We start from the raw sequence: 375325 nt of genomic DNA, 5'->3' as shown, positions 1-375325 counted from the left end.
ATGAGGTCTCCCACCACGAGAGTGGGTAAGGCCCCCGGTAGACGACCGGGTTGATAGGCCGGAGGTGGAAGCATGGTAACGTGTGGAGCTGACCGGTACTAATAGGCCGAGGACTTGACCATAAAGCTTTTCTTGCTCGCGTCCGCTACGCAATTCTGAGACAGCAAACGGTCTCATGGTGTTGCGGTGGTTATGGCGGGAAGGAAACACCCGGTTACATTCCGAACCCGGAAGTTAAGCTTCTCTGCGCCGATGGTACTGCACTCGGGAGGGTGTGGGAGAGTAGGTCGCCGCCGCACAAACTTTAGATGAGAAAGGGCCTCACGCCTACGCGTGGGGCCTTTTTTCATTTGTGCCGGTTCCTGAGCCGGGCTGATGTTGAAGGGTCACCCTGATGAGTGGCCCTTTTTGTTGTGGGTGGATCAGGCTGCGGTCCGGAGGATGAAGACGCCCCAGCCGAGGTAGTCCCGGCCGTATTCGAGATGCGAGCGGCGGGCCTTGGACAGGAAGTCACGCATGGCGGGAGCGTCGGGATCCGAGGGGTTGTCGCGCAGCCAGTCGCTGATCGTCCACCACTGGCTCGCCACGTACCGGTCCCAGGAGTTCTGGTCCGCGAGGACCATGTCCAGCAGTTCGAAACCGGCCTCTTCGAACCGCTGCGCCGTGCCGGCCAGCGAGGTGAAGGCGTCCTCCGGGATGTCGAGGGATTCGCACGCCTCCGGCGGAGGCGGGGACGTCCAATAGCAGTCGCCGACGAGCAGGAGGCCGTCCTGGCGGAGGTGCCGGCGCATGAGCTCCAAGGTGCCCGTGAGACCGCCGCCGATCCACGTCGCCCCCAGACAGGACACGATGTCATAAGGGTCGGACGCCACCGGATGGGAGGCCGCGTCGGCTTCGACGAACTCGACCCTGTCCGCCACGCCCAGGTGCTCCGCGCGCGTTCTGGCGCCGTCCAGGAAGACGTTGCTGATGTCCACGCCGACGCCGGTCACGCCGTGGTCGGCGGCCCAGCGGCAGAGCAGCTCACCCTTGCCGCAGGCGAGGTCGAGCTGGCGGGAGCCCGGCGCGATGCGACAGATCCTGCCGAGGAGGTCGAGCTTCTCGTCGGTCAGCGGGTTCAGGATGCGGTGCCGGGATTCGGCGATCTCGTGGAAGCGTAATGACATGGGGAGAAGTGTCCTCGAAGTGCGCTGAATCCGGGCAACTATTATCGGGATTGAGGCAGGCTCGTGGAGGTTCCCGGGCTTGCTAGGCTGGAGGGACCGGGCCACCCCACGGGTGGCCTTCGTCGCGTAAGGCCCGAAGGCGGGCGGCGACCAGCCACGGTGGACCGTCGTTGTGAGTCCGCTGGGTGAGCCAACGAAATGGACCAGAAGTGAACAGAGATAACGGACCGGACGACGGACAGCGCGGACGCGGCGACTACGGGGACAGACGCGGAGACGGTCGCAGCGGTGGCTACGGCTCCCGCGGGCGTGACGAGCGAGACTCCAGGGGCGATCGTCCGTTCCGTTCCGACGACAGGCCGCGCTCGTACGGCAGGGACGACCGCGGGCCCCGACGCGACGAGGGCTCCCAGGGTGAGCGGGGCCAGAGGCGAGAGGGCGGCTTCCGCGAGGAGCGCCGTTCCTACGGCGACCGCGACGACCGCCGCCCCTCCGGCGACCGCGAGGAGCGCCGCCCCTTCCGCGACCGCGACTCGTTCCGCGACCGTGATTCCTTCCGCTCCCGCGACGACCGCGGCCCTCGCCGTGAGGGCGGTTTCGGTGATCGTGGTCCTCGCCGTGAGGGCGGTTTCGGTGATCGTGGTCCTCGCCGTGAGGGCGGGTTCCGTGACGATCGTGGTCCCCGTCGCGAGGGCGGGTTCCGTGACGACCGGGGTCCGCGCCGTGAGGGCGGTTTCGGTGATCGTGGTCCTCGCCGTGAGGGTGGTTTCGGTGATCGTGGTCCGCGTCGTGAGGGCGGGTTCCGTGACGACCGGGGTCCTCGCCGCGAGGGTGGCTTCCGTGAGGAGCGTGGCCCGCGTCCTGAGGGCGGGTTCCGCTCTGATCGCGGTCCGCGTCGCGAGGGTGGTTTCCGTGAGGGCGGATTCCGTGACGACCGTGGTCCTCGCCGTGAGGGTGGGTTCGGTGATCGTGGTCCTCGCCGTGAGGGCGGTTTCCGTGATGACCGGGGCCCCCGTCGTGAGGGTGGCTTCCGTGATGACCGCGGTCCGCGTCGTGAGGGCGGGTTCCGTGACGACCGTCGTGAGGGCGGTGAGCGGCCGTCGTTCCGTGACCGGGATGAGCGTCGTCCGTTCCGTGATCGCGATGACCGTCGTGAGGGCGGTTTCGGCGATCGTGGTCCTCGCCGTGAGGGTGGTTTCGGCGATCGTGGTCCGCGCCGTGAGGGCGGTTTCCGTGACGACCGGGGCCCCCGTCGTGAGGGCGGTTTCCGTGACGACCGGGGTCCCCGTCGTGAGGGTGGCTTCCGTGAGGAGCGTGGCCCGGGTCCTGAGGGCGGGTTCCGCTCTGATCGCGGTCCGCGTCGCGAGGGTGGTTTCCGTGAGGGCGGATTCCGTGACGACCGTGGTCCTCGCCGTGAGGGCGGGTTCGGTGATCGTGGTCCCCGCCGTGAGGGCGGTTTCCGTGACGACCGGGGCCCCCGTCGCGAGGGTGGCTTCCGTGATGACCGCGGTCCGCGTCGCGAGGGCGGGTTCCGTGACGACCGTCGTGAGGGCTTCCGCCAGGAGCGCGGACCCCACCGCGAGGGGCGTCCCTTCTCCCGTGAGGAGGGTCCTGAGGGTGGCAGCCGTTCCCGGTACGGACGTCCCGAGGGTGAGGGCGAGGCGCCGAGGCGCGAGCGCCTGCCCGAGATTGCGCCCGACATCAGCGTGGACGAGCTCGACAAGGAGGTGCGCGACGAGCTGCGCTCCCTGCCGGGTGACCTCGCCGAGCTGGTCGGAAACCACCTTGTGGCGGCGGAGCGCGCGCTCGAGGAGGACGACCCCGAGCGGGCGCACGAGCACACGAAGGTGGCACGGAGGTTCGCGGCCCGCATCGGCATCGTGCGCGAGGCGGCGGGCATCGTCGCCTACCGCGCCGGGCACTTCTCCGAGGCGCTGAGCGACCTGCGCGCCGCGAGGCGGATGACGGGTTCCGACGCGTACCTGCCCATCATGGCCGACTGCGAGCGCGGCCTCGGCCGTCCGGAGCGGGCCATCGACCTCGTACGTTCGCCTGAGGCCGAGCGTCTCGACCGGGCCGGGCGGATCGAGCTGACCATCGTCGAGTCCGGCGCCCGCCGCGACCTGGGCCAGCACGACGCCGCCGTCATCACCCTGCAGCGCCTGCCGGAGCTGCGCGACCCGCAGCCGAAGCCGTGGTCGGCGCGTCTGGCGTTCGCGTACGCCGACGCTCTTGCCGACGCGGGCCACCAGGAGGCGGCGACCGACTGGTTCGGCAGGGCGATGGCGTTCGACGAGGACGGCGAGACCGACGCCGCCGAGCGGTACGCCGAGCTGACCGGCGCCGTCATCGAGGACATCGAGGAGGACTTCGACGAGGACCTCGACGACGACGCCGCCGGCGACCTCCTCGAGGGGGAGCCCGAGGCCACGTCGGTGTCCGAGGAGACGGCGGAGTCCGAGAACGACGCGGACGACGCGGACGACGTGGACGAAGAGGCGGAGCGGCCTGAGGCGTCCGACGAACTGGACGAGGAAGACGACTTCGAGGACCTCGACGAGTCGGACGACCTCGACGAGTCCGACGAGTCCGACGGATTCGACGACGAGTCCGGTCCGGACGACGAGGACGAGCTGGATGACGAGTCCGATGAGGATGAGGAGTCGGACCTGAGCGACGAGTCCGGCGCCGAGGACGCACCTGCCTCCTCGGGCGAGGCCACGAAGGCTGCCCCTGCCGCCGCTCGTGAGGCTTCCGGAGAGCAGCCCCGGGTCGCGGAGCCGACCGAAGCGCCTGGCATCACGCCCGCGTTCATCGAGCCGCACTTCGCCGACGAACTGGACGAGACGTCCCGAAAGGACGCGAAGAACGACTGACGTCCTTGCTGCCCCGCCGTGCCGGATCCGTCCGGCACGGCGGGGCTTTTCGCTGCCTGCCGCCTGACGCTCAGGGCGGGGTGGGCCGGTTCCGGCTGTAGTCGTGAGTGAGACCGCGAGGTCGGGGAGGTCGGCGGCCTCCCGGCGCGGCCTCGCGGCGGCGGGCGAGGCGCCCTTCGTGGGCGGTTCGGGGCGAGACCCGCACCAAGCGTGACGTCCCCCTCTCCCCGGCAGCGCAGTCCGAGGTCACGCCCCGTCGGAAGTAGAGGCCGAGGTGCGCCTACCACCGGAACGGCAGTGTGACGTCCGCCTCATACTGGCGCAACGGAGGGACGAGGCATGCCTTTCACCAGGTGCTCCAGGCCGGGGTTTGTCTGTCACCGCTAGGGCAGTGTGACGTCCGCCTCTCACCAGCACAACGGAGGGACGAGGCATGCCTTTCACTAGGCGCTCCAGGGCGAGGTGCGTCTTTCACCAGCGGTCCAGTAGTGAGGTCCGCCTGCCACCGGCTCGGTGCAGGGACGAGTCACGGCTGTCGTCGGCGCACTGCCGAGGAAATGTGCCTTTCGCTGGGAGTTTGGATGAGGCGGCCGGCGGTCAGGGGGAGACGCGGTCCAGCCAGTGGAGGATGCCCGCGACGTTCGACGGCGCGCCGCTCAGCAGCTCGAACTGCTCGGCCACCCCCGGGTCCTCCGATGTCAGCGCCGCGTAACGCTCCTTGGTCCGGTCCCTCACCATGGCCACCGCGTGGTCCAGGTCCATGCCTTCGGCGTGGGCCTGGCGGGTGAGGTCCACCCAGATGCGCAGTTCCTCGGCGGACCGCTCAAGGGTCTCCTTCACCGCCTCTACCGGCCCGTAGTGGCTGAACAGCAGCCGTTGCGGGCCGAGCGCCTCGAACAGGGCGATCGAGCCGAGCGCCGTCTGCAGGTCGAAGTCCGGCGGCGGGGTGGCGGGGCGCAGGTCGCCGGTCTGCGGCAGGTAGACGCCCGCGGCGTCGCCGACGTACAGGTCGCCGGTGGCGGAGTCGATCAGGCCGACGTGGTGCTTCGCGTGGCCCGGGGAGTAGTGGCTGCTCAGCGTGCGGCCGTTGCCCAGGTCGATGGCGCCGGTGTCACCGAGGGCGACGATCCGCTCGGCCTCGGTGGGCGTCATCTCGCCGAAAAGCGTGTCGAGACTGTCCCCCCACACCATCCGCGCACTGGACATCAGCCGCGACGGGTCGGCCAGGTGACGCGCGCCCTTCTCGTGCACCACCACCTGCGCGGACGGGAAGGCCTTGGCGATGTCGCCGACGCCGCCCGCGTGGTCGAGGTGGATGTGCGTCACGACCACGGTGGCGAGGTCGTCCGGCCCGACGCCCAGAGAGGCCAGCGCGTCGCGTACGACGGGCGCCGACGTGGAGGTTCCCGTCTCCACCAGGCACGGCCGGTCGCTCAGGATCAGGTAACCGGCCGTGATGCCGGAGTACCCGGCCATCTTCGTGTCGATCTCATAGACGTCGCCGCCCAGCGCGGTGATGTTCTCCACAGGCACTCCCGGCTACCCAGCGGTTATCCCCAGAACGGCGTTCGTGCCGATCGGGCTTCACCTCATCGTAAAGACTGATCGGCGTCTGGACACCGATGGGAGGACGAAGTGGACCGTAACGAGGTCGTGCTGGTTGGAAGGCTGTCCGCGGCGGCCGAGGAGCAGGTCATGCCGAGCGGCGACACCGTGACGAAGTGGCGCGTCATCGTGCGCCGCCGCTGGGCGGGGCAACGTCCCGGCAAACGCGGCGGCTCCCTGGCCGACAGCATCCCGTGCGTGACGTTCGACGCCGCGACAGCGGAGATCGTCCGCGGGCTCAAACCGCGCGATCGGCTGGAGGTGAAGGGCTCCGTCCGCTGCCGCGTCTACGGCCCGCCGGGGGCCAAGATGTTCCGGTACGAGGTGGAGGCACGCAGCGCCGCCCCTCTCCCACCCGCCCCGCCGGAGGCGACTGAGCAGGAGCCCTCGCAGGAGGTCGGCGATGCGCCATCTCGGACGGCGCACCGTGAGCTGGACGGGCAAGGCGCGCCTCTTCCGGCGGCCCCACCGGAAACGGCCGAGCAAGAGCCTTCGCAGGAGGTCGGCGGCGGGCTTCTCCGGCATGTGCCCGGTGGGCTGGGCGGGCGAGGCGTGCTTCTCCCGCCCAGCCCGCTGCAGGCGACCGAGAAGGGGCCTGTCCAGGCAACCGGCGACGCGCCCTCTCCGGTGGGCGCAACGTGAGCCGGCGCTTCGCCCGCTCGCCTCGTCCGACTGTCAGGGGGAGCTCTCAGGAGACGGGAGGCCCGCGTCAGTCGATGGCGAAGGTGCGCAGCACCAGGCCTGTCCGGGGTTTCGGGCCGAAGGAGGTGGATTTGCGGGGCACACGCTCGCCGCCGGCCGCCACCGCCAGCACATCCTCGACCGCCAGGGGTTTGAGGATGACGGCGGTGCCGCCGGTGCTGACGGCCACTCTGAGGGCGGCTTCCGCGTCGTGGTGGACGATGCGGACGGCCTGCTCGTCGTCCTGCATGCCCCAGACCTTGGGGAGGACGAACTCGCTGAGGATCGAGGTGTTGAGCGAGTTCCAGCGGTCGGATCGGTCGGCCGGCATGGCGCGGGCCAGCTGCAACGGGTCGGGGCTGGTGAGCAGGTGCGCGCCCTCGGCGCCGGCGAGCAGGAACGCCGGGTCAGGGGCGTCCTTCAGCGCGGCCAGGCCCTGGGCCAGGTCGGGGAAGTCCTCGACCCGCCAAGCGCCCTTGGCCTTCGCCGCGGCCTCCCTCAGCGGGAGGCCGGGGATCACGCGGTGGATCGCCTTGAGCACGGGAGGGTACGCGGAGGAGTCCACGAGCAGCGCCAACCCGAAGTCCCACGGGCCGGCGACCGGCCGGTGACGCTCTTGCGGGCTGGCGTCCTCGCCTCGCCTGCCACTGTTCGCGAGCTCGCCACTCTTCGTGAGCCCGCCGCCTTCGCCGGGTTCGCTCCCACCGGGCGGCGCGTTGTCGCCGGTCGGTGACGTGCCGACGCCCTCGTGGGATGTCCGGCCTTCGGCCTGGCGGTCGCTCTGCGGAGGGCGGCTTTCGTCCGCAGTGGGGCGAAGGGGAGAGGTGCCGGGTTCGGCAGGGGTGGCGCTCTCGGCGGGGGAAGCCGGCGGGGTGGGGGATTGGGAAGTGGTGGGCTGCTCGTGGGTGGTTTGTTCCTGGCGTTGGAGGACGCGGTAGGTGGCGTACCTGTGGTGGCCGTCGGCGATCAGGGCCTGGCGGTCGTGCAGGTCGGCGTTGATGGCGGCGATCTCAGCCGGGTCCGTGATGGCCCAGAGGCGGTGCGTCAGGCCGTCCTCGGTGCGGGCCTCCACCAAGGGAGGCCGGTTGTCGGCGGTCTCGTCCACCAGGCGGGTGGCGGCGCCGTACCCGCCATCGTAGAGGAGGAAGATCGGTTCGAGGTTCGCCTGGGTGGTGCTCATGAGCGCGAGTCGGTCGGCCACGGGGCCCGGCATGACGTCCTCGTGGGGGAGGATGACGTGGTCGGCCGGGTCACGCAGCCCGACGTCGCCGATGAGGCCGCGCTGCAGCGTGCCCGGGCCGGACTGCTCGTAGACGTACAACGCCGGCTCCTCGTCGGGCACCAGCACGCCCGCCTCCAGCCAGGCACGGAGCGTGTCGCGGGCCTGTACGTACCGCAGGTGGAGCGGGGCCGTGGCGGGCAGGGGGCGGCGGCCCGACGGAGTGAGGGGCGCGCACGGCCACGACTGCTCGCCGTCGCCCTCAGGGCGGGAGGGTTGGCCGGCGGTTTGCCGTTCGGCGTCCCCCGGCCGACCCGTCGCGGGGGCCGTCGTGGCTTTCGCGTCCTGCTGAGGGGGAATGGTTGACGATGTCGTGGCGGAGTCGATCTCTGCCGAGCAGGGAAGGATCAGACGGACGACGTTGTTGGGATGCAAGTCGAGGAGGGTGCGGACGTCGGCGTCGGAGATCAGGTCGTACGGTGGGGAGGTCACCTTGGCGGGATCTTCGACAGTGAATCGCACGCCGCGGAAGGGGCGCAGCACCAGCCCGTCCTGTCCCGGCCGTTCAGGAATCCCCATACCGGGCATGTTCCCATAAATGCCTGCTGCTTCTGGGAATCGCCCCCTCGTTCCAGCCGCGCCCGCCCGCAGAGGATTCGGTGCGGGATCCGCCGATCCGCGAAGGAGGCCGCACGCATGGGTCCAAGTGGCAACGTACACGGAGAATCACAAGGAAACCCCGGCGGGGGCGTCTACGACTGGTATCAGCGTGGGGTGAAGCTCCTCAAGGACGGCAGTCCGGCCGCGGCGGCCGCGCTGCTGGAGCGGGCCGCCGCGGCCGAACCCGAATCGCGGAGCATTCTGGAGGCGCTGGCACGGGCGCAGTTCAACTCGCGCCGGTACGCGGAGGCCGCCGCCAGTTTCCGGCAGATCGTCGACGCCAATCCGGCGGAGGATTACGCCTATTTCGGACTGGGGTTGTCGTTGTGGCGCACAGGGGATCTTGAGGGTGCGCAGGAGCCGCTTGCCATCGCGGTCGCCATGCGGCCGGACGAACGGCATTACGTGTCGGCGTTGAAGAGCGTGCGGGCCACGCTGCGTGCCCGCCGGGAGATGTAGCGACCCTGCCAAGCCTCCCCCCTTGCCTGCTATCGCCCCGCCGTTCGAGTCGTTGCGGGTCGGTACGGGGCGTACTGAACTCACCAGCCCGAGGGCGGGGGCCTGGGATCGCCGGCGTGGGCGGTCGTTGGCTGTTCGGGTCGCTGAGCTGCGTAAGGCGCGCTGTCGCGGCTTGGCGGGCCGGGCAGTGCGGCCAGAGGGGGCGGCACGCATGGCCCACCGCTCGCCCTTCCCGCTCGGATGCCGATGATCGCCTTTTTCGTGAGGGCCGCCTCCCGGACGTTCAAGTGCACTGGTTCAGGGGCGGTCCGTACGGCGGGGCAGGGTGATCATCAGCCTCCGAGCGGGGTGGAGGCGGTTGGTTTGGTGCGGCGATCACCAGTCTCGGAGGGGGCGAAGACGGTCAGTGCGGTGTGGTGATCGTCGCTGTCTGGGAGGGGTGGAGGCTTTGTCTGGTGCGGCGGCGACCAACCTCCAAGAGGCGGAGACGGTCGGTGTGGTGTGGTGATCGTCGGTGCCTGGGGCGGAGGCCGTCTGTTTGGTGCGGTGGTCGCCAAGCTCGGAGAGGGCGGAGGCGGTGGGTGTGGTGTGGTGATTGTCGGTGTGTGGGAGGGGGTTCACTCGGTGCGGCCGTCACCGACCTCCCAGGGGGGAGGAAGCGCTCCTCCCCGTCATCACTGTCAGTGGGCTTCGGTGTGGTGGGCGGCGTTGGCGGTGATGGCGTCCCGCAGGTACGCGGCCAGGCCGGGGGTGGTGGCGTCCAGGGCCGCGGTGAAGCGGGGGTCGGAGACGTACAGGTCGCCCAGGCCGCGGTGGATCTCGTACGTGCAGTCGTAGAACCAGCGGGTGAGGTGGGCGCGGTGCTGTTCGGCCAGGTCCATGGCCTCGGCGCCGTCCGCAGGCAGACCGGAGCGCATCACGTCGGCGAGCCCGGCGGAGATCGCCGCCGCCTCTTCGGTGAGGCGCCGCCAGTCCTCCTTCGTGTACGAGGAGGTGCGGCGACGCGACTCGGCCCACGCGGCGGTGCCGCCCCAGGCCCGCTCCGCCTCGGCGGCGTGGGTGTCCGGGTCGAAGCCGTCGAAGAGTTCGGCGCGGTCCTCCGGGGTGAGGTTGAGTGGGGTTGACATGGTCGTCCTCTCGTCGGTCGGGTACGGGGGCGACGTTAAAGTCTCACGCGACGTAAGAGTCAAACGCGTAAAAGCCGGACAGGCGGCGCGAGGGTCCGACGGAGGAAGAGGCGGCTTTGCTCATCGACGGCTATGACACGTTGTTGCTGGATCTCGACGGTGTCGTCTACCTGGGCAGGCACGCGGTGCCGGGTGCGCCCGAGGCGCTGGAGGAGGCGCGGCGCGGGGGCGTGCGGCTGGCGTACGTGACGAACAACGCCTCGCGGACCCCCTCGGCGATCGCCGCACACCTGCGCGAACTTGGCGTACCCGCCGAGCCGGCCGACGTCGTGACCTCGGCCCAGGCGGCGGCGCGACTGGTGGCGGAGCAGGTGCCCGCCGGGGCGAACGTGCTGGTCGTCGGAGGTACCGGCCTGCGCGCGGCGGTGCGGGATCGAGGGCTGCGGCCGGTGTCCACGGCGGCTGAGGACCCGGTGGCCGTGGTGCAGGGCATCGCGCCAGGACTGTCGTACGGGCTGCTGGCCGAGGGCGCGCTGGCGGTGCGGCAGGGGGCGCTGTTCGTGGCGTCCAACAGGGACAGCACCATGCCGACCGACAGGGGGGTGGTGCCGGGGAACGGTGCGATGGTGCAGGTCATCGTGACGGCGACCGGTGTCGAGCCGGTGTACGCGGGCAAGCCCGACCCGCCGCTGCACCGCGAGTCGATGATCCGTACGGGGGCGCGGCGGCCGCTCGTCGTGGGCGACCGGCTGGACACCGACATCGAAGGGGCGCACAACGCGGGGGTGGACAGCCTGCTGGTGCTGACCGGCGTCGCCCGTCCCGTGGACCTGTTGACGGCGCCGCCCGAGCACCGGCCCACCTACCTGGGCGAGGACCTGTCGGCGCTGCTCGCGCCGTACCCGGAGGTGGAGCGGGGGACGTGCGGCGGGTGGCGGGCCCGCTGGGAGGACGGCGAACTGCGCCTGGAGGGGGCGGGGAGCCGCGTCGACGCGCTCCGCGCGGCCTGCGACGCGGCCTGGGCTGCGGCGGGCGACGGGCGCGCCGACGAGGACGCCGTCAAGCCCGCCCTCGCCCGCCTCACTTGACCGCGCCGGTCTCCCCTCCCAATCCCCGCCTCCCAATCGGCCCCGCCTGATGGCCCCGCCTGACGGCCCCGGCCTGACCGCTCAGCCTGCGCATTTGGCCGGCTGACCGTGTCAGCCCGATCGCGTGCGTCTGGTCACGGGCCTGATCGGGCAGGCCCGCGGCTGGATCGCGGATGCGACCGGCCCGTCTGACCGTGCCCCTCTGATCCGGCCCGCCTGACTGGACCCGTCTGACCGTGCTCGCCCGATCAGGCGCGCTCTGGCGGTGCCGCGATGACGGTGCGGGCTTCCTGCTCGCTGGCGGTGCCCATGTCGGCTTGGTTGTGGTGGTTCGTGGCAGGGGGCAGTTGGTCTGCGGTGTCGTTCAGCGTGGTGGCCGATGGTGGTGGGTTGCCGCTGGGAGACCGTCTCCTGGAGCGGGGCGGAGACCGCTCGTGGCGGAGGAGTCCCGTCGTTCGTCGAGACGGTCAGAGCCGGTGTTCCTACTGGCTGGGCTGAGGCGGTGGGTTCGGCGGGGAGGCGGTGCCCCCATGGGTGCGACCGCGGGTGTCACATGGGCCTTGGGGGCGTTCGCCGGTCCTGGCGTGTGGAGGCCGTGGCTCTGCTCAGAGGAGGCGGCGGAGGCGGAGGAGGTCGCCGAAGCTGGCGTCGATCTTGACGCGGCCCCCCAGCAGCGCGCGGGTGAGGTCCATCTCGCCTTCGACCAGGGCGATCAGGTCGTCGCTCGCCACCGTGAGCTTCACGTCGGCCGGCCTGCCCCCCTCGGGCTGCGCCTCCGAGAACGGGTCGAGCCCTCCGTGGTGCAGCCGTCCGTAGAAGATCAGGTCAAGGTCGGGGATGCGGCAGCTCAGCGTGCGCTCGACCACGTGCTTGGCGCGGTCGGCTTCGTCGATCTCGTCGAACTGGGCCACCAGCTTGGCCAGAGCCACCCGGCATTCCTCGACGCTTGCCATGTTGAGCATCCTTTCCACGTTCATCGGGAAGTTATCAGGGCGCGACCCATGACCCTTCAACGGGCGAGGGGGCGGCTGAGGTGCCGGACGACCGCGGGAGGCGTTACGGTCGTCTCATGAGTGTGGTGCCGGAGGAGACGGGCGACGAGCGGGCCGACGCGGTCGTGGCCGCGCTCGGCCGTCTGGCCGAGCTGCCGGTCGGCGAGCACGTGGCGGTCTTCGAGGAGGCGTTCTCGGCCTTGGAGGCCAGGCTGGCCGCCGTGGACGACCTGTGAGCCGCAGAGTACGGCTCGACAGCGAGCTGGTGCGCCGCGGGCTGGCGCGTTCGCGTGAGCAGGCGTCGCAGCTGATCGAGGCCGGAAGGGTCACGGTGGGCGGGCAGACGGCCCGCAAGCCTGCGACGCAGGTCGAGACGGCGTCGGCGATCGTGGTGGCCGCCTCGGAGGAGGGCCCCGACTACGTCTCGCGCGGAGCGCACAAGCTGCTCGGCGCGCTGGAGGCGTTCGAGGGCCTGTCGGTGGAGGGCCGCCGCTGCCTGGACGCGGGCGCCTCCACGGGGGGGTTCACGGACGTGCTGCTGCGTCACGGCGCCGCGCACGTCCTCGCCGTGGACGTCGGCTACGGCCAGCTCGCCTGGTCGCTGCGCACGGACGAGCGGGTGACCGTGATGGAACGGGTCAACGTGCGCGACCTGACCCCCGAGATGGTGGGTGAGCCGCCGACGTTGATCGTGGGTGACCTGTCGTTCATCTCGCTGCGGCTGGTGCTGCCCGCGCTGGCGTCGGTGGCGGCGCCGCGGGCCGAGTTCGTGATGCTGGTCAAGCCGCAGTTCGAGGTGGGCAAGGACCTCGTGGGGGCGGGCGGTGTCGTCCGCGATCCCGAGTTGCGGGCGGGTGCGGTGCGCGACGCGGCGCTCAAGGCGATCGAGCTGGGGCTGACGGTCAAGGGGGTGACCGCGAGTCCGCTGCCCGGCCCGTCGGGGAACGTCGAGTACCTGCTGTGGCTGGGCAAGGGCGAGACCGAGGCGCACAACGGGCGGCAAGGCGAGGCTGAGGGTCACAACGGCGGGCGAGGCGAGGCTGAGGGGCGCAGCGAGGGGCAGGGCGAGGTTGCGGGCGGCCGGCGGGTCGCCGACCTCGACGCCGAGATCCTGCGCGCCGTGGCGGAAGGGCCGCAATGAGACGGACGGTGCTGGTCGCGGCCCACACGGGACGCGGGGCCGCCGTCGACAGCGCCCGCCTGGTCGTCGACCGGCTGATCCAGGCCGGCATCACCGTGCGGGTGCTCGACACGGAGGCGGCCGAGATCGGCTGCAGCGGGGCGGAGGTGGTCCCGGCCGACCCGGGGGCGGCCAAGGACGCCGAAGTCATGATCGTGCTGGGCGGCGACGGTTCGCTGTTGCGCTCGGCGGAGCTGGCCAGGCCCGCGGGCACCCCGCTGCTCGGGGTCAACCTGGGGCACGTCGGGTTCCTGGCGGAGGCCGAGGTGGCCGACCTGGCCTCGGCGGTCGACAACGTCGTGGCGGGCCGCTACGACGTCGAGGAGCGCATGACGATCGAGGTGCTGGCCAGGCAGAACGGCCGGGTCCTCGCCGACACGTGGGCGCTGAACGAGGTCACGGTCGAAAAGCAGGAGCGCATGCTGGAGGTGGTCGCCGAGATCGACGGCCGCCCGCTGTCGCGCTGGGGCTGCGACGGCGTGATCTGCGCCACGCCGACGGGCTCCACCGCGTACGCGTTCTCGGCCGGAGGGCCGGTGGTCTGGCCCGAGGTGGAGGCCCTGCTCATGGTGCCCATCAGCGCGCACGCGCTGTTCGCCAGGCCGCTGGTGGTCTCGCCGCGTTCCACGCTGGCCGTGGAGATCCTGCCCGACACGCCCGGCGGGGTCCTGTGGTGCGACGGGCGGCGCAGGTTCGAGCTGCCGTCGGGCTCGCGGGTGGAGGTCCGCCGGTCGTCGGAGCCGGTGCGTCTGGCCCGCCTGCACGGCGTGGAGAGCACGGGCGCGCCGTTCACGGACCGGCTGGTCGCCAAGTTCGAGCTGCCCGTGCAGGGGTGGCGCGGAAGAGTCCGACCCTGAGTGAATGGGGGACGGAGCGCGTAGGATTCCGTGGGCACAGGTGTTCGGAGAGCAGTCCGACCATCAGACACGGCAGTGACGGGAGTGGCCAGTGCGACCAAGGGTCGAGGAGGTCCGCATCCAGGGGCTCGGCGTCATCGACGAGGCCGTGCTCGAGCTTTCGCCCGGCTTCAACGTGGTCACCGGCGAGACCGGGGCGGGCAAGACGATGGTCGTCACCGGGCTCGGCCTGCTGTTCGGCGGCCGGGCCGACCCTTCTCGCATCCGTCCGGGTGCCGACAGGGCGACGGTCGAGGGCACGCTGGTCATCGAGGCGGGCGGCCGCGTCGCCCAGCAGGTCGAGGACATCGGCGGCGAGGTCGAGGACGGCGAGCTGATCATCTCCAGGACGGTGTCGGCCGAGGGCAGGTCGCGGGCCTGGCTGGGCGGCCGCACGGTGCCGGTGGGCACGCTGACGTACCTGGCCGACGACCTGGTGGCCGTGCACGGCCAGATGGACCAGCAGCGGCTGCTCCAGCCGGCCAGGCAGCGGGCCGCGCTCGACAGGTACGCGGGCGAGGAGCTGGTCAAGCCGCTGAGGGCGTACACGCAGGCGTACAAGCGGCACAGGCAGGTGGCCGCGCTGCTGGAGGAGCTCACCACCAGGGCGAGGGAGCGGGCGCAGGAGGCCGACCTGCTGCGGTTCGGGCTGGAGGAGATCGAGAAGGTCGACCCCAAGCCGGGCGAGGACGCGGAGCTGCGCGAGGAGGAGGAGCGCCTGTCGCACGCCGACGCGCTGCGCACCGCCGCGGCGGCCGCGCACGGGGCGCTGCTCGGCGACCCCATGGAGGCGTCGGGGGGCGCCCGCGACGTCATCTCCCTGCTCGGCGAGGCGCGGGCGGCGGTCGAGGCGGTGCGCGCGTTCGACCCGCAGCTCGCCGGCATGGCCGACCGCCTGGCCGAGGCCGGTTACCTCATCTCCGACGTCGCCACCGACCTGGCGTCGTACGCCGAGTCGGTCGAGGCCGACCCGGCGCGGCTGGCGGCCGTGCAGGAACGCAGGTCGCTGCTGTCGGGCCTGGTGAGGAAGTACGCCGACGACAGCGCGGGCGTGCTGGCGTGGGCCCAGCGGGCGGCGTCCAGGCTGGCCGAGCTGGAGGGCGACGACGAGCGCATCGAGGAGCTGATCCGCGAGCAGGAGGAGCTGACGGCGCGGCTCACCGAGCTGGCCGCCGAGCTGACCCGCATCCGCCAGTCGGCGGCCGAGCGGTTCGGCGGCGCGGTCACGGAGGAGCTGGCCGCGCTCGCCATGCCCCACGCGAGGGTGGTCGTCCAGCTCGGCAGGAGCGAGGAGTTCGGCCCAGAGGGGGTCGACGACGTCGAGCTGCGCATGGCCGCCCACCCGGCAGCGCCGCCGCTGCCGTTGAACAAGGGCGCGTCCGGCGGCGAGCTGAGCCGCGTCATGCTGGCGATCGAGGTGGTGTTCGCGGGCGCCGACCCCGTGCCGACGTTCGTGTTCGACGAGGTCGACGCGGGTGTGGGCGGCAAGGCGGCCGTCGAGATCGGGCGCAGGCTGGCCAGGCTGGCCCGCACGGCGCAGGTCATCGTCGTCACCCACCTGCCGCAGGTGGCCGCGTTCGCCGACCAGCACCTGGTGGTCGAGAAGTCGAGCGACGGCAGCGTGGTGCGCAGCGGCGTGGTCACGCTCAACCACGAGGGACGGGTCCGCGAGCTGTCGCGCATGCTGGCCGGCATGGAGGACTCCGAGCTGGGCCGGGCACATGCGGAGGAGTTGCTGGAACTGGCCGCCGCCGACAGGTGATCTCAGGTGACATAGCGGACACGCCGGGTAGTGCGTGGCCTGCGGACTGTTCCAGCGTGGCAGGATGGTCATGATGAAGGTTCCGGGAAGGAAGATGCCGGGCCTCCGCGGCAGGAAGGTCGGCGACCTTCCCGGCGTCACGGCAGTGGCGAGAATCGACCGTCGTACCAAGAGGCTGACCAAACGGCTCAGGCCCGGGGAGATCGCGATTATCGACCATGTCGACGTCGACCGGGTCAGCGCGGAGGCGCTGGTCGCGTGCGGTGCGGCGGGGGTCGTGAACATCGCCTCCGGCATCAGCGGCCGCTACCCCAACCTGGGTCCGCAGATCCTGCTCGAAGCCGGCGTGCCGTTCGTCGACAACGCCAGCCCCGAGCTGTTCGAGCGGGTCAGGGACGGCGACGTCGTCCGCCTGCACGAGGGGGTCGTCTACCTCGGCGACGAGGTCGTCGGCAAGGGCGACGAGCAGACGACCGACGCGGTCGAGGCCGCCATGGCCGAGGCCCGCGCGGGGCTCGCCGTGCAGATCGAGGCCTTCGCCGTCAACACCATGGAGTACGTGCGGGGCGAGGGCAAGCTGCTCATCGACGGCGTGGGAGTGCCGGAGATCCGCACCCGGATGGAGGGCAGGCACGTCCTCATCGTGGTGCGCGGATACCACTACAAGGAGGACATCGCCACCCTCCGCCCCTACATCAGGGAGTACCGCCCGGTCCTCGTCGGCGTCGACGGCGGCGCCGACGCGCTCATGGAAGGCGGATACCTGCCCGACGTGATCGTGGGCGACTTCGACTCGGTCTCCGAGAAGGCCCTGACCTGCGGCGCCGAGCTGATCGTCCACGCCTACCGCGACGGCAGGGCGCCCGGCCTGGAGCGCGTGCGGCAGCTCGGCCAGGAGGCCGTGGTCTTCCCGTCCACCGGCACGAGCGAGGACATCGCGATGCTGCTCGCCGACGACAAGGGCGCCGAGCTGATCGTCGCCGTCGGCACCCACGGCACGCTGGAGGAGTTCCTCGACAAGGGCCGCTCCGGCATGGCCAGCACCTTCCTCACCCGGCTGCGCATCGGCAGCAAGCTCATCGACGCGAAGGGCGTCAGCAGGCTGTACCGTAGCCGCATCTCCACCTCCCAGCTCCTCCTCCTGGTGATCACCGCGCTGATCACCATGGGGGTCGCCCTGTTCATCTCGCCACTCAGCCAGACCTGGCTGAACGGACTGCAAGACGTCTGGAACGCGTTCATCTTCTGGCTGGTCGGACTCTTCTCGTGATCGATTTCCGCTATCACCTCGTCTCCATCGTCGCGATCTTCCTCGCGCTGGCGGTGGGCATCGTGCTGGGCACCACGCTGCTGCAGGAGCCCGCCGTGCGGCTGACGCAGGAACTGACCGCACAGCTCACGAAGACGAACGAGGATCTGCGGGCGCAGATCGACACGCTGCAGGGCAGGGAGGCGGGCAACGACGCGTTCGTCGCCGCCGCGACGCCCGCGCTCGTCGCCGGCCAGCTGGCCGGCCAGCGCGTCGTGATCGTCGAGGCGCCCGGCGCGAGCAGCACCTTCCGCGAGTCGGCCCAGCAGGTGCTCGAACAGTCCGGCGCCGAGATCACCGGCCGCGTCACGCTCACCGAGAAGTACTTCGACCCCAAGCGCTCGGGCGTGCTCGACGGCCTGGTCGGCCAGCTCAAGCCTGTCAGCATGGTCTTCCCGGCCGCCGCCACGCCCTTCGACAAGGCCGCGACGCTGCTCGCGTCCACGTTCGTCACGACCGACCCGGCCCAGGCGGGCACCGTCAACACCGCCACCGACGGCGTCGTCACCGGCTTCGAGACCGGCGGCCTGATCAACATCGACGGCGACCCGGCCAAGCGGGCCACGCTCGCCGTGGTGCTCGCGCCGGAGCGGGCCTACGAGGGGGAGAACGCCGAGACGCAGGCGGCGGCGTTCGTCTCGCTCGCCGCCGGGTTCGACACGGCGGGCAAGGGCGCCGTCGTCGCCGGGGCCGCCGCCACCTCCGCCGTCACGGGCGGCGGCATCACCGCCGTACGCGACGAGAGCGAGATCTCCAAGCGCGTGTCCACCGTCGATACGCTCGACATGCCCGCGGGCCGCGTCGTCCTCGTCTACTCTCTCCATGAGCAACTGAGCGGGCGGGCCGGGCACTACGGCGTCGGCAAGGGCGCCTCGGTGATGCAGCCCCCGCTGCCGTCCGCGACACCGACACCCACCCAGTCAGGGAGCTGACATGGCCCGTGGCCTGCTCTACGCGCTCGCCGGCGCCGCCATGGGGGCCGTGGCCGCCCGCGCCGCGCACGCCGCCTTCACCCGCAACCGCCCGGCCGACCTCACGAGCCGCTGGACCCGCAAGAACCACCGCGGCGAGCCCGTCACCCTGCTCGAAGGGCCCGCGTTCGTGGCGGGCTCCGCGGCGGCCGCCGCGCTCGCGCCCGGCCTGCCCGGCCGGGTCCGCGCGGCCGCGTTGCTCGCGGGCGGGGGCAGCGGCGCGCTCGGCGCCTACGACGACCTGTACGGCACCACCGCCTCCAAAGGGTTCAAGGGCCACCTGACCGCGCTGGCCAGGGGCGAGGTCACCAGCGGGGCCGTCAAGATCCTCGGCATCGGCGCCACCGGGCTCGGCGCGGCCGCCCTCGTCTCGGGCGGGCCGCTCGACACGTTCGTCAACGGCGCCGTGATCGCGGGGGCCGCGAACCTCGCCAACCTCTTCGACCTGCGTCCAGGACGCGCCATCAAGGTCGGGCTGCTCGCGGGCGGTCCGCTGCTGGCCGCCTCGCTGCTGCGCGACGCGCCCGCCGCGGCCGCGCTGGCCGCGGTGCCTCTCGGCGCGGCCGCCGCACTGCTGCCCGAGGACCTCGGCGAGCGGGCGATGCTCGGCGACGCGGGGGCCAACGCCCTCGGCGCGCTCCTCGGCCTGGCCGCCGTCACCCGGCTCGGCCGTCCGGGCAGGATCGCCGTGCTCGGCGGCGTCGCCGCGCTGACGGCCGCCTCGGAGAAGGTCAGCTTCACCAAGGTCATCGCGGGCAACCCCGTGCTCAACCGGATCGACATGCTCGGGCGGCGTCCCGCCGGGCCCGCCTGACGCGCGGACTGTCGGTGCGGCCTGCCAGGATGTCCTCCCAGGACGTCCGGTGAGCGAGGCGAGGGAGGCCCGGTGGGTGTCGTGACGGCGCGCGGCGTCGCCGGTGGCGCGATGCTCATCGGCGCGATCACGGTGCTGGCCCGCGTCACCGGTTTCGCCAAGCAGTACGTCTTCGCGCAGACGGTGGGCACGAACTGCCTGTCCACGGCGTACATGACGGCCAACCAGATCCCCAACATCGTCTTCGAGGTCGTCGTCGGCGGGGCGCTGGCCGGCATGGTCGTGCCCGTGCTGGCGGGCACCACCGGCGGGTCGGAGCACGAGCGGGCCCGCGCGAGCCGCATCGGGTCGGCGCTGCTGACCTGGGTCGTGGCGGTGCTGGTGCCGCTGGCCGTGCTCGCCGCGCTGTTCGCCGGGCCGATCGTCGGCCTGTTCTTCGGCGAGGCGCTGAAGAACTGCGACGTGGATCAGATCACCGCCGTCGCGGCGCGCATGCTGGTCGTCTTCGCCCCGCAGATCCCGCTGTACGGTGTCGCGGTCGTGCTCTACGGCGTGCTCCAGGCGCACAGGCGCTTCGCCGGGCCCGCGGTGGCGCCGCTCGTGTCGAGCATCGTCGTCATCGTGGCGTACCTGCTGTTCGTGCCGCTCAGCGACGGCTTCGCATCGCACGGCGACGACAGGGACGTGTTGGCGAGCCTGCCGCGACCCGCCGAGCTGGCCCTGTCGGTCGGCACCAGCCTCGGCGTGCTGTCGCTGGTGCTCGCGGTGCTGCGGCCCACGTCGGCGCTCGGGCTGCGATGGCGGCCCACGCTGCGCTTCCCCGACGGGGTGGCCGTCCAGGTGCGCAGGCTCGCACTGGCCGGGGTCGCCGCGCTGCTCGCGCAGCAGGCCGCGATGGTCGTGGTCGTGCTGCTGTCCAACAAGGCCATCGGCAACGGCGCCCTCACCGTCTACAACTACGCGTGGGCGATCTACGTCGTGCCGTACGCGGTGCTGGCCGTGCCCATCGCCACCAGCGCCTTCCCCCGGCTCGCGGCGCAGGCGGGCGACCGGGAGGCGTTCGCGGCGCTCGCGGCGCGCACCACGCGGGCGGTCGTCCTGGTGTCGGGGCTGGCCGGCGGGGTGCTCGCCGCCGCGTCCGGGCCCGGTTCCGTGGTGTTCCTCGGCGGCAAGTCCGACGTTCCCCCTGGTCAGATGGCCGCCGCCGTCGCGCTGTTCGCCCCTGGGCTGGTGGGGTACGGCCTCCTCGCCCACCTCGGCCGCGTGCTGTACGCCGCCGGGCGCGGCAGGGAGTCCGCCGCCGGCACGGTGGCGGGCTGGGTGGTCGTCATCGCGGCGCAGGCGGGGTTCGTGTGGCTGCTGCCCGAGGCATGGAAGATCGGCGGCATGGCCCTCGGGATGACCGCGGGCATGACCGCCGGGGGCGTGCTGCTGCTGGTGGCCGTCGTGAGGGCGCGCGGCCGGGCGGCCGCCGCCGGGCTGGGCCGGGCGGTGCTCGCGGCGGGCGCCGGGGGGCTGCTGGGGTACCTGGCGGGCGCGTGGGTCGCCGACCTGTTGGCTCCCCACGGGGTGGGGCCGAGCGTCGTGGTCACCGTGCTCGCCACCGTGCTCGCCGCCGCCGTGGCGCTGGCCGTCGGCTCGGCGGTGGCCGCCCTGACCGACCGCGCCGACGCCCGCGCCGTCATCGGCCTCCTGCGACGTGGCGGCGGTGCGGGCGACGGCGCGGACGGCGGTGACGGAAGCAGTGACGGCCGTGATGTTCGGTGACGCGGTGAGGGCGACCGCAGTGGCGGCAGTCACCATGGGTGACGCTGGTCACGGCGTTCCGGCCTGCCGCGCACCCCGCGTGACGCCGTGGCCGCCGGCATGGCGCCGGCGCCGGAGGGACGGGGCCGCGCAGAGGCTGGTGAACACGCGACCACGATGACGGCAGTGAACATGACGGCAGTGACCGCGATGACGGCAGTGAACATGACGGCAGTGACCGCGATGACGGCGGTGGGATGGCGGCGGCTGAGAGACCGGGCTCGGCTCGGCTCGTTCGCGCTGCCCGGCAGTCCAGGCTGATCGTTCCTGTCGCTCCGGTCATGATGGGGCGGGTGTGTCGGCGAAGGTGTACCGCGTGGTGGGCGCGGGGGAGGAGCGGGTCGTGCGGGTGGCGTTCGTGCTGGGCACCACGTCCGGGGGGACAGGACGGCATGTCCTGATGCTCGTCGAAGGGCTGGTGCGGCGGGGCCACCAGGTGCTCGTCGTGGGGCCGCGCAGCGTCGAGGAGCAGTTCGGGTTCGCGGCGGCAGGGGCCAGGTTCGCGGAGGTCGCCGTCTCCGACCGGCCTCGACCGGCGGGCGACCTGCGCGCGGTGCTCGCCGTCCGGCGGCTGACGCGCGGCGCGGACGTCGTGCACGCCCACGGCCTGCGCGCCGGCGCCCTCGCCGCCCTCGCCCTGCGCCCGTCCGCGCCGGCGCGCCTGCTCCTCGGCGCGTCCCGCACGCATGGCCCGGTCTCGCCCGGTACGGATCGCCCGGTCTCGCCCGGTACGGCCCCGGGTGGTGACTCCGTGTCCGCTGGTGCCGCCGGTGTGGGTGGTGTGGCTGCGGAGGGGGCCGGGCCAGGCGGGTTCGAAGGGGAGCGCGGTCGTTCGTACGGTGCGGGCCGGTCCGGGTGGGGGAGGGGGCGGCTGGTGGTGACGTTGCACAACGCGCTCACCGCCGGTGGTTTCGTGGGCTTCGTGTACGGCGTCCTGGAGCGGGTCGTCGCCGGGGCGGCCGATCACGTCCTGGTGGTGTCGCCCGACCTGGGCGAGCGGATGGCGGCGCTGGGGGCGCGCGACGTACGCGCGGCCGTGGTGCCCGCGCCCCCGCTGAGGCCGGCCAGGCGCACCCCGGCGGAGGTCAGGGCCGAGCTGGGCGCGGGGGAGCGGCCGGTGCTGCTCACCCTCGCCAGGCTCGCCCAGCAGAAGGGCCTCGAAACCCTGCTCGACGCCGCCGCCGGGCCCTGGCCCACGGCGGAGGGCGGCCCGGAGGCGCCGCCGCTGTTCGTCGTCGCCGGAGAGGGGCCGCTGCGGGGGGCGCTGGAGGCGCGCATCGCGGCCGAGCGACTGCCCGTGGTGCTGCTGGGCAGCCGCGACGACGTCCCCGACCTGCTCGCCGCCGCCACCGCCGTGGTCATGCCGAGCCGGTGGGAGGGGCAGCCGCTCAGCCTGAGCGAGACGCTCATGGCGGGCAGGCCGGTGATCGCCTCCGCCGTGGGCGGCATCCCTGACATGGTGGGCGACGGCGGGATCCTCGTGCCGTACGGCGACGTCGAGGGCCTGCGCCGGGCCGTACGCGACGTCGTGGGCGATCCGGCGACGGCGGCGCGGCTGGCCGGAGCGGCGGCGCGGCGCGGACGGGAGCTCCCGGACGGTGACCAGGCCGTCGGCAGCGTGCTCGACGTGTATGCCCGGCCTGTTCCAACGGACGATTAGGTCGCGTCAAAGCGTTCTCGTATACTGCGTGGGTTAGGGAGGGGAGTATCCCTTCGCGGCAGCCTCGTCATCACGGTTCGCCCCGCTCCACGGGGCCCCCGGGGCTGCCGGTCCGCGGGTTGCCGTGGGCGGGAGAGACCTCCGGCGCTGAAGCATGCATGCCGGAGGTTTGACGTGAGCGTACCCATGTGGGCCTGGATCGCCGTGATCGGCGGTCTCCTTGTCGTCCTGGCCGTAGACCTCTGGATCGTCGACCGCGGCGAGGCGCGGGAGTTCTCGATGCGCCAGGCCGGGTACTGGGTCACCTTCTACGTGGCGCTGGCGGTCGTCTTCGGCGGGGTGCTGTGGGGTGTCTTCGGCGCCGGCAAGGCCGGGGAGTTCTTCGCGGGCTACATCACCGAGTACAGCCTGAGCGTCGACAACCTCTTCATCTTCTTCATCATCATGAGCCGGTTCGCGGTGCCGCGGGCCTACCAGCACAAGGTGCTGCTCGTCGGCATCCTGCTCGCGCTCGTCATGCGCGGCGTGTTCATCGCGCTCGGCGCGGCGGCGCTCGAGCGGTTCAGCTGGTTGTTCTACGTGTTCGGCGCGTTCCTCGTCTACACGGCGGTCAACCTGATCCGCGAGCACCTGAAGGACGAGGAGGAGGAGTTCAACGAGAACCTCCTGCTCCGCTGGGTTCGCCGGGCCTTCCCCACCACCGAGGGGTACGTCGGCTCCAAGGTGACCGTGAAGATCGACGGCCGGCGCATGGTCACCCCGATGCTCATCGTCATGGTCGCGATCGGCACCACCGACCTGCTGTTCGCGCTCGACTCGATTCCCGCGATCTTCGGGCTCACCAAGGACTCCTTCATCGTCTTCACCGCCAACGCATTTGCCCTGATGGGGCTGCGTCAGCTTTACTTCCTGCTGGGCGGGCTGCTACAGCGGCTGGTCTACATCAGCTACGGCCTCGCGTTCATCCTGGGGTTCATCGGGGTTAAGCTGATATTGGAGGCGTTGCACGCCAGCGGGGTCTCCTGGGCGCCTGAAATCCCCATCTGGGTGTCGCTCACGATCATCGGTGCCACCATGGTGATCACTACGGTGGCGAGCCTGATCAACGCGCGGCTGACGAGCTCCAAGGGCGAGGAAACCCAGCCGGAGCAGGTCTAGCGCAGCGGCTTTCGAGGCGCTTTGCTTGTCTGGTCGTGCCGTGTCATAGTGGCGAGCCGCGTAACAGCACGGCAAAGCGCCTAGTCCAGTCACCACCAAAGGTTGTACGTGTCAGACGATTCTGCTAAGTCGAGCCGCGTCAGGCTCGCGCGCGGGGTCTCCCCGTGGCTCCTCCCGACGGCGGCCGCGGCGGCCGCCACCGCGCTCATGACCGGCAGGGACCGGCGTTGGGCGCTCGCGGCAGTGCCCCTCGGCGCGCTCACCGGAGGCATGCTCTGGTTCTTCCGCGACCCCGACCGGGTTCCCGGTGAGGGGCGGATCCTGTCGCCGGCCGACGGTGTCGTCCAGAGCATCGATCCCTGGCCGGACGGCCGCACCCGGGTCGCGATCTTCATGAGCCCGTTGAACGTTCACGTCAACAGGGCGCCAGTTGCGGGAAATGTCGCATCCGTGCAGCATGTGGCAGGTGGGTTCCTGCCGGCGTTCAACAAGGACAGCGACCAGAACGAGCGCGTGGTGTGGCATTTCGACACCGCGCTCGGCGACATCGAGATGGTGCAGATCGCGGGCGCCGTGGCGCGCAGGATCGTGCCGTACGTGAGCCCCGGGGTGAAGGTCGCGCAGGGCGAGCGGGTCGGGTTGATCAGGCTCGGCTCCAGGGTCGACACCTACCTTCCCGAAGGGATCTCCCCCGCGGTGACCGTGGGCGAGAAGACGGTTGCGGGGGTGACCAGAATTGACCACGGCTGACGCCGGCAGTTGGCAGGCCGAGGGAGAGGAACCACGGGGTCCGGTCGGCAAGGCGTTCCGCCTGTCGGCGGCCGACTCGCTGTCGCTGGGCAACGCCATCTGCGGCTTCCTGGCCGTGTGCGTGCTGGCCTACTCGGCCTTCCAGCAGATCAAGGACGGTCACTTCACGCCGCAGCCCAGCCACTTCGCCACCGCGGTGGTGCTGCTGCTCATCGGCGCCACCTGTGACCTGTTCGACGGGCTCGTCGCGCGGCGCTTCCGCGCCTCGGCGATGGGCGCCGAGCTCGACAACCTCGCCGACGTCATCAGCTTCGGCTTCGCGCCCGCCTTCATGGTCGTCGTCTGGGGTGGTTTCACCGACCAGGTGCCGTTCACGGCGGTGCTGGGCGTCGCGGCGGCCGTGCTGGTCGCGGGCGTCGTCCGCCTGGCCAGGTTCGCCTGCGTCAAGACCAAGAGCGGCGACTTCATGGGCCTGCCCATCCCCATGGGCGCCATGACGGTGATCTCCATCGTGCTGCTGTTCCAGCCCAGCATCTGGGCCCTGATGGGCATGCTCGGCGTGGCCTGGCTGATGGTGAGCCGCATCGAGTACCCGAAGCCGAAGGGGCAGCTCGCGGCGGTCGTCCTCGGGTGGATTATGGTGAATGTGGCGTTCCTCACCTTCTGGGTCGCCTGGCCTGAGGGTGGCGACATGCCGATCAAGATCGGTGCCAGCATGCAGATCGCGCTCGTCGCGGCGATCCCGCTGCGGATGCTCTTCTACAAGCGGGAGCAGCGCCGGGAAGCTGCCGAGCGAATCAGCCACTGACGCGATTTTTCGTCTCATATCGGCTTTGATGGAGGCATGGCAGTAACGCCACGCGAGCACACGCGCACGTACTTCCTCGGCAAGCTGGCCGTGGAACTGGAGCAGCGCGGGCTTGAGGTGACCCTGCGGTCGTACCCGCCCGCGCTGCGCATCAGCGATCCGGACGCGGCGATGCTGGCCGAGACCATCGACTGCGTGCCGCTCGCCGAGGGCTGGTTCTACCGCTGGTCCTGGGGGGACCTGGTCGGCAGCGCCGACGATCCCGGCACCGCCGCCGACCGCGTCGTCCGTGTCCTGGCCCGCCGCGCCGACCACCCCTAGCAGCACTCCGCGTACGGCTCGGCGACACACACGCCGAGCCGTGTACACACCGCCCAGCCACCGGCAGGCCGTCGGCGGGCTCCAGTCAGAGGCGGGCGGCGGCTCCCGTGCTCACCAGCCTCTCGCCTTCCACTCCGCCAGGTGCGGGCGCTCGGCGCCGAGCGTGGTGTCCTTGCCGTGGCCCGGGTACACCCAGGTGCCGTCGGGCAGCCGGTCGAAGACGCGCTCCACCACGTCGGTGTAGAGCCGCTCGAACCGCTCCGCGTCCTTCCAGGTGTTGCCCACCCCTCCGGGGAACAGCGAGTCGCCGGTGAACAGGTGCTGCCCGGCCTCCTCACCGCCGTCGTACAGCAGCGCGATCGAGCCGGGCGTGTGGCCGCGCAGGTGGATGACCTCCAGGGTGACCACGCCGACGGTGAGCCTGTCGCCGTGCTCCACGGTGCGGTGGACGGCGATGGGCAACCCCGGGGCGTCGAGCGGGTGGGCGATCACCTGGGCGCCCGTGACCTTCGCCACCTGCTCCAGCGCCTGCCAGTGGTCGCCGTGCTGGTGGGTGGTGACGATCGTGCTGATGGGCCGGTCGCCGATCAGGGCGAGCAGGCGGTCGGGTTCGGCCGCCGCGTCGATGAGCAGGCCGTCGCCGGTGTCGGTGCAGCGCAGCAGGTAGGCGTTGTTGTCGTACGGGCCGACCGCGAGCTTGGAGACGGTCAGCTTCGGCAGTTCGCGCACATCGGCGGGGCCGCCGACCTGGACGTCGCCTGTGTACGTCATGGGTAGTCCTCTGGTGGCGTCGCGGGCAGATCAGCGGGGGCGGGCAGGGCCGGCCACGGCGGCGGCACGGGGAGCCCTGCTCCCTCGCCGCCCCGCGCCTCCGACTGCCCCAGCGGCACCACACTAATCCCCTCGCCCCCGGACCTGCCGGTGAGCCAGGCCAACAGGTCGGCGGGTTCGCCCTGCACGGCGGGGCCGGCGCCGAGGCCGGTCCACGTCCGGGTCACCCGGCCGCCCGGCCCGAGCAGGCGCACCTCGCCGACCTGGCTCGCGGCGGGCCGCCAGCAGGCGACGCAGTCGTGGAGCTCGCGCAGGACGAACGGCTCCGTCCAGTCGGAGGGGCCGTACCCGGCGGCGAGGTCGACGTGGTGGAGGCCCACCTCGCGCAGCCGGCGCACGAGCAGGTACCAGGCGGGGTGCGGCGGCGGGCCCATGCCCTCGACCGTCGCGCTCCAGGCGTCCTCGGGCAGGTGGTGGAACGCGGCGGCCAGCCGGCTCGCGCTGTCCTCCAGGTCGGCCAGGTGCTCGGCGGCCGGGCGCCCGCTCAGCGCCTCGATCTCGGCGCTGCGGGCGGCGAACGTCGGGTACTGGGGCGTCCTGACCCCGGTGCGGGCCCAGGTGAGCAGGTTCAGGTGGGAGTCGGCGTTCCTCGCGACGTGGGCGAGGACGTGGCCTCTCGTCCAGCCGGGCAGCAGCGAGGGGGCGGCGACGTCGGCGTCGGACAGGGACGCGGCGGTGGCCAGCAACTGGTTGGTCGCCGAGGCCAGCTCGGCCTGGAGTACGGTGAGCACGCTCATGTCGGCCCATTCCATCATCCGGCAGGGCCGCGATCGCATCGGGCATAAAACCGCAGGCCAGACGGTTGACCACGGAAAGACCACCTGCCGGGGTGGGAGTTGCACGTAACCTGAGAGGGACGGATTTTCGGGGGCCGGAGTCCGGGTCCGCCGAAACTGTCGGAGCCCCCGTCTACCATCCCCCGTGGACCTATCCGCATTTCGACTTCCGGGATCGCCGTGGCAGACCGCCTGATCGTGCGTGGTGCACGAGAACACAACCTCAAGGACGTCTCGCTCGACCTGCCGCGAGACTCTCTGATCGTTTTCACCGGCCTGTCCGGCTCGGGCAAGTCCAGCCTGGCCTTCGACACGATCTTCGCCGAGGGCCAGCGGCGCTACGTCGAGTCCCTGTCGGCGTACGCCCGCCAGTTCCTGGGGCAGATGGACAAACCCGACGTCGACTTCATCGAGGGCCTCTCCCCGGCGGTCTCCATCGACCAGAAGGCCACGAGCAAGAACCCCCGCTCGACTGTCGGCACCATCACCGAGGTCTACGACTACCTGCGCCTGCTGTGGGCCCGCATCGGCAAGCCGCACTGCCCGGTGTGCCGCCGCCCCATCGCCAGGCAGACCCCGCAGCAGATCGTCGACCGCGTGATGGACCTCCCCGAGGGCACCCGCTTCCAGGTGCTCGCGCCCGTCATCAGGGGCCGCAAGGGCGAGTACACCGAGCTGTTCCGCGAGCTGCAGACCAAGGGTTACGCGCGGGCACGCGTCGACGGCACGGTCGTGCGCCTGGAGGAGCCGCCCGCGCTGAAGAAGTACGAGAAGCACGACATCGAGGTCATCGTCGACCGGCTGTCGGTCAAGGAGTCGTCGCGGCGCAGGCTCACCGACTCGGTGGAGACCGCCCTGCAGTTGTCCGGCGGCACGATCACGCTCGAGTTCGTCGACCTGGCCGAGGACGACCCCAACCGCGAGCGCTTCTACTCCGAGCACCTCTACTGCCCGTACGACGACCTGTCGTTCGAGGAGCTGGAGCCGCGCTCGTTCTCCTTCAACTCCCCGTACGGCGCCTGCCCCGAGTGCACCGGCCTCGGCACGAAGATGGAGGTCGACCCCGACCTGGTCGTGCCCGACCCCGAGCGCACGCTCGGCGAGGGCGCGCTCCACCCCTGGTCGGGCGGCCACACGAGCGAGTACTTCGTCAGGCTGATCGAGGCGCTCGGGCTCGCGATGGGCTTCGGCCTCGACACGCCGTGGGAGAAGCTGCCGAAGAAGGCGCAGAAGTCGCTGCTGTACGGCCACGACGAGCAGGTGCACGTCCGCTACAGCAACCGCTACGGCCGCCAGCGCTCCTACTACACCACCTACGACGGCGTCATCCCCTGGGTGCAGCGCCGGCACGCCGAGGCCGAGAGCGACTCCACGCGCGAGCGCTTCGAGGGCTACATGCGGGAGATCCCGTGCCCGGCCTGCAAGGGCGCCAGGCTCAAGCCGGTCACGCTGGCCGTCACGGTCGCCGACAGGTCGATCGCCGACGTGTCGGCCATGTCCATCGGCGAGTGCGCGCGCTTCCTCGGCGACCTGACGCTGTCCGACCGCGACATGCACATCGCCGAGCGGGTGGTCAAGGAGATCAACGCCAGGCTGGGCTTCCTGCTCGACGTCGGCCTCGACTACCTCACGATGGACCGCGCCGCCGCCACGCTGGCGGGCGGCGAGGCGCAGCGCATCAGGCTGGCCACGCAGATCGGCTCCGGCCTCGTCGGCGTCCTGTACGTGCTCGACGAGCCGTCCATCGGCCTGCACCAGCGCGACAACATGCGCCTGCTCGACACCCTGATCAGGCTGCGCGACATGGGCAACACGCTCATCGTGGTCGAGCACGACGAGGACACCATCGCCGCCGCCGACTGGGTGGTCGACATCGGGCCGGGCGCGGGCGAGCACGGCGGCCAGGTCGTCGTGTCCGGCACCGTCCAGGACCTCCTGTCCAGCGAGGAGTCGCTGACCGGCCAGTACCTGTCCGGGCGCAGGAGCATCCCGATCCCCGCCGCGCGCCGCAAGCGCGACAGGAAGCGGCAGATCACCGTGAAGGGCGCGCGCGAGCACAACCTGAAGGGCGTCGACATCGACTTCCCGCTGGGCGTGTTCACGGCGGTCACCGGCGTGTCGGGGTCGGGCAAGTCCACGCTGGTCAACGACATCCTGTACAGCGCGCTGGCGAAGGAGCTCAACGGCGCGCGCACCGTGCCGGGCAGGCACTCGCGCATCAACGGCATCGACCAGGTCGACAAGGTCGTGCACGTCGACCAGTCGCCCATCGGCCGCACGCCGCGCTCCAACCCCGCCACCTACACCGGGGTGTTCGACCACGTCCGCAAGCTGTTCGCGGCCACCACCGAGGCGAAGGTCCGCGGCTACCAGCCCGGCCGGTTCAGCTTCAACGTCAAGGGCGGGCGCTGCGAGGCGTGCGCGGGCGACGGCACCATCAAGATCGAGATGAACTTCCTGCCCGACGTCTACGTCCCCTGCGAGGTGTGCCACGGCGCCCGCTACAACAGGGAGACACTGGAGGTCCACTACAAGGGCAAGACGATCTCCGAGGTCCTCGACATGCCGATCGAGGAGGCGCTGGGCTTCTTCGACGCGATCCCGGCGATCAAGCGCCACCTGCAGACCCTGCACGACGTCGGCCTCGGCTACGTCCGGCTCGGCCAGCCCGCCACCACGCTGTCGGGCGGCGAGGCGCAGCGCGTCAAGCTCGCCTCCGAACTGCAGCGGCGGCAGACCGGGCGCACGATCTACGTCCTGGACGAGCCCACCACCGGCCTGCACTTCGAGGACATCCGCAGGCTGCTCGGCGTGCTCGGGCGGCTCGTCGACGGCGGCAACACAGTGATCGTCATCGAGCACAACCTCGACGTCATCAAGACGGCCGACTGGATCATCGACATGGGGCCGGAGGGCGGCTCCCGCGGCGGCACCCTGGTCGCGGCGGGCACGCCGGAGGAGGTGGCGCTCGTGGAGGAGAGCCACACCGGCCGCTTCCTGCGCAAGATACTCGGGGTCTGACGGCCCGTCCCGCCGGCCGGGGCGGCGATGCCGCGCGTCCCGGCCGGCGGTCCGGCTGCCAAGGCGGCGATGCCGCGCGTCCCGGTCGGCGGTCTGGCTGCCAAGGCGGCGATGCCGCGCGTCCCGGTCGGCGGTCTGGCTGCCAAGGCGGCGATGCCGCGCGTCCCGGTCGGCGGTCCGGCTACCGAGGCGGCGATGCCGCGCGTCCCGGTCGGTTCCCGGCTGCCGGACCCTGGAGCCCGGCTGGTGAGATCCGGGCTCCGGCGGGCACGCGGGGCCGGGGCGAGGCCGTCCCGAGCCGTGCCGGTCAGGGGGTCGGGACGCGGCGGCGGCGCCTGGCGGCGTCCCCGCGCTCCAGCCACCACTCGGCCAGCAGCAGCGGCAGCACCCAGCCCAGCCACGAGCTGAGCGCGGCCACCGTGCTCCCCAGCAACGCCTCGTCCCCGTGGAAGGTGGTGCCGAGCTGCGGCCACAGCGCGACGGTGAACACCGCGCCCCACAGCCGGTTGGTGACGATCGACATCGTCAGGGCGAAGCTGCGCACCATCCACCTGCGGTGGTCGGCGTACCTCCGCTGCCTGGCCATCCGCCAGCCCGCGTACGTGCAGCCGATCCACAGCAGCGCGAGCACGACGTGGCTGGCCCGCGCGACCGGCCCGAACGGCGTGGCCAGGCCCACCACCAGCCCGAGCGCGCCGCCCGGCAGGCAGCCGCCGAACACGTACGCGCGGCCGAGCAGCCGGTGCGCCCTGGGGTGGCGGCGCCGGAACCACGGCCACACCTGCAGGCAGCAGGTCACCATGGCGACGGAGCCGAAGACGACGTGCAGGGAGAGCACCGCGAAGTGCGGGGGGAAGGACTCCGGCGCGGGCACCCGTGACGCGGCGGGGTCCAGTGACAGGTACGGCGGCAGCGAGAAGGCGACGAACGCGATCGCCACCACCGCGAGCGGGGCCACCCAGGGCCGCCGCCACCAGCGGCGGCGGGGCGAAGGACCGGCGGCGGGACGGGCGGGGTTCGTGGTGAGGGTCATGCGGTGAGCGTCGCGCGGGCCGCTGACCGATCGCCTACCACCCGCTGACCGGACCGACGGGTACCGCCCCTAAAGTTGAAGCACTGCGGACGGCCTGCAGGGGGTCGGCGGCGACGCGGAGGGTCGGGGACCATCATGACGCTTACTGAGCCGGGCGCAGCCATGCCCGGAAACGGCACGCGAGGCTGCGGCGGGCCGGCACGGCGCGAGGTGCTGGGGGCGGCGGGCGTGGCGGTCTGCGGCCTGGCGCTCGCCGGGTGCGGCAGCGCGAGCGCCGGGCCGACGCAGGCCTCGGGCATCAAGGGCAAGGTCATCGCCAAGACGGCCGACGTGCCGGTGGGCGGCGGCGTGCTGGTCGACGAGTGGAAGATCGTGGTGACGCAGCCGTCGCAGGGCGTCTACAAGGCGTACAGCGCGATCTGCACGCACAAGGGCTGCACGGTCGGCACTCCCGAGGACAACGTCATCACCTGCGCCTGCCACGGCAGCGAGTTCGCCGCCGACAGCGGCAAGCCCACCAAGGGCCCGGCCACCGCGCCGCTGACGGCCTACCAGGTCAAGGTCGAGGGCGACGGCATCGTGGTGGCCTGAACCGCCGCCACGGCGCCGATTCCCGATCGGTCTCGCATGCGCTGAACCGGCGCCCGGCGGCGGGCGTACCTCTAGGCGGAACCAGACCTGGGAGGACGCACCATGACGGAAAAGACGCGCCGGGCGGTGGTGCTGGGCGCCGGAGGCGCCGGGCTCGCGGCGGTCCTGACGGCCTGCGCGAGCTACGGCACGACGGCCACGCAGGCGGAGCAGGCGCCCGCGCAGGGGCAGGAGCCCGCGGGGGAGCAGACCTCGGGCGCCCCGCACAAGAAGAAGCAGCAGAAGAAGGCCAGGGCGCTGGCCGACGTCAACGAGATCCCCACGGGCGGCGGCAAGGTCTTCGAACGCGAGAAGATCGTCGTGACGCAGCCGGTGGAGGGCGAGTTCAAGGCGTTCACGGCGGTCTGCACGCACGCGGGCTGCACGGTCGCGAGCGTCTCCAACGGCACGATCAACTGCCCGTGCCACGGCAGCAAGTTCAAGATCGAGGACGGCTCGGTCGCGCGCGGCCCCGCCGGCGCCCCGCTGGAGGAGAAGAAGATCAGCGTGGACGGCGACACGATCAGGCTGGCCTGAGCCGTCTCATGAAATTCTCAGCCGGGTGCGGTTGGGTGTCCGCATGGGAGATGACCTCACGCGTCGCAGGACAGTGATCGCGGGCGTCGGGGCGAGCGGACTGGCGCTCGCGCTCACGGCCTGCGGCGGCACCGACACGGCCGGCAGCGCGACCGGCTCGTCCACCGCCTCTGCCACGGCCCCCACGGCGGGGTCGGGCGGCACCGGCTCGGCCCAGCCGGGCGCCGGGCAGGGCGCCGGGCAGGGCGCGCTCGCCACCACCGCCGACATCCCCGTCGGCGGCGGCACGGTCTTCAAGGAGCAGAAGGTCGTGGTGACGCAGCCGACGGCCGGGCAGTTCAAGGCGTTCAGCGCGGTGTGCACGCACCGCGGATGCGTCGTCGCGGCCGTGGCCGAGGGGCTGATCGGCTGCCCGTGCCACGGCAGCAAGTTCAAGATCGAGGACGGCTCCGTCGCGAACGGGCCCGCCGACAAGCCGCTGCCCGAGCAGCAGATCAAGGTGGAAGGCGACCAGATCACCCTCGCCTGAGCCTGCCGCCGCCCGTCCGCCCGGCGCCGTGCCCCACCGCCCGCGCCCCACCGCCCGCGCCGCACTGCCCGCGCCGCACTGCCCGCGTCGCACTGCCCGCGTCGCACTGCCCGCGTCGCACTGCCCGCGTCGCACTGCCCGCGTCGCACTGCTCGCGCCGTGCCGCGCTGCCCGGCGCGTGGCGCCCCGTCCGGCCTTCGGCGTCTTCCGCCGCGGGCGGGAGGGGCGGCGGGTGGCGGGCTTCGGGCCGGGGTCCGGTGGCCCTGCCGGGGTGTGCGCGGGGCCGTGGGCCCGGGGGCCGGGTGCGGGCTGGACGGGACTGCTTGTCGGTGCGGGCTATTAGGCTACGAGCGTGGCGAGAGCATCGGGCAGCCCCCTGAGTTTCCGGCCCCGACCGGGCTCGATCCCCGAGTCCCCCGGGGTCTACCGGTTCCGTGACGAGCACGGCCGGGTGATCTACGTGGGCAAGGCCAAGAGCCTGCGCCAGCGGCTGAACTCGTACTTCGCCGACTTCTCCGCGCTCCACCCGCGCACGCAGACGATGCTCACCACCGCCGCCGGCGTCGACTGGACGGTCGTGGCCACCGAGGTCGAGGCGCTGCAGCTCGAGTACTCCTGGATCAAGGAGTACGACCCGCGCTTCAACGTCAAGTACCGCGACGACAAGTCCTACCCGTACCTGGCCGTGACCATGGGCGAGGACTTCCCGCGGGTGCAGGTCATGCGCGGCGCCAAGCGGAAGGGCACCCGTTACTTCGGCCCGTACTCCCACGCGTGGGCCATCCGCGAGACGGTCGACCTGCTGCTGCGGGTCTTCCCGGTGCGTACGTGCAGCGCGGGCGTGTTCAAGCGGGCGGGGCAGATCGGCAGGCCGTGCCTGCTCGGCTACATCGACAAGTGCTCGGCCCCGTGTGTCGGCAGGGTGACCCCGGAGGAGCACCGCGCGCTGGCGGAGGACTTCTGCGACTTCATGGCGGGCAACACCGGCCGCTTCATCAAGCGGCTGGAGAAGGAGATGCGCGAGGCCGCCGGCGAGCAGGAGTACGAGCGCGCGGCCCGGCTGCGCGACGACATCCAGGCGCTGCAGCGCGCCCTGGAGAAGCAGGCGGTCGTGCTCGGCGAGGGCACCGACGCCGACGTCATCGCCCTGGCCGAGGACCCTCTGGAGGCGGCCGTCCAGGTCTTCTACGTCCGCGGCGGCCGCATCAGGGGCCAGCGGGGCTGGGTGGTCGACAAGGTCGAGGAGACCTCGCCCGGCGAGCTGGTCGAGCAGTTCCTGCTGCAGATGTACGCCGAGGCCAACGCCGAGTCGATGCCGCGCGAGGTGCTGGTGCCCGCGCTGCCGCCCGACTGCGACGCGGTGGCGGAGCTGCTGTCGGAGCAGCGCAGGGCCAGGGTCGAGGTGCGCGTGCCGCAGCGCGGCGACAAGAAGGCGCTCATGGAGACCGTCGAGCGCAACGCCAAGGAGTCTCTGGCCCAGCACAAGATCCGCCGCGCGAGCGACCTGACCACGCGCAGCAAGGCGCTGCAGGAGATCGCCGACGCCCTCGACCTCGACCAGGCGCCGCTGCGTATCGAGTGCTACGACGTCTCCCACCTGCAGGGCGAGAACGTGGTGGCGTCCATGGTGGTCTTCGAGGACGGCCTGGCCCGCAAGAGCGAGTACCGCCGCTTCGCGGTGAAGACCAAGGAGGGCGACGTCGCCTCGATCCACGAGGTGATCACCAGGAGGTTCCGCCGCTACCTGGAGGAGCGCTCGGCCACCGGGGAGCTCGCTCCCGACGACGACGACGGCCACGGGCCGATCGACCCGGAGACGGGCAGGCCGCGCAAGTTCGCCTACCCGCCGAACCTGGTCGTGGTCGACGGCGCGGGCCCGCAGGCGGCCGCGGCGCAGCGCGCGCTCGACGAGCTGGGCATCGACGACGTCGCGGTGTGCGGCCTGGCCAAGCGCCTGGAGGAGGTGTGGCTGCCGGGCGACGACCAGCCGGTGATCATGCCTCGTTCAAGCGAGGGTCTCTACCTCCTGCAACGTGTCCGCGACGAGGCGCACCGCTTCGCCATCACCTACCATCGGACCAAGAGGTCGAAGACTGTCAAGGAGAGCGTGCTCGACCAGGTGCCGGGGCTCGGTCCGGCACGCAGGCAGGCGCTGCTCAAGCACTTCGGCTCCGTCAAGAAGCTACGCGAGGCCACGACCGCCGAGATCTGCGAGGTTCCCGGCATCGGACCGTCCATCGCCGAGGTCATCGTGTCGAAGCTGAAGGGAGAGTCACCGTGAACACCCCGCAAGGGAGTGCCGGTGCCCAGGCCGGAGAGCGGCAGGCGGGGGGCGCCGATCCCGCCTTCGTCATCGTCACCGGCATGTCCGGTGCGGGACGCAGCACCGCAGCCAAGGCGCTGGAGGACCTCGGCTGGTTCGTCATCGACAATCTGCCGCCCGGCCTGCTGTTCGCCATGGCGGAGGAGGCGGGCAAGGTCAAGCTGGCCGCCGACAAGGTGGCGGCCGTCGTCGACGTGCGCAGCCTCGCCTTCACCACCGACCTCAACGCCGCCATCGAGGAGCTCGAGGGCCGCGGGGTGCGGGTGCGCGTGGTGTTCCTGGAGGCCAGCGACGAGGAGCTGGTGCGCAGGTTCGAGAACGTGCGCAGGCCCCACCCGCTGCAGGGCGAGGGCCGCCTGGTCGACGGCATCGCGCGCGAGCGCGGCATCCTGCGCGAGGTGCGGGCGAACGCCGACCTGGTGATCGACACCTCCTCGCACAACGTCCACGACCTGCGCAACAAGATCGTCGCGTACTTCGGCGGCGAGGACCGCCCGGGGCTGCGCGTCAACGTGGTGTCCTTCGGCTTCAAGTACGGCCTTCCCGTCGACGCCGACCTCGTCGTCGACTGCCGGTTCCTGCCCAACCCGCACTGGGTGCCCGAGCTGCGGCCGATGAACGGCCTCGACGCGGCGGTGCGTGACTACGTCCTCGGCCAGCCCGGGGCCAAGGAGTTCCTCGACGCGTACGAGGAGGTGCTGCGCGTCGTCGCGGCCGGGTACACCCGCGAGGGCAAGAGCTACGCCACGCTCGCGGTCGGCTGCACGGGCGGCAAGCACCGCAGCGTCGCGATGGCCGAGCAGGTGGCCGGGCGGCTGCGCGACCGCGGGATGGAGGTCCAGGTGAGCCACCGGGATGTGGGCCGGGAGTGATCCATGAACGCGCGGGCCGCGGCGGCGCGGCGCACCTCCCAGGCAAGGACGCCCAGGCCGGAGGGCCGCGGGTCGTCGCACTCGGCGGCGGCCACGGGCTGTACGCGTCGCTGTCGGCATTACGGATGGTCACCGGCCGGTTGACGGCCGTGGTCACGGTCGCCGACGACGGCGGCTCCAGCGGGCGGCTGCGCCGCGAGCTGGGCGTGCTGCCGCCGGGCGATCTGCGCATGGCGCTGGCCGCGCTGTGCGACGACGACGAGTGGGGCATCACCTGGAGCGAGGTCGTCCAGCACCGTTTCCGCAGCGAGGGCGAGCTGCACGGCCACGCGGTCGGCAACCTGCTGATCGTGGCGCTGTGGGAGCTGCTCGGCGACGCCGTGGCGGGCCTCGACTGGGTCGGGAGGCTGCTCGGCGCGCACGGCCGGGTGCTGCCGATGGCGTCGGTGCCGCTCGACATCGTGGCCGAGGTGGAGCTCGACGGCGTCGTCTCGACCGTGCGCGGGCAGGTGGCGTGCGCGCTCACGCCTGGCCGGGTGCTGTCGGTCTCGCTGGTGCCGGAGGACCCTCCTGCGCGTCCCGAGGCGGTGGCGGCGGTGCGCGACGCCGACTGGGTGGTGTTCGGGCCCGGGTCGTGGTTCACCAGCGTGCTGCCGCACCTCAAGGTGCCCGAGCTGGCCAGGGCCCTGCACGGGACGAAGGCCCGCAGGCTGGTCACGCTCAATCTGGCCCCGCAGCCGGGCGAGACCGACGACTTCTCCCCCCAGCAACACCTCGACGTGCTGCGTCAGCATGCGCCCGATCTGTCCATGGATGTGGTGCTCGCCGACACGCAGGTCGTGGACGACCACGACGCCCTGGAGAAGGCCGCGGCGGCGCTCGGCGCGCGCCTGGTGATCGCCGACGTGGCGGCCTCCGACGGCTCCCCCCGGCACGACCCACGACGTCTTGCCTCCGTCCTGGACGAGATTTTCCTCCAGAAGCGTTGATCCTGGTCGGCGTGGCGCGAAGGTGCGAGAGACTGGCGGGAGCCGGTCTGAATGGGGGAGGACTAACGCTTATGGCGATGACGGGTGTGGTGAAGGACGAGCTGAGCCGCCTTCCGGTGCTGAAGCCGTGCTGCCGCAAGGCGGAGGTGTCCACGCTGCTGCGGTTCGCGAGCGGCCTGCACCTGGTGGGCGGGCGCATCGTGATCGAGGCGGAGCTCGACACCAACGCCACCGCGCGGCGGCTGATCAAGGACATCGGCGAGGTGTTCGGCCACAAGGCCGAAGTGCTCGTGCTCGCGCCCGCCGGTCTGCGCAAGGGCTCGCGCTACGTCGTCCGCGTCTACCGTGACGGCGAGGCGCTCGCCCGGCAGACGGGCCTCATCGACAACCACGGCCGCCCGGTGCGCGGCCTGCCCCGCCAGGTGGTGGCGGGCGCGGCCTGCGACGCGGAGGCGGCCTGGCGGGGGGCGTTCCTGGCGCACGGCTCGCTGACCGAGCCGGGACGTTCGATGTCGCTGGAGGTCACCTGCCCCGGCCCGGAGGCCGCGCTCGCGCTCGTCGGCTCGGCCCGGCGGCTGAAGATCCACGCCAAGGCCCGCGAGGTGCGCGGCGTCGACCGCGTGGTGGTGCGCGACGGCGACGCCATCAGCGCCCTGCTCACCCGGCTCGGGGCGCACGACAGCGTCCTCGCCTGGGAGGAGCGGCGGATGCGCCGCGAGGTGCGCGCCACCGCCAACCGCCTGGCCAACTTCGACGACGCCAACCTGCGCCGTTCGGCCAGGGCCGCGGTCGCGGCCGGGGCCCGGGTGCAGCGCGCGCTGGAGATCCTCGGCGACGAGGCGCCCGAGCACCTGGTGGTGGCCGGGCGGCTGCGCGTGGAGCACAAGCAGGCGTCGCTGGAGGAGCTGGGCCAGATCGCCGACCCGCCGCTGACGAAGGACGCCATCGCCGGCCGCATCAGGCGGCTGCTCGCCATGGCCGACAAGCGGGCGGGCGACCTCGGCATCCCCAACACCGAGGCCAACCTGACCGTCGAGATGCTCGCCCCCTGACGCTCAGTCGCCCGCCGGCCTGCGGGGGGTGAACAGGTCGGCGGTGGGCTGCTGCACGGGCGCCTGCGCCGGTTCGAACGGGGCCCGGTACTCCGGCTCCTGCCCGGCCGGCGCGGCCTCCGCCGCGGTGCCCGTCGTGGTGTCCGCCACGGCGGCGCGGGCCTTGGCGCGGAGCCGGAGGGCGCGCAGGAGCACCAGCAGCAGGGGCACCAGGGCGGCGATTCCGAAGGCGAGCTGGGCCTGCCAGTTCGAGGTTATGGTCGGCCACAGTTCCCGTGCCGCCTCCGGCGTCCGTGTCCGCAGCAGGCCGAAGTCGAGCGGTGCCCGGCCGCCGCCCAGGACGAGGGGGGTCGCCGCCTCGACGACGATCAAGCCGAGTGCCAGCGCACCGGCGCCGTAACAGGCGGCCGCCCAGGGGAGCGCGAGACTGCGGGGCCTCACCAGCAGCATGGGCACGGCGACGAGGAGAGCTGTGAGGAGCGCCAGCGCGCACTGGAGGGGGAGACGCCCCCCGACATGCACGACGTTGTCCGGCAGCGCGGGCCAGGCGAAGTGGGCGAAGCCCACCAGACCGGCGGCGCCGAGCGGCAGGCCGACGACGAGGCCGGTGACGAGGCCGCGTAGCAGGCCGGACTTCGGGTGTGACATCTCAGCCCCCAGAGAATGCACGAATTTACTCCGACGAGTCGGGCACTTTACTCGAAGTGCACAAATCCTGCCTCGTGAACGCCCATACGCAGGGCGGGGGCTGACGTGGTCTAAACCAATTTGGGTCCGATAGTGTTCGTGGTGAGGTTTCAAGCCCGCCATCTGTTCGAGGAGATCGGTTTCCGTGAGCATTCGCGTAGGCGTCAACGGCTTCGGCCGCATCGGCCGCAACTTCTGGCGCGCTGTCGCCGCCAGCGGCAAGGACATCGAGATCGTCGCGGTCAACGACCTGACCGACAACGCGACGCTCGCCCACCTGCTGAAGTACGACAGCATCCTCGGCCGTCTGCCGTACGACGTGAAGGCCTCCAGCGACGAGATCACCGTCGACGGCAAGGCGATGAAGGTGTTCGAGGAGCGCGACCCGGCCAAGCTGCCGTGGGGCGACCTCGGGGTCGACGTGGTGGTGGAGTCCACGGGCCTGTTCACCGACGCCACCAAGGCCAAGGTGCACGCCGACAACGGCGCCAAGAAGGTCATCATCTCCGCCCCGGCGAAGAACGAGGACGTCACCATCGTCATGGGCGTCAACCATGGCGACTACGACCCCTCCAACCACACCGTCATCTCCAACGCCTCCTGCACCACCAACTGCCTGGCGCCGATGGCCAAGGTCATCCACGACACCTTCACCATCGAGAAGGGTCTGATGACGACCATCCACGCGTACACGCAGGACCAGAACCTGCAGGACGGCCCGCACAAGGACCTCCGCCGCGCCCGCGCCGCCGCGCTCAACGTGGTGCCCACCTCCACCGGCGCCGCCAAGGCCATCGGCCTGGTCCTGCCCGAGCTGAAGGGCAAGCTCGACGGCTTCGCCATGCGCGTGCCGATCCCCACCGGCTCGGCCACCGACCTCACGGTCGACGTCAGCCGCGAGGTCACCGTCGACGAGGTCAACGCCGCGGTCAGGGCGGCGGCCGAGGGCCCGCTCAAGGGCATCCTCAGCTACACCGAGGACCCGATCGTCTCCTCCGACATCGTCACCGACCCGGCCTCGTGCATCTTCGACGCCGGCCTCACCAAGGTCATCGGCAACCAGGTCAAGGTCGTCGGCTGGTACGACAACGAGTGGGGCTACTCCAACCGTCTCGTCGACCTGATCGAGCTGGTGGGCCGCGACCTCTGATGGAGCTGCTGACGCGGCGGGGCGCGCGGTCCGCGCGCCCCGCGGGAACGGGAGCACGGGCATGACCATGCGCACCATCGACGACCTCGACGTCAAGGGGCGGCGCGTGCTCGTGCGCGCCGACCTCAACGTCCCTCTCGACGGCGAGACCATCACCGACGACGGCCGCATCCGCGCGTCGGTGCCCACGATCAAGGCGCTGGCCGGCAGGGGCGCCAAGGTCGTGGTCTGCGCCCACCTGGGCCGCCCCAAGGGCGAGCCGAACCCCAAGTACTCGCTCAAGCCCGTCGCCGGGCGCCTGGGCGAGCTGCTCGGCCAGGACGTCGCGTTCGCGGCCGACGTGGTGGGCGACAGCGCCCGCGCCGTCGTCGGCTCGCTGGAGGACGGCCAGGTCGCGCTGCTGGAGAACCTGCGTTACGAGCCGGGCGAGGAGTCCAAGGACGACGCCACCAGGCGCGCGTTCGCCGAGAAGCTGGCGGCGCTGGCCGACCTGTACGTCGGCGACGGGTTCGGCGCGGTGCACCGCAGGCACGCCAGCGTCTACGACGTGCCCGAGCTGCTGCCGCACGCGGCGGGCGGGCTGGTCGTGGCCGAGGTGGAGGTGCTGAGGAAGCTCACCGAGCACCCCGAGCGGCCGTACGTGGTCGTGCTCGGCGGCGCGAAGGTGTCCGACAAGCTGGGCGTCATCGCCAACCTGCTGACCAAGGTCGACAGGCTGCTCATCGGCGGCGGCATGGCCTACACCTTCCTCAAGGCCCAGGGCCACGAGGTCGGCGGGTCGCTGCTGCAGGAGGACCAGCTCGACCAGGTGCGCGGCTTCCTGGACGAGGCCGTGCGGCGCGGCGTGGAGCTGGTGCTGCCGGTGGACGTCCTGGCCGCCACCGAGTTCTCGCCCGACGCGGAGTACGACGCCGTCGACGCCACCGCCATCCCGGCCGACCGCCAGGGGCTCGACATCGGGCCGAGGACGCGTGAGCTGTTCGCGAGCAGGCTGGCCGACGCCAGGACCGTCTTCTGGAACGGGCCGATGGGCGTGTTCGAGTTCGACGCGTTCTCCGGCGGCACCAGGGCGGTCGCCGAGGCCCTGATCAGGGCCGAGGCGTTCACCGTGGTCGGCGGCGGCGACTCCGCCGCGGCCGTGCGCAGGCTCGGCCTGCCCGAGGACGGCTTCTCCCACATCTCCACCGGTGGCGGGGCCAGCCTCGAATACCTGGAGGGCAAGACCCTCCCCGGACTCGCCGCACTGGAGGAGTGAGTGAGCCAGCGCAAGCCGCTCATCGCCGGCAACTGGAAGATGAACCTCAACCACCTCGAGGCCATCGCGCTCGTCCAGAAGCTGGCTTTCGCGCTCAACGACAAGGACTTCGACCGGGTCGAGGTCGCGGTGCTGCCGCCGTTCACCGACATCCGCAGCGTGCAGACGCTGGTCGACGGCGACAAGCTGCGCATCGTCTACGGCGCCCAGGACCTGTCGCAGTACGACGGCGGCGCCTACACCGGTGAGGTGTCCGGCGTGATGCTGGCCAAGCTGGGCTGCACGTACGTGACGGTGGGCCACTCGGAGCGGCGCCAGTACCACGGCGAGGACGACGAGGTCGTCAACGCCAAGGTGCTGGCGGCCTTCCGGCACTCGATCACGCCGATCCTGTGCGTGGGCGAGGGCCTGGCGGTGCGCCAGGAGGGTCAGCACATCGCCTACAGCGTGGCGCAGCTCGACGGCGCCCTGCGCAAGGTGACGGCCGAGCAGGCCCAGTCGGTCGTGGTGGCGTACGAGCCGGTGTGGGCGATCGGCACGGGCGAGGTGGCCACCCCCGAGGACGCCCAGGAGGTGTGCGGCGCGCTGCGGGAGCGACTCGCGGAGCTGTACACCCCCGAAGTGGCCTCGGCGGTCCGTATCCTTTACGGTGGTTCGGTCAAGTCAGGCAACATCGCGGGGATCATGGCCAAGCCGGATGTCGACGGCGCGCTCGTGGGTGGCGCCAGCATCGACGCCGGGGAGTTTGCCAAGATCTGCCGTTTTTGGGAGACGCCTAGCTAACTGAGCCGTTCTGGGGGTGCGACTTGACACCAGGTCGTACCCTCAAGAGGCAAGTTTGAATCGTCACGCGTAACAGAGCACTGAAGGAACAGGCATACCGTGGTTATCGGAATCTCCATCGCCCTCATCCTGGCGAGCTGTCTCATGATCCTGCTCGTTCTGCTCCACAAGGGCAAGGGTGGCGGCCTGTCCGACATGTTCGGCGGCGGCTTCTCGTCGAACTTCGGTGGTTCCTCTGTGGTGGAGCGCAACCTCGACCGCCTGACCATCATCACGGGCGCGGTCTGGTTCGTCTGCATCATCGCTCTCGGCCTGCTCTTGAGGCCCTGAGCACAAGTCAACGCGTGACAGTGATTCTCCCCCCGTGTCCCGCGGGGCGATCGAGCGAGGAGTTCATCCGTGGGTAGTGGCAACGCGATCCGTGGCAGCCGAGTCGGCGCCGGCCCTATGGGGGAGGCCGAGCGCGGCGAGGCAGCTCCGAGAGTGCGGGTCTCGTTCTGGTGCGCCAACATGCACGAGACGCGCCCCAGTTTCGCCAGTGACGCGGCAGTCCCCGAGCTTTGGGACTGCCCCCGTTGCGGCCTCCCAGCCGGACAGGACGAGCAGGCCCCGCCTGCCCCGCCCAAGAACGAGCCGTACAAGACGCACCTGGCCTACGTGAAGGAGCGCAGGAGCGACAAGGACGGCAAGGCGATCCTCGAAGAGGCACTGGAGCGCCTGCGCAACAACAAGTCCCCCTGGTAGGACGGCAGACGGCGAGGAGCCCCCGGCGCGTGCGCCGGGGGCTCCTCGTGTGCGGTCCTGGCGGTGCTCAGTCCTCGTGCACGGCGACGCCGTCCACGAACGTCATGCGCGCCTTCGCCGTCCAGATGTCCGCCTCGGGCAGGTCGAACGGGTCGCGGTCGAGCACGGCCAGGTCGGCGGGGCGGCCCACCTCGATGACGCCCGCCGGTGAGCGGTTGATCCAGGCGGAGCCCGCCGTGTACGCCGTCAGCGCGGTGGCGAGGTCGATGCGCTGCTCGGGCAGGAACGGCGTCCGCGCCGTGGGGTAGCCGGCGTGGACGGAGCCGCCCGGCTCGGTGCGGTTCACCGCGACGTGCAGCGCCTGCACCGGGTCGGCGTTGGAGACGGGCCAGTCGCTGCCCGCGCAGAACCGGGTGCCGTGCGCCAGCAGGTCGGCGAACGGGTACTGCCAGGACGAGCGCGGCTCGCCGAGGAACGGCAGGGTGAGCTCGTCCATCTGGGCGTGGTGGGTGGCCCACAGCATCTGCAGGTTCGCGGTCACGCCGAGCGCGGCGAACCTGGGCACGTCCGACGGCTCGATGATCTGCAGGTGGGCGATGTGGTGGCGGTTGGCGGGGCGGGTGCCCTCGAAGCTGTCGAGCGCCTCGCGCACGGCGCGTTCGCCGATGGCGTGGAAGTGCACCTGGAAGCCGTGCCGGTCGAGCTCGGCCACGTACTCCTTCAGCTTGCCCGGGTCGACGTAGGACAGGCCGGTGCCGCCGCACCGGCAGTACGGCTCCAGGGTGGCGGCGGTGAAGTTCTCCGTGATGCCGTCCTGCATGATCTTGACGGAGCCGGCGCTGAAGCGCTCCAGGCCCTCGGCGGACCGGCGCCGCTCCAGCAGCTCCTCCACCTGGTCGAGGCCGCGGGTGCGGTCCCACCACAGGGCGCCCACGACGCGGGCGCGCAGCCGCCCGGAGCCGGCGGCCGACAGGTACGTGGGCAGCTGGTCGTCGGAGCCGGCGTACGAGCCGACGATGGCGTCCTGCCAGCCGGTGACGCCGAGCGAGAACAGGTGCCGCTCGGCGTCGGCGAGCGCGGCGTCCAGGTCGGCGGCGGTGGGGCGCGGCGTGAGCAGGCCGACCAGGTCCATCGCGCCCTCGTGCAGCACGCCGGAGGGCGTGCCGTCGGGGTCGCGCTCGATCCTGCCGTCGGCCGGGTCGGGGGTGTCCCTGGTGACGCCGGCGAGCTCCAGCGCCCTGGTGTTGACCCAGGCGGCGTGGTGGTCGCGCTGGATGAGGTAGACCGGGCGGTCCACGAAGTCGAGCTGACTGCGGTGGGGGAGGCCGCCGGGGAAGGCGGACATGTCCCAGCCGCCGCCGTCGATCCACTCCTTGTGCGGGTTCGCGGCGGCGTACGCGCGGACGCGCTCAAGGTAGGCGTCCAGGCCGAAGATCTCTGCAAGGTCGCACTTGGCGCGTTCGAGCCCGGCCTGCACCGGGTGGGCGTGCGCGTCGACGAAACCGGGCGTCAGCAGGCCGCCGCCGAGGTCCACGGTGTCGTGGCCGGGCGCCAGGCGGGCCAGCTCCGCCTCGGGGCCGACGGCGGCGATCACGCCGTCGCGGACGAGCACGGCCTCGGCCAGCACGCCGCGCGGGGTGAAGACGCGGCCGCCGCGGAACAGGATGGTCATGGGGTCTCGCTCTCTCGGGGTCAGTGACCGGTGATCAGGTCGGCGAAGCGGGCCAGCGCCGAGGTACGGGGCATCGAGCGCTCGCGGTGGTCGGCCACGCGGTACAGGCGGTACATCGCGTGCACGCCGAGCCACCGCAGCGGCTCCGGCTCCCACGCGCGCACCTTGCGGCCCACCCACGGCAGCGACGTCAGCTCCGTTCGCTCACCGAGGACGAGGTCGCGCAGGGTGCGTCCGGCGAGGTTGGCGGTGGTGACGCCGTGGCCGGTGTAGCCGCCCGCCCAGCCCAGGCCGGTGACCGGGTCGACGTGGACGGTCGAGCACCAGTCGCGCGGCACGCCCAGCACCCCCGACCAGGTGTGGGCGACGGAGGACGAGCGCGCGGCGGGGAAGAAGTCCAGCAGCAGCCGCCACAGCGCCTCGACGGTCCACTCGTGGGTGTGGCCGCGGGTGTCGACGCGGGAGCCGTACAGGTAGGGGCGGCCGCGCCCGCCGAAGGCGATGCGGTCGTCGGCGGTGCGCTGGGCGTACATGTAGTAGTGGGCCATGTCGCCGAGCAGTTCCGCGCCCTGCCAGCCGACCTCGTCCCAGAAGGACGGCGGCAGCGGCTCGGTGACGATCATGGAGCTGTTCATCGGCAGCCACTGCCGCCGCAGGCCCTTCAGCCGGGCCGTGAACCCCTCGGTGGCGCGGATGACGTGGCGGGCCGTGACGGTGCCGTACGGGGTGATCGCGCGGCCGGGGGAGATCTCCGTCACCGGGGTGCGTTCGTGGATCGTCACGCCGAGGCCGCGTACGGCGCGGGCCAGGCCCTGGACGAGCTTGGCGGGCTGGACGCGGGCGCAGTGCGGGCTCCAGGACGCCGCGAGCGTGCCCGCGACCCTCAGGTGCTCGCCGGGCTCGACCAGGCGCAGGTCGTCCTCGCCGATGCCCCAGGCGCGCGCGGACGACACCGAGGCGCGCAGCCGGGCCGCCTGCGACGGCGTGCGGGCCACGGTGACGACGCCGCCCTTGACGAGGTCGGCGTCGATGCCCTCGCGCTCGCAGACCGCGATCACCTCGTCGATCGAGGCGTACATCTCGCGCTGCAGCCTCCTGGCGTCCTGGCCGTAGCGCTCGTGGGAGCCCGCCAGGTCGCCGGTGAGCCAGCCGCCGTTGCGCCCGGACGCGCCGAAGCCGGCGAACTCCTGCTCCAGCACGACCACGCGCAGGGACGGGCGGGCCCGCTTGAGGTAGTACGCGGTCCACAGGCCCGTGTAGCCGGCGCCCACGATGACGACGTCGGCCTCGAGGTCGGCGTCCAGGCGGGGGCCGGGGGAGGGCACGCCGGAGGAGCGGTACCAGAAGGACACGTCGCCGTTGACGAAACCGGACGACAGAGGAACATGCGCGGTCATAGCCTCATATCCTGCTATATCCGGATATATCCGGATATAGCGACGCATCCCACGACGAAATTCGTGATCCATGGTTCCGATCGCCACGCTGAGCCGCTCCCCCCGTCCCCTGGGATTCTCGCGCATCCCCGCCCTGCGGACGAACGGCTCGAGCACAGGGTGCAAGAGGTGCGATTCTGGCAGAAGAAACGGGGCGGGCACCCCCGCGTAGCGGGTGCGTAACACGACCCCTCCATGCTGGAAGCGCATCGGAGGGGAGCCCACATGCCATTCCTGCGCATCCGCGCCACCGTCGACGAGCGGCCCGGCCGTCTCGCCTCGCTCGCAGCCGCCCTCGCCGCCCGCGGCGGCAACATCCTCGGCCTGTCCGTCCAGCCCGACACGAGCGGCACGGTGGACGAGTTCGTCGCCGAGGTCCCCGCCACCGCCGCCGACGTCGCCGCCGCGATCGAGGCCGCAGGAGGCCGCGGCGTCCACGTCGTCTCCGCCGCCGCCAACGAGCTGGCCGACGAGACCACCCGCGCCCTGCTCCTCGCCCTGCGGCTGCGCGCCCAGCCCTGGCGCCTGCCCGACCTCCTCGCCGAGCTGCTGCGCGCCGACTCCGCCCGCTGGTCGTACGGTGATCCGGTGAGTGATCTGCCCGATCCGCACCGGCTCGTCGTGCCCGTCGCGTCCAAGCGCTCCATCAGCCTGCGCCGCGCCGGGCTGCCGTTCACCCTCACCGAGGCGGCCCGCGCCGCCGCCTTCGCCCGCTTCGCCCAGCCGCCGGCCGAGCCCGCCCCCGCCGAGCGCGCCGTGCGCCTGGCCGACGGCGTCGAGGTCGAGGTGCGGCCGCTCACCACCGCCTTCCGCGAGGCCGTACGCGACCTGCACGACCGCTGCACCCCCGAGTCGCGCCGCTTCCGCTACTTCACCTCCATGCCCGCGCTGCCCGACAGGGTCTTCGAGCGGCTGTGCGACCGCGACCGCGGCGAGTCCGTCGTCGCCTGCTACGACGGCCAGGTCGTCTCCCTGGCCAACCTCATGTACTGCGCCGACCCGGGCGCCGCCGAGATCGCCCTCCTCGTCGAGGACAAGTGGCAGGGCCGCGGCCTGGGCGCCAGGCTCGCCCGCGTGCTCGTCGACAGCGCCCGCGACCAGGGCTTCGCCGAGATCCGGGCGACCCTGCTGTCCGACAACGTCCGCATGCGCCGCCTGATGATCGGCCTCGGGGCCACGGTCGCGTACACCGAGGACCCGGGCGTCCTGGAGGCCCGCATGGCGATCGGCGGGATGGTGCCCGAGCCGCGGCCGGGGGACGCCGTCACGGGGTGACCCGTCCCGGCCGGGCGGGTATGCGTTCTGCGTGGATCTCGACGAGGTGGCCGGCCGGCTGTACGCGCTCCCGCCGTCCGAGTTCACCGCGGCCCGCGACGCGCGGGCGCGCGCGGCCAAGGACGCGGGCGACATCCGGCTGGCCCGCGACATCGGCAGGCTGCGCAGGCCCACCGTGTCCGCCTGGGCCGTGAACCGGCTGTCCAGGGAGCACCCCGAGGAGCTCGCCGAGCTGCTGGGCCTGGGGGAGCGCCTGAGGGCCGCCTGGGAGGCGCAGGACGCCGCCGCGCTGGCCGAGCTGACCCGGGAGCGCGGCGCCGTCACGGGACGCCTCAGCAGGCTCCTCAGGGAGTCCGCCGGCCTGTCTGCCGCCGCCGCGAGCGAGGCCGACCAGACGCTCGACGCCGCCGTCGTGGACGCCGACGCCGCCGACCAGGTGCGGCGCGGCCGGCTCGTCAGGCCGCTGAGCTACAGCGGGTTCGCCCCCGCGCCCGTACCGAGGGAGGGAGCGCAGGGCCGCCGCCGGACGGCCCCCGCGGACAGGGCGGCTTCTCCGGACCGCACGGCCCCTTCCGGGAGGGCGGCTCCTTCCGGGAGGGCGGCTCCTTCCGGGAGGGCGGCGGAGGACGAGGCGCGGCGGCGTGAGCAGGAGGCCGCCGAGGCGAGGCGGCGCGAGGAGATCGCCGCCAGGAAGGCGAGGGAACGGCAGGAGGCCGAGGAGGCGCACCGGGAGTGGGCCGCCGCGCTGGAGGAGGCGCAGCGCGAGCGGGACGAGCGCGCCGAGAAGGTGGCGACGCTGGAGCGCGAACTGGCCGGGGCGCGCGACCGGCTCGCCGAGAGCGACCAGCGGCTGGAGGTCGCCCGGCGGGAGGAGCGTCACGCGCGCGCCCGGCTGTCCCGCTAGTGTCCGGCGTACCTTCACCGTTTCTGACTGCTCATCCCTGGAGTGGCGATGACGAGCTGGACCCCCTCCGACATGCCCGACCTGACCGGCAGGACCGCCGTCGTGACCGGCGCGAACAGCGGCATCGGACTGCCCACCGCCCTCGAACTGGCCAGGCGCGGCGCCCACGTCGTCATGGCCGCCCGCTCGCGCGAGCGCGGCGAGGCCGCCGTCGCCTCCGTCGTGCGGGCCGTGCCCGGCGCCAAGGTCGAGTACGGCCGGCTCGACCTGGCCGACCTGGCCTCCGTGCGGGCCTTCGCCGCGACGGTGGACACCGTGGACCTGCTGATCAACAACGCGGGCGTCAGCATGCCCCCGCGCGGCCTCACCAAGGACGGGTTCGAGCTGCAGTTCGGCACCAACCATCTCGGCCACTTCGCGCTCACGGGGCTGCTCCTGCCGCGGCTGCTGGCCCGGCCGGGGGCGCGGGTCGTCACGGTGTCCAGCAACGCCCAGGTGGCGGGACGCATCGACTTCGACGACCTGACGCTGGAGCGCGGCTACGGCAGGCTCAGCGCGTACGCGCGCTCCAAGCTGGCGAACCTGCTCTTCACGCTGGAGCTGCAGCGCCGGGCCCGCCGGGCGGGCGCGGACCTGCTCAGCGTCGCCACCCACCCCGGCATGACGTCCACCGAGATCATCAAGATCCCGGTGGCCGGGCCTCTGTTCCGCCTGCTGACGAAGCCGGCCGCCGCGGGGGCGCGGACCTCGCTGTACGCCGCCACCTCGCCGGACATCCGCGGCGGCGAGTTCGTCGGGCCGCGGCTCAGGCCGATGAAGCCCTCGCCGGCGGCCCGCTCGGAGGAGCTGGCGGCCCGGCTGTGGGAGGTGTCGGCCGAGCTGACGGACGTACGCTTCGACGCCCTCCCCGGCCACTGAGGACGCCCACCCGGGCAGGAGGGCGGCAGAATCTCACATCTTGCTGTGAGATTACGGCGAAAGAGCTGTCGCCCTAGGACGGAGCCGTCCTAGGGTCGTCGGCATGACGCTCGACCTCGACGCCTTCATCGACGCCCTCCCCAAGGTGGAGCTCCACGTCCACCTGGTCGGCTCCGCCTCCGTCCCCACCGTGCTGGAGCTCGCCCGCCGTCACCCCGGCAACGGCGTGCCCGCGACGGAGGAGGAGCTGCGCCGCTTCTACACCTTCCGCGACTTCACCGACTTCGCCCGCGTCTACCAGGCCGTCAACTCCCTCGTCCGCGAGCCGGAGGACGTCGCCACCCTCGTGACCGGCCTGGCCCGCGACCTCGCCGCCCAGGGCGGCAGGTACGTCGAGCTGCAGGTCACGCCGTACGCCCACCACCTGGTCGGCATGCCCATGCGGCCCGTCACCGAGGCGCTCGACCTGGCGGCCAGGCAGGCGCTCGACGTCCACGGCGTCGAGATGGCGTACATCTTCGACATCCCCGGCGAGTACGGCGAGGAGGCGGCCAGGATCACCGTCGAGCACGCCCTCCAGGAACCTCCCGCAGCATTGGTAGGTTTCGGTATCGGCGGCATCGAGCAGGAGCGGCCCAAGTACCGCGACGCCTACCGCGACGCGTTCGGCGCCGCCCGCGCCGCCGGGCTCCACAGCGTCCCGCACGGCGGCGAGATGACCGGGCCCGAGACGATCTGGGAGGTCATCGAAGGGTACGGCGCCGAGCGCATCGGCCACGGCATCGCCTGCCTCGCCGACCCGCGGCTGGTGGCGTACCTGCGCGACACGCAGCTCCCGCTCGACGTCTGCCCCACGTCGAACGTCTGCACCGGGCAGGTCGCCGCGATCGCCGACCACCCGCTGCCCCGCATGCTGGAGGAAGGCCTGTACGTCACGCTGAACAGCGACGACCCGCCCATGTTCGCCACCACCCTGGCCGACGAGTACCGCGTCGCCGCCCGCGTGTTCGGCCTGGGCAAGGAGGAGCTGGCCGGGCTGGCCCGCAACGGCGTGCGCGCCTCGTACTTGCCGGACCACCGCAAGCAGGCCCTCCTGGACGAGATCGACGCGCTGCTGCGCGGGCCGGAGACCCACCGGCCGGACCCTGCCGCCTCGGTCTGATCGGCTGACGCCGCCGCCTCCTCCGTGTCACCGTGGAACCGGCGGTGAACCGGGGAGGCGGCACCGCGCGTACCAGGTCGGTGGGAGGCTCCGATGTCCACGAGAGAAGAGGTCGTGATGGCCCTGCGCCGCGCCCAGGAGCTCTCCGACCGGCACTGGCACTGCCTCGACCAGCCGGTGGCCCTCATGGCGGGCGGAAGAACCTGGACCGGGCCCGCCGCCGACGCCTTCGCCGGGGAGCTCGCCCGGCGCAGGACGGAGGTGTGGCAGGCGCTGCGCGACGTCATCGCCGAACTGGACGACCTGCTCGCGCGCATGCCGGCGGAAGGGCGGGAGACCGTATGACCTACTCCTCCATCGACCCGCGCGAGATGCACCGGCTCGGGGCGGGCGTGCAGACCGCGGGACGTGACCTCGCCGACTGCGCCGCCCAGCTGCGCGGGCTGATGGACATGCTCGGCGTCGGCCACCCCGGCGTAGCCGCGATCGACCGGGCCGGACGCTGGCTGACCGACCAGGCACCCGACCTGTACCGGCGACGCGACCTCGCCTACGAGGCGGAAGGCGTCCGCGTCGACGTGTTCGGCCATCCCGTGGCCGGCGCGGTCGTCCCGCCCGGCAAGGTGCGGATCCACGAGTCACGTCTCATCCCCGCCGAGGCCCGCGCCGCCGCCGCGCTCGCCGCGCCGCTGTTCCAGGCCGCCGCCAACGGCGACGCCGCCGCGCTCAAGCAGCTCGCCGCCTACCGGGAGCGGATGTCCGACCCGGGGTTCGCCACCGCGCTGGTCGAGGAGCTCGGGCCGCAGCTCATCGTCACCCTGCCCGCCCTCATGGCCCAGCGCGTACGCAAGGCGCTCGCCGCCGGCCAGGACTCCGTGGAGGCGATGCGGCGCGACAACGGCGAGGTGCTGAAAGCGCTGAGCACCGCCCTCGCCACGGCCACCACCCCGGGCGAGCAGCCCAGGGTCGACGTCCGGTTCCTCGACGAGCTGAAGCGACAGGGCAGGCAGCCCGTCGCGTTCCTGGAACAGGAAGGCGTCCCCGGCTACTGGGCGCTCGGCCAGCTCCTCGCGTCCCGCCCGGCCACGCCGTACAGCGCGTGGTTCATGAGCACCGTCGGCCTCGACCTCATCCGCTGGGACCGCGACTACCTGCGCGCGCACGGCGTCCTGCCCCTCGTGAACGACCGGGACTTCACCTACGTCCTGGCCGCCCCCGCCGACACGCGGCCCTTCGCCGACTCCGCGGTCCCCGGCACCGTCGACCCCGTCGCCGCGCTCCTGCACCAGGCCCGCGCCTCACGCGACGGCGCCCAGGCGCTGCTCCGGCATGGCGACAACCTGAAGTACCTGCTGCACGACCGGCGCCCCCAGTGGGCGCAGGGCGACCGGGGCGAAGCACTGGGGGAGGCGATGCGAACCGCGATGACCGGCGCCGACGCCGACTCCAAACGCCTGGCCGTCCTCGCCACCCGGTTCGTCGCCGACGACGTGAAGCCGTCCGTGTCGGTGGGCGCCGACGGGACGATCCAGGTGAAGGAGCCCTCACAGCTCGACGCGCTCTCCGGCATCCGCCCCGCGATGGGCGCCATCCTCGCCGAGCACACCGACGACATCGTCAGCGCGTACTACAAGAACCTCAAACGGCCGGAGGACGGCCAGCTCGTCAGCATGTTCGACGCCAAGAACGTCGGCGAGTTCAGCCCGCCCGACATCGACCTCGTCCTGCTCGACGTGACAGCCGACGACACCGGCTACGACGCCCTGCTCAAAGGCCAGATCGCCCACATGCGCAAGGAAGTCGACGAGGCCATCGCCACCCACAACAGGACATACCTGGAGAACGCCATCACCTGGGACTCCATCACGCTCGGCCACGTGCTGGAGGCCCGCAAGCTCGCCCTGGTCGCCCGCGGCAAGGAGGCGGACGAGACGGACGCCGCCTTCAAGAAACTGGTCGAGGAAGGGATCGGCCTCGTCCCGATCCCCTTCAGCGGCCAGGTCGGCAAACTGGGGGTCAAGGCGGCGGAGTCCGCGTACGAGAAATTCGTGCAGGGCGGCTACGCCAAGGCCGGGGACTGGCTGGCGAAACAGAGCGGCCACGAGGGCGACAAAACCACCAAGGCCTTCGGCGACGCCTCGACCAACGAAAAAGCCGTCGAACAGCTTGTGAGACAGATGCTGGAATCGTCGGCGGTGGCCCATGAATATTATCGGCGCACCAATCTGCGGGGTCAGGACTTCGTGACCGGAGACCCGCCGAGGATCAAACCGCCACATGCTATGAATCTGCAGGAATACGGAGCGTTCACGAACTGGATGAAGGTTTATTCCAGAGTTCCCGCCGACTTGGGGCAAGCGAAAGAACATGTCTTCACAGGCGCCCGCGACCTGACGAACAATCTCACAGCAGGAGGAGAGAGCCGTGGGTAGGCGCCCAGGAGCGTGGCTCTGCCTGATGGCAGCGCTGATGCTGGTCGTCGCGTGCACCCCCGACAAGGCCCGGAACCCCTCGCCGACGCCCTCGGCGGCGCGGCATCCTGTCGCCGACAGGCCTCCCTACCTGTGTCATTTCATTCCGCAGGCAGCCGTGGCGGAGTTGACCGGCTATACCGGTGAGTACACGGAAGGCCCCCGGAAGGGTGCTGCCGCGGGCCCCTTCTGCGTGGTCACCAATGAGGTGCAGACCATTCTCGCCACGGGATACGACCGCTCGGGTGATCGGCAACTGCTGGAAAACTATCTCAAGGCGATGGAAGAGGAAGGCCGGGTGAAACTAGCCCCCGAACTGGGAGCCGGAGAAATAGGTGACGGGGAGATCGCCGGATTCCCGGTCCGCTCGGCGGCCGCCTGGTTCCGCTGCGGAAGAGAGAGACCGCTTGTTCTGATCTCGGTGAAGAAGAATCCTGGGCGGGATCAGGATTATGATCTTGTGCAGTTGGTGAGGATTGCCGAGCGGCGGTTTGCCGAGATGTTCTCGTGTGAGCTCGGCGGGCCGCCGCCCGGCTAGGTGGGTCAGGGGGACGCGAGGCGGCCCAAACCTGGGGGGATCTTGGTGGCCGCGGCGCGGTCCAGCAGGAACAGGGTCCTGCCGCGGCCCCGCGCGCCCGCCGCGGGCACCTGGACGGGCCCTGAGTCGGACAGGGCGAGGCGGACGGCGCCTGACTTCTCCTCGCCGGCGGCCACCACCCAGACCTCGCGGGCCGCCTGGATGGCGGGCAGGGTCAGGGAGATGCGGGTGGGCGGCGGCTTGGGCGAGCCGTGCACGGCCACCACGGGACGGGTGTCGTACAGGGCGGGCAGGCCGGGGAAGAGCGACGCGACGTGCGCGTCGGGACCCATGCCGAGCAGCATCACGTCGAAGGCCGGTACGGGCCCGTGGTCCTCGGGCCTGGAGGCGGCGCGCAGTTCGGCGGCGTACGCCTCGGCCGACTCCTCGGCGGTCATGCCGGAGTCGGGGCCGCGCATGACGTGCACCCGGTCCGGGTCGAGGTCGACGTGGTCGAGGAGCGCCTTGCGGGCGCCGGTCTCGTTGCGTTCGGGGTCGCCGGTGGGCAGGAACCGCTCGTCGCCCCACCAGATGTCGAGGTGGCGCCAGTCCACGGCGTCGCGGGCGGGCGTGTCGGCGATGGCGGCGAGGGTGGCGATGCCCACGCTGCCGCCGGTCAGGACGAGCGACGCCGACCCCGTGGCCGACTGGACGTCCACGAGGCGTGTGATGATCCGCGCCGCCACGGCCTTGGCCAGGACGTCGGCGTCGCGGTGCACGACGACGTTGGGAGTGGTCACTTTCGCCTCACCCCTTGTGGTTGCGGGCGAACCGTTTGACGGCGCCCCCGTAGGTGTCGTCGGGGTCGAGCCGCCGCAGTTCCTCGGCCATCAGCTCGGACGTCTGCCGCCTGGCCAGCGCCACGTTGCGGTCGGGCTGGCCGGGGCGTGACAGGGTGGCGAGCCGGGCGTCGTTCCTGACGACGGACAGCTCCTGCTCGCCCACCTGCAGCCGTACGGCGGCCAGCCCGGGGCCGGCGGAGTCGGCCACCTTGACGGGGACGCCGAGCCGTTCGGCCAGCCAGGCGGCCAGCAGCGGCGCGCTGGGGTGGCCGGGCGCGCCTTCGACGACGCCTTTGCGTACCTTGCCGACGGGCTGGTCGAACGCGGCGGCCAGCAGGCTGCGCCAGGGGGTGAGCCGCGCCCACGCCAGGTCGGTGTCGCCGGGGGCGTACCCCCTGGCGCGGGTCACGAGCGACTTCACCCCGTCGGGGCCGTAGCTGCGGGCGTCGGTGATGCGGCGCTGGGCGAGCGCGCCGATGGAGTCTCTCGACGGCACCTCGGGCGCCGTGCCGGGCCACCACGCGACGACCGGGGTGTCGGGCAGCAGCAGCGGGCTGACGACGGAGTCGGCGTGCTGGGTGAGCTCGCCGTACAGCCGCAGCACCACGACCTCGCCGGGCGTGTTCTCGCCGATGCGCAGTTCGGCGTCGAGCCGGTTCGGCTCGTCGGGCTCGCGGGAGATCACCACGATGATGCGCGACGGGTGCTCGCGCGCCGCCTCGGTGGCGGAGCGCAGCGCGTCGTACTGGTTGCGTTCGTCGCTGACCACGACGAGCGTCAGCACCATGCCGATCGCGGGCGCCCCCATCTGGTGGCGCAGCAGGGTGAACTGGTTGGAGATCTTGCCCGCCGTCGTGTCCGACAGCATGAACGTCGTCACTAGAGTCTCCTCCACACGCGGCCGTCGCGGGCCATCATCGCGTCGGCCGACTCCGGCCCCCACGAGCCGGCCTCGTACGGTTCCGGCTGTCCCTGCGTCGCCCAGAACTCCTCGATCGGGTCGAGGATCTTCCACGACAGCTCGACCTCCCGCTGGTGCGGGAAGAGCGGCGGGTCGCCGATCATCACGTCGAGCAGCAGCCGCTCGTACGCCTCGGGCGACGACTCGAGGAACGACTCGCCGTAGGCGAAGTCCATGGAGACGTCGCGCACCTCCATCGCGGTGCCGGGCACCTTAGAGCCGAACCTGACCGTGATGCCCTCGTCCGGCTGCACCCGGACGACGAGGGCGTTCTGGCCGAGGATCTCGGTGTCGTCCTTGCTGAACGGCAGGTGCGGCGCGCGCTGGAACACCACGGCCACCTCGGTGACGCGGCGGCCGAGCCGCTTGCCGGTGCGCAGGTAGAACGGCACGCCCGCCCACCGCCGGTTGGCGATCTCGAGCTTGACCGCGGCGTACGTCTCGGTGGTGGAGGTGGGCGGGATGCCCTCCTCCTGCAGGTAGCCGACGACTTTCTCGCCGCCCTGCCAGCCGGCGGCGTACTGGCCGCGCGCGGTGTAGAGCGCCAGGTTGGACGGCAGCCGCACCGCCTTGAGCACCTTCTCCTTCTCGCGGCGCAGCGCGGAGGCGTCGAAGGAGGTCGGGTCCTCCATGGCGACGAGCGCGAGGAGCTGGAGCAGGTGGTTCTGGATGACGTCGCGGGCGGCGCCGATGCCGTCGTAGTAGCCGGCCCGGCCGCCGATGCCGATGTCCTCGGCCATGGTGATCTGGACGTGGTCGACGTAGCCGCGGTTCCAGATCGGCTCGTAGAGGTTGTTGGCGAACCGCAGCGCCATGATGTTCTGGACGGTCTCCTTGCCCAGGTAGTGGTCGATCCTGAAGATCGAGCTCTCCGGGAAGGCGGACGTGGTGATCTCGTTCAGCGCGTGCGCCGACTGCAGGTCGTGCCCGAACGGCTTCTCGATGACGACGCGGCGCCACGACCCGGGCGGGGCGTCGGCGAGGCCGGTGCGCTTGAGCTGCTCCACCACGACGGGGAAGAACTTGGGCGGCACCGAGAGGTAGAACGCGTAGTTCCCGCCGGTGCCGCGGGTCTCGTCGATCTCGGCGAGCGCCATCGCGAGCGCGTCGAACGCGCCGTCGTCGGAGAACTCGCCGGGCACGAAGTGGATGCCCTCCAGGATCTGCTTCCAGACCTCCTCGCGGAAGGGCGTCCTGGCGTGGGCCTTGACGGCGTCGTGCGTCAGCTGGGCGAAGTCCTGGTCCTGCCAGTCGCGCCGGGCGAAGCCGACGAGGGAGAAACCGGGCGGCAGCAGCCCCCGGTTGCCCAGGTCGTAGATCGCCGGCAGCAGCTTGCGCTTGGCCAGGTCCCCCGTCACGCCGAACAACACCATCACGCATGGTCCCGCCACCCGGGGCAGCCGCTTGTCGCGCGGGTCGCGCAAGGGGTTGGCGGCCGCCGCCTCCATGGTGGTGGCGGTGCCCGCGACGGCGGCGGCCACGGTCATGGCCTCCTCCGCGGGCGCTGCCGGGTCTGTCATGTCAAGCCTCCTGTGCGGCTGCGAGCAGACGCGCGACTCCCGCCGCGCGGTCGGTCAAATGCAGGCGTACGACAGGCCGTCCGCGGGTCTCCAGCGCCTGCAGTTCGCCGAGCGCCCCGGCGAGCTGCAGCCCGCCCAGCGTGTACGGCCGTCCAGGCACCGGGACGTCGTCGTCCACGGCCCCGGTGATCTGCAGGAACACCCCGTTCTGCGGCCCGCCCTTGTGATACTGGCCGGTCGCGTGGAGCGACCTGGCCCCCCATCCGAACGTCACCGGCCGGTTCGTGCGCAGCGCGAGCAGCGGGCGCAGCGTGGCGGCGTCGGCCGCCAGCCACGCGTCGGTCATCTGCTCGAAGTCGGCGCCCTCGGGCACGGGCGCGTCGAACGCCGCGAGCCGGTCGAGGTAGGCGGTGATCGCGAGGTAGCCGTCGTCGGGGACGGCGTGCAGCAGCTCGGCGAACACCCCGGGAAGGTCCTTGGCGGTGACCGGGCCGTGCACCTCGACCGGCCCGTCGACCAGCGCGGGCGCCCCGGCGGGCAGGACGGGCAGCGCGAGCAGCGCGGCGGTGTTCCCCTCCGGCTCCGCCGCGTCGGGCCGGTCGAGCGGCGCGACACCGAGCAGGTGCGCGGCCACGGCCGCGGCGTACTCCCACACGAGGAACTGGGCGCCGAGCGGCCCGTCGACGCGTACGTCGCCGTCGTCGGACTCGATGGCGACGACCAGCTCGTCGCGGGTGTCGTTCCTGTCGGCGCCCACCACCGGCAGGATGCCCCTGCCCTGCTTGCCGGTGAAGCCGGCGACGAGCTGCTCGATCCATTCGGGCAGCCCGCTGGAGGCCGACAGCCGGTCGTCGAGCAGCAGCTTGTCGCGCCCGGCCAGCGCCGCGCCGCCCAGCGCGGCGCCCAGCGCCAGGCCGGGGTTGCCCTCGGCGGACCCCAGCAGCGGCAGCACGTCGGCGGCGTCGCCGAGCAGGCGCTCCACGTCGGCGCCCGCGAGCGCCGCGGGCACGAGCGCGGACGCCGACAGCGCCCGCCCTGGCACGTCCTCGTGGACGACCTCGCGGACGACGCGGTGGCCCCCGCCCACGGCGGCCACGGCGAGCGGCGACCGGGTGCCGGCGACGACCACGATCCGGGCGGCGGGCGCCAGGCCCGCGTCGCGGAAGAGCGCGTCGTACACCCGCAGCAGGCTGTCCTGCTCGACGGCGGGACCCTCGCCGCCGGTGACGACCACCACGGTCGCGTCGAGCCGGTCGGACAGCGCGCGCCGCACCTGGCCGGGGTCGGTCGTGTCGAGGACGGTCAGCGGCACGTCGGCCGTGGCGCAGATCGCCTCGGCCGCCAGGGCCGCCCCGCCGGCGCCGGCCAGCACGACGTTCGTGAGCCCTTCGGCCCGTGCCCGGCCGGCCAGTTCGGCCAGCTCGGGCAGCAGCTCGCGGGGGACGCGCGGCGCCGCCGCCCCCTCGGCCCCCTGCCCCCACAGGGCGGGGTCGCCCGCGGCGAGCCGCTCGGGCACGCCGCCGGACGCGAGCCGCACCGCGGCGGAGGAGGCGGCGGCAGCCACCTCCTCGCCGCGGTAGGACACCTCCATCACGGAACCAGGTTCTTGGTGACGCTCTCGAGCAGTTCGTCCCAGGACGCCTCGAACTTCTGGACGCCCTCCTCCTCCAGCACCGCGACGACGTCGTCGTAGTCGATGCCGGCCTCCTTGAGCGCGGCCATGGTGTTCCACGCCTGCTCGTAGAAGGGGCGCACGGTGTCGCCCGTGATGGCGGCCCGTGCGGCGGTGGCGTCGAGCGTCTTCTCCGGCATGGTGTTGACCGTGCCGGGGGCGACGAGCTGGTCGACGTAGAGCGTCGGGGAGTAGTCGGGGTTCTTCACGCCGGTCGAGGCCCACAGCGGGCGCTGCGGGCGGGCGCCGGCGGCGCGCAGCCGCTGCCAGCGCTCGGAGGCCACGACCTCCTCGTACGCGGCGTAGGCCAGGCGCGCGTTCGCCACGCCGGCCTGCCCCTTCAGCTCCGGCTTGCCCGCCTGGTCGAGCCGCTTGTCGATCTCGGTGTCGACGCGGCTGACGAAGAACGAGGCCACGGACTCGATGGCCGCGAGGTCGAGCCCCTTGGCCTGGGCGGCCTCGAGGCCGGCGAGCCAGGCGTCCATGACCGCGCGGTAGCGCTCCAGCGAGAAGATCAGCGTGACGTTGACGCTGATGCCCTCGGACAGCGCCTGCGTGATCGCGGGCAGGCCCTCCTGGGTGGCCGGGATCTTGATGAACAGGTTCGGCCTGTCGACCAGCCACCACAGGGCGCGGGCCTCGGCCACCGTCTTCTCGGCGTCGCGGGCCAGGCGCGGGTCGACCTCCAGCGACACGCGGCCGTCGACCCCGCCCGTGGCGTCGTACACCGGGCGCAGCACGTCGGCGGCCCAGCGGATGTCGTACGTGGTGATGGCGCGCACGGCCTCCTCCACGCTGACCCCGCGCACGGCGAGGTCGTGCATCTGGGCGTCGTAGGCGTCGCCCTTGCCGAGCGCCGAGGCGAAGATCGTCGGGTTGGAGGTGACGCCGACCACGTTCTTCTCGCGGATCAGCTGCTCCAGGTTGCCGGTGCGCAGCCGCTCGCGGCTGATGTCGTCCAGCCAGATGGAGACGCCCTGGCCGGTCAGCTTGTTCAGGTTCTCGCTCATTGTCAGTTTCCCGTCGTCTCGCCCTTGTCCTGGCCCAGCTTCGCGAGGCTGGCCCTGGCCGCCGCGGCCACCCGCTCCGCCGTCAGCCCGAACTGCTCGTACAGCGTCCTGTACGGCGCGGAAGCGCCGAAGTGCTCCAGGCCGACCACCTCGCCGCACTCGCCGACGAAGGCGTGCCAGCCCAGGGAGACGCCCGCCTCCACGGCGACCCGCGCCTTGATCGACGAGGGGAGGATGGTCTGCTTGTAAGCAGGGTCCTGCCCGTTGAACCACTCGACACACGGCATCGACACGACGCGCGTCGGGATGCCCTGCGCCTCCAGCAGCTCACGGCCCTGGACGGCCAGTTCGACCTCGCTGCCGGTGGCGATCACGATGACCCTCGGCTCGCCGGTGGACGCCTCGCGCAGCACGTAGCCGCCGCGGGCCACGCCCTCGGCGGTGGTGCCCTCGTAGACCGGCAGGTTCTGGCGGGTCAGGGCCAGCGCGGCGGGCCTGTCGGTGTGCTCCAGCACGGCCTTCCACGCGTACGCGGTCTCGTTGGCGTCGGCCGGGCGGACGACGTCGAGGCCGGGGATCGCGCGCAGCGACCACAGGTGCTCGATGGGCTGGTGGGTGGGGCCGTCCTCGCCGAGGCCGATGGAGTCGTGCGTCCAGATGTAGACGACCGGCAGCTTCATCAGGGCCGCCAGGCGCACGGCCGGGCGCATGTAGTCGGAGAAGACCAGGAAGGTGCCGCCGTACGGGCGGGTGCCGCCGTGCAGCGCGATGCCGTTCAGAATCGAGCCCATCGCGTGCTCGCGGATGCCGAAGTGCAGCGTGCGGCCGTACCGGTTACCCGGGAACTCCTTGGTCTGGTACTCCTCGGGGATGAAGGACGGCTCGCCCTTCATCGTGGTGTTGTTCGACTCGGCCAGGTCGGCCGAGCCGCCCCACAGCTCGGGCAGCACCGGGGCGAGCGCGTTCAGCACCTCGCCCGAGGCCTTGCGGGTGGCCACGGAGGAGCCGGTCTCGAAGGACGGCAGCGCCTTGGCCCAGCCCGCGGGCAGTTCGCGGTGGGAGATGCGGTCGAGCTCCTCGGCCCGCTCGGGGTTGGCCGCCCGCCACTGCGAGAAGCGCTTCTCCCACTCGGCGTGGGCCGCGCGGCCCCGCTGCGCCACGGCGTGGGCGTGCGCGAGCACCTCGTCGGGCACGTCGAACGTCTTGGCAGGGTCCATGCCCATGACCTGCTTGGTGGCGGCCACCTCGGCGTCGCCCAGGGCGGCGCCGTGGATCTTGCCGGTGTTCTGCTTGTTCGGCGACGGCCAGCCGATGATCGTGCGCAGCCGGATGAACGACGGCCGGTCGGTCTCGGCCCTGGCGGCCTCCAGCGCGTCGTAGAGGGCCTGGACGTCCTCGGCGTACTCGCCGCCCGCCGTCCAGTCCACGCTCTCGGTGTGCCACCCGTACGCCTCGTACCGCTTGAGCACGTCCTCGGACTTGGCGATGAGGGTGTCGTCCTCGATGGAGATGTGGTTGTCGTCGTAGATGACGACGAGGTTGCCCAGCTTCTGGTGGCCGGCGATCGCGCTGGCCTCGTGGCTGATGCCCTCCTCGATGTCGCCGTCGCTCACCAGGCACCAGATGTGGTGGTCGAACGGCGAGGCGCCGGGCTCGGCGTCGGGGTCGAACAGGCCGCGCTCGCGGCGGGCCGCCATCGCCATGCCGACCGCGTTGCCCAGGCCCTGGCCGAGGGGGCCCGTGGTGGTCTCGACGCCGGCGGTGTGGCCGTGCTCGGGGTGGCCGGGCGTCAGGCTGTCCCACTGGCGCAGGCGCCTGAGGTCGTCGAGCGTGAGGCCGTAGCCGGACAGGTAGAGCTGGATGTAGAGGGTCAGGCTGGAGTGGCCGCAGGACAGCACGAAACGGTCGCGCCCGAGCCAGGAGGGGTCGGTCGGGTCGTGGCGCATGACCCGCTGGAACAGCAGGTAGGCGGCGGGGGCCAGGCTCATCGCGGTGCCGGGGTGACCCGAGCCCGCCTTCTCCACAGCGTCCATCGCCAGGGCTCGAACGACGTCGACCGCACGCTTGTCGAGGTCGGTCCATTCAAGGGCTGGCACGAGTTCGGTGCTCAAGTGCTCGATCTCCGGAATCTAGTTGTCATTGCTGGTACTGCTTGGCTATCCCGCCCACACGGGACACTAACCGAGTGGAAGCGACGATCGATTCCCGGTCTGCCTCCGGCGTCTCCACGAGCGGGTCAAGCCCCCCATTGGCCGGACCGGCCGCCCCTGCGACTACAGTTTGTTTGTTCGCAGAGGCGTCACGGCGCCCATCCACGGATCCGCTCTATTCAGAGGTTACGCGTTGACCCCGCACTTGCTGGAAGCGCCTTGACGGTGCTGACCAACAGGCAGACGACGGCCCCCGCCACCAGCGCGGACGAGCCGCGCACCTTCGGCATGGTCGTCAAGGCCTACATCGCGCTCACCAAGCCGCGGATCATCGAGCTGCTGCTGATCACGACGCTGCCGGTGATGTTCCTCGCGGCGGGCGGCCTGCCGCCGCTGTGGACGTCCGTGTCTGTCATGGTGTTCGGCACCCTATCGGCGGGCAGCGCCAACGCGCTCAACTGCTACGTGGACCGCGACATCGACCAGAAGATGCGCCGCACCAGGCGCCGCCCGCTGGCCAGGCACCAGGTGTCGCCGCGCGGCGCGCTGATCTTCGGCGTCGTGCTCGGCATCCTGTCCGCGACGGGGCTGTGGCTGACGACGAACCTGCTGGCCGCGCTGCTGTCCACCGCCGCGATCCTCTTCTACGTCCTCGTCTACTCGATGCTGCTCAAGCGGCGCACCCCGCAGAACATCGTCTGGGGCGGCATCGCGGGCTGCATGCCGGTCCTGATCGGCTGGGCGGGCATCACCGACCGGCTCGACTGGGCGCCGCTGGTGCTGTTCGGCGTGGTGTTCTTCTGGACGCCGCCGCACACCTGGACCCTCGCCATGCGTTACAAGGAGGACTACGCGGCGGCCGAGGTGCCGATGCTGCCGGTGGTGGCCACCGAGCGCCGCGTGATCATGGAGTCGATCGCCTACACCTGGGCGACGGTGCTGTGCTCGCTGCTGCTGTGGCCGGTCGCGCACACCACGCTGTTCTACCCGGCGGTCGCCGGGGTGCTGGGCGTGCTGTGCCTGTGGGAGGTCCACCGCCTGCTGGCCAGGCTCAACGCCGGCAAGACGGGCGTGGCGCTGCGCCCGATGCGCTTCTTCCACTGGTCCAACGCCTATCTGGCGCTGCTCTTCCTCGCCGTCGCGATCGACCCGCTGCTCGCCTGACCCGTACGGGGGCGTTGCGGCGGGTCCTCGCATGCTCCTATAGTGCACATATGAATAGCTCTTCAGGTGTTGTAGCCGCGCTGGACGGCTGCGTGGTGCAGGAACCCGACGCCGACAGGGTCGCCGCCACCCGCGACCGCCTGGTGACGCCCGAGGAGGCCACCCGGCTGGCCGAGCTGTTCCGCCTGCTCGGCGACCCCACCCGGGCCCGCCTGATGTACGCCCTGCTGGAGGCGGGCGAGCTGTGCGTGTGCGACCTGGCCGACGCGGTCGAGGTCACCGACACGGCCGTCTCCCACGCCCTGCGCCTGCTGCGCACCGCGGGCATCGTGGCCAGCCGCAGGGCAGGCCGGATGATCTACTACCGGCTCGCCGACGCCCACGTGCGCATGCTGCTCGACCTCAGCCGCGAACACCTCAAGGAGACGGGATGAGCGCCGGACACGGGCACGGGCACGGGCACGGTCACGGGGTGAGCGCGAACGCCGACCGTCGCTACCTGGCCGGCGCGCTCGCGCTCATCCTCGCCTACATGGCGGCCGAGGTGGTCGCGGGCATCGCCGCCAACTCCCTGGCGCTGATCTCCGACGCCGCCCACATGCTCACCGACGCCAGCGCGATCGCCCTGGCGCTGATCGCCATGCGCATCGCCGCGAGGCCGGCGCGTGGCGCGTACACGTTCGGGTGGAAGCGCGCCGAGATCCTCTCCGCGCAGATCAACGGCCTGACGCTGCTCCTGCTGGTCGCGTACTTCGTCTACGAGAGCGTGCGCAGGCTCGCCGAGCCGCCCGAGGTGCAGGGGCCCGTGGTCGTGGTCACGGCGGTGGCGGGCATCGTGGTCAACGCGGCCGCCGCCTGGCTGCTGTCGCGGGCCGACCGGCGCAGCCTCAACGTCGAGGGCGCCTTCCAGCACGTGCTCAACGACATGTACGCCTTCATCGCCACCGCCGTCTCCGGCGTGGTGGTCTGGCTGACCGGCTTCACCCGGGCCGACGCGATCGCCGCGCTCGTCGTGGCCGCCCTCATGCTGAAGGCGGGCTGGGCGCTGCTGCGCGACTCGGCCCGGGTGCTGCTGCAGGCCGCGCCCAGCGACCTCGACCCCGACGAGATCGGCCGGGTCCTGGCCGCGGACCCGGACGTCGTGGAGGTGCACGACCTGCACGTCTGGACGGTGACGAGCGGCTACCCCACCCTGTCGGCGCACGTCATCGTGGCGCGCGGCTCGGACTGCCACCGGGTGCGCACCCGGCTGGCCGACCTGCTGCACGAGCGGTTCGCCATCGGCCACACGACGCTCCAGGTCGACCACGGAGAGCCCGACCGCGAGCGGCACTGCGTCGATCCGCACGGCCCCCGCCACCTGGGAAGGACACCGGGCACCTGATCCGTTAAAGTCACCGTATGGCGACCCGTGATCCACGCTGGGTGTTCAAGGACCGCCCGTCGTTCGCGTTGATCACCGGGCTGGTCGTCACCGGCATCTGCGCTCTCGTCTCGTTCTCGTTCGACGTGCTCAACGGCGAGCCGGTGCAGTTCTTCATCGCGCTGGTGCTGGCGCTCGCGCCGGTGCCGCTGCTCCTCGCGGCCGTGCTCGCGCTCGACCGCATGGAGCCCGAGCCGCGCAGCAACCTCGCCTTCGCCTTCGCCTGGGGCGCCGGCATCGCCGTGCTGGTCGCGGGCGTCGTCAACTCGCTCAACCTGCACTACATCATCGACACGGCCAAGCTCTCCGAGGCCAGCGCCCGCAACATCGCCGCCACGTTCGGCGCCCCCGTCGTCGAGGAGACGATGAAGGGGCTGGTGCTGCTCGGCCTGCTGCGCTTCCGCCGCGCGGAGCTGGACGGCCCCACCGACGGCATCATCTACGCCAGCATGGTGGGGCTGGGCTTCGCCATGAGCGAGAACGTCAGCTACTACATCGCCGCGCTCAACTCCGCCAACGGCTCCGGCGTCAGGGACCTCGCGGTGACCGTGGTGCTGCGCGGCATCCTGTCGCCGTTCGCGCACCCGCTGTTCAGCTCGATGATCGGGGTGGGCGTGGCGTACGCGGCCCTGCGCAACGGGCCCGACCGGGTGTTCGTCGTGCTGGCCGGGTGGTCGGGCGCCATGGTGCTGCACGGCCTGTGGAACGGTCTCGCGTCGTACGGCGGGCTGCCCGGCCTGGTCACCGCGTACCTGACGCTGCTGGTGGTGCTGGTCGTGCTCATCGGCGTGGTGTTCAGGGACCGGCGGCGCATCGTGGCGCTCATCCAGCGCTACCTTCCGCCGTACGAGCCGACCAAGCTGGTGGGCGAGGCCGACATCCACATGCTCTCGACGATCTCCCGCAGGCGGCGGGCCAGGCAGTGGGCCAAGGCCCACGGCGGCAAGCAGGGGCTGCGCGCCATGCGCGACTACCAGCTCGCCGCCACCGAGCTGGGCCTGCTGCACGAGCGCGCGGCCCGCCACGTGGTGGACGAGCAGACCTTCCACGAGGAGCAGCGGGCGCTGCTGGAGTGCATGAGCGCGGCCCGCGCCGGCTTCCCGCCCCCCGTGCCCGTGCGGCCGACCAGGACGAGGAGGAGGACGCCGCCGCCCGGCTACGCGCCCGGTTGAGCGCCGGGAGGCGGTCCGGGCCGCGAGAGGATCGTCGTCAGCGACACCTCGCGGGGCCCCGGGTAGACGGGGTCGGAGTTCAGCACGCGCGCGTCGGCGAACGCCTTGGCGGTGGCGAGCAGCTCGCGCGCGGCGTACACGTACGTCGGGCCGGCGAACGCCCGGCTGGAGTCGTCGCCCGCGCCGAACGCCTCGAGCCCCGCCGTGCGGCACAGCGCGACGGCCCTCGGCAGGTGGAAGACCTGCGTGACGACGGTGACGCGCTCGGCGCCGAACACCCTGCGCGCCCTGACGCAGGAGTCCCAGGTGTCGAAGCCGGCGTAGTCGAGCACCATGGCGGCGTCGGGCACGCCCTTGGCCCGCAGGTAGTCGCGCATCGCGCCGGGCTCGTCGTACGCCGTGGTGCTGTTGTCACCCGACAGCAGCAGCGCCCTGACCCGGCCGGCCCGGTAGAGGTCGGCGGCGATGTCGAGCCTGCGCGCCAGCATGGGGCTGGGCCTGCCGGCCGCGAGGCCGGCGCCGAGCACGAGCGCGGCCTGCGCCGGGGGCGTGCGCTCCAGCCAGCCGGGGGCGCCGGCGGTGACGCGGTGGCCGGAGCTGGTGAGCCAGGCCCAGGTCATGGGCGCCAGGGCGAGCACGCTGAGGAGCACGAGCCCCTGGTACGCCCGCCGCAGCGTCCTGCGATCGGGGCGGACATCTCCCAGCAAATCGCACCCCTCTCGCGGTGGGGGAGTGGCGGACTTATCACCGCATAGCCTGGCATAAAGGCCTAGACGGGGGCGGGCACCTGGGCGGGGGAGGGGACGGGCTGCCGGGTGCGCAGCGAGGTGACGGTCCGCAGCGTGGCGATCCAGACCAGGGTGGAGCCGAAGACGTGCAGGAGCACGAGCGCCGCGGGGACGGCGAGGAAGTACTGGGTGTAGCCGATGACGCCCTGGGCCAGCTCGACCCCGAGCAGCGCCAGGGCGGCCCGGCGGGCGGCGCGCGGCGCGTCGGTGACGTGCAGGGCGAGCAGCAGCGCGAACGTCAGCCCCACCACCAGGTAGACGACGTCGGCGTGCAGCCGCGCCACCGCCTCCATGTCGAAGTCGAAGCGCGAGGCCCGCAGGTCGCCGGAGTGCGGGCCGGTGCCGGTGACGACGACGCCCAGGACGAGGAGCACCGAGACGGCGCCGACCAGGACGTGGCCGAGCCGCCTGATGTCGCGGTGGGCGAGCCGGACGGGCGGGGCGTCGCCCTCGCCGCTGCGCGCGTACAGCATCCAGCAGGCCGCGACCAGGCCGATGGAGATCAGGAAGTGCATGCCCACGGTGAAGGGGTTGAGCGCCGTCCGCACCACGAGCCCGCCCCACAGGGCCTGCGCCAGGACGCCGGCGGGCTGGAGCCAGGCCAGGCGCACGAGCGAGACGCGGCGCGGCGCCATGCGCATGGCCGAGACCACGCACGCGACCCCGACGGCGAGCACGAGGAACGTCAGCAGCCGGTTGCCGAACTCCACCGCCATGTTGAGCATCGACGTCTCGGGGTGGGCGACGGGGACGAAGCTGTCGGGGGTGCACCGCGGCCAGGTGGGGCAGCCGAGGCCGGAGCCGGTGACGCGCACGCCCGCGCCGGTGACGGCGATGCCGGCGTTCACCACCACGGAGGCCAGGGCCCAGCCCCGCATGGACTCGGCGGTGGGCGTCCAGAACGACAGCAGGCTCCGGACGACGGGGTTGGGGTGGTCCGCGGGTACCTTCACGTCATCGATGGTACGGGCGGGACCGGCCGGTCCTTCCACGGGCTTCTCACCTCGCCGGATATGTGACATATTACTGGGGGAGGTGAGAATGTCCGACGTCATCGTGGTCGGCGCCGGCATGGTGGGCGCCGCGTGCGCCTACTACGCGGCCCGTGCCGGGCTCGACGTGACCGTCGTGGACCGCGGCCCCGTGGCCGGCGGCACGACCGGGGCCGGCGAGGGCAACGTGCTGGTGTCCGACAAGGAGCCCGGCCCCGAGCTGGAGCTCGCGCTGCTGTCCAACCGGCTCTGGCACTCGCTGGCCGAGGCCGGCGACTTCGAGTTCGAGCCGAAGGGCGGCCTGGTCGTCGCCGAGACCGAGGAGGTCCAGCGGGCACTCGTCGGGCTGGCCGGCAAACAGGGCGTGGAGCACGCCGTGGTGGCGGCGTCCGAGCTGCGCGACCTCGAACCGCACCTGGCCGAGGGGCTCGCCGGCGGCGTGCTCTACCCGCAGGACGCCCAGGTGCAGCCCATGCTGGCCGCCGCCAGGCTGCTGGAACTCGGCGCGCGCAGCTACGGCCACGGCGCGCTGCGCCTGCGCCTCGGCGTCACCGTCACCGGGTTCGTCAGGTCGGGCGACCGGGTGACCGGCGTGCGCACCTCGCAGGGCGACATCCTCGGCGGCGCCGTCGTCAACGCCTCCGGCACCTGGGGCGGCGAGGTGGCCGCCCTCGCGGGCGTGCACCTGCCGATCCTGCCCAGGCGCGGGTTCATCCTCGTCACCGAGCCGCTGCCGCCCATGATCAGGCACAAGGTCTACACGGCCGCCTACGTCACCAACGTGGCCAGCGACTCGGCCGGGCTGGAGACGTCCGCCGTGGTCGAGAGCACCCAGGCGGGCACCGTCCTCATCGGCGCCAGCAGGGAACGGGTCGGCTTCGACCGCACCACCTCGGTGCCGGTGCTCGCGCGCCTGGCCGCCCAGGCCGTCGCGCTCTTCCCCGCGCTGCGCGACGTGCGGGCCATCAGGTCGTACCACGGCTTCCGCCCGTACTGCCCCGACCACCTGCCGGTGATCGGCCCCGACCCGCGCGCGCCCGGCCTCTACCACGCCTGCGGCCACGAGGGCGCGGGCATCGGCCTCGCCCCCGCCACCGGGCACCTGATGGCCCAGCTCCTCACCGGCGCCGCCCCCGACCTCGACCCGCAACCGTTCCGCCCGGACCGCTTCCCGGAGGAGCCGCAGTGACCGAACCCTTCACCATCACCGTGGACGGCCGCCAGGTGGCCGTCACGCCGGGGCAGACGATCGGCGCGGCCCTGCACGCGGCCGGGATCCGCTCCTGGCGCTCCACCCGCTTCTGCGGGCGCCCGCGCGGCCTGTTCTGCGGCATCGGCGTGTGCTTCGACTGCCTGGTCAGCGTCAACGGGCGGCCGGCAGAGCGGGCCTGCCTGCGCGAGGCCGCGCCCGGGGACGAGGTGACCACCTCATGAGCGGCTTCCGCCACGACCTCGTCGTCGTCGGAGGGGGACCCGCCGGCGTCGCCGGCGCGCTCACCGCGGCCCTGGCCGGGCTGCGCGTGGCGCTGGTCGACTCCTCGGCCCGGCTCGGCGGCCAGTACTTCCGCCACTCCCGGGCGGCGCAGGACGCGCCCGGCGGCGCGCCCGAGCTGGACGGCTTCCTGCGGCGCGGCCGCGCCCTCGCCGAGCGCGCCGACCTGCTCCTCGGCCACCGCGTCTGGCACGTCTCCCGCGAGGACGGCGGCCTCGCCGTGCACTGCGTGACCCCGGACGAGCAGCCGCTGACCGTGCGCGGCGCCCGCCTGCTCATCGCCACCGGCGCCCACGACCGCGTCGTGCCCTTCCCCGGCTGGGACCTGCCCGGCGTGCTCACAGCGGGCGGCGCCCAGGCCCTGCTCAAGGGCAGCGGCGTCCTCGCCGGCCGGCGCGCCGTCGTGGCCGGCACCGGGCCGTTCCTGCTGCCCGTCGCCGCCGGGCTCGCCGGGGCGGGCGCCGACGTCCTCGCCGTGTACGAGGCCGCCCGCGGTCTCGGCCTGGCCAGGCACCCCGTGCTCGCCCTCGGCAAGGCCGGCGAGGCCGCCGGGTACGCCCTGGCCCTGGCCAGGCACCGGGTGCCGTACCTGACCAGGCGGGCGGTCGTCGCCGCCCACGGCGACGGCGCGCTGGAGGCGGTGACCGTCGCCAGGATCGACGCCGGCTGGAACGTCGTGGACACCCGCGTCGTCGAGTGCGACACCCTGGCCGTCGGCCACGGCTTCGTCCCGCAGATCGAGCTGGGCGTGGAGCTGGGCTGCGGCACCCGCGCCGACGCGGACGGCAGCCCCGTCCTCGTGGTGGACGCCGCCCAGCGCACCACCGTCCCCGGCGTGTGGGCCGCGGGCGAGCCCACCGGCGTGGGCGGCTGGCGGCTGGCCGAGGTGGAGGGCCGCGTCGCCGGCCACGCCGTCGCCGCCGAGCACCGTGCCTCGACGCGTGCCTCGACCCGTGCCTCGACCGGCGCTCCTGCGGTCTCCGGGGGCGGGCACGGCGCCCCGCGCGCGCTGCTCGCCCGGCGGCGCGGGATGCGCGCCTTCGCCGAGGCGCTCCAGCGCGCCTACCCCGTCGCCCCCGGCTGGCAGGGCTGGCTGCGCGACGACACGCTCGTGTGCCGGTGCGAGGAGGTGCCGGTGTCACGCGTACGCGAGGCGCAGCGGCTCGGCGCCACCGACGCGCGCTCGATCAAGCTGCTGGCCAGGCCCGGCATGGGCTGGTGCCAGGGGCGGATCTGCGGCTACGCCGTCTCCTGCCTGGCAGGGGAGGAGCCCCGGCCGCCCAAGCGGCCCATCGCGCAGCCGATCACGCTCGGCGCGCTGGCCCGCTCCACCGACGAACCGACGACCCCCAACACCCCGGATGAATGAGGAGCACGTGATGATCGAACGCGACAAGCCCTGGCGCGGCATCATGGTGGCCACCGCGCTGCCCATGCGCGAGGACCTGTCGGTTGACCTGGACGCCTACGGCGAGCACTGCCGCTGGCTGGTGGACAACGGGTGCGACGGCGTGGTGCCGAACGGCTCGCTCGGCGAGTACCAGACGCTGACCGAGCAGGAGCGGATCTCCGTCATGGAGACCGCGGTGCAGGCCGTCGGCGGCCAGAACGTGATGGCCGGCGCCGGCGCGTACGGCTCGGGCGAGTCGCGCCGCTGGGCCGAGCGGGCCCGCGACGCGGGCTGCGGCTCGATCCTCCTGCTGCCGCCGAACGCCTACCGGGCCGACGAGCGGGCCGTGATCGAGCACTACCGGGAGGTGGCCAAGGCCGGCGTGCCGATCGTCGCCTACAACAACCCGTACGACACCAAGGTGGACCTCACCCCGGCGCTGCTCGCCAAGCTGTACGAGGAGGGCCTGGTCGTCGGCGTCAAGGAGTTCACCGGCGACCCGCGGCGGGCGTACGAGATCGCCGAGCTGGCCCCCGGCCTCGACGTGCTGATCGGCTCCGACGACGCGCTGCTGGAGCTGGCCCTGGCCGGCGCCGTCGGCTGGATCGCCGGCTACCCGAACGCGCTGCCCGTCTCCAACGCCGCGCTCTACCACGCCGCGCTGGCCCACGACCTGGAGACCGCGCTGCCGCTGTACAGGAAGCTGCACCCGCTGCTGCGCTGGGACGCCAGGACCGAGTTCGTCCAGGCGATCAAGCTGTCGATGGAGATCGTCGGCCGTCCCGCCGGCCCCTGCCGCGCGCCGAGGCTGCCGCTGACCGACGAGATGGCGGCCGCGGTGCGCGCCGCCACGGAGAAGGCGCTCGCGGAGGGCCTGCGATGAGGACCCGGCGGGTCTTCCACGCCGTCGACTCGCACACGGAGGGCATGCCGACCCGCGTCATCACGGGCGGGATCGGCGTGATCCCCGGCGCGACGATGGCCGAGCGGCGCGTCCACTTCCGCGACAACCTCGACCACATCCGCACGCTGCTGATGACGGAGCCGCGCGGCCACTCCGCCATGAGCGGCGCCATCCTCCAGCCCCCGACCCGGCCCGACGCCGACTGGGGCGTGCTGTTCATCGAGGTGTCGGGGCTCCTGCCGATGTGCGGCCACGGGACGATCGGCGTGGCCACCGTCCTCGTCGAGACCGGCATGGTCGAGGTGGTCGAGCCGGTCACCACCGTGCGGCTGGAGGTGCCCGCCGGGCTGGTCGAGGCGCAGGTCGCCGTCCAGGACGGCATGGCCATGTCGGTGACGCTGCGCAACGTGCCGTCGTTCTGCGACAGGCTCGACGCGAGCGTCACCGTGCCCGGCTTCGGGGAGATCCCGTACGACCTGGCCTACGGCGGCAACTTCTACGCCATCGTCGACCTCGACAGGTACGGCCTGCCGTTCGACCGCAAGGCCAAGAACGAGATCATCGCGGCGGGCCTGGCGACGATGGAGGCGATCAACGCCGCGGACGAGCCCGTGCACCCCGAGGACGACCGCATCCGCGGCTGCCACCACGTCTACTTCGCCGCGCCGGGCTCCGACGCCCGCCACTCGCAGCACGCCATGGCGATCCACCCGGGCTGGTTCGACCGGTCGCCCTGCGGCACCGGCACGAGCGCCCGCATGGCGCAGCTCCACGCCCGCGGCGAGCTGCCGCTCGGCACGGACTTCGTCAACGAGTCGTTCATCGGCACCAGGTTCATCGGCAGGCTCCTGGAGGAGACACAGGTCGGAGGCAGGACGGCGGTCGTGCCGTCGATCACCGGGCGGGCCTGGATCACCGGCACGGCGCAGTACTTCCTCGACCCGCGCGACCCGTTCCCCGCGGGGTTCGAGCTGTGATCACCACCGTCGACTACCACACGGCCGGCGAGCCGTTCAGGATCGTGACCGGGGGCGTCCCCGACGTCCCCGGCGCGACCGTGCTGGAGCGGCGCGCCCTCCTCGGCGCCGGCGGCGCCGCCGCCGAGGACGTGGACCGGGTGCGCCGCCTGCTCTGCCACGAGCCGCGCGGCCACGCCGACATGTACGGCTGCTTCCTCGTGCCGCCCGACGACCCTGGCGCGCACCTGGGCGTGCTGTTCTGGCACAAGGACGGCTACTCCACGGCCTGCGGCCACGGCACGATCGCGCTCGGCGTCCACGCCGTGCGCGAGGGCCTGGTGCGGGCCGACCCCGACGGCGAGACGGACGTGGTCGTGGACGTGCCGTCCGGCCGGGTCACCGCCCGCGTGCGCTGCTCGGGCGGCGCGGTCAGGTCGGTGACGTTCGTCAGCGTGCCGTCGTACGTGATCGCGCGCGGCGTCCGGGCGGGCGGCGTCGAGGTGGACCTGGCCTGGGGCGGGGCGATCTACGCCAGCGTCCCGGCCGGCGCGCTCGGGCTGTCGGTCGAGCCGCGCCACCTGACCGCGCTCATCGCCCGCGCCCGCGCGATCAAGGCGGACCTGGCCGCCCATCCGGCCGCCCGCCACCCGTCCGACGAGCGGCTGTCCGGCGTGTACGGCGTGATCTTCCACGACGCGCTGCCGGACGCGGACGGCGTCACCCGCCAGCGCAACGTCACCGTGTTCGCCGACGGCGAGGTGGACCGCTCGCCGTGCGGCTCGGGCACGGCGGCGCGGCTGGCCCTGCTGCACGACGAGGGGCTGCGCGGCCCGCTCGTCCACGAGAGCGTCGTCGGCAGCGTCTTCCTGGCGCGCGTGGCCGGCGTGACCGAGGAGGGGATCGTGCCCGAGATCGAGGGCATGGCGTACCGCACCGGCAGGCACGTCTTCGAGCTCGACCCTGAGGACCCGATCGGGACGGGGTTCACGCTGCGATGAGCGCCCTTCCCTACCTCGGCGCCGCCGAGATCGAGCGCCTGGTGCCGTTCGGCCGGGCCGTGGACGTGCTGGAGGAGGCGCTGCGGGCCGGGCTCGACCCCGAGGACACCCCGCGGCGGCCCATCGTGGACGTCCCGGCCGGGCAGCTCATGCTGATGCCGGCCACGGCGGGCCGCCACGCGGGCGTCAAGGCGGTCACGATCGCGCCCGGCAACCCGGAGCGGGGGCTGCCCCGCATCCAGGGGACGTACCTGCTGTTCGACGGCGAGACGCTGGCGCCGCTCGCCGCCATGGACGGCATCGCGCTCACCTCGCTGCGCACGCCCGCCGTGTCGGCGCTCGCCGTGCGGCACCTGGCCGAGCCGGACGCCCGCCACCTGGTGGTCTTCGGCAGCGGCCCGCAGGCGTGGGGCCACGTGCTGGCCTTGCGCGAGGTGCGGCCCGTCGAGCGCGTCACCGTGGTCGCGCGCGACGCCGGGCGGGCGGAGGAGCTCGCCGGGCGCTGCCGGGACCTGGGTCTCGCGGCGGCGGCGAGGCCCGCGGGCGAGGCGGCCTGGGAGGCGGTGGCGTCGGCCGATCTGGTCGCCTGCTGCACGACCGCCCGCGAGCCGCTGTTCCCCGGTAAGCTCGCCCGCGACGGCGTCACGGTCGTCGCGGTCGGCTCCCACGAGCCGGAGGCCCGCGAGCTCGACGACGACCTCGTCGCCCGCGCCACGGTGGTCGTCGAGGCCAGGTCCGCGGCGCTGGCCGAGGCCGGCGATGTGATCATCCCGATCCGCCACGGTACGATCACCTCTGGTCATCTCGCCGGGAACCTCGCGGACCTGATAGCCGGCCGGGTGACCGCCGGCGCCGGGCCGCGCGTGTTCAAGAGCACGGGCATGGCCTGGGAGGACCTGGTGGTCGCTGCCGCCGCCTACGAGGCGTGGACCTAGCGAAGGGATGGGCCGATGGCTGCCGAGGACCGGCTCGACCTGCCGATGGTGGGCGAGCGGCAGAGCCTGCGCGAGCAGGTGGCGCACGCGCTGCGCGCCGCGCTGATCGCGGGCGAGATGCGACCGGGCGTGGTCTACTCCGCGCCCGTCCTCGCCGCGCAGTTCGGCGTCTCGGCCACGCCCGTCCGCGAGGCCATGCTCGACCTCGCCAAGGAGGGCCTGGTCGAGGCGGTGCGCAACAAGGGCTTCAGGGTGACCGAGCTGTCCGACCGCGACCTCGACGAGCTCACGGAGATCCGCCAGCTCATCGAGGTGCCCACGGTCGCGCGCATGGCCGACAGCTCGCGGGCGGAGGAGTTCGAGCGGCTGAGGCCGGTGGCCGAGGAGATCGTGGCCGCCGCCGAGCGGGGCGACCTGCTCGCGTACGTCGACGCCGACCTGCGCTTCCACGTCGAGCTGCTGGCGCTGTCGGGCAACGCCCACCTGGTCACGGTGGTGCGTGACCTGCGCAACAGGGCCAGGCTGTACGGCCTGTCGCAGCTCGCGGCGCGGGGCGCGCTGGGGGAGTCGTCCAGGGAGCATCTCGCGCTGCTCGACGCGCTCAAGCGCGGCGACGCGGAGGCGGTCCAGCGCATCATGGGCGAGCACATCGGGCACGTCAGGGGCATCTGGGCCGAGCACTGAACCTGTCCGTTATGCGGAGTTTTGTCTGATTTGAGGTACCCTGGCGGTAAGTCAGGCCTGGTCAAGCGGACGTCCGCGCTCCGCTGACCTTCGCGGGCTCGGCGCCCCGCCCACCGAACAGCCGAGCCCTCCGCCGCGCGCCCGAAGGCCCCATCCCCCGGGCGCGCGGCGGGCCCCAGGGGGCGCCGCCGGAGGGCGGGCTCAGGTCCGGCTCGCCGTCCTCGTCGAGCCCAGGCTGGCCGCCACGATGCAGGCGATGGCCACCCACTGCACGACATGCAGCACCTCGCCCAGCAGCAGCACGCCGATCAGCGCCGCCACGCCCGGCTCGACGCTCATGAGGATGCCGAAGACGTGCTTGGGCATCCGCCGCAGCGCCTGCAGCTCCAGCGAGTACGGGATCACCGACGACAGCAGCCCCACGCCGAGGCCGATGAGCAGCAGGTGCGGCTGGAGCAGGTCGGCGCCGCCGGTGACGACGCCCACGGGCGCGATCGCCAGGGCCGCCACCACCATCGCGAACGACAGCCCCGTCGTCCCCGGGAACCGGCTCCCCGCCGCGGCCGCCAGCAGGATGTAGGCCGCCCAGCACACCCCCGCCAGCAGCGCGAACGCGATGCCCAGCCAGTTCGTCGACGCCTGCCCGCCCCAGGGGGCGAGCAGCGCCACGCCGGCGCCCGCGAGCGCCACCCACAGCAGGTCGAGCCGCCGCCGCGAGGCGGCCACGGCCACGCCGAGCGGCCCCAGGAACTCGATCGCCACCGCGACGCCGAGCGGCAGGCGCGACAGCGCCTCGTAGAACGACAGGTTCATCAGCGCGAGTGTCGCGCCGAAGCCCAGGCCGACCGCCCAGTCGCGCCATGTCATGCCGCGCAGCCTCGGCCTGGCCACCGCGCCGAGGATCAGCGCGCCCGCCGCGATGCGCAGGAACACGACCGCGCTCGGCGGCAGCGTCGCGAACAGCTCCTTCGCGAATCCGGCGCCGAGCTGCACGGAGACGATGCCCAGCATGACCAGGCCGGAGGGCGGGACGGAGCCCGCGGCCGTGCGCAGCAGTCGGGCCGGTCCCGGAAGCCGGTTGCCGCCGCCGAACAGGTCATCCAACGCGAAAGCCGACATGTGGCTCCTTACATGGACACGAACAACCGTCTGAGCTTACTGGGGGGCCGTAGGTGGGGAAGGGGGCCGCCCGAAATTCTCCGCTCATCGGGTGATATGACTGGTTCCTCATGACCTCGACCGCCGCCCCCTCCGTGCTGGCCGGGCCGCCCCGCGCTCTGTCCGCGGCCTCCTTCGTCAGCAGCTTCGACCGCTTCGCGGTCAGCCCCATGCTCGTCCTCATCGCGGCCGACCTCGGCGTCCCCCTCGCCGCCGCGGTCGCCGCCGCCAGCGGCTACTACCTCGCGTACGGGCTCACCCAGCCCCTGTGGGGCGTGCTGTCGGACCGGTTCGGCCGGGTACGGGTGATGCGCGCGGCGCTGGCCGTGGCCGCCCTCGCCGGGCTCGCGTCGGCGCTCATGCCGGCCCTCGGCGCCCTCGTCGCCGCCCGGGTCGTCGCGGGCGCCTGCTTCGGCGCGGTCATCCCCACCGGCCTGACGTACGTCGGCGACACGGTGCCGCCCGACGGGCGCCAGCGCGCCCTGGCCGACCTCATGGCCGCCACCGCGCTCGGCACCGCCGTCGCCACCGGGCTCGGCGGCGTGCTCGCCGACTTCACCGACTGGCGGCTGGTGTTCACCGTTCCTGCCGCCTGCGCGCTGGCGTGCGCGCTCGCGCTGGGCCGCCTGCAGGAGCCGCCCCGCGCCCGCATGGCGGGGGTCGGCGGCCACCTGCTGGGCGTGCTGCGGCACCGGTGGGCGCTGCTCGTGTTCGCGCTCGCCTTCGGCGAGGGGGCGGTGCTGCTGGGGACGCTGCCGTACCTGGCGACCGCGCTCCAGCACGACGGCGTGACCGCGGCCGTGGCGGGCCTCGCCACCGCCGCGTACGGGATGGGGGTGTGGCTGCTGACGCGCCTGGTCAAGCGGCTCACCGGGCGCCTGCCCGCGCCCGTGCTCATCGCCGTGGGCGGCGCGCAGGTCGTCGCCGGGCACGCGCTGGTGGCCGCGCACGTCAGCCTGGCGACGGTCGCGGTGACGGCGGTGCTGTTCGGCGGCGGCTGGTCGTTCATGCACTCGTCGCTGCAGACGTGGGCCACCTCCGTGGCGCCGGAGGCGAGGGGGACCGCCGTGGCCTTCTTCGCCGCGGCGCTGTTCGTGGGCAGCGCCGCCGCCTCCTGGGCGGCCGGTCCGCTCGCCCAGGACGGCAGGTACGGGCTGCTGTTCGGCCTGGCGGCGGCCGTGGCCGCGCCGCTCGTCGCGGTGGCCGCACTCGGCAGGCGCCGCTACGGCGCCCTGGACCGCGCCTGACGCGCGCGCCCGCCGGTCAGAGGCGGCCGGTCACCCGCCGGCCCTCGACCTCCAACCTCCGGCCCCCGACCTCGGGCGGCCGGTCACTCCCAGCGGAACGTCCGCGAGACCAGCCCCAGCGACAGCACCGCCCAGGCGGCCAGCACGGCCAGCGGCATCAGGGGCACCGCCGCGCCCTCCACCAGCACCGCGCGCAGCCCGCCGGTGAGCGCCGAGATCGGCAGCACCTCCAGCACCTGCCGCGCCCCCGCGGGGAACTTCGTCAGCGGGAAGATCACGCCGCCCGCGCCCAGCAGCACCAGGTAGACGAGGTTGGCGCCGGCGAGCGTGGCCTCGGCCCGCAGCGTGCCCGCCATGAGCAGGCCGAGCCCGCTGAAGGCGGCCGTGCCGAGCAGCAGGAGCAGCGCCACGGCCAGGAACGACCCGTGGGGACGCCAGCCCAGCGCGAGCCCCACGCACACCACCACGACCGCCTGGAGCGCCTCGACGGCCACCACGGCGGCGGTCTTGGCCAGCATGAGCCCCGCCCGTGACAGCGGCGTCGCGCCGAGCCGCTTGAGCACGCCGTACCTGCGCTCGAAGCCGGTGGCGATGGCCTGGCCGGTGAACGCCGTGGACATCACCGCGAGCGCCAGCACGCCCGGCACCAGGAAGTCGACCCGCCGGCCGCCGCCGACGTCGACGAGCGGCGCCAGCGAGAACCCGACGAGCAGCAGGATCGGGATGATCAGCGTGAGCAGGAGCTGCTCGCCGTTGCGCAGGGTGGCCCGGATCTCGGCGCCGGCCTGAGCCGCCACCATGCGGGGGAACGGCGCCGCGCCGGGCGCCGGGGTGAGGTCGAGCGGGGTGGCGGCGGCTGTCATCGCAGCTCCCTGCCGGTCAGCTCCAAGAAGACGTCCTCCAGCGTGCGGCGTTCGATGCGCAGGTCGTCGGCCATGACGCCCTCGGCGGCGCACCAGGCCGTGACGGTGGCGAGCAGCTCGGGACCCACCTGGCCCTCGATGATGTAGTGGCCGGACGGCGACTCCTTGGCCGCGCTCCCCGACGGCAGCGCGTTGAGCAGCTCCTCCAGCCCCAGCCCCGGCCTGGCCCTGAACCTGAGCTGCCGTTCGGCCCCGGTGAGCGTGGCCGGGGTGCCCTCGGCCACCACCTTGCCCCTGTCGATGATGACGACGTGGTCGGCCAGCCGCTCGGCCTCCTCCATGTGGTGGGTGGTCAGCACCACGGAGACGCCGGCCGCGCGCAGCTCGGCGACGAGGTCCCAGCAGGCGTGCCTGGCCTGCGGGTCGAGACCGGCCGTGGGCTCGTCGAGGAAGACCAGCTCGGGCCGGCCGACGACGGCCGCCGCCAGCGACAGCCGCTGCTGCTGCCCGCCCGACATGCGGCGGTACGGGGTGCGCGCGTGCTCGGTGAGCCCGAGCCTGCCGAGCAGCGCCTCCGGGTCGAGCGGGCGGGCGTAGAAGCGGGAGACCAGGCGCAGCCACTCGCCGCAGCGCGCCGCGGGCGGGACGCCGCCGGCCTGGAGCATGACGCCGACCCTGGCGCGCAGCTCGGGCGCGTCGGGCGGCAGCCCGAGCACGCGGACGACGCCGCCGTCGGCCTTGCGGAACCCCTCGCAGATCTCGACGGTGGACGTCTTGCCCGCGCCGTTGGGGCCGAGAACGGCCGTGACCTCACCCCGCTCGGCGCGGAACGTCAGCCCGTCGACGGCGGTCGCGCCGCCGTAGCGCTTGACCAGGTCGAGGATCTCGACGGCCGGGGACTCCATGGCCACGAGTCTAGGGACTGCCCGGCGCGCTCCGGCCCGCAGCCCAGGCTTCGGAGGGTGTGCCTCGCCCCCGCTGCCGGTTGAGTTTTCGCGAAATGTCGGATAATCGGGAATTCAGAGGACCGGTCGTGCGTTCGGTCCCCTCGGCCCCTCGTAGGGCCGCCGGTCTTACGAGGAAGAGGGGTACGCGCATGTCCGTGGCAGAAGCGGTGTCGGAGGCCGGTGCGGAGGGAAGCCGGCAGAAGACCCGCCGCGGACTCCTCCTCGTCATCCTCGGCGCGCTCTCGGCGATCGGCCCGCTGTCCATCGACATGTACCTGCCCGCGCTGCCCGCCATCACCGGCGAGATGCTCAGCGCGCCCGCTCAGGTCCAGCTCACGCTCACCGCCTGCCTCATCGGCGTCTCGGCCGGGCAGGTGATCGCCGGCCCGGTCAGCGACGTGCGCGGGCGGCGCGTCCCGCTCGTCGTCGGGGTGGCCGGCTTCATGGTCGCCTCGCTGCTGTGCGCCCTCGCCCCGTCGGTGCCCGTGCTCATCGCCCTGCGCCTGCTCCAGGGCCTGCTCGGCGGCGCCGCCCTGGTGATCGTGCGGGCGGTCGTCCGCGACCTGTACGACGGCGCCGCCATCGCCCGCATCTTCGCCACCCTCATGCTGGTCAGCGGCCTGGCCCCGATCCTCGCCCCGATCGCGGGCGCCCAGCTGCTGTCGTTCACCTCCTGGCGCGGCGTCTTCGTCGCCCTCGGCCTGGCCGGGCTCGTGCTGCTGGTGGCCGTCCTGCTCGGCGTGCGCGAGACGCTGCCCGCCGAACGGCGCGAGAGCGGCGGCCTGGCCCACACCGCCCGCACGTTCTGGAGGCTGCTGCGCGACCGCGCGTTCATGGGCTGCGCGCTCACCAGCGGGCTCGCCTTCGCCGCCATGTTCGGCTACATCTCCGGCTCGCCGTTCGTGCTCCAGGAGGTCTACGGCGCCACGCCCCAGCAGTACTCCCTCATCTTCGGGCTCAACGCGTTCGCGCTGACCGCGACGGCGCAGCTCGGCGGCAGGCTGTCGGGCCGGGTGGAGCCGGCGCGCCTGGTCGCCGCCGGCCTGGTCGTGACCGTGGCGGGCGCGGCGCTGCTGCTCACGGCGGCGCTGTCGGGTCTGGGCCTGGCCGCGATCGTGGCCGGGCTGTTCGTCATCATGCTGGGCCAGGGCCTGGTGCTGCCCGGCACGGGGGCCCTGGCGCTCGCCGGGCAGCCCCAGCAGGTCGCGGGCAGCGCCTCGGCCCTGCTCGGCGTGCTGCAGTTCGCGCTCGGGGCGCTGTCGGCCCCGCTGGTGGGCCTGGCCGGCGCCGGCACGGCGGTGCCCATGGCCGTCGTGATGACGGTGCTCCTCGCCGGGGCGTCCGCCACCTTCGTCTTCCTGCGGAACCGCCCCGTGGCCGAGGCGGCCGTTAGGTAAGCCTTACCTGCGTGAGAAATTCCATTCCCGGCCTGCTCCGATCCGTTTGTGAACCGGGAAGGAATTACGGCACACTGATGTTGTGAAAAACGTGCCCACGATGGAGCCCGGCAGCGAGCGCGGCACCCGCGCGCGCGTCGCCAGGCTGATTTTGGAGCACGGTCCCGTCGCCGCGGCCGCGCTCGGCGAACGGCTCGGGCTCACCCCCGCCGCCGTCCGGCGCCACCTCGACGCGCTGCTGGCCGACGGGATGATCGAGCCCCGCACGGTGCGGCCGCGCGGGCAGCGCGGGCGAGGGCGGCCGGCCAAGCTGTTCGCCATCACCGACGCGGGGCGCAGTGCCTTCGAGCACGCCTATGACGACCTCGCCGGGAGCGCCCTGCGCTACCTGGCCGAACGCATGGGGGAAGAAGCCGTGGCCGACTTCGCCCGCACGCAGGTGTCGAGCCTGCTGCGGCGGCTGGAGCCGGCCATGCGGACGGTGCCGGCCGACCAGCGCGTACAGGTGCTGGCGCAGGCGCTGTCGGCGGAGGGGTACGCCGCCTCGGCCAGCAAGGCCAAGTCAGGCGGCGACCAGCTCTGCCAGCACCACTGCCCGGTGGCCCACGCGGCCGCGGAGTTCCCGCAGCTGTGCGAGGCCGAGACGGAGGCGTTCGCGCAGCTGCTCGGCACACCGGTGCAGCGCCTGGCCACGATCGCCCACGGCGACGGGGTCTGCACGACGCACGTGAGCCCGCAGACGCTGGGCGAATCCGCACAGAGAGACAAGAGCAAGGAGACCGGAAGGTGACTGTCACCGACCGCCCGGAGCTGGAAGGCCTCGGGAATTACAAGTTCGGCTGGGCCGACCCGGATGCCGCGGGCGCGGCGGCCAAGCGAGGCCTGTCCGAGGAGGTCGTCCGCAACATCTCCGCGCTCAAGAACGAGCCGGAGTGGATGCTCGACCTTCGCCTGAAGGGGCTCCGCCTGTTCCACAAGAAGCCGCTGCCCACCTGGGGTTCCGACCTCACCGGCATCGACTTCGACAACATCAAGTACTTCGTGCGCTCCACCGAGAAGCAGGCCGCCTCCTGGGACGAGCTGCCCGCCGACATCAAGAACACCTACGACAAGCTCGGCATCCCCGAGGCCGAGAAGCAGCGCCTCATCGCGGGCGTCGCCGCCCAGTACGAGTCCGAGGTCGTCTACCACAAGATCCGTGAGGACCTCGAGGAGAAGGGCGTCATCTTCGTCGACACCGACACCGGCCTGCGCGAGCACGAGGACATCTTCAAGGAGTACTTCGGCTCGGTCATCCCGGTCGGCGACAACAAGTTCGCCGCGCTCAACACCGCCGTGTGGTCGGGCGGCTCGTTCATCTACGTGCCCCCGAACGTCGAGGTCGAGATCCCGCTGCAGGCCTACTTCCGGATCAACACCGAGAACATGGGCCAGTTCGAGCGCACCCTGATCATCGTGGACGAGAACTCCTACGTCCACTACGTCGAGGGCTGCACCGCGCCGATCTACTCCTCCGACTCGCTGCACTCGGCGGTCGTCGAGATCATCGTGAAGAAGAACGCCCGCTGCCGGTACACGACCATCCAGAACTGGTCGAACAACGTCTACAACCTGGTCACCAAGCGCGCCGTGGCGTACGAGGGCGCGACCATGGAGTGGATCGACGGCAACATCGGCTCCAAGGTCACGATGAAGTACCCGGCCGTCTACCTCATGGGCGAGCACGCCAAGGGCGAGACGCTGAGCGTCGCGTTCGCGGGGGAGGGCCAGCACCAGGACGCCGGCTCCAAGATGGTGCACCTGGCGCCGAACACCAGCTCCACCGTCATCTCCAAGTCGGTGGCGCGCGGCGGCGGCCGCACCTCCTACCGCGGTCTCGTCCAGATCGAGGAGGGCGCCCACGGCAGCGCCAGCACCGTCAAGTGCGACGCGCTCCTCGTCGACCAGATCAGCCGCTCCGACACCTACCCGTACGTCGACGTCCGCGAGGACGACGTGTCGATGGGCCACGAGGCCACGGTCTCCAAGGTCAGCGAGGACCAGCTGTTCTACCTCATGAGCCGCGGCCTCGGCGAGGACGAGGCGATGGCCATGATCGTGCGCGGCTTCGTCGAGCCGATCGCGCGCGAGCTGCCCATGGAGTACGCGCTCGAGCTGAACCGGCTGATCGAGCTGCAGATGGAAGGAGCCGTCGGCTGATGGGCCTGAACGAGAAGCCCCTGTCGACCCTGCACGAGAAGGCGTCGTACGACCTGGCCGACTTCGAGGTGCCGAACGGCCGCGAGGAGGCGTGGCGCTTCACGCCGCTGTCGCGGCTGAAGGGCCTGCACAACGGCAAGGCCGCCCCCGGCGGCCAGGTCGCCGTGCACGTCCGCGCGCCCGAGGGCGTGCAGGCCGAGTGGGTCGGCCGCGACGACTCCCGCGTCGGCGCGGCGTACGTGCCGGCCGACCGCGTGAGCGCGCAGGCCTACGCCTCCTTCGACAAGGCGCTCGTCGTCAGCGTGCCCAAGGAGGCCGAGCTCTCCGAGGCGATCTGGATCGACGTCAAGGGCAACGGCGGCGAGGGCGCCGCCTACGGCCACGTCGTGGTCGAGGTGGGCCCCATGGCCCAGGCCACGCTGGTGATCGAGCACTCCGGCAGCGCGGTCTACGCCGACAACGTCGAGTTCGTCGTCGGCGAGGGCGCCACGCTCAAGGTCGTCAGCCTGCAGGAGTGGGACGACGACGCCGTCCACGTCTCGCACCACCACGCGCGCCTGGCCAAGGACGCCACCTTCCGCGGCTTCGTCGTGACGCTCGGCGGCGACCTGGTGCGCCTGTCGCCCAGCGTGGCCTACACCGCGCCGGGCGGCGACGCCGACCTGTCGGGCGTCTACTTCGTCGACGCCGGCCAGCACCTGGAGCACCGCCTCCTGGTCGACCACTCGCAGCCCAACTGCAGGAGCAACGTCGACTACCGCGGCGCGCTCCAGGGCGAGGCCGCGCACGCGGTCTGGATCGGCGACGTCGTCATCAGGGCCGAGGCCGAGGGCACCGACACCTACGAGCTCAACCGCAACCTGATCCTCACCGACGGCGCCCGCGCCGACTCGGTGCCGAACCTGGAGATCCTCACCGGCGAGGTCGCGGGCGCGGGGCACGCCTCCGCCTCCGGCCGCCTCGACGACGAGCACATCTTCTACCTGCAGGCCCGCGGCATCCCGTACGAGGAGGCGCGCCGCCTGGTGGTCCGGGGCTTCCTGGGCCAGCTCGTGGAGAAGATCGAGGTCGAGGAGATCCGCGAGCGCGTGCTCGCCGCGGTGGAGGCGGAGCTCTCCCGATGAGTTTCGAGAAGGTCTGCACGCTGGGCGACATCCCCGACGGGGGCGTCCTCGGCGTCGAGGTGGGCGAGACCCCCGTGGCGCTGGTGCGCCAGGGCGGCGAGGTGTTCGCCCTGCACGACGTCTGCTCCCACGCCGAGGTGAAGCTCAGCGAGGGCGAGGTGTACGACGGCACCCTGGAGTGCTGGCTGCACGGCTCGTGCTTCGACATCCGGTCCGGCAAGCCGACCGGCCCGCCCGCCACCAAGCCCGTGAACGTCTACACAGTCAAGATCGACGGCGATGACGTCCTCGTCTCGCTCTCGAAGGAGTCATAAACACATGTCCACCCTTGAGATCCGTGACCTGAAGGTCGCCGTCGAGGACAAGGAAATCCTGCGCGGCGTCAACCTGACCGTGAAGGCCGGCGAGACCCACGCCATCATGGGCCCGAACGGCTCGGGCAAGTCCACGCTCGCGTACGCCATCGCGGGCCACCCCAAGTACACGATCACCGGCGGGCAGGTGCTGCTCGACGGCGTCGACCTGCTGGAGCTGTCGGTCGACGAGCGGGCCCGCGCCGGCCTGTTCCTCGCCATGCAGTACCCGGTCGAGGTCCCCGGCGTCTCGGTGTCGAACTTCCTGCGCTCGGCCGTCACCTCCGTGCGCGGCGAGGCGCCGAAGCTGCGCCAGTTCGCCAAGGACCTCAAGGCCGGCATGGACGCGCTCTCCATCGACGCCGCCTTCGCCCAGCGCAACCTGAACGAGGGCTTCTCCGGCGGCGAGAAGAAGCGCCACGAGATCCTCCAGCTCGAACTGCTCAAGCCGAAGATCGCGGTGCTCGACGAGACCGACTCCGGCCTCGACGTCGACGCGCTGCGCGTGGTGTCCGAGGGCATCAACCGCTTCCGCGCCTCCGCCGACACCGGCGTGCTGCTGATCACGCACTACACGCGCATCCTGCGGTACGTCAAGCCCGACTTCGTGCACGTGTTCGCGGGCGGCAGGATCGTCGAGGCGGGCGGCCCCGAGCTGGCCGAGCGGCTGGAGGCAGAGGGCTACGAGCAGTACACCAAGGTGTCTGCATGACCTCCGCCGGCTTTGACGTGGACAGGATCAGGAAGGACTTCCCGTTCCTGTCCCGCGAGCTGCCCGGCGGGCGTCCGCTCGTCTACCTCGACTCGGGCAACTCATCCCAGAAGCCCGCGCAGGTCATCGAGACCATGCGTGAGCATCTGGCGCTGCACTACGGCAACGTCGGGCGGGCCATGCACGTCCTCGGCTCGGAGTCGACCGAGGCGTACGAGGGCGCCCGCGACAAGGTCGCCGCGTTCGTCGGCGCGCCCTCGCGCGACGAGGTGATCTTCACCAAGAACGCCTCCGAGGCGCTCAACCTCGTCGCCCACGCGTTCGGGCCGCACCTGTGGCGCGGCGCCGAGGGCGACCCGCGCTTCGCGCTCGGCCCCGGCGACGAGATCGTCATCTCCGAGATGGAGCACCACTCCAACATCGTGCCGTGGCAGCTGCTCGCGCAGCGCACCGGCGCGACGCTGAAGTGGTTCGGCGTCACCGACGAGGGCAGGCTCGACCTGTCCGGCGACGTCATCACCGAGCGCACGAAGATCGTCTCGATCGCGCACCAGTCGAACGTCCTCGGCACCGTCAACCCGGTCGCCGAGGTGCTGCGGCTGGCGCGGGCGGCCGGCGCGCTCGTCATGCTCGACGCCTCCCAGTCGGTGCCGCACCACCCCGTGAACGTCGCCGAGCTCGGCGTCGACTTCGTGGCCTTCACCGGCCACAAGATGGTCGGCCCCTCCGGCATCGGCGTGCTGTGGGGCCGGCGCGAGCTGCTGGAGGCGATGCCCCCGTTCCTGGGCGGCGGCGAGATGATCGAGGCGGTCTGGATGGACCATTCGACGTACGCGCCCGTCCCGCACAAGTTCGAGGCGGGCACGCCGCCGATCGTCGAGGCCATCGGGCTCGGCGCGGCCGTCGACTACCTCACCGAGATCGGCATGGACGCGATCGAGGCGCACGAGCGCTCGCTCACCGCGTACGCGCTCGACGCCCTGCGTGAGGTGCCGGGGCTGCGGCTCATCGGCCCCGACTCGCTCGACCTGCGGGGCGGCACCCTGTCGTTCACGCTGGAGGGCATCCACCCGCACGACGTGGGGCAGATACTCGACGACAGCTTCGGCGTCGCCGTCCGGGTCGGGCACCACTGCGCGCGACCGCTGCACCTGCGGTTCGGAATACCGGCGACCACCAGGGCGTCGTTCTACCTGTACAACACCACGGGCGAGATCGATGCCCTGGTGCGCGGCCTCCATCACGTTCAGAAGGTGTTCGCATAGCCATGATCGGCGAGTCGATGTACCAGGAGCTGATCCTGGAGCACTACAAGCACCCGCAGGGGCGGGGGCTGCGCGAGCCGTACGACGCCGAGGTCCACCACGTGAACCCGACGTGCGGCGACGAGATCACGCTCCGGGTCAAGGTGGGAGACTCCGGTAAGATCGAGGATGTCTCCTACGACGGCCAGGGCTGCTCGATCAGCCAGGCCGCCGCCTCCGTGCTGTACGAGCTCACCACGGGCTCCACGGTCGAGGAGACGCTCTCGGTGGTCGACGAGTTCACCCGGCTCATGCAGGGCCGGGGGCAGGTGGAGGCCGACGAGGAGGTGCTCGGCGACGCCGTGGCGTTCGCGGGCGTGGCCAAGTTCCCGGCGCGCGTGAAGTGCGCGCTGCTGTCCTGGATGGCCTACAAGGACGCTGTTGTGAGGAGTGCCCGATGAGCAAGCCAGTCGAGACCCCGACGGCCGGCTACGATGGGGAGATCACCGTCGAGGAGGTCATGGAGGCGCTCAGGGACGTCGTCGACCCCGAGCTGGGCATCAACGTCGTCGACCTCGGCCTCGTCTACGGCCTGAACCTCGACCCGGCCGAGGCGGGGCAGCCGCCGGTGGCCACCATCGACATGACGCTGACCAGCGCCGCCTGCCCGCTCACCGACGTGATCGAGGACCAGGCGCACTCGGCGCTCGACGGCATGGTGTCGGACGTCAAGATCAACTGGGTCTGGCTGCCGCCGTGGGGCCCGGACAAGATCACTGACGAGGGGCGCGAGCAGCTCCGTATGCTAGGCTTCAACGTCTGAGATCATCTTGCTGCAGGGCTGGCGTTCCCCCGCCAGCCTCTTCAGCGTGCCAGGGGATTTCCGGAAGGCCCGGATCCCGCGGGGAATATCCGCTACCATCCCCAACGTTGGCACCAGGTACACCCCGACGTCTCATCGCGCGTCTCGCATCGCCTGCGGCCGGTGCCCGGTGTGTATCCCATGACTCGCCCCGCCCCGATGGCAGGGCGCCCCTGAATCGTGTACGGCCAGGCCGTACGTCCCGGCTCGTCCTTTCGCAGAAGTGACGTGCCACTTCGACTGAAAGGCACGAATTTCGTGACCATGCTTGACGCTGTCATGCCCGAACTCGACGAGTCGGCCGAGACCGCCCCCGCGGGCGAGTCCGCCGCCACCGAGCCCGGCCCCTCCGAGTTCGAGCTCCTGGGCCTGCCCAGGCCGCTCGTCAACGGGCTCGCCAGGCAGGGCATCGACAGCCCCTTCCCCATCCAGCGGGCCACCATCCCCGACGTCCTGGCCGGCATCGACGTGCTCGGCCGCGGCCAGACCGGCTCCGGCAAGACCCTCGCCTTCGGCCTGCCCACCATGGCGCGCCTCGCCGGCGTCAAGCCCGTCCCCGGGCGGCCCCGCGCCATGATCCTCGTACCGACGCGCGAGCTCGCGCTGCAGGTGCACGACGCGCTCGAACCCCTCGGCCGCGGCCTCGGCCTGCGCATGAAGGTGGTCGTGGGCGGCATGTCCATGGGCAAGCAGATCGAGGCGCTGCGCCGCGGCGTCGACGTCGTCATCGCCACGCCCGGCCGCCTCGGCGACCTCATCAGGCAGGGCGAGTGCACGCTGTCCGAGGTCGAGGTGTCGGTGCTGGACGAGGCCGACCACATGTGCGACCTCGGCTTCTTCCCCGTCGTCACCGACCTGCTCGCGCAGACCCCGGCCGACGGGCAGCGGCTGCTGTTCTCCGCCACGCTCGACGGCGACGTCGACAAGCTGGTGCAGCGCTTCCTCAAGGACCCCGTCACCCACTCCGTGGCGCCCGCGACCTCCCCGGTCGACACCATGGAGCACCACGTGATGCAGGTGACCCGCGACGACAAGTTCGACGTCGCCGCCGAGATCGCCAACCGCGAGGGCCGCACCATCATCTTCGTCCGCACGCAGCACGGCGTCGACCGCCTGTGCAAGCAGCTCGCCAGGGTCGGCGTGAAGGCGGGCGGCCTGCACGGCGGCAAGCGGCAGAACCAGCGCACCCGCATCCTGTCGGAGTTCCGCGAGGGCGCCATCAACGTGCTCGTCTGCACCGACGTCGCCGCCCGCGGCATCCACGTCGACAACATCAGCCTGGTGCTGCACCTCGACCCGCCGCAGGACCACAAGAGCTACCTCCACCGCGGCGGCCGCACCGCCCGCGCCGGCGAGAAGGGCACCGTCGTCACGCTGGTGCTGCCCAACGAGCGGCGCTCCACCGACGCGCTCACCCGGCGCGCGGGCATCCACCCGTTCCGCCTCAAGGCCACCCCGGGCCACCCGCGGGTCGCCGAGGTGACCGGCGCCCGCACCCCGAGCGGCGAGGCGATCCCCGTGTGGGAGCCCGACGTGCGCAAGCCGCTGCGGGCCCGCCGCGAGGGACACGGCGGCCAGGAGCGCCGCGGCGGCCGCAGGCGCCGCGACTTCGACGGCGAGCGCTCCTACACGCCGCGCCGTCACGACGACGGCGAGCGTCCGTTCGGCGGCCGCAGGTACGCGGAGGGCTCCCAGGAGCAGCCGCGCACCGTCGGGGAGGACCGTGAGCGCGGCTACCGTCCGCGCGGCGGCTTCCGCTCCGACGACCGCCCGCACCGCGGCGACGACCGCCCCTTCCGCTCCGATGACCGCCCCTTCCGCTCCGACGACCGGCCCTCCCGGGAGGACCGCGGCTTCCGCGCGTCCGACGACCGCGGGCCGCGCGGCGGCCACCGTGACGGCTTCCGCGAGGGCCACCGTGAGGGCCATCGTGAGGGGTTCCGCGACGGCCAGCGTGGCGGGTTCCGCGACGGGCAGCGCGGCGGCGGCTTCCGCTCCGACGACCGCGGCGCGCGGCACTCCGGCGAGCGCAGGCCGTTCGCCGGCGACCGTGACCGCGGCTTCCGCTCCGACGACCGTCCCCGCGACGGCTACCGTCCGGCCGCCGCGCGCGGCGACGAGCGCGGCTCCACCAGGGGCGGCTACCGCTCCGACGACCGGGGCAACGGCGGCTACCGCCGCAACTCCGGCGGCCGCCGCTTCGACCGCTGACGGCGGCGACCGCGACGACCGCTGACAGCGGCGGCCGCACCGCTGACAGCGGCGGCCGCACCGCTGACCGGCCGGTCCGGCGGTCGTGCAGCCGCCGGTTGCACCGCTGACCGCCCGGTTCGCCGGTCGTCCAGCGGGCGGCCGCGCCACTGCCTGCCCGGCCTCCACCCCGATCGCTCGCGGCTTTCGTGGGCGGACGCTCACAGGGGAAGGCCTGAGGTTCACAGGGTGAGGGTGTCGGGCGTGCAGGCGTACGTGGTGCGGCTGTGCGGTCGTTCGCTCGGCCCGCGCCGTTCTGCGTGATCTGGAGGCTCCGCCGTGTCCGGCGGGGCCTTCCGCGTGTCCTGGCCCAGATCTGCGCCGGGGCGGCGGATGGGCATGGACATCCGGCCGCAGGACGTGCGTCGTCTCGGCAGGCGGACGCGGGGCCGGGTCACCCGTACGGGCGGACTAGGCTTGTCTCGCACGCCAGCCGACCGACGAGAGAGACCATGAAGACCTTCGAAGAGCTGTTCGCCGAGCTGTCAGAGAAGGCGCGCACCCGGCCGGCGGGCTCGGGCACCGTCGCCGAGCTCGACGCCGGCGTCCATGCCATCGGCAAGAAGGTCGTCGAGGAGGCCGCCGAGAGCTGGATGGCGGCCGAGCACGAGTCGAACGACAGAGCAGCCGAAGAGATCTCCCAGCTCCTCTACCACGTGCAGGTGCTCATGATCGCCAAGGGCATCGGGCTCGACGAGGTGTACAAGCATCTCTAGGGCGCGTACGCGCCCGCCCCGCCGCCCCTGCCGAAAGCGAGACACCGAAGGAAGCACCTGACCATGCTGCGTCTGGCCGTACCGAACAAGGGGGCCCTCAGCGAGGGCGCCCAGAACATGCTGAAGGAGGCCGGCTACCGGCCCCGCAGAGACAGCAAGGAACTCGTCGTCGTCGACCAGGACAACGGCTGCGAGCTGTTCTTCCTGCGCCCGCGCGACATCGCCGTCTATGTCGGCGAGGGCACCCTCGACGCCGGCATCACCGGCCGCGACATGCTGATCGACTCGGGGGCGCCGGTCGAGGAGATCATGCCGCTGGGGTTCGGCGGCTCCACGTTCCGCCTGGCGGCCAGGGCGGGCACGATGACGTCCGTCAAGGACCTCGACGGCATGCGCGTGGCCACCTCCTACGCGGGCCTGCTCGACAAGTACCTCTCCGACCAGGGCGTCGACGCCCGCGTCATCAAGCTCGACGGCGCGGTCGAGACGGCCATCAGGCTGGGCGTGGCCGACGCCGTGGCCGACGTGGTCGAGACGGGCACGACGCTGCGCAACGTCGGCCTGGAGGTGTTCGGCGAGCCGATCATGAAGTCGGAGGGCGTGCTGATCAAGCGGCAGGGCGCCGCCGACACCCCGGGGGTGCAGCAGCTCGTACGCCGCTTCCAGGGCGTGGTGCACGCCCGCGACTACGTGATGATGGACTACGACATCCGCGCCGAGCGCATCGAGGAGGCCATCGCCCTCACGCCCGGCATGGAGGGCCCCACGGTGTCTCCGCTGCACCGGGAGGGCTGGGTGGCGGTGCGGGCCATGGTCCGCCGCAAGGGCCACCAGCAGGTGATGGACCAGCTCTGGGACATCGGCGCCCGCGCCATCCTCGTCACCGACATCTACGCCTGCCGCATCTGACGCCCCCTCCGGTCCCGCCCGCGGTCCGGCGGCCCGGTTCCGTGCCCGCCCGCGGCCTTGTCCCGCTGCGCGTCCGCGGCCCGGTTCCGCGCGCGCCGCGGGGCGGGGCGGACGGGCCCCGGCAGGCGGGCCCGGCTCGGGCCGAGGCGCGGGGCCGGGCCCGTCGGCCGGGGCCGATGCGCGGGCGGGCCGGTGGCTCTCGGCAGGGCCCGGCGTACTGACAAATGTCATGGCGATCCCCGGAAGGATCACACTTATCCGGGCAGGGCGGGCGGCCGTAGCGTCGAACCCATGAACGCCATCGTGTTCGACCAGGTCAGCAAGCGCTACGGGGACGTGCTCGCCGTCGACGACCTGTCGCTGTCCATCGAGTCCGGCACCACGGTCGCGCTGCTCGGCCCGAACGGGGCCGGCAAGTCCACCTCCATCGGCATGCTGCTCGGCCTGCTCAAGCCGACCGGCGGCGAGATCAGCGTGCACGGCCACGCCCCCGAGCAGGCCGTCGCGGCGGGCGAGCTCGGCGCCATGCTGCAGGACGGCGCCCTGATCCCCGAGCTGACCGTCAAGGAGCTCGTCGACCTGGTGCGCAGGCTCTACCCCCGCCCCCTGCCCCTGGACCAGGTCCTGGAGCTCGCCGACCTGGGCGAGCTGGCCGGACGCCGGGCGAACAAGCTGTCGGGCGGTCAGGCCCAGCGGGTCCGCTTCGCCCTGGCCGTCGCGGGCGCGCCCCGCGTCCTGCTGCTCGACGAGCCGACCGCCGCCATGGACGTCGAGTCGAGGCTGCGGTTCTGGCGCGGCATGCACGACTACGCGGCGGGCGGCAGGACGGTGCTGTTCGCCACGCACTACCTGGAGGAGGCCGACCAGCACTCCGACCGCGTGATCGTCATCGCGAGGGGGCGGCTGGCGGCCGACGGCACCGCCGCCCAGATCAAGGCCCGCGCGGGCGGGCGCACGGTCAGGTTCACGCTCGGGGAGCAGCCCGCGGCGGGGCTCGACCTGCTGCCCGGCGTGACGGCGGTGGAGGTCGAGGCCGGCGCGGTGACGCTGCGCACCGCCGACACCGACGCCACGCTGGCCGGTCTGTACCGCGGCACCACCCTCGACGTGCGCGACCTGCAGGTCGCGGGCGCCGGTCTCGAAGACGCCTTCCTCGCCCTCACCCGGGAGTCCTGATGCTGTACTACGCCAAGACCGAGGCGCTGCGGATGCTGCGCAACCGGCGCTACCTGATCTTCGTCGTGGCCTTCCCCGTCGTGCTCTACCTGATCAACGCCGGGATCTACGGCAAGCAGACCGACGACTCCGGCGTGCCGTACAGCGTCGCGCTCATGGTGTCGATGGCGGCGTACGGGGCGCTGGCGGCGTCCATGATGAGCTCGGCGGTGCCGTGGGCGCAGGAGCGGCAGACCGGCTGGCTGCGGCAGCTCCAGATCACCCCGCTGCCCGGCTGGGCGATCATCGTGACGAAGCTGTGCGCCGCCATGCTGCTGGTGCTGCCGTCGCTGCTGCTGGTGAGCGTGGTCGGGGTCGTCGTGGAGGGCGTCTCGCTGCCGGTGGGCACCTGGGTGCCGCTGCTGCTGGCGCTGTGGCTCGGCACGCTGCCGTTCGTCGCGCTGGGGCTGGCCATCGGCTCGACGCTGTCGGCGGACGCGGCCCAGCCGGCGGCCATGATCTCCATGTTCGCGCTCGCGCTGGCCGGCGGCCTGTGGTTCCCGCCGGAGGCGTTCGGCGACACGATGCGGACCATCGCGGAGCTCACGCCCTCGTACCGCTACGCCGACCTGGGCTGGAGCGTCATCGCCGGGCAGGGGCTGCCGGCCTCGGACCTGCTGGTCGTGGGCGCCTGGGGGCTGGCGCTGGGCGCGGCGGCGGTGTTCCTCTACCGCAGGGCTACTGTTCGGTCATGAGCATCGCGCGGCGCTTCGGACGGGGGCTGGGCGACCCCGACGACGTCAACGCCCCGAGGCGGCGGCTCGTCGGGGTGTCGATAGGGCTGGTATACCTGGTCTTCCCCGCGGGGCAGATCCTGAGCGGCGAGCTGCGTGGGGCGCGCGCCGCGTGGGCGGGCCTGACGCTCGCGGGGTTCGTGGCCGCGTTCGTCGCGACCGTCCTCACCGCCAAGGGGGTGGGGGAGCGGGGACGGTTCACGTACCCGCTGCTGGCGGCGACGACGGTGCTCGGGCTGGCGGGGGCGTGGGCGTTCGGCGGTCCCTGGCTGTCGCTGCCGGTCTACACGGTCGTCCTGTCCAGCTTCACGCTGCCGGCCCGGTGGACGCTCGCCGGCGTGGCCGGGCTCCTGGCCGCCGTCGTGGCGGCCGGGTTCGGCACCGGCAGCGACGTCGCCACGATCGTCGTGATGGCACTGCAGGTGCTCACGCTGGGCGTGCTGTTCATCAGCGTGCGCAACGGCCGGGTGCTGACGGTGAGGCTGCGGGAGGCGCAGGGCGAGGTGGCCCGGCTCGCGGCCGCGGAGGAGCGGCTGCGCATCGCCCGCGACCTGCACGACCTGCTGGGCCACAGCCTGTCGCTGATCGTGCTGAAGAGCGAGCTGGCCGGACGGCTCGCCGAGGACGACGCGGCGCGTGAGCGGGCGCGGCGTGAGCAGGTGCGGCGGGAGATCGCCGACATCGAGTCGGTCGCGAGGAAGGCCCTGCTGGAGGTCCGCGAGGCGGTCACCGGCTACCGGCAGCGCAGCCTGGCGGAGGAGCTCGACAACGCCAGGTCGGTGCTGCGCGCGGCAGGGGTCGAGGCGAACGTCCGGGTCTCGGGGATGCCGCTGCCCGGCCTGCTCGACGAGCTGTTCGGCTGGGCGGTGCGCGAGGGCACGACGAACATCGTCAGGCACGCGCGGGCCACCCGGTGCGAGATCAAGGTGACGTACGACCGCGGACACGCCAATCTGGAGATCATGGACAACGGGAACGGCGGAACGCCGCACGGCGCGGGCAGCGGCCTCGCGGGCCTGCGGGAGCGGGTGGCAGGGGCGGGCGGCACGGTGACGGCGGGCCCCCGGGGCAGGGGCGGCTTCCGGCTGCTGGTCACGGTCCCCGTGGAGGTGCCCGCGTGAGCGAGGGCGTCATCAGGGTGATGCTGGCCGAGGACCAGGGCATGGTGCGCGGGGCGCTGGCGTCGCTGCTCGGGCTGGAGCCCGACATCGAGGTCGTGGGCGAGGCCGCCGACGGCGCGCAGGCCGTGGACGTCGCGGAGCGGGTGCGTCCCGACATCGCGCTGCTCGACATCGAGATGCCGGTCATGGACGGCCTGGCGGCGGCGGCGCGGATCACCGCCGGGGTGCCGGGCTGCCGGGTGATGATCCTGACGACGTTCGGACGGCCGGGCTACCTGCGTACGGCGATGGAGTCGGGGGCGGCGGCGTTCCTCGTCAAGGACAGCCCGGCGAAGGAGCTGGCCGCGGCCATCAGGCGGGTTCACGCGGGGGAGCGGGTCATCGACCCCGGCCTGGCGGCGGCCGCGCTGAGCGCGGGGCCGAACCCGCTGTCGGGCAGGGAGCGCGACGTCCTGTCGGCCGCCGTGGACGGTTCCACGATCGGCGACATCGCCCGCCGCCTGCATCTGTCGGAGGGCACGGTGCGCAACTACCTGTCGTCGGCGATCCAGAAGACGCACGCGCGCAACCGCATCGAGGCCGTCCAGCGGGCCCGCGTCCAGGGCTGGCTCTGACCCGGATGGCTCTGACCGGGCAGGCCCGGCCCGAGGCCGGAGGCCGGGTCAGGCGCGCAGGGTGGCGAGTTCCCTGATGAGGTCCGACACCCTGACGATGCCGAGGCAGCGGTTCAGCTCGTCGGTCACCACCAGGTCGTCGTAGACGCGGGAGGCGTCCCTGCTGGCCGCCTGCATGGCGGCGATGGCCGGGGTGGTCCTCGGCACGGTGCGGGGCGGGTCGGCGAGCCGCTGCGCGGGCTTGGAGCCGTGCAGGGCGTGCCCGTAACGGGCGGCGAACGACAGCAGGAACCTGCTGCGGTCCAGGCTGCCCTTGGGCCGCTGGTACTCGTCCACGAGGATGACGCTGGTGATGGTGGGTTCGTGGCCGAACGCGGCCACCACCTCCTCGGCCTTGGCCTTCTCGGGCAGGGTCACGGCGGGCAGCAGCAGTTCCTGCACGCGGGGGCCGAGCATCATCGCGGTGGGCGACTCGTCGGCGGCGGGCAGCGGCACCCGTACCTTGCCGTCGGGGCCGGGGGCGAGCAGCGGCCCGTGCGCGAGCCGCACCCCCAGGCCGCGGACGACGGCGACCTGCGCCTCGCGCTCCACGCCCGGGGCCATGACGTGCGCGCCGATGCCGCGGGCCAGGGTGACGACGGCCCTGGCGACGGCGGCGGCCCGGTGGTCGCCGGGGATGCGGGCGACCAGTTCGCCGTCGAGCGCCAGCAGGTACGGCGAGCAGTCGCCGATGAGGTCGAGCGGCGCGCCGCCGCTCCCGCCCACCCCGGCGAAGCCGAGCAGGTAGCCGATGGTGCGCAGCCCGTCGAGCCCCACCTTGAGCAGCCGCCGCTCCGGCTCCTGGCAGGTGCCCGTGACGAGCAGGATGGCCTCGCGGGGATGCCTGCCCGCCCTCCTGAGCGCCTCGTGCAGCGGGGCGAGGGCCCCCGCCCCTGACAGGATCACGCCGACGGGCAGTTCCATCATCATCGGCAGGGGGGCCGCCCGAAGGGTGCCCGTGTTGTCCACAACGGCGGCGTGTGCGAGGACGGCCCCGTTGTCGAGATCCACCAGGGGGCTCGTGAGCAGGGAGGACACGTACACAGATGATCCGAGCCCGTCGCCCCTGGCAGAAGCCCCCCGAAACGAAGTTCACCGACATTTACCCTTAAGTTCCCCACCTGCTGTGAGGGGAATGCCGTTCGGTTAGCCTTCCGTCATGAGCGCTCGACCGGCGAAGGGCGGCGGCCGGTGGGTCGGCGTGCCGCCGGAGCGCCTGCACCCCTGGATCGACGGGTTCGCCGACCGGCACGGCCCGTTCGAGGCGGCGGGCGACGGGCACGTCGTGCGGCTGACGGCCGCCGACGGCGCGCTCGCCGAACTGCACGTCCCCTTCCCGCCCATGACGCCGGGGCCGCCGCACGTCACCCGGCTCGTCACGCACGCGACGGCCGACCGGCGGGTGGGGGTCGTCCTGGTCAGGCTCGGCGGGTACGCGGCGGGCGTCTTCCACGGCCGCGCACTGGTGGCCTCCAAGGTGGGCTCCAGGCTCGTGCAGGGCCGCACCGCCGCGGGCGGCTGGTCGCAGCAGCGCTTCGCCAGGCGCAGGCGCAACCAGGCGGCCCAGGCCGTGGAGAGCGCGGCGGACGTCGCGCTGCGCGTCCTGTCCCCGCACCTCGCCGAGCTGGACGCGGTGGTGCTGGGCGGCGACCGCAGGGCCGTGGACGCCCTGCGCGCCGACCGGCGGCTCGCCCCGCTGCTGGCGCTGGAGTCGGGGCCGTTCCTCGTGGTGCCCGACCCGAAGCTCGCGGTGCTGCGGGGCGCCCCCGACGAGTTCCGCGCCGTACAGATCAGGGTGGTCGACGCTCCCGCCTCGCCGTGAGCGCGCGCCCGGGAGAGGACGTCCCGTCCCGTCTCGTCGTGAGCGCGCGCCTGGGAGGGGGCTCGGCCCTCCTGCCGCGCCATGAGCGGGCGCCTGGCGAGGGGCCGGTCCCTCCCGTCGGGCGGTGAGCGCGGCGGCGTGGGCGGTGAGGAACTGGGCGAGCGTCCTCGGCGGGCGGCCGGTCAGGTCCCGTACGGCCGAGGTGACCCGCGCCCACCCCGGGCCCACCCCGGGCCCACCCCGGGCCCATCGACGCCTGCGTGGCGGCCGGCTCCGTCGCCCACGGCTCGGGGACGCCCTCCCCGGCCGGGCGCGCGGCCATCTCGGGCACCGGCAGGTCCACGTACGTGATCGGGCGTCCGGCCACGGCGCTCATCGCGGCGGCGATCTCGCGCGCGGTGGGCGACCCGGGCCCGGTGAGGACGTGGTCGGCCGACGGCCCGACGGGGGCGGTCAGCAGGGCGGCCGCGACGGCGGCGATGTCGGCGGCGTCGATGTGGTTCGCGCGGCTCTCGCCCCAGGAGCCGTGGAAGCGGTCGCCCCGCAGGTCCCTGAGCAGGTTCTGCATGAAGCCCGTGGGCTGCAGGATCGCGTACGGCACCCCGGACGCCGGCAGGTGGCCGTCCACGAGGCCGTGCAGGTGCCCGGCCAGGGGCGCGCCCGGCGCGGCGCCGAGCACCGACACGGCGACGATCTGCGAGACGCGGATCTCCGGCGCGCGGAAGCCGACCGGTCCGAGGCGGGGCGCGGGGAGGCGGCGCGGGTGGAAGGTGACGGCGGGGAGAGGGGGCGCGGGGAGGCCGCGCGGGCGCAAGGTGACGGCGGGGAGGCGGGGCGGGTGGAAGGTGGGTGTGGGGAGGCGGGGCGGGTGGAAGGTGGGTGCGGGTAGGCGGGGCGGGCGGAGGCGGAGCGGGGCGGCCCTGACGGCCGTGGTGGCCGCAGCCAGGTCAACCTGGGGTGACCGTTCCGGTGGCCACCGTAGACTGATCGGTATGCGCACTCCCGATTGACCCGGCGCGGCCTGCCGTCCCCCCTCCCTCCGACTCCATTCCTAGCCGGGAGTGTCCCTTTCACCATGATCATTGCGAGTGACATCGAACTGCGCGCGGGCGCGCGGCTGCTCATCGAGAAGGCCTCGTTCCGGGTCAACCCGGGCGACAAGATCGGTCTGGTCGGCCGCAACGGCGCCGGCAAGACCACGCTCACCAAGGTGCTGGCGGGCGAGGCCCTGCCCGCCGCGGGAGCGGTCACGACGAGCGGCAGCATCGGCTACCTGCCGCAGGACCCCCGCACCGGCGACCTGCAGGTGCTGGCCCGCGACCGCATCCTGTCCGCCCGCGGCCTCGACGAGGTGCTGCGCAAGCTGCGCGAGGCCGAGATCGGCATGTCCTCGGCCGACGAGCGCACCCGCGAGAAGGCGGTCAGGCAGTACGGCAGGCTCGAGGACCAGATGCACGTGCTCGGCGGGTACGCGGCGGAGTCGGAGGCCGCGTCGATCGCCTCCAGCCTCGGCCTGCCCGACCGGGTGCTCGGCCAGCCGCTGGAAACTCTTTCCGGCGGGCAGCGGCGCAGGGTCGAATTGGCGAGAATTCTTTTCAGCGGAGCCGAAACTCTCCTACTCGACGAGCCGACAAACCACCTAGATGCGGACTCAATCGGCTGGCTTCGTGAATTTTTGCGATCTCATCAAGGTGGCTTGGTGATCATCAGCCACGACGTGGGCCTTCTTGAAGCGACGGTCAACAAGGTCCTGCACCTCGACGCCAACCGGTCGGTGATCGACCACTACAACGTCGGCTGGAAGGCGTACCTGGAGCAGCGGGAGACCGACGAGAAGCGCAGGAAGCGCGAGCGCGCCAACGCCGAGAAGCAGGCGGGCGCGCTGCTCGCCCAGGCCGACAAGATGCGCGCCAAGGCCACCAAGGCCAAGGCTGCGCAGGACATGATGCGCCGCGCGCACCGCCTCCTCGCGGGCACCGAGGAGGAGCGCGTGAGCGACAAGGTGGCCAGGCTCCGCTTCCCCGAGCCGCAGCCGTGCGGCCGCACGCCGCTCACGGCCGAGGGCCTGTCGAAGTCGTACGGCTCGCTGGAGGTCTTCACCGACGTCAGCGTGGCCATCGACCGAGGTCACAGGGTCGTGATCCTCGGGCTCAACGGCGCGGGCAAGACGACGCTGTTGCGGTTGCTCGGCGGCATCGAGCAGCCCGACACCGGCGCCGTACGCCCCGGGCACGGCCTGAAGATCGGCTACTACGCCCAGGAGCACGAGACGCTCGACGGCGATCGTACGCTTCTGGAGAACATGCAGTCGGCCGGCGGCGGCTTCACCGACACCGAGTTGCGCAAGGTGCTCGGCTCGTTCCTGTTCACCGGCGACGACGTCGACAAGCCCGCCAGGGTCCTGTCGGGCGGGGAGAAAACGCGTCTGGCGCTGGCGATGCTGGTGCTGTCGAGCGCCAATGTCCTCCTGCTCGACGAGCCCACGAACAACCTCGACCCGGTCAGCCGGGAGCAGGTGCTGAACGCTCTGAGATCGTATTCAGGAGCAATCGTCCTGGTCACACATGACGAGGGTGCCGTTGACGCCCTTTCACCGGATAGGGTGATCTTGCTGCCTGACGGAACTGAAGACGCGTGGAGCGACGAATTTTCCGATCTTGTGGCACTTGCCTGATCTGAATTTGAGTGGGTACGGATCTTTTCCCGTGGAGTAGGTAGCCGATCCCGCTGAAATGACTGATCATGGCGGAGTAACGCTGCGGAAGTCCGGCACTACAGGAGGTACTCGTGGCCGAGACACTGAAGAAGGGCACCCGGGTGACCGGGGCCGACCGGGAGAAGCTGGCCGGCGATCTGAAGAAGCGCTACGCCGCGGGTGAGAGCATCCGCGCCCTCGCCGCTTCCACCGGTCGCTCCTACGGGTTCATCCACCGCATCCTGAGCGAGTCCGGCGTGACTCTGCGCGGGCGCGGAGGGGCCACCCGAGGCAAGTCCAAGCGCTGACGGCCGCCTCGGAACGTGCGACCGCAGCCGCTCGTCCCTAGTCAGCCGACGTCGCGCCCGGGCACGGGATGCCATTCCCAGAATGACATTCTGTAGGCTCGGGCGCGACGGTCAGCGTGGCGCGCACCCCGTGCGCGGCCGTTCGCGGCACGGCCTTGACAGCAGGGAGCAGGCGATGGCGGAAGCACAGGAGCAGCAGCGCGGGGGGTACGCGGAGAACGTCTCCGCCGCCGAACTGGCGGAGGTCGGGATCCGATTCGAGGTGGACGGTGAGATAGCGACGATCACGCTGGACCGGCCTGACAAGCGCAACGCCCAGACGTTCGCGACCTGGTCAGCCCTGGCCCGCATCGGCGAGAGCCTGCCGGAGCGGGTGCGCGTCGTCGTCGTGAAAGGTGAGGGACCGTCCTTCTCGGCAGGCATCGACCTGCGGATGTTCACACCCGAGGGAGTGCCCGGACAGGGCTCGTTCGCCTCGGCCGCCAAGGCCGACGACACCTCCTTCGACCAGCTTGTCGACCAGGCGCAGCAGGCCTTCCTGTGGCTGCGCCGCCCGGAGATCGTTTCCATCGCCGCCGTGCAGGGGCACGCGATCGGCGCGGGCTTCCAGCTCGCGCTCGCCTGCGACCTGCGCGTCGTCGCCGATGACGTGAAGTTCTGCATGAAGGAGCCCGCCCTGGGCCTGGTCCCCGACCTGACGGGCACCAAGCCGCTGGTCGAGCTGGTCGGCCCGGCCAAGGCGATCGACATCTGCCTGACCGCCAGGGTCGTCCACGCCGACGAGGCCCTGCGCATCGGCCTGGCCGAACGCGTGGTCGCCCGCGACGATCTCGCCGCGGCCGTGGCGGAGAAGGCGGCCGAGCTGCTGTCCACCAACAGGGACGCCGCCGTCGCCACCAAGCGTCTGCTGCAGGGTGCGCGGGGGCGCACTCTGGAGGAGCAGTGCGCGGCCGAGCGGGCCGAGCAGGCCGCCCGCGTCCGTGCGCTGTTCGGCTGAGCGGGCGCCGCGACCGTTCGTGTGTTGTTCGGCTGAGCGGGTGCCGCGACCGTTCGTGTGTTGTTCGGCTGAGCGGGTGCCGCCGGCGCGGCACGGGCATGCCCCGACGTCCCTTCAGGGCGCCCGCGCCGGGCTCGGGCGGGGCGGCGGGTTTCGCGATGAGCTGACGCGGGAATCCCGCGGCGCCCGCCCGACGCTGACCCCGGTGGAGGGACTCCCCGTATGGCGATGATGGGAGGGGGCTTCGGCCCCCATGTGTGGGCCTCGCTGCGACGCGACGGCTCGGTGATGCAGCAGCGGCTGACGCCGGGCACGGTGCGGCGCATCGTGCGCTACGCCAGGCCGTACACGCGGCAGATGCTGGCGTTCCTGCTGCTCGTGGTGGCCGGCGCGGTGATCGTCGTCGCCAACCCGCTGCTGATGAAGTCGGTCATCGACGACGGCATCATGCAGCGGCGCGCGGACGTCGTCGTGGGCCTGGCCGTGGCGATCGCCGCGCTCGCGCTCGTCGACGCCGGGCTGACGCTGGTGCAGCGGTGGTTCTCCGCCCGCATCGGCGAGGGCCTCATCTACGACCTGCGCACCGAGGTGTTCGACCACGTCCAGCGCATGCCCGTCGCGTTCTTCATGCGGGCGCAGACCGGCGCGCTGGTCAGCAGGCTCAACAGCGACGTCATCGGCGCCCAGCGGGCGCTGACGAGCACGCTGTCGTCCGTCGTCTCCAACGTCGTCAGCCTGGTGCTGGTGCTCGGGGCGATGCTGGCGCTGTCGTGGCAGGTCACGCTGGTCGCGCTGGTGCTGCTGCCGATCTTCGTCGTGCCCGCCAAGTGGGTGGGGCGCAGGATGTCGGCGCTCACCCGCGAGCAGATGCAGCTCGACGCCGAGATGAGCTCGGTCACCACCGAGCGCTTCAACGTGGCGGGCGCCATGGTGGCCAAGCTCTACGGCCGCCCCGAGGACGACGCCGCCGTGTTCGGCGGCCGGGCCGCCCGCGTCCGTGACGTCGGCGTGCGGGTCGGCATGTACGGCACCGTGTTCCGCGTCGCGCTCGGCCTGGTCGCCGCGCTGGCCACGGCCCTCGTCTACGGCATCGGCGGCGTGCTGGCCGTGCGCGGCTTCTTCGAGCTGGGCACGCTGGTCGCGCTGGCCGCGCTCCTCATGCGCCTGTACGGTCCGCTGACGTCCCTGTCGAACGTCCACGTTGACGTGATGACGGCGCTGGTCAGCTTCGACCGGGTCTTCGAGATCCTCGACCTCAAGCCGATGGTCGCGCAGCGGCCCGGCGCGGTGCCGGTGCCGGACGGCCCGGTCACGATCGAGTTCGACGACGTCCACTTCCGCTACCCGGCGGCCGAGGACGTCTCGCTGGCGTCGCTGGAGTCGGTGGCCAGGCAGGACTCCGCGCCGTCGCACCCGGTGCTGGAGGGCGTGTCGTTCACGGCGCGTCCGGGGCGGCTCGTCGCCCTGGTCGGCCACTCGGGCGCGGGCAAGACCACCATCACGTCCCTGGTGAGCCGTCTGTACGACGTCAACGAGGGCGCGGTGCGGATCAACGGGCTGGACGTCCGCGACGCCACGCTCGACTCGCTGCGCGAGACCGTGGGCGTGGTCATGCAGGACCCTCATCTCTTCCACGACACGATCGCGGCCAACCTCCGGTACGCCAGGCCGGACGCCACCGACGAGGAGATCTGGGAGGCTCTCAGGGCCGCGCAGATAGGCGACCTGGTGAAGGGCCTGCCCGAGGGGCTCGACACGGTCGTGGGCGACCGCGGCTACCGCCTGTCGGGCGGCGAGAAGCAGCGCCTCGCCCTGGCGAGGCTGCTGCTGAAGGCGCCGCGCGTGGTGGTGCTCGACGAGGCCACGGCCCACCTCGACTCCGAGTCGGAGGCGGCGGTGCAGCGGGCGCTGAAGACCGCGCTGGCCGGACGTACGTCGCTGGTGATCGCGCACCGCCTCTCCACGATCAGGGAGGCCGACGAGATCCTCGTCGTCCACCAGGGCCGCATCGCCGAGCGCGGCAGGCACGAGGAGCTGCTGGGGCGCAGCGGCCTGTACGCCGAGCTGTACCGCACCCAGTTCAGCTCGTCAGATAGCCCAGCCGCGTGAGCTCCTGCCTGGCGACCTTCTCCACCAGCGACAGGTCGGCGGGCCGCAGCCGGGTGCGCCACCCGCCGACGGCGGGCAGGCGGGCCGACAGCAGCGCCACCTTCGACACCCGCGTCCCCAGGAACTCGGTCAGCGCGGCGACCTGCCCGGCCGGGTCGAGCGCGAGGTCCTCGTAGCGGAGGGTCAGCAGCTGCGCCGGGGGCAGTTCCCTGCGCAGCTCGGCGCTGATGCGCACGGCGCTGCGCCAGCGCAGCGCGCTCTTGCCCGCCGCCGGCATGGTCTTCCACCGTTCCAGGTGCTCGTCACGGTTGACGCCGAGGAACGCGTTGGGGAACTCGGTGCGCTCCGACAGCATGGCGGGCTTGAACCAGGCCAGGCAGGCGGGGTCGTCCAGCATGTCGGCCACGACGTCCCTGCCGTCGCGGATGAGCTGGACGAAACGGGCGTCGGGGAACGCCCCGAGCAGGACGTGGGCGCTGTAGAGCAGGTCGGGGCCGCCGTCGCCGAACCGGGTCACCTCCTCGGCGGCCACGCAGGGGCCGGCGCCGGTGACGCCGCCCGCCTCCCTGCACGGCTCGGCGCACGTCCCGCACGCGCCTGGCAGCACCTGCCACGCCTCGGCGAGCGCGTCGCGCAGCACGCGCACGGCTCCGGACGTGCGGCCGATCGACGGCTTGCGGGCGAAGGCGTACACGACGTGGGCGACGCCGGGGCGGCCCATCGTGACGTGGAAGCCGGGCGAGCGTTTCAGGGCGCGGGCGACGAGGTCCGCGCCGGAGTGGGGCGCGCCGAGCAGGAAGACCGGCTTACGGACCTTGATGCCGTTGACCACGAGAATGTGGGGCGGAACTCGCATACTGGACCACCAGTGTGGCACCGTTTGGTGGGTGAACAAGCCACGCGTCCCGCTGCTGCAGCAAGGCGACACCGTCGCGATCGTCTCGCCCTCGGGCCCGCCCGACGCCGTCCGGCTCGCGCGCGGCGTCGAGCGGCTGGAGGGCCTCGGGTTCAAGGTCGTCGTGGGCGCGCACGCGCACGACCGTCAGGAGCTCGACTACCTGGCGGGCTCCGACGCCGCCCGCGCCGCCGACCTGCAGGAGGCGTGGTGCGATCCGGCCGTCTCGGCGGTGTTCTGCTCGCGCGGCGGGTACGGCGCCGCCCGCCTGCTGGGCCTGCTCGACTGGGACGCCATGCGCGCCGCCGGGCCGAAGGTGCTGCTCGGGTCGAGCGACGTCACGGCGCTGCACCAGGCGTTCGCCGTCGAGCTGGGCGTGCCCACGCTGCACGGGCCGATGCCGGCCTGCCAGACGCTGGCCGACGAGGAGGGCGCGGAGCCGCGCACGCTGGAGAGCCTGCGGGCCGCGCTGTCGGGCGCCCCGCTGCCCGTCTCCGGTGACCTGGTCCTGGCGCCCGGCCGGGCCGAGGGGGTGCTGACCGGCGGCAACCTGTCGCTGCTCGCCTCCCTGTGCGGCACCCGGCACCGCCCGTCGTTCGACGGGAAGATCGTCCTGCTGGAGGACATCGGGGAGGAGCCGTACCGGATCGACCGGATGATCACCCAGTTGCTCCAGGCGGGGGCGTTCGGCGGGGTGCGCGGCGTGGTGCTCGGCTCCTGGGTGGACTGCGGCGACCCGTACGCCGTGCTGCGCGACCGGCTCGTCCCGCTCGGGGTGCCCGTGCTGGCCGGGCTCGCGGTCGGCCACGGGACACCACAGATGAGCGTGTGGCTGGGAGCGCTTTGTGGTATCGATACCGAATCGTGCTCCCTGACTGGCTCGATTCGGGATGAGCAGCAGGCAATGTAGGAGAACGCATAGGGACGAATCCGGCAGAGGGGACACGGCGGCGTGGGGTTGTTCAGGCGTCACCGCTCGCGCAGGCCCGTCGAGGACGTCGACCTCGACTCGCTGCTCTCCCTGGTCGCCGACTCCCTCGGCTACGCCTGCGACTTCTCCCGCGACGGCGCCACCCTCAAGCTCAGGGGTGAGCGCGTCATCACCGTCAGGCTCACCGGGCTGCGCCGCGAGGCCGGGCGCAGGGCCAGGGAGGACTGGCCGGTGCTGGTCTCCGAGCACCTCGCCCACGCCGTCGCCGGCGCGGGACGCACCCCTGACGTCTGCGACCTGCGCCAGGCCAGGCCGCTGCTGCGCACCCGCGTCGAGTCGGTGGACGACGTCGCCGACCTCAGCAGGGTCGTCGGCCGCCACCTCAACGCCGACCTGGTCGAGCTGCTCACCGTCGGCTCCCGCGCCGTACGCCCCGAGGAGGCGGGCTGCTGGCCCCTGCCGTCGGCGCGGGCGCTCGACCTGGCCGCCTCCAACGTCCGCAGGGACGAGCGCCTGCTCGTGGAGCGCATCGAGCTGTCGGGGACGCCCGTCACCCGCCTGACCGGGCGCACGCCGTCCACCGCCACCCATCTGCGCTGGCTGGGCGACTACCTGCCCGTCCCGGGCGACGGCGCCCTCGTGGCGCTGCCCGACCCGTACACGCTGCTCGTGCACCCCGTGGACGGCATCGGCGTGGTGCGGGCCATCGAACGGCTGCGCGTGCACGCGGCCCGCACCGGCGGGCTCAGCTCCCAGGTGTACTGGTGGCACCGGGGACGGCTCACCCTCATCAAGGCCGACATCGTCTCGCAGCACGGCCAGACCAGGCTCGTGGTCGCGCCGCCGCCGGAGTTCGCCCGGGTCCTCGCCCGCCTCGCCGTCTAGCGGGACGCGCGGGGCTGGGGGCGCAGGCCGTCGAAGGCGAGTTTGCGCACCGCCTCGGTCAGCTCGGCCGCGCCCGTGCGCCCGTCGGGGCGGTACCACTCGACCAGCGAGTTGACCATGCCGAACAGCAGCCGGGCGACCAGCCCTGGATCGACGTCGGGCCTGATGTCGCCGTCGGCCTCCGCCTCGGACACCAGCCTGGCCACCAGCCGGTCGAACTCCCGCCGCCTGGCCAGCGCCCGCTGCTCCACCTCGGTGTTGCCGCGTACGCGCAGCAGCAGCGTGACGAACGGCAGCCGCTCGACCAGCACCTCGACGCTGGCCTGCACGAGCCGCTCCAGCTTGTCGATGGCCCGCCCCGGCATGGCCGTGGCCTCGGCCGCCGCCGCGAACAGGCCGTCGAGCGCGTGGTCGACGCCCATGCGCAGCAGTTCGTCCTTGCTGGCGACGTGGTGGTAGATGGCCGACTTGGTGATGCCGAGCTTCTTGGACAGGTCGTCCATGCTGGTGCCGTCGTAGCCGCGCTCGTTGAACACCTGGACGGCCACCCGCAGCAGCGACTCCTTGTCGTAACCGGGGCGTCCGCGCCGGGCGGGCCGGCGGTTGTCCAGGGTGGCCATGCGCACCAGTATCGCAGCGGCCGCCTCCCGCCTTGATACTGACCGAACGGACGGTTAAGGATAGGTCCATGGCAGGAGGCAGGATGAGTGAGGTCTTCGTGGTCGACGGGGCGCGTACGCCCCAGGGCCGGTACGGCGGCGCGCTGGCCGGGGTGCGCCCCGACGACCTGGCCGCACTCGCCGTGGGTGAGGCGGTGCGCCGGGCCGGGGCGCCCCCCGAGGTCGTGGACGAGGTGATCCTGGGCGCGGCCAACCAGGCGGGCGAGGACAACCGCAACGTGGCCAGGATGGCGGTGCTGCTGGCCGGCCTGCCCGACGAGGTGCCCGGGTACACGGTGAACCGGCTGTGCGCGAGCGGGCTGACCGCCGTCGCGTCGGCCGCGCAGGCGATCCGCTCCGGCGAGGCGGACGTCGTGGTGGCGGGCGGCGTCGAGTCGATGACGCGGGCGCCCTGGGTGATGGCCAAGCCGGGCACGCCGTGGGCGCGTCCCGGCGAGGTGTCCGACACGTCCCTCGGCTGGCGTTTCACCAACCCGCGCTTCCTCGCGGCCGACCGCCGCGTGCCCCCGGACGCGGGCCCGCAGGCGCGGAAGGTGACGCTGTCGATGGGGGAGACGGCCGAGGAGGTGGCCGCGCTCGACGGCGTCACCCGCGCCGACTCCGACGCCTACGCGCTGCGCAGCCACGAGCGGGCGCTCGCCGCCACCGACGCGGGCAGGTTCGAGCGTGAGATCGTGCCGGTGCCCGTCCGCGACGGCGAGGTACGCGTGGACGAGGGGCCGCGCCGCGGCTCGTCGCTGGAGAAGCTGGCCGCGCTGCGCCCGGTCTTCCGCGACGGCGGGATCGTCACGGCGGGCTCGTCGTCGCAGCTGTCCGACGGCGCCGCCGCGCTGGTGCTGGCCGGTGAGGACGCCGTCGCCCGCCACGGCCTGACGCCGCGCGCCCGCGTGGTCGCCGCCGCCGCGGCGGGGGTGCCGCCGCACCTCATGGGTCTCGGCCCGGTGCCCGCCACCGAGAAGCTGCTCGCCCGCACCGGGCGCCGCGTGGACGAGATCGGCGCGGTCGAGCTCAACGAGGCGTTCGCCGTGCAGAGCCTCGCCGTGATCAGACGGCTCAAGCTGGACGAGGACCGCGTCAACGCCGACGGCGGCGCCATCGCCCTCGGCCACCCGCTGGGCTGCTCGGGCGCCCGGCTGGTCGTCACCCTGCTCGGCCGCATGGAGCGCGAGGACGCCCGCCTCGGCCTGGCCACCCTGTGCGTCGGCGTCGGCCAGGGCGTCGCGATGCTGCTGGAGCGCGTGTGAGCGGCGGCGCGGGGTACGAGACCCTGCTCGTGGAGGAGCGCGACGACCGGGTCGTCGTCACGCTGAACAGGCCGCGGGCGCGCAACGCGATCAACGCGGCCATGGTCGAGGAGCTGCACGCCGTCTGCGCCGGGCTGGAGCGGCGGCCCAGGCTGCTGCTGCTGACCGGGGCGGAGGGCGTGTTCGCGGCCGGGGCCGACATCCAGGAGCTGCTGGAGCGGGGCAGGGAGGAGGCGCTGGCGGGCATCAACAGCCGGCTGTTCGACCGGGTGGCCCGCCTGCCGATGCCCACCGTGGCCGCCGTGGACGGCTACGCGCTGGGCGGCGGCGCCGAGCTCGCGTACGCGTGCGACGTCAGGCTGGCGGGGGAGTCGGCGGTGTTCGGCAACCCCGAGCCCGGCCTCGGCATCCTGGCCGCGGCGGGCGCGTGCTGGCGGCTGGCGGAGCTGGCCGGCGTGTCCGTGGCCAAGCAGGTGCTGCTCGGCGGCAGGCGGCTGGACGCCGCCGAGGCGCTGCGCCTCGGCCTGGTCGCCGAGGTCGTTCCTGACGGCGAGCTGCTGGGCCGGGCGCACCGGCTGCTCGACAGGATGGCGCGGTCCGCGCCGGGCGCGCTGCGGCTGACCAAGCTCGTCCTGGACGCGAGGGGGCCGCATCCGCTGGCGGACGACCTGGCGCAGGCGATCCTGTTCGAGAGCGAGGAGAAACGCGACAGGATGCGGGCGTTCCTGGACAAGGGGGCGTCCTCGTGAGCGCAGCGGTGCAGCCGGACGGGGTCGTGAGCGGAGCGGTGGAGCGGGGCGGCGACGTGAGCGGAGCGGTGGAGCGGGGCGGCGACGTGAGCGGAGCGGTGGAGCGGGGCGGCGTCCCCGGCGTGGTGGGCGTGATCGGCGGCGGGCGCATGGGCTCCGGCATCGCCCAGGTGTTCGCGGCGCTGGGGGCGCGCGTCGTCGTGGTGGAGCCCGAGGAGCGGGCCGCCCGGGAGAGGGTGGCGTCGGGGCTGCGCAGGGCCGCCGAGAAGGGCTCGCTCGACGGCGACCCCGCGGCGGTGCTGGAGCGCGTGGCCTTCGCCGCGAGCCCGGCGGAGCTGCCCGCGACGGCGGAGCTGGTCGTGGAGGCCGTCCCCGAGCAGGCGGGGCTGAAGGCGGAGGTGCTGGCGGCGGCCGAGGAGGCGGTGGCCGGCGACGCGGTGCTCGCCACGAACACCAGCTCCCTGTCGATCGACGAGCTGGCCGCCGTGCTGCGGCGGCCCGAGCGGTTCCTCGGCCTGCACTTCTTCAACCCGGTGCCGGCGTCGCTGCTGGTCGAGGTGGTGGTGGGCGCCGCGACCTCCGGGTGGGCGCGCGACCGGGCCAGGGGGTGGGTGCGGGCGCTGGGCAAGTCGGAGGTGGTCGTCGCCGACTCGCCGGGCTTCGCCACCAGCCGGCTGGGCGTCCTGCTGGGCCTGGAGGCGATCAGGATGCTGGAGGAGGGCGTCGCCGACGCCGCCTCGATCGACAGGGCGATGGAGCTCGGCTACCGCCACCCGATGGGGCCGCTGCGCTCGACCGACCTGGTGGGGCTGGACGTGCGCCTGGCCATCGCGGAGTACCTGCACGGCAGGCTGGGCGAGCGGTTCGCGCCGCCCCGGCTGCTGCGGGAGAAGGTCGAGCGGGGGGAGCTGGGCCGCAAGACGGGCCGCGGCTTCTACGACTGGGACTGACCCGGCGCCCCGCCTTCCCCGCCCCGCCTTCCCCGCCACGCCCGCCCGGTGCGTGCCTTCCCAGGGCGGGGGCGCCCGGTTAGAATTACTGACTGAACGTACGGTCGGTAATTCAGGAGGGAGGGCCGCGTGGTCACTCCGCTGCGCAGTTACGTGTCGGGCGGCTGGCAGGCGCCGTCGGACGAGGGCGTCCCGCTGACGGACGCCGCCACCGGGGAGGAGGTCGCCCGCCTGTCCGCGTCCGGCATCGACCGGGCGGCGGCGCTGGCGTACGGCAGAAGGGTGGGCGGCCCGGCGCTGCGGGAGCTGACCTTCCACCAGCGGGCGGCGATGCTCAAGGCGCTCGCGCTGCACCTGCGCGAGCACCGCGACGAGCTGTACGCCCTGTCGGCCCGCACCGGCGCCACCCCCGCCGACTCCCGCATCGACGTCGACGGCGGCATCGGCGTGCTGCTGTCGTACGCGAGCAAGGGCAAGCGGGAGCTGCCCAACGACACCGTGCTGGTCGAAGGCCCGGTCGAGCCGCTGGGCAAGGGCGGCACGTTCGCCGCGCAGCACGTCTGCACCCCTCTGCGCGGGGTCGCCGTGCAGATCAACGCGTTCAACTTCCCCGTCTGGGGGCCGCTGGAGAAGCTCGCGCCCGCGTTCCTCGCCGGGATGCCCAGCCTGATCAAGCCGGCCGGCCAGACCGCCTACCTCACCGCCCGCCTGGTCGAGCTGGTCGTGGAGTCGGGGCTGCTGCCCGAGGGCAGCGTGCAGCTGCTGTGCGGTGAGGCGGGCGACCTGCTCGACCACCTCACCGAGCAGGACCTCGTGGCGTTCACCGGGTCGGCGTCCACGGCCGAGCGGCTGCGCCACCACCCGGCCGTCACCGGCAGGTCCGTACGCTTCAACGCCGAGGCCGACTCGCTCAACTGCGCGGTGCTCGGCCCCGACGCGCGCCCCGGCACTCCCGAGTTCGACCTGTACGTCGGCCAGCTCGTCACCGAGATGACCGTCAAGGCCGGGCAGAAGTGCACCGCCATCCGCCGCGCGCTCGTCCCCGCCGGGCTGCTCGACGCCGTGGCCGAGGCCGCGCGCGAGCGGCTGGCCGCGATCACGGTCGGCCACCCGGCGCACCCGGACGTCCGCATGGGCCCGCTGGCCGGACTCGAACAGCGCGAGGAGGTGCGCCGCTCGCTCAAGGCGCTGCTGGCCGCCGCCGCGATCGTGCACGGCGACCCCGACAGGGTCGAGGTGGTCGGCGCCGACGCCGGGCGGGGCGCGTTCCTGCCGCCGATCCTGCTGCGCGCCGACGACCCGGAGCGCGGCGAGGTCCACGAGGTCGAGGCGTTCGGGCCGGTCGCGACGCTCATGCCGTACCGGTCGGCCGACCACGCGGTGGAGCTGGCCGCGCGCGGCCGGGGCAGCCTGGTCGGCTCGGTCGTCACCGCCGACCCCGCCTTCGCCCGTCAGGTGGTGCTGGGCGCCGCGCCCTGGCACGGCCGGCTGCTCGTGCTGAACGCGGAGGACGCGCGGGAGTCCACCGGGCACGGCTCGCCGCTGCCCATGCTCGTCCACGGCGGCCCGGGGCGCGCCGGGGGCGGCGAGGAGATGGGCGGCGTACGGGGCGTGCTGCACCACATGCAGCGCACCGCCGTGCAGGCCGGGCCGTCGATGCTGACCGCGCTGACCGGCCGGTGGGTGCCGGGCGCGCCGCGCGACGAGGGCGTGCACCCGTTCAGGAAGCCGCTGCGCGAGCTGAAGGTCGGCGACACGGTGGTGGCGGGCCCGCGCACCGTGACGCTGGAGGACATCGAGCACTTCGCCCGGTTCACCGGCGACACCTTCTACGCCCACATGGACGAGGAGGCCGCCCGCGCGAACCCGTTCTTCGGCGGCCGGGTGGCGCACGGCTACCTGGTGCTGTCGTTCGCGGCGGGGCTGTTCGTCTCGCCCGAGCCCGGCCCCGTGCTGGCCAACTACGGCCTGGAGAACCTGCGCTTCCTCACCCCGACCTTCCCCGGCGACGAGCTGACCGTGCGGCTCACGGCCAAGCAGATCACTCCGCGCGAGGACGCCGACCACGGCGAGGTGCGCTGGGACACCGAGGTCACCAACCAGAAGGGCGAGGTGGTCGCCCGCTACGACGTGCTCACCCTGGTGGCGAAGCGATGAGCGGCGCCACGGAGCAAGGAGCGGAGTCGTTCGAGCGGGCGATCGAGCGCGACCAGCGGATCGAGCCGCGCGACTGGATGCCCGACGCCTACCGCGGGACGATGGTCAGGCAGATCGCGCAGCACGCGCACTCCGAGATCATCGGCATGCAGCCGGAGGGCGCGTGGATCACCCGCGCCCCGTCGCTGCGGCGCAAGGCGATCCTGCTGGCCAAGGTGCAGGACGAGGCGGGCCACGGCCTGTACCTGTACTCGGCGGCCGAGACGCTGGGCGCCGACCGCGCCGACCTGACGGACAAGCTCATCTCGGGCCGCCAGAAGTACTCGTCGATCTTCAACTACCCGACGCTGACCTTCGCCGACGTCGGCGTCATCGGCTGGCTGGTGGACGGCGCCGCCATCTGCAACCAGGTGCCGCTCTGCCGCACCTCCTACGGGCCGTACGCGCGGGCCATGATCCGCATCTGCAAGGAGGAGTCGTTCCACCAGCGGCAGGGCTACGAGCTGCTCATGACCATGATGCGCGGCACGCCCGAGCAGCGGGAGATGGTGCAGGACGCCGTGGACCGGTGGTGGTGGCCGTCGCTGATGATGTTCGGCCCGCCGGACGCCGAGTCGGCCAACACCGCGCAGTCGATGGCCTGGAAGATCAAGCGGCACACGAACGACGAGCTGCGGCAGCGGTTCGTGGACATGACCGTCCCCCAGGCCGAGGCGCTGGGCGTGCGCCTGCCCGACCCGGAGCTGCGGTGGAACCCCGAACGCGGCCACCACGACTTCGGCGAGGTGGACTGGGCCGAGTTCCGCCGCGTGGTCGGCGGCGGCGGGCCGTGCAACGCCGAGCGGATCGCGGTGCGCAGGGCCGCCCACGAGGAGGGCGCCTGGGTGCGCGAGGCGGCCGCCGCGTACGCCGCCAAGCAGGCGGCGCGGCGGGACGCGGAGCAGGGACGAGAGGGGGAGGCGGCGTGATCGCGGGCGACTGGCCGCTGTGGGAGGTGTTCGTGCGCGGCAAGCGCGGCCTCAACCACGTCCACGCCGGCTCGGTGCGGGCAGCGGACGCGGAGATGGCCCTGCGCAACGCGCGCGACCTGTACACGAGGCGCAACGAGGGGGTCAGCATCTGGGTGGTGGAGGCGGCGCGCATCACCGCGTCCAGCCCGGAGGAGAAGGACCCGTTCTTCGCGCCCAGCGGCGACAAGATCTACCGGCATCCCACCTTCTACGACATTCCCGATGATGTCCCACACATCTGACAACGCGTTGCACGCGATCATCGAGGCGACCGGGGACCTCGGCTTCCGCGACCCGCTGGCCGGGGTGGACTCCCGGCTGCCCGAGGGCGCCGCGCCCGCCGACCTGGCCGCGTACTGCCTGATGCTGGGCGACGACGCGCTCGTCATGTCGCACAGGCTCCAGCAGTGGTGCACCCGCGCGCCCGAGCTGGAGGAGGAGGTGGCGCTCGCCAACATCGCGCTCGACCTGCTCGGCCAGGCCCGGCTGCTGCTCTCGCGCGCCGCCCAGATCCGGAACGGCGCCGGGGACGCCGGGCGGGGCACCGCGGAGGGCGCGGCCGCCGGGCGGTGGGACGAGGACCGGCTCGCCTTCTTCAGGGACGCCGCCGGGTTCCGCAACGTGCGCTTCGCCGAGGCGCCCCACGACGACTTCGCCCACGCGATGGTCCGGCTGCTGGTGTTCTCGGCCTGGCGGCTCGCGCTGCTCGACCGGCTCTCCTCCTCCCGCGACCCGGTGCTCGCGGCCGTCGCCGCCAAGGGCGTCAAGGAGGTCGCCTACCACCGCGACCACGCGGCGGGCTGGACCGTGCGGCTCGGCGACGGCACCGAGCTGTCGCACCTGCGCGCCCAGCGGGCGTGGGACGCCGTGCTGCCGGAGGCCGCCGAGCTGCTGCACGTCCACGAGGTGGAAGGGCGCCTGGCCGCGGCCGGGGTGGCCGCCGACCCCTCCACGGCGCGCGGCGAGCTGGAGGACGTCCTGGCCAGGGTCGCCGAGGCCGCCACGCTGCGGCACCGCCCGCCCGGCCGGGCCCCGGACGGCGGCACCGGCCGGTACGGGGTCCACACGCCCGAACTGGACTCCCTGCTCGCCGAGCTCCAGGAGGTCGCCCGCGCCCACCCGGAGGCGACGTGGTGACCGGCCGCCGTTCGTCGGGACAGGCCGGGCGGCCGGCGGCACCGGCAGGGGAGACGGCCACCGGGCGGGCCAGGGAGGTCGCCGCGAGCGTGGCCGATCCCGAGCTGCCCATGCTGACCCTGGCCGACCTCGGCGTCCTGCGCGACGTGCGCGAGGAGCCCGGCGGCGGCGTCACCGTGACGATCACGCCGACCTACACCGGCTGCCCGGCCGTCGAGGCCATGCGTGACGACCTGCGGGCCCGGCTGCTGCGCGAGGGCTTCACCGGGGTGGAGGTGCGGGTGGTCCTCGACCCGCCGTGGACGAGCGACTGGATCAGCGCGTCCGGCCGCCGCAAGCTGGAGGCCGCGGGCGTCGCCCCGCCCGGCCCCGCGCCCCGCCGCGCCCCCGGTCCCGTCCCCCTCACCCTGGGCCCGCGCCCGCCCGGCCGGGGCGTGCGCTGCCCCCGCTGCGGCTCGGGCGACACGGCCGAGCTGTCGCCGTTCGGCGCGACCGCGTGCAAGGCGCTGTGGCGCTGCCGGGCCTGCGCCGAGCCCTTCGAGCGCTTCAAGGAGATCTGACCGTGACCGTGCTCGACACCCGCCCGGCCCGCTCCGGCTTCCACACGCTGCGCGTCGCCGCTGTCGAGCGGCTGTGCGAGGACGCCGCCGCCGTCACCTTCGACGTGCCCGGCCACCTGGCCGGGGCGTACGCCTTCCGCGCCGGGCAGTTCCTCACCCTGCGGCGCGTCGTGGACGGGCGCGAGGAACGGCGCTCGTACTCGATCTGCGCGCCCGAGGGCGCCGCGCCGCGCGTCGGGGTGCGCGAGGTGCCGTCGGGGCTGTTCTCGTCGTGGCTGGTCAGGCGGGCGCGGCCGGGCGACGAGGTCGAGGTGCTGCCGCCGTCGGGGACGTTCACGGCCGACCTGACCGCGCCCGCCCACCACGTCCTGATCGGCGCGGGCTCGGGCATCACGCCGCTGCTGTCGATCGCCGCGACCGCGCTGCGCGAGCGGGGCTCGCGGGTCTCCGTCCTGTACGGCAACCGGGCGAGCAGCACCGTGATGTTCGCCGACGAGCTGGCCGACCTCAAGGACGCCCACCCGGCCCGCTTCGACCTGGCGCACGTGCTGTCGAGGGAGCCGCGCGAGGCCGAGCTGTTCACCGGCAGGCTGGACGCCGCCCGGCTGGGGACGCTGCTGCCCCTGCTCTACCCGGTGGCGGAGGTCGGCCACTGGTGGCTGTGCGGTCCGTACGGGATGGTGGCGGGGGCGCGGGAGGCGCTCGCCGGGTTCGGGGTGCCGGGCGAGCGCGTCCACCAGGAGCTGTTCTACGTGGAGGACGCGCCGCCGGAGCCGCGTCGCCACACCGATCCCGAAATTTCGGGACTCGCGAGTGATGTCACCATTGTTCTGGACGGCCGGTCCACCACCGTCCGCCAGCCCCGCGACGCCACCGTGCTGGAGTCGGCCCAGCGGCTCCGCCCCGACCTGCCGTTCGCCTGCAGGGGCGGCGTCTGCGGCACCTGCAGGGCCAGGCTCACCGGCGGCCGGGTGGAGATGCGGCGCAACTTCGCCCTCGACCCCGCCGAACTGGCCGCCGGTTACGTCCTGACCTGCCAGTCCACCCCGGCCACCGACGAGGTCACCCTCGACTTCGACACCTGACCCGCCCCCTACACCTCCCGGCACGGCTCCGCCTCCGCGCCGGCGGGCAGCTCCCGCACCTCCGCGGGCGTGAACGCGCGCCCGGCGAGCACCCGGCACAGATGCCGTACCCAGTCCTGCGGCCGGGCGGACATGAGGCGGGTTTCGCCCGCCCGGTACAGCAGCCGCTCGCCGTCACGGAACAGGGTGACGTGGCCCGGCGCGTCGTTCAGTCGGGGGATGGCGAAACCGGCGTCGTAGACCAGGTCCGGGTTCGCCTGCTGAAGCAGGAACAGGTCGTAGGCGCGGCCCTCCTCCGGACCCTCTGGCTTCGAGGACTCCGGTTGTCCCGGCGCAGACAGCCGCCAGCTCGTGAAAGGCCGGTCCTCCGTGGTCTCGTACGTCACCAGCCGGGTCAGGTCGGGACTGGCCGCCACCACGGTGAGCTGGTCGGCGCCCGGCAGGACGTGGCTGCGGGTGACCCGGCCGAGCGCCAGGTCCCAGCGCTCCACCGTACGGGTCGCCGGGTCGGAGACCAGGACGGCGCCGCCGTCACCGCTCGGCAGCAGGCCGGGCCCGGGCACCCCTGGCTGCGGCGCTGTCAGGGCCGGCAGCCGCCTCCGCAGGTCCAGACCCGGCCCCGCCTGACGCAGCGGCGCGGTGTCCCACGCGCTGACCAGGCCCCCGGCGAAGGCCACGAGGCGGCCGCCTGCGACGGCGTGCAGCGCCAGCGGCATGGCGGGGTCAGGATCGGCCGGCAGCGCGGCCGACCCCGTGGGCCGCAGGTCCGGCACCGACAGCAGCACCAGGTCGCGGGAGTCCGCCCTGAGCACGGCGACCTCCCCGCGGCCGGCCACCGGCGCCACCCGGGTCTCCGCCTTGTCCTCGGTGGGCGGGCCGCTGCCCACCGTCGGGAGCCGCTCACCGGCGAGCAGCCCCGACGTGGCGTCCCAGGCGCGCACCCGCCCGTCGTCGTCGGCCGTGATGACGTACTTCCCGTCGCCGGTCACCGCGCTGTCCAGCGCACGGTACGGGTTCGCGCTGATCGAGCGCGCCACGGGGAACCTGACGATGCCCGGCTGGCCGGTCGCCCAGATGCTCCAGCGCCCCTCCTCGCCGGTGACGAGCAGATCCTGCGCGCCGTCGCCGGGGGCGCCGAGGATGCGCCGCTCCCGCAGATCCACCAGGACGTGCGGGAGAAGCAGCAGCCTTCCTCCGTGCGTGAGCGCGCCGGAGCCGGACACCTCGCCGCATCGCAGCGGGGGGAACAGGGCGTCGGCGCCGTCCCCGCCGGTGCGCAGGTCCACGACGCGTACCCTGCTGCCCGTGCCGGAGTCCCTGCAGATCGCGACCGCGGTGTCGGCGTGGCCGAACGCGGCGGGCAGGCGGAGCGTGCGGGCCGGGCGGGTGGCCCGGGGCTCGAACACCAGCAGCCTTCCGCCGGTCAAGGCGACCGACAGCAGGCCGTCGCGGGCGATGCGCAGCGTGACGGCCGCGCCAGGCAGCGGAACATCGTGGGACCGGCGCCGGCGCAGGTCCCAGACCGTGACGCCAGGCGTGTCGCCGGCCTGCACGGCCACCTGGCCGCCGTCAGGGGCGAGGGCGACCAGCGCCCGCGTCCCGGGCGCCGGGCGTGGCGAGGTGACCTTGTCCACCAGCCGGCGGTCGCGGGGGTTCCACAGCTCGACGGTGCCGTCGTCGGTGACGATCGCCAGCAGGCGGCCGTCGGGCGTCAGCGCCGCTCCGATCACCCATGAGGACACGGAGATCCGCTCAGGCAGGGGCGGGCCGGACTCAGGCCGCCAGATCCTGACCTCGCGGCCCACGGCCTGCAGGACGAGATCGCCGCCCTCGCTCGCGAGGACCGTCGAGGCGGTGACGGCCGAGCCGGACAGGCCGCGGTCCTTCGTGACGTGATCGGCGTAGCGGTTGAACAGGGCCTGCCGGGCCTCGGGCCGGTCGGGGTCGCTCGCGTAGGCGGCCAGCGCCTCCAGGATGCCGAGGTCGGCCCGCGGTGCGTAGTGCAGTTCCGATCTGCCCGCGAGGACGCGTGCCGCGGACGCCCGCAGCTGTTCCTGCCCGGACAGGTAGCCGCGGTAGACCAGTAGGCCGAGGACCATGCTGGCCACGAGCAGGGCCGTCAGGGTCACCTGCCGCCGCCGTGCCGCGCGCCGGGCGCGGTCCGCCTCGGACAGTGCGGTCGCGATGAACGCGCGCTCGGCGGGCCGGACGTCCTCGCCGCGGCGTTCCAGCCACGTCAGCGCCGCGTCCAGGTCGGTGCCGCGCGGCAGCAGGTCCTTGTCGGGCCGGGCCGTCCACCGTTCGAGCGCCTGCTGCAGTTCCGAGTGCCAGACCCGGAACGGATGGTCGGCCTCCACCCAGCCGCGCAGCCGATCCCACCGGGTGATCAACGACTCGTGGGCCAGGCGCAGCGTCTGCACGCCCTGCGGGCCTTCGGCGGCGACGAGCAGACGGGTGGCCGCCAGGTCCTGGCCCAGCCGCCACTCCTCCTCGCCGAGCAGTTCCCTCGGAAGCACGGCGCAGGTGGGCTCCTGCCCGTGCGCCTGGCGCACGAGTTGGAGGAGCAGGGAGCGGGCGCGCGGCCGGTCCTCGTCCCGCAGCTCGCCCCAGACGCGCTCGGCGTACGCCGCGACCGCGCCCTCGACGCCGCCGAGCCGCCGGTAGGTCTCGTGCCTCAGCCGCCCGCCCCGGCTCTGGTCCCAGAGCAGGGTGAGGGCGAACTCCACGAGCGGCAGCGCGCCAGGCTCGTCGCCGACGGCATCGAGGATGCGGTCCACCAGCCCGGGGTCGAAGGCGACGCCGCCGACGCGCTCGACGGGGCCTTCGATCGCCTCCCGTAACCGGTCCCTCCCGAGCGGCCCGACCGGGTACAGCGCGTCACGCTGCACCTCGGCGAGCCCCGGATGCTCCAGCAGCCTCCCGGCGAAATCGGCACGCAGCGTGACAAGCACATGCGTTCCCGCGGACGGCGTCCGCAGCGCCGGCAGCAGCGCGGCCACGAACTCCTCGTGCGGATGGCGCGAGGTGTACACCTCCTCGAACTGGTCGATGACCAGCACCACCAGCTTCGCTCCCGAGCGCTCCCGCAGCCGCCGGACCACTTCGACGATCTCTCCGTCGCGCAGCACGCCCACCAGCGCGGGGATGGCCGCCACACGGGCCGTCTCGCCCGTGTCCGGCTCCAGGACGGGCAGCAGGGCGGCGGCGAGTGCGGACAGGGGAGTGCGCCCCTCGGACGGGCGCAGAGTGAGCACCAGGACGCCGGACCGGGCTCGCAGGCGGGGCAGTAGCCCTGCCATGACCAGCGACGACTTGCCGCTGCCTGAGGGGCCGAGAACCACGGTCAGTCCCGGCCCGGACACCCGGGTGAGAAGCTGGCGGCTCTCCTCCTTCCGCCCGAAGAAGACCTCGGCGTCGCCCTCGCCGAACGCCTCCAGTCCACGGTACGGCGAGCTGCCGTGGGCAAGGCCGCCCAGCCAGGGCCAGGCGGTCGTCAGCACGTCGGCGGGTATGACGCCCGCCTCGCCCTTCGGGTGGCCCTGGGCCGCGACGATGCCGACGGCGGCGTCCAGCACGTCGTCCCAGACGACGGCGCCGCTGAACCCGCGCCGCAACCGGCGTGTTCCGTCACCCTGCTCCACCTGGAGCCGGCCGTCGGCGAGCCGGGCGAGCAGCCGCCCCGACGCCCAGACCCCGCTTCCCGTGCGCCCTGGCGGGAAACCGAGCACCCGGAAGGAGTGGCCCCAGTGCGCCGGCGCGGTGACCAGGCGGGTGGGGGCGGCCCCCGGCGGCGGCGGCGCGTCCAGCCGCAGCCCGGCCACATCGCGTGCGGCGTCCCAGGCCACCACACGTGCGGCGACCGGCTCGTACGACTGCCCGAGCAAGGGGAAGTCGACCATGACAGGACCGGCAGGCCGTGCGTCGCCGCGCAGGCCGAGCGCTGCGCTGACCACATGTGCGCAGGTGACGACCTCGCGCGACCCCACCAGGCAGCCTCCGCCCCACACGCCGGCACGGCCGGTGACACGGACGGCTGAGGCGCGCAGCGCCCCCTCGGCGTCGGCCGGCTGTTCCGCCCCGGCCGGCGCCGGATTCGCGGTGTCCCGCACGGCGGGTGGCGGGCCCTGGTCCGGCGGCGTCTGCTCGGGCGCCGGCTGGACGGGCGGCCGTTGACCCTGCTGCAGCAGGGAGTACGCCGTCGCGAACAGCCCCGCCGTGCCGAGGAGGAGGCTGCCTACGCTGGCTCGTTTGTCCAGGACGTCGAGCAGCTCTGGAGGCAGGCCCAGCGGATCGGCGAAGAACATGATCAGGCCGGCCAGGAGGAACAGGACCGAGACGAGCCCGACGGCCCGCATGATCGGACGGCGCGCGGAGCGCCGGCCGTCAGGGTTGTGCTCGCGAGAGGACGACACCTTCCCAGGGTGTACGGTCCGGGCCCGGCTCGCTCCTGCTTCCCGTCGGCCCGTTATCCGATCGATCACTGATGCCCGGCCGCTCGCTCCCCGGCGGGAGCACGGGTTCCTTCACCAGGGACCCACCGCCCGGGTGACCGGCGGGGCGGTCGCCGCTACACCGACCAGGACGGGCGGTTGTTCAGCTCCTCGGGGACGAACCCGGCCGTCCTCTTGTAGCTCATCGCGATCTCCTCCAGCTCGGCCCGCGGGATGACGTCCTCGATGTCGGAGAACCCCTGCGGGGCGCGCTGGTGCGCCAGGCGCAGGACCGCCTCGGGCCCGTCGCCGCGGTTGGAGCGGACGATCTCGCTCGTGACCGGCCGGCGCAGGCTCTCGTAGTGCGCCACCCCGCGTCCCGTCGCCAGGGCGTGGGCCAGGACGCGGGCGTCGATGATCGACTGGGTGCCGCCGTTGGAGCCGGCCGGGTACATGGGGTGCGCGGCGTCGCCGAGCAGCGTGACGCGGTCGGTCGACCAGTACGGCAGCGGGTCGCGGTCCACCATCGGGTACTCGTACACCGCCTCGGCGGCGGAGACGAGACCGGGCACGTCGAGCCAGTCGAAGCGCCAGTCGGCGACGTGGTGGAAGAACGTCTCCAGCGCCACCTGCCGGTTCCAGTCGCCGCGCGGCACGGTCTCCGGCGCCTTGCGCTGGATCACCCAGTTGATCAGCACCTGGCCGTCCGGCTCCGGGGGAGCGATGGGGTAGACGACGACCCGCTGGGTGTCGTCGCCCGCCATCAGCATGGACGTGCCGGTCATGAACGGCTTGGCGTACGTGGTGCCGCGCCACAGCACCTGCCCGCTCCACACCGGCTCCCCCTCCTCGGGGAACAGCGCCGCCCTGACCGCCGAGCGGATGCCGTCGGCGCCGACCAGCAGGTCGGCGTCGTGGTCGAGCCCGGTGACCGGGGAGCCGGTGACGACCGCGCCGGGGCCGAGCCGCTCCTTGACGGCCTCCAGCAGCATGAGCTGGAGCCTGCCGCGGTGGACGGAGTACTGCGGCCAGGCGTACCCGGCCGCGGCGCCGCGCGGCTCCGACCAGATGAGACTGCCGTAGCGGTTGACGTAGGTGATCTCGGATATGGGCACGCCGATCCGTGCCAGGCGCTCGCCCAGTCCGAGCTCGACCAGCTCGCGCACGGCGTGCGGCAGGATGTTGATCCCGACGCCGAGCGGGCGGATCTCCTTGACGGCCTCGTGGACGACGACGTCCGTGATGCCGGCGGCGTGCAGGCTGAGGGCGGTGGTGAGCCCTCCGATGCCCGCTCCCGCGATGATGACGCGCATGGGTAAGACCTCCTCGGAGCCGTCCCGATCTTGCCCGGTCTGCCCAGTATGTTCAAGATCTCGGAGCGGCTGCAGCCGGATGCAAGGTCGTTCCAAGCCGTCGCGCCTACATCTGAGGGGAGTCGAAGGAGAGGAGGCGCGATGCGCACGGTGGGCTGGGCACTGGTCCTGGCGGGGGCGCTCGTGACGGGGGCGCCGACGGCGGCGCGGGCGGCGGTGCACACCGAGGCGGGGGACCGGGCGTACGACATGGGGACGATCTCGTCGTCGTCCGGGCACGTCGGCCGGGCCACGGCCAGGGTGTGGATCAGCAGCTTCAGCGAGAAGCACTTCCAGGTGTACGGCAGCCTCCACGACCGCGACCGGCATCCCGGGCACTGCGCCTCGATCCGGGCGCGGTTCCACTACCTCGGGGGAGGGACGGGCTGGTCGCCGGCGCGCAGGCACTGCGCCTCGTACGGCAAGGGCCGCGCGGGCTACCTGTTCGAGTCGAGGAGCGCGATCAGGCGGGTGGACGTGCGGATCTGCGTGGCCGACGGCCTCCGCGGCCCGACCTCGTACTGCCGGACGCTGACCGTCAGGGACGAGGACGTCGCCTGGTGAAGGCCCGCGCCGCCGGGATGGGGCGCGGGGTCAGGCCAGGAGACGGGCGGCGATGGTGGTCCAGTCGTCCTCGGGCTCCTCGGCCTGGCGTTCCATGATCTGGTCGGCCGCCGCCGCGAACGCCTGCAGCCCGCGCAGCAGTGCGATGCGCCCCGCCGGGGGCATCTCGCTCAGCACGCGGGCCAGGTCGGAGCGGCGGCGCTGCTCCAGCTCCTGCACCAGGGCCCGCCCCGAGGGGGTGAGCGTGAGCGTGAGCTCGCGCTTGTCCTCCTCGCTGTGCGAGCGCCTGACCAGCCCGGCCGCCTCCAGCCGGTCGCACAGCCGGCTGGCCGAGGACGGCACGATGTTCAGCGTGGCGGCCAGCCGGCCCAGGTTGACCGCCTGGTGCCGCTCGATCGCGAGCATCGCCTGCAGCTGGATGGACGACACCTTCGTGGCGAACGCCTGGCGGGAGCGGCCCCACACGGCCACCAGCGCCGCCGCCTCCCGCTCGATGACGGCCCACTCGGCCGGAGGCAGGCGGCCGACATCGGACTGCGACGTTTCGGCGGTTGGAACGGGCTGATCCTGCACGTCGGTATCCACTCGATGAGGTGGTGCGGGCCATGGGCGGACTGCCTGGAACCCCTATGAATGGAATTATCCCGTCTTCGTGTCAGGGGTCCAGTCGAGGCAGACGACGACAGCATCATCGACCACTTCCGTGCCCCGCCGGAAGTCCAGCAGGCCACGGATCATCGTACGCACGGCCTCGTCGGCGGGCTGCATCCGGGTGGATTTCACCAGGCCCCGCAGCGTCCCGCCGAACTCGGCGCCCGCGTGCGAGCGCGTGGTGTACACCCCGTCGCTCGCGACGATCAGGCGGTCGCCGGGGGCCAGGTCGAGGTGCTGCTCGGTGTAGGCGGTGTTGCCGAACATGCCGAGCGGGAGCTGCTTGTCCAGCTCCACCTCGCTCACCCGCCCGTTGCGCATGAGCAGCACCCGGGGCGACCCCGCGTCGACCATGGTCACGTGGCCGGTGGTGGCGTCGAAGCCCAGCAGGAGCGTCGAGACGTGCCTGCCGCCGCCGTACTGGGCGTAGATCGCCTCGTCGGCGAGCCCGGCCTGTTCCTCCAGCCCGGCGCCCGAGCGGCGGGCGTTGCGCAGGGCGGTGATGGCCAGGGTGGTCAGCAACGCGGCCTCCATGCCCTCGCCCATGCCGTCGGTGACCGAGAGCATCAGCTGCCTGGGCCCGCAGGTCCAGTCGAAGTTGTCGCCGTAGACCTCGTAGGCGGGTTCGAGCTGGCCGGCCAGACGGTACCCCTCGCCCTGGTGCCCGCAGCCGGGCAGCAGCCCCCACTGCATCTCGGCGGCCAGGGTGAGCCTCGCCATCCGGCGTGCCCGCTGGTAGCGGTCGGTGATCCGGTCGGCCCCCCGCAGCGCGTGGCCGAGCGCGGTGGCGATCTGCGCGAGGTCGTCCAGCGCCGCGGCGCCGGGCGGCCCGGTGAAGCGGACCCGCAGCACGCCGATGCGCTCGCCGTCGGCGCTGACGGGGAAGTGCGCGAGGCGGTCGCCGTCGAGCTGGGTGAGCTGGGCGGCGAAGCACCGGCCCGCCGGCGTGCCGTCGATGGTCACGCCGGGTGCTCCCGGCGGCAACGGATCGAGCACGGGACGCAGGGCCACCAGCGCGTAGTCCGCCAGCAGCACCTCCATCTCCTCGATCGCGAAGTGGAGCGTCACGGCGTCTCGCAGCGCCTCCACGACTGCGTACGGCGCGGCGGCGCGCATCGCCTGCTGCACCGCGTAAACCCCTTCGGGAACGGTTCCCACCGTTGTCCTCTTCTCCATAGCGCGGTGCTTAAGCAGCCGACGAAATTTGCACAATAGCAAACATTCCGTACGGTGATCCTCTGCCACCAGGCAAGGGGGATCTCGCCGGCTATATATTTGCCACACGACAAGTAAGGGCTGCGGGGCGGGAGAGATTTCCATGCTGGGTGACATGGCGGAGAGCCGCCCCCGGGCCGGGGAGAGCCGGGAGGAGGCGCTCCCCGCGCGGCCGCGCCACGCGCACCGCACGACCTTCCGTGAGCTGGAGGACCTGCTGTGCCCGCCGCTGCCCGACCTCGACGCGGTGGAGCTCGCCGTCCACTACGCCTCGGCCGAGGACGACGCCCCCACCGGCGGCGACCTGTACGACGTGCTCGTGCTCCCCGGCGGCGACCTGCACGTCGTCGTGGTCGACGCCGCTGGGCACGGCGTCACCAGCACCAGGGCCGCGCTCGACGTCATCCACGCCGTGCGCGTGCTCGCCCTCGACGGCTGTCCGCTGGAGACCCTCGTACGGCGCGTGGGGGAGATCTTCCGGCCCGTCCACCCCGACCTCGTCGCCACCGTGCTCGTGGCCAGGCTCGACGTGCGCCGCGGCGTGCTGCGCGTCGCCACGGGCGGCCATCCGCCGCCGCTGGTGGTCGCCCCGCAGGGGCCGCCCGCGTACGCGCCGGCCACGGGACGCGGCGTCGGCTACCCCGACCCCGGCAGCGACCTGGTCGCCGAGTGCCGGCTGGAGCCCGGCACGCTCGTGCTGTTCTACACCGACGGCCTGGTGGAGGCCACGCGCGACCTCAACGCCGGCCTCGACCGCCTCGCGGAGCTGGCCGGCGAGCACCGGGCGCTGCCGGTGCGCGAGCTCGTCGACACCGTCGTGGCCGTGCTGCACCGCAGGGTGCTGCACAGCGACGACACGGTGCTCCTGGCGCTGCGCTGGACGCCGTGACCTGGCGCCGGGTCAGCCGGTGCGCCACCCGTAGGTGATGAGGAGGTTGCGCGCCTGCTCGGCCACGGCGTGGTCGGCGTACACCTCGTAACGGTCGGCCACGAGCGCCTCCCGCGACAGGAAGTCCCGCCGGCCGGGGGAGGCCGCGGAGACGGTCAGGCCGAAGACGGCGCCGAGTATCGCGCCGTACAGCAGCCCGGCGACGGCCAGGGCGGCGCTGCCCGCGAACACGCCGAACAGCAGGCTCGCGACCGCGCCGAACAGGGCGCCGGTGGCCGCGCCGCCCGCGACGGCGCGCCTGCGGCTGAACGGCCCGAGCACCGTCTCGACCAGCCGCAGGCCGGTGCCGACGATGCTGGTGCGCTCGATGGGGAAGGAATGGTCGGCCAGGAACCTGACGGCTCCGCGGGCCTGCTCGTACGTCGGGTAGGAGCCCACGACGGCCCGGTGCTCCACGTCCGCCGGTGAGCTGATGGGAAGCATCGCGGTTCTCCTTTCTGGGGGAAACCTGCTCTTATAAGGAGGTTTCCCCGTCAGGGGCGCGCGAAGCGCGGGCACGCGGGGCCAGCGCGTCGGAACGGCGCTTCATGGCACCGCTTCATGGCACCGCTTCAGGGCACCGCTTCAGGGCACCGCTTCACGACACCGCTTCACGACACCGCTTCACGACAGGGCGCGGGCGGCGTGGATCAGGGGGACGTGGCTGAACGCCTGCGGGAAGTTGCCCACCAGGCGGCCGTAGCGCGGGTCGTACTCCTCAGCCAGCAGCCCGAGGTCGTTGCGCAGCTCCAGCAGGCGCTCGAACAGCTCCTTCGCCTCGCTCTTGCGCCCCTGCATGGCCATCACCTCCACCAGCCAGAAGCTGCACGCGAGGAACGCGCCCTCGCCGCCGGGGAGGCCGTCGACGTCGTTGTCCTCGGCCAGCGGGTACCGCAGCACCAGGCCGTCGGACAGCAGCTCCTTCTCGATGGCGGCGACCGTGCCCACCATCCTCGGGTCGTCGGCGGGCAGGAAGCCCACCATCGGCATCATGAGCAGGGCGGCGTCCACCTCGGTCGAGCCGTACGACTGGGTGAAGGTGTTGCGGTCGGGGTCGTAGCCCTTGGCGCAGATCTCGGCGTGGATCTCGTCGCGCAGCCTGCGCCACTCGTCCACGGGGCCGGAGCGGCCGAAGATCTCCACGTAGCGCACCGCCCGGTCGAACGCCGCCCAGCACATCACCTTCGAGTGGACGAAGTGCCTGCGCGGGCCGCGCACCTCCCACAGGCCCTCGTCGGGCTCGTCCCAGTGGGCGGCGACGTACTCGAGGAGGTGGCGCTGGATCGCCCAGGCGCGCTCGTCGGCCGCCAGGCCGCGGCTGCGCGCGACGAACAGGCAGTTCATCACCTCGCCGTACACGTCGAGCTGGAGCTGCTGCACCGCGTCGTTGCCGATCCTGACCGGGCGGGACTGCTCGTAGCCGTCGAGCCATTCGAGGCGCAGCTCGCTCAGGCGGCGCTCCCCGGCGACGCCGTACATGATCTGGAGGTCCTGGGGGCGTCCGGCGATGGCGCGCAGCAGCCAGCTGCGCCAGGCGGCGGCCTCGTCGAGGTAGCCGGAGCTGATGAGCGCGTCGAGGGTGAGCGTGGCGTCGCGCAGCCAGCAGAAGCGGTAGTCCCAGTTGCGCACCCCGCCGAGGTCCTCGGGCAGCGACGTGGTGGGCGCGGCCACGATGGCGCCGGTCGGGTCGTACGTGAGGCCCTTCAGCGTGATGAGCGACCGCACCACCGCCTCCCTGTACGGCCCCTCGTAGGTGCAGCGGCTCACCCAGTCGGCCCACATGGCCTCGGTCTCGGCGAGCTGGTTCTCGCAGTGGATCTGCGGTGGCATCGGCTCGTGCGACGGGTGCCAGGTGAAGATGAACGGCAGCCGCTCGCCCGCCTTGACGGTGAACGTCGCCCGGTGGGCGTAGTCGCCGCCCCTGAGCGGGACGGGGGAGTGCAGCCAGGCGGAGTCGGGGCCCCCGATGGCCTGCAGGTGGCCGTCGGTGCGGCGCACCCAGGGCACGATCCTGCCGTAGTCGAAGCGGACCCGCAGCTGCGTGGACACCTCCACCTCGCCGGAGACGCCCTCGACGACGCGCACCACGTCGGGGCTGCGGTCGCGCGGGGGCATGAAGTCGATCACCCGGACGGTGCCCGTGGGGGTGTCCCACTCGCTCTCCAGGATCAGCGTGTCGGGCCGGTACCGGCGCCTGGTGGCGGGCCGGCGCTTCCCGGCCGGGCCCATCCACCAGTGGCCGTTGCGCTCGCTGCCGAGGAGGGCGGCGAAGCAGGCGGGGGAGTCGAACCGGGGCAGGCACAGCCAGTCGATGGAACCGTCCCTGGCCACGAGCGCGGCCGACTGCATGTCTCCGATGAGCGCGTAGTCCTCGATCCGCATGCTTCGACGCTACTCGACGCCGCCCCGCCTGACAGCGGGCTCCCCGCTCCGCGTGACGCTCAGGTGAGGGGGAACCAGCGGGTGAACAGCTGGGTCAGCGGCCCGATGGCCAGGGCGAACACCAGCGTGCCGACGCCGACCGTGCCGCCGAGCAGCCAGCCGGCGGCCAGGACGGTGATCTCGATGAGGAACCGGGCGAGCCGCACCGACAGCCCGAGCCTGACCAGGCCGGTCATGACCCCGTCGCGCGGGCCCGGCCCCATGCCGGCGCCGATGTACAGGACGGTGGCCAGCGCGATCGCCACCACGCCGAAGGCCACGTACGCGGCCTGGAGCGCCAGGTGGTGGGGGGTGGGCAGGAGGAGGATGGCGGCGTCGGCGAACAGGCCGAGGAAGACGACGTTGCTGATCGTGCCGAGGCCGGGCCGCTGCCGCAGCGGGATCCACAGCAGCATCACCAGGGCGCCGATGGCGATGATGACGGTGCCGATGGACAGGCCGGTCCTGATGCCGAGGCCCTGGTGGAAGACGTCCCACGGGTCGTTGCCGAGGCCGGACTCGACCTGGAGGCCGATGCCGGTGCCGTACAGGGCCAGGCCGCCGTAGAGGCGGACGAGCCTGGCGGGGAGTGAACCCAGTCGCGGGACGGTCGCTTCGCTCATAGTGGTCCCACGATGGCAGGGTTCCTGGTTGCCTCAACAGAGCCAATCACGAAAAATGGCCTTATGAGGCATCTGTCGGCACTGCAGGTGGCGAGGCTCGCCGACGTCGATCCCGCCGCCCGCCCCTACTACCGCGCGCTCGCCGACGCCGTACGCGCCCGCGTCCTCGACGGCCAGATCCCCGTACGCGTCCGCATGCCCGCGGAACGCCACCTCGCCGAGGCGCTCAAGGTGAGCCGCACCACCGTCACCGCCGCCTACGACCTGCTGCGCGAACGCGGCTACCTGGAGAGCAGGCAGGGCTCCGGCAGCTGGACCGCCCTGCCCGACCCCGCCACCACCGGCGACAACCCCTGGCTGGGCAGCGACGGCGACGGCCTCGTGCAGCTCCACTGCGCCGCCCCGCCCGCGCCGTCCGCGCTGCTCACCGCCATGGCCCAGGCCGTCGAGGACCTCCCCAGGTACGGCATGGGCGTCGGCTACGACCCCGTCGGCCTGCCCGTGCTCAGGGAGCGGATCGCCGCGTACTACACCGCGCGCGGCGTCGCCACCCGGCCCGAGCAGATCCTCGTCACCACCGGTTCCCAGCACGCCATCCAGCTCGTCCTCGCCCTGCTCGTCGCGCCCGGCGACGCCGTGCTGATCGAGTCGCCGACGTACCCGCACGCCATCGACGTGGCCAGGCAGCGCGGCGCGAGGATCGTCCCCGTCGGCATCTCGTCCGACGGCTGGGAGCCCGACCTGCTGGCCGGCGCCATGCGCCAGTCGGGGGCCAGGCTCGCGTACCTGATGCCCGACTTCCAGAACCCCACGGGCGCCCTCATGGACGACGCCACCCGCGCCGCCGTGACCGGCGCGGCCCGCCGCTACGGGACGATGGTGCTGGTGGACGAGGCGTGGGCCGAGCTGGCCCTCGACGACGTGCCGCGCACCGCGCCCATGGCCGCCTTCGACACCGACAGCCGGGTCGTCACCATCGGGTCGGCGTCCAAGCTGTGGTGGGGCGGGCTGCGCATCGGCTGGATCCGGGCCACGGCCGCGCTGGTCCGGCGCCTGGCCGCGTACAGGTCGGCCGTGGACATCGCGAGCCCCGTGCTGGAGCAGCTCGTCGTGGCCCGCCTGTTCGACCGGCTGGAGGAGACCAGGGCCGAGCGCCGCCGGGCGCTGCGCGCCTCACGCGACGCGCTCGTGACGGCGCTCGGGGAGCAGCTGCCCGCGTGGACGTTCGCCGTCCCGCGCGGCGGCGGCACCCTGTGGGTACGGCTCGACGGCGTGCCCGCCGGCGCCCTGGCCGAGGCCGCCGCCACGCACGGCGTGCGGCTGGCCCCCGGCCCGTGGTTCGGCCTGGAGGGGACGCTGGAGGGCTACGTGCGCCTGCCGTTCACCCAGCCGCCGCAGGTGCTGCGGGAGGCGGTCGCCCGCGTCGCCGCCGCCCGCGCCCGGGGCCCGGCGGGCGACCGCCGTCCCTTCGACGACGTCATCCCTATGGTGTGAGCGCGGGGCGGCGGTCAGTCGCCGAGGCCCCTCGCCAGCGGGGCGCGCCAGTTGCGCCGCATGGCGGCCAGCCGCAGCCCGAACGCCAGCACCGCGGCCGCCAGCGTCGCCGGCCAGCCGTGCCACCCCGCCCACGACAGCCCCGCCATCACCGCCGAGCCCAGCATGGCGGGCACGGCGTAGAGCTGGCGGTCGTACAGCAGGGTGGGGATCTCGCCGGCGAGCACGTCGCGGATCATGCCGCCGCCGACGGCGGTGGTCACCCCGAGCAGGGCAGCGTGCAGCGGGCTCAGCCCGTACACCATGGCCTTCTCCGTGCCGACGGCGCAGAACAGGCCGAGACCCGCCGCGTCGAGCACGAGGATCGCGGGCATCACCCTGGCCACGTGCGGGTGCCAGAAGAAGACGATCACGGTGGCGGCCACCGGGACGAGCACGTACCCGACGCTCTGGAACGCGGCCGGGCGGACGTTGAGGATGAGGTCGCGGGCCAGGCCGCCGCCGAGGGCGGTCATCTCGGCGAGCACCGCCATGCCGACCATGTCGAGTCGCTTCCGCACGCCCATGAGCGCGCCGGAGAGTGCGAAGACGAAGATGCCGACGAGGTCGAGGATTTCAGACACGATGGGAATTTCTACCGGATCGCGGCCTCATGGTGCTCGGCCATCATCTCCCTCAGCCTGCGGGTGAACAGGAAGAGCGCCACCCCCGCCGCCACGGCCATGACGGCGAGCACCAGATAGTACATCGGCTCCGACAGCACGCGGGTGAGCCGCCCGGTCTGCCCGCCCACCGCGTCGCCCACCGACACCGCGATGAACCACACGCCGAGCATCTGCCCCTTGAACGCCTCGGGGGCCAGCTTGGTCGTGACCGACAGCCCCACCGGGCTGAGCGACAGCTCGCCGAACACCTGGACGAGGTACACGAGCACGAGCCACCACACCGACACCTTGCCGCCCTCGGCCAGCCGCGCGGCCACCGCCATGATCACGAAGCTGAGCCCGACCATGACCAGTGCGAACCCGAACTTCTGCGGCGTGCTGACCCGGTTGCCCAGCTTCATCCACAGCGCCGCGAACACCGGCACGAAGATCATGATGAACAGCGGGTTGAACGCCTGCGTGGTGGCCGCGTGGATCGGGACCCCGAACAGCGACAGCCGCGTGTTGTTCTCGGCGAAGAACAGCAGCTTGCTCGGCGCCAGGTCGTAGATCATCCAGAAGATCGCGGCGGCGACGAACAGCCAGATGTAGGCCTTCATCCGGATCCGCTCGTCCTCGGTCAGATCATGGCTGCCGAGCATGATGTAGGCGAAGTACGCGACCGGCACGACGAGGATGACCACCGTGATCGCCAGCGTCAGCCGGCTCACCGTCAGCGTCCCGCTGGCCGCCCACAGGCCCAGCGCCGCCGCCACCGCCAGCGCCGCGCCCGCCGCGACGCCGCCGAACCGCCTGCGCTCGCGCGGCGACAGCAGCACGCCCGGCCGCTCGCCGACGCCGCTGAGGTTCCTGCCGCCCCAGAGGTACTGCGCGAGGCCCAGCGCCATGCCGACGGCCGCCGCGCTGAAGCCCAGATGCCAGCGGTCGCCATCGGCCAGCCAGCCCACCACGATCGGCGCGATGAACGCGCCCAGGTTGATGCCCAGGTAGAACAGCGAGAAGCCGGCATCCCTGCGGGCGTCGTCCTCCTCCGGGTAGAGCCGTCCCACCATGACCGAGATGTTCGGCTTGAGCAGGCCGGTGCCCATGATGATGAGCAGCAGCCCCAGCCACACGAACGCCGGCGTCGACACCGGGATCGCCATGCTGATGTGCCCGCACATGATGACGAACCCGCCCCACAGCACCGACCTGCGTGCCCCGAGGATGCGGTCGGCGACCCAGCCGCCCGGCAGCGCCACCAGGTAGATGAGGGCGCCGTACACCCCGACCACCGCCTGCGCCGTCTCCTGCGTCATGCCGAGGCCCTTGTTGGCCGGCGACGCGATCAGGAACGTGGCCAGGATGGCGCGCAGGCCGTACCAGCTGAACCGCTCCCACAGCTCCGTGCCGAACAGTGTCGCCAGCCCCCACGGATGCCCGAAGAAGGTCCTCTCGCCGCTGCGCATCCCGCCCCCCGAAACCCGGACCTGCGTGCTTTGGGTCTTGCCGCTACCCGGACCGTGTGGTGCGATGCATGCCTGCCCGGCAAGTGAACACTGACGGGGAAGGCGGGTGCCATGACCGACGTCCTGGAGATCCGGGCCGAGATCGAACGCGAGATCGCCGGCCTGACCGTCTGCGAGCAGCTCAGACGCACCGCCGAGCGGCACCCCGACGCCCCCGCCTACTCCGACCCCCAGGGCGACGGCTGGGCCACCCTCACCTACGCCGAGGCGCGGCAGCGGGTGCTGGAGATCGCCGCCGGGTTCGCCGCGCTCGGGCTCGAACCCGGCGACGCCGTCGCCCTCATGATGGTCAACCGCAGCGAGCACGTCCTGGCCGACCTCGGCGCCGTGCACGCGGGCGGCGTCGGCTGCACCGTGTACGCCACGTTCGCCCCCGACCAGATCGCCTACGTCGCCGCCGACGTCGGCGCCAGGTACGCCGTGCTCGGCGGCCCCGCAGACCTCGCCCGCTGGCGTCCCGCGCTCGACCGCCTCGACGGCCTGCGCAAAGTCGTCATGCTGGAGGGCGCCCCCGACGACGAACGCTTCCTGTCCTGGCAGGACCTCCTCGACCTCGGCCGGGCCCGGCTCGCCGAGGACCCGGCCCCCGTCGAGGCCCGCTGGCGGGCCGTCACCGCCGACGACGTCGTCACCGTCCTCTACACCTCCGGCACCACCGGCAGGCCGAAAGGCGTCCCGCTCACCCACGCCAACGTGCTGTACGAGGTCGCCGCCACCGACCGGGTCACCCGCCTGCCCGAGCGTGGCACGCAGATCTCGTACCTGACGTACGCGCACATCGCCGAGCGGGTGCTCAGCCTCTACCTGCCGCTCGTCAAGGCGTCCCACGTCTCCTTCTGCACCGACCTGGCCGGCCTCGGCGCCGCGCTCGGCCAGGTCAGGCCCATGCTGTTCTTCGGGGTGCCGCGCGTGTGGGAGAAGATGATGGCCCGCCTGCAGGCCGTGCTCGCCACCCAGCCGGAGGAGCGGCAGGCCGCCGTCCGGCGCGCCATGGCCGCCGGCGTCGCGTACGTCGAGGCGTGCCAGTTCGGCGGCGCCCTCACCCCCGAGATCGAGGCGGCGTACCAGGAGGCCGACGCCGGGCTGCTGTCCGTGATCCGCGGCATGATCGGCTTCGATCGCGCCGAGTGGACCGCCACCGGCGCCGCGCCGCTCCCCGCCGAGGTGCAGCGCTTCTACGCAGGCCTCGGACTGAAGGTCATCGACGTGTACGGCATGACCGAGACCACCGGCGCGTTCACCGGCAACGCCCCCGACTGCTACCGGCTCGGCACCGTCGGCAGGGCCGAACCCGGCGTCGAGGTGCGCATCGCCGAGGACGGCGAGATCCTCACCCGCAGCCCGCTCAACACCCGCGGCTACCTCAACGCCCCCGACGCCACCGCCGGCCTGGTCGACGCCGACGGCTGGCTGCACACCGGCGACATCGGCACCGTCGACGCCGACGGCTTCTACCGCGTCATCGACCGCAAGAAGGAGCTCATCATCACCTCCGGCGGCGAGAACATCTCCCCGGCCGAGATCGAGAACCGGCTCAAGGAGCACGTCCTCATCGGCCAGGCCCTCGCCTACGGCGACAACCGGCCCTACCCGGTGGCCGTCCTCACCCTGGACGCCGACGTGGCGCCCGGCTGGGCGCGGGCCAGGGGCATCGCGTTCGCCTCGCTCGCCGAACTCGCCGGACACCCCGAGGTGCTCAAGGAGGTCGAGGCGGCCGTCGAGGCCGCCAACGCCAGGCTCGCCCGCGTCCAGCAGGTCAAACGGTGGGCGCTGCTCGGCGCCGAGTGGACGGCCGAGACGGAGGAACTGACCCCGAGCCTCAAACTGAAGCGCCGCGTCATCCACGCCAGGTACGCCACGACCATCGAAGCCCTCTACGGCGACGCCACCTGACCGCCGGGGGTCGGGTCCAGGCCGGACGCCCGGCCTCCGGCGAGGAAGCGTGGCATGGGGCCGGGGGACGCGACCCGGGAGCCGCGGGAAGCGCGGGGCGGGGTGCGGGGCCGGGTGCAGGGCGGGCGCTGACGGCGGTTTTGCCATCGGGGCGCGTGTCGGGGAGACCGCCATGACCGGCCGGTTCCTAGCGTCTCGATCATGACCAGAAGCCTCCTTCTCGTCTCGCTCGCGGCCGGCTCGCTCACGGCGCCCGCGACGGCGGCGACGCCGGCCCCCGCCTCCACGCCGGGGGCCGCCCCCGCGCCGATGGCGGCTGCGCCCGTTCCGGCGTCCATGCCGCTCGCCGCATCCGCGCCGGGCGCCGCGCGGCTCCCGGGCACCCTGCCTGCGCTGGGAGCCGTGCCTGCGCCGGGGGCCGTGCCTGCGCTGGGAGCCGTGCCCGCGGCGATGGCGCTGCCCGGGCGTGAGCACGGGTTCCCGCAGGCCGCGGTGAAGGAGCCCGGCCTCGGGCCCGCCGTCCGCTCGATCTCCGTACGTCCCGCCGAGCCCGTGGTGGGCCCGAAGGACTCCGTCAGCCTGGTGATCGACGTGGTCGCCAGGGGCGCGCAGGGGAGGAACGGCGTCACCGTCACGGTGGAGCCGGGCCCGCCGCCGGGGCCGGTGCTCAGCTCGAAGCCGCCCGTGGAGGACGCCCCGCCGCCCCCCGCACCACCGGTTCCCGCGCCACCCGGGCCGACGCCACCCAGGCCCGCCACCGGGACGCCCGCTCCGGCTCCCGGGACGACCTCCGCCCCGGCGCCCGTCCGGACCGGCGCCCCCGCGCAGCTCCTGCCCCGCCAGGCGGCCCGCATCGCGGCGGCCCCGGCCGAGGCCTGGGAGACGTGGCGGTTCCTGCCGGACAAGCGGCTGAACCGCTTCTACCCGGCCGGCACCTGGACGGTCGCCGCCACCGTCCGCGGCACGGACGCCAAGGTCACCGAGTACGCCACCTTCCACCTCAGGCGGGAGAGCAAGTTCACCTCGGTACGGGCCGAGAAGGTCCAGGGCGGGGTGCGCCTGCGGGGCTCGCTCACCAGGGTGGACCCGCAGGGGCTCGGCACGTACGGGCCGTTCGGCGAGCAGCGGCTCCACCTGCTGTGGCGGCGTACCGCCGAGAGCGACTGGGAGCTCGTCGGACGGACGACCACCGACGCGGCGGGCGCGTTCGTCGGCCGGGTGCGGGCCCGGCCCGCGGGGTTCTGGCGCGTCCGCTTCCCCGGCACCGGCCACTACGCCGCGGAGGTCTCCCGCATCCACCAGGCCAGCCGCTGACGCCCGCCCCGCGCGGGGCGGGCCGGGGATCGCCCGGGTCGGGACCGGGAGCCCGGACGGACACGGCCGTTATCTAACCGTGACCTTCTTTGCGCAAACTTTTCCTTTCCCTTACGCGTCATTGGCTTTGACGTGTTTTGTCGCGAAACGCGTCTCAGAACGGGGAAGGAAGTTCACACATGAAGCGACGTCTCGCCGCCGGTCTGGCGGCGGCCGCCCTTGGCGCGACGATGGTGGCGACCGCCGCCTCGCCCGCGCTGGCCGACCCGGAGCCCGACCCCGACTTCGTCGGCGGTAACACCAGCCTTCAGTTCGACGCGGGACCCGAGCCCGCCTGGCGCGGCAGGGGCCTCACCCTTGAGGGCAAGCTGTCCGTGGAGTGCGACGAGGACTACATCAACGGTTTCGTCGAGGTGCACCACGCCGACTACTGCAAGGACAGCGAGCGCTGGCACCGTCTCGGCTGGAAGCGGATCGTGATCCTGTTCCAGGCCGACGGCAGCCGGGGCTGGGACTACGTCGAGTCGGTGCGGACCAGCCGCAACGGCTACTTCCGCACCAAGGTCCCGGCGTACACGTCCGGCACCTGGCGGGCCGTGTTCGAGGGCAGCAGGTACCTCGCCCCCTCCGAGGGCAAGGACTGGGTGAAGGTCGTCGGCCGTCACTAGGAACACCGGAACACCCGGCGCCCGTCGACGCGGGCGCCACAGCAGGGCGGGCGCCCGGCCGACACAGGCCGGGCGCCCGCCCTCGTCCCGGCCCCGGACGCCGTCGTGGCCGCTTCCGTCCCGGCCCCGGACGCCGTCGTGCCCCGCTTCCGTCCCGGCCCGGCCGGGCGTCCTCGCGCCCCCGCCGGTGTCTCCAGCCGTTCAGGGCGAGACCGACACCTGGACGCGGTGGTGCCGCGGTTGCTCCGCCTCGTCGACCAGCGCGACCGCCAGGTCCGCGTACGAGAACGGCCCCTCGGTCACCCGTCCGTCACCGATCCGGTACGTCCCCGTGCGCGGCGCCTCGTCGTCCAGGACCACCGGCGGCGGGGCGAGCACCACCCAGTCCAGGTCGCCGTCCGCGCCTCGGAGCAGGTCCAGCTCGGCCGCGTGGCCCAGGGAGAAGGCGCGGGCGTCCGCGGGGAAGCCAGGCGTGTCGAGGAGCCGCACGCCGGGGGACACCTCCAGCAGCGTGCCGATGCCGACCGCCACGAGCCTGCGCACCCCGGCCTCGGCCAGCCCGCCGATCAGCGCCCGCGTCGCGGCGCCGTAGAACTCCTCCGACGGCACGTCCATGCGCGCCGTCGTCTGCACGGCCACGTCGTGGCCCTGCGCGGCGGCGGCCACGCTGCCCTCGTCGGTCACGTCGCCCTCGACCACCCGCACCCCGCCCGCGGCCAGGCCGGGGTGGGCGGCCGCCGACCGTACGACGGCGGTCACCTCGTGCCCGCGTCCGGCCGCCTCGGCCACCACCCGGCGGCCCGCGCGCCCGCCCGCCCCGAACACCACGATCCTGCTCATCGCCCGTCCTCTCCCGTCTCGCGGCCGGGCTTGCTTCCCGGCCGCCGCGGCGACCGTAACGGGCGACCCGTCACTTCCCGCAACGATAGCGACGGCCGCCCACGACGGCGGAGGACGGGGGACGACGGCGGCGGAGGGCGGCCGACGAGGGCGGAGAGGCGGCGCGGTTAGCATGGCGGTCATGACCGCCACGGCCGGGCCGCTCAATCCCGACATGTTCGCCGGATGCGCGCCCGTCACCCCCATCGTCCGCGTCGGCGACAAGTGGACCGCGAAGATCATCCGCTGTCTGGAGTCGGGTCCGAGGCGCTTCACGGAGTTGCAGGTCCCGCTGCGCGGCATCACGCCGAAGGTCCTGACCGAGTCGTTGCGCGCCATGGAACGCGACGGCCTCGTCACCCGCACCGCCTACCCGGAGGTGCCGCCGCGCGTCGAGTACACCCTGACCGACCTGGGCCGCAGCCTCCTCGAACCCCTGGAGGCGGCCTGCGCCTGGTCCCGCCGCCACCTCCCCGAGGTCCTGGACGCCCGCACCTCCTGGGAGGAGAGCGCCTAGCCGTGTGACGGTGGCCCGGGGCCCCGCGCCTCGCAGCTGGGAGGAGGTCGCCTCTCCTGGTCGTCCGCGCCTCCTGGAGGGGCCGTTCCGCCTCGTGAGCGGCGCCCGCCCCGGCCGGGAGGCGTCCGGGGCAGCCGGGGCGGGGGCCAGGAGGGGGTGCGGCCGAGGCTCTCGGCGGCGACGGGGCACGGTGTGGGCACGGTGTGGGCGCGTGGGGTCATGGACGTGGGGTGGGGTCGGGGAGGCGGGCGGCGGCGGGGGCCGCCAGGGCGGTGGCGAGCAGGCAGCGGCGGCCGGACGGGTCCAGCCCTCCCACCTCGCCGCTGACCGCGACCGTCAGCAGCTCCACCACCGGCCGCCCGTCGCCGTCGAGCGTGCGCCGGTGCGGCACCCGCGCCAGGCACGCGTCGCCCTCGCCCCGCACGTACGCCACCCGCGCCCCCACCCGCCCGGCCGTACGCCCCGGCTCCCGCCCGGCCGTACGCCCCGGCTCCCGCCCGGCGCCGGGCACGGCGAGCGGGGTTCTGCGGCCGTGGGCGGCCGTCAGCCGCTCCTCCCTGTCGAAGCGGACGAGCAGGGACGCGCGCCTGGTGACGCTCGGCCACCGGCACTGCCAGCCCGCGAACCCGCGCTCCGGGTGCAGGGTGTCGGCGCCGGGGAAGCGGGCCAGGTCGGCGGCGCGGAGCAGGGCGCAGGCGTCGGCCTGGGCCAGCGAGCCCGGTTCTGGCGCGCGGCGCTGGAGTTCGCCCTGGGCCAGCGCGCCCACGGCGGCGTCGACGGCGGCGTCGGCCATGGCGCAGAGCTCGAAGTCCCGCTCGGCACTCCGGTGGCCGGACCGATCTCCACCTGGCTCGGCTTCCTGGCGGCCGTCGCCTGTGCCGTCTCCGGCGGTACGCCGCTCCCCGCCCCGTTCCGCCCGCCGGTCGCCGGTCCGTTCGCCGTTCTGGCCGGTCTCGTGTCCCTCGGTGTCCCCGGGCGTGCTCGCCGTGATCCGTACTCGGTGGCCGTCGGTGAGGAGCAGCGTGCGGGCGCAGGCGGTCGCGCCGTCCGCGGGCGGTCTGATGACGCTCAGCGTGCCGCCGGGCGACGCGCGGTGCGGTGACGCGCGCGGCGCGAGCAGTTCGACCCGTACGTCCACCTCGGCGCCGCCCGTGCGGACGATGACGTCGCAGCGGTTGAAGCCCCCGAGACGCGGTTCCAGGCCGGCCCGGCCGAAGCGCGACAGCGGCCCGGGGCCGGCCAGCGCGCACGGGTCGGCGGTACGCGGATCGCCCACGGCGGCGGGGAAGCCGGCCGGCGGCGGGTGCCGGTGCACCCGGGCGACGACCCAGGTGGTGGCGGCCACCGCGGCGGCGACGCCGACCGCCACCATGGCCAGGCGCCGCCACCGCAGCGGGTCGGCCGGGGGCTCGGGGAAGGGCCGCAGCTCGGCGTGGACGGCCTCCAGCAGCATCCGCTCCGCCTGGGCGGCGGTGGGCCTGGCCGCCGGGTCGGGATGCATGAGCGCCGCCAGGACGGGCGCGAGCCGCCCGGCCCGCGACGGCACCCCGATCTGCCCCTTGGACGCGCGGTACAGCAGCACCACGGGCCGGTGGGACGGCCCGTACGGCGACTCGCCCTCGATGGCGGTGTAGAGGGTGGCGCCGAGCGAGAACACGTCGGAGGCGGCCGTGCAGCCCTGGCCGCGCGCCACCTCGGGCGCCACGAACGCGGGCGTGCCGATGACGACGCCGCCCCCGGTCAGCGTGCCCCCGCTGTCGGGCGACCTGGACACCCCGAAGTCGCCGAGCTTGACGTTCCCCTCCTCGGTCAGCAGGACGTTGCCCGGCTTGACGTCACGGTGCAGCACCCCGGCGGCGTGCACGGCGCGCAGCGCGCGGGCGATCTGCGCGCCGACGGCCGCCGCCTGCTCGGGCGGCAGCCTGCCGTACGCGGCGAGGCTGCGCGCGGGGACGTACTCCATCGCGAGCCACCATTCGCCGCCGTCGGCGACCAGGTCGTAGAGGGTGACGACGTTGGGGTGGTTCGTCCTGGCGAGGATGCGGGCCTCGCGGCGCAGCAGCGCGGCCCGCGCGTCGTCGCCGGGCAGGGCGCGCTTGACCGCGACCACCCGGCCGAGCTCCTCGTCGAGCGCCCGCCACACCATGCCGTTGCCGCCGCGCCCGACCTGCTCCTGCAGCCGGTACCGTCCCGCGATGAGCCGACCTGCCCGCACCGCCCCTCCCATCGCCGAGTCCGGACCGCGACGCCGCGTCAAACCTACGTCACGCGCTGTCATGTCCGCCTGTGGAACGACCTTGGCTTTGCCCGCCGCGGCGACACGCGGGGACGCCGGCGCGCCGCAGGAATCGATCTCGGGAGCGCGGCGTTGTCACGGGGGCAGGGCGTTTTGGGCGCGGCGGGGCAGGCGTCGTAGGCTGGCCACCGGGTGAACGGACTGGAGGTGACGCCCCGTGTTGCGAGACTCGTTCGGACGGGTGGCGACCGATCTGCGGGTGTCCCTCACGGACAAGTGCAATCTGCGCTGCGCCTATTGCATGCCGCCTGAGGGGCTCGACTGGCTGCCGAGCGCCCAGCTGCTGACCGCCGACGAGATCGTCAGGCTGGTACGCGTCGCCGTGGAGCTCCTCGGGGTCACCGAGATCCGTTACACCGGCGGCGAGCCGCTGCTGCGGCGCGAGCTGACCGACATCGTCGCCCGCACCACGGCGCTGAGCCCCCGCCCGCAGGTGACGCTCACCACCAACGCCATCGGGCTGGAGCGGATGGCCGGGCCGCTGGCCGAGGCGGGGCTCGACCGGGTCAACGTGTCGCTCGACACCCTCGACCGCGAGACGTTCAGGAAGCTGTCGCACCGCGACAGGCTGCCCGACGTCCTCGCGGGGCTCGCCGCCGCGCACGAGGCGGGCCTGCGCCCGGTCAAGGTGAACACGGTGCTGATGCGCGGGCTCAACGACCACGAGGCGGTGCCGCTGCTGAGGTTCTGCCTGGAGCGCGGCTACGAGGCGCGCTTCATCGAGCAGATGCCGCTCGACGCGCAGCACGGCTGGAGCCGCGAGAACATGATCACGGCCGACGAGATCCTCGGCCTGCTGTCCGAGTCGTTCGACCTCGCCCCCGACGAGCAGGAGGAGCGCGGCAGCGCGCCCGCCGAGCGGTTCGTCGTCGACGGCGGCCCGGCCAGGGTCGGGGTGATCGCCTCGGTGACGCGGCCGTTCTGCGGCGCCTGCGACCGGGTCAGGCTCACCGCCGACGGCCAGGTGCGCAACTGCCTGTTCGCCACGGAGGAGTCCGACCTGAAGGCGGCGATGCGCGCGGGGGCCTCCGACGAGGAGCTGGCCGAGCGGTGGCGGGCCGCGGTGGCGCGCAAGCGCGCGGGTCACGGCATCGACGACCCGTCCTTCCTGCAGCCGTCGCGGCCGATGTCGGCCATCGGCGGCTGACCTCCGCGCCGCACGGGAGAGAGGGCGTCTGCTCCATGGAAGCGCGACCGGGCGGCGGGTCTGGCGGTGCGGCGTTCGACGCCGTGATCCTCGCCGGCGGAGCCGCCAGGCGGCTCGGAGGCGTCGACAAGCCGGGTCTGGCCGTGGGAGGCAGGACGCTCGCCGAGATCGCGGTGGCGGCCGTCCTGGACGCGGGCAGGGTGATCGTGGTGGGGCCGGACCGGGGCCTGCCGGGCGTGGTGCCGGTCCGCGAGGACCCTCCGTTCGGCGGCCCGGTGCCGGCGCTCGCGGCCGGGCTGGCGGAGGTGCGCGCGCCCCTGGTGGCGCTGCTGGCCGGCGACATGCCCCTGCTGACCGCGCGCCACGTCGCGACCCTCCTCGCCGCCGCCACCGCCGAGGCCGCCGCCGGGCGCGGGGTGGTGGCCGTGGACGAGGGCGGGCACGAGCAGTGGCTGCTCGGCGTCTGGCCGTCCGCGCCGCTCAGGGCGGCCCTGGCCGGCTACGCGGGCCGCTCGCTGAAGGGCCTGCTCGCCCCCCTCGTCGGCACGCGCCTCTCCCTCCCGGGCCGCCCCTGGTTCGACTGCGACACAATGGACGACCTGAAGGAGGCTCGCATGAACGTGCTGAACGAGTGGACCGCCCTGGCGTGCAAGGAGCTGGGCATCGACCCCGCCGACGTCGACCGTGACCTGATCCTCGACCTGACGAAGGAGGTCGCCCACGGTGTGGCCAGGCCGGCCGCGCCGCTGACGGCCTACCTGCTGGGCCTGGCGCAGGGCGCGGGCGCGGCGCCAGGCGAGGCGGCGGCCCGGCTGACCGAGCTGGCCAGGAACTGGGGCGAGGCCACCGCCCAGACCTTGACCGACAGCTGACACTCAGGCGAACTCGCGTTGTCAAGAGGCGGGGATCCTGGGGATTTCCTGAGAAAAGTTCGGATCTCCGCCTCGTCAACGATTTCGGGAAAGCGGCCCTATCGAACGGTCGCGGGCAGCATGAAAACGATCATCATGATCGGTGTTTGCCCTGAAAAAAGGCGACGCCGGGTGGTTACGGGGGCAAACCACCCGGCGCCGCGTCATCGGCGTTCCGACGGGGGCCCGGAACGCCGGCACCAGCGCTCCGACGGGGGACCGGAGCGCTTGGCTAAAGCGTACACCTACAACCCGTGGGATGCGTCAAGACTTAGTCACGACCCGATCTCGCGTCGATGCAGCGGTATCTCGGTTTGGTTAGCCTCAGGGCTCTGAAAGGTAGGAGGCGGGGTGCCCTTCCCCCTCTCATTGGCCCCGATAACGGCTATGTATGGCAAAAAGACGGCAGCCGCGATGAACAGCAGCCGGTACGGCCACGGCACGGGCACCGCCACGGCCAGGATCAGGCAGAGCGTACGGATGCCCATCTTGATCAGGTAACTGATCTCGCGCCGGTGGATGTCCGACGTGAGCGACGGTCGCGCGTCCGTGACCTGGTGGACGTCCCGCTTCCTGCGCCCCCACTTCATGACTCCCACGTTAGACCTCGGAGGGGCCAGGTCAGGACACGGCCCCCGGCCGGGGAAGGGGGTCATGCGACCGTGGCCTCAGGGTAAGGACAGCGACATGACGGATCGTACGTACCGGGTCACCGAGATAGTCGGCACGTCGGGGGAGAGCCTCGACGAAGCCATACGCAACGGCCTCAGACGGGCCGCCGAGACGCTGCGCCACCTGGACTGGTTCGAGGTGACGGAGATCCGCGGCCACCTCGACGACGGGGAGATCGCCCACTACCAGGTGGGCATGAAGGTGGGCTTCCGCCTGGAGGACGCCTCCTAGCGCCCCGGGAGCCGTCCGCGGGCGCGCGGCCCGCGGACGGCGGAGGGTCAGCTCGCCTGGCTGACCGTGGACATGTTGAAGTCCGGCACCCGCAGCGGGGGCATGGCCGTGCGCTGGAAGTAGTCGTTCCACTCGCGCGGCAGCGTCCGCTCGGAGGCGCCCGCCTCCGTGACGCGGCCCAGCAGGTCCACGGGGCTCTCGTTGAAGCGGAAGTTGTTCACCTCGCCCACGACCTCGCCGTGCTCGACGAGGTAGACGCCGTCCCTGGTGAGCCCGGTGACGAGCAGCGTCTGCGGGTCGACCTCGCGGATGTACCACAGGCAGGTGAGCAGCAGGCCGCGCTCGGTGGAGGCGATCATCTCCTCCAGCGACCGGCCGCCCTCGGGGCCGCCCATGACGAGGTTGTCGACGGCCGGGGTGACGGCCAGGCCGCTCAGCTCGGCCGAGTAGCGGGTCTGGAGCAGCGCCTCCAGTCTGCCGTCCCTGATCCAGTCGGTCCTCGCCAGCGGCAGCCCGTTGTCGAAGACGGAGCTCTCCCTGCTCGACGCGTGCGCCATGACGAACGGCGCGCACTCCAGCCCCTCGGCGGCCGGGTCGCTCGACAGGGTCAGGGGCAGCGTGGCGAGCTGCTCGCCGACGCGCGTGCCGCCGCCCGGCCCGGAGAACACCGAGCGGCCGTCGAGCGCGTCCCTGGCGCCCGCCGACCAGAACAGGTAGATCATCAGGTCGGCCACGGCGCTCGGGGGCAGCAGGGTCTCGTACCGGCCCGCGGGGAGGTCGATGCGGTTCTTGGCCCACTCCAGCCGCTGCGCCAGCGACGAGTCGAGCGCGGCCACGTCCACGTCCGTGAAGTCGCGCGTGGACACGCCGGTCCAGGCCGAGCGCTTCAGGTCGCCCGACTTGGCGTTCAGCTCCAGGCGGCCGGTGGGCTGGTCGTGGCGCAGCCGCAGGCCCGTCGAGGTGCCGAGGAACGTCGAGGTCAGCCGGTGCTCGGCGAAACCGTACAGCTTCCTGCCGCCGGCCTGGGCCGCGGCGAACGTCTCACCGAGCGCGGGCGCGAACGCCGCGAACACGTCGATGTCGGTGGGCCGCACCGGCTCGTCCCAGTGCGGCGACGGCGGCACGCCCTCGACCAGCTCGCGGGCGTCCTCGGCCGGCTGGGCCTCCCTGGACGCCCGGTCGGCGGCCTCCACCACGCCGGCGAGCTGCTCGGGACGCACGGCCGCGCGCGACACCACGCCCACGCCCCGGCCCGAGATCGAGATCACCGTGAGTCTGGAGGAACGGGCCACGCCGTTCGTCGTCAGCGTGTTGGCCGCGAAGCGCAGGTTGGCCGTGGACCGCTCGTCCGCCAGCACGACGCACCTGTCGGCCGTGGAGAGACCCAGGGCCTTCTCCACCATCTCCTGAGGACTGTGCTCGCTCACTTGCCGCCCTCCTGCACGGTGTTGAGGATCCTGACGCCCCTGAACAGGGCGGACGGGCAGCCGTGGCTGACCGGCGCGACCTGGCCGGGCTGGCCCTTGCCGCAGTTGAACGCGCCGCCCAGCACGTACGTCCCCGGCCCGCCGACGGCCTCCATGGACTGCCAGAAGTCCGTGGTCGTCGCCTGGTAGGCGAAGTCCCTGACCTGGCCGTCGAGCCTGCCGCCGGTGATGCGGTAGGCCCGCTGGCCGGTGAACTGGAAGTTGTAGCGCTGCATGTCGATCGACCAGCTCTTGTCGCCGACGATGTAGAGGCCGCGCTCGACCCCCGCGATCAGCTCCTCGGTGGACGGCCCGCCGGGCGCGGGCGCCAGCGACACGTTCGCCATCCGCTGGATCGGCATGTGGCCGGGGGAGTCGGCGAAGGCGCAGCCGTTCGACCGGCCGAACCCCTTCATCAGCGCCATCCGCCTGTCGAGCTGGTAGCCGACCAGCACGCCGTCGCGGACGATGTCGAAGCTCTGCCCCTCGACGCCCTCGTCGTCGAACCCGACCGTGGCCAGGCCGTGCCTGACCGTCCTGTCGCCGGTGACGTTCATCAGGGGCGAGCCGTACACGAGCTCGCCGAGCTGGTCGAAGGTGGCGAAGCTGGTGCCCGCGTACGCGGCCTCGTAGCCGAGCGCGCGGTCGAGCTCGGTGGCGTGGCCGACGGACTCGTGGATCGTCAGCCACAGGTTCGACGGGTCGACCACCAGGTCGTAGTCGCCCGCCTCGACCGACGGCGCCGCCAGCTTCTCCGCCAGCAGCTCGAGCAGCTGGGCCAGCTCGGCCGCCCAGTCCCAGCCCGTGCCCGTCAGGTACTCGTAGCCCCGGCCGACCGGCGGCGCCAGCGTGGACATGTCGTCGAAGCCGCCGTCCTGCGCCTTCATCGCGTTCAGGCTCGGGTGCACGCGCACCCGCTGCTGCGTGGTCACCGTGCCCGCCGTGTCGGCGTAGAACTTCTGCTCCTTGACCTGGAGCAGCCGGGCCGAGACGTGGTCGGCGCCCTTCAGCAGCCCGGCCGACCACTCGGCGAGGAGGGTCACCTTCTCGGCGGCGGGCACCTCGAACGGGTCGACGTCGTAGTCGGACACCCACACGGCCTCGGCGTGCACCGGCTCGGGTGCCAGCTCGATCGGCTCCCTGTTGATGGGGGCGCTCACCTCCGCCACCCGCACCGCCTGCTCGGCGACACGCGCGGCGGCCTCGGGGGTCAGGACGACGCCGGAGGCGAACCCCCACGTGCCGCCCTTGACGACACGGACGGCGTAGCCGAGGTCGTCGGCGTCCATGGCGCCTTCGAGCCGGGCGTCGTAGAGGCTGAGCGTCTCGGCGCGGACACGTTCGAGGCGGAAGTCCGCGTGCTCGGCGCCGAGGTCGCGAGCGCGTTGGAGTGCGGCGTCCGCGAGCCGCCTGAGCGGCAGCTGCAGGAAATCGGGGTCGATCTGGCGCATGTCCACGATCCTAACGCCGCGATCTTGTCTCACCCGGACAACCGGATACCGGCCGGTAGGGGATAGCGTCGTGTCTCATGGCACGCTCTGTACTCGTCACCGGGGGCAATCGCGGCATCGGCCTCGCGATCGCCCGTGAACTCGCCGCGGCAGGCGACGCCGTCGCGGTCACCTACCGATCGGGGGAGCCGCCGGAGGGCCTGTTCGGCGTGCGCTGCGACGTCACCAGCACCGCCGACGTCGAGGCCGCGTTCGACAAGGTGGAGGCCGAGCAGGGCCCCGTCGAGGTCGTCGTCTCCAACGCCGGCATCACCAAGGACACCCTGCTGGCGATGATGAAGGAAGAGACCTTCACCGAGGTCGTCGACGCCAACCTCACCGGCGCCTACCGCGTGGCCAAGCGCGCCATCAGGCCCATGATGAGGCTCAAGCGCGGCCGCATCGTCCTCATCTCGTCGGTCATCGCGATGCTCGGCCAGGCGGGCCAGGCCAACTACGCCGCCTCCAAGGCGGGCCTCATCGGGTTCGCCCGCTCGCTGGCCCGCGAGTACGGCTCGCGCGGCATCACGGTGAACGTGGTGGCGCCCGGCTTCGTCGCCACCGACATGACGGCCGACCTCGACACCGAGGCCATCGTCAAGAACATCCCCCTGGGGCGGCAGGCGTCCCCCCAGGAGGTCGCGCGCGTCGTCCGCTTCCTCGCGAGCGACGACGCCTCCTACATCACCGGGGCCGTGATCCCGGTCGACGGCGGACTCGGAATGGGGCACTGACGTGGGAATCCTGCAGGGCAAGCGCATCCTCGTGACGGGCGTGCTCACCAACGCCTCCATCGCGTTCTCGGTGGCCAGGCTGGCCCAGGAGGAGGGCGCCACCGTGGTGCTCACCGGCTACGGCCGGCTCAGCCTGGTCGAGCGCATCGCCAAGCGGCTGCCCGAGCCGCCGCCGGTCATCGAGCTGGACGTCCAGAACACCGAGCACCTGGAGACGCTCGCCGACCGGGTCGGCGAGCACGTCGACGGCCTCGACGGCGTCGTCCACGCCATCGGCTTCGCGCCGCAGACCGCGCTCGGCGGCAACTTCCTCAACACGGCGTGGGAGGACGTCTCCACGGCGCTGCACGTGTCCACGTACTCGTACAAGTCGCTGGCCGTGGCGTGCCTGCCGCTGATGAAGGAGGGCGGCGCGGTCGTCGGCCTCGACTTCGACGCCACCAAGGCGTGGCCGGTCTACGACTGGATGGGCGTGGCCAAGGCGGGCCTCGAGTCGTGCAACCGCTACCTGGCGCGCGACCTCGGCAAGCACAACATCCGGGTCAACCTCGTCGCGGCGGGCCCGCTGCGCACGATGGCCGCCAAGTCGATCCCCGGCTTCCAGGAGTTCGAGGAGGCCTGGCCGGGCAAGGCGCCGCTGGGCTGGGACCTGTCCGACACCGAGCCGGCCGCGAAGGCGTGCGTGGCGCTGCTGTCCGACTGGTTCCCCGCCACGACGGGCGACATCGTCCACGTCGACGGAGGCGTGCACGCCATCGGCTCCTGACGCGCACCTGTCTCGCCGGCGGGCCGCTCCCCACGGGGGCGGCCCGCCGTCGTCTGCGGGGAGAGCGGGTGGACGGGAGGCCGCGACGGTCAGGCGAGGCGGTGGCGGCCGCCGCTGCCCGCCGGGGCGGGCTCGAACGGGATGGTCTCCGGCGGCTCCAGCCGGTGCCGGCGCTGCTGCACGATGCGCGTGGCCAGCACGGCCGAGCCGAGCAGCACGATGGTCAGGACGGTGCCCAGCACGTCGGAGGCGGGCGGGCTGGGCCGCACCGCGCGCTCGTTCTGCATCGGCACGGTCAGCTCGTGCGCGAACGGGTTGGGCCACAGCAGGTCCACCTGCGGTTCGCCGCGGTCGGCGGGCCGCTTCTCGCCGGTGACCTCCTGGCGGGTGGAGGGCACGGTCTGCGGCTCGCCGGCGGGCGGCAGGGGCGTGGGCCTGACGGGCTCGGTGGGCAGCACGGCCGACTCGTCGGCGTCACGGCCGTCGTCGCGCCTGTCGTCGCGGGGCCGCGGCGTCTGCGTCGCCCGAGCGTCGGGGGTGGGGCGCGGGGTGAGGCTGCCGAGCACGCCCTCGCCGTCGCACGACAGCACCGGCAGGCACAGGCCGCCGCCCTCGCGTTCCTGGCCGTCCTTCGTGGGGGAGGGCTCGCCCTTCGGCTCGGACGACGCCTTGGGCTCCGACGACGGCTTCGGCGTGGAGCCGCCGGTGCCCGAGCTGGTGGGCTTGGACGTCGGCAGCGCCTCGCCGACGGTGCCGAGCACGCCGTCGGTGGTCTGGCCGAGGCCCTTCGTCACGGGTTCCGTGGCGCCGCCGGTCAGGCCGTCGACGGTGTCGGTGAGGGTGTCGACGACGTTGCAGAGGGTGTTGGTCACCCCCGAGAGCAGACCCCCGTCGCGCGAGCAGTCCTGTGCCGACGCGGACGCGGGCGGCGCGGCCGCGGGGATCGCCGCCAGCGCCACCGCGAGAACTCCAGCCGAGATCGCGGTTCTGCTCCCCATCCGTCCCCTCCTGCGTTGCTTACGGAGGAAATCTTTATGGACATCGCCGTCAGACGCAGGTGTTTTCCCGGTAAAGTCTCGATTCGGTATCGACTAGTGATACGCGAGACAGTCTCTCGTTCGGTCAGTCGGGCGACGACACGTCGTCGAGCGCCTCGCGGATCTCGATCGGCAGCTCGACGTCCTCGGCCGGCAGCGCCGCCGCGAGCTGCGCGTGGGTGCGGGCGCCCATGATGGCCGAGGCCACCCCCGGCTGGTCGCGCACCCACGACAGCGCCACGGCCACCGGCGAGACGCCGAGCCCGTCGGCCGCGGTGACGACCGACTCCACCACCCGGCGGGAGCGCTCGTCGAGGTAGGGGCGGACGAAGTCGGCGAAGTGCGGCGTGGCGGCCCGGGAGTCGGAGGGGACGCCCGTGCGGTACTTGCCGGTGAGCACGCCCCGGCCGAGCGGCGACCAGGCGAGCACCCCCACCCCGAGGTGCGCGGCGGCGGGCAGCAGCTCGCGCTCGGGCTCGCGGGCCAGCAGGGAGTACTCCACCTGGGCCGAGGTGATCGGGATGCGGCCCGGGATCGTCCGCTGCGTGACCGCGGCGGCGGCGAGCTGCCAGCCGGCGTAGTCGCACACCCCGGCGTAGACGGCGCGGCCCGAGGAGACGATCGCGTCGAGCGCGGCCAGGGTCTCCTCCAGCGGCACCTCGTCGTCGTACGTGTGGAGCTGCCACAGGTCGACGTAGTCGAGGCCGAGCCGGTTGAGCGACTCGTCGACGGCGGCGATCAGGTGGCGTCGGGAGGCGTCGCGCGGGCGCCGCCCGGCGGGGGTGACGACGGCCTTGGTGGAGACGACCAGCTCGGCCCGCAGCGCCGCGTCGCGCAGCATGCGGCCGAGCAGGCGCTCGGAGTCGCCGCCGGTGTAGACGTCGGCGGTGTCGACGAGGGTGCCGCCGGCCTCCATGAACGTCCTGAGCTGCGCGGCGGCGTCGTCCGCGTCGGTGTCACGCCCCCACGTCATGGTGCCCAGCCCCAGGCGGGAGACCGAAAGGCCGCTGTGGCCGACAAAGCGCTGCTGCATGGTCCCGCCAGGTTACCGCCCGGGTGGCGCGAAAGCCGTGATACACGGCTGCGACACTTGCTGGGTGACCACGCTGCTTCTCGCCCGGCACGGGCTCACCCGCCTCACCGGCCCGGTGCTCGCCGGGCGCACGCCGGGAGTCCATCTGACCGAGGAGGGCAGGGCGCAGGCGGAGGCCCTGGCCGTCCGGCTGGCGGGCGTCAGGCTCGACGCCGTGGTGTCCAGCCCGCTGGAACGCTGCAGGGAGACCGCGGGGCCGCTGGTCTGGCAGCGGGGGCTGGAGCTGGTGACGGACGAGCGCTTCGTCGAGTGCGGGTACGGCGCGTGGACCGGCCGCCCGCTGAAGGAGCTGGCCGAGGACCCTCTCTGGCCGGTGGTGCAGGCGCACCCGAGCGCGGTGACGTTCCCGGGAGGGGAGTCGCTGGCCGAGGTGCAGCACCGGGCGGTGGCGGCCGTGCGGGAGTGGAATCGCCGCCTCGGGGAGAAGGGTGTCTACCTGGTCTGCAGTCACGGCGATGTGATCAAGGCCATCGTGGCCGACGCCCTGGGGCTGCACCTCGATCAGTTTCAGCGCATAACTGCTGATCCGGCCGCCGTCACCGTGATTCGCTATGCCCGCTTGCGTCCTTTTCTTCTCAAACTTAACGATATGGGGGAATTGCGGCTCCCGAAGGATTCGGAGGAGAAAGACGGGGGAGAAAACCTCACCGGGAGCGATGCCGCCGTCGGCGGCGGACCCGGGACCACGTAAGGTCAGGCTATGCCGGTCTTCGACTACGACCCACCAGAGAGATTCGTCGCCGGTGCTCTGGGGCAGCCCGGTGCGCGGGTCTTCTTTCTGCAGGCCAGGGGCGAGGGCAGACTGACCACCGTGTCGCTGGAGAAGCTTCAGGTCGCGGCGCTCGCGGGCAGGCTCGACGAGTTGCTCGACGAGGTGCTCAGGCTGAGCGGGGGCACCGCCCACGTGCCCGCCGTCGCCCCCACCGGCCTGGCCGACGACGCCCCCCTCGACACACCCGTCTCGGAGGACTTCAGGGTCGGCACCATGGCCCTCGCCTGGGACTCCGAGCGGTCGCAGGTGGTGATCGAGGCGCAGGAGATCGTGGACGAGGACGACGTCGGCGCGCCCGACCCGGCCGTGCTGCGCGTGCGCATCAGCCCGGGTGCCGCGCGCGCGTTCACGCAGCGGGCGCTGCGGATCGTCGCCGCGGGCCGCCCGCCCTGCCCGCTGTGCGGCCAGCCGCTCGACGCCGAAGGGCACGTGTGCGTACGTCTCAACGGATACCGCGGGGGTGAGGCGGCTTCATGACCGCTCCGGAGAGCGAACCGGCCATCAAGCCCTCCCGTACGCCCATGATGGGCGACGAGGAGGCGCTGGCGCTGCTGCGCGACGGCCGGCTGGAGGTGGCCGGCCGCCTGGTCGAGGCCACCAACATGACGCTCTACTGCTCGGTCACGCTCGGCTCGCGCAGCGTCGCCTGCGTGTACAAGCCGGTGCGCGGCGAGCGGCCGCTGTGGGACTTCCCCGACGGCACCCTCGCCGCCCGCGAGGTCGCCGCGTTCGAGGTGTCGCGGGCGACCGGCTGGCGCATCGTGCCGCCGACCGTCTACCGCGAGGGTCCCTTCGGCCCCGGCATGTGCCAGCTGTGGATCGACACCGAGCGCGAGATCGACCTCATGCGCCTGGTCAAGAGCCGCAACCCCGTGGTGCGCAGGATGGCGGTCTTCGACGCGGTCGTGAACAACGCCGACCGCAAGGGCGGCCACCTGCTGCCGCTGCCCACCGGGCACGTCTACGGCGTCGACCACGGCGTCTGCTTCTCCGTCGAGGACAAACTGCGCACCGTCCTGTGGCAGTGGCGCGGCAAGCCGCTCTCCCGCGAGGCGGTCGCCGTGCTGGCCAAGCTGGAGCGCGACATCGAGTCGGGCGACCTCGGCCGCAGGCTGCGCGAGCTGCTGACGGAGGAGGAGGTCCAGGCCACCTGGAAGCGGGTCAGGCGGCTGCTCGACACCGGGGTGCACCCGTACCCGTCGGAAGGCTGGCCCGCCATCCCCTGGCCGCCCATCTGAGGGCGTTTACTACGCTGTGCCCCATGTGCACGCTGGTCGTCAGAACGGGGCCGCCGCTCACCCTCCTGGGCGTACGCGATGAGATCACCGACCGCCCCTGGGAAGGGGCGGGGGAGCACTGGCCCGAGTACCCCGGCGTGATCGGCGGGCGCGACCTGAAGGCGGGCGGCACCTGGCTGGCCGTCCTCCCGGCCGCCCGGCGCGCCGCCGCCCTGCTCAACGCGTACGGCGCCGCCGCGCCCGAGGCCGTCAGGCGCTCCAGGGGCGACCTGGCGCTGCGCGCCGTCGCCGCGGGAACCTTCCCAGACGTCGACCTGACCCGGTACGACCCGTTCCACCTCGTGCTGGCCGGGCCGTCCGGGGCCCGCCTGCACACCTGGGACGGCGAACGCCTGGCCGCCACCGCGCTGCCCGACGGCACCAGCATGGTCGTCAACTCGGGTCTCGACCCCGCCCACCCGCGCGTCCAGGCCCACCTGCCGCGCTTCGCCGCCGCGGCCGGCTGGGACGCCCTGCCCGAGGGCGAGCACTCCGGCGACCCGGCCGCGCTGCTCGTCCGGCGCGAGCTGCCCGACGGGCGGGTCTTCGCCTCCCTGTCGGTCATGCGCGTCACGCTCGCGGACGAGAGCGCGACGTACCAGCTCACCGACCTCACCGCTGATCGTGACAGATAGGCTCAAGGCATGAGATCGTGGTCTGCCCCGAATGTTCCCAAGCTCCCCGGTGAGAGCATCCCGCTGCGGCTCTACGACACGGCGGCCAGGCAGGTGCGGCAGACCGACCCCGGTCCCACCGCCAGGATGTACGTCTGCGGCATCACCCCCTACGACGCCACCCACCTCGGCCACGCCAACACCTACCTCGCCTTCGACCTGGTCGGGCGGGTCTGGCGCGACGGCGGCCACGACGTCCACTACACGCAGAACGCCACCGACGTCGACGACCCGCTCCTGGAGCGGGCCGAGGCCACCGGCATCGACTGGCGCGACCTGGCCGAGCGCGAGATCGAGCTGTTCCGCACCGACATGGAGGCCCTGCGCATCCTGCCGCCCCGCGACTACGTGGCCGTCACCGACGTGGTCGGCCGGGTCGCCGGGCTGATCGAAAGGCTCGCCGCCAAGGGCGTCACGTACGAGCTCGACGGCGACGTGTACTTCGCCGTCGCCGACGCCCCCAAGTTCGGCCAGGTGTCGGGGTACGGCGAGCAGGAGATGCTGGAGCTGTTCGCCGAGCGCGGTGGCGACCCGGACCGGCCGGGCAAGCGCGACCCGCTCGACTGGCTGCTGTGGCGGGCCGAGCGGCCCGGCGAGCCGGCCTGGGACTCCCCGCTGGGCAGGGGGCGCCCCGGCTGGCACGTCGAGTGCACCGCGATCGCCCTCGACTGTCTCGGCCCCGGCTTCGACGTGGCGGGCGGCGGCAGCGACCTGATCTTCCCGCACCACGAGTGCGGCGCCTCCGAGGGGCACGCGGCGACGGGGGAGTGGCCGTTCGCCAGGTTCTACACGCACGCCGGGATGGTGGCGCTCGACGGCGAGAAGATGTCGAAGTCCCGGGGCAACCTCGTGTTCGTCTCGAAGCTGCGCAAGGAGCACGACCCGATGGCGGTGCGGCTGGTGCTGCTCGCCCACCACTACCGGGCCGACTGGGAGTACCTCCCCGAGATGGTCGTGGAGGCCGGGCGGCGGCTGGAGCGCTGGCGGGCCGCCGTCGCGCTGCCCGCGGGCCCGCCCGCGGAGGAGACGCTGGCCGCGGTGCGCACCCGGCTGGCCGACGACCTCGACGCGCCGGGCGCCCTCGCGGCCGTCGACGCCTGGGCCGAGGCGGCGCTGGCGGGCGGCGGCTCCGACGCCGGGGCCCCCGGCCTGGTCCGCGACCTCACGGAGGCCCTCCTCGGCATCGCCCTCTGACCCCTGCCCCTGCCCCTGCCTCTCCGGCCGTCGGCTGACCCTGGCGGCCGGAAAGGCGCCCGGGTCAGGCGCCGGGTCAGGCGCGAGGCCAGGTGCCGGGGCCAGGTGCCGGGTCAGGCGCGAGGCCAGGTGCCGGGGTCAGGTGCCGGGTCAGGCGCGAGGCCAGGTGCCGGGGTCAGGCGCGGAGGCCAGGTGCCGGTGGCGGGTGCCGGGGTCAGGCGTCGGCGTGGTCGAGGTGGCCGTGGCGGTGCAGTTCCTCGGTGAACCAGCCGATGGTCCTGGCCAGTCCCTCGGCGGCGGGCACCCGCGCCCGCCAGCCCAGCCGCTCCGCGGCGAGCGTCGTGTCGGGCCGCCTCACCTTCGGATCGTCCGCCGGGCGCTCCACGAACTCGATCGGCGACGACGACCCGCTCAACTCCTTGATGGTCGTGGCGAGCTCCAGCATGGTCACCTCGTCCGGGTTCCCGATGTTCACGGGGCCGGCGAAGTCGCTCTCCGCCATCGCCATGATCCCGGAGACGGTGTCGTCCACGTAGCAGATGGAGCGGGTCTGCGAGCCGTCGCCGGTCACGGTGATCGGCTCGCCCGTCAGGGCCTGCCGGATGAACGTCGGGATCGCCCTGCCGTCGAAGGGGCGCATGCGCGGGCCGTACGTGTTGAAGATCCGTACGATGCCGGTGTCGGTGCCGCGCGAGTGCCGGTAGGCGGTGGTCAGCGACTCGGCGAAGCGCTTGGCCTCGTCGTACACGCTGCGCGGGCCCACCGGATTGACATTGCCCCAGTACGTCTCCTTCTGCGGGTGTTCGAGCGGGTCGCCGTACACCTCGCTGGTGGAGGCGAGCACGAACCTGGCGGCCTTCTCCCTGGCCAGCCCGAGCGCGTGGAGCGTTCCGACGCTGCCCACGCGGAGCGTCTCGATCGGGTAGCGCAGGTAGTCGACGGGAGAGGCGGCCGAGGCGAAGTGGAGCACGAGGTCGAGCCGGCCGGGCACGTGGACGTAGCCCGCCAGGTCGCTCTCGACCAGGCGGAACTCCGGCCGGTCGAGCAGGTGCTCGACGTTGCGCGGCCCGCCCGTCAGGAAGTTGTCCATGCACACGACCTCCGCCCCCGCCTCCAGCAGGCGTTCGCAGAGGTAGGAGCCGAGGAAACCGGCGCCTCCCGTGACCAGAGCCCTCATGACGTGACCTCCAAGGCGGCTTCGACGACTTCGTCGACCTCGATCTCCAGCAGGCCGGGGTCGGGCCGGTCCGCGTGCGGGTCGCCCCGGTGCCCCGCCCACAGGGCGACGTGCCGCCAGCCGGGTGGCGGCCCCCACTCGGAGGGGGAGACCGGACCGAACAGCACCACGGACGGCACGCAGAACGCGGTGGCCAGGTGCGCCACGCCCGTGTCGCCGCAGACGACCAGCCGCGACGTGCTCACCAGCTCGATCAGGTCCGCCAGGTCGGTGCGCCCGGCCAGCACGCGGTCCCCGGGCAGCTCCGCCAGCTCGGCGACCCGCCTGGCCAGCGGCACCTCCTCGGCGTTGCCGGTGACGACGACGTCGTCCAGCGCGGCGGCCACCTCGGCGAACCGTTCGGGCGGCCAGCGCCGGGCCGGGTAGGCCGCGCCGGGGTGGACGATCACCGGGCCGGACCTGTCGGAGATGCCGAGCGTCAGGTCCTCGGGGTCGGCGGGGATGCCGTGCCACTCCAGCAGGCCGCACCAGCGGCGCACCTCGTGCACCCCGTCGCGCCAGGGCGGGCCCACCCCGAAGCTGATCAGCCGCGCCGGCCGGGTGGCCCGCAGGGCCTCGATGCTCTGCGGGCCCTTCCCGTGCAGGTTGACCGCGATGTCCGGCCGCTCGAACGGCACCGGCCCCGGCCCCGACACGTCGATCTGGTCGTCCACCGCCCCGATGTACGGCAGCAGCGCGCCGAGCACCTTCGGCGTGGCGAGCGTGACGTGGTGCCGGGGGAACGCCTGGCGCAGCGAACGCAGCGCGGGCACGGCCGTGAGCAGGTCACCCAGCCCGAGGCCGCGCAGCACCAGGAGTTCTAGGGCCATGACGTCTCCGTGGAAGGACACACGACGAGCTCCCTCACCTCGCATCCGGCGGGCTGGCGCAGCGCGAACACCACGGTCTGCGCGACGTCGGCCGGGTCGTTCAGCCCCGCCTCCGGCCCCGGCTTGTACTGCTCGGGACGGCCGTCGAAGAAGCTCGTCCGCATGCCGCCGGGGATCAGCGTGGTCACGCCGACCTCGCCGCGCAGCTCGATCGCCAGGGCCCGGGTGAAGCCGATGACGCCGAACTTCGAGGCGCTGTAGGCGGAGGCGTCGCTGAGCGGGCGCAGCCCGAGGGTCGAGGCGCAGGTGACGATCCTGCCGTGGCTGCGCCTCAGGTACGGCAGCGCCGCCCGCACGACCGACGCCGTGCCGAGCAGGTTCACCTTGACGACGCGCTCCCAGTCGTCGGCGGGCACGTCCTCCAGCCGGCCGCAGGCGTCGATGCCGGCGGCCGTCACCACGCCGTCCAGGCCGCCGGCCCGCTCGGCCAGCTCGCGTACCGCCCGCTCGGCCTGCCCCCTGTCGGCCAGGTCGGCGGTGACGTGGTCGAACCGCTGGTCGGGGGCGCGAACGTCCACGACGAGCGCCCGCCAGCCCTCCTTCTCCACGGCCTCGGCGGTGGCCAGGCCGAGTCCGGAGGCGCCCCCGGTGATGAGAATGTTCATCGGATCTCCCTGATTAGATTCGTGGTGGAACGTCCCGGCAGGGTGCTCAGCACGACGATCTCCGCGCCGAGCCGGCCGAGGACCTCTGATTCGGGCAGGCGTTCCCCCTCGTAGTCGCCGCCCTTGACCCACACGTCGGGGCGCAGCCGCTCGATCGCCGCGGCCGGGGTGTCCTCCTCGAACACCATCACCGCGTCGACGCAGCTGAGCGCCCTGAGCACCTCGACCCGGTCGCGCACGTCCACGATGGGCCGCGACAGGCCCTTGAGCCTGCGCACCGAGTCGTCGGAGTTGACGCAGACGACGAGCGCGTCGCCGAGCGCCCTGGCCCGCCGCAGGAGGCTGACGTGCCCCGCGTGCAGCAGGTCGAAGCAGCCGCCCGTCGCGATCAGCCGCCCGCCCGACGCCCTGGTGACCTCGGCCACCTCCAGCGCCGTACGCGGCCGGTCGCCGAGCCGCTGCTCCCTGACCCGGACGGAGGCGGCGCCGCCGCCCTGCACGAACCGCGACGCGGCGGCCACGCCGGCCGTCACGGCCTCGCGCACGCCCGCGCCGTCGCGCAGCGCGAGCGCCGCCGCCCCGGCCAGCCTGTCACCGGCGCCGCAGGCGTCCCTGCCGCTCGCCCTGACCGGCGGCGGCACCGACGTCAGCGGGCCGCCCCGCACGGCCAGCGCCGCGCCGCCCGCGCCCGTCGTCACGCACACGGCCCGCGCCTCCAGCGACCGCACCAGGTGGCGGGCCGCCTGGTCCGGTCCGTGGTAGCCGGACGAGCCCGACGAGCACAGCAGCCGCGCCTCCGACTCGCTCGGCGTCACCAGCGCGCAGCCGGGCACGGGACGCTCGCCCTGCGGGTGCGGGTCCCAGACCACGGGCACGTCCAGCCCGGCCAGCAGTTCCCTGGCCATCCTGGCCACGCCCCTGCCGTAGTCGGAGACCAGCACCGCCCCCGCCTCGGCGATCGCGGAGGCCGCCTCCGCCGAGGGGGCGTACCGGGCGCGGCCGTCGCCGGTGTCCAGCCTGAGCAGCGTCTGCCCGCCGGCCCGCACCCTGGCCTTGCGCACGGTCCCGCCACGCAGCGGCAGGCGGACGAGATCCACCTCGCCCGCCAGCAGCCCGCACAGCCGCCGGCCGTCGGGGTCGTCGCCGACGGCCGTGACCAGCACGACGTCGGCGCCGTCGCGCGCCGCGAGCAGCGCGGCGAGGCCCGCGCCGCCCGGCCTGGCCTGTTCGGCGGCCACGTCCACGACGGGGACGGGCGCGTCCGGGCACAGCCGCTCCGTGCCGCCCTCGACGTCCACGTCGAGCAGCGTGTCGCCGATGACGACGAGGGGCCCCGTCACAGGGCCTCCTCGACCGCGTCGCACAGCATGTGGATCATGGCGAGGTGCACCTCCTGGACGGTCGCGGTCTCCTCCGCGGGCACCGCGACCGCCTCGTCGCACATGCCCGCCAGCGGGTTCGGCGCGGGCCCGGTCAGCGCCCAGGCGAGGATGCCGCGCTCCTGCGCCGCCCTGGCCGCCGCCAGCACGTTCGGGCTGCCGCCGCTCGTGGACAGGCAGATCAGCACGTCACCGGGACGGCCGTGCGCCTGCACCTGGCGGGCGAACACCTGCTCGTGGCCGAAGTCGTTGGCGATCGCCGTGATCGACGAGGTGTCGGCGTGCAGCGGGATCGCCGCGTACGCCGGCCTGTCCGCCCTGAACCTGCCGACCAGCTCGGCCGTCAGGTGCTGCGCCTCGGCCGCGGAGCCGCCGTTGCCGCAGGCCAGCAGCCTGCCCCCGGCCGACAGCACGCCGGCCAGCTTGCCGCCCCAGGCCCGGACGGTGACCACGTGGTCATCGACCCGTTCCAGGGCGTCGCGCAGCTTCAGCAGATGCGTGTCCATGGTCAACCCCCCAGTGCCGCCAGACGGCACACCTTGCCGTCGATCACCTGCTCGTACACGGCCTCGGTCCGTTCGGCCACGCGCGGCCAGCCGTAGCGCTCGCGCGCCCGGCGGGCTCCCGCCTCGCCGACGGCCCGCCGCCTCGCCGGGTCGTCGAGCAGCAGGCGCAGCGCCCTGGCCAGCGCGCGCGGCTTCCTCGGCGGCACCAGCACCCCGGCTCCCGCCACGGTGTCCAGGTGGCCGCCGACCGCGGAGGCCACCACCGGCACCCCGCAGGCCATCGCCTCGACGGGCACCATGCCGAACGGCTCGTACCAGGGCACGGACGCCACGACCTCGGCCGACCGCATGAGCGCGGGTACCCGGTCGCGCGGCACGCTGCCGATGATGTGGACGCGGTCGTCCATCCCGTACGCCGCCGCGAGGTCGCGCAGCCGGACGGCCTCCGCGTCCTCCTGGCTGCCGCCCGCGATGACGAGCTGGGCGCCGGGGATCTGGCGCATCGCCGCGATCAGCGTGTCGACGCCCTTGCGCGGCACCATCCGGCCGATGCTCAGCACCATGGGCCCGTCGGGGCGGGGCGCGACCTCGCCCTCCGGGCAGAACATCGACAGGTCCACGCCGCACGGCACCACGGCGACGCGGTGCTCGGGCACGCCCATCGCGACCAGCTCGCCCACCTCGTCGCTGCAGGTGGCGAGCACCGCGTCGGCCCGCTTGCCGATCTCGCGCTCGGTGTCGAGGCGGTGCGCCGGGCTCGTGTCGGCCTCGCCCTGCCAGCGCCGCTTCACCGTGCCGAGCGCGTGGAAGGTCTGCACCACCGGGATCCCGCCCGCGGCGCGGAGCGCGGCCTGGCCGCTCATCCAGAAGTGGGCGTGCGCGACGTCCGGCGGGCTCTGCGACCACCGCTCGGCCAGGCGTTCGGTGAACTCCGGCATGTACGGCGGCAGCTCGTCCTTGGGGACCGGGGCGGCGGGGCCGGCCTTGACGTACTCGACGCTCACGCCGGGCGCGACGGCGACCCGGTCGGGCTGCATGGGCGACCAGCGGCGGGTGTGCACCCGCACCGTGTGCCCCCGCCTGGCCAGCTCGACGGCCAGGGCGGCGACGTGGACGTTCTGGCCGCCGGAGTCGACGCCGCCGATCGCCGCCAGCGGGTCCGCGTGCTCGGAGATGAGATCGACCTTCACTGCATCAGCTCCCTCACTGCCTTGACCACCTGCTCACCGGTGACCTGCGACAGGCACGGATGCCCCGGGACCGGGCAGACCCGCGCCCTGCTCCCCCTGCAGGGCGCGTGCTGGTCGCCGAGCAGCACCGTGGGCACGCCGTACGGCGCCCACCGCTCGGCGGGGACGACGGGGGCGAACAGGCTCACGACCGGCGTGCCGACAGCGGCCGCGAGGTGCGCGGGCCCCGTGTTGCCCGCGACGAGCACGGCGGCGTGCTCGATGACCGCGGCCAGCTCGGGGAACGTGGTCGCGCCGCCCAGATCGACGGCGACGTCGCCGGCCACGTAGGCGGTGAGCTCACGTTCCGTGCCGGTCACGACGACCCGGTGCCCGTCGTCGGCCAGTTCCCGCACCGCCTGCCGATGCCGTTCGGCGGGCCACGTCCTCGCGGGAGCCGTCGTTCCGGGGTGCACCACGACGTACGTGCCTTCGTCGGCACCGGCGCCGACACCCGTAAGCTGCCCCGCCAGGCCGCGGATATCCGGAAGGGGCCTCCGAACAGCGAGTCCGCCGTCGTCGCCCGGTGGCAGGTCGAACCCGGCCGCCCTGGCCACGGCGAGCATGCGCTCGGCCTCGGGCACGTCCACGCTCTCGTCCACCTGGTGCCGGACGTCGAGCAGCGAGCCCGGGTAGTCGTTGCTGATGGCGGTGATCCTGCGCACCCCGGCCAGGCGCAGCAGCAGCGCCAGCGGCAGCGCCGACTGGTGGAACGAGGTCAGGACGACCGCCTCGTCCACGCCGCGCAGCCCGGACACCAGCGCGTCCACCTCGGCGCCGCTGACCGGCGGCGGCGTGTGGTCGATCCACGGCGCGCGCCACTCGATCACCCGGTCCACGCCGGGGAGCAGCTCGGCGGCGCGGCGGCCGTTGGGTCCGGCGAGGAAGAGCAGCTCGTCGGCGAGCGTGCGCACCGCGCGGACGGCGGGACCGGTCAGCAGCACGTCGCCGACGTCGTCGAGCCGCGCCACCAGCACCCGTCCCCGGCCTCCCGTGCCGGCGGGGCGCCGCCCCCTGCCGGAGGCGGCGCGCGCCTTCTCCGGCTTCGCCGCCTGCCGGGCCGTCCTCGCGCCGTGCCTGGTCATCGCCGCACCCTCCATTCACCCCGAAGCCGGTGCGCGCAGGCGACCGGCGGGATCGCGACGCTGGTGACGGCCATGCGCAGCACCTCGCCCGGCGTACGCGGCCCCGGGGCGACGCGCCGCCAGGCGAACTCGGCGGTCAGCCCCGCCCACAGCCCGGCGGCGGACGCCGCCGCCGACAGCGCCCGCCGGGCCCCGCGGCGGTCCCCCGCGCCGGCGAGCACGGCCGAGACGCCCACGGCCAGGACGGCCGCCGCGGCGGCGGCGGTGGTCACCGCGTGCAGCCGCAGCCGGCCCGGCGCGCCCCCGATCGCCTGCCGCCAGGCGGGGCCGTGCAGGCGCCGCATGAGCGCGTCGTCGGCGTTGCCCCGCTGGAGGCGGACGCTCGCCCAGAAGCCGTCGTCGCGCACCGGGTGGACGGTCCGCCGGCGGCCCACGACCAGCCGGTGCCCGGCGCGCCCGACGCGCAGCGCGAGGTCGGCGTCCTCCCGGTACGCCCGGGGGAAGCGCTCGTCGAACCCGCCGACGTCCTCCAGCGCCGAGCGCCGGTAGGCCATGTCGGCGGTCGGCCACAGCGCCTCGGCCAGGCCCGCCGTGTTCCGCTCGGCATCGGTGGGCCGCCGGCCCTCCGGCAGCGGCACGACGAGCCGGCCCTGGCTGCCCGCCACGTCCGCGGGCAGGTCCGTCAGGTCCTTCTCCAGCGCCTCGGCCCAGCCGGGCTCGGGGACGACGTCGTCGTCCAGGAACGCCACCCAGGGCGTGCGCGCGGCCCGCCACCCGGCGTTCCGCGCCGCGGCCGGGCCGAGCCCGCCCGAGCGGACCACCGTGACGTGGCCCGGCACGGCGAGCGCCTCGCGCGCCTGCCGGTCCGGCCGGTCGTCCACCACGATCACCGGCAGGGACGGCTCCAGCGCGGCCAGCGTGGCCGCCAGGCTCGGCCTGCCGATCGTGGGGATCACCACAGTGATCATGAAGCGAACACCTCCCCGCGCCGCACCAGGTAGGGCCCGAGCGCGAGCACGTCCACGGGCGCGGAGCCGAAGCACTCCAGCGCGTCACGCGGGTCGTCCACCATGGGACGCCCGGCCGTGTTGAGGCTGGTGTTGACCACCACCGGCAGCCCCGTGCGGGCCTCGAACTCGCTGAGCACGCGCGCCATCAGCGGGTCGGCGGCCGGGGAGACGGTCTGGATGCGCGCGGTGCCGTCCACGTGCACGACCGCCGGGATGCGGTCGCGCCAGTCCGGGTGCACGTCGTGCACGAACAGCATGTACGGCGACGGCACCGGCCCGCGCCCGAAGATCTCCCTCGCCCGCGACTCCAGCACCATCGGCGCCACCGGACGGAACTGCTCACGCCCCTTGACGTCGTTGAGCCGCTCGGTGTTGCGGGCGTGCCCGGGGTGCGCGAGCAGCGAGCGGCGGCCGAGCGCCCGCGGCCCGTACTCGGAGCGCCCCTGGAACCAGGCCACGATCCTGTCGGCGGCCAGCTCGGCCGCGACCGCCGCGCCCAGGTCCGCCGGCCTGGTGTGGGGCACCCTGGCCACGTCCAGCCAGGCGCCCAGCTCCTCGTCGGTGAAGCCCCGCCCCAGCGCCGCCCCCGGCATGGGGCCGGCCGGCTCGCCGTACGCCTGGGCCAGGTGGAGCGCGCCGCCGAGCGCCGTGCCCGAGTCGCCCGCCGCCGGCTGCACCCAGATCTCCTCGAACGGCCCCTCACGCAGCAGCCGCGTGTTGGCCACGCAGTTGAGCGCCACGCCGCCGGCCAGGGCGAGCCGCCGCTCGCCGGTGCGCTCGTGCAGCCAGCGCACCAGGTCGAGCAGCACCTCCTCCAGCCTGGCCTGCACGCTCGCCGCCAGGTCGGCGTGGTCGGAGGTCCACGCCCCGCCCTTCGGCAGCCGCTTGGCGAACGACCCCCAGTCGACCGGCTCGACGCGGAACCCGCCGTCGCCGGTGGCGTGCACGACCTCGCGCAGCGCCTCCAGGTGGCGCGGCCGCCCGTACGACGCCATCGCCATGACCTTGTACTCGTCGCTGGAGCGCAGGAAGCCCAGGTGCTCGGTGACCTCCTCGTACATCAGGCCGAGCGAGTGCGGCAGCTCCTGGGCCGCCAGCACCTCCAGCTCGCCGTCCCGGTAGCGGCCCGCCAGGTGGGAGACGTTCTCGCCGCGCCCGTCGCACACGAGCACGGCGCAGTCCCGCCAGGGCGAGGCCAGCCCGGCCGACGCGGCGTGGGCGACGTGGTGCGGCACGTACGACACCCGGCCGGGGTCGAGGCCGGGCAGCGCCGTGGCGAGGAAGGCGGGGGCGCGCACCGCGTACCGGGTGCGCAGGTCCTCCCAGTCGCCCTCGGGGCGCCCCGTCACCAGGGAGGGGTCGTAGGAGTAGGCGACCGCGTCGAGGTCCTCGGGGGAGAGGCCGGCCTCCCGCAGGCACCAGGCGGCGGCCTGCTCGGGCAGCTCCCACGCGGAGAAGGCCAGAGGCCGCTTGCCGTGCTTGCGGCGGCTGAATCGCTCCTCCTCGGCGGCCGCCACGATCCTCCCGTCCACCACCAGCGCCGCCGCGGGGTCGTGAAAGATCGCGTTGATGCCGAGAAACTTCATCTTCCCTCCCTGCGAGATGTCGAGAACCGCTACCGAGAGAAGCGGCTCTCAAACCTCACGTACACGCAGGAGGTGCGGAAACGGCCCTCACCTCCTGCGGTTGGTCACGCTGAGTAGTTGTTTGCCGGGTGACGCCCCGGGTAGCTGCCCGGCACGCGACAGGGGTGGCGCGGGTGGACGGACGGAGGTGGCAGGTGTTCGAGAAGCGGCGTCCAGGAGCGGTGCTGTTCGACCGGGACGGGACCCTGATCAGGGACGTGCCGTACAACGGCGACCCCGCCAAGGTGGAGCCGATGCCGGGGGCGGTGGAGGCCGTGTCGCGGCTGCGCCGCGCCGACGTGCCGGTGGCGGTGGTCACCAACCAGTCGGGCGTGGCCAAGGGCCTGCTGACGCCCGACGAGATGGACCAGGTGAACGCCAGGGTGGAGGAACTGCTGGGCCCGTTCGACGCCTGGGCGATCTGCGTGCACGACGACACCGACGGCTGCACCTGCCGCAAGCCCGCGCCCGGCCTGGTGATCAGGGCGGCGGCCGTGCTCGACGTCAGCCCCCGCGAGTGCGTCGTCGTGGGCGACATCGGCAGGGACATGGAGGCGGCCAGGGCCGCCGGCGCCCGGGGCATCCTGGTGCCGACCGCGGTGACCCGCGAGGAGGAGATCCGCGACGCGCCCGAGGTGGCGGGGAACCTCCTCGACGCCGTCGACCGCGTGCTGAGCGACCTGGACGGCCCGGTGGCGGCCGCGGGGGCGTCCACCTGGGCGCGGGCGCTGGGCTGGAGCCGCTGGTGAGGATCCTCGTCTGGCACGTCCACGGCTCGTGGACCAGCGCGTTCGTCAGGGGCGGCCACGACTACCTGCTGCCCCTCGTCCCCGGCAGGGGGCCCGACGGGCGGGGCAGGGCCGAGACCTACGACTGGCCCGGCAACGCCCGCGAGGTGCCCTGGGACCGGCTGCGCCACGAGCAGGTGGACGTCGTCGTCCACCAGCGCCCGCACGAGCTCGACCTGGCCCGCGAGTGGCTGGGCCGCCGCGTCCCCGGCGTGTACGTCGAGCACAACACCCCCAAGGGCGACGTCCCGGCCACCCGCCACCCGCTGGCCGGCCGCGACGACGTCACCCTGGTGCACGTCACCCACTTCAACGAGCTGTTCTGGGACAACGGCAGGGCGCCCACCCGGGTGATCGAGCACGGCGTCCCCGACCCCGGCCACCTGTACACCGGGGAGCTGCCCAGGGCCGGCGTCGTCGTCAACGAGCCGGTGCGGCGCACCCGCGTCGCCGGCACCGACCTGCTGCCGCGCTTCCACGCCAGGGCGCCGCTCGACGTCTTCGGCATGAAGGTCGAGGGCCTGCCGTACGGCACCTTCGAGGACCTGCCGCAGCACGTCATGCACGCCGAACTGGCCAGGCGCCGCGTCTACCTGCACCCGTACCGGTGGACGTCGCTGGGCCTGGCGCTCATCGAGGCGATGACGCTCGGCATGCCGGTGGTGGCGCTGGCCGCGACCGAGGCGGTCGAGGCGGTGCCGCCCGAGGCGGGCGTCCTGTCGACCCGCGTGGACGTCCTGGCCGACGCGCTGGCCGCCTTCGTCGCCGACCCCGAGCGCGCCGCGCAGGCCGGCAAGGCCGCCAGGACCGCCGCCCTGGCGCGCTACGGGCTCGACAGGTTCCTGCGGGACTGGGACGCCCTGCTCGCCGAGGTATGAGCCCTGGTCCGGTGGGTAGGCGCGATCGGCATGATGATGCTCGACTGGTCACGCAGGGCCGCCTGCCTCGACCTGGACCCGGAGCTGTTCTTCCCGATCTCGATGGAAGGTCCGTGCCAGTCACAGGTCGAGCAGGCCAAGAAGATCTGCAACGGCTGCCCGGTGCGCGAGCCGTGCCTGGCGTACGCGCTGAGCACCCGCCAGGCTCACGGCGTGTGGGGAGGCACCGACCCCGACGAGCGGCGCTCGCTCATCGCCGCGTCGGCAGTGCCTCGGCAAGGAAGCGCTCCCGCTCGTCCTCTGCCAGGTGGTCGCTGAACAGCACCCCGTCGAGGTGGTCGGCCTCGTGCTGGAGCACCCGCGCCAGCACGCCGAGCGCCCGCAGGGTCACCGGCTTGCCGAACATGTCGCGGCCGCGCGCCGTGACCATGTAGGAACGCTCCAGCGGCCACCACACGCCGGGCGCCGACAGGCACGCCTCGTCGGCGGTCACGCGCCGCTCCGACAGCTCCAGGCGGGGGTTCACCAGGTGGCCCGACCTGCCGTCGTACGAGTAGACGATCACCCGCAGCGGCACCCCGAGCTGAGGGGCCGCGAGGCCGGCGCGCCCCGGCCCGGCGCGCAGCGTGGCCGTCAGGGCCTTCACCAGGTCGCGTAGCCCTCGGTCGAAGTCCCGCACCGGCTCGGCCACCGAGCGCAGCACCGGATCGTCGAACAGGCGTATGGGCCGCACAGTCACCCGCAACTCCCCGATCGTCGCGGCGTCGGGATCGACGCCATGGTCACGTTTCCCCCGGGCGGCGGCGGCCAATCCCCGGGCGCCCGCCTTGTAGCACAGCGGTAACAGAGGAGACCCAGCGGCGAAACCACCCGAAAGCAGTATCGGGGGGTGATCTCACTTCCGGCACACGTTCCTGTGATGCCCGGCTGGGTGCTCGGGGCCCGGCCGGGCCCGTACCCGCTGCGCGACGACCATCCGGAGGTGTGTCCGTGAGCGCTCCTCCCCTGGAGACCGGTCCCTCTCCTGAGACGGCGCCGGACGCCCTGGCCGGGTTCACGGTCGGCGTCACCGCGACCAGGCGGCGCGAGGAGTTCGGCGCGCTGCTGGAGCGGCGCGGCGCCCGCGTGCTGAGCGCCCCCGCGATCCGCCTCGTCCCGCTCGCCGAGGACGCCGACCTGCTGGCCGCCACCCGCGCCGCGCTCGCCGCGCCCCTGGACGACGTCGTGGTGACCACGGGCGTCGGGTTCCGCGGCTGGATGGCCGCCGCCGAGGGCTGGGGGCTGTCGGCCGACCTCGTGGGGCACCTGTCCGCCGCCCGCCTGCTCACCCGCGGCCCGAAGGCAAGGGGCGCGGTGCGCGCTGCCGGGCTGGGCGACCACTGGACCCCGGCCGGCGAGTCCTGCGAGGAGGTCAAGCAGTACCTGCTCGCCCAGGACCTGCGCGGGCGGCGCCTGGCGGTGCAGCAGCACGGCGAGCCGCTCACCGAGTTCGTGGCCGACCTGCGCAGCGCCGGGGCCGAGGTGATCGAGATCCCGGTCTACCGGTGGCTGCCGTACCGGGACATGGCGCCGCTGCGCCGTCTCATCACCCAGACCGTGTCGGGCGCCGTGGACGCCGTCGCCTTCACCAGCGCGCCCGCCGTCCACGCCATGCTGGGCGCGGCCCGCGCGGAAGGGCTGGAGGAGCGGCTGCTCGCCGCGTTCTCCGGGACGGTCGTGGCCGCGTGCGTCGGCCCCGTCACCGCCGCGCCGCTCGTCTCGCGCGGCGTGCGCACCCTGCAGCCGGACCGGGCGCGGCTCGGCGCGCTCGCCCGCGCGCTGGCCAGGCACCTGCCCGAGCACGGCGTCACCCGCCTGGTCGCCGCCGAGCACCACCTGGAGATCCGCGGCCACGCGGTGGCCGTGGACGGCGAGCTGAGACCGCTGCCGCCCGCGCCCATGGCCGTGCTCAAGCGCCTGGCCGAGCGTCCCGGGCACGTGGTCTCGCGCGCCGACCTGCGGACGGTGCTGCCGGGCAGCGTGTCCAGGGACTCCGCCGAGCACGCCGTCGAGATGGCCGTCACCAGGCTGCGCCGCGCGCTCGGCCCCTCCGGGATCGTCGAGACCGTGGTCAAGCGCGGCTACCGCCTCGCCTGCCACTACGGCCCGAGCCGCCAGGAGCCGAGCCGCCAGGAGCCGAGCCGCCAGGAGCCGAGCCGCCAGGAGCCGAGCCGCCAGGAGCCGAGCGGCCGGGAGCCGAGCCGGCCCGGGGCGGGGTCGTGACGGCCTCGCTCGTCCTGGCCGCGCACGGCACGCGCGACCCCGCGGGGGAGCGCACGCTCGCGGCGCTCGCCGGGGCCGTCCGCGCCGCCCGGCCGGGGCGCCGGGTGGAGCTCGCCCACCTGGAGATCAGCAGCCCGTCGCTGGCCGACGTGCTGCCCCGCGTGCCGGGGCCGGTGGTCGTCGTGCCGCTGCTGCTCGCGGGCGGCTACCACGCGCACATCGACCTGCCCGCCGTGGTGGCCCGCCGCCGCCCTGACGCCGTGGTGGCCGGCCGGCTCGGCCCCCACCCGCTGCTCACGGCGGCGCTGGCCCGAGGGCTCGCGCAGGCGGGCCTGCGGCCCACGGACGCGGTGGTGCTGGGGGCGGCAGGCTCGTCGGACCCCGCCGCGCTCGCCGACGTGCGCGCGGCGGCCCGCAGGCTCGCGGCGCGCCTGGCCAGGCCCGTCACGGCCGCGTTCGCCGCCTCCGGGACGCCGACCGTCGAGGAGGCGCTGGACCGCCTCAGGGCGACCCCCGCGCCGCGTGTGGCCCGCGTGGCCGTGGCCTCCTACCTGCTCGCCCCGGGCTTCTTCCACGACCGGCTGGCCGCCGCGGGCGCCGACCTCGTCAGCGGCCCGCTGGGGGCCGACCCGGACGTGGCCGCGCTGATCTGGCGCCGGTACGACGAGGCGCGGGCGGCAGCGGGCCACGGACGGGGCCCGCGCACGGTCTCGGCGCCGCACGGGCCGCAGGCCGCGGGTCAGCCGTCGGTGTCGCGGTCCCTGCGCCGCAGGTAACGCTCGAACTCCGCCGCGATGGCGTCGCCGCTGGCCTCGGGCAGCTCGGCGGCGTCCTTGCGCTCCTCGAGCTCCTTGACGTACTCGGCGACCTCGCTGTCCTGCGAGGCGAGCTCGTCGACGCCGCGCTCCCACGCCCTGGCCTCCTCGTCGAGGTCGCCCAGCGGCATCGGGATCTCCAGGAGGTCCTCGAGGCGGCGCAGCAGCGCCAGCGTGGCCTTCGGGTTGGGCGGCTGCGCCACGTAGTGCGGCACGGACGCCCACAGCGAGACGGCGTTCAGGCCCGCCTCGCCGAACGCGTGCTGGAGCACGCCCACGATGCCGGTGGGGCCCTCGTACCTGCTGAGCTCAAGGCCGGTGGAGCGGGCCAGCCCCTCGTCGGTGGCGCCGCCGAGGATGGGCACGGGACGGGTGTGCGGCGAGTCGTTGAGCAGCGCGCCCAGCATGACGGCCATCTCGACGCCGAGCTCGCGGCAGACGCCGATGATGTCGGAGCAGAAGGAGCGCCAGCGCATGTTGGGCTCGATGCCGCGCAGCAGCACGACGTCGCGCTCGCTGCCCGGCGGCCTGGCCCGCAGCAGCCGGGTGGTGGGCCACACGATGGACCGGGTGAGCCCGTCGCCCATCTCGACGACCGGGCGGGTGACCTGGAAGTCGTAGTAGTCGTCGGGGTCGAGCGCCAGCAGGGGCTCGGCCTTCCACGCGGACTCGAGGTGGGCGATCACACCGCTGGAAGCCTCGCCCGCGTCGTTCCAGCCCTCGAACGCGGCAATGAGCACCGGCTCGACGAGCTCGGGCAGCCCTTCGAACTCGATCACGTGTCGCCTCCTCTCTCCTCCGTCGCGCTAAGCCTATGCGGTCGGGGGCCGTCGGCGTCACTGATCTCCGTCGCGGCCGCCGCCGCGGCTCCCGGCGGCCCGGCTGACGTCGGCATTCGGGGCTGATGGGACAAGGGGGACATCAGGTGGGGCGGCGTGTCGCGACGCGCCCGATCCCCGCCGCGCGGGACACGCCGCGGGAGAGCACGCGGCGCGGGGCTCCACGGGCGTCCGATACGTGGTCAACGCGATGCCGGGCGGGCGGCAGCGGATAAGCTCTGTTCCATGAGCATCTCCCCATCCTTCCGAGAAGTGTTGTCCCAGCGGGTCGTCGTGGCCGACGGGGCTATGGGCACGATGCTCCAGGCCCAGGACCCGACCCTCGACGACTTCGAGGGCCACGAGGGCTGCAACGAGGTTCTCAACGTCACCAGGCCCGACATCGTGCAGGGCGTCCACGACGCCTACTTCGCCGTCGGCGTCGACTGCGTCGAGACCAACACCTTCGGCGCCAACCTCGCCGCCCTCGGCGAGTACGACATCGCCGACCGCGTGTTCGAGTACTCCGAGGCCGGCGCCAGGATCGCCCGCGAGCGGGCCGACCACTGGTCCACGCCCGACCACCCGCGCTTCGTGCTCGGCTCGATGGGCCCCGGCACCAAGCTGCCCACGCTCGGCCACCTGCCGTACGCGAGCCTGCGCGACGCCTACCGCGACAACGCCGCCGGCCTGGTCGCGGGCGGCGCCGACGCGATCATCATCGAGACCAGCCAGGACCTCCTGCAGGTCAAGGCCGCCGTCGTCGGCGCCCGCACGGCCATCGAGGCCGCCGGCCGCGACGTGCCGATCATCGCCCAGGTCACCATCGAGACCAACGGCGCCATGCTGCTCGGCTCCGAGATCGGCGCCGCGCTCACCGCCATCGAGCCGCTCGGCGTCGACATCGTCGGCCTCAACTGCGCCACCGGCCCGGCCGAGATGAGCGAGCACCTGCGCTACCTGGCCCGCCACTCCAGGCTCAGGCTCTCCTGCATGCCCAACGCGGGCCTGCCGGTGCTGACGGCCGACGGCGCGTACTACCCGCTCACCCCCGACGAGCTGGCCGAGGCGCACGACGCCTTCACCCGCGACTACGGCCTGGCCCTGGTCGGGGGCTGCTGCGGCACCACGCCCGAGCACCTGCGCCGCGTGGTCGAGCGGGTGCGCGGCAGGGAGGTGGCCGCCAGGCGGCCGCACCCCGAGCCCGGCGCGTCCTCGCTGTACCAGACCGTCCCGTTCCGCCAGGACACCTCCTACCTGGCCATCGGCGAGCGCTGCAACACCAACGGCTCCAAGGCCTTCCGCGAGGCCATGCTGGAGGGCCGCTGGGACGACTGCGTCGAGATGGCCCGCGACCAGGCCCGCGACGGCGCCCACATGCTCGACCTGTGCGTCGACTACGTCGGCCGCGACGGCGTGGCCGACATGAAGGAGCTGGCCTTCCGCTTCGCCACGGCCTCCACCCTGCCGATCATGCTCGACTCCACCGAGCCCGACGTCCTGCAGGCCGGCCTGGAGATGCTGGGCGGGCGCGCCGCGGTCAACTCCGTCAACTACGAGGACGGCGCCGGCCCCGACTCCCGCTTCCAGCGCATCATGCGCCTGGTGCGCGAGCACGGCGCGGCCGTCGTGGCCCTGACCATCGACGAGGAGGGCCAGGCCCGCACCGCCGAGTGGAAGGTGCGCGTGGCCACCCGCCTCATCGAGGACCTCGTCACCAACTGGGGCATGCGGGTCGAGGACATCATCGTCGACTGCCTCACCTTCCCCATCGCCACCGGCCAGGAGGAGACCAGGCGCGACGGCCTGGAGACCATCGAGGCGATCCGCGAGCTCAAGCGCCGCTACCCCGAGGTGCAGACCACCCTCGGCCTGTCGAACATCAGCTTCGGCCTCAACCCGGCCGCCCGCGTGGTGCTCAACTCGGTGTTCCTCAACGAGTGCGTCAACGCGGGGCTCGACTCCGCGATCGTCCACGCCTCGAAGATCCTGCCGATGGCGCGCATCCCCGAGGAGCAGCGCAGGGTCGCCCTCGACATGGTCTACGACCGCCGCCGCGAGGGCTACGACCCGCTGCAGCGCTTCATGGAGCTGTTCGAGGGCGTCGACAGCTCCTCCGCCGCCTCCGCCAGGGCCGAGGAGCTGGCGGCGCTGCCGCTGTGGGAGCGGCTCAAGCGGCGCATCGTCGACGGCGAGAAGAAGGGCCTGGAGGCCGACCTCGACGCCGGGCTGGCCGAGCGCCCCGCCCTGGAGATCATCAACGACGTGCTGCTCGACGGCATGAAGACGGTGGGCGAGCTGTTCGGCTCCGGCCAGATGCAGCTGCCGTTCGTGCTGCAGTCGGCCGAGGTGATGAAGACCGCCGTCGCCCACCTCGAACCGCACATGGAGCGCGTCGAGGGCGAGACCAAGGGCCGCATCGTGCTGGCCACCGTCAAGGGCGACGTCCACGACATCGGCAAGAACCTCGTCGACATCATCTTGTCCAACAACGGCTACGAGGTCGTCAACCTCGGCATCAAGCAGCCGGTCTCCTCCATCCTCGAGGCCGCCGACGAGCAGAAGGCCGACGTCATCGGCATGTCGGGCCTGCTCGTCAAGTCCACGGTCGTGATGAAGGAGAACCTGGAGGAGATGAACTCCAGGGGCCTGTCGGGCAAGTACCCCGTGCTGCTCGGCGGCGCCGCGCTCACCCGCGCGTACGTGGAGCAGGACCTCGCGGAGCTGTTCGAGGGCGAGGTGCGTTACGCCCGCGACGCGTTCGAGGGGCTGCGCCTGATGGACGCCTTCATGGCGGTCAAGCGCGGCGTCGAGGGCGCCACGCTGCCGCCGCTGCGCGAGCGCCGCGTCAAGACCGGCGCCGTGCTCACCCGCACCCCGGTCGAGGAGCTGCCCTCCCGCTCCGACGTGGCCGCCGACAACCGGGTGCCCGCTCCGCCGTTCCACGGCGACCGCATCGTCAAGGGCATCCCGCTCGCCGACTACGCCGCCTTCCTCGACGAGCGCGCGCTGTTCCTCGGCCAGTGGGGGCTCAAGCCCACCAGGGGCGGCGACGGGCCGGGCTACGAGGAGCTCGTCGAGGGCGAGGGCAGGCCGCGGCTGCGCATGTGGCTGGAGCGGGCGCAGACCGAGGGCCTGCTGGAGGCGGCCGTGGTCTACGGCTACTTCCCGTGCGTCAGCGACGGAGACTCTCTGATCATCCTCGACGACGCGGGGCGCGAGCGCACCCGCTTCACGTTCCCGCGCCAGCGCCGCGACCGGCACCTGTGCCTGTCCGACTTCTTCCGTCCGAAGGACTCCGGCGAGGTGGACGTCGTCGGCTTCCAGGTCGTCACCATGGGCTCGAAGATCGCCCAGGCCACCGGCGAGCTGTTCGCCAAGGACGCCTACCGCGACTACCTCGAACTGCACGGCCTGTCCGTGCAGCTCACCGAGGCGCTCGCCGAGTACTGGCACGCCCGGGTGCGCTCCGAGTGGGGCATCGGCGGCGACGAGTCGCTCGACGACATGCTCAAGGTCAACGTCCAGGGCTGCCGCTACTCGTTCGGCTACCCGGCCTGCCCCAACCTGGAGGACCAGGTGCAGCTCTTCGAGCTGCTGCAGCCGGAGCGCATCGGCGTCACGCTCTCGGAGGAGTTCCAGCTCCACCCCGAGCAGGCCACCTCGGCCCTCGTCGCGCACCATCCCGAAGCCAAGTACTTCAACGTCTGACGGCCGGCGCGGCAGGGAATCGGGGGTAACGAGCGGTGGAAGCCGTCTTCTTCGACATGGACGGGCTTCTCGTCGACAGCGAGAAGGTGTGGCTGGAGATCGAGACCGAGGTCATGGCGCGCCTCGGCGCGGTCTGGACGATCGAGCACCAGGCGCGTCTGGTGGGCGGGTCGATGGAGCGGGCCGTCGCGTACATGCTGGCGGTCTCGGGCGCCGACGTGCCGCCGGGCACGGTCCGCGACTGGATGGTCGAGGGCATGGTCGGGCGGCTTTCGCTGGGCGTGCCCGTCATGCCGGGCGCGGGTGAGCTGCTGGCCGCGTTGCGGGCCGAGGGCGTGCCGGTGGCGCTGGTCACCTCGTCGCTGAAGGACATCGCCGAGGCGGCGCTCGGCGCGGTCGGCAGGCACCTGTTCGACGCCGTCGTCACCGCCGACGACGTGCGGCGCACCAAGCCCGACCCCGAGCCGTACCTCACGGCGGCCGCGATGCTGGACGTGGAGCCGGTGCGCTGCGTGGTGCTGGAGGACTCCCCGACGGGCGTCGCCGCGGCCACGGCCGCGGGCTGCGCGGTGGTGGCCGTGCCGAGCCTGCTGCCGATCGACCCGGCGCCCGGCCGGCTCGTGGTCGACTCGCTCACCGCCGTCTCGGTGACCGATCTGCGGGGTCTCGTCCGCGTCTGAGGGTTGTCCCTTAGGGGAGAAGTCCGGCTTCCGGAGGAGCTGCGTCCGCCGGTCGGCGTGCCAGGATGGAGAGGTAGCCGACGACAGCCAACGGACGGGGAGCGGCCGGAATGTCCTTCGAACAGATCGCGTGGTTGCCGCTGTGCGCCGGTGTCACGGCCGTGGGGCTGGTGATGAGCTTCATGGCGTTCAGGCGCAGGGGGGCGGCCTCGGGCATGCGGGTGGCGGCGTGGGCGCTGCTGCCGGTGGCGGCGTACCTGACGGGGGCGCTGCAGGCGCTGTGGACGGTGGGCGCCACGCTCGTGGGGTTCGTCACCGGGCTGGTGCTCAACCCGCTCGTCTGGGCCGGCATCGCGGTCACGGGCCTGTCGGTGGTGCTGTTCCTCGTCTCGGGCGTGCTGCGCGGGCGCACCCTGTCGCGGGGCAGGCCCAAGGGTGAGGAGCCGGCGGCGAAGACACAGCCGGTGGCGGGCCGGGGCGACACCCCGGCGGTGGGCCGGTCCAAGCCCGCGCAGGCGCCCGGCACAGCCCGGAAGCCCGCCTCCGACGACGACTTCTCTGACGTCGAGGACATCCTCAAGCGTCACGGCATCAGTTGAGGGTGGGCTGTGTCACAGTTCCGAGACCCAACCGGTACGGGCCCCGGACATTCCCTCCAAGATCGATACGAATGAGTTTCGCGTCAATCACAGTTGAGCCACATCGAGCGCTGAGGGGCTAGTCACAGCAGCTCAGGCCATAGATTCTGCCTCCTGGGGCCGCGACAGGGCGGCCGACCTCGCACGGGCGCATACCCTGACCGGGATCGCGCCGCACACGGACGACGTCGTCTGGAATCCAGGGGGCAACTGGCATGACCGCACCGCTCGATCTTCCGGACTCGGCCATCGAGGCCGGACCGGAGACCGTTCTTGAGGGGGCGGAGTCCAACGTCATCCGAGGGCGTTCCCTCGGACAGATCGCCTGGATGCGCCTCAGGCGCGATCGCGTCGCCATGGCGGGTGGCATCGTCATCCTCCTGCTGATCCTCGGCGCGATCTTCGCTCCGCTGCTGGTGTCATGGTTCGGGCACCCTCCGGCCGAGTGGCACAGGGAGAAGATCGACCCGGCGATCCAGGCCCCGATCGGCACGTTCGGCGGCATGAGCTGGGACTTCCTGCTCGGTGTCGAGCCGACCACGGGCCGTGACCTGTTCAGCCGCATCCTGTACGGATCCCGCGTCTCGCTGCTGATCGCGTTCTTCGCGACGCTGCTGTGCGTGCTGCTCGGGACCGTGCTCGGGATGATCGCCGGCTTCTTCGGCGGCTGGGTCGACACGATCATCAGCCGCCTGATGGACATCTTCCTGGCCTTCCCGCTGCTGGTGTTCGCGCTGGCGCTGGCGGGCGTGATCCCCGACAAGGCGTTCGGCATGTCAGGTGACACGCTGAGAATCAGCCTGCTGGTGTTCATCATCGGGTTCTTCAACTGGCCCTACATCGGGCGCATCATCCGAGGGCAGACCCTGTCGCTCCGCGAACGGGAGTTCGTCGACGCCGCCCGCAGCCTGGGCGCGCGCAACCACGTCATCCTGTTCAAGGAGATCCTGCCCAACCTGCTGGCGCCGATCCTCGTGTACTCGACGCTGCTCATCCCCTCGAACATCCTGTTCGAGGCCGCGCTGTCCTTCCTGGGGGTGGGCGTGCGGCCGCCGACCCCGACGTGGGGAGGCATGCTGGCCGAGGCGGTGCACAACTACGACGTCGCACCGAACTTCATGCTCTTCCCCGGTCTGGCGATCTTCGTCACCGTGCTGGCGTTCAACCTGCTCGGTGACGGTCTGAGGGACGCCTTCGACCCGAAGGCCCGATAGGCCCTCGTGAGTTTTCCGCAAGTTCTACGAACTCCTAGATCAAGGGGTGTGTCAGGTCCATGAAGATCAGATCAACGGCGTCGGCGGTCGCGATGACCGCCGCTCTCGCCCTGGTCGTGTCCGCGTGCGGTGGCGGCGGCGGTGGCTCGAAGGGCTCCACGGGCGGCGGCAAGGACGAGGCGCCCGCCAGCCAGTACAACGCCGCGGTGACGCAGGTGGTCAACCCGTCGACGAAGACCGGCGGCACGCTGCGGATGGGCATGCCGGGCGACTTCGACTCGGTGGACCCGGGCGACATGTACTACGGCTACGCCTGGAACTTCGCCCGCCTGTACACGCGCGCGCTCACCATGTTCAAGCCGGTGCCCGGCGAGGAGGGCCTGCAGCTCGTCGGCGACCTCGCCGAGGGCCTGGGCACGCCCAGCGACGGCGGCAAGACGTGGACGTACAAGCTGCGTGAGGGCGTGAAGTTCGAGGACGGCACCCCCGTCACGTCCAAGGACGTGAAGTACGCCGTGGCCCGCTCCCTGGACAAGGACATCCTGCCCAGCGGCCCGACCTACTTCAACGACTGGCTGGACCTCGGCGACTACACCGGCCCGTACAAGATGAAGGGCAAGCTCGACGACTGGAAGGGCATCGAGACGCCCGACGACCGGACGATCGTCTTCCACCTGAAGAAGCCGTACGGCGGTTTCGACTACTTCGCCATGCTCCCGCAGACGGCCCCCGTCCCCGAGGCGAAGGACACCGGCTCCAAGTACAAGGAGCACCCGGTCTCGACCGGCCCCTACATGTTCAAGGCGCACGAGCTCACCAAGCGCATCGAGCTGGTGAAGAACCCGAACTGGGACGCGGCGACCGACCCGAACCGCAAGCAGCTCAACGACTCCGTCGAGGTGCTGCTCGGCCAGAACGAGGACGACCTCGACCAGCGCCTCCTCTCCGGCAAGATCGACATCAAGGTCAACAGCACCGGCGTCGGCGCCAACGCCCGCAAGACCGTGCTGACCGACCCCAAGGTCAAGCAGTACGCCGACTCCGCGCTGATCGACCGGACCTGGTTCACCAACATCAACGGTGACGTCCCGCCGTTCGACAACATCCACTGCCGCAAGGCGGTCATGTACGCGACCGACCGCTCGGCCATCCAGGGCGCCTACGGCGGCCCCGACGCCGGTGGCGACATCGCCCTCAGCCTCATGCCGCCGAAGATGACGGGCTACCAGAAGATCGACCCGTACGGCGTCGAGGCCAACCCGACCGGCGACCTGGCCAAGGCCAAGGAGGAGCTGGCGGCCTGCGGCCAGCCGAACGGCTTCAGCACCACCATCTCCTTCCGCAACGAGCGCGCCGCCGAGAAGCAGACCGCCGAGGCGCTGCAGCAGTCGCTCGCCCGCGTGGGCATCAAGCTGGAGCTCAAGGGCTACCCGCAGGGCGACTACTTCAGGCTGTATGCCGGTAAGCCCGACTTCGCCAAGAAGAACAACCTCGGCCTCATGGTCTACGGCTGGGGCGCCGACTACCCCGAGGGCTTCGGCTTCTTCCAGCAGATCGTCGACAGCCGGGTCATCCGTCCCTCCGGTAACACGAACCTCACCGTGAAGGACCCGAAGATCGACGCGCTCATCGACCAGGCGGCCGCCGAGACGGACGCCACCAAGCGCAGCCAGATCTGGGCCGAGGTCGACAAGCAGGTCATGGACTCCGCGTTCATCCTGCCGTACGTGTGGGCCCACGGCCTGTTCTACCGGCCGCCGCACCTGAAGAACGTCTTCGTCAGCCAGAACTGGGGCATGTACGAGTACCTCACGCTGAGCACCCAGTAGCACCCCGGACGGGGAGTCCCGCCGGAACGTCCGTCGAAAGCAGGTGAAGGCTTGGGCGGCCGGGTCCACAAGGCCCGGCCGCCGTGGCCGAGATCAGTGTTCACATACATTCTCAGACGGTTGATAGCGGCCGTCATGCTGCTCTTCGTGGTGAGCATCGCGACGTTCGCCATCTTCTTCCTCGTGCCTCGGCTCGCTGGGATGTCTGCTGACGACCTCGCCTCCCGCTACGTGGGCAAGGCGGCCAACGCCGAGATCATCCACGACACGGCCATCCGGCTGGGGTTCAACGACCCGATCATCGTGCAGTACGGGCGCTTCGTGAAGGGCATCTTCGTCGGCGTCGAGCGCAACTACGGCCCCGGCGTCGAGCACTGCCCGGCGCCCTGCCTGGGCTACTCGTACGTCACGCAGAACCCGGTGCTGCCCGACCTGCTCAACCGGCTGCCGATCACCCTGTCGCTGGCGCTCGGCGCCGCCGTCGTGTGGCTCGTCTTCGGCGTGGCGACCGGCGTGGTCTCCGCGCTCAGGCGCGGCAGCTTCTTCGACCGCCTGTCCATGGGCGTCGCCCTGGCCGGCGTGTCGCTGCCCATCTTCTTCACCGGCATCGTCTCCCTGGCCATCTTCCGCGACCAGCTCGGCCTGGTCGGCGACGTGGCCGACTGGGTGCCGTTCACCGAGGACCCTCTCACCTGGGCCAACAACCTGATCCTGCCCTGGGTGACGCTGGCCTTCCTGTACGCCGCCGGTTACGCCCGGCTCACCCGGGCGGGCATGCTGGAGACCATGTCGGAGGACTACATCCGCACCGCCAGGGCCAAGGGCCTGCCCGAACGGGTGGTGGTGCTCAAGCACGGCCTGCGCGCCACGCTCACGCCCGTGCTCACCATGTTCGGCCTCGACCTCGGCCTGCTGCTCGGCGGCGCCGTCCTGACGGAGAGCACGTTCTCGCTGCCCGGCATCGGCAAGTACGCGGTCGACGCCATCGGCAACAACGACCTTCCCCAGGTGATGGGCGTCACCCTGCTCGCGGCGACGTTCATCATCGTGGCCAACCTGATCGTGGACATGCTGTACGCGGTCGTCGACCCGAGGGTGAGGCTGTCGTGACCCCGTTCCTCGACGTCAAGGATCTGAAGATCCACTTCTCGACGGACGACGGCCTCGTCAGGTCGGTGGACGGGCTGACGTTCAGCCTCGAACGCGGCAAGACGCTCGGCATCGTGGGCGAGTCGGGCTCCGGCAAGTCCGTCACCAGCCTCGGCATCCTCGGCCTGCACAAGGGCAAGGGCGCCAACATCTCCGGCGAGATCTGGCTCGACGGCGAGGAGCTCGTCGGCGCCTCGCAGGAGCACGTGCGCGGGCTGCGCGGCAAGAAGATGGCGATGATCTTCCAGGATCCGCTGTCGGCGATGCACCCGTTCTACACCGTCGGCGACCAGATCATCGAGGCGTACCGCATCCACAACAAGGTCACCAAGGCGGTGGCCAAGAAGCACGCCATCGACATGCTGGGCCGGGTCGGCATCCCCGAGCCGCAGCGGCGGGTCGACTCCTACCCGCACGAGTTCTCCGGCGGCATGCGGCAGCGCGCGATGATCGCCATGGCGCTCTCCTGCGACCCCGAGCTGCTCATCGCCGACGAGCCCACCACCGCGCTCGACGTGACGGTACAGGCGCAGATCCTCGACCTCATGGTCGACCTCCAGCGGGAGTTCAACTCCGCCCTGATCATCATCACGCACGACCTCGGCGTCGTGGCCGAGCTGTCCGACGACATCCTCGTCATGTACGCCGGCAAGTGCATCGAGTACGGCACCGCCGAGGACATCTTCTACCGTCCCGAGCACCCCTACACGTGGGGTTTGCTGGGGTCGATGCCCCGCCTCGACCGCGAGCCCACCGAGCGGCTCATGCCGATCAAGGGCTCGCCGCCGTCCCTGATCAACGTGCCGCCCGGCTGCGCCTTCCACCCCCGCTGCCCGTACGCAGAACGCACCAAGGGCAAGGCCACCACCGAGGTCCCCGCCCTGGCCGAGACCTCGGGCGGGCACCTGGTGCGCTGCCACATGGACCAGGAGGAGCGGCGCACGCTGTGGGAGAACGAGATCAAGCCAATGCTGGAGACCCAGTGAGCGAGCCGAAGGGCGGCGCCGAGCCGCTGCTTTCCGTACAGGACCTGGAGAAGCACTTCCCCGTCACCAAGGGCCTGCTCAAGCGGCAGGTCGGCGCGGTCAAGGCCGTCGACGGCATCAGCTTCGACGTCTTCAAGGGCGAGACCCTGGGCCTGGTGGGGGAGTCCGGCTGCGGCAAGTCCACGACCGGCCGCCTGGTCACGCGCCTGCTGGAGCCCACCGGCGGCAAGGTGGTCTTCGAGGGCGAGGACATCACGCACCTCGGGCAGGGCAGGCTCAGGCCGCTCCGCCGCGACATGCAGATGATCTTCCAGGACCCGTACTCGTCGCTCAACCCGCGCCACACCGTCGGCACCATCGTCGGCGCGCCGTTCCACATCCAGGGCGTCCAGACCGAGAACGGCGTCAAGAAGGCCGTCCAGGACCTCCTCGCCCTGGTCGGGCTCAACCCCGAGCACTACAACCGCTACCCGCACGAGTTCTCGGGCGGCCAGCGGCAGCGCATCGGCATCGCCCGCACGCTCGCGCTCAAGCCGAAGCTCATCATCGCCGACGAGCCGGTCTCCGCCCTGGACGTGTCGATCCAGGCGCAGGTCGTCAACCTCCTGGAGGACCTGCAGAACGAGCTCGACCTGACATACGTGGTCATCGCCCACGACCTGTCGGTGGTGCGCCACATCAGCGACCGGGTCGCGGTCATGTACCTCGGCAAGATCGTCGAGATCGCCGACCGCCATCGCCTGTACGGCTCGCCCATGCACCCGTACACCAACGCGCTGATGTCGGCCGTGCCGGTGCCCGACCCGAAGGCGCGCAAGGAGCGCGAGCGCATCCGCCTGACCGGCGACGTGCCCAGCCCGCTCAACCCGCCGCCCGCCTGCCGCTTCCACACCCGCTGCTGGAAGGCGCAGGAGATCTGCAAGACGGTCGAGCCGCCGCTGCAGGAGATGGCGAGCGGCCACCAGGTGGCCTGCCACTTCCCGGAGAACGCCGTGGGCGTCGGCAGCGGCCCCGCGCAGGAGCCCGCCGCGGCCTCCTGACCCACGCTCCGCCCGCGCCCCCTTCCGCCCACCGGGAGGGGGCGCGCCGCGCACCACCCCAGGCCCGCGCCGCGCACCGCCCCGGCCCCGCGCCCCAGGCCCGCGCCGGGTACTGCCCCGGCCCCGCGCCCCAGGCCCGCGCCGGGCCCGCCGGGGCGGGGAGGTCAGGACATCGCGCCCGGCGTGATCAGCCCCGTCTCGTACGCGAGCACCACCGCCTGCACCCGGTCGCGCAGCCCCAGCTTCGTCAGCACGTTGCCGACGTGCGTCTTCACCGTGGTCTCGCTCACCACGAGCTTGGCCGCGATCTCCGCGTTGGACATCCCCTTCGCGATCAGCCGCAGCACCTCCAGCTCCCGCTCGGTGAGCCGGTCGAGCCTGGCAGGGGCGGGCTGCTCGTGCGCCGACGGCAGCCGCGAGGCGAACCTGTCCAGCAGCCGCCTGGTCACGCTCGGCGCCACGATCGCGTCGCCCGCCGCCACCACCCGGATCGCCTGCACCAGCTCGTCGGGCGGCACATCCTTCAGCAGGAAGCCGGACGCGCCGGAACGCAGCGCCTCCACGATGTACTCGTCCAGGTCGAACGTCGTCAGCACCAGCACCTTCGGCACGTGCGCCGACGGCGCCGCCTCGCGCACGATCCTGCGGGTCGCCTCGATGCCGTCGACGCCCGGCATGCGGATGTCCATGAGCACGACGTCGGGCAGCAGCGCCCGCGTCTGCTCCTGGGCGCCCTTGCCGTCGCCCGCCTGGCCCACCACCGTGATGTCGGGCTCGGCCTCAAGGATCAGGCGGAAACCGGTACGCAGCAGCGGCTGGTCGTCCACCAGCAGCACTCTGATCGTCATTGGCCGTCCTTCAACGGGAACCTCGCCCGCACCTCGAAACCGCCCCCGGTTCGCGGACCGATGCTCAGGATTCCACCATAGAGGGCCACCCGCTCGCGAATCCCCACCAGGCCGTGGCCGGTGCGCTCGGCCGGCGCCGCCTGGCCCGTGCCGTCGTCCTCGACCCGTACGTCCAGCTCGCCGGGGCGGTGCGTGAGCGTCACCACCGCCGTCGCGCCGGGCCCCGCGTGCCGCAGGCTGTTCGTCAGCCCCTCCTGGACCAGCCGGTAGGCGGCCAGGTCGACGCCCGGCGGGAGGGGCCGCGGCTCGCCCTCGACGTGCAGCAGCGCGGGCAGCCCCGCCTCGCGCATCTGCTCCAGCAGCGCGGGCAGGTCGCGCACGCCCGGCTGCGGCCCCAGCTCGGCGCGGGCGTCGGTACGCAGCACGCCCACGATGTTGCGCATCTCCGTCATCGCCAGGCGGCCGGTGTGCTCGATCGCCGACAGCGCCTCGCGCGCCAGCTCGGGGTCCTTGCCGAGCACCCGGCGCGCCGCTGCGGCCTGCACGGTCATGACGCTCACGTGGTGGGCCACGACGTCGTGCAACTCCCTGGCGATGCGCGAGCGCTCCTCGGCCCGCGCCGCCCGCGTGTCGGCCGCGCGCGCCCGCTCCAGCCGGCCCGCCCGCTCCCGCAGCTCCTCCAGGTACGCCCTCCGCAGCCGCAGGCTCCTGCCCACCCCCCACACGGAGGCCAGCGCCATCACCACCACCACGTGCTCGCTCCAGCCGGCCCTGACCGGCGTCGCCGCCGCGCCCGCCGCGTAGGTCACCAGCGAGACCAGCAGGCCGCCGAGCGCCGCGGCGAGACCGCCGGAGGACGCCACGGAGTACAGCAGCACGAACCCGGCCAGGCCCGCCGCCCCGCCCCCGTAGCCGAAGGCCGCGAGCAGCGTCTCGGGCACCAGGCCCGCGCACAGCCCGGCGAGCGGACGCCGCCTGCGCACCGCCACCGGCGCGCACGCCGCCACCACCAGGGCGGCGCCCAGCGCGTCGGGGTCGCGCACACCGCCCGTGGGCAGGCCCTCGGCCACGAGCCGCTGGGGGCCGTACAGGAAGAACAGCGCCACCGACGCCGCGGCCAGCACGGCGGCGAACACCGTGTCGTGGAGCGTGGTCCTGTCGATGCGCACGGCATCACTGTAGGACCCGCCCCACCGGGCACGACTCCTCCCACGGGAGGATTACGGCCGGCCCGCGCCGCCCGATGCGAGGGCTTCGTCCCTGGCCCGCCGAAGGGGCGTCCGCCGCGCCCGGCCCCTACACGTGCCGTGCCCGGCCCCTACGCGTGCCGACGCCCCGCCCCCGCACGCGCCGCGCCCCGCTCCTCCCGGGGCGGCGGGTCACAGCTCATCCGTGGCGGCCCGCCGGTTGCTGCGCACGGTGTCGCCCGGCTGCCGGTCGGGCACCGGCGGCGGCGTGCCGCCGAACTCGGGGCACAGCGCCTGGTGGTCGCACCAGTCGCACAGCCTGCTGCGGCGCGCCCGCCACTCGCCCGACTCCAGCGCCCGCTCGATCGCCGCCCACAGCGCCGTCACCTTGCGCTCGGTGGCCCGCAGGTCGGCCTCGTCGGGGGCGTAGCGCAGCACCTCGCCCCCGCCGCCGAGGTAGACGAGCTGCAGCAGCCGCGGCACCGTGCCGCGCAGCCGCCACAGCACGAGGGCGTAGAACTTCATCTGGAACAGCGCCTTGGCCTCGAACTCGGGCCCCGGGGCGCTGCCCGTCTTGTAGTCGACCACCCGCACGTCGCCGGTGGGCGCCACGTCGAGCCTGTCGACGTAGCCGCGCAGCATCAGCCCGCTGTCGAGCACCGCCTCGACGTACAGCTCGCGCTCTGCGGGCTCCAGCCGGGTGGGGTCCTCCAGCGTGAAGTAGCGCTCCAGCATCGCCCGCGCCTGCGCCAGCCACTCGGCCTGCTCGGCCTCGTCGGCGAACATCCCGGCGTACTGCGGGTCGTCGTCGAGCAGCCGGCGCCACTGCGGCTCCAGCAGCTCCAGCGCCGCCTCCACGGAACGGCCGGGGGCGGGCAGGTCGTACAGGCGCTCCAGCACGGCGTGGACCACCGTGCCGCGCACGGCGGCCGGCGACGGCTTCTCCGGGAGCTGGTCGATCACGCGGAAGCGGTAGAGCAGCGGGCACGTCATGAAGTCGCCCGCCCGGGACGGGGAGAGAGCTCCGATGATCACCGGCTCGGTCAACGTCATGCACCGCACTCTAGGTCAACGGGCCGACAGAATAACCGGCGCGGCGAAGGGATCACGGCATCCGCCGCGTAGCATCAAGGCAGCAACGGCACGGAGTGGACGTCAAGGAGCGCGGTGAGCGAGCAGAGCCCCCGGCAGGAGTTCTCCGGTCTTCCGATGGGAAGACCGTTCGGCATCCCCGTGTACGTCTCCTGGACCTGGTTCATCATCGCCGCCTTCATCACCATGATGTTCGGCTCCCGCTTCCGCCAGATGCTGCCCGAGCTCGACGGCTTCGCCTCCTACGCCATGGCGTTCCTGTTCGCGGTGCTGCTGTACGTGTCGGTGCTGCTGCACGAGCTGGCCCACAGCGTGCTGGCCAAGTCGTTCGGCCTGCCGGTCCGCCGGATCACGCTCTACCTGCTCGGCGGCGTCTCCGAGATCGAGAAGGAGCCGCCCACGCCGGGCAAGGAGTTCATGGTCGCCGCGGCGGGCCCCGTGCTGTCGCTGGGCCTGGCCGGGCTGGGCCTGGCCGGCGACGTCTACTTCGTCAACGGCGGCGGCATCGCCGAGGTGCTGGTCTGGCAGCTGTGGGTGTCCAACCTCATCGTCGGCGTGTTCAACCTGCTGCCGGGCCTGCCGCTCGACGGCGGCAGGATGCTGCGCGCCGGCGTGTGGCGGCTGACCCGCGACCCCGGCTCCGGCACGGTCGTGGCCGCGTGGGGCGGCCGGGTGCTGGCCGTGCTCCTCGTCGCCGGGCCCATCGCCATGGCGCTGACGGACGGCGGGCAGTTCGACCCCACCGACCTCCTCTGGCCTGTGGTGCTGGCCTCGTTCATCTGGATGGGCGCCACGCAGTCGCTGCGGGTGGCCCGCATCCGCGCGAGGATCCCGCAGGTGAACGCACGGGCCCTGGCCCGCAGGGCGATCCCGGTCACGGCCGAGACGCCGCTGTCCGAGGCACTGCGCCAGGCCGCCGAGCGGCGGGCGGGGGCGCTGGTGGTGGTCGACCACGAGGGCGCGCCCGTCGCGATCGTCAACGAGGCGGCCGTCCAGGCCACGCCCGAGCACCGGCGTCCGTGGGTGACCGTGGGCACGCTGGCGAAGGCGCTGGAGGAGTCCACCGTGCTGCAGGCCGACCTGTCGGGCGAGCCGCTCATCGACGCGATGCGCCAGGCGCCCGCGGGGGAGTACCTCCTGGTCGAGCGCGGCGGCGAGATCTACGGCGTGCTCGCCACCTCCGACGTGAACCGGGTCTTCAGCGGCGTCTGATTTGTCCTACTCGTTAAAGGGACCTGGCCGGGCTAGGGTCGTCTCCAGCCGTTTCCGGTGACCTGGTGAGTTCTCTGCTGGGACGAGTGGCCGATAGTGTTCTGTTTGGCCAAACTTGCACAGTTAAGGGGTTTGCCGCGGTCCGCCGATACACCGAATCGAGACGGCGTGGCCGCGACACGGCCTCGCCGGCTGGGTATGCGTATGGCTGGTGGTACAGCACGGCAGTGCGGGTGCCGTCACATCGCCGGCTTCCGGGAGGAGAGTTCAAGTGACCGAGCGCAGCGAGGGCACCCTGGTCATGAGGGAGGACGCATGACCGACCAGGGCTTCGGAGTCGTGCGTCCGCTTCCCGGCGACGGGCTCGTGGCCTACGTGGGCGGGCTGCTACTGGTGTGCGACGCGGGCGAGGCCACCGGCGAGGGCCTGCTCGACGCGCTGCGCGAGACGGCCGCCGCGGGCGGCGACGGGCGGGCGCTGGCCCGCAGGGCCGCGCAGGTGCTCGCGGCCACCATGACCGGCGACCCCGCCACCTGCGCCGTCGCGGGCCCCGTCAGCGGCGGCGTGGCCGTGCTGGTCAGCGGATCCGCCTCGGCCACCGTGATCACAGCGTCCGGCGAGACCCGCCTCGCCGGCAGCGACTCCCTCACCTGGGCCGACCGGCTCGTCGCCGGTCCCGTCGAGCGCGTCGAGCTGAGCCTGCCGGGCGCCGGCTCCGCCCACCCCGCCGTCCGCCTGGAGGGCGGCGTCGTCCACGGCGGCGGCCTCGTCGGCGAGGTCGGCGAGGTGAACGCGCAGCCGCAGGCCGCCCCCGCGCCCGAGGCGTCCAGGCCGCTCACCGCCGAGATGCCCAACACGGCGCTGCACTTCGAGCCCGACCTCATGCCCCAGCCCCCGCAGCAGGACCAGCGGCCGCCGTACCCGATGCCCGCCCAGCCGCCGTCCGGTCCCCAGCCCGCGCCCGCCCACGCGCAGCCGGCGCCGGGCCCCGAGCAGGCGCCCGCCCCGCAGCCCCTGTCGGGCCCGCAGCCGGTGCCGGTCCCCGAGCCCATGCCGGGGCCGCCGATGGGCGGAGGGTCCGGCCCCATGCAGCCGCCGCCCGTCTCCGGGCCGATGTCCCCGCCCATGCCCATGTCCCCGCCGATGCCGGGTCCGATGTCGGGTCCGATGTCCGGGCCGCACCCCGGCATGCCCGGCCCGGGGATGCCCGGCCCCGCAGCGCAGGGCCAGCACGCCGGTCCTCCGATGGAGCCGCCGCCCTACCTGCCGCCGCACGAGCAGGCCCACCCCGAGCCCCAGCCGTACAGCTCCTTCGACTCCTTCGACGACCCCGCCGGCGGCGGCCTGGGCGACCAGCCCGCGCCGCCCGTCCTCGGGCCGTCCGACCCCATGGGCCAGCCGCCGCAGGACCACCCCGAGCAGGGCGACCGGCCCCTCGTCTACGGCGTCGACTGCAAGAACGACCACTTCAACGACCCCCGGTCGCCGTACTGCGCCGTCTGCGGCATCGCCCTGGTGCAGCGCACGCTCGTGCCGTACAAGGGGCCGCGGCCGTCGCTCGGCGTCCTCATCCTCGACGACGGCACGGCCCTGCCGCTGGAGAGCGACTACCTGCTGGGCCGCGACCCCGAGCGCGCTCCCGAGGTGGCAGGGGGCTCGGCCAGGCCGGCCAAGGTGACCAGCCCCGACGGCTCGGTCTCCCGCCGCCACCTGCGCGTGGCGCTCGACGGCTGGGACGTCAACCTGGTGGACCTCGGCTCGGTCAACGGCACCCAGATCCAGCCGCCCGGCGACCCCAACTTCTACGACATCCCGCCGAACGAGCCCGTCACGATCGCCCCGGGCACCACGGTCAGGGTCGGGGTGTCCCGCACCCTGCGCTACGAGGCCCACAGGGGCTGACACCCCCGCCACGGCGGTCCCTCCTGCGGGGCCGCCGGGCGGGAGGGCGCCTGCGGCGGCGCGGCGGGATCTCGCGCGCGACGCCGTCAGGAGGGGCGGACGCGCACCCAGGAGACGTCGTCGGCCCGCGAGCCGTCCTGCCGCGGCAGCAACTGGGCGTGCACGCACTCGCGGACGAACCCGGCCCGCTCCAGCACGGCGTGCGAGGCGCGGTTGACGGCGTCGGTGCCGGCCACCACGCGGTGCAGCGGCGTCCGCGCGAACGCCCAGTCGACCAGCAGCCGCACCGCCCTGGTCATGAACCCCCGCCCCCGGAACCCCGGCGCCAGCGAGTAGCCGATCATCGCCTGGCCGATCACCGGCGAGACCTGCATGAGCTGGAGGTGCCCGGCGAAGGCGCCGTCGGCGGCGTCCCTGACGGCCAGCTCGATCCGCTGCCCGGTCACCCACCAGTACATCGTGTAGCGGCAGCGCCGCTCGTCTTCCTCCGGCGAGGTGCCGGGGCTCACCGAGAACGCCTGGACGCTGGGCTCGTTCATCACCCGGTGGTAGTCGGCCGCGTCGGACGGCGCGAGTGGGGTGAGCCGCACCACCCCGTCGCTCAGCTCGCCGCCCTCGAACAGCGGCAGGTACGGCTCCACCGGCGCGCCGGAGTCGCGGTCGAGCCTGGCGAAGACGACGAGGTCGGCGGCCCGGCCGTCGCGCAGCAGCTTGGCGTCGCGCCTGCGGCCCTCCTCGTGGAAGCCCGCCTTGCAGGCGACGCGCAGGCTGGCCGTGTTCTCGACCTCGGCCTGCAGCTCGACCCTGCGCACGCCCTGGTCGATCAGCCACTCGGTGACGGCGCGCACCGCGGTGGTGGCCACGCCCCTGCCGCGCGCCCACGGCGCCATGAGGTAGCCGATCTCGGTGACGCCCCACCGGTCGGGCGGGCGCACCCCGACGGAGCCCGCGTAGCGGCCGTCCTCGGTGACCGCGAACTCGGCGCCGCCGTCGTCCCACTTGGCCCTGGCGAGCTTCAGGTAGGCGCGGGCGTCGTCGACGTCGTACGGCTCGGGCAGCAGCGGCAGGAACCGCGCGGTCACCGGATCGCCGCAGGTCTCGGCGATGGCGCCGAGGTCGGCCTCGGTGGGGGCCCGCAGCACCAGCGGCCCGGCGGAGATCACGTCGCGCGCAAGCATCCCCCATAGATACCGTGCGTCCGGAGCCCCCGGAAACCCCTATAACCTTGCGGCCATGGGTTTCCGCAGGCATGGGCCGTTCCAGGTGGGGGATCAGGTGCAGCTCACCGACCCCAAGAACAAGCGCCACACGATCACGCTCAAGGAGGACGGCGTCTTCCACACGCACAAGGGCGCCATCCCGCACAGCGATCTGATCGGGCAGCCCGAGGGCTCCGTGGTGCGCTCGTCCGGCGGCACCCAGTACCTCGCCTTCCGTCACCTGCTGCAGGACTACACGCTGGCGATGCCGCGCGGCGCGGCCGTGATCTACCCGAAGGACGCCTCGATGATCGTCGGCATGGCCGACGTCTTCCCCGGCGCGCGGGTGGTGGAGGCCGGCGTGGGCTCGGGCGCGCTCACCTGCTTCCTGCTGCGCGCCGTCGGCCCCGAGGGCCATGTCACCTCGTACGAGCGCCGCGACGAGTTCGCGGACGTGGCGCGCAAGAACGTCGAGAAGTTCTTCGGCGGCCCGATGGACGACAACTGGCGGCTGGTGGTCGGCGACCTGGTCGCCTCCCTCGACGAGGCCGACGTCGACCGGGTGATCCTCGACATGCTGGCCCCGTGGGAGTGCGTCGACGCGGCGGCCAAGGCGCTCACGCCCGGCGGCGTGATCTGCTGCTATGTCGCCACCACCACGCAGATGTCCAAAACGGTCGAAGCCATTCGCGATCACGGGAGTTTCACCGAGCCCCATGCGTGGGAGACCCTGGTTCGCGACTGGCATGTCGAAGGGCTCGCGGTACGGCCCGATCACCGGATGATCGGCCACACGGGGTTCCTCGTCTCCGCCCGTCGCATGGCGGACGGAGTGACGCCGCCGCCGCGACGCCGCCGACCGAAGGGAACCACTGAAGAACTATGACAATTTGGCCACAAGAGTGCCTTCGTGCGTGACACGGGAACAGATGGTCGTGTTCCTATGCTGGGAGTATTAAACGCACTATTAGGGATTAATCACCGAATACGGAGTGTCAGGATACGAACACTGCCCGGCCAGGTTACGGAGGGGCCCGAGATAGGTAAGGTCCTTAGTAGTCGCCCTCGACTGGGAAGGAGGTGACGGGGCGTGGCAGCTCGCGATGATGCTGAGGCTCGAGCCGCGCAGCGCGAACGGGAGGTCGCCGATCTTTCAACACAGGTCTCCTTCCTCCAAGAGGAGATCACGGCGCTGCGTCGGAAGCTGGCCGAGTCACCCCGTCAGGCCAGGGTCCTCGAAGAGCGTCTTCATGAGGCACAGGCGAACCTCGCGGCCGTCACCGGCCAGAACGAGCGTCTGGTCGCCACACTGAAGGAAGCCCGGGACCAGATCGTCGCTCTCAAGGAGGAGGTCGACCGGCTGGCGCAGCCGCCGTCCGGCTTCGGCACCTTCCTGGAGGCCAGGGAAGACGGCACGATCGAGGTGTTCACCGGCGGCCGCAAGCTGCGGGTGAACGTCAGCCCGTCCGTCGACGTCTCCTCGCTGCGGCGTGGCCAGGAGGTCATGCTCAACGAGGCGCTCAACGTGGTCGAGGCGCTCGGCTACGAAGAGGTCGGCGAGATCGTGATGCTCAAGGAACTGCTCGACGAGGGCAAGCGCGCCCTCGTCATCTCGCACGCCGACGAGGAGCGCGTCGTGCGGCTCGCCGACTCCCTGGTCGGCCAGCCCGTGCGCGCCGGCGACTCCCTGCTTCTCGAACCCCGCTCGGGGTACGTCTACGAGCGCATCCCCAAGTCCGAGGTCGAGGAGCTCGTGCTGGAGGAGGTCCCCGACATCTCCTACGAGGAGATCGGCGGCCTCGGCAGGCAGATCGAGCAGATCAGGGACGCCATCGAGCTGCCCTACCTGCACGCCGACCTGTTCCGCGAGCACAAGCTGCGCCCGCCCAAGGGCGTGCTGCTCTACGGCCCGCCCGGTTGCGGCAAGACGCTCATCGCCAAGGCCGTGGCCAACTCCCTGGCCAAGCAGGTCGCGGAGAAGACCGGCCAGTCCGGCAAGAGCTTCTTCCTCAACATCAAGGGCCCGGAGCTGCTCAACAAGTACGTCGGCGAGACCGAGCGGCACATCCGCCTGGTCTTCCAGCGCGCCCGTGAGAAGGCCTCCGAGGGCACCCCGGTCATCGTGTTCTTCGACGAGATGGACTCCATCTTCCGCACCCGCGGCTCGGGCGTGTCGTCCGACGTCGAGAACACCATCGTCCCTCAGCTGCTGTCGGAGATCGACGGCGTCGAGGGCCTGGAGAACGTCATCGTCATCGGCGCCTCCAACCGCGAGGACATGATCGACCCGGCGATCCTGCGGCCCGGCCGCCTGGACGTCAAGATCAAGATCGAGCGGCCCGACGCCGAGGCGGCCAAGGACATCTTCTCCAAGTACCTCCTCGCCGACCTGCCGCTGCACCCCGACGACCTCGCCGAGCACGGCGGCTCGCGTGAGGCGACCATCCACGGCATGATCCAGAGCGCCGTCGAGCGCATGTACACCGAGAGCGAGGAGAACCGCTTCCTCGAGGTGACGTACGCCAACGGCGACAAGGAAGTCCTGTACTTCAAGGACTTCAACTCCGGCGCGATGATCCAGAACATCGTCGACCGGGGCAAGAAGATGGCCATCAAGCAGTTCCTCGAGACCGGCCAGAAGGGCCTGCGGGTGCAGCACCTGCTCACGGCCTGCGTGGACGAGTTCTCCGAGAACGAGGACCTGCCCAACACCACCAACCCCGACGACTGGGCCCGCATCTCCGGCAAGAAGGGCGAGCGGATCGTCTACATCCGCACGCTCGTCTCCGGCAAGCAGGGCACCGAGGCCGGACGGTCGATCGACACCGTCGCCAACACCGGCCAGTACCTCTGACCCGTCGAGGAAGGGCCGCGCGGACAGCACCGCGCGGCCCTTCCGCGTCTCCCGGCGGGCTCCCCGGCGTCTCCCCGGTCGCTCCGCCCGCGCGGCCCGCCCCGGTGCGCGCACCTGCGGCGCGACACGCGCGATACGCATGCGCGCGGCCCCGCGGAGGCGCACACTGGGCCTGTGACGACGCAGGAGAGCGTGCCCGGACACGCGGCCAAGAGGGTGGAGGTGCACGTCGAGGGCGTCGTGCAGGGCGTCGGCTTCCGGCCGTTCGTGTACGCCCTGGCCACCCGCCTCGGCCTGGCCGGGCGGGTCCGCAACGACGTCAACGGCGTGCGCATCGAGGTCGAGGGCGCCCTGGCCGGGGTCGAGGAGTTCCTCACGGCGCTGGAGCGCGACGCGCCCGCCCTGTCGGGCATCGACCGGGTGACCGTCGTCAGCGCCCCGCCCACCGGCCGCACCGGCTTCACCATCGCCGAGAGCGACCCGTCGGGACGGCGCCGCGCCCTCGTCTCCGCCGACACGGCGACCTGCGACGACTGCCTGCGAGAGCTGGCTGACCCGGCCGACCGGCGCCACCGCTACCCCTTCGTCAACTGCACCAACTGCGGCCCGCGCTTCACGATCGTGCGCGGCGTCCCCTACGACCGGCTGCTCACGACGATGGCGCCGTACGGCATGTGCCCCGACTGCGCGGCCGAGTACCACGACCCGGCCGACCGCCGCTTCCACGCCCAGCCGACCTGCTGCCCCGCCTGCGGCCCCCGGCTGCGGCTGCTCGACGCCCGCGGCACCGAACTGTGCGGCGACCCCGTCACGGCCTGCGCGGCGCTGCTGCACGCGGGCAAGGTGGTGGCGATCAAAGGGCTGGGCGGCTTCCACCTCGCCGTCCCCGCCGGCCACGAGGAGGCGACGGCGGCGCTGCGCGGGCGCAAGCACCGCGAGGACAAACCGTTCGCCGTCATGGTCGCCGACCTGGAACAGGCCCGCGCCCTGTGCGAGGTGGACGACGCCGCCGCGGCCCTGCTGACCTCCCGGGCCAGGCCCGTCGTGCTGCTGCCGCGCCGCGCCGGCGCGCCCGTCGCCACGCAGGTCGCGCCCGGCAACCGCAGCCTCGGGCTCATGCTGCCGTACACGCCGCTGCACCACCTGCTCATGGCCGACCTCGCCGCCCCCATGGTCCTGACCAGCGGGAACGTCTCCGACGAGCCGATCGCGTACGAGGACGCCGACGCGCTGGCCAGGCTCGGCGGCATCGCCGACGCCTTCCTCGTCCACGACAGGGGCATCCACGTCCGCGCCGACGACTCCGTGGTGCGCCCGGTCGCCGGCGCCGCCGTCATGGTGCGCCGGGCCCGCGGCTACGCCCCCGAGCCGCTGCCCCTGCCGCTGCCCGCCGCGCGCGCGGTGCTGGCCTGCGGCGCGGAGCTGAAGAGCACGTTCTGCCTGGCGGAAGGGGGGCGGGCGTTCGTCTCCCAGCACATCGGCGACCTGGAGAACCACGAGACGCTGCGCTCGTTCGTCGAGGGCATCGACCACTTCTGCGGCCTGTTCGACATCAGGCCCGAGGTGGTGGCCCACGACCTGCACCCCGAGTACCTGTCCACCAAGCACGCCCTGGAGATCCCCGGCATCGAGCTGGTCGGCGTCCAGCACCACCACGCGCACGTCGCGTCCTGCCTGGCCGACAACGGCGAGACCGGGCCCGTGATCGGCGTCGCCTTCGACGGGCTCGGCTACGGCCCCGACGGCACCCTGTGGGGCGGCGAGTTCCTGCGCGCCGACCTGGTCTCGTTCGAACGGCTCGGCCACCTGGCCCGCGTGCCCATGCCGGGCGGCGCCGCCGCCATCCGCCAGCCGTGGCGGATGGCGGCCGCCCACCTGCGCGACACCCGCCCGGAGCTGGACGTCGCCCGCCGCAACGCCGCCCGCTGGGCCGACGTGTGCGTGATGGCCGAGCGCGGGGTCAACGCGCCGCTGACCTCCAGCGCGGGCCGCCTGTTCGACGCGGTGTCCGCGCTGCTCGGCGTGCGCGACGCCGTCACGTACGAGGGGCAGGCGGCGATCGAGCTGGAGCAGCTCGCCGACCCGGCCGAACAGGGCGCCTACCCGGTGGAGATCACGACCGGGGACGTCCTCGTGGTGGAGGGCGGCGACCTGGTGCGCGCCGCCGCCGACGACCTGGCCGGCGGCGTGCCCCCTGCCGTGATCGCGGCGCGCTTCCACAACGGCCTGGGCGAGGCGCTGGTGCGCTGCTGCGCCGCGCTGCGCGAGACGACCGGGCTGGAGTCGGTGGCGCTGTCGGGCGGCGTCTTCCAGAACGTGCTGCTGCTGGAACGCGCCGTACGGCGGCTGCGCGAGGAGGGCTTCCGCGTCCTGACCCACCGGCGGGTCCCCGCCAACGACGGCGGCGTCAGCCTGGGCCAGGCCGCGATCGCCGCCGCCCGCACCCGCCCCTGACCGCGCGTCGCTCCCGGGGCGCGCCGCCGCCGCACCGTAGCGTGATGACGACGTACCGTCACCGCGGGCGGCGGAAGGGGAGAGCATGGCCATCGCGCTGGAGAGCAGGACGGCGCCGCTGCGCCACCTGGCCGAGCACGCCGGCGACGTGGCGCGCGCCTGCCACGCCATGGCCGTGCGCTTCCACGGCGGCGGCAGGCTCCTCGTCTTCGGCGACGGCACCTCCAGCAGCGACGCCCAGCACGTCGCCGTCGAGTTCGTGCACCCGGTGATCGTCGGCAAGCGGGCGCTGCCCGCCCTCGCGCTCACCGCCGACGTCTCCACCATGACCGGCGTCGCCGCCCGCGACGGCTTCGCCGAGGTGTACGCCCACCAGATCCGCCACCTGGCCGCCCCCGGCGACATCGCGCTGGGGCTGGCCGCCGACGGCGACGACGCCGCCGTGCGGCGCGGCCTGGAGCAGGCGCGAGGCACGGGCCTGCTGTGCGTCGCCATGACGGCCGCCCACGGGCCGCCGCCCGAGGCCGCCCACCACGTGCTGACCGCCGCCGCCACCGACCCCAGGATCGTCAAGGAGGTGCACGTGACGATGTACCACGTGCTGTGGGAGCTCGTGCACGTCTTCCTCCAGCAGCCGGGGACGCTGCGGTGAACGGCCGCGAGTGCCGTGACGAGGTTTGCGTGACCTGCTCCGACGCCGCCGTGCCCGTGACCGTGCTGCGGCTGCTCGACGGCGGCATGGCCCTGGTCGACACGGGGTCGGGCCCGGAGGAGGTGAGCGTCGCCCTGGTCGAGGCCCGGCCGGGCGACACCGTGCTCGTCCACGCGGGCGAGGCGATAGCCGTGACAGGGAGGCGCCCGTGACCGGGACGCCGGCCGTGAGGGCCGTGAGGGGGAGGCGACCGTGACCGAGACGCTCTACCCGTTCCTGCGCGAGGGGGAGACCGACACCGAGTCGCTGATCGAGCAGGTACGCCGGTCCACCGCTGCCAAGGCGATGGAGGTCGTCGAGCTGCGGGCCCGGGTCGTCGCCGCCGAGGAGGAGCGGCTGCGGGCCTGCGCGGCGGCGATGGCGGACCGCTTCGCCCGGGGCGGCAGGCTGCTCGCGTTCGGCAACGGCGGCAGCGCCACCGACGCCCAGGCCGTCGCGGGCGCGTTCTGCGCCCCCGCGGGCGGCGCCCGGCCGCTGCCCGCGCTCTCGCTCACCGGCGACATCGCCGTGATCACCGCGCTGTCCAACGACGTCGGGCCCGACGTCGTGTTCTCCCGCCAGGTCGCCGCGTTCGGCCGCCCGTGCGACATCGCGGTCGGCCTGTCCACCAGCGGCAACTCGGCCAACCTGCTGCGCGCCTTCGACACCGCCGCCGCGCGCGGGCTGCTCACCGTCGGCCTGGCCGGCTACGACGGCGGCAGGATGGCGGAGCTGGACAGCATCGAGCACCTGTTCGTGGTGCCGTCGCCGTCGGTGCACCGCGTCCAGGAGGTCCAGACGACCCTGTGCCACCTGTTGTGGGAGCTCACGGTCGAAACCCTCGGCCGCGACATGAGGGAAGAAAGTGACTGAGGGAACCGATGTGACGAAGTGATCGTCAAAGGGGCGTGCACCAACGGAACCGGCCGAAGCATTCCCGAGGAGACGGCCGGCTGGCCGAGCTCGACCTCCTGCGTTTCATCGCGGCGCTCGCCGTGGTGGCCTTCCACTACCTCGTCGCGTACGCCTCCGTGTGGGGCGACCGCCCCGCCGCGCTCTTCCCGGCGGTCGCGCCCGTCGCGGGCCTCGGCATCCTCGGGGTCGAGCTGTTCTTCGTCATCAGCGGGTTCGTCATCCTCATGACGGTGTGGGGGCGGGGGCTCGGGGCGTTCGCGAGGTCCCGGTTCGTCCGCCTCTACCCGGCGTACTGGATCAGTCTCGGAGCCGTGGCCGCCCTGTACGGGCTGACCGGCGCCACCGCGCTCGACCCCAAGCTCTCCACCGGCGGCTACCTGGTCAACGCCACCATGTTCCAGCGCCTGGTGCAGGTGGGCGACGCCAGCGGCGTCTACTGGTCGCTCTGGGCCGAGCTGCGCTTCTACCTGCTGATCTCGATCCTCGTCATCGCAGGCGTCACGTACGGGCGGGTCCTGGCGTTCTGCGGCGTGTGGCTGGCCGCGGCCGTCGGGGCGGAGCTGCTCGGCAACGAGATCGTGAACGAGGTCGTCATGCCGCGCTACGCGCCGTACTTCGTCGCGGGCATGGCGCTCTACCTGATCCACCAGCGGGGCAGCGCCTGGCTGCCCTGGGTGTACGTCGTCGCCGGCTACGGCATCTCGATCCACTCGGCGCTGGAGCGCGTCCACGGCCGGATCAAGGTGGCCGGGTTCAAGAACATGCCCGTCACCGACACCGGCGTGATCATCACCATCACGCTCGTGTTCGGCGTGATGGCGCTGGTCGCGCTCGGCCTGCTGCGGCTGCCGGCGACGCGGGCGCTGACCGCGCTCGGCGCCACGACCTACCCGCTCTACCTCTTCCACGGCGTGGTCGCGGTCGCGCTCATCCCGGCGCTGACCGGCACGCTGCCCCCCTGGGCGGTCGCCACGGTCACGACACTCGCGGCCCTTCTCCTGTCATATCTCGTCCACACTTTTGCCGAGCGTCCCATCCAGCGGCTCCTCAAGCCACGGGCGCGGCGGCAAACCGCCGCCACTCCCGGCATACAGGTCGAAAAGGCGTCGGTGCCATAACTCTCTGGCCCCTGGGCACTGTGAAGGGCATAGGCTCGGGCATATAAACGGCGGATAGACAGACCCGGACGAACAGAGGGTGTTGCATGACGGTGCGTCGGGTGATGGGAATCGAGACCGAGTACGGCATCTCCGTACCAGGTCAGCCAGGCGCCAACGCGATGGTGACCTCCTCCCAGGTCGTGAACGCCTACCTGGCCGCCTCGGCGGCCAGGGCGCGCAGGGCGCGGTGGGACTTCGAGGAGGAGAACCCGCTGCGCGACGCGCGCGGCTTCGACCTGGCCAGAGAGGTCGCCGACCCCACGCAGCTCACCGACGAGGACCTCGGGCTCGCCAACGTCATCCTCACCAACGGCGCCCGCCTGTACGTCGACCACGCCCACCCCGAGTACTCCGCACCCGAGTGCACCAACCCGCGTGCCGCCGTCATCTGGGACAAGGCGGGCGAGCGCGTCATGTACGACGCCGCCCAGCGGGCCTCCGCCATCCCCACCAACGCGCCGATCCAGCTGTACAAGAACAACACCGACGCCAAGGGCGCCTCGTACGGCTGCCACGAGAACTACCTCATGCGGCGGGCCACGCCGTTCGCCGACATCGTGCGGCACCTCACGCCGTTCTTCGTCTCCCGCCAGGTCGTCGTCGGCGCGGGCAAGGTCGGCATCGGCCAGGACTCCAGGGGCGAGGGCTTCCAGATCAGCCAGCGCGCCGACTTCTTCGAGGTCGAGGTCGGCCTGGAGACCACGCTCAAGCGGCCCATCATCAACACGAGGGACGAGCCGCACGCCGACCCCGAGAAGTACCGCCGCCTGCACGTCATCATCGGCGACGCCAACATGTCCGAGATCTCGACGTACCTGAAGCTCGGCTCGACCGCGCTGGTGCTCGCCATGATCGAGGACGGCTTCCTCACCCGCGACCTCGCCGTCGAGAACCCGGTGCAGGCCCTTCGGGCCGTCTCGCACGACCCGAGCTGCCGCTACGAGATCCCGATGCGCGACGGGCGCAGGCTCACCGCCGTGCAGTTGCAGATGGAGTACCTGGAGCAGGCCCGCAAGTACGTGGAGGAGCGCGGCACCGCCCAGGACGAGATGAACAAGGACGTCCTCGACCGCTGGGAGTCGGTGCTCACCCGCCTGGCCGAGGACCCGATGCAGCTCGCCCGCGAGCTCGACTGGGTGGCCAAGCTGGAGCTCCTGGAGGGGTACCGCACGCGTGACGGCCTGCCCTGGTCGCACCCGCGGCTCCAGCTCGTCGACCTGCAGTACTCCGACATCCGGCCCGACCGCGGCCTGTACAACCGGCTCGTCGCGAGGGGCCGCATGCAGCGCCTGGTGAGCGAGGAGGAGGTGCTGCGCGCGGTGGAGCACCCGCCCACCGACACGCGCGCCTACTTCCGCGGCCGGTGCCTGCGCCAGTACAGCGAGTCCGTGGCCGCCGCGTCCTGGGACTCCGTGATCTTCGACATCCCCGGCAGGGAGTCGCTGCAGCGCGTCCCCACCCTGGAGCCGCTGCGCGGCACGAAGGCGCACGTGGGGGAGCTGTTCGACCGCTGCGAGACGGCCGCCGAGCTGGTGGCGGCCCTCACCGGCGACTCCTGACCCAGGTAGGGCCGCCCCCGCCGGGCCGCCCCTGTCCGCCGCGGGCCGTGCCCCGCGCCGGGCCGTCCCTGGCTCCTGGCACGGTCGGGGCGGTACGCCTCACGCGAGGAGCAGGCCGACGCCGAGCATGAGTGTGCCCGCCGCCAGGCAGGCGCCGCCGGCCGTCGTGAGCAGGATCAGCCGGTTGGGCCTGGTGTCGGACGGCCGCACCACCGACAGGAAGAACCCCAGCGGCATGAGGATCGGCGCGGCGACGATGAGCGTCCTGGTGAGCGCCTTCAGCCCGTCGGGCAGCGCGGCCTGGTCCACGTAGATCATCGCCACGAGGGCGAGCAGCACGAGCACGCCCGCGTGCGCGTGCCCCGCCCGCCACAGCCCGCGGCGCACCGGGTTGTCGGCGTACCCCGGCACGTCGCGGGTGAGGAACTTGAGCAGGGTGACGCCGCCGAAGGCCACTCCCGGGACTGTGACGAGAACCACACCGGCCGTGGCCAGGGACGAGGGGGACATCGCAACCTCCTGTGGGGACGAGGCATCCATTATTGGATAGCGGCACTATCTGGTCAACCCGGCAAGATCGGCAGGAGCCGAGCGCGAAATGTCGTCCCGTTCGGGGAAGATATGCGTAGAGGCAGTCCCCCACGCGGAGGTAGGACATGGCAACCAAGGACACCGGCGGCCAGAAGCAGGCCGGTCGGCGTGAGGCCGAAGTTGAGGAGACCGAGGCCTCGACGGCGCCCGACGTACAGGAGCGCCACGAGAAGCTGACCGACGACGTCGATTCCATCCTGGACGAGATCGACGAGGTCCTCGAGGAGAACGCCGAGGAGTTCGTGCGCAGCTACGTCCAGAAGGGTGGCGAGTAACACAGACCCACAGGGTCTGGCACACCGGGCCGCCGCCCGCGCCCGCACCGGCGCGGGCGGACCGCCGGGAACGCACCCGCATGCGCGCACAGGCCTGCGCGGGTGGACAGCCGCTCGCGCGCCGTCGCCGGTTCACGGCGGGGCGCGCGCCGGTGTGCACGTAGCCACGGCGGCCCCGCACAGGCCCGGACGGACATGCCCACCCGGGGGACCTCACGCCCATGCCGGGTCCTGACTCCGTCCGCCTCCCGCTTTCCCGCTGAGTCCAACGTCCTTCCGCGTGGGTCGGCTCTCATGCTCCTTCGCCGGGTGGGGTGTCGTCCGGCGGGGCGTACTCCACGGCGACGCCCAGCAGGCGGACGGCGCGGTCCAGGGCGAAGCGGTCGAGGAGGGCGCGTGCCGTGGCGACGACCTCCGCCGGGTCGGACGTGGCCGCGGGCAGGGTGGACTGCCGCGTCCTGGTGTCGAACGGGACGAACCTCACCTTGACCGTCACCCGGACGACCCGCCGGCCCGCCTCCGCCGCGTCACCGGCCACCCGCGCCGCCAGCTCCGCGACGTGCCCGCGCATCTCGTCCGGGTCGGCCACGTCCTCGGTGAACGTCGTCTCGCGGCCGTGGCCGCGCGCCACCCACGGCGCCGGCGACACCTCCGCCTCGCCGCGGCCGAGGGCCAGGTAGCGGTACCAGGGCCCGTTCGTGCGCCCGAACCGGGCCGCCAGCTCCTCGGGGTCGGCGGCGGCGAGGTCGCCGACCGTCCGCAGTCCGATCGCGGCGAGCTTCGCCGCCGTCCTGCGCCCGATGCCCCACAGGGCGTCGGTGGGCCGGTGGTGCATCGTGGCGGCCCACGTCTCCCCGGTCAGGCGGAAGACGCCGCCCGGCTTGGCGAGGCCCGAGGCCAGTTTCGCCTGGTGCTTGTTGTCGCCGATGCCGACCGAGCACGACAGGCCCGTGCTGTCCATGACCGCCCGCCGGATGTCCGCCGCCAGCCGCTCGGGGTCGTCCGTGGTCGCGCCCACGAACGCCTCGTCCCAGCCCCACACCTCCACCAGCACGGGGAACTCGGGCAGCGTCGCCATCACCCGGGCCGAGGCCGCCTCGTAGGCGGGCGGGTCGCTCGGCAGGAACACCGCGTCGGGGCAGCGGCGCAGCGCCGTGCGCAGCGGCATCCCCGAGTGCACGCCGCGCTCGCGCGCCTCGTACGTGGCCGTGGCCGCCACCGTGCGGGGCGCCGAGGGGTCGCCGGAGCCGCCGACCACCACCGGCCTGCCGCGCAGCTCAGGACGGCGCAGCAGCTCGACCGCCGCGATGAACTGGTCGAGGTCGACGTGCAGGACCCAGTCCCTGACCGGCACACCGTCCAGTATGCGCCCCGCGGCCCGGCCCGGCCGGGGGTGGGCGCGGGGTGACGGGTGGTTCTCGGGTGCGTAAAGAAACGATCTGAGGAACGGTTCGCCGTGAGCTGATCGTGGGAAGTGCAGACAGCAACGCAACATGAGTAGGGTCGCCCTAGGAAACACTGACGTTTGGAGGTCGCGTGGCACAGAACAGGGATCTGCCCGCCGGCTTGGTCGACCAGCTTTTCCGGAACACCGGGAGCTCCTCGTTCACGGAGTTCGTCAGCTCGTACGCGCCGGATTTGCTGCCGCGCAGAAGTGAGGTTCTGGCCACCCCGATCGGCGACCAGGTCCCGCACGCGACCACGATCGTGGCGGCCACCTTCGCCGGCGGCGTCGTCATGGCGGGTGACCGGCGCGCCACCTCGGGCAACATCATCTCCCAGCGCGACGTGCAGAAGGTGTTCCGTGCCGACGACTACTCGTGCATGGGCATCGCGGGCACCGCGAGCACCGGCATCGAGTTCGCGCGCCTGTACCGCGTGGAGCTGGAGCACTACGAGAAGCTGGAAGGCCGCACCATGTCGGTGCAGGGCAAGGCCAACCGGCTGGCCACGATGATCCGGGGCAACCTCGCGATGGCGATGCAGGGCCTGGTGGTGGTGCCGCTGTTCGCCGCGTACGACCCCGACAGGGACGAAGGGCGCATCTTCAGCTACGACGTGGCGGGCGGCCCGTACGAGCGGGAGAAGTTCGACGCGATCGGCTCCGGCTCGATCTTCGCGCGGGGCTCGCTCAAGAAGCTTTACCGCGAGGGCGCCTCGGCCGACGACATGGTGATGACGCTCATCCAGGCGCTCTACGACGCGGCCGACGACGACTCCGCGACCGGCGGCCCCGACGTCACCAGGAGGATCTGGCCGATCGTGGGGGTGATCGACGCCGACGGCTTCCGCCGACTGACCGACGAGGAGGTCTCCGGCTACGTCGAGCGCATGCTCGAGGCCCGGATGATCTCGCCCGACGGCCCCATCGCCCCGCTGCGCTAGAAAGGACCTCTACCGGTGTCCATGCCTTTTGGATATGCGTCCCCTGAGCAGATCATGCGGGACAAGGCCGACTACGCGCGCAAGGGCATCGCGCGGGGCCGGTCGGTGGTCGTGCTGCAGTACGTCGACGGCATCCTGTTCGTCGCGCCCAACCCGTCCAGGGCGCTGCACAAGATCAGCGAGATCTACGACCGCATCGGGTTCGCGGCGGTCGGGCGCTACAACGAGTTCGAGGAGCTCAGGCTCGCGGGCATCCGCTACGCCGACATCAACGGCTACACCTACGACCGCTCCGACGTCACCGGCCGCGGGCTCGCCAACCTGTACGCCTCCAACCTGGGCCGCATCTTCACCGAGTCGATCAAGTCGCTGGAGGTGGAGGTCGTGGTCGCCGAGGTGGGCGACACCCGCGAGGGCGACGCGATCTACCGGCTGACCTTCGACGGCTCCGTCTTCGACGAGCACGGCTTCGCCGCCATGGGCGGCCAGGCCGAGGCGGTCGCGGGGCGGCTCAAGGAGCACTACCGCGAGTCGATGACGCTGGCCGAGGCCCTGGAGGTGGCGCTGACCGCGCTCACCGAGCCGGGCGGCGAGCGTCCGCCCGTGGCTCAGCTGGAGGTCGCGGTGCTCGACCGCAAGCGCGAGCACCGCAAGTTCCAGCGCCTGACGGGGGCCCGCCTGGAGCGGCTGCTCGCGGGCGCCGCCAAGCCCGCGGCCGAGCCGGAGACGCCGCGGGAGGAGCCGCCCGCGTCCGAGACCCCGCTCTCCGCCGGCCCGTCCGACACGCCGCCCCCCACCGGCCCGGAAGGCGACGTCGACGACGGCTCCTCCCCGCTCTGATCCGCCCTGACCCGCTCTGACCCGCTTCGGCGCGGTCTCGGGCGCCGGCCGCCCGCGTGTGCGGCTCCCCCCTCGGGCAGCGGGGGAGGCGCGCACCGGGCGGATGCCGCCGCTCCCCCCCCGCGCGGTTCCCCCGCGGGGTTCCCCTTGGCGTTCCCCGCCGTTCCCCCGACAGTGAGGCTGGAATCGTGACGATCAGGCGTTGGGTCGCGGGCGTGGCCGGGGTGGCCGGCGCGGCCGTGCTGGCCGCGGTGTCCGCCACGCCCGCGCAGGCCTTCCCCCAGGGCTCCTGCGGGCAGTCGTACCGGAAGGTGGCCGTCCACCCGCTGAAGGCGGGGGCGAAGGACGGCGCGTCGTACGGCACCGTGACGCTCTACCAGAGCCCCACCGCGCACAGGAAGTGCGCCATCGCCCGGGTGAGCGGCACGTACGTCGGCAGGACCAAGTACCTGTACGTCGAGCTGTTCGTGGACAGGAACCGCGACAGGGCCTACGGCCGCGGCGACACCGCGGTGGCCGACGGCAGCGAGAAGTACAAGTGGTTCGCGGGCCCGGTGTACGCCCCCGCCGACGGCCTGTGCGTCCGCTTCGCCGGGGCGGTCAGGGTCGGCTCCGGCCCCCTGGTCCGGGGCGGCACGCCGGACGGCGCGTGGGCCCACTGCGCCTAGGCCTGCCGGAGCGGTGACGCTCCCCGGGGGCGAGTCCCGGACGGCGCGTGGGCCTGCTGGACCGGTGACACTCCCCGGGCGCGAGGTCCGGACGGCGGGCGGAATGTGAGCTGTATCACTGGCGTGCCCGTGAACCCGGCCCGGGGGCCGGGGATCTCAGTGTGCGTGATGACTTCGATGCGCGGGCTCCTCGCGGCGGGCGCCGCCGGGGCCGTGATCCTGACCTCCGGCGCGGCGGCCCAGGCCGCCACGGCCGCCACGGCCTCCACCTCGGGCGCGGCGGCCCTGACCGGCGCCGCCGGCTCCGCGATCCCCGACTTCAAGCCGCCGAAGACCTTCGGGACGACGTTCCAGCCCGACCCCGGCCACGACTTCACCAAGGGCATCCACTCGCGCCGCGACGGCATCCTGCGCGGCTGGATCACCACCGTGCGCGGCGGCACCGCCGAGTACGTGCCGATCAAGTGGAAGAAGGGCACCGTGACCGAGGGCCAATTCGTGGGCCCGGCCGAGGGCGACGCGATGGCCTACGCCTCGCCGATCGCGAAGGACGTCGTGTTCCTGTCGGCGTTCGGCTGCAAGACCATGGGGAGCATGACGGTCGACAGGAACACGGGGCTCGGCGCCAAGCGCTGCGCCAGGTCGGTGCTGATCAAGCGGCACGCCAAGATGCGCATGCCGTCGCTCATCACGGTCTACAAGGGGAAGATCGTGAAGGTTCAGGAGATCTACACGCCCTGACCCGGCGACGCGCCGCGGGAAAACACTCGGGAGATCTCTCCCGCCGGCCGATCCGTGGGCATAGTGTGAGGTGATGGATCGTCGCATCTTCGGGCTGGAGAACGAGTACGGCGTGACGTGCACGTTCCGGGGCCAGCGCAGGCTGTCCCCGGACGAGGTCGCGCGGTACCTGTTCCGGCGGGTCGTGTCCTGGGGCCGATCGAGCAACGTCTTCCTCCGCAACGGCGCGCGTCTCTACCTCGACGTGGGCAGCCATCCTGAATACGCAACCCCCGAATGTGACAACGTCATCGAGCTCGTCACCCACGACAAGGCGGGCGAGCGCATCCTCGAGGGCCTCCTCGTCGACGCCGAGAAACGGCTGCGCGAGGAGGGCATCGCGGGTGACATCTACCTGTTCAAGAACAACACCGACTCCGCCGGCAACTCGTACGGCTGCCACGAGAACTACCTCGTGGGGCGGCACGGCGAGTTCGGGCGGCTGGCGGACGTGCTCATCCCGTTCCTGGTGACGCGGCAGATCGTGTGCGGCGCCGGCAAGGTGCTGCAGACGCCGCGCGGCGCGGTCTACTGCGTCTCGCAGCGGGCCGAGCACATCTGGGAGGGCGTCTCGTCGGCCACGACCAGGTCCAGGCCGATCATCAACACGAGGGACGAGCCGCACGCCGACGCCGAGCGGTTCCGGCGCCTGCACGTCATCGTCGGCGACTCGAACATGAGCGAGACGACGATGCTGCTCAAGGTCGGCGCCACCGACCTGGTGCTGCGGATGATCGAGGCGGGCACGGTCATGCGCGACCTGTCGCTGGAGAACCCGATCAGGGCGATCCGCGAGGTGTCGCACGACATGACCGGGCGGCGGCGGGTGCGTCTGGCCAACGGCCGCGAGGCGTCGAGCCTGGAGATCCAGCAGGAGTACCTGTCGAAGGCGAAGGACTTCGTCGACAGGCGCGGCGGCGACCCGATCACCGACCGCGTGCTGGAGCTGTGGGAGCGCACGCTGCGCGCCGTCGACACGGGCGACCTCGACCTGGTCTCGCGCGAGATCGACTGGGTGACGAAGTACCAGCTGATCGAGCGGTACAGGAAGAAGTACGACCTGCCGCTGTCGTCGCCGCGCGTGGCCCAGCTCGACCTGGCCTACCACGACGTGCACCGCAAGCGGGGCCTGTACTACCTGCTGCAGAAGCGCGGCTCGGTGGAGCGCGTGGCGTCCGACCTGAAGATCTTCGAGGCCAAGTCGGTGCCGCCGCAGACCACGCGGGCGCGGCTGCGCGGCGAGTTCATCCGCAAGGCGCAGGAGAAGCGCCGCGACTTCACGGTCGACTGGGTGCATCTCAAGCTGAACGACCAGGCGCAGCGCACGGTGCTGTGCAAGGACCCGTTCCGCAGCGTGGACGAGCGGGTGGACAAGTTGATCGCCGGGATGTAGGCGCGCTGTTTACCTCGGCCCTACCGAGGAGTCAGGTAGGGTGACGCGAATCTGCCGTCTGTTCCGAGGAATACGTACATGCGCCGCGCTCTGGCCGTCATGGCCGCCGTGCCTCTGATGTTCTTCGCCGCCGCGTGCGGCGACTCCGACGCCGGGGCGTCCGGCGGGAAGGAGGCCGCCGCGGGCGGCTCCGCCGCGGCCTTCCAGGTCACCGGGAACCAGGGGGCCAAGCCCAAGGTGACCTTCCCGTCGGGCTCGCCCGCCACCACGTCGTCGTACCGCGTGGTGGACGAGGGCACCGGCCCCGCCGTCCAGGCGGGCGACAAGCTGATCGTCAACCTGACCGTCTGGAACTGGGACGGCAAGGGCAACGCCGAGCAGGGCTCGTCGTACGACACCAAGCAGCCGGAGACGATCCCGGTCGACACGCAGATCCCGAAGGTGCTGCAGGAGGGCTTCACGAAGGTGAAGCACGGCGGCAGGCTGCTCGCGGTCCTGGCGAACGACGCGGCGGGCGGCGTGCAGCAGTCGCAGCCGGCCGAGCCGACGAAGGTGTTCGTGCTGGACGTGGTGGGCGCCCGTCCCAAGCCGCTGGCGGCGGCCACGGGCAAGGAGACCAAGGAGAGCATCAAGGGCGTCGAGGTGACGAACCCGGGCGGTGACAAGGCGCCGACGCTCACGACGAAGACGGACCTGAAGCCGCCGAAGGAGCTCGTCGTCAAGACGGTCATCGAGGGCACCGGCGAGAAGGTGCAGCCGAACCAGACGCTGACCGTCCACTACACGGGCAAGGTCTGGGGCACCGACTCCGAGTTCGACTCGAGCTGGGGCCGCGGCCAGCCGGCCGAGTTCCCGCTGGGCCAGGTCATCCAGGGCTGGCAGAAGGGCCTGGCCGGGGTGCCGGTCGGCAGCCGGGTCGTGCTGAGCATCCCGCCGGACCTGGGCTACGGCGACAAGGCGCAGGAGAAGATCCCGGCCAACAGCACGCTGGTGTTCGTGGTGGACGTCCTGGCCGCGTCCTGATCACGCCGGTCACGCCGATCGCGCGCCCGGCGGGGCGGTAGCATCGCGGGTCCCGGCGCGCCGCCTTCGCGCGGCGCGCCGGGGCCCGTTCGCCGTGAAGGGGACCAGTGGAAGGGACCAGTGGAAGGGGCCCGATGCGCCGCCTTGCCCTCGCGCTGCCGTCGCTGGCGCTGCTGTCGGCGCTGCTGCTGTCGGGCTGCACGGGCGCGGCGGGGGAGGAGGCGCCGCGGGTGGGCGGCCCGTTCGGCGCCAGGCCGTCGGTCGTCTTCCCCGACGGCGGGCCCCCGGCGTCCTTCCGGGCGGACGAGCCCGCCGCCGGGCACGGCCCCCGGCTGCGCAGGGGCGACGTGGCGATCGTGCAGTACACCGCGCACGTCTGGGACGGCGCGGGCAACCGCCTGGTCGGCTCCACCTTCACCAGGGGCGCTCCGGCGGCGTTCCCCCTGGGCGCCCTCCTGCCCGGCCTGGACCGCGCCCTGGAGGGCCGGGCGGCGGGCAGCAGGGTGGTGGCCGTGATCCCGCCGGGCGACGGCTTCGGCGCCCGTCCGCCCGACGGCGTGGGGCGGGACGAGACGCTGCTCTACGTCGTGGACGTCCTCGCCGTGCACCCCAAGGGGGCCTCCGCCGGCGGGCCGGCCGGGTCGCTGGCGGGCGTGCGGGTCACCGGAGGGGCGCGGCCCGTGCTCACGGTGCCGAGGGGCGGGCCGCCCGCGCGGTTCGCCGCCCGGGTGCTGTCGCGGGGCGCGGGCCGTCCCGTGGCGGCGGGGCAGCTCGTCGTCGTCCAGTACGAGACCGTGGTGTGGGGCCGGCGCGCGGTCGTCGGCGGCACCTGGTCCTCCGGCAGGCCGGAGGCGTTCAGGATCGGTGAGGGCGGCGTGGTCAGGGCGTGGGAGCGGGCGCTGTCCGGGGTCCCGGTGGGCAGCCGGGTGCTGATGGTGGTGCCGCCGGCGTACGGGTACGGCGCGGCGGGCGACGCCCGGCTGGGCGTCACGGGGTCCGACACCCTGGTGGTGGTGGCGGACGTGCTGGGCGCGTACTGAGCGGCCCTCAGGCGGCCCTGGGGAGCTCTGGGCGGCTTCCTGCGGGCTCACGCTTCCGTAGACTCCGCCTGTGACCGAGACTCCGCCTGTGACGACTCCTGCCGGCGCCGGCAGCGGCCTGGACGACCTCGACGCGCTCGCCCTGCTCCACGACCCGGTGCGCCGCAGCCTGTACGAGGCGGTGGCCGCGAGCGGCGGCGACGTGGGCAGGGGCGAGGCGGCCGAGGCCGCGGGCGTGTCGAGGACGCTCGCCGGGCACCATCTCGACCGGCTGGTGGAGGCGGGGCTGCTGGAGAGCGGCTTCCGCCCGCAGGAGAGGAAGGGGCCGGGCAGCGGCCGTCCGGCCAAGGTCTACCGCAGGTCACGGGGCGAGCGGTCGGTGAGCCTGCCGCCGCGCGACTACCCGGCGCTCGCGTCGGTGCTGGCCGACGTGGTGGAGGAGCTCGGCGCGGAGGAGCAGGCGGAGGCGGCGGCCAGGCGGGCGGGTGAGCGCCTGGCGCGGGCGTACGCGGGCGAGCCGGTCGAGCGGGTGCTCGGGGCCCGGGGGTACGAGCCGTACGAGGAGGGTGGGGCGCTGCGGCTGCGCAACTGCCCGTTCCACGTCCTGGCGGAGGAGCAGCCGCTGCTGGTGTGCTCGATGAACCTGGCGCTGTGCCAGGGGCTGCTGGGCGGTCTCGGCGACGACCCTGGGCGGGCGCGGCTGGATCCGCGGCCGGGGGAGTGCTGCGTGGCGCTTTCTAAAACAAATGGAGATTGACATAGAAGTGGCGAGGGTGGTGTGCTGACTCCCATGCATCTCGCCCAGCTCAACGTCGCGCACCTGCGCGCCCCCATCGACTCCGCCGAGCTCGCCGAGTTCGTCGCCCTGCTGGAGCCCGTCAACGCCGTCGCCGACCGGGCGCCCGGCTTCGTCTGGCGGCTGAAGGAGAGCGACGACGACCCCACCCTCACCCTCAGCCACGGCTACGGCGACCACCTGCTGCTCAACTTCTCCGTCTGGGACTCCGTCGAGAGCCTGTGGAACTTCACCTACCGCAGCGAGCACCTGCCGGTGCTGCGCCGCCGCAGGGAGTGGTTCCTGCGCATGGCGGAGCCGACCACGGTCATGTGGTGGATCCCCGAAGGGGTGATCCCGACCCTGGCCGAGGGGATGGAACGGCTCGGACGCCTCAAGGCCGATGGTCCCGGCCCCGAGGCGTTCACGTTCAGGGACCCCTACGACAGCAGCGAGGCGGCCAGCCTGCCGGCAGCCGCCGACGTCAGGAAGTAGGCGAGGTCCTCCTCCAGGCCCCTGCCCATGGTCGACAGCCGCACCGGCGCCGCGCGCAGCGCCTCGTGCAGGCCGTCGAGCGTCACCGGCACCAGCCGGTGACGCACCGCGAGCAGCTCGGACTGGTCGCGCACCCGCTCGCCGAACTCGCCCGGCAGCATCGGCACCGCCACGTCGGCGGGGGCGAGCGCCACCCGGCCGTAGGCGGTCAGCGAGTGGTGCGACACCCCGAGGTGCCGCTCACGGCCGTCGCCCTCGCTGACCCGCAGCGCCGCCACCGGGCGCCCGCGCAGCACGGCGGCCGCGTTGACCGCCTCGCCCGCCGACACGCCGGAGAAGCCCCAGCGCGTGCCCGTGCCCAGGTTCCCCGGCCCCTGGGCCACGACGGCCACCTCGGCCCCCAGGACGTGCCTGGCGGCCAGCAGGCCCGTGTGCGTGGTCACCGCCTCCACGTCGCCGCCGAACGCCTGGCCGACCGTCACCACCCCGGCCAGCCAGCCGATCTCGCGCAGCGTGGCCGCCGCCATCGAGAACCAGGCGGGCAGCGCCCCGCCGTCGAGCATCACGTACGCCACCCTCGTGCCGGGCCTGGAGGCGTACAGGCCGCACAGGATCGGCGGCAGCGCCGAGTGCAGGTCGGCCACCACCACGGGCATGCCGTCGAGCGAGTCGGCCTCGCGCAGGACCTCGTGGTGGGGGGAGTCCTGCTCGTCCGCGCCCAGCACCGTGGCCTGCAACGGCGTGTAGCGGGCCTTCACCAGATGGCCCGGACCGTGTGGATCTTCCGGCAAACGGTTCGGGACGGCCACCACCATGGCGTAACCTCCCGTACCGAGACCCATCGCGAGCGCGGTCGTGTTGAGCAGCACCTCGTCACCGGGTTCCGGGCGGCCCACCAACAGCGGGTACGCCAGCGCCCGGCACTCACCCTCGGGGACGGCGACGTCCAGCTCCACCGCTCCCGTCCACTCGCGTCGGATCCGTAGAACCTCGCCCTTGCGCCATCTGATCACGGGGGCAGGGTAGCGTCGCTGAAGGAGGAGTGAGGCAGATGTCGCGCCGGAAGACCGAACGGCTGCTCAATCTGGTGATCTGCCTGCTCGCCACCCGGCGCCCGCTGTCGGCCGAGCAGATCCGCCAGGCCGTCCCCGGCTACGACCGCGACGGCGACGAGGCGTTCCAGCGCATGTTCGAGCGCGACAAGAACGAGCTGCGCGAGCTGGGCATCCCCATCGACGTCGTCCGCGACCCGTGGGAGGACGAGCCCGGCTACCGGATCGAGCGGGAGTCGTACGAGCTGCCGGAGATCACGCTGGAGGCCGACGAGGCCGCCGTGCTCGGCCTGGCGGCGCAGGTGTGGCAGCGGGCGAGCCTGGCCGAGGCCGCGTCGGGCGCGCTGCTGAAGCTGCGCGCGGGCGGGGTCGACACCGACGAGCCGGTCGGGGCGGGCGCGCTGGAGCTGCGCGTCGACACCCGTGACCCGGCCTTCCCGGCCCTGTGGGACGCCGTGCGCGACCGGCGGGTCGTCCGCTTCGACTACCGGGGCGCGGGCAGCGAGAGCGTCCGCACGCGCACGGTGGAGCCCTGGGGCGTGGTCTCCCGCCGGGGCCGCTGGTACCTCGCCGGGTACGACCGCGACCGCGAGGCGCCGCGCGCGTTCCGCCTGAGCCGCGTCGCCGGGCCCGTCACCCCGGTGGGCAGGCCCGGGGTGGTGCGGGTGCCGGGCGGGGTGGACCTGCGGGAGATGGTGGGCTTCCCCGAGGAGCCCGCCGAGGAGCGGGTGGCGCTGATCCGGGTGCGCCGCGGCGCCTGCCAGGGCCTGCGCCAGCTCGCCGGGGCCGTCCGCGAGGGGCGCGACGGCTGGGACGAGGCCGAACTGGCCTTCACCGACTCCGAACGGCTGGCCGGCTGGATGGCCAGCCTCGGCGCCGACGTCGAGGTGGTCGAGCCGCCCGACGCCCGCGACGCCGTGATCCGCCGACTGAAGGGGGCGCTGTCATGAGCGGGTCCGCCGACCGCCTGCCCAGGCTGCTCGCGCTGGTGCCGTACCTGATGTCCCACCCGGGGGCGCAGGTCGGCGAGGTGGCCGAGGTGTTCGGGCTCACCGAGAAGCAGCTCATCGACGACCTGCAGCTCGTGTGGATGTGCGGGCTGCCCGGCCACACCCCCGGCGACCTCATCGACGTCTCCTGGGACGGCGGCGAGATCATCATCGACAACGCCGACACGATCGCCAGGCCGCTGCGGCTCGGCATCGACGAGGCCAGCGCCCTGCTGGTCGCGCTGCGCACCCTGGCCGCCACGCCCGAGCTGGCCGAGGTGCCGGGCGACGCGCTGCCGCGCGTCATGGCGAAGCTGGAGCGGGCCGCGGGCGAGGCCGCCGCCGCGGTGAGCAGCCAGGTCGCCGTGGACGTCGACGCCGCCCCCGACGCGCTGCCGCGGGTGCGCGACGCGCTGACCCGGCGGCGCAGGCTGTCGCTGCGGTACTACGTGCCCGGACGCGACGAGGTGACGCCGCGCGAGGTCGACCCGATGCGCGTGGTCGTGGTCGACGGCCGCACCTACCTGGAGGGGTGGTGTTACAGGGCCGAGGCGATGCGGCTGTTCAGGCTCGACAGGGTGCTCGGCGTGGACGTCCTGGACGTGCCCGCAGACCCGCCCGCCGAGGCCGAGCCGATCGACGTCACCCAGGGGGTCTTCCGTCCCTCGCCCACCGACGAGCTGGTCGAGCTGGAGGTCACGCCCGCGGGCCGCTGGGTGGCCGAGTACTACCCGTGCGAGCGCGTCACCGAGCTGGGCGAGGGGCGCCTGCGGGTGGCGCTGCGCGCCCGCGACGAGGACTGGATCGTCAAGCTGGCGCTGCGCCTGGGCGAGACCGGCAGGGTCGTCGCGCCGCCCGCGATGGCCGAGACCGTGCGCGGGGAGGCCGAGCGGGCCCTCGCGCTGTACGCTCACCAGTCATGACGTGGATCCTGGTGTCCGTCGCCCTGGGGGTGGCCGGGCTGGCCGTGCTGGCCGTCGCGGGTGTCCGGGTCGTCGCCGCGGCACGTACCCTGAGGAAGGAAGTCGCCGCGGCGCAAGCCAGACTTAAGCTGCGAACGACTGATTCGTCACCCTAGGGGGATGAGACCGGACCCCTGGCGGCGTACCATCGTGCCTGACAGAGGCACTCGCTCACGAAGGACGTTCCATGTCGCAACTCGGAGTCCCCGAACTTCTGATCATCGCAGGCGTGCTCGTCCTGCTGTTCGGCGCGAAGAAGCTTCCGGAGATGGCCCGCGGCGTCGGCCGGTCGCTGCGCATCTTCAAGTCGGAGACCGCCAAGCTGCGTGACGATGACGACGACGCGCCGGTCGTTCAGGCCCAGGCGCAGCCCGTGGCCCAGCCCCAGGCGCAGCCGCAGCCCCAGCCCGTGGCGCAGCCGCAGATCCAGCCCGCCGCGCCCGCGGTGTCCCTGGAGGAGCAGGCCCGCCAGCTCGAGGAGCAGGCCGCCAAGCTGCGCGCCGCCGCCGGTCAGAGCGACAAGCGCGCCTGATCCCCCGCCTCACGTCACCGGACTGGACTACTAGATGGCGCTGCTCAAACGGTCGAGCCAGGACCGCGATCCCGAGGGCCGCATGCCCCTCATGGAGCACCTGCGCGAGCTTCGCAACAGGCTGCTCATCGCGACGATCGCGGTGGTCGTGGGCATCATCATCGGCTGGATCTTCTTCGATCCGGTGTGGTCCTTCATCAAGGAGCCGTTCTGCGCCACGCCGCAGGCCCACCAGCTCCGCTCGGGTGAGTGCACGCTGACCTACGGCGGCATCTTCCAGTCCTTCTTCCTGACCCTGAAGGTCTCCGCTCTGGTCGGCGTGGTCGTGTCGTCGCCCGTCTGGCTGTACCAGATCTGGGCGTTCGTCACCCCCGCGCTCTACCGCAACGAGAAGCGCTACTCGGTCGCCTTCCTCGCGATCGCGATCCCCCTGTTCCTGATCGGCGCCCTGCTGGCGTACTACATCATGGACACCAGCCTGGCCATCCTGCTGGGGTTCGCGCCGAGCGACACCGTGGCCGTGATCCAGATCGACGAGTACGTCAGCTACGTGCTCATCATGCTGGTGATCTTCGGTGTGTCGTTCGAGCTGCCCCTGCTGCTGGTGTTCCTCAACGTGGTCGGCGTGCTGTCGCACGCCACGGTCAAGAAACACCGCCGCACGGTCGTCTTCCTGATGTTCGTGTTCGGCGCGGTCATCACGCCCGGCGGCGACCCGATCACCATGATGGCGCTGGCCATGCCGATGATCATCCTGTACTTCGCGGCCGAGCTGTTCATGTTCCTCAGGGAACGCAGGGCGCCGGCGGGCGAGGACTTCTCCCACCTGTCCGACGACGAGGCGTCGCCGCTGCAGGAGGATTCCGGTCCGGAGCGATAGGCGATCCGTGCGATAGGCGATAAGTTCCGGGCGTGCCCCCTCACTTCGCCCTGCTCGTGAACCCGGCCGCCCGCGGCGGCCGCACCCTGCCGCTGCTCGAACCCGTCGCCCGCCGCCTGCGCGCGGGCGGGGCCGAACTGACGGTCGTCATCGGCGACGACGCCGCCGACGCGCTGGAGCGCGCCTGCGCCGTTGTGGCGGAACGCCCCGACGCGCTGGTCGCCTTCGGCGGCGACGGGCTCGTCCACCTGGCCGTGCAGGCCGTGGCGGGCACCGACGTGCCGCTCGGCATCATCCCCATGGGCACCGGCAACGACATCGCCTCCGCGCTCGGCGTGCCGCGCGGGGACCCTCTCGCCGCCGCCAGAACCGTCCTGCGCATGCGCTCCCGCCTCGTCGACGCGGCCCTGGTGCGGGCGGGGGACTCGGAGGAGCTGTTCGCCGGGGTGGTGGCCTGCGGGTTCGACTCCCGCGTGAACGAACGGGCCAACCGGCTCACCTGGCCGCCCGGCATGGCGAAGTACCTGGTGGCCCTGGTGGAGGAACTGCGGCGCTTCCGCCCGATCCCGTTCCGCGTCACCCTCGACGGCGGCGAGGTGATCGAGCGGGAGGCGATGCTCGTGGCGGTGGCCAACACCCGCTCGTACGGAGCCGGCATGCGGGTGTGCCCCGACGCCAGCCCCGACGACGGGCTGCTCGACGTGATGATGCTGGACGTGGTGTCGAAGGCGGAGTTCCTGCGGGTGTTCCCCAGCGTGTACCGGGGGACGCACGCGGCGCACCCGGCGGTGTCGATCCGGCGGGCGCGCAGCGTCCGGCTGGAGGCGGGCGACGCGGTGGCGTACGCCGACGGGGAACGCGTCGGCCCGGTGCCGGTCACCTGCGAGATCCGTCCGGGCGCGCTGCGCGTCATCGCCTGACGGCGCGCCGCCCGTCGCCCCGGCCTCGCGGGCCTGAGCCGGGGCGGGCTCAGGCGGGCACCCGCACAGGCGGCGGCGGTTCGGCGGCGGCCTCGGGGGTGCGCAGCAGCACGGCCAGCAGGAGCGCCAGGCCCATCACCGCGGCGCCCGTGACGAAGACGGCGTCCACGCCCGACACCAGGGCGTCCACCAGCCGCTGCCGCAGGCCGGGCGCCAGGTCGCCCGCCCTGCTCAGGTCGCCGGCCGTCACGCCGGGCGGCAGGCGGGCCTCGGTCACCCGGGTGAGCACGACGCCGAAGACGGCCGTGCCGAGCGCCGAGCCGAGCACCTGGACGAACCGTACGGCGGTGGTGGCGACGCCCAGCCGCTCGGGCGGCGCCGCGTTCTGCACCAGCATGATCACGATGCCGAGCACCAGCCCGAGGCCCGCTCCCAGCAGGAGCAGATCGAGCCGGAGCGTCCAGGGCGAGGTGCCGGACCGCAGCAGGCCCATCAGCGCCATCGCCCCCGCCATCAGGGCGGTGCCCGCCACGAGGAACGGCTTCGGCGCCGCGCCCCGGGCGATGAGCACGCCGGAGACGGCGCCGGAGAGCACCATGCCGGCCGCCATCGGCACCAGGTACAGGCCCGACTCGGTGGCCGCGATCCCGAGCGCGGCCTGCAGGTAGATGACGGTGTAGAGCAGCCCGCCCGCCATGCCGAACCCGGTGAGGAACTGCAGGGGCAGCGCCACGCGCAGCGTCGGGTCGCGGAACAGGGTGAGCGGCATGACCGGTTCGGCGGCGGTGAGCTGACGGACCGCGAACGCGGCGAACAGCAGGACGTCCAGCGCGACGAGGCCCAGCATGACGGGGGAGCCCCAGGCGTACGTGCCGCCGCCCCACTCCACGACGAGGAGCAGCAGCACGGACGCGGCGGCGACCAGGGCCGCCCCCGGGTAGTCGATGCCGGGCCGGTCGGGGGGCCGCCGCCCGCCGTCGTCCAGCCTGATGACGAGGGCGGCGGAGACGAGCACGAGCAGCCCGGCGGGCAGGTTGACGAGGAAGATCCATCGCCAGCCGGCGTGGTCGGTGAAGGCGCCGCCGAGCAGCGGCCCCGCGACCAGGCCGAGCCCGGCGAGCAGGCCGCCCGCGCCGCCGGCTGCGGCGCGCTGCCTGGGCGGGGTGAGGTGGGCGGCCACGACGAGCGTGACGCTCATGAGGCCGCCGCCGCCGAGCCCCTGCAGGGAGCGGGCGGCGATCAGCTGAGCCATGTCCTGCGCCAGGCCGCACAGCGCGGAACCGGCCAGGAAGGCGCCCAGCGCGCCCAGGTAGACGCGCTTGGCGCCGTGGACGTCGCACAGCTTGCCGTACAGGGGGAGCGCGGCGGTGGCGGCCAGCGCGTACGCGGAGACGAGCCACGGCAGGCGTTCCAGGCCGTGGACGGGGTCGAGGTCGCGGACGATCGCCCAGGAGGCGGTCGAGACGATGTTCTGGTCGAGGACGGCCAGGACGAGCGTGACGAGCACGCCCAGCATGGCGATCGCTCTCTGCCGTTGCGTCATGAGTTTAGACTGAGTCAAAATTTATACCGAGTCAAACTCGATAGGGTGAGGAGCGTGCGTGAGGGGTTGCGGGAGCGCAAGAAACGGGAGACCAGGCAGGCGATCCACCTGGCCGCCATGGAGCTGTTCGCCCAGCGCGGATTCGACGGCGTGTCCGTGCTGGAGATCGCCGAACGGGCCGGCGTGTCCAAGATGACGGTCTTCAACTACTTCCCGACCAAGGAGGCGATCGTCCTCATCCCGCTGGAGGAGGACTTCGGCGACGTCGCGCAGCTCGTCCGCGGCAGGCGGCCGGGAGAGTCGCTGGTCGAGGGCGCCCGCCGCGACTTCCTCGACCGGCTGGCCCGCCACGCCCCCGAGACCGGCCTCGACGACAGCCCCTACTACCGCTCGCTGCTGCGGCTCGTGCGCGACACGCCCTCGCTGGCCGCGCGGGTGCTGATGCTGCACGTCCAGACCGAGGCCGCCATCGCCGCCGCCATCGAGGAGGAGCGCCCCGGCGACCCGTACGCGCCGTTCGCGGCCGGGCAACTGTACGCGCTCCTGCGCACCCTGCAGACGCAGAACACCCGCAGGATCTACCTGGGGCAGAGCGCCGAGGAGGCGTACCCCGAGGCGGTGGCCGCCGCCCGCACCGGATTCGATCTCCTGGAGTCCGGCCTGCACGGCTATCTCGCGCCCTAGCCCGGACCGACCGGAATGGTGATTTCGGTAGGCTGACGGTATGACAACGCCAGCGGAACGCTACGCGGCCTTCCGTCAGAAGTACGGTGACGACGGCGCCGCCCTGAGATCGTTCCGAGGTCTGTACGAGTTCCCGCTGGACGACTTCCAGGCCGACGCCTGCCGCGCGCTGGAGGCGGGCGACGGCGTCCTCGTGGCGGCCCCCACCGGCTCGGGCAAGACGGTCGTCGGCGAGTTCGCCGTGCACCTGGCCCTGGAGCAGGGGCGCAAGTGCTTCTACACCACCCCGATCAAGGCGTTGTCCAACCAGAAGTACAACGACCTGGTCAAACGCTACGGCACCGCCAAGGTCGGCCTGCTCACCGGCGACAACAGCGTCAACGGCGAGGCCCCCATCGTGGTCATGACCACCGAGGTGCTGCGCAACATGCTCTACGCCGGGTCGGCCACGCTGGCCGGGCTCGGCTTCGCCGTCATGGACGAGGTCCACTACCTGGCCGACCGCTTCCGCGGCGCCGTCTGGGAAGAGGTCATCATCCACCTGCCGGAGTCCGTCCGGCTGGTGGCGCTGTCGGCGACCGTCAGCAACGCCGAGGAGTTCGGCGAGTGGCTCGGCGAGGTGCGCGGAGACACCACGGTCATCGTCGACGAGCACCGCCCGGTGCCGCTGTGGCAGCACATGATGGTCGGCAACCGCATCTACGACCTGTTCATGAACGACGACCTGACGCCCCGCATCAACCCCACCCTGATGCGGGTCACGCGCGACGCCGAACGGCTCACGCAGGGCCGCGGCAGGCGCGGCTACGGCAGGCCGCAGCGCTCCAGGCCGCCCGACCGGGTGCAGGTCATCGAGAAGCTCGACGCCGAGGGCCTGCTGCCCGCGATCACGTTCATCTTCTCCCGCGCCGGCTGCGACGCGGCCGTCGCCCAGTGCCTCTACTCCGGCATCAGGCTCACCAGCGAGCGCGAGCGGCACGAGATCAGGCAGATCGTCGACGAGCGCACCTCGCACCTGCCCGACGAGGACCTCGCCGTGCTCGGCTACCTGGAGTGGCGCGAGGGCCTGGAGCGCGGTCTGGCCGCCCACCACGCCGGCATGCTGCCCGCGTTCAAGGAGGTCGTCGAGGAGCTGTTCACGCGCGGCCTGGTCAAGGCCGTGTTCGCCACCGAGACCCTCGCCCTCGGCATCAACATGCCGGCGCGCAGCGTGGTGATCGAGAAGCTCGACAAGTGGAACGGCGAGACCCACGCCGACCTGACGCCGGGGGAGTACACCCAGCTCACGGGGCGGGCCGGGCGGCGCGGCATCGACGTCGAGGGCCACGCCGTGGTGCTGTGGCAGCAGGGCATGGACCCCCTGTCGGTCGCGGGCCTCGCGGGCACCCGTACGTACCCTCTGCGCTCCAGCTTCCAGCCGTCGTACAACATGGCCGTCAACCTCGTCGGCCAGTTCGGCAGGGAGCGCGCCCGCACCCTGCTGGAGGAGTCGTTCGCGCAGTTCCAGGCCGACCGGGCCGTCGTCGGCCTGGCCAAGCAGCTGCGTAAGCACGAGGAGGCCCTGGAGGGCTACCAGGAGGCGATGACCTGCCACCTGGGCGACTTCTCCGAGTACGCCGCGCTGCGCCGCCGCCTGTCCGACCGGGAGGCCGAGCTGTCGAGGCAGCGGGGCGCCGCGCGGCGCGCCGCCGCCGTCAGGTCGCTGGAGGCGCTGCAGCCGGGCGACGTCATCCGCGTGCCGGGCGGGCGCAGGGCGGGCCTGGCCATCGTGCTCGACCCGGGCCGCAACCCGCGCGGCCAGGGCCCCAGCCCGCTCGTGCTGACCATCGGCAAGCAGGTCAAGAAGCTCGACCCGGCCGACTTCCCGGTGCCGGTCGAGCCGCTGGAGAAGCTGCGCATCCCCAAGAACTTCAACGCGCGCTCGCCCAAGGAGCGCGCCAACCTCGTCTCCAGCCTGCTGGCCAAGATCGGCGACCGTGACCTCGGCAAGCCGGTCAGGGCCCGCGACCACACCGTCGAGGACGACGAGGTCAACGAGCTGCGCAAGCAACTGCGCCGCCACCCCTGCCACGGCTGCGACGAGCGCGAGGACCACGCCCGCTGGGCCGAGCGCTACTACAAGCTGCTGCGCGAGACCGAGGGGCTGCGCCGCCGCGTCGAGAGCCGCTCGTACGTCATCTCGCGCACCTTCGACCGCATCTGCACCGTGCTGGAGCAGCTCGGCTACCTGCGGGGCGAGACCGTCACCGAGGAGGGCCGCAGGCTCGGCCGCCTCTACACCGAGCTCGACCTGCTCACCGCCGAGTGCCTGCGCGGCGGGCTGTGGGAGGACCTCGACCCCGCCGAGCTGGCCGCCTGCGTGTCGGCGCTGGTCTTCGAGTCGCGGGCGTCCGACGACGCCCGCAGGCCGAAGATCCCGGCGGGCCGCGCCCAGGACGCCCTGACCGCCATGATCCGGCTGTGGGGCGAGCTGGAGGGCATCGAGTCCGACCACGGGCTGTCCACGATCCGCGAGCCCGACCTCGGCTTCGCGTGGGCGGCGTTCCGCTGGACGAAGGGGCACAGCCTCGACGCCGTGCTGATGGACGGTGTGAACGGCAGCGAGCTGGCCGCCGGCGACTTCGTCCGATGGGTCAAGCAGCTGATGGACCTCCTCGGGCAGCTCGGCGCCGCCGCCCCCGAGGGCAGCAAGATCAGGCAGACCGCGAACAAGGCCATCGACGCGATGCGCCGCGGCGTGGTGGCGTACTCGTCCCTCTCCTGAGCCGGGGCGCCGCCTGTGGGCGGCGGCGGTGGTGTGCGGGCGTCCGAGAGCTACGGACGCCCGCTTTTTCCGTGTACGGCGGGTTTTCTGGCGTTCGCAGGGGCGGGGACGCGGCCGGTGAGAGGGGCGGCGAACCGCCTCTCCCGCGCATCTTCTGAACGTCTTCACGAGCCTGGCCCGTCCTTGCGCACCAGCATCACCAGTTTTGCTGGTTACCGCCTTGGTGCGCGGCTTACCTCACGTTTCTCCAGGTTTATATAACTCATCCATCTTTAAGCCGATTTTTCGCATGACTACGCTTATGTGGCTTTTATGTGATTAGCAGTCAAATGTCCTTTAATGGTGGTGATTATGGCGATTCGGCTGGGAATGAGTGCTAATGTCCAATTAGTGACACCGTCAAAGCACGGGAGGAACCATGGGTATCCAGAACGGATTCCAGTCCTGGGGTGGCTGCGGCTGGCGTCGCCGCTGGTGGGGCGGCGGAGGATGCGGCTGCCGCCGCTGGTGGGGCGGTGGCTGCGGTGGCCGCCGCTGGTGGGGCTGGTGGTGGTAGATCCACCCCAGGAGAGCCGGCGGCTCAGCCGCCGGCTCTCCCTTTCGCTCAGTGCCGAGAACGAGCGGGCCCTCGCACCGGCGGTCACGGTGCGGCGGACCTTCCGCGAGTTCTGGCCGGACACTCGCGGCCTGCGCCGGTTCTTCGTGGCCGGCGTGGTGCTCGCGATCCTTGCCGCGCTCTGCGAGGTGGCGGCGATCCGGTTGTTCGGCTACATCACCGACACGGTGCTGGCCACCCGGGATCTGTCCGCCTTCTGGTCCCCGGCCCTGCTGTGGCTGGGACTGGCCACGCTCGCCGGCCTGACGTCCTTCGTCGGCACGTACGTCACAGCGCTCGGAGCCGAACGGTTCCTGCTGGGGCTGCGTGACCGGGTCTTCGCCCACATCCAGACGCTGTCGCCTGATTTCACTGAGAACCGGCGCCTGGGCGACGTGATGGCGAGGCTCACCGACGACATCCAAGCGATCGAGCAACTCGTCGGATCAGGGCCGGTCAGGGCCCTGACCACGCTGGCCAGCGCCGTGTTCTTCGCCGGCGCGGCGCTCTTCCTGCGATGGGACCTCGCGTTGATCACCTTGGCGCTGGTCCCGGCGTTCCTGCTGGTCTCGAAGCTGTTCGCGGCCAGGTTCAGGAACGCGGCGGCACGGGAGCGCTTCAGCAACGGCGCGATGAACAGCGTCATCGAGGAGGGCCTGGCCAACCAGGCGCTCGTCCAGGCGTACAACCAGCAGCGGGCCGAGTCGGACCGGCTGCACGCCGAGGGTTCCTCGTGGCTGCGTGCCAACATGTCCCAGGCCTGGCTGTCCGGGCTGTACGGTCCGGCGGTCAAGGTCATCGAGACCGTCTGCCTGATCGTCATCCTGGGCGTCGGCGCCTGGGAGATCGCGGAAGGCCGCCTCACCCTCGGTGGCCTGCTCGCCTTCGCGGCGTACCTGGCGCTGCTCTACCCCGCCGTCCAGAACATCGGGGAGCTAGCGCTGAACGTGTCGGAGGCGGCGGCGGGCTCGGACCGCGTCATGGAGGTCCTGCAGGCCCGGCCGTCGGTGACGGACAGCCCCGACGCGGCGCCGCTCGTCTCGCGGGCGCGCGGGCGCGTGGAGTTCGAGAACGTCGGATTCCAGTACCCGGGCAGGCCGCGTCCCGTCCTGCGGGACGTGTCCTTCGTCGCCGAACCCGGCGACCTGCTGGTGGTGACCGGGCCGAGCGGCGCGGGCAAGTCGACGCTGGCCAAGCTGCTGCTGCGGTTCTACGACCCGGACCAGGGCGCGATCCTGCTGGACGGCGCCGACATCCGCACCCTGCGGCGGGACTCGCTGCGCGACGCGGTGACGGTGCTGCACCAGGAGACGCTGCTGTTCTCCGGCACCGTGCGCGAGAACATCGCCTACGGCCGTCCCGGCGCCTCGTCCGAGGACGTCGTCAGGGCGGCGGAGCTGGCGGGAGCGCACGAGTTCATCCTCAGGCTGCCCCAGGGTTACGACACGCCCGTCGGCCAGCGCGGCCGGCTGCTGTCGGGCGGCCAGCGGCAGCGCATCGGCATCGCGAGGGCCATCCTGCGCGACACGCCGGTGCTGGTGCTCGACGAGCCGATGACGGGCCTGGACGAGGTCACCGCGGCGCGGATCATGGAACCGATGCGCCGCCTCATGCACGGACGGACCACCATTCTCATCACGCACGATCTGCGGCACCTCCCCGAGGACGCCCGCGTGATCGCACTCGAGCCGGCCCGGGCCTCGGGCGGGCTGCGGCTCAAACGCCTCCCGGCTGCCCATATCTGAGCGGTGGGCACGCACTGGGGGGAGGGCTCCGGCACCGCCGGGGCCCTCTCCGCGTGCCCGCCACACCCGGGGCCTTCCCCGCGTGCCCGCCACGGCTGGATCCTCTCCGCGTGTCCGGCACGCCGGGGGCCTTCCCCGCATGTCCGCCACCTGGCCCTGGGCGGGGCTGTTGCGGGGCCTGTCCTCAGGCGTGTGCCCGGCATCGCCCGCTGCGGTAGGTGTGTGTAGGTTCCTCCCATGGGGGACGATCACTCCGCCGGCCGGCCGTTACGGGCCGACGCCCGGCGCAGCCGCGAGCGGGTGCTGCAGGTCGCCCAGGACGCCCTGGCGGGCGACGGCCTGGCCGTCCCGCTCGACGAGATCGCCCGCCGGGCCGGGTTCGGCCTCGGCATCGTGCACCGGCACTTCCCCACCGAGGAGGCGCTGGTCGAGGCCGTGCTCGTGGCGCGCGTCGAGCGCTTCGCCGCCGACGCGCGCGCCCTGGCGACCGCCGCCGCCCCCGGGGAGGCGTTCTTCGGCTGGTTCGCGCGCCTGGCCGGGCAGGCCGGGGCGCACCGGGCGCTCGGCGGCCTGCTGGAGGACGGGGACCATCCCGCGGCGCGCGACCTCGCCGCCGCCCTCGGGCCGCTCCTGGCCAGGGCGCAGCAGGCCGGCGCCGTACGGCGCGACCTCGGCCCCGACGACGTCCACGACCTGCTGCTCGGCTGCCTGGCCGCCGAACGCAGGGCCAGGGCGAGAGGCGGCGGCGGGCGCGCGGTCGCGGTGGTGTGCGCCGGGCTGCGACCGCCTGGCTGACCGCCCGGTCAAGGTACTGTCGTCACCTGTACACGTAACGTCACCTTCAGGGCAGTTTCCCGGTTGATCGGCGGGGATATCCCGATGTCGTACACATCCGCATCCCAGGACGCAGCCGCTGAGGCCCACCCCCGCGGATCCCGACGTCCGGCCGGCCCTCCTGGAGGTTGACCATGTTCGCCCTGATCGCCGCCGTGCTCTTCCTGCTCGCCCTCGTCTTCGACATCGCCGGCGTCGCGCTCGGCGGCGTCGTCACCGTGGGCACGCTCACCACCGCCGGGCTGCTCTGCGTCGCCCTCCACCTGATGGGCCTCGGCGCGTCCTGGAGCCCGCTCAAGCGCTGAACGTCTCCTCCCCGGGTCCGTCACGTCTCTCCGGACCCCTTCCGCGCACCCCTTCGCCGCCGCCCGCGAGCCGCGCCTCCCGGGGCTCGCGGACGGCCGCCCCGCTCGTCCACCCCTTCCGCCCCCGGCCTGGTCAGGCCAGGGTGAAGCGGACCTCGCGCGTCGCCGGGTCGGCGCGTGTCAGCCGCACCGTCACCTGCTCGCCCAGCGGCAGGTCGCCGTCGCACCTGGCGATCACGGCGGGGTCCACGAGCTGGACCTGGCCGCCGCCCCGCTGCCCGTCCACGTCGATCACGACCGCGTCGAACGCCTGCCCGACCTTGTCCCGCAGCAGGAACGCCTCCACCAGGTCCACGGACGCGCGGTCCACGGCCGAGGCCCTGCGGCCCGTGCCCGCCATGATCTCCGGCAGCGCCTCCAGCGCCGCCCCGACGTCCGACGGCACCGGCTCGCCCGCCGCGACCGCGAGGCACACCTCGGTCGCGTACCGGTCCACCAGCCGCCGCAGCGGCGCCGTCACGTGCGTGTACGGCGCGGCCACCGCCGCGTGCTCGGCCAGCTTCGGCGGCGCGCCGTTGAACGCCACGTACCCGGCGCCGCGCAGCAGCACCTTCGACTCGTGCAGGAACGCCGCCTGCCGCGGGTTCTCCGGGTCCAGCCCGTGGACGACCTCGCCGTAGGCCACACCGTCGGGCCACGGCACGTCGAGCGCCCGCGCCACCCTGCGCACCTTCGCCAGGTCCTCCTGTCTCGGCTCGGGCAGCACCCGAAGCACGCCGATCTCGGCGTCCAGCATCATGGACGCCGCCGCCATGCCGGTCAGCAGCGAGATCTGCGCGTTCCACGCCTCGGCGGGCAGCGGCAGCCTGAACTCCAGCCGGTAGCCGCCGTCGTCCGTCACGACCTCCTGCTCGGGGGTGGGGAGGGTGACACCGCCGCGCTCGCGCTCCAGCTCCAGCCGCAGGCGGCCGATCTCGGCCAGCAGGCCGAGCGTCCCGTCGGCGGTGCCGGTGTCGACGGCGGCCTGGACGTAGGCGTAGTCGAGGCGTTCGCGGCTGCGTACGAGGGCGCGCTGCACGTCGGCGCCGACGGTGCGGCCGTCGGCGTCCAGGTCGATGCGCCAGACGGCGGCGGGGCGCTCGGCGCCGGGCAGCAGGCTGGCGGCGCTCTCCGACAGCACCTTGGGGTGCAGCGGGACCTTGCCCGCGGGGAAGTAGACGGTCTCGCCCCGGGTGCGGGCCTCGGCGTCGATGACGCCGCCGGGACGCACGAAGGCGCCGACGTCGGCGATGGCGTACCAGACGCGGTAGCCGCCGCGCAGCCGCTCCAGGTGGACGGCCTGGTCGAGGTCCATCGAGCCGGGCGGGTCGATGGTGACGAACGGGACGTCGGTCATGTCCTCGCCGGCCAGTCTGGGCACCTGCGCGACCCACGCGGCCTCGTCGAGCACGGGCTTGGGGAAGCCGTCGGGGAGCCTCAGCTCCCGCCGGATCCGCTCGAAACCGTCCTCGAGCCTGGTGGGCATCGCCGCGGGGACCTGAATCATCGACACGTCCCACAACCTACCGGTCAGAGATATACCGGCGTGGGGTGAAATTTCGGTGTAAAACCGGCGGCTGCCGTCGGCCCAATCCCGCCGACCCTGATACCCGGGACGCCGGAGAACACCGCCCCGCACACCCGGGCCGGGCCTGGATCGGCGGGGCTGGCGCGGCTGGGCCGGACCTCGCCGGATCGCCGGCCCCCCGGATCGCCGGCCCCCCGGATCGCCGGCCCCCCGACGGCACGACGGCGCCCCGTCGCGAGGCTCTCGTGACGGGGCGCCGTATTGGTGGTGCGATCCTGCACACCGCGCCCGGCCGGGCCCGAGCGGGCCTGGATCGGCCGGGCTTGGGTGAGGCTGGGCTGTGGCCCCGCCGGATCGGGCCGGGCCGTTCGGTGCGTCCGGCCCGGTCGTTCGTCGGCCGGGCCGGGGTGTGGGTCAGGGGGTCGCGGGGCGCGGGCGGGGGCCCTTGTCCGGTGTGCAGTACGGGCAGAAGGGCTCGGGGTCGACGCAGACCTTGACGCCGTCGCCGTCGTTGGACGGGTCGAGGTCGAGCTCGTTGCCGCCCGCCGTGGCCGTGTTCGTCGTGTCGCCGACCGCGACGGCCTTGGCGCGGATCGTCAGCACCGCCGTGGCGCCGTTCGGCAGCGTGCCCACCGTCCACGCGCCGTCCCCGGCCGCGTACGAGCCCTTGGAGGCCGTCGCGGAGACGAAACGGAGCTGCGCGGGCAGCGCGTCCTTGACGGTCACGCCGGTGGCGTCGTTGGGCCCGCCGTTGCTGACGGCCACCCGGTAGGTGACGGTCTCGCCCACGGTGACCCTGGTCTTGTCGGCCGACTTGACCACGGCGAGGTCCACCGCCGGGTTGACGTCGGTGACGGCGTCGCCGCTGCTGGAGGTGAGCGCCTGGGGCTCCGCGCCGAGCCGGTTCTCGTACCCGACGGAGGCGCGGTTGGTGACCTTCCCGCCGGCGGCGGCCCTGCCCACCTTGACCTTGAACTCGACGGTGGTGCCGTCCGGCAGGCTGCTCGTGCTGGCCAGCCGGCCCGCCTGCGCGCCGCCGGCGCCCTCGCCGAGACCGAAGGAGACGGTGCCGGTCGCCGGGTCGAAGGCGGCCTGGTCGTCGTCGGCCGCGTCGGTCTTGGGGCCGTTGTTGGGGCCGTCCACGACCTTCATCGAGCCGGGCACGTACGTGGTGCCGGCGGGGACGGCGTCGGTGAGCCGCACGTTCTCGGCCGGCCCGCCGCCCCCGTTGACCGCGGTCAGCCGGTACGTGATCTCGTCACCCACGTTCACCGGGCCCTTGGGGGCGGCGGACTTGGTGACGATCACGCACGGCGGGGTGCCGAAGAAGATGTCGTCCAGGAGGTTGCCGATGGCGCGGTTGCCGCCGGCCGCCGAGACGGAGCGGAAGGCGAACCTGGTGACGGTCTGCCCGGCCGGCACCGTGTACGTCCCGGAGTAGACGCCCCACCGGGCCGTGCCGTCGGACATGGTGGCCTGCTGCACCGGCGCGCCGGGGGCGCCGATGTCCAGGGCCATCGTGTCGACGCCTGCCCTGCCCCGGTGGGCGAGCCGCCAGTACAGCGTCTGGCCGGGCGTCGTCGGGCGGTCCTGGAAGAGGGTGGAGACCTGGTTCGCGTTCAGCTCGGCGAGCTGCCTGCCCTCGGCGGGCGGGGTGTTGGTGGGGTTCGGCGGGCTGTTCCACAGCTCGATGACGTGGTCGGTGGCGCTGGTCGTCCAGCCGGGCACGCTGTTCGGCACGCCGGGGCGGGAGGCGTCGGGGAACATGCTCCAGGTGCCTCTGATGGCGGGCTGCTCGAAGCCGCCGTTCAGCAGGGACACCTGCTCGGGGCAGGTGGCGGGGTCGGGGGCGCGCAGTGCCGTGCGGGCCGCCGCCGGTGCCGCCGCCGGGGCGGCCTCGGCCGGTGCCGTGCCGGGCAGGGCCAGTGACGCCGCGGCCGCGGCCAGGACGGCGACCGGGTAACACATCCGTGGGATGTGCCTCATGTGCGTTCGTTCCTCTCGTCGGGCAGAAGACTGCCTTCGTGCGAGCGGAATGCTCGCCCGGCGGCGTCCCGCACCGGCGGGCGACACGCGTCCTCCTGGCAAGTGCAGACCCGTCGCAGGGAAGATCTTGGTGTACGCGCCCGGCCGGTCAGGCCACGGTGACGAGGTGGGCGTCCAGGCCGGTGATCTTGAGCAGGCGCTGCATGGACGGCGGGACGCCGGCGACGAGCAGCGGCGTGCGCTGGCCGCTCGCCCGGTTGTGGGCGTGGACCAGGACGCCGAGCCCGGCCGCGTCGACGAAGGAAAGGCCGCTCACCTCGACGACGACCGCCGCGTCGGGCTCGGGTTCGGCGCGCGCCTCGTCCAGCAGCTCCAGCAGGAGGGCGCGCAGCGGCTCGGTGGTGGCGATGTCGAGCTCGCCGGACACCGTGACCGTGAGGGTGCCCTCGTGGCGGCTCGTCGTCAGGTGGAGTGGATCCATACACGGCTCCCCGCTGTCTTGAGGACCGGGAACGTACTGCCGACTGCGGGGACGCTCTGGGGCACACCCGGACCATGCTCGTGACTGTGAGCGACTGCCTGCTTTCGGAAAGGAGTGTACAGGTCCCCAGGTCGGGGCCGGGAGAAGGAACCCTCATGGGCGGGGCGGGAGAAACCCTGCTGACCACCATCCCGGCAAGGGCCGGGGAGACTCGCAAAGAAGCGTTGCGGCTCTTTACAAGTCGTTGTGTATACGCAACGATCAGCGTGTGGTAAGCAAAGACCGGAGATCTGAACTCCACAACAGGATCGCGGTGCTCCGCGCGGAGCGGGGGGTGTCACGGGCCGAGCTCGCAGCGGCCGTCGGGGTCAACCCGCAGACGGTCGGGTTCCTCGAACGCGGCGACTACGGGCCGTCGCTCGACCTGGCGTTGCGGATCAGCGAGTTCTTCGGCCTGCCGGTGGAGGCGGTCTTCTCCAGGCGCCCGTTCGAGCCCATGTCGCAGCAGCTCTACGGAGGTATCTGATGAGCACTCCCGCCGGGCGCCTGCGCCGCGCCACCCGCCTGATGTCCGAGGCGTCCGAGGACGCGCTGGACGAGCGCGAGCGGTTCGGGCGGGGCGAGGCGCTGCGCGTCGTCCACCCGCTGCTCGGCCTCCTGCTCGGCCTGCTGTTCGTCGCGGCCGTGATCGACGGCGGCGTGGTGCGCGTAGCCTGGGAGCCGCTCATCGGCGGCGCGATCCTCACGTCGGTGCTGCTGCCCTCGGCCGTGCCGGCCTGGCGCTGGGCCGGGGCGCCTCCGGGGCGGGGTTAAGGTTACGGCGTGCACATCGACGAGTGGCTGCAGGCCGTTCCGCCGGGCTGGCTCTACGTGGCCGTCGCCCTCGTGATCGGCTTCGAGAGCCTGGGCATCCCGCTCCCGGGCGAGATCGTCCTGGTCAGCGCCGCGATCCTGTCGGCGAAGGGCGTGGTCAGCCCCGTCTGGGTCGGGGTGTGCGCGAGCGCGGGCGCCATCGTCGGCGACTCCGCCGGCTACGCCATCGGCCGCAAGGGCGGACGGCCCCTGTTCACCAGGCTCGGCCGCCGCTTCCCCAAACACTTCGGCGACAGGCACGTGGCCAAGGCCGAGGCGTACTTCCAGCGGTTCGGCATGTGGGCGGTCTTCGTGGGCCGGTTCATCGCGCTGCTGCGCATCCTCGCCGGGCCGCTCGCCGGGGCGCTGCGCATGCCGTACTGGAAGTTCGTCGTCGCCAACGTGCTCGGCGGCATCGTCTGGGCGGGCGGCACCACCGCGGTGGTCTTCTACCTCGGGCTGGTGGCCGAGAAGTGGCTCAAGGGCTTCTCGTGGGTGGGCCTGGTGGTGGCGGTGCTGTTCGGCATCGGCACCACCCTCTACCTCAAACGGCGGGCGGCCTTAGCGCTCGATGAGCGTGACCTCGAGGGAGTAGTGCGAGGCCCGGTAGACGTGTGAGCCGTGCTCGACGGCTCTGCCCTGGTCGTCGTACGTGGTGCGGATCATCGTGAGCAGGGGCGCGCCGCGGCGCTCGTCCAGGAGCTTGGCCTCGGCCTGGGTGGCGGCGCGCGCGCCGATGCGCTGGTTGGCCACGCGCAGCCGCACCCCGGCCGCGCGCAGCAGCTCGTACAGGCCGCGCGCCTCCAGGTCGGAAGCGGCGAGCTGGGCCAGGCCGAGCGGCAGCCAGTTGTGCAGCACGGCGAGCGGCTCGCCGGCGGCGAAGCGCAGGCGTTCGAGGTAGAGCACCTCGGCGCCGGCCTCGACGCCGAGGATGGCGGCGATGTCGTCCTCGACGGGCCGGGGTTCGAGCGCGATCACCTGGGTGGCGGGCTCCTGGCCTGCTCTGCGCAGGTCGTCGTAGAGGCTGGTCAGCTCGACCGAGCGCTTGACCTGGCCGTGCACCACCTGGGTGCCCACGCCGCGCTTGCGCACCAGCAGGCCCTTGTCCACGAGGTACTGGATGGCCTGGCGGATCGTCGGCCTGGACAGGCCGAGCTTGTCGGCCAGGAGGATCTCGTTGTCGAGCCGCGCGCCGGGCGCGAGGTCGCCGCGCCGTATCGCCTCGGCGATCTGCTCGGCCACCTGGAAGTAGAGCGGCACAGGGCTGGATCGGTCGAGGTCGATGGCCAGGTTCGCGGTCATGCCGATCAGCTTAACCGAGGTCAGAATGTCCAGACAAACTGCTCATGCATGCTGACATCGCCGGTCAAGCCGTCATCGTCCGCACCTGGGCGCCGTCCGGACTCGAAGGGAGGGCGAGGTCCGGTCTGTGGCGGGTCGCACCCCAGGTGGGGCCGCGGGGCGCGGGGGAGCGGGCATGCTGGGAGGATGAACGTGACGCACCTGCTGGAGACGGCCGCCGAGGCGGCCAGAGCCGTCGGCCCGCTCCTGCGCGACGCCTTCAGATCCCGGCCGCAGGTGCGCGCCAAGAGCGACTTCCACGACCCGGTGACCGAGCACGACCGGGCCGCCGAGGAGACGATCCGCGCCGTGATCGCCTCCCGCGCGCCAGGGGCGATCGTCGGGGAGGAGGGCGGCACGACCGGCTCAGGCGACCTCACCTGGTACGTCGACCCGATCGACGGCACCGCGAACTTCGCGGCCGGCCTGCCCTTCTTCTGCGTCTCCATCGCGGCGGCCGCCGGCGGCGAGGTGCTCGCGGGCGTCGTGTACGACCCCGTGCGCGGCGACGAGTTCACCGCCACCACCGGTGGCGCCTGGTGCAACGGCGTCCCGATCCGCAGCGCCGGCGCCGGGCGCGACCGCGAGGCGATGCTCCTCACCAGCTACCCGGGCCCGCACGACCTGGCCCTCGAGGGCGAGGAGGCGCTGCGCGGGTTCGGGCGGCTCGTCGAGTCGTTCGCCTCCGTGCGCCGCACCGGCAGCGCCGCGCTGCAGCTCGCCCACGTCGCCGCCGGGTGGTCCGACGTGACGTACGGCACCAGCGTCAGCCCCTGGGACGTGGCGGCGGGGGCGCTGCTGGTGCGGCAGGCGGGCGGCGTCTACCTGGGCGACCCGCTCGCGCCTGGCGGCTACCTGGCCCACGTCGGCGGGTTCGACCTGGCCGGCTCCTGCCTCGCCGGCGCCGCCCCCCGCTGACCGGCCCCGGCGCCGGTCAGGCGAGGAGGGCGGGCAGGTCGGCCAGGGTGGTGATGCGAGGGAAGCCCTCGGGCGGGGGCTCCAGGTTCAGGCGGTCGAGCCAGACCGAGCGCATCCCGGTCGCCGCGGGGGCGGTGACGTCCTTGACCACGTCGTCGCCCACGAGCAGCACCTCGTGCGGCTCCAGGCCCAGCGCGGCCGCCGCCCCGGTGTAGCCGGCGGGTGAGGGCTTGAAGTGCCCGCCGAGCACCTCGCCGGTCAGCACCGGGCCGACCCGGCCCTCCAGGCCGATGGCGCGGACCTTCGCCTCCTGGACGCGCTGCGTGCCGTTCGTCAGGACGCCGAGCGCCGGCCCGCCGAACGCGTCGAGCGCGTCCAGGGCGGCCACCGCGTCGGGGTAGGCGCGCCAGCCTTCGCGGTAGCGGCGGGAGAACTCCTCGTACGCCGCGTCGAGGTCGGCGGGCACGCGCACGCACAGCTCCTCGCACAGCGCCCGGACCCGGCGCCGTCGCTGCTCCTCCACGGTGCACTCGCCCGCGTGCCAGGCCGCCAGGTGCGGCAGCTCCAGCTCCTCCCACAGCCCGGCCACCTCGGGCAGCCGGGCGTGACCCGGCGCGTACGCCGACACCCAGCCGGTGATGGCGGCGTCGGCCGCCGACCGGTGGTCGAGCAGCGTGCCGTCGAGGTCGAACAGGACGCCCCTGATCACGGCCCGGCCCCCGCGGCGACCGGCTCGAACGTCACGACAGGTCGCGGCCGCGGGTGGGCGGATGGTCCTGCGGGTTCGTGCACGTCCCTCGCCCCTCTCTCCTCCGGCGCCCGGACGGCCATCGTGCAACAGGCCCCGGCGGGGTGCAACCGGGGGTGGGGTCAGTGGTGCCTGCGGTGGTCGCCGGCCTGGCGGATGTGGTCGATCATGACGCGTTCCGCGGTCTCGCCGTCGCCCGCCTCCAGGGCGTCGAGGACGCGCTCGTGCGCCTCCAGCTGGAGTCCGACCTGGTCGGGGTCGAGCCACAGCGAGGCCGACGCGGGCACGGGGAAGCTGTCGAGCACCGCCCTGGCGTGCGCGCCGAGGAAGGCGGGGCCGCCGATCTCCACCAGGCGGAGGTGGAAGCGCCTGCTCTGCTCGCCCAGCGCGTCGTACCTGCCCTGCCCGGCGTCGCGGGCCATCGCGGCGTGCAGGTCGCGCAGCCCGGCCAGCTCCTCGGGGGTGATCCTGGCCGCCGCGAGCCGCGCGCCGAGACCCTCGACCACGGCCCGCAGGCCGTAGAACTCCTCCAGCGCCTCGTCGCCGAGGTCCACGACGGTCGCGCCGTGGTGCGTCTCGTACCTGATGAGGCGGTCCTTCTCCAGGCGGCGCAGCGCCTCGCGCACGGGCGTCACCGACACCCCGAGCCGCCTGGCCACCTCGCCGGCCCGCAGGGCCGTGCCGCCGGGGATGCGGGCGGTGCGGATCTCGTCGAGCAGGACGCCGTAGACGTAGTCGGCCTTGCTCATGGGCGGCCTCATGGGCTCCGGCTCGCTGATCGCCATGTCATCCAGTGTCCCGCACTATCGCTCTTTGTCGCGACTTGACCTATCAGATATTTCTTATAACTTACAGAACCATGACGAGCCCAGTGACGAGCCCCGTGACGAGCCCCGTGACGAGCCTCGCCGACCTCCGGGTCATCGACGCCGCGACGCTGTTCGCCGGCCCCTCGGCCGCCATGATGCTCGGCGACTTCGGCGCCGACGTCGTCAAGATCGAGCATCCGCGGCGGGGCGACCCGTCACGCGGCCACGGCGCCGCCGTCGACGGGGTCGGCCTGTGGTGGAAGACGCTGTCGAGGAACAAGCGGGCCGCCGCGGTGGACCTGTCGCACCCCGACGGCCAGGAGATCCTGCGCGGGCTGGCCGAGCGCTCCGACGTCCTCATCGAGAACTTCCGCCCCGGCACCCTGGAGCGCTGGAACCTCGACCCGCAGGACCTCCTCAAGCTCAACCCGCGCCTCGTCGTGGCACGGATGACCGGGTTCGGGCAGATCGGGCCGATGGCGGGGCGTCCGGGGTTCGGCACGCTCGCCGAGGCCATGAGCGGCTTCGCCGCCATGACCGGCCAGCCCGGCGGGCCGCCCACCCTGCCGCCCCTCGCCCTGGCCGACGGCATCGCGGGCCTCGCCATGTCGTACGCCATCATGGTGGCCCTGCAGGCGCGCGAGCGGACCGGGCGCGGCCAGGTCGTGGACATGGCCATCATCGAGCCCATCCTCGGGCTGCTCGGGCCGCAGATGAGCGCCTACCGGGCGCTCGGCGTGGTGCCTGAGCGCACCGGCAACCGGTCCGCCAGCAACGCCCCGCGCAACACCTACCGCACCCGCGACGGCCGGTGGCTGGCCATCTCGACCAGCGCCCAGCCGATCGCCGAGCGCGTCGTCACCCTCGTGGGCCGTCCCGACCTGGTGGAGCAGCCGTGGTTCGCCACCGGCCACGGGCGGGTCCAGCACGTCGACGAGCTGGACGAGGCCGTCGCCTCCTGGATCGCCGAGCGTGACGCCGAGGAGGTGATCGCCCGCTTCGAGGAGGCCCAGGCGGCCGTCGCCCCCATCTACGACGTCACCGACATCGCCGAGGACCCCCAGTACGCGGCGCTCGGCACCTTCGTCGACGTGCCCGACGAGGAACTGGGCGGCGTCACCATGCAGAACGTGCTGTTCCGCCTGTCCGACACGCCCGGTGAGATCCGCTGGCCGGGGCGCCCGCTCGGCCGCGACACCGACGAGGTGCTGGGCGAGCTGGGCTACGACGCCGGGCGCATCGCCGGGCTGCGCGAGGCGGGGGTGATCGCGTGAGCGCCGCGCCCGCCGCTCCGGGCCCGTCCTGGGTGCCCGTCACCTGGCTGTACGTGCCGGGCGACCGCCCCGACCGGTTCGCCAAGGCCGCCGCGTCCGGCGCCGACGTGGTGATCATCGACCTGGAGGACGCCGTCGCGCCCGCGCGCAAGGACGAGGCGCGCGAGAACGCCGTGGCGTACCTGAGCCGGCGGCGCGCGGCCACCGGCGGACCGGCGGCCCCCGGAGGGCCGGCCGTCCACGTCCGGGTCAACGACCTGTCCGGCGGGCGCGGCCTCGACGACCTGGCCGCGGTGGGGGACCTGGCCGACGCCGTGCGCCTGCCCAAGGTGGACTCGCCCGCCGTGCTCGGCGCGCTGGACGGCGTCGCCGCGCCCGCCTACGCGCTGCTGGAGTCGGCCGCCGGGATACTCCACGCCGCCGCCATCGCGGCGCACCCGCGCGTGGCCGGCGTCGCCCTCGGCGAGCAGGACCTCGCCGCCGAGCTGTCCGTCACCGGCGAGGACGCCATGAACCACCTCAGGCTCCAGGTGGTGCTCGCCGCCGCCGCCGCGGGGCTGCCGCCGGTGCCCATGTCGGTCTACCCGCTCCTGGACGACGAGGAGGGGCTGCTCGCCTCCTGCGCGGCGGGGCGGGCCATCGGCCTGTTCGGCAGGACGGCGATCCACCCGCGGCAGATCCCGGCGATCAGGCGGGCCTTCCGCCCGTCGGCCGAGGAGACCGCGGCGGCGCTGGAGGTCGTCGAGGCGGCCGAACGGGCGCAGCGGTCGGGGGCGGGGGCGGTGGCGCTGCCCGACGGGCGTTTCGTGGACGCGCCGGTGGTGGCGAGGGCCCGCCGCACCCTGGCCCTCGCCGCCCGCCTGTCGTCCCCCTCGCAGACCCCCACCCCCGCCTGAGGCCGCCCGCCTGCCGCCCCCTCGGGGGCCCCTGCCTGAGGGCCGCCCGCCTGTCGCCCCTTCGGAGGCCGCTGCCTGAGGGCCGTCCGCCTGTCGCGCCTTCGGAGGCCCGTGCCCCGGCGCGTCGGCCGCTTTCTCCTGGAGGGGGCGGTCAGGCGGGGGTCCAGCGGGAGCGGAGCTCCTCGTCCTCCGGGGGCGGGCCGGGCAGGGGGCGGTGGGCCGGGGGAGTGCGCAGGGAGTCGGCCAGCAGCGCCAGGTAGCGGTGGCGCAGCTCGGCGGTGCGCTCCTCGTCGCCCAGCTTGATCGAGGCGAGCTGCTCGAACAGCAGCGCGATGTCCGCCATGGTCACGTCGGGCCGCAGCACGCCCTGCTCGACGGCCCGCCGGTGCACCTCCGTCCCCAGCCGCCCCGCCTGTACGGCGTCCTGGGTCAGCTCCTCGGTGGGCTGGAAGGTGCCCGCGAGCCGGATCGTGAGCGAGTGGATGTCGGCGTCGACGATCTGCCGCAGGAAGCCGGCGAACGCCTCCCAGGGGTCGCCCGCGGCGTCCAGCGCCTTCTCGGCGATGGCGGCGTACTGCTTGAGCCCGTCGCCGCACAGCTTGCGCAGCAGCGCCTCCTTGCTGGGGTAGCGCCGGTAGAGCGCGCTGATCCCGACGCCTGCCCGCTCGGCCACGGCCGCGATGGGGGCGCCGGGATCGGCGGTGAACACGGTTCTGGCCGCCTGGAGGATCAACTCGTCGTTCCGCGCGGCCTGCGCCTTGCGGCCGCTCATCGGTGCTGCTGTCATCCTCCCAGCATATGGGAACGAATGATTCCGTTCTACATCTCTCCGCAGGCGTCGCCGCCCGCGCCGCGGCGTCGTACAGGGCGGAGATCACTCCTTGGTCAGCATGTCTATACATAGAAAGGTGATTGAGGTACAACCGGGGCGAGCCCGTTGGCCTTGGAGGTGCCGATGAGACGTACCCCGATCGTGCTGGCCCTGTTAGGCGCTCTCGCGCTGACCGCCTGCTCCTCCTCGGGAGGGCGGGCGGCGCAGAGCCCGGCCTCCGGATCCGCGCCCGCCGCCGCGTCCGCGCCGCGCGGCGCCTTCGCCGTCATCACCCATGGCGCCCCCGGCGACTCCTTCTGGGACGTCGTCAAGAACGGCGCGGAGGCGGCCGGCAAGCAGTACGGCGTCACGGTCACCTACCAGGGCGACGGTGACCCCGCCAAGCAGTCGCAGCTGATCGACCAGGCGGTGTCGCAGAAGGTGGACGGCCTCGTCGTCTCCATGGCCAACCCCGACGCGCTGAAGGAGTCGATCGGCAAGGCCGTGGCGGCCGGCATCCCCGTCGTCACCGTCAACTCGGGCGCCGACCGTTCGAAGGAGTTCGGCGCCATCACGCACGTCGGGCAGTCGGAGGACGTCGCCGGGCGCGGCGCGGGCGAGCAGTTGAAGGCGGCCGGGGTCACCAAGCTGCTGTGCGTCGTCCACGAGGCCGGCAACGTGGGGCTCGACCAGCGGTGCAAGGGCGCCGAGGAGACCCTCGGCGGCACCGTCGAACGGCTCCAGGTGGACGTGGGCAACCTGGCCGACGTGACCTCGAAGGTCACGGCGAAGCTGCAGTCCGACAAGCAGCTCGACGGCGTGCTGGCGCTGAACCCGGCCGTCGCCGTCGCCGCCAGGGACGCCGTCAGGGACTCGGGGTCGCAGGCGAGGCTCGCCACGTTCGACCTGTCCGCCGACGTGGTCGCCGCGATCAAGGACGGCGAGATCCTGTTCGCCGTGGACCAGCAGCAGTACCTGCAGGGGTACCTGCCGATCACGTTCCTCCTGCTCTACAAGGACAACCTCAACACGGTCGGCGGCGGCCTGCCGGTGAACACCGGGCCGGGCTTCGTCACCAAGGACAACGCCGACAGGGTGGCCAGGCTGGCCGAGGCGGGCACCCGGTGACGGCCGCGGCGGACGAGCGGGTCGTCCGTCCCGGCCTGGCCCGGCGCCTGCTCGTCCGGCCCGAGCTGGGCGCCGTGGTCGGGCTGGTCGCGGTGTTCGCCTTCTTCGGCGCGCAGTCCCCGGTGTTCCGCTCCCCGGACGGCGTCGCCAACTGGCTCGACCCCGCCGCGACGCTCGGCATCATGGCGGTGGCGGTGGCGCTGCTGATGATCGGCGGCGAGTTCGACCTGTCGGCGGGCGTGCTGACCGGCACCAGCGGGCTCGTCGTGGTCACGCTCTCCACCCGGTACGGCTTCGACGTCTGGGCGGCGATGGCGGCCGGGCTGGTGGTGGCCCTGGCGGTCGGGTTCGCCAACGGGATCGTGGTCACGAGGACCCGGCTGCCCAGCTTCGTCGTCACGCTCGGCACGTTCCTCATGCTGCAGGGGATCAACCTGGGCGCCACCAAGGCGATCACGGGGACGGTGCAGGTCGGGGGGCTGCGCCGGGCCCCCGGGTACGAGCAGGCGAGCGCGGTGCTCGCGGGCACCGTGGAGATCGGCGGCACGTCGTTCCGCGTGGCGATCCTGTGGTGGGTGCTCGTCACGGCCGCGGCCACCTGGGTGCTCATGCGGACCAGGGCCGGCAACTGGATCTTCGCGGTGGGCGGCGACGAGCGGGCCGCCCGCGCGATGGGCGTGCCCGCGGCCCGCGTGAAGATCGCGCTGTTCATGACGACGGCGGCGGCGGCCTGGCTGGTCGGCACGACGCTGGCGCTGCGGTACACGTCCGTGCAGGCCAACGTGGGCATCGGCCAGGAGTTCATCTACATCGTGGCCGCCGTCATCGGCGGCTGCCTGCTCACCGGCGGGTACGGCTCGGCGATCGGCGCCTCCGTCGGCGCGGTCATCTTCGGCATGGCCGACAAGGGCATCGTCTTCCTCGGCTGGGACGCCGACTGGTTCAAGTTCTTCCTGGGCGCCATGCTGCTGCTGGCGACCCTGGCCAACCGGCTGGTGCGGCGCTACGCCGAGGAGGTGCGGCGGTGATCCTCCAGACGCGGGGCATCGGCAAGTCGTTCGGCTCGGTGGTGGCGCTGCGCGACGTGTCCATGGGTGTGGCGGCGGGCGAGGTCACCTGCGTGCTGGGCGACAACGGCGCGGGCAAGTCCACGCTCATCAAGATCCTGTCGGGCGTGCACGCGCACGACGCGGGCGCGTACCTGGTGGACGGCGCCGAGGTGCGCTTCTCCAGCCCGCGCGAGGCGCTGGACCGCGGCGTCGCCACGGTCTACCAGGACCTCGCGATGATCCCGCTGATGTCGGTGTGGCGGAACTTCTTCCTCGGCTCGGAGCCGCGCAGGCGCCTCGCCTTCGACGTGGCCAGGGCCAGGCGGGTGGCCCGCGAGGAGCTGCGCGCGATGGGCATCGACATCCGTGACGTGGACCAGCCGGTCGGGACGCTGTCGGGCGGCGAGCGGCAGTCGGTCGCCATCGCGCGGGCGGTGTACTTCGGCGCCCGCGTCCTCATCCTGGACGAGCCCACGTCCGCGCTCGGCGTCAAGCAGGCCGGCGTGGTGCTGCGCTACATCGCGAGGGCCAGGGACAGGGGACTCGGCGTGGTCCTCATCACCCACAACCCGCACCACGCCTACCCGCTGGGCGACCGCTTCCTCCTGCTCAACCGCGGCACCAGCCTGGGCGAGTACGGCAAGTCCGACATCACGAAGGAGGAGTTGACGGGCCTCATGGCGGGTGGCGCGGAGCTGGACGAGCTCTCCCACGAGCTGCGCCGCCCATGAGATCTACTTTGTAAAGGCGCCCGGCTCGGGATCACCCGCCGGCCCACGGCCGACCGCCGACGGCGGGCGGGTCGGCGAAAGCGGCGGACGGGTCAGCGCGGGAACCGCGGCAGCCCGGGGAACCGCGGCTGTCTTGGTCCGAGGAGCGGCCGGCGCAGGCGTCGGGCGAGGGCGAGCAGCAGGAGCCCGGCCGCGACCAGGGCGGCCGACCAGCGCAGCGCCGTCTCCACGGGCGCGCCCGTGAACGGCAGCGTGGGCGCGGCGGGTCCGGGGCCGGCCGGGCCTGGGGGCCATCCGGGCCACCCCGGCCCGCCCGGCCCCCAGGCCCAGCCGGCTTCCTCCGGGCCGGGCACGACCAGTGGATGGCGGGTGGCGCACCGGCCGTCGCAGTGGCCGTGGCGGCCGGGCGTCACGACGTTGACCACGGCACCGACCACGACGCCGACCACGACGCCGGCCACGGCGTCGTCGGCGTCCGCCTCGTCGAGCGCCTCGTCGCCTTCGGCCGCGCCCCCCGGTGCCGGGGTGGGGCCGACTGGTCCGCTGCCCGGTGCGGGGGTGACGCCGCCCGGTCCGCTGCCCGGTGCCGGGGTGACGCCGCCTGGTCCGCTGCCCGGCGCGGGGGTAGGGCCGACTGGTCCGCTTCCTGGTGCCGGCGTGGGGCCGCCGGCCGTGGCGTGGCCGTGCTTCCTGCCGAGGTCCCCTGCCCGCACCGTGTACGTGAGCGTCTGCGCCCGCGTCAGCAGCGGGATGCGCCAGGTCAGGCCGTCCTCCCCGGAACGGACGGTCCCGGCGGTGGCGGCGGCCTCGCCCTCGGGAGTGCCGCCGCTGAGCGCGTCGGTGACCACCACGTTCCGTGCCGGCCGCCCCTGGGGCCGCACCTCGATCCGGTACGTGATCACGTCCCCCGGCTCCACGGGGGTGCCGGAGGGCGGGTCGCTGCGCTTGGACACCGTCCAGTCGCCACCCTCGCAGGTGACCGTGTTGGTGACGGTGTAGGCGCTGTGCGGACGGTGGAGCACCGCCGTGTGGGGCAGGTCCCCGGCGTCCGGCCGGCCGCCGTCCTCGGTCACGCCCCTGCCGGTGAGGCGGCAGCGCCCGTCGGTCACCTCGACGTCCTCGTCGATCGTCACCGACTGTCCCACCTCGTACCCCTCCTGGGGCGCGCCCCACGCCAGCGGGGTGGGGGCGCCGCCCGGGGTGACGAGGGTGTGGCCGGGGTGCCGGGTCTCGGTGACGGTCACGTCGGCGCCCGAGGAGGCGTCGGGTACCTTGGCGTCGCTGATCGCGAAGTCGAGCTGGGAGGTGTACGTCCGGCCCTCGGCGAGGGGCGGCGTCCGGAAGAGGTAGGGCGTGGCGGTGGAGCTGGAGCCGCTGCCCGGCCCGGTGCGCGGCTCGGGGTCGGTGTACCGGCCGTTCGGGGCGCTGATCTGCTTCACCCAGAACCGCGCGCCCTCGTTGACGTCCCCGGTGCCGGGGACGAGGAAGGAGCAGTCGCCGTCGGCGTCGGAGACGCAGGTGGCCCAGGGGCCGGCGGGCTGGGGGTCGGCGGGGTCGGCGTACAGGCCGAGCACGGTGGCGGCGAGCGGGCCGGCGGTGTCGGGGCCGGTGTGGTCGCCGCCGGTCTTGACGGTGACGACCGAGCCGCCGGGAGGCGGGTCGGGCGCCGAGCGCGCGTTCGCGGGCCCCCAGGCGGTCAGGGCCCCGCATGTGGTCACGGCGGCGAGGACCGCCGCCATCCGCTGCCCGGCACCACGCATCACGCCTCCACATGATCAGTTCGTGACGCACTGTAATGATGTGTGCTCGGGTCGCTGCTGGTGCCGCGACGTCGCTTGGGGGGAATTTGACTGGTTCGGGCGATGAACGAGACGGGCAGAAAGGGCAAAACACCCACTACGTGTACCGACACCGACATCCGGGGGATCCGCCGTGACCACGATGATCAGTAAGGTCGTGCTCGAGAAGGCCGCGCAGGACTTCGCCGACGCCAACTCCAAGCACCCCTTCATCTACGAGCTGCCCCCCGAGCAGGGACGGGAGATCCTGGAGCAGGTCCAGTCCGGCGACGGCGTGCCCAAGCCCGAGATCGACGAGGAGTGGGTCCAGGTGCAGGGCGGCCCCACCGGCACGGTGCCCGTACGCGTCGTCAGACCCAAGGGCGCCACAGGCGCCCTCCCGGTCATCTTCTACATCCACGGCGCGGGCTGGGTGTTCGGCTCGGCGCACACCCACGACCGGCTCGTCCGCGAGCTCGCCGTCCGCTGCGAGGCCGCCGTCGTCTTCCCCGAGTACGACCGCGCGCCCGAGGCGAGGTACCCGACGCAGACCGAGCAGAACTACACCGCCGCCCAGTGGGTGATGCGCGACGGCCCCGACAGGGGGCTCGACTCCTCCCGCATGGCCGTGTGCGGCGACTCGGTCGGCGGCAACATGGCGGCCGTGCTCGCGCTCATGGCCAAGGAGCGCGGAGACGTGCGGCTGCTCGGGCAGGTGCTGTTCTACCCGGTCACCGACGCCGCCTTCGACACCGACTCGTACCGGCAGTTCGCCACCGGCTACTACCTCAACCGCGACGGCATGAAGTGGTTCTGGGACCAGTACACGACCGACCCGCGGCAGCGCGAGGAGATCCACGCCTCGCCGCTGCGCGCGAGCACCGGCCAGCTGCGCGGCCTGCCGCCCGCGCTCGTGCTCAACGGCGAGGCCGACGTGCTGCGCGACGAGGGCGAGGCGTACGCGGCGAAACTGCGCGAGGCCGGCGTGGACGTGACCGCCGTGCGGCTCGCCGGCATGATCCACGACTTCGCCATGCTGGACGCGCTCCGCGAGACCCGCGCCTACCAGGCGGCCATGGAACTGGCGACCGCGACGCTGCGCCGCTGGCTGCGGCGCTGACCGTACCCTGGGACCGGACCCGCGCGCCGGTGCGGGCATCACGCACAACCCGCGCGGGCCCGCCAGGGCGGTCCGCACAGCGGCGAGGAAGGAGGGCGGCCCTATCGTGCGGCAATACTTCGCGCCCCCCTCCGAGGAGCTTCCATGACCGCCGTCGAGAGCAGGACGATGCCCATCGGGGCAGCGTTCGACCGGATGCCGTTCACCCGCAGGCACGTCCTCATCGCGCTCGCCCTGTTCATCGCGTTCGTCATCGAGTCGTGGGAGCAGCTCGCCCTCATCTACGTCTCCGGCGACCTCGGCACCGGCCTCGGCATCGACGAGGCCGGCATCGGCGTCGTGCTGTCGGCCGTGGCGTTCGGCATGATCCCCGGCGTGCTCGTCTGGGGTCCGCTCGCCGACCGCGTCGGCCGCAAGCCCGCGAGCTTCTGGTCGCTGCTGGCGTACGGCGTCCTCGCGCTCGCCTCGGCGTTCGCGCCCGACGTCACCACGCTCGTCGCCCTGCGCGTCGCCTCGGGCCTGGCCCTGGCCGGCGTCTACACGATCACCTTCCCGTACTTCCTGGAACTGCTGCCGACCAGGCACCGCGGCCGGGCCGCCGTCTACCTGTCGATCGGGTGGCCCATCGGCATGCTCGCCGCCATCGGCGCGTCCGTGACGCTCGGCGACCTCGGCTGGCACGTCGTCGTCATCGCCAGCGCCGTCGCCGGCCTGTGGGCCTTCGCCATCAGGGCGTGGGTGCCCGAGTCGCCGTACTGGCTGGCCGCCCGAGGCCGGCAGGACGACGCCCGCGCCGTGCTGCGCGGCCTGTCCAGCCCAGACGCCGACGCCACCTTCACCGTCGCCACCGACCGCGTCGGACGCCCCCTCGACCTGTTCCGCGGCGGCCTCGCCAAGATCACCGTCGTGATGCTGGTGCTGAACTTCGCCTTCAACTGGGGCTACTGGGGCCTGCAGACCTGGCTGCCCACGCTGCTGCAGGAGAAGGGCCTGAGCCTGTCGGCCTCGCTCGGCTTCGCCGCGCTCAGCGCGCTCATGATGATCCCCGGGTACGTCAGCGCGTCGCTGCTGACCGGCCGGTTCGGCCGCAAGAAGGTCTTCCTCGTCTACGTGGTGGCCGCCGTGCTCGGCGGCCTGTGGTTCGCGACCGCGAGCTCCACCGTCGGCCTCTACCTCGGCAACTTCGTGCTGTCGTTCTTCAGCCTCGGCGCCTGGGGCGTCTGGAACACCTGGAACGGCGAGTTCTTCCCGACCGCGCTGCGCGGCACCGGCTACTCCTGGGCCACGGCCGCGCAGCTCGTCGCCACCACGGTCGCGCCGTCCGCCGTCGGCGCGCTGCTCGCGCACGCCACCGGCTTCACCCCGACCATGCTGGTCATCAACGCGTTCATGGTGGTCACGGCGCTGCTGGCCATCCCGCTGCCCGAGACGGAAGGACGCGAACTGGAGTGATCCTCGGCGTGGCCCTCGGCGGGCGGGCACCGGTGGCGGTGGCCGTACGCGACGGCGCGTTCGCGGGCCCCGCCGACCCGCGGGCGGCGCGGGCGGCCCGCGCCGCCTGCGTCGCCGTCGACCTGGAGCCGGCCGGCGCGGCGCCCGTCGCCGTCATCCGTGTCGGAGGGCCGTGCCCGCCCGTCCTCGGCCCGCTCGCCGGCTGGCCCGACGGGTCGGGGGTGGCGACGATCGTCCGCGGCGGTCACAGCCTCACCGGCCGCCCGCTCGCCCCGCTCGACACCGACGCCGTACGCGCGTTCGCCGCCGGGTGCGGGCTCACCGACTTCGCCGTCACGGCCACCGGCTCGCCCGTGCTGGCCGACCACGAACTGGCCGTCGCCGCCGTCGTGTCCGCCGAGGTGCCCGGCGCGCGCATCACCCTGTCGTACGAGTTCGGCCGGCCAGGACTGCGGGAACGCGAGGGCGACGCGATCCGCAACGCCGCGCTCGGCCCGGCCGCCGGGCGGCTGGCCGACGAGGTGGCCGCCCGGCTGCCCGGGGTGCCGCTGTACTTCGCCCGCTCCGGCAGCGGCCTGGTGTCGGAGCACTACTTCCGCCGCTACCCGCTCGCCTGCCTGCGCGGCGCCGCCGCGAGCCACGCCAGGGGGCTGGCCGCGCTCGGCGAGGCCGCCGGGGTCCCCGGCCCGGTGGCCGCCGCGTACGGCGCCACACTGGCCGTGCCCGAGGCGCAGGTGGAACGCATCGTGCAGGCGCGCGGGCGGGCCGAGCTGGACCGCGTCCTGCAGGACGTCAGGGACGAGGTGCTGACCCGCGTGGTCAGCGCCGGCGCCGCCCCCGGCTCCGCCGCCATCGCCGAGACCATCGTCAACCCCCTGTCGTACCTGCCCGACGGGCTCTACCGGGTGCTCGTCACCGCCAGGGGGGCCGCGCCGTGACCGCGGTCGGGCCGCGCGAGCTGGAGCGGTTCGCGGCCGGGTCGCGGCTGTTCGCCACCGGCGCCGCCGACTCCTCCTACGCGCTGGCGCACGACTGGGCCCGCGCCGTCATCGGCGACGGCGTCCCGGTGCGGCAGGCGTCCGACCTCGACCCGGGCGCGCTGTGCGTGGCCGTCACCCTGGCCGGCTCCACCACCGCCCTCGGCGAGCAGCTGCCCCGCGGCGACGAGCCGGAACGCGCGGTACGGGCGCTGGAACGCCGGCTCGGCACGCGGGCCGCCGCCGTGGTCGCGCTCAACCTGGCCGCCGAGAACGCTCTCATCCCGCTCATCGCCGCCGCCGCGCTCGGCGTGCCGCTCATCGACGGCGACGGCACCGGGCGCGTGTTCCCCCTGGTGGAGCAGACGACGTACACGCTGGGCGGGATCAGCGCGGCGCCGCTCGCGCTCGCCGGGGCGTCGGGGGAGCTGGTGCTGCTGGAGACCGCGCCCGACCGGGTGGAGGACCTGCTGCGGCCCGTCGTGCTGTCACTCGGCGGATGGGCGGTCGCCGCCTGCTACCCGATGGCCGCCCGCGACCTCGCAAGGGTCGTCGTGCCCGGCACGGTCAGCCTGCTGCTGCGGGCAGGGACGCCGGGCGCCCCGCGCTCCGCCGCCGCGCCCTACGGCGTCCGCACCCTGTGCAGGGGACGCATCCTCGCCGTCGAGGGCAGCACCGGGCACGGGGGCGAGCTGGCGCTGCCGTCGCTGCCGTCCAGCATCCTCGTGCAGGAGTCCGACGGGCTGCGCCGCCTGATCAGGCTGGAGGCGCACAACGAGATCGTGCTCGCCCTGGCCGACGGCGCCGCCGTCGCCATGGCCCCCGACCAGATCTGCATGATCGCGGCGACCGGCGGGCTCGTCGTGGACGTCGACAAGGCCGCGCCCGGCATGGAGGTGGAGGTCATGGTGGTGAAGGCGGCGCCCGTCTGGCACACCCAGGAAGGGCTCGCGCTGGGCGGGCTGCGCGCGTTCGGGATCCCGCTGTGAACCGGCCGCGGCCCGCCGGGTGGGAGGCGCCCGTCACCGTCGCCGAGCTGGTCGACGCCGGCCCGCTGGCCGGGGCCAGGATGTACGGCGCCGGCGACCAGCCGGTGCACCAGGTGCGCATCGTGGACGAGCTCGCCGTGTTCGCCACCGTCGCCCCCCACACGGCCGTCGTCCTCATCGGCGCGGCGGCGGGCGGCGGCTGGGCGGTGGAGATGGCCGTCAGAAGGGCCTGGGAGCAGGCGGCGGCGTGCGTGATCGCGCCGTCGGGCGGGCCGAGCGAGGGCTCGGGGCAGGTGCTGGCCGAACGGCTCGGCATCACGCTGGTGTTCGTCGACGGCGACCCGCTGGTGACGGCGGTGCGGGTGGCGTCGGCGGCGGCGCGGCCCGAGGCGGCGCGTACGCAGCTCGTCGCCCGGTGCGCGACGCGGCTGGCGGAGGCGGGGCCGTCGGCGCGGCGGGTGCTCGGCGTGCTCAACGCGGAGCTGCCCGGCACGTCGGTGGCCTTCCTGGACCGGTACGGCGCCCACGTGGCGGGCCGCCGCGCCGCCCACCCGTCGCCCGCGCCCCAGCCGCCCGGCTCCGGCCACACGCCAGGTGTCGCCCCCGGCCCCGGTTCGGGCCTCGGCGCCACGTCCGCCCCCAGCGCCGGTCCCGGCACCGGCAGGGGGGCCAGGCCTGTCACCGGCGGCCCGTCTGGCACTGGTGCGGACCCCGGCGGCGGGTCCCGCACCGGCCATACGGGTGGCTCGGGCCCTGCTCACGGCCCTCGATCGGGCGATTCCGGTGCCGGGTCGCGCCGGTCGTCGGCCCCTGCCGCGTGGGAGGCGGTGCCGCGTCCCGGAGGCCCCGGGTCCCGTACGGGCCGGGCGGGCGCGGAGGCGGGACCGGCGGGTGACGCGGCCGGGAGCGCGGCGACGGGCCCGGGGGCCGGTGCCGCGTCGGGCTCGCGGCCCGCGGCGGCCGGGGCGGGCGGCGACGGTGGCGGGCGGGGCGGCGACGAGGGGCGGCAGGCCCCGGAGCGCGGCCGTGACGAGCGGCGGCAGGCCGCGCAGCGCGGCGGCGCGGTGCTGGCCGAGGTCGAGGTGACCGGCCAGGAGGGGGACGTGCTCGGCAGGCTCGTCGCGAGCGGGTCGTCCAGGTCGGCGGGCTGGCCCGCCGTCGTACGGGCCGTCCTGGGGCTCGCCGTCGCTCCGCTGGCGGCCTGGGCCGCCACCGAGAGGCTCAGGGCGTCACGCGACTTCGCGCTCCAGGCCGCGCTGGCCGAGCGCCTGCTCAGGGCGGGCGAGCCGGGCGAGCCGGGGGAGGAGGCGGACGCGGCGGCACGCGAGGCCGCCGTCGCTCTCGGCTGGCCGACACGCGGGCCCGTCACCGGCTTCCTGCTGCGCCCGTTCGGCGAACCGGCGCAGGCCGGGTCGCGCGGGCCGCAGGGAGCGGACGAGGCGGCCCAGGCCCAGGCGGTGGTCAACGCCGTCGTCGGGCAGGTGCCGGTGCTGCGCAGGGGCGAGGGCTGGGCGGGCTGGTCGGCGCTGGACCCCGGACGGCTCGCGGAACGGCTGCGCCGCTGCGTGGAGGCGATGCCGCGGCCCTGCGCGGCCGGGGTCGGCGCGCGGGTGTCCGGGCTGGACGCCGTGGGCGAGTCGCTGCTGGGCGCCGAGGCGGGTGCGTTCGTCGCCGTGGCGGGCTCGGTGGTGCGGGCCGACCGGATGGGGCCCGCCGAACTGCTCGGCGCGCTGCCCGCCGGGGCGCTGCGGGCGCCCGCCGCGGTGGTGCTGCGCCCGCTGCTCGACGTCGACAGGGACGGCTCCCTGCTGGAGACCCTGACCGCGGTGCTGGACGAAGGCGGCTCGCTGCGCGCGGCCGAACGGCTGGGCGTGCACCGCAACACGGTGACGACCCGGCTGGAGCGCATCCGCGCGGCCGGTTACGACCTGGCCGACCCGGCCACGCGCCTCGCCCTCCACCTCGCCTGCCACCTCACCTCCGCCCCCTCCTGACAGAGAGGAACCCCGGCCCGTCCTGGGAGCGGAACATCGGTCCTTCTGGGGGGAGGAACCCCGGCTCTTCTGGGGGAGGAACTCCGGCTCTCCTGGAGGGAGGAACCCCGGCCCTTCCTGGGAGCGGACCCCGCCCTTCCGGGAGCGGAAGCCCTGCCCCTCCTCCCAGGAGAAAGGCGGGCCCCTCCTGACCGATCAGGCTCGGTCCCTTCTGGAGACGCCCGGCCGTCCTCGGCCTCCGTCCTTGCCGGAGGCGTCAGGTGAGGGTCATGCCCTGGGCGAGGTCGGCGGCGATCGCCTCGGGGGCGCGCAGTTCCGCGGGGCCGTAGCCGCCGCCACCGCCCGACTCGCAGCGCAGGACGTCCCCCGCCTTGACCGGCAGGGCGTTGACCTTGAGCATCTCCCGAGCGTCCGGCGTGCCGGGGTTGAGCGTGACGCGCGGGGGAGCGCCCGCCGCGCCGCCCGCCAGCCCCCAGGCGGGCGTGACGGAACGCTCGAACCACAGCGACAGGGACGTGTCGCCGCAGAACTCGTACTCGCGGACGACGCCGTTGCCGCCGCGCCAGCGGCCCGCGCCGCCGGTGCCCGGACGCATCTCGTAGCGGCGCACCCGTACGGGGAACAGCGTCTCCAGCACCTCGATCGGCATGTCGCGCAGGGAGCCGTTGACGTTGTTGATCAGGCACGACTCGCCGTCGCCGCCCTCCCAGGCGCCCCAGCCGCCGACGGTGGCCTCCTGCGAGACGTACAGCTTGCCGGTGCGCGGGTCGATGCCGGTGAACTGCACGATCAGGGAGTCGCCGTACGAGGCGGCGGCGGCCCTGTCGGGCAGCACGGGGGCGAGCGCCTTGACGACGAGGTCGATGAGCAGGCCGAGGTGCGAGTAGTAGTACTGGCAGGCGGCGGGCGACTCGGCGGCCAGCATGGAGCCGGGCCTGGTCTCGACGGTGAGCGGGCGGAACGAGCCGCCGTTGAGCGGCACGTCGCCGGAGACGAGCAGCTTGTAGCCGACGCGCACGGCGGCGACGGCCTGGGCGGCGCCGCAGTTGACGGGGCCGAGCGCCTGGTCGGCGCAGTCGGTCAGGTCCACGTGCATCGACTCGCCTTCCACGGTCACGCGGACGGTGACGGGCAGCGGGGTGGCCAGGTCGATGCCGTCGTTGTCGAGGTGGCCTGACGCCTCGTACACGCCGTCGGGGATGGCGGCGATGGCGGCGCGCTCCATCCGCTCGGTCTGGGCGAAGATCTCGTCGCGGGCGGCCAGGACGGTGCCGAGGCCCCACCGGGTGACGATCTCCTTGAGCCGCCGCTGCCCGGTCATGGCGCAGCTGACCTGGGCCCGCATGTCGCCGAGCGTGGCGTGCGGGAAGCGGACGTTGCGGGCGATCACCTCGTGCAGGTCGCGGCACGGCTCGCCGCCCTCGTACACCTTGACGGGGCCGAGCCGCAGCCCCTCCTGGAAGATGGACGTGGAGTCCATGGAGCCGCCGGGGTCCTTGGAGCCGACGTCCAGCCAGTGGGCGCGGGAGGCGGCGAAGCCCACGAGTTCGCCGTCGACGAAGATCGGGCCGTAGACGGTGACGTCGTTGAGGTGGGTGCCGCCGATGTAGGAGTCGTTGAGCACCCACACGTCGCCCTCCCGCCAGACGTCGCGCCCGTGGCGGGCCTCGGTCTCGCGGGTGCAGACCTCCAGGTTGCCGAGGAAGATGGGCAGTCCGGACGACTGGCCGAGGACGTTGTGGTCGCGGTCGAGGAGGGCGACCGCGCAGTCCTTGGCCTCGTAGATGACGGGGGTGTAGGAGCTGCGGATGAGGGTGGTGTTCATGTCCTCCGCCGCCTGCAGGAGCGCGCAGCGGATGATCTCTGTGGTGACGGGGTCGATCACTGGTCCACTTTCACGATGAGGAATCCGTTGTCGTCGACGGTGACGAGGCAGCCCGGGGGGACGACGGTCGTGGCGGTCTCCTCGACGACGACGGCGGGGCCGTGGAAGGAGCCGTCGAGGGCGGAGCGGCGCAGCACGGGGGTGCGGTGGGGCACGCCGTCGAAGACGACGTCACGGACGGCGGGGGCGGCCTCCGGCGGGGCGGGCGGCACGGTGGCGGCGGCCCTGGGGAAGGAGCCGAACCCGGTGCTGCGCAGCATGACGAACTCGACGGGGGCCTCGGGGGTGGCGTGGCCGTACCTGGCGGTGTGGGCGTCCGCGTACCGGGCGGCGACGCGCTCCAGGAAGCCGGGCCCGGCGGGCTCGGCCGCGTCGCGCAGGGGGATGGTGAGCGTGTAGTCCTGGCCCTCGTAGCGCATGTCGAGGGCGTGCTCGACGCGGCGGCGCTCCTCGGGGACGCCCTGCCCGGCCAGCGCGTCCAGCGCCTCCCGCTCCAGCGCCGCGAGCCGCGCGGACAGGTCGGCGGCGTCGAGGTCGTCCTGGGGCCGGAAGTACGGCAGCGTCAGGTCCCGCCGCACGTCCGCCTCCAGCATGCCCCAGGCGGAGAACGCGCCGGGGAAGCGCGGCACGACCACCTCGGAGACGCCCAGCTCGCGGGCGATGAACACGGCGTGCATGGCGCCCGCGCCGCCGAACGCGACGAGCGCGAACTCGCGCGGCTCCACGCCGTGCTCCACGGTCAGGGTGCGGATGGCCTGCGCCATCTTGGCGTTGGCCACGTCGCAGATGCCTTCGGCCAGCCGCACCGGGTCGAGCCCCAGCTCAGCGGCGAGCCCCGACACCGCGGTGCGCGCCGCCTCGACGTCGAGCGTCATCAGCCCGCCCGCGAACCACGCGGGATCGACCCGGCCGAGCACCACGTTGGCGTCGGTGACGGTGGGCCGCGTGCCGCCCCTGCCGTAGCAGGCGGGGCCGGGCACCGCGCCCGCCGACTCGGGGCCGACCCGCAGCGCGCCCGCCTCGGCGTACGCGATCGAGCCGCCGCCCGCGCCGATCGTGTGGAGGTTCACGATCGGCATGAGCACCGGGTATCCCTCGACGCGCGCCTCCGCGCTGACGTCGGGCCGCCCGTTCACGACCAGCGACACGTCGAACGAGGTGCCGCCCATGTCCACGCAGATGACGTTGTCGCGGCCGAGCAGCCGGGCCGCCGCGACCCCGCCCATCGTCCCGCCGACGGGCCCCGACAGCAGGGTCTGCAGCGGCCTGCGCATCGCGTACGAGGCGTTGACCAGCCCGCCCGACGACTGCATGACGTGCACGGGCACGCCGAGGCCGCGCCCGGCGAAGCGCTGCTCGATCCTCGACAGGTAGCCGCGCACCACCGGCCCCGTGTACGCCTCCAGCACGGCGGAGGAGGTCCGCTCGTACTCGCGCCACTCGCGCGCCACCTCGTGCGAGAGCACCACGAGGACGCCGTCGCCGAGCTCCTCGCGCAGGATCTCGCCGGCGCGCAGCTCGTGGGCCGGGTCGACGTACGAGAACAGCAGGCAGACGGCGACGGCGTCGAAGCCCTCCTCTCGGGCCCGCCGCGCGGCGGCGCGCACCGACTCCTCGTCGAGCGGCGCCAGCTCGCGGCCCCGGTAGTCGAGCCTGCCGCCCGCCTCCATCACGTCGCGGCGCGGCACGAGCGGCTCGGGTTTGCGGTAGCGCAGGTCGAACATGCGGTCGCGGTTGCCCCGGGCGATCTGGTAAACGTCCCTCGCGCCCTCGCCGGCCAGCAGCAGCACGCGGGCGCCCTTGCGCTCCAGCAGCGCGTTGAGGCCCTGCGTGGTGCCGTGCACGAAGAACGAGATCCGGGACGGATCATCCACGACCCGGGCGAGCGCGGAGAAGACGCCCTCGGCGAGGTCTCCTGGAGTGGTGGGCGCCTTCGAGGCCGTGACCGCCCCGGTGCGCTCGTCGTAGCAGACGACGTCGGTGAAGGTGCCGCCGATGTCCATGGCGACGCGAAAACTCATGCGCCGAACGTTATTCCGCGGCGGGTGCGCCCGCATGTGCCGGATGCACACAAGCGCCCCGCCGGCAGTGCGGCCCGCCCGCCCGCGCGCCTGGCACGGCCGCGGGGCCGGGGGCGGTCGCGGCGGCCCCGCCCGGTAATCTCGGACGGTGCCATCGCCCTACCTCACGCTCAACGAGACCGTCGAACACGAGACCGAGGTGCGGCGCTCGCGGTTCATCTGCGCCGTCGCCCCGGCGCGCACCGTCGAGGAGGCCGCCGCCTTCATCGCGCGGCGGCGGGCGCTCCACCCGTCGGCCACGCACAACTGCACCGCGTACGTGATCGGGCAGCGCCTGCAGAAGGGCGACGACGACGGCGAGCCAGGCGGCACCGCGGGCACCCCCATGGTGCAGGCGCTGGTGGGCAGGGGCTACAACGACGTGGCGGCCGTGGTGACGCGCTACTTCGGCGGCGTCCTGCTCGGCGCGGGCGGCCTGGTCAGGGCGTACGGGTCGGCCGTCACCGAGACGCTCGACCGGGCCGAGCCGGTGCGGATGGTGCCGGCCCGGCTGGTGCGGGTGGCCGTCGCCCACGACCAGGCGGGCCGGGTGGAGAACGACCTGCGGGCCTCGCGGCACGCGGTGCGCGACGTGGCGTACGGGGCCGAGGTGGTGTTCTCCGTGGCGGTGGGGGAGGACGACGTGGCGGCGTTCGCCGACTGGGTGGCGACGCTGACCGCGGGCCGCGCCAGGGTGGAGCCGGGCGAGGACATCCACGTTCCGGAGCCGCCCCGGCACTGACGTCCGGGCCGGGGCGTCAGCGGTTCACCCTTCCAGCGCGTACTGCATGACCCTGAACTTGGCCTGCGCCTCCGCCAGCTCCGACGCCGGGTCGCTGTCGCCCATGATGCCGCCGCCCGCGAACAGCCGGGCCCGGCGGCCCTCGACGATGCCCGAGCGCAGCGCGATGCCCCACTCGCCGTCGCCGTGCGCGTCGATCCAGCCGACGGGGCCCGCGTAGCCCGCGCGGTCCATGCCCTCCAGCTCGCGGATGACCTCGATCGCGGTGGCGGTGGGGGTGCCGCCGACGGCGGCCGTGGGGTGCATGGCGGCGACCACGTCCAGCACGGACGCGCCGTCGCGCAGGCGGCCGGTGACGTGGCTGGCCAGGTGCTGGACGTTCGGCAGCACGAGCAGTTCCGGCTCGTCCGGCGTGCGCAGCGACGAGCACAGCGGCGCCAGCGTCTGCCTGACGGAGGCGATGGCGCACTCGTGCTCGTGGCGGTCCTTGGCGGAGGCGAACAGCGCCGCGCCGCGCGCGACGTCGTCGGCGGGGGTGGTGCCGCGCTGGGTGGTGCCTGCCAGCACCAGCGACTCGATGTCCTGCCCGGTGCGGCGGATCAGCAGTTCGGGGGTGGCGCCGACGAGCCCGGCCACGGAGAACGTGTAGCACTCGGGGTAGCGCCCGGCCAGGCGCGTCAGCAGCAGGCGCACGTCGATGGGGTGCTCGGCGGTGGCGAGCAGGTCGCGGGCGAGGACGACCTTCTCCAGTTCGCCGCCGCGGATGCGCTGCGCCGCGCGGGCCACGACGAGCTCCCACTCCGGCGCGGTGAGGCTGCCGTCGCCGTAGCTGATGCGTCCGGGGTCGCGGACCGGGGTGAACGTCTCCAGCGGCGCGTCGCCGACGGTGGTGAGCCAGGCGTGGCCGTCGCGCCTGGCGAGCACGGCGCTGGGGACGACGAGGACCGATCCAGGGGCGTCCTCGTCGAAGGTGAAGCTGCCGAAGGCGACGGGGCCCGAGCCGGGGGTGCGCACGGCGTCGTCCACGACGGCTTCGCCGAGGACGGTGGTGAGCCACTGGCGGGCCCACGCGAAGCGTCCCGGCCCAGGAGGAACGTCCACCCTGGCGGCCTCGCCCCATCCGACCAGCCCTTCGCCGTTCCTGACCCAGGCGTAGGGGGCGGTGCCCGGCAGGGCTGCGAGCAGGTCACCGGGGTCGCCGACGGGGGTGGTGCGAACCGGTAGCGGGCGGGTTGTTCCGAGCGCGACACTCACTCAAGACACTCTATGCCGGAACTGAACGCGTTCGACTCGGACCCCCGTGAATGCGCCGTTACGGACGATGAGCTCCGTCTCACCCCGGACCGTCGGCGGCGCCGAGAGCCCCCGACGCGGAGCGGTGAGCCTGCGGCACTGTCAAGCGGTGATATGAAGTGGGTCCGCAAACCCCAGACTTGCCGGAACCCGCCTGCCCACCCAAGATCGTTTCTCTACGGTGAGGCGCATGATCGGTCGCGTTCTCGCCGCAGTCGCCGTCCTCACCGCCCCCGCCGTGGCCCAGGCCGTCACGCAGGCGCCCGCGCGGGCCGCCGGGCCGTCCGCGACCCCGTCCGCGACCCCGGCCGCGACCCCGTCCGCGACCCAGTCCGCGGCCCCTGCCGCGGTGGCCGAGCGGGTGCCCGCCGTCATGGCCGCGCTCGGAGACTCGATCAGCACCGGCTTCAACGCCTGCGGCTGGTACGTCTCCTGCCCCGCCCGCTCGTGGGCCGCGGGCGACAGCCCGGCCGTCGCCAGCCACTACCTGCGGCTGTCCGAGCTCGACGGAACGCTCCAGGGGCAGGTCCACAACTTCGCCGTGCCCGGCTCCACCAGCGCCGACCTCATGGGCCAGGTCACCAAGGCGGTGCAGGCCAAGGCCGACTACGTGACCGTCCTCATCGGCGCGCAGGACGCCTGCAGGCGCACCGAGCGCGAGATGACCCCGGTCGCGGTGTACCGCCAGCGTTTCGAGGCCGCGCTGAAGGAGCTGCGTGCGGGCGTGCCGGGCGTGCGGGTGTTCGTCGCGAGCGTGCCCGACCTGCGCCGCCTGTGGCAGGTCGGCAAGGACAGCCCGCTGGCCCGCACGTTCTGGACGGCCGGCAGGATCTGCCAGGCGATGCTGGCCAACCCGTCCTCCACGCGCCAGGCCGACGTCCAGCGGCGCGCCAGGGTGCGGGCGCGGGTGATGGCGTACAACAAGGCGGCGGCCGACGCGTGCGCCGCGTTCGGCCCGGCCTGCCGCAGCGACGGCGGCGCGATCTTCTCGTTCCCGTTCACGCTCGACCACGTCAGCAAGTGGGACTACTTCCACCCCAACTCGGCGGGGCAGAAGGCGCTGGCGGAGCAGACGTTCAAGCGCGGCTTCGAGTGGATCGCGCCCCTCAGCCCCGCCTAGCGCCCCTCAGCCTCGCCTGGCGCTCCTCAGCCTCGCCTGGCGCCCGCAGCCCGGCCTGGGGCGTCAGCGGCACTGGGCGAGCATCGTCCGCTTGTCCGGCCCGGTCACCGGCACGTCGTACTTGAGCGCCACCTGCGCGAAGCGGGTGACGTACGCGCAGCGCACGCCACGGAGCGGCGGCAGCCAGCCGGCGGGGCCCGAGGCGTCCTTCTCCTCGTTGGCCGCGCCCTGCACGGGCAGCAGGTTGAGCGGGTCGTTGGCGAAGTCGAGCCGCTTGGACATCGGCCAGCGCGGCGCGCCCATCCGCCAGGCGTAGTTCAGCGGGACGACGTGGTCCACCTGCACCTCGTCGGCGTGCTTCTTGCTCCAGGCGATCGTGGTGCCGGTGTAGGGGTCGTCCAGCTCCATCTCGACGACCTCGCACCTGGAGCCCGCCCGGTACCTGACGCCGCGGCCGTCGCGGGCCAGCAGGTCGTCGCGGGTCCGGCAGCCGTTGCGCGCGTACGGCACGCCGGGAGCGGTGTCGGCCCAGTTGTCGCCGTAGTTGAGCCGGTCGTAGCCGGTGTTCGGGCCGCGGTCCTTGACGCGTAACCGCCTGATGAGGGCGCGTGCCGCGGCTCTGTCGGCGTCGGATCTGATGGGAGCCAGGCCCGGCCGGGTGCCGCCGGCGTTGCTCAGCGGGGTCGCCGCGGTGACCGGCGTCGTGGTGGCGTTGCCGGCGAGGGAGACGACGATGACGGCTCCGGTCAGGAGCGCGATGGCGGCCTTCGTGGTCAAAGCACGCCTCCATGGGGGCTTGGCGTGAGTTGTCTAGAGAATTCCCGCCATCGCCGGCTCTGACACGCCGCCCGGCGCGGCGCGCCCGCACCGGGCGGGCAGGGGCGCCGCGGGCGGCCCCTGCCGGTCACCGCCTACCGCGACGGCGTCCTGGCCGACGTCACAGCAGAGCCGGCGGAGCCGACGGGGTCTGGGGCCTGACGTACGTGCCGTCGCGGCGCGCCAGCAGCTCCTCCAGCAGCGCGTCCCACTGCGCGCCGACGGCGTCCACGTCGTAGGTGCGGGCGGTGTCGAGCGCGTTCGCCGCGAGCCTGCGGCGCAGCTCGCCGTCCTCGATGACGCGGATGATCGCGGCGGCGAGGTTGGCGTTCGTGCGCGGCTTGACCAGCAGCCCGTCCACCTCGTCGGTGATCATCTCCTTGGGGCCGTGCGGGCTGTTGAAGCTGACGATGGCCATCCTCTTGGCCATGGCCTCCAGGATCGTCATGGGGAAGCCCTCGTGCCGGGAGCTGAGCACGAAGATCGACGCCTGCTCCAGGGCGGCGCCGACGTCCGAGGTGGGGCCGGGCAGCTCGACCTTGCCCTGCAGGCCCAGCTCGGCGACCTGCTGGGCGAGGTTCTCCTCCTGCGGGCCGGCGCCGTAGATGCGCAGCGTCCAGTCGGGGTGCGACTCGGCGACCGTCTGCCAGGCGGCGATGAGCCGGTGGAAGCCCTTGATCCTGGTCATCCTGCCCACGGCGACGACGACCTTCGCGTCGAGGTCGGCCAGGCCGCCGGTCATCGGCGGCACCGCGTTCGGGATGCGCGCCAGCCGTCTCGGCTTCTTGGGCAGCGTGTTGCGGTAGTCGCGCAGGTCGGCCTTGGTGAGGGTGACGAGGGCGTCGAAGCGGCGGTAGCGCCACTTGATGAGCGCCTGGATCGGCTCGGGCTGCGTGCGCAGCGCGACGTGCTCCTGCCCGACGGTGATCACGCTGGGGAGGGCTAACTGGGCCATGGCCAGGTTCAGCCCCGGGCGGGTGGCCATGAGGACGCCGGTGTCGAGCGAGCGGATGTAGCGGGCGAGCTTCAGGTCGGTCCACAGGTTGAAGCGGTGGTAGGCCGACTCCTCCTTGGGGATCAGCCGGCTGGGCAGCTTCGACAGCATCGCGCGCAGCGGGTCGGGGCCGGGGTTGAGCCGGTCGTCGAGGAAGCGGAACCGTACGCGCGGGTCGATCGGGAAGAACGGCTCCTCGGCCTCCTTCAGGATGGACACGATCTCCACGTCGTGGTCCCTGGCCAGGTAGCTCGCCAGGTTGAACACGGTCCTGATCGTCCCGCCCATGCCGTTGGCGTGCAGCAGCAGGATGCGTACCTGGCGGATCGACGGCGGCGGCGCCTTCTCCGCGCGGCGCCGCGTGTATCCCCTGTACAGCCGGCGTGCCGCCGACTTGCCCTTGCGTGCGAGTGCGCGCACTTGAGCGTTCCCCCTCAGGTCGGAAGCGGTCACAACACACAGCCGGTGGCGAGGGCGTCCCTCGCCACCGGCCCGTCGTTCGACGCGGCGGAGAGCACCGTCTGTTCCCCGTGTGCTATCCCCGCCTCTGATCATTAGACGCTGTTCGGCAACCTAAGGTTGCATACGGGGGCGATGCGTTGGATCAGGGGTATGCGGGGGATTTCGGGCAAGTAGGTCGAGTGCGACGTCGATGGCGCGTTCGAGCTGCGTGTCCACCCCGGCCGCGTAGTCCTGCGGCGTGATGTCCACCTCGATGTCCGGGTCGGTGCCGTAGTTCTCCACCTGCCAGCCGACGTCGTCGAAGGCGAACGAGAACTCCGGCTGCGTGGTGACCGTGCCGTCCGACAGGCGGTGGCGCGGCCAGATGCCGATCACGCCGCCCCAGGTGCGCCTGCCCACAAGCGGGCCCAGCCCGAGCAGCTTGAAGGTGTGGCTGAAGATGTCGCCGTCCGAGCCCGCCCACTCGTTGGCGATCGCCACCAGCGGGCCGCGCGGCGACTCCTGCGGGTACGGCTCGGGCGCGCCCCGGCGCGGGTAGTCGTAGCCGAGCCGCCGCCTGGACAGCTTCTCCAGCAGCAGCGCCGAGACGTGCCCGCCGCCGTTGAAGCGCACGTCCACGACGAGCGCCTGCCGGTCGTACTCGGCGAGGAAGCCCCGGTGGAACTCGCCGAAGCCCTCCGCCCCCATGTCAGGGACGTGCAGGTAGCCGACGCGGCCCCCCGAGCGGTGGTGGCACAGGGCGCGGTTGAGGTTCACCCAGTCGCGGTAGCGGGCCGGCCGCTCGTCGCCGATCGCCCGCACCGTCACCGCGAAGACGCGCTCGCCGCGCCGCAGCGTCAGCTCCACCTCCTCGCCCGCCTGGTTCACCAGGCGCTCGTTCGGCGTGGCCCGCTCGCCGATCGGGGCGCCGTTGATGGCGAGCACCTCGTCGCCGCGCCGCACGTCCAGGCCGAGCCGGTTGAGCGGGGACGTCGCCTCCGGGTCCCACGGGTCGCCGGTGACGATGGCGCGGATGCGGTAGACGCCGTCGCGGTAGTCCCAGTCCACGCCCAGCTTGCCCTGGCTGTAGTCGGGTCCCGGCCGGTACTCGCCGCCGCTCTCGTACGCGTGGCTGGTGGCCAGCTCGCCGTGCAGCTCCCACAGCAGGTCGGAGAACTCGCCCCGGGTGCTCACCCGGTCCACGAGCGGGCGGTAGCGGGCGTAGACGGCGGGCCAGTCGACGCCGGCCATGTCCTCGGTCCAGAAGTTCTCCAGCTGCAGCCGCCACGCCTCGCGGAACATCTGCCGCCACTCGGCCTCCGGGCAGACCGACACCTTGATCCGCGACAGGTCGATCCAGCCGCTCTCGCGGCCCGGCGCGTCGTCGTCGTGGCCGGGCACCTCGCCGGCCTTGACCACGCGCAGCCGGTCGCCCGCCCGGTAGAGCAGGGTCCGGTGGTCGCGGCCGAGCTCGAAGTCGGTGACGCCCTCGGCGAACGTCTCGCTCCTGCCCTTGGCCACGTCGAACAGGTGCAGCGTGTTGTCGCCCTCCAGCGGGCTGGTCATGACGAGCACCTTGCCCTTCAGCCCGGCGACCCGCTCGTAGCGGCCCTCGGGCAGGGGGAAGGCGGTGACGCGGCGGGCCAGCCCCTCCAGGTCCACGCGCACCCGCTCCTCGCCGCCGCTCTCCTCGTCCTCCTTGTCCTCCTCCAGGGGGCGGCGCCGCGGCACGAACGGGTCGGGCACGTCGGCGCGCAGCGCCACCGCGTAGAGGCGGGTGCCGAGCGGGAAGCCCAGCTCGAACTGGAGCTGGTCGTAGACGGGGGAGAAGCAGCGCTGCCCGATGAAGTACAGGTAGCGGCCCTCCGGGTCGAACGCGGGACGCGAGTCCTCCAGCACCGGCTCGGTCGCGTCCGCCCGGCGGCCGCTCGCGGGGTGGTAGAGCCTGATGGCGGTGGTCTGCGGGTTCAGCGGGCAGGCGTAGGCCAGCCACTCGCCGTCCGGCGACCAGGCGGGATCGGCGGGCGGCCCGTACGGGCTCGACTCGACCAGCGTCGAGTCGCCCGTCGCGAGGTCGAGCAGGTGCAGCTCGTCGCGGTGGTTGACGACGGCCACCCGGTCGTGCGCCGGGTCGGGCGCCAGCTCGTCGACCCGGCCCAGCCGGGCCACCTCGGCGCCGCCGTGGCCGTCGGGCTGCGCGCGGCCGTCGAGCAGGACGATCTTCTCCTCCTCGTCGCCCTCGTCGCTGGCCGCCGCGACGAGCCGCTCCCCGTCGTTGAGCCAGGTCAGGAACCGGTAGCGGACGCCGTCCTGCGCGCCGTGCTGGTGGACGGGGCCCTCCCAGCCCGCCATCGCGTACGCCTTGCCGCGGGCCGTCACCGCCAGGGCGCTGCCGTCGGGGCTCAGCCGGGCGCTGTCGAGGTAGTCGGCGGCGTCGACGAACCTGCGGTTCAGCTGCGTCCTGGAGCTGGCCAGGCGCACGTCCAGACGGCGCGGCGGCTCGCCGGACTCGACCGGGTCGAGCAGGTACAGGTCGGCGCCCGCGTGGTAGACGAGCCGGTGGCCGTCGCCGGACAGGTTGCGCGCGTAGTAGTCGTCGTGGTGGGTGTGCCTGCGCAGGTCGTCGCCGGTGGGCGTGCAGGAGTAGACGTTGCCGACGCCCTCGTGGTCCGACAGGAAGCAGACGCGCCCGCCGCTCCAGCAGGGCGCCGCCAGGTTGCCCGGCAGCCTGATGAGGCGGCGGAACTCGCCCGAGCCGTCCCCGTCGATCCACAGGTCGCCGACGGTGCCGCCGCGGTAGCGCTTCCAGCGGGCCGGGTCGGCGGTGTTGCGGCCCAGCACGATCATGTGGTGCGGCCCGTACGCGATGGAGTTGGCGGGGCCGTACGGCAGCCGTTCCGGCACGCCGCCCGGCGCCACCCGGTGCAGCCACTTGCGGCCCTCGAACGGCTGGGACTGGTCGCTGGCGTACAGGATGCGGCCTTCGGGGTCCCAGCCTGTGACGGTGCAGCGGGCGCCGTGGAAGGTGACGCGGCGCGCCGCGCCGCCGCCCGACGGCATGACGTACACCTCTTCCGGGCCCTCCTCGCGGCCGACGAAGGCGATGTGGTCGCCCCGCGGCGAGATGCGCGGGTAGCCTGCCTCCGCCACGCCGGCGGTCAGGCGGAAGGCCCGGCCGCCCCGGGCGGAGACCATCCAGAGGTCGTCTTCAGCGGCGAAGACCACCACGTCCTGAAATATGGATGGAAAGCGGAGGTAGCCCGACATATCAGCACCTCCCGAACGTGCGCGGGCAGCCGGGGGACCGCGCCCCCGGCTGCCCGGCCGTCATGGGACTACGCCTCGTCCGTCTTCCTGGTGGTGTCCTTCTTCATGTCCTTCGCCTGGCGGTTCTCCTTGATCGCCTGCTTCTTGGACTTGGCGGACTTGGCGGCGGGTTTCTTCTTGGTGTCTGCCATGGTTTCCCCCCTGTACGGATGATGCGCACGGGATTGTCGCATCGTGGCCGTTAATACCCATCCGACGGCGAAACCCGACATACCTCCCAGCCGGTCGCCCGCTACCCGGCGGTCACGGCCATCTCGCCCAGCTCCGACCAGTCGTCCTGCGGGACGGTCATGTTGACGATGCGCGGCGTCTCCACCAGGTACTGCGGCAGCGTCCGCCTGGCCTCGGCGAAGTGCTCGGACCCGACGTGCGCCGCCCCGGCCGCGTCGTCGCGGAACGCCTCGACCAGCACGTACTCGGCCGGGTCTTCCAGGCTGCGCGACCAGTCGAACCACAGGCAGCCCGGCTCCGCGCGGGTCGCCGCAGTGAACTCGGCGGTGATCTCGGGCCACCGGTCGGCGTGCTCGGGCCGCACACGGAACTTGGCGGTGATGAAGATCATGAAAGTGCGCTCCTTCAGCTCGTGATCGCCACGAGGCTAGCGCATCACCCCACGTCAGCCCGGTGTGCCGCCTGCTCGGGCCGCAGGGCGCCCAGCAGGCCGCCCACGCTGGCGTGGCGTTCGAGCGGGTGCCGCAGCGGCCGGTCGCGCAGCACCGTGTAGTGGTTGCGGCGGCCCTGGCGCTCCACGTGTACGTAACCCTCGCGGGCGAGGTCGGCGACGATGGCCTGCACGCCGCGCAGGGTGATGCCGACCTGGGCGGCGACCTCGCGCATGGTGGCGTCGGGGTCGCGGTCGAGGCAGGCCAGGACGTGCGCGTGGTTGCTGAGGAACGTCCAGGAGTGCCGCCCGGGATGATCGCCGTCGCTGGTCAATCCTGCCCTTTCACGAAAAATCGGTGTTTGACATACGAAGTGTACTTCGTATGATGGAGGGCGCGGAGGGGAGTACCCATCCCGCCAGGGTCGTCAGTACGGCAGGCATCGTGGCCCGCCCGGTCCTGGCGCCGTCCCCGCGGGGGCGGCGGGGAGACCTCCGGTCGTTTCACGGACCGGAGGGAGATCCTTGACCGTTCCCTGGTGGGCCCTGCCGGCAGTGCTGGGCGTCATCGTCGCCATGCTCGCCGTCGACCTGTTCGCCCATCGCCGCGCCCACGCCATCGGCATGCGGGAGGCCGCGCTCTGGTCGGGCGTCTGGGTGACGCTCGGCCTGGCCTTCGGCGCCGTCGTCTGGTGGTGGGCGGGCGGCGAGTACGCCGGGCAGTACTACGCGGGCTACCTCATCGAGAAGTCCCTCGCCGTCGACAACGTCTTCGTCATCGCGGTGATCTTCTCCCACTTCGCGGTGCCCGCCCGCTACCAGCACCGCGTGCTGTTCTACGGCGTGCTCGGCGCGCTGGTCTTCCGCGGCGTCTTCATCGCCGCCGGGTCGGTGCTGATCGCGAGCTTCGCCTGGATCCTGTACGTCTTCGGCGCGTTCCTCGTGCTCACCGGCGTCCGGATGGCGCTGCACAAGGACGCGGAGTTCGACCCCTCGCGCAGCGCCTCGCTGCGGCTGCTGCGCCGCCTGATGCCGGTGACCGGCGACTACCACGGCAGCGCGTTCACCGTGCGGCAGGCGGGCCGGTGGGCGGCCACGCCGCTGCTGGCCGTGCTCGTCGTCGTCGAGGTGTCGGACATCGTGTTCGCCGTCGACTCCATCCCGGCGGTCTTCGCGGTGACGTCCGAGCCGTTCCTCGTCTTCACCTCCAACGCCTTCGCCATCCTCGGCCTGCGCGCGATGTACTTCCTGCTGGCCGGGCTGATGCACCGCTTCGTCTACCTGAAGCTGGGCCTGTCCCTGGTGCTGGTCTGGGTCGGGGTCAAGATGCTGCTCCTGGACGTCTACAAGATCCCGACCGGGCTGTCGCTGGCGGTGGTCGCCGCGATCCTCGCGGTCGCGGTCGGCGCGAGCTGGGCCGTCACGCGGTCCCGCCAGGAGCCGCCCGCCCCGCTGCCCGCGGGCGAACCGGACCGGTAGCTCATCCGCCCCCGCCGGGCTCCGGCGGGGGCGGCCCGGCCCGCGCCACCAGGTCGAGGTAGGCGTCGAGGTGGCGTCCCGCGGCCAGCATGGCCCGGCTCCTGTGCCGCAGCCTGGCCCGCCAGGCGTGGAGCATCTCCCGCAGGTCGGCCGTGCCGCCCGCTGCGTGCAACTGCTCGATGAAGACCCTGATCTGGGGCAGCAGGTAGCCGCCGCGCCGCAGGTGGCGGGCCATCTGCGCGTCGCGCACCGCGTCCGGCGGGTAGAGCCGGTAGCCGGTGGCGCGGTCGCGCTGCGGCCGCAGGATGCCGGCCTTCTCCCACTTGCGGAGCGACGCCGGATGCATCCCCACCTGGTGGGCCAGCGCGCCGATGGTGAGCGGCCCGCGCCGGCCGTCGCCGGCGGCGGGGGCGGCCGCCAGCGCGTCGAGCGCCGTCGCCACCTCGTCGAGCGTGTCGCGCTCACGCAGCAGGTCGGCGTGCGCCCGGTCGATGAGACGGAACACGCTCTCCTCGTCGCCCCGGTGCGCGGCGCGCATGACCGCCGCCGCCGTGCCGTGGCCGAAGCCGCGGCGCAGGGCGAGGAAGGCGCGCAGGGCCTGGGCGTGGACCTCGGAGTACTGCCGGTACCCGGCGTCGCTGCGTCCGGCGGGAGGCAGGATGCCGTCGTCCTCGTAGTTGCGGACGGCCTGGGTGGACAGCCCGTGCTCACGGGCCAGGTCGGTGGGCCGCAGGGATCGTCGTGCCATGTCCTCTGCTTTGAGGGTTCGCGCGGGCCTTCCCTTGCGGAACGGCCCACAGGTCTCAACATACAGTTCAAGGATACGGTCGAAGGCAGGTTCCCGCGTCCCGAGAGGAGGGCTTCCCATGCCCGTCCAGACCGCGTCCCTCCTGGCGGCCGTCCGCGAGGTCGCGCTGCCCGCCGGCGGCGACCGCACGGCCGGCCCACCCGGCGGCCCGAACGCGCGGCCGGGCCCGGCCCTCGACCGGCTGCTCGCCGCGCGTGAACGGCCGCCCGCCCTGCTCGCGCTCGGCGAGCCGACGCACGGCGTGGAGGCGTTCCCGCGGCTGCGCAACGAGCTGCTGGCGCACCTCGTCGAGCGCCACGGCTTCCGGTCCGTGGCCCTGGAGAGCGACTGCCTGGCCGCGACCGCCGTCGACGACCACGTCACCACCGGCGAGGGAGACCTGGACGACGTCCTCGCCACCGGGTTCAGCCACGGCTTCGGCGCCTCGCCGGCCAACCGGGAGCTCGTCACCTGGCTGCGCGACCACAACGCCCGCCGCGACCCGGACGACCAGGTGCGCTTCCACGGCTTCGACGCGCCGCTGGAGATGACCGGCGCCGCCGGGCCGCGCGCCTCCCTGCTGGCCGCCCACGCGTACCTGGCCGCGCACCTCGGCGCCGGGCGCGTCACCCACGACGCCGCCGCGCTCGACGCCCTGCTCGGCGACGACGCCCGCTGGACCGACCCGCGGGCGCTCACCGACCCGTCCCTGTCGGTCGGCGACACGGCCGAGGCCCGCGCGCTGCGGCTGGCCGCCGACGACCTGGTGGCGCTGTTCGAGGCCGAGGCGCCGCGGCTGCGGGCCGCCGGCACCCGCACCGCGTACGAACGGGCGCTCACGGCCGCGCGGACCGCCCGCGGGCTGCTGCGCTACCACGCGGCGATGGCGTCGTCCGCGCCCGGCAGGGTGTCGTCCATGCTGGGGCTGCGCGACCTCATGATGGCCGAGAACCTCGTGGCGATCGCCCGCGCGCAGGCCCGCAGGGGACCCTGCCTGGTCTTCGCCCACAACCACCACCTGCACCGGGGGCAGTCGTCCTGGGAGCTCGCGGGCATGGAGCTGCGCTGGTGGAGCGCGGGCGCGCTCGCCGCCGAGTCGCTGGGCGACGGGTACGCCGTCGTCGCGGCCGACGCGGGCGACGTCGAGGGCGAGCCCGCGGGCCGGGCCGGCCCCGGCAGCCTCCAGGCGGTGCTGGCCGACGCCGCGTCCGGACTGGCGCCGTTCCCGGCGTTCTTCCCTGCCGAGGCGCTGGCGGGCGCCCTCGCCGCTCACCCCGGCGTGCGCGCCCGCGCCGACTCCGGGCCCGGCTACTTCCCCCTCGACCCCGCGCAGCTCGGCGACGTCGACGCGGTCGCCTTCCTGACCTCCGCCCACTGACCGCCCCGCGCCGCCCGGCTCGGGCTCGCGGGCGTGGTCGCGCACGGCCGGGACGCGCGCCGGCGCCCATGGTGGCGCGACAGATCGATGGAGCCGGGTGTGGTGCCGTCCGGTGTCAGTACGTGAGGACGACGCAGCCGTTTCCGCCAGGGCCGGCGAGAGTCGGGCCGGCTCCCCCATGCCCGCCGGCGCCGGTCCCGGCCGGGCAGGCACCGTGCACCCCGGCCCCGGGAGCGCCCCCGACCCCATAGGTGAGTCGCGGGCTCAACGGGGGGCTGCCGTTGGTGCCGGACTGGCCGAAGGAGAGGCGGCCGTCGGAGCCGGCGCACCAGGTGGCCCCGTAGACTCCGGCGCCGCCTTCCGCCCCGCCGCCGTGGCCGCCCTCGGCGCTCGCGCCCCCGGCGCCGGGGTAGCTGACGGTGGAGTTCGATCCCGCGCCACCGAAGCCGACGGACTTGCCCACCCCTCGGACGCCGACCGTGATCGTCAGGGTGTCGCCAGGGCGGACGGCCAGGGTGCACGCCGAGGTGGCGCCACCCCCGCCGCCACCCCCGCCCGAGGGCACGGCGACGTCTTTCATGCCGCTGCCGCCGGCTCCTCCGGCCCCGGTCAGGACCACTCTGACCTGGGAGACGCCCTGGGGGACGGCGAAGGTGTAGGTGCCGGGGGTGGTGTACGCCCTGGTGGTCGCGGCGTGGGCGGGGCCGGCCGCGGCGAGCAGCAGCCCGGCGGCTGCGGCGGCGCCCGTCGCGGCTCTCGCGGCGCGAGTGACGAGGCGCCCGGCTGAGCGGTGGCCGGGCCGGGGCGTGGGTGTGTGCATGCACTCTCCCGTTCAGGGTTGCTGACCTTGCCTGTGCGCTGAGAGAGTACGGCTACCGAACGCGTTCGCGTGGATGCTCTGCGAAGTCGATGCGGGCGGACGCGCGGCCCGACTCCGGTCGGCGCGGCATGCGGCCCGGCCCGGCGGGCAGGAGGCGGTCATGACGGACGACGAGGCCGCGTGGCGCGACCGCGTCCGGGCGGCGGCCCGTGAGCGCCTGGGCTTCGTCGAGCTGCGCCCCGGGCAGCTCACCGCCATGACGGCGCTCACCGAGGGCCGCGACACGCTGGCCGTGATGCCGTCAGGAGGCGGCAAGTCCGCCGTCTACCAGGTGCCCGCCTTCCTGCTGCCGGGGCCGACCCTGGTCGTCTCCCCGCTGATCGCCCTCCAGCGCGACCAGGTGCTGAGCCTGCGCCACAGGGACGAGGAGGCCGTGAGCGTCGACGCGGGCGAGTCGGCCGGGCAGAGGTCCGCGTCCTTCGAGGCGCTGCGCGCGGGCGAGGCGGAGTTCCTGTTCTGCGCCCCAGAACAGCTGGCCCGCCCCGACGTCATGGACGAGCTGAAGGCCGCCCGCCCGTCGCTGTTCGTCGTGGACGAGGCGCACTGCGTCTCGGCCTGGGGCCACGACTTCCGGCCCGACTACCTGCGGCTCGGCGCCGTGATCGAGGCGCTCGGGCACCCGGTCGTCGCGGCGCTCACCGCCACGGCCACGCCGCCCGTCCGGGCCGAGATCGTCGCGAGGCTCGGCATGCGTGACCCGGTCGAGGTGGTACGCGGCTTCGACCGGCCCAACATCGCCCTGGAGGTACGCCGCGCCGGCGACGACAAGGAGGACGCCGTCGCGGCGTGGGTCGCCTCCAGAGGCGGGTCCGCGTCCTCGTCCAGGGACGGTCCCGGGATCGTCTACGTCGCCACCAGGCGCGAGACCGGCGAGTACGCCGCCCTGCTGGAGACGTCGGGACTGCGGGCCGAGGGCTACCACGGGGGGATGGCGCGCCGCGAGCGCGAGCGGGTGCAGCGCGCCTTCATGGCGGGCGAGCTCGACGCCGTCACCGCCACCAGCGCGTTCGGCATGGGGATCGACAAGCCCGACGTCAGGTGGGTCGTCCACGCGGACGTGCCGGGGTCGCTGGACGCGTACTACCAGGAGATCGGCAGGGCGGGCAGGGACGGCGAACCCGCCGTCGCCGCGCTCTTCTACCGGCCCGAGGACCTGCGGCTGCAGCGCTTCTTCACCGGCGGGGCGCCCGGCGCCGACGACCTGGAGCGGGTGCTCGCCGCCGTGCGCGAGAGCGGGGACGGCACCGACAGGCGCACCCTGGCGGCCGACGCCGGACTGTCGCCGCGCCGCGTCACCGCGCTGCTCAACCTGCTCGAACGCGTCGGCGCCGTACGCCTCGGCACCCGCAGGGTCACGGCGCTGCCCCTGCCGCCCGCCGAGCCGCCCGCCCACCCCGGGGCGGGGCCGCCCCGGCACGGCGACCCGCGCGTGCGCGCCGCGGCGGAGCGGGCGCGGCGCCTGGCCGAGGAGTACCGCAACGTCGAACGCACGCGCGTCGAGATGATGCGCCGCTACGCCGAGACCGAGGACTGCCGCCGGGTGTTCATGCTGGCGTACTTCGGCGAGGAACTGCCCGAACCGTGCGGCAACTGCGACAACTGCCGGGCCGGGCTGCCCGGCCAGGCGCCCGCGCACGGGCCGTTCCCCGTGCACAGCACCGTGGAGCACGCCTCCTGGGGGCGCGGCGAGGTGATCCGCAGGGACGAGGACCGCCTGACCGTCCTGTTCGACACGGCCGGCTACCGGGAGCTCGCCCTCGACACCGTCCTCGAACAGGACATCCTTCACGAAGTGCGCTGACCGCCCGCCGTGGTCTTTGCCGTGCCATCACCGGGCGCGGGGCGGCCGCTGACGTCCGCCGGGGTACGTGTGACGCAGGCCGCCGTCCCGCCCGCCAGGGCGGACGCGGCTCCGGGGGCCGCCGCCACATCGGGGGGATGGCGAGCGGCACGCCACCGATGGCGGGCCGGGCAGCTCGGCTGCCCGGCCCTGCGCCGTGCCTTCGCGGTGTCCTGCGCCCCGCCCCCTGGCGGCCTTGGGGGCGGGGCGTAGGGCCAGAGGAGGCCGGTGAATGAGGTTCGCGCTGCTGCTGTACGACCCCGAGGGCTACTGGGAGTCCGTCACCGACGAGGAACTGCGGGCGGCGCTGGCCGAGCACGCCGCGTTCGCCCAGTACCTGCGCGACCTCGGCGTCGTCTTCTCCGGTGAGGCGCTGCGGCCGGGACGCGAGGCGCGGGCGCTGCGCCCCTCGGGGGAGGGCGCGGTCGCGGCCGAAGGGCCGTTCCTGCCGCTGCCGCAGGACCTCGCCGGCTTCTACCTGGTGGAGTGCGCCGACCTGGACGAGGCCGAGGAGATCGCGCGTCGCTGCCCGCTGGGCGCCGGCATCGAGATCCGCCCGGTCTGGGAGCCCCACTCCTGACGCCCTGGTGCCGGAGGTCCCGCTGAGGCGGGACGTTCGTCCATACCGCGCCCCCTTCCTCGCCGCCAGGCTTGGGCGGGGAGGAAAGGGCATGGGCGGGGACATGGCAGGCGCCGGCTGGCCGACCGGCGCCGGATGGACGTGGGGAGCCGTGGCGCTGCTGCTGTGGCAGGCGCTGGTCGGCGTCACGATCTGGCTGGTGCTGCGCGCCGCCTCCCGCCGCTCCCGCGACCCGGGCCCCCGCCCGTAACACAGCTCCGACCTCCACCGCACCGATCCGTCCCGTCCCAAGCCGTCCAGTACGTCGAGGATCGTGGCACGGACAAGCTCCGCGACATCGCCGGACAGGGGCTCGCCGGGAAGTGCCCACACCTCCCACGGCGATTCCGGTCGAGTGGGACCAGCGCTCCAGCTCGTCGTGCGGATTCCAGGAGGGCGCGACCCGTACTCATGTCCCATGCCCGGGCGAGGGACCGCGCCCTGAGCGGGATCGCGCCGATCAGGGTCTGTGGTGCCCGCCCGTCGCCCGCGATCACGGAGCCGCGCCGCGCTGACCGTCGGCAGGGGTCCTTTCCGGTCAGCGGGCGGCGGGGACCGCGTACTCGACGAGGGCGTTGCCCCAGCCGTGGGGCGGGAGCGGCGTAACCGAGCGCGGCTCCAGCCCGGCCGCCCCGGCCAGCGCGGCGAAGTCGGCGGCGGTGCGCTCCCGGCCGCCGAAGTACACGAGCATGCACAGATCCATGTGCGTCACCGTCCGCCGGTCCGGCCCGGCCATGGCCACCAGCTCGCAGAGCAGCACCCGCCCGCCCGGCGCGGCGGCCTCCGCGCAGCGGCGCAGGATCGCCGTCGCCGCGGCGTCGTCCCAGTCGTGCAGGATCGAGCTGAGCAGGTACGTGTCGGCGCCGTGTACCGGCAGCGGCTCGAAGAAGTCGCCCGCGCGAAACTCGCCACGGTCCGCCACCCCGGCCGAGGCCAGTACTGCTCCGGCGGCCTCCGCGGAGGTGGGCCGGTCCACCACGGTGCCGCGCAGGTGCGGGTGCGCGGCCAGCACGCACGACAGCAATGTGCCGTTGCCTCCGCCGACATCCACGACGTGCCGGGAGCGGCTCCAGTCCAAGGCGGCGAGCGTGGTCGCGGCCCACTGGCGCTTGCCGCCCATCAGGGTGTCGTACGCGGTGGCGAGCGCAGGCTCGGCGGCGAGGTCGTCCCAGAAGCCCCGGCCGTGGGTCATCGGGTAACCAGGCTTGCCGGTGCGTACGACGTCCAGCAGCGACCCGAACGCCAGGTCGGCGCGGCCGATCGGCCCGGTGAGGTCGAGCCAGTCGCGCAGCCGGTCCGGGCGGCCGCCGCGCAGCAGTTCGGCGGTGGGGTTGAGGCCGAACTCACCGGGCGCGGGCTCGGCGAAGACGCCGCGCGCGACCAGGTAGCGCAGCAACCGGGTCAGCGCCGCCTCGTCGGCCCCGGCGGCTGCGGCGAGCTCGGCGGCGCCGGTCGTGCCGGCGGCCAGGTGGTCGGCGAGCCGCAGCGTCGCCGCCACCCGCAGCGCCATCGGCGTGACCAGGTCGGCGGCCGCGAGCAGCGTGCGCATCGCCTCCACGTCAGGACACCCAGCCCATCGCGGCGAACGTGCGCGACAGCACGTCCGAGCGGTCCTCGTCGGCCAGGCGGATGCCGTCGCGGTCCACGACGAGCCGGCCGAACTCGTTCACGCGGGTGAGGAACGCGTTCAGCTCGGGTTCCTCGCAGGCCGCACGCAGGGACGTGCCGGTGCGACGCTGGAAGGTCGCCGCGTCGATGCCCTCGGTGGTGCCCAGCGCCCTGGGCAGCCACTGCACGGTGAGTGACGGCACCCCGGCCGGCAGGTCCACCTCGAACTCGGCCGGCCTGCTCGTGAAGTCACGCATCCGGCCGCGGCCGTTGAGCAGGTAGCGCTGGTTGATCAGCGAGTTGGCGCCCGTGCCGAAGCCGATCCAGTCCATGCTGAGCCGGTAGTACGCCTCGTCGGCGAGGCAGCGCGGCGCGCCGAAGTAGGAGACCGCGTACTCGGGATGTCCCGCCGCCGAGAGCATGTCACCCGCCAGCCGGTACGACCGGAGCTGGTGCTCCAGCTCGATGGCCGTGCCGCTGCGTTCGATCTGCCTGCGCATCACCGTGCCCTCGGTCGCTCGGTAGGAGTAGACCGAGAAGTGGTTGACCGGCAGGTAGAGGGCGCGCCGCACGGTCTGCTCCACCTCGGCGAGCGACTGGTCGGGGAAGCCCACGATCAGGTCGATGTTGATGTTGTCGAAGCCCGCCGCGTGCGCGTCCTCGACGCTGCGCACGGCCTGGCCCGCGGAGTGGGCGCGGCCGATGCGGCGCAGCCTGGTCTCGTCGAACGACTGCACGCCGAGACTCACCCGGTCGAAGCCGAGGTCCCGCAGCAGCCTCAGCTTGGCCAGGTCCACCGACTCGGGGCTGCCCTCGATCGTCGCCTCGGCCAGCGCCTTCAGGTCGAACTCGGCCGCGAGGCAGGCGTGGACCTGCTCGATCTCCGCCGCGGTGAGGACGGTGGCGGTGCCGCCGCCCCAGTACATGACCTCACCGCGGTAACCGGCGGCCCGCAAGGCGGGGGCGTGCGTGCGGATCTGGGTGCACAGCGCGGCCAGGTAGTCGACCCGGCGCGGCGCCGCGGGGGCAAGCCGCAGGTCGGAGACGGGCACGTCCACCACCCAGTCGCAGAAGTGACATTTGGAGTTGCAGAACGGGATGTTGACGTAGAGCAGCAGCGGCCGGTCCGTGCCACGCGCCGGCAGGGACAGCGCTCCGGCGGTCGCACGAGTGGTCACCGCAGTCGTCGCCTCAGTGGTCATGGCCGCCTCCCGCCATGCTCAGCCCCTGCCGGGCGAGCGCCTCGATCCCGTCCAGGCCGTCCGGCCCGGTGACGAACGCCTCCAGCTCCAGCACCATGATCGACGTCGGCCGGGTGCCGACCGGCCCGGTCCTGCCGTCGGGCAGCAGCGGGAGGTTGTCCCGGTCGAACGACGACATCGACTCCACCAGGTACACCGCGCCCCAGAGCCGTTTGCGCTCGTCGGAGAACCACGCCTTGAAGCGCATCCCCGGCAGCCGGGAGTAGTCGTCCGCGGCCCGGCCCCGCACCCAGGCGCGCAGCTCGGCGAAGTCGGCGGAGGACTCCTTCAGGTCGAACGCGACGATCACCACGTACACGGCGGCTCCTTTCCGCTGTCCAGGCGCCCGCTCACGGGAACGGGTGCGGGTCGGTGGTGCGCGCGGCCGCCAGCCGCGGCAGGTTGTCCAGCCGCCGGTACTGGTGGCCGAACGTCATCGGCAGCGCGCCGGGCACCAGCACCTTCACGCAGCGGAACCCGCCCGCCAGGTGCTCCGGCGTGGTCTGGTCGACGACCACCACGTCCATCCCGGCGGCGATCAACGCGTCGATCATGGCCCGCAGGTCGGCGGTGAGGTCGTCGCCGGTGAACCGGGCCGGGCCGAAGCCGGTCCGCGGGCCGTCGGCGCGGCCGGTGAGGAACGACAGCCGTTCGGCCGCGGCGGGAACCGCGTAGAGCAGCGAGTGGTCGTGCATGGTTGCGACCTGCTCGGGGTCGCGGACCATGGCCTCGGCCCGTTCCCGCTCCTCGGGGTAGCGGCGGATCACGTCGGCCAGCAGCGGGCCGAGCTCGCTCAGCGCGTTCATGGCGGCCTGCTCCAGCGTGAGCGCCGCGCCGGCGGCATGGGCGGTGGCGGGCCGGTCCGACCGGTGCTCGACGTCCACGGCCATCGCCCACACGCTGGGGATGCCGTGCTCGGCGGTGGTGTCGAAGCACAGCACCCGGTGCCCGGTCTCGGCGGTGATCGCGGCGGCCTGCATGGGCAGGACCGGGTCGCTCGCCAGCGCGAGGTCCAGCACCGGGACCTCCCGCCGGGCGTGCCAGGTGAGCAGGAACGCGTCCCGCTCGACCACCTCCAGCAGGCCGTGCAGGATCGCCTCCTCCAGGCACGAGCCGAGCGCGCAGCCGTTGGAGACCTCGAAGACGAATGGCTGCTCGCCATCCGGCAGGTGCCTGGCGTAGTAGTAGACCTGGTTCTCCGGCACCAGCACGGGCTGGGCCTTGGCGAAGGAGTAGCCCCACACCCACCGGCACACGGTGTCCTCGGTGAAGCGCCGGAAGGCGAAGCCGGGCCGGTCGTAGTTCTCCTCGGGGTGTGTGCCGAAGGTGTCGGGATGGACGGCGTGGCCGGAGATGTCGCGATACGCGGCGGTGACGCTGGTGCGGCGGCCGCCGGGGCTGACGCCGCCGTAGCGCTCCAGCGCCTCCAGCACGGCGACCAGCCTGCTTGCGGTGTAGCTGCGGGTACGGCCGACCCCCGGTTCCAGGCCGTCGCCTGCGCGGATCGGCAGCATGGCGCTGGCCACCGTCAGTCCGCCCTGCACGCCCGACTTCAGCGGCCGGATCATCCCGACCCGGCCGTCCACGTACGTCTCCAGCAGCGCGTCCAGCTCGACCGGCCGGGTCCGGGGACTGCCGCCGAGCTTGCGGCGGGGCCGCAGAGTCAGCTCGGCCGGGCCGTCCGGCGGCAGGCCGCCGCAGCGCGGGCAGAGCGGGTCGGGCAGGAACCGGTGCCTGCTGATCTCCAGCGTGGCGAGGTCGATCTCCAGCACGGCGCCCGCGGTGCGGGCGTCGGCGTCGGCCACCAGCGCGGCGGTCTCGCTCGCGACCAGGACGCGCACCAGGTCGATGGCGAGCGGGGTGAGCCACTGGCTGGGCTCGGGGGCGTGCCGGGCGCGTACGGCCTCGGCCTTGCGGGCGTCGGGCTGGACCCGCGCCGCCCGGATGCGCACGCAGGCCCGGCATCCGGGCACGCCGGGCCGCTCCAGCGGGCCGATGACCACCCGGCGGACTTCGGTGCGCAGCGGCAGCACCGGCCCGTCGCCGATCGGCACGGCAAGCTCGCCGTGGTCGGGCAGGCGGATCATCGGCACACCACTCGGACGGCGAAGGGCAGGATCGCGTGCACAGCCTGGTCGTGGTCCAGCGGCACCGCCAGCGGGCGGTGCCCCCGCTCGGCCAGGCGGGCCGCCAGCCGGTCGGCGTCCGTGCCGGGCACGGTGGGCGCCGGGTGGTTCCCGCGCAGGTGCCCGGGCAAGGGCCTGTCAGATGGTGGGGCGTAGACGGGCTGGTCGTTGATCTCGGCCTGGCGCAGCAGCAGCAGGTCGCGCAGGCACGCGGTGACGGCGGCGTCCGTGGTCATGCCCGCGCCGCAGGCGGTCGCCCCGCCGGACAGCGTCCCCACCACGACCGGCACGCCCAGCGGCCCGGTGACGTCGTGCACGGTCAGTTCCTCGCCGAGCGCCCCCACCATGGCGAGGAGGTACGCAGGCGCCCCGGCGAGGTCCGCCCGTCCGTACGGCTCGCCGGCGTGCCCGGCGCCGGCGAGAGTGAGCGCGGCGGCCTGCGCGACCAGGCCCTCCGCGACCGCCTCAGCCCACGAGTAGGCTGCCGCCGCACCAAGCGGCACGCCCGCCGTGCTCCCGCCCGCCGTGCTTGCGAAGACCTCGTCGGCCGGAACCAGACGGGCGGCCCCGTCCGCGAGGTCGTACGCCCACACCCGGCCGTCGACCAGCCTCCGCCGGTCGAGCGCGAGAGTGCCGGCCAGGGCGAGGGCGGCGCGCGCCGCGCGGTAGCGGGCCTCCTCGAACGTGAGCCCCGCGCCGGTGACCGCGGGCCGCGGCGCGGAGCCGATCAGCCCGCACGGGTCGGCCACCGTGGTCGCCGTGACGTGCAGCGGCAACTGCGCGAGGTCGCCCTCGTCGATCTCGGCGAACAGCCCGACCGTCGAGTCCATGAGCCGCTTGGCCCGCCGGGAGAACTCCGCCTCGCTCAGCGCGGGCGCCGCCCGCAGCGCGGCGACCCGGTTGAGGAACGCCGCCTCGTCCAGCGGTGCGGCGGGCAGCTCGAACGGGTGCGCCACCACCGGGTGCGCAGTGCTCGCCAGCGTCCGCGGATCGAGCACCACCAACCGGGGCGGCGCCTCCTCGCGCAGCCCGGCGAGGACGCGGAAGACGTCGTGCGCCACCTGGCCGGCCACCACCGCGACCGCTACCGGATCGAGCGGCGTGCCCGTCCGATCCACGCCCGTGAGCGCCCGGTGGCGGCGCCACGCGCTCGCCCAGCAGCTGCCGCGGGCCGCGGGCTGCCACCAGATGCCGTCCGGCCCCGGCATGACCTGCGCGAGCAGCACCCCGTCGGCGGCGCACCGCCGTTCCAGCTGCGCCGCCCGTTCGGGCTCGGCGCGCTCGGCCACGTGAACGACCACCCGGGCCGAGCCCGCCTCCTCGCCGATCTCCACCCGGCGCAGCCCGGCGGCGGCGCAGGCGCGGCCCACCGCGGCGGCCAGCGGACCGGACCCCACGATCGCGATCGGGGTGTCGCGCACGTCCTCGAGGACGCGACCGGGCGAGTCGTGGAAGTAGCCCAGGTAGGCCAGCAGGGCACGGTGCTCGGCGCGTTCGGTGTCGGTGAGCGTGTCCGGCACGGTCGGCCCGACCTCGCGCACCAGGCCGAGTTCGGTGAGCGTGCTGACCAGTCTGGCCACGAACCCGGCGCGGTCGGCGGGCAGGCCGGCGGTGAGCTGGTCGAGCGTGCGGGTGCCGTCGAGCAGCGGCGCGAGGCGGTCGAGCCACCGGTGCACCGAGGCGCCCGAGATGAAGGTCTCGCCCTGGTGGCTCAGCACGTAGACGCCGCCGTCGACCTCGGCGTAGTGCGCGTCGGGGCGCAGGAGGAGGTTCAGAGCTCCCATGCCGCGGGCTCCTTCCTGCGGCTGCCGACCATGAACTCGCCGACCGCGCACTCCACCAGCCGGTCCCGGCCGGTGGCGGCGGTGAAGGCGAGATCGTCCCCGCTGCCGAGCGCGCACGGGGCCAGGTCCATGGCGGTGGCGACCGCGTACAGCGTCTGTTGCAGCACGCCGACGTGCTTGAGCATGAGTGCGTACCCCATCGCCTCGTACTTCCACAGAATCCGGCCGACTCTCGCGCTGATCACCAGCAGGACCTGGGGCGGCGCCTTGGCGGCGGACGACTCCGTGGCGACCTTCAGCATCCTGCGCACCGCCGGGTGGCCGGCGGGCCGGACCTGGCGCAGCCGATGGTCGTGCGCGTCGTAGTGGTACATGCCGGGGTCGAGGCCGCGGGCCAGCCGCACGACCGGGTACACCTCCAGCTCGTACGCCGAGCCACCGGCGGGGTACGGCTTGCCGGCGTACTCGAAGCCCTCCAGGTTACGCAGCAGCCGCACCCGTGCGCACCGGTAGAGCAGCTCGCCGAGTTGCTCAGCGCTGATCGGATCGTCGTCGTCGTGGTCGCGGACGCTTTCGCGGTCCTCCAGCACGGCGGTGAGCGTGGGGTCGGTGCGCCGCAGCGCCGCGAGGTCCGGCCGGGCCAGCTCGACGGCCGGGCCGGGGTAGGGGGACGGCCGCGCGGGCGGCGGGTCGTGCCGGCCGCGGGCCCAGAACGTGCCGCCGAAGTGCGCGCCGAACCAGCCCCGGTTCCCGAGCCGGCTGCGTTCATGGAACCACAGCTCGTGGGTGCTCCACTGCCGCCGCTCGAACGGCTCATCCCGCTCCGCCAGCATGCCGGCGGCGGCCAGGTCGGCGCGCAGCGCGGCGGCGGCCTCGGCGGGCAGGCCGCCGTCGCCGGACGGGTCGGCGAGCAGCGCGGCCACCGCCGGGTCGTGCACGTGGACGTCGCACCAGGAGCCGGGCATCTCCAGCACCAGCCCGTCGGCGGTGTTGCGCAGCAGCGCGAACCGCGACAGCGCCGGTTCGTCCTGCGGCGGTGGCGGCGCGTCGGCGGGGGCGGCGACGGGGGTGACGGTGTAGAGGTCGCGTCCCGCGTACGCCACCGTCTTGCGCAGCCAGCCGCCCGCGCGCAGCAGCTCGATGGCGGGCGCGAGGTCGCCGGGCTCGTTCAGCGGCAGCGCTCCGGCGGCCAGGCCGTCCAGCAGGGCCAGCAGCTCGGGGGTGGCCCGGCCGAGCGGCGTGGCGTGCGGCCAGGCGGCGAGCATGAGATCGCCGCCTGGCGCGGTGGCCCGGTAGACGCCGGGCCGCAGTGCCCACCGGTGCGTCACCGCGGGCTCGACCTGTACTGACATCACGCGCCTCCCATGGCGATCTCGATGGCGGACACCCCGTACTCCTGCTCGACCGCCGACGCGGCGAAGTGGCACAGCAGCGCCCGCTGCACGGCGTTCACCCCGAGCCGGGACAGCTGCAGGTACGTCAGGTTCAGCAGCAGCCGGTAGCGGCGGAACGGCGCCGAGCGCAGCACCTCCTCGTGCCAGGTGCGGTTGCCGCGCAGCGCCCGGTGAAAGGCGGTGTCGGGCCGGGCGACCGCGTCCGGCCCGACGGGCTCGACCAGCAGCGCGCCGGAGGCGATCAGCTCGTCGCCGCGGCCCGCGAACCGGTCGAGCAGCCCGGCCCACGCCCGGCCGCGCGGCGTTCCGGCGACCACCGAGGTGATCCGCGCCCGCAGCGCCCCCGCCCGGGCGGCGTACTCGGTGTCCCAGCGCTCGCGCAGGCCGGGCGCGCTCGCCAGGAACGCCTCCGCGTGCGAGCGGAACGACACGAATCCGCCGCGGACTCCGCCCTCGGCGTGCGCGTGCGCGGCGGCGACCATCAGTTCCAATGCCGTCACCAGCCGCGACTCTCCCGCCCGCACGGCGTCGAGCTCATCGTAGGCCGCGGCGCTGGCGGCGGTGTGGAAGTCGTGGAACAGCTCCTCGGCGGCCGGACCTCCGAGCACGTGTGCGCGGGAGCGCGGAGCCGCCCGGTGCAGCGTGTTGTCGGCGTAGAACGGCAGCAGGGGCTCGTCGATCCACTCGGCGGCGGCGAGGTGCCGGTGCTGCGCCAGCAGCCGGTCCCGGTCGATCCGGGCGCGCGACGGGTGGACGTGCAGCCAGGGCTCCAGCAGGTCGCGGACCCGCTCCCACGACGGCTGCGCGGCGTCGAACCACAGCTCCAGGTGCGGTCCGCGGACCCAGTGCCGCTGGAACCAGCCGCGGCCGGGCGTCCCGGCCAGCAGCGGCCGGGTGGCCAGGATCAGCCCGTCGAGGTCTGGATCGTGGTAGGCCACGTCGACGCGTCGCCAGCTCATCATCGCCTCCCCACGGGCGCGACCTCGCGCAGGGCCCGCGCGGCGAGCAGCCGCAGCCGCACCTCGGCCGCCATGGACACGCCCAGCCGGTTGGCCGCCAGGTGCGCGCACATGTCGAGCACCCGCAGCCGGTCGGGCGGGGCCAGCGCGGCGGCGAGTCGGTCGAACGTCGCCGCCCACGCGCGCAGGCTGCTGCCGGGCGCGTCCGGGTCAGGAACGAGGTCACGCAGCGCGCCGGCCAGCCCGGCCACGCGCTCCCGCACCCGGCCGTACTCCTCCGCCACGCGCCCCTCAGGCAGGTCCCGGCCGCCGCGCCAGCCCCGGCACAGCGCCTCGACCGCGCCGATCAGCTCGGCATCGACCGGCTCACCAGGCGGCTCATCGAGTGGGCGGGCGGCGTACCAGGCGAGCAGCAGGACGCCGAGCACTGCGAGCTCGCGTTGGTTGCCGGTCGGGCGGCGGTCAAGGACGTCAAGCGCGTACCGGCTGGACTCGACGAAGTGCCGTTCGACGGCGCGCAGCGCGTCGCCGGTGCCGTACTTCGCGGTCTCCGGCCGGTACGCCGCGAACTCCACGGTGTTGTTCGGCCGCAGCGTCGTCAGGTGGCCCGTCATGCCCTCGCGGGCGGCCAGCACCGGGGCGACGCGGGCATACTCCTCCTGGGAGGTGGTCTCCGGCGCGGGGTGGGCGGCGAGGTAGGCGTCCAGGTGCCGGGCGACCGCGACCTGGTCCGCGCCGCGCAGCCGCAGCCGCAGGTGGCTGCCCCCGTCCCAGTAGCGCAGGAAGAAGAAGTCGGCGGCGAGCGCGCGCACCAGCGGCGCGACCGCGTCGCGCAGCAGCGCGTCGAGGTCGCCGCGGTAGTGCACGTGCGCCGCGAACCAGCCGGGCCGTTCGGTCATTGCTCGCTCCCCCGGTCGCCGATCTCGACGTGGTACTCGGTGACGTGCGCGGGCGAGCCGTCGGCCAGCGGGTCCGGCAGGGCCTCGTCGATGACGAGGGCGGCGTTGGTTCGCGCCTCCCGTTCGAACAGGGCGACCAGATGCCAGGAGGCGAAGTCGACGTAGAGCGGCTTGCGCGCCTTGCCCAGCGCTGCGCCCGGCTTCCAGCCGCGCACGAAGCACCGCTCGGGGATACCGTGCGCATGCCGCCACTCGGCCAGCGCGAGCAGGTGGTCACCGTCCACCCCGGTACGCGTGGGCAGCAGGCCGGCGGGCACCGTCCAGCGGGCACGTTGCAGCACCACGTCGCCGACGCTCACCCTGGGGAAGCGCCGCGCAGAGGGGGCGCCGGCCAGGTCACGCAGCGCGATGAACGGCGGCGCGCTCGGGTGGAACAGGTAGGTGGGCGCGAAGGCGCGTTCGAGGAAACCGGCCACGGCCGGCAGCCCCAGCTCGCCCATCATGCCGAGGTGCACCGGTTCGACGCGGCCGAGCCGGTCGCTGTGCAGGTGGACCAGGTCGGTGTCCGGGTCGTGCACGACCATGAGTGTGCCGAGCGGGACACGGTGCCGGGGGTCGCGGCCGGACGTCGCGCCGGGGTGATCGATCTCGTACAGCGTGCTCGGCGTGCGGGTGTTGAGCGCGGAGCCGAACCTGCCGCCGAACTCGGCACGCGGCAGGCCGGAGCGGGGCGGGCGCGGCGTCGCGGCGCCCGCCCGGGCGAGGAGGTGGTGGACGCGGCCCGCCGCGCGGCCGTGCCCGGCATGCACCGCGTTCAGCACCACCCCACCGGGCAGGGTCTGCAGGTAGAAACCGGTGGAGGCGGGCCAGGTCAGCCAGGCGGGCCAGTCGGCCGTGTCAGCCAGCACCTGCCGCCGCTCGAGGACGCCGGAGCGGGCGAGATCGCGGGCGCGCGTCCGGAGACGGTCCAGCTCACGCAGGCGACCGTCACCGGTCAGGTCGAGGAACCACGGCATCGCGGCGGGGCCGAACAGGTGCGGCAGCGCCGCCGTCGCCGCCCGGCACGCCTCCAGGAAGGGCGTGCGGGACCCTGAGCCGAAACGTTCGCGGCAGAACGCGCCGACCCCCACCCGGACGGGCACCTTCCAGTCGAACACGGCGAGCCAGCGCCGGACCGCGTCCAGGTCGGCGAGCACGCCCGCGGGCAGCGGTGGCGGCGCCGGACGTCCGGTGCTGACGTCGTGCTCGTGCGCGGGATCGGCGGGCGGGTCGATGCCGAGCCGGTCCGCCACGGCGGCGGCGGCCGCGGCGATCCTGGCGCGGCGCCGGCCGGGCGAGTCCACGGTGGCGGCCACGGGCCGCGACGCGGCCGCAAGCTCGCGCAGCTCCGGTGCGCACACCTGGCGGGCCCAGGCGCCGAACGGGTCGGGCTCGTCGTCGTGGACCGGCGGACACGGCAGCAGGAGCTGCGCCGCCACCAGCCGGTCGACGAACGCGGCCGCCTCGCCCGGATCCGCCCCTGCCTCGGCCAGCAGCTCCGCCAGCCGCGGCGCGGTGGGCCGGGTCTCGGCGTGCCGCAGGCACAGCTCCAGCGCGGCGGCACGCCCGGCGGTGGCGATCTCCTCCTTCGGCCCGGCCTGCTCTCCCGCCGCCGCGCGGACGGTCCGGACGAACAGCAGCCCCTGGGCGGTCCGCGTCAGGCTGGGGTTGGGGCGCAGCGGCACCTGGCCGGCCAGTGCCAGGCCGGCGAGCAGCGCGTCGCCGACGGCGTCGAGGAACGCCCCCGGCGGCTCGGCCACGGTGAGCAGCTCCGGGACGGCAGGGCCGTCGCCGGGCCGCCCCGCCAGCGCGCTGACCATGAAGGAGCCGTACGGGCTGGTCTTGGCCGCGGCGCGTGTCAGGTACTTGACCAGGCGGAGCACCTTCCCCTGCCGGGGCGCGCGGCCGGGGTCGGCGAGCCAGCGCTCCAGCGTGCCGGTCAGCTCACCGCCGGACAACGCCAGACCCCGCCGGAACGCCGGGGCGGCGCAGGCGGCGCGTACGCGGTCGAGCGCGTCGGCGCGCTCCTTGTCCAGCGTGCCGGCAAGGTCGCGGCGCCGGTCCTCCCAGTCGTGCCGGGCCCGCACCCAGGCGGTGACCCGCTCGGCCAGCGGGGCGGGCAGGGGGCACAGCCCGATCAGCCGCGGCGACGGGGGGCGGTGCCCGGGGGCGAGCGCGCGCCGCAGGCCCACCAGCGCGGCGCGGGCGGAGCCGGCGGTGCCGATCAGGTCGAACAGCTCGCAGGACAGCGCGGACGCCTCGGCGGCGAGCCGCCGCCGCTCAGCGGACAGGTGCGTGACGAGCTCGGCGGTGTGCGGCAGGCGCAGGTCGGCGAGCACGGCGGCGGGCAGCCCCGCCACGCGGACCACGATTTCGCGGCCCACCTCCATGATCTGTCTCCTCACCCCGGGCGGAGTGCCGCCGGCCTGGGCCGGCGGCACTCCTTGACTGCTACGCGGACGGGCTGCAGGAGCAGCAGAAGCCGCACACGCAGTTGCAGGAGGCGCCTACCTCGGGCATCCCGTGGCCCGCGGTGAGGGATTCGACCTCCATGCCGCTGTCGGCCATCTCGAAGACGTCCATGGGCAGGTCGCTGAGGTCCAGCTTGGATTCCATCTCGCTCATCTCCTTTCCGTTGTGACCCTCATTCCTTCGCGAGCCCGCGGCGGTCGACCGGCACACCCGTCCCCACGCGGGAAGGGCACACGGGTTCACGAAGACTGTGCGAGCAGGCGCGCAGGACCGCGGTCATCCGCCGGGCTGCTCGGTCGCGGCGTACAGATCGACGCTGTTCATGGTGATGTAGGCCGAGGCCATGTCGTCGCGGTGCAGCCGGATGCCGCGCGAGTCGACGATCAGCCTGCCGCGGCGGTTGATCTGTTCGAGCATCCGGCGCACTGCGGGCTCCTCGCACGCCGCCCGCAGCGAACGGCCGGTGCGCAGCTGGAAGGTGCGCGCGTCCATGCCGTCGACCGTGGTCAGCGCCTGGGCCAGGAAGTGGCGTGTCAGGTGGGGGGCCGAGGCCGGGGTGTCGGAGTCGAAGCGGTGCGGGGCCGTGCTGAAGCGGTGCAGCCCGCCTCGGTCGTTCAGCAGGAAGCGGGTCCCGACGAGGGAGTTGGCCCCGGAGCCGAACCCGATCCAGTCCATCGTGAGCTTGTAGTAGACCTCGTCGGACTCGCAACGGGGAGCGCCGAAGTAGGCGGTGGCGTACTCCTCGAACCCGTACCGGGCGAGCAGGTCGCGGGCGTGGTCGTACGACCGGAGCTGCTCCGCCACGTCGATCCGGCCCATGCCGCGGCCCACCTGCCGACGCATCACGGTGCCGCCGGTCGGCCGGTAGGGGTAGACCGAGAAGTGGTTGACCGGCAGCGTTACCGCGTGCTGGACGGTGCGTGACACCTCGTCGGCACCCTGGCCGGGGAACCCGACGATGAGGTCGATGTTGATGTTGTCGAAGCCGGCGCCGGCGGCCATCCGGACCGCGCGCTCCGCCTGCTCGGCGGTGTGCACCCGGCCGATGCGGCGCAGGCGCGCATCGTCGAACGCCTGCACCCCGATGCTGATCCGGTTGAACCCGGCCGCCCGGAACAGCTTCAGCTTGCCGGGGTCCATGGACTCCGGGCTGCCCTCGATGGTGGCCTCGACCAGGCCGCCGAGGTCGAACCGCGCCGCCAGCGCCCCGGCCACCGCCTCGATCTCCTCGACGGTGAGGATGCTGGCCGTGCCGCCGCCCCAGTACATGACCTCGGGCCGGTAGCCGAGTCCGCCCAGCGTCGGCGCGTGCGTCTCGATCTGCTTGACCAGCGCCGCGACGTAGCGGCGGCGTGGCGAGGAGTCCGGCGTGAGCCGCAGATCCGCCAGCGGGACCTCGGTCACCCAGTCGCAGAAGTGACATTTTGAGTTGCAGAACGGCACGTTCACGTAGATGAGCAGCGGCTGCTCGGCGAGCGCGCCGTCCGACCCGCGCAGGGTCTGCGGGAGTGTGGTCGGCATCGCGGTCCCGTCCTGTCGGTGGGTGGCGTCAGACGAACCAGACCTCGGCGGAGCGTTTGGTCGCCGAGACGTCGGCGAGCCGTGCCGTGCCGCCGCCGTGCCGCGCGCACAGCTCGTAGAAGGCCACGTGGGAGCCGCCCAGCTCGGCGTAGTCGGCGGCGTAGCGCTCCTGCAGGACCTCGGCCGGCTCGCCCGAGATCGCGCTGGACATCAGCGACATGCTGCGCAGGAAGGACGAGTCGCGGTGCGCCTCGACGTGCGCGGTCACGGTGAGCAGCACGTCGAAGTCGTGTTCGCCGGCCCACTTACCGAGCCCGTCCATCACGACGGGCACGTAGCCGTCGCTGAGCACGCAGCCGACGATCCGGCACGCACCGCGATCGGACAGGTGTTCGGGCAGGCCGTCGAGGATGGTCCAGGAGATGTCGAAGCCGTCGCGGCCGCCGTCGCCGACGAAGGCGAACTGGACGTCCTCAGGCACCGGCAGCAGCGGCGGGTTGGACACGATGTCGTCGAAGACCTCGCCCGGCACCGCGCCGTAGAGGTCGCCGAGGCGGACCTCCATCCGGTCGCCCAGGCCGTTCATGGCGATGTTGGTGCGGCACAGTGCGGCGGCGACGGGGTTGATCTCGACGGCGGTGACGCGGTCGCTGCGCAGCGAGGCGGTCAGCGCCTGCACGCCCGGCCCCGCGCACAGGTCGAGGGTGTGGCCGCCGCGATGGGTCACCATGCGGTGCACCAGCGCGAGCGAGTCGTCGCCGAAGTACATCGTGGGCGACGGGTGCGGGCGCTGGCACCACAGCCATTGGCCCATCGGCCGCAGCAGGATGAGGTTGGGCAGCCACACCGCGCCCTGCCCGGTCTGCACCAGGCCCGCGGCGGCGAGCCCGGGGACGACGTCGCCGACCCGGGCCGGGAGGTCGTCCTGCGGCACTGCCCGGCCGAGCAGGAAGAGCTCCATCAGCGTCCGCAGCGGACCGTCGATCTTGGCGGCGGTCTGGGCCCAGATGTGCGCCTGCGCCTTGTGCGGCAGGAAGCACGTCAGGATCTCGCCGTAGCCGCTGCGGTCGAGCGCCGCGGCCAGTTCCCTGAGGTCGGCGGCGACGGCCGCCTCGTCGATGTCTACTTCGAGCGCGCTGCTCAGCATCCCGCCTCCATGGGGTGTGATGTCGTGATCTCGTGGCGGGGTCAGCGCACGAGCGCGGCGACGATCTCGCGGTCCGCGCCGTCGGCCCTGGTGTGCAGCTCGAACGCGACGCCTCGGTACTGCGCCCGGTTGACGGTGATGCCCTCACCGGCGTCGGCGTCCTCGATCACGGTGCCCGGGTCGAGCACGACGCGCTTGAGCAGGGTGCGCTGGTAGAACGTGGACAGGTAACGCTCACCGAGGCGGGCCGACAGTTCGCTGGTGGCGTAGCCTGGATAGATGCGCAGCCGGCCGCCCGGCGACGCGGCGGCGGAGCCGGCGTGAAAGGGGTTGGGCTGCACCTTCTTGGCGATCTCACCGCGATTGGCGATGGCTGTCACCCCTCCGTCGGAGGATATGCGGAATGAGATGTTGGGCCCGGCAGGCGGCTGCGGATCCGCACCGATCTCGCACAATTCAATCATCGAGTGAATGGTCGCGAGCCATGCTTCTCCGCTTAATGCCGCCAGCTTTCCGACGAATGCCTGGAACGCTTCAGGGCGGTTGAACGCCTGGTCGACCCCGGCCTCCCGGAGGGCCTTTTCCGGTTCGGCGCGCAGCTCGGCGGCGGCCTCCGGCTCATTGTCGACTTTGCGTAGATATGCGGACAGTGCGCGAAGCCTGTCACGATATGGGTGTTCTGCCGACACGATTCTCCCTCGGATTCTCGCACCGAATTCGTGCACCATTCCCGGAATCGAGAGTATGACCCGGGTATGATCCGCGGCAAGAAACGGACACCCGCTGACCAAATTCGTTTATTCGGTTCTCTGGCCACTACACACGAATCGGGATTCCCGCAAGCGGGCTGACCGCCAATTCCTCGCACGTACGCCTGAGCGTGGCCGGGCCGGCCGCCGGCCGCAGTCCGGGGACGTGCTCGGCCAGCGCCTGGAGCGCGGCCCGGAGCTCCATCCGGGCCAGCGCCATGCCGATGCACGCGTGCGCGCCGCGGCCGAACGCCAGGTGCCGGCCCGCCAACCCCCCGGCGGGCCGGTCCGGGTCCCGGCCGGCCGCCGCGATCGACGGGATCACCAGTGCTCCCGTGGGCAGCTCCCGCCCGCCCAGCCGGACGGGCTCGAGGGTGCGGCGCAGCAAGGTCCGGTCGCCGGGCGGAGCCAGGCGCAGCGTCTCCTCGACCAGATCGGCGATCCGCCGGGCGTCGCCGGCCAGGCTCGGCAGCGGCTCGGCCAGCGCCGCGAGCAGACAGTAGCCCAGCGCGGCCACCACCGCCGCGTGGCCGCCGAAGACGATGTTGAGCACCACGGCGAGCGTCTCGTCGTCCACCTGGCTCCGCAGCCGCCGGCGCAGTTCGGCGAACGCCGCCGCCCGCTCCCGGTCGGGCACCCGCGCCAGCGTGAGCACGGTGGCCATCGGGCTCAGCTCGCCGACCGGCAGGCCGACCAGGTGCCCGACGAACAGCGCGAGCACCCGATGTGAGTACGGCTCGGCGAACGCGCTCACGAACTCGGCCTCCGCCGGGATGCGCTTCGCCAGCGTGGCGGCGATCTCCGCGGCCCGCGGCCGGAGCCGCTCGACGGCGGCGGCGCCGGTGTGCGCCACCACGAGCCTGCGCAGCCGGTCGTGCTCGGGCGGGTCGGTGTTGAGCAGAATGCCGCCGTCGTCCTCCGTCGCCGCCGCGCGGCTGTACCGGGCGTCGGTGAGCACCGCCGCCACATCGGCGTACCGGGTGATCAGCCAGGCCGGACCGTACGGCGAGTCGACCCGCGCGACGGGGCAGCCCTCGCGCAGCCGGGCGTAGCCGGGGTGGATGCCGAGGGGGTGGGGGCGGGGCAGCGGGTACCGCGTCACCGGGCTCCTATCTCGATCGCCAGCTCCACCGCCCACTCGCTGTCGGGCAGTGCCTCGGTCAGTTCCAGGTCCCCGGCGGCCCGGGTGACGATCCGGTCGAATTCCAGCACCGACGGCCAGCTCCCGAAGTCGACGAACACCGGCTTGTGCCGCTTGTCGAAGGCGAGCCGATCCCTACGCACCTGCGGCTCGCGCACCCGGACGAAGCAGCGGCGCGGGACCCCGGCGGCGCGCAGCCAGGCGTGGACGGCGACGAGGTGGGCGGCGTCGTCGCCGCCCCGCCGGGGGATCTCCTCGCGGCGGACCGTCCACTGGGCCCTGGCGAGCGTGACGCGGCCCAGGTCGATGCGCGGACCGGCGGCCCGCGCCACGGCCGGCAGGGTCGGATGGGTGAGGTGGGTGGTGCCGAACGCCTCGACGAGCAGGCGAGCCAGGGGCGGCAGCAGCGTCTCCGACATCATGCCGGCGTGCACCGGCACGACGCGCCGGCCGGCGCGCGGCCACCACAGCTCGACGACGCCTCGCCCGGCGTCGTGCCGGACCTGGAGCTCGGCCAGCGGGACGCGGCGCTCCGGCGGGGTCTGGTTCACCGCGCCCGGGTAGGTCAGCTCCCAGCCGATGCCGGGCGCGTGCAGGTTGAGGCTGTGGCCGAACGTGCCCGGCAGCTCGGCCACCAGGCACGCACCGGGCGGGAGCTCACCGGGCGGGGACTCGGCGGCCGGGGGCCCGCCGGGCGGCGGCGCGGGCGCCGGCTCCGCGCCCAGCAGCCTGGTCCAGCGGGTGATGCCCCGGCCGTGGCCGCCGTGCGCGGCGTTGAGGACCAGCCGCAGGCCGTCCTGCCCCTGGAACGGCTGGACATAGCAGGTGACCGGCCCCGGATCGCGTACCCAGGCCGGCGGCTCGCTCAGCGCCTCCTCCGCCCGCCCCCCGGTGAGCGCGGCGACCGACGCGGCGCGCAACTCGCGCAGGCGGGTAAGGCACGGGTCGGTGGCTCCGGCGAGCGGGTCGGGGTGTTCGAGGAAGTCGGGATCCAGGGGCGTGCCCGGTTCGGCGGTCCGGACCCTGGCGTACACGTCCAGCAGGGGCGCGGCCGAGCCGGGGCCGAACCAGTCGCGTACCCGGTCGGCAAGGGTGAGGCGAAGCGGCAGCATCGGGTCGTGCACGGCGAGCCAGCGGCGGACCCGTCGGAGGTCGGCCAGCGCGGGCCGCCACTCCGGCAGCGCGCAGGCGACCGGCGGGCCGAGCGCCGACTCGCGCAGCACACGGCGGCGCAGGTCGGGCACCGGCATGACGGGCAGGCCCAGTGCGGGGAGTTCGGCGGTGAGGCGGCGGGCCACGTGGGCGCAGGCCGACGCCGACGGGTCGCCGTCGCCGAGCGGCCCAGCCTGGTCCAAGGCCACCTGGATGCGGTGCAGCGGGCCGGCGGGCGGAGCGGGCGCCGCCCAGTCGGCGAGGCGCGCGAATGGGCGGGCCGCCTGGCCGGGCACCGGCACGACGGCCTCCACCAGGCCGCCGCGCACCAGCCCGCTCAGCACCTGCTCGGCCGCCGCCGCTCCGTCGCTCGCGCCGTCACGCGTACCGTCGTCCGCTCCGTCGCCTGCCAGGCCGGCGCCGGTGAGCTTGGCGATCGCCGCGTCCCACCGCTGCTCGCCGCGCAGCAGCTCGACCAGGGTGTCCAGTGCGGAGGTCCGGTCCACCGCGCGCATCCGCCCGCCGGGTTCCGGGAACGTCAGCCGATCCCCCGACGCGTACGCGGCCGGCGACAGCCGCACCACCCGCGCGGCGGCCACCTCGGGCGTGCGCGGCAGCACGGACTCGACCAGCAGCCGGAGCCCCACGTCGGCCTCCACCACCACGGTCGGCGCCGTGTCCGGCACCTGCCAGGCCACGCCACCGTCCACCCAGCGGACCTCGTGGACGGTGGTGAACGTGCTGAAGGGGCTCGTCTTGGCCGCCACGCGCGTCACGTACCGCAGCAGGCTCGCCAGCGTGCTCGGTCGTGGCCGCCACCCCGGATCGGCAAGCCATCTCTCCAGGCCGGCGGAGAGGTCCGGGCTGGCGTGCGCGAGCCCGTGCCGCACCGCCGGGGTCGCGGCGAGCTCCCGCAACGCGCTCCAGGCCGAGCGCTCCTCGCGGGCGAGCACGTCCGGCAGCACGGCGCGAACGCGGGCGCGCTCTTCCCACAGGGAGATCCACGTCCGGACCAGCTCGGCCAGCGGCGCGGGCAGCACCTCGACGCGTTTGGGCCGGCGCAGTCCGTGCAGGTCGCGGCGGATCGCCACCAGGATCGGCTTGCGCGCGCCGGTGGCGCCGATCACCTCGTAGAGAGCGTCGGACAGCACCGCGGCGCGTCGGGTTAGCTCCTCGGTGAGGTGGACCACGCGGCCGGCGAGCCGGGTCGCCTCGGGGCAGGCCAGCCCGTGCAGCGCGGCGGCCGGCAGCCCGCCCACCCGGGCGACGGCGGGCGGCGCGGGGCGGCTCACGGGAACGGGTGGGGGTCGGGGTTCAGATCAGCGTGGCCGCGCACCGGCATGCCGCGCCCCCGCACCGCGGCTGGGTCGAGCAGCCTCGGCAGGCCCCAGGTGCGGCGGTTCTGCTCGCCGAACGTCATCGGCACCGTACCGGGCACCAGCACCTTCACGCAGCGAAGCCCGCCCGCGCGGTGCTCCGGCGTGGTCAGGTCCACCACGACCACGCCGAGCCCGCTGTCCGCCAGCCGGTCGAGGAGGAACCTCAGGTCGGCGGTGAGGTCGTCGTGCCGGAAGCCCTCCGGTGCCGGCGCGAAGGGCACCTCCTCCGTGCCGTCGGTGAGGAACGACAGGCGGCGCGCCGCCGACCGCACGCCGTACACGAGATAGTGGTCGATCATGGATCGCACCCGCCGGCCGTCCGCGACCAGCTCCTGCGCCCGGCCGGCGTGCTGTGGGAAGTGGTCGCGTACGGTGGGCACCATCGGCCCGAGCTCGGCCAGCGCGCCGGCGGCGGCGGGTTCCAGGCCGGGGCCGGCCGCCGCGGCGCTGATCGTGGCCGGCTCGCCGTCGGAAGGATGGCGGGCCAGTGCCCACACGCAGGGCACCCCGTGGTCGGGCGTGATGTCGTAGCACTCGACGAGATAGCCGGTTTCCGCCGTGATCGCGGCGGCGACCAGCGGGATCGCGGGGTCGCGGGCGGTGCCGAGGTCGAGCCGCGGCGCGCGGGCGCGGGTGTACCAGGTCAGCAGGAATGCGTCGCGTTCCAGCACCTCCAGGACGCCGTGGAAGATGGCCTCCTCCAGGCACGAGCCGAGAGCACAGCCATTGGCGAGCTCGTAGCAGAACGGCCGATCGTCGGCGGACGGGCCGTAGTGGACGTTGCGCTCGGGCACCAGCACCGGGCCGCCGGTGGCGAACGAGTGCCCCCACAGCCAGCGGCACACCGCTTCCGGGGTGAACGGCCGGTAGGGGAAGCCCGGCAGCGCGTAGTGCTCGGGCGGGTGCAACCCCAGCGACCGGGGATCCACCGCCAGGTTCCCGAGGGAGGCGTAGCAGGCGCGCACGGTGCCGCGCCTGCCACCGGGACCGATCGCGCCGTACCGTTCCAGGGCTTCGAGCAGCGCGATGACGGAGCTCCGGCGGTAGCTGCGGGAGCGGCCGAATCCGGGTTCGAAGGCGGTGGTGCCGCGCAGCCGGATCGGCGCGCCGGCGACGGCGAGCGAGCCCAGCGCGGCCGGGTTGAGCGAGTGGACCAGGCCGCAGTGGTCGTCGACGTAGATCTGCCTGAGCCGGTCGAGCCGGCCTTCGGCGTCCCACACCCGGTGCCGGTCCGGCGACGGTTTCGAGCGCGGCACGAGCGTGATCCGCGCCCGCGCCGTGTCGTCGTCGGGCAGGGCGCCGCAGCGCGGGCAGAACGGATCGGGCAGGAAGGCGTGCGGTGTCACGCTCAGGTCGGCCACGTCGACCAGCAGGATGCCCCGATGGGCCGGCGCAGGGGCTGTGACCAGCGCGGCCACCAGGTCGAGCGCCACCGGCGCGAGCAGCGGCGACGGTGTGGCGGCCAGGTGCGGGCCGTGCCGGAGCCAGGCGGCGGCCCGTTCGGCCGACCGGCTGGCGGCGCGGTGCCTGCGCAGGCTCAGGCAGTCGGAGCAGCCCGGCTCGCCCGGCCGTTCCAGCGGCCCGACCCGGACCCGGCCAGGCTCGGCGAGCACGGGCAGCACGGGCCGGCCCGTCGCCCGGGCCTCCGCGAGCACGGCGGGGTCCGGCGCGTCCGACACCGCCAGCACCACTTCGGGGTCGAGCCGGCCTGCCACCGCCGCGAGCCGGTCGGCGAGCAGGCCGCGACCGACGACGAGCGCGCCCGGGTCCTGTCGGACGTGCGCGCGCAGCACGGTCACAGCGCCACCGGGCGTTCGGCGCGCATCGTCTCCTCGGCCGGCATGAGTTCGTCGAACGCCTTGAACACCTCCGCCGCGGCGGCGTTGATCCGGTCGAGTTCGGGCACGCCGCCCGGTTCGAAGGCGCGCCGCACGGTCACCGCGACGACCTGGGACAACTTGGCCAGCCGTGTCTCGGCCAACGGTTTCGCGCCCGTGGAGTTCGCGACCGCTGAGAACGTCATTCCGCGCAGCATTTCACAGGTCGCTTTTCGCATAATACGCGGATCGACCTCGGAGCAGAGAAGTCCGTTTATGCGCAGTGCGTGAAGATAGCGATACAGCAGTTCGTTGAGATTTGCGAGGCTCGATCGGAAAACAGCGGATTTCGCGGGCCGCAGCGGTCCGAGCGTCGTCCGGTCGTCGACCAGCAACGCCTGCAGCAGTGGCCGGCAGGCGACGATGTGGAAGAGGTTGGTCGCCGTCCGGTGCGCCAGCACTTCGGCCGGATCGCGCCTGACCTGGTCCACGGCCGCCTGTGCGAGTACGGTGAACTCGCGGTCCAGCACCGCGTAGAAGATCTCGTCCTTGGTGTTCCAGTGCAGGTAGACGCTGCTTTTGGAGACGCCCGCCCGGCTTGCGACCTCCTCGACCGTCACGCGCCGGTATCCCCGCTCGGGCAGCAGCTCCGCTGCCGCGTCAACGATCCGATCCACCCGCTCGACGTCGCGTCGCCGCGCCGTCATGCGATTTTCCATCCTATCCATGGATTGGTAAGCGAACAGATACGGCTTCTCATCACGCCCCCAGCGGAACGGCAGCACGTCTGTTTGTGTTTGGCGATTACCCCACGCTTTCCGTCACCCTAGTCACGCCTGACGGAAGGTGTCAAGGAAAAAGCGGGCACCGCCCGGGTTTATGATAGAGAAACGCCGGCGGATCGATCGAGGTTCGGCGTCCGATAATTGACGTCTCAACCTGAGGATACGACGGGTCCGCGGTCTGTGAACCCGGTGCCGGGTCTCCGTGCCCAGGGCCGAAGCGTTCTCTTGTTGTGAACCCGAGTAGGTGAAGGCCATCGGCGGGGTGGCTGCGGTAGTGGTCGACGGCGGCGATATTGGTCCAGCCGAGCAGGCGGGTCAGGCCGATGGCCAGGCTGCGGAGACCGGCCAAGACGCGGGGAGCGCCCGTTCTCACCTTGCAGGCGTCTTCGCGGTAGGTGACGTCGCGGATGCGGTGCAGGGCTTCGATGTTCCAGTGGCCGCGGATCAGTGCGGCGAGCTGGGCGTGGGTGATCCGGCCTGGTGGGAGGCTGGTGATGGCGTAGATCGTGACGATGGTGGTCTTGTCGGTGGGGTGGTGGTGCAGCGGCGTTTGACCTGGATGGCAGGGCGTGTGGGATGGGCAGGTCCGGGCGGGCGGTGCGGATCTTCATCCGGCGGACCTCGCGACGGCCGTGGCCCGTCTCATCGGTGCGGTTGTTGAGGATGGCCTCGCGCCAGGGCAGGGCCTTGAGGCGGCGCAAGAGCGTGGGCTGATTGCCCTTGACGATGAACAGGTAGTGGCCGCCGGCGGCGATCTGCCGCGTGTGGTCGTGTTGGGGGTGCAGGGCGTCGGCAGTGATGACCATGCCGGCGAGGTTCAGGCTGCTCACAAGGGGTGTGAATGCGGGATCTCATTGCATTTGGTCTCCACTTGCCGCTGGGCGAGCACGGTGTGGGTGTCGTGGCGGATGGCGGTCGGCAGGTGGACCGCGCCATCTCTGGCACGGCTGCCGCGCAGGGTCTTGCCGTCCACGGCCAGGCCGAGCAGCGGCGTCCGGGGGCTCGCGGTGGTCCGTGGTGGGTGAGCGGCGGTCAACGTGGCGAGGTAGGCGCAGATCGCGGCGTCGAAGGCGCCACCGTCCAGGGCCGGCAGCCGTCGCAGGGTGGGGACGGCCGGTCGGACCGTGGACAGGAGGCCGAGCCGGGTGCGCAGGTCAGAGTCGTATCCGGCGATGAACCGGGTGATCGTCGCCAGCGATGTCCCCGTCGAGTACGGAGGGTAGGGCTGATGCGAGGAGCGGGGCGTCCCCCGGCCCCTGGACTCTCACGGCGTGGAGATGGCCCGCGCGCTGTACGAGATGAAGGGCGATGACGGCAAGCGCCGCTACACCGTCCAGCAGATCGCTGACCGGCTCGGCGTCAGCCGCGCCACGATCTGCCGGCCACCTCGACGCCGGTCCCGGCGTAGGAGGGGCACGCTGCTGCCCCGATCACCTACTGAGGCGGCAAGGCTGACGCCGGTCGAGGCCGTCGGGCATCAGGGGGAGGAATCGCTCCGGGACGACGCCCGCCGGCGCCTGCCGTACCAGCTCGTCGAGTTGCTGCACCAGCGCCTGTCTTGCCTGCGGCGCGGAGGTCCCGGCTAACGGCCGCGATGGCGCCACGGCCCTTTCCCGCGCTGCAGACGACGAAGGCGCGAACGAACGCCCACGCGTCAGGCTCGGCCGCCCCGGCGCGGTCGAGGCCGTCCATGAGCTCGTGAACCTACTGCTCGGCCAGGGCAGCGAGCAGTGCGCCGCGGTAGGGAAAGCGGCGGTAGAGCGTGCCGACGCCGACGCCGACGCCGACGCCGACGCCGACGCCGACGCCGACGCCGACGCCGGCCCGGCGGGCGATCAGCTCCATCGGCGCGTCCGCGCTGCTCGGCCACCGCGTCGCGTGCCGTTCCGGTCAAGGAGGTTGCGATGATCGTGGTGACGGGTGCGACTGGCACGATCGGGCGGGCGCCGATCGAGGAACTGGGCGGTGCGGCGCGCGGAACAGGGCGAGGAACCGGGATGCGACTATGTGGTCGGCGACCTGGAGCGGCCGGAGAGCATCCCGCTAGAGCCGGGTGACCGGCTCCTTCTCAACAGTGCGCTGTGGCCGGGTTTCATACGAGCGCGCAAGACGGTCATCGATCGGGCGGCGGCCGCAGGCGTGGCGCAGGTGGTGACCGTCTCCGTGCGCGGCGTGACGTCGGGCAGTCTGCTCGGGTTCGGCATGCACGGGCAGGTCGACGAGCATCTCAAGGCGTCGGGGGGTGCCGTGGTCGAGCCTGGCGCCCGTCGGCTTCATGCAGAATCTCGCGGGCGACGTCGACGCGGAGGGAAGGATCTTCGGCCCGTACGGCAGGGGCAGCGTCGGCTACATCGACGCGCGTGACATCGCGGCGGCCGCGGCCGCACTGCTCACACGCCCCGTCGGAGCTGACGCCACTTACGATCTCACCGGGCCGGTGGCGCCTACGCATGATGAGATCGCCGCCGAGCTCACCCGAGCACTCCGCCGGACCGTGCGTCACATCGACCTGACGGTTGAGGAAGCCGCCGTTCACCTGGAGAAGCGCGGCGTGTCCACCAAGCGGCCCGTGACCTGGCCGTCGTGGATCAGCGCCAACGACAGGACCGTGAGTTCGCGCGGGTGGGTGCGCATGTGCGAGGGCGCCTCCACCACGGCGCGAGCGTGCCATGCCGCCAGCACCATGGGTACCACGTCGGCGAACGACTCGGGACGTGGCGAGCAGGAGCCTGCGCCGTGATTCCGATCGCCGGTGGCGCCGGAGATCTCGCGGCCGGGTGCCACCGAACGTTCGCCGCTTCTGGACGGGTGCTCAGCCCAGCACCTGGTGGCAGGCCTGGTTGCGGGCGCGGGCGGCCGGGTCGGACGACGGGAAGAGCGCCTCGCACCGCGATGCCAGGGGAGGGGCCGCACCGGAGGCGCCGGTGGGCGCCTTGCGCTCCGCCGCCGGGGCTTCCCCGCCCGGGGTCCTGGGGGCGACCGCGGCGGCGTGCCTGGCACGGGACTTGGCGCCGTTGGCCGCGCGCTGCCTCGTGCGGGTCTTGCGGCCGCTCGCCGGGGTCCGCCGGGTGCGGGACGTCGCGGCGGCGGGCGTCTGCCTGGCGCCGGACGTGGCCCCCGCCGGCCTGCCGCGGGCGGTGGAAGCGCCGGCCGGCCTGCCGGGGGTCGAGAGAGCACCGGCCGGTCTGCCGCCTGTAGTGGAAGCGCCGGCCGGCCTGCCGGAGGTCACGGGAGCGCCGGTCGGCCTGGCGACTGTGGTAGGGGCGGCGGCCGGGCGGCTGCCCGGCGCGGTGGTCGTGGCCGGTCTGCCGGGCGTGGTCGGTCTGCCGGGTGAGGTGGGCGGGCGGCTGCCGGTGGTGGTGCCGGTGGTGGGCCTGCCCCGGGCCGGGGTGGCCGTCGCGGGCGTCTGCCTCGGGCGCGAAGCGGCGGGGGCGGGCGTCGGTTGCCTGACGGTCGCCGCGGTGGTGGGTGCGAGGGTCTGCCTGGCGCGGGCCGCCGCGCCGGTGGACGGCGCCAGCACGGTTCCGGTGCCGGGGGCCCGGGGCGCGGCGGCCCCGGTGGTCCCGCCTGGGACGGGGACCGTGGTGCCCGCCGCCGGGCTCGCCGACGGCGCCGGCGCGCTCCCCGAGGCCGCCCGGCCCTTGCCCGCCGAGGTTGCGTGGCCCTTTCCTGGGTGCCGGTGGCGGTGGGCCCTGTGCGGGACGGCATGCCGTCGCCTCTCCCGCGGTGCCGCCCAGGTCACCAGCACCTCTCGCTTCGGGAACGGCGTCATCAGCGGCCGGGGAACGCGCACGGGCGCCGAGCCCGGCGGACGTCCGGTCGCGGGATGCGGAGCCATGGGGTGGGAAGCCGCAGGAGGCGGGGTGACGCCGGGTGGGTTCCCGGGGGTCGTCCGGCCGAGCGACCCCCCGAGGCCAGTCGCCCCACTGCGGCCTGGTGCCCCTGAGCGCCGCGTGCCTCCGAGGCTGCCCAGGTCTGACGTGCCACCTGCACCGGGAACGACCTTGCCGGGCGTGCCCCCTGGCCCCGCCGTGCCGCCCGTGCCCGCCGTGGCGCCTGTGCCCGGCGTGTCCTTCAGGAGTGGCAGGTCGCCCGGGGCGGCGGCGGTTCCCGGGGTCGGGCCGGCGCCCTGGGCGTTCCACCAAGCGCCGAGCGCCGCACAGACGAGCACCGCGGCCACCAGGACCGGCCGCACCCTCCGCAGCCACCCGAGCAGCCCCTGCCGAGTCAGCGCCCGCCCCGCAGGCCACCACCAGCCTCCAGCAGTCAGCCGCGCCAGCGCCCGCCGGGTCGGCGGCCGGCTTCCGAGAGTCCGCCGCGGCAGTGCCGGCCCCGCAGGCCACCAGTCGGCAGTAGTGCGCCTGGTCAGCGCCGGCCACCAGCTTCCAGCAGCCCGCCGAGGCAGTGCCCGCCCTGCTGGCGGCCAGCTTCTGAGAGCCCGGTGTGGTATCAGCCGTTCCCGCAGGAACCGTCCTCCCGGCAAGCGGTCTGGCAGGAAACGGCCTTGCCCACGCCGGCCTGGCGGGGCTTGCCTGGGCAGCGGCCCCTCGGGCAGCGGTCCCTCGGGCAGCGGTCCCTCGGGCGGGGGACTGCCTGGCGAGGAACGACGCGACGAGGCCGGCCGCAGCGGGGACCTCTTCGGGAGGGTTGGCTCTGGTGGGGATCCGTCTGGCAGGAGCCGATCCAGCAGGGATCGCACCGGTAGGGAGCCCTCCGGAAGGGACTGGTCGTGCAGGGGCTGTCGCTGCGGGCCCTGGTTCGGTGCGGTGCGGTCCTCCTGGAGGCGGCTGCTCCTGCCGCGCGGATGGGGGAGCAGGCGGGTGGCTCCCTGGAGGGGGGCGAGGAGGATCGGGCGGATCGGACGCATCCGGCGGCGCAGGCGGGCCGCCCTGGGCGGGGTGGGGGTGGCGTAGCGGCGCCGGGTGAGGAAGTCGAGCGCGGCGAGCAGGGGGTCCTGGTCGTGCGCCGATCGCTGGTCGGATGGGGGGACCGGGCCTTGGTCGTGTGCCGATCGCTGGTCGGATCGGGGGACCGGGTCCTGGTCGTGCGGCGGTCGATGGTCGGAGTGGGGGACTGCGCAAGTGCCGGTGCCGCCGGTGCGCCAGTCTCTCCAGGAAGGAGCGGCGGTGCCGTCGCCGGGCTCGGTGGCGGTGCCCGTGGCCGGGGTGGGCGGAGGGAGGTGGGGGTGGGTCTGGTCGGACTGCATGGGCCTCCCTTCTCACCGTTGGTGAGGCAAGGGTCTCGCAGTGTGACGTCAGGGTGCGGGAACGACGCGGCATGGCGTCCGACGCAGGGGCGATCCTTGACGTACGGAGGGGCGGGCGGTGGTCAGCGCTGGGCGGGGAGTTCGGGCTGGAGGCGTTCCGCCTGCTGCTGCAGGTGGGTCAGCATGGCCTTGCCGGCGGGCGTGAGCGCGCGGCCGGCGGGCAGGGTGACGCCGACGGAGCGGCGTACCGACGGCAGCGGCACCGGCAGTTCGGCCAGGCGGGTGTCGGTCCTGACGAACAGCGCGGGCAGCGCGGCGATCATGTCGGTCTCGAGGAGCAGCGAGCGGATCGTCAGCATGGAGGTGCACTCGACGCGGTCGTCCGGCAGCGGCAGCCCCTCCTTGTGGAAGACCTGTTCCAGTTCCTGGCGCAGCGAGGTCTGTTCCAGCGGGAGTATCCAGGGGTAGCCGAGGAGGCCGGAGAGCGCGCGTACCTGCTCGGCGGGGTGTCCTGCGCGGGCCACGAGCAGCACCGGCTCGTTGTAGAGGGGCATCTGGCGCAGCCCGGTGCGGTCCTCGATGGGGTTGAGCCGGCCGAGGATGAGGTCGGTGTCGCCGTCGACGAGGCGGGGCACGAGCGAGTCGAACGTCCCCTCCCTGACGATCACGGTGATGCCGGGCCTGTCGGCCTTGAGCGCGGCGATGGAGCGGGGGAGCAGCACGTTCGTGGCGGCGAGGAGGGTGCCGACGGTGACGGTGCCGGCCTCGCCGTCGGCCAGGCCGGCGATGCGCTCGCCGGCCCTGCGCAGTTCGGCCTGGACGGCGCGGGCGTGGTCGATGAACGCCTCGCCGAACAGGGTGGGGGTGACACCGCGGGGCCCGCGCGTGAACAGCTCCACGCCGAGGATCTGCTCGACCTCCCGCAGCCCGCGGGTGACGGCGGGCTGCGCCAGGTGGAGATGCTCGGCGGCGCGCAGGACGCTGCCCTGCTCGGCGATGGCGGTGACGAGCACGAGGTGCCTGAGCTTGAGCCGGCCGCTCAGCAGGTCCAGCGGACGCGATATCACCAAAGCAGTATATGAGCCGATAAATCCGGGCTTACTTGGCTATATCGGCGGTCACCGGCTGGTCCCCCAGCCGCTCCGCGTCGTTGCGCGGGATCACCAGCGCCGCGACCAGGCTGATGAACGTCACCACCGCCAGGTACGCGGTGATCGACAGGGACGTCCCTGACGAGGCGAACAGCGACGCCGCCACCAGCGGCGTGATGCCGCCGCCGAGCAGCGAGGCCAGCTGGTACGCCACCGACGTGCCCGAGTACCGGATCGCGACAGGGAAGAAGCTCGCCGTCAGAGTGCCCTGCGGCGCGTGCGTCATGGCCAGCACGGCGCCCATGACCAGCATGAACATGGCGATGAGCGTGGTGTTGCCGGTGTTGATGACCGGCAGGATGGCGAGCGCGCCGGCGAGGAGCACCACCGAGCCCCAGGTGAACACGGCGCGCAGCCCGGCCTTGTCGCCGAGGTGGGCCCACAGCGGCGCGGTGACCAGCCAGACGGCGGCGCCGCCGATGACGCAGGTCAGCAGGAACGTACGCGAGAGGCCGGCGGCGGACTGGCCGTACCCGAGGATGTAGACCATGAAGATGTAGGCGAGCGCGCTGTTGCCGATGATGACGCCGATGGTGTGCAGCACCTCGCGCCAGTGGTCGCGCAGCACGACCGCGATGGGCAGCTTGACCGGCTTGCGGCGCTCCACCAGGTCGGCGTAGTCGGGGCTCTCCTCGATGCGCAGCCGCAGGTAGAGGCCCACGGCCACCAGCACGATGCTGAGCAGGAACGGCACACGCCAGCCCCAGGCCATGAACGCCTGCTCGCCGAGCAGCGAGGACGTGCCGAGGAAGACGGCGTTGGCGCACAGCATGCCGGCGGGGGTGCCCATCATGGGGAAGGCGCCGAACAGGCCGCGCCGGCCCTTGGGCGCGTGCTCCATGGTGAGGACGACGGCGCCGCCGAGTTCGCCGCCGAGCCCGATGCCCTGGGCGATGCGCATCACCACGAGGAGGACGGCGGCCCACACGCCGATGCTGGAGTACGTGGGGAGCACGCCGATGAGGGTGGTGCCGATCCCCATGATGAGCAGCGAGGCGACGAGCGTGTTGCGCCGTCCGATCCTGTCGCCGAAGTGGCCGAAGACGATGCCGCCGAGCGGGCGGGCGAGGAAGCCGACGGTCATGGTGCCGAAGGAGGCGATGGAGCCCGCGACGGGGTCCATGGCCGGGAAGAACTGCTTGTTGAACACCAGGGCGGCTGCCGTGCCGTACAGGAAGAAGTCGTACCACTCGATGGCGGTGCCGATGAAGGCGGCCCGCGAGACGCGGCGGGCGGCCTGGCGGCGGTCTGTGTCCATCACACCTGTGCCTTCCGATGGGGGTAGGGATGAGGATGCACGCAGGTGGTATGCCAGGGCGAATACCGATATGCGCGGCAGCTATACCACGACGGATATATGACGAGATATGTATAGCTGAGCTGCAAGCCGGTATTGGACTGTTATCCCTGATCGTCAGCAGAATGGCGGCCATGAAGCCCGCCCACTACGTCAACGGCGCCTTCACGGCGGCGGGGACGGCATTCCCGCTACGTTCGCCCGTCGACGGCCGCGAGATCGGCACCGTGCCCGAGGCCTCGCGCGAGACCGTGGACGAGGCGGTGCGCGCCGCGAGGGCCGCGGTCGAGGGCCCCTGGGGCCGGACGAGCGTCGAGGAGCGCTGCGCCTACCTGCGGCGCATCGCCGACGGCATCGAGGCCAGGTTCGACGAGTTCGTCGCCGCCGAGGTCGCCGACACCGGCAAGCCGCGCGACCTGGCGGCCACCGTGGACATCCCGCGGGCCATCGGCAACTTCCGCTCCTACGCCGACCTCGCCTACGGCCGTCCCGAGCGCGCCTACCCCACGACCGTCCCCGGGTGGAGCGGCAGCGGCCGGGCGCTCAACTACACCGTCCGCCGCCCGCTCGGCGTCGTGGCCGTCATCTCGCCGTGGAACCTGCCGCTGCTGCTGCTCACCTGGAAGGTCGCGCCCGCCCTGGCCGCGGGCAACGCCGTCGTCGCCAAGCCGTCGGAGGAGACCCCTTCGACCGCGACCCTGCTGGCCGAGGTGATCGACGCCGCGGGGCTGCCCGCGGGCGCGTTCAACCTCGTCCACGGGCACGGCGCGAACGCGGCGGGCGAGCACCTGACGGCGCACCCCGGCGTGGACGCGATCGCCTTCACCGGCGCCTCCGCCACCGGCAGCGCCATCATGCGCAACGCCGCCGCCCACGTCACCCCGGTCTCGTTCGAGCTGGGCGGCAAGAACCCGGCGCTGGTCTTCGAGGACGCCGACCTGGAGGAGGCCGTCGAGGGCACCCTGCGGTCGAGCTTCACCCACTCCGGCCAGATCTGCCTGTGCACCGAGCGCGTCTACGTGCAGCGCCCCGTCTACGACGCGTTCGTCGAGGCGCTGGCCGAGCGGGCGCGCGGCCTGCGCGACTACGGGCCGATGATCTCGGCGGAGCACCGCGACAAGGTGCTGTCCTACTACCGGCTCGCCGTCGAGGAGGGCGCGACGGTGCTGGCGGGCGGCGGCGTCCCGGTCTTCGGCGACGCCCGCGACGGCGGCTACTACGTCGAACCCACCGTCGTCGCCGGCCTGCCGCAGACCGCGCGGACCGTCCGCGAGGAGGTCTTCGGCCCGATCTGCCACGTCGCGCCGTTCGACGACGAGGACGAGGCCGTCCGGCTCGCCAACGACAGCCCGTACGGGCTGGCCGCGACGGTGTGGACCACGGACCTGTCGCGCGCCCACCGGGTGGCGCCCAGGATCGAGGCCGGCATCGTCTGGGTGAACTGCTGGAACCTGCGCGACCTGCGCACCCCCTTCGGCGGCGTGAAGGCCTCCGGCATCGGGCGCGAGGGCGGCGAGTACTCGCTCGACTTCTTCTCCGAGCCCGTCAACGTGTGCGTCAAGATATGAGGACTGCGGTGACAGACAACCATGAGGCCGCCGCGGCGCGGCTGCTGGAGGCGTACGCGTCCGGCCGCCCGTGCGAGCCGGTCCGCGACCTGGTCGACGGCGTCGAGGCCGCGTACGCCGTGCAGAGCCTGCTCACCGAGCGGTGGCTGGCCGGCGGCAGGCGCCTGGCCGGCCGCAAGATCGGCCTGACCAGCAGGGCGGTGCAGCGGCAGCTCGGCGTCGGCTCGCCCGACTTCGGCGCGCTGTTCGCCGACATGGCGGTGCCCGACGGCGAGGAGATCCCCGCAGGCGCGGTGCTCCAGCCCCGCGTGGAGGCCGAGGTGGCGCTCGTGCTGGAGCGCGACCTGCCGCACGAGCGGCACACCGTCGCCGACGTCATCCACGCCACCGCGTTCGCGCTGCCCGCGATCGAGGTGGTCGGCAGCCGCATCCGCGACTGGGACATCACCCTGGCCGACACCGTCGCCGACAACGCCTCGTCCGGCCTGTACGTGCTCGGCACCCGCCCGGTGCCGCTGCGCGACGTGGACCTGCGCCTGGCCGGCATGGTGATCGAGCGGCGCGGCGAGCAGGTCTCGACCGGCGTCGGCACCGCCTGCCTGGGCCACCCGCTGCACGCCGCGGTGTGGCTGGCCGACACGCTGGCCGCGCTCGGCAGCCCGCTGCGGGCGGGCGACACCGTGCTGACCGGCGCGCTCGGCCCGGTCGTGCCCGTCGCGCCCGGCGACGTGCTGGAGGCCCGTATCGACGGGCTCGGCGACGTCCGCGTCGCCTTCGTCCAGGCCGGTTCCGAGCAGGAGGAGGCCCGGTGAACGCGCTCGCGGAGACCCTGGAAGGAGGCCCGGTGAACGGGCTCGCGGAGATCCTGGACGACGCCGCGCTGGCGGGGCGCGCCGTCCCCCGCCTCACCGACGCGGCCGACCTCGACGTGCCCGCCGCGTACGAGGTGCAGCGGGCGGTGATCGAACGGCGGCTGGCCCGCGGCGAGCGGGTCATCGGCGTCAAGATGGGCTTCACCAGCCGCGCCAAGATGGTGCAGATGGGCGTGGACGACGTCATCTGGGGCCTGCTCACCGACGCCATGCTCGTCGAGTCGCACCTGGACACGGCCGGGCTCATCCACCCGCGGATCGAGCCGGAGATCGCGTTCCTGCTGGAGCGGCCGGTGCGCGGCCCCGCCGACGCCGTCGCGGCGGTCGGCGGCGTGGCGGTCGGCTACGAGGTGCTCGACTCGCGTTACGAGGACTTCAGCTTCACCCTGGCCGACGTCATCGCGGACAACGCCTCGGCCAGCGGCTTCGGCCACGGCCCCTGGCGTCCGCTGCGCGACGTCGGCAACCTCGGCCTGGTCATGGAGATCGACGGCCGCCCGGTGGCGTCCGGCTCGTCGGCGGCCGTCCTCGGCGACCCGCTGCGGTCGCTGACGGCCGCCGCCCGGCTGGCCGCCGCCGCGGGCGTCGAGCTGCAGCCCGGCTGGGTCGTCCTCGCGGGAGCGGCCACGGCCGCCGTCCCGCTCCCCGCCGGGGCGCACGTCCGCGTCAGCGCCGCCGGCCTCGGCCACGTGGAGGTGACCACCCGATGAGTGACGACGCGCTGCTGGTCGAGGGCAAGGCCCGGCCGCGTGGCAGGTTCCCGCACGTCAGGCGGGCGGGCGAGTTCGTGTTCGTCTCGGGCACGAGCTCCCGCCGCCCCGACGGCTCCTTCGCCGGGGCGAGCGCCGACGAGATGGGTACCACCACTCTCGACATCCGCGTCCAGACCAGGGCGGTGATCGAGAACATCGCCGACCTGCTCGCCGCCGCCGGCGGCGACCTGCGGGACGTGGTCAGCGTGACCACGTACCTGGTCAACATGAACGACTTCGGGGGTTACAACGAGGTCTACGGCGAGTACTTCGACGAGAGCGGCCCGGCCCGCACGACCGTCGCCGTGCACCAGCTCCCGCACCCGCACCTGCTGATCGAGATCTCCTGCATCGCCCACATCCCGCCAAGGAGCCCCGCATGATGCCCCCCTTCAACCTGCAGAAGTGGATCGACGAGCACCAGGACCTGCTCAAGCCGCCGGTCGGCAACGCGCAGATCTGGAAGGACGCCGACCTCATGGTCACCGTCGTGGGCGGGCCGAACCAGCGCACCGACTTCCACGACGACCCGATCGAGGAGTTCTTCTACCAGCTCAAGGGCGGCATGGTGCTGCGGGTGATGGAGGAGGAGGGCAAGCCTCCCGTGGACATCCAGATCAGGGAGGGCGACGTCTTCCTGCTGCCGCCGCACGTCAGGCACTCGCCGCAGCGGCCCGTGCCCGGCTCGATCGGCCTGGTCGTCGAGTTCGCCCGCCCGCAGGGCGAGCTCGACGCCTTCGAGTGGTACTGCGTGAACTGCCACCGGCTGGTCCACCGCGCCGAGGTGCAGCTCCAGTCGATCGTGGACGACCTGCCGCCGGTCTTCCGCGCCTTCCACGAGGGCGACCGCACCTGCCCCCACTGCGGCGCCGAGCACCCCGGCAAGGACTGGCCGGACCATCTGCGGCCGGTGGTCCAGTGAGCCTGCCGTCCGGCGCGCCGGGCGCCGTGATCGACGTCCACGCGCACGTCTTCCCGAGGATCTCCAGGGACGAGGCCAGGATCCTCGCCGGCGCGGGCGAGCCGTGGCTGCGCGACGGCATGATGATGAGCGGCGAGGACGACTACCGCCCGGTCACGCCGGAGCTGTGGGACGCCGGCGCCCGCCTGGAGGCCATGGACCGCACCGGCGTGGACGTGCAGGCGGTGTCCTCGACGCCGCTGCTGTTCGGCTACGCGGCCGACGCGGGCAGGGCGGCCGACTGGTGCGCCATGGTCAACGACCGCGTCCTCGCGTACTGCCAGGAGGACCCCGAGCGGCTGCTGCCGCTGTGCCAGGTGCCGCTGCAGGACCTCGGACTGGCGGCCAAGGCCGTCACCGAGGCGAGGGCGGCCGGGCACAGGGGCGTGCACATCGGCAACCACGTCGGCCCGCGCAACCTGGACGACCCGGACATCGTCGAGTTCCTGGCGCACTGCGCGGCCGAGGACATGCCGGTGCTGGTGCACCCGTGGGACATGCTCGGCGGCGACCGCATGCGCGGTCACATGTTGCCGTGGCTGGTCGGCATGGCGGCCGAGACCCATCTCGGCATCCTGTCGCTCATGCTCTCGGGCGCGTTCGAGCGGCTGCCGGGGTCGCTGCGGCTGTGCTTCTGCCACGGCGGCGGCAGCTTCGCCTACCTGCTGGGACGGGCCGACAACGCCTGGCACAACCGCGACATCGTGCGCGCCGACTCGCCGCGGCCGCCGTCGGCGTACACCGACCGCTTCTACGTGGACTCGGCGGTGTTCGACCCGCGGGCGCTGCGGCTGCTGGTCGAGGTGATGGGCGCCGAGCGGGTGATGCTCGGCACCGACTTCCCGTTCCCGCTGGGCGAGCAGGAGCCGGGCTCGGTCGTCCGGGCCTGCGCCGAGCTGGACGACGCGGACCGGGCCGCGATCCTCGGCGGCAACGCCGCCCGCTTCCTGGGGCTCGGGGGATGACGCTCGCGCACACGCCTCTGGGCACGCTGCGGGGCGCCGGCTCCGGCGGGGTGACCGCGTTCAAGGGGGTGCGCTACGCCGTCCCCGCGCGCAGGTTCGCCGCGCCGGAGCCCGCCGAGCCGTGGCGGGGCGTCAGGGACGCCGTGACGCCGGGGGCGCCCGCCCCGCAGCGGCCAGGCCGCATGGCGTGGGTGCCCGGCCTGGAGATCGACCCGGCGTCGGGCCGTGAGGACTGCCTGTTCCTGAACGTCTGGACGCCGTCCGTGGAGGGGCGCCGCCCGGTGCTGGTGTTCCTGCACGGCGGCGCGTTCGTGTTCGGCTCGGGCGCCCAGGCGATGTACGACGGCACGGCGCTCGCCCGCGACCACGGGCTCGTCGTCGTGACCGTGAACTACCGCTTCGGCCTGCCCGGCTTCTGGTACGGCGACGGCGTGCCCGCCAACCTGGCGCTGCGCGACCAGATCGCGGCCCTGGAGTGGGTGCGCGGCAACGTCGCGGCGTTCGGCGGCGACCCAGGGAACGTCACGCTGGCGGGGCACTCGGCGGGCGGCACCTGCGTGCTGGCCCTGCTGTCGTGCGCGCGCGGCCTGTTCGCCAGGGCGGCGGCGATGAGCCCCGTCCCGTACGGCTTCATGACGCGGGACGAGGCGGCGGCCTGGACGGCGGCGGCGCGGGCGGCGATCCCGGGCGACCCGCGCACGGCGCCGCTCGCGGACCTGCTGGCGGCGGAGGCGGCGGCGGCCGGCGCCCGCGGCCCGGTGGGCGGCCTGCTGCCCGTCGCGCCCGTCGTGGACGGCGAGCTGCTGCCCGTCCACCCCGTGCAGGCGATCCGTTCGGGCGTCGCGGCGCCGGTGCCGCTGCTGGTGACGACGGCGGCCGAGGAGACCAGGCTGTTCACCGCCATCGGGCAGCCGGGCCTGGACACGCGGGAGATCTTCGCCGGTCCCGCCGAGGAGGTCGTCGCCGCCCACCGCGGCCCCGCCCGGCACCTGGTGTGCGGGCACCGCTCGCCCATGAGCCACGGCGGGGTCGAGCTGGGCGCGTGCCACCTGGTGGACGTGCCCCTCTACTTCGGCACGCACGGCACCCCCCTCACCGGCTCGGGCCCCGAGGTGGACGAACAGGCACGGTCCATGAGCAAGGAGTTCGCCCGGTTCTGCCGCGGCGGGGAGGCAGAGGAATGAACAAGGCCAAGATCGCGATCATCGGGTCGGGCAACATCGGCACCGACCTGATGATCAAGGTGATCAGGACGTCGGAGACGCTGGAGGTCGCGGCCATGGCCGGGATCGACCCGGCCTCCGACGGCCTGGCGCGGGCCGGGCGGCTCGGCGTGGCCACGACGAGCGACGGCGTCGAGGGGCTCATCGGGATGCCGTGCTTCGACGACGTCGCGGTGGTGCTCGACGCCACCTCGGCGGGCGCGCACCGGCGCAACGACGCCGCGCTGCGCCCGTACGGCAAGCAGGTGGTGGACCTGACGCCCGCCGCGCTCGGGCCGTACGTGGTGCCCGCCGTGAACCTCGGCAGCCACCTCGCCGAGCCCAACGTGAACATGGTGACCTGCGGCGGCCAGGCGACCGTGCCGATCGTCGCCGCCGTCTCCCGGGTGGCGCCCGTCCGGTACGCCGAGATCGTCGCCTCGATCGCGTCGAGGTCGGCGGGTCCCGGCACGCGGGCCAACATCGACGAGTTCACCGAGACCACGTCCCGCGCACTGGAGGAGGTCGGCGGCGCGGCGCGGGGCAAGGCCATCATCGTGCTCAACCCCGCCGAGCCTCCCGTGATCATGCGGGACACGGTGTACTGCCTCGTCGAGGACTGCGACGAGGCGGCCGTGGCCGCGTCGGTGAAGGAGATGGTCGCCGACGTCGCCGCGTACGTGCCGGGCTACCGGCTCAAGCAGGAGGTGCAGTTCCGCCCGGTCGCGGCCGGCGACCCGCTCGCCGACCTCGGCGGGGAGGGCCTGCTCGTCTCGGTGTTCCTGGAGGTGGAGGGCGCCGCCCACTACCTGCCGGCGTACGCGGGGAACCTCGACATCATGACGTCGGCGGCGCTGCGCGTCGCGGAGAGGATGGCGGCCCGATGAGGCTCTACATGCAGGACGTGACCCTGCGCGACGGCATGCACGCCATCAGGCACCGGTACACGGCCGCGCAGGTGGCGGAGATCGCCGCCGCGCTCGACCGGGCCGGCGTCGCCGCCGTCGAGATCGCCCACGGCGACGGGCTGGCGGGCGGCAGCGTCAACTACGGCCCCGGGGCCTGCCTGGACGAGGAGTGGATCGAGGCGGCGGCCTCGGCGATGTCGTCGGCGGTGCTCACCACGCTGCTGCTGCCCGGCATCGGCACGATCGCCGACCTGCGCCGCGCCCACGCGCTCGGCGTGCGCTCGGTGCGGGTGGCGACCCACTGCACCGAGGCCGACATCGCCGCCCAGCACATCGGCGTGGCCCGCGACCTCGGCATGGACGTCGCCGGGTTCCTCATGATGTCGCACATGGCGCCGCCGGCCGAGCTGGCGCGGCAGGCCAGGCTCATGGAGTCGTACGGGGCGCACTGCGTCTACGTCACAGACTCCGGCGGAAGGCTGACGATGGACGGCGTGCGCGACCGGGTGCGGGCCTACAGGGACGTGCTCGACCCCGGCACGGAGATCGGCGTGCACGCCCACCACAACCTGGGCCTGGGCGTGGCGAACTCCGTCGTCGCGGTGGAGAACGGCGTCACCCGGGTGGACGCCTCGCTCGCCGGGATGGGCGCGGGGGCGGGCAACTGCCCGCTGGAGGCGTTCGTCGCGGTGGCCGACCTGATGGGCTGGGAGCACGGCTGCGACCTGTTCGGGCTGATGGACGCGGCCGACGACCTGGTCAGGCCGCTGCAGAGCAGGCCGGTGCGGGTGGACAGGGAGACGCTGACGCTCGGCTACGCCGGGGTCTACTCCAGCTTCCTGCGGCACGCGGAGGACGCGGCGGCCCGCTACGGGCTCGACACGCGGGCGCTGCTGGTCGAGGCCGGGCGGCGCGGGATGGTCGGCGGCCAGGAGGACATGCTCGTGGACATCGCGCTCGACCTGCGCGAGACCGCCCGCTGAGGGGCCGCGGCGCACCGTCAGGGGAGTGAGGCGGCGAGGTGCTTGGCCGTGTGCGTCGCCGCGCGCGCGAGCCGCGCGGGCGTGCCCTCGAACACGACCTCGCCGCCGAACCGCCCCGCCTCGGGCCCGAGGTCCACGACCCAGTCGGCGTGCTTGACGACGTCCGGGTCGTGCTCGGCCACGACGACCGTGTTGCCCGCGTCGACCAGCTTGTCCAGCAGCGCGAGCAGGGTGTCGACGTCGGCCATGTGCAGGCCGGTGGTCGGCTCGTCGAAGACGTACACGCCGCCCCGCTCGTGCAGGCGGTGCGCCAGCTTGAGCCGCTGCCGCTCGCCGCCCGACAGCGTGCTCAACGGCTGCCCCAGTGTCAGGTAGCCGAGGCCGAGCTCGCCCAGCCTGCCCACCCCTGGCAGGTCGAACACGCGGGCCGCCTCGTCGGCCGTCATCGCCAGCACGTCGGCGATCGTCCGGCCGTGCACCCGGTACGACAGCGCCTCGGCGCTGTAGCGGGAGCCGCCGCACACGTCGCACACCCGGGTCACCGGGTCCATGAACGCCAGGTCGGTCTTGATCTCGCCGCGTCCCTTGCACGCCGGGCACGCGCCCGCCGAGTTGAAGCTGAACAGCCCCGGCCGCACGCCGTGCGCCTCGGCGAACAGCCTGCGCAGAGGGTCCATGGCGTCGAGGTACGTCGCCGGGGTCGAGCGGGACGACGCGGCGATGGCCGACTGGTCGATGAGGACCGCCTCCGGGCACCGCGCGGCGAGCTCCAGCGTCGCGAGCGTGCTCTTGCCCGACCCGGCCACGCCGGTGACGGCCGTGAGCACGCCGAGCGGCACCCGTACGGTGACGTCCTTGAGGTTGTGGGCGTTCGCGCCCGCGACGGTCAGCCAGCCGCGCGGCCGGCGCGTCGCGGCCTTGAGCGGCTTCCTGCGCCGCAGCATGCGGCCGGTGAGGGTGCCGGAGGCGGCCAGCTCTCCCGGCGTGCCCTCGAACACGACGCGCCCGCCGTCGGCGCCCGCCCCCGGGCCCATGTCCACGACGTGGTCCGCCAGCATGATCACGTCGCGGTCGTGCTCGACCACGACGACGGTGTTGCCCTTGTCGCGCAGCTCCAGCAGCAGCTCGCCGAGCCGGTGCACGTCGCGCGGGTGCAGCCCGGCGCTCGGCTCGTCGAACACGTACGTCATGCCGGTCAGGCTGCTGCCCAGGTGGCGCACCGTCTTCAGGCGCTGCGCCTCGCCGCCCGACAGGGTGGACGTGCCGCGGTCGAGCGTCAGGTAGCCCAGGCCGACCGCGTCGATCCTGCGCAGCGACGCCAGCGCCGGCTCCGCCACGGGGTCGTCCAGCCGCTCCAGCAGCCCGATGAGGTCGGTGACCTCCATCGCGCAGTGGTCGGCGATGTTCAGCCCGTCGATGCGCGAGGCCAGGGCCGCCGCGTTGAGCCGCGCCCCGCCGCACGCCGGGCAGCGTGCCTGGCGCACCAGCGGCCTGACCGCCTCGTCGAGGTCGTTGAGGCCGCCTTTGAGGTGGACGCGGGTGAAACGCACCACCACGCCCTCGTACGTGTTGGTGTAGCCGCCCCGGTCCACCTTGAACCCGCCGCCGTGCAGGAGCAGCTCGCGTTCCTCCTCGGTGAAGTCGCGCAGCGGCTTGTCGGGGTCGAACAGCCCGGACCTGGCGTAGAGCTGCCAGACGTACCCGCCGACGGGGTAGGGGCGCAGGGCGCCCTCGTTGAGCGACAGGGCGGGGTCGATGAGCCGGTCGAGGTCCGGCTCCATCGTCCTGCCCAGCCCGTCGCACGCGGGGCACATGCCCTGCGGGTCGTTGAACGAGTACGCGGTGGCCGGCCCCGCCGACGGCTCGCCGCGCCGCGAGAACAGCACCCGCAGCATCGGGTGGATCTCCGTCATGGTGCCGACCGTGGAGCGCGCGTTGCCGCCGACCGGCTTCTGGTCGACGACCACGGCCGCCGTCAGGTTCTCCATGCGGTCGGCGCGCGGCCGCTCGTACCGGGGCAGCCGGTTCCTGATGAAGGCGCCGAACGTCTCGTTGAGCTGCCGCCGCGACTCCACGGCGATGGTGCCGAACACGATCGACGACTTGCCCGACCCCGACACGCCCGTGAAGACCGTGAGCCGCTCCTTGGGCAGCCGCAGCGAGACGTCCTTGAGGTTGTTCTGCCGGAGGCCGGTGAGCACGATGTCCCGCGACACGATGTCCCCTCCCAGGTTTAGCTAATACTTGTAGCTTAAGCTAATACCCATGGCTGACATTTCCGGTCGCAGGGCCCGGCGGCGGGCCGAGACGCAGGAGGAGATCCTCGGCATCGCGCTCGACGTGATGGCGGAGGAAGGGGTCGCGGGGCTGAGCCTGTCCACCGTGGCCAGGCGGCTCGGCGTCCGGCCGCCCTCGCTGTACAAGTACTTCCCGTCCCGCCACGCCGTGTACGACGCGCTGTTCACGCGCGGGCAGGAGGGCTACCTGGCGGCGGTGCGCGGGGCGGCGCGGCCGCACGAGCCGGGCCTCGACGCCATGCGCGCCGCCCTGGCGGCCGGAGCGCGCTGGATCATGGACAACCAGACCCTCGCCCAGCTCCTCTTCTGGCGTCCCGTGCCCGGCTACACGCCGTCGCCCGAGGCCTACGCGCCGGCCCTGGCCGTCCACGAGCACTTCGCCGGGCTCGTACGCGGGGCCGTCGCCCGGGGTGAGCTCCACCCCGACGCGGCCGGGCAGGAGGGCCTCGACCTGGCCTCCAGCCTCATCGCCGGCGTGGTCTCCCAGCAGCTCGCCAACGAGCCGGGGGCCACGTACGACGAGGGCCGCTACACCCGGCTCGTCCCCCGCCTCACCGCCCTCCTGGCGGCCGCCTACCCGCCCGCCCGCTGACCGGCGGCCGCCGGTCAGCGGGCAGGCGCCGCGCGGGCCGGTCAGGCCGGGGCGTGCTCCCTCAGCAGGGCCACGACCTTGCGCATCCACGCCGGATGGGCCGGCCAGGCCAGCCCCGAGACCAGGTTGTCGTCGACGACCACCTCGTCGCCCGAGTAGCAGGCGCCCGCCGCCTCCAGGTCGGCGGCGACGGTCGGCCAGCCCGCCGTCCTGCGGCCCTTCAGCGCTCCGGTCGCGGCGAGGATCAGCGGCCCGTGGCACTGCACCGCGACCAGCTTCCGCTCGCCGATGAAATGGTCGACGATGCGCCGTACGTGCGTGTCGTAGCGCAGGTACTCCGGCGCACGGCCGCCGGGGATGACGAGGGCGGCGTAGTCCTCGGGGCGGACGTCGCAGAAGGCGAGGTCGGCGTCCCAGAGGTAGCCGGGCTTCTCGGTGTAGGTGTCGAAGCCCTCCTCGAAGTCGTGCACGACGAGCTGGATCTTCTTCTTCGAGGGCGCGGCGAGATGGACCTCGTGCCCCTCCTCCAGCAGGCGCTGGTACGGGTACACCGTCTCCAGGGCCTCGGAGGCGTCGCCGGCGAGGATGAGTACGCGTGCCATGGGTGTCTCCTTGCGGTGTGGTGCGGCGGGGCGGCTAGCGCCTGACGGCGGTCGCGGTGATCTCGACCAGCTGGCCGGGGTGCAGGAGGCGCTGCACCTGCACCCACGTCGCCGCCGGCGGGGCCGCCCCGAAACAGGCGCGGAACAGGTCGGCGTGCGCGGTCAGCCCGTCGATGTCGGTGGTGTACACGGTGAGCGCCACGACGTCGGCGAGCCGGGCACCGGCCTGCTCCAGCGAGCGGCGCAGGATGTCGAGCTCGAACTCCGTCTGGCCCCGCAGGTCTCCCGGGCAGACGAGTTCGAGCGCGCCGACCTCGCCGCGCAGGGGCGTCATCCCGGACAGGTGGACGGTGTCGCCGGCGACCACGGTCTGCGCGAACGCGAAGGTGTCGAAGACCGACGCGCCGAGATACCCGGACGCGGACAGCTGGGCGGACATGGGGGGTCCCTTCTTCTGAGCCTCTCCTCGGAGAGGCGACGGGGCGGGCGCGCCGCGTGCGCGCGGCGGCCCTACAGGTCGATCACGAGCCGGGACGAGGAGCAGCGGGAGACGCAGAGCATCATGCTGGTCCCGGCGGCACGCTCGGCGGCGGAGAGCACGGAGTCCCGGTGGTCGGGCACCCCGTCGAGCACCTTGGTCTCGCAGGACCCGCAGGTCCCCTGGTAGCAGCTGCCGAGGTCGGCCAGCCCCGCGCCCTCGACGACGTCGAGGATCGAACCGCCCGCCGGCACGCGCAGCGTGACCCCGGAGCGGGCGAGCTCCACGTCGAACGCCGTGTCCGACGCCGTGTCGGACGCCCTGCGGGGCGGCGCGGCCGGGGCGAAGCGCTCGACGTGGAGCGTTCCCCGACGGTCGCCGGGCCACAGCTCCTCGACCGCGGCGATCAGCCCGGCGGGGCCGCAGCAGTACACCGCCGTCCCCTCCGGCAGGCGCTCCAGCTCCGCCCGCAGGTCCGGAAGCCCCTGTTCGTCCTGCGGCCGGACGGCGACGCGGTCGCCGTAGGCGCCGAGCTCGCCGAGGAACGCCATCGAGGCTCTGCGCCTGCCGCCGTAGAGCAGCCTCCAGGGGACGCCGGACAGCTCGGCCCGCCCGATCATCGGCAGCAGGGGGGTGACGCCGATCCCCCCGGCGACGAACAGGTACCGAGGCGCCGCGACGAGGGGAAAGGCGTTGCGGGGCGCGCCGACGGTGACGAGCCGCCCGACGCGCAGCGCGTCGTGGATCCACTGCGACCCTCCGCGCCCCCCGGGTTCGCGCAGCACCGCCACGCGCCACTTCCCGGTGTCGCGCGGGTCGCCGCAGAGCGAGTACTGGCGGACGCCCGCCGGGGTGCGTACGTCCACGTGCGCGCCGGGCTCCCAGGCGGGCAGCCGCGCGCCGCCGGGGTCGGCGAGGGTGACGGAGACGACGTCCTCGGCCTCCCACCGCAGTTGCAGGACGCGCAGCTCGGTCATCGTCTTCTTCCGTGCCGGGCGGGGGCCACTGGCTCAGTTGATGAAGTCACGGGACGGGTGGGTCCGGGGGAAGTCCCGTACGTACTGCAGGAACCGGTTGAGCGCCTTGTCGCTGCGGGTCGTGGTGCCGGGCCGGAACCGGATGGTGTTGAGCACCGGGCGGTCGTCGGCGACGATGCTCTCCTCCAGGGCCTGCACGGCGTCCAGGAACTTCTCGGTGTCGTCGTCCGACGCGTCCTCGCGGCGCGCGGCCAGCACGAGGAACGACGTGATCGACCCGGGCCGGGGGATCCCGAACGGCATGACGAACCCGAACCAGCGGCCGTTGACCGAGCCCGACTGGTAGAAGATGTTGGTCGCGGTGATGCCGAGGTCGTAGGCGATGGGGTCGCCCGAGGGCAGGCGGCCTTCGAAGGCGTACCGGAACGAGTGGTCGGTCCAGGTGAAGTCGTCGGGGTCGGGGTCGCCGTGGTCGAAGGTGATGCCGTGCAGCGCCTTGATGTGCTGGATGTCGGGCGTGTTGGCGCAGAAGACCCACGGGTCCACGGGGAAGACGTCGTCCATCTCCAGGGTCCGCACGACGAGCTCGTCGTCGGGGAAGGGGAAGTCGGGCAGGTCGAAGGTGGGGGTCTCGCCGTTGAAGGCCCACACCAGCCCGTACCGCTCCTGCGCGGGGAAGGCGAAGAGCCGCGCGCGGGCCGGCGCGGGGTCGCCGCAGCCGGTGGCCACGCAGCCGCCGTCGGCGTCGAAGCGCCAGTGGTGGAAGGCGCAGCGCAGCTGCCCCTCGTGGACGTCGCCCACGGAAAGGTCGGCGCCCAGGTGGGGGCAGTAGGCGCTCAGCACCCTGGCCGCCCCGTCCGGTCCCCGGTGCACGACGACGCGGCCGTCGAGGAAGTCGCGGCCCACGACCTTCCCGGCGGGGACGTCGGAGGACAGGCAGATCGGGAACCAGGTCTGGGAGAATCCGCCTTCACCCTCGGGCGGGATCGGCGGGGCGAGGACGCGCCGGCGGGCCGGGGGCGCGGACGGTTCGAAGGACGTTGCGGACATGGAGACTCCCTACTCCGCACGGTGGCGGACGCGGAATGCCCGGGAGCACGGCTCCCGACAGGAAGGTTAGAGTAAATGCTCTAGCCGCTGGCTCTAGAGTATTAGCTCTAGAGGAGGCGGTGTCAACGACGGCAAGGGGGCGCCGTCCCTCCACGCGGGGGCGCGTCACGAACAGAGGACGACAGGAGCCATGGCGGGTACGAAGGACCGGATCCTCGAGGGCAGCCTCGAGCTGTTCAACAGCAGGGGCGTGCAGGCGGTGACCACCAACCACATCGCCGACCACCTCGGCATGAGCCCCGGCAACCTCTACTACCACTACAGGAGCAAGGAGCACATCATCCGTTCCCTCTTCGAACGGATCGACGCCGAGGCCCGCGCCGTCATGGCACCGCTGCCGAACCCCGTGACCCCCCAGCAGTGGGCGGACGTCTTCCTGCGCGGCCTCGACACGGTGTGGCGGTACCGCTTCTTCTTCGCCAACATCGTGGAGATCGCCGGGCGGGACGAGCTCCTCGCCTCCCGCCTGAGGGCGCTGACCGGGTGGATCCTCGACTGGACCACCGCCGCGATCGACGGGCTGATCGAGCAGGGCTCCATGGCGGCGCTCGCGCCCGACGACCGGCGGCGGCTGGCGGAGGACGTCTTCATCATCATCTGGAACTGGACGAGCTTCGCGGTCGCCTTCCGCGGGCACACGCGGCTGCACGAGCTCGACGCCCGTGAAGGCGTGCTCCACTCGATGCTGCTGCTCACGCCGCACTTCGAGCCGGCGTTCGCGGCCGGGGTGCGGGAGGCCATCGACCTGGCCACGGCCGGCTGACGTGGCGCGTCCCCCGCCGCCCGCGACGGGCGGCAGGGGACGCGCGACTCCGGGAGCGGGTGCCGTGCTCCCGGGGACGGGCGCCGTCAGACGACGGCGCCCGAGCCCTCGCGTCGGCGCGGAGCCTTGGGCTTGGCCGGTTCCGGCGGGGGCCGCCGGTTGAGCCGTTCCAGCCCGATCGCCGCGGGACCGGCGACGAACGCCGACGACGCCGTCCCCGCCACGATGCCGACGATCAGCGCGATGGCGAAGTCGTGCAGCGAGTCGCCGCCGAACACCGCCAGCGCCGCCAGGATGAACAGCGCGCCAAGACCGGTGTTGACCGTACGCGGCACCGTCTGCAGGATCGCCGCGTTGACGATCCGTTCGAACGGCTCGCCGCGCCGCGCCGCCCACATCTCGCGCACCCGGTCGAACACCACCACCTTGTCGTTGATCGAGTAACCGATGATGGTGAGCATCGACGCCAGGAACACGCCGTCCACGGGCTTGCCCAGCCACGCGAACGCGCCGACCACGGCGGCCACGTCCACGACGAGGGCGAGCACCGTGGCCGCGCCGAACGTCCACCTGAACCTGACCGCGAGGTACACGAGCTGGGCGGCCAGCGCCACGCACAGCGCGATGAGCGCGTTGCGCCGCAGTTCCTCGCCCAGACTCGGGCCGATCAGCTCGTCGCGCTGCTTGGTGACGTCGCCGAAGCGGGCGTCGAGCGCCTGCTCCACGGCCGCCACCTCGGCCGCGCTGATGGGCCCCGTACGCACCGAGACGGCGTCGCCCGACGCCTGCACGACGGCCGACGGGTACCCGGCCTCGGTCACGACCTGCTTGGCGGCCTCGGCGGAGACCGTCCGGCCGGTCGCGAACTCGACGATGCGCCCGCCGGTGAACTCCACGCCCAGGTTGAGCCCCTGCGTCCACAGCCCGGCGACGGCGGCGGCCACGAGCACGGCCGCGCCGGCCAGCCAGACCTTGCGGCGCGCCATCAGGGCCGGGTCACGCCTGGTCACCCAGTTCCTGACCCGCCCGGCCCCGCCGAGCCCCGACAGCCGCGGCCCGACCCGTCCCGCCACGGGCTGGGCGAGCGCCCGCGTGATGACCATCGCGGAGACCAGCGACGCGAGCACGCCGATGGCGAGCGTCACGCCGAACCCGCGCACCGGGCCCGACGCCAGCCAGAACAGCAGCCCGGCGGCCAGGAGCGTGGTGACGGCGGAGTCGGCGACCGCGCTCCACGCGTTGCCGAAGCCGCGCTGCAGCGCCGCGCGCAGTCCCCGCTGCGGCGCCTGCGCGTACTCCTCCCTGGCCCGTTCGAAGACCAGGACGTTGGCGTCCACGGCCATGCCGATCGCCAGGACGAACCCGGCCAGGCCCGGCAGCGTGAGCGTCGCGCCGAGCGCCACCAGCGCCGCGTACGAGATGAGCCCGTAGGCGGCCAGCGCGATGGTGGCGAGCAGGCCCGACAGCCGGTAGACGGCGACGATGAACACGGCGGTCAGCAGCACCCCGGCGATGCCGGCCTGCGCGCTCGCCTCGATGGCGGCGGCGCCCAGCGTCGGGCCGACCGTGCGCTGCTCGACCAGCGTGAGCGGCACGGGCAGCGCGCCGCCCTTGATGAGCACCGCGAGGTCGCGGGCCTCCTCGTGGGTGAACGAGCCGGTGATCGAGGTGGAGCCGCCCGGGATGCCGGTCTTGCACGGCACGCCCTGGTCCACCTGGGGCGAGGAGATGATCTCGCCGTCGAGCACGATGGCGACCCTGCGCTTGGGGTCGCCGACGGCCTCGCAGGCCGCCGTGCCGGTCAGCCGCTGCCAGGCGGCGCCGTCGCGGAAGCCGACGGTGACGAACCAGCTCGGGCCGTACTGCGGGTCGCTGCGCTCGGAGGCGTCGGTCACGCCGTCGCCGCTGATGGCGGCGGGGCCGAGCGACAGCGGGGCGCCCGACTCGTCACGCAGGGCCTTCGTGTCGCCCTGCTCGGCCGGTCCGAGCACGGGGTGGAAGCTGAGCTGCGCGGTCTTGCCGATGGTGTCGACCGCCTTGCGCGGGTCGAGCACGCCGGGCAGCTCGACGATGATGCGCCGCTCGCCGGACCTGACCAGGGTCGGGTCGGTGACGCCCAGCGCGTCGGCGCGCCGCCTGAGCACGTCGAGCGCGCGGTCGGTGGCGTCGGCGTCGGCCTTGGCGGTGGCGGAGTCGCGGGCCTCGAAGACGAGCTGGGTGCCACCGCGCAGGTCGAGCCCGAGCCGCGGCGGCACGGTGAACGTGAGCAGGAATGCGGCGATCACAAGCGCACAAGCGACCGCCGCGCGCCATATCGGCGCACGTGACATGGAACCCTCCACGGGCTGAAAAGGGAAAAAGGGACGTCAGCGCGTCGTGGAGGGTGGAGCGCGCGCCGCGCCGCCCGCGGCGGCCGGCTGCGGCGGGGCGAGGAACGCGGGAACGGCGGCGAAGGACCGCCGGTGGTCGCCGCCGTGCCAGGCGTCAGGAGGGAGCGCCGCGGCGGCGGGCGCGGCGTGCGGCCCCGAGGGGACGCGGACGTGCGGGGTCGGGTCGTGATGGACGAGGAAGACGGTGTGGCCCTGCAGGCCCGCCCGGCCGGCCCCGTGGGCGCGGAAGACCGCCCGATGCGGCGCCGGCGGCTCGTCACCCCCGGTCGAAGGAGGCGCTGCGGCTCGCCCGTGGGCGGGGCCGCCCCCGTGGACCGCCCAGGCGCGGACGACGGCGTCGTGGACGCCGCCGGGAACGCCACCGGGAACGGGGCCGGCGACGTCGGCGCGCGGTCCGGCGATCGCGAACACCGACAGGAGGAGCAGCAGCGCGGCGGACAGCCTGGTGCGCACGGGCCCCTCCTCTCATCGGAGATCCACTCGCCTGACACCGGGGGTCCCGCACACCGTACCCCGGACGCCGCCCACATGCCTTTTCGCGCACGCTGGGCTATGGTCAACACATGACCGGCTCGTGGAGGACGCCACGGAGGTCCATCGCGTTCATCGGCGTGATGGGCCTGCTGCTGCTTGCCTTCCTGCTGGTCGCCTCCAGCCCCGCCTGGTACGGCAGCGACCCGGCTCACCGGTCGGCCGCCGCGTCCGGGCAGTCGTGGGCGCTCGGGGCGTCCGACGCGCAGCTCTCGGGCCTGCCTCCGCAGGGCGGCGGCGCCCGCGAGCACCACGTGCTCAGCCTGTGGCGACCGCTGCGCGGCGATCGCCACGCCCTGGCCGCCCACCTGCCGCTCCTGGCCTCGCCGGGCCTCGACCCCGGCGGCATCCGCGACCCCCAGCAACTGGGGCACCGCGCCGCCGGGTCGCGCAGCCCGCCGCTGATCTAGCCTTCCTTCTCCCGATTCCCGCCTCCGCGCCGCCGCGCGGCCCGGGGCCGTGCTCGCGCGCCCCGGGCCGTTCGCGCACGCCCCGGCCGCGCTCTCCGCGCGCCCGGGGCCTGCCGCGGGCACCGGCGCCGGAGGCCGCCACCGGCACGCCCGGCGCGTCCTGACGCGCCCGCGCGCCGCCGGGCAGCCGCGCCGCACGCGCGGCCCTTCACCATGAGCAAGGAGCGGATCATCGTCATGTCCGACGCCAGATCGGTTCACACGCATCTCCACGACTACGAGCGCCACCTCGCCCAGCTCGACCGGCTGCGGGCCATCCTGGAGGAGGAGCTCGCCGGCGCCCGTGGCCCCCGCGCGGCCCGCATCGAGGCGGCGCTCGACCGCATGGACCGCGGCCTGTACGGCGTGTGCGGGCGCTGCGGCGCCTTCATCCCGTACGAGCGGCTCCTCCGGACCTTCGACCGCCCGACCTGCGACGCCTGCGTCACCGGCCCGGACGCGGAGCACGACCGCCGGCCGGTCGCGCCCCGCGCCGGCACGGCCCCCGCGCCCGGCGGGGCGTCCCGGGGGCATCCGGGGCGTCCGGGCGTGGAGGCGGCATGAGCGCCCTGTCGCCGGTGTCCGCCGGGAGCGGTCGGCGCGGCTTCGTGGCGCTCGATCTGGGGACGTCGAGGACGCGTTCCCTGGTCGAGGGCGGCTTCGCCATCGCCGACCGGCCGTCGGCCGTCCCGCCCGCCCCGCGCGCCTCCGCCCGCAGGACGGTCCCCGGGGCCGGCGGGAGCCCGGTGGAATCGGCGCCCTCCGCCCGGTCCGGGACCCCGGCAGGGGCGACGGCCGCCACCACCGGACCCGCCGTGCGGCTCACCCCCCCCGCGGCCACGGCGGGCTGGCGGGGCGCCGTGCGCCGCCGGGGTCCCGCCCGGCCGCCGGCCTCCTCGGGGTCGTCCGGTTCCTCGGGATCGTCCGGTTCCGCGGGGGCGCCTGTCTCCGCAGGGTCGTCGCGTTCCGCGGGGGCGCCGCTCTCCGCCGGGTCGTCGCGGTCCGCCGGGGCGCCGGGCCTCGCCGAGGTTCCCGCGTCCCCGGGGGCCGAGGGGTTCGGCTCGGTCTGGCCCATCAGGCACGGCATGGTGGCCGATCCGGGGGCCTGCCACCGGCTGGCGCGGGTCGTCCTGCAGGACGCCCGCCTGGCCGGGACGTGGCCGCCGCGCCGCGTGCTCGTCGGGGTGCCCGTCGCCGCCACGGCCAGCGACCGCCGCGCGGTCAGGGTGGCCGTCGAGGAGGCCGCCGAGGGTCCGGCAGGGTGCGAGGTGGTCCTCGTCGAGGAGCCGCTCGCGGCGGCGGTCGGCAACGGCGTGGACGTCACGGGCTCGCGCCCGTGCCTGCTGCTCGACGTGGGCGCGGGCATCGTGGAGGCGGCCGCGATCCGCGACGGGGCCATCACCGACGCGGTGGCGCTGCAGCTCAGCGCCACGACCCGGTCGGGGCTGCCGCCGTACGCGGTGGAGGCCGTCGTCGAGATGACGGCGGGCCTGCTGCGCCGCCTGCCCGCCCACCTGCGTGCCGCCGTGCGGGACGACGGCCTGCTGCTGACCGGCGGCGGAGCCCCGCAGGCGGAGCTCGCGCACCGGCTGCGGGGCGCGCTGCGGATGCCCGTGACCGTCGCGCCCGAGCCCGCCCACGCCACCATCCGCGGCCTGGTCCGCCTGTGCCTGGAGCCGGCGCTGGCCGCCCGGGTCACCGCTCGCGGCCGCTGAGCCGCGGCTTCACCTTCTCTCGTCCTCACCATCTCTCGTCCAGGAAAGGACGTCTGCCATGACCGGAAACCACCTCAGCAGCGTGCAGACCCAGGCGCTGCGCCAGGAGCTGCAGGAGCAGCTGGCCCGGCGCAACAGCCAGCTGCTGGAACTGCAGGAGTCGAGCAAGGAGGTCAGCGCGGCCGACGGGAACTGGCAGGAACTGCTCGCCTCCATCACCGCCGCCGACCGCACCATCGCGGAGCTGGGCCAGGCCCTGGAGCGGCTGTCGGAGGGCACGTACGGCCGGTGCGGGCACTGCGACGCGGGCATCCCGTTCGAGCGGCTGAAGATCCGCCCGCTGGCCCGTTACTGCATCGACTGCCAGCGCCGCCACGAGGCGGCCTAGCCCAGGACCGGCTCCTGGCGCCCCCTCGCGTCCGGGCGTCAGGAGCCTCCCGCCGGGCCGCGCGCCGCGGTCCGGCGGGGTCAGGGGCGCTGGTAGGCGTCGGGGACGCCGTCGCCGTCGGAGTCCACCCGCTCGGCCTCCTCGATCAGCCGGTACGCCCGGTCGCGCAGCCGCAGGAGCACTCCCGCGACCAGCGCCGCCGTCAGGGAGCCGCCGAGGACGGCGACCTTGACGTACCCGTCGCGCGCGCTGCCCGCGCCGAAGGCGAGCTCGCCGATGAGCAGGGAGACGGTGAAGCCGATCCCGGCGAGGACGGCGAGGGCGGCGACGTCGGTCCAGGTGAGGCCCTCGTCGAGGTGGGCGCGGGTGAAGCGGGCCACCAGCCAGGCGGCGCCGAGGACGCCGAGCGGCTTGCCCAGGATCAGCCCGGCCAGCACGCCGACGGTGACGGGGTCCCGCAGCGCGGCCGCCAGGCCGTCCAGGCCGCCGAGCGGCACGCCGGCCGACAGGAACGCGAACACGGGCACGGCGACCGCGGCCGACAGCGGGCGGAAGCGGTGCTCGAAGTGCTCCGCCGGGCCGGGCCCCGCGTCCGGCCGCCCGTCCGGCCCCGCGTCCGGCCCCGCGTCCGGCCCCGCGTCCGGCCGCGCGTCCGGTACGGTCTCCGCCACCGGGCCGCCGCGCGGGTGGACGGGGACGGTGAAGGCGAGCAGCACGCCCGCGACGGTGGCGTGCACGCCGGAGGCGTGGACCAGCCCCCAGGTGACGGCGGCGAGCGGCAGCAGCAGCCACCACGAGCGCACCCCGCGCCGCACCAGCAGGCCGAAGACGGCGAGCGGCACGAGCGCGCCCAGCAGCGGCAGCACGGACAGGTGGGCGGTGTAGAAGACGGCGATGACGCAGATCGCCAGCAGGTCGTCCACGACGGCCAGGGTGAGCAGGAAGGTACGCAGCGCCGGCGGCAGGTGCCGGCCGATGACGGCGAGCACGGCCAGCGCGAACGCGATGTCGGTGGCGGTGGGGATGGCCCAGCCGCGTGCCCCGGCGCCGTCGCCCCCCGCGACGAGCAGGTACAGCGCGGCGGGGACGATGACGCCGCCGACGGCCGCCGCGACGGGCACGACGGCCTGGCGGACGTTGCGCAGGTCGCCGGCGACGAACTCGCGCTTCAGCTCCAGCCCGGCGACGAAGAAGAAGACGGCCAGCAGGCCGTCGGCCGCCCACGCGCCGAGGCCGAGGTTGAGGTGCAGCGCCTCGGGCCCGACCCGCAGGTCGCGCAGGGACTCGTAGGCGCCGGACCAGGGCGAGTTGGCCCAGACGAGCGCGACGGTCGCGGCGACGAGCAGCAGGGCGCCGCCGATGGTCTCCTTGCGCAGGATGGCCGCGACGCGACCGGCTTCGATCCAGGAGCCGCGGCTGAACAGGCGGGGCGGGACGGCGGGCACGGGCGCTCCGTTCGGGACGGTCGGCGGACGGCCGACGGACGACCGTATTCAGACATTGCCGACCAGACTTCCCGGCGCTCCAGTCCTAAAGCTATCAGTATCGGCAGTTATAGGGCGAAACATCACCCTCGGTGCCGCGAAACCGCCGCAAAGCGTCCCCGGCCCCACCCGCCGCCGGGATCACTGGTATCCAAGGGGCGTGGAACCGTTGGTGGCGGAGGACCCGCAGCGCGTCGGCGCGTACTGGCTGTCAGGACGGCTCGGCGCGGGCGGGCAGGGCGTCGTCTACGAGGCGTACGACGAGGCCGGCCGCAGAGTGGCGCTGAAGGTGCTGCACACCTCCGACGACAAGGGACGCGAGCAGCTGGCCAAGGAGGCGGAGGCCACCCGGCGGGTGGCGTCGTTCTGCACCGCCAGGGTGCTGGAGACGCGGCTCGACGCGGGCAAGCCGTACATCGTCAGCGAGTACGTGCCGGGGCCGAGCCTGCGCGCCGCCGGGCGGGTCTTCGCGGGCGACGACCTGCGCAGGCTGGGCACCGCCGTCGCCACCGCCCTGACCGCGATCCACGAGGCGGGCGTGGTGCACCGCGACCTCAAGCCGGACAACGTCCTGCTGTCGCCCGACGGGCCGCGGGTGATCGACTTCGGCATCGCGCGCACGGCCGACATGTCGCTCACGGCGACCGGGATGGTGACCGGCACGCCGACGTACATGGCGCCCGAGGTCTTCACCGGCACCCGGGCCGGCGAGAAGTCCGACGTCTTCGCCTGGGGCGCGATCATGCTGTTCGCCGCCACCGGCGAGGACCCGTTCAGGGCCGACGACCTCGGCGCGGTCATGCACCGGGTGCTGTCCTTCCACCCCGACCTCGGCGTGTTCCCGCCCGACCTGCGGCCCCTGGTGGAGGCGGCGCTAGCCAAGGACCCCGCGCAGCGCCCCCGGGCGCGCGACCTCCTGCTCGCGCTGCTCGGCGGCGGCCACGGCGCGGGCGGGAGCGGCCTGCTCGCCGAGGGCAGCCGGGCCGCCGGCGCGCTGCACCTGCCCGACCCGGCCGACCCCGGGCTCGGCACCCTCGCCGAGGACGCCTTCCTGGCGCTGGGCCCGCAGGCGCGCGAACTGGCCCCCGAGGTGTTCCTGCGCCTGGTCGCGGTAGACGAGGACGGCCGCGAGTCCAGCCGCCGCGCCGCCAAGGACGAACTGCTCCAGGGCCGCCCGCCGCGCGAGGCGGAGGCCGTCGAGCACATCCTGCGCGTCTTCTCGTACGTGGTGAGCGAGAGGGACGGCACCGTCACCCTGGCCAGGCCCGCCCTGCTGCGCGCCTGGCCGCGCCTGCGGCAGTGGGTCGAGGACGACCGGGCGGGTCTCGCCGTGCTCGCCCAGGTCAGCACCGCCGCCAGGGAGTGGGCGACCAACGGCCGCAAGGACGGCGACCTGTTCCAGGGCACCCGGCTGGAGCAGGCGCTGAGCTGGGCGGCCACCGGGCGCAGGCACGTCACCCTCACCCCCGAGGAGCGCGACTTCCTCGGCGCGGGCACGCTGCTGACGCGCAAGCGCGCCAGGCGCAGGAGGCTGACCACGGCCGCGCTGGGCGTGCTGCTGGTCGCGGCGCTCGCCGCGGGCGGGCTCGCGGTGCGGCAGGGCGCGGTCGCCGCCGAGCAGCGCGACCGGGCGAGCGGGCGTCAGGTGGCCGCGGAGGCCGGGAGGCTGCGCACCTCCGACCCGGTCGCGGCGATGCTGCTGAGCGTCGCCGCCTGGCGGCTCGCGCCCGGCGCCGACACCAGGGCCGAGCTGATGGACTCCCTCCACCGGCCCGAGAGCGCCGCCTTCCGCCAGCCGCCCGCCAAGGGCGTCACGCTGCGGGCCGTCAGCGGCGACGGGCGCGCGATGGCCAGCGTGAGCGAGGACGGCGTGCGGGTCTACGACGTGCGCTCGGGCCGGCGCACCGCGTCCTGGGCCTGGCCGCCCGGCCAGGGCAGGTTCCCCACGGGGGCGGCGCTCAGCCCCAGCGGGCGGCTGCTCGTCGTCGCCACGCCGACCGAGGTCACCGCGTACGACGCCATGACGGGCGCAGGGCGGGGCGAGCACCGCCTGCCCCAGGGCTCGCCGCTGGTGCGGGTGGAGTTCGGCGACCACGAGTGGACGGTCGCGATCTCGCTGGAGCGCGACCTCACCAGCCTGTGGGACGTGCGCGGCGGGCGCGCCGTGAAGGTGCCGCTCGACCTGGTGGGGAGCTGGGCCGTCTCGGCGGACGGCCGGAGGTTCGCGCTGGTCAGGCAGGGCGTGCTGCGGGTGCTGCGGCTGCCGGGCATGACCGAGGACGCCCGGCTCCGCAGGCCCTGCGGCGGGCTGGTCGCGTTCACGCGCGACGGCGCCCGGCTGGTCTGCGCGCGCGGCGTCATCACCAGGTACGACACGGCCACCGGCGCGCGCGTGCCCGTCACCGGTGGCAGGTGGACGTGGGCCGAGGACGGCTCGTCCGCCGAGGTGGACGACGCCGCGCGCCGCGGCCTGCGCTTCAGCCCCGACGGCGGCCTCCTGCTCGGCTTCGCCGACGACTCGGTCAGGGTGTGGGACGCGGCGACCGGCGCGCCGGTGTTCGCCCACCGCGCGGAGGGCCGCGCGTCGGACGCCTGGATCGACCCCGACCTGCGGACGGTCCGCTACCTGCAGGACGACACCGTGATCAGCCTGGACGTCGGCTCGCGCGTGGAGAAGGCGAGGCTCGGCGCGGGCGTCACGGCAGGGGCGGTGAGCCCCGACGGCCGCCTGCTGGCCGCTTCCGGCGAGCGGTCCCCCGTCACCCTGTGGGACGCCCGCACCCGCGAGCCCCTCGGCCCGCTGGCGGGGTCGCAGGGGGAGTGGGACAGGCTCGACTTCGACGCGCGGGGACGCACCCTGCTGGCGGGCAGGGCCGGCGGCCGGCTGTCCGCCTGGGACACGGCGACGAGGAAGCGGCTCTGGACCCGCGACCTGTCCACCGGGTCGCAGGCGTTCGAGCTGTCGGGCGTGGCGTTCGCCCCCGACGGGAGGACGGTGGCGGTCGCCGTCAACCGGCTGGACGCCCCCGCCGGCGGCGCGTGGCGCCTGGTCACGCTCGACGCCGCCACCGGGCGGCAGCTCAGGACGGCCGCACTGGAGACCGACGCGGGCGCCATCGCCTTCACCGCCGACGGGACGTCGCTGGTCTCGGCTTACGGCAGGATCCTCGACCCGGTGACCGGGCGCAGGGTGGGCGCCGGCTTCAACACCTCCGGCGAGAACGCGATCGTCGCCACCAGCCCCGCCGGGCCGCTGCTCGCCGTCACCGGCGCCGACGGCGCCGTCGCGCTCTGGGACTCCCGGCGCCGGCTGCCGCTGCCGCCCGTGCTGCGCGGCGTCGACACCGCCGCGCCGGCGCGGCTCGCCTTCTCGCCCGACGGGTCGCTGCTGGCGGCCGTGACGGCGTCCGACGCCGTCAACCTGGCGCAGATCTGGGACGTCGCCACCAAGCGCCGCCTGGCGACCGTCCGGCTCGGCGACGTGTTCGTCACCGCGCTGGCCTTCACCGACGGCGGCGCCACGCTGACGGCCGCCGGGCAGGACGGCACGCTGTCGCGGCTGCCGGTGTCGGGCGACCTGGTGGCGAAGGCCGTGTGCGCGCGAGCCGGCCGGGCTTTGACGCGGGCGGAGTGGGCCCGCCACCTGGGTGGCGTGCCGTACCGCGACGTCTGCTGAACCGCCCGCCGGCTGGGCCGTGCCGTTCCGCGACGTCTGCTGAAGCGCCGCCGCGGGCGGTCTCCCGGGTGGTGACGTCCCCCGCTGCGGAGGCGGTGCTAGGCTATGACCCAATATCCGATCCGGTCATAGCAGGGAAACGTCATGGCAGTCGCCTTCACGGCGGAGGAGCGGGCACGCATCACCGCCTGCCTGCTCGACACCGCCGAGGAGCTCTTCGCCGCCCAGGGACTGAAGAAGACCACCCTGGAGGAGCTGGTCGCGCCCGCCGGCATCGCCAAGGGCAGCTTCTACGCCTTCTTCGACTCCAAGGAGGAGCTGTACAAGGAGGTGATGATCCGCAGGGCGCCGCTCGTCGGGGAGCGGCTCGCGGCGTCGCTCGGCCGTCCGCCGGGGGCGGAGGCGCTGGCCGCCCTCATGCGCGACCTGGCCGACGTGCTCACCTCCGACCCGTTCTACCGGCGGCTCATCACCCGTCCCGACGAGCTCGCGGCCGTCGCCAGACGGGTCGGCCCCGACGAGGTCGCCCGGATCACCCCGTACGTCCTGACGCCGCTGCTCGACTACGTGGCGCGGGCGCAACGCGACGGCCTGGTGGTCCGCGACGCCGGCCCGGACGTGATCGTGGGCGTCCTGCGCGCGGCGGGGCTCGTCACCGTCAACCGCCACCTGTTCGGCGACGCGTACGAGCAGGTGCTCGACGCGACCGTCAGCGCCCTGGCCCGGGGGCTGACCACACCGGGCACCCACGGAACCGGCGAGAAGGGAGCATGACATGGACGGCGTCGCGAAGGTGGCGAGCGCGTTCAGGATGAGCGACGAGGCGTGGCGGCGGCACGCCAACCCGTGGAGCGTCTGGACGCGCTTCGCCGCGATCCCGCTCATGCTCCTGGCGATCTGGAGCAGGCAGTGGATCGGCTGGTGGTGCCTGGCGGGCGTGGCGGCCGTGGCCGTCTGGCTCTGGCTGAACCCGCACGTCTTCCCGCCCGTCTCCGTGCCGCGGAGCTGGGCGGCCAAGGGCATCTACGGCGAGCGGATGTGGCTGGAGGACAGGGGCGCGGTCTCCCCTGACCACCGCGCGGTGCTGCGCCTGCTGGTGTGCACCGGCCTGGCCGGGTTCGCCCTCGTCGCGTACGGCCTGGTGGCGCTGGAGGTCTGGCCGACCGTCTTCGGCGCCACGCTGGTCGTGTTCGGCCAGCTGTGGCGCATCGACAGGCTCGGCCTGCTCTACGAGGAGCGTTCGCGCGGCGTCACGGGGTGAACCGGTACCCCATGCCCGGCTCGGTGATGAGGTGCTCGGGGTGCGCCGGGTCGCGTTCTAGCTTCTTGCGCAGCTGGGCCAGGTACTGGCGCAGGTAGTGGGTCTCCTTGACGTGGCTGCTGCCCCACACCTGCGCGAGCAGGTAGCGCTGCGGGACCAGCTTGCCCGGGTTGCGCAGCAGGATCTCCAGGATGTGCCACTCGGTGGGCGTGAGCCGGACGCCGCCGGAGACGGTCTTGCCGGCGAGGTCCACGGTGTGCTCGCCCAGGGTGACGCGTACCGGCTCGCTCTCGTGGACGGCCGTGCGGCGGGTGACGGCGCGGACGCGGGCGAGGAGCTCGCCGATGCCGAACGGCTTGGTGACGTAGTCGTCGGCGCCCGCGTCGAGGGCGTCGATCTTGTCCTGGCTGTCGGCCCGTCCCGACAGCACGACGATGGGCACCCGCGTCCAGCCGCGCAGGCCGTGGATGACGTCGACGCCGTCCATGTCGGGCAGCCCGAGATCGAGGACGACCAGGTCGGGCTGCCAGTCGGCCGCCTCGCGCAGCGCCGACGCGCCGTCGGCGGCCACGGCGACCTCGTAGTGGCGCGCGGCCAGGTTGATGCGCAGCGCGCGCAGGATCTGCGGCTCGTCGTCGACGACGAGGATCTTGGTCATGGGGCCGTCCTCGATGCGGGCAGGGTCACGATCATGGTGAGGCCGCCTCCCGGGGTCTCCTCGGGCACCAGGGTGCCGCCCATCGCCTCGGTCAGCCCGCGGGAGAGCGCGAGGCCGAGGCCGACCCCGCTGCCGTTGCCGCGGTCGCCGAGCCGCTGGAACGGCATGAACACCCGCTCGTGCTCCTCCGGAGGGATGCCGGGACCCCGGTCGATCACCCGGATCTCGACCCGGTCGCCGTGGCCGCTCGCGGTGACGAGCACCCGGCTCCCGGGCGGGCTGTGGCGCACGGCGTTGCTCATCAGGTTGACCAGCACCCGTTCGAGCAGGGCGGGGTCGGCGACGACCTCCGGCAGGTCCACCGGCACGCCGCTCTCGACCCGGCCGCGCAGCGGCCCGAGGTCGTCGATCGCGTGCGGCACGACCTCCTCCAGCGCCACCGGCTGCCGCGCCAGGCCCAGCACCCCGGCCTGCAGGCGGCTCATGTCGAGCAGGTTGTCCACCAGCCGTCCGAGGCGGTCGAGCGACTCGTCGGCGGTGGCCAGCAACTCGTCCCTGTCCTCCTCCGACCACCGCACGTCGGCGGCGCGCAGGCTCTCCACCGCGGCCTTGGCGGCGGACAGCGGGGTGCGCAGGTCGTGGCTGACGGCGGCGAGCAGCGCGGTGCGCATCCTGTCGGCCTCGGCGAGCGGCGCCGCCTGCTCGGCCTCCTTCCGCAGGCGCTCCTGACGCAGCGCCACGGCCGCCTCGGCGGCGAACGCCTCCAGCACCCGCCGGTCGCCGGCGTCGAGCAGCCGCCCGCGCGCGGCCAGCACCAGCCGCTCGTCGATCACCACGTCGGTGTCCGCCGCGGCCGGGCTGGTGCAGGGGGCGGCGCCGGACGTGGCGGCGATCCGCCAGGCGTCCGGGTCGGACCGGTCGTCGGGCGCGGCGTCGCCGCGGCGTTCCAGCAGCGTGACCGAGGACAGGCCGAACGTCTCACGCAGCCGGCCGAGCAGCGAGGGCAGCGCGGCCTCGCCGCGCAGGACGTGCCCGGCCAGGGTGGACAGCGCCTCCGCGTCGGCCCTGGCCCGGGCCGCCTCCCTGGTGCGCCGCGCGGCGAGGTCCACGATCGCGCTGACCGCGACCGCCACGACGACGAACACGACGAGGGCGAAGAGGTTCTCGGGGGAGCCGATCGTCCAGGTGTGCAGGGGAGGCGTGAAGAACCAGTTGAGCAGCAGGAACCCGCCGACGGCCGCGGTGACGGCGGGCCAGGTGCCGCCGATCAGCGCCACCGCGATCACCAGGCTCAGGTAGAGCAGGATCTCGCTGGGCAGCGCGAGCGCGCCCGCGAAGGGCAGCAGCGCCAGCGTCAGCGCGGGCATGCCGAGGACGGCCGCGGCCCAGCCGGCCAGCCTGCGCCTCCTCGTCAGCGCCGCCCGCGACGTGGACGGGCGCGCCCGCCCGCTCCCCGCCTCCTCGTGCGGCACCATGTGCACGTCGATCGAGCCGGACAGCGCCGTCGTCCCGACGCCCACGCCGGGGGAGAGAAGCTGGGCGAACCTGCCCCGCCTGGACGCCCCCAGCACGAGCTGGGTGGCGTTCACCCCGGAGGCGAAGTCGATGAGGGCGCGCGGGACGTCGTCGCCGATCACCTGGTGGTAGGTGCCGCCCAGCGACTCGACGAGCGCGCGCTGCCCGGCCAGGTTCGCCGGGTCGCCCCCGGCCAGGCCGTCGGCCCCGGTCACGTGGACGGCCAGCAGGCCCGCGCCCCTGCCCCGGGCGGCGATGCGGGCGGCCCGCCTGATCAGCGTGTCACCCTCGGGCCCGCCGGTCAGCGCCACCACCACCCGCTCGCGCGCCTCCCAGGTGCGTTCGATGCCGTGGGCGGCCCGGTAGCGGTCGAGCTGCTCGTCGACCGTGCCCGCCACCCACAGCAGCGCCAGCTCCCGCAGCGCGGTGAGGTTGCCCTCACGGAAGTAGTTCGACAGGGCCGCGTCGACCTTCTCCGGCGCGTACACGTTGCCGTGCGCCAACCGGCGGCGCAGCGCCCCCGGCGACATGTCCACCAGCTCGACCCGGTCGGCGCGGCGCACCACCTCGTCGGGCACGGTCTCGCGCTGCGCGATGCCGGTGATCTGCTCGACCACGTCGTTGAGCGACTCCAGGTGCTGGACGTTCACCGTGGAGACCACGTCGATGCCCGCCTCCAGGATCTCCTCGACGTCCTGCCACCGCCTGGCGTTGCGCGAGCCCGGCACGTTCGAGTGGGCCAGCTCGTCGACCAGCACCACCTTCGGCGCGCGGGCGACGACCGCGTCGACGTCCAGCTCGGTGAACACCGCGCCCCGGTGGGTGACCGTCCTGCGCGGGACCACCTCCAGCCCCTCCAGCAGCGCCTCGGTACGCGCCCGGCCGTGCGTCTCGACGAAGCCGACCACCACGTCCCTGCCGCGCTCGCGCGCCCTGCGGGCCTCGCCCAGCATCGCGTACGTCTTGCCCACCCCCGGGGCCGCCCCCAGGTAGATCCGCAGCCGTCCGCGCATGTCACCCCTCGCAGAACGCCGGGCCGGGCTGGGGGCCCTGTCCGTGCCGCCCCCGGACAGCCCTCACCCGACGCGCCGCATTCTACCTTCATGCCCTGATAGGGGCGGTGAAGGCGCCGTCCCGGGCGGGGGCGGCGCGTGTGTCCGCGGCCGCGCCGCGGGCTGCCTGTGTTACCTGTTGGAGGCGACTGATCACGTGACTCGGCGGGGGGAAGGCGATGAGGGTTGCCTCGTGCGGCGCGGCGGCCGGGAGCGCCGTCCGCTCCCCATGACCGGCGCCGCCGGTGAGGACGTCCAGGGGCAGGAGCGGCGCCTGCCCCCGCTGCGGCTCGGGCCCGTCGACCTGGCGCTGCTCCTGGAGGGCGACGCCGTCCCCGACGAGTCGTACTGGCATCTCGGCGTCGCCGCGCGCCTGCCGGGGCCGCCGCCGGGCAGGGAGGTCGTGCGCGAGCTCCTCGCGCAGGCCGCCGACCGGCTGCCCGCGCTGACGTACCGGCCGGCGGGGCGGGGGGCGCGCGCCCGGTGGGAGCCCGACCCGGACTTCGACGCCGCCCGGCACCTCACCTACCAGCGGGTCCTGCCCGGTGAGCACGTCGAGCAGGCCGTGCTCGACGGGCTGCGGCACCCGCTGCCGCGCGACCGCCCGCTCTGGAGCCTGCTCGTGCTGCACGGCCACGCCGACGGCGAGCACGTCGTCTGCTACCGGGCGCACCACGCCTTCCAGGGCGGCGCGGGCGCCGCCACGGTGTTCCGCTCGCTCCCGATGAGCCGCCGCCTCCCGCCTCCCGCGCCGTCGCAGCCGCCACCGCTCCTCAGGACGGCCGCCGGGCTGCTGCCGGCCGTGCCCGAGCTGCTGCGGCTGCTCGCGCCCCGGGCCCGCTGGCACGACGGACGGACGCCCGGGGGCCATGGGCGGTGGATGCGGACGGTCCGCCTCGACGGCGGGCCCTTCAGACGGCTCGCCGCCGCCACCGGCGCGACCGTCGCCCAGATCAACCTGGCCGTGCTGAGCGGCGCGCTGCGCGCCTGGTCGCCGCACCTGTGGAGCGGGCCGGGCGGAGGACGCCGCCGAGGGCTGACGATCTGGCTGCCCGTCGGCCGCGGCGAGGCCGGGCGTCCGGGGCCGGGCAGCCGCACCGGCCTGATCGCGGTCACGCTGCCGTGCGCCGAACCCTCGCCGCTGGGCCGGCTGCGCGCGGTGATGGAGCAGGCCCACCAGGAGCGCGCCGAGCGGGTCCGCGAGCGGCAGGCCCTGGCCGACCACGTCCCGCACCTGTGGATGCGCGCCGCCCGCCACGTCGGACGGCGGGCCGTCAGGAACCGGGTGGTCGCGACGATGCTCCAGGCGCCCGCGACGACGCCGGTGAACGCCCTCGACACCTTCCCCGTGCCCGTGCTCCCCGACGGGGTGCCGCTGGCCGCGGCCTTCCTCGACCTGGGCCGCGCCGTGACGGTCTCGCTGGTCGCGCGCACCTCGCTCCCGCGCGCCGAGCAGCTCCCGCCCCTGCTGGAGCAGGCGCTGGAGGAGCTGGCCGGCCACGTCTGAGAGCAGCGGAGCGGCCGGCACCCGGGCCCGGCGGCGCGGGCCGCGTCAGCACGCGTGGGCGGCGGACGGGCCGTGCCACTCGGTCAGCAGCACCGTCGCGTCGTCCTGCAGCCGCCCCTCGTTGTAGTCCAGGACGTCCTTGACGAGGCGGCGCAGCGTCTCCGGCACCGGCATGCGGGACGCGCAGTGGCGGATGATGAAGTCGACGAAGCGGCTCATGCCGAACTCCCTGCCCTCGCCGCTGCCCGCCTCGACGATGCCGTCGGTGTAGAGCAGCAGCCGGTCGTCCGGTTCGAGCTGCTCCTTGCACACGACCACGGGCAGGTCGAGGCTCATGCCGATGGGGTGCGCGGGCGGGCACTCCAGGGTGGTGACCCACCGGCCGCCGCGGATGACGACCGGCGGGTGGTGGCCCCGGTTCACCCAGGTGAGCTCGCCGGTGCGCAGGTCGAGGTCCGCCATGACGGAGGTCAGGTACCGGGTGTGCTCCCCGAGCTCCCGCACCAGCAGCTCCTCCACGGCCGCGCTGTTGCCCGCGAGGTCCATGCCCTGCCTGCGGTGGTTGCGGGAGGCGGCCATGGCGAGGTTCGCGGCGAGCCCGGCGGCCAGGTCGTGCCCCATGGCGTCGAAGATCGCCAGGTGGAGGGTGTGGTCGTCCAGGGCGTAGTCGAAGGCGTCGCCGCCGATCTCGTACGCGGGTTCCAGCACGCCGCTGACCGTGACCTCCGGGTTGGCGAACGTCATCGGCGGCATCAGGTTCCAGAGCATCTCGGCGGCCACGTTCATGGGCCGCGAGCGCACGATGCGGGCGTAACCGTCGCTGTAGGGGCGGCTGTGCACCACGATCAGCCCCACGAGCGACGCCAGGTCGCGGATGACGGTCTCGACCTCCTCCGGGGGGCGTGAGGTGTGCACGCGCAGCACGCCCAGGCGCTGGGTTCCGTCGAGCAGCGGCACCCACCAGCAGAGGACCTCCGTGTCGGTGGTCTTGCGCAGGACGCGCACCTCCTGGAAGGCCCGCCCGCCGTAGGTGGAGTCGATGCGCAGCTCGTCGGGGGCGTCGTCCGCCGCGACCGCGCCGCCCGAGGGCGGCGGGAGGTGCCAGTGGGCGCCGAGCCTGCGCAGCACGGTCTGCTGGATGTCGGCCAGGTAGATGACGACCTGGTCGATGCCCGCGATCCTGGCGTGCTCGCTCACGACGCCGGGCAGCCGGTCGAGGGTGACCTGATGGCTGGCCTGGAGGAGGCCCGACATCATGCGGTCCACGGCGTCCTGGACGGTCATCCGGCTCCCTTGCCCGGCGGACGGGCGGCTATGGGGGGAGCGGTTCCCGTTTTCGGCAAAGGCTCTGCCAGCTCACCGAAACCCTTCTCGATGAAGGAAAATCGTGACCAATCGCTTGTTACCTGATCAGAGCTCAGTGGGTGCTCACGATCCGGGAGTTCCCAGAAACAGGGGGTCCTCCGGGTTGGTGACACGGTTCGGCTTCCGGTTCGCGTTCCCGAAAAGCTCTCAGTTCCACCGTCCCGCGCTCGCCGCGGTGCTCCTGCTCCTCCTCGGCGCCGCGCGGCCCGCCCTCGCCGACCCGCCGATCACACCGCCCTCTACACCGCCGACCCGGCGGCCCTCGTGGTCGGCGAGACGCCTGGGCGGGCGAGGTCGAGCGCGGCGCCGGCGGCCGCTACAACTGGTACGCCCCGGTCAACGGCGACGGCTGGATGGACATCGGCGTCGCCGTCGGCGGCAGCCCACCAGTGTAGGTGAACAACGCAGCCACGGCGACCGCTGGGCCGCTGGCCCGCGCCACCGATGACGACTTCGACCAGTACCTGCAAGCCAACGTGCGGGCCACGTTCGTGGCGCTGCGCGAGGCCGCGCAGCGCATCAGCGACCACGGCCGGATCATCTTGATCTCTTCCGCGCTGACCGTGTCGCCGCTGCCCGGCATGGCGCTGCTGGCCGCCAGCAAGGCCGCCGGTGACCAACTCGCCCGCACACTGGCCTGGGAGGTGGGCTCCAGATCCGTCACAGTCAACAGCGTCCTGCCCGGCCTGACCCGTACCGACGTCATCGACAGCGTGCCCCCGCACGTCATTGACGACGCCGAAGCCCGCACACCTGGGCCGCCCGGGCGAACCAGCCGACATCGCCGACGTCGTAGCGTTCCTGGCCTCCGACGCCGCCCGCTGGATCACCGGCAGACCATCAACGCCGCCGGAGGCATGATCTGAACGAGTCGGCGTCGTGCCAGGGCCGGATGGCCACGATCCTGAAGACCTCGGCCGTAATCACCGGAGCGTCCGCAAGCTGGTTCCCGCGGTGATGGTCGGGTGACCGGCGGGGTCGAGGGGCGGAGCCGCTGCGCCCGCTGTACCAGGGTGAGGAGGCGACCCGCCGCCACGCCGCGCGGGAGGCCCGAATGGAGCGGGCCGACCTGGACACCCGTTGGAAGGTCACGCTCGCGCGGCTGGAGGCTGCCGAGGAGGAGGAGCGGCGGCGGGAGCAGGAGCGCGCCAACCGGCGGATGGAGGAGGCCACGGGCGAGTGGGCCGAGCGCTTCCGCATATTGGACGGGCTGTCGTCGAAGAACCGTCCCGAGCAGGCACACCACCTGGCCTTCCTCGCGGTGCACCCCGGCCCGCAGAACCAGGGGCTCGGCACGACGCTGCTGCACCATCAGCACGCACGGCTGGGCGGGCTGCCGGCGTACCTGGAGGCCAACGACCCGCGCAACCGCGACCTGTACGCGCGGCACGGCCACGAGGCGCGCGAACCGTTCGCCCGGCCGGACGGAGCGCTGTTCTGGCCGATTTGGCGCCCCGGCACCGGCTGATCAGCGGCTGCCCAGTTCCCGCTCCACGGTCAGCCCGGCCTCGGCCGCCGCCGCCCGGATCTCGCGCCGCAGTTCCTCCAGCAGCGCGGACGCCGGCGGCTCGCCCTGGTGGGTGAGCGCAATCAGCCACTCCTGCGGCGACTTCCGGTACAGGCGCAGCAACATCGGCGCCTCGGGGGCGTCGCGGAGCGCCCGCACCCCGAACTCCTCGTCCCAGTCGTCGTCGAGCCGGCCGCGACGGCTCAGCCCCAGCCGGTCGCGTACGAGATCGAGAGCGGTCCTGGTCAGCGCGCCGCTCAGCACGACGCCGTAGTCCTGGTGAACGGGACGATCCACGGGGCCGGCCGGACGCGGCTCGGGCCGGCCCGGGAGGGACGCCTCGCTGGGAAGGGGCGCCTCGCTGGGGAGGGACGGCGTACGCCATTCGCCCGCGGGCGTGAGTCCGGCCTCGGCCGCCGCCGCGGCGATCTCCTTCCGCCACCGGTCGACGCGCTCCGCCGTGGGAAGACCGCCCTCCACGGTGACTCCGGCGGTCCAGCGTTCGACGTCGTCGCGGGCCAGCCAGAGCCGGGCGCGGAAGGTGCCGTCGTTGGGCAGGTACCGCTCGCCGAAGTCGGTCTCCTCCTCGTCGTCGAGTTGCCCATCGCGCTCGCCGAGCGCCAGGCGGTCCTGGAGCGCCACGAGGCGGGCGGGGTCGAGCGGCCCGCCGTACGAGAGGGTCAGCACGCGCCGGGGTGCCGGGCGCCGGGGCATGGACGGCCGCATGGCGCTCGACTCGGCGGGGAAGAACCCTTCGTCGCCGGCGGCGAAGCCGAGTTCGGCCGCCGCGGCGACCACGAGGCCGCGTACCCGCCGGACCGTCTGCTCGGCGGGCGGGGCGCCCAGGAACTCGAGCGCGACCACCCACCGGTCGTCCCCCGCCCTGTGCACGGCGAGCCAGTGCCGGGCGGACTCGTCGTTGCGCAGCACGCGGAAGGCCGGGTCGCGCTCGCCCGGGTCGGCGGGCGAGCCGTGCGGGAGCAGGTCCAGCCGGTCGATCAGCGCGTCGATGGGCACGGGCCCGGACAGCACCACGGACCAGACGCGGGCCAGCGAGCGCCCGCCGATGAGCGGCGGCCGGCCCGCACGGTCGCCGAACCACGCGCGCAGCGCCTCCGCCTCGTCCTCGCTGATGAGGACGAGGCTCAGGTCGGCGTCGCCCCGCGTCCGCCACCGGACCACGTCGTCGGTGGGCTTCCACGTGCCGCTGCGGGTGTACGCCTCGTCGGTGAAGCCACCCTGGGGGAGGGCGCGCCGCCGGATCAGCCCGCCGGGACCGGAGCTCACGGTGTGCATGACCACGGCATAGTAGGAGGTGTCACCGCTCAAGGAGCCAGCTCCCTGATGCCCTCAGGCAGCGGAATCCTCGAATAGAGCTGCTGCCGGTACTGCTCCAGCGCGTTGCGCTCCTCCTCCGATAGGACGGCCGTTTTGAGGATCTCGTAGACGTCGTGCTCCAGGGTCTTGGCCTCCAGGCTCTCCCTCGTGTGGAACTGCACCTCGAAGAGCACATTGGAGGCCGGATCACGCCACCTGGTGTTGATGCCCTGGTAGGGATTGTCATCGTAGGTCCAGAAATTACGGAACTGCTCCTGGTCGAAGCCGGCCGCCCGCATCTCCGCCTGGATGCGCTGCACCCCCACGACGTAGTTCTCCGTGTCCACGGCGTAGGTGTAGCGGACGGCGTCGGCGATGTCGCGCAGGATGTCCGTCGCGGCCGCGCCGGGACGCGTTTCGAGCCGGTCCGCCACCTTCTCCTTGAGCCGGTCCGCGCTCTTGAGATCATGCTCTAATCCTTCCATACGCGCGCCCGGCACCCACTGCTCGATGTCGGTGAGCCGGTCCCGGATGCCGGGGGACTCACCCGTCCCGTCCCTGGCCTCCCGGTAGTAGTTCATGGCCGTGTCCACCGCCGCGTTCGTCTCGGCGGGAAGGCTCAACCCCTTCCAGTGCCACGAGCCGTCGGGGGCGATGCGGGAAGGCTCGACCTCGGGCAGCGGCATCGCGGTCCGGTCGAGAGAAACGGGAGGCGCGGCGTCGGCGGAAGCCTGGCCCTCGTCGGCCGCCGCAGGGGGCGCGTTCTCGGGCTCGGGGCGTACCGGCGCCTCGATCGGGGGCGCGTCGGGGCCGAGGATCGGCCAGCCGCGCCAGCCCCGGTCCGGCGCCTCCAGCCACCTGGGCTGCCTGGGGTCGCTGTCGAGCCCGAACAACGCGGGAGCGACCTCGCGCCCCAGCTCGCCCTCCCACTTGCGCACCCAGGCATCCAGGTGCGGGAAGACCGTGTTCACCAGCGACTTGGCGACGAAGTCGTACTTCGCGTGCGAGAAGTAGCCCAGGTCCCCCGGCGGATGGGACTCGTAGCGTTTCCTGGCCAGATCCACCATGTCGTCGGAGCGGATCTGGATGTCGTAGTCGCTGCGGGCGTCGTCCAGCCCCAGCTTGTACATCGAGTCGAAGGGGCGCGACGCCGGGCGCTCCGTGTCGTCACCGAGCCACTGCCGCAACGCCTCGGCTGAGGCCGGGTTGTCCGCCAGGTCCTCGAGGGTCGGCAGCGACTTGCGCTGGTTGGAGAAGAAGTTGATGCTGGAGCCCTTGAGCCGGACGTCGATGCGCTCCAGATCGACGCCGTCGCGGACCAGCGCCTGCAGCAGCTCGGCCCGGAAACCCCTGAACTGCTCCGGCGTCATCCCCATGGGCGCTTCGCGGGAACGCCACCAGTTGATCATGTCCTCGGTGTAACCGAGGAAGTCCATGTCGCGCGGCCGGATCTGGTAGCCGTTCGCCGGGTCGGCGGGCCAGGGACCCAGCGCCGGTGCCGGGCCGGTGTCGGGCACCGGCACGTCCGGGGTCAGATCGAGGACCCAGGCCTCGTCCTTGCTGGAGCTGTTCGACGAGCGCCGCTGCAACGGCTCGTTCTCCAGCCCGAACAGCCGGCCGCCGACCTTGCGGCCCACCCGCTCGCCCCACTCGTTCGCCCAGTCGTGCAGCTCGGGGAACGCCTCGCGGAACAGGTTCTTGTCCACGAAGCCGTACTTGTGGGAGAACTCGCCCGGAGAGCCCTCCGCCTCCCACCGCGCCCTCGCGATCTCCACCATCCGGTCGGAGTGGAAGCCGAGGTCGTAGTCGCTGGGCTTGCCAAGGCCCAGCCGGTCCATCACGTCGAACGGGCGGCGTGTCGGCCCCGGGTCGTCACCCAGCCACGCCCGGAGGATCGCCTCGCTCTCCGGGGTGTGCGGGATGTTGTCCATCGTCTTGGTCCAGCCGGACCAGCCGCGTACGGCCGAGCCGACGAGCAGCACGCGTACGTCCTCGGGGCGGACGCCGTACAGGTCGAGCACGTCGGCGAGGCTGGAGCGGAACTCCCGGAACTCCTCCGGGCGCATGCCGAGGGGCGCCTCCTGGTCGCTCCACCACCTGACCTGTTCGTCGGTGAGGTTCAGGAAGCGGAGGTCGCGCTCGGTGAGCGCCCGGCCAGAGGTCGGATCGACGAGCGCCGGCCGCGAATCGTCCGCGGCCCGCGCGCCATCACGGGGAGCGCCGTCCGCGTCACGCGCGCCATCACGTGCGGCCGGCCCCCTGTCTGCGGTGGCCGGAGCACCGTCGCGTGCGGTCGGGGCGCCATCGCGGCGGTGTGGCACCTGCGGGTCCGCACCGCGAGTGCCGACATTCGCGGCATTCTCGGCACCGTCACTCGGGCGTGCAGTCGCCCGGTCCCCGTTCTCGGACGGGCGCGCGGGGTCGGCTCCCAGGTGGACAGTCGGGGCGACCTGACGGGCTCCGGGGCCGGCCGGGTCCGGACCGTTGTCGGCAGTGCGCGTCTGGGCGGTGTCCCGGGGCGTGCCGGAGGGCCGGTCTTCGTGGTTGAGCAGCTGCTCGATCCGCCTGTTCCCGGTGTCGCCCTCGCTCTGAACCGGCCTGCGCGCCGCACTCGCACCGTCGTCCTCTTGACGCGCCGGAACACCATCGCGCGCCGGGACGGTGTCGTGGGCCGGAACGGCATCACTCCCCTGACGAGCCGGAACACCATCGCTCTGCGTTGCAGGCTGGCGGGAGGAAGGTGCTTCGTTCTGGCGCGTCGGTGCGGGCTCTCCGCGCTCGGCGGGACGAGCGGTGGGCGCGGCACCGGAGTCCGTCGCGTGGACGGGCGTCACCGGCGTACGCCCGCGCACCGGCGCGTCCGCACCCGGCCCGCTCCTGGGAACCCCCTGGTCGGTCGCGGCATGAGGAGCCTGAGAGGCGTGGGGGGCGGTCACCGTGGTGCCGCCCGTCTGGGTGACCGGCCGGTCGGGAGCTTCCTGGGGGGAAGGGACTCGCGTGCCGGAATCCGTACCAGCAGCGGAGGCGGGCTGGCGACCCGGGTCAGTGACCGGGTCGGCGGCCTGGCTGAGCGTGGTGTACCGGCCGGGGTCGGAGACCTGGCTCGTCTCGGAACGAACGTTCCCCGAGCCCGTGTCCGCAGGGCCGGCCCCGGAAACCGGCTCGGCGGCACGACTACTCGTACTCACGGAACCCGTATCCGTACGCCCGGAGTCTGCGCCAGGACCGGCCTCGGAACGCGCGTCCCGAGAGCCGGACGTGCTGTGGGCGGGCCCGCTCTGGTAGGGATCGCTCAGCAGCCCCGTCATCCCAGGGCCGGAACCGGAGGAGGAGTTGGGCAGGCTGGTGGTCAGATGCTGGCCGTCGGCGCCCAGCGCGCTGGAGGTGATGCCCTTGGCGAGCATGTCCCAGCTGAAGTTCCCCTGGGCCAGCATGGTCCCGGCGGTGGTGATGCCGCCGGTCACCGCGTACTGCCCGGCCTGCCCGTACAGCGAGGACGACGCGGCCGACAGCAGCCGCTCGGCGGTCGTCATCTCCGCCCGGGTGAGCCCGGCCCTCAGAGCAGGGGTGGCGAGTCGCGTCAGCCCGCCCGACAGCAGCCCCATCATGCCGCCCATCGCGCCGCCGGTCAGCGCGGAGATCCCGATCTGCTTGAGGTCGAGCTCATCCCTGCGCCCCTTGGCCAGCTGCGTGAGCTGGATCCCGGCGTCCATCCCGGCCACGATCCCGGCGAACATGGCGATGTTGAGCAGCGTGCGCTTGGCGATCTGCGCGACCGTCATGCGGGCGAGCGCCACGCGCGGCGGGATGAGCGCCAGGCTGGCGCCGCCGCTGGCGAGGGCGGCGGCGAGGAGGTAGCCGATCTGGGCGATCAGCAGCCAGACGGTGACCTCGATCATGTACTTGGCGTACTGGATCTGCACGCCGACGCCGTTCAGCGCGACGGCGGTGTTGATCAGCCGGTTGACCAGGTCTCCGAGCCGCCCGCCCGCGACCTGGGCGACGTACTTGGCGAAGGCCAGGTGGGCGTCGCCGTCCCAGTCGGAGCCGATTTTGTCCGCGCTCCCCGGCTGGTCGGCGGCGGTGCCCTCGACGAGCCCGTGCGCGGCGGTCACGCAGGCGTCGGCCAGCCGGAAACAGCCCGTCTCGTCGCCTTCCGGCCAGTCCATGCCGACGACCCAGCCGACGTACGGCTTGGCCCAGTCGGGAACCGCCCACCCATCGAACCCCATCGGCGGTCAGGCGTCGCGGCTTCCGGGGCTGTCGGCCCGCTCGTAGTTTCCGGCGTTCGCGCGCAGGCCGGTGGCGATGCCCTCCAGCTCGTCGATGAACGCCTTGAAGCCGTCGAAGATGCCGCTCTCGATACCGGGCAGCTTCTTGGCCAGCTCGGCGCCGTACTCGTCGTTGCCCAGGCTGCTCCTGTCGCGGTCGAAGGCGGCGCGCAGGGTGTTGCGCACGTCGGTGACGTCGACGGCGTGCTTGTCGTAGGCGACGGCCTGGTCGCGCAGGGACTGCGCGCGTACGTAGTAACCGCTCACTCGGCGGGCTCGGGCTTGACGGGCTGGGGCAGGAAGGCGTCGAGGGTGACGCGCTCGCCGAAGACCTCCTCGTACGGCACTCCGTCCGGCATGAGCGGCTCCATGAGCTTTTTGCGCTCCTCGGAGACGACTGCGGTGGCCCGGTCGACCTGGGCCATGATCGACCCGGCCAGCTCGGAGGGGTCCAGCTTGCGGTATACGCGCGGGTTCAGCTCGATACCACGCACCTGGCCGTTCGAGCCCACGGTGACGCTCACGAGCCCGTCGGCCGAGGTGGCCGTGGACTCGACCTCACCGAGCCTGGCGTAGGTCTCCCGTACACGAGCGATCTGCCGGTTCACCTCGCCGGCCAGTTCGTCGATCGTCGCACGGAACACGTCCGTCACAGACGCATCCTTTCGTCTTGTTCACGCACAGATGTCACCACAGTAACGCTTTGGTGAACCGGACGCGTCCGGAATGTGGCTTATGGGGGTCACTGCGTCGGGCTGCGCGGGGGACGCCAAGATCGATGAGCGAAGATCCCTAGCCAGAGCCGGAAGGACCTGACATGCCTCCGACGTACCGCCGCATCCTCCTGCGCATCGGATTGGCCCTTGGCCTTGTGCTCGCCCCGATCTCCTTCGCAGCCTCGCCCGCCTCGGCCCACACCATCGGCGAAGCCGTCGTCTCGGAGCAGGGCTGCGGTTGGCCCAACGGCCGGTATACGACCCTCACCAGGGAGGATCTGTGGGACGACCGCAACAACATGCCTTTGGGTGAGGTGTGGGCGTTGTGGAACGGCACCTACCAGGAGAACTGTGTCGTCACGCTGAGGGTGGGCCGGGCGGACGGCGTCGCCAGTTACACCGAGGCCGTCCTGGAGCGCCAGGGCGGGTCCACGATCAGAGACGAGGGCAACTACGCCCACTACGCGGCGGCCGCCGGATACGCGGCCGGCACGTGCATCAGGTGGACGGGCTCCATCAAGGCCATCTACGGCGGCGGAATCTACGGCACCACCACCCAGTGGAGGTACTGCAGCTAGGGCGTGTATCGGAAGTGTTCTAGGTTGGCTCAGGTGAGCATGCGGGGGTGGAACTATCGGTACGTGGGACCGGCCGAGTTGAAGGCCGCGGTCCGGCCTGGCAGCGGGGGCTGCCGGATCGCCTCGGCGGCCGATTTCGACCGCTGGGTCGCTGAGCGTTCTGCGGCGGAGTTGGTCGAGCCGTTCACCTTTGTGGTCGGCGCGGACGGCGTGCTTCTGCTGGCGCCGCGACGAAGCGAGCATGTGAGCTGTGCCGGTGGACGATGGGTCCTGAGCGCCGGCGAGATCAGCTTCGCCCCCGAGGCAGGCAGATGGGTCGTGCGCGAGGTGACCAACCAATCAACCGGGTACTGCCCGGACATTAGCTCCTGGTCGTCGGTCGCCCAGGCTCTCGATTGTGTAGGGCTCGGGCATCCGTCCAGCTTCACTCACGAAGTGGTGTTTCGACGCTGCCCTGGGTGCCAGGAGCACAACATCGTGCGCGAGAGCGACTTCGTCTGCGTCTTCTGCGGCAGTGATCTGCCCGAGAAGTGGAACGTGGACCCGCTGATTGAGAGCGGTGGATCATAACCACTCGTTAATGGCCGCTACGAGCACGGTCGCCTCGTAGCGGACCGCCAACTTGTCGTATCTCGTAGCTACGGCGCGGTGCCTCTTGAGGCGGTTGATGCCGCATTCCACGGCGTGCCGCTCACCGTAGTCGACCGGGTCGAACTTCGGCGGCCGGCCACCTTGAGAGCCGCGTTGCTTGCAGTTGCGGGCCTGATCGGCCTCGTCCGGGATGGTGCAGCGGATGCCACGCCGTCGCAGGTAGGCGCGGTTCTTGCGAGAGGCGTACGCCTTGTCCGCGCGGACCCGCCGCGGCCGGGTACGGGTCCTGCCCGGCCCTGGCGGGGAGACTCGGATACGGCTCAGGACTATCTCGAATTGCGGGGAGTCGCCTCGTTGCCCCGCCGTAATGACGATGGGGTTTTTGTCGCTGCTCGACGGCCAAGTGCAGCTTGGTGGTCAGGCCGTCGCGCGAGCGCCCGAGGCCGTGGTCGGCCGGCTCCGTGGCGACGCCGCCGGGCGGCTCCTACTGCAGGTCCCGCCTTTTCGTGCCCCGGCAGCGTGCTGGTGGGCACGGACAGTTGACGCTGATCGTGGCGATGGCGATCGTCGGCTTGTCCATCGTGATCCTGGCCGGCCTCGCGGGGATACCGAGCCTCGGACAGTTCGCGGTCGCGGGCGTCGCCGCAGCCGTCTCGGTACGGATCACCGAGACGACCAGCAACCTTTGGCTCGGGTTCGCGGCCGCCGCCGTGGTCGGCGGGGCGACGGCGGCGATCGTCGGGGCTCCGGCGCTGCGCGATCGGCGGGATCGCCTTCGACACCGGGCGCGGTTACGCGCTGTTCGCGCTCGGCTGGCTGGCGGTGCTACTGCTGGTCGCCGCCCGTGTCCGGAGCGGCCCAACCGGTCGGCGCCTGATCGGGATGCGGGACAATGAGGACTCGGCGCGTGCGCTCGGCATGAGCCCGATTCCGGGTGAAGCTCCAGGCGTTCCTGATCGCCGGCGCGATCGCCGGCGTCGGCGGCGCGGTCCTCGTCCACTCGCTCGAGCTGGTCACGCCGGCCGACTTCGCGCCGCAGTCGAGCATCGACGTCGTGGCGCTCGCGGTGCTCGGCGGGATCGCGGTGCTCCACCGGCCGTTGCTCGGCGCGCTCTACGTGATCGCGCTGCCGGCGTTCATACCACTGGACTCCGCGGCGCTCGCGACGTCGTCGGTCGGGTGGCTGCTGCTGGTGCTCTACGTCCCAGGAGGGCTCGCGAGCGTTCTGGGACCGCTGCGACGACGGCTCTTCGGCCAGGTGCGACCGGAGACCGGGCAGCCAGGTTCCGCGACGCCGGAGTATTCGCCGGCGGAGGCGGAGGGGCCGGCTACAGCCGTCGATGAGGAGAAGCCGGATCCTGAACGCCGCCCGGTCCGGACCGGCGGCACGCTCGAACTCCAGAACGTGAGCAAGAGCTACGGTGGAGTTCGCGCTGTCGACGACGTGTCCCCTTACCATCCAGCCGGGCGGGTCATCGCCCAGGGCGGGCCCGAGGACGTGCGCCGGCATCCGGCGGTCGTCAGCGCGTACTTGGGAGCCGACGAGCACGCGATCGCCCGATCCGGCCCGAGCCGGACGCCGACGATCGCCAATGAACACACCATCCGCCGTCCCGTGCGGCAGCGGACCGGAGCAGGCTCTGGCCGCGCTGGCCGTCGAGTTCGGCATCGCCTACGGCCCGGCCAGATCGTCGCGGTTGAGGCCGCGATCGGCCACGAGCAACTGGCGCGTGCGACGGCGGACGCTGCGTACGCACGCGGTGCCCGCTATGTTGCTGTGCAGTACTACGACCCGCAGATTCGGCGGGCGCGGCTGCTCGGCAGAGCCGCCGCGAAGACCTCGGCTTCGCGCCGCCGTGGCTCTCAGGACGCCTGAGAGTGCTCGCCGAGGCGGACGGCGCGCTGATCTTCCTGTCCGCTCCGACGCATCCGCGACTCTCGGCCGGTATCGACCCGGTGGTATCGGCGATCGCTCACGGCCAGGTCGCTCTGGCGCGATGTAGCACACGCCTGCCGGCTCGATGCCGATGATCCGGTGGCGGAGTGGAAGACCCGCGCCGCGGAGTTGGACCGGCTCGCGTCGATCGCCAACGCCGGTCGCCGGCGCGCGCTCCGCTTCCGCGGCCCCGGAACCGACCTCGAGGTCGGTCTCTTCGGGACATCGCGCTGGGTCTCGGCGGCCGACCGGACCACGAGCGGGCACGACCACTACGCGAACCTGCCATCGGAAGACATCTTCACGACGCCGGATCCGGACCGGGTCTCGGGGTACCTCACGATTTGGCGGGGTCGGCCTCTCTCCGATGGTCGTGTCGTCCAGGACGCGCTGCGCCGATTCGAGGACGGCCGTGTGGTCGAGGTCCGAGGCGAGGGTGCGGCTGACGGGCTGCGCGCCCGGATCGCGGTCGACGCGTTCGCGGTGACCGACGCCGGCGACGAGATCCCCGTCGTCGCCGGGGGCGCATGGGCGCTGTGACTCCCGGCGGCATCGCCAGCATCCACCGACCTCGCCGCCGATCCGCGTGGAACGCGACGGCTGGATCCTCATGCGGACGGCCCGAGGACGCTTCCCTGTGGATCGCCGAGAAACGCGAACTCATGACCGGTCCCGAGTTCCGCGCCCCCTGTCTCGACCACGACGGCGGCGCGTGGCCGACCACCACGTCGTGCGGTTTCCGCCGTCACCGCCCGGCGGGTACGGGTCCTCGCGACCAACGCCTCCGGTCGATGTCGCTCACGACGGCAAGGCGCCCCTGCCGCCTGGAGGCCCCGGGGCGGCCGGTTCCTCCAGGCGGCGCTGCTTCTGCTGGGCTGACCCGAGGGTGTCGGGGTCAGGCGTCGGAGGGGCAGGGGGCAGGGGTTGGAGGTCGGAGGGTCAGGGGGTCAGGGGTCACGGAGTCAGGGTGGACAGGAAGGTGCGGACCTCGGCGGGGGTGGCGCGGGTGAGTTCGCCGCCCATGCCGACGGCGACCGCGCCCGCCGCGATCCAGTCAGGAGCCGTACGGGCGGTGACGCCGCCGGTCGGCACGAGCGGCGCGTGCGGCAGCGCCTGCAGGACGTCCCGCAGCGCCTGCGGCGAGCTCTGCGCGGCAGGGAAGAGCTTGACCAGGTCGGCGCCCTCCTCCAGGGCCGTCACGATCTCCGTCGGCGTGGACGCCCCCGCCACGACCGGCACGCCGTGGCGGTGCGCCGTCCTGATGACGTCGCGGCTGAGCGAGGGGCACACCAGGAAGCGCGCCCCCGCCTGGATCGCGAGCGCCGCCTGGGACGCGTCGAGCACCGTCCCCGCCCCCACGAGCGCCCCCTCGCCTGTCCGTACGGCGGCGGCGCGGGAGAGCGCGGTGATGGCGGACAGGGCGTCCGGGGTGGTCAACGAGATCTCGACGGCCGTCACGCCTGCCGCCGCGAGGCGGGTGCCCGCCTCGACGGCGGCGTCCGGCGACGGCGCGCGGATGATCCCGATGACCCGGCGCTCCACGAGGCGGGCGGTCAGCGCCCAGCGGTGCTCAGCCACGCGACACGACCTCGATCTCGTACACGCGGGCCACGTCGATCGTGTTGCCCGACGGGTCGGAGATCGACAGGCGCACCTGGTCGGCCGTCACCGAGGCAGGGACGCGGACGGTGCCCGCGGTGTTGCCGGTGACGGCGGCGACCCGCTGCCAGCCGGACGCGGTGTGCGCCTCGACGGCGAAGTCGCGCAGCACGTCCGTGCCGGGGACCGGCGACTTGGAGTAGCCGGAGTGGACGCGGATCTCGCTGATCGGGTACTCGCGGGCGAGGCTCACAGTGATCGTCGGCGCGGTGTCGCCCTCGGCGGAGATCCACCGGCTGTCGTCGGAGCACAGGCCGTCCACGGCCTTGGCGCCCTCGGTCCCGGCGCGCAGCACCGACGACACGGTGACGGAGGCGTTCAGCGCGACGTTCACGCCGCCGACGCCGGAGGCGAGCAGCCGGTCGGCGATGTCCGAGAACGGCCCGCCGGCGCCGGGCTCGCCGCCGCGCGGCACGGTGGCCCGCCACAGCGAGCCGGTGGCGGGGGCGGTGACGTACAGCAGGTCGGTGCCGTTGACGGAGCGCTGGGCCCGCAGCCGCTGGAGCCCCTGGCGGACGTCGCCGAGCGCGCTGAACGCCCACGGCCCCGTGTCCGGCCGCTCGGCGCGCACGACCTGGCTGCGGACGCCGCCGCAGCCGCCCGCCTCGGCGACGAAGTAGATCCGGGTGCTGGCTCCGGCGCGGGTGACGCCGATCGTGGCCGAGTTGTCCACGGCGTGGTCGGCCCGCGCGACGACCGTCTCCCGCTTCCAGGCGGCGCCGTCCCAGGTGGCGTAGCGCACGTCGAAGCCGGCGAACGTGCTGCCTGAGCGGGCCGTCAGGTACCGGTAGGCGATGCCGGCGAGCTGGTCGCCGTACACGGCGAGCTTGGCGGTCTGGACGGCGCGGCTGGTCGAGGTGATCGTCTCACCGTCCTCGTACGGCTGGTAGACGACGGTGTTCCCCGCGCCGGGCGCGAGCGGCACGGTCAGCGCGGCGCCCGTGACGTCGCGCCAGGAGCCGTCGGCGGGGTCGAACACGGCGTACGAGCCGAGGTGCCGGTGCGTGGTCGCGGGCCACGGGCCCCACTCCCAGAGCACGTGCACCCGCCCGGCGGCGTCCACCTGCAGGTCGTCGGGGTAGAAGGAGTGGTTGGTGCCGGAGCCGATGACGGCGACCCGGCTCCAGGCGTGGGTGGCGGTGTCGAAGCGGTACAGCCGGCCGTCGCGGACGGCGGCGGCGTCCCGGTGGGCCCTGACCATCACGTAGGCGGAGCCGTCCTTGCCGCGCGCGGTGACCGGGTAGGTGAAGCCCAGCCCCGAGTCGGGGAGGGTGGCGCTGGCCTCGGTCAGCGAGGTGACGTCGCCCGGCCTGGTGCCGCGGTAGTAGCGCCAGCCGTCGCCGTGCATGGAGACGAAGGCGTGGATGATCCCCTCGCCGTCCAGGACGATCGAGGGCTGGTTGTGCCCGACGTCGTCCACGTACGTGACGCAGGCGCCGGACACGTCGGGCAGGCAGCCGTCGCGCCAGGTGCCGTCCTCGGCGCGGGCGGCGATGTGCACCTCGTGGCGGCCCGCGGTGGAGGCGGGGGCGTTGTAGGCGAAGTAGTCGGTGCCGGCGAACGAGTCGAGCGGACGCCACCAGCCGGACTGGTTGGAGGAGTCCACGGTGACGGGGACCTGTTCGACGGAGGGTTCGGCGACGGCCGCGACATCGGTCGGCGCGGCGGCGGCGGGCAGGGGGGCGAGGGCGGCCGCGAGCAGCGCGACGGCCGAGAGGATGACTGGACGGAGCACCGTTCCTCGTTTCATGGGAGGGGGCGGAAGGTGGTCTTCGTGGCGAAGTCGGCCAGGCCGTAGGAGAGGGTGACGGTCTCGTGCGGCCCGAGCTGGAGGCGGCCGTCACCGGGACGGGGCCTGCCGGAGTCGGTCCTGATCGTGCCCGTGAAGTCCAGGGCGCTCGGCCCGGCCTCGGTCACGGTGATCGTCTCGCTGTCGCCCCCGGAGGAGGTGACGTGGACGAGGCCGGTCTCCCTGGCGGCGGCGTCGAGGTCGAGCGGGGCGCGCAGCCGCACCGAGAGGGGCCCGCCGGGGCGCGGCGTGGAGTGGCGGAGGGCGGTCCGGTCGACGGCGAGCTGCGCCAGGCTCGCGTTCCACGCGGTGTTGAAGGCGACCCAGCCCTCGGTGTAGCCGAGGTCGGCCCCCGGGCGGTAGGGGTAGGACGCCTCCTTGGGCGAGCCGTCGAGCACGCCCCGCACGTCTTCCAGCTCGCCCGCGCCGTGGCCGGGCGGGTACTCCTTGGGCCAGCCGCGTTCGACGCCCTCGAAGCCGTCGGGGGTGGCGGCGTCGTGGGAGAAGTGCGCGTCGGCGGGGTTGCGGCCGAAGACGTGGTCGATCTGGCCGGCGGCGATGCGGCGCAGGGCGGCCTGCCGCGCGGTGTCGCCGGTCAGCGTCCGGGCGGCGGCGAGCGCGGCGGCGGGCAGGCCCGCGACGTTCCCCGGCTCGTTGTACTCAGGGATGATCCACAGTGAGTCCGAATATTTCCGGAAATCCCACATGTTCTGGGACCGGGCGATCACCACGTCCGCCCACTGCTCGATCTTCGCCCGCAGCTCCCGCGACGGGTGCCTGGCGGCGTAGAAGGCGAGCGACTCCATCGTGACGTGCTCGCTCATCCGCTGGCCCTTGGTGGTGGCCGGGTCGTTCCAGTCCAGGTGGGCGATGATCCAGTCCACCTGCGCGCGGGCCGCGTCCAGGTGACGCCCGGCGCCGGGCAGCCCGTCGCGCACCGCCACGTCGTGCATCATCAGGTTCGGGACGATCGAGTGGCCGGGCGGCAGCTGCCCCTTGCCCGTGCCGAAGACGGTGTACGTCTGGAACAGGTCGGCGCTGTGCGGCACGTCGTACCAGTTCCACCGGTCGCGCGCCGCGTCGCCCCACAGCGCGGTCAGGTGGTCGCGCGCCTTGAGGTACTGCTCGCGCGGGATCCACCGCTCCAGGTGCGGGTAGGCCCACACGAACCAGGCGAGCTGCTCCTTCAGCAGGTCGTGGTTGACCCGCCCCTGCAGGTACAGGTCCACGCCCCAGTTGATCAGCTTGACGATCTCGGGCGCGTCCTGCGCGGCGGCCACGGCGAGACCGTCGTAGCGGCCGGTGCCGGGGGCGCGGGTGAAGGCGTCCGGGTTCGACAGGTACAGCTCGATCAGGCTCTGCAGCGTGAACGAGAACTGGTGGTCGTCCCGCCAGGCCACGCCCGTGTTGCCGCGGTTGCAGTGGTCGCCCTTCGGGTCGGAGAAGACCAGCTTCGACGCGTCGCCGTGGGCGCACCTGCTCTCCACCATGAAGTCCACGGCCCGCCGGATCGCCACCCGGTACGTCCAGTACGGGCCGACGCCGAACGGGTGCGAGACCCCGTTGCCGACGGCCACCGTGTACGGGCCGGGGGAGGCGGGGCGGAAGGCGGTGAAGTCGCCGGCGCCGCCCCGGACGACCCCGGTGAACGTGCCGCCCTCGCCGCTGACCGTGAACGGCGTGCCGTCGGCCGCGCCGGGCGCGGTGAAGCGCTTGGGCCCGGTGAGGTCGTAGCCGCTCTGGTTGACGAGGACGTCCTGCTGCGGCTCGGCGGGGCCGAGGCGCACGGCGTCGGCCCTCGTCACCTTGCCCTGCGTGGCGGCGGTGACGGTCACCTCCAGCGTCTGCCCGGCGGCCAGGCGCACCGGGCCGAGCCGGTGCCAGGCGTCGCCGAACGCGGCCTGGTCGGCGGTGACGCGGGTGCCGGCCCAGGCGTAGGTGACCTTGGGGTCGTTGACGTCGGAGGAGGCGGGGATCCAGACGTCGAGCCCGTACTCGCCGTCGGCGGGGGCGGTGAGCGTCCAGGTGGCGGTGGCTCCCACCTCCCTGGTGAAGCGGGTGGTGCCGCCCTCGTAACCGGTGCGCTGGGCCTGGGTCCACGTCCCGGTCTCGCGGTAGCCGGGGTCGCGGGTGGTGACGACGGTCTGCGCCGCCGCCGCCGATTGGGGCGCGGCGGCAGGGCGGGGGGAGGCGGCGGCGGGGGTGGGCGGCAGGGTGGGCGGCAGGGCGAGCGCCGCCGCCAGGGCCAGGGCGGGAAGCGGGACGGATAAGGCGCGCCGGGCGCGGGTTCGTGCGAGCATGACGAGGACCACCTGTGTCGAAGAGGGCATGCGGTGTCGTCGGAGGCCGCCCGGCGGAGCCGGGGCCGCCACCCGGGAGTCGCCGCTCCCGGTGGCGTCGGCGTGCGGGGAGTTGCCGCTCCCCGCCGCGCCGGGGCGGGGGTCGCGGTTCCCCGCCACGCGCCCCCTGCCGGGCGGCTGTCCTACTTCTGCAGCGGCTTGGCCGTCTCGGCGGCCTTGGCCAGCGCGTCCTTCGCCGATGACTGCCCCACGAGCACGGCCTGCACCTGCTCGGCGATGGCGGTCTCGATCTGGGCGTACCCGGCGTAGCGCCAGAACGGGTTCGGCGTCGCCGTCTTGGTGATCTTCTCGGTCCACTCGGTGGTGAACGTGTCGCCCGCGACCTTCGGGTCGGCCAGGCCCGCCGTCGTCGTGGGCGGCAGCTTCACCTTCTCGAAGAACGCCGCCACCGTCGCCGTGTCGGACGTCGCGTACGAGGCGAAGTCGGCAGCGGCGTCGGAGCCCTCGCCCTCGACCACCACGATGACGTGCCCCCACAGCAGCGCCTGCGGCGTGTCGCCCGCCTTGAGCACCGGCCTGGCGAGCGGCGCCATCTTCCCGGTCAGCGACTTGTCGGGCGACTGCGCGGCCACCACGCCCCGCGTGATGATCGCGTCGTCGTAGAAGGCGGCCTTGCCCTGGGCGAACAGCGCGCGGGCGTCGAAACGGTCGACGTCGGGGGCGATGAGCTTGGCGTCGTACAGCTTCTTGTACCACTCGACCGCGGCCACGGACGCGTCGTCGCCGACCGTGATCGTGTCGCCCTCCAGCAGCGGGCTGCCGAACGTGCGCATCCACGGCAGGATGTCCTTGAGCTGCGCCGCCTTGGTCGCCGCCGCGTACGGCGTGATGCCGCCGCCCAGCTTCGCCACCTTGCGCAGGGCGTCCTCGAACTCCTCGACGGTCGCCGGCATGCCCTCGACGCCGGCCTTCTTCAGGATCTCGGTGTTGGCGACCAGGCCGATCGAGCCGGTCGTCCACGGCAGGCCGAGCTGCCTGCCCTGGAACCGGCCGCTGGACAGCGCGACGTCGGTGTAGCCGCCCTTGGCGGCCTGCGCGCCGAGGTCCTTCAGCCTGCCCATGGCGGCCAGCGCCGCCAGCCAGGAGATGTCGAGCTGGACGGCGCCGGAGAGCTGGCCGCCGCGCAGCTTCAGCGTCACCTGGTTGAGGTACTCGTTGTACGGGAACGACGCCGTGTCGATCTTCACGCCGCCCTTGGCCGCGTACGCGTCCACGATCGCCTGCACGGCGGCCTTCTGCGCCTCCTCGTTGAGCGACCACGAGGTGAAGCCGAACGTCCTGGCCGCGGCGTCGCCCTTCGGCGCGCCTCCCCCGGCGGCGTCGGGGGCGCAGGCGGCCAGGGCGGCGCCGAGCGCGGACAGGCCGGCCAGGCGGAAGGCGGCGCGGCGGTTGAGCGTTTCCATGTCTCTCCTACGGGTGGGGGATGGGGTCAGCCCTTGACCGCGCCCGCCGTGAGCCCGCCGACCAGGTACCGCTGCAGGAACATGAACGCGGCGATGACCGGGAGCGAGACGACGAAGGACGCGGCCATGAGGTCCGGCCAGGCGGTTTGGAACTCCCCGAGATACGTGTGCACCAGCCCCGGCGGCAGGGTCTGCCGGTCGGGGTCGGTGAGGGTGAGGGCGAAGATGAAGTCGTTCCACGCGCGGACGAACGCGAACAGCCCGGCCGCGACCAGGCCGGGCGCGGCCAGCGGCAGCGCGATCTGGTGCAGCGTCCGCCAGCGGGAGGCGCCGTCGATCGCGGCCGCCTCCATCAGCGTGGACGGCACCGTGTCGAAGATGCCCTTCAGCATCCACACGCACAGCGGCAGCGTGAACGTCGTGAACGACAGGATGAGCGCGCCGTAGCTGCCGAGCAGCCCCGACGCGCTGAAGACGGCGTACAGGGTGACGAGCAGCAGCGCCTGCGGGAACAGCTGCGAGGCGAGCACGAGGTGCATGAGGGACTTGCGCCCGCGGTAGCGGAACTTGGAGAACGCGTACGCCATGTACGCCGACACCAGCACGCTGAGGAAGGCCGTCACCACCGACACGACGACGCTGTTGACGAGGTAGCCGAACAGCTGCTCGTTCTGGGCCAGGCGGGCGAAGTGGTCGAAGGTGATCTCGGTCGGCACCAGGGAGGGCGGGAAGGTGAAGGCCCGCTCGTCCGGCGTGAACGCGGTGACCACCAGCCAGTAGATCGGCGCGAGCCCGAAGAACCCGATGACCGCGACGGCCGCCCAGGCGGCGGCGCGCGAGCGCGGCCTCCTCCGCCTCGGCGCGCGGGCGATCGGGACGGACCGCGACAGCGTCGCCGTCATGCGTTCTCCTTCCTCAGGTAGAAGGCCATGAGGACGAGCAGCAGCAGCATCCACAGGCCGCCGAGCGCGGTGGCGTGGCCCAGGTCGAAGCCCTTGAACGCGGTGTCGTAGACGGCCACGGCGAACGTCTTCGTCGCCCCGGCGGGGCCGCCCCCGGTGAGGACGTAGATGGTGTCGAAGTGCTGGAAGTTCCAGATGAACTCCAGCAGGAACGCGATGCCGGCGATGGCGCGCATGTGCGGCACCGTGACCGACCTGAAGCGGCGGATGGCGCCCGCGCCGTCGACGGAGGCGGCCTCGTGCAGTTCCTTCGGCATCGTCTGCAGGCCGGCGAGCAGCATGACCATCATCCAGGGGAAGCTCGCCCAGGTCTTCGTCACGATCACCGCGATCATGGCGGTCGTGGGGTCGCCGAGCCAGCTCACGTGCGTGCCGAGCAGGCCGTTCAGCACGCCGTAGTTGGCGTTGAAGATCCACAGCCACAGGAACGAGACGACCACGCCGGGGATCACCCAGGGGAACAGGAACACGCCGCGCAGCCAGCCGGGCAGCCCGGCGTTGAGCGCGAGGGCGAGCGCGTACCCGATGACGAACGGCGCGATCGTGGCGCCGAGCGTGAAGACCAGCGTGTTGCGCAGCACCGGCCAGAAGTCGCCGCCGAGCAGGTCGGCGTAGTTGGCCAGCCCGACGAACGCGCGTCCCGGACGCACCAGGCTCTGTTCGAAGAAGCCCGTGACCAGCGCCGACACCAGCGGGTAGGCGATGATGGCGAGGAACAGCGCGAGGCCCGGCACCATCAGCAGCCAGGCGAACTGGCCGTCGGTCAGCCGGCGGTTCACGCCGTGCCCGCCGCGACGGCGTGCACCGGGCCGACGTAGCCGAGGCCGATGCTGATGGAGTCGGCCGTCTCGATGACCGTGCGGGCCAGCTCGGGCTCGCGCGCCTCCAGGTCGATCGCCGACAGCGGGCCGGAGATGGAGATCGCGGCCACCACCGCGCCCGACATGTCGCGGATGGGGGCCGCGACGCAGGCCCGGCCGAACGCCAGCTCCTCCACCTCGGTCGCGTACCCGCGGCCGACCACGGTGGCCAGCTCCTGGTCGAGCCGCTCGTGCGTGACGATCGTGCGCGACGTGTACGGCCGCAGCGACGCCTCGGGGATCAGCTCGCGCCGCTCCTCCGGGGTGAGCGCGAGCAGCAGGCACTTGCCGATGCCCGTGGCGTACAGCGGCTTGCGCTGCCCGGTCAGCACGAACGACCGCGGCGCCAGCCTGCCCTCGAAGTTGAGCAGGTAGAACATCGAGTCGCCGCGCCGCACCGCCACGTTGACGCCGAGGCCGAGCGCGGCGGCGAGGTCCTGGGCGACCTGTCGGGCCTCGCGGTGCACCGGGTTCTGGTTGAGCGCGACGCCGCCGAGCGTGATCGGCGCGGTGCCCAGCCGGTAGAGGCCGCTGACCTCGTCCCGTTCGACGAACTCCAGCGTCTCCAGCGTGGCCAGCAGGCGCGACGCGGTCGAGACGCCGAGCCCGGTGGCCTTGGCGACGTCCGACACGCGCAGCTCCGGCCGGCCCGTCAGGAACGCCCGCAGGACCGAGATGGCCCGCTCCACGCTCTGGTTGTTGCTCTGATCGGAAGCCACCCTGTCTCCATTGCAATCGACTTGCACTATGTGGGATGGTCACGCACATGCCGCAAATTCGTCAAGTGCGATGTTTCCCGGTGAAGCTACGGCACCGCGACGCCTACCTCGGCGCACCCGCGCAGGAAGAGGGCTACTTCGTCCGGCCGCCCTGGCGCAGCCTCTACTCGGCCCGCTTCGAGACGCTGCTCGTCTCGATCACGGCCGACGACGGCACCACCGGCTGGGGCGAGGCGCTCGCGCCCGTCGCGCCCGAGGTGCCCGCCGCGATCGTCGAGAAGCTGCTCGCCCCCGTGCTCGTCGGCGAGGACCCCACCCGGATCCGCCCCCTCTGGGACAAGCTGACCGGCCTCATGCGCGAGCGCGGCCACCTCACCGGCCACCAGGCCGACGCGCTCGCCGCCGTGGACATCGCGCTGTGGGACCTCACCGGCCGCCTCACAGGACGCTCCGTCGCCTCCCTGCTCGGCGGCGCCTTCCGCGAGACCGTCCCCGTGTACGTGAGCGGCCTGCCCCGCCCCACCGACCCCGAACGCGCCGAGCTGGCCAGGGAGTGGGCCGCCAAGGGCGCCACCATGGTGAAGCTCCACCTCGGGCACGGCGTCGAGGAGGACCTCGCCACGTACGACGCCGTCGCCGCGTCCGGGCTGCGCGTCGCCGTCGACGCCCACTGGGTCTACGACGTGCCGCAGGCCGTCCGCCTGGCCCGCGGGCTGGCCGAGCGCGGCGCGCTGTTCCTGGAGGCGCCGCTCGCCCCCGAGGACGTCGAGGGCCACAGGGAGCTGGTCCGCCGCGCCGACCTGCCCATCGCCGTCGGCGAGACCCTGCGCAACCGGTACGAGTTCGCCCACTGGCTGGGCCGCCGCGCCGTCGGCCTGGCCCAGCCCGACGTGGGGCGCACCGGCATCACCGAGCTGATGTCCATCGCCGAGCTCGCCGCCGCCCACCACGTCCGGGTCGCGCCGCACCACTCCACCGGGCTGGGCGTGGCGCTCGCCGCCGGCGTCCACGTCAGCGCCGCCCTCGGCAACCTCGCCTACTTCGAGTACCAGCCCACCACCTGCGAGGCGGCCGGCTCGATCCTCACCGCGCCGCTGCCCGGCGACGCGACCGGCTTCCCCGTGCCCGCCGGGCCCGGCCTCGGCGTGGACGTCGACCCCGGCGCCCTGTGACCACGCACCTCCGACGCAGTGGACGCCGACCCCGGCGCCCTGCGGCCACGCACCTCCGACGCACCTGAAAGGGAGTAACTCCGTTGGTTCTGTCTGGACTGATCCCCATCCTCGCCACCCCCTTCACCGACGGCGGCGAGCTCGACCTGCCGAGCCTGCGCCGGCTGACCGAGTGGCAGCTCGCCTCCGGCGCCGACGGCGTGGCCGTGTTCGGGATGGCCAGCGAGGGCTTCGCCCTGACCGCCGACGACCGCGCGCGCGTGCTCGCCGAGGTGCGGGCCGCCGCCGGCGCCGCCCCCGTCGTCGCGGGCGTCGGCGCCACCAGCACCGCCACCGCGCTCGAACAGGCGCTCGCCGCCAGGGACGGCGGCGCCGACGCGCTCATGGTGCTGCCGCCGTACCTGGTCAAGCCGTCAGGGGCGCAGCTCGTCGACTTCTACGGCGCCGTGGCCGAGCGGGCGGGGATCGACGTGATGGTGCAGGACGCGCCCGGCGCCACCGGCGTCAGCATGCCCGAGCCGCTGATCGTCGAACTGAGCAAGCTCGACGGCGTCACCTCCGTGAAGGTGGAGGCGCCGCCGACCGCGCCCAAGGTCGGGGCCGTGGCCGCGGGCGTCCCCGACGGCTTCGCCGTCTTCGGCGGGCAGAACGCGCTGTTCTGCCTGGAGGAGTACGCGCTGGGGGCCGTCGGAACGATGCCCGCCTGCGAGTTCACCGACCTGCTCGCGCCGGTGCTCGCCGACTGGGCCGCCGGGCGCGCCGCGCAGGCCCGCGCGGGACACGCCAGGCTGCTGCCGCTGATCCGCTTCGGCATGCAGCCCGGCCTGGCCTGGGCCGTGCACAAGGAGGTGCTGGTCCGCCGCGGGCTCATCGACTCGGCCGCCGTACGCTCCCCGGCCCGCCCCCTGGACCGCGACAGCCGCGCCCTCCTCGACGCGATCACGGCGGAGCTGTGGTGACGGCGGGCGGGCCCGGAGCGCGCGGCGTGCTGCTGGCGGGCGGCAACTCCGGCATCGGCCTGGCCGTCGCCGCCGCGTTCGCGGAGCGGGGCGACCGGGTGGCCGGGATCGGCCTGCAGCCGTGCGCCGACCCCGTCTACGACGCCTTCCTCGTACGCGACTGCGCCGTCCCCGCCGAGGCGGACGCCGCCGTCGCCGACGCCGAGGGCCTGCTCGGCCGCCTCGACGTCCTGGTGCTGGCCACGGCCGTGATGCCCGTCGCCCCGGTGGTGCGCACCACCGACGCGCAGTGGAGGACCGCCATCGGCGCCACCCTGGACGCCGCCTTCCACCTGTGCAGGGCGGCGCTGCCCCGCCTGGCGCCGGGCTCCGCCGTCGTGGCGGTCAGCTCGGTCAACGCGTTCCTGGCCGCGCCCGGCGTGCCCGCGTACGCCGCCGCCAAGGGCGGGCTGGACGCGTTCGTCCGCCAGCTCGCCCTGGAGTACGGCCCCGCCGGGATCCGCGTCAACTCGGTCGCCCCCGGCCTGATCGGCGGGGAGGACCTGGAGAACGCCGCGGAGGGCTACCCGCTCGGCCGTACGGGGACGCCGCGGGACGTGGCCGAGGCGGTCGCCTTCCTCGCCTCGCCCGGCGCCGCGTTCATCACCGGGGCGGTCCTGCCGGTGGACGGCGGCCTGTCGATCGCCTCGCCCGCCGCCTACCTGCGCCCGGACCTCCGGGCCCGGTTCCTCCCGTGACCGGCCCTCATGTCAGCGCAGGGCGGTCCTGCCGGTGGACGGCGGCCTGTCGATCGCCTCGCCCGCCGCCTACCTGCGCCCGGACCTCCGGGCCCGGTTCCTCCCGTGACCGGCCCTCATGTCAGCGCAGGGCGGCCCGACGTGGTGGGCGTCGGCGAGGCCATGGTGCTGCTGGAGGCGGACGACCTCGCCGCGGCGGCGCGCTTCGACGCCTCCGTCGCCGGCGCCGAGCTGAACGTCTGCACGGCCGTGGCCAGGCTCGGCCTGCGGGCGGCGTTCGCCTCGCGGGTCGGGCCCGACCCGTTCGGGACGCGGGTGCTGCGCGAAGCGGAGGCCAGGGGCGTGGACACCGGCCTGGTGATCACCGACCCGGGCCGTCCGACCGGCGTGTTCTTCAAGGAGATCAGGCCGGACAGCGGGCGGCGCGTCCACTACTACCGCGCCGGCTCGGCCGCCTCCGCGATGGACGTCCCCGACGCGGGGGCCATTCTGGCGCGGCGGCCCCGCGCGCTCGTCGTGTCCGGGCTGACCGCCGCGCTCGGGCCGGGACCGGCCCGGCTGGTCGCCGCCCTGTGCGAGCAGGCGGGGGACGCGCTCGTCGTCCTCGACCCGAACCTGCGGCCCGCCCTGCCGGCGCCCGACCTCGCGCCGCTCCTGCCCAGGGTCGGGCTGCTGGTGCTCGGGCAGGACGAGTCGCGGGTGCTGTTCGGCGAGAGCGACCCCGCGCGCGTGTTCGCCGCGGCCAGGGCCGCCGGGGTGGGCGAGGTGGTGCTCAAGGGCGGGCCAGAGGGTGCCTGGTACGCCGGGGACGCGGGGCCCGAGCACGTCCCCACCGCCGCCCGGGAGGTACGCGACCCCGTCGGCGCGGGCGACGCGTTCCTCGGCGGCTACCTGGCGGCCCGGCTGTCGGGAGCCGGGCCGGGCGCGGCCACCCGCCTCGGCGCCGAGCTGGCCGGGCGCGTCGTCGCGACCTCCGGCGACACGGCCGGCCTCCCCGACCCGGCCACCGCCCACGCCCTGCTCCGCCACGCCCTCACCGATGGGCTCACTGACGAGGGCAGGGGTCAGCGGTAGACGGCCACCGCCGCCTCGCCGATGAAGGCGTCCACGGCGGTCACCACGTCGCGCACCGCGGGCGAGCTCGCCTCCGCGATGGCGCGCAGGCGGCCGACGAGCTGGGCTGACGGTTGGTCGAGGTAGAGCTCGCCCTCCACGCGCAGCGCCGCGACCAGCCCGCACAGGGCGGCGGCGCGCGCGTCGGGCTCCTTCCATCCCTCGACGGCGGAGCGCACCCCGTACGAGGCCCGTACCACGTGCGCCAGGTCCGTGACCTGGTAGCGGGTGCGGGGCAGCATGCCGAGACGGCGGCCGGTCACCCGGGCCAGCACCCCGGCGGACACCAGGCCGTCCCGGGTGCGGGGGTAGACGTCCTCGGCCGTCTTCTTGATCCAGAGCCGGGCGTCGCGGCGGGCGCCGTCCCGCTGGATGAGGGCGAGCAGGCCGTCCGCGACGCCGCCGTCGCCGGGCCCCGGTCGCGGCGGCGCGGCGGGGACGGCGGCGGCGCGCCCGTCCGCCAGGGCGACGCGGCCGCTGAGGGCGAGTTCGAGCAGCGCCGCCCCGGCGAGGCCCAGCGCCATCGAGGTCTGGTGCACGGCGGGCTTGCCGGACTGGTCGTGCGCTATGAGGTAAAGCTCCTCGTGCAGCGCCAGCCCCCGCCCCGGGCCCTGTCCTGGGCCGTACCCGGCGCCGTAACCCATGGCCTGTCCCGTGCCGTATCCCGAGCCCAGTCCGGGGCCGTATCCCGAGCCCAGTCCGGGGCCGTACCCCGTGCCCTGCGCCGGGCTGTGTCCCGCGCCGGGCGCCCCGGCCTGCCCGCCGCCGCTCACAGGCGTTCCTTCACGGCGCCCTGGTCCGCGGCCGGGCCGAGCCCCTGCACGGAGGGCCCGCGGCCGGCGACGTAGAGCCCGCCGAGCACGAGCGCGCCGACGCCGAGCCACACGAGGCCGAGCGTCTGGGCCAGGATGTTGGCGTTGACCACGACGAAGATCAGGATCGCCATGCCGATCAGCGGCACGAACAGGTGCGTCCAGAGGTCGCGGGACTTCCCGCGCGCCACGTAGTGGACGATCACGGAGACGTGCAGGACGATGAACGCCACCAGCGCGCCCATGTTGATGAGGCTGCTGAGCAGGTCGGGCCCGTCGGCGCGGGTGGACATCCACAGGCCGAGCCCGAGGGAGAGCGCGGCGACGAGCAGGGTGGCGTTGGCCGGGACGGCCCGCCTGACGGAGATCCTGGCCAGGAACGACGGGAGCTGCCGGTCGCGGGCCATCGCGTACAGCAGGCGCGAGACGGCGACCTGCGCCACCAGCGTGTCGGCCAGCCCCCAGGAGATGGCGGTCGCGACGGACGTCGTGTGCGACAGCCAGTCGCCGCCCGCGACGGCGGCGGCGTCGTAGAACGCCGTGCTCGACCCGGTTTCGAGCAGGCCCTGCGGATCGGGCACGAGCAGCGCCGCGACCCAGACCTGCACGATGAACAGCGCTCCGGCGAGCAGGAGCGCGAGCCGCATGGCCTTGCCGACCTGCGCGGAGCCGCCGGTGGACTCCTCGACGAGCATGCTGATGCCGTCGAAGCCGAGGAACGACAGCACCGCGACCGACACCGCGCCGAAGATGACGGGCCAGGAGAAGGTGTCGGCGTTGAACAGCGGCGACAGGCTGAATCCGTGGCCGCGGCCCTGCAGCAGCGCCGTGACGCCGACCAGCAGGAACAGCCCGAGGACGACGAGTTCGGCGGTGATGAGGACCTTGGTGAGCCGTACCGTCATGCGGATGCCCCGCAGGTTGATCACGGTGTTGACCACCACGAAGAGGATCAGCCACGCCCACACGGGCACGTCAGGCACGGCGCTGTTCATGGCGATGGACGCGATCAGGTACAGCAGGCTGGGGACGAGCAGGTAGTCGAGCAGGATGGCCCAGCCGGTCATGAATCCGACGGGGGCGGCGATGCCGCGTCCCGCGTAGTTGTAGACCGAGCCGGACAGCGGGAACGCCTTGACCATCTGGGCGTAGGAGACGGCCGTGAACAGCAGCGCGATCATGCCGACCAGGTACGCCAGAACCGGCATTCCGCCTGAGTGCTTATAAACCTGACCGAAAATGGCGAACGGCGCGATCGGCACCATGAATATCAGGCCGTAGAACACCAGGTCGGCCAGGCCGACCCCCCGCTTGAGCTCCTGACGGTAGCCGAACTGTTCAATATTCACCTGTGGCTGCACTGCGGTTCCCTTAATCGTGATTTATCAACTTTCGGGGCTATCTGCGCCTGTCCAGAGGGAAATGGGAGACTGGCGGGGTCCGAGGGGTGATCTTTCCGTAGTGTGCGTGTCTCCCGCAAGGGGGGGATTCGTCCGGATGAATGATCTGCGTCCGGGCAAATGTCAGGCATGCGGAAATATGTGATCATGGGCGCGCAGGGCAGTGGAAAGGGCACGCAGAGCGAGCTGCTCTGCCGCGGCCTCGACCTGGTCCACATCAGCGTCGGCGCCGTCTTCCGCTGGCACGTCAAGAACCGCACCAAGCTGGGCGCGCGGGTGCGCCGCCTGGTCACGGCGGGCGAGCTGGTCGGCGACGACCTGGTGGAGGACGTCGTCAGGGAACGGCTCGCCCAGCACGACTGGAACCACGGGTTCGTCCTCGACGGGTTCCCGCGCAACCGGCGGCAGGCGGAGTTCTTCCTGGAGAGCTACGACGTCGACGCCGTGATCCACCTCGACCTGCCCGACGAGGAGGTGCGCAGGAGGGTGCTCGCGCGGCGGCTCTGCTCACGCTGCGGCCAGGACTACAACCTGATCTCCCGGCGGCCCGAGGTGGAAGGCCGCTGCGACGTGTGCGGCGGCGAGCTGGTCACACGCGCCGACGACACGCCGGAGGCGCTGGACAGGAGGCTCGCCGACCACCACCGGACCACCGGCCCGGTGCTGGAGCTGTTCCGCCGCAAGGAGCACGTGGTGACGGTGGACGCGAGCGCCGGCATGGACGCGGTGCAGCAGCGCGTCCGCGACCGCCTCGGCCTGCCGCCCCACCTCCCACCCGGCTGAGGGAGGCCCGGGGAACCCCCCGACGGCTCAGGTGGCCTCGGCATCCCTCGGCGCCGAAGACGCCGAAGACGCCGAAGACGCCGAAGACGCCGAAGGTGATCCAGGGGCCTGGGACGCCGACGGCGCGGAGGGCTCCGCACGTTCTGCGGGTTCGGCACGGTCGGTGGTTTCGGCGAGATGGCGCCGTTCCTCCCTGACGATGCGTTCGGCCAGCGCCTCGTCCGTGACGTCCACGGCGTCGGGCGTGGACTCGGCGAGGTGGCTGCGCCGGGCGTAGGCGTCGAACAGCGCGGTCTTGGCCTGCATGATCCGCAGCAGCCGCTCGTCCATGCTGCCGGGCGTGACGAGCCGGTGCACCCGCACCCGCCGTACCTGGCCCATGCGGTGCACGCGGGCCACGGCCTGGCTCTCCAGGGTCGGCTTGACCTGCGGCTCGCAGATGATCACGACGGAGGCCGCCTGCAGGTTGAGCCCCACCCCGCCCGACTGGATCTGCGCCAGCAGCACCGCGTGACCCCGGGCCGCCGTGAAGGCGTCGACCACCTCCTGACGGCGTCCAGGGTCGAGTCCGCCCCAGAGCGGGCCGTGCACGGGGGAGCGGAGGGCGGCGCCGACGGCGGCGAGCACGTCGCGGAAGTAGGAGAACACGACGACCTTGAGCCCGGCGCCGTCCGCCTCCTCGACCAGCTCGCGCAGCCGCTCCAGCTTCGCCGACGTCTCCGGCACCGCGTAGGCCGCGCGGCGCATCGCCATGAACGAGCCCGACCCCACCGCCTCCCGGTAGGCGACGGCGTCGGCCGCGCCGAACTCCTCCCACTCGTCCACATGGACCAGATCGGGCAGCTCCGTGACCACGTCCCTCTGGTTGCGGCGCAGGTAGACGGGGGCGACGGCGCGGCGGAACGCCCGCGCCCGACTCGCCGGGTCACCGGGCTCCACCTGCCAGGACAACCCGGGCTGGAGGTGGTCCACCAGGGCGCGGAACTCCTCGACGCGGTTCTCCATCGGCGTGCCGGTCATGAACAGCACCCTGTCGGCCTCGCCGCACCACCTGGCCACCGCCTTGGAGCGCAGGGCACGCGGGTTCTTCACGTAGTGCGCCTCGTCGACCACCAGCATCCCCACCTCGGGAACCGGGTCCAGGGCGCGCAGCCCGTCGAACGTCACGACCGCCACCCCGCCGCGCTGGAGCCAGGCCGCCCTGGCCAGGTCCCGCTCGTCGCCGTGCAGCCGGTACGCCGTGAGCGTGCTGCGGCTCTCGATCTCCCGCAGCCAGTTGACCAGCACGCTCGCCGGGCAGACCACCAGGGAGTGCGTCGTCCCCCGCGCGTGCAGGTGCGCCAGGGCGGCGATCGCCTGGATCGTCTTGCCCAGCCCCATCTCGTCCCCGAGGATCACCCGGCGCAGGCAGAGCGCGAACCGCGCCCCGAACGCCTGGTAGCCGCGGAGGGACACCCGGCGCAGCGTGTCGTCGAGCTCCTGCGCCCGCACCCGCGCGGCCAGGTCCTCGGGCAGGAACCCCTCGGCGGCGGCCCGGTCCTTCGGAGCCGCGGCGGAGAGCTCCGCCAGCAGGTTGTGGTAGTCGGCCGCGCGAACCTCGAAGTCGATCCACGCCAGAGCCTCGCCGGGCGGCGGGCGCAGCAGGTCCGTGGTGGCCTGGGTGAGGAGCAGCCGCGTCGCCGTCTCGTCGGCGAGCAGGTCCGCGATCTGCTCCGCCGCCGTCTCCGCGCGGCCGCGCCGGCGGCTCCCCGACAGGAGCCTGCGTAACCGGCTCCTGAGGAGGCGGGCCTCGGGGATCAGCCGGCCGAACCGCCGTGCCAGCGTGTCGGCCGCGCGGCGGGCGCGCGGCAGTTCGGGGCCGGCGGCGACCAGCCGGTACAGCGCCATCAGCAGAGCGCCGGTCTCGGCGTCCCGGCTGCCGACGTCGACGTGGGGCACGCAGGACACCGCGGTGGCTCGCGCCATCCGCTGCGCGGCGCTCTGCGCCCGCCATCGCGTCTGCGGCCCGACGCCGGGCAGTCTCTGCAGCTCGTACGGCGTCGCCTCCAGCACGTCGAGCACCGTGGTGTACCCGGCGTCCCGCAGGGCCCCGAACCGCAGGCGCCCGCCGGTGACGTCCTTCAGCCGGGACACCGGCATGGCGCCGAGCTCGGCCCTGGCCTGCCGGGCGCGGAGCGGTTCGAGCGCGGCGCGGACCTCCGCCGTCGCCCTGTCGTGCTCGGCGACCAGGCCGCGTGCGTCGCCCAGCAGCCGCGCCGCCCGCCGCAGCAGGTCCCGGACGTCCCCGGCGGACGGTGATCCCATGGCCAGAACGTACCTCCCCGGCGTGGGCGGCGCGGGAGAGCTCCCGCAGGGCGGTCAGGCCGTCCACGCCGGGCATGCGGATGTCCAGCAGGGCGACGTCCACCTGATGGTCGAGGGCGGCCGCCCGGCGGCCCGGTTCTTAACCGGCGCCATACATCCCATATATCTATAGTGCTAGGACATTAGATGTATGGAGGAATCGGTGATCGAGTTCCATCTGGACGCGAAGTCCGGAGTCTCGCCGTACCTGCAGCTGGTCCAGCAGGTACGGCACGCCCTGCGGCTGGGCCTGCTGCGCGAGGGCGACCGGCTGCCGACCGTCAAGGAGGTCGTGGCGCAACTGGCGATCAACCCCAACACCGTTCTCAAGGCCTACCGGGAACTGGAGCACGAGGGTCTGGTCGCCGCCCGCCCAGGGGTGGGCACGTTCGTGACGGCGACGCTCGCCGGCACGTCGCTCGCCGCGCACGGCCCGCTACGGCTGGAGCTGCGGCGCTGGCTGGCCAAGGCCCGCAGGGCGGGCCTCGACGACGAGAGCATCGAGGCCCTCTTCACGACCACCTTCCGAACCGCCTCCCAGGAGGACATCGCGTGACCGCTGTCCTGCAGGCCCAGGGACTGGGCAAGAAGTACGGCAAGCGTTGGGCGCTGCGCGAGTGCACCGTCGAGATCCCGGCGGGCCGCGTCGTCGGTCTGGTGGGCCCCAACGGAGCCGGCAAGACCACGCTGCTGAAGCTGGCCGCCGGCCAGCTCCAGCCGACGGCCGGCGCCATCACCGTGCTCGGCGGCCGCCCCGCGGGCACGCCCGAGCAGCTCGGCAGGGTCGGGTTCGTCGCCCAGGACACCCCCGTCTACGCGGGGCTGACCGTCGCCGACCACCTGAGGTTAGGGGCGCGGCTCAACCCCCGCTGGGACGCCGCCGTGGCGCGGGAGCGCGTCGCGCGGCTCGGGCTCGTCCCCTCCCACCGGGTGGGCAGGCTGTCGGGGGGCCAGCGCGCCCAGCTCGCCCTCACCCTGGGCCTGGCCAAGCGGCCCGAGCTGCTGATCCTGGACGAGCCCGTGGCCTCGCTCGACCCGCTGGCCCGCAGGGAGTTCATGCAGGGGCTGATGGAGGCGACGGCCGAGCACGAGCTCAGCGTCCTGCTCTCCTCCCACCTCGTCTCCGACCTGGAACGGGTCTGCGACTTCCTCGTCGTCCTCGTCGACTCGCGCGTGCGGGTCGCGGGGGAGACCGACAGGCTGCTGGACACCCATCACCGGCTCACCGGCCCGCGCCGCGATCCCGGCCGGCTCCCCGCCGGGCAGCACGTGGTCTCCGCGAGCCACACCGACCGGCAGAGCACGTTCGTGGTCCGCACCGACGCCCCGATCCACGACCCCGCCTGGACGGTCACCCGGCTCGGCCTGGAGGACCTCGTCCTGGCCTACATGGACAGGCGCACCGTTGCGGAGCGGCGAGTCGCGTTGGAGGTGCGGCGATGATCTGGCTGACCTGGCGCCAGCTCCGCGGCTCGGCCGCGATGACGGCCGCGGCCCTGCTCGTTCTCGCCGTCGTCCTGGCCCTGACCGGCCCGGACCTGGCGACCCGCTACACGGCCGGGATCGCCGAGTGCGCCCAGGACGGCACCTGCGACCGCTTCTACGACCAGTTCTTCGGCGCGTACGAGCTGCCGTTCATGGCCGTCACCCTCGTCGTGCTGCTGCTGCCCGCGCTCATCGGGCTCTTCTGGGGAGCGCCGCTGATCGCCCGCGAGCTGGAGGCCGGCACGCACCTGCTGGTGTGGAACCAGAGCGTGACCCGCGGCCGCTGGCTGGCGGTCAAGCTCGGGCTCACCGGCCTGGTCGCCGTGGCCGCCGCCGGCCTGTGCGGCCTCGTGGTGACCTGGTGGTCCGACCCCCTGGACAAGTCGGCCGCTGAGAGCCTCGCCCTGATGGCGCCCCTGGTGTTCGGCGCGCGCGGCATCGCCCCGATGGGGTACGCGGCCTTCGCCTTCGTCCTGGGCGTGACCGTGGGCATGCTGGTGCGCCGCGCGCTGCCCGCCATGGCCCTCACCCTGGCCGTCTTCGCCGCGGTCCAGCTCGCCATGCCGCTGCTGGTCCGTCCCCACCTGATGCCTCCGGTCACGTCGGCCTTCGAGCTCGGCAGGGCGAACGTGGAGAACCTCGGCATGACACGGGAGGGAGGCGGACCTGTGCGGATTCTCCTGAGATCGGCCCTTCCCGGCCAGGCGGGCGCTTGGGTCCTGTCCAGCACCCTGGTCGATCGGTCCGGACGCGCGATCTCCGACGGCGACGGCGAAGCCGCTCTACAGGTCTCCACGACGTCGGGACCCTGCTCACCGTCGGGAGCGGTGGGAAGGGGCGACGCCTGTATGGCCGAGATCAACCGGCTCGGCTACCGGCAGCGGGCGACCTACCAGCCTCTCGATCGCTTCTGGCCCTTCCAGTGGATCGAGACCGGGATCTACGCCCTGCTCACCCTCGGCCTCACCTGGCTCTGCTTCTGGTGGATCAGGAGACGCCTGTCATGACCGTCACCAGGACCGCCGCCGCCGGGCTCGCCCTGCTCCTGGCGGCGGCCTGCACGGCGCCGACGCCGCCGCGCAGCCAGGCGAGCACGGCGGGCAGCGCGGCCTGCACACAGCCCCAGGGCTCCCCTGGGCCGGAGACTGCCACCACGATCGACGTCGTCGAGCAGGCGTACTTCTGCATCCTCGGCAACCACTACGGCGGCGCCACGCTGGACGCCCGCTCGCTGCTGGTCGCCGGCTTCGCCGCCCTGACGCAGGAGCTCAACCGCAACGGGCGCGACCTGCCGGAAGCCGGCATGCCGCCGCTGACCGGCGACAGGAAAGCCGACTGGGCCGCCTTCGAGGCCGCCTACCGTAAGATCACCGATCGGGTGCCGGACCTGCGCGACCGGCTGGCCGTTGTCACCCTCGAGTCCATGGTGGCCGCTCTCGGCGACGATCACGCCTCCTGGACGCACGGTGGCAGACGGCCGCCCGACATGTACGACGGCGACGGCTACGGCCTCGGTCTCGAGGCGAACGTCACCCGTTCCCAGGCGACCGGCGACCTCGGCACCGCCCTCCCCCCGCTGTTCGTCACGGCCGTGCTGGGCGGCGCGGCGCGGGCCGCCGGGCTGCGCCCCGGCGACGTCGTCGAATCGGTCACCGGGTCGGCGCCCTTCATCGACGGGAAGGCCACCCCGGCGATCGCCGCCCTCTACCCGCGGTACCCGGAGGCGCGCCCGGTCCGGCTGCGGCTCCTGCGGCAGTCCACCGGCCGCCGCTGGAGCGTGACCCTCAAGCCCGGCCTCTACGAGCGGGATCCGGCCGCCCTGCGAGTGGTGACGTCAAAGCTGCTCGACGACGACGTCGCCTACGTACGGCTGACCGCGTTCGCGCCCGACTCCGCCACCAGGGTTCTGAAGGCCATGACCAGGCTGCGCACCGGCCGGACCCTCGCCGGCGTCGTGCTGGACCTGCGCGGCAACACCGGCGGCAGCGTCAAGGAGGCCGCCCGGCTGCTGAGCGCGTTCGTCCACGGCGAGGTCACCGCCTACCTGTGCACCGCGGACGGCAGATGCGAGCCCGTGCGGACCGACGACACCGTCGAACTGCTCGGCCTGCCGCTGGCGGTCCTCACCGACCGCGGCTGCGCCTCGGCCTGCGAGCACTTCAGCTCCGCGGTCAAGGACCTGCGCGCCGGCCGGCTGGTCGGCGCCAGGACCGCCGGCGTCATCTCCGGCCCGTCGCAGGGGTACCTGCTCCGCGACAACACCGTGCTGGCCTTCCCGGCGAGACACCATCTCGGGCCCGCCCGCGAGGCGATCGACCGGATCGGCGTGCCCCCCGACCACCACACGCCCCTGACGCCGCAGGACGCCGCGGCCGGGCGCGACCCCGCCCTGGCCAAGGCCCTGACCCTGCTGCACGAGTGAGGACGGGACGTTCGATGAGACAGATCCTGGCACTCGCCGCGGGACTGGCCGTCCTCGCCGCGTCCGCCTGCTCGGCACCCGTGCCGCCCAGGTCCGCCGCCCCTTCGGCCCCGCCGGCCGGGCCGGCCGCCCTGCCCGCGCCCACCGGCCCCCGTCCGGTCGGCACCACCGTCCTGTACCTGAAGGACACCTCCCGCCCCGACCCCTGGAACCCCGACGCCGAAGCCAGGGAGCTCAAGGTCACCCTGTGGTACCCGGCCGAGCGGCGCGACGGGCGGCGGGCGCCGTACATGACGGCGAAGGAATCGGAGATCCTCATGAGGAGGGAGGGGATCACCGGCGTGCCGTACGACACGCTGAGCAGGACGCGGACGAACGCCGTCGAGGACGCCAGGCCCGCGGGGCGCGACCTTCCGCTGGTGGTGCTCTCTCCCGGCTTCACCAAGCCGATGAACACGCTCACGTCCCTGGCCGAGGAGCTGGCCAGCCGGGGGTACGTCGTGGCCGGGATCGACCACACCTACGAGAGTCACGCCACGACCTTCCCTGACGGGCGGGTCGCCGAGTGCCTCGCCTGCGACAGCGACACCGATCCGGGCTTCGGCACGGGGGTGGTCCGGGGCCGGGCGGCCGACGTCTCCTTCGTGCTCGACCAGCTGACCTCGGCGTGGGACCGTTCGGGCCTGATCGACCGCTCCAGGATCGCGATGGCGGGCCAGTCGATCGGCGGGGCCGCCGCCCTGGCCGCCATGGTGAAGGACTCCCGGGTGCGAGCCGGCATCGACATGGACGGCACCACCTACGCCCGGATCCCCAGGAGCGGGTTCTCCCGGCCGTTCATGTTCCTGGGCTCGGCGGAGCACGTCCCCGGCGGACGCGACTCCTCATGGGACCGCGACTGGAGGCTGCTGACCGGCTGGAAGCGCTGGATCGTGCTGTCGGGCGGGGAACACGGGTCCTTCACGGACCTCCCGCTGCTGGCGGAAGCCCTCGGCATCAAACCCGCCTCCGGCGTTCTGCCGGCGGCTCGGGGCGCCGAGCTCACCCGCGCGTACGTGGCGGCCTTCCTCGACCGGCACCTGAAGGGGCGGCCGGGGCCCCTTCTGGACGGGCCGTCGCCGCGTCACCCGGAGGTGAGGTTCTGCCCCGCGGCGTGCCGTCGGTCCTGAGGCCGCCGCGGGGCAGGGGTCAGTTCACCCGGGTGACCCGGCCGAGGGCCGGGGCCTGCAGCGGGGTCCTGGCCCGGATGTAGGACTCGAAGGCGTCGATGTCGCGTACCTTCTCCACCCGCTCGGTGCCCTCGGTCAGCACGGAGAAGCCGTCGCCGCCGGTGGCGACGAAGGAGTTGGCGGTCAGGCGGTAGCGCGCGGCCGGGTCGACGATCGCGCCGTCGAGCTTGACGGTGGCCGGGTCGATCTTGTCGCAGGCGGGCCTGGCGTTGTCGTACGTGTAGGTGAGCCCCTGCGAGACGCCGAGCACGCGGGCGGTGCTCTGGCCGCACCACTGCTGCTCCAGCAGCCGCTCCAGCTGGGCGCCGGTGAGCGTCATGGTGACGAGCATGTTGCCGAAGGGCTGCACGCGCAGCGCCTTGCCGTGCGTCACCAGGTTCGACATCTCGTTGCCGGTGGGGTTGACGATCAGGTCGCCGCCGATGCCGCCGCCGTACGGAGGCTGGATCGCGATCTGGGCGCCGCCGTTCTCGGGGGCGGAGGTGGCGAAGAGCCGGGCGTCGGCCAGGGCGTGGCCGATGGTGGACTCGCCCGCCGCGTTGCGCTGGGCGGTGAGGTCGCGGCCGAGCAGGCCGACCGGCCGGTCGAGCAGCGTCTGCGCCTGCCGGTCGGTCCTGCGGCGCAGCGCGGCGATCTGGCCGTCGGGCTTGACGTCGTGGGTGACGGTGATGTTCTCGGCCTTGGAGGAGGTGGGGTTGCCGGTCGCCCGGTCGACGGTCAGGACGATCCTGGTGAGCTCGCGCGTGTGGGCCGAGGTCTGGGTGACGGGGATGCCGTTGATCACGCAGTTGTACGGGTTGTGGGTGTGCCCGGAGATCACGGCGTCGACCTCGGGGTCGAACCTCTGCACGATGTCCTTGATCGGCCCGGCCAGGTTGTTGCACTCGTTGGGCAGGCCGCCGCCGGTCTGCCCGCCGCCCTGGTGGACGAGGACCACGATGGTTCGCACGCCCTTGGCCTTGAGCTCGGCCGCGTAGGTGTTGACCGCCTCGGCCTCGTCGCGTCCTTCCAGCGGCGCGGTGGGGCCGGGGGCCTCCTTCAGCGTGTTCTTGTAGCTGACGCCGATGATGCCGACCTTGACGCCCTTGACCTCCTTGACGACGTAGGGGGTCATCGCGGGCTTGCCGGTGGTGGTGTCGACGATGTTGGCGCCCAGGTAGGGGAAGTCGGCGCCCTTGAAGTTCGGGATCGCGCAGCCGTCGATCGGGTGGCAGCCGCCGTTCTCCATCCGGCGGAACTCGGCCAGGCCCTCGTCGAACTCGTGGTTGCCGACGCTGGAGGCGTCGATGCGCATCAGGTTGAGCGCCTGGATGGCCGGCTCGTCGTGCAGGGCGGTGGCGTTCATCGTGCTGGAGGAGATGTTGTCGCCGGCGGAGAGCCGCAGCGTGCCGTCGGGGTTGTCGCGCTGGAGCCGGTCCATGTGGGCGGCGAGGTACTCGGCGCCGCCGGCCGGGACCGGCCCGGACGGCGTCATGCCGAAGCTGGTCGGGAAGCCGGAGTGGAAGTCGTTGAACGCCAGTAACTGGATGTCCACCGTGTCGGCACGCGTGGGTAGCAGGCTGGTGCTCCCGAGCACCAGCGCCAGGAGGAGGTTGCGCATGGCCTCGAAAGTGACATACTCCCAACAGATCACACAAGAGGGTAAATTTCTAACATCATCCGTCTAATGTGAATTATTGACATACGAGATGGAACGCGGGAGGGTTCCTCCCATGTCCACGATCCTGGCCACGATCCGGGGGGTCGAGCCCACCCTCACCGCGACCCACCGGCGCATCGCCGAGACGATCCTCGCCGAGCCCGCCGCCGTGGCCGCCTCGACCATCGGCGAGCTGGCGGAGCGGTGCGGCACCTCGCTCACCACCGTCACCCGCTTCTGCCGCGAGCTGGGCCTGACCGGCTACCCCGAGCTCAGGCTCGCGCTGGCGGCCGAGCTCGGACGCAACGACGCCGCCCCGCGCGAGCACGGCCTGATCGCCTTCTCGCCGGACGACCCCGCGAGCCTCGTGCTGCGCAGCCTGCTGGCCAGCGACCTGCGCGCGATGGAGGAGACGGCGGCCCAGCTCGACCTCGAAGCCGTGGACCGCGCCGTCTCCGCCCTGGTCCGCGCCAGGTTCATCGACTTCTTCGCCGTCGCCGGCAGCGCCGGCGTGGCCATGGACCTGCACCTGCGGCTGCACGCCGTCGGCCGGCCGTGCGCGCTGTGGACCGACGTGCACAGCGCCGTCTGCAGCGCCAACGCCCGCGACGAGCGGGACGTGGCGGTCGGCATCTCCCACTCCGGCACCACGGCCGAGGTCGTCGAGCCGCTGACCATCGCCAGGGAACGCGGCGCCACCACCGTCGCCGTCACCAACTTCCCCCGCAGCCCGCTCGCCGAGGCCGCCGACATCGTCCTCACCACCGCCGCGCAGGACACCCCCTTCCGGGCGGGCGGGGTGGCCGCGCGGCACACCCAGATGCTCGTCCTGGACTGCCTCTACATCGGCGTCGTCCAGCGCACCCACGAGACCAGCGACCAGTTGCTGACCGCCGCCACCGAGGCGGTCGCCAAGCACCGCCTCCCCCCACGCTAGGAGCCCCCCATGCGCCTCGCCGTCGCCGCTGTCGCCCTGGCGGCAGCCGTCACAGCCTGCGCCCCTTCGACCACCGCGAGCGCCGGCCACCAGGGCAAGATCACCCTCTCCGTCTGGGGGTGGGGTCCCGAGGCCAACTTCGACAAGATGTTCGCCGAGTACGAGAAGCTCAACCCCGGCGTCGACGTCGACGCCCGCTCCTTCACCACCTCCACCGAGTACGACACGATCCTGTCCACAGGACTGGCCGGCGACAGCGGCCCCGACCTGGCCTGGCTGCGCGCGGGACCCCAGCTGCAGCCGCTCGTCGAAGCGGGACGGCTGCTCCCGCTCGACACCAAGGACGTGCCCGGCCTGGCGGACTTCGACGAGGGCGTCCTGCGCGCCGCCAAGGGCGACAAGGACGGCAAGGTCTACGGCGTCCCGTTCGCCGTGCAGACCCTCCAGGTGATCTACAACAAGAAGATCTTCGCGGACAACGGCATCACCCCGCCGAAGACCTACGCCGAGATGCTCGCCTCCGCCGACAAGCTCAAGGCCAAGGGCGTCATCCCGTTCGCCTTCGGCGGCAAGGACGACTGGATGCTGCCGATCGTGGCGAGCATCTTCGGCACCGCCCACTGGGGCGGCGACGAGTTCCTCGCCGACGTCAAGGCCAAGCGGAAGAAGTTCGCCGACCCGCGCTTCGTCGAAGGCATCGACCAGCTCAACAAGCTCAAGCCGTACTTCCCCGAGAACGTCGCCGGCGTCTCCTACACCGACGCGCAGATCCTGTTCTCCTCCGGCAAGGCGGCCATGTTCCCCGGCGGGCTGTGGGAGCTCAACTTCTTCGGCGAGAACGCCAAGGACGTCGAGCTGGGCGTGTTCACGCCGCCCACGCCCGAGGGCCAGGGCCTCATGCCCGGCTTCACCGACGGCTCGTACGGCGTCAACGTCAAGACCAGGCACAAGGCCGAGGCGCTGAAGTTCGCCGCCTGGCTGGCCTCCAAGGACTACGGCCGGCTCTACACCGACACCCTGCGCATCTTCTCCGCCGTGCCCGGCGTCACGCCCGAGGACCCGCTGCTCGCCGAGGTGGCCACGGCCTTCGACCAGCACGGCGCGACCTACTTCATGAACGAGTTCGCCTACGGCAACCCGTCGTCGGCGGCCGTGTTCTCCAAGGCGCTGCAGGAGATGCTGCTGGGCCGCCTCACCGCCAAGGAGGCGGCCGAGCAGCTCGACGAGAGCGTGTCCACATGGCTGTAGGCGCGCGGCGGGGATCGTCGTACGTGTTCCTGGTCCCCGCCTTCCTCCTCTACACGGCCTTCGTGGTCTACCCGCTGTTCACCGGCCTGACGTACAGCTTCTTCTCCTGGAAGGGCACCCTGCGCGCCGGGTTCGCCGGATGGGACAACTACGCCGGCCTGCTGTCGGGCGCCTTCCTCGACCAGCTGCTGCCCGCGCTCGGGCACAACGTCCTGCTGTTCGCGGGCACCATGGCGGTGCAGAACACGCTGGGCCTGGTCTTCGCGCTCGCGCTGTCGCGGGCCCGGCGCGGCAAGCGGGCGCTGCAGACCATGTTCGCCCTGCCGTACCTGGTCAACCCCCTGGTCATCGGCTACCTGTGGACCCTGCTGCTCAGCCCCGCCTTCGGCCCGGTCAACGCGCTGCTCAAGCCGCTCGGCCTGGCGATGCCGTGGCTGGGAGACCCGGACACCGCGCTGCCGACCGTCGTCCTCATCACCACCTGGCAGTGGGTGGGCTTCCCGATGCTGCTGTTCAGCGCCGCCCTCGGCGGCATCCCGCAGGAGTACGCCGAGGCCGCGAGGACCGACGGCGCGGGCTCCTGGCAGGTGTTCCGGCGGATCACGCTGCCGCTGCTCAAGCCGGCCATGGCGACCGTCACGATCCTCAGCTTCATCGGCAGCATGGGCACCTTCGCCCTGGTGTACGCGCTCGGCGGCTCCAACGGCGCCCCGGCGGGCGCCACCGACGTGCTCGGCCTGCTGTTCTACCGCACGGCCTTCGCCTCGGGCGACGTCAACGCGATGGGCACGTCGTCGGCGCTCGCCGTCTTCATGTTCACGTTCATCTTCGGCTCGACGCTGCTGCTGGAGCGGGTCCTGAGGAGGAAGGCGTGAAGGCCGCGGCCGTCAGGATCCTGCTCTGGGGCTACGCCGCCTTCTCCATGGCGCCCCTGGTCGTCATGGTGCTCAGCTCGCTGCGCCCCACCGGCGACATCTTCGACCAGCCGCTCGGCTGGCCCACCGGGTTCGGCAACTACGCCAAGGCGTGGACGGAGGCGTCGTTCTCCACCTACGTCGTCAACTCGGCGGTCGTCGTGGTGTGCGCGGTGCTGCTGGGCGCCGGGGTCTCGCTGCTGGCCGCGTACCCGCTGGGCCGCAGGGAGTTCCGCGGGCGCTCCGCGCTGGCCGCCTACTTCGTCTCCGGCATGACGCTGCCCGCCCACCTGGGCGTGCTGCCGCTGTTCTACCTGCTGGAGAGCATGGGGCTGGTGGACTCGCTGACCGGGCTCGTCCTGGTCTACGCGGCGGGGTCGGTCCCGTTCAACGTCTTCGTGCTGACCGCCTTCTTCCGCCAGCTGCCGCACGAGCTGGACGAGGCCGCCTCCCTGGACGGCGCCGGGCCGTTCGCGACCTTCTGGCACGTGATGCTGCCGCTGGTCCGGCCCGCGCTCGCGACCGTGGTGGTCTTCCAGTTCGTACCGATCTGGAATGACTTCTTCTACCCGCTGGTGCTGATGCGGGATGAGACCAAGCTGACCCTGCCGGTCGGGCTCACCCACTTCTTCGGCCAGTTCCAGAACGACTGGGGGACGCTCTTCGCCGGCCTGGTGATGACGACGATCCCCCTGGTCGTGCTCTTCGTCCTGGCCACGCGCCAGATCGTCGCCGGGCTGACCGCCGGCATGAACCGTTGAGGGACAATTCATGGATCTTGTGATGGCCTTCGCCGACGAGGCACGCTCCCGCCTGGACGGGCTGGTGACCGGCCAGCTGCCCGTCATCAGGCAGGCGGGCGCGATGATCGCCGCGACCGTGCGCGCGGGCGGCGTCCTGCACGCCTACGGGACGGGGCACTCCGAGGCGGTGGCGCTGGAGGTGGCGGGCCGGGCGGGCGGGCTCATCCCCACCAACCGGCTCACCCTGCGTGACCCGGTGGTGCTCGGCTCGGCCGACCCGGGGGAGTTCGACCCGCTGGCCGAGCGCGACCCGGCCACCGCGCACCAGGTGCTCGCCCTGCACACAATCGAGGACCGCGACGCGTTCGTCATCGCCTCCAACTCGGGCGGCAACGGCTCGACCGTGGAGATGGCCCGGCTGGTCAAGGAGCGCGGGCTGCCGCTCATCGCGATCACCTCCCTGGAGCACTCCCGCGCCATCACCTCGCGCCACCCGTCGGGGGAGCGGCTGTTCGAGCTGGCCGACCTCGTCATCGACAACCTCGCCCCGTACGGCGACGCGGTCCTGCCCACGGAGCACGGCCCGGTCTGCGGCATCTCCTCGATCACCTCCGCGCTGATCGTGCAGCTGATGGTCGCCGAGGCGATCGGCCTGCTCCTGGCCGACGGCACGGCCCCGCCGGTCTACCTGTCGGCGAACATCCCCGGCGCCGACGCCCACAACGACGCCCTCGTGGCCCGCTACGCCGGACGGATCAGGACCGGGGCGCTGTGAACCTGACGATCGCCGCGTTCTGGCCGCCGCCTCCCCACGAGACGACCGCCGCCCGCTACCGGGAGATCGCCGACGCCGGCATCGACCTGGTCATCACCGGCAACTACCTCAACGACCGCGTCATCCTGCGGCACGCGCTGGCCTGCGCGGAGAAGGCGGGGCTCGGCGTGCTCGTCGCCTCGGACCCACGCGTGGACGTGCTCATGCGCGACCTGGACGTGGACCCGGCGCCGCTCCTCGCCCGCGTGGTCGACGACTACCGGCCGTTCCGCTCCTTCCGCGGCATCAGTCTCATGGACGAGCCGCACGCCGAGCAGTTCCCGAGGCTGGCGGCCGGGGTCGCCGCCGTGCGCGCCGCCGGCGCCTTCGCCTACGCCAACCTCTTCCCGAGCCACGCCACCGGCCCGTACGACGCGTACGTGGGGGAGTTCGCCCGGATCGTCCGCCCCGACGTGCTCTCGTTCGACCGCTACCCGTTCCTCGCCGACGGCTTCGACGACGGCTACCTCGCCGACCTCGCCACCGTGCGCGAGCACGCGCGCCTGGCCGGGCTGCCCGCCTGGATGTACGTGCAGACCCTGGCCTACGACGGGCACCGCGAGCCGTCGGCCGCCGAACTGGCCTGGCAGGTCAACACCGCCCTGGCCCACGGCTACACCGGCATCCAGTACTTCACCTACTGGACCCCCGACCCGGCGCGCGGCGAGGGCTTCCAGCCGGCGCTGATCGGCGGCGACGGCAGGCCGACCGAGCGCTACGGCGTCGTGCGCGACCTCAACACCCGCTGGCTGCGGCCGGTGGCGGCCGAGCTGAGCGGCTGGACGTCGGTCGAGCACGCCGGCGACGTCCTCGTGGGCCACTACGGCGAACGCCTGCGCTTCGTCTGCAACGCCCGCTTCGACGGGCCGGTCGAGGTCACGCTCGACGGCGTCACCGAGGCCTTCGACCCGGCGACCGGGTCGTACGAGCCCTGCGGCACCGCCTTCACCCTCCCGCCCGGCGGGGCGAGGCTGGTCCGGTGATCCTCTTCGCCGGCGTCGACGCCGGCGGCACCACCACCCGGGCCGCCGTCCACGCCGCCGACGGGACCAGGCTCGGCCACGGCACCGCCGGTCCGGGCAACCCGGCCGCGCACGGGCACGCCGCGGCCGGGGCGGCGATCGAGCAGGCGCTGCGCCGCGCGCTCGACGGGCTGGACCCGTCGCTCGTGGCCGCCTCCGTGGCGGGCGTGGCGGGCGGCGACGACGACTTCGCCGGGATGCTGCGGCGCGTCTGGGCCGCCTGCGGCATCGCCGCGCCGCCCCGGACGGTCGGCGACGTGGACGTCGCCTACGCGGCCGGCACCCCGGCCCCCTCCGGCACGCTGCTGCTCGCCGGGACCGGGGCCGCGGCGGCCCGCTTCCGCGACCGCGCGGTGGTCGCCGTCGCCGACGGGCTCGGGTGGCTGCTCGGCGACGAGGGCGGAGGGTTCTGGATCGGCCGGGCCGGGGTGCGGGCGGCCGTGCGCGCGCTGGACCGCGGCCTGCCACCCGGACCCCTGGTGGAGCTGGTCAGCGCCCACTTCGGCGTGCCAGGCGCGGCGAGCGCAGGCGCGGCGGGCTCGGATGGCGTGATCGGGGAGCCGCGGTGGCGGGCCGACCGCATCGTGCGGCTCGCGCAGGCCGACCGGATGCTGGTGGCGGCCGCGTCGCCGCTGGTGGCCGAGGCGGCGGCGGCCGGGGACGGCTGCGCGGCGGAGATCGTCGGCGCGGCGGCGCGGCGGCTGGCGGAGACGGCCGGCCGCGTGCACGGTGAGGGGCCGATCGTGCTGGCGGGCGGCGTGCTGACCGTGGACGGCCCGGTACGGGCGGCGGTCATGGAGCTGCTGGCCGGGCAGGAGGTGGTCACCGCGCGGGACGGCGCGGCCGGCGCGAGCTGGCTGGCCGCCCTCGGCCACCTGGGCGACGCGGCCACCCACGCCCGCTTCACCGGTGGAACGCGACAGCCGCCGTAGCCCGCCGCGCACCCGCTTCCCGGAAGGACGAAGCGGACCCGGGGGCGTCATTCCCGTCCCCTTCCCTCGAAGGGACGGCAGCCGGACGGCGGCTGCGCGTCACAGGACGACGACGGCGATCTGGTCGACGTAGTCCTCGGTGAGCCACACGTTGCCGTCTGGGCCGCCGGTGATGTCGAACGGGCCCGCGACGTTCGTGGGCAGCGGCTCGCGGTCGATCACTCCCTCGGTGGTGGAGCTGGTGACGATGCCGGCGGCCTGCTCCACGAACCAGATCCTGCCGTCCGCGCCGGAGGTGATGCCCCAGGGGAAGGTGTCGGCGTCGGGCAGGGCGTACTCCGTGAAGCCGCCGCCGACGGTCAGCTTGCCGATCTTGCCGTTGGCGTCGGTGTACCAGAGGGCGTCGTCGGGGCCGGTGACGATGTCCACCGGCATCGCGCCCGACGACGGCACAGGGAACCCGGTGATGACCCCGTCCGGGGTGATGCGGCCGATGCTGCCGGAGAGCGGCTGGGTGAACCACAGGTTCCCGTCGGGGCCGGTCGTGATGCGCATCGGGTACGCCCCCGCGGTGGGCAGCGGGTACTCCGTGATGTTCCCCGCGGTGTCGATGCGGCCGACCTGGTTGCCGAGCTGCTCGACGAACCACAGGGCGCCGTCGGGGCCGGCCGTGATGCCCCACGGGTAGGCGCCCGCGGTCGGCAGCGGGTACTCGGTGACGACGCCGCCGGTGGTGATGCGGCCGATCCTGTTGCCGTTGGCCTCGGTGAACCAGACCGCGCCGTCCGGGCCCGTCGTGAGGTGCGCGGGCTCGGAGCCGGCGGCCGGCAGGCTGTACTCGGTGAACACGCCGGACGTGGTCACGCGGCCGATCTGGCCGGCGTGGTTCTCCGCGAACCAGAGCGCGCCGTCCGGGCCCGTCGTGATCCCCACCGGGGTGGCGGGGCCGGTCGGGATGGGCAGCTCGTCGATGGTGAGGTGCTCCCGGCGCAGGGCGCCCTGGGGGCGCAGGGGCGTGGATGGGGCGTCGCAGCGGAGGCGGCGGTGCTCGGGCGTCTGCTTGAGCTTGAGACAGAGCGTCACCCAGGGGCGGGCGGGGGAGGGGCGTGGCGGCCGGCCGGCGGCCGCCGCGACCGCCGGGTGGTGGACGGCGAGGAGCAGGGCCAAGGCCAGGAGCGGGTGGCGCAGGTGCCGGATCGACGGGCGCATGACGGTCCCTCAGGGTGATGGTGAACGACACGGGCGAGACGCGGGCAGGGCCCCACTATCGCCCGTGGCCGCCGCCCGCCCTCGGTGATTCGCGTGCGTGGCAGGTCATGGAACGGCCAACTCACCGGCGCCCTTCGCCCGCCTGCCCCGCCAGGGGGACCGGAAGTCTGGCACGGCGGTCAGAGTAGGAGCGCCGGGCGGCGGGTACGAACCCCGTTCCCCGATGTGAGGAGGGTCCATGAGGCCAGGTTGCGGTAACTGCAGTTGCTCCGATCCGCTCTCGACCGCGAAGCCTCCACGCTGGGAGACCCAGTGGGTCGAATAGACCCGTCGCGTACGCGGGAACGGCCCCGTCCGGCACGTCCGGGCGGGGCCGTTCCGCGTCAGCCGCCCTGGGTGAACACGGTCTTCCAGCGGGAGCACTCGTCCACCGGCCTGCGGGCCGTGCCTCGGCACACCTGCGCCTTGATCTGCAGCGGGTCGCCGACGCGCTTGCTGAACGAGCCCGCGCCCGGCACGCAGTTGTACACCCCGTGCGTACGCCAGCGGCCGTTGCCGGAGTCCTGGTACCGGATGAGCAGCCAGGTGCAGCCCCTGCCGCGGGTGTCGTCCACGTAGCCCGACACCACCAGGCCCGCCCCGCGCGCCGTGACCTTGCCCCACGCGGCCCCCATCCCGTCGGCGGAGACGATCCTGCCCCACTTCCAGGAGGGCGCGGCGGCGGCGGGCGGCGCGAGGGCGGCCAGGGCGACGGCGGCGGCGCTCACGCCGGTCAGCACGCGGATCGCGACACGCATCGGGGGACTCCCTTGCTCATGGGACACAGGCACGGTCACCAGGGATACCGGCCGGCACTTGTGATCGGCTTGGAGCCGGGTGACGGCCGCGTCCGCCCCGGGCACGGAGCGCGGCGGCGGTCGGGCACCATGGAGAGGTGACGCGAACCGCACAGAGCACGCCCCTCGACTCCACCGGGATCGAGCCGCTGGCGGAGCTGGTGGCCGGGGGCGGTGTGGCGGTGCTCAGCGGGGCGGGGCTGTCCACCGAGTCGGGCATCCCCGACTACCGCGGGCCCACCGGCCGTGCCAGGAAGGCCCAGCCGATGACGTACCAGAGCTTCGTCGCCAGCGCCGACGCGCGGCGGCGGTACTGGGCGCGCAGCCACGCCGGGTGGCGGCAGATCAGCGGCGCGCGGCCCAACGCCGGTCACCGCGCGGTGGCCGCGCTGGAGCGGGCCGGCCTGCTCGCGGGCGTCATCACGCAGAACGTCGACGGCCTGCACCAGGCGGCGGGCGCGCGCCGCGTGGTCGAACTGCACGGCGCCCTCGACCGGGTGGCCTGCCTGTCCTGCCGGGAGCGCACGCCGCGCTCCGAGCTCGACCGGCGGCTGCGCGCGGCCAACCCCGGCTGGGACGCCACCGGCCTGGTCAACCCCGACGGTGACGCCGCGCTCACCGACGAGCAGGTGGCGGGGTTCCAGGTGGTCGGCTGCCGCTCGTGCGGAGGCGTGCTCAAGCCGGACGTCGTGTTCTTCGGCGAGAACGTGCCCAAGCCGCGCGTGGACGAGTGCTTCGCCCTGGTCGGCGGGGCGCGGGCGCTGCTGGTGCTGGGCTCGTCGCTGGCGGTGCGGTCGGGGCTGCGGTTCGTCGTGCGGGCGGCCGAGCTGGGGCGCCCCGTCGCCATCGTCAACCAGGGGCCGACCCGGGGCGACGAGCACGCCGCGCTGCTCCTCGACGCGCCGCTCGGCACGGCGCTCGGCGAGCTGGCCCGCCGCGTCGGGGCGCCATGACCCTGTGACGGAGCCGGGCGAGCCCGCCCCTCGGGCGGCGGCACGGTCGAGGCGGGGTGGGGCACAATGAAGGGCATGCCTCGACCCTCCTCCTGCCCCTGCGGCCTGCCCGCGCCGTACGACGACTGCTGCGGCCGCTTCCACCGGGGCGACGCGGCGGCCCCCACGGCCGAGCTGCTCATGCGGTCGCGCTTCAGCGCCTTCAGCGTCGGCGACGAGGCGTACCTGCTGCGCACCTGGCACCCGGCCGACCGGCCCGCCCGGCTCGGGCTCGACCGCAGGCTGCGCTGGGTGCGGCTGGAGATCCTGGAGACCGGGGGCGGCAGCGTCGTCCACGCCGAGGGCACGGTCCGGTTCCGCGCCCACTACCTGGAGCGCGGGCGTCCCGGGCAGATGGAGGAGCACAGCAGGTTCGTCCGCCTCGACGGGCACTGGGTGTACGCGGGAACGCTCTGACGGCACGGCGGCGCCGGCCGCCCCGCGCGGGGGGACGGCCGGCGCCGGTCCTTGGCGTCACGCCGGAGGCTGGTCCACCGGGGCGACGCGGACGCGGAAGTCCACCACGGTCGCCGCGTCCGGCGTGACGATCACCGGGTTGAGGTCGAGCTCGGCCACCTCGGGCAGGTCCTCCAGCAGCCTGCCCACCCGGACGATCTGGTCGAGCAGGTCGTCCACCGCGGCCGGAGCGGCCCCGCGGTAGCCGTGCAGCAGCGGCGCGCACCGCAGCGACGCGATCATCTCCGACGCCGCGGCCCTCGACACCGGCGGCACCCGGAACGCGCGGTCGGCCAGCAGGTCGGCCATGACGCCGCCCATCCCGGCCATGACCAGCGGCCCGAACGCCGGGTAGTTGAGCCCGCCGACGATGATCTCGACGCCGCCCGGCAGCATGGGCTGCACCACGGCCCCCGTCATCTCCTCGCCGATGGTCTCCTCCATGTCGTCGTACGCCAGGCGCACCTCGTCCTCGGAGGCCAGCCCGAGCCGTACGCCGCCGACGTCGCTCTTGTGCACCGGGCCGGTGACCTTGAGCACGACCGGCAGCCCCACCAGGGCGGCGGCGCGGGCGGCCTCGTCGGCCGAGCCGACCGCGACCGACGGCACCAGGTTCAGCCCGTAGCAGCGCAACAGGTCGGCCGTGGCCTCGGGCGACAGCCAGCCGCCCGCCGACCTGACGGCCAGCTCGGCCCGCACCACGCGGCGGGCGGCCTCGGCGTCGACGCCGGGCACGGGTTCCGGCAGCTCGGCGGGGCGGGCCCGCCACTCGGCGTACTCGGCGGCGCGGGCCAGCGCCGCGATCGCCTGCTCCGGGTACGCGTAGGCGGGGACGCGGCCGTCGATCAGCCCGTCGTGGCCGGCGACGCAGGCCAGCACCGTCTTGCCGGTGGTGCGGGCGGCGGCCGCGATGGCCTGCCGGGTCCGCTCCAGCCCCGAGCCGAACGGCGGCGTGTACACGACGAGGACGGCGTCCACCTCGTCCGCGGCGGCGACCGTCTCGACCGCCAGGCGGATCTCGTCGGCGTCGGCGTCCGCCGTGAGGTCCACGGGGTTGGCCAGCGCCGCCGACGAGGAGACGCGGCCCTCCAGCAGGTCGCGGGGCAGCTCGGGGACGACGAGGCCGCGGCGCTCGCACGCGTCGGCCGCCATCGCCTCGGGCCCGCCCGAGTTGCCGACGATCGCCACCCGCCTGCCGCCCGGCAGCGGCTGGGTGGACAGCAGCTTGGCGGCGTCCTGCAGCTCCTGGACGCTGTCCAGGCGGATCACGCCGCAGGCCGCCACCATCGCGTCCACGGCGACGTCCGGGGTGGCCGCGGCGGCGGTGTGCGAGCGCACCGCCCGGTCACCCGAGCCTGAACGGCCGCTCTTGACCATGAGGATCGGCTTGGTCGCGGTGATCCGCCTGGCGATCCTCGTGAACTTGCGCGGGTTGCCGAACGACTCCAGGTAGAGCGCGATGACGTCGGTGCCGTCGTCGTCCGCCCAGTACTCCAGCAGGTCGTTGCCGCTGACGTCGGCCTTGTTGCCGACGGAGACGAACGACGAGACGGGCAGCCGCTGCAGCAGCGCCGCGCCGACCGCGCCCGACTGCGACATGACGGCCACCCGGCCCGGCGTGGGGTCGCCCTGCAGGAACGTGGCGTTCAGCCGCGCCGCCGTGTTGATCACGCCGAGGCAGTTGGGGCCGACCAGGCGCATCCCGGAGGCGCGGCAGATCTTCAGCAGGTCGCGCTGCGCGCTGCCCTGGCCGGTCTCGGCGAAGCCGGCGGTGAGCACCACCAGCCCGGCGACGCCCGCGTCCGCGCACTCCCTGACGACGTCCAGCACGTACCGGGCGGGGACGGCGATGACGGCCAGGTCCACCGGCCCCGGCACCGCCGTGACCGACGGGTGACAGGTCAGGCCGGCCACCTGGTCGGCGTTCGGGTTCACCGGGTAGACGGGGCCGGCGAAGCCGCCGTCGATCAGGTTGCGCAGGACGCGGTGCCCGGCACCGCGCGGATCGCGGCCCGCGCCGATGACGGCGACCGAACGCGGAGCCAGCAGGCGGGCCAGCGCGGCGCGCTCCTCGCCCCCCTCGCCGCGTCCCTCGGGGGCCGGTTCGGTCCGCTGGTCCCGGGTGGCGCCGTCCTTGCTGGCGAACATGGTCGATCTCCCTCGTGTGTGCGAACGAGCGGTCTGACGTCGGGGGAACGGCCCGTTCGCGGCGCAGCCGTCCTCGGAGTCCAGGCTGCCCGGCGCGCCGGAGCCGGGGCAGAGCCCGAGGACCCCGGTGATCGGTGCCGAAGGTCCCACCCGCCCGGGACGTCCAGCCCCTCGGGGGCGGGCGGCAGGGACGGAGGGCTGTCCGACCTGGGACCTTCGCCCCTGTCCCCGGCCCGGACGGCCGAGGAGCGTCGGAGACGTAACCGGAGGAGAGCGGAGCAGATGAGATGCGCGCAGCCGTCGTGACCGACTTCGACAAGCCCCTGGAGATCCAGGAGATCCCCGTACCCGAGCCCGAGCCGCACCAGGTCCTCGTCAGGATCGAGGCGAGCGGCCTGTGCCACACCGACATCCACGCCGCGCACGGCGACTGGCCGGTCAAGCCCGGCCTGCCCTTCATCCCCGGGCACGAGGGCGTCGGCGTCGTGGAGCGGGTCGGCTCCGCCGTGACCGGACGCGTCGTGGGCGAGCGCGTCGCCATTCCGTGGCTCGGCCGCGCCTGCGGCACCTGCGCCTACTGCGTCGGCGGGCGCGAGACGCTGTGCGAGTCGCAGCAGAACAGCGGGTACGCCGTCAACGGCGCCCACGCCGAGTACGCCGTCGCCAGTGCCGACTACGTGGTGCCCGTGCCCGACGGCGTCGATCCCGCCGAGGCCGCGCCGCTCACCTGCGCGGGCGTGACCACGTACAAGGCGGTCAAGGTGTCGGGCCTGCGTCCCACCGAACGCGCCGCGATCTTCGGCATCGGCGGCCTCGGGCACCTCGCCCTGCAGTACGCGCGCATCTTCGGCGCCGAGACCATCGCCGTGGACATCACGGAGGAGAAGCTCGCCCTCGCCAGGGAGCTCGGCGCCGACCACACCGTGAACGCCGCCGACGCCGACCCCGTCGCGCGGATCAAGGAGCTCGGCGGCGCGGACGTCGCCGTGGTGCTCGCGGCCAGCCCGCGCGTGCTGGAGCAGGCCCACGCGTCGCTGCGGCGCGGCGGCCGGCTCGTGCTGGTGTCGCTGCCGAAGGACAACGTGATGCGGCTGCCCGTGTTCGAGACCGTCCTGGGCGGGCTGACGGTGATCGGCTCCATCGTGGGCACGCGCGGCGACCTGGCCGAGGTGTTCCAGTTGCACGCCGCCGGACGTACCAAGGTCATCTACGAGACCCGGGAGCTGGCGGACATCAACCGCTCGTTCGAGGAGGTCCTGGCCAGCGAGGTCCCGGCGCGGCTCGTCTTCCGCATGTGACCCCTGCGTGCCTCCAGGCAGCGGCCGGCGCCCCCGTGGGCGCCGGCCGCTCCCGTGTGCGCCGGCGGTCCCACGCCCGTGGGGCCGAAGGTCCCATGGCGCCGGTGACGTACGGCTCTGACGGGGGAGGGGGCGGCGCGGCGATGCTGATGGTGTCACCAGGACACCCCCACCTGACAAAGGAGGCCGTCATGGCCACCACCCTCCACCCCCCGGTCCTCCACACGCACGCCGCCACGGCGGCCCGCCACCCCGTCGACTACGTCTGGGCGGTCGCCAGGATCGCGATCGGCTGGATCTTCCTGTGGGCCTTCCTCGACAAGACCTTCGGCTGGGGCTTCGCCACCCCCGCGAACAAGGCGTGGATCGCCGGCGGCAGCCCGACGACCGGCTTCCTCAAGGGCACCGGCGACAACGCGCTCGGCGGCTTCTTCAGCGCGCTGGCCGGCCAGGCGTGGGTGGACTGGCTGTTCATGCTCGGCCTGCTCGGCATCGGCGCCGCCCTCGTCCTCGGCGTGGGCACCAGGATCGCCGCGGTGGCCGGCCCGCTGATGCTGGCCCTGATGTGGGCGGCCGAACTGCCCCTCGCCAACAACCCGTTCATGGACGAGCACATCGTCTACGCGGTCGTCCTGGTCGGCCTGGCCATGGCCAACGCCGGAGCCACCCTCGGCCTGGGCAACCTGGAGATCGTCAAGCGGAACCCGTACCTGCGGTAGTCGCCACGCCGCACCCG

Annotated in this window: 345 protein-coding genes and 2 rRNA genes; 215 read left to right on the top strand and 132 right to left on the bottom strand. The window is 73.3% G+C overall.

Features of this window, described 5'->3' with window-relative positions; genetic code table 11:
- A 23S ribosomal RNA gene (locus BMX74_RS19800) occupies nt 1-122 on the top strand; the annotation flags it as partial.
- A 60-nt stretch (nt 123-182) separates the two neighbouring features.
- A 5S ribosomal RNA gene (gene rrf, locus BMX74_RS19795) occupies nt 183-299 on the top strand.
- A gap of 123 nt (nt 300-422) precedes the next feature.
- Here rrf and BMX74_RS19790 read toward each other — a convergent pair.
- Together BMX74_RS19790 and BMX74_RS44215 are read right to left on the bottom strand one after the other, a co-directional pair.
- The gene (locus BMX74_RS19790; protein ID WP_055500891.1) at nt 423-1166 is read right to left on the bottom strand and encodes an SAM-dependent methyltransferase; all 744 of its coding nucleotides are present in this window, start codon (nt 1164-1166) and stop codon (nt 423-425) included.
- Nucleotides 1167-1207: 41 nt separating this feature from the next.
- Complete coding sequence (locus BMX74_RS44215) at nt 1208-2743, bottom strand: hypothetical protein (RefSeq protein ID WP_177227405.1); 1536 nt, start codon at nt 2741-2743, stop codon at nt 1208-1210.
- Between the two features lie 129 nt (nt 2744-2872).
- Here BMX74_RS44215 and BMX74_RS19785 point away from each other — a divergent pair, with 129 nt between their 5' ends.
- Nucleotides 2873-4042 (top strand): hypothetical protein, encoded by a 1170-nt coding sequence (locus BMX74_RS19785; protein ID WP_256257032.1) that lies wholly within the window; start codon nt 2873-2875, stop codon nt 4040-4042.
- A 597-nt stretch (nt 4043-4639) separates the two neighbouring features.
- On the opposite strand, the gene BMX74_RS19780 is transcribed toward BMX74_RS19785, so the two are convergent.
- Nucleotides 4640-5569 (bottom strand): MBL fold metallo-hydrolase, encoded by a 930-nt coding sequence (locus BMX74_RS19780; protein ID WP_055500892.1) that lies wholly within the window; start codon nt 5567-5569, stop codon nt 4640-4642.
- Between the two features lie 108 nt (nt 5570-5677).
- Here BMX74_RS19780 and BMX74_RS19775 point away from each other — a divergent pair, with 108 nt between their 5' ends.
- On the top strand, nt 5678-6289 hold the full coding sequence (locus BMX74_RS19775; protein ID WP_091101992.1) for a single-stranded DNA-binding protein: 612 nt from the start codon (nt 5678-5680) through the stop codon (nt 6287-6289).
- A gap of 67 nt (nt 6290-6356) precedes the next feature.
- Here BMX74_RS19775 and BMX74_RS45705 read toward each other — a convergent pair whose 3' ends face one another.
- Complete coding sequence (locus BMX74_RS45705) at nt 6357-8126, bottom strand: DUF1015 family protein (RefSeq protein ID WP_256257031.1); 1770 nt, start codon at nt 8124-8126, stop codon at nt 6357-6359.
- Nucleotides 8127-8243: 117 nt separating this feature from the next.
- Here BMX74_RS45705 and BMX74_RS19765 point away from each other — a divergent pair, with 117 nt between their 5' ends.
- Complete coding sequence (locus tag BMX74_RS19765; RefSeq protein ID WP_055500895.1) at nt 8244-8666, top strand: tetratricopeptide repeat protein; 423 nt, start codon at nt 8244-8246, stop codon at nt 8664-8666.
- 680 nt (nt 8667-9346) lie between these two features.
- Here BMX74_RS19765 and BMX74_RS19760 read toward each other — a convergent pair.
- Nucleotides 9347-9793 carry a TipAS antibiotic-recognition domain-containing protein gene (locus tag BMX74_RS19760; RefSeq protein ID WP_091101988.1) on the bottom strand — a complete coding sequence of 149 codons (447 nt, stop codon included), beginning with the start codon at nt 9791-9793 and terminating at the stop codon, nt 9347-9349.
- 143 nt (nt 9794-9936) lie between these two features.
- Between BMX74_RS19760 and BMX74_RS19755 the strand changes: the two genes are divergently transcribed.
- A complete protein-coding gene (locus tag BMX74_RS19755; RefSeq protein WP_256257030.1) occupies nt 9937-10881 on the top strand; it encodes an HAD-IIA family hydrolase in 945 nt (314 codons plus the stop codon).
- 605 nt (nt 10882-11486) lie between these two features.
- Here the strand turns inward: BMX74_RS19755 and BMX74_RS19750 are convergent.
- A complete protein-coding gene (locus BMX74_RS19750; RefSeq protein ID WP_055503704.1) occupies nt 11487-11834 on the bottom strand; it encodes an SCP2 sterol-binding domain-containing protein in 348 nt (115 codons plus the stop codon).
- Between the two features lie 116 nt (nt 11835-11950).
- On the opposite strand from BMX74_RS19750, the gene BMX74_RS44210 reads away from it, so the two are divergent.
- The 13 genes from BMX74_RS44210 to BMX74_RS19690 all read left to right on the top strand — a co-directional run bounded on the left by BMX74_RS44210 (nt 11951) and on the right by BMX74_RS19690 (nt 25308).
- Nucleotides 11951-12109, top strand: coding sequence for a hypothetical protein (locus tag BMX74_RS44210; RefSeq protein ID WP_176573242.1), 159 nt, complete (start codon nt 11951-11953; stop codon nt 12107-12109).
- On the top strand, nt 12106-13014 hold the full coding sequence (locus BMX74_RS19745) for a TlyA family RNA methyltransferase (protein ID WP_091101984.1): 909 nt from the start codon (nt 12106-12108) through the stop codon (nt 13012-13014). The genes BMX74_RS44210 and BMX74_RS19745 overlap by 4 nt, the downstream gene beginning before the upstream one ends.
- Entirely contained in the window at nt 13011-13910 is a 900-nt protein-coding gene (locus tag BMX74_RS19740; protein ID WP_063791928.1) for an NAD kinase, read from the top strand. Before BMX74_RS19745 ends, BMX74_RS19740 begins: the two co-directional genes overlap by 4 nt.
- 91 nt (nt 13911-14001) lie before the next feature.
- Nucleotides 14002-15711 carry a DNA repair protein RecN gene (gene recN, locus BMX74_RS19735; protein ID WP_091101982.1) on the top strand — a complete coding sequence of 570 codons (1710 nt, stop codon included), beginning with the start codon at nt 14002-14004 and terminating at the stop codon, nt 15709-15711.
- A gap of 73 nt (nt 15712-15784) precedes the next feature.
- Complete coding sequence (gene steA / locus BMX74_RS19730; RefSeq protein ID WP_055503705.1) at nt 15785-16981, top strand: putative cytokinetic ring protein SteA; 1197 nt, start codon at nt 15785-15787, stop codon at nt 16979-16981.
- Complete coding sequence (locus tag BMX74_RS19725) at nt 16978-17952, top strand: copper transporter (RefSeq protein WP_055500900.1); 975 nt, start codon at nt 16978-16980, stop codon at nt 17950-17952. Before steA ends, BMX74_RS19725 begins: the two co-directional genes overlap by 4 nt.
- Before the next feature lies 1 nt (nt 17953).
- Nucleotides 17954-18805, top strand: a complete 852-nt coding sequence (locus BMX74_RS19720) for a hypothetical protein (RefSeq protein ID WP_055500901.1) — start codon at nt 17954-17956, stop codon at nt 18803-18805.
- Between the two features lie 72 nt (nt 18806-18877).
- Entirely contained in the window at nt 18878-20572 is a 1695-nt protein-coding gene (gene murJ, locus BMX74_RS19715; RefSeq protein WP_177227430.1) for a murein biosynthesis integral membrane protein MurJ, read from the top strand.
- A 334-nt stretch (nt 20573-20906) separates the two neighbouring features.
- Nucleotides 20907-22271, top strand: coding sequence for a glycosyltransferase family 4 protein (locus tag BMX74_RS19710; RefSeq protein WP_256257029.1), 1365 nt, complete (start codon nt 20907-20909; stop codon nt 22269-22271).
- 174 nt (nt 22272-22445) lie between these two features.
- Nucleotides 22446-23429, top strand: coding sequence for a TerC family protein (locus tag BMX74_RS19705; protein ID WP_082534545.1), 984 nt, complete (start codon nt 22446-22448; stop codon nt 23427-23429).
- Nucleotides 23430-23537: 108 nt separating this feature from the next.
- Nucleotides 23538-24179, top strand: a complete 642-nt coding sequence (locus BMX74_RS19700; RefSeq protein ID WP_177227428.1) for a phosphatidylserine decarboxylase — start codon at nt 23538-23540, stop codon at nt 24177-24179.
- A complete protein-coding gene (pssA, locus tag BMX74_RS19695; protein ID WP_055500904.1) occupies nt 24166-24987 on the top strand; it encodes a CDP-diacylglycerol--serine O-phosphatidyltransferase in 822 nt (273 codons plus the stop codon). Before BMX74_RS19700 ends, pssA begins: the two co-directional genes overlap by 14 nt.
- Nucleotides 24988-25023: 36 nt before the next feature.
- Complete coding sequence (locus tag BMX74_RS19690) at nt 25024-25308, top strand: hypothetical protein (RefSeq protein ID WP_055500905.1); 285 nt, start codon at nt 25024-25026, stop codon at nt 25306-25308.
- Between the two features lie 111 nt (nt 25309-25419).
- Here the strand turns inward: BMX74_RS19690 and BMX74_RS19685 are convergent, their stop codons facing one another.
- Nucleotides 25420-26079 carry an MBL fold metallo-hydrolase gene (locus BMX74_RS19685; protein ID WP_091101975.1) on the bottom strand — a complete coding sequence of 220 codons (660 nt, stop codon included), beginning with the start codon at nt 26077-26079 and terminating at the stop codon, nt 25420-25422.
- Nucleotides 26076-26876 carry a maleylpyruvate isomerase family mycothiol-dependent enzyme gene (locus BMX74_RS19680; protein WP_055500907.1) on the bottom strand — a complete coding sequence of 267 codons (801 nt, stop codon included), beginning with the start codon at nt 26874-26876 and terminating at the stop codon, nt 26076-26078. The genes BMX74_RS19685 and BMX74_RS19680 overlap by 4 nt, the downstream gene beginning before the upstream one ends.
- Nucleotides 26877-27095: 219 nt before the next feature.
- On the opposite strand from BMX74_RS19680, the gene uvrA reads away from it, so the two are divergent.
- A complete protein-coding gene (gene uvrA, locus BMX74_RS19675) occupies nt 27096-29936 on the top strand; it encodes an excinuclease ABC subunit UvrA (protein ID WP_055500908.1) in 2841 nt (946 codons plus the stop codon).
- Between the two features lie 307 nt (nt 29937-30243).
- On the opposite strand, the gene BMX74_RS19670 is transcribed toward uvrA, so the two are convergent.
- Complete coding sequence (locus BMX74_RS19670; protein WP_055500909.1) at nt 30244-30969, bottom strand: DUF2306 domain-containing protein; 726 nt, start codon at nt 30967-30969, stop codon at nt 30244-30246.
- Between the two features lie 135 nt (nt 30970-31104).
- On the opposite strand from BMX74_RS19670, the gene BMX74_RS19665 reads away from it, so the two are divergent.
- The 7 genes from BMX74_RS19665 (at nt 31105) to whiA (ending at nt 37901) form a co-directional block, all read left to right on the top strand.
- A complete protein-coding gene (locus BMX74_RS19665; protein ID WP_256257028.1) occupies nt 31105-31560 on the top strand; it encodes a Rieske (2Fe-2S) protein in 456 nt (151 codons plus the stop codon).
- A gap of 102 nt (nt 31561-31662) precedes the next feature.
- Entirely contained in the window at nt 31663-32136 is a 474-nt protein-coding gene (locus BMX74_RS19660) for a Rieske (2Fe-2S) protein (protein ID WP_055500911.1), read from the top strand.
- 43 nt (nt 32137-32179) lie between these two features.
- The gene (locus BMX74_RS19655; protein WP_091101974.1) at nt 32180-32665 is read left to right on the top strand and encodes a Rieske (2Fe-2S) protein; all 486 of its coding nucleotides are present in this window, start codon (nt 32180-32182) and stop codon (nt 32663-32665) included.
- Between the two features lie 376 nt (nt 32666-33041).
- The gene (gene uvrC, locus BMX74_RS19650; RefSeq protein ID WP_091102037.1) at nt 33042-34946 is read left to right on the top strand and encodes an excinuclease ABC subunit UvrC; all 1905 of its coding nucleotides are present in this window, start codon (nt 33042-33044) and stop codon (nt 34944-34946) included.
- A gap of 71 nt (nt 34947-35017) precedes the next feature.
- Entirely contained in the window at nt 35018-35860 is an 843-nt protein-coding gene (gene rapZ / locus BMX74_RS19645) for an RNase adapter RapZ (RefSeq protein WP_143078697.1), read from the top strand.
- On the top strand, nt 35857-36849 hold the full coding sequence (locus tag BMX74_RS19640; protein WP_256257027.1) for a gluconeogenesis factor YvcK family protein: 993 nt from the start codon (nt 35857-35859) through the stop codon (nt 36847-36849). The genes rapZ and BMX74_RS19640 overlap by 4 nt, the downstream gene beginning before the upstream one ends.
- A gap of 71 nt (nt 36850-36920) precedes the next feature.
- Entirely contained in the window at nt 36921-37901 is a 981-nt protein-coding gene (gene whiA, locus BMX74_RS19635) for a DNA-binding protein WhiA (protein WP_055500913.1), read from the top strand.
- A 3-nt stretch (nt 37902-37904) separates the two neighbouring features.
- Here the strand turns inward: whiA and BMX74_RS19630 are convergent, their stop codons facing one another.
- Nucleotides 37905-38549, bottom strand: coding sequence for a hypothetical protein (locus BMX74_RS19630; protein ID WP_091101969.1), 645 nt, complete (start codon nt 38547-38549; stop codon nt 37905-37907).
- Between the two features lie 184 nt (nt 38550-38733).
- Here BMX74_RS19630 and gap point away from each other — a divergent pair, with 184 nt between their 5' ends.
- From gap to BMX74_RS19605, 5 genes are all read left to right on the top strand, one after another.
- Nucleotides 38734-39738 (top strand): type I glyceraldehyde-3-phosphate dehydrogenase, encoded by a 1005-nt coding sequence (gap, locus tag BMX74_RS19625; protein WP_055500915.1) that lies wholly within the window; start codon nt 38734-38736, stop codon nt 39736-39738.
- Between the two features lie 67 nt (nt 39739-39805).
- Nucleotides 39806-40993, top strand: a complete 1188-nt coding sequence (locus BMX74_RS19620; protein ID WP_055503711.1) for a phosphoglycerate kinase — start codon at nt 39806-39808, stop codon at nt 40991-40993.
- On the top strand, nt 40994-41776 hold the full coding sequence (gene tpiA / locus BMX74_RS19615) for a triose-phosphate isomerase (protein WP_055500916.1): 783 nt from the start codon (nt 40994-40996) through the stop codon (nt 41774-41776).
- 99 nt (nt 41777-41875) lie between these two features.
- The gene (gene secG / locus BMX74_RS19610; protein ID WP_055500917.1) at nt 41876-42106 is read left to right on the top strand and encodes a preprotein translocase subunit SecG; all 231 of its coding nucleotides are present in this window, start codon (nt 41876-41878) and stop codon (nt 42104-42106) included.
- A 69-nt stretch (nt 42107-42175) separates the two neighbouring features.
- The gene (locus BMX74_RS19605) at nt 42176-42520 is read left to right on the top strand and encodes an RNA polymerase-binding protein RbpA (RefSeq protein WP_082534549.1); all 345 of its coding nucleotides are present in this window, start codon (nt 42176-42178) and stop codon (nt 42518-42520) included.
- Nucleotides 42521-42587: 67 nt separating this feature from the next.
- Here BMX74_RS19605 and BMX74_RS19600 read toward each other — a convergent pair whose 3' ends face one another.
- Complete coding sequence (locus BMX74_RS19600) at nt 42588-44192, bottom strand: amidohydrolase (RefSeq protein ID WP_055500919.1); 1605 nt, start codon at nt 44190-44192, stop codon at nt 42588-42590.
- A 20-nt stretch (nt 44193-44212) separates the two neighbouring features.
- Complete coding sequence (locus tag BMX74_RS19595; protein ID WP_091101967.1) at nt 44213-45589, bottom strand: NAD(P)/FAD-dependent oxidoreductase; 1377 nt, start codon at nt 45587-45589, stop codon at nt 44213-44215.
- A gap of 264 nt (nt 45590-45853) precedes the next feature.
- On the opposite strand from BMX74_RS19595, the gene BMX74_RS19590 reads away from it, so the two are divergent.
- The 7 genes from BMX74_RS19590 (at nt 45854) to BMX74_RS19560 (ending at nt 52896) form a co-directional block, all read left to right on the top strand.
- Nucleotides 45854-46903 carry a GNAT family N-acetyltransferase gene (locus tag BMX74_RS19590; protein ID WP_091101964.1) on the top strand — a complete coding sequence of 350 codons (1050 nt, stop codon included), beginning with the start codon at nt 45854-45856 and terminating at the stop codon, nt 46901-46903.
- 31 nt (nt 46904-46934) lie between these two features.
- Nucleotides 46935-47807: a hypothetical protein gene (locus tag BMX74_RS19585; protein WP_091101961.1), complete on the top strand. Its 873-nt coding sequence runs from the start codon at nt 46935-46937 to the stop codon at nt 47805-47807.
- 48 nt (nt 47808-47855) lie between these two features.
- Nucleotides 47856-48725: an oxidoreductase gene (locus tag BMX74_RS19580; RefSeq protein WP_055500923.1), complete on the top strand. Its 870-nt coding sequence runs from the start codon at nt 47856-47858 to the stop codon at nt 48723-48725.
- Between the two features lie 103 nt (nt 48726-48828).
- On the top strand, nt 48829-49887 hold the full coding sequence (add, locus tag BMX74_RS19575; protein ID WP_091101959.1) for an adenosine deaminase: 1059 nt from the start codon (nt 48829-48831) through the stop codon (nt 49885-49887).
- A 93-nt stretch (nt 49888-49980) separates the two neighbouring features.
- Nucleotides 49981-50232 (top strand): hypothetical protein, encoded by a 252-nt coding sequence (locus tag BMX74_RS19570; RefSeq protein ID WP_091101956.1) that lies wholly within the window; start codon nt 49981-49983, stop codon nt 50230-50232.
- Nucleotides 50229-52319: a hypothetical protein gene (locus BMX74_RS19565; RefSeq protein WP_091101954.1), complete on the top strand. Its 2091-nt coding sequence runs from the start codon at nt 50229-50231 to the stop codon at nt 52317-52319. Before BMX74_RS19570 ends, BMX74_RS19565 begins: the two co-directional genes overlap by 4 nt.
- A 25-nt stretch (nt 52320-52344) precedes the next feature.
- Entirely contained in the window at nt 52345-52896 is a 552-nt protein-coding gene (locus tag BMX74_RS19560) for a hypothetical protein (RefSeq protein ID WP_091101951.1), read from the top strand.
- Between the two features lie 5 nt (nt 52897-52901).
- On the opposite strand, the gene pgl is transcribed toward BMX74_RS19560, so the two are convergent.
- The 6 genes from pgl to tkt form a co-directional block, all read right to left on the bottom strand.
- Complete coding sequence (gene pgl / locus BMX74_RS19555; RefSeq protein WP_055500928.1) at nt 52902-53675, bottom strand: 6-phosphogluconolactonase; 774 nt, start codon at nt 53673-53675, stop codon at nt 52902-52904.
- Between the two features lie 7 nt (nt 53676-53682).
- A complete protein-coding gene (locus BMX74_RS19550) occupies nt 53683-54597 on the bottom strand; it encodes a glucose-6-phosphate dehydrogenase assembly protein OpcA (protein ID WP_091101949.1) in 915 nt (304 codons plus the stop codon).
- Nucleotides 54597-56126 carry a glucose-6-phosphate dehydrogenase gene (gene zwf / locus BMX74_RS19545; RefSeq protein WP_201784529.1) on the bottom strand — a complete coding sequence of 510 codons (1530 nt, stop codon included), beginning with the start codon at nt 56124-56126 and terminating at the stop codon, nt 54597-54599. The genes BMX74_RS19550 and zwf overlap by 1 nt, the downstream gene beginning before the upstream one ends.
- 73 nt (nt 56127-56199) lie before the next feature.
- Nucleotides 56200-57789 (bottom strand): glucose-6-phosphate isomerase, encoded by a 1590-nt coding sequence (locus tag BMX74_RS19540; protein WP_091101947.1) that lies wholly within the window; start codon nt 57787-57789, stop codon nt 56200-56202.
- Nucleotides 57789-58880, bottom strand: coding sequence for a transaldolase (tal, locus tag BMX74_RS19535; protein WP_055500931.1), 1092 nt, complete (start codon nt 58878-58880; stop codon nt 57789-57791). Before tal ends, BMX74_RS19540 begins: the two co-directional genes overlap by 1 nt.
- A 2-nt stretch (nt 58881-58882) precedes the next feature.
- Nucleotides 58883-60913, bottom strand: a complete 2031-nt coding sequence (gene tkt / locus BMX74_RS19530; protein WP_236714729.1) for a transketolase — start codon at nt 60911-60913, stop codon at nt 58883-58885.
- Between the two features lie 336 nt (nt 60914-61249).
- On the opposite strand from tkt, the gene BMX74_RS19525 reads away from it, so the two are divergent.
- From BMX74_RS19525 to BMX74_RS19510, 4 genes are read left to right on the top strand one after another with little or no spacing between them, the layout of a single operon-like run.
- The gene (locus BMX74_RS19525; RefSeq protein WP_082534551.1) at nt 61250-62194 is read left to right on the top strand and encodes a heme o synthase; all 945 of its coding nucleotides are present in this window, start codon (nt 61250-61252) and stop codon (nt 62192-62194) included.
- Between the two features lie 50 nt (nt 62195-62244).
- Nucleotides 62245-62628 (top strand): ArsR/SmtB family transcription factor, encoded by a 384-nt coding sequence (locus tag BMX74_RS19520; RefSeq protein ID WP_091101944.1) that lies wholly within the window; start codon nt 62245-62247, stop codon nt 62626-62628.
- Nucleotides 62625-63578, top strand: coding sequence for a cation diffusion facilitator family transporter (locus BMX74_RS19515; protein ID WP_055500934.1), 954 nt, complete (start codon nt 62625-62627; stop codon nt 63576-63578). The genes BMX74_RS19520 and BMX74_RS19515 overlap by 4 nt, the downstream gene beginning before the upstream one ends.
- Before the next feature lie 17 nt (nt 63579-63595).
- Nucleotides 63596-64789 (top strand): PrsW family intramembrane metalloprotease, encoded by a 1194-nt coding sequence (locus BMX74_RS19510; RefSeq protein ID WP_055500935.1) that lies wholly within the window; start codon nt 63596-63598, stop codon nt 64787-64789.
- Here the strand turns inward: BMX74_RS19510 and BMX74_RS19505 are convergent.
- Both BMX74_RS19505 and BMX74_RS19500 read right to left on the bottom strand, forming a co-directional pair.
- The gene (locus BMX74_RS19505) at nt 64774-65496 is read right to left on the bottom strand and encodes a SanA/YdcF family protein (protein ID WP_256257026.1); all 723 of its coding nucleotides are present in this window, start codon (nt 65494-65496) and stop codon (nt 64774-64776) included. The genes BMX74_RS19510 and BMX74_RS19505 overlap by 16 nt on opposite strands.
- A 62-nt stretch (nt 65497-65558) precedes the next feature.
- On the bottom strand, nt 65559-66530 hold the full coding sequence (locus BMX74_RS19500) for a COX15/CtaA family protein (protein ID WP_055500936.1): 972 nt from the start codon (nt 66528-66530) through the stop codon (nt 65559-65561).
- An 88-nt stretch (nt 66531-66618) separates the two neighbouring features.
- Here BMX74_RS19500 and BMX74_RS19495 point away from each other — a divergent pair, with 88 nt between their 5' ends.
- From BMX74_RS19495 to BMX74_RS19460, 8 genes are read left to right on the top strand one after another with little or no spacing between them, the layout of a single operon-like run.
- Nucleotides 66619-67758, top strand: coding sequence for an NAD(P)/FAD-dependent oxidoreductase (locus tag BMX74_RS19495; RefSeq protein WP_055500937.1), 1140 nt, complete (start codon nt 66619-66621; stop codon nt 67756-67758).
- Complete coding sequence (locus BMX74_RS19490) at nt 67755-68003, top strand: (2Fe-2S)-binding protein (protein WP_055500938.1); 249 nt, start codon at nt 67755-67757, stop codon at nt 68001-68003. Before BMX74_RS19495 ends, BMX74_RS19490 begins: the two co-directional genes overlap by 4 nt.
- Complete coding sequence (locus BMX74_RS19485; protein ID WP_091101941.1) at nt 68000-69430, top strand: FAD-dependent oxidoreductase; 1431 nt, start codon at nt 68000-68002, stop codon at nt 69428-69430. Before BMX74_RS19490 ends, BMX74_RS19485 begins: the two co-directional genes overlap by 4 nt.
- Nucleotides 69431-69440: 10 nt before the next feature.
- Nucleotides 69441-70334: a dihydrodipicolinate synthase family protein gene (locus BMX74_RS19480; protein ID WP_055503715.1), complete on the top strand. Its 894-nt coding sequence runs from the start codon at nt 69441-69443 to the stop codon at nt 70332-70334.
- A complete protein-coding gene (locus BMX74_RS19475) occupies nt 70331-71332 on the top strand; it encodes a proline racemase family protein (protein WP_091101940.1) in 1002 nt (333 codons plus the stop codon). The genes BMX74_RS19480 and BMX74_RS19475 overlap by 4 nt, the downstream gene beginning before the upstream one ends.
- Nucleotides 71329-72312, top strand: coding sequence for a proline racemase family protein (locus BMX74_RS19470; protein ID WP_055500941.1), 984 nt, complete (start codon nt 71329-71331; stop codon nt 72310-72312). The genes BMX74_RS19475 and BMX74_RS19470 overlap by 4 nt, the downstream gene beginning before the upstream one ends.
- Nucleotides 72309-73247 carry an ornithine cyclodeaminase family protein gene (locus BMX74_RS19465; RefSeq protein ID WP_055500942.1) on the top strand — a complete coding sequence of 313 codons (939 nt, stop codon included), beginning with the start codon at nt 72309-72311 and terminating at the stop codon, nt 73245-73247. The genes BMX74_RS19470 and BMX74_RS19465 overlap by 4 nt, the downstream gene beginning before the upstream one ends.
- 15 nt (nt 73248-73262) lie before the next feature.
- Nucleotides 73263-73931, top strand: a complete 669-nt coding sequence (locus BMX74_RS19460) for a GntR family transcriptional regulator (protein WP_055500943.1) — start codon at nt 73263-73265, stop codon at nt 73929-73931.
- A 201-nt stretch (nt 73932-74132) separates the two neighbouring features.
- Here the strand turns inward: BMX74_RS19460 and BMX74_RS19455 are convergent, their stop codons facing one another.
- Complete coding sequence (locus tag BMX74_RS19455; protein WP_055500944.1) at nt 74133-75050, bottom strand: EamA family transporter; 918 nt, start codon at nt 75048-75050, stop codon at nt 74133-74135.
- Between the two features lie 110 nt (nt 75051-75160).
- Between BMX74_RS19455 and BMX74_RS19450 the strand changes: the two genes are divergently transcribed.
- Nucleotides 75161-76336 (top strand): MFS transporter, encoded by a 1176-nt coding sequence (locus BMX74_RS19450; protein WP_055500945.1) that lies wholly within the window; start codon nt 75161-75163, stop codon nt 76334-76336.
- 83 nt (nt 76337-76419) lie between these two features.
- Here BMX74_RS19450 and BMX74_RS19445 read toward each other — a convergent pair whose 3' ends face one another.
- A complete protein-coding gene (locus BMX74_RS19445; RefSeq protein WP_091101937.1) occupies nt 76420-77199 on the bottom strand; it encodes an ABC transporter permease in 780 nt (259 codons plus the stop codon).
- Nucleotides 77196-78104, bottom strand: coding sequence for an ABC transporter ATP-binding protein (locus BMX74_RS19440; protein WP_055500947.1), 909 nt, complete (start codon nt 78102-78104; stop codon nt 77196-77198). Before BMX74_RS19440 ends, BMX74_RS19445 begins: the two co-directional genes overlap by 4 nt.
- A gap of 191 nt (nt 78105-78295) precedes the next feature.
- Between BMX74_RS19440 and BMX74_RS19435 the strand changes: the two genes are divergently transcribed.
- From BMX74_RS19435 to BMX74_RS19360, 16 genes are all read left to right on the top strand, one after another.
- The gene (locus BMX74_RS19435) at nt 78296-79543 is read left to right on the top strand and encodes a multidrug effflux MFS transporter (RefSeq protein ID WP_091101935.1); all 1248 of its coding nucleotides are present in this window, start codon (nt 78296-78298) and stop codon (nt 79541-79543) included.
- A gap of 100 nt (nt 79544-79643) precedes the next feature.
- On the top strand, nt 79644-80333 hold the full coding sequence (locus BMX74_RS19430; protein ID WP_201784531.1) for a helix-turn-helix transcriptional regulator: 690 nt from the start codon (nt 79644-79646) through the stop codon (nt 80331-80333).
- Nucleotides 80330-81742, top strand: coding sequence for a Fe-S cluster assembly protein SufB (gene sufB, locus BMX74_RS19425; RefSeq protein ID WP_055500950.1), 1413 nt, complete (start codon nt 80330-80332; stop codon nt 81740-81742). The genes BMX74_RS19430 and sufB overlap by 4 nt, the downstream gene beginning before the upstream one ends.
- The gene (gene sufD, locus BMX74_RS19420; protein ID WP_055500951.1) at nt 81742-82866 is read left to right on the top strand and encodes a Fe-S cluster assembly protein SufD; all 1125 of its coding nucleotides are present in this window, start codon (nt 81742-81744) and stop codon (nt 82864-82866) included. Before sufB ends, sufD begins: the two co-directional genes overlap by 1 nt.
- On the top strand, nt 82863-83180 hold the full coding sequence (locus tag BMX74_RS19415; protein ID WP_055500952.1) for a non-heme iron oxygenase ferredoxin subunit: 318 nt from the start codon (nt 82863-82865) through the stop codon (nt 83178-83180). The genes sufD and BMX74_RS19415 overlap by 4 nt, the downstream gene beginning before the upstream one ends.
- Nucleotides 83181-83184: 4 nt before the next feature.
- Complete coding sequence (sufC, locus tag BMX74_RS19410) at nt 83185-83931, top strand: Fe-S cluster assembly ATPase SufC (protein WP_055500953.1); 747 nt, start codon at nt 83185-83187, stop codon at nt 83929-83931.
- Nucleotides 83928-85196: a cysteine desulfurase gene (locus BMX74_RS19405; RefSeq protein WP_091101933.1), complete on the top strand. Its 1269-nt coding sequence runs from the start codon at nt 83928-83930 to the stop codon at nt 85194-85196. The genes sufC and BMX74_RS19405 overlap by 4 nt, the downstream gene beginning before the upstream one ends.
- A 2-nt stretch (nt 85197-85198) precedes the next feature.
- Complete coding sequence (gene sufU, locus BMX74_RS19400; RefSeq protein ID WP_055500955.1) at nt 85199-85636, top strand: Fe-S cluster assembly sulfur transfer protein SufU; 438 nt, start codon at nt 85199-85201, stop codon at nt 85634-85636.
- Complete coding sequence (locus tag BMX74_RS19395) at nt 85633-85998, top strand: metal-sulfur cluster assembly factor (RefSeq protein WP_055500956.1); 366 nt, start codon at nt 85633-85635, stop codon at nt 85996-85998. The genes sufU and BMX74_RS19395 overlap by 4 nt, the downstream gene beginning before the upstream one ends.
- 303 nt (nt 85999-86301) lie before the next feature.
- Nucleotides 86302-88248, top strand: coding sequence for a DEAD/DEAH box helicase (locus BMX74_RS19390; protein ID WP_256257025.1), 1947 nt, complete (start codon nt 86302-86304; stop codon nt 88246-88248).
- Nucleotides 88249-88739: 491 nt separating this feature from the next.
- A complete protein-coding gene (locus BMX74_RS19385) occupies nt 88740-89003 on the top strand; it encodes a phosphoribosyl-ATP diphosphatase (RefSeq protein WP_055500958.1) in 264 nt (87 codons plus the stop codon).
- A gap of 63 nt (nt 89004-89066) precedes the next feature.
- Nucleotides 89067-89912 carry an ATP phosphoribosyltransferase gene (hisG, locus tag BMX74_RS19380; protein WP_055500959.1) on the top strand — a complete coding sequence of 282 codons (846 nt, stop codon included), beginning with the start codon at nt 89067-89069 and terminating at the stop codon, nt 89910-89912.
- 291 nt (nt 89913-90203) lie between these two features.
- The gene (locus tag BMX74_RS19375; RefSeq protein ID WP_091101928.1) at nt 90204-91088 is read left to right on the top strand and encodes an ABC transporter ATP-binding protein; all 885 of its coding nucleotides are present in this window, start codon (nt 90204-90206) and stop codon (nt 91086-91088) included.
- Nucleotides 91088-91822, top strand: coding sequence for an ABC transporter permease (locus BMX74_RS19370; RefSeq protein WP_091101925.1), 735 nt, complete (start codon nt 91088-91090; stop codon nt 91820-91822). The genes BMX74_RS19375 and BMX74_RS19370 overlap by 1 nt, the downstream gene beginning before the upstream one ends.
- Nucleotides 91819-92982, top strand: coding sequence for a sensor histidine kinase (locus tag BMX74_RS19365; RefSeq protein WP_091101923.1), 1164 nt, complete (start codon nt 91819-91821; stop codon nt 92980-92982). The genes BMX74_RS19370 and BMX74_RS19365 overlap by 4 nt, the downstream gene beginning before the upstream one ends.
- A 20-nt stretch (nt 92983-93002) precedes the next feature.
- Complete coding sequence (locus BMX74_RS19360) at nt 93003-93596, top strand: response regulator transcription factor (protein ID WP_055503716.1); 594 nt, start codon at nt 93003-93005, stop codon at nt 93594-93596.
- Between the two features lie 48 nt (nt 93597-93644).
- Here the strand turns inward: BMX74_RS19360 and BMX74_RS19355 are convergent, their stop codons facing one another.
- Entirely contained in the window at nt 93645-94673 is a 1029-nt protein-coding gene (locus BMX74_RS19355) for an EAL domain-containing protein (RefSeq protein ID WP_055503717.1), read from the bottom strand.
- 121 nt (nt 94674-94794) lie between these two features.
- Between BMX74_RS19355 and BMX74_RS19350 the strand changes: the two genes are divergently transcribed.
- Nucleotides 94795-95457, top strand: coding sequence for an acVLRF1 family peptidyl-tRNA hydrolase (locus BMX74_RS19350; protein WP_091101920.1), 663 nt, complete (start codon nt 94795-94797; stop codon nt 95455-95457).
- Here BMX74_RS19350 and BMX74_RS19345 read toward each other — a convergent pair.
- Complete coding sequence (locus tag BMX74_RS19345) at nt 95426-96271, bottom strand: Rossmann-fold NAD(P)-binding domain-containing protein (RefSeq protein WP_091101918.1); 846 nt, start codon at nt 96269-96271, stop codon at nt 95426-95428. The two genes, BMX74_RS19350 and BMX74_RS19345, sit on opposite strands and share 32 nt — an antisense overlap.
- 261 nt (nt 96272-96532) lie before the next feature.
- On the opposite strand from BMX74_RS19345, the gene BMX74_RS19340 reads away from it, so the two are divergent.
- The 4 genes from BMX74_RS19340 (at nt 96533) to BMX74_RS19325 (ending at nt 101566) form a co-directional block, all read left to right on the top strand.
- Nucleotides 96533-98131, top strand: a complete 1599-nt coding sequence (locus BMX74_RS19340) for an ABC-F family ATP-binding cassette domain-containing protein (RefSeq protein ID WP_055500965.1) — start codon at nt 96533-96535, stop codon at nt 98129-98131.
- 113 nt (nt 98132-98244) lie between these two features.
- Entirely contained in the window at nt 98245-98460 is a 216-nt protein-coding gene (locus BMX74_RS19335; protein WP_020547488.1) for a helix-turn-helix domain-containing protein, read from the top strand.
- Between the two features lie 175 nt (nt 98461-98635).
- The gene (locus BMX74_RS19330) at nt 98636-99457 is read left to right on the top strand and encodes an enoyl-CoA hydratase/isomerase family protein (protein WP_091101916.1); all 822 of its coding nucleotides are present in this window, start codon (nt 98636-98638) and stop codon (nt 99455-99457) included.
- Nucleotides 99458-99679: 222 nt separating this feature from the next.
- Nucleotides 99680-101566: an ABC transporter ATP-binding protein gene (locus BMX74_RS19325; protein ID WP_055500967.1), complete on the top strand. Its 1887-nt coding sequence runs from the start codon at nt 99680-99682 to the stop codon at nt 101564-101566.
- Here the strand turns inward: BMX74_RS19325 and BMX74_RS19320 are convergent.
- On the bottom strand, nt 101538-102422 hold the full coding sequence (locus BMX74_RS19320; RefSeq protein WP_091101913.1) for a sulfotransferase family protein: 885 nt from the start codon (nt 102420-102422) through the stop codon (nt 101538-101540). The two genes, BMX74_RS19325 and BMX74_RS19320, sit on opposite strands and share 29 nt — an antisense overlap.
- 31 nt (nt 102423-102453) lie before the next feature.
- On the opposite strand from BMX74_RS19320, the gene BMX74_RS19315 reads away from it, so the two are divergent.
- Nucleotides 102454-103371: a S66 peptidase family protein gene (locus BMX74_RS19315; RefSeq protein ID WP_256257024.1), complete on the top strand. Its 918-nt coding sequence runs from the start codon at nt 102454-102456 to the stop codon at nt 103369-103371.
- 42 nt (nt 103372-103413) lie between these two features.
- On the top strand, nt 103414-104277 hold the full coding sequence (locus tag BMX74_RS19310; protein WP_055500970.1) for a hypothetical protein: 864 nt from the start codon (nt 103414-103416) through the stop codon (nt 104275-104277).
- Here BMX74_RS19310 and BMX74_RS19305 read toward each other — a convergent pair.
- Complete coding sequence (locus BMX74_RS19305; protein WP_055500971.1) at nt 104274-104897, bottom strand: TetR/AcrR family transcriptional regulator; 624 nt, start codon at nt 104895-104897, stop codon at nt 104274-104276. The genes BMX74_RS19310 and BMX74_RS19305 overlap by 4 nt on opposite strands.
- Nucleotides 104898-104980: 83 nt before the next feature.
- Between BMX74_RS19305 and BMX74_RS19300 the strand changes: the two genes are divergently transcribed.
- The 9 genes from BMX74_RS19300 (at nt 104981) to paaE (ending at nt 113849) form a co-directional block, all read left to right on the top strand.
- Entirely contained in the window at nt 104981-106201 is a 1221-nt protein-coding gene (locus tag BMX74_RS19300; protein WP_091101911.1) for a thiolase family protein, read from the top strand.
- Entirely contained in the window at nt 106198-106950 is a 753-nt protein-coding gene (locus tag BMX74_RS19295; protein ID WP_091101909.1) for an enoyl-CoA hydratase/isomerase family protein, read from the top strand. The genes BMX74_RS19300 and BMX74_RS19295 overlap by 4 nt, the downstream gene beginning before the upstream one ends.
- 86 nt (nt 106951-107036) lie before the next feature.
- On the top strand, nt 107037-107900 hold the full coding sequence (locus BMX74_RS19290) for a 3-hydroxyacyl-CoA dehydrogenase family protein (protein ID WP_256257037.1): 864 nt from the start codon (nt 107037-107039) through the stop codon (nt 107898-107900).
- Nucleotides 107901-108029: 129 nt separating this feature from the next.
- Nucleotides 108030-110057, top strand: a complete 2028-nt coding sequence (gene paaZ, locus BMX74_RS19285) for a phenylacetic acid degradation bifunctional protein PaaZ (protein WP_091101906.1) — start codon at nt 108030-108032, stop codon at nt 110055-110057.
- Nucleotides 110054-111025 carry a 1,2-phenylacetyl-CoA epoxidase subunit PaaA gene (gene paaA, locus BMX74_RS19280; RefSeq protein ID WP_091101904.1) on the top strand — a complete coding sequence of 324 codons (972 nt, stop codon included), beginning with the start codon at nt 110054-110056 and terminating at the stop codon, nt 111023-111025. The genes paaZ and paaA overlap by 4 nt, the downstream gene beginning before the upstream one ends.
- Complete coding sequence (gene paaB / locus BMX74_RS19275; RefSeq protein WP_218153997.1) at nt 111022-111309, top strand: 1,2-phenylacetyl-CoA epoxidase subunit PaaB; 288 nt, start codon at nt 111022-111024, stop codon at nt 111307-111309. The genes paaA and paaB overlap by 4 nt, the downstream gene beginning before the upstream one ends.
- Complete coding sequence (paaC, locus tag BMX74_RS19270) at nt 111293-112204, top strand: 1,2-phenylacetyl-CoA epoxidase subunit PaaC (protein ID WP_256257023.1); 912 nt, start codon at nt 111293-111295, stop codon at nt 112202-112204. Before paaB ends, paaC begins: the two co-directional genes overlap by 17 nt.
- Nucleotides 112198-112764: a 1,2-phenylacetyl-CoA epoxidase subunit PaaD gene (gene paaD, locus BMX74_RS19265; protein WP_091101899.1), complete on the top strand. Its 567-nt coding sequence runs from the start codon at nt 112198-112200 to the stop codon at nt 112762-112764. Before paaC ends, paaD begins: the two co-directional genes overlap by 7 nt.
- A complete protein-coding gene (gene paaE, locus BMX74_RS19260) occupies nt 112761-113849 on the top strand; it encodes a 1,2-phenylacetyl-CoA epoxidase subunit PaaE (protein WP_201784532.1) in 1089 nt (362 codons plus the stop codon). The genes paaD and paaE overlap by 4 nt, the downstream gene beginning before the upstream one ends.
- A gap of 8 nt (nt 113850-113857) precedes the next feature.
- Here paaE and BMX74_RS19255 read toward each other — a convergent pair whose 3' ends face one another.
- Nucleotides 113858-118261, bottom strand: coding sequence for an nSTAND1 domain-containing NTPase (locus BMX74_RS19255; protein WP_091101898.1), 4404 nt, complete (start codon nt 118259-118261; stop codon nt 113858-113860).
- A 155-nt stretch (nt 118262-118416) separates the two neighbouring features.
- Complete coding sequence (locus BMX74_RS19250; protein WP_055500977.1) at nt 118417-119592, bottom strand: flavin-dependent oxidoreductase; 1176 nt, start codon at nt 119590-119592, stop codon at nt 118417-118419.
- A 141-nt stretch (nt 119593-119733) separates the two neighbouring features.
- Here BMX74_RS19250 and BMX74_RS19245 point away from each other — a divergent pair, with 141 nt between their 5' ends.
- On the top strand, nt 119734-120195 hold the full coding sequence (locus BMX74_RS19245) for a hypothetical protein (protein WP_091101895.1): 462 nt from the start codon (nt 119734-119736) through the stop codon (nt 120193-120195).
- A 30-nt stretch (nt 120196-120225) separates the two neighbouring features.
- Here the strand turns inward: BMX74_RS19245 and BMX74_RS19240 are convergent, their stop codons facing one another.
- Both BMX74_RS19240 and BMX74_RS19235 read right to left on the bottom strand, forming a co-directional pair.
- Nucleotides 120226-120768 (bottom strand): MarR family winged helix-turn-helix transcriptional regulator, encoded by a 543-nt coding sequence (locus BMX74_RS19240; protein ID WP_063791930.1) that lies wholly within the window; start codon nt 120766-120768, stop codon nt 120226-120228.
- Nucleotides 120769-120834: 66 nt separating this feature from the next.
- A complete protein-coding gene (locus tag BMX74_RS19235; RefSeq protein WP_218153996.1) occupies nt 120835-122004 on the bottom strand; it encodes a PP2C family protein-serine/threonine phosphatase in 1170 nt (389 codons plus the stop codon).
- A 160-nt stretch (nt 122005-122164) separates the two neighbouring features.
- Here BMX74_RS19235 and BMX74_RS19230 point away from each other — a divergent pair, with 160 nt between their 5' ends.
- Nucleotides 122165-122950, top strand: coding sequence for a PP2C family protein-serine/threonine phosphatase (locus BMX74_RS19230; protein ID WP_091101891.1), 786 nt, complete (start codon nt 122165-122167; stop codon nt 122948-122950).
- A gap of 12 nt (nt 122951-122962) precedes the next feature.
- Here BMX74_RS19230 and BMX74_RS19225 read toward each other — a convergent pair whose 3' ends face one another.
- The 3 genes from BMX74_RS19225 to yczE form a co-directional block, all read right to left on the bottom strand.
- The gene (locus BMX74_RS19225) at nt 122963-123433 is read right to left on the bottom strand and encodes a general stress protein (RefSeq protein WP_055500981.1); all 471 of its coding nucleotides are present in this window, start codon (nt 123431-123433) and stop codon (nt 122963-122965) included.
- A 180-nt stretch (nt 123434-123613) separates the two neighbouring features.
- The gene (locus tag BMX74_RS19220) at nt 123614-125371 is read right to left on the bottom strand and encodes a glycoside hydrolase family 15 protein (RefSeq protein WP_055500982.1); all 1758 of its coding nucleotides are present in this window, start codon (nt 125369-125371) and stop codon (nt 123614-123616) included.
- A 59-nt stretch (nt 125372-125430) separates the two neighbouring features.
- Entirely contained in the window at nt 125431-126033 is a 603-nt protein-coding gene (gene yczE, locus BMX74_RS19215; RefSeq protein ID WP_091101888.1) for a membrane protein YczE, read from the bottom strand.
- A gap of 63 nt (nt 126034-126096) precedes the next feature.
- Between yczE and yczR the strand changes: the two genes are divergently transcribed.
- Complete coding sequence (yczR, locus tag BMX74_RS19210; protein WP_091101886.1) at nt 126097-127527, top strand: MocR-like transcription factor YczR; 1431 nt, start codon at nt 126097-126099, stop codon at nt 127525-127527.
- A gap of 14 nt (nt 127528-127541) precedes the next feature.
- On the opposite strand, the gene BMX74_RS19205 is transcribed toward yczR, so the two are convergent.
- Complete coding sequence (locus BMX74_RS19205; protein ID WP_055500985.1) at nt 127542-128150, bottom strand: trimeric intracellular cation channel family protein; 609 nt, start codon at nt 128148-128150, stop codon at nt 127542-127544.
- Nucleotides 128151-128161: 11 nt separating this feature from the next.
- A complete protein-coding gene (locus BMX74_RS19200; RefSeq protein WP_082534555.1) occupies nt 128162-129640 on the bottom strand; it encodes a peptide MFS transporter in 1479 nt (492 codons plus the stop codon).
- Nucleotides 129641-129751: 111 nt separating this feature from the next.
- Between BMX74_RS19200 and BMX74_RS19195 the strand changes: the two genes are divergently transcribed.
- The 3 genes from BMX74_RS19195 (at nt 129752) to BMX74_RS19185 (ending at nt 133575) form a co-directional block, all read left to right on the top strand.
- On the top strand, nt 129752-131593 hold the full coding sequence (locus BMX74_RS19195; RefSeq protein ID WP_055500986.1) for an AMP-dependent synthetase/ligase: 1842 nt from the start codon (nt 129752-129754) through the stop codon (nt 131591-131593).
- A gap of 201 nt (nt 131594-131794) precedes the next feature.
- Complete coding sequence (locus tag BMX74_RS19190; RefSeq protein ID WP_091101884.1) at nt 131795-132907, top strand: hypothetical protein; 1113 nt, start codon at nt 131795-131797, stop codon at nt 132905-132907.
- Between the two features lie 179 nt (nt 132908-133086).
- Nucleotides 133087-133575 carry a hypothetical protein gene (locus tag BMX74_RS19185; protein WP_055500988.1) on the top strand — a complete coding sequence of 163 codons (489 nt, stop codon included), beginning with the start codon at nt 133087-133089 and terminating at the stop codon, nt 133573-133575.
- A 201-nt stretch (nt 133576-133776) separates the two neighbouring features.
- Here the strand turns inward: BMX74_RS19185 and BMX74_RS19180 are convergent, their stop codons facing one another.
- Nucleotides 133777-134415, bottom strand: coding sequence for an NAD(P)-dependent oxidoreductase (locus tag BMX74_RS19180; RefSeq protein WP_176573247.1), 639 nt, complete (start codon nt 134413-134415; stop codon nt 133777-133779).
- Nucleotides 134416-134596: 181 nt separating this feature from the next.
- Here BMX74_RS19180 and BMX74_RS19175 point away from each other — a divergent pair, with 181 nt between their 5' ends.
- The gene (locus BMX74_RS19175; protein ID WP_256257022.1) at nt 134597-134971 is read left to right on the top strand and encodes a winged helix-turn-helix transcriptional regulator; all 375 of its coding nucleotides are present in this window, start codon (nt 134597-134599) and stop codon (nt 134969-134971) included.
- 217 nt (nt 134972-135188) lie between these two features.
- Here BMX74_RS19175 and BMX74_RS19170 read toward each other — a convergent pair whose 3' ends face one another.
- The gene (locus BMX74_RS19170; RefSeq protein WP_177227425.1) at nt 135189-137186 is read right to left on the bottom strand and encodes a serine/threonine-protein kinase; all 1998 of its coding nucleotides are present in this window, start codon (nt 137184-137186) and stop codon (nt 135189-135191) included.
- Nucleotides 137187-137424: 238 nt separating this feature from the next.
- Here BMX74_RS19170 and moaA point away from each other — a divergent pair, with 238 nt between their 5' ends.
- Both moaA and BMX74_RS19160 read left to right on the top strand, forming a co-directional pair.
- Nucleotides 137425-138414: a GTP 3',8-cyclase MoaA gene (gene moaA, locus BMX74_RS19165; protein ID WP_091101880.1), complete on the top strand. Its 990-nt coding sequence runs from the start codon at nt 137425-137427 to the stop codon at nt 138412-138414.
- 35 nt (nt 138415-138449) lie between these two features.
- Nucleotides 138450-139286 (top strand): NTP transferase domain-containing protein, encoded by an 837-nt coding sequence (locus BMX74_RS19160; RefSeq protein WP_055500991.1) that lies wholly within the window; start codon nt 138450-138452, stop codon nt 139284-139286.
- A 314-nt stretch (nt 139287-139600) separates the two neighbouring features.
- On the opposite strand, the gene BMX74_RS19155 is transcribed toward BMX74_RS19160, so the two are convergent.
- The gene (locus BMX74_RS19155; protein ID WP_055500992.1) at nt 139601-139915 is read right to left on the bottom strand and encodes a DUF3099 domain-containing protein; all 315 of its coding nucleotides are present in this window, start codon (nt 139913-139915) and stop codon (nt 139601-139603) included.
- 97 nt (nt 139916-140012) lie between these two features.
- Here BMX74_RS19155 and BMX74_RS19150 point away from each other — a divergent pair, with 97 nt between their 5' ends.
- Entirely contained in the window at nt 140013-140228 is a 216-nt protein-coding gene (locus tag BMX74_RS19150; RefSeq protein WP_055500993.1) for a dodecin, read from the top strand.
- A gap of 47 nt (nt 140229-140275) precedes the next feature.
- Here BMX74_RS19150 and BMX74_RS19145 read toward each other — a convergent pair whose 3' ends face one another.
- The gene (locus tag BMX74_RS19145; RefSeq protein WP_055500994.1) at nt 140276-141631 is read right to left on the bottom strand and encodes a metallopeptidase TldD-related protein; all 1356 of its coding nucleotides are present in this window, start codon (nt 141629-141631) and stop codon (nt 140276-140278) included.
- 20 nt (nt 141632-141651) lie between these two features.
- Nucleotides 141652-143145, bottom strand: coding sequence for a TldD/PmbA family protein (locus BMX74_RS19140; RefSeq protein ID WP_091101879.1), 1494 nt, complete (start codon nt 143143-143145; stop codon nt 141652-141654).
- A 77-nt stretch (nt 143146-143222) separates the two neighbouring features.
- On the opposite strand from BMX74_RS19140, the gene fabG reads away from it, so the two are divergent.
- Entirely contained in the window at nt 143223-143918 is a 696-nt protein-coding gene (gene fabG / locus BMX74_RS19135; RefSeq protein WP_055500996.1) for a 3-oxoacyl-ACP reductase FabG, read from the top strand.
- Between the two features lies 1 nt (nt 143919).
- On the top strand, nt 143920-144684 hold the full coding sequence (gene fabI, locus BMX74_RS19130) for an enoyl-ACP reductase FabI (protein ID WP_091101876.1): 765 nt from the start codon (nt 143920-143922) through the stop codon (nt 144682-144684).
- Between the two features lie 89 nt (nt 144685-144773).
- On the opposite strand, the gene BMX74_RS19125 is transcribed toward fabI, so the two are convergent.
- On the bottom strand, nt 144774-145682 hold the full coding sequence (locus BMX74_RS19125) for a hypothetical protein (RefSeq protein ID WP_143078695.1): 909 nt from the start codon (nt 145680-145682) through the stop codon (nt 144774-144776).
- Between the two features lie 124 nt (nt 145683-145806).
- Nucleotides 145807-146754 carry an aldo/keto reductase gene (locus BMX74_RS19120; RefSeq protein ID WP_091101872.1) on the bottom strand — a complete coding sequence of 316 codons (948 nt, stop codon included), beginning with the start codon at nt 146752-146754 and terminating at the stop codon, nt 145807-145809.
- Between the two features lie 64 nt (nt 146755-146818).
- Between BMX74_RS19120 and BMX74_RS19115 the strand changes: the two genes are divergently transcribed.
- The 5 genes from BMX74_RS19115 to mshC are packed head-to-tail and all read left to right on the top strand — an operon-like array spanning nt 146819 to nt 150731.
- On the top strand, nt 146819-147505 hold the full coding sequence (locus tag BMX74_RS19115) for a histidine phosphatase family protein (protein ID WP_055501000.1): 687 nt from the start codon (nt 146819-146821) through the stop codon (nt 147503-147505).
- Between the two features lie 9 nt (nt 147506-147514).
- Nucleotides 147515-148063 (top strand): DUF3090 domain-containing protein, encoded by a 549-nt coding sequence (locus BMX74_RS19110; protein WP_055501001.1) that lies wholly within the window; start codon nt 147515-147517, stop codon nt 148061-148063.
- Complete coding sequence (locus tag BMX74_RS19105; protein ID WP_055501002.1) at nt 148060-148824, top strand: SCO1664 family protein; 765 nt, start codon at nt 148060-148062, stop codon at nt 148822-148824. Before BMX74_RS19110 ends, BMX74_RS19105 begins: the two co-directional genes overlap by 4 nt.
- A gap of 23 nt (nt 148825-148847) precedes the next feature.
- Nucleotides 148848-149498 (top strand): NRDE family protein, encoded by a 651-nt coding sequence (locus BMX74_RS19100; RefSeq protein ID WP_055501003.1) that lies wholly within the window; start codon nt 148848-148850, stop codon nt 149496-149498.
- A gap of 9 nt (nt 149499-149507) precedes the next feature.
- The gene (mshC, locus tag BMX74_RS19095) at nt 149508-150731 is read left to right on the top strand and encodes a cysteine--1-D-myo-inosityl 2-amino-2-deoxy-alpha-D-glucopyranoside ligase (protein ID WP_091101870.1); all 1224 of its coding nucleotides are present in this window, start codon (nt 149508-149510) and stop codon (nt 150729-150731) included.
- 214 nt (nt 150732-150945) lie between these two features.
- On the opposite strand, the gene BMX74_RS19090 is transcribed toward mshC, so the two are convergent.
- From BMX74_RS19090 to BMX74_RS19050, 9 genes are read right to left on the bottom strand one after another with little or no spacing between them, the layout of a single operon-like run.
- Complete coding sequence (locus BMX74_RS19090) at nt 150946-151908, bottom strand: UDP-glucuronic acid decarboxylase family protein (protein WP_055501005.1); 963 nt, start codon at nt 151906-151908, stop codon at nt 150946-150948.
- Nucleotides 151905-152777 carry a glycosyltransferase family 9 protein gene (locus BMX74_RS19085; protein ID WP_055501006.1) on the bottom strand — a complete coding sequence of 291 codons (873 nt, stop codon included), beginning with the start codon at nt 152775-152777 and terminating at the stop codon, nt 151905-151907. Before BMX74_RS19085 ends, BMX74_RS19090 begins: the two co-directional genes overlap by 4 nt.
- Nucleotides 152768-153442 (bottom strand): SDR family oxidoreductase, encoded by a 675-nt coding sequence (locus BMX74_RS19080; protein WP_055501007.1) that lies wholly within the window; start codon nt 153440-153442, stop codon nt 152768-152770. The genes BMX74_RS19085 and BMX74_RS19080 overlap by 10 nt, the downstream gene beginning before the upstream one ends.
- Nucleotides 153439-154782, bottom strand: coding sequence for a PfkB family carbohydrate kinase (locus tag BMX74_RS19075; RefSeq protein WP_091101868.1), 1344 nt, complete (start codon nt 154780-154782; stop codon nt 153439-153441). The genes BMX74_RS19080 and BMX74_RS19075 overlap by 4 nt, the downstream gene beginning before the upstream one ends.
- Nucleotides 154779-155327 (bottom strand): D-sedoheptulose-7-phosphate isomerase, encoded by a 549-nt coding sequence (locus BMX74_RS19070; protein ID WP_055501009.1) that lies wholly within the window; start codon nt 155325-155327, stop codon nt 154779-154781. Before BMX74_RS19070 ends, BMX74_RS19075 begins: the two co-directional genes overlap by 4 nt.
- Before the next feature lie 2 nt (nt 155328-155329).
- Complete coding sequence (locus tag BMX74_RS19065) at nt 155330-156517, bottom strand: glycosyltransferase (RefSeq protein WP_055501010.1); 1188 nt, start codon at nt 156515-156517, stop codon at nt 155330-155332.
- Nucleotides 156514-157641, bottom strand: coding sequence for a glycosyltransferase family 9 protein (locus tag BMX74_RS19060; RefSeq protein ID WP_091101866.1), 1128 nt, complete (start codon nt 157639-157641; stop codon nt 156514-156516). Before BMX74_RS19060 ends, BMX74_RS19065 begins: the two co-directional genes overlap by 4 nt.
- A complete protein-coding gene (locus tag BMX74_RS19055) occupies nt 157638-158609 on the bottom strand; it encodes a glycosyltransferase family 2 protein (protein ID WP_091101864.1) in 972 nt (323 codons plus the stop codon). The genes BMX74_RS19060 and BMX74_RS19055 overlap by 4 nt, the downstream gene beginning before the upstream one ends.
- Nucleotides 158606-160237, bottom strand: a complete 1632-nt coding sequence (locus BMX74_RS19050) for a carbamoyltransferase family protein (RefSeq protein ID WP_055501012.1) — start codon at nt 160235-160237, stop codon at nt 158606-158608. The genes BMX74_RS19055 and BMX74_RS19050 overlap by 4 nt, the downstream gene beginning before the upstream one ends.
- 173 nt (nt 160238-160410) lie before the next feature.
- Between BMX74_RS19050 and BMX74_RS19045 the strand changes: the two genes are divergently transcribed.
- The 3 genes from BMX74_RS19045 to BMX74_RS19035 are packed head-to-tail and all read left to right on the top strand — an operon-like array spanning nt 160411 to nt 162260.
- Complete coding sequence (locus tag BMX74_RS19045; protein WP_337959854.1) at nt 160411-161025, top strand: D-glycero-alpha-D-manno-heptose-1,7-bisphosphate 7-phosphatase; 615 nt, start codon at nt 160411-160413, stop codon at nt 161023-161025.
- Entirely contained in the window at nt 161022-161942 is a 921-nt protein-coding gene (locus BMX74_RS19040; RefSeq protein ID WP_055501014.1) for a glycosyltransferase, read from the top strand. Before BMX74_RS19045 ends, BMX74_RS19040 begins: the two co-directional genes overlap by 4 nt.
- Before the next feature lie 30 nt (nt 161943-161972).
- Complete coding sequence (locus BMX74_RS19035; RefSeq protein WP_082534560.1) at nt 161973-162260, top strand: WhiB family transcriptional regulator; 288 nt, start codon at nt 161973-161975, stop codon at nt 162258-162260.
- Here the strand turns inward: BMX74_RS19035 and BMX74_RS19030 are convergent.
- Nucleotides 162193-162681, bottom strand: coding sequence for a peptide deformylase (locus BMX74_RS19030; protein WP_091101861.1), 489 nt, complete (start codon nt 162679-162681; stop codon nt 162193-162195). The genes BMX74_RS19035 and BMX74_RS19030 overlap by 68 nt on opposite strands.
- Before the next feature lie 251 nt (nt 162682-162932).
- On the opposite strand from BMX74_RS19030, the gene BMX74_RS19025 reads away from it, so the two are divergent.
- The gene (locus BMX74_RS19025; RefSeq protein ID WP_091101859.1) at nt 162933-164204 is read left to right on the top strand and encodes a uroporphyrinogen-III synthase; all 1272 of its coding nucleotides are present in this window, start codon (nt 162933-162935) and stop codon (nt 164202-164204) included.
- Nucleotides 164201-164980: a sirohydrochlorin chelatase gene (locus BMX74_RS19020; protein WP_091101856.1), complete on the top strand. Its 780-nt coding sequence runs from the start codon at nt 164201-164203 to the stop codon at nt 164978-164980. The genes BMX74_RS19025 and BMX74_RS19020 overlap by 4 nt, the downstream gene beginning before the upstream one ends.
- Here the strand turns inward: BMX74_RS19020 and BMX74_RS19015 are convergent.
- On the bottom strand, nt 164944-165798 hold the full coding sequence (locus BMX74_RS19015; RefSeq protein WP_055501017.1) for a PAC2 family protein: 855 nt from the start codon (nt 165796-165798) through the stop codon (nt 164944-164946). The two genes, BMX74_RS19020 and BMX74_RS19015, sit on opposite strands and share 37 nt — an antisense overlap.
- 285 nt (nt 165799-166083) lie before the next feature.
- Between BMX74_RS19015 and metH the strand changes: the two genes are divergently transcribed.
- The 8 genes from metH (at nt 166084) to BMX74_RS18975 (ending at nt 177084) form a co-directional block, all read left to right on the top strand.
- Entirely contained in the window at nt 166084-169548 is a 3465-nt protein-coding gene (metH, locus tag BMX74_RS19010) for a methionine synthase (RefSeq protein WP_091101855.1), read from the top strand.
- 35 nt (nt 169549-169583) lie between these two features.
- On the top strand, nt 169584-170228 hold the full coding sequence (locus BMX74_RS19005; protein ID WP_055501019.1) for an HAD family hydrolase: 645 nt from the start codon (nt 169584-169586) through the stop codon (nt 170226-170228).
- Between the two features lie 110 nt (nt 170229-170338).
- A complete protein-coding gene (locus tag BMX74_RS44205; RefSeq protein WP_055501020.1) occupies nt 170339-170827 on the top strand; it encodes a hypothetical protein in 489 nt (162 codons plus the stop codon).
- A 254-nt stretch (nt 170828-171081) separates the two neighbouring features.
- Entirely contained in the window at nt 171082-172080 is a 999-nt protein-coding gene (locus tag BMX74_RS18995) for an ABC transporter permease (protein ID WP_055501021.1), read from the top strand.
- Nucleotides 172081-172139: 59 nt separating this feature from the next.
- Nucleotides 172140-173909, top strand: coding sequence for an ABC transporter substrate-binding protein (locus tag BMX74_RS18990; protein WP_055501022.1), 1770 nt, complete (start codon nt 172140-172142; stop codon nt 173907-173909).
- A 96-nt stretch (nt 173910-174005) separates the two neighbouring features.
- Nucleotides 174006-175019 (top strand): ABC transporter permease, encoded by a 1014-nt coding sequence (locus BMX74_RS18985; RefSeq protein ID WP_055501023.1) that lies wholly within the window; start codon nt 174006-174008, stop codon nt 175017-175019.
- Complete coding sequence (locus tag BMX74_RS18980) at nt 175016-176044, top strand: ABC transporter ATP-binding protein (RefSeq protein WP_055501024.1); 1029 nt, start codon at nt 175016-175018, stop codon at nt 176042-176044. The genes BMX74_RS18985 and BMX74_RS18980 overlap by 4 nt, the downstream gene beginning before the upstream one ends.
- A complete protein-coding gene (locus BMX74_RS18975) occupies nt 176041-177084 on the top strand; it encodes an ABC transporter ATP-binding protein (RefSeq protein ID WP_091101852.1) in 1044 nt (347 codons plus the stop codon). The genes BMX74_RS18980 and BMX74_RS18975 overlap by 4 nt, the downstream gene beginning before the upstream one ends.
- Nucleotides 177085-177248: 164 nt before the next feature.
- Here the strand turns inward: BMX74_RS18975 and BMX74_RS18970 are convergent, their stop codons facing one another.
- The 3 genes from BMX74_RS18970 to BMX74_RS18960 form a co-directional block, all read right to left on the bottom strand.
- A complete protein-coding gene (locus BMX74_RS18970) occupies nt 177249-177932 on the bottom strand; it encodes a response regulator (RefSeq protein ID WP_055501026.1) in 684 nt (227 codons plus the stop codon).
- A complete protein-coding gene (locus tag BMX74_RS18965) occupies nt 177929-179101 on the bottom strand; it encodes a sensor histidine kinase (protein ID WP_091101851.1) in 1173 nt (390 codons plus the stop codon). The genes BMX74_RS18970 and BMX74_RS18965 overlap by 4 nt, the downstream gene beginning before the upstream one ends.
- Nucleotides 179102-179311: 210 nt before the next feature.
- A complete protein-coding gene (locus BMX74_RS18960) occupies nt 179312-180172 on the bottom strand; it encodes a RecB family exonuclease (protein WP_055501028.1) in 861 nt (286 codons plus the stop codon).
- Between the two features lie 114 nt (nt 180173-180286).
- Between BMX74_RS18960 and BMX74_RS18955 the strand changes: the two genes are divergently transcribed.
- Both BMX74_RS18955 and BMX74_RS18950 read left to right on the top strand, forming a co-directional pair.
- Nucleotides 180287-181423 (top strand): site-2 protease family protein, encoded by a 1137-nt coding sequence (locus BMX74_RS18955; protein ID WP_091101848.1) that lies wholly within the window; start codon nt 180287-180289, stop codon nt 181421-181423.
- A gap of 315 nt (nt 181424-181738) precedes the next feature.
- Nucleotides 181739-183325, top strand: coding sequence for an FHA domain-containing protein (locus BMX74_RS18950; RefSeq protein WP_091101847.1), 1587 nt, complete (start codon nt 181739-181741; stop codon nt 183323-183325).
- An 86-nt stretch (nt 183326-183411) separates the two neighbouring features.
- Here BMX74_RS18950 and BMX74_RS18945 read toward each other — a convergent pair whose 3' ends face one another.
- The gene (locus BMX74_RS18945) at nt 183412-184503 is read right to left on the bottom strand and encodes a GNAT family N-acetyltransferase (protein ID WP_091101844.1); all 1092 of its coding nucleotides are present in this window, start codon (nt 184501-184503) and stop codon (nt 183412-183414) included.
- Between the two features lie 55 nt (nt 184504-184558).
- Between BMX74_RS18945 and BMX74_RS18940 the strand changes: the two genes are divergently transcribed.
- From BMX74_RS18940 to dop, 8 genes are all read left to right on the top strand, one after another.
- The gene (locus tag BMX74_RS18940) at nt 184559-185410 is read left to right on the top strand and encodes a tRNA (adenine-N1)-methyltransferase (protein ID WP_055501032.1); all 852 of its coding nucleotides are present in this window, start codon (nt 184559-184561) and stop codon (nt 185408-185410) included.
- A 204-nt stretch (nt 185411-185614) separates the two neighbouring features.
- Complete coding sequence (gene arc, locus BMX74_RS18935; protein WP_055501033.1) at nt 185615-187378, top strand: proteasome ATPase; 1764 nt, start codon at nt 185615-185617, stop codon at nt 187376-187378.
- Nucleotides 187379-187552: 174 nt separating this feature from the next.
- A complete protein-coding gene (gene hypF, locus BMX74_RS18930) occupies nt 187553-189832 on the top strand; it encodes a carbamoyltransferase HypF (protein ID WP_256257021.1) in 2280 nt (759 codons plus the stop codon).
- Nucleotides 189833-189917: 85 nt separating this feature from the next.
- Complete coding sequence (locus BMX74_RS18925; RefSeq protein WP_055501034.1) at nt 189918-190484, top strand: D-sedoheptulose-7-phosphate isomerase; 567 nt, start codon at nt 189918-189920, stop codon at nt 190482-190484.
- A 29-nt stretch (nt 190485-190513) separates the two neighbouring features.
- Nucleotides 190514-190696: a HypC/HybG/HupF family hydrogenase formation chaperone gene (locus tag BMX74_RS18920; RefSeq protein ID WP_256257020.1), complete on the top strand. Its 183-nt coding sequence runs from the start codon at nt 190514-190516 to the stop codon at nt 190694-190696.
- 40 nt (nt 190697-190736) lie between these two features.
- Entirely contained in the window at nt 190737-191396 is a 660-nt protein-coding gene (locus BMX74_RS18915; protein ID WP_256257019.1) for a D-sedoheptulose-7-phosphate isomerase, read from the top strand.
- A 35-nt stretch (nt 191397-191431) separates the two neighbouring features.
- Nucleotides 191432-192556 carry an acyltransferase family protein gene (locus BMX74_RS18910; protein WP_091101839.1) on the top strand — a complete coding sequence of 375 codons (1125 nt, stop codon included), beginning with the start codon at nt 191432-191434 and terminating at the stop codon, nt 192554-192556.
- An 86-nt stretch (nt 192557-192642) separates the two neighbouring features.
- Entirely contained in the window at nt 192643-194157 is a 1515-nt protein-coding gene (dop, locus tag BMX74_RS18905) for a depupylase/deamidase Dop (protein ID WP_082534563.1), read from the top strand.
- A 99-nt stretch (nt 194158-194256) separates the two neighbouring features.
- Here the strand turns inward: dop and BMX74_RS18900 are convergent, their stop codons facing one another.
- Nucleotides 194257-194667, bottom strand: a complete 411-nt coding sequence (locus BMX74_RS18900) for a hypothetical protein (RefSeq protein ID WP_091101837.1) — start codon at nt 194665-194667, stop codon at nt 194257-194259.
- Between the two features lie 146 nt (nt 194668-194813).
- Here BMX74_RS18900 and BMX74_RS18895 point away from each other — a divergent pair, with 146 nt between their 5' ends.
- Nucleotides 194814-195023: a ubiquitin-like protein Pup gene (locus tag BMX74_RS18895; RefSeq protein ID WP_055501040.1), complete on the top strand. Its 210-nt coding sequence runs from the start codon at nt 194814-194816 to the stop codon at nt 195021-195023.
- A gap of 292 nt (nt 195024-195315) precedes the next feature.
- Here the strand turns inward: BMX74_RS18895 and BMX74_RS18890 are convergent, their stop codons facing one another.
- Nucleotides 195316-196377: a DNA polymerase IV gene (locus tag BMX74_RS18890; protein ID WP_177227424.1), complete on the bottom strand. Its 1062-nt coding sequence runs from the start codon at nt 196375-196377 to the stop codon at nt 195316-195318.
- 182 nt (nt 196378-196559) lie between these two features.
- On the opposite strand from BMX74_RS18890, the gene prcB reads away from it, so the two are divergent.
- The 9 genes from prcB to BMX74_RS18845 all read left to right on the top strand — a co-directional run bounded on the left by prcB (nt 196560) and on the right by BMX74_RS18845 (nt 204422).
- Nucleotides 196560-197408, top strand: coding sequence for a proteasome subunit beta (gene prcB / locus BMX74_RS18885; RefSeq protein ID WP_082534565.1), 849 nt, complete (start codon nt 196560-196562; stop codon nt 197406-197408).
- 21 nt (nt 197409-197429) lie between these two features.
- Complete coding sequence (prcA, locus tag BMX74_RS18880) at nt 197430-198248, top strand: proteasome subunit alpha (protein WP_082534937.1); 819 nt, start codon at nt 197430-197432, stop codon at nt 198246-198248.
- 188 nt (nt 198249-198436) lie between these two features.
- Entirely contained in the window at nt 198437-198916 is a 480-nt protein-coding gene (locus tag BMX74_RS18875; protein ID WP_091101832.1) for a hypothetical protein, read from the top strand.
- Nucleotides 198917-199084: 168 nt separating this feature from the next.
- Nucleotides 199085-199657 carry a hypothetical protein gene (locus tag BMX74_RS18870; RefSeq protein ID WP_236714532.1) on the top strand — a complete coding sequence of 191 codons (573 nt, stop codon included), beginning with the start codon at nt 199085-199087 and terminating at the stop codon, nt 199655-199657.
- Nucleotides 199658-199730: 73 nt separating this feature from the next.
- Entirely contained in the window at nt 199731-201089 is a 1359-nt protein-coding gene (pafA, locus tag BMX74_RS18865; protein ID WP_055501045.1) for a Pup--protein ligase, read from the top strand.
- Between the two features lie 78 nt (nt 201090-201167).
- Nucleotides 201168-202112: an FKBP-type peptidyl-prolyl cis-trans isomerase gene (locus BMX74_RS18860; protein WP_055501046.1), complete on the top strand. Its 945-nt coding sequence runs from the start codon at nt 201168-201170 to the stop codon at nt 202110-202112.
- Between the two features lie 134 nt (nt 202113-202246).
- Nucleotides 202247-203152, top strand: coding sequence for an FKBP-type peptidyl-prolyl cis-trans isomerase (locus BMX74_RS18855; protein ID WP_091101830.1), 906 nt, complete (start codon nt 202247-202249; stop codon nt 203150-203152).
- An 88-nt stretch (nt 203153-203240) separates the two neighbouring features.
- Nucleotides 203241-203909: a helix-turn-helix transcriptional regulator gene (locus BMX74_RS18850; protein ID WP_256257018.1), complete on the top strand. Its 669-nt coding sequence runs from the start codon at nt 203241-203243 to the stop codon at nt 203907-203909.
- 24 nt (nt 203910-203933) lie between these two features.
- Nucleotides 203934-204422, top strand: a complete 489-nt coding sequence (locus BMX74_RS18845) for a DUF3291 domain-containing protein (protein ID WP_176573356.1) — start codon at nt 203934-203936, stop codon at nt 204420-204422.
- Here the strand turns inward: BMX74_RS18845 and BMX74_RS18840 are convergent.
- Nucleotides 204368-205435, bottom strand: a complete 1068-nt coding sequence (locus BMX74_RS18840; protein ID WP_091101826.1) for a DUF3866 family protein — start codon at nt 205433-205435, stop codon at nt 204368-204370. The genes BMX74_RS18845 and BMX74_RS18840 overlap by 55 nt on opposite strands.
- Before the next feature lie 38 nt (nt 205436-205473).
- Here BMX74_RS18840 and BMX74_RS18835 point away from each other — a divergent pair, with 38 nt between their 5' ends.
- The 6 genes from BMX74_RS18835 (at nt 205474) to BMX74_RS18815 (ending at nt 209757) form a co-directional block, all read left to right on the top strand.
- On the top strand, nt 205474-206424 hold the full coding sequence (locus BMX74_RS18835) for a helix-turn-helix transcriptional regulator (RefSeq protein WP_055501049.1): 951 nt from the start codon (nt 205474-205476) through the stop codon (nt 206422-206424).
- Nucleotides 206421-207386: a helix-turn-helix transcriptional regulator gene (locus BMX74_RS18830; RefSeq protein WP_055501050.1), complete on the top strand. Its 966-nt coding sequence runs from the start codon at nt 206421-206423 to the stop codon at nt 207384-207386. The genes BMX74_RS18835 and BMX74_RS18830 overlap by 4 nt, the downstream gene beginning before the upstream one ends.
- Entirely contained in the window at nt 207383-207541 is a 159-nt protein-coding gene (locus BMX74_RS44200; protein ID WP_176573249.1) for a hypothetical protein, read from the top strand. The genes BMX74_RS18830 and BMX74_RS44200 overlap by 4 nt, the downstream gene beginning before the upstream one ends.
- A 71-nt stretch (nt 207542-207612) precedes the next feature.
- Nucleotides 207613-207957 carry a Sec-independent protein translocase subunit TatA gene (gene tatA, locus BMX74_RS18825; protein WP_055501051.1) on the top strand — a complete coding sequence of 115 codons (345 nt, stop codon included), beginning with the start codon at nt 207613-207615 and terminating at the stop codon, nt 207955-207957.
- Nucleotides 207958-207991: 34 nt separating this feature from the next.
- A complete protein-coding gene (gene tatC, locus BMX74_RS18820) occupies nt 207992-208837 on the top strand; it encodes a twin-arginine translocase subunit TatC (protein WP_055501052.1) in 846 nt (281 codons plus the stop codon).
- Nucleotides 208838-208869: 32 nt separating this feature from the next.
- Nucleotides 208870-209757: a YegS/Rv2252/BmrU family lipid kinase gene (locus BMX74_RS18815; protein ID WP_091101824.1), complete on the top strand. Its 888-nt coding sequence runs from the start codon at nt 208870-208872 to the stop codon at nt 209755-209757.
- Between the two features lie 49 nt (nt 209758-209806).
- Here the strand turns inward: BMX74_RS18815 and BMX74_RS18810 are convergent, their stop codons facing one another.
- Complete coding sequence (locus BMX74_RS18810; protein ID WP_091101821.1) at nt 209807-211300, bottom strand: MFS transporter; 1494 nt, start codon at nt 211298-211300, stop codon at nt 209807-209809.
- A gap of 54 nt (nt 211301-211354) precedes the next feature.
- On the opposite strand from BMX74_RS18810, the gene BMX74_RS18805 reads away from it, so the two are divergent.
- The 5 genes from BMX74_RS18805 to BMX74_RS44195 all read left to right on the top strand — a co-directional run bounded on the left by BMX74_RS18805 (nt 211355) and on the right by BMX74_RS44195 (nt 218227).
- Nucleotides 211355-211984, top strand: a complete 630-nt coding sequence (locus tag BMX74_RS18805) for a TetR/AcrR family transcriptional regulator (protein ID WP_063791932.1) — start codon at nt 211355-211357, stop codon at nt 211982-211984.
- Between the two features lie 40 nt (nt 211985-212024).
- Nucleotides 212025-214748: a DEAD/DEAH box helicase gene (locus BMX74_RS18800; protein ID WP_055501056.1), complete on the top strand. Its 2724-nt coding sequence runs from the start codon at nt 212025-212027 to the stop codon at nt 214746-214748.
- A 489-nt stretch (nt 214749-215237) separates the two neighbouring features.
- Entirely contained in the window at nt 215238-217088 is a 1851-nt protein-coding gene (locus tag BMX74_RS18795; protein WP_091101819.1) for an ABC transporter ATP-binding protein, read from the top strand.
- 237 nt (nt 217089-217325) lie between these two features.
- Nucleotides 217326-217883, top strand: a complete 558-nt coding sequence (locus tag BMX74_RS18790) for a TetR/AcrR family transcriptional regulator (protein WP_091101817.1) — start codon at nt 217326-217328, stop codon at nt 217881-217883.
- Between the two features lie 173 nt (nt 217884-218056).
- Nucleotides 218057-218227: a hypothetical protein gene (locus BMX74_RS44195; protein WP_091101815.1), complete on the top strand. Its 171-nt coding sequence runs from the start codon at nt 218057-218059 to the stop codon at nt 218225-218227.
- 133 nt (nt 218228-218360) lie between these two features.
- On the opposite strand, the gene BMX74_RS18780 is transcribed toward BMX74_RS44195, so the two are convergent.
- The 3 genes from BMX74_RS18780 to BMX74_RS18770 form a co-directional block, all read right to left on the bottom strand.
- The gene (locus BMX74_RS18780; protein ID WP_091102023.1) at nt 218361-219773 is read right to left on the bottom strand and encodes an RNB domain-containing ribonuclease; all 1413 of its coding nucleotides are present in this window, start codon (nt 219771-219773) and stop codon (nt 218361-218363) included.
- A gap of 435 nt (nt 219774-220208) precedes the next feature.
- Nucleotides 220209-221780 (bottom strand): DUF7507 domain-containing protein, encoded by a 1572-nt coding sequence (locus BMX74_RS18775; RefSeq protein WP_218153995.1) that lies wholly within the window; start codon nt 221778-221780, stop codon nt 220209-220211.
- Nucleotides 221781-221928: 148 nt separating this feature from the next.
- Nucleotides 221929-222261, bottom strand: a complete 333-nt coding sequence (locus BMX74_RS18770) for an STAS domain-containing protein (RefSeq protein ID WP_055501060.1) — start codon at nt 222259-222261, stop codon at nt 221929-221931.
- A 268-nt stretch (nt 222262-222529) separates the two neighbouring features.
- Here BMX74_RS18770 and BMX74_RS18765 point away from each other — a divergent pair, with 268 nt between their 5' ends.
- The 3 genes from BMX74_RS18765 to BMX74_RS18755 are packed head-to-tail and all read left to right on the top strand — an operon-like array spanning nt 222530 to nt 223731.
- A complete protein-coding gene (locus tag BMX74_RS18765; protein ID WP_055501061.1) occupies nt 222530-222787 on the top strand; it encodes a helix-turn-helix transcriptional regulator in 258 nt (85 codons plus the stop codon).
- Nucleotides 222787-223074 (top strand): hypothetical protein, encoded by a 288-nt coding sequence (locus tag BMX74_RS18760; protein ID WP_055501062.1) that lies wholly within the window; start codon nt 222787-222789, stop codon nt 223072-223074. The genes BMX74_RS18765 and BMX74_RS18760 overlap by 1 nt, the downstream gene beginning before the upstream one ends.
- Nucleotides 223075-223083: 9 nt before the next feature.
- Entirely contained in the window at nt 223084-223731 is a 648-nt protein-coding gene (locus BMX74_RS18755; RefSeq protein ID WP_055501063.1) for a DedA family protein, read from the top strand.
- Here the strand turns inward: BMX74_RS18755 and BMX74_RS18750 are convergent.
- A complete protein-coding gene (locus tag BMX74_RS18750) occupies nt 223675-224415 on the bottom strand; it encodes a GntR family transcriptional regulator (RefSeq protein ID WP_055501064.1) in 741 nt (246 codons plus the stop codon). The genes BMX74_RS18755 and BMX74_RS18750 overlap by 57 nt on opposite strands.
- Before the next feature lie 186 nt (nt 224416-224601).
- Between BMX74_RS18750 and BMX74_RS18745 the strand changes: the two genes are divergently transcribed.
- Nucleotides 224602-225372, top strand: a complete 771-nt coding sequence (locus BMX74_RS18745) for an inositol monophosphatase family protein (protein WP_055501065.1) — start codon at nt 224602-224604, stop codon at nt 225370-225372.
- 16 nt (nt 225373-225388) lie between these two features.
- Here BMX74_RS18745 and BMX74_RS18740 read toward each other — a convergent pair whose 3' ends face one another.
- Nucleotides 225389-226081 (bottom strand): HAD family hydrolase, encoded by a 693-nt coding sequence (locus BMX74_RS18740; protein ID WP_177227422.1) that lies wholly within the window; start codon nt 226079-226081, stop codon nt 225389-225391.
- A 161-nt stretch (nt 226082-226242) separates the two neighbouring features.
- Nucleotides 226243-226905, bottom strand: coding sequence for a GntR family transcriptional regulator (locus BMX74_RS18735; protein ID WP_055501067.1), 663 nt, complete (start codon nt 226903-226905; stop codon nt 226243-226245).
- Between the two features lie 110 nt (nt 226906-227015).
- On the opposite strand from BMX74_RS18735, the gene BMX74_RS18730 reads away from it, so the two are divergent.
- Both BMX74_RS18730 and BMX74_RS18725 read left to right on the top strand, forming a co-directional pair.
- Nucleotides 227016-228203 carry a CoA transferase gene (locus BMX74_RS18730; protein ID WP_091101810.1) on the top strand — a complete coding sequence of 396 codons (1188 nt, stop codon included), beginning with the start codon at nt 227016-227018 and terminating at the stop codon, nt 228201-228203.
- The gene (locus BMX74_RS18725) at nt 228200-229099 is read left to right on the top strand and encodes an HpcH/HpaI aldolase/citrate lyase family protein (RefSeq protein WP_055501069.1); all 900 of its coding nucleotides are present in this window, start codon (nt 228200-228202) and stop codon (nt 229097-229099) included. Before BMX74_RS18730 ends, BMX74_RS18725 begins: the two co-directional genes overlap by 4 nt.
- 151 nt (nt 229100-229250) lie before the next feature.
- On the opposite strand, the gene BMX74_RS18720 is transcribed toward BMX74_RS18725, so the two are convergent.
- Nucleotides 229251-229886, bottom strand: a complete 636-nt coding sequence (locus BMX74_RS18720; RefSeq protein WP_256257017.1) for a TetR/AcrR family transcriptional regulator — start codon at nt 229884-229886, stop codon at nt 229251-229253.
- Nucleotides 229887-230054: 168 nt separating this feature from the next.
- On the opposite strand from BMX74_RS18720, the gene BMX74_RS18715 reads away from it, so the two are divergent.
- Genes BMX74_RS18715 through BMX74_RS18705 form a run of 3 tightly spaced genes read left to right on the top strand, consistent with a single transcriptional unit; the run spans nt 230055 to nt 232818 of the window.
- Nucleotides 230055-231038 (top strand): sugar ABC transporter substrate-binding protein, encoded by a 984-nt coding sequence (locus tag BMX74_RS18715; RefSeq protein ID WP_091101805.1) that lies wholly within the window; start codon nt 230055-230057, stop codon nt 231036-231038.
- Nucleotides 231035-232066 carry an ABC transporter permease gene (locus BMX74_RS18710; protein WP_055501071.1) on the top strand — a complete coding sequence of 344 codons (1032 nt, stop codon included), beginning with the start codon at nt 231035-231037 and terminating at the stop codon, nt 232064-232066. Before BMX74_RS18715 ends, BMX74_RS18710 begins: the two co-directional genes overlap by 4 nt.
- The gene (locus BMX74_RS18705; protein WP_055501072.1) at nt 232063-232818 is read left to right on the top strand and encodes an ATP-binding cassette domain-containing protein; all 756 of its coding nucleotides are present in this window, start codon (nt 232063-232065) and stop codon (nt 232816-232818) included. The genes BMX74_RS18710 and BMX74_RS18705 overlap by 4 nt, the downstream gene beginning before the upstream one ends.
- 92 nt (nt 232819-232910) lie before the next feature.
- Here BMX74_RS18705 and BMX74_RS18700 read toward each other — a convergent pair whose 3' ends face one another.
- Nucleotides 232911-234578: a DUF7927 domain-containing protein gene (locus tag BMX74_RS18700; protein WP_143078694.1), complete on the bottom strand. Its 1668-nt coding sequence runs from the start codon at nt 234576-234578 to the stop codon at nt 232911-232913.
- Between the two features lie 181 nt (nt 234579-234759).
- On the opposite strand from BMX74_RS18700, the gene BMX74_RS18695 reads away from it, so the two are divergent.
- From BMX74_RS18695 to BMX74_RS46310, 5 genes are all read left to right on the top strand, one after another.
- Nucleotides 234760-235716: an alpha/beta hydrolase gene (locus BMX74_RS18695; RefSeq protein ID WP_091102018.1), complete on the top strand. Its 957-nt coding sequence runs from the start codon at nt 234760-234762 to the stop codon at nt 235714-235716.
- 144 nt (nt 235717-235860) lie between these two features.
- Nucleotides 235861-237168, top strand: a complete 1308-nt coding sequence (locus BMX74_RS18690) for an MFS transporter (protein WP_091101801.1) — start codon at nt 235861-235863, stop codon at nt 237166-237168.
- Nucleotides 237165-238106: a hydantoinase/oxoprolinase family protein gene (locus tag BMX74_RS44190; protein WP_055501075.1), complete on the top strand. Its 942-nt coding sequence runs from the start codon at nt 237165-237167 to the stop codon at nt 238104-238106. The genes BMX74_RS18690 and BMX74_RS44190 overlap by 4 nt, the downstream gene beginning before the upstream one ends.
- The gene (locus BMX74_RS44185; protein WP_177227418.1) at nt 238103-239134 is read left to right on the top strand and encodes a DUF917 domain-containing protein; all 1032 of its coding nucleotides are present in this window, start codon (nt 238103-238105) and stop codon (nt 239132-239134) included. The genes BMX74_RS44190 and BMX74_RS44185 overlap by 4 nt, the downstream gene beginning before the upstream one ends.
- Nucleotides 239131-241128: a PucR family transcriptional regulator gene (locus BMX74_RS46310; protein WP_091101798.1), complete on the top strand. Its 1998-nt coding sequence runs from the start codon at nt 239131-239133 to the stop codon at nt 241126-241128. Before BMX74_RS44185 ends, BMX74_RS46310 begins: the two co-directional genes overlap by 4 nt.
- A 256-nt stretch (nt 241129-241384) precedes the next feature.
- Here the strand turns inward: BMX74_RS46310 and BMX74_RS18675 are convergent, their stop codons facing one another.
- Together BMX74_RS18675 and BMX74_RS18670 are read right to left on the bottom strand one after the other, a co-directional pair.
- Nucleotides 241385-243013: a hydantoinase B/oxoprolinase family protein gene (locus BMX74_RS18675; RefSeq protein ID WP_091101796.1), complete on the bottom strand. Its 1629-nt coding sequence runs from the start codon at nt 243011-243013 to the stop codon at nt 241385-241387.
- A complete protein-coding gene (locus tag BMX74_RS18670) occupies nt 243010-245034 on the bottom strand; it encodes a hydantoinase/oxoprolinase family protein (protein WP_091101794.1) in 2025 nt (674 codons plus the stop codon). Before BMX74_RS18670 ends, BMX74_RS18675 begins: the two co-directional genes overlap by 4 nt.
- A 148-nt stretch (nt 245035-245182) precedes the next feature.
- On the opposite strand from BMX74_RS18670, the gene BMX74_RS18665 reads away from it, so the two are divergent.
- Nucleotides 245183-245815 carry a YigZ family protein gene (locus tag BMX74_RS18665; protein ID WP_055501080.1) on the top strand — a complete coding sequence of 211 codons (633 nt, stop codon included), beginning with the start codon at nt 245183-245185 and terminating at the stop codon, nt 245813-245815.
- A gap of 24 nt (nt 245816-245839) precedes the next feature.
- Here the strand turns inward: BMX74_RS18665 and BMX74_RS18660 are convergent, their stop codons facing one another.
- Nucleotides 245840-247069 (bottom strand): isochorismate synthase, encoded by a 1230-nt coding sequence (locus tag BMX74_RS18660; protein WP_055501081.1) that lies wholly within the window; start codon nt 247067-247069, stop codon nt 245840-245842.
- A 229-nt stretch (nt 247070-247298) separates the two neighbouring features.
- Between BMX74_RS18660 and BMX74_RS18655 the strand changes: the two genes are divergently transcribed.
- Nucleotides 247299-248228, top strand: coding sequence for an SGNH/GDSL hydrolase family protein (locus BMX74_RS18655; protein ID WP_091101792.1), 930 nt, complete (start codon nt 247299-247301; stop codon nt 248226-248228).
- Between the two features lie 63 nt (nt 248229-248291).
- Here the strand turns inward: BMX74_RS18655 and BMX74_RS18650 are convergent, their stop codons facing one another.
- The 6 genes from BMX74_RS18650 to BMX74_RS18630 all read right to left on the bottom strand — a co-directional run bounded on the left by BMX74_RS18650 (nt 248292) and on the right by BMX74_RS18630 (nt 254742).
- A complete protein-coding gene (locus BMX74_RS18650; protein WP_055501083.1) occupies nt 248292-249005 on the bottom strand; it encodes an HNH endonuclease family protein in 714 nt (237 codons plus the stop codon).
- 160 nt (nt 249006-249165) lie between these two features.
- Nucleotides 249166-250458 (bottom strand): glycosyltransferase family 4 protein, encoded by a 1293-nt coding sequence (locus BMX74_RS18645; RefSeq protein ID WP_091101789.1) that lies wholly within the window; start codon nt 250456-250458, stop codon nt 249166-249168.
- 153 nt (nt 250459-250611) lie between these two features.
- Complete coding sequence (locus BMX74_RS18640) at nt 250612-253746, bottom strand: S41 family peptidase (protein WP_091101788.1); 3135 nt, start codon at nt 253744-253746, stop codon at nt 250612-250614.
- Nucleotides 253747-253814: 68 nt separating this feature from the next.
- Nucleotides 253815-253937, bottom strand: coding sequence for a hypothetical protein (locus BMX74_RS45695; RefSeq protein ID WP_256257016.1), 123 nt, complete (start codon nt 253935-253937; stop codon nt 253815-253817).
- A 101-nt stretch (nt 253938-254038) separates the two neighbouring features.
- Nucleotides 254039-254368 carry a putative quinol monooxygenase gene (locus BMX74_RS18635; RefSeq protein WP_055501086.1) on the bottom strand — a complete coding sequence of 110 codons (330 nt, stop codon included), beginning with the start codon at nt 254366-254368 and terminating at the stop codon, nt 254039-254041.
- Nucleotides 254369-254412: 44 nt separating this feature from the next.
- On the bottom strand, nt 254413-254742 hold the full coding sequence (locus BMX74_RS18630) for a helix-turn-helix transcriptional regulator (RefSeq protein ID WP_218153994.1): 330 nt from the start codon (nt 254740-254742) through the stop codon (nt 254413-254415).
- 190 nt (nt 254743-254932) lie between these two features.
- Here BMX74_RS18630 and BMX74_RS18625 point away from each other — a divergent pair, with 190 nt between their 5' ends.
- Nucleotides 254933-255886 (top strand): TerC family protein, encoded by a 954-nt coding sequence (locus tag BMX74_RS18625; RefSeq protein WP_091101785.1) that lies wholly within the window; start codon nt 254933-254935, stop codon nt 255884-255886.
- Nucleotide 255887: 1 nt separating this feature from the next.
- On the opposite strand, the gene BMX74_RS18620 is transcribed toward BMX74_RS18625, so the two are convergent.
- A complete protein-coding gene (locus BMX74_RS18620) occupies nt 255888-256634 on the bottom strand; it encodes a MerR family transcriptional regulator (RefSeq protein WP_177227417.1) in 747 nt (248 codons plus the stop codon).
- Nucleotides 256635-256752: 118 nt separating this feature from the next.
- On the opposite strand from BMX74_RS18620, the gene BMX74_RS18615 reads away from it, so the two are divergent.
- Nucleotides 256753-258051 carry an erythromycin esterase family protein gene (locus tag BMX74_RS18615; RefSeq protein ID WP_091101783.1) on the top strand — a complete coding sequence of 433 codons (1299 nt, stop codon included), beginning with the start codon at nt 256753-256755 and terminating at the stop codon, nt 258049-258051.
- A 115-nt stretch (nt 258052-258166) separates the two neighbouring features.
- On the opposite strand, the gene BMX74_RS18610 is transcribed toward BMX74_RS18615, so the two are convergent.
- Entirely contained in the window at nt 258167-258871 is a 705-nt protein-coding gene (locus tag BMX74_RS18610; RefSeq protein WP_091101780.1) for a glycine-rich domain-containing protein, read from the bottom strand.
- A gap of 160 nt (nt 258872-259031) precedes the next feature.
- Between BMX74_RS18610 and BMX74_RS18605 the strand changes: the two genes are divergently transcribed.
- From BMX74_RS18605 to BMX74_RS44180, 3 genes are all read left to right on the top strand, one after another.
- The gene (locus BMX74_RS18605; protein WP_091101777.1) at nt 259032-260732 is read left to right on the top strand and encodes a RecQ family ATP-dependent DNA helicase; all 1701 of its coding nucleotides are present in this window, start codon (nt 259032-259034) and stop codon (nt 260730-260732) included.
- Nucleotides 260733-261003: 271 nt separating this feature from the next.
- On the top strand, nt 261004-261351 hold the full coding sequence (locus BMX74_RS18600) for a YciI family protein (RefSeq protein WP_055501091.1): 348 nt from the start codon (nt 261004-261006) through the stop codon (nt 261349-261351).
- Between the two features lie 91 nt (nt 261352-261442).
- On the top strand, nt 261443-261601 hold the full coding sequence (locus BMX74_RS44180) for a hypothetical protein (RefSeq protein WP_176573251.1): 159 nt from the start codon (nt 261443-261445) through the stop codon (nt 261599-261601).
- A 327-nt stretch (nt 261602-261928) separates the two neighbouring features.
- Here the strand turns inward: BMX74_RS44180 and BMX74_RS18595 are convergent, their stop codons facing one another.
- From BMX74_RS18595 to BMX74_RS18515, 17 genes are all read right to left on the bottom strand, one after another.
- Nucleotides 261929-262939 carry a methyltransferase gene (locus BMX74_RS18595; RefSeq protein WP_055503736.1) on the bottom strand — a complete coding sequence of 337 codons (1011 nt, stop codon included), beginning with the start codon at nt 262937-262939 and terminating at the stop codon, nt 261929-261931.
- 10 nt (nt 262940-262949) lie between these two features.
- On the bottom strand, nt 262950-264200 hold the full coding sequence (locus BMX74_RS18590; protein WP_082534570.1) for a coproporphyrinogen-III oxidase family protein: 1251 nt from the start codon (nt 264198-264200) through the stop codon (nt 262950-262952).
- On the bottom strand, nt 264190-264558 hold the full coding sequence (locus BMX74_RS18585; RefSeq protein WP_091101775.1) for a hypothetical protein: 369 nt from the start codon (nt 264556-264558) through the stop codon (nt 264190-264192). The genes BMX74_RS18590 and BMX74_RS18585 overlap by 11 nt, the downstream gene beginning before the upstream one ends.
- Before the next feature lie 31 nt (nt 264559-264589).
- Entirely contained in the window at nt 264590-266326 is a 1737-nt protein-coding gene (locus BMX74_RS18580; protein WP_091101773.1) for a TOMM precursor leader peptide-binding protein, read from the bottom strand.
- Nucleotides 266323-268149 carry a hypothetical protein gene (locus tag BMX74_RS18575; RefSeq protein WP_091101770.1) on the bottom strand — a complete coding sequence of 609 codons (1827 nt, stop codon included), beginning with the start codon at nt 268147-268149 and terminating at the stop codon, nt 266323-266325. The genes BMX74_RS18580 and BMX74_RS18575 overlap by 4 nt, the downstream gene beginning before the upstream one ends.
- Nucleotides 268137-269501 carry a SagB family peptide dehydrogenase gene (locus BMX74_RS18570; RefSeq protein WP_091101769.1) on the bottom strand — a complete coding sequence of 455 codons (1365 nt, stop codon included), beginning with the start codon at nt 269499-269501 and terminating at the stop codon, nt 268137-268139. Before BMX74_RS18570 ends, BMX74_RS18575 begins: the two co-directional genes overlap by 13 nt.
- Entirely contained in the window at nt 269501-270502 is a 1002-nt protein-coding gene (locus BMX74_RS18565) for a thiopeptide maturation pyridine synthase (RefSeq protein ID WP_055501097.1), read from the bottom strand. The genes BMX74_RS18570 and BMX74_RS18565 overlap by 1 nt, the downstream gene beginning before the upstream one ends.
- Nucleotides 270502-271401, bottom strand: a complete 900-nt coding sequence (locus tag BMX74_RS18560; protein WP_055501098.1) for a lantibiotic dehydratase C-terminal domain-containing protein — start codon at nt 271399-271401, stop codon at nt 270502-270504. Before BMX74_RS18560 ends, BMX74_RS18565 begins: the two co-directional genes overlap by 1 nt.
- On the bottom strand, nt 271398-273830 hold the full coding sequence (locus BMX74_RS18555; RefSeq protein WP_091101767.1) for a lantibiotic dehydratase: 2433 nt from the start codon (nt 273828-273830) through the stop codon (nt 271398-271400). Before BMX74_RS18555 ends, BMX74_RS18560 begins: the two co-directional genes overlap by 4 nt.
- A 61-nt stretch (nt 273831-273891) precedes the next feature.
- Nucleotides 273892-274056 carry a thiomuracin/GE37468 family thiazolyl RiPP peptide gene (locus BMX74_RS18550; protein ID WP_176573252.1) on the bottom strand — a complete coding sequence of 55 codons (165 nt, stop codon included), beginning with the start codon at nt 274054-274056 and terminating at the stop codon, nt 273892-273894.
- A gap of 132 nt (nt 274057-274188) precedes the next feature.
- On the bottom strand, nt 274189-275433 hold the full coding sequence (locus BMX74_RS18545) for a coproporphyrinogen-III oxidase family protein (RefSeq protein WP_091101764.1): 1245 nt from the start codon (nt 275431-275433) through the stop codon (nt 274189-274191).
- A gap of 28 nt (nt 275434-275461) precedes the next feature.
- Complete coding sequence (locus tag BMX74_RS18540) at nt 275462-276580, bottom strand: methyltransferase (RefSeq protein ID WP_091101762.1); 1119 nt, start codon at nt 276578-276580, stop codon at nt 275462-275464.
- A 41-nt stretch (nt 276581-276621) separates the two neighbouring features.
- Entirely contained in the window at nt 276622-277269 is a 648-nt protein-coding gene (locus BMX74_RS43090; RefSeq protein WP_143078693.1) for a DUF5969 family protein, read from the bottom strand.
- Nucleotides 277270-277396: 127 nt separating this feature from the next.
- Nucleotides 277397-278431, bottom strand: a complete 1035-nt coding sequence (locus tag BMX74_RS18530) for a cytochrome P450 (RefSeq protein WP_091101759.1) — start codon at nt 278429-278431, stop codon at nt 277397-277399.
- On the bottom strand, nt 278428-280914 hold the full coding sequence (locus tag BMX74_RS18525) for a lantibiotic dehydratase (protein WP_091101757.1): 2487 nt from the start codon (nt 280912-280914) through the stop codon (nt 278428-278430). The genes BMX74_RS18530 and BMX74_RS18525 overlap by 4 nt, the downstream gene beginning before the upstream one ends.
- The gene (locus BMX74_RS18520; protein WP_091101755.1) at nt 280911-282800 is read right to left on the bottom strand and encodes a TOMM precursor leader peptide-binding protein; all 1890 of its coding nucleotides are present in this window, start codon (nt 282798-282800) and stop codon (nt 280911-280913) included. Before BMX74_RS18520 ends, BMX74_RS18525 begins: the two co-directional genes overlap by 4 nt.
- Nucleotides 282797-283603 carry a TetR/AcrR family transcriptional regulator gene (locus tag BMX74_RS18515; RefSeq protein WP_091101753.1) on the bottom strand — a complete coding sequence of 269 codons (807 nt, stop codon included), beginning with the start codon at nt 283601-283603 and terminating at the stop codon, nt 282797-282799. Before BMX74_RS18515 ends, BMX74_RS18520 begins: the two co-directional genes overlap by 4 nt.
- Before the next feature lie 1271 nt (nt 283604-284874).
- Between BMX74_RS18515 and BMX74_RS18505 the strand changes: the two genes are divergently transcribed.
- Nucleotides 284875-285189, top strand: a complete 315-nt coding sequence (locus tag BMX74_RS18505; RefSeq protein ID WP_091101749.1) for a helix-turn-helix domain-containing protein — start codon at nt 284875-284877, stop codon at nt 285187-285189.
- Between the two features lie 118 nt (nt 285190-285307).
- Here BMX74_RS18505 and BMX74_RS44175 read toward each other — a convergent pair whose 3' ends face one another.
- A complete protein-coding gene (locus tag BMX74_RS44175) occupies nt 285308-285448 on the bottom strand; it encodes a hypothetical protein (protein WP_177227415.1) in 141 nt (46 codons plus the stop codon).
- A 397-nt stretch (nt 285449-285845) separates the two neighbouring features.
- On the opposite strand from BMX74_RS44175, the gene BMX74_RS18500 reads away from it, so the two are divergent.
- Nucleotides 285846-286343 carry a Rossmann-fold NAD(P)-binding domain-containing protein gene (locus BMX74_RS18500; RefSeq protein WP_091101746.1) on the top strand — a complete coding sequence of 166 codons (498 nt, stop codon included), beginning with the start codon at nt 285846-285848 and terminating at the stop codon, nt 286341-286343.
- A gap of 72 nt (nt 286344-286415) precedes the next feature.
- Here BMX74_RS18500 and BMX74_RS44170 read toward each other — a convergent pair whose 3' ends face one another.
- The 3 genes from BMX74_RS44170 to BMX74_RS18485 all read right to left on the bottom strand — a co-directional run bounded on the left by BMX74_RS44170 (nt 286416) and on the right by BMX74_RS18485 (nt 291218).
- Nucleotides 286416-287123 carry a YML083C domain-containing protein gene (locus BMX74_RS44170; protein ID WP_177227414.1) on the bottom strand — a complete coding sequence of 236 codons (708 nt, stop codon included), beginning with the start codon at nt 287121-287123 and terminating at the stop codon, nt 286416-286418.
- 1808 nt (nt 287124-288931) lie between these two features.
- Nucleotides 288932-289876, bottom strand: coding sequence for a LysR substrate-binding domain-containing protein (locus BMX74_RS18490; RefSeq protein ID WP_256257015.1), 945 nt, complete (start codon nt 289874-289876; stop codon nt 288932-288934).
- A 31-nt stretch (nt 289877-289907) separates the two neighbouring features.
- The gene (locus tag BMX74_RS18485) at nt 289908-291218 is read right to left on the bottom strand and encodes an MFS transporter (RefSeq protein ID WP_091101742.1); all 1311 of its coding nucleotides are present in this window, start codon (nt 291216-291218) and stop codon (nt 289908-289910) included.
- Nucleotides 291219-291382: 164 nt separating this feature from the next.
- Here BMX74_RS18485 and BMX74_RS18480 point away from each other — a divergent pair, with 164 nt between their 5' ends.
- The 9 genes from BMX74_RS18480 to dmpG are packed head-to-tail and all read left to right on the top strand — an operon-like array spanning nt 291383 to nt 299468.
- On the top strand, nt 291383-292825 hold the full coding sequence (locus tag BMX74_RS18480) for a 2-hydroxymuconic semialdehyde dehydrogenase (protein ID WP_256257014.1): 1443 nt from the start codon (nt 291383-291385) through the stop codon (nt 292823-292825).
- An 8-nt stretch (nt 292826-292833) separates the two neighbouring features.
- Nucleotides 292834-293637, top strand: a complete 804-nt coding sequence (locus tag BMX74_RS18475; protein ID WP_305728669.1) for a 2-keto-4-pentenoate hydratase — start codon at nt 292834-292836, stop codon at nt 293635-293637.
- The gene (locus tag BMX74_RS18470; RefSeq protein ID WP_256257013.1) at nt 293634-294407 is read left to right on the top strand and encodes a 2-keto-4-pentenoate hydratase; all 774 of its coding nucleotides are present in this window, start codon (nt 293634-293636) and stop codon (nt 294405-294407) included. Before BMX74_RS18475 ends, BMX74_RS18470 begins: the two co-directional genes overlap by 4 nt.
- On the top strand, nt 294404-294832 hold the full coding sequence (locus BMX74_RS18465; protein ID WP_055501114.1) for a RidA family protein: 429 nt from the start codon (nt 294404-294406) through the stop codon (nt 294830-294832). Before BMX74_RS18470 ends, BMX74_RS18465 begins: the two co-directional genes overlap by 4 nt.
- The gene (locus BMX74_RS18460; RefSeq protein WP_091101737.1) at nt 294829-295371 is read left to right on the top strand and encodes a 3-hydroxyanthranilate 3,4-dioxygenase; all 543 of its coding nucleotides are present in this window, start codon (nt 294829-294831) and stop codon (nt 295369-295371) included. Before BMX74_RS18465 ends, BMX74_RS18460 begins: the two co-directional genes overlap by 4 nt.
- Nucleotides 295368-296375 (top strand): amidohydrolase family protein, encoded by a 1008-nt coding sequence (locus tag BMX74_RS18455; RefSeq protein WP_236714537.1) that lies wholly within the window; start codon nt 295368-295370, stop codon nt 296373-296375. Before BMX74_RS18460 ends, BMX74_RS18455 begins: the two co-directional genes overlap by 4 nt.
- Nucleotides 296372-297559, top strand: coding sequence for an alpha/beta fold hydrolase (locus BMX74_RS18450; RefSeq protein ID WP_091101736.1), 1188 nt, complete (start codon nt 296372-296374; stop codon nt 297557-297559). Before BMX74_RS18455 ends, BMX74_RS18450 begins: the two co-directional genes overlap by 4 nt.
- A complete protein-coding gene (locus tag BMX74_RS18445; RefSeq protein ID WP_055501116.1) occupies nt 297556-298464 on the top strand; it encodes an acetaldehyde dehydrogenase (acetylating) in 909 nt (302 codons plus the stop codon). Before BMX74_RS18450 ends, BMX74_RS18445 begins: the two co-directional genes overlap by 4 nt.
- Entirely contained in the window at nt 298461-299468 is a 1008-nt protein-coding gene (gene dmpG / locus BMX74_RS18440; protein WP_055501117.1) for a 4-hydroxy-2-oxovalerate aldolase, read from the top strand. The genes BMX74_RS18445 and dmpG overlap by 4 nt, the downstream gene beginning before the upstream one ends.
- Before the next feature lie 17 nt (nt 299469-299485).
- Here the strand turns inward: dmpG and BMX74_RS18435 are convergent, their stop codons facing one another.
- Nucleotides 299486-301684, bottom strand: a complete 2199-nt coding sequence (locus BMX74_RS18435) for an excinuclease ABC subunit UvrA (RefSeq protein WP_091101733.1) — start codon at nt 301682-301684, stop codon at nt 299486-299488.
- Nucleotides 301685-301733: 49 nt separating this feature from the next.
- Between BMX74_RS18435 and BMX74_RS18430 the strand changes: the two genes are divergently transcribed.
- On the top strand, nt 301734-302357 hold the full coding sequence (locus BMX74_RS18430) for a TetR/AcrR family transcriptional regulator (protein ID WP_091101731.1): 624 nt from the start codon (nt 301734-301736) through the stop codon (nt 302355-302357).
- A 41-nt stretch (nt 302358-302398) separates the two neighbouring features.
- Here the strand turns inward: BMX74_RS18430 and BMX74_RS18425 are convergent, their stop codons facing one another.
- The 4 genes from BMX74_RS18425 to BMX74_RS18410 all read right to left on the bottom strand — a co-directional run bounded on the left by BMX74_RS18425 (nt 302399) and on the right by BMX74_RS18410 (nt 305464).
- On the bottom strand, nt 302399-302959 hold the full coding sequence (locus tag BMX74_RS18425) for a DJ-1/PfpI family protein (RefSeq protein ID WP_055501119.1): 561 nt from the start codon (nt 302957-302959) through the stop codon (nt 302399-302401).
- Between the two features lie 34 nt (nt 302960-302993).
- Nucleotides 302994-303398, bottom strand: coding sequence for a RidA family protein (locus BMX74_RS18420; protein ID WP_055501120.1), 405 nt, complete (start codon nt 303396-303398; stop codon nt 302994-302996).
- Nucleotides 303399-303469: 71 nt separating this feature from the next.
- Nucleotides 303470-304414 carry a PDR/VanB family oxidoreductase gene (locus BMX74_RS18415; RefSeq protein ID WP_091101729.1) on the bottom strand — a complete coding sequence of 315 codons (945 nt, stop codon included), beginning with the start codon at nt 304412-304414 and terminating at the stop codon, nt 303470-303472.
- 33 nt (nt 304415-304447) lie between these two features.
- Nucleotides 304448-305464 carry an aromatic ring-hydroxylating oxygenase subunit alpha gene (locus BMX74_RS18410; protein WP_091101726.1) on the bottom strand — a complete coding sequence of 339 codons (1017 nt, stop codon included), beginning with the start codon at nt 305462-305464 and terminating at the stop codon, nt 304448-304450.
- A 190-nt stretch (nt 305465-305654) separates the two neighbouring features.
- On the opposite strand from BMX74_RS18410, the gene BMX74_RS18405 reads away from it, so the two are divergent.
- Nucleotides 305655-306287, top strand: a complete 633-nt coding sequence (locus tag BMX74_RS18405; protein ID WP_055501122.1) for a TetR/AcrR family transcriptional regulator — start codon at nt 305655-305657, stop codon at nt 306285-306287.
- An 86-nt stretch (nt 306288-306373) separates the two neighbouring features.
- Here the strand turns inward: BMX74_RS18405 and secD are convergent, their stop codons facing one another.
- Nucleotides 306374-308617, bottom strand: coding sequence for a protein translocase subunit SecD (gene secD, locus BMX74_RS18400; RefSeq protein ID WP_055501123.1), 2244 nt, complete (start codon nt 308615-308617; stop codon nt 306374-306376).
- Nucleotides 308618-308653: 36 nt separating this feature from the next.
- Nucleotides 308654-309130: a hypothetical protein gene (locus BMX74_RS44165; protein ID WP_091101723.1), complete on the bottom strand. Its 477-nt coding sequence runs from the start codon at nt 309128-309130 to the stop codon at nt 308654-308656.
- Nucleotides 309131-309240: 110 nt separating this feature from the next.
- On the opposite strand from BMX74_RS44165, the gene BMX74_RS18390 reads away from it, so the two are divergent.
- From BMX74_RS18390 to BMX74_RS18375, 4 genes are all read left to right on the top strand, one after another.
- On the top strand, nt 309241-309618 hold the full coding sequence (locus tag BMX74_RS18390; RefSeq protein ID WP_055501125.1) for a hypothetical protein: 378 nt from the start codon (nt 309241-309243) through the stop codon (nt 309616-309618).
- Nucleotides 309619-309855: 237 nt separating this feature from the next.
- Nucleotides 309856-310221 carry a TraR/DksA C4-type zinc finger protein gene (locus BMX74_RS18385; protein WP_055501126.1) on the top strand — a complete coding sequence of 122 codons (366 nt, stop codon included), beginning with the start codon at nt 309856-309858 and terminating at the stop codon, nt 310219-310221.
- Nucleotides 310218-311372: a rod shape-determining protein gene (locus BMX74_RS18380; RefSeq protein WP_091101719.1), complete on the top strand. Its 1155-nt coding sequence runs from the start codon at nt 310218-310220 to the stop codon at nt 311370-311372. The genes BMX74_RS18385 and BMX74_RS18380 overlap by 4 nt, the downstream gene beginning before the upstream one ends.
- 58 nt (nt 311373-311430) lie before the next feature.
- Nucleotides 311431-311760: a TraR/DksA family transcriptional regulator gene (locus tag BMX74_RS18375; protein ID WP_055501128.1), complete on the top strand. Its 330-nt coding sequence runs from the start codon at nt 311431-311433 to the stop codon at nt 311758-311760.
- A gap of 80 nt (nt 311761-311840) precedes the next feature.
- On the opposite strand, the gene nhaA is transcribed toward BMX74_RS18375, so the two are convergent.
- On the bottom strand, nt 311841-313205 hold the full coding sequence (gene nhaA / locus BMX74_RS18370; protein ID WP_091102002.1) for a Na+/H+ antiporter NhaA: 1365 nt from the start codon (nt 313203-313205) through the stop codon (nt 311841-311843).
- Between the two features lie 199 nt (nt 313206-313404).
- Between nhaA and BMX74_RS18365 the strand changes: the two genes are divergently transcribed.
- The 3 genes from BMX74_RS18365 to BMX74_RS18355 all read left to right on the top strand — a co-directional run bounded on the left by BMX74_RS18365 (nt 313405) and on the right by BMX74_RS18355 (nt 318181).
- Nucleotides 313405-316920 (top strand): WD40 repeat domain-containing serine/threonine protein kinase, encoded by a 3516-nt coding sequence (locus tag BMX74_RS18365; protein WP_177227412.1) that lies wholly within the window; start codon nt 313405-313407, stop codon nt 316918-316920.
- Nucleotides 316921-317064: 144 nt separating this feature from the next.
- Complete coding sequence (locus tag BMX74_RS18360) at nt 317065-317694, top strand: TetR/AcrR family transcriptional regulator (RefSeq protein WP_055501131.1); 630 nt, start codon at nt 317065-317067, stop codon at nt 317692-317694.
- A gap of 1 nt (nt 317695) precedes the next feature.
- Nucleotides 317696-318181 (top strand): DUF6653 family protein, encoded by a 486-nt coding sequence (locus BMX74_RS18355; protein WP_055501132.1) that lies wholly within the window; start codon nt 317696-317698, stop codon nt 318179-318181.
- On the opposite strand, the gene BMX74_RS18350 is transcribed toward BMX74_RS18355, so the two are convergent.
- Both BMX74_RS18350 and BMX74_RS18345 read right to left on the bottom strand, forming a co-directional pair.
- Nucleotides 318171-318839 (bottom strand): response regulator, encoded by a 669-nt coding sequence (locus tag BMX74_RS18350; protein ID WP_091101713.1) that lies wholly within the window; start codon nt 318837-318839, stop codon nt 318171-318173. The two genes, BMX74_RS18355 and BMX74_RS18350, sit on opposite strands and share 11 nt — an antisense overlap.
- Complete coding sequence (locus BMX74_RS18345; protein ID WP_055501134.1) at nt 318836-321367, bottom strand: ATP-binding protein; 2532 nt, start codon at nt 321365-321367, stop codon at nt 318836-318838. Before BMX74_RS18345 ends, BMX74_RS18350 begins: the two co-directional genes overlap by 4 nt.
- A 232-nt stretch (nt 321368-321599) precedes the next feature.
- Between BMX74_RS18345 and BMX74_RS18340 the strand changes: the two genes are divergently transcribed.
- Nucleotides 321600-322913, top strand: a complete 1314-nt coding sequence (locus BMX74_RS18340; protein WP_055501135.1) for a wax ester/triacylglycerol synthase domain-containing protein — start codon at nt 321600-321602, stop codon at nt 322911-322913.
- Nucleotides 322914-322958: 45 nt separating this feature from the next.
- Here the strand turns inward: BMX74_RS18340 and BMX74_RS18335 are convergent, their stop codons facing one another.
- Nucleotides 322959-324197, bottom strand: coding sequence for a PP2C family protein-serine/threonine phosphatase (locus BMX74_RS18335; RefSeq protein ID WP_055501136.1), 1239 nt, complete (start codon nt 324195-324197; stop codon nt 322959-322961).
- Between the two features lie 476 nt (nt 324198-324673).
- On the opposite strand from BMX74_RS18335, the gene BMX74_RS18325 reads away from it, so the two are divergent.
- The gene (locus BMX74_RS18325) at nt 324674-325144 is read left to right on the top strand and encodes an SDR family NAD(P)-dependent oxidoreductase (protein ID WP_091101709.1); all 471 of its coding nucleotides are present in this window, start codon (nt 324674-324676) and stop codon (nt 325142-325144) included.
- A 188-nt stretch (nt 325145-325332) separates the two neighbouring features.
- Complete coding sequence (locus BMX74_RS18320; RefSeq protein WP_091101707.1) at nt 325333-325746, top strand: GNAT family N-acetyltransferase; 414 nt, start codon at nt 325333-325335, stop codon at nt 325744-325746.
- Here BMX74_RS18320 and BMX74_RS18315 read toward each other — a convergent pair whose 3' ends face one another.
- Genes BMX74_RS18315 through BMX74_RS18300 form a run of 4 tightly spaced genes read right to left on the bottom strand, consistent with a single transcriptional unit; the run spans nt 325747 to nt 332026 of the window.
- Nucleotides 325747-327114, bottom strand: coding sequence for a hypothetical protein (locus BMX74_RS18315; protein WP_143078691.1), 1368 nt, complete (start codon nt 327112-327114; stop codon nt 325747-325749).
- Nucleotides 327111-331334, bottom strand: coding sequence for a WXG100-like domain-containing protein (locus BMX74_RS18310; RefSeq protein WP_091101703.1), 4224 nt, complete (start codon nt 331332-331334; stop codon nt 327111-327113). Before BMX74_RS18310 ends, BMX74_RS18315 begins: the two co-directional genes overlap by 4 nt.
- A 6-nt stretch (nt 331335-331340) precedes the next feature.
- A complete protein-coding gene (locus BMX74_RS18305; protein ID WP_091101701.1) occupies nt 331341-331640 on the bottom strand; it encodes a hypothetical protein in 300 nt (99 codons plus the stop codon).
- A complete protein-coding gene (locus BMX74_RS18300; RefSeq protein ID WP_091101699.1) occupies nt 331637-332026 on the bottom strand; it encodes a YbaB/EbfC family nucleoid-associated protein in 390 nt (129 codons plus the stop codon). The genes BMX74_RS18305 and BMX74_RS18300 overlap by 4 nt, the downstream gene beginning before the upstream one ends.
- A gap of 164 nt (nt 332027-332190) precedes the next feature.
- On the opposite strand from BMX74_RS18300, the gene BMX74_RS18295 reads away from it, so the two are divergent.
- Both BMX74_RS18295 and BMX74_RS18290 read left to right on the top strand, forming a co-directional pair.
- On the top strand, nt 332191-332667 hold the full coding sequence (locus tag BMX74_RS18295; RefSeq protein ID WP_091101696.1) for a hypothetical protein: 477 nt from the start codon (nt 332191-332193) through the stop codon (nt 332665-332667).
- Nucleotides 332668-332706: 39 nt separating this feature from the next.
- Nucleotides 332707-333237 (top strand): hypothetical protein, encoded by a 531-nt coding sequence (locus BMX74_RS18290; RefSeq protein ID WP_091102000.1) that lies wholly within the window; start codon nt 332707-332709, stop codon nt 333235-333237.
- On the opposite strand, the gene BMX74_RS46650 is transcribed toward BMX74_RS18290, so the two are convergent.
- Nucleotides 333232-333627, bottom strand: a complete 396-nt coding sequence (locus BMX74_RS46650) for a transposase (RefSeq protein WP_420538133.1) — start codon at nt 333625-333627, stop codon at nt 333232-333234. The genes BMX74_RS18290 and BMX74_RS46650 overlap by 6 nt on opposite strands.
- Before the next feature lie 170 nt (nt 333628-333797).
- On the opposite strand from BMX74_RS46650, the gene BMX74_RS43075 reads away from it, so the two are divergent.
- From BMX74_RS43075 to BMX74_RS18275, 3 genes are read left to right on the top strand one after another with little or no spacing between them, the layout of a single operon-like run.
- A complete protein-coding gene (locus tag BMX74_RS43075; RefSeq protein WP_143078690.1) occupies nt 333798-334154 on the top strand; it encodes an ABC transporter permease subunit in 357 nt (118 codons plus the stop codon).
- A gap of 38 nt (nt 334155-334192) precedes the next feature.
- Nucleotides 334193-335134 (top strand): ABC transporter ATP-binding protein C-terminal domain-containing protein, encoded by a 942-nt coding sequence (locus BMX74_RS18280; RefSeq protein WP_091101695.1) that lies wholly within the window; start codon nt 334193-334195, stop codon nt 335132-335134.
- A 51-nt stretch (nt 335135-335185) separates the two neighbouring features.
- Nucleotides 335186-335734: an aminopeptidase gene (locus BMX74_RS18275; protein WP_091101692.1), complete on the top strand. Its 549-nt coding sequence runs from the start codon at nt 335186-335188 to the stop codon at nt 335732-335734.
- A gap of 414 nt (nt 335735-336148) precedes the next feature.
- On the opposite strand, the gene BMX74_RS18270 is transcribed toward BMX74_RS18275, so the two are convergent.
- From BMX74_RS18270 to BMX74_RS18240, 7 genes are all read right to left on the bottom strand, one after another.
- On the bottom strand, nt 336149-336772 hold the full coding sequence (locus BMX74_RS18270; RefSeq protein ID WP_055501137.1) for a bifunctional 4-hydroxy-2-oxoglutarate aldolase/2-dehydro-3-deoxy-phosphogluconate aldolase: 624 nt from the start codon (nt 336770-336772) through the stop codon (nt 336149-336151).
- A complete protein-coding gene (locus BMX74_RS18265) occupies nt 336765-338588 on the bottom strand; it encodes a BNR-4 repeat-containing protein (RefSeq protein WP_218153993.1) in 1824 nt (607 codons plus the stop codon). Before BMX74_RS18265 ends, BMX74_RS18270 begins: the two co-directional genes overlap by 8 nt.
- A gap of 11 nt (nt 338589-338599) precedes the next feature.
- Nucleotides 338600-340942 carry a golvesin C-terminal-like domain-containing protein gene (locus BMX74_RS18260; protein ID WP_143078689.1) on the bottom strand — a complete coding sequence of 781 codons (2343 nt, stop codon included), beginning with the start codon at nt 340940-340942 and terminating at the stop codon, nt 338600-338602.
- A gap of 182 nt (nt 340943-341124) precedes the next feature.
- A complete protein-coding gene (locus BMX74_RS18255; protein WP_091101685.1) occupies nt 341125-342405 on the bottom strand; it encodes a type 2 periplasmic-binding domain-containing protein in 1281 nt (426 codons plus the stop codon).
- 26 nt (nt 342406-342431) lie between these two features.
- On the bottom strand, nt 342432-343307 hold the full coding sequence (locus tag BMX74_RS18250; protein ID WP_055501141.1) for a carbohydrate ABC transporter permease: 876 nt from the start codon (nt 343305-343307) through the stop codon (nt 342432-342434).
- Nucleotides 343304-344146, bottom strand: coding sequence for a carbohydrate ABC transporter permease (locus BMX74_RS18245; protein ID WP_055501142.1), 843 nt, complete (start codon nt 344144-344146; stop codon nt 343304-343306). The genes BMX74_RS18250 and BMX74_RS18245 overlap by 4 nt, the downstream gene beginning before the upstream one ends.
- Nucleotides 344143-344946: an IclR family transcriptional regulator gene (locus BMX74_RS18240; RefSeq protein WP_055501143.1), complete on the bottom strand. Its 804-nt coding sequence runs from the start codon at nt 344944-344946 to the stop codon at nt 344143-344145. Before BMX74_RS18240 ends, BMX74_RS18245 begins: the two co-directional genes overlap by 4 nt.
- Before the next feature lie 80 nt (nt 344947-345026).
- Between BMX74_RS18240 and BMX74_RS18235 the strand changes: the two genes are divergently transcribed.
- The 4 genes from BMX74_RS18235 (at nt 345027) to BMX74_RS44160 (ending at nt 348888) form a co-directional block, all read left to right on the top strand.
- Nucleotides 345027-346118: a mandelate racemase/muconate lactonizing enzyme family protein gene (locus BMX74_RS18235; RefSeq protein WP_218153992.1), complete on the top strand. Its 1092-nt coding sequence runs from the start codon at nt 345027-345029 to the stop codon at nt 346116-346118.
- A gap of 83 nt (nt 346119-346201) precedes the next feature.
- Nucleotides 346202-347077 carry a dihydrodipicolinate synthase family protein gene (locus tag BMX74_RS18230; RefSeq protein WP_055501144.1) on the top strand — a complete coding sequence of 292 codons (876 nt, stop codon included), beginning with the start codon at nt 346202-346204 and terminating at the stop codon, nt 347075-347077.
- On the top strand, nt 347074-347814 hold the full coding sequence (locus tag BMX74_RS18225; RefSeq protein WP_055501145.1) for an SDR family NAD(P)-dependent oxidoreductase: 741 nt from the start codon (nt 347074-347076) through the stop codon (nt 347812-347814). Before BMX74_RS18230 ends, BMX74_RS18225 begins: the two co-directional genes overlap by 4 nt.
- A gap of 105 nt (nt 347815-347919) precedes the next feature.
- A complete protein-coding gene (locus BMX74_RS44160; protein ID WP_177227410.1) occupies nt 347920-348888 on the top strand; it encodes a sugar kinase in 969 nt (322 codons plus the stop codon).
- On the opposite strand, the gene BMX74_RS18215 is transcribed toward BMX74_RS44160, so the two are convergent.
- Together BMX74_RS18215 and BMX74_RS18210 are read right to left on the bottom strand one after the other, a co-directional pair.
- Nucleotides 348879-349700 carry a GOLPH3/VPS74 family protein gene (locus tag BMX74_RS18215; RefSeq protein WP_091101681.1) on the bottom strand — a complete coding sequence of 274 codons (822 nt, stop codon included), beginning with the start codon at nt 349698-349700 and terminating at the stop codon, nt 348879-348881. The two genes, BMX74_RS44160 and BMX74_RS18215, sit on opposite strands and share 10 nt — an antisense overlap.
- A complete protein-coding gene (locus BMX74_RS18210; RefSeq protein WP_256257012.1) occupies nt 349697-351088 on the bottom strand; it encodes an APC family permease in 1392 nt (463 codons plus the stop codon). The genes BMX74_RS18215 and BMX74_RS18210 overlap by 4 nt, the downstream gene beginning before the upstream one ends.
- A 180-nt stretch (nt 351089-351268) precedes the next feature.
- On the opposite strand from BMX74_RS18210, the gene BMX74_RS18205 reads away from it, so the two are divergent.
- Nucleotides 351269-351922 carry an adenylate kinase family protein gene (locus BMX74_RS18205; protein ID WP_055501149.1) on the top strand — a complete coding sequence of 218 codons (654 nt, stop codon included), beginning with the start codon at nt 351269-351271 and terminating at the stop codon, nt 351920-351922.
- 27 nt (nt 351923-351949) lie between these two features.
- On the opposite strand, the gene BMX74_RS18200 is transcribed toward BMX74_RS18205, so the two are convergent.
- Entirely contained in the window at nt 351950-354226 is a 2277-nt protein-coding gene (locus BMX74_RS18200; RefSeq protein WP_091101679.1) for a DEAD/DEAH box helicase, read from the bottom strand.
- Nucleotides 354227-354428: 202 nt separating this feature from the next.
- On the opposite strand from BMX74_RS18200, the gene BMX74_RS18195 reads away from it, so the two are divergent.
- Genes BMX74_RS18195 through BMX74_RS18175 form a run of 5 tightly spaced genes read left to right on the top strand, consistent with a single transcriptional unit; the run spans nt 354429 to nt 359341 of the window.
- A complete protein-coding gene (locus BMX74_RS18195) occupies nt 354429-354821 on the top strand; it encodes a GntR family transcriptional regulator (RefSeq protein WP_055503744.1) in 393 nt (130 codons plus the stop codon).
- Complete coding sequence (locus tag BMX74_RS18190) at nt 354818-355708, top strand: ABC transporter ATP-binding protein (protein ID WP_091101677.1); 891 nt, start codon at nt 354818-354820, stop codon at nt 355706-355708. The genes BMX74_RS18195 and BMX74_RS18190 overlap by 4 nt, the downstream gene beginning before the upstream one ends.
- A complete protein-coding gene (locus tag BMX74_RS18185) occupies nt 355705-356757 on the top strand; it encodes an ABC-2 transporter permease (protein WP_091101675.1) in 1053 nt (350 codons plus the stop codon). The genes BMX74_RS18190 and BMX74_RS18185 overlap by 4 nt, the downstream gene beginning before the upstream one ends.
- On the top strand, nt 356754-358172 hold the full coding sequence (locus BMX74_RS18180; protein ID WP_055501152.1) for a S41 family peptidase: 1419 nt from the start codon (nt 356754-356756) through the stop codon (nt 358170-358172). Before BMX74_RS18185 ends, BMX74_RS18180 begins: the two co-directional genes overlap by 4 nt.
- Before the next feature lie 14 nt (nt 358173-358186).
- Nucleotides 358187-359341 (top strand): alpha/beta hydrolase family protein, encoded by a 1155-nt coding sequence (locus BMX74_RS18175; RefSeq protein ID WP_091101673.1) that lies wholly within the window; start codon nt 358187-358189, stop codon nt 359339-359341.
- 19 nt (nt 359342-359360) lie between these two features.
- On the opposite strand, the gene BMX74_RS18170 is transcribed toward BMX74_RS18175, so the two are convergent.
- Nucleotides 359361-361001 (bottom strand): bifunctional metallophosphatase/5'-nucleotidase, encoded by a 1641-nt coding sequence (locus BMX74_RS18170; RefSeq protein ID WP_055501153.1) that lies wholly within the window; start codon nt 360999-361001, stop codon nt 359361-359363.
- Nucleotides 361002-361113: 112 nt separating this feature from the next.
- Between BMX74_RS18170 and BMX74_RS18165 the strand changes: the two genes are divergently transcribed.
- The 7 genes from BMX74_RS18165 to BMX74_RS44150 are packed head-to-tail and all read left to right on the top strand — an operon-like array spanning nt 361114 to nt 367650.
- The gene (locus tag BMX74_RS18165; RefSeq protein WP_201784398.1) at nt 361114-361977 is read left to right on the top strand and encodes a MurR/RpiR family transcriptional regulator; all 864 of its coding nucleotides are present in this window, start codon (nt 361114-361116) and stop codon (nt 361975-361977) included.
- Nucleotides 361978-361986: 9 nt separating this feature from the next.
- The gene (locus tag BMX74_RS18160) at nt 361987-363225 is read left to right on the top strand and encodes an ABC transporter substrate-binding protein (protein ID WP_055501155.1); all 1239 of its coding nucleotides are present in this window, start codon (nt 361987-361989) and stop codon (nt 363223-363225) included.
- Nucleotides 363216-364100, top strand: coding sequence for a carbohydrate ABC transporter permease (locus BMX74_RS18155; RefSeq protein WP_055501156.1), 885 nt, complete (start codon nt 363216-363218; stop codon nt 364098-364100). The genes BMX74_RS18160 and BMX74_RS18155 overlap by 10 nt, the downstream gene beginning before the upstream one ends.
- A complete protein-coding gene (locus tag BMX74_RS18150) occupies nt 364097-364900 on the top strand; it encodes a carbohydrate ABC transporter permease (RefSeq protein WP_055501157.1) in 804 nt (267 codons plus the stop codon). The genes BMX74_RS18155 and BMX74_RS18150 overlap by 4 nt, the downstream gene beginning before the upstream one ends.
- A gap of 10 nt (nt 364901-364910) precedes the next feature.
- Nucleotides 364911-365657: a sugar isomerase domain-containing protein gene (locus tag BMX74_RS18145; RefSeq protein ID WP_055501158.1), complete on the top strand. Its 747-nt coding sequence runs from the start codon at nt 364911-364913 to the stop codon at nt 365655-365657.
- The gene (locus BMX74_RS44155) at nt 365654-366679 is read left to right on the top strand and encodes a hypothetical protein (protein WP_177227408.1); all 1026 of its coding nucleotides are present in this window, start codon (nt 365654-365656) and stop codon (nt 366677-366679) included. The genes BMX74_RS18145 and BMX74_RS44155 overlap by 4 nt, the downstream gene beginning before the upstream one ends.
- Complete coding sequence (locus BMX74_RS44150) at nt 366676-367650, top strand: N-acetylglucosamine kinase (protein ID WP_177227406.1); 975 nt, start codon at nt 366676-366678, stop codon at nt 367648-367650. Before BMX74_RS44155 ends, BMX74_RS44150 begins: the two co-directional genes overlap by 4 nt.
- 99 nt (nt 367651-367749) lie before the next feature.
- Here BMX74_RS44150 and BMX74_RS18135 read toward each other — a convergent pair whose 3' ends face one another.
- Entirely contained in the window at nt 367750-368859 is a 1110-nt protein-coding gene (locus BMX74_RS18135) for a Vgb family protein (RefSeq protein WP_091101667.1), read from the bottom strand.
- Nucleotides 368860-369242: 383 nt separating this feature from the next.
- The gene (locus tag BMX74_RS18130; protein ID WP_055501162.1) at nt 369243-369656 is read right to left on the bottom strand and encodes a hypothetical protein; all 414 of its coding nucleotides are present in this window, start codon (nt 369654-369656) and stop codon (nt 369243-369245) included.
- 137 nt (nt 369657-369793) lie between these two features.
- On the opposite strand from BMX74_RS18130, the gene BMX74_RS18125 reads away from it, so the two are divergent.
- Together BMX74_RS18125 and BMX74_RS18120 are read left to right on the top strand one after the other, a co-directional pair.
- Nucleotides 369794-370648, top strand: coding sequence for an NAD-dependent protein deacetylase (locus tag BMX74_RS18125; RefSeq protein ID WP_055501163.1), 855 nt, complete (start codon nt 369794-369796; stop codon nt 370646-370648).
- A gap of 75 nt (nt 370649-370723) precedes the next feature.
- Nucleotides 370724-371104: a YchJ family protein gene (locus BMX74_RS18120; protein WP_055501164.1), complete on the top strand. Its 381-nt coding sequence runs from the start codon at nt 370724-370726 to the stop codon at nt 371102-371104.
- Between the two features lie 57 nt (nt 371105-371161).
- On the opposite strand, the gene BMX74_RS18115 is transcribed toward BMX74_RS18120, so the two are convergent.
- The gene (locus BMX74_RS18115; RefSeq protein WP_055501165.1) at nt 371162-373291 is read right to left on the bottom strand and encodes an acetate--CoA ligase family protein; all 2130 of its coding nucleotides are present in this window, start codon (nt 373289-373291) and stop codon (nt 371162-371164) included.
- A 287-nt stretch (nt 373292-373578) separates the two neighbouring features.
- Between BMX74_RS18115 and adhP the strand changes: the two genes are divergently transcribed.
- Both adhP and BMX74_RS18105 read left to right on the top strand, forming a co-directional pair.
- On the top strand, nt 373579-374589 hold the full coding sequence (adhP, locus tag BMX74_RS18110; RefSeq protein WP_055501166.1) for an alcohol dehydrogenase AdhP: 1011 nt from the start codon (nt 373579-373581) through the stop codon (nt 374587-374589).
- A gap of 191 nt (nt 374590-374780) precedes the next feature.
- Complete coding sequence (locus tag BMX74_RS18105; protein WP_055501167.1) at nt 374781-375308, top strand: DoxX family membrane protein; 528 nt, start codon at nt 374781-374783, stop codon at nt 375306-375308.
- The last annotated feature ends 17 nt before the right edge of the window (nt 375309-375325 follow it).

The organism is Nonomuraea pusilla, from assembly GCF_900109355.1.
GTDB lineage: Bacteria > Actinomycetota > Actinomycetes > Streptosporangiales > Streptosporangiaceae > Nonomuraea > Nonomuraea pusilla.
This window is presented reverse-complemented; position numbering and strand designations above follow the sequence as displayed.

What these genes read in the sequence shown, in the direction of transcription:
- BMX74_RS18160 (WP_055501155.1), top strand. Translation starts at nt 361,987, where the DNA reads ATGCGCCTCGCCGTCGCCGCTGTCGCCCTGGCGGCAGCCGTCACAGCC.
- BMX74_RS18610 (WP_091101780.1), bottom strand. Translation starts at nt 258,871, where the DNA reads ATGCACACACCCACGCCCCGGCCCGGCCACCGCTCAGCCGGGCGCCTC.
- BMX74_RS18415 (WP_091101729.1), bottom strand. Translation starts at nt 304,414, where the DNA reads ATGACCGAGCTGCGCGTCCTGCAACTGCGGTGGGAGGCCGAGGACGTC.
- tal (WP_055500931.1), bottom strand. Translation starts at nt 58,880, where the DNA reads ATGAGCGAGAACCTGAACAAGCTGACCGGCCAGGGCGTCTCCATCTGG.
- BMX74_RS19300 (WP_091101911.1), top strand. Translation starts at nt 104,981, where the DNA reads ATGAGTGAGGTCTTCGTGGTCGACGGGGCGCGTACGCCCCAGGGCCGG.
- BMX74_RS18870 (WP_236714532.1), top strand. Translation starts at nt 199,085, where the DNA reads ATGACTTCGATGCGCGGGCTCCTCGCGGCGGGCGCCGCCGGGGCCGTG.
- BMX74_RS19325 (WP_055500967.1), top strand. Translation starts at nt 99,680, where the DNA reads ATGGCGATGATGGGAGGGGGCTTCGGCCCCCATGTGTGGGCCTCGCTG.
- BMX74_RS18635 (WP_055501086.1), bottom strand. Translation starts at nt 254,368, where the DNA reads ATGATCTTCATCACCGCCAAGTTCCGTGTGCGGCCCGAGCACGCCGAC.
- BMX74_RS18450 (WP_091101736.1), top strand. Translation starts at nt 296,372, where the DNA reads ATGACGCTCGCGCACACGCCTCTGGGCACGCTGCGGGGCGCCGGCTCC.
- BMX74_RS18180 (WP_055501152.1), top strand. Translation starts at nt 356,754, where the DNA reads ATGACCGTCACCAGGACCGCCGCCGCCGGGCTCGCCCTGCTCCTGGCG.
- BMX74_RS18570 (WP_091101769.1), bottom strand. Translation starts at nt 269,501, where the DNA reads ATGTCAGTACAGGTCGAGCCCGCGGTGACGCACCGGTGGGCACTGCGG.
- BMX74_RS18555 (WP_091101767.1), bottom strand. Translation starts at nt 273,830, where the DNA reads ATGGAGGTGGGCCGCGAAATCGTGGTCCGCGTGGCGGGGCTGCCCGCC.
- BMX74_RS18780 (WP_091102023.1), bottom strand. Translation starts at nt 219,773, where the DNA reads ATGATTCAGGTCCCCGCGGCGATGCCCACCAGGCTCGAGGACGGTTTC.
- BMX74_RS19220 (WP_055500982.1), bottom strand. Translation starts at nt 125,371, where the DNA reads ATGCGGATCGAGGACTACGCGCTCATCGGAGACATGCAGTCGGCCGCG.
- BMX74_RS18250 (WP_055501141.1), bottom strand. Translation starts at nt 343,307, where the DNA reads ATGACGGCGACGCTGTCGCGGTCCGTCCCGATCGCCCGCGCGCCGAGG.
- BMX74_RS19600 (WP_055500919.1), bottom strand. Translation starts at nt 44,192, where the DNA reads ATGACCATCCTGTTCCGCGGCGGCCGCGTCTTCACCCCGCGCGGCGTG.
- BMX74_RS18800 (WP_055501056.1), top strand. Translation starts at nt 212,025, where the DNA reads ATGACAACGCCAGCGGAACGCTACGCGGCCTTCCGTCAGAAGTACGGT.
- paaA (WP_091101904.1), top strand. Translation starts at nt 110,054, where the DNA reads ATGAGCGGCGCCACGGAGCAAGGAGCGGAGTCGTTCGAGCGGGCGATC.
- BMX74_RS18355 (WP_055501132.1), top strand. Translation starts at nt 317,696, where the DNA reads ATGGACGGCGTCGCGAAGGTGGCGAGCGCGTTCAGGATGAGCGACGAG.
- BMX74_RS18130 (WP_055501162.1), bottom strand. Translation starts at nt 369,656, where the DNA reads ATGCGTGTCGCGATCCGCGTGCTGACCGGCGTGAGCGCCGCCGCCGTC.
- BMX74_RS18760 (WP_055501062.1), top strand. Translation starts at nt 222,787, where the DNA reads ATGAGCACTCCCGCCGGGCGCCTGCGCCGCGCCACCCGCCTGATGTCC.
- BMX74_RS19245 (WP_091101895.1), top strand. Translation starts at nt 119,734, where the DNA reads ATGCGCACGGTGGGCTGGGCACTGGTCCTGGCGGGGGCGCTCGTGACG.
- BMX74_RS18295 (WP_091101696.1), top strand. Translation starts at nt 332,191, where the DNA reads ATGCCTCCGACGTACCGCCGCATCCTCCTGCGCATCGGATTGGCCCTT.
- BMX74_RS19100 (WP_055501003.1), top strand. Translation starts at nt 148,848, where the DNA reads ATGTGCACGCTGGTCGTCAGAACGGGGCCGCCGCTCACCCTCCTGGGC.
- BMX74_RS19680 (WP_055500907.1), bottom strand. Translation starts at nt 26,876, where the DNA reads ATGAGCGTGCTCACCGTACTCCAGGCCGAGCTGGCCTCGGCGACCAAC.
- BMX74_RS18720 (WP_256257017.1), bottom strand. Translation starts at nt 229,886, where the DNA reads ATGACAGCAGCACCGATGAGCGGCCGCAAGGCGCAGGCCGCGCGGAAC.
- BMX74_RS18405 (WP_055501122.1), top strand. Translation starts at nt 305,655, where the DNA reads ATGGCGGGTACGAAGGACCGGATCCTCGAGGGCAGCCTCGAGCTGTTC.
- BMX74_RS18380 (WP_091101719.1), top strand. Translation starts at nt 310,218, where the DNA reads ATGAGCGCCCTGTCGCCGGTGTCCGCCGGGAGCGGTCGGCGCGGCTTC.
- BMX74_RS19430 (WP_201784531.1), top strand. Translation starts at nt 79,644, where the DNA reads ATGGAGCCCGGCAGCGAGCGCGGCACCCGCGCGCGCGTCGCCAGGCTG.
- BMX74_RS18540 (WP_091101762.1), bottom strand. Translation starts at nt 276,580, where the DNA reads ATGCTGAGCAGCGCGCTCGAAGTAGACATCGACGAGGCGGCCGTCGCC.
- BMX74_RS18790 (WP_091101817.1), top strand. Translation starts at nt 217,326, where the DNA reads ATGGGGGACGATCACTCCGCCGGCCGGCCGTTACGGGCCGACGCCCGG.
- tkt (WP_236714729.1), bottom strand. Translation starts at nt 60,913, where the DNA reads ATGGACGCTGTGGAGAAGGCGGGCTCGGGTCACCCCGGCACCGCGATG.
- BMX74_RS19620 (WP_055503711.1), top strand. Translation starts at nt 39,806, where the DNA reads ATGCGCACCATCGACGACCTCGACGTCAAGGGGCGGCGCGTGCTCGTG.
- BMX74_RS19480 (WP_055503715.1), top strand. Translation starts at nt 69,441, where the DNA reads ATGATCGAACGCGACAAGCCCTGGCGCGGCATCATGGTGGCCACCGCG.
- BMX74_RS44200 (WP_176573249.1), top strand. Translation starts at nt 207,383, where the DNA reads ATGACGTGGATCCTGGTGTCCGTCGCCCTGGGGGTGGCCGGGCTGGCC.
- BMX74_RS19090 (WP_055501005.1), bottom strand. Translation starts at nt 151,908, where the DNA reads ATGAGGGCTCTGGTCACGGGAGGCGCCGGTTTCCTCGGCTCCTACCTC.
- BMX74_RS18590 (WP_082534570.1), bottom strand. Translation starts at nt 264,200, where the DNA reads ATGACCACTGAGGCGACGACTGCGGTGACCACTCGTGCGACCGCCGGA.
- BMX74_RS19050 (WP_055501012.1), bottom strand. Translation starts at nt 160,237, where the DNA reads ATGAAGTTTCTCGGCATCAACGCGATCTTTCACGACCCCGCGGCGGCG.
- tatA (WP_055501051.1), top strand. Translation starts at nt 207,613, where the DNA reads ATGTCGCAACTCGGAGTCCCCGAACTTCTGATCATCGCAGGCGTGCTC.
- add (WP_091101959.1), top strand. Translation starts at nt 48,829, where the DNA reads ATGACGCTCGACCTCGACGCCTTCATCGACGCCCTCCCCAAGGTGGAG.
- fabG (WP_055500996.1), top strand. Translation starts at nt 143,223, where the DNA reads ATGGCACGCTCTGTACTCGTCACCGGGGGCAATCGCGGCATCGGCCTC.
- BMX74_RS19150 (WP_055500993.1), top strand. Translation starts at nt 140,013, where the DNA reads ATGACGGATCGTACGTACCGGGTCACCGAGATAGTCGGCACGTCGGGG.
- dop (WP_082534563.1), top strand. Translation starts at nt 192,643, where the DNA reads ATGACGGTGCGTCGGGTGATGGGAATCGAGACCGAGTACGGCATCTCC.
- BMX74_RS19750 (WP_055503704.1), bottom strand. Translation starts at nt 11,834, where the DNA reads ATGGCAAGCGTCGAGGAATGCCGGGTGGCTCTGGCCAAGCTGGTGGCC.
- BMX74_RS18700 (WP_143078694.1), bottom strand. Translation starts at nt 234,578, where the DNA reads ATGCGTGGTGCCGGGCAGCGGATGGCGGCGGTCCTCGCCGCCGTGACC.
- BMX74_RS19435 (WP_091101935.1), top strand. Translation starts at nt 78,296, where the DNA reads ATGTCCGTGGCAGAAGCGGTGTCGGAGGCCGGTGCGGAGGGAAGCCGG.
- BMX74_RS44175 (WP_177227415.1), bottom strand. Translation starts at nt 285,448, where the DNA reads ATGGAGCTGATCGCCCGCCGGGCCGGCGTCGGCGTCGGCGTCGGCGTC.
- BMX74_RS19395 (WP_055500956.1), top strand. Translation starts at nt 85,633, where the DNA reads ATGAGCAAGCCAGTCGAGACCCCGACGGCCGGCTACGATGGGGAGATC.
- BMX74_RS19475 (WP_091101940.1), top strand. Translation starts at nt 70,331, where the DNA reads ATGAGGACCCGGCGGGTCTTCCACGCCGTCGACTCGCACACGGAGGGC.
- BMX74_RS18940 (WP_055501032.1), top strand. Translation starts at nt 184,559, where the DNA reads ATGGGTTTCCGCAGGCATGGGCCGTTCCAGGTGGGGGATCAGGTGCAG.
- BMX74_RS19450 (WP_055500945.1), top strand. Translation starts at nt 75,161, where the DNA reads ATGACCTCGACCGCCGCCCCCTCCGTGCTGGCCGGGCCGCCCCGCGCT.
- BMX74_RS18445 (WP_055501116.1), top strand. Translation starts at nt 297,556, where the DNA reads ATGAACAAGGCCAAGATCGCGATCATCGGGTCGGGCAACATCGGCACC.
- whiA (WP_055500913.1), top strand. Translation starts at nt 36,921, where the DNA reads ATGGCGATGACGGGTGTGGTGAAGGACGAGCTGAGCCGCCTTCCGGTG.
- BMX74_RS19740 (WP_063791928.1), top strand. Translation starts at nt 13,011, where the DNA reads ATGAGACGGACGGTGCTGGTCGCGGCCCACACGGGACGCGGGGCCGCC.
- BMX74_RS18745 (WP_055501065.1), top strand. Translation starts at nt 224,602, where the DNA reads ATGAACGTGACGCACCTGCTGGAGACGGCCGCCGAGGCGGCCAGAGCC.
- BMX74_RS19515 (WP_055500934.1), top strand. Translation starts at nt 62,625, where the DNA reads ATGAGCGCCGGACACGGGCACGGGCACGGGCACGGTCACGGGGTGAGC.
- BMX74_RS19195 (WP_055500986.1), top strand. Translation starts at nt 129,752, where the DNA reads ATGACCGACGTCCTGGAGATCCGGGCCGAGATCGAACGCGAGATCGCC.
- BMX74_RS44205 (WP_055501020.1), top strand. Translation starts at nt 170,339, where the DNA reads ATGTCCTTCGAACAGATCGCGTGGTTGCCGCTGTGCGCCGGTGTCACG.
- BMX74_RS19630 (WP_091101969.1), bottom strand. Translation starts at nt 38,549, where the DNA reads ATGTCACACCCGAAGTCCGGCCTGCTACGCGGCCTCGTCACCGGCCTC.
- BMX74_RS18945 (WP_091101844.1), bottom strand. Translation starts at nt 184,503, where the DNA reads ATGCTTGCGCGCGACGTGATCTCCGCCGGGCCGCTGGTGCTGCGGGCC.
- BMX74_RS18595 (WP_055503736.1), bottom strand. Translation starts at nt 262,939, where the DNA reads ATGCGCACGCTGCTCGCGGCCGCCGACCTGGTCACGCCGATGGCGCTG.
- BMX74_RS19595 (WP_091101967.1), bottom strand. Translation starts at nt 45,589, where the DNA reads ATGACCGCGCATGTTCCTCTGTCGTCCGGTTTCGTCAACGGCGACGTG.
- adhP (WP_055501166.1), top strand. Translation starts at nt 373,579, where the DNA reads ATGCGCGCAGCCGTCGTGACCGACTTCGACAAGCCCCTGGAGATCCAG.
- BMX74_RS18465 (WP_055501114.1), top strand. Translation starts at nt 294,404, where the DNA reads ATGAGTGACGACGCGCTGCTGGTCGAGGGCAAGGCCCGGCCGCGTGGC.
- BMX74_RS19720 (WP_055500901.1), top strand. Translation starts at nt 17,954, where the DNA reads ATGGCCCGTGGCCTGCTCTACGCGCTCGCCGGCGCCGCCATGGGGGCC.
- BMX74_RS18410 (WP_091101726.1), bottom strand. Translation starts at nt 305,464, where the DNA reads ATGTCCGCAACGTCCTTCGAACCGTCCGCGCCCCCGGCCCGCCGGCGC.
- BMX74_RS18620 (WP_177227417.1), bottom strand. Translation starts at nt 256,634, where the DNA reads ATGGCACGACGATCCCTGCGGCCCACCGACCTGGCCCGTGAGCACGGG.
- BMX74_RS19185 (WP_055500988.1), top strand. Translation starts at nt 133,087, where the DNA reads ATGAAGCGACGTCTCGCCGCCGGTCTGGCGGCGGCCGCCCTTGGCGCG.
- BMX74_RS18770 (WP_055501060.1), bottom strand. Translation starts at nt 222,261, where the DNA reads ATGGATCCACTCCACCTGACGACGAGCCGCCACGAGGGCACCCTCACG.
- BMX74_RS19230 (WP_091101891.1), top strand. Translation starts at nt 122,165, where the DNA reads ATGCTGGGTGACATGGCGGAGAGCCGCCCCCGGGCCGGGGAGAGCCGG.
- BMX74_RS45695 (WP_256257016.1), bottom strand. Translation starts at nt 253,937, where the DNA reads ATGGCAGACACCAAGAAGAAACCCGCCGCCAAGTCCGCCAAGTCCAAG.
- BMX74_RS19405 (WP_091101933.1), top strand. Translation starts at nt 83,928, where the DNA reads ATGACCTCCGCCGGCTTTGACGTGGACAGGATCAGGAAGGACTTCCCG.
- BMX74_RS18550 (WP_176573252.1), bottom strand. Translation starts at nt 274,056, where the DNA reads ATGGAATCCAAGCTGGACCTCAGCGACCTGCCCATGGACGTCTTCGAG.
- BMX74_RS18165 (WP_201784398.1), top strand. Translation starts at nt 361,114, where the DNA reads ATGTCCACGATCCTGGCCACGATCCGGGGGGTCGAGCCCACCCTCACC.
- BMX74_RS18735 (WP_055501067.1), bottom strand. Translation starts at nt 226,905, where the DNA reads ATGGCGATCAGCGAGCCGGAGCCCATGAGGCCGCCCATGAGCAAGGCC.
- BMX74_RS19155 (WP_055500992.1), bottom strand. Translation starts at nt 139,915, where the DNA reads ATGAAGTGGGGGCGCAGGAAGCGGGACGTCCACCAGGTCACGGACGCG.
- BMX74_RS18205 (WP_055501149.1), top strand. Translation starts at nt 351,269, where the DNA reads ATGCGGAAATATGTGATCATGGGCGCGCAGGGCAGTGGAAAGGGCACG.
- BMX74_RS18155 (WP_055501156.1), top strand. Translation starts at nt 363,216, where the DNA reads ATGGCTGTAGGCGCGCGGCGGGGATCGTCGTACGTGTTCCTGGTCCCC.
- BMX74_RS19445 (WP_091101937.1), bottom strand. Translation starts at nt 77,199, where the DNA reads ATGACAGCCGCCGCCACCCCGCTCGACCTCACCCCGGCGCCCGGCGCG.
- BMX74_RS44180 (WP_176573251.1), top strand. Translation starts at nt 261,443, where the DNA reads ATGGGCGGGGACATGGCAGGCGCCGGCTGGCCGACCGGCGCCGGATGG.
- yczE (WP_091101888.1), bottom strand. Translation starts at nt 126,033, where the DNA reads ATGAGCGAAGCGACCGTCCCGCGACTGGGTTCACTCCCCGCCAGGCTC.
- BMX74_RS18810 (WP_091101821.1), bottom strand. Translation starts at nt 211,300, where the DNA reads ATGACGCAACGGCAGAGAGCGATCGCCATGCTGGGCGTGCTCGTCACG.
- BMX74_RS18565 (WP_055501097.1), bottom strand. Translation starts at nt 270,502, where the DNA reads ATGAGCTGGCGACGCGTCGACGTGGCCTACCACGATCCAGACCTCGAC.
- BMX74_RS19085 (WP_055501006.1), bottom strand. Translation starts at nt 152,777, where the DNA reads ATGGCCCTAGAACTCCTGGTGCTGCGCGGCCTCGGGCTGGGTGACCTG.
- BMX74_RS19070 (WP_055501009.1), bottom strand. Translation starts at nt 155,327, where the DNA reads ATGGACACGCATCTGCTGAAGCTGCGCGACGCCCTGGAACGGGTCGAT.
- BMX74_RS18835 (WP_055501049.1), top strand. Translation starts at nt 205,474, where the DNA reads ATGTCGCGCCGGAAGACCGAACGGCTGCTCAATCTGGTGATCTGCCTG.
- BMX74_RS19125 (WP_143078695.1), bottom strand. Translation starts at nt 145,682, where the DNA reads ATGGGGAGCAGAACCGCGATCTCGGCTGGAGTTCTCGCGGTGGCGCTG.
- BMX74_RS19175 (WP_256257022.1), top strand. Translation starts at nt 134,597, where the DNA reads ATGACCGCCACGGCCGGGCCGCTCAATCCCGACATGTTCGCCGGATGC.
- BMX74_RS18170 (WP_055501153.1), bottom strand. Translation starts at nt 361,001, where the DNA reads ATGCGCAACCTCCTCCTGGCGCTGGTGCTCGGGAGCACCAGCCTGCTA.
- BMX74_RS19510 (WP_055500935.1), top strand. Translation starts at nt 63,596, where the DNA reads ATGGCGACCCGTGATCCACGCTGGGTGTTCAAGGACCGCCCGTCGTTC.
- BMX74_RS18775 (WP_218153995.1), bottom strand. Translation starts at nt 221,780, where the DNA reads ATGAGGCACATCCCACGGATGTGTTACCCGGTCGCCGTCCTGGCCGCG.
- BMX74_RS18960 (WP_055501028.1), bottom strand. Translation starts at nt 180,172, where the DNA reads ATGACGTTGACCGAGCCGGTGATCATCGGAGCTCTCTCCCCGTCCCGG.
- BMX74_RS18185 (WP_091101675.1), top strand. Translation starts at nt 355,705, where the DNA reads ATGATCTGGCTGACCTGGCGCCAGCTCCGCGGCTCGGCCGCGATGACG.
- tatC (WP_055501052.1), top strand. Translation starts at nt 207,992, where the DNA reads ATGGCGCTGCTCAAACGGTCGAGCCAGGACCGCGATCCCGAGGGCCGC.
- pafA (WP_055501045.1), top strand. Translation starts at nt 199,731, where the DNA reads ATGGATCGTCGCATCTTCGGGCTGGAGAACGAGTACGGCGTGACGTGC.
- BMX74_RS19465 (WP_055500942.1), top strand. Translation starts at nt 72,309, where the DNA reads ATGAGCGCCCTTCCCTACCTCGGCGCCGCCGAGATCGAGCGCCTGGTG.
- BMX74_RS18560 (WP_055501098.1), bottom strand. Translation starts at nt 271,401, where the DNA reads ATGACCGAACGGCCCGGCTGGTTCGCGGCGCACGTGCACTACCGCGGC.
- BMX74_RS19340 (WP_055500965.1), top strand. Translation starts at nt 96,533, where the DNA reads ATGATCATTGCGAGTGACATCGAACTGCGCGCGGGCGCGCGGCTGCTC.
- BMX74_RS18750 (WP_055501064.1), bottom strand. Translation starts at nt 224,415, where the DNA reads ATGACCGCGAACCTGGCCATCGACCTCGACCGATCCAGCCCTGTGCCG.
- BMX74_RS18580 (WP_091101773.1), bottom strand. Translation starts at nt 266,326, where the DNA reads ATGATCCGCCTGCCCGACCACGGCGAGCTTGCCGTGCCGATCGGCGAC.
- BMX74_RS18795 (WP_091101819.1), top strand. Translation starts at nt 215,238, where the DNA reads ATGCGGCTGCCGCCGCTGGTGGGGCGGTGGCTGCGGTGGCCGCCGCTG.
- BMX74_RS18310 (WP_091101703.1), bottom strand. Translation starts at nt 331,334, where the DNA reads ATGGGGTTCGATGGGTGGGCGGTTCCCGACTGGGCCAAGCCGTACGTC.
- BMX74_RS19790 (WP_055500891.1), bottom strand. Translation starts at nt 1,166, where the DNA reads ATGTCATTACGCTTCCACGAGATCGCCGAATCCCGGCACCGCATCCTG.
- BMX74_RS18600 (WP_055501091.1), top strand. Translation starts at nt 261,004, where the DNA reads ATGAGGTTCGCGCTGCTGCTGTACGACCCCGAGGGCTACTGGGAGTCC.
- BMX74_RS18360 (WP_055501131.1), top strand. Translation starts at nt 317,065, where the DNA reads ATGGCAGTCGCCTTCACGGCGGAGGAGCGGGCACGCATCACCGCCTGC.
- BMX74_RS19110 (WP_055501001.1), top strand. Translation starts at nt 147,515, where the DNA reads ATGCCGGTCTTCGACTACGACCCACCAGAGAGATTCGTCGCCGGTGCT.
- BMX74_RS18260 (WP_143078689.1), bottom strand. Translation starts at nt 340,942, where the DNA reads ATGCTCGCACGAACCCGCGCCCGGCGCGCCTTATCCGTCCCGCTTCCC.
- BMX74_RS19540 (WP_091101947.1), bottom strand. Translation starts at nt 57,789, where the DNA reads ATGGAGGTGTCCTACCGCGGCGAGGAGGTGGCTGCCGCCGCCTCCTCC.
- BMX74_RS19570 (WP_091101956.1), top strand. Translation starts at nt 49,981, where the DNA reads ATGTCCACGAGAGAAGAGGTCGTGATGGCCCTGCGCCGCGCCCAGGAG.
- BMX74_RS18420 (WP_055501120.1), bottom strand. Translation starts at nt 303,398, where the DNA reads ATGTCCGCCCAGCTGTCCGCGTCCGGGTATCTCGGCGCGTCGGTCTTC.
- BMX74_RS19590 (WP_091101964.1), top strand. Translation starts at nt 45,854, where the DNA reads ATGCCATTCCTGCGCATCCGCGCCACCGTCGACGAGCGGCCCGGCCGT.
- BMX74_RS18995 (WP_055501021.1), top strand. Translation starts at nt 171,082, where the DNA reads ATGACCGCACCGCTCGATCTTCCGGACTCGGCCATCGAGGCCGGACCG.
- BMX74_RS19685 (WP_091101975.1), bottom strand. Translation starts at nt 26,079, where the DNA reads ATGACGTACACAGGCGACGTCCAGGTCGGCGGCCCCGCCGATGTGCGC.
- BMX74_RS19120 (WP_091101872.1), bottom strand. Translation starts at nt 146,754, where the DNA reads ATGCAGCAGCGCTTTGTCGGCCACAGCGGCCTTTCGGTCTCCCGCCTG.
- BMX74_RS19160 (WP_055500991.1), top strand. Translation starts at nt 138,450, where the DNA reads ATGGAAGCGCGACCGGGCGGCGGGTCTGGCGGTGCGGCGTTCGACGCC.
- BMX74_RS44195 (WP_091101815.1), top strand. Translation starts at nt 218,057, where the DNA reads ATGTTCGCCCTGATCGCCGCCGTGCTCTTCCTGCTCGCCCTCGTCTTC.
- BMX74_RS19330 (WP_091101916.1), top strand. Translation starts at nt 98,636, where the DNA reads ATGGCGGAAGCACAGGAGCAGCAGCGCGGGGGGTACGCGGAGAACGTC.
- BMX74_RS18105 (WP_055501167.1), top strand. Translation starts at nt 374,781, where the DNA reads ATGGCCACCACCCTCCACCCCCCGGTCCTCCACACGCACGCCGCCACG.
- BMX74_RS19190 (WP_091101884.1), top strand. Translation starts at nt 131,795, where the DNA reads ATGACCAGAAGCCTCCTTCTCGTCTCGCTCGCGGCCGGCTCGCTCACG.
- BMX74_RS19180 (WP_176573247.1), bottom strand. Translation starts at nt 134,415, where the DNA reads ATGAGCAGGATCGTGGTGTTCGGGGCGGGCGGGCGCGCGGGCCGCCGG.
- BMX74_RS18320 (WP_091101707.1), top strand. Translation starts at nt 325,333, where the DNA reads ATGGAGCGGGCCGACCTGGACACCCGTTGGAAGGTCACGCTCGCGCGG.
- BMX74_RS18855 (WP_091101830.1), top strand. Translation starts at nt 202,247, where the DNA reads ATGCGCCGCCTTGCCCTCGCGCTGCCGTCGCTGGCGCTGCTGTCGGCG.
- BMX74_RS18430 (WP_091101731.1), top strand. Translation starts at nt 301,734, where the DNA reads ATGGCTGACATTTCCGGTCGCAGGGCCCGGCGGCGGGCCGAGACGCAG.
- zwf (WP_201784529.1), bottom strand. Translation starts at nt 56,126, where the DNA reads ATGGAGGCGGCGGCCGCCAACCCCTTGCGCGACCCGCGCGACAAGCGG.
- BMX74_RS19360 (WP_055503716.1), top strand. Translation starts at nt 93,003, where the DNA reads ATGCTGGCCGAGGACCAGGGCATGGTGCGCGGGGCGCTGGCGTCGCTG.
- BMX74_RS19655 (WP_091101974.1), top strand. Translation starts at nt 32,180, where the DNA reads ATGGGAGATGACCTCACGCGTCGCAGGACAGTGATCGCGGGCGTCGGG.
- BMX74_RS18175 (WP_091101673.1), top strand. Translation starts at nt 358,187, where the DNA reads ATGAGACAGATCCTGGCACTCGCCGCGGGACTGGCCGTCCTCGCCGCG.
- BMX74_RS18350 (WP_091101713.1), bottom strand. Translation starts at nt 318,839, where the DNA reads ATGACCAAGATCCTCGTCGTCGACGACGAGCCGCAGATCCTGCGCGCG.
- BMX74_RS18385 (WP_055501126.1), top strand. Translation starts at nt 309,856, where the DNA reads ATGTCCGACGCCAGATCGGTTCACACGCATCTCCACGACTACGAGCGC.
- paaC (WP_256257023.1), top strand. Translation starts at nt 111,293, where the DNA reads ATGTCCCACACATCTGACAACGCGTTGCACGCGATCATCGAGGCGACC.
- BMX74_RS19140 (WP_091101879.1), bottom strand. Translation starts at nt 143,145, where the DNA reads ATGCGCCAGATCGACCCCGATTTCCTGCAGCTGCCGCTCAGGCGGCTC.
- BMX74_RS18715 (WP_091101805.1), top strand. Translation starts at nt 230,055, where the DNA reads ATGAGACGTACCCCGATCGTGCTGGCCCTGTTAGGCGCTCTCGCGCTG.
- BMX74_RS18460 (WP_091101737.1), top strand. Translation starts at nt 294,829, where the DNA reads ATGATGCCCCCCTTCAACCTGCAGAAGTGGATCGACGAGCACCAGGAC.
- BMX74_RS18545 (WP_091101764.1), bottom strand. Translation starts at nt 275,433, where the DNA reads ATGCCGACCACACTCCCGCAGACCCTGCGCGGGTCGGACGGCGCGCTC.
- BMX74_RS19375 (WP_091101928.1), top strand. Translation starts at nt 90,204, where the DNA reads ATGAACGCCATCGTGTTCGACCAGGTCAGCAAGCGCTACGGGGACGTG.
- BMX74_RS19460 (WP_055500943.1), top strand. Translation starts at nt 73,263, where the DNA reads ATGGCTGCCGAGGACCGGCTCGACCTGCCGATGGTGGGCGAGCGGCAG.
- BMX74_RS19225 (WP_055500981.1), bottom strand. Translation starts at nt 123,433, where the DNA reads ATGCTTCCCATCAGCTCACCGGCGGACGTGGAGCACCGGGCCGTCGTG.
- BMX74_RS19690 (WP_055500905.1), top strand. Translation starts at nt 25,024, where the DNA reads ATGGCAGTAACGCCACGCGAGCACACGCGCACGTACTTCCTCGGCAAG.
- BMX74_RS18895 (WP_055501040.1), top strand. Translation starts at nt 194,814, where the DNA reads ATGGCAACCAAGGACACCGGCGGCCAGAAGCAGGCCGGTCGGCGTGAG.
- BMX74_RS18950 (WP_091101847.1), top strand. Translation starts at nt 181,739, where the DNA reads ATGACCGACCAGGGCTTCGGAGTCGTGCGTCCGCTTCCCGGCGACGGG.
- BMX74_RS19495 (WP_055500937.1), top strand. Translation starts at nt 66,619, where the DNA reads ATGTCCGACGTCATCGTGGTCGGCGCCGGCATGGTGGGCGCCGCGTGC.
- BMX74_RS19580 (WP_055500923.1), top strand. Translation starts at nt 47,856, where the DNA reads ATGACGAGCTGGACCCCCTCCGACATGCCCGACCTGACCGGCAGGACC.
- sufD (WP_055500951.1), top strand. Translation starts at nt 81,742, where the DNA reads ATGGGCCTGAACGAGAAGCCCCTGTCGACCCTGCACGAGAAGGCGTCG.
- BMX74_RS18925 (WP_055501034.1), top strand. Translation starts at nt 189,918, where the DNA reads ATGGCCATCGCGCTGGAGAGCAGGACGGCGCCGCTGCGCCACCTGGCC.
- BMX74_RS19665 (WP_256257028.1), top strand. Translation starts at nt 31,105, where the DNA reads ATGACGCTTACTGAGCCGGGCGCAGCCATGCCCGGAAACGGCACGCGA.
- BMX74_RS19390 (WP_256257025.1), top strand. Translation starts at nt 86,302, where the DNA reads ATGCTTGACGCTGTCATGCCCGAACTCGACGAGTCGGCCGAGACCGCC.
- BMX74_RS44210 (WP_176573242.1), top strand. Translation starts at nt 11,951, where the DNA reads ATGAGTGTGGTGCCGGAGGAGACGGGCGACGAGCGGGCCGACGCGGTC.
- BMX74_RS18480 (WP_256257014.1), top strand. Translation starts at nt 291,383, where the DNA reads ATGGCGGCCATGAAGCCCGCCCACTACGTCAACGGCGCCTTCACGGCG.
- hisG (WP_055500959.1), top strand. Translation starts at nt 89,067, where the DNA reads ATGCTGCGTCTGGCCGTACCGAACAAGGGGGCCCTCAGCGAGGGCGCC.
- BMX74_RS18640 (WP_091101788.1), bottom strand. Translation starts at nt 253,746, where the DNA reads ATGTCGGGCTACCTCCGCTTTCCATCCATATTTCAGGACGTGGTGGTC.
- BMX74_RS19145 (WP_055500994.1), bottom strand. Translation starts at nt 141,631, where the DNA reads ATGGTGGAGAAGGCCCTGGGTCTCTCCACGGCCGACAGGTGCGTCGTG.
- BMX74_RS18255 (WP_091101685.1), bottom strand. Translation starts at nt 342,405, where the DNA reads ATGGAAACGCTCAACCGCCGCGCCGCCTTCCGCCTGGCCGGCCTGTCC.
- BMX74_RS18860 (WP_055501046.1), top strand. Translation starts at nt 201,168, where the DNA reads ATGCGCCGCGCTCTGGCCGTCATGGCCGCCGTGCCTCTGATGTTCTTC.
- BMX74_RS19350 (WP_091101920.1), top strand. Translation starts at nt 94,795, where the DNA reads ATGAGCGCTCGACCGGCGAAGGGCGGCGGCCGGTGGGTCGGCGTGCCG.
- BMX74_RS19305 (WP_055500971.1), bottom strand. Translation starts at nt 104,897, where the DNA reads ATGGCCACCCTGGACAACCGCCGGCCCGCCCGGCGCGGACGCCCCGGT.
- BMX74_RS19415 (WP_055500952.1), top strand. Translation starts at nt 82,863, where the DNA reads ATGAGTTTCGAGAAGGTCTGCACGCTGGGCGACATCCCCGACGGGGGC.
- BMX74_RS45705 (WP_256257031.1), bottom strand. Translation starts at nt 8,126, where the DNA reads ATGGGGATTCCTGAACGGCCGGGACAGGACGGGCTGGTGCTGCGCCCC.
- BMX74_RS19670 (WP_055500909.1), bottom strand. Translation starts at nt 30,969, where the DNA reads ATGACCCTCACCACGAACCCCGCCCGTCCCGCCGCCGGTCCTTCGCCC.
- sufC (WP_055500953.1), top strand. Translation starts at nt 83,185, where the DNA reads ATGTCCACCCTTGAGATCCGTGACCTGAAGGTCGCCGTCGAGGACAAG.
- BMX74_RS18575 (WP_091101770.1), bottom strand. Translation starts at nt 268,149, where the DNA reads ATGGGAGCTCTGAACCTCCTCCTGCGCCCCGACGCGCACTACGCCGAG.
- BMX74_RS19055 (WP_091101864.1), bottom strand. Translation starts at nt 158,609, where the DNA reads ATGATCACTGTGGTGATCCCCACGATCGGCAGGCCGAGCCTGGCGGCC.
- BMX74_RS19200 (WP_082534555.1), bottom strand. Translation starts at nt 129,640, where the DNA reads ATGCGCAGCGGCGAGAGGACCTTCTTCGGGCATCCGTGGGGGCTGGCG.
- BMX74_RS18115 (WP_055501165.1), bottom strand. Translation starts at nt 373,291, where the DNA reads ATGTTCGCCAGCAAGGACGGCGCCACCCGGGACCAGCGGACCGAACCG.
- BMX74_RS18145 (WP_055501158.1), top strand. Translation starts at nt 364,911, where the DNA reads ATGGATCTTGTGATGGCCTTCGCCGACGAGGCACGCTCCCGCCTGGAC.
- BMX74_RS18345 (WP_055501134.1), bottom strand. Translation starts at nt 321,367, where the DNA reads ATGCGCGGACGGCTGCGGATCTACCTGGGGGCGGCCCCGGGGGTGGGC.
- BMX74_RS19035 (WP_082534560.1), top strand. Translation starts at nt 161,973, where the DNA reads ATGATGATGCTCGACTGGTCACGCAGGGCCGCCTGCCTCGACCTGGAC.
- BMX74_RS19660 (WP_055500911.1), top strand. Translation starts at nt 31,663, where the DNA reads ATGACGGAAAAGACGCGCCGGGCGGTGGTGCTGGGCGCCGGAGGCGCC.
- BMX74_RS19485 (WP_091101941.1), top strand. Translation starts at nt 68,000, where the DNA reads ATGAGCGGCTTCCGCCACGACCTCGTCGTCGTCGGAGGGGGACCCGCC.
- yczR (WP_091101886.1), top strand. Translation starts at nt 126,097, where the DNA reads ATGAGGCATCTGTCGGCACTGCAGGTGGCGAGGCTCGCCGACGTCGAT.
- mshC (WP_091101870.1), top strand. Translation starts at nt 149,508, where the DNA reads ATGAGATCGTGGTCTGCCCCGAATGTTCCCAAGCTCCCCGGTGAGAGC.
- BMX74_RS18485 (WP_091101742.1), bottom strand. Translation starts at nt 291,218, where the DNA reads ATGGACACAGACCGCCGCCAGGCCGCCCGCCGCGTCTCGCGGGCCGCC.
- BMX74_RS19520 (WP_091101944.1), top strand. Translation starts at nt 62,245, where the DNA reads ATGAATAGCTCTTCAGGTGTTGTAGCCGCGCTGGACGGCTGCGTGGTG.
- secD (WP_055501123.1), bottom strand. Translation starts at nt 308,617, where the DNA reads ATGTCACGTGCGCCGATATGGCGCGCGGCGGTCGCTTGTGCGCTTGTG.
- BMX74_RS19565 (WP_091101954.1), top strand. Translation starts at nt 50,229, where the DNA reads ATGACCTACTCCTCCATCGACCCGCGCGAGATGCACCGGCTCGGGGCG.
- BMX74_RS18690 (WP_091101801.1), top strand. Translation starts at nt 235,861, where the DNA reads ATGACCGCCGTCGAGAGCAGGACGATGCCCATCGGGGCAGCGTTCGAC.
- sufU (WP_055500955.1), top strand. Translation starts at nt 85,199, where the DNA reads ATGATCGGCGAGTCGATGTACCAGGAGCTGATCCTGGAGCACTACAAG.
- steA (WP_055503705.1), top strand. Translation starts at nt 15,785, where the DNA reads ATGAAGGTTCCGGGAAGGAAGATGCCGGGCCTCCGCGGCAGGAAGGTC.
- BMX74_RS18900 (WP_091101837.1), bottom strand. Translation starts at nt 194,667, where the DNA reads ATGTCCCCCTCGTCCCTGGCCACGGCCGGTGTGGTTCTCGTCACAGTC.
- BMX74_RS18670 (WP_091101794.1), bottom strand. Translation starts at nt 245,034, where the DNA reads ATGAGTTTTCGCGTCGCCATGGACATCGGCGGCACCTTCACCGACGTC.
- BMX74_RS19370 (WP_091101925.1), top strand. Translation starts at nt 91,088, where the DNA reads ATGCTGTACTACGCCAAGACCGAGGCGCTGCGGATGCTGCGCAACCGG.
- BMX74_RS18830 (WP_055501050.1), top strand. Translation starts at nt 206,421, where the DNA reads ATGAGCGGGTCCGCCGACCGCCTGCCCAGGCTGCTCGCGCTGGTGCCG.
- BMX74_RS18120 (WP_055501164.1), top strand. Translation starts at nt 370,724, where the DNA reads ATGCCTCGACCCTCCTCCTGCCCCTGCGGCCTGCCCGCGCCGTACGAC.
- BMX74_RS19760 (WP_091101988.1), bottom strand. Translation starts at nt 9,793, where the DNA reads ATGTCAACCCCACTCAACCTCACCCCGGAGGACCGCGCCGAACTCTTC.
- prcA (WP_082534937.1), top strand. Translation starts at nt 197,430, where the DNA reads ATGCCTTTTGGATATGCGTCCCCTGAGCAGATCATGCGGGACAAGGCC.
- BMX74_RS18615 (WP_091101783.1), top strand. Translation starts at nt 256,753, where the DNA reads ATGCCCGTCCAGACCGCGTCCCTCCTGGCGGCCGTCCGCGAGGTCGCG.
- BMX74_RS19080 (WP_055501007.1), bottom strand. Translation starts at nt 153,442, where the DNA reads ATGAACATTCTCATCACCGGGGGCGCCTCCGGACTCGGCCTGGCCACC.
- BMX74_RS19440 (WP_055500947.1), bottom strand. Translation starts at nt 78,104, where the DNA reads ATGGAGTCCCCGGCCGTCGAGATCCTCGACCTGGTCAAGCGCTACGGC.
- BMX74_RS18390 (WP_055501125.1), top strand. Translation starts at nt 309,241, where the DNA reads ATGACCGGCTCGTGGAGGACGCCACGGAGGTCCATCGCGTTCATCGGC.
- BMX74_RS18990 (WP_055501022.1), top strand. Translation starts at nt 172,140, where the DNA reads ATGAAGATCAGATCAACGGCGTCGGCGGTCGCGATGACCGCCGCTCTC.
- BMX74_RS18655 (WP_091101792.1), top strand. Translation starts at nt 247,299, where the DNA reads ATGATCGGTCGCGTTCTCGCCGCAGTCGCCGTCCTCACCGCCCCCGCC.
- BMX74_RS18290 (WP_091102000.1), top strand. Translation starts at nt 332,707, where the DNA reads ATGCGGGGGTGGAACTATCGGTACGTGGGACCGGCCGAGTTGAAGGCC.
- BMX74_RS19060 (WP_091101866.1), bottom strand. Translation starts at nt 157,641, where the DNA reads ATGACCAGGCACGGCGCGAGGACGGCCCGGCAGGCGGCGAAGCCGGAG.
- BMX74_RS19320 (WP_091101913.1), bottom strand. Translation starts at nt 102,422, where the DNA reads ATGCGAGTTCCGCCCCACATTCTCGTGGTCAACGGCATCAAGGTCCGT.
- BMX74_RS19455 (WP_055500944.1), bottom strand. Translation starts at nt 75,050, where the DNA reads ATGTCGGCTTTCGCGTTGGATGACCTGTTCGGCGGCGGCAACCGGCTT.
- BMX74_RS18135 (WP_091101667.1), bottom strand. Translation starts at nt 368,859, where the DNA reads ATGCGCCCGTCGATCCGGCACCTGCGCCACCCGCTCCTGGCCTTGGCC.
- BMX74_RS18605 (WP_091101777.1), top strand. Translation starts at nt 259,032, where the DNA reads ATGACGGACGACGAGGCCGCGTGGCGCGACCGCGTCCGGGCGGCGGCC.
- BMX74_RS18425 (WP_055501119.1), bottom strand. Translation starts at nt 302,959, where the DNA reads ATGGCACGCGTACTCATCCTCGCCGGCGACGCCTCCGAGGCCCTGGAG.
- metH (WP_091101855.1), top strand. Translation starts at nt 166,084, where the DNA reads ATGAGCATCTCCCCATCCTTCCGAGAAGTGTTGTCCCAGCGGGTCGTC.
- BMX74_RS19560 (WP_091101951.1), top strand. Translation starts at nt 52,345, where the DNA reads ATGGCAGCGCTGATGCTGGTCGTCGCGTGCACCCCCGACAAGGCCCGG.
- BMX74_RS18200 (WP_091101679.1), bottom strand. Translation starts at nt 354,226, where the DNA reads ATGGGATCACCGTCCGCCGGGGACGTCCGGGACCTGCTGCGGCGGGCG.
- BMX74_RS19105 (WP_055501002.1), top strand. Translation starts at nt 148,060, where the DNA reads ATGACCGCTCCGGAGAGCGAACCGGCCATCAAGCCCTCCCGTACGCCC.
- BMX74_RS18695 (WP_091102018.1), top strand. Translation starts at nt 234,760, where the DNA reads ATGATCAGTAAGGTCGTGCTCGAGAAGGCCGCGCAGGACTTCGCCGAC.
- BMX74_RS19765 (WP_055500895.1), top strand. Translation starts at nt 8,244, where the DNA reads ATGGGTCCAAGTGGCAACGTACACGGAGAATCACAAGGAAACCCCGGC.
- BMX74_RS19250 (WP_055500977.1), bottom strand. Translation starts at nt 119,592, where the DNA reads ATGCGCGTCATCATCGCGGGAGCGGGCATCGGAGGGCTCACCACCGCC.
- BMX74_RS19385 (WP_055500958.1), top strand. Translation starts at nt 88,740, where the DNA reads ATGAAGACCTTCGAAGAGCTGTTCGCCGAGCTGTCAGAGAAGGCGCGC.
- BMX74_RS18970 (WP_055501026.1), bottom strand. Translation starts at nt 177,932, where the DNA reads ATGACGATCAGAGTGCTGCTGGTGGACGACCAGCCGCTGCTGCGTACC.
- dmpG (WP_055501117.1), top strand. Translation starts at nt 298,461, where the DNA reads ATGAGGCTCTACATGCAGGACGTGACCCTGCGCGACGGCATGCACGCC.
- BMX74_RS18335 (WP_055501136.1), bottom strand. Translation starts at nt 324,197, where the DNA reads ATGACCGTCCAGGACGCCGTGGACCGCATGATGTCGGGCCTCCTCCAG.
- BMX74_RS19365 (WP_091101923.1), top strand. Translation starts at nt 91,819, where the DNA reads ATGAGCATCGCGCGGCGCTTCGGACGGGGGCTGGGCGACCCCGACGAC.
- BMX74_RS18375 (WP_055501128.1), top strand. Translation starts at nt 311,431, where the DNA reads ATGACCGGAAACCACCTCAGCAGCGTGCAGACCCAGGCGCTGCGCCAG.